We start from the raw sequence: 449,020 nt of genomic DNA, 5'->3' as shown, positions 1-449,020 counted from the left end.
GTGCTTCAGCACCGGAATGTGCCGGTTGAGCATCTGCAGGATGAAATAGTCGGCGCTCTGCAGGCCGCCGCCGGCGGTCGGGTCGGCGGCGTAGCGGGCGAGCTCCTCGAGCTTGTTGTCGATCCAGCCGATGACGCGATCCATCCAGCCGTCGACGACCGGGTGGGCCGAGCAGAGCAGCACGGGTGGAGCGAATTTCTCGTCGAACAGGATGGCGCGGTCGCGCACTTCCAGCACGCGCCCGAGCGCCAGGCCGACATAGCCCGGCTTGCCGGTCTTGCGCAGCTCCAGGCCGAAGCGCGGATGGGCGATGTCGATCTCCTCGTCGACCCGCAGCGAGGCGGTCGAGTCGATCAGCATCTCGGTCGCCGGATAGAAGCGGCTGGCCGAGCCGTTGAGGCTGTCCTCGACTTCGCGGGTGTTGGAGGCGGCGAGCGGCAGCGACAGCCAGGCGATCTGGCCGGCGGCATTCTCCGGGACCTCGATCGCCGGTGGCAAGGGCGAGTTGTCCGGCATGGCGAAGGGCGTGCCGTCTGGCATCACGCCGACAGCGCGCCTGAGCCCGATGCGGCTCTGCTGCGCCAGGTCGCGGTCGATCTCGAGCACCGAGAACCCCCACGGATAAGGCGTGACGTGCCGGACGCGGTTCTCCAGCAGATTCTCGAGATAGCGATCGTTCTGCTGCAGATGATGCGGCCGCAGGAACAAGCCTTCGGACCAGACGACCTTACTGTACCACGACATCCGGTTCTCGCTATCTCAAGGCCTATCCAGGACAATATACGGCTCGTTCCCGAGCGTCACCATTCGTATGGGGCAGGGCAAGACCGGCTCTGCCCGCCACAAGGTGCTGTTCGCCGGGGCGAGCGGATTCGTTGACTTGCCCGGCCGGCCGGAGCCAAGCTCCGGGTCGAGCGATCCATGAAGGTGTCCGATGCCGAAAGGTCCCGCCGCGCGCATTCTCGATCCCGTGATCCATCCTCTGCCCGGCGTCCTGCAGCCAGGTCCCGGAAGCCCTAATGTGATCATCGGAGGCAAACTCGCCTGGCGCGGTGTTCCGGCCGGGGCCGCGGCGGCGATCCAGGCGGCGAAGACTGTTTCGGACACGACGATCCAGGTTGCCGAGGCCGCGACGCTTGCCGGAGCAGGGACACCTGCGGCGCCCGGCCTGAAAGCGACTGAGGAGGCGACCAAGGCGGCGGCTGCCGCTAGCATGGGCTCGATGATCTCGGGTGCCGCCGGCGGCGCCGATATCCATATCTGCGCGACGCCGCTGCCGATACCGCCTCATGGGCCGGGCGTGGTGATCGACGGCTCGCAGACCGTGCTGGTCAATGGCTTGCCGCTTTGCCGCATGGGCGACACGATCATCGAGGCGGTCGGGCCGCCGAACAAGATCGCCATGGGCGAGCCCACGGTCATCGTCGGCGGCTGAGATGGGGCGCCGTCGTTCTCCAGACCGGGCGGTTGCTGCCGAGGAACGCTTCCGCCTGCTGCGGGTCCAGCGCTTCTCCTCGGACACCGAGAAGGCGCTCTGGCACGGTCGCTCGCGCAATACCCGACTTGCCAAGGTGCTGGTCTACATGGCGGCGATTCGGATGCCGGGCCGGCAAGGCTTGCCGCTGTCGTCCAATCCGAACGTGACCTGCAAGGGCGCCGAGCAGCAGTTCTTCAGTGCCTCGGGCGACAATGAGGCCGCACATCTGCTGCCGGGCCAGATCCTGATCGACAATACCCACCCCTGGCTCTTCCTGCAGGGCGAGCCGGCGCGGCTGCTGCAGAACGAATTCGCCTATGTCGATCCGATCCATGCCAACTACAACGCGGCGGACCGCCTGGCCGAACGCAATGGCATGGTCGACAGCTTCGCGGCGGCTTGCCGCGCCGTGCTGACCAGTACGGGCGACCCCGAGCGCGATGTGTCCAATGCCTATCATCGCGTCTGGGTGCCGGGGGCTCTCGCAGCGATCGCTGCGGCCGAAAACGAGCTGCGTGTCGAGCCGCTGCCGCCGCCGCTGGTCTACGGCGAGGGTACGGAAGATTACGGCATGATCCTCAATCTCGAGGAACGCAGCCAGGCGATGAACGACGAGGAGATCTGGGACAATTTCGAGCAGCTCAGCATGCTCGATTACTACCGCGCCGCCTTCGACGAGGCGCCGTCCGAGATCGAGCCGCGTGCGATCGTCAGGGCGCTGAGCGCGCTGGTAAGCTGAGCGCGGCGCGAGGTCAGGACGGCGTGCGTCGCACCGGTTTCGCCGTCGCGACGATCAGCCCGGCGGCGACGATCACGGCGATCCCGGCCCAGGTCATCGGCGAGGGCAGGTCGCCGAACATGAAGAAGCCCAGCGCGGTCGCGCCGATCAATTCGAGATAGACGAAGGGCGAGAGCGTCTGCACCTGCGCCAGGCGGAACGCGCTGATCGTCATCAGATTGCTGAGCGTCGAGACGAGCCCCATCAGCAGGATCAGCATCAGGCCTTCGCGCGTCGGCATCGTCCATTGCAGCAGAGCGAAGGGCATCAGCATCAGGATGCCGAGGGTGAGCTGGATCGTCAGCGTCGCTACCGGCGGCCTGTCCTGCGCCGTCGCGCGCGTCAGCACCAGATAGCAGGCCATGCAGAAGCCGGAGGCCAGCGCGATCAAGGTATCAGTGCTGGTCTCGGTCCCGGGACGCACCACGAGGATGGCGCCGACGAAGCCGAGGAGCACGGCCGAGAGCTTGCGCCGATCGAGCCGCTCGCGCAGCGCGATGGCGGCGAGCAGGGTCGCTGCGATCGGCGCGATGAAATAGGCGCCGAGCGCGTCGGCCAGCGGAATGCGCGCGATCGCGACGAAATAGAGCGTCATCGCCATGACGAGGAAGCCGGTGCGCAGGATCTGCGAGAGCCAGTACCGGCCCGATGATGCCGGCGGCCGTATCGGCGCCTGTCCGCGCTGGATCAATGCGACCGGGAGGATGAAGCCGAGCGCCGCGACATAGCGCACCCAACTCAGGAAGGCCGGCGAATGGGCGCCGCTGAGATATTTGGCGATGGCGTCCGAGGTCGGAATGATCAGCATCGCAGCTGCCATGAGCAGCACGCCGAGCGTCTCGTCGCGCCGCTTGTGATGCGCCTGATCGGGGGAAGTGGTCATGGCGCGACCGTATCTGATTCCGCCGCGACGACAGTGCCGCCGTTAACGCTTCTGCAGCCTCGGTAAATTCGCGTTAACCGCGCGCAGCTTCTGCCGATTGCCGCTGCCCTTGCGATATTGACGTGAACAAAGAGAGAATTAAACTGGACATATAGAGAACATTGGAGATCGGACATGCTCGTTGCTCGCAAGCTGATGGCCGGGGCCATGGAGTTCCTCGCACTGGCGCTCTTCGTCGGAATGATCTGGGTCTGGGCCGCGCTCGCCTCTGGGCCTCACGTCTGAGTGGCAGAGAAGGCCGGCCGTGGTGGACGCGTCGCGGTGTGTCCACAGCCTCTCATGGAGGCCGGCTCGACCGGGGCGGAGTGGCGCGCAATAACCGGTTCGGAGCATGCTCCAGGATAACGAATCGGCGCAGGTCCTTTTCGCTCGGCTCACTGGCCGGCCGGAAGCGCGCCGGAGGGTGCGATGACCGACCGCAAAGACGATACGCTGGTTCAGGACGAGGTCGGCTTCGTCCATCTGCATGTCCATTCGAGCTATTCGCTGCTCGAAGGCGCGATCCAGGTCGGTGCGCTCGCCAAGCTCGCCGCCGGCGATGGCCAACCGGCCATGGCGCTGACCGACACCAACAACCTCTTCGGCGCGCTCGAATTCTCCGAGAAGCTGGCGAGTTCCGGCATCCAGCCGATCGCCGGCGTGCAGCTTTCCGTCGACTTCGCCGATGAAGATACCGGCGGACGCAAGCCGGTGCAGAGCGTCACGCCGTACCTCGTCCTGCTGGCGACCAACGAGGCCGGCTACGGCAATCTGATGAAGCTGGTGACGCAAGCCTGCCTCGCCGCCGGCGCCGGCAGCCCGGTTGCGAGCATCGATCAGGTTGCCGCCAGCAACAGCGACCTGATCGCGCTGACAGGTGGCGCGGGCGGTCCGCTCGACCTTGCCCTGCGCGCCGGCCAGCCACCGCAGGCGGAAGCGCGGCTGAAGCGCCTGCAGGCGATCTTCGGTGACCGGCTCTATGTCGAGATCCAGCGCCATGAGCGCGACGACGGGCCAGCGGTCGAGGCCGATTTGCTCCGGCTCGCCTATGACAATGACTTGCCGATCGTCGCCACCAACGAGCCCTTCTTCGGCAAGCCGGCCGATTTCGAGGCGCATGACGCGCTGCTCGCGGTGGCTGAGGGCCGGCTGCTCTCGGATGGCGAGCGCCGGCGGGTGTCGCCGGCCCACTTCTTCGCCAGCCGCGCGGAGATGAAGCGGCGCTTCGCCGACCTGCCGGAGGCGCTGGCCTCGACGGTCGAGATCGCCCGGCGCTGTTCCTGGCGTGTCGGCACGCGCAAGCCGATCCTGCCGCGCTTCGGCGAGGAGGGGCGCGATGAAGCGGACGAGCTGGAGAGCCAGGCGAAGGCGGGGCTCGAGGCGCGGCTGGCCAAGCATGGACCGGCCACCGGCTTCACCACCGAGGATTACGAAAAGCGGCTCGCCTTCGAGCTCTCGATCATCACCCGGATGAAGTTCCCAGGCTATTTCCTGATCGTTGCCGACTTCATCAAATGGGCCAAGGATCACGACATTCCGGTCGGGCCGGGCCGCGGCTCGGGCGCCGGCTCGCTCGTCGCCTATGCCCTGACCATCACCGACGTCGATCCGCTGCGCTTCGGCCTGTTGTTCGAGCGCTTCCTCAATCCCGATCGCGTCTCGATGCCGGACTTCGACATCGACTTCTGCCAGTACCGGCGTGAAGAGGTGATCGAGTACGTCAAGCATCGCTATGGCGAGGAGCGCGTCGCCCAGATCATCACCTTCGGCACCTTGCAGGCGCGCGGCGTGCTGCGCGACGTCGGCCGCGTGCTGGAGATGCCCTACGGCCAGGTCGACAAGCTGACCAAGCTGGTGCCGCAGAACCCGGCAAAGCCGATCACGCTGCCGGAGGCGATCGCCGGCGAGCCGAAGCTGCAGGAGGCAGCGGCCGAGGAGCCGGTGGTCGGGCGCCTGCTCGAGATCGCGCAGAAGCTCGAAGGCCTGCACCGTCACGCCTCGACCCACGCCGCCGGCGTCGTCATCGGCGACCGGCCGCTGGAGCAGCTCGTCGCGCTCTCGGTCGATCCGCGCACCGGCATGCGCGTCACCCAGTTCAACATGAAATGGGTGGAGCAGGCCGGACTGGTGAAGTTCGACTTCCTCGGCCTGAAGACCCTGACGACGCTGACCATCGCGGTGCAGCTCATCGCCCAGCGCGGCATTGCGGTCGACCTGGCGCAACTGCCCTTCGACGATCCCAAGACCTACGAGATGCTGGCGCGCGGCGAGACAGTCGGCGTGTTCCAGGTGGAATCGGTCGGCATGCGCAAGGCGCTGGTCGAGATGAAGGCCGACCGGATCGAGGACCTGATCGCGCTGGTGGCGCTCTATCGCCCCGGCCCGATGGACAACATCCCGACCTATTGCCGCCGCAAGCTCGGGCTCGAGGAGCCGACCTATCTCCATCCCGGCATGGAGCCGTTCCTGTCCGAGACGCATGGCATCATCGTCTACCAGGAACAGGTGATGCAGGTGGCGCAGGCGCTCTCGGGCTATTCGCTCGGCGAAGCCGACCTCTTGCGCCGCGCCATGGGCAAGAAGATCAAGGCCGAGATGGATGCCCAGCGCGACCGTTTCGTGAAGGGCGCGATCGAGGCCGGCCTGAAGAAGGACCTCGCTTCCGAAATCTTCGACCTGCTGGCGAAATTCGCCGACTACGGCTTCAACAAGAGCCATGCGGCGGCCTATGCCGTCGTCGCCTTCCAGACCGCCTATCTCAAGGCCAATTACCCGGTCGAGTTCCTCGCCGCGTCGATGACGCTCGATATCGGCAATACCGACAAGCTCTCGGAGTTCCGGCGCGACGCGGAGCGTCTCGGCATCAAGGTCGAGCGGCCCTCGCTCAACCGCTCGGGCGTCGATTTCGACGTCGCTGACGGAGCGATCCGCTATGCGCTCGGCGCGATCAAGGGGGTCGGCCGCGTCGCGGTCGAATCGATCGTCGCGGCGCGCGCCAAGGATGGCCCGTTCCGCGACCTCGCCGATTTTGCCCGAAGAATCGATACGCGCCTGGTCAACCGCCGCACGATCGAGGCGCTGATCTCGGCCGGTACGCTCGACGAGATCGAGCCGGAGCGGGCCAGGGCGATGGTGGCGGTGGACGGCATGCTGGCGCTGTCGAACCGTACCCGCGACGAGGCGGCGGCCGGACAGCTCGACATGCTCGGCCGCGGGGTGGTGCAGGAGGAATTCCGCATCCCGCAGGTAGAGCCCTGGGCCCCGGCCGAGCGGCTGAAGCGCGAGCACGAAGCGGTCGGATTCTTCCTTTCCGGGCACCCGCTCGACGATTACGAGCATGTGCTCAAGCGCCTGCGGGTGCAGAGCTATGCCGACTTCGCCCGCAATGTCCGCGCGAGCGGCACCTCGATCGCCAAGGTCGCTGCCTCCGTCATCGACAGGTCGGAGCGCCGGACCAAGTCCGGCAACAAGATGGGTATCGTCCAGCTCTCCGATCCGACCGGGCAGTTCGAGGCGATCCTGTTCTCGGAAGGCCTGCAGCGCTATCGCGACCTGCTGGAGCCGGGTGCGGCGCTGGTGATCAGGCTTTCGGCGGTGCTGGACGGCGAGGAGGTGCGCCCGCGCATCGAGGATGTCGAGCGGCTCGACGAGCTTGCCAACCGGCAGAAGCAGGACCTCTGCATCTTCCTGCGCGACGACAAGGCGCTGACATCTATTGCCGAGCGGGTGAAGCCGCGCGACGGCGTGCGCGCCGACGGCAAGATCTCGCTGGTGATGATCCTCGACGACGGCGCACAAGAGGTCGAGATCGAATTGCCGGGCCGCTACCCGGTCAACCAGCAGGTTGCCAATGCCGTGCGCGCCGCGCCCGGGGTGGTGAACGTCGAGCTGCGCTGACGGACTTTCTCAGCCCAGCCTTGCGCTGGCGGCGTCCAAGGCATCAGAGTGCCCGCAGACAATGACAGTCTCCGGGGGGACGATGAAGCAGTATGTCGCGCGCATTCCGATGAGCCTTGCCGTGCCGGAGGCGATGCATTGGGCGATCAAGGACGTGCTCGAAGGCGAGTACGAATGCGGCTTCGACGGCGTTGGCCTCGACATCCTCGACATCGGCGCCAATGTCGGTTCGTTCGCGCTCTGGGCGAGTGCGCGCTGGCCGGGCAGCACCGTGACCTCCTATGAGCCGCATCCTGGCACCTACGAGCTCCTGAAGCGCAATACCGACCGGCGCCGCGACATCGTCACGGTCAACGCGGCACTGTTCCCGGGCGGCCAGACCACGGCGACCTTCCTCAGCCGTTTTGCCGGCGACGGGGAATCTGGGCTCGCTTCCTATGCCGGCGATACTTTCGTGGCCGGCGCGATGGTCGAACGCTACGAGGTCGCGGTGGTCGATCCGGCGAGCCTGCCCTCGGCGGATATCGTCAAGATCGACATCGAAGGCGGCGAGGGCGACGTGCTCGACCATCTCGATCTGTCGAAGACCTCGCTGGTGCTGCTCGAATATCAGAACCGCAAGAATCGCCTGCAATTGGAGGCGCGCCTTAAAGCCGAATTCGAACTGATCGACACGGTCGAGCACATCTGGGATCCGCTGCTCGAACAGCGCTGCTACCGGCCCGATCTCGCCGGCGACGTCTATGGCCGCATGTTCGCCGCCCGCAAGGGCATCACGCGGATGACGCGGACCGCCACCGCGTGAGGGCAAGCTTGTGATCGACGCCCGGACCGCGCTGATCGTCGTCGACGTCCAGAACGATTTCTGCCCCGGCGGCAGCCTGGCGGTCACTGGGGGCGACGAGATCGTCCCGCTCGTCAACGAGCTCGGCAAGCGCTTCGCCACCGTTGTGCTGACGCAGGACTGGCACCCGGCCGCGCATTCCTCGTTCGCGTCGAGCCATCCCGGCCACAAGCCCTTCGGGACGGTCACCATGCCCTATGGAAGGCAAGTGCTCTGGCCGGACCATTGCGTGCAGGGCAGCGCGGGCGCGGCCTTTCATCCCGGTCTCGATCTTGCCATGGCGCAGGCGGTGATCCGCAAGGGCTGCCGCCGCGAGGTCGACAGCTATTCCGGCTTCGTCGAGGCCGATCGCACCACCCCGACAGGCCTCGGCGGCTATCTCAAGGAGCGCGGCATTGCCCGCGTCATCGTGGTCGGCCTCGCCATCGATTTCTGCGTCAACTGGACGGCGCAGGATGCCGCCAGGCATGGCTTCGAGACCATCGTCGTCGAGGAGGCCTGCCGCGCCATTGACCTCGACGGCTCGCTCGATCGCGCCTGGGCAGAGATGACGGCGCTCAGCGTCAGGCGGGTAGGGCTCGCCGACCTGAGCGGCTGAGCGATGTCACGCTCGGAGCGCCTGCTCGATCTCGTCCAGGTGCTGCGCCGGCATCGCCGGCCGGTCAGCGGCCGCAAGCTCGCCGAGGAGACCGGCGTCAGCATCCGCACGCTCTATCGCGACATCGCCACCTTGCAGGGGCAGGGCGCGCCGATCGAGGGTGAGCCCGGGCTCGGCTATGTGCTGAAGCCCGGCTTCATGCTGCCGCCCTTGATGTTCGACGAGGACGAGATCGAGGCGCTGGTCCTCGGCTCGCGCTGGGTTGCGGGCCGCGCCGATGACAGGCTCGCCGGGGCGGCGCGCAACGCCATGGCCAAGATCGTCGCGGTACTGCCGGCCGATCTGCGCGACAAGGCCGATGCCTCGGCGCTGCTCGTCGGCCCCGGCGCCAGGATCGCTGCCGAATCCGACGTCGATCTTGGCCTGGTCCGCAAGGCGATCCGCTCGGAACGCAAGCTGGCGCTGATCTATCAGGACGGCAAGGCGGCGGCGTCGCAGCGCCTGGTCTGGCCGTTTGCGCTCGGCTTCTTCGACCATGTCCGCGTCGTCGTCGCCTGGTGCGAATTGCGCAACGACTTCAGGCATTTCCGCGCCGATCGCATCGCGCAGGCCGAATTGGTCGATGTCCGCTATCCGCGCCGGCGCCAGGCGCTTCTGAAGCAATGGCGCGAGCGCGAGGGAATTCCGTCGCCGGCGTGAGATACACTGCCGGAAATTGGCAGCATCTGCAGCGATCATGCGCGGGTCCCCAAACCCGGAGATGACCCGATGCTCGATGCCAATTTCATCATCCTCTATGTCGACAGCCCGCAAGCCAGTGCCCGCTTCTATGCCGATCTGATCGGCTCGGAGGCGCTGGAGGCCTCGCCGACCTTCGCCATGTTCGCGTTGCCGTCGGGAGCGAGGCTCGGCCTGTGGTCGCGCCACACGGCCGAGCCGGGCGCGCAGGCGGCCGGAGGCGGCGGCGAGATCGCCATGGTGGTCGGCAGTGGCGAGGCGGTCGACGCGATCCATGCCGACTGGCAGCAACGCCGCCTTGCGATCCTGCAGGCGCCGACCGATCTCGACTTTGGCCGCACCTTCGTCGCAACCGATCCGGACGGCCACCGGCTGCGGGTCTTCCACCCGTTCGAGGGGTAGCGGGCCTATCGCGCCAGGGCTCGGATCTCCACCTGGACCCGGTCGCGGCCGAGGCGCTTCGAGCGATAGAGCGCCTCGTCGGCATGCTGCAGCAGGGTCTCCAGCTCGTCGCTGGCGGCATCGCCCTCGGCAACGCCGATGCTGAGCGTCGGCTGCCGCGGGGGAACGCCGTCCCAATCGGCGAGCGCGCGCCCGAAAGCGGCCCGGATCCGGTTGGCGACACGGACCGCATCCTTGGCGCTCATATGCGGGAGGACGGCGACGAACTCGTCGCCGCCATGCCGCGCCAGGATGTCGCTGGCGCGTAGTTCGCTGCGCGCCGCCTCGGCGAAGAGCTGCAGGATGCGGTCGCCGGCAGCATGTCCGTGCGTGTCGTTCAGGCTCTTGAAGTGGTCGATGTCGATCAGCAGCAGAGTCAACCGGCCCGGGCGCTTGCCGGCATCCGCCGCGATCTGGGCCATGGCACGCTCCAGGCCGCTGCGGTTCATTGCACCGGTGAGGGGATCGTGCTGGGCGATCGTGACCAGCCTGTTGCGGCTGCGCTCGGCAGCGAGCAGGAGCAATGCACCGCTCCTGAGGAGCACGAAGGCGGTGCCGGTCGCCGCGAGCCACGGATCGGCGTTGTCGGCGGGAAACAGCTCGGCGCCGAGCTCTCCGGTCACGGCGAGCCAGGCGCGTGACGCGAACAGCAGTACGGTCGGAGCAAACAGGGCCGCGAGGATGGCTCCGGAGACGAGCCGCTCGCGCCGCCACATAAGTAGACCTTCCCGCACGAGGAGCGTATCGCATGCCATGACCAGGATAGAGACGAGGACGACCCGTCTGACGAACCCCTCCGGTTCGCTCCACAGGAACAGCGGGATGGCGGCGGCCGCGACCGCCAGGACGTAGAGCGGCAGGCGCGCGGGCCGCCCTGCAAAGCTCCTCACTCCGTATAGGACGAGCAGATAGCCGATCCAGCTGACGGTGTTGGCGAGCGGGATCGAGACGATGTCGGGTATGAAATCGCGCAGCCCTACGCCGATGAAGCCGAGCCCGATCAGCAGGTTGCTCAACCCCCACCAGAGCGGCCAGCGCTCGAAGCGGCCGGTTGCGTAGGCGGCAAGCTGCACGATGCCGAGAATCAAGGCGGTGATCGCGCCCGCCAGATAGATTGTCCTCAGATCGAGCAACACGCCGTGTTCATCCAAGTCGACTCGGGACACCCCTAGCAAACCGGCGTGAATGCTTTGACAACGAGATGCCGCGCATGCAGCGCGAAGACGGCCGATATCAGGCCGCGGCGATCACCTCGATCTCGACGAGCCAGTCCTCGCGCAGCGTCTGCGTCACGATCGCGGTGGTCGGGATGGCGCGCCCGCTGAGAGCAGCGAGACGGGCATTCTGATTGGCCTCGACGAAGCTGGCATCGCGCAGATAGCTGGTCAGCCGCACGATGTTGTCGACGCTCATATCCGCCGAGGCAAGGATCGCACGCAGATTGTTCCAGATCAGCGCGAGTTGCTCGTCGAGCGTAGCAGCGGGCTTTCCTGTTTCATCGAGCCCCATCGTGCCACTGACGAAGAGCAGCCGCTGCGGCGCGACGACCTCGATTGCGTGGGCATAGTCCGAGGTCGCCGGGTAGATGCCGCGGCTCGGGTTATGGGTGATCACCTGCATGGTTTCCTCCTCGCTGCCGTTGGGCCGAACGTTGTCGGGCGAGGGAGTGTTATGGCTGGCGGAGGTTCCTGCAGTAGCGGAAAAGCGAAAGCCGGGCGAAATACAGATGACATTCCGCTCCGGCCGTCGGTGCGGCGGGGAGGTGGCGCTTTCGGCGAAACGGTATCAGGTCGCCACAAGGGCGGCTCGCTTTCGCAGCGGACCCAAGGCTTCCTGTCGCGTTCTTGTCGCATCGGGCAGGAAGGCTATTCTGGCGCCGGGGAAGCGGGGCTTGCATCTGCGGATGCGTTCAACTTGAGAGAGATTATCATGCTGCTTTCCTTCAAGCGTTTCAGCGCTATTGCCGTGTTGGCGGCCCTGTCCGGCGGTCAGGCCTTCGCCCAGAGCCAGGCCGACCAGCTCGCCACGGCCTATCAGGCCGGCCGCAACCAGCTCGGCGTTCTCAGCTACTGCGCCGAAAAGGGGCATGTCGGTGCCGATGTCGTCGAGGTCCAGCGCAAGGTGCTGGCGCTGATCCCGCCGCCGGCGGACAAGAGTGCGGGTGATGCCGCTGAGGCCACCGGCAAGAAGGGCACGATCTCCATGATGGGCGTGACCCAGGATCTGGAGACGATCGCCAAGGCGCAGGGCGGCTCGTCGGCGACCTATTGCAAGCAGATCGGCGACGTCGTGCTGAAGGCCGCCGCCTCGCTGCCGAAGTAAGAGGCGTGGAGGCCGCTCCTGCCAATATCTGGCAGGGCAGGCATTGACCTCAATCACGGTTGAGGTCGTATCGACCCGGCTCCGCATCGCAAGCAAGGAGCCGGGCATGTCCGACCAGCCTGTCGTCAACATCAGCGTCATCACACCGAAGCCGGAGTGCTTCGCCGCGTTCATGGAGTTGCAGCTCGCCCAGCATCACGCCTTGCGCGGCAAGGTCGAGGGGCTGATCGGCGGGCGGCTGTTCCGCTCACGCGAGGATCGCGATGTCGTCCTCGTTACGATGTTCGAATCCGCGGAGGCGGCGTCGCGCTTCAGCCGTGACGAGCGTTTCACCAGTCATATGGCACGCGTGCGCCCCTTGCTGGAACGCGCCGTGCCGGGAGCCTACGAAGTGGCCTATGAGGTCGGTTCGCTCTGACGCTCCGGCCTCAAGCCTTGCATTCCTGCGCCATCGCGTGTAAGGCGCGCCCTATCCCACATGGGGAGCATCACCTCGACACCGAGGCGTTCCGGTGACTGGTCAGCCTATGGCCGGCTCATTCGCTCCCCAGAGGCTCAACCGGAAGGACAAGAACACCATGGCTCTGCCTGATTTCTCCATGCGTCAGCTGCTCGAGGCCGGCGCCCACTTCGGCCACCAGGCTCACCGCTGGAACCCGAAGATGTCGCCGTTCATCTACGGCACGCGCAACAACATCCACATCCTCGACCTGTCGCAGTCGGTGCCGATGCTCTCGCGCGCCCTGCAGGCGGTCAGCGATACCGTTGCCCGCGGCGGCCGCGTCCTCTTCGTCGGCACCAAGCGCCAGGCGCAGGACGCCATCGCCGATGCCGCCAAGCGTTCGGCCCAGTACTATGTCAACTCCCGCTGGCTCGGCGGCATGCTGACCAACTGGAAGACCATCTCGGCCTCGATCCAGCGCCTGCGCAAGGTCGACGAGCTGCTCTCCGGCGGCGGCACCGGCCTGACCAAGAAGGAGCGCCTGATGCTGGCGCGCGAGCGCGACAAGCTCGAGAAGGCGCTCGGCGGCATCAAGGACATGGGCGGCACGCCCGACATGATCTTCGTGATCGACACCAACAAGGAGCAGCTGGCGATCAAGGAGGCTCAGCGCCTCGGCATCCCGGTCGCCGCCATCGTCGATTCGAACTCGGATCCGGACGGCATCACCTTCCCGGTCCCGGCCAATGACGACGCCGGCCGCGCCATCCAGCTCTATTGCGACCTGATCGCCCGCTCCGCCATCGACGGCATCTCGCGCGCTTCGGGCGACAGCGGCATCGATCTCGGCGCCGCCGAGGCCCCGGTCGTCGAGATCGCCCTCGCCGAGCCGGCCGCCACTGAGGGCCAGGCTCAGCCCTTCGAGCTGCTGACCGCGCCGCGCGGCGCCCCGGACGACTTCATGCGCCTCTCGGGCATGGGCCCGGAGATCGTGCAGAAGCTCAACGACGGTGGCATCTTCCACTTCTGGCAGCTCGCTGCCATGAGCCCGGCCGATGTCAGCAAGGTCGACCACGATCTGAAGCTCGCCGGCCGCATCGAGAGCCAGGGCTGGGTCGCCCAGGCGCGCGATCTCGCCGACGCCTGATCTTACGAATTGCGACGCGTCATCGGCGCGTCGCACTTTGATACCTGATTGAGCCCAAGCAGCGCCGACGCCGGAAACGGAGCGTCGGCGTTTGCCAATGGGGACCGGATTTTGAGTTGCGGCGTGCCATCGGGCGAGCCGCCAAGACAGCAAGGACGACGCAAATGGCTGCGATCACCGCCGGCATGGTGAAGGAACTCCGCGACAAGACCGGCGCGGGCATGATGGACTGCAAGGCCGCGCTCTCGGCCACCGACGGCAACATGGAAGCCGCCATCGACTGGCTGCGCGCCAAGGGCCTGTCGAAGGCCGCCAAGAAGGCCGGCCGCGTCGCCGCCGAGGGCCTCGTCGCCGTCGCCGTCCGCGGCCATAGCGGCGTCGTGGTCGAGGTCAACTCCGAGACCGACTTCGTCGCCCGCAACCTGGAATTCCAGGCGCTGGCCCGCACCATCGCCGATGTCGCGCTCGAGCGTGGCGGCGATGTCGAGGCGCTGGCTGCCCATCACTATCCGGGCGGCGGCACCGTCGCCGACGCGATCGCCAACGCCATCGCTACCATCGGCGAGAACATGACGCTGCGCCGTGTCGGCTCGGTTTCCGTCTCTGCCGGCGTGATCGGCTCCTATGTTCACGGCGCGGTCGCCGATGGACTCGGCAAGATCGGCGTCATCGTCGGCCTGGAGTCGAGTGGCAAGGGCGACGAGCTCGCCGCGATCGGCCGCCAGCTCGCCATGCACATCGCCGCGACCAATCCGGTCGCGCTCGACCTCGCTTCGGTCGATCCGGCGGTGCTGGAGCGCGAGAAGGCGATCCTGGCCGAGAAGAATGCCGGCAAGCCCGAGCATGTGCTCGCCAAGATCATCGAGAGCGGGCTGAAGAGCTACGCCAAGGAGTACTGCCTGCTTGAGCAGGCCTACATCCATGACGGCTCGAAGTCGGTTTCGCAGGTGCTCAAGGAGGCCGAAGGCAAGGTCGGCGGTCCGGTCAAGCTCACCGGCTTCGCCCGTTTCGCGCTCGGCGAGGGCATCGAGAAGGAAGAGACCGACTTCGCTGCCGAGGTTGCGGCGGCCGGCGGCACCACGGGCTGACAAGCCCGTTGATAGCGTTCAGAAAGGCCGCGCCTCGCGCGGCCTTTTTTGTAAGTAGAGAAGGTCGGCCTGCCGATTCGGTTGGGCTGTACGATGTGGTGCAAGCAGTGGAGAGCCCCGATGAGACCTAAACGCGTTCTCGTGAAGCTCTCCGGCGAAGCCCTTGCCGGACCTGCGGGAAACGGTCTCGATGGCGCGACGCTGACGGCGCTCGCCGCCGATATCTCCCACGCCTCGCGCGAGGGCGTCGAGATCGGCATCGTCGTCGGCGGCGGCAATTTCTTCCGCGGCGTGCAGGGCTTGACCAAGGGGCTCGACCGCACCAGCGCCGATTCGATCGGCATGCTTGGCACGGTGATGAACGCGCTCGCGCTCGAACATGCGATCGAAAGCGCCGGCGCCCCGGCGCGCGCCATGTCGGCGGTGCCGATGCCCTCGCTCTGCGAGAGCTATGCCCGCAAGCGCGCGCTCGACCACCTCAGCAACGGCAAGGTGGTGATCCTCGGCGGCGGCACCGGCAACCCCTATTTCACCACCGACACCGGTGCGGCGTTGCGGGCAGCCGAACTCGATTGCAGCCATCTGCTCAAGGCCACGCAGGTTGACGGGGTCTACTCGGCCGATCCGAAGAAGGATCCGAACGCGACCCGCTACGACACACTGACCCATGAGGACGCGATCAAGCGCGACCTCAAGGTGATGGATACCGCCGCCTTCGCACTGGCCCGCGATGCCGCGCTCACCATCGTGGTCTTCTCGATCGCCGCGCCGGGCATGCTCGCCGCCGTGCTGCGCGGCGAGGGCAGGGCGACCTACGTCACACCCTGAACCGTCAGTAGTTCGGCCAGTTGCCGGGCGTCATGATTTCGAGCAGATGGCCATCGGGATCGCGGAAATAGACGCTCTCGCCGCCGCGATTCCAGCGCATGCGGCCTTCGATCTCGACGCCGTGCTGCCCGAGCTGCGCCTCCCATGACGCCAGCTCCTCGGCATCGACGGCAAAGCAGATGTGCAGCGGGCCCTGGCCGTCATGCGGCGGGATGCTGCCGCGCTCCGAGGCTTGCGTCTCCACCGAGGCGCCGCGCAGGAACAGCAGCAGGACGTTCTGCCCGCCGATATCGTAGGCGAACAGCGTCCTGGTCTTGAGCATGGACGCGAGTCCGAGCTTTTCCTCGTAGAACGCCGCCGCGCGGTCGAGGTCATCGACATAGAGCGCGGTTTCGATGATGCGGTTCAGCCGGGGCATGAGACATCTCCTCGAGGCTGTGCCGACCGCTCGCGCGGCCGCAATGCTGAGCTAGGACGCGCTCTCGGGGATAGCCAGCCCATCAGCGGGCTTATCCGATATGCATCGGCGGTTGAGCTTCGATTCCCCTTGCAGACCTGCGGGGGAAAATGCTGTTGAAGCATAAATCCTTGACCCTGGGGCGGGTGCTCGCCATGGTCGCGCGCATTTCCGGCTCCGGTCAGACCGGTTTCGACAAGGTTTTGAAGACGATGGCCCAGACCACTTTCGATCTCGCCGATCTCAATCGCCGCATGGATGGCGGCGTGCAGAAATTCAAGAGCGACCTGGCTTCGCTTCGCACCGGCCGCGCCTCCGCCAATGTGCTCGACCCGATCACGGTCGAGGCCTATGGCGCCCGCACGCCGCTGAGCCAGCTCGCCACCGTCAGCGTGCCCGAGCCGCGCCTGCTCTCGGTCCAGGTCTGGGACCGCAGCATGGTCCAGGCGGTGGAGAAGGCAATCCGCGAATCCGATCTCGGCCTCAATCCGCAGACCGAGGGGCAGGTGCTGCGCATCCGCATCCCGGAGCTCAACGAGCAGCGCCGCAAGGAGATGGTCAAGGTCGCGCACAAATATGCCGAAGACGCCAAGGTGGCTGTCCGGCACGTGCGCCGCGACGGCATGGACCTGATCAAGAAGCTCGAGAAGGACGGGCATATGCCCAAGGACGACGTCACCAAGCAGACCGATCTGGTCCAGAAGGCGACCGACAAGCATATCGGCGAGATCGACCAGGCGCTCGCCGCCAAGGAAAAGGAAATCCTGCACGTCTAAAGTGCGTGGCGCGGCGCTGTCCGGTATCATCGACGCACGGGCGGTTGGCCCAGAAGAGGCATTTTCAATGTCAGACGGCCCGCGCCCGGCAGCGCCCGATCCTGCTCCTGCCCATGTCGCCATCATCATGGACGGCAATGGCCGCTGGGCGCAGATGCGTGGCCTGCCGCGCCAGGAAGGCCATCGCCGTGGCCTCGAGGCGCTGCGGCGCACGGTCCGCAATGCTGGCGATCTCGGCATCCGCGTCCTGACTCTCTATTCGTTCTCGACCGAGAACTGGCGCCGGCCGATGGCCGAGGTCTCGTTTCTGATGGGGCTGCTGCGCCGCTTCGTCGAAAACGACCTCGCCGAGCTGAACGAGGCAGGGGTGAAGGTCCGGATCATCGGCAATCGCGAGGATCTCGCTCCCGACCTGCGCGCGCTCGTCGAACGCGCCGAGACGATGACGCAGGCCAATACCGGTCTTACCCTCGTCGTCGCCTTCAACTACGGTTCCCGCGACGAGATCGCGCGCGTGGCGCGTGACATCGCCCGGGACGTGGCAGCTGGCCGGCTTGCGCCCGAGGCGGTCGGCGAGGAGGTGCTTTCCTCCTATCTCGACACTGCCGCGTTGCCGGATCCGGACCTGGTGATCCGCACCTCGGGCGAGACCCGCATCTCGAATTTCCTGCTCTGGCAGGCGGCCTATGCCGAGTTCGTCTTCACGCCGGTGCTCTGGCCCGATTTCGATCGCAAGGCGCTCGAGGATGCGCTGGCCGAATACCAGCGCCGCGAGCGCCGCTATGGCGGTGTCGGCCAGCCCGCCGAAGCCAAGATGGGGGTCGCGTGAATGAGGGCGGCGCCGGCGCGGGCGCATCCGAGCTTCGCCTGCGGGTCGTCTCGGCGCTCGTGCTCGCCGTGGTTATCCTTGGTGTCACTCTGCTCGGCGGCTGGTCTTTCCGCCTGATCTGGACTGCTGTCGCCGGCATCGTCGCCTATGAGTGGTTCGCCATCGTCAGCCGCAGAAATGCCGTCGCCGGCGGAATCGGCGTCGGGCTGGCAGGGCTTGTGCTTGGCTTCCTGCCGTTGAGCGGTGCTGCGCTTGCGAGTGTCGCGGCGCTTGCCGGGCTCATCGGCGCAATTGTCACGACCCAAGCCAGCAACCAGCGCCTGCTCGAGGCCTGCGGCGTCGCCTACGCGCTCTGCTTCGCGCTGGTGACGCCTGCGCTGCGCGAGGCCCCAGGGATGGGGCTGGCCCTGATCATCTGGACCTTCGCGGTCGTCTGGTTCACCGACATCGCTGCCTATTTCACCGGGCGGGCGCTGGGCGGGCCGAAGCTGATGGCGCGTGTCAGCCCGAAGAAGACCTGGTCCGGCGCGCTCGGTGGCGCGGCGGCGGGGACTTTGTGCGGAACGGCCGTCTGGGCCTGGTTCTTCCCGGGCCTGCCTTCCGGTCCCTGGCCGGTGCTCGCCGTGTCGTTTGCGGCTTCGGCGGCGAGCCAGGCGGGAGATTTGTTCGAATCGTCGATCAAGCGCCGTTTTGGCGCCAAGGATTCGAGCCATCTGATTCCCGGCCATGGTGGTTTCCTCGATCGGCTCGACGGTTACTGGGCCGTGCTGGTCTTCGCTGGCCTGCTGCTTTATCTGGCGCGCCTGGGGCACTGATTTTTTGATGCGCCGCACAGTCACCATCCTGGGAGCCACCGGCTCCATCGGCCGCTCGACGCGAGCCGTGATCGCCGAGAATCCGGAGCGGCTGCAGGTCGCTGCGCTGGTCGCCGGTCGCAATGCGGCGGGACTGGCGCAGATCGCCCGTGAGACCGGCGCAAGCTTCGCGGCGATCGCGGATGCGCGGCAAGGCGAGGAACTCGCCGCCGCGCTGGCCGGCAGCGGCATCCGCCACGGCGCCGGGCGGGAGGGCGTGCTCGAAGCGGTTTCCCTCAATAGTGACATCGTGGTCAGCGCGATTTCGGGGGCGGCCGGGCTGGAGGCGACCTTCGCGGCGCTGACGCCGGGACGTGTCGTCGCGCTCGCCAACAAGGAGAGCCTGGTTTGCGCTGGCGCCGCGGTGATGGCGCGGGCAAGGGCGGTCGGCGCCCGCATCCTGCCGCTCGATTCCGAGCACAATGCCTTGTTCCAGGTGCTGGGAGCCGAGCCGATCTCGGCGATCCGCACGATGACGCTGACGGCATCGGGCGGCCCGTTTCGCACCTGGACCGCCGAGAGGATCGCCGCCGCCACGCCCGAGCAGGCGCTGGCCCATCCGAACTATGCGATGGGCGCCAAGATTACGATCGACTCCGCCAGCATGATGAACAAGGGGCTCGAGCTGATCGAGGCCTCGTTCCTGTTCGAGCTCGATGCCGACCAGCTCGACGTGCTCGTCCATCCCCAGCAGATCGTGCACGGCCTCGTGACTTTCCGCGACGGCTCGGTCAGCGCCGGCATGGCGGTGCCGGACATGCGCGTGGCTGCGGCGCATTGCCTCGGAATCGACGGCAGGCTGGATGCGCCGCCGAGCCGCTTCCTCGATCTGGTCGCGGCCGGCCCGCTCGCCTTCGAGCGGCCCGATCTTACCCGCTTCCCGGCGCTGCGTCTCGCCATGGCAGCCCTTGCGGAGGGAGGTGCCGTGCCGGCCGTGCTGAACGCCGCCAACGAAGTGGCCGTCGAGGCCTTCCTCGATCGGCGGATCGCATTTTCGGCGATCCCGGCCTTGGTCGAGGCCGTCTGCGAGCAGGCTGCGGGGGGCCGGTCATCGTCCCCGGCCGATGTTGGCGACGCCCTCGCCGTTGACCAAGATGCGAGAAACCGGACCCGCGCGCTCTTGTCCGGGGGCCGCTTCACTGTCACTTAGTGACTGAAGTCGGGAGAGTTTTATGGACATCCTCGGATCGGCCTGGCACGCGGCGAGTTTCCTGCTGGGCTATCTGCTGCCGTTCCTGTTCGTCCTCACCCTCGTCGTGTTCGTGCATGAGCTCGGCCATTTCCTGGTCGGGCGTTGGTGCGGCGTCGATGTGAAGACCTTTTCAATCGGATTCGGGCGCGAGCTGTTCGGCTTCAACGACCGGCATGGCACGCGCTGGCGTTTCGCGCTGATTCCGCTCGGCGGCTACGTCAAGTTCTCAGGCGATGCCGACGCTGCCAGCTCGACCGATGGCGACGCGCTCGCCGGCATGAGCCGCGAGGAGCGCGAGCGCTCGTTCCCGGCCCAGTCGATTGGCGAGCGGGCGGCAATCGTGGCGGCGGGGCCGATCGCGAACTTCCTCCTCGCCATCCTGATCTTCGGCGCGACCGCCTATTTCGTGGGCAAGCCGACCCTGGCGCCGCGTGTCGACAGCGTCACGGTCGGCGGAGCGGCGGCGCGGGCCGGGCTGCAATCAGGCGACCTGGTCCATCTGGTGGATGGTCGCGAGATCAAGAGCTTCAGTGACCTGCAGCGGGCGATCTCGATCCGTCCCGGCGAGACATTCCCGGTGACGGTCGAGCGGGGCGGCGCCATGGTCGTCGTTTCGGTGACGCCCGATCTGGTCGAAACCTCGTCGCCGCTCGGGAAGCAGCGGCTCGGAATCATCGGGGTCCAGGCGTCGGCGAAGCCCGAGGACTGGACGACGCAGCATTTCAGCCTCGGCCAGTCCGTGCTGCTCGGCATGAGCGAGACCTGGTTCGTAGTCGAGCGGACCTATGACTACATCGCCAAGCTGATCAAGGGTAAGGAATCGACCGACCAATTGTCGGGGCCGATCCGCATTGCCCAGGTCTCGGGCATGGTCGCCTCCAGCGGCGGGTTGCTGGCGCTGATCAACCTGGCGGCGCTGCTCTCGGTCTCGATCGGCCTGATGAACCTGTTTCCGGTACCGATGCTCGATGGCGGCCATTTGCTGTTCTACGCAATCGAGGCATTGCGCGGCAAACCGCTGAGCGAACGGGCCCAAGAGATCGGCTTCCGAGTCGGGCTGGGACTCGTCCTGATGCTGATGCTGTTCGTGACCTGGAACGACCTCGTCCACGTCCGTTCTCTGCTGTGATCCGGTTCTCTGTCAGCCAGGCGCAAACTAGCTTGCGCCGGGCTGACAGCGTTCGGCGCTAAAGCTGTCCCGCGCCTGTGGATTGTGGCTTTTTATGGCCCGTTTTCACCTGTCAGGCCGGTTTCCCGGCCGGTGCGCGTGACCTCCCAGCAACGACCCCTGCAAAAATCTTTTGTTAACGACAATGGCGGTTTGCACCCCGCGGGAAACTTTGTAGAAGCGTTTGGTCTTCAATGTCGCCGAGCCTCGCCTGTAGCGAGGTTCCCCGTTCGCGGGGTGGTGACCCAAAGAATGGAATAGGCGACCCGATGACGTCGACGCTTCAGAGCCGGTCCTTGCGCATGCGGCTCTCTCGATCAGTCGGACTTGCGGCCATCATGGTGGCCGTCAGCGGTAGCGTGGTGTTCGCGCAGTCCGTGATTGTCCAGGGCAACCGTCGTGTCGATGCGGAGACGATCCGCTCCTATGTGACGGGGCAGGGCTCAGGCAACCCGCAGGAGATTCGCCAGAATCTCATGGCGACCGGCCTGTTCTCCAACGTTCAGGTCAGCCGCCGCGGGGCGCAGACCGTCGTCTCCGTCCAGGAGAACGATACGATCAACCGCGTTGCCTTCGAGGGCAATCGCCGCCTGAAGGGCGATGTCCTGCTCGGTCAGGTCCAGTCCAAGGCGCACGGCCCGCTGAGCCAGCAGCTGATCGATGCCGACGTCGAGCGCCTCAAGGAGGTCTATCGTCGTGCCGGCTACGGGCTCGCCACGATCAGCGGTCGTATCCAGCCGCTGCCGAACGGCCGTTCCGACGTGGTCTTCACCATCGTGGAGAGCGGCAAGACCGGCATCAAGTCGATCAATTTCAGCGGCAACGGCGTCTATTCCTCGTCGCGCCTGCGCGGGTTGATGGCTTCGACCGAGTCGAATTTCCTGAGCTGGATCAAGACCTCCGACGTCTATGATCCGGACCGGATCAACGCCGACCTCGAGCTGATTCGCCGCTATTATCTGAAGAACGGCTATGCCGACTTCCGCATCGTATCGAGCGATGCGCGTTTCGACGATGCGGCCGGCGGCTGGGTCGTCGACATCGCCGTTGATGAAGGTCCGCAGTACAAGGTCGGCAATGTCGGCGTCGATTCCCGGCTGCGCGATGTCGATCCGGCCGTGCTGGAATCGCTCGTCAACACGTCGAGCGGCGATACCTACAATGCCGAGGCGGTCGAGCGTTCGTTGGTCAGCCTGACCACCGAGGTGGCGAAGCGCGGTTACGCTTTCGCGCAGGTTCGTCCGCGCGGCGAGCGTGATGCGGCCAGCGGCCAGATCGGCATCACCTATGTGGTCGAGGAAGGGCCGCGGGTCTATGTCGAGCGCATCAATGTGCGCGGCAATACCCGCACGCGCGACTATGTCGTCCGCCGCGAGCTCGATCTCGGCGAAGGCGACGCCTACAACAAGGTCTTCGTCGACCGTGCGGAGCGCCGCCTCAACAATCTCGGCTTCTTCAACAAGGTCCGCATCACCAACGAGCCGGGCAGCGCGCCCGACCGTGTGGTCGTCAATATCGATGTCGAGGACAAGGCGACCGGCTCGTTCTCGATCGCCGGCGGCTACTCGACCTCGGACGGCGTCATCGGCGAGGTTTCGCTGTCGGAGTCGAACTTCCTCGGTCGCGGCCAGTATGTCCGTATCGCCGGCACGATGGGCCAGCGCACCCAGGGCATCGATTTCTCGTTCACCGAGCCGTACTTCCTCGGCCACCGGATCGCGGCGGGCTTCGACCTCTTCTCGAAGTTCAACGACAACACCAATATCGGTTACTTCGAGAGCCGGGTGACTGGCGGCCAGGTGCGATTCTCTTTCCCGATCACGGAAGAGTTCTCGATCACGCCGCGCTATTCGATCTACACGACCGAAATCAAGATCCCGAACACCTACAACAAGCCGTATAACGACTGTACCTTCCCGATCGACGGCATCACGCCCGGCACCGCCGGCGCGGTGGATGCGACCACGACGTTCAACTGCTTGACGAACGGCGAGGCGACGGTCGCGGTCAAGGAGGCGCAGGGGACGACCCTGACCTCGCTGGTGGGCCTGAACTTCAACTACAACTCGCTCGACAATTACCAGAGCCCGCGCAACGGCTTCGTCGCCGAGATCAAGCCGGAGTTCGCTGGCGTCGGCGGCGACTCGAAGTTCCTGCGCGTCAGCGCCGATGCGCGCTACTACAAGGAGTTCCTCGAGGACTTCGTCGGTATCGCGCGTGTCCAGGCCGGTCACGTCCAGTCGACCGGCGGCGGCGATCTGCGCATGATCGACCACTACTTCCTCGGCCCGACACTGGTGCGCGGCTTTGCGCCTTCCGGCATCGGTCCGCGCGACGTGTCCAACGATCCGACGGCCAACGCGCTGGGCGGCACCACCTATTTCGGCGGTTCGCTCGAAGTGCAGTTCCCGATCTTCGGTCTGCCGCGCGATCTCGGCCTGAAGGGCGCGGTCTTCGCCGATGCCGGCACGTTGTTCAACTATGACGGCGGGTCGAAGAGCATCACCAACGGAGCCTTCCTGGGCTGCCCGACGGGTTCGGAAGCGCGTCAGTTCAACGTGGCGACCAATTCGGTCTACCAGAACAACGTCGCTTGCGTGCGTGACAAGAACGTCATCCGCTCCTCGATCGGCGTGAGCTTGCTCTGGCAGTCGCCGCTCGGCCCGATCCGCTTCGACTACGCCTATGCGCTGTCGAAGGACGATGGGCAGATCGGCACCGACCCGCGCACCGGGATCACCGGCAAGTACGGCGGCGACCGGACGCAGGCTTTCCGCTTCTCGGGCGGCGCCCGCTTCTGACCGGCGGGGCGCCCGCGCGCCCCGCAACGGATCATCATATGGCAGATCCCAGTTTCTTTCCGATCGCGACCTCGCTGTCCTTCAGCGAGGTCGCTTCCTTGTCAGGCACGGCCTTGCCCGAGGGCGCCGATCCGGAGCGCCGAGTCGAAGGCGTTGCGCCGCTCGAGACGGCCGGCGGCGGCGATGCCGCCTATATGGACAACCCGAAATATGTCGCGGCCCTGATCGCGACGACGGCGGGGCTCTGCTTCGTTTCCCCGCGCTTCGTCGAGCGCGTGCCTGCCGGCACCGTCGCGCTGGTCACGCCCGCGCCCTACCATGCCTTTGCCAAGCTGCTCTCGGTCTTCCACCCGCAGGCGCTGCGGCCAGGTTCGATGTTCGGCTCCGCCGGCGTCGCGCCCGGCGCCTTCGTGCATGCGACGGCCAAGCTCGAAGCCGACGTCACGGTCGATCCGGGGGCCGTGATCGGGCCGGGCGCTGAGGTCGGCGCCGGCACGGTGATCGGCCCCAACGCCGTGATCGGCGCGCAGGTGCGGATCGGACGGCAATGCGCGATCGGCGCCGGCTCGACGCTGCAGGCGGCCCTGATCGGCAATCGCGTCATCATTCATCCCGGTGTGCGAATCGGCCAGGACGGATTCGGCTTCGCCATGGGGCCGAAGGGGCATATGAAGGTGCCGCAGGTAGGCCGCGTCATCATCCAGGACGATGTCGAGATCGGCGCCAACACGACGATCGATCGCGGTGCCAGCCGCGACACGGTGATCGGCGAGGGCAGCAAGATCGATAACCTCGTTCAGATCGGGCACAACTGCGTGGTCGGGCGGCATTGCGTGATCTGCGCCCAGGTCGGCATGGCCGGCTCGAGCACGCTCGAGGATTTCGCCGTGCTCGGCGGACAGGTCGGGCTGGCCGGGCATCTGACGATCGGCATGGGCGCACAGATCGCCGCTCAGAGCGGTGTTGCCGGCGATGTTCCGCGCGGCGCGCGCTATGGCGGCTATCCAGCGCAACCGGCGCTGAGCTGGGCACGCGAAGCCGCCTTGCTCAAGCAATTGGTCGCCAAGCGGGGCAAGGGGCCCGGCGGCGGCGAAAACGCTTGATCTCGCGCCGACTTCCGGCAAAAGCAGCTTGCAATATAGGTGACGCGCGCCGGCGCCGGGCGCAGGGCGTTCGAGGAGACCAGACACGATGACGGATGCGACCAAAGCGCTCGGCGTGGCCGATATCCAGAAGATCATGGCCTGCATCCCGCATCGCTACCCGTTCCTGCTGGTCGACAAGGTCGTCGAGATCGACGGGGACAGCTCCGGCGTCGGCATCAAGAACGTCACCTTCAACGAGCCGCAGTTCACCGGCCACTTTCCCGGCCGCCCGGTGTTCCCGGGCGTGCTGATGATTGAAGCGATGGCGCAGACCGCGGGCGTGCTTGTCGTCAGCGCGCGTGGCAGTGACGATCTTGCGGTCACCACCGTACTGTTCACGACGATCGACAAGGCGAAGTTCCGCAAGCCCGTCATTCCGGGCGACACACTGCGCTTCCATCTCACCAAGCTGGCGCATAAGCGCAACATCTGGTTCTACCGCGGCGAAGCCAGGGTCGACGGCGTGCTCGTCGCCGAGGCCGAGCTCTCGGCCATGGTCGTCTGAACGGGCAGCCACGATGCATGCTCCCGTTCCCGGCCAGACGCAGGATCCTGCCATGAACACCTCGATCCATCCGATGGCGATCGTCGACCCGGCTGCCAAGCTGGGAGCGGGCGTCAAGATCGGCCCGTTCTGCACGGTTGGTCCCGATGTCGCCCTTGGCGACGGCGTCGAGCTGATCAGCCATGTCGTCGTCGCCGGCCGCACGACGATAGGCCCGCGCACCAAGATCTATCCCTTCGCCTCGATCGGCCACCCGCCGCAGGACCTGAAGTACAAGGGCGAGCCGTCGACGCTGTCGATCGGCGCCGACTGCGTGATCCGCGAAGGCGTGACGATGAATCCGGGTACCGAAGGCGGCGGCATGAAGACCGTCATCGGTGATCGCGGCCTGTTCCTGGCCAATTCGCATGTCGGTCATGACAGCGTGATCGGCAACAACGTCATCTTCTCGAACAATGTCATGTGCGCCGGCCACGTCACCGTCGGTGATTTCGTCATCGTCAGCGGTGGCACCGGGTTGCAGCAGTTCGTTCGGATCGGTGATCACGCTTTCATCGGCGGCGGCTCGGGCGTTCTGCTCGACGTCATCCCGTTCGGGATGGTCCGTGACAATCCCGCCCACCTCGCCGGGCTCAATCTCGTCGGCCTCAGGCGGCGCGGTTTCTCGCGCGAGCAGATCCACGAATTGCGCCGGGCCTATCGCCTGCTGTTCGCCGACGAAGGCACGCTCTCGGAGCGGGTCGAAGACGTCGCGACCGAGTTCGCCGAGCATCCGCTGATCCACGAAATCCTCGATTTCATCCGCGCCGGCGGCGATCGGGGCATTTCGGTGCCGCGTGACGTGAACGCGCCCGAACGGTGAGCGCAAAGGCGGCCGACGCTGCAGGGCGGTCGCAGGGACGGCGCGTCGCCGTCCTGGCCGGCCGCGGCGACTATCCGTTGCGGGTTGCCAGCGCGGCCACGGCGCAGGGCGCCATCGTCTACGTTGCCGTGCTGGCCGGGGCGGGCGACCCGGCCGACTATACGGCCTACGACGCCAGGGAATACCGCCTGGGCCAGCTCGGGCGCTTCCTTGATGAGATCAAGCGCCGCGAGATCGACGAGATCGTCATGGTCGGCGCCTTGCCGCGGCCCAGCTTCGGCTCGCTGGCCCCGGAACTGTCGACCCTGAAATACCTGCCTCACTTCGCCCGTGCGTTCCAGGGCGGCGACGACCATCTGCTGCGCGGTGTCGTCAGCTTCTTCGAAGGCCAGGGGCTGCGCGTGCTCGGGCCGGCCGATATCGCGCCCGATCTCGTCGCGCCGAATGGCGCACTCGGACGCCAGAAGCCTTCCGCCGTCGCGCGCGAAGCGATCGCGACCGGCTTCAACCTGCTTGCTGCGCTCTCGCCCTTCGACATCGGGCAGGCGGCGATCATCGCCGATCACCGCGTCGTTGCGATTGAAGCAGCAGAAGGCACGGACGCGATGATCGAGCGCGTCGCCGGCCTCGTCCAGGCGGGGCGCCTCAAGCCCGGCAAGGGTGACGGCGTGCTGATCAAGGCGCCCAAGCTCGGACAGGATCTGCGGGTCGACATGCCAGCGATCGGTCCGGACACGGTGGCGCGGGTGGCGGCCGCCGGTCTCGCCGGAATCGCGGTCAAGGCTGGCAGCGTGCTGATCGGCGACCGCGAGCGGCTCGCGACTCTCGCCGATGCCTCGGGCCTGTTCATCGAGGGCGTGGCGTGACACGCCCGTTCAGGCTCTTCATCGTTGCAGGCGAGGCTTCGGGCGATGCGCTCGGCGCGCGCTTCGTGGTGCGGCTGCGCGAGGTGCTGGGCGATCGGCGGCTCGAGCTGTCGGGTGTCGGCGGCGAGGCCCTGATCGCGGAAGGGCTGCACAGTGTCTTCCCGCAGGAGGACATTGCCGTGATGGGCTTCGGCCCCGTGGTGGCACGCCTGCCGCTGCTTTTGCGCCGCATGTCGGACGCGGCGCGGGCCGCAGCCGCCTTTGGGCCTGATCTCCTGCTCACCATCGACGCGCCCGATTTCAGCCTGCGCGTCGCAAGGAAGGTGAGACGGCTCGTGCCCGCCGTCCCGATCGCGCATTGGGTCTGCCCGAGCGTCTGGGCCTGGCGGCAGGGACGAGCGCGGCGGATGAAACCGCATGTCGACCGGATCCTGGCGCTGCTACCCTTCGAGCCGGCGGCGCTGGAGCGGCTCGGCGGGCCGGAGACCGTCTATGTCGGCCATCCCCTGATCGAGCGCCTGGAAGCCTATCGGCCGGGGCCGGACGAAGCGCTACGTCGCGCCGACGCCGAGGCGCCCACCGTTCTGATCCTTCCCGGTAGTCGCCGTTCCGAGATTCGGCATTTGATGCCGCCCTTCGGCGAGGCGGTGGCCTTGGTGGCAGACCAGCTGCCGCAGGCCCGCTTCGTCCTTCCTGCCGTACCGCGCCTGGTCGAGACGATCACGGAGCTTGCCGCCGGCTGGCGCGTCAAGCCGGAGATCGAGACGGGCGAACGCGCAAAGCTGGCCGCTTTTCGTGGAGCGCGAGCAGCGCTTGCGGCCTCGGGCACGGTGACGCTGGAGCTGGCGCTGTCGCAGGTGCCAACGGTCGCGGCCTATCGCGGCGCGGGCTGGGAGGCCGTGCTGGCGCGGCGCCTGATCAAGCTGCCGAGCGTGATCCTGCCCAATCTGATCATCGGGGAAAGCGTGGTGCCGGAGTTCATCCAGGACGAAGCCTCGCCGCAGGCCCTGTCCGAGGCACTCCTCGCCGCGATCGCCGAGGGCCCGGCACGCGAGCGTCAGCTCGACGGCTTCGCGAGCGTCGAGCAGAATATGCGCAGTGCCGGACCAAGCCCGGCGGCGAACGCCGTCAGCGCGGCGCTCGCCCTCGTTCGGGTGCCAGCGGGCGGCTAGAGAACGCTTTTCCGATCAGATTTGAGTCAATCTGATCGGATCCGGCTCTAGCGGCGACTTACTCGACGACGGCGCCCGAGGCCTTGGCGATCGGGCCCCATTTTGCCAGCTCGGCCTTGACGTGCTCGCCGAGCGCCTCCGGCGTCGAGCCGACGATCACAGCGCTGACATCCTCCAGCCGCTGCTTCACATTGGCGTCCTTGAGCGATGCATTGGCGGCGCTGTTGATCTTGTCGACCACCGGGCGCGGCATGTTGGCGGGGCCGAACAGCGCATTCCAGGTATAGGTCTCGTAGCCGGCGAGCCCGCCCTCGGCGATGGTCGGCAGGTCCGGGAAGGAGGAGACGCGCTCCTTGGTGGTGACGCCGATGGCGCGCAACTGCCCGCTGCGGATGAACTGGGCCGAGGAGGGCAGGTTGTCGAACATGATCGGCACCGCGCCGGAGACGACGTCGTTCAGCGCCGGGCCGGCGCCGCGATAGGGCACATGGTTCATGCTGACGCCGCCGAGCGACTTGAACAGCTCGCCGGAGAGGTGCAGCGGCGTGCCGACGCCGGAGGAGGCGTAGGAATACTTGCCGGGATTGTCCTTCAGCAGCTTCAGCACCTCCGGCACGGTCTTGGCCGGGAAGCTCGGATGCACGACCATCACGTTCGGCACCACGGCGAGCAGCGAGATCGGGGTGAAGTCCTTGACCGCGTCGAAGGTCACGGTCTTCAGGATCGCCGGGTTGAGCGCATGGGTCGAGATCGTGCCGAGCAGCAGCGTATAGCCGTCTGGCGTGGCCCGGGCGACCGCGGTCGAGCCGATATTGCCGCCGGCGCCGGCGCGGTTGTCGATCACGATCGACTGGCCGAGCAATTCGCCCATCTTCTGGCCGACGAGACGCGCGACGATGTCGGTCGAGCCGCCGGCTGCGAAGGGCACGATCAGCGAGATCGGCCGCGTCGGGAATTGCGCCTGGGCAGACACCGAGCCGGCAGCACCGGCGAAGGGCAGGGCGGAGGCGCCAGCGAGGAAGCCGCGGCGGCTGAGACCTTCTGCATTCGACATGAGCGATGAACCTTTCAAAATGGTCGGCGACTGTAGCGCGCCGGGCGCAACCGTCACTTGCGTTTGATGCATCAATCGATGGAAACAATAAAGGCCGCGACGGGGTTCCGTCGCGGCCTCGTTTGCTTCAGGTCGGCGCTTTCAGCGGCGGCCGATCGGGGTGTAGTCGCGCTTCGGCGCACCGGTGTAGAGCTGACGCGGGCGGCCGATGCGCTGGGACGGATCCTCGATCATCTCCTTCCACTGCGCGATCCAGCCGATGCTGCGCGCCAGCGCGAACAGCGCCGTGAACATCGAGGTCGGGAAGCCCATCGCCTTCAGGGTGATGCCCGAATAGAAGTCGATGTTCGGATAGAGCTTCTTCTCGATGAAGTACTCGTCGTGCAGGGCGATGCGCTCGAGCTCCATCGCGACGTCGAGCAGCGGATCGTCCTTGATGCCGAGCTCGGCCAGGACCTCATGCGTGGTCTTCTGCATGATCTTGGCGCGCGGATCGTAGTTCTTGTAGACCCGGTGGCCGAAGCCCATCAGGCGGAACGGATCGTTCTTGTCCTTGGCCTTGGCGATGTATTTCGGGATGTTGTCGACGCTGCCGATCTCCTCGAGCATCTTCAGCGCCGCCTCGTTGGCGCCGCCATGCGCCGGGCCCCACAGGCAGGCGACGCCGGCCGCGATGCAGGCGAACGGGTTGGCGCCCGAGGAGCCGGCGAGCCGGACCGTCGAGGTCGAGGCGTTCTGCTCGTGGTCGGCGTGCAGGATGAAGATCCGGTCGAGCGCGCGCGACAGCACCGGATTGACCTTGTAGTCCTCGGCCGGCACGGCGAAGCACATGCGCAGGAAGTTCGAGGTGTAGTCCAGCGAGTTGAGCGGATACACGAAGGGCTGGCCGATCGTGTACTTGTAAGCCATCGCCGCCAGCGTCGGCATCTTCGCGATCATCCGCATCGACGCGATCATGCGCTGCTGCGGGTCGGAGATGTCGGTCGAGTCGTGATAGAAGGCCGACATGGCGCCGACCGAGGCGACCAGAACCGCCATCGGATGCGCGTCGCGGCGGAAGCCCTGGAAGAAGCGGGCCATCTGCTCGTGCACCATGGTGTGGCGCGTGACGCGATAGTCGAAATCCGCCTTCTGAGCCGCCGTCGGCAGTTCTCCGTAAAGCAGCAGATAGCAGGTCTCGAGGAAGTCGCCGTGCTCGGCGAGCTGCTCGATCGGGTAGCCGCGATAGAGCAGAACGCCCTCGTCGCCATCGATATAGGTGATCTGCGACTCGCAGCTCGCGGTCGAGGTGAAGCCAGGATCGTAGGTGAACATCCCGGTCTGGGCGTAGAGCTTGCCGATATCGATGACTGACGGCCCGATCGAACCCGCTTTGACCGGCATATCGACGGTTTTGCCCTCGACAGCCAACTGGCTGGAAATTCCGCTCATGGATCCGATCCTTTCAGGCTCGTTCTTCAGTCATGTTCCCGGTCGGACGGAGGCGCCGGCTGCTCATCGCGTTCCGGCATCATCCGAACGTCCCACGATGACGGCTCCATGACGGGAATGTCGGGGCGGGCAAGCGGGAAGAGTTCATCGGACTGATTTTGAAGCATTTTTTGTGCCGGACCGGCAGCGGGAGCCGCCGGTCCGCAGCGCGTTGCTAGACCAATTCGGCGAGGGGTTCAACCGAACGGCCATTAGCCTTTCTGGGGGCAATCATGCGGCATCGGCGAGGCGCGCCAGCACCTCGTCGCGGCCGAGCACCGCCATTACGTCGAACAGGCCGGGCGAGGTGGTCTTGCCGGTCAGCGCGGCGCGCAGAGGCTGTGCCACCTGACCGAGCTTGACGCCGCTCTCCTCGGCGAAATCGCGGATCGCGCTCTCCAGGGGCGGTGGCGCCCAGTCGGCTACGGCCGAGAGCTTCGCGGCCAGCTTCGGCATGCGCTGCCGGGCTGCATCGTCGAGCAAAGCGGCGGCTTTCGGCTCGAGCGCAAGCGGCCGCTGGGCATAGAGATAGGAGGCGCTGTCGATCAGCTCGATCAGCGTCTTGGCGCGCTCCTTCAGGCCCGGCATGGCCGCCATCAGCTTGGCTTCCAGCTCGGGGGTCGGCTGCGTGCCGATACCACGCGGCGGGCCGATTTCCGACCAGACCGCCTTCAGCGCGGTCATCAATTCGTGATCCTCCGACTGGCGCATATAGAGGCCGTTGAGGTTCTCGAGCTTGGCGTAGTCGAAGCGAGCGGGCGAGCGGCCGATCGAGGAGAGGTTGAACAGCGAGATCATCTCCTCCGGCGAGAAGATCTCCTGGTCGCCATGGCTCCAGCCGAGGCGCAGCAGATAGTTGCGCAGCGCAATCGGCAGATAGCCCATCGAGCGATAGGCATCGACGCCGAGCGCACCGTGCCGCTTCGACAGCTTGGCACCATCCGCGCCGTGGATCAGCGGGATATGCGACATGCTGGGAACCTTCCAGCCGAGCGCCTGGTAGATCTGCGTCTGCCGCGCGGCATTGGTCAGATGGTCGTCGCCGCGGATGACGTGGGTGACGCCCATGTCGTGATCGTCGACCACGACGGCGAGCATATAGGTCGGGTTGCCGTCGGAGCGCAGCAGCACCAGGTCGTCGAGGTTCTCGTTCTGCCAGGTGACGCGGCCCTGGACCTCGTCCTCGACCACGGTCTCGCCGGTCTGCTCGGCCTTGAGGCGGATCACCGGCTTTACGCCCTCCGGCGCGGTCGCCGGATCGCGGTCGCGCCAGCGCCCGTCATAGCGCAGCGGCTTGCCTTCGGCGCGCGCCTTCTCGCGCATCTCCTCGAGCTCCTGCGGCGTCGCATAGCAGTAATACGCCTTGCCGGCGGCCAGCATCTGCTCGGCGATCTCGCGATGGCGGGCGGCGCGCTGGAACTGGTAGACGGTCTGCCCGTCCCAATCGAGGCCGAGCCAGGCCAGGCCGTCGAGGATCGCGGCGATGGCGCCCTCGGTCGAGCGTTCGCGGTCGGTGTCCTCGATGCGCAGCAGCATCTTGCCGCCGTGGCGGCGGGCATAGAGCCAGTTGAACAGTGCGGTGCGGGCACCGCCGATGTGCAGGAATCCGGTTGGCGACGGCGCGAAGCGCGTGACGACCGTGTCACTCATGAAGGGAGGCTCCGGCGGAACAGGTAAGCAAAAGACGAGGGCGACTTCGATACGGGCCTCGGCCGGGGCTGACATCCGGCGCCGCCGCTGTAACATGCCTTGCCGGCTGCCGTTAAGTGCCCCCGACGGGGAGGGGGCGTGATCGCCGCGCGGCCGCGACGGGGGGACGAATGCTCTCCTACGGGCCAGAAGAGCGCCGTAGCAGGGTGCGAGCCGGCGAGCTGGCCTTGCCGGCGCGCTTGCGGCGCTTCGCCGGTTTCCCGTGGCCCGCATCCCTTGTGCTGCATGATTGGGGCGGCCGCGTCCGCCGGGCCCTCGAAACCGAGGCCGAGCGCCGCCGCCTGTTCAACTGGCTGCCGGTCTGCATGGGCGCCGGCGTGCTGCTCTATTTCCTGGCCGATCGCGAGCCGGGACTGGCCGCACCCCTTGCCGGGATGGTGTTGTGCGGGCTCGCCGCGCTGCTGACACGCCAGCGTCGTGCCGTCATGGCTGTCTGCATCGCGGCCGCCGCAGCCTTTGCCGGTTTCGCGGCTGCGACCTTCAGAACGGCAGGCATGGCGGCGCCTGCGCTTGCTCGCAACCATGTCGGCAAGCTCACCGGCTTCGTCGAGACGCTGGAGCAGCGCGAGAAGGGTGTGCGGATCGTCATCCAGGTCACGGACTTGCCTGGGGTGGAGGCTGCGCAGCGGCCGCGGCGGGTGCGCGTCACCACGCCGGTGACGACCTTGAAGCCCGGCGACCATATCAGCGCGACGGCGCGCCTTTTGCCGCCGCCCGGCCCGGCGCGCCCCGGCGGCTATGATTTTGCTCGCGACGCCTTCTTCCAGGGCATCGGTGCCGTCGGCAACATCGCAGGCAAGATCACGCTCGTACCGGCGCCGGTTCCGATGCCGCGCCGGCTCGCATTGGCGGTCGCGATCGACCAGGCCCGCAATGCATTGACCGAGCGTATCGCGAGCAGCGGCGGCGGGCAGGCGGGAGCGATGGCGGCGGCGCTCGTCACCGGCAAGCGCGGGCTGATCAGCGAAGAGACCAACAACGACCTGCGCGCCGCCGGCATCTACCATATCGTCTCGATCTCAGGCCTGCACATGGTGCTCGCTGCCGGCACGATCTTCTGGCTGGTGCGGGCGCTGCTGGCCCTGTCGCAGACGGCGGCGCTTCACTGGCCGGTGAAGAAGCTCGCGGCGCTGGCGGCCATGCTCGGCGCCACCGGTTATTGCGTCTTCTCCGGCGCCGAGGTCGCGACCGTGCGCTCGCTGATCATGACGCTGGTGATGCTGGGCGCGATCCTGGTCGACCGGCCGGCGCTCAGCATGCGCAATCTTGCCCTGTCCGCGATCATCGTGCTGCTGCGCGAGCCGGAAGCGCTGCTCGGCCCGAGCTTCCAGATGTCGTTCGGGGCGGTGACGGCGCTGATCGCCTTCGCCGAGCGCTGGCAGGAGCGTCCGCCCGATGCGGCCGCAACCTCCTGGCCCTGGCCGCTGCGGCCGCTCTGGCTTTCGGCCGTCGGCATCCTGTCCACGACCATGGTCGCGACCGCGGCGACGGCGCCCTATGGCGTCTATCATTTCCAGACTTTCAATCCGTTCGGCCTGCTCGGCAATGCATTGGCGCTGCCTTTCGTCTCGCTGATCGTGATGCCGGCCGCTGTCTTCGGCGTGCTCGCCTATCCGTTCGGGCTGGACTGGCCGGCCTGGGCGCTGATGGGCTGGGCCTCCGGCCTCGTGCTCCAGCTTGCTCATTGGGTGGCTGGCATCGACCGCTCGACCGTCGTGCTGCCGGCGTTCGGCTCGCTCGCCCTGATCCTGTTCTCGCTGTCGCTGCTCTGGCTGACCTTGTGGACGACGGCGCTACGTTTCCTTGCTGCGGTGCCTCTGGTCGGTGGGCTCGCACTGGCCTCGGCTCCGTCGCGACCGGACATCATGATCGAGCGCGACGGCTCGGGCGTATTGGTCCGCGGGCCGGATGGGAAGATGGTGCTGGCCGGCAAGCCGAGCCGTTTCGTGCTGACGCAATGGCTGCATGCCGACGGCGATTCACGCTCGCCCGATGATGCGGCGCTCCGCAACGGCGCCGCCTGCGACGCGCGCGGCTGCGTCATCCGCCTGCCGGATGGTCGCAGCGTCGCCTATACGCGCGATCGCATCGCCCTGGTCGAGGACTGCCAGCGCGCCGATCTTGTGGTGACCTCGCTCTATTGGACGGCACCTTGCGCCGCCCGCCTGATCGATCGCAGCGCGCTCATCCGTGACGGCGCGACCGCCTATCACGCGGCCCGTGAGGGCTGGCGCGCCTATACGGCCGACGAGGTCACGCATCTTCGTCCCTGGACCAGGGCGCGACCGGAACCGAGGCCGGCGCCCGAGGCTGCTCCTGCTCCTGCTCCTGCTCCAACGCCGGCAACTACGGAGCCGGCGCAGGATCCGGACATGCTTCAGTAGCGCCGCATCAGATTGACGAGCCGGCCCTGGATCTTGACCCGGTCGGGCCCGAGCACGCGTGTCTCATAGGCCGGGTTGGCGGCCTCGAGCGCGATCGAGGAGCCGCGCTTGCGCAAGCGCTTCAGCGTCGCCTCCTCGTCGTCGATCAAGGCGACGATGATGTCGCCGGTATTGGCGGTGTCCTGCTTGCGGATGACGACGGTGTCGCCGTCGAGGATGCCGGCCTCGATCATCGAGTCGCCGCGGACCTCGAGGGCGTAATGCTCGCCGCCACCGAGCATGTCGGCCGGCATCGAGACGCTGTGGCTGCGATCCTGGATCGCCGAGATCGGCGTACCGGCGGCGATACGGCCCATGACCGGGATCGAGACGGTGGAACGCCCGCTCTCCTCGGCGGCTGGCGGCCGCGGCTTCGTCAGGTTGGCGGCCGGTGCCGGGGCAGGCGGGGTCTGGCCGAGCCCGCCCTGAACGACCGAGGGGCTGAAGCGGCCACGCTGCGCCTGCGGTCCGCCGATCCCGTCAGGCATCTTGATGACTTCGAGGGCGCGCGCCCGGTTCGGAAGCCGGCGAATGAAGCCGCGTTCCTCCAGCGCCATGATCAAGCGGTGGATGCCGGATTTGGAGCGCAGGTCGAGCGCGTCCTTCATTTCGTCGAACGAGGGCGGTACGCCGGATTCGCGCAGGCGTTCATGGATGAAGCGAAGCAGTTCGAACTGTTTGCGTGTCAGCATGATCGCGCCGTCCGCCTCTCGGGCTAGAATCGAAACAAAGCACGAACACCATACTCGTTCGCCTTGTGTTCCGCAAGGCGCATCCTGCCGCAAGGTGAACGGATCAGCGCAGCCGGATGATGCGGCAGGGATCGCCCGCCTTGGCTGGCTCGGCGAAAGCCGGGCGGATCACCAGCGCCTCGGCCCGTGACAGGTTCGCCAGCATCGAGGAATCTTGCTTGGCGAAGGGCCGAACGCGCCGCTCGCCGTCAACCAGCTCAATAGTGGCGCGCAGATAGTCCTGGCGTTCGTCATTGGCCGGCAGGTCGCTGGCGAGGATGGCCGGCTCGCTACGATCGCGCTCGGGATCGTCGATGCCGAGCAGGGCCTCGACCAGCGGCATCGCGAAGAGGTGCCCGCAGACGATCGAGGAGACCGGGTTGCCGGGCAGGCCGAGCGCGACCATGGGCCCGAGCCGCCCCATCATCATCGGTTTGCCGGGGCGCATCGCGATCTTCCAGAACCCAAGTTCCATGCCCTGCGCCTTCAGCGCCGCCTGGACGAGGTCGTGCTCGCCGACCGAGGCGCCGCCGAGGGTGATCAGGACGTCGGCACCGGCTTCGCGTGCTGCCTCGATCTTGGCGGCGAGATCGGGATGATCGTCGCGGGCGATGCCGAGGTCGAGCGCCGTGCCGCCGGCCTGCTCGACCAGAGCGGCAAGGGCGAAGCTGTTCGAGGCGACGATCTGGTCGGGCCCGACGGGTTCGCCCGGCAGGACGAGCTCGTCGCCAGTGGCGAGGATCGCGACCCGCGGCTTGCGGCGGACCGAAAGCGTCGGATGCCCTGCGGCAGCGGCGAGACCAAGCGCTGCGCTGTCGAGCCGGCGGCCGGCTTTCAGCAAGATCTCACCGGTTCTGAAGTCGAGTCCCGCCAGGCGGACGAACTGGCCCTGATCGGCAGGTTTGGTGACGCGGATCACCGGGCTGCCGACGCCTTCGGCATGCTCCTGGATCAGGATCGTATCCGCGCCTTCAGGCAATGGTGCTCCGGTAAAAATCCGTACTGCCTCGCCAAGCGAAACTTTGCCGGAAAAGCGGCGACCAGCGGCGGACTCGCCGACAACGCGGAGCTGGGCGCCGCGCGCCAAATCCTCGACGCGTACGGCGTAGCCGTCCATGGCCGAATTGGCGAAAGGCGGCTGGGTCCTGAGCGCGGCGACGTCTTCAACCAGCACGCGGCCGGCGCACTGCGCCAGCGGCAGCGTCTCGGCTTGTGTCGGGCCGGGCACGCTGTCGAGCAGTGCTTTCAGCGCGACGGGAACGGGGGTGAGGCTCATGCCGATGGCCCTGCGAGCTCGTAGGTTCCGGACTTGCCGCCGGATTTATGCACGAGACGGATGCCTTCGATATGCATGGCGCGATCAACCGCCTTCACCATGTCGTAGACGGTGAGGCAGGCGACGCTGACGGCGGTCAGCGCCTCCATCTCGACGCCGGTCTTGCCGGTGAGCTTGACCTCGGCGCGCACGCGCACGCCCGGCAGTGTCTCGTCGATCGTAAGGTCCACGGCGATCTTCGAGAGCAACAACGGGTGGCAGAGCGGGATCAGCTCATGGGCGCGCTTGGCGGCCATGATGCCGGCGAGGCGGGCGGTGCCGAGCACGTCGCCTTTCTTCGCCTCGCCGTCGCGGACGATCGTCAGCGTCTCGGCTTGCATCACCACATGGCCTTCGGCGACGGCTATCCGGATGGTCTCGGCCTTGCCGCCGACATCGACCATATGGGCCTCGCCCTTCTGGTCGAGATGGGTGAGGCGGCTCACGCGGCGGCCTCGGCCGTCTTGCCCGTCAGAAGCTCGCGCGTCGCGGCCGCCACGTCCGCCTGGCGCATCAGGCTCTCGCCGACGAGGAAGGTATTGACGCCGCAAGCCTGCAGGCGGGCGATGTCGGCATGAGTGAAGATGCCGCTCTCGCCGACGAGCAGGCGGTCCTTCGGCACGCGTGGCGCCAGCCGTTCGGTGACAGCGAGGTTGAGCTCGAAAGAGCGCAGGTCGCGGTTGTTGATGCCGACCAGCCTGGTGTCGAGGGGCAGCGCGCGCTCCAGCTCGGCCTCGTCATGGACCTCGGCGAGCGCGGCCATGCCGAGCGCCTTGGCGGTAGCGATGAGTTCGTGCGCCGCGGCATCGTCGAGCGAGGCCATGATGATCAGGATGCAATCGGCGCCCCAGCTCCTGGCTTCGAAGACCTGGTAGGGCTCGAACATGAAGTCCTTGCGCAGGCCCGGCAGGCCGGAGGCAGTGCGGGCCTGCGCAAGATACTCCGGCTGCCCCTGGAAGGAGGGCGTGTCGGTCAGCACCGAGAGGCAAGCGGCGCCGCCTTCGGCATAGGCCTTGGCCAGCGCCGGCGGGTCGAAATCGGCGCGGATCAGGCCCTTGGACGGCGAGGCCTTCTTGATCTCGGCGATCAGGGCCGGGCCGCCGGCGCGGTGCTTGGCTTCGAGCGCGCCGATGAAGTCGCGCGGCGCCGGCATCGCCGTGGCGCGCTTCTCAATCTCGGCCTGCGGCACCGCGGCGCGGGCAGCCGCGATCTCCTCGCGCTTATAGGCTTCGATCCGCCTGAGGATATCGGACATGGGCAGCCTCACGCATTGGAGCTGGCGACCAGGGTCGCGAGCGCCGCCTTGGCCTTGCCATTGTCCAGCACCGCATAGGCTTGCGCCAGTCCGTCATTGAGCGCGGCGGCCTTGCCGGCGACGACGAGCGCGGCGGCGGCGTTGAAGGCGGCGATGTCGCGGAAGGCGCTCTTCGCCCCGCCGAGCACATCCTGCAGTGCCTGCGCGTTTTGCGCCGGCTCGCCGCCGCGCAAATCCTCGGGCCTGGCGCGGGCGATGCCGACGTCCTCTGGCGCGATATTGAAGGTCTCGATCTTGCCGTCCTTCAGCGCGACGACGCGGGTCGGGCCGGTGGTGGTGATCTCGTCGAGGCCGTCGGAGCCGTGCACGGCCCAGACCGTCTTCGAGCCGAGCGATTGCAGCACCTTGACCATCGGCTCCAGCCAGGTCTCGGAGAAGGCGCCGATCAGCTGCTTCTTGACGCCAGCCGGGTTCGAAAGCGGTCCGACCAGGTTGAAGATGGTGCGGGTGCCGAGCTCGGTGCGTACCGGTCCGACATGGCGCATCGAGGCATGATGGGTCGGCGCGAACATGAAGCCGACGCCGGCCTCGGCGATGCAACGCTCGGTGCCGGCCGGCTCCAGCCCGACCTTGACGCCAAGCGCGGTCAGCACGTCGGCGGCGCCGGAGCGCGAGGAGGCGGCGCGGTTGCCGTGCTTGGCGACGGGCACGCCGCAGGCCGCGACGATGATCGAGGCCAGCGTCGAGACATTGTAGGAGCCTGAGGCATCGCCACCGGTGCCGACGATGTCGATGGCATCGGCCGGGGCTTCGACGGTAAGCATGCGCGCGCGCATGGCGGTGACCGCGCCGGCGATCTCCTCGGTGGTCTCGCCGCGCACGCGCAGCGCCATCAGGAAGGCGGCAGCCTGCGCATTGGTGACCTCGCCGGAGAGCATGGCCTCGAAGGCGTCGCGGGCTTCCTCGCGCGACAGCGAGGCGCCGGTCGCGACCTTGGCGATGAAGGGTTTGAAGTCGTCCATGGGAACTCGATCGATCAGGCTGTCGCGGAAAGGGCGGCTTTGTTGGTCTGGTGCGACCATCGCTCGGCGAGATCGAGGAAATTGCGCAGGATCGTCGCCCCGTGCTCCGAGGCGATGCTCTCGGGGTGGAACTGCACGCCATGCACCGGCAGATCGCGATGCGACAGCGCCATGATCATGCCGTCGCCGGCTTCGGCTTCGATCGAGAGCTCGGCCGGGCAGCTTTCCCTGCGGATGACGAGCGAGTGATAGCGCGTCGCCTCGAGCGGGCCGTTGATGCCGTGGAACAGGCCACGCGCCCGATGGGTGATGGTCGAGACCTTGCCGTGCATCGGCAAAGGCGCGCGCACGACCTCGCCGCCGAAAACCTGGCCGATTGCCTGCAGGCCGAGGCAGACGCCGAAGATCGGTTTCCTGTTTGCGCCCTCACGCACGAGATCGAGGCAGATGCCAGCTTCGTTCGGCGTGCAGGGGCCGGGCGAGAGCACGATCGCGTCATGGTCGCCGGCGAGGGCCTCATCGACCGACAGCGTGTCGTTGCGGCGCACGTCGACCTTGGCCCCGAGCCCGCCGATCAGGTGGACCAGGTTCCAGGTGAAGCTGTCGTAATTGTCGATCAGCAGGATGCGCATCGCGTCTAGGCCGTTCCCACCCAGTTTCTCAGGGCTGCACATGCCCCCGAACGCGCGTGCGGGTCAAGCACGAGGGCGCGGAGCTGGTCGCTCCGCGCCCTCGAAAGGCGTTCAGTCGTGTCGGCGTCGGGGCGTCACTTCACGCGGCGATAATGCGCCGTCATGAACTGGACCCATTGGCCATCCTCGCCCTTGCCGCGCGAGGACAGGACGTGATGATCCGGGCTCTTGACCTCGACGATGTCCTGATAGGCCGCCGTCTTGCCGGGCTTGGTGAAGTCCGGGCCTTCGGTGTCGAGGGTCAGCACCGTGCCGTCGGCACTGCGGGTGCCGGTATAGACCCACTGATTGCCCATCATCGAGCCGATGAAGGAGCCGACATAGCGTTCCTTCAGCGGATCATAGCCGAGCGTGATCCGGGTCGTCGCCGGGCTGCCGTCCGGCATGCAGCCGGTGCCGTCGCCGACGAGCCAGAGCCCGCCGATGGACGAGTAGGACTGCGTGCCATTCGACTTCATCGGCGGCTGGTCCGGACCCATCATGCACTCGGTCTCGTAGGTCCACTCGCCGACGAGCTGGAGGAGCCAGTCATGCTCCGCCTGAGGCTTGGCCGGCATGCAGCCGGAGAGGTCGCCGGCCTGCGGCTTGTCGAGTTCTGCTGCGTTGCTCATGGTTCTTCCTCCTTGGTTTTGCTTCTCTGGGTGGACAGTCGAATGCGCCGTGGTCAGGCGGCGGCAGCAACCAGTTGCGGCCGCTCGGTCGCCTGCTTCAGGGCGGCGAGGCCCTTCTCGAAATCGTCGCCGACCATGCGATCCATGTTGAAGATCGTGCCCATGACCTTGCCGAGGAACGGGCAGGCGCCCTCCATCCGCCAGGTCACCAGCGTTCCGGCTTCAGCCGGGGCGAGCGTGAAGGTGATCAGGTTGTGGCAGGCCATCGGCTTGGTCATGTCGAGCGTGACGGCCAGCTTCACCGGCGCCTGGACTTCGACGATAGCGAGCTCGCCGGTGCCGGCCTGCTTGTTGCCGTCGAAGACGTAGACGGCGCCGACGCCGGAGGTCGCGCCCTTGAAGCTGCGCTTCATCGCCGGATCCTTCTTCTCATAGGGCGACCAGGCGCCCCATTCCTGGAAGTCCGCGAGCAAGGCGAAGATGCGCTCGGGCGTCGCCCGGATCGTCGCGGAACGGCTGACCTCGAAAACATCGGGCTTGCGTGCGGCGACAATGAGGAGGCCGGCAATGAGGGCGAGCACGGCGATAGCGATGTAGGTGAGCATGGCTGACTCCTGTTCAGGCATTTCGGGCCGTTGTTCCGCCCGTCTGCTGCAAGGACGTGGGCGCCTGCGGCGATCCGACACTGCGGGCGAAAATTTTTCGGGCTCCAGCCGCGGCGCATCAGCCCGCTGCGGGCGCGTGACAGCAGGATGCCGTGGCCTCCTCGCGCCAGCGGCCGGTCATGTCGGTCTTGCCGGGCGTGTCGTAGCGGTCGTGCGGGCGGACCCAGTCGGTCAGGTTACCGGCCGGACCGGTCTCGTTGCGGCCCTTCGGCGTCAGGTCGAGATACATATAGGTGCCGAGCACCTCCTCGGCGCCGCGGCCGAAGGTCGAATAGGTCTGGTAGATCGTCCCGTCCGCGTCCTTCTCGAAGACGGTATGGCCGGACAGGTCCTCCAGCGGTGAGGCGATCGTCGCAAAATTGTAGAAGGCGTTGGCGAGCTGTTCCGGCGTATAGGAGACGTCGAAATCATAGTTGAAGTCGCTGCCATGGGACGAGACCCAGTGGAAGTTCCAGCCCATGCGGGCCTTGTAGGCCTCGATCTCTGTGAGCGGCGCCCGCGCTACGGCGACATAGGCGACGTCGTGGCGTTCGAGATGCTGCAGCACGCCATCGACATGGTCGGCCTCGAACGAGCAGCCGACGCAGCCTTCGATCTGGCCAGGCGCCAGCATGAAGTGCTTGACGATGAGCTGGCTGCGGCCGCGGAAGAGCTCGGCGAGCGTCTGCTTCCCGGTCGGCGTATCGAAGACATAGGTTTTCTCGATCCGGATGCGCGGCAGAGCGCGGCGCTCGGCGGCGATCGCATCACGCTGGCGCGTCAGTTCCTTCTCCTTGATGAGCAGGGCCTTACGGGCAGCGATCCAGTCTTCCTTGCTGACGGTGGTCTGCTTCATGGTCGGTCTCCTCGCTGCAATGGCCGCTTTCGATCCTTGAACTCAGGGTTTCGAAGCAAGCTGTTGTCATCGACGAGTTTTCGGCTGTAGCCAGGCCTGGCTGACGCCATCCGCTCGTCGCCCCTTTGAGGCAAGGACGAACGGGCGGGCGCGGTGCCGACACCGCGACACAAAAAATATCAGCTGCGATCCGTCGCCGGCCTCAGCCGGCCGCGACCTGTCCGCTCTCGCGCATCAGCCGGTCGATATGCTGGCGGATATGGGCGGCTTCGCTGGCCGAGCCAGCGAGCGCGATGGCGCGGTCGAAGATGGTACGCGCCTCGCGATCGCGGCCGAGCTGCATCAGCAGCCAGCCCTTGAAGCCGAAGAAGTAGAAATAGCCCGAGAGCTGCTGCTCGAGTGGCTCGACCATGGCGAGCGCAGCCTCCGGCCCGCGCAGCTTGGCGATGGCGACGGCGCGGTTGAGCGTGATCACAGGCGAGGGCTGGATGTGCTCCAGCGTGGCGTAAAGGATGTCGATCTGGGCCCAGTCGGTCTCGTCCGCCCGCGCCGCACGGCTGTGGACGCCGGCGATCCCGGCCTGGATCTGATAGGGGCCAGGCTGGCGGTGGCGCATCGCCTTGTCGACCAGCGCCAGGCCCTCGGCGATCATCTCGCGATCCCAGAGCGAACGGTCCTGATCATCGAGCAGGACGATCTGGCCGTCGGCATCGAGCCGCGCTGCGGCGCGTGCGTGCTGGAGCAGCATCAGGCCCAGCAGCCCCATGATCTCCGGCTCGGTCTGGAACAGGCGCAGCAGCAGCCGTGTCAGCCGGATCGCTTCCTCGCTGAAAGGCCGTCGCCGGTCGGCCTCGGCGCCGCTGGCCGAATACCCTTCGTTGAAGACGAGGTAGAGCATCGCCGCCACTGCCGCGAGGCGTTCGCTGCGCTCGACCGGGCCGGGCGTCTCGAACGGCACGTTTGCGGCGGCGACCCGGCCTTTGGCGCGGGTGATGCGCTGTTCCATCGCGCTCTCGCCGACGAGGAAGGCGCGGGCGATCTGCTTGACGCTGAGTCCCGAGACGATGCGCAGGGCGAGCGCCACCTGTTGCGTCGCCGGCAGATCGGGATGGCAGCAGATGAAGAGCAGGCGCAGGATGTCGTCGCGGTAATGGCCGCCATCGAGCCGCTCGGCGACCTCGCTCTCGGCGTCACCGAGATCGGAGAGCCGCTCCTCGTCCGGCAGCGCTTCCTGCTTCTTCTGCCGCCTGACCTGGTCGAGCGCGACATTGCGGCCGACGAAGATCAGCCAGGCGGCCGGATCGCGCGGCGGGCCGTTCTGCGGCCAGGTCCGCAGTGCCCTGAGGCAGGCCTCCTGATAGGCCTCCTCGGCGACGTCGAGATCGCGGAAATAGCGCAGCAGGGCGCTGATCGCCTGAGGGCGCGCCGAGGTCAGCGCCGCATGGATCCAGGCGATCTCGGCCATGATCAGACTCCGGCCGGATAGTAGACGGCGAGCGGGCGGACCTCGAAGGCCCCGCCCGGATTGGCCTCGCCGAGCTCGCGTGCGATGCCGAGCGCCTCGTCGAGATCGGCGACGTCGACGATGTAGAAGCCGAGGAACTGCTCCTTGGTCTCGGCGAAGGGGCCGTCGATGATCAGCGGCGGGTCGCGGTCCTTGCGCAGGGTCGTCGCCGCCGTGGTCGGCAGCAGGCGCGCGACAGGGCCGAGCTTGCCTTCCTTGGCAATGCGCTGGCGGATCTTTTCGAGGCGGCCCATGACCTCCTCGTTCTGCTCCTTCGTCCAGGCCGTCACGACCGCTTCGGAATGATAGCAAAGGATGGCGTAGTGCATGCGCGGCGCTCCGGTTCAGGCCAAGGACGTTTGGCCGGGCCGGCAGCCGACAAGGCGGCGCGAAAAAAATCAAGCTGCGTCGATACTCCTTCAGACAAAGTCGTCCCGAGCGGGCGAAGCCCGACCCGGGACCCATTCCGGAACCTTTTTCGGGAAGGCTCCCGCATGGATCCCGGATCTGCGCTTCGCTGCGTCCGGGATGACCAAGAAGGGTCTTGAGACCTAAACCACCGGAGGATTGAGCCGGGCGAAGCCCTCCTGGCGATGATAGGGGAAGGCCGGGTAGGGCGGAACCGTCGCGCTCGCCTTGTCGAGCCGGGCGATCTGCTCTTGCGTCAGGGCCCAGCCGACAGCGCCGAGATTGTCGCGCAGTTGCTGCTCGTTACGGGCGCCGATGATCACGGACGAGACCGTCGGACGCTGCAGCAGCCAGTTGATCGCGATCTGCGGCACGCTCCTGCTGGTTTCCTTGGCGAGTGCGTCGAGCACATCGACGATGTCGTAGAGCTTTTCGTCGTCGACCGGGGGGCCGAAATCGGCGGTCTGGTGCAGACGGCTGCCTTCGGGCAGGGCTTGGCCACGGCGAATCTTGCCGGTGAGGCGACCCCAGCCGAGCGGGCTCCAGACGAGGGCGCCGACGCCCTGGTCGAGGCCGAGCGGCATCAGGTCGAACTCGTAGTCGCGGCCGACCAGCGAATAATAGACCTGATGGGCGACATAGCGCGGGAAGCCGTGCTTCTCAGCAAGCGCCAGCGACTTCATCAACTGCCAGCCGGCGAAGTTGGAGACGCCGACCTGACGGATCTTGCCGGCGCGGACCAGTGCATCGAGCGTCGAGAGCACCTCCTCGATCGGGGTGAAGGCGTCGAAGGCATGGAGCTGCAGCAGGTCGATATGATCGCTGCCGAGCCGGCGCAGCGCGGCTTCGGTGCCGTCGGTCAATCGGCTGCGCGAGGAGCCGGCATCATTGGGGCCATCGCCCATCGGCAGGGTCAGCTTGGTCGAGATCAGGACCTTGTCGCGCCGGCCCTTGATCGCGGCGCCGAGGATCTCCTCGGAGGCGCCGTTCGAATAGACGTCGGCGGTGTCGAACAGGTTGAGCCCGGCTTCGAGGCAGATGTCGACGAGGCGGGTCGCTTCCTTGGCGTCGCTGGTGCCCCAGTTGCTGAAGAGCGGGCCCTGGCCGCCGAAGGTACCGGCGCCGAAGCTGAGGGCGGGAACCTTCAGGCCGGAACGGCCGAGATATCTGTAGTCCATGGTTCAGTTCCTTATGCGAAGTCTTTGATAACACTTACTGCGGGCAGGAGGCGGGAGCGGTCTGCAGCGCTGCTTGGGGGCGCCTGTCGAGGCGCAGGCTGATCACTGCCAGGACCAGGCTCGCCAGCGGCACCAAAGCGGCGACCCAAGTGACGGCCGCCAGCCCTGGACCGTGCTCGATGGTGACGCCGCCGAGCCAGGCGCCGAAGGCATTGCCGAGATTGAAGGCGGCGATGTTGAGGCTGGAGGCGAGATTACGCCCGGCGGGGCCAGCCTTGTCGAGCACGCGCATCTGCAAGGGCGCGACAGTAGCGAAGGCGGCAGCGCCGATCAGGCCGACGAAGATCGTCACAGCGATGGGCGAGCGCAGCGTCGCGGTCATCGCGAAGAGCACGATGGCGAGCGTCGCGGTGGTCGCGAGCAGCGCGACCGGCAGGTTGCGGTCGGCGAGCTTGCCGCCGAGCATGTTGCCGACGATCAGGCCGAGGCCGAAGAGCAATAGGATCGGCGAGACGGCTTCCTGCGAGAAGCCGGTGATCTCGACCAGGATCGGCTGGATATAGGTGAAGACCGCGAAGACGCCGCCGAAGCCGAGCACGGTCATGGCGAGGCCGAGCAGCACCTGCGGGTCAGCCAGCGTCGCGAGTTCCTCGCGGAGCGGGGCGACCTCGACCTTGCCCTTGTCGGCCGGGACGAGACGGGCGAGCACCAGCATGGCGACGACGCCGATCACGGCGATGGTCCAGAAGGTGGCGCGCCAGCCGAAATGCAGGCCGAGCCAGGCGCCGGCCGGGACGCCGAGCAGGGTCGCGATGGTGAGGCCGGTGAACATCACGGCGATGGCCGAGGCCTTCTTGTCCTCGGGGACGAGGCTGGTCGCGACGACCGAGCCGACGCCGAAGAAGGTACCGTGCGCCAGCGAAGTGACGATGCGCGCCGCCATCAGCAGCCCGTAGCTCGGTGCGAGCGCACAGGCGATGTTGCCGAGGGTGAAGATCGCCATCAGCAGGATCAGCACCTGCTTGCGCGGCAGCTTGCGGGTGGCGAGCGTGAGGACAGGCGCACCGACGAAGACGCCGAGCGCGTAGCCGGAGATCAGCAGGCCAGTCATCGCGACCGAGACCTGCAGGTCGCTGGCGACCTGCAACAACAAGCCCATGATGACGAATTCGGTCGTACCGATGCCGAAGGCACCGGCGGTGAGGGCATAGACGGCAATGGGCATGGGAGGCTCCGCGCACTGCGCATGGGAACGGGTCCCAGCCAGATGGTGCAACGCGACTGTTTGAACTAGGATGCCGCCCGTAACATCACTTGTGAGTTGAGTTCATCATGGCAACTTTGCTCAGCAATCGCTCCGGCGAGATGGAAGTGTTCGCGGCCGTGGTCGAGCGCGGCGGCTTCTCCGCTGCCGCCAAGATATTCAGCATGACGCCGTCTGCCGTCAGCAAGCTGGTGACGCGGCTGGAAGGCCGGCTCGGCGCCCGTCTGGTCAACCGCTCGACGCGCAAGCTGCAATTGACGGCGGAAGGGCAGGCCTTCCACCAGCGCTGCGTCACCATCCTTTCCGACATCGCCGAGGCGGAATGCGAGGCGGCGGCGGGCAAGGCGCCGCGCGGACGGGTGCGGGTCAACGCCAATGTCGCTTTCGGCAACCAAGTGCTGCTGCCGCTGGTGCCGGCCTTCCTGACCGAGCATCCCGAGCTCTCGATCGACCTCGTCTTCACCGACCAGGTCGTCGATCTGATCGAGGAGCGGGCCGATATCGCCATCCGCGTTGCGCCCGGCCCCTTGCGCGGCAACCAGTTGATGGCGCGCAAGATTGGCGAGAGCGCCGTCGCCGTCGTGGCTTCGCCCGATTACCTTGCCCGCCATGGCGAGCCGAGGACGCCGGCCGAGCTGGCGAAGCACAACCTGATCGGCTTCAACTTCGCCCGCTCGGTCGAGGGCTGGCCGTTCCGCGTCGACGGCGCGCTGATCTCGATCGCCGCGGTTGGCAACACCCAGGTCGGCGATGGTGAGATCGCGCGCCAGCTCGCCGTCGCTGGCATCGGGCTCGCCCGGCTCGGGCGCTTCCACGTCGAGGCCGAGATCGCCGCGGGCCGGCTGGTCACCGTGCTCGACGACTTCAACCCCGGCGACATCGAGGTCATTCATGCCGTCTATCTCGGGCAGGGGGGCTTCGTGCCGGCGCGGATGCGCGCCTTCATCGATTTCCTGGCGCGGAACGTGAAGATTCGGGCCTGAAGCCCGAAGCATCAGCTCAGCAGCAGACTGTCATCCGAGAGTTCCTCGCCGCGGACTTGCTTGAACAGGCGTAAGAGGTCGGGAACGTCCATCGCCTTGCGGCGTTCGCCGGCGATGTCGAAGACGACCTTGCCCTCGTGCAGCATCACGGTGCGGCTGCCATGGTCGAGCGCGTCGCGCATCGAATGGGTGACCATCAGCGCGGTCAGCTTCTGCTCGTCGACGATGCGCCGGGTCAGGTCGAGCACGAAAGCGGCGGTGCGGGGATCGAGCGCGGCGGTGTGCTCGTCGAGCAGCAGCGTCTTGGTTCCCGCCAGCGTCGACATCAGCAGGCTGACGGCCTGCCGCTGACCGCCCGAGAGCAGGCCCATGGAGTCGCCGAGGCGATTCTCCAGGCCGAGGCCGAGAACCGCCAGCTTGTCGCGAAACAGGGCGCGTCGCGGGCGGTCGAGCGCTGCGCCAAGGCCACGGGCGCGGCCGCGCGCCTGGGCCAGCGCCATGTTTTCCTCGATCGTCAGGCGCTCGCAGGTGCCTGCCATCGGGTCCTGGAAGACGCGCGCGATCAGGCCGGCGCGCTTTGGTGTCGGCCAGCGCGTCACGTCAATGCCGTCGACCTCGACCGTGCCGCGCTCGGCCCGGGCATCGCCGCTGAGGACGTTGAGCAGCGTCGACTTGCCGGCGCCGTTCGAGCCGATGACGGTGATGAACTCGCCATCGGCCACGGTAAGGTCGAGGCCGCGCAGCGCCCGGTTCTCCAGCGGCGTGCCGCGCCCGAAGGTGACATGGACATCCCGGACGCTGATCATGGCGCGCTCCGCTTGAACAGGCTGCGCAGCGGATTGGCGACACCAGGCAACATCAGGGCGATGCCGACCAGCACCGCCGTGACGAGGTTGAGGTCGGAGGCGCGCAGGCCGAGCCAGCCGGCATTCAGGGCGAGCGCGATGGCGAGCCGGTAGGCGATGGCGCCGATCAGGCAGGAGAACACCGCGATAACGATCGACTTGGTGCGGAAGATCGTCTCGCCGAGGATGACGGCGGCGAGGCCGGCGATGATCGTGCCGGTGCCGATGCTGACATCGGCGAAGCCGGCCGTCTGCGCGAACAGAGCGCCGGCGAGGGCGACGAGGCCGTTGGAGAGGGCGACACCGACATAGATGTACATGTCGGTGCGGATGCCCTGCGCCCGCGCCATGCGCGGATTGGCGCCGGTGGCGCGCATGGCGAGCCCGAACTCGGTCTTGAGGAAGCGGGCGAGCAAGGCGGCGATCACGGTGACGATGATCAGCAGCGCGAGCACGCGCAGGGTCGGACGGGCGGGCAACCCCATGGCAGCGATGAAGGGATTAAGCCAAGTGAAGAAGTCGATCACCGTCGGCCGATTCATCAGCGGGATGTTGGGCACGCCCATCACCCGCAGATTGATCGAGAACAGTGCCGTCATCGTCAGGATGCCGGCGAGCAGATGCAGGATCGAAAAGCGGATGTTGAGCCATGCGGTGACGCTACCGGCAAGGCAGCCGGCGACGATCGCCGCCAGCGTGGCGAAGACCGGATTGACGCCACCCGCGATCATCGCCGCCGCGACGGCGGCGCCGAGCGGCAAGGTGCCGTCGACGGTGAGATCGGGAAAGTCGAGGACGCGGAAGGTGATGTAGACACCGAGCGCCACGAGAGCGAACACCAGTCCGATCTCGATGGCGCCCAGGGTGGCGATGAGACTCATCGGTCGCCCTGCTTGTTCTGTTCTGGAAAGGTTAGGCGGCCGGTGCGGCGGCGCAGAACGCCGCCGCTTTTTCAGGTCAGTTGATCACCTGCTTGGCGCGGGCCTGCACGGCGGCCGGGATCGTCACGCCCATGGCGGCGGCCGCCTTGGCATTGATGACGAGGTTGCTGCCGCTGGCGTTCTTGACCGGGATGGCGCCGGGCTTCTCGCCCTTGAGGACCCGCACGACCACCGCGCCTGTCTCGACGCCGACCTGGAAATAGTCGAAGCCGATCGAGGCGACCGAACCCTTCTGGACCGACTCGGTGTCGCCGGTGAAGACCGGCAGCTTGTTGTCGGCGCCGACGTTCAGAACCGTGCCGAGCGCCGAGATGATGGTGTTGTCGGTCGGCAGGTAGATCGCGTCGACCTTGCCGACCAAATTTTGCGCCGCGCCGGAGACATCGGCGGTGCGGCCGGCCGAGGCCTCGACGATCTGCAGGCTGCGGGCGGGCGCCAGCGCCTTGACGGCGTTGAGCAGCGCGACGCTGTTGGCCTCGCCCGGATTGTAGACGACGCCGATCTTCTTGGCCGAGGGCACCAGCTCCTTGATCAGGTCGAACTGGGCTTCCAGCGGCGAGAAATCGGAGATGCCGGTGACGTTGCCGCCGGGCGCCTGCCTGTCCTTGACGATCTGGGCCGCGACCGGGTCGGTCACGGCGGTGAAGACCACGGGAATCGTCTGCGTCGCCGTCACCATCGCCTGGGCGGACGGGGTCGCGATCGCGACGATGACGTTCGGGTTCTCGCCGGCGAACTTCTGGGCGATCTGGGCTGCGGTGGCCGGCGAGCCCTGCGCCGATTCATAGCGGAAGGTGAGGTTCGCGCCGTCCTTGTAGCCGGCCTCCTCCAGCGCCTTCTTGACGCCGTCGCGGGCGGCATCGAGCGCCGGGTGCTCGACGATAGCGGTGACCGCGACCGTCACCTTCTGGGCCTGCTGTGCGAAGGCGGCCGTTCCGGCCAGAAGCGCCAGGGCAAGACCGCTGCCGATCATGGTTGCGCGCAAACGCATGGTTTCCTCTCCATTGTCGCCGAACCCTGTCGATCCGCTTCAGGCATTTGCGCCAGCGGGCAGGGCTCTTGAGTTTAGTGAGCGGGCCGTCCTCGCAACCCTGAGGCTAGTGAGCGGCACCCTCGGATACCGGCAATATGCGCGGGCCAAAACACGCCACGCAAGTGAGCTGACATGCGTCTGCGGGACGCGCGCATGCGAACGATAGGGGCCGGATCATTGCCCCCGGCGGCTGCGCGCGGCGAAGCGCACGGCTTCTTCCGCCGCCTTGAACAGGGCCTTGGCCTTGTTGATGCATTCGAGCTGTTCGGAGGCCGGATTGGAATCGTAGACGATGCCGGCGCCAGCCTGGACCTGCATGCGGCCATCCTGGACGACCGCGGTGCGCAGGACGATGCAGGTGTCCATCTCGCCATTGGCGCCGAAATAGCCGATGCAGCCGCCATAGGCGCCGCGCCCGTCCTTTTCGAGCTCGTCGATGATCTCCATGGCGCGCACCTTCGGCGCGCCGGAGACGGTGCCGGCCGGGAAGCCGGCGGCGAGTGCCGAGAGCGCGTCATGCTCGCCGGAGATGCGCCCCTCGACGTTCGAGACGATGTGCATCACCTGGCTGTAGCGCTCGATGAAGAAGGAATCGGTGACGTTTACGCTGCCGATCTCCGCGACCCGGCCGACATCGTTGCGGCCGAGATCGAGCAGCATCAGGTGCTCGGCCCGCTCCTTGGGATCGGCCAGCAATTCGTCGGCGAGGGCTTCGTCGGCGGCCGGCGTTGCACCGCGCGGGCGCGTGCCCGCGATCGGCCGGATCGTGACCTTGCTGTCGCGCAGCCGGACCAGGATCTCGGGGCTGGAGCAGACGATCTGGAAGGCCTCGAAGTCGAGATAGCAGAGGAAGGGCGCCGGATTGACCCGCCGCAGCGCCCGATAGAGCGCGAAGGGCGGCAGTTCGAACGGCGCCTCGAAGCGTTGCGACAGCACGACCTGGAAGATGTCGCCGGCGCGGACATATTCCTGCGCCGTCGCGACCATGGCGTGGAACTCGGCCTCGCTGGTGTTCGAGGTCGATTCCGGATGCGGGATCGCCGAGATGTCGATGCCGGCCTCGTCGGGCAGTGGGCCTTCGAGCGCCCGCACCACCGCGTCGAGTCGCTCCTGCGCCCGCTCATGGGCGGCGCGAGCCGGGACGCCGGCCTGAGGCCGCACCGGCGTCACCACGGTGATCTCGTCGCGGATCGAATCGAACACCACCATCAGCGTCGGCCGCGTCAGGATTGCGTCGGGTACGCCGGGGCCGGTCGCCTTCGGCTCCGGCAGGCGCTCCATCAGGCGCACCATGTCGTAGCCGAGATAGCCGAAGACCCCCGCAGCCATCGGCGGTAGGCCGTCGCGATCTGGGATGGCGCTCTCGGCGAGCAGTGCGCGCAGCGAGTCGAAGGCCGGGCGCGGATCGGAAACGAAGTCCTCGCCTTGCGCGAGGCGGCAGAGCGAAGCCTCTCCGCGATGGCAGCGCCAGATCAGGTCGGGATCGAGACCGATCATCGAGTAGCGGCCGCGCACCGCACCGCCCTCGACCGACTCCAGCAGGAAGGCCGGCCCCTTATAGGCGTGGCGCAGCTTCAGGAAGGCGGCGACCGGCGTCTCGCAATCGCCGACCAGCGACAGCGTCAGCAATTGCGGCTCGCCGGCCGCGTAGGCGGCGGCGAAGCGGACGAAATCGGCGGTCGGATCCATGCGCCCTGCTTCAGTTCTGGCCGCCGGTAGCGTTGCGCAGCGCCGCCTGGTTGACCTGGACGCCGAGATCGCTCTGCAGCTTGCCGACATATTGGGCGAGGATGTCCTCGCTGATGCTCGACGTCAGCAGCCGCACGAAGTTCTCGGCGTCCTCGGTGGTGCGGACATAGGGGCTGACCGTCGCGGTCTTGACCTGGAAGACGATGCGGCCGGCATTGTCGACCGCAGCCGAGCCGGCCTTGCCGGCGGGCGTGCCGAAGACCAGCGAGACGACATTGCGCGGCAGCGCCTCGCTCTGGTCCTGCCGGCCGAGCGTCGCGTCCTCCAAGGCAAGTCCCTGCGCGAAGGCGAGCGCGTCGAGCTTTTCGCCGGCGTCGAGCTTCTGCACGATCTCGCGGGCCTGGGCCGAGAGGCGCGTAGCGACCTCGTCGGAGCGCCATTGCTTCTCGACCTCGGCCTTGACCTCGTCGAAGCCGCGCTCGCGCGGCGGATCGATCTTGCTGACGTCGTACCAGACATAGCCGCCATTGTTCGGCAAGCGGATCGCCTCGTTGTCGACGCCGATATCGGAGCGGAAGAGCGCCTGCTGCGTCGTGTCGCCGCCGGGGAGGGAGGTCTCCTGCGTGCCGTCGGCCTTGCCGAGGCTGGCATCGGCCGGGCCGAATCTGCGCAGCGCCAGGCCGAACTCCTTGGCGATCTCGGGCAGGGGCTTGGCCGAGGCGCGCTGATCCTCGATCTTGTCATGCAGCTCCGTCATCTGCTCCGCGGCGCGGCTCGTCGCGACATCACGGCGGACCTCGTCGGCGACCTCCTCGAAGCTCTTGAGCCTGGCCGCCTCGATCGTCGGCACGCGCAGCAGCACGACGCCGAAACCACCTTGCACGGGCTCGCTGACCGCGCCCTGCGCCAGCGCGAAAGCGGCGTCGCGCACTGCCGGATCGAACAGGCCCTCACGGGTGAAGGTGCCGAGCGTCAGATCGGCCTCGGCGACATTGCGGCTGGCGCCGACCGCCTCGAAGGTCTCGCCGGCGGCGATCCTGGCCTTGGCGGCCTTGGCTTCTTCCATCGAGGGGAAGCCGATCTGCTGAACGGTGCGGCGCTCGGCCGAGCCGAAGCGCTGTGCCTTGACCTGCTCGTAGCGGGCGCGGGCGTCGGCATCGCTGACCTTGCTCGGGTCGGCCAGGCTCGCAGCCGTCAGGACGAGCACATTGGCAGTGCGGTATTCGGGCGCGCGGAAGGCGGCCTTGCGCTCGTCGAAATACTTGCGCAGCACCTCATCGCTCGGAGCGGCGATCTCGCCGGCGGCGCTGTCGGGCAGGGTGATGTAGGCGATCTCGCGCTGTTCATGGCGCAGGCGATGACCGAGCTCCTGCAGTGCGCCGGGAGCCGTGACGGCGCCGACGACCATTTCGGCGAGCTCCTGGCGCATCGTCGCGGCGCGCTGCTCACGCACGAATTGCTGCTCGTTCATCCCGATGGCGCGCAGCAATTCGTTGAAGCGGGCTGGATCGAACTGGCCGGCAGCGTTCTTCAGGTTCTGATCGGCGAACAGGATGTTGCGCACGGTCTCGTCGGAGACGGCGAGGCCCATCTTCGTCGCGGTCTGGTCGAGCGTCGCGTCGGTGACGAGGCGCGAGAGCACGCGCTGATCGAGGCCGAGCGCCCGCGCGAGCTCGGGGCTGATCTGGCGGCGCTGCTGGCGCTGCAGCTGCTGAACCTCGTTCTGATAGGCGGTGCGCACCTGCTCGAGGCCGATCTCGGTCTTGCCGACGACGGCGACGGCGTTGCGGCCATAGCCGCGGAAGATGTCGCCGATGCCCCAGATCGCGAAGGAGATGATCAGGAAGCCGAACATGATCGCGACGACGATCCTGCCGATCAGGCTCTGTCCCGCCTTGCGCAGGCCCTGCATCATCATGGTCTGGTCTTCCTAATCCTCTCGCGGCCATGCCGCTGCGCGCCGCTTATAGGTAGAGCGACGCTTTCCGGCAATCACCGCGACCGGCCTCGATTGCGATCAAAGGACGGCATTGGTAGAGCCGAACGGACAAGATTTGGAGAGCAGCCGTGACGCGAACGATCAAGCCGCTGGTGGCGGGCAACTGGAAGATGAACGGACTGAAGGCGGACCTCGCCATCGCCGCCGAAGTGGCGAAGGGCGCTGACGCCACCCTGCGGCGCGCCGTCGACCTCGCCATCTGCCCGCCCGCGACGCTGCTGTTCACGCTGACGGCTGCGCTGATCGGCTCGCGCATCGCGACAGGCGGGCAGGATTGCAGCACCCATGACAGCGGCGCCTATACCGGCGAGGTCTCGGCGCCGATGCTGGTCGATGCCGGTGCTACCTACGCGATCGTCGGCCATTCCGAGCGCCGCACCCTGCATGGCGAGAGCAATGCGGCGGTGAAGGCCAAGGCCGAGGCGGCGCTGGCAGCGGGGCTGACGCCGATCGTCTGCGTCGGCGAGACCAGGGGCGAGCGCGAGGCCGGCAAGGCGCTGACGATCGTGAAGAAGCAGTTGCGCGGCTCGGTGCCGGATGGCGCGACGGCGGCCACGCTGGTCGTCGCCTATGAGCCGGTCTGGGCGATCGGCACCGGCCTGACCCCGACCGCGGCCGATGTCGCCGAGATGCATGAGGCGATCCGGGCCGAGCTCGGGCGCATCCTCGGCAAGGCGAGCGCGGCCGGCGTCAGGCTGCTCTATGGCGGCTCGGTCAAGCCGAGCAATGCCGCCGAGCTGATGAATGTCGCCAATGTCGACGGCGCGCTCGTCGGCGGCGCGAGCCTCAAGGCCGACGACTTCCTTGCGATCGCGCGCGCCTGCGCCTGATCGCAAGGGACATCGAGACCGCGCATCAAAATCGCGGGTGGCATGGGCGCAAAGCCCATGCTATGGGCAGCGCCGTTCCGCGGGATGCCGCCATCTTGGCAGGCGCCCGCGCCATACCCATTTCGAGAGCCATGCAGAACGTCCTCATCGTCATTCACCTGCTGATCGTGATCGCGCTGGTCGGCGTCGTGCTGCTGCAGCGTTCGGAGGGCGGCGGCCTGGGCATGGGCTCGGGCGGTGGCGGCGGTGTCGGCGGCTTCATGACCGGCCGCGGTCAGGCCAATGCGCTGACCCGCGCCACGGCGATCCTCGCCGGCCTGTTCTTCATCACATCGATCGTGCTCGCGGTGATGGCGACGCATGGCCGGACGCAGCGCTCGATCATCGACGGCGCCCCGGCGCCGGCCGGCACGACCGCTCCGGCGGCTCCGAGCGGACCCTCCGCTCCGAACGCGGGCGGGGTCTTCGACCAGCTGCAGCGGATGCAGAACCAAGGCGGTTCACAACCGCCGCAGCCGGGAACACCGACGCGGTGACCGGGACGGGACAGGGGCAGGGGCCGGGAAACCGGCCCTTCTCTTTTGTGGACAAGCGCAAGGCGCAGGACCGGCCTGCACCGAGCCGCTTAGCGAATCGAACTCTAGGCGTTAAAGGTGACCTCCCATGACGCGGTATGTTTTCATCACCGGCGGCGTGGTGTCCTCGCTCGGCAAAGGCCTGGCGGCGGCTGCTCTGGCTGCTCTCCTGCAGGCGCGTGGCCATACGGTCCGCCTGCGCAAGCTCGACCCCTATCTCAATGTCGATCCGGGCACGATGAGCCCGTATCAGCATGGCGAGGTCTTCGTCACCGATGACGGCGCCGAGACCGATCTCGACCTCGGCCATTACGAGCGCTTCACCGGCCGGCCCTGCAACAAGGGCGACAACATCACCACCGGCCGCATCTACATGGACATCCTGACGCGCGAGCGCCGGGGTGACTATCTCGGCGCCACCATCCAGGTGATTCCGCACGTCACCAATGCGATCAAGGAATTCGTCCTCTCCGGCAATGACGGCTACGATTTCGTGCTGGTCGAGATCGGCGGCACGGTCGGCGACATCGAGAGCCTGCCTTTCCTCGAATCGATCCGCCAGATCAGCCAGCAGCTGCCGCGTGGCCAGTGCATCTTCGTCCACCTGACGCTGCTGCCCTATATCCCGACCGCAGGCGAGCTGAAGACCAAGCCGACCCAGCACTCGGTCGCGGAGCTGCGCTCGATCGGCATCCAGCCCGATATCCTGCTTTGCCGTACCGACCGCGAGATCCCGGTGGAGGAGCGCCGCAAGCTGGCGCTGTTCTGCAATGTCCGTGAGACGGCGGTGATCGAGGCCCGCGACGTCGCCTCGATCTACGACGTGCCGCTTTCCTACCATGCCGAGGGGCTCGACACCGAGGTGCTGGCGGCGTTCGGCATGGACGACAAGACCGCGCCCGACATCAGCAACTGGCGCCGCATCTCCGAGCGGATCAAGAACCCGGAAGGCGAGGTCACCATCGCCATCGTAGGCAAGTACACCGGGATGAAGGATGCCTATAAGTCGCTGATCGAGGCACTGACCCATGGCGGCATCGCCAACCGGGTCAAGGTCAATCTCGACTGGATCGAATCCGAGGTGTTCGAGAAGGAGGACCCGGCGCCCTTCCTTGAGCATGTCCATGGCATCCTGGTGCCCGGCGGCTTCGGCCATCGCGGCGCCGAGGGCAAGATCAAGGCGGCGAGTTTCGCCCGGCAGCGCAAGGTGCCGTATTTCGGCATCTGCTTTGGCATGCAGATGGCGGTGATCGAGGCGGCGCGTTCGCTCGCCGGCGTCAAGGATGCCAACTCGACCGAGTTCGGCCCGACCCAGCAGCCCGTGGTCGGCCTGATGACCGAGTGGATGCGCGGTAACGAGCTGGAGCAGCGCTTCTCCGGCGGCGATCTCGGCGGCACGATGCGGCTCGGCGCCTATCAATCGAAGCTCTCGGACGACACCAAGATCGCCAAGATCTACGGCTCGACCGAGATCTCCGAGCGGCACCGCCACCGCTACGAGGTCAATATGGGCTATCGCGAGATGCTCGAGGCCAAGGGCCTGCGCTTCAGCGGCGTCTCGCCCGACGGTTTGCTGCCGGAGACGGTCGAGTATCCCGACCATCCCTGGTTCATCGGCGTGCAGTACCATCCCGAGCTGAAGTCGCGGCCGTTCGAGCCGCATCCGCTCTTCGCCAGCTTCATCGAGGCGGCGGTGGTGCAGAGCCGCCTGGTCTGATCGCCAGGCGATTGCTGGCCTGACCACCACAAGGCGCGCTTCGCATTCCCTTTGGAGGCGAGGCGCGCAATGCCGTTCCCATCCGCCCTGCGACAGTCTGGCGCGAGCGCGCCGCTGACGTATAGTGAGCGCCTTGACCATCATGGCATGCGAGGGGCGGCAGCATGACGATCTCGATGGCCGGCTTGCCGGCGTTCCTTCTCTATTTCTGCGTCGGTTTTGCGCTGATCGCCGGTTTCGCCGCAGTCTATATGCGGCTGACCAACCATGACGAGATCGCGCTGATCCGCGGCGGCAATCTCTCGGCGGCGATCGCCTTCGGTGGCAATCTCATCGGCTTCTCGGTGCCGCTCGAAAAGGCGATCGAGCAGGCGGCCAGCATTCCCGACCTGGTGATCTGGGCGGTGATTGCCATGCTGATCCAGCTTGGCGCCTATGGCTTCGCCCGCATCGTCATCCCCGATCTGTCGCGCAAGATCGAGGAGGATCGGATCCCCTCGGCGGCGATGCTGGCGGTGATCGCCGTTCTCAGCGGCACGCTCGCCGCCGCCAGCATGACCGAATGAGGAGGCGTCGATGAAACGCTCGACCCAGATCGGGCTTGCCGCCGCAGGCGTGGTGCTGGTCGCGACCTACTGGTCGCTGTCCGGCGGCGAGACCGATGATTCGCTGATCTACAACAATCTCGCCGAGTGCCGGGCCGCCAACCAGCTCAGCGCCAGCCAGTGCGAGCAGCGCTTCAACGAAGCCTCGGCCAACCATCTGCGCGACGCCAAGAAGTTCACCAGCAGCGCCTCCTGCGAGCAGGAATTCGGCGCCAGCGGCTGCCAGAGCGCCGTCTGGAACAACGCCCAGGTCTTCATCCCGGCGCTCGCGGGCATCATGCTGGCGCGGCAGTTCATGTCCGGCGGCGGTGCGGCCCAGCCACTGCTGCCACCGACCAGTTCGGCCTGCCCGCCCGGCACGCGCCAGCCCGGCTCCGGCCGGCCGGAATGCGAGCAGCCGGCCCGCAGCTCCTCGTCCTCATCGTCCAGTGGTGGCTATTATGGCGGCAGCAGCAGCCGCTCGCGGGCCTATACGACGACCTCGGGCCAGGCGATGGTCGCTCGCAACATCTCCTCGACCGGCATGGCGAGCACGCCGAGCGTCGCCTCGCGGGGCGGCTTCGGCTCGTCTTCGCGCTCCTTCTCCTCTTCGTCATCGTCCTGACCATGCAGCGGCTTCGCATAGCGCCACGCAAGGACTGGCAGGCTGAGGTCGAGCGCCTCGGCTTCGCCTATCACACCCTCGACGGCGAGACCTATTGGGATGAGAGCGTCGCCTATGCCTTCTCGCTGAAGGAAATCGAGGAGGATATCGAGGCGCCGACCAGCGAGATCGAAGGGCTCTGCTTCGCCTTCGTCGAACGCGCGCTCAAGGATGAGCAGATCCTGCGCCGGCTTGCGATTCCCGAGCCGCAATGGGCCCTGATCCGCGACAGCTGGCAGCGCGGCGACCGCAATCTCTATGGCCGGCTCGATCTCGCCTATGACGGCAAGGGGCCGGCCAAGCTGCTCGAGTACAACGCCGATACGCCGACCTCTTTGTTCGAGGCGGCCGTGGTGCAATGGGACTGGCTCGAGCAGGCGATGGCGCGCGGAGCGATCTCGCGCGGCTCGGATCAATTCAACTCGCTGCACGAGCGCCTGATCGCCGCCTTCGGCCAGCTGCGCAACCCGAAGCCCGAGCGCATGCACTTCACCTGCGTGCAGGGCAGCGTCGAGGATAAGGGCACGGTCGACTATCTGATCGACTGCGCGGGCCAGGCCGGGATCGATGCCCGCTTCACCTTCATCGAGGAGGTCGGCCTGCTTGCCGACGGGCGCTTCTGCGACGGCGCCAGCCTGCCGATCGAGCTGCTGTTCAAGCTCTATCCCTGGGAGTGGCTGTTCCGGGAGCAGTATGCCTCGGCGCTCGCCGGCTCGCGCTGCCAGTTCGTCGAGCCGCCCTGGAAGGCGCTCGTCTCCAGCAAGGGCCTCTTGCCCTATCTCTGGGAGATGGCGCCCGGCCATCCCAATCTGCTGCCAGCCTATTTCGAAGACGATCCGCGTTGCGCGGAGCTCGGGGCCAACCATGTCCGCAAGCCGCTCTATTCACGCGAGGGCGCCAATGTGACCCTCGTCGAAGGCGGCGCGGTGCGCGACAGCGACGACGGGCCCTATGGCGCCGAGGGCTTCATCCTGCAGGCGACCGCGATGCTGCCGAATTTCGACGGCAATTATCCGGTGCTCGGCTCCTGGCTCGTCGCTTCGCAGCCTTGCGGGCTCGGGGTCCGTGAGGATACGACTCCGATCACCAAGAACACCTCGCGCTTCGTGCCGCATTTCATCGAGCCGTAGCGCGTACGGCCTATGGATTGCCCATGCCTGACACGACCAACGCCCGCGGCCTCGACCATCTCGTGATCGGCGTCGCCGACCTCGATGCGGCGGGCGCCTTCTACGCCGATCTCGGCTTCCGGGTCGGCGCGCGCAACCGCCATCCATGGGGCACCGAGAACCGGATCGTCCAGTTCCCCGGCGCTTTCCTCGAGCTGGTCACGGTCGGCGACGCCACGTTGATCCCGCCTCACGCTGCCCGGCATTTCTCCTTTGGCGCGTTCGTGCGCGATGGCCTGGCACGCGGCGAGGGGATGTCGATGCTGGTGCTGGAAAGCCACGATGCGGCCGGCGATGCCAACGGCTTCCGCGCCGCGGGCATCGGCGATTTCGAGCCCTTCTTCTTTGAGCGGCAGGCGCGCCGGCCGGATGGCAGCGAGGTCCGCGTCGCCTTCTCGCTCGCCTTCGCCGAAAACGCGGCGGCTCCGGAGTGCGGCTTCTTCGTGTGCCAGCAGCACGAACCGCAGAACTTCTGGAACCCGGCGTTCCAGCAACATGAGAATGGTGCGAGCGGGCTGTCCGCCGTGTTCCTGGTAGCGGAGGAGCCGGCAGCGCAGGTGGCTTTCGTCGGCGCCTTCTCGGGCGCGGAGAGCTTCGCAACGCCGGAGGCAGGTCTGCGCCTGCCATTGCCACGCGGTCGCCTCGAGGTCCTGACATCTCAGGCCGCCCGGGCGCTGCTCGCTGGTGAGAGCCGGCAAGACCAAGCCAATTTCGCCGGCTTTGCAGTCACTGTGCCGGACCTCGACCCGGTCAGGTCCAGGCTCGCCGAACGCAATATTCCGCATCGCCAGGAGGGCACACGCATCGTCGTGCCGGCGAGCGCAGCGTTCTGCTGCGCTATTGTCTTCGAGCTGGGCTGAGCGCCCCGGCGCGGCCGGTCAGCCCGCGCGGGCTTCGGCACCGGCATGGGCAGGGCCTTCGGGCAGGTTCGCCAGCAGGCCGAGCAGAGCGCGGTCGTGCAGCACGACCATGCGCTCCTTCGGCTTCAGCCAGATCACCGCATCCGCGACGGTCTCGGCATCGATCAGCTTGGCCTGCGCCACGGCGCGGTCAGGCTCGATCTCACCGCGGCGGCGCGGCTGGACCTGCGGTAGCATCGCCTCATGGGTCGCGCGCAGCATCGGGTCGGCGTGGAGCGCGGCTAGCCCGTCAGAGTCGTCATAGCCGGCCTGGGCGAACTCGGCCTGCAAGGCGTTGGCGCGCAGCGCGATCGCCGGCGGGTCGCCTTCCTCCGGGGTGATCAAGAGGCCGCGGCGCTTGAGCCAGAGACCGAGCGCGAGATTTCCTGAGGCCCAGGACAGCGGGATCGCCAGGAGCAAGCCGACGATGGTGGGCGACATCCAGGCGAACAGCGAGGTCGCGATCATGAAGGCCGAGAGGCCGGCGACCAGACCGAGCAGCGTATGGGTGCGATGCCGGCGGACGATGTCCTTGAAGGGAATCGAGCCGTCGTCGCGCCGCTGCGGATTCCAGCCGGTGTCGCGCCCGACCAGGATCTGGAAGACCGAGCCGGACTGAATCACCATCATGATCGGCGCGAAGAACGCCGAGAACAGAATCTCGAGCACGGCCGATAGGATGAGGCGGATGCCGCCGCCGCAGGCGCGCCGCAGCTTGCCGTCGAACAGCGTCAGCAAGAGGCCGAACAGCTTCGGCGCCAACAGGATCGCCATGGTCAGGCCGAACAGGTTGAGCGCTCGCTCGGGGTCGAAGCGCGGCCAGACCGGAAAGAGCCTGAACTCCTCCGTGAAGTATTCCGGCCTGGCGTAGTTGACCTGCAGCACGATCAGGATGCCGACCACGAGCTGCATCAGCCAGAAGGGCGAGGCGAGATAGGCCATCATGCCGGTGGCGAAGTGCTGGCGGGTCGCCGTCAGCAGGCCCTTGGCGCCGATGATGCGCGAATGCTGCAGATTGCCCTGGCACCAGCGCCGGTCGCGAGTGGCGATGTCGATCAGTGAGGGCGGGCTCTCCTCATAGGACCCCGTCAGATCGGGCAGCATGTAGACCGACCAGCCGGCCCGCCGGATCAGCGCCGCCTCGACGAAGTCGTGGCTGAGGACGTGGCCGCCGAAGGGCGGCTTGCCCTTGAGATCGGGCAGGCCGCAATGATCGGCGAAGGCCTTGGTGCGGATGATCGCGTTATGGCCCCAATAGTTGCCGTCGCGGCCGGACCAGATCGCGAGCCCCGTTGCGATCACCGGGCCATAGACGCGTGCTGCGAACTGCTGCAGGCGCGCGAAGAAGGTGTTGCGATTGATGATGAGCGGCAGTGACTGGATAATGCCGGCATCGGGATCGGCCTCCATCGCGGCGGCGAGGCGCACGATGCAGGTGCCGGTCATCAGGCTGTCGGCGTCGAGCACGACCATATGGGGATAGTGGCCGCCCCAGCGCGTGACGAAATCGGCGATGTTGCCGGCCTTGCGGTGATGGTTCTTCGGGCGGTGGCGATAATAGATGCGGGCATCGGGCCCGAGCCGCTGGCGCAGCGCCAGGAAGGCGCGCTCCTCGGCCACCCAGATGTCGGGATTGGTGGTGTCGGAAACGATGAAATAGTCGAAATGGGCGCCTAGGCCCGTCGCCTCGATCGACTCGCGGATCGCCGCCACGGCGGCGAAGGTCCGGGCCGTCGATTCGTTGTAGATCGGCATGACCACGACGGTCTTCTGCGTCAGCGTCTCGGCGCGCGGGCTCTTCACCAGGCGCAGGAGCAAAGCAAAGAAGCCGAGGATGGCGCTGGTGAAGGCGAGCGCGATCCAGGAGAAGTTCACCGTGAAGAGGACGAGCAGCACGTACTGCAGGAAGGTCGTACGGCTAACCGACACGACATGGTACATTTCCCAGGCGCCGTAGGCCGTCAGGGCCCAGGCGCCGCCGAAAACGAAGAGTCGCGCCAGCCAGGGCGTGCGCCACGCTTGCGGAGCGGCCGGCCTGCGTCCCTCGGAGGCTTTCCAGCTGCGGAAGGACTGCACCGGCATATCGAGCCGGTTCTCGGGTGGCGTCGCCTCGACCGGCATCGGGCAGGTGCCGACGGGCTCGGTCTCCACACGGCGGGCGAGAGCGTCCACGGTCACCAGGTCCACCGGTTCAACAAGGTTTCCGATACCGGCTGTCCGCCGGCATCGAGGACAAGGCGCAACTCGGACAGCGCCTCGCTGCCGGGGTCGACCTCGAAGGCGACGCGCATGGTCCGGCGCTCGGGGTAGGGCCAGAGCCGCAGGTTCTGGATCGTGCCCGGTGTCGCCGTGACATTGGCGCGGATCGCGGCAACCAGCGCCGGGTCGATCAGCCTGTCGCCGGTGAAGTCGACGAGGAAGCGACGGCGGCGGGTCTGAGAGCCACGGCCTTGCCGGATGCGCGTCGCGATGGCGAGCGGCGGCCGCTCCGGCGGCTGCCAGCACCAGGCCTGGCGATAGGCGATGGTGGTCTCACTGCCGGCCGCGATCGGCTGGCGCGGGCGCCAGTAGCTGATGATGTTGTCGTTTATCTCGGAGTCGCTGGGAATCTCGATGAGCTGCACCGAACCCGGCCCCCATTCGCCGAGCGGCTCCATCCAGACGCTCGGCCTGAGCTCGAAGCGCTGGTCGTCATCCACGAAGGCATTGGGATCGCGCTCGCGCTGGATCAGGCCGAAGCCACGCGGATTGGAGTCCTGGAAGGAGGAAACCTGCAGGTTGGCGGGATTGCTGACGGGGCGGTAGATCCACTCGCCGTTGCCAGTGAACATCTGGACGCCCGAGACCTCATGGACCGCCGGCCTGACGTCGTCGAAGCCGCGCCGGCTCTGCGGGCCCGACAGATAACTGCCCATCACGCAGCCGAAACCGACATGGTCGAGATTGGCGCGCGCGAACAGCGTCATCTCGACATCGATCAGGGTGACGTCGCCGGGCCGCAAGGTCATCCGCACCGCGCCGGTGACGCTTTCGGAATCGAGCAGGGCATGGATGATGAGCGCGCCGGCGGCCGGGCTCGGCCGCTCGATCCAATAGGCGCGGAAGAAGGGGATTTCCTCGCCGCGCTGCTCGCCCGGCCGCAGGATCAGGGCGCGGGAGACCGCGCCGAAATTCTGGCCGCGCGCCAGCGAGCGGAAGAAGGTCGCGCCCTGGAACAGGGCGAGCTCGTAGGGGCGCTCGAGCCCGGCCGAGACACGGAAACCCGAGAACTGCAGATCCTGTCCGGCAGGGGGCGGCGTCACGCGACCGTAGTTGAATTTGCCCGGATCGAAGGCGACACGTCTGACGACGTCGTCCTCGACCGTGAACAGGCTGACCGGCGAGGAGAAGACGTAGCCGCGATGCAGCGGCTCGACGGTGAAGCCGCGATTCTCGCCGGCCCAGATCATCCCGGCCGGCTGCGCCCTGATGCCGACATACTGGTCGAAGGGGAGGGTGGCGTAGCCCTCCGGCAGGTCGGTCGCGGTCAACGGCACCATAGGCCGACGTGACAGGACACGCGCCGCCTCGACGACGAGGGCAGGGTCGAATCGCTGTCCTTCGGCGATGACCGATTGCACCAGCCCGACCCAGCTCGCCGGGGCCTGCGCTGCCGCCGTGCCGACGGCAAATCGCGGCGCGATGGCGCCGGTCGCAGCGAGGCTCAAAAATCGACGGCGATTCAAGGATTTCGACATCACATCCAACTTGGGCCGGCAAAGCTCCGCCGACTTGCGCTTCTAGAGCATTTCGCGCGGGGCTGAAAAGCGCGGGGCAAGGCCAAAGGCGAAAAAAGGGCCGCCCGGCATGCAGGAATGCCATGCCGAAAACGAAGCCATGTCAGATTGCTCATTCGGAGCCGGCGCGATGGTCCATCGTCCGCTGGGTTTTGCCAAATCCGCTCGCTATCGGCTATCCACCGCCGGTGCGGCATTCGCCTGCGCCCGGGACGACGGCCGGTCGTGGCCGCGTTTCCTCGTTAAGAGCATGTGACAGGACGATCATGACGGAAATGCAGCCCGCCCGGACCTGCCTCGCCATCGTGCTGGCGGCAGGCGAGGGAACCCGGATGAAATCGGCGCAGCCAAAGGTGCTGCACGAGGTGGCCGGCCGCTCGCTGCTCGGCCATGCCCTGGCCGCGGTGACGGCCGCCGGCGCCGATGCGCTCGCTGTCGTGATCGGCCCCGACCGTCCGGACGTCGAGGCTGAGGTCAAGAAGCATGCGCCGCACGCCGCGGTCTTCGTCCAGACCGAGCGCAAGGGCACCGCGCATGCGGTGCTGGCGGCCCGCGAGAGCTTGACCGGTAAACACGATGACGTGCTGGTCGCCTTCGCCGACACACCGCTGGTCCGCTCCGAGACCTTCGCCGATCTGCGCGAGCCCTTGCGTACCGGCGCTGCCGTTGTCGCGCTCGGCTTCGAGGCGCGCGACCCGACCGGCTACGGCCGCTTCGTCACGCAGGATGGCGAGCTGGAGGCGATCGTCGAGCACAAGGACGCCGACGAGGCGGCGCGCAGGATCACGCTCTGCAATGCCGGGCTGATGGCGCTCGACGGCGGCAAGGCTCTCGCCATCCTCGATGCGATCGGCTGCGCCAATGCCCAGAACGAATATTATCTGACCGACGCCGTCGCGGTGGCGCGAGAGCAGGGCCTGAAGGCAGTCGCCCGGGTCGCGCCGGAGGCCGAGGTGCAGGGGGTCAACGATCGGGCCCAGCTTGCGGCGGTGGAAGCCGATTTCCAGCGCCGCAAGCGGCTGGAGGTGATGCTGGCCGGCGCCACGCTGATTGCGCCCGAAACGGTTTTCTTCAGCCATGACACCAAGATCGGCCGAGACGTCGTGGTCGAACCCAATGTGGTCTTTGGCAAGGGCGTCCGGATTGCGGACAACGCCGTCATCCATGCCTTCTCGCATCTGGAAGGGGCGAGCGTCGGCCCAGGCGCCTCGATCGGCCCCTATGCACGCCTGCGGCCTGGCACCGAGCTGGCGAAGGGGGCGAGGGTCGGCAACTTCGTCGAGATCAAGGCGGCGGCGATCGGCGAGGGTGCCAAGGTCAATCACCTGACCTATATCGGCGATGCCGATATCGGCGCGAACGCCAATATCGGTGCCGGCACGATCACCTGCAATTACGATGGCTTCTTCAAGAACAAGACGATCATCGGCGAGGGCGCCTTCGTCGGCTCCAACTCGGCCCTGGTCGCGCCGGTGACGATCGGGGCGGGCGCCTATGTCGGCTCGGGCTCGGTCATCACCCGCGACGTCAAGCCGGATGCGCTGGCCGTGGCGCGCGGCCGGCAGATGGAGCGCGAAGGCTGGGCTGCCGCCTTCCGGGCGGCCGCCAAGGCGCGAAAAGCCCAGCAATAGGCGATTTGCAAGACATTTCGTTCACAGTTCGACATTCAACGTGATTTCGCAATTGCGCCGCCACGGACTATTGCGATGCGCATCGATATCAACGGATGAGGCACATTCATGTGCGGGATCGTGGGCATTCTCGGCAAGCAGGCGGTTGCCGGCCAGGTGGTCGAAGCGCTGCGGCGGCTCGAATATCGCGGCTATGATTCGGCCGGCGTCGCGACGCTCGAAGGTGGCCGGCTCAGCCGCCGCCGCGCCGAGGGCAAGCTCAAGAACCTCGAAGTGCGCCTCTCCAGCGAGCCGCTCGATGGCCTGATCGGCATCGGCCACACCCGCTGGGCGACGCATGGCAAGCCGACCGAGACCAATGCCCATCCGCATGCCACCGAGAAGCTGGCGGTCGTCCATAACGGCATCATCGAGAATTTCCGCGAGCTCAAGGCCGAACTCGAGGCCGACGGCCATGTTTTCGCCAGCGAGACCGACACCGAAGTCGTCGCCCATCTCGTCACCCGCGAGCTCGATCGCGGCAAGGACCCGGTCGCGGCAGTCGGGGCTGCGCTGCCGCATCTGCGCGGCGCCTTCGCGCTCGCCTTCCTGTTCGAGGGACAGGAAGACCTGCTGATCGGCGCCCGCAAGGGCTCGCCGCTCGCAGTCGGCATCGGCGACGGCGAGATGTATCTCGGCTCCGATGCGCTGGCATTGGCGCCTTTCACCAACCTCATCGCCTATCTCGACGAAGGCGACTGGGTGGTGCTGAACCGCAAGGGCGCGACCTTCTACGACGCCGACGGCCAGCAGGTCGACCGCCGCGCCCAGCGCGTCGCGGCCGGCGCCTTCCTGGTCGAGAAGGGCAACCACCACCACTTCATGGCCAAGGAGATCTATGAGCAGCCGGAAGTGGTCGGCCATACGCTGACACATTATGTCGACATGGCGAACGGTGTGACGCGCTTGCCCTTCGAGACGCCGTTCGACTGGAAAAACCTGTCGCGCCTCTCCGTCTCGGCCTGCGGTACCGCCTATTATGCCGGCCTCACGGCCAAGTACTGGTTCGAGAAGCTGGCGCGCCTGCCGGTCGAGATCGATGTCGCCTCGGAGTTCCGCTATCGCGAGGCGCCGCTGCCTGCGAACGGGCTCGCGCTCTTCGTCTCGCAATCGGGCGAGACGGCCGACACACTCGCTTGCCTGCGCTATGCCCGCCAGGAAGGCCAGCACATCATGTCGGTCGTCAACGTGCCGACCTCGACGATCGCGCGCGAGAGCGACGTCGTCGCGCCGACGCTGGCCGGCCCGGAGATCGGCGTCGCCTCGACCAAGGCCTTCACCTGCCAGCTGACAGCGCTCGCTGGCCTTGCGATTGCAGCGGCTCGTGCCCGCGGCACGCTCTCGGCAGAGCAGGAAGCGCGTTATGTCCAGGAACTGATCGCGCTACCCGGCCTGATGGCGCAGGCGCTGACGCTGGAGCCCGAGATCGAGAAGCTCGCCCGCAAGCTCTCCAGGGCGCGCGACGTGCTCTATCTCGGCCGTGGCACCGCCTTCCCTCTGGCTCTGGAAGGCGCGCTGAAGCTCAAGGAGATCAGCTATATCCACGCCGAAGGTTATCCGGCAGGCGAGCTCAAGCACGGCCCGATCGCGCTGATCGACGAGGACATGCCGGTCGTGGTGATCGCGCCGCATGATGCGCTCTTCGAGAAGACGGCTTCGAACATGCAGGAGGTCGCGGCGCGCGGTGGCCGGATCATCCTGATCACCGACGCCAAGGGCGCCGACGAATGCGGCATCGTGCCTGAGGCGACCATCATCATGCCGGAGATGGATCCGCTCTTCGCGCCGATCGTCTATTCGGTGCCGATCCAGATGATCGCCTACCAGACCGCGGTCTTCATGGGCAAAGACGTCGATCAGCCGCGCAATCTGGCGAAGTCGGTCACCGTCGAGTGATTTCGTCTTCGGCCGGTTCAGGCCGGCTCGCGACATAGGTGCCGGCCGCGATCAGGCCGGCGCCGCTCAGCCAGAGCGCGATCGGCGGCGCATCGGTCGCCGTCACGATGACGAAGCTCAGCAGCATCGAACCGCAGGCGACGTATTTCGTCCTGCGGGCGATTGCGCCTGTCTGCCGCCAGCGGACGACCTGCGGCCCAAGCCGAGGATGATTGACCAGCCAGCTCTCGAAGCGCGGCGAGGAGCGCGAGAAGCACCAGGCGGCGGCGATCAGGAAGACCGTGCCGGGCATCACCGGCAGAATCAGCCCGACGATGCCCAGCACCGTGCAGAGCCAACCGGCCGCGAGATAAAGCGGCCGATGCCAGCGGCGCTGCTGTCTGGATGGTTCGGACACGGGGCTCATCGACGAATCGGGGGCTAGCCAGCGGCTGGCGCTCGGCTATCGTCCGATAGTGCGGCGCAATGTGACGAGGCCGCAAGACTGGACGGAGTCCCGGATCCTCGATGAATGCCCGCACGCCCGATCCGCGCCTCGTCGTCCAGCCCGATCTGCTGCGGCCAACCTTCGGCACAAGGCTCCGGCGCTATTTCCTGACAGGGCTGGTGCTGGCGGCGCCGCTCGCCATCACCGCCTCGGTGACCTGGTGGTTCATCAACCTGGTCGACGGCCTGGTGAAACCGCTGGTTCCGGCCCAATTCTGGCCCGAGAACCATTTACCGTTCCCGCTGCCGGGCTTCGGCCTGATCATCGCGCTGATCGGCCTGACGGTGATCGGCTTCTTCGCTGCGAACCTGGTCGGGCGCACGCTGATCGGGGCCGGAGAGTCGCTTCTTGATCGCATGCCGGTGGTGCGCGGCCTGTACAAGGGGGTGAAACAGGTCTTCGAGACGATCTTCTCCCAGTCCGGCACCTCGTTTCGCAAGGTCGGGATGGTGCAGTTCCCGCAGCCGGGGATGTGGTCGATCGTCTTCATCGCGCAGGAGGCGGCCCCCGAGATCGCCGGCAAATTGCCCGATGGCGACGAGCAGATCGGCGTCTTCCTGCCGTGCACGCCGAACCCGACGACCGGCTTCTTCTTCTACCTGCCGCGGCGCGAGATCGTCGAATTGTCGATCTCGGTGGAGGACGGCGCCAAACTGATCATGTCGGCCGGGCTGATCCAGCCCGGCGAAATGGCACCGCGCTCGGCGCCGGAAATGGGCAAGTAGCTCAGCTCTTCAGGGGCACCCAGATCTCGACGATGCCATTGCCGGTCGCGCCGTTGAAGCGTTGATCCATCAACTCGAGTGTTACGCCCATCGCCGGCTCACGGCCCGATTTCGGCAGCCAGTCGCGCCAGATCGATTCAAACGTTTGTTTGATTCCGGTGATGTGGCCGCTGTGCTCGAAGACGGCGCAAAGCTGCTCGGGCACGCTCAGCCTTGCGAACTCGTCGGGCAGGTCGCTGAACGAGGAGACTTCCGCGCCGGCGATGTAGTCGAAGGTGCCGACATCGTCGCAATTATAGCTCGCGCCATAGGCGATGAAGCCCTTCTGGCCGCGGATATGGCCGAAATGCGGAACGATCTTCTGCCAGAGCAAGGGGATGCCTTGCGTGTTGTCGACCGAGAAATGACCGCTGAAGCCGGCGATCAGCATGGGTTTGCCGGTGACGATACGCGGCTCGGCGAGGGGAGTGCGGTTTGCGGCATGCATGGACAGAGGCTCCACGAGAGCAAGGGATGACAGATCGCGCCGGGCGCGCAGCTCTTCCGGCGTGATGCCGAACTGCTCGCGGAAGGCGCGGGTGAAGGCCTCGTGAGAGCCATAGCCCCAGTCGAGCGCGACCTGGAGGATGTCGGGCGCGCCATCGGCGAGCTGGCGCGCCGCTTCCGAGAGCCGGCGCTCGCGCACATAGCGCATCACCGAGCGGCCGGTCGCCACGCCGAAGGCGCGGCTGAGATGGAAGCGCGAGACGCCGCTGACCTCCGCGATCTCGTCGAGCGAGAGCTCGGAGGCGAAGCGGCTTTCGATGCACCAGAGGGCTTTCTTGATCGGGTCCATGGCTCACTCACGAAACGCCGGCACCATGGCGGAGGCGAAGCGGGTCCGCTTGATCGGGATTGCTGCCGCCTACGATTGCGCAGCCTTGACGACATCGAGGAAGGCCCGCAGCGCCGGCGGCACGGCGCGGTGGCCGGGATAATAGATCGCGATGCGCTCGGGAGCGGGCGCCCAGGCAGTCAGAACCTGGCGAAGACGTCCATCCGCGAGGGCCATGTCTGCCGCCGGGCTGGCGACATAGGCGATGCCCAGGCCGCCTACCGCAGCCTCGACCATGAGTTCTTCATCATCGAGAATGACCGAGCTGCCAGCATCGATCGTTAGCTCCTGCCCGGCGCGCTCGAACTCCCAGCGATAGAATTTTCCGCTCGGCATGCGGTGGCCGATGCAGCGATGCTGCTGCAGGGTATCGGGCGTATCCGGTATGCCGAAGCGCTCGAGATACGCCGGCGACGCGACGCAGATGAAGCTGACGGGGCCGCCGAACGGCACCGCGACCATGTCCCGCGGAATCGAGCCGACGAGACGCACGCCGGCATCGAACCCGGCAGCCACGATGTCGATCAGCTTGCCTTCGACGACGAGGTCGACGGTCACGTCCGGAAAGCGCTCGGCCATCAGGGGAAGAACCTCCCGGACGAGCAGCGCGGCAGCCAGTCGTGGTGCGTTGATCCGGACGCTGCCGGCGACGCTGCCGCGGAACGTGGCGATGCTGTCCAGCGCCGCGTCCAGCGTCGCGAGCGCCGGCTGCAGGCGGCCGAGCAGCTCGAAACCGGCTTCGGTCGGCGCGACGCTGCGGGTGGTGCGGTTGAGCAGTCGCACACCCATGCGTTCCTCGAGCGCCCGCATCGCATGGCTCAAGGTCGAGGGCGCCGTCCCGAGCTCATCCGCTGCGCGCCGGAAGTTGCGACGGGTCGCGACGGCGACGAAAGCCGTGAGGTCGTTGAGCGAGGGGCGAGCCATTGCTGCTGATTTCGCATCAGCTCGTACGGTTTTCAACGGCTAATCCGAACAATGCTTCTCCCCTATCTCATGCCGGTAACAAACCGAGAGGCGTGGGACATGGACAAGATTTGGCTCATTACCGGCGTATCGTCCGGCTTTGGCCGGCTTCTGGCGCAGAAGGCTCTGGCGCGCGGCGACCGGATCGTCGGAACCAGCCGCAAAACGGATGCGCTTGCAGAATTGCGGGAACGCTATCCGGAACGGCTGCACATCATCGCTCTGGATCTCAGGGACCAGCGCGCTGTGCGCGCCGCAGTCGATCAAGCGTTCGGAGCGTTCGGTCGGATCGACATCATCGTCAGCAATGCTGGCTATGGCCTCGTCGGCGCAGCCGAGGAAGTGAACGACCAACAGGTCCGCGATATCATCGCGACCAATCTCGTCGGCTCGATCACCCTGATCCAGGCGGCGCTGCCGCATCTGCGCAAGCAGGGCGGCGGACGCATCCAGCAGGTGTCGAGCGAGGGCGGCCTGATCGCCTATCCGGGCCTCAGCCTGTACCACGCAAACAAATGGGGCATCGAAGGCTTCGTCGAGACCGTGGCGCAGGAGGTCGCGTCGTTCGGCATCGAATTCACCCTCGTTGAGCCGGGGCCGACCAGGACGGAATTCGGCGGCAATCTTGCCCATGCGAATCCGATCGCAGCCTATGAAAATACGCCCGTCGGCCAGACCCGCGCAGCGGTTCGTGGCTCCTGGATCGTCAAGGGCGATCCCGAGCGGGTGACCGACGCGATGATCGTGCTCGCCGATCAGAAGGGCCCGCTCCCGAAGCGGCTGGCGCTCGGTGCCGACGCTTACACGAACATCCGCAAGGCGCTCGGTGATCGCATGATCGAGCTCGATCGCCAGCAGGACATCTCGCTCGCCGCCGACTTCACCGAGGCCGAGCTCGCGCAGCTCTGAACGCCTGCGCAGGCCCGGGCCGCATCAAGCCCACCCACCGAACATGTAGAATAGGAATCGATATGCCCAAACGTGACGCGATTTTTCCGGCCAACCGCCACGCGCTCTACGACGTCCATCAATATTCGGCCGCCATCCGGCATGGCGATCTGCTCTTCATCTCGGGGCAGGTCGGCAGTCGCGAGGACGGTTCCCCCGAACCGGTGTTCGAGGATCAGGTCCGGCTCGCCTTTGCCAATCTGCGCGCGGTTCTGGCGGCGGCAGGGGCGAGCTTCGACGATGTGATCGACGTCATCTCGTTCCACACCGACCCGCAGTCGCAGTTCGAGAAGATGATGGCGATCCGCGCCGAAGAGATTGGCGAGCCGCCCTATCCGACCTGGACCGCTGTCGGCGTGACCTGGCTCGCCGGGTTCGACTTCGAGCTCAAGGTGGTGGCGCGCATTCCCTCGAAGACGACCGAAAACGCTTAGTTCGCGCAGGGCTGAGTTTGCCTCAGCCCGCGCGCAGCAGGCGGATCGCGACGTCGCGCTCGAACAGATAGAGCAGCGTCCGGACCGCCTTGCCGCGCTCTGACTCCAGATGCGGATCGCGCTCGATCAGGAGCCGGGCATCGTCGCGCGCTGCGGCGAGGAGATCGCCGTCGATCTCCGGCCGGGCAATGCGCCAGTCGGGCGAGCCGGACTGACGGGTCCCGAGCACTTCGCCTTCGCCGCGCAGACGCAAATCCTCCTCGGCGATGCGGAAGCCGTCCTCGCTCTCGCGCATGATGGTGAGGCGTGCTTCCGCCACCTGGCCGAGCGGCCCCTTGTAAAGCAGCAGGCAGGTCGAGGCGGCCGATCCGCGCCCGATCCGCCCGCGCAATTGATGGAGCTGGGCGAGGCCGAAACGCTCGGCATGCTCGATCACCATCACCGAGGCATTGGGCACGTCGACGCCGACCTCGATCACCGTGGTCGAAACCAGCACGCGCGTCTGCCCGCCGGAGAAGGCAGCCATGGCAGCGTCCTTGTCGCGGCCTGGCATCTGGCCATGCAGCAGCCCGACCTTGTCGCCGAAGAGGGCTTGCAGTGCCTCGAAGCGTTCCTGCGCCGCCGCGACATCGAGCGTGTCGGATTCCTGCACCAGCGGGCAGACCCAGTAGACCTGCGCGCCGCTCTCCAGCGCCCGCCCGACCGCGCCGACGACCTCGTCATAGCGCTCCAGCGAGATCGCCCGCGTGGTGATCGGTTTCCGGCCGGCCGGTTTCTCGGAGAGGATCGAGACGTCCATGTCGCCGAACCAGGTCAGTGCCAGCGTACGTGGGATCGGCGTCGCGGTCATCACCAGGATGTCGACCGCCTCGCCCTTGGCGCCGAGCAGGAGGCGCTGATGCACGCCGAAACGGTGCTGCTCGTCGACCACGGCGAGGGCTAGGTCATGGAAGGCGACGCCTTCCTGGAACAGCGCATGGGTGCCGACGACGATGTCGATCTCGCCATTCGCCAAGCCTTCCAGCACCTGCCGGCGGCCGGCGCCCTTTTCGCGGCCGGTGAGCAGAGCGAGCTTGAGGCCGGCCTTGTCGGCGAGCGGGGCGAGACGCTCGGCATGCTGGCGCGCCAAGATCTCGGTCGGCGCCATCAGCACCGACTGCCGTCTGGCTTCGGCAGCGGCCGCCATCGCCATCAGCGCGACGACGGTCTTGCCCGAACCGACATCGCCCTGGAGCAGGCGCAGCATGCGCTCGGGCTTTTCCATGTCGTCATGGATGTCGGCGATCGCCTTGCGCTGGCCGTCGGTGAGCGTGAAGGGCAGGGCGGTCTCGATGGCATGGCGCAAGGCGCCGTCGCCCGCCGTGGCCCGGCCGGCCGCCTTCTTCTGCTGGCGGCGCACGAGCGCGAGCGCGATCTGGCTGGCGAGCAGCTCGTCATAGGCGATGCGCCGGCGCGCGACCGTCTCACCCGTGGCCGCCTTGAGATCGACCGGGTGGTGCAGGGCGTCGATCGCGTTGCGGAACGGCGCGAAGTCGTGCCGCGCCAGGAAGGCCGGGTCCTGCCACTCTGGCAGTTCCGGGCAGCGCTCGGCCGCGCTGGCAGCGATGCGCGCCATGACGCGCCCGCCGATGCCTTCGGTCAGCCCGTAGACCGGCTCGACCGAGGGCATCGTCGCGGCGAGCTTGGGGTCGAGGATGCGGTCGGGATGGACCATCTGGCGCATGCCGTCCCAGAGCTCGAGCTTGCCGGAGATGATGCGATAGGCGCCGATCGGCAGGGTCTGCAGGAGATGGCGGACATCGGCATGGAAGAAGACCAGCGTCACGTCGCCGGTCTCGTCCTCGACGATGATGCGATAGGGCGCCTTCGCCTTGGTCGGCGGGGCGGGGCGGTGCTCGGTGACCCGCGCCGAGAAGGTCGCGATCTCGCCGACCGGGGCCTCGGCAATGCTCTCGCTCGGCCGCCGGTCGATCGCTCCGGTCGGCAAATGGAAGAGCAGATCGATGACGCGGGCGGCATGCGTCTCGTCGCCCAGCAGCTTGTCGAGCGCCTTGGCGAGTTTGGGGCCGACGCCGGAAAGCGCGGTGGCCGGAGCAAAGAGTTGATCGAGGACGGATGGGCGCAATGGCTTCACGGCATGTCAGGAGTGCGGGATCAGCAGCGCATCAGCCGCTGACTTCGCGTGGTCGGCTCGCTATATAGCCCGCGACGGCAGGCTTCGCGACGGGGCCGGCCCAATCTCTGTTTTGCGAGGCCGATGATGAGTGGCTCGACCCGTAGCAGCGCCGATCTCGACCCGCGCCGGCGCAAGATCCTGTTCCGCGCCTGGCATCGCGGCATGCGCGAGATGGACCTGATCATGGGCCGCTTCGCCGATGCCGAGATCGGCAATTTGAGCGAGGCCGAGCTCGACGAGTTCGAGCGGCTGATCGAAGTGCTCGACCGCGACCTCTTGAGCTGGGTGACGGGGGAGGCGCAGGTGCCGGAGAACTATGACAGCGACGTCTTCCGGCGACTGAAGGCCTTCCACCAGCACGACAAGCCTATCCATGTCTGAATACTTGCATGAAAACTGGCCGCCACCGGACGATGAACACCTCGCCGAGACCGTCAAGGTTTTAGAAGCGCTTCCAGGTGGCCGGGAGTTGCTGGATTGGTTCGGCGGCTATCCGTCGTTTCACGATGCAGAGCTGTGTCGTCTCGATCTCGACCGGCGTGGCGCGTCCCTGAGCGTGTCTCTCCCGGGCCGGCGCGATGGCTCGCCGCGACCCGACCTGATCGTAACGTTCGCTTTCAAGGCCTTGGATACCATCGATCTGTCGCTTGAGGGCTTCAATCATCAGAACGTCATGGGCGACATGGCGCTGCGCTTCGCCAAACCCACTGAGCCTCACCCGACCCAAGTAGGGACCGGTGTCGGCGCAGGCGACATCGAGTTCGAGATCGAGCCTTGCTTCGGCGCCTTCGGGAAACTCCGAGCTACCGTCGAGACAATCACAATCACACCCGTTGCAGACTATCAGAAGGCCGACGATCCCTCGTCGATGATCGAATGAGCATTCCGCCTCCCGCCCAGATCGCCAAGCCGCAGCTCGAGCGCATCCTCGATGCGCTGAACCGTGGCGACAAGCCGATGCTCGCCGGCGTGCCCGATGGCTTCGATGCCGTCGTGCTCGCCGACCTGACGCGCGCCCGCGCCAAGAAATCGGAAGGGCCGGCGCTGATCGTCTTCATCGCGCGCGACGGCCAGCGTCTGCAGGTGCTGGAGAACGCACTGCAGTTCGTTGCGCCCGATCTCGAGGTGATGACCTTCCCGGCCTGGGACTGCCAGCCCTATGACCGCGTCTCGCCGGCGCCCTCGATCGTGGCGCACCGGATGACGACGCTGTCGCGGCTCGCGAGGACGAAATCGGGCGATCGGCCGCGCCTGCTGCTGACCACCGTCAACGCCGCGCTCCAGCGCGTGCCGGCCTTCGGCAAGGTCGCCTCCGAAAGCTTCTCGGCCGCACCGGGCAACATGGTCGACACCGAGGAGCTGGCGCGCTGGCTCGACGTCAACGGCTATCTGCGAACCTCGACGGTGCGCGAGACCGGCGAATTCGCCATGCGCGGCGGTATCGTCGACCTCTACCCGCCGGGTATGCCGGCGCCGATCCGGCTCGACTTCTTCGGCGACACGCTGGAATCGATCCGGACCTTCGATCCGGAGACGCAGCGCACCACCGGGCAGTTGCGCGGGCTCGACCTCGTGCCGATGTCCGAAGCGCAGATGACGAGCGACTCAATCCGTCGCTTCCGCCAGTCCTATATCGCGACCTTCGGCACGCCTGGCCGCGACGACACGCTCTACGAGGCGGTGAGCGAGGGCAGGCGCCCGGCGGGTCTCGAGCACTGGCTGCCGCTGTTGGCCGAGAAGCTGGATACGCTCTTCACCTATCTGCCTGATGTCCCGATCGTGCTCGATCATCACGCCGATGACGCGGTCGGCGAACGGATCAGCCTGATCAAGGACTATTACGACGCCCGCAAGAGCGCGCTCGACCAGCCCGCGCCTGGCTCGATACCCTATAAGCCGCTGCTGCCGGAGGCGCTCTATCTCTCGCCGGCCGATTGGCGCGGCATCATCGGCGAGGCCGGCGTTGCCTCACTCACGCCGTTCCAGTTGCCGGAGAGCGAGGGCAAGCTCGTCGTCGATCTCGCTGGCAAGCAGGGCCGCAGCTTCGCGGCCGAGCGCGCCGACAATTCCGGCGGCGTCTTCGACGCGGCCGTCTCGCATGTGAAGGCGCTGGAGGCCGAAGGCCGACGCGTCATCCTGGCTGCCTGGTCGGAGGGCTCGCGCGAGCGCCTCGCCCACGTCCTCGCCGACCACGGCCTCAAGACCGTGCAGATGACCGGTAGCTTGCGGGCCGCCTTCGACCTCAAGCCTGGCACCACGGCGCTGGCCGTCTGGGGCTTCGAGACCGGCTTCGAAGCCGGCAAGCTCGCGGTCATCGGCGAGCAGGACATACTTGGCGACCGGCTGGTCCGGCCGCGCCGCAAGACGCGCCGGCCGCAGGACTTCATCAACGAGCTGTCATCGCTGACGCCCGGCGACATCGTCGTCCATGTCGACCATGGCATTGGCCGCTTCGTCGGCCTGCAGACGATCACCGCCGCCGGCGCGCCGCATGACTGCCTCGAAATCCACTATGCCGGCGACGCCAAGCTGTTCCTGCCGGCAGAGAATATCGAGCTGCTCTCGCGCTATGGCTCGGAAGACACCGAAGTGGTGCTCGACCGGCTCGGCGGTGGCGGCTGGCAGGCGCGCAAGGCCAAGCTGAAGCAGCGCATCCGCGAGATGGCGGGCAAGCTGATCCAGATCGCCGCTGCGCGCGCCCTCAAGGAAGCGCCGCGCTTGGTGCCGCAGGACGGGCTCTATGACGAGTTCTGCGCCCGCTTCCCCTATGAGGAGACCGAGGACCAGCAGAACACGATCGACGCCGTACTGGAGGACCTCGCCGCCGGGCGGCCGATGGATCGGCTGGTCTGCGGCGATGTCGGCTTCGGCAAGACCGAGGTCGCGCTGCGCGCCGCCTTCACCGCGGCGCTCGCCGGCAAGCAGGTCGCGGTCGTGGTGCCGACGACGCTGCTGGCGCGCCAGCACTATCGCAACTTCGCCGAACGCTTCGCCGGGCTTCCGGTCAAGGTCGGCCAGGCCTCGCGCTTCGTCTCGGCGCCCGATCTCAAGGCGGTGAAGCAGGGCATCAATGACGGGACGATGGACATCACCGTCGGCACCCATGCGCTGCTCGGCAAGGGCATCGACTTCAAGGATCTCGGCCTCGTCATCGTCGACGAGGAGCAGCATTTCGGCGTCGCCCACAAGGAGCGGCTGAAGGAAATGCGCGCCGAGGTGCATATGCTGACGCTGACGGCGACGCCGATCCCGCGCACGCTCCAGCTCGCCATGACCGGCGTGCGCGAGCTCTCGATCATCGCGACGCCGCCGGTCGACCGGCTTGCGGTGCGCACCTTCGTCACGCCGTTCGATCCGCTGATCGTACGCGAGGCGCTGTTGCGCGAACGCTACCGCGGCGGGCGCTCGTTCTATGTCGTACCGCGGATCGAGGACATCGCCGACGTCAAGGACTTCCTCGACAAGCAGGTGCCGGAGTGCAAGGTCGGCATCGCCCATGGCCAGATGGCGGCGGGCACGCTGGAAGACGTGATGACCGCCTTCTACGAGGGCCAGTACGACATCCTGCTCTCGACCACGATCGTCGAATCCGGATTGGATATCCCAACCGCGAACACGCTCATCGTGCACCGCGCCGACATGTTCGGCCTGGCCCAGCTCTATCAGCTCAGGGGCCGCGTCGGCCGCTCGAAGGTGCGCGCCTATGCGCTGTTCACCGTGCCGGCCAACCGCAAGCTGACCGAGCAGGCCGACCGGCGCCTGAAAGTTCTGCAGTCGCTCGATACGCTGGGGGCTGGCTTCCAGCTCGCCAGCCACGATCTCGACATCCGCGGCGCCGGCAACCTGCTCGGCGACGAGCAGTCCGGCCATATCAAGGAGGTCGGCTACGAGCTCTACCAGCAGATGCTGGAGGAGGCGGTGGCGGCGCTCAAGGCCGGCATCGAGATCGAGAGCGACGCACACTGGTCGCCGACCATCCAGATCGGCGCGCCGGTGATGATCCCCGAGCACTATATCGGCGATCTGACGCTCAGGCTGACGCTGTACAAGCGCCTCTCGACCATGGACGAGGACGGCGAATTGCAATCCTTCGGCGCCGAACTGGTCGACCGTTTCGGTCCGCTGCCGGAGGAGGTCAAGCAGCTCCTGGAGATCGTCGCGATCAAGGCTTTGTGCAAGCGCGCCAATGTCGAGAAGGTCGAGGCCGGGCCGAAGGGCATCATCGTCGCCTTCCGCGACAACGAGTTCGCCAATCCGGAAGGACTCGTCTCCTATGTCGCCAAGCAGGGCACGCTGGCCAAGGTCCGCCCCGACATGCGCGTCGTCTTCATCGACGATCTTGAAGATGCCGAGCAGCGGCTGAAGGGCACGCGCCGGCTCCTCACCGATCTCGCACGCATTGCCGAGCGCAAGAAGGCGGCCTGACGGGCAATGGGCGGCGAAGCCGGGCGCTTCGAGGTCGAGGAGGTCCTCGTCGAGAACGGGGAGCTGGTCGTCCTCTCGCTCGGCTTCGCCTCGGCCCGCGAACCGCTCGACGTGCTGCACATCGTCAGCGGCACGGCTCTGAGCGGAAAGCAGCCACGGCCGGTCGAGGACGAGCTCTATCTGGAGCGAACCGACCAGAGCCTGGCCTGCACCGGCGGGGTGGAGCGGATCACCTGCCGCGAAGGCGAGATCGTCATGACGCTGACGGCGCAGGCGGCGGAGCTGCTTCAACTCAGCCAGGTCACATGTTTCACCTTCGAGGCGCACCCGGCATTGTACGGGCAGGCAGCCGGCCAGCTTGCAGCCATGGCCAGGATTGGTGGTCGCAGCGAGATCGCGATCGCTTCTGCTGACGACTGAACTCAGCCTGGGTTGCGCCGCCTGACCTCGACGCGCTCCGGCTCGTGCGTGATCACGTCGACGATGGCGAGGTCCGACCGGTCGAGGCGGGGCAACCCGTCATCCTCGCCGGCGCGGCGGGTGACGACGAGGCTGGTCAAAGCCTTGTGACCGCCGAGTTTCGAGCGGGCGAGTGCCGGCTCCATCGCAGCGGGAATGACGAGATGGACCATGCGCCCGCCTTCCAGGCAGGCGCGCAGATCGTCGAGTACGAACAGGCCGAGCGGCAGCAATTCGACGCCGGTGAGCAGCGCGATGCCGGGGCCGGTCGCAAGCGCGGCGAGGTCGCCGCCGACCAGGGTGGTGATCAGCCGTGCAGAGGCGAGCGGTTTCAGAACGCGGGAGATTTCCAGCGCCTTGGCCAGGACCTCCTTCTCGCCGACCGGAAACGGGCCGGCCAGGCTGTGGCCGTCAATGACGCGAATCGGCGCCCGAACCGCGGCCGGCGGCAGCGCGGACGGCGCGGCGCCATGACCAAGCAACGGTTCGAGCGCGGCGACGCCATCGGGTACGCGCGTACCGAAGCCGCCGATGAAGCGCATGCCGAAAGAGCGGGCGGCGACATCGCGGAGCAGGTGTAGCGGCTGCAGGTCGCCGATCCTTGGCACGCCGAGCGCCATCACGGCGCCGGAGCGCTCGATCAGAGGAATCAGCTCCGCCTCCCTGGCATGGGCCGGCAGGATCATCGGCGACAGGCCGGCCCGCAGGCTGGCGAGGATCGAGACTAGGGCCTCCGGGCCGAGCGGCGCCAGGATCGCGACGCAGGCGCCGGGTTGCGGCTTTGCCAGCAGGAGCAGGTTTGCGAGCCGGTCGACGCGGCCGTCGAGCTCGGCGAAGCCGAAGGCGCTCGGCGAGAAATCGCTCCAGTCACGCCGGCCGGGCGGATCGCGGAAGGCCGGCTCATAGCCGCGGCGGGCGGCGAGCGCCTTGAGCAGGCTGTCGAAATCGAGCCCCTCGACCAGCGCGCCGATGGAGATTTCGTCGGAGCCCATCCGCATCGGCCGGCCTAGTTGGCGGGCGCAGGCGGGGAAGGCAGCCGCGCCAGCGTCTCGTTGGAGAAGAAGAACTTCGCACGTCGTTCGGGCAAGGCGATCTCGCGCGTGCGCGCCAGCCAAGTCTCGGGCAAATAATAGAGCGGCACCACATAGAAGCCGGACAGCAGCAAACGGTCGAGCGTGCGCACGGTCGCGACGAAATCCTCGCGCGAGCGCGCGGCCAGCAGCGCCTGCAATGTCGTATCGATCGCCGGCGAGCGCGCACCGGCATAGTTGAGCGCGCCCTTGCGCTCGGCATTGGCCGAACCCCAGCGGCCGATCTGCTCGTTGCCCGGCGAGGCCGAGGCCGGCCAGGTCCACTGGATCATGTCGAAATCGAAGGTGGAGAGCCGGCGCCAGTACTGGACGTCGTCGATCAGCCGGACCGAGACGGCGATGCCGAGGCGGGCGAGCGAGGTCGCGTAGTTCAGTGCCAGCCGCTCCTGCGGGCGGTTGGTGACGGTGATCTCGAAGCCGAACACATCCCCCTTGCCGCCCTTGCGCAATTGCCCGTTGTTCAGCCGGTAGCCGGCGGCCTCGAGCAGATCCAGGGCGCGGCGGGCCTGGTCGCGGTCACGGCCGGAACCATCAGTCGCGGCCGGTGCCCAGGTTCCGGCGAGGATGTCGTCGCGCACGGCGCCGGGGAAGGCCGCGAGCAAGGCCTTCTCGCGCTGATCGGCCGGAACGCCGAGCGCTGATAGCTCGCTGTCGGCGAAGAAGCTGCCGGCACGGCGATAGACGCCATGGAACAGGTTGCGATTGGCCCATTCGAAGTCGAACAGCATGGCCAGCGCCTCGCGGACGCGGATATCGGAAAACTGCGGGCGGCGGGTGTTGAAGACCAGCCCGGTCATGCCCTTCGGTGCCTGGAAGCGGAAGGTGTCACGGACGATCCGGCCGTCGCGCACGGCCGGGACGTCATAGCCGGTCATCCAGCGCGTCGGGTCGCTTTCGAGGCGGACGTCGTAAAGCCCTGCCTTGAAAGCCTCGAACAAAGCGTTGGAATCGCGGTAGAAATCGTAGCGGATCTCCTCGGCGTTGAAGAGGCCGCGGGTGAGAGGATGATCCTCGGCCCAGAAATCCTTGCGGCGCTTCAGACGCAGCATCTCGCCGGGCTTGACCTCCTCGACGATGTAGGGGCCGGAGCCGAGTGCCGGCTTGAAGCTGGTGTCGCCGAATTTCTCGGCGTCGGTGGCGTGCTTGGCGAAGATCGGCATGGCGCCGATCACCAGCGGCAGCTCGCGGTTGGAGCCGTCGCCGAGCTCGAAGACGACGCGGTCGGGCGAGGGCGCCTCGACCCTGGTCACCCGCGCCAGGCTGGAGCGGTGGAAGGGCTTGCCCTTGGTCTTCAGCATCTCGAAGGTGAAGATCACATCCTCGGCCGTGACGGGCCTGCCATCCGAGAAGCGGGCGCGCGGATCGATCTGGAAGGCGAGGCGGGTCCGTTCCGGGTTGAGCTCGACCTTGCTCGCCAGCAGGCCATAGGCGGTGAACGGCTCGTCGGCGGAGCGGACGAGCAGGCTCTGCTGGACATAGCGCGGCACGGCGTCTGGTGCGACGCCGAGCACGACGAGCGGATTGAGGCTGTCGAACGTGCCCTGCTGGCCGAAGATGATTCGCCCGCCCCTGGGCGCCTTGGGATCGGCATAGGGAAGGTGCTCGAAGCCCTTGGGAAGCTCGGGCTCGCCATGCATGGCGATCGCATTGTCGTTCTCGGCAGCGGTCGCACGCGCGCCGCCCGCGAGCCCGAAAGCCGCGAGACTCGCGAGGACGAGCCCGAAAACCCAAACCGGGCGCGCCAGGGCGCGGATACGTCGATGCATGCTCAAACCTGATTCCCTGCCGCAGGATAACATGCGATCAAACTTGTCGCGTGGCGCTCTTCGGGCTGGAAACCTGCTGCAGAACTCGCTAAACGCAGGCCGGGCGTCATTCAAACGCCTCAATCGCGCTTGATGTGCTCACGCCGCTACCGGCTCCGGCACCGTGCCGGTTGAGCCTTGGGTGATGCACGCCGCCGGATTTGGCGGCCGAACGAGTTTCCATGGTCAAGGAATCGCAGATGTCAGCTTCGACCCGCCTGTCCCAGAGCCAGGGCGCCACCGCGAAGAGCACGGTCCGCAGCCTCGCGCTCGTGCTGGGCGCCGCCGTCGCTCTTGCTCCCGCCGCTTCATTCGCGCAGCAGGCCCAGCCGCGTCCGGCTCCGAGCCGCCCGGCGCAGCCCGCTCCTGCTCCGGCGCAGCCGCCGGCCCAGGGCCAGGCCGCCCAGACCGGCCCGACCGTCGTCCAGGTCAAGCCCGAGCCGTCGCAGACGACCTGGACCAAGGTCTGCGGCAAGGACCAGGCCGCGAACAAGGAAATCTGCTACACCACGCGCGATTTCGTCTCGGATCAGGGCCAGCCGGTCCTCGCCGTCGCCGTCTATGACGTCAAGGGCGACCCGAACAAGATCGTGCGCTTCCTGATGCCGCTCGGCCTGCTGCTGCAGCCCGGCATCCGCTTCGGCGTCGACACGGCGCAGCCGACGCCAGGTCGCTACGCGGTCTGCTTCCCGAATGGGTGTTTCGCCGAGGCGCAGGTCAAGGACGACTTCATCAACGCGATGAGGAAGGGCACCAACCTCAACATCAGCGTCCAGAACCAGGCGGCGCGTGAGGTTTCCTTCAGCATCCCGCTCGCGGATTTCGCCAAGGGCTTCGACGGGGCGCCGATCGACCCTAAGGTGCTGGAAGAGCAGCAGAAGCAGCTTCAGGACGAGCTGGCCAAGCGCCAGGAAGAGCTGCGCAAGCGCCTTGGCGGCGCCGATGCCACGCCTGGCGCGGCTCCGGCCCCGGGCACACCGGCTGTTCCCGGCGTGGCCCCGGCTCCGGGGGCGACGCCGGCTCCGAAGCCCTGATCTGCCGATCAGGCGAACCCGATACCGACGCCGGGCCTCGTGCCCGGCGTTTTCGTTAAACCTTCTGTTTCGGCATCGGATCTCTCCGAAAAGTGGACTCCACTTTTCAGTCCGATGCTCTGGTTCAGGAGACAGCGCGCTCGGCGCGCTTCACCTGTTGCCAGAGCGCCTCGAGCTCTTCGAGCGAGGCCTGGCGCGGCTCGCGCCCTTCCTGCTCCAGCGCCGCTTCGATCCCGGCAAAGCGGCGTTCGAACTTGGCATTGGCCGCCGTCAGGCAGGCCTCGGGATCGGCATCGACATGGCGGGCCAGGTTGGCGATGACGAAGAGCAGGTCGCCGATCTCCTCCTGGATCGCGGCCTTGTCGCCGCCGGCGAGCGCCTCTTCGATCTCGGCGGTCTCCTCGCGGACCTTGTCGAGCACCAGCCGGGCGTCGTTCCAGTCGAATCCGACCGTCGAGGCCTTGGCCTGGAGCTTCCAGGCCCGGGTCAGCGAGGGTAGGGTGGTCGGCACGCCGGCGAGCACGCCCTTGGCCTCCGCCGGCTCCGGCAGCCCGGCCTGCGCCCTCGCACGCGCCTTATCGGCCTTCTCCTGAGCCTTGATTTGCCCCCACAACGCCTTGACCTCGGCGGGCGACAGATCGCGGGCGTCGCCGAAGACATGCGGATGTCGGCGGATCAGCTTGGTGGTGATCGCCTCGACGACATCGGGGAAGGCGAAGCTGCCCTGCTCCTGCGCCATTTGGGCGTGGAACACGACCTGCAGCAAGAGGTCGCCAAGCTCGTCCTTGAGATCGACGAGATCGCCACGGGCGATGGCGTCGGCGACCTCATGGGCCTCCTCGATCGTGTAGGGCGCGATCGAGGCGAAGTCCTGCTCGAGGTCCCAGGGGCAGCCGGTGCCCGGGGTGCGCAGCGCGGCCATGATCTCGATCAGGCGCTCGATGTCGCGAGCTGGCTTCATCGCTGCAATCCTCTTCAGGTTGGGGTAGCGTCCTCCCATGATTCAAGTGACCCCGTCCATCGCGATCGATGAAAGCGAGATCGAGGAGAGCTTCGTGCGCGCCTCCGGTCCGGGCGGGCAGAACGTCAACAAGGTCTCGACCGCGGTGGAGCTGCGGTTCGATGTCCGCCGCTCGCTATCGTTGCCCAACGAGGTGGCGATCCGCCTGATGAAGCTCGCCGGCAGCCGGCTGACGCAAGATGGCGTGATCGTCATCACGGCGCAGGAGCATCGCAGCCAGAGCCGCAATCGCGAGGAGGCGCTGGCGCGGCTGATCGAGCTGATCCGGCAGGCCGAGATTCGGCCCAAGGTCAGGCGAGCGACCAGGCCGACCAAGGCCTCGAAGGAGCGGCGCCTCGCTTCGAAGGAGAAGCGCTCCTCGGTCAAGTCTGGTCGCGGCAAGCCGAGGCTGGACTAGGTTCACGGGCATGAAAAAGGTGAGGTCGATGGCTCGGCCTCACCCTGATATCGACAGCAGTCGATGAACGGGCTGAGCCCGTCAGCGCTTGATGTCGGTGCCTGCCTTGCCGGAGGCTCCGGCACTGCCCCTGGCTGCGCCGGCAGGGGCTTCGACACCTCCTGCCGTACCTGCCTTGGCCTTGACGCCGGCCTTCGCGCCGGGAGCGCCGACTTGTGCATCGACGCCGGTGTCGGCGCCGCCAGCGGCACCGGGCGCGGAGGTCTTGCATCGCGTGTGCGTCGCTGGTGCTTCGAAAAGCGCGGCTGCCGATCGCCTTATGAGCGGCGCAACAGATCGGCCGCGACCCGTCGCGCAGCAACGAGGAGAAGCTGATGAAGGCTATCAAGACGTCCGTGATCGTGCTCGCCGCGTCGGCCCTGCTGGCCGGCCCCGTCCTGGCCCAGGGTGTCACGACCGATACCCAGACTCGTGGCCAGGCTCGTGGCAAGCCACGGGGTTTGACCATTCTGAGAGATTTCGAAGGTGATTTCGCGAGGTGCCGGCCTTAGTCAGGCCCAATATGAGGCGAATCCCGTAACACTAGCCTGGCTGCGGGCAGGGGGCTGGCGTGAGCGAGACTGAACGGGACGAGACGGCGAAAGCGCGACCGGCGCCCAGGAAGATCACGACCGCATATCTGCGGCACGCCGCTCTCCACTATCTCGGGCGCTATTCGGTCCCGGCGGCGCAGTTGCAGCGCGTCCTCCTGCGCAAGGTCGAGCGCAGCTGCCGGCATCACGGACTGGACCCGCAAGCGTTCCGGGGGCTGGTGGACGAGATCGTCGCGTCCTGCGTGGCCTCCGGCCTGGTCGATGATCGGCAGTTCGCGGAGGCGAAGGCGCAGAGCCTGCGCCGCAAGGGGCGCTCAGCGCGCGCGGTGGCGGCAGGGCTTGCAGCGAAAGGGGTGGGACGGGAGCTCGTCGCGCAGACCGTGACCGTGGATCCACAGGTCGAGCTGGAGGCGGCGCGTATCGCCGCAAGGCGCAAACGCCTCGGTCCGTGGAGCCGTGGCGATCGCGCGGCACAGCGTCAGAAGGACATCGCGGCGCTGGCGCGCGCCGGCTTCAGCCTGACGATCGCCCGCGCCGTGATCGGCGACGCGGGCGAGGACTAGTGACTGTCTTCCGGTTCAATCCGGCTTGACGTTGGCTTCGGCCACGACCTTGCCCCAGCGTGCGACCTCGATCTTGACGAAGTCACCGAAGGCCGGCCCGTAGAGGTTCGGGATCTCCGAGCCGTTCTTCTTCCAGGCCTCGGTCACCATGGGCGTAGCCAGTGCCTTCTGCAGCTCGGCCGTCATCTTCGCGACGATCTCGGGCGGTGTGTTCTTCGGTGCCCACATCGCATACCAGGTCGAGACCTCGTAGCCCGGCACGCCCGCTTCGGCAGTGGTCGGCACGTCGGGGAAGGCGCTGGCGCGCTTGGGCGCGGCGACAGCGAGCGCCCGCAGCGTGCCGCTGGAGATCTGCGCGGCGGAAGAGCCGAGGCCATCGAAGGCGAGGTCGACCTGACCGGCGACGAGATCCTGCATCAGCGGGCCGGCGCCGCGATAAGGGACGTGGGTCAGGTTCACCTTGGTGGTGAGCTTGAACAGCTCGCCGGCGAGGTGGTGCGTGGTGCCATTGCCGGCCGAGCCGTAGTTCAGTTTGTCGGGGTTCTTCTTGGCGAAGTCGATCAGTTCAGCCAGCGTCTTGGCCTGGACCTTGCCGGGATGGACGACCACGACCTGCGGCGGCTGGGCGATCACGCCGATCGGGATGAAATCGGTCTGGATGTTGTAGTCGAGCTTGGGATAGAGCGCCGGCGCGATGGCATGGTGCGCGGCGCCGATGAAGAAGGTGTAGCCATCGGGTGCCGCCTTCGAGGCGGCCGAGGCGCCGACCGTGCCGCCGGCACCGCCGCGGTTGTCGATCAGGATGCGCTGTCCCAGTTGTTGTTCGAGCTGGGCGGCGAGGGGGCGGGCGAAGGCGTCGGTGCCGCCTCCGGCCGGGAACGGCACGATGAAGCTGACCGGCCGCTGCGGCCAGGATTGAGCCGTCGCCGGTGTCGCCGGGACGAGCTGGACAAAGGTGGCGAGCGCCATTGCGCCGAGCCAGCCGGACTTCAACATCGATGTGACCTCCCTGGGATTTCGCGGACTCTTGAAGGTCCTTGCGACTGCGCTTGCGGCGAGCGCCGAGCGTTGCGTCAGATTAGCGCATCGCGATCTGCGAATGGCAACCCGACCAAGGTCGTGGTGGCCCGGCCTGACGCCGGAACCAGACGACCTTGGTCAGCGTCGCAACTCCTTGGCGTCGAGGTCCCAGAGCAGCTTGTCGCTGGTCGAGACTGCGACCGCGCCGTGGCCGATCGCGGCGATGGCCAATTCGCGGGTGCAGACGAAGCCGGAAGCGACGATGGGGGGCATCGCCTTGCGCAGCTGCGCGTTGACGAAAGGCAGGATCGGCGCCGGCATGAGCTGGGCCAGATGCGGCTTGCTTTCGGCCAGCGCATGGATGCTGCGCGGCAAGGTCGAGCGATCGGTCACGAAGATCTTCTGGATGGTGACGAGATCGGCCCGCTTCGCCCGCTGGATCGTCGCAACGCGGGTCGAGACGATGCTCTTGACGCCGATATCGACCAGATAATCGACGCCGCCCTTGTCCTGGGACAGCCCGTCGCAGCTGTCGATGTTGAGGATCGCGTATTTCCCGGCCTTCTCCAGCGTCTGGATCACACGCTGGAGCTTGCGGAGCTCGATATTGGCGACGATCGCGATCGTCGCGCGGCTGGCGATGAAGGCCTCGATAGGTTCGGCCCCGTACACGGTCGCGATGACCGGGTGGCGTGCCAGCTGCACGGCGAAGGACTTGTCCATCAGTTCCCGGGGGTCATGTCGCGAAGCACCTCGTCTCCCAAACCGAGCTTGCCGGGATTCAGGATGTTTTTCGAGTCGAGCGCCCGCTTGACGGTTTCCATCACGGAAAAGGCTGGGCCGAGCGAGGCCTGCATATAGGGCGCACGCAGCAGGCCGATGCCGTGATGGTGGCTGAGCGCCGAGCCATGGCGCAATAGCACCGCATTGGCCGCGTCCCAGGCCTGCCGGTACCAGCTGGCGCGCTCCTCGACGGCAACTTCCCCGCGCAGCGAGAAATAAAGGCAGGCGCCGTCGACATAGGCGTGCGACTGATGGGCCGAGCCGGCCAGCGTGCCGGGTATCGCGGCGATGGCGGCGACGACCTCGGAATAGACCGTGGCCAGGCTGCTCCAGGGGCCGGCCATTTCCAGCGTATCCGAAACGAAGCCGGGCGAGGGCGTGAAGCCCTCGGCGCTCTTGCCGGTGAGATAGCGCGTGTCGAGCCAGCGCTCGAAGATGGCCTCACCGTCCAGCTCCTGGCCGAGCTCCTCGCAGACCTTGCGGCTGATCGCCATGACGGCGTCGACCATCTCCTGCGGCCCCTCATCGGCGATCAGTAGGACATTGGTCTGCGGCAGCTGGAACTGCACGCCGCTCTCCCAGGCGTCGTAGAGCCGCAGCGCTGCCGGGTTGGCGCCGCGCTGGAGGATCTCGCGACAAACGTCGAGGCCGATCGCGAAGCTCTCGAAGCCATAGGCGATGGCGCGGCCGTATTCGGGCAGCCGGTGCAGCTTCAGTCGGGCCCGCACGATGATGCCGAGCGTGCCTTCCGAGCCGATGAAGAGCTGGAGCAGATCGCCGCCCTGTGCGGCCCGCGGATAGCCGCCGACCGTGACGAGGCTGCCGTCGGCGAGGACGACGTCGAGGCTGAATACCATGTCCTCGATCTTGCCGTAGCGCGTCGAGAGCTGTCCGGCGCCGCGGCAGGCGACCCAGCCGCCGACCGTGCTGATCGCGAAGGAGGAGGGCCAATGGCCCATGGTCATGCCGTAGCGGCTCTGGATCGTCTGCTCGAAGATGTCGCCGAACATGCCGGCCTCGACCTCGACGATCTGGCTCTCCCTGTCGAAGCCGACCAGCTTGTTGAGCTGGCAGACATCGAGAACGATGCCGCCTCGCACCGGTAGCGCCGCGCCGGTGACGTTGCTGCGGCCGGCCGATACGGTGACCGGGATCGACGCCGCATCGGCGATCCGCATCACCGCCTGGACCTGCTCGACGCTGGAGACCTTGACCACGACCGCCTGCGGGGTCGCGGGCTTGCCGGCGGTCTCGGTGATCATCGAGCCGGCCCACCAGTCGCGCGTCCAGCCGACGACGTCGCTTGTCGCGGTCAGTACCTCATCGGCGACGGCGCGCAGGGAATCGAGGATCGCCGGGCCGACCGCGATCGGGTCGCGCTGCAGGCCGGGGACGTCGGAGCCTTCCTTGATACGTGCGATCCAGCCGGGCGGGGTATGCGCGCCCACGACGTAGCGGCCGCGATTATAACCCCGGCGAATCGCCTCTTTGCTCAACATTGTCAGTGTGCTCCCATCAGAACGGATTTTTCATGTGCGACCGAGGCCTGGTAGTCGCGCACCTGGCGCGCCACCGTTTCCTCGGACAGTCCAAGCTCGGATCGCAGGATCTCGCCGACCCGCACCGCAGCGCGGGCCGAGGCATCGCGCGCCATCAGGCGGGCGCGGATGCGGCGGGACAGGACATCCTCGACCGTTCCGGCCAGTTCATGCCGGACGGCATAGACCACCTCGGCCTCGCAATAGGGCAGGCCCTCGACGATCGGGGCGACGAGGCGCGGATCGGCCGCAAGCAGGTCGCTGACGAAGCAGGCTTCCGTGCCGTAGCGCTCGCCGAGCTGGGCCGCGAGACCGCCCGAGGCGGTGATCGCCTGCGGATCGTAGCCGGCCGCGCCGATCAAATGGGCGCTCCTGGTCCGGCAGCGTTCCTTGCGGCCGAGGACCTGCTGAGCGGCGTCGATCGTCTGCTCGGCCATGTGCCGCGAGGTCGTCAGCTTGCCGCCGACGATGGTGACGAGCCCGTCCGGCGCGACATGGATCTTGTGATCGCGCCGGACGTCGAGCGTCTTGCCGCCGGGCGGAGCCACGAGCGGGCGGCAGCCGGCGATGCTGCCGACGACGTCCTCGGGCGTCAGATCGGTCCTGAGCGCTGAGCGGGCGCCTTCGAGCAGGAAGTCGAGCTCGCGCCGGGTGCACAGCACCTCGTCGAGATCGCCGTCATAGTCCTCGTCGGTGGTGCCGAGATAGGAGACATTGCCCCAGCGGGTGATCGTGGCGCGGCGACTGCGGCCGGGCACGGGGATCGTCACCGTGCAGTCATTGCGGATCTTCAGCCAGGGCACGGCGACATGGACGCCCTTGGCCGGCCGGATCGACAAGGGCTCGTCGCCCTTGCGGACGCCGCTCCAGTCGCGCAGCCAGACGCCGGTCGCCATTACCACGACCTTGGCCCTGACGCGGATTTCGTGTTGATCGGCCTGGACGATCGCGCCGTCGACCTTGCCGTGCCGGTCGCGCGTGATCTCGACCGCCCTGGCGTGATTGGCCACGGCGGCGCCCTGCGCAACCGCCGAGCGAGCCAGGCTGAGCGTCAGGCGCGCATCGTCGACCCGGGCGTCGAAATAGAGGAAGCCACCTCTGAGCCCATCCTCCTTGAAGCTCGGGCAATGGGCCAGCACCTCGGCCTTGCTCAGGCTCTGATGCAGGATGCCTTCGCGCCAGCCGCCGGCGAGATCATAGCTCCAGAGCAGGCCCTTGAATGCCTTGGCGAGGCGCTTGTCGAAGACGCCGTCCTGCTCCAGCACCGGGAAGAGGAAGGGCAGCCTCTGCACCAGATGCACGGCGTTGCGGCGCAGCCTCTGGCGCTCGAGCAGGGAATGGCGGACCAGGGACAGATTGCCCTGCTCGATATAGCGCAGGCCGCCATGCACCATCTTCGAGGATTTCGACGAGGTGCCGGAGGCGAAATCATCCTTCTCGACCAGGGCGACGCGATAGCCGCGCAGGCTGGCGTCGAAGGCCGCATAGGCGCCGGTGACGCCGCCGCCGATCAGCAGGATGTCGAAGCTCTCGGTCTCGAGCCGGTTGAGCTGCTCGCCACGGTTCCAGCGCAAGGGCTCGGTGCGCGCCAGTTCCGCCCGTTCCCGGGCCGAGTTTCGCGACAGGAGGGAGATCATGGTCTGCGGTTATCCTGAGAAGCGGCGCCGGTGCGCCCTGCGTGCTCCAGCTCCGAGGCCAGCCGCGCCTGCCATTGCTCGCAGCGCAATGCGCGCTCGCTGGCCGTGATCCGGGCCTCGAAAACATCGTCGGGCTGCTCGGTCTCGCCCTCGCGCGGCAACGTGTCCCAGAACAGGCCGGAGGAGCCGGCGAGATAGGCGGCGCCGCGCAAGGTGGCGCGGGCGGTGTCGCGCTTGCGGCGGATCGGCACGCCGGCGAGATCGGCCTGCATCTGCAGGAGAGCATCGCTGTTCGACAGGCCGCCGCCGACGATGAGTTCCTTCACCGCGACGCCGGCCACTTCCTCGTTCGCCTTCAGGCTGAGCGCCACCGACTGCGCGATACCCTCGAGGATCGCATAGGCGAGCTCGGCGCGGCTCGAGGCCATCGAGAGGCCGCTGAGCGCCGCGCGTGCCGCAGGCTGGATCCGCGGAATGCGCCAGCCGGTGAGCGCCGGCAGGAAGGCGATGCCGTTCGCCGAGGTCACGCTCGCCGCCAGCTCGCTGATCTGGCTCGGCGCCTCGAACCAGCGCATCTCCTCGCACAGCCAATTGAGCGCCGAGCCGGTGGTCGCAGCGAAGGTCTCGACGGCCAGGTGCGTCGCGCCCTTCTGACGGCGGGCCGTCATGATCAGCGTGCCGTCATAGGGCGAAGCTTGCGCCGGCGGCTCGGGGCCGACGATCAGATCGACGAAGCTGCCGGTGCCGTGGATGCACATGGACTGCCCGCGCTCCAGGCAGCCGAGGCCGATCGCGCCGGCATGCTGATCGCCAATGCTCGCCAGGATCGGAACGTCGATGCCGAGCAGCGTCGGATCGGTCCTGCCGAAATCATCCGCGTCCTCGCGCAATTCCGGTAGCAGGGTCGCTGGAAATCCGAGCGTATCCAGCCAGTCGTGCTGGTAGCGATGCTCGGCGAGCATATAGGCGCCGGCCGAAGTCGCATTGGTCGGCGTGGTGACGAGCTGGCGACGCGCCGAAAGATGCCAGAGCAGCCAGGTGTCGATCGTCCCGAACGCCAGGCGCCCAGCCCTGAAGGCCCGCGCGACCTGCGTCGTTTGCTCGATATGGCGGGCCGCCCAGAGATAGGGCGAACGCACACCGGTCGGCCTGCCGATCTCGGCGGTCAGCCGCTGATCCCAGGCCGGGGCAAGCCGGCCGAGTTCAGCGGCGTATTGCGTGTCCTGCCAGACCATGGCGGGCACGAGTGCCCGCCCATTCGCCCTGTCCCAGAGCACGCAGGAGGCGCGCTGCGTCGCGAGGGCGAGCGCAACGATACGCAAACCCTCGCATTCGGCCTGTGCGATGGTCGAGCGGCAGACGTCGAGCGTGCTCGCAAGGAGCGCGTCGGCGTCCTGCTCGACCACGCCCGGCCGCGGCGCGTCGACCGAGAGCGGTTGATAGGTGAGGCAGGATACCACCCCGCCGGCATCGACGACGGCCGCCCGGGTTCCGGATGTGCCCTCGTCGATGGCGAGGATGACCTCGCGCGCGGCGCTCACGACCGCGCCGCGCTGCTCGCCGGGGCGAGCCCGGCGGTCGAGGTGCGGTCAGCTGCGAACTGAGGCGCGCCGGGCTCGTTGTCGACATTGATCGTGGTACGGGTCGGATCCCAGTTGATCGTGAAGCAGATGACGCTAGCGATGAGCGGCACCACCGACAGGATCAGGAAGGTGGTGTTGAGGCCATAGCTCTCGCGGAAGATCGGGAAGATGAGCAGCCCGAGCGCCGCGCCCACAGCCCCCAGCGCGCCGATGACACCGTTGGCGCCGGCCCTGAGCTCACCGCGGAAGGAGAGCGAGGACAGGCTCTTGCCGTTGGCGCCGGGGCCACCCGAATGGAAGAGGATGAACAGGGAAGGCACGATCGCCGCAGCCCAGAGCGGCAGCTTGTCGCTGAACAGCCCGAGGATCAGCAGCATCACGAACACGGCCGCGAAGCCGATCGCCGAGGCGCGGCGCAGGCCGAGCGTCTTGCCGATCAGCGGCGAGAGGAAGCCGCCGAAGATGCCGAAGACATTGAACAGCAGCGCGCCCAGCGTGGCCAGGACGAAGTCACGCCCGAACAGGGCCGCGCTGATCAGCGGCAGATACCAGCCGACTGCGAAATACTGGATCGACTGGGCGATCTGCACGGTCGCGGCCAGGATCGTCCGGGGCAGATAGACGCCGCGGAAGATCAGCAGCACATTGGCGAGGCCGCGCGTGGCCTGGTTCTCCACCGGGATGCGCTCGGCGGGCGCAGCGGCCTGAAACGGCCTGCCATAGATGCGCCCCATCGCCCGGGCCGCCTCGTCGAGCCGCTCCTTGCGGGCGAGCCAGATCGGGCTCTCCACCAGAAACAGCGCCTGGAGCACGAAGATGGTCAGACCGAAGATGGCGGTGGCGGCGACGGAGTAGCGCCAGATCGTGTCGCCGACATTCCAGGAGAAGAACAGCAGCGCGAGCAGGAGGTTGGTGCAGACCGCCAGGTACCACATGCCCTGCCAGGTATTGAGGCGACTCTTGAACCGCGCCGGCGTGAACTCGGCCAGCACAGCCATGGCGATGGCGAAGTCGATGCCATAGGCCGCGCCGACGAAGAAGCGCCCGACCAGGATGACCTCGAAGCTCGGCGCGAAGACGACGAGCAGCGCGCCGACCACCGCCAGGACCTTGGCCAGGATCAGTGGCCGCACGCGGCCCCAGCGATCGGCCATCCAGCCGCCGATCGGGTTGAAGGCGATCGCCACCCAGGAGGCGAAGGAGGTCATCAGCGCCACTTGCGACGCCGACAGATTGAGATTGCGCGTCATCGGCGCAAGGCCGGCGCTGAGCGCGGAATTGGAGAAAGCGTCTAGAAACAGACCGCCGAGGGCCAACCACCAGATGACGCCGGCCCGGCCCTGAATCCCGTCGCGGGAATCGATGTAACTCGTGACGTCGTCGATTCCACGAATCTTGACGATGCTTGCTGACATTGAAGACCTCCCCAAATGTTATTTGAGGTCTTCGCAAGCGAAAAAGAGCAGGAGAAGACCATCATACAGACAGTCTTACATCTTGCTTCTGCCCTATAACGCTAGCCGTGGGCCTGACCGGTGTCAACTCCAGCGCGGCAGCCCGGCTGGCGGCCGCAGGCGAGGGGATTATCCATCGCATCCTTCGCCTTCGAGGCGCGGAGAACGCGGCTCCAGGCTTCCGGCTCAGCCCGGGCGGCGCATCAGGCTGATCGGCCGGCCGAGCCGTGCGATCCTGTCTTCGAGCATGGCCAGGTCCGGCGGTGTTCGCCGGCCTGTCTGGACGCAAGCGTCGAGCGCCGCCGAGCGCGGACCGGCGATCACGGCGCAAGCCAGGACCGAGCTCCCGACGGGCAGCTCTCCGACCAGCTGTGGGACCAGCGTCTTGGGTGCGACGAGATTGGTGTTGGGCGGGGCAATCTGGGCTTTGCCCTCGCGTCGGAGGCTTGGCGACAGATCGAACAGTGCCGACAGGTCGGCTGGCGTTTGGATGATTGCTTCGCCGGGGGCCGCGCGGTGTCCCTCGACAGGTCCTGGCGGACGCGGGACCGCGAAGCCGCCTTCGACCGTGACGAGCCGGCGCGGCGTGGTGACGCGATGCACCCGGACATGGTGGTCGTCCTGCCAGTACAGCCAGGTCTCGACCGCGACATCGGCATAGGGGCGCCAGCGCGCGAACAGAAGGTCGCCGGCGAGCAGCACCTCCTCGTTGTACTCGCGGAAGCGGTAATGCTGACCGTCGATGCTGAAGCCGATCATGTTGTCGAGCACGGCTTCCGACAGGCGTAAGGGGTCGCTCTCGATGCTGAAGCCGTAGCGTGCGGAATAGGCGAACTTCGCGTATTTCTGCGCGCCGAGGCGGGCCCAGCGATTGGTCGGCTCGGTCTGCTGGCCGCAGACCAGGGCGACGGCGTCTCCAGGCGGATTGGCCACCACCATGCCGGCGTGCTGCAGCACCGCGGGCTCGGGCCGTGGCGGGCAGGGCGCTTCCTCTGCCGCCCAGAACGGATGCTCCTCCGGCAGGGCAAGCGGCAGGAAGGCCTTGAAGGCCCAGTAGGGCGATTGCGGCGAGTTGTAGCTCTCGCACATATGCAGGTCGGGATAGCCGTAGCCGACGGGCAGGATGCCGTCGCGCTCGGCCATCGGGCGCTTTGCCCACCAGCGCAGATTACGCAGATAGAAGCCCTTGATCTGGCCCCAGGGCAGCGCCTCCTCGCCGATCAGGGCAAGCGCCCCCCAGAAACCGGCGATGGCGAAGCGGTAGGTCATCGAGCGCCCGAAGGCGAGAGCCGCGCCGTCATCGGCGAACCAGCGCGCAATGTCGGGCGCGATCAGCCGGGCGCGTTCGCGATAGGCCTCGGCATGTTTGCCGCCCTGCAGGGCCGCGAGCAGCGGTCCGTAGAAGTGGAAAGCGAAGGGGATGTAGTGGTCGGCGCGGCGGACATTGCCGTCGCTGTACCAGCCGTCGCCGAGATAGAACGCCTCGATCTCCTCGGCGTAGCGCTCGTCGAGCGAGTGGTCGTAATCGGCGCCGACGCTACCCAGCGCCATGCCGATCATCAACCGGAAGAACTTCCAGTTGTTGTCGGCGAAATCGCAAGCGTGGCCGCGCCGGAGATAGTCGGCGACCTGCGTGCGGGCGCGTGCGTCGAGAGGCTCCCAGAGCTTGTCGGGCACCAGGCGCAGGGCAAAGCCGATCGCCGCCAGTTCGACCAGGCGCTGGTCGACCTGGCCAGGCCAGCCCCAGAATTCCGGATGGTTGGGATCGCAGCCATTGGCGAGGCCGCGTGCGATCGGCTCCCAGTCGATCCAGTCGGCGCCTCCTGCCTGCGCCGGGGCCAGCCCCCAGAGCAGGCGGGCATAGCCCTCCATATCGGCTGGCGCCTGGTCGAAATGAGCGGCGGTAGGGGACAGGCGTATTCGCGCGCCGCCGGCGGAACGATAGCGTTCGACCGGCTCCGCCAGGGCGCGCAGCGCCTGTTCGACATCGGCGCGACTGCGCAGTGGGTTGCCGGACCAGGGACGGAAGAGCCCTTCCGGGTAGATGGTATCGCTCATGGTCACCTATCGCCGGCCGTGATGCGGGCGCCCGCTGTCCAAGCGGAGCGCCCGACCGGCGCTCCGCGATTGTCGTGCGCCGCGCTACGGCTTGATGATGCGCAGGGCGTCGGCGAGCAGTTGCTCGCCGGCCTTGGTCGGGCTGAGCTGTCCGAATGCGACCTTGTCGGCGATCGAGCGGAAGGAGCGTTCGTCGAACTCGGCGGTGCCGAGCGGGTAGGGCGGCGGATAGGGGACGACCCGCCCCTCGATCGCCTTGAGATAATCGAGGACCTTGCGTTCCAGCGGGTCGATCGTCGGCGCAATCGCCGCCATGACATCGAGATTGACCGGGGCGCCGCGCTCGACCCCGAGCACCTTGCCCGCTTCGACGTCGTTGATGAAGAAGTCGATGAAGCGGGCGGCCAGCTCGGGCGACTTGGCCGTGCTCGCGATCGACCAGTGCAGGCCCGGCCGATAGAACAGGCCGGACGGCGTGGTTTCGCTCTGGACCGGTAGCGACGTGATGTCGAGCGGTGATTTGGCCACCGCCTGATAGGCTGCCAGGAGGTTGGAGTAGGACAGCGTCATGACGGCGTTGCCGCGCGCCATCTGGTTGCTGTCGACATTGGCCTTGTCGAGGGCCTGGACTTCGGCATTGGCGCAGCCGCCTGCCTTGGCGAGCGCGTCCCAGTAGGCGAACCATTCGGCGCCGTCCTTGGCGTCGAAGCCGGGCCGGCCTTCCGGCGTGAAGATGAGCTTGCCGCGCTGGAGGAGCCAAGACTGGAAGGTCTGCATGTAGCGCGAGCAGTTGCCGACGGCCCATACGTTCTTCTTGCCCATCGCCTTGGTCAGGTCGACGCAGAGCTTGGCGAACTGGTCCCAGGTCGTCTTGGCCGTGGGCGGCGCGATCCCGGCCTCCTTGAACGGCTCGGCGTGATAGAGCAACGCGAAGGCGTTGAGCGATAGGGGCATGCCGGTGACCTTGCCGTCGACCGTGCCGAGCGCCAGCACGCCGGGCGAGAGCCGGTCGGTCCGGATGATCTTGCCGAGATAGTCGTCGAGCGGCCGGGTGGCGCCGCGGCGGCTGTAGTCGGGGAAGCGGCCGGGCTCGAGCTGGTAGATGTCGGGGGCATTGCCGCCGGCGATCATGGTCGTCAGCTTCGACCAGTAGTCGGCGCCGCCGACCTCGCCATTGATCTTGACCCCGGCATTGGCAGCCTCGAACAGCCGGGCAGCGCCCAGCGTCCGTTCCGTGCGGGTGGGCGTGCCCCACCAGTAGAGGCGCATGACCGTCTCGGCGGCCAGGGCGTTGAAGCCGGCGGCCGGGGCGAGGGCGGTGGCGCCGAGCGCCAGGCCACCGCGCAGGGTGTCGCGTCTGCTGAGCATGTCTCTCTCCTCCCTGAATATTGTTGTTGTCGTCGTTGGTCCCGGGTTCAGCTGTTCAGGCGCAGTTCGTCCGTTCCGAAGAGATGGCAGCCTCCCGCCATGGTGCCGACCGGCAGGCTGTCGCCGGCGCTGATCCGGCGCTGGCCTTCGAGCACCACATTGAGCGCCTGGCCGTCGGCGAGCCTGCCATAGGCGATGGTCTGGCCGCCGAGCTGCTCGACATGGACGATCGCGAGCGTGCCGAGGTCGATCTCGGCCGTGCCTCCCGCCACCACATGTTCCGGCCGAACCCCGAGCGTCAGAGGCTCGCCGGCATCGAGGCCGCGTTGGGTGGACATGGTGAACCGGTTGGCGCCGAGCGCAATCATGGCGGCATCGCCGCTGCCGTTCGCAGCGGTGACGTCGAGAAAGTTCATCTTGGGCGAGCCGATGAAGCCCGCGACGAAGCGGTTAGCCGGCTTGTTGTAGATGTCCAGCGGCGTACCATGCTGCTCGACGATGCCGGCCCGCAACACCACGATCCGGTCGGCCAGCGTCATCGCCTCGACCTGGTCATGCGTGACGTAGATCATGGTCGCGCCGATGTCGGCATGGAGCTTGGCGATCTCGACCCGGGTCTGGACGCGCAGCTCGGCATCGAGATTGGAGAGCGGCTCATCGAACAGGAAGATCTTCGGGTCGCGCACGATGGCGCGGCCGATGGCGACGCGCTGGCGCTGGCCGCCCGAGAGTTGCCGTGGCTTGCGCTCCAGCAGCGGGCTGATCTGCAGGATCTCGGCGGCCTTGCGCACGCGCCGATCGATCTCGGCCTTCGCCATCCGCGCCGTCTCGAGGCCGAACGACATGTTCTTGTAGACGCTCATATGCGGATAGAGCGCATAGGACTGGAAGACCATGGCGATGCCGCGCTGCGCGGCCGCGGTCTCGTTCATCCTGATGCCGCCGATCGACAATTCGCCATCGGAGATCGGCTCGAGGCCGGCGATCATCCTGAGCAAAGTCGACTTGCCGCAGCCGGACGGGCCGACGAAGACCACGAACTCGCCGCTCGTGATCGAAAGATCGACGCCGCGGATGACCTCGACGGCGCCGAAGCGCTTCTGAACCTGCGTGAGCGATAGCGTGGTCATGTCAGCTGTCGTCCGGTGGGGCGAGGGGGGCGGGTCATCGCTTCATCCCGGTCGTTGCGATGCCCTCGATCAGCAGTCGCTGGAACATCAGGAACAGGATGAAGATCGGCAGGACGGTGAGCGTCGACATGGCGAAGAGCGCGCCCCAGTCCGATTGCCCGGCGGAGTCGACGAAGGTGCGCAGGCCGAGCTGCGCGGTGTATTTCTCGATGTCGTTCAGATAGATCAGCGGCGCGAAGAAATCGTCCCAGGTCCAGATGAAGGAGAACACCGCTGCGGTCGCCAGGACCGGCGTCGACAGCGGCAGGATCACCTTCAGGAAGATGCGCAGCGGTCCGCAGCCGTCCATCACCGCCGCCTCGTCGAGCTCGCGCGGGATGCCGCGGAAGAACTGCACCATCAGGAAGACGAAGAAGGCGTCGACGGCGAGGAATTTCGGGATCGTCAGCGGCAGGATCGTGTTCACCCAGCCGAGCTTCAGGAACATGATGTATTGCGGGATCAGCACGGCATGCTGCGGCAACATCAAGGTGCCCAGCATCATCGCGAACCAGAAGCCCCGGCCCCGGAAGCGCAGCCGCGTGAAGGCATAGGCCGCCATCGCGCAGGAGAGCAGGTTGCCGGCGACGACCAGCAGCGAGATCAGCAGCGAATTGAGGAAGAGCTGGCTGAAACCGACGCTCAAACCATTCCAGCCGCGGCGATAGGCGTCGAAGGTTGGAGCCTGCGGGATCAGCGAGGTCGAATGGAAGATCTCGGAGTCCGGCCTGAGCGAGCTCGCCACCATCCAGAGCAGCGGATAGAGCAGCACGAAGGTCACGGCGAGCAACAGCGCGTAGGCGAGGGCACGCCGTAAGGGCGAGGCGATCTCGGCCCGGCTCGCCGCGGCCGGCAATGCGATGACGGGAGCCCGGACCACCTCAGTCATCATAGTGTACCCAGTAGCGCGCCGACAGGAACGAGAGCGCGGTGAAGACCGCGATGATCAGCACCAGGATCCAGGCCAGCGCCGAGGCGTAGCCGAAGCGGAAATTCGTGAAGGCCTCCTGGTAGAGGTAGAGCGTGTAGAACAGCGTCGAGTCGATCGGGCCGCCGGTGCCGTCGCTGATCACGAAGGCCGAGGTGAAGGCCTTGAAGGCGTCGATCGTCTGGATGACGGCGTTGAAGAAGATCACCGGCGTGAGCAAAGGCAGGGTGATCTTGAAGAACTGCCGGACGGGCTGGGCGCCGTCGATGCTGGCCGCCTCATAGATGTCCTGTGGAATCTGCCGCAAGCCCGCGAGGAAGATGATCATCGACGAGCCGAACTGCCAGATCGCCAGCAGGACGAGCGTATAGAGCGAGGTCGACGGGTTCGCGATCCAGCTCGGACCCTCATAGCCGAACAATGTGTGCAGGGCCTGGTTGAGCAGCCCGTCTCCGGCGAAGACCTGGCGCCAGAGTACGGCGATCGCGACGCTGCCGCCGATCAGCGAGGGCAGGTAGAACACCGCCCGGAAGAAGGAGAGGCCGGTCAAGCCCTTATTCAGGGCGACTGCCACGCCGAGGGCGAAGAGCAGCTTGAGCGGCACCGACAGCAGCACGAAGGTGAAGGTCACCGTCATCGCGGTGATGAAGCGCGGATCGTCGGTGGCGATCCGCCTGTAGTTCTCTATGCCGACCCAGTTCGGCGCCGATAGCCCGCTATAGTCGGTCAGCGACAGATAGAAGGATGCGGCGACCGGGCCCAGCGTCAGCAGGAGGAAGCCGAGCAGCCACGGCAGCAGGAAGCCGTAGCCGGCGAGGTCGTCCCGCTGGACGGCGCGCACGTTCGCAGCTGCGGCGTTCGACATGGCTCCTCCCCAGGGCCTCGAATGTTGGTAAACGATAGGAAAGAAAAATATCTGCAGCAATAGAAATTTTCGTTATTGACGAAATTAATTTGTTGATGCGAAAAATGCGCGTCCCAGGGAGAGCAGCGATGCGCATCGAGCCAAGCACCTATTTCTCGACGGTCGAGGCCGCCACCGCCGCCAGGCGCGACACGCGGCCTTACCAGGAGGCGCTGGAGCGCTGCGTCGCCAAGCTGCGCCAGACGATGCTCGTCATCGGGCTGCGCAATCCCAAGATCGGCCTGCCCGACAACAGCTGGGTCTATTGCGGACCCTATGACTGGGTGGTCAGCTTCCAGGCGGGGCAGCTCTGGCTGGCGCTGCAGTTGACGGGGGATCCGGTCTTCCTCAACGCGGCGCGGGCGCGTCGGGCGGTATTCCGCGGCATCCTCGCTCATCAGAATGCGCAGAACCACGATCTCGGCTTTCAGTTTTCGCTGAGCTGCGTCGCCGAATGGCTGATGACGGGAGACGGGGAGGCGCATGAGATGGCGCTCGCTGCGGCAAGGCAGCTGGTCGCCCGCTACCGCCCGGACGGGCGCTACATCCAGGCCTGGAATGCCAGGCAGGTTCATTCCCAGCGCATGCAGGCCGAGTTCGCCAATGGCCGGATCATCGCCGACACCATGCAGAATCTCGCGCTGCTCTACTGGGCCCATCGCGAGACCGGCCGGGCGGATTTCCGTGAAGCGGCCGATGCCCATGCGCAGACCACGCTCGAACACATCGTCCGGCCGGACGACACGTCCTTCCATACCTTCGTCTTCGACATCGCCAGCGGCAAGCCGCTGCGCGGCGAGACCCATCAGGGCTATGCCGACGCTTCCTGCTGGTCGCGCGGCCAGGCCTGGTTGATCCACGGCTTCGCGCAGTCAGCCTTGACGACGGGCAACCTCGCCTATGCCGAAGCGGCCCGGCGGCTCGCGGCCAAGGCCGAGGCGCTGATGGAGGGGGACTCCGTGCCGGCCTGGGATTTCGGCGCGCCGGACCAGCGCGGGACGCATCGCGACAGTTCGGCCGCCGCGGTCATGGCGGCGGGCGTCTATCTGCTGGCGGACCAATCCGAAGCGGGGGAGGCGGCACGCTGGCGCGGTCTGGGTGACCGGCTGCTCACCGGCCTGCTCGATCACTGCGACCTGACTCGTGATCCAAAGGCGCTCGGGCTCCTTGCCCATGGCGCTTCGCATGTCAGGGCCGGCTATGCCGATACGATGCTTCCCTATGGTGATTATTACTTTATGGAGGCGTTGATGCGCTCGCTCGGTCACGACCAGTTCTTCTGGTCGTGACCGGGCGCTCCATTCCCTGTCTCTCCCATTGCGGGAGCGGTCTGCAGAAGTGGCCCGAATGAGTGACGACGAGACCCTGGCGCCGACCCTGCGCGACATCGCCGATGCGGCGGGTGTCTCGGTCGCGTCCGTCTCCAAGGTGCTGAACAATCGCGGTGGCGTCAGCGACGAGAGTCGCCGCCGGATTCTCGGCCTGGCGGAGCAGCTGGGCTATCAGGGCAATCGCAGCGCCCGCTCGCTGCAGAAGGCTGGTGTCGATGGCGCGGTGCTCGTCATTCCGGCGGAGGCTTACTCGAACTCGCAGTTCTATGAGGGCGTCGTCCAGAGCGTCATCACGGAAGCTGCGGCGAACTCGCTGAAGCTCGATGTCCGGCTGACCTCGCATGCCGATGGCCGGGTCATCGCCGAGCTCGACGAATTGCTCGCCGCGCGGCCGGGCGCCGTCATGGCCGTCGGCATGGACGACCCCGCCGTCATCGACAGGCTCGTCGCCTCGAAACTGCCGGCGGTGCTGGTCAACGGCATGGACCGGACGATGCGGCTCGATTGCGTGCTGCCCGACAACTGGAGCGCCGGCTGGCTGGCGACCCGGAGGCTGCTGGAGGCCGGCCACCGGCACATCGTGCATGTGGCTTCGCGGCATCGCCTGTCGATGCAGCGCCGTCTCGAGGGCTTCAAGATGGCGCTGGAGGAGGCCGGGATCGAGTTCGACCCCGACAGGCACCTGATCGACCTGCTCCAGATGAAGGTCGAGCTACCCCAGGCGCAGCGCGCGATCAGGCAAGCCCTCCAGGATGGGCGCCTTGACGGCGTGACGGCGTTCTTCTGCGCGACCGACGTGGTCGCGCTCAGCGTCATGCAGGGGCTGCAGAGCGAAGGGGTCAGGGTTCCCGACGACATCTCCATCATCGGAATCGACGACATCTCGATCGCGACCAACAGCCGACCACCTTTGACCACGATCCGGATCGATCGCGGCGAGCTCGGGCGGCTCGGCGTGCAGTCCCTGATGCGCCGGATCGCCGATCCCGAGGCCAGTGTCCTGCGCGTGAACATCGGCGTCAGGCTGATCGAGCGGGCGACCATCGGCCAGATCCCGCCCGCCGCTTAGCTCTGCCGGCCGGGATGTCGAAGCCGGCGGGTCGCAGCGTCGATATCGCCGGGCAGGGCAACTCGGCGAGCTTCGCAGTGTGCGCAGTCGGCCTACGATCGGCATGAGACTCCCAACCGCACAGCTACGCATGTGATTCGCATAAGACATATTATGGAACTTAAATTGATGCTCGGAGATCCCCGAAGCGCCGACCTGTCATAGGTCGATCCGTATTCGGCCACCTTGATCGGTTCGAGGAAAACCACGGTCCCACAGTGACTTGCCTGTCGTCTCTTGCTCTGCCTGTGAGATTGGCCGCTTGAATATCGCATCGCCCACCGCGCCATCGACGATCTGCGGCAGCAGCACTGTCCAGGCCGCGATCGTCTCGCGGTAATCGTCTAGCTCTCGATCGTCAGCTGCATGCCATCGAACGCAGGCTCGATGTTCGCCGGCAAGCGCTTGGCCAGGCTGACATAATCGAGATCGACATGGAGGTTGGTCAGGATCGCGCGGCGCGGCATCAGCTGCGCGATAGCCTCCAGGGACTGCTCCAGATTGAAGTGGCTCGGATGCGGTGATTCACGCAGGCAGTCGAGCACCAGCACGTCGAGCCCGCCCATCGCCGACAACGATTCCGGCGGGATCGCGCTGACATCCGGCGCGTAAGCGAAGCCGCCGAAGCGGAAGCCGAGCGCGTCATAGTTCGGGCCGTGCTCGAGCCGGAACGGCAACGCCTCGATCGGCCCACCCGGGCCTTCGACCACAAGCGGCTCGCCGGCCGCGAGCGGCGCAAGGTCGAGGATCGGCGGATAGAGGCTGCCCGGCGGCGTCTCGAACAGATAGGCGAAGCGCTGGCGAAGCGTCGCGCCGGTCACGGCGTCGGCATGCACCGGAATGCGCTTGCGCATATGCAGGACGAGCGCGCGCAGATCGTCGATGCCATGGGTGTGGTCGGCGTGATCGTGGCTGAACAGCGTCGCATCGAGCCGGTTGATCCCGGCCGACAGCAACTGCTCGCGCAGGTCCGGCGTGGTGTCGATCAGCACGCTCGTCGTGCCACCCGGGCTGCGACGTTCGACCAGGAGCGAGCAGCGTCGCCGCCGGTTCTTCGGCTCGGCCGGATCGCAGGCGCCCCAGCCAGAGCCTGGCCGCGGCACGCCGCCAGATGAGCCGCAGCCGAGGATGGTGACGGTCAGGCTCATGCGGCGCGGCTTGCCTCAGGCGACCTGCGCCACAGGGGCAGCGTGGTCCATCTTCCAGTAGCAGCGCCGGGCATTGTCCGTTGTGATCCGGGAGATTTCGTCGAAGGAAACGCCCTTGACCTCGGCCAGAACCTTTGCAGTCTCAACGACATAGGAAGGTTCGTTGCGCTTGCCGCGATAGGGCGTGGGAGCAAGGTAGGGCGCGTCGGTCTCGACCAGCAGATGCTCCAGCGGGATGTCGCGGGCGATATCGCGCAACGCCTGCGAAGTCTTGAAGGTCAGGATGCCGGAGAAGGAGACATAGAGCCCGAGCTCGACGCCGGTGCGGGCCAGCATCTCGCCCGCCGTGAAACAGTGCAGGATGGCGGGGAAGGCGCCCTTCCCCATCTCCTCGCGCAAGATCGCCGCCATGTCCCCGTCGGCTTCGCGCGAATGGATCACCAGCGGCAGCTGGGTCTCGCGAGCCGCGGCGATATGGGTGCGCAGGCCCTGTTCCTGCGCCTCGCGCGGGCTCTTGTCGTAGTGGTAGTCGAGCCCGGCCTCGCCGATGGCGACGCAGCGCGGATGACGCGACAATTCGGCCAGCTGCTCCGCCGTCACGTCGAGTTCCTCATGGGCACCGTGCGGATGCGTGCCGACCGTGCACCAGACCGATGGGAAACGCTCGGCCAGCGCCGCATAGGTGGCAAAGCGGCCGACGCGGGTCGAGATCGTTACCATCCGGCCGACGCCGGCCGCTTCGGCGCGGCCGACGTATGACCCGATATCCTCGGCGAAGTCCGGGAAATCGAGATGGCAATGCGTATCGATCAACATCAGGCGGTCTCGCTGCCTTCCGGCTCGACATAGCGCGGGAAGACCGCGCTCGGCGCCGGCAGGGCGGTGCCCGAGGTGAGACGGCCGGCCTCGCCAAGCGCGGCGAAGTTGCGGGCTTCCGCCGGAACCGCGAGCAGATCGAGCAGCTTCGCCATGGCCTGCGGCATCACCGGCTGGGTCAGGATCGCGACCTGGCGGATCGTCTCGATCGTGACGTAGAGCACGGTATCGCGCCGGGCCGGGTCGCTCTTGGAGAGCTTCCACGGCTCGTTGTTGGCGAAATAGCGGTTGGCCTCGGCGACCACGGCCCAGATATCGGCCAGCACGACGTGCAGGGCAAAATCCTGCATGGCCGCGCGCGTCTTCGCCAGCAGCCCGTCGGCCTGCGCCAGCATGGCGCGATCGCCTTCCGTCAGCGTGCCAGCAGGCGGCACCCTGCCCTCGCAGTTCTTGGCGATCATCGACAGCGAGCGCTGCGCGAGGTTGCCGAGATCATTAGCGAGGTCGGCATTGATGCGCCCGACGATCGCCTCGTGGCTGTAATTGCCGTCCTGGCCGAAGGAGACCTCGCGCAGGAAGAAATAGCGCAGCTGGTCGACGCCATAGATGTCGGCGAGCGCGAACGGGTCGACGACATTGCCGACCGATTTCGACATCTTGGCGCCCTTGTTCAGCAGGAAGCCGTGGCCGAAGACGCGCTTCGGCAGCGGCAGCCCAGCCGACATCAGGAAGGCCGGCCAGTAGACCGTGTGGAAGCGCACGATGTCCTTGCCGATGATGTGGACATCGGCCGGCCAGTAATGCCAGCGCGGATCGCTCTCATCCGGGAAGCCGCAGCCGGTGACGTAGTTGTTGAGTGCGTCGACCCAGACATACATCACGTGCTTTGGATCGCCCGGGACCGGCAGCCCCCAGTCGAAGGTGGTGCGGCTGATCGAGAGGTCCTCGAGCCCGCCCTGGACGAAGGAGACGATCTCGTTGCGGCGCGTCTCCGGCGAGACGAAGTCCGGCACATCGCGATAGAGCGCGAGCAGTCTGTCCTGATAGGCCTTGAGGCGGAAGAAATAGCTTTCCTCCTCGACCCACTCGACCGGCGTGCCCTGCCCGCCCAGGCGCGTGCCGTCAGGCTGGAGGGTGGTCTCCTCCTCGCCATAGAAGGCCTCGTCCCGGACCGAGTACCAGCCGGAATATTTGGCGAGATAGATGTCGCCATTGGCCTCCATCCGGCGCCAGAGCTCCTGCGTCGAGGGCAGGTGATCGGCGTCGGTGGTGCGGATGAAGCGGTCAAAGGAACAGCCGAGCCGCTGCTCCATCTCCTCGAAGCGCGCGGCGATGCCGTCGACGAAGTCCTTCGGCGAGAGCCCGTTCTGCGCAGCGGTGCGTTGCACCTTCTGGCCATGTTCGTCGGTGCCGGTCATGGCGAAGACGTCATAGCCGTCGAGGCGCTTGAAGCGGGCGATCGCGTCCGCAGACACCATCTCATAGGCGTGGCCGATATGCGGCGGGCCGTTGGTGTAGTGGATCGCGGTCGTCAGATAGAACTTCGGGGCCGAGGCCATGGTCTGTCCGGTATCAACTGGTTTCAGGCCGCGCGCGAGCGGGAAACCGCCTCCGACAGATCGTGAAACAGCGACATGACGAGGGGGCGGCGATCGAGATTATAGGTTTCGACCTCGTTCGCGGCGCGTGCAAGTCTCTCCCACACCTCCGCGAGGGGCGCAAGCCGGGCGGGCCCGGCGGCGGCATGCGCATGAAGGTGGGCGCCGAGCCAGCCCTGCACGGTTTCGATCATCACATGGAAGTCGGCCTCACCCGCCCTGCCCGCGACATCCTCGCCGAGCGCCAGCAGCGCGGTCAGATCGACCGAAGGCAAGGCGTCGAGCCGCGCCCTCACCGCCTCGACCAGCGCCAGCGTCTCCGGATCGACATAGGTCAGGGCGCGCTTGACCGAGCCCTCGGACAAGGCTGCGGCGCGCCCGAGCGCAGAGGCATCGTAAGGCAGGCGCATGCGCTCCAGCGCGATCGCGCCGGCCTGCGCGACGTCATCCTCGCCGAGCGACTCGAAGGACAGCAGCCGGCAGCGCGAGCGGATCGTCGGCAGGACACGACCGGGCGCATGCGCGACGATCAGGAAGAGACAGCGCGGCGGCGGCTCCTCCAGCAGCTTCAGCAGAGCGTTAGCGCCCGGCCGGTCGAGATCCTCGGCGGAATCGACGATCGCGACGCGCCAGCCGCCCTCGCCCGCACTGGAGCCGAAGCGGTCGATGATCCGGCGCACCAGGTCGACCGGGATGTTGCTGGTGAAGCTCTTGCCGTCCGGCTTGGCGATACGCCGCAGCAGATGCAGGTCGGGATGTGACTGCGCCGCGATCTTGCGGGTGGCACCGTCCGTTTCCGGCACAGCGAGATCACGTGAGCCTTCCGCGCGACGCAGCGGATCGCCATCGGCCAGCATGAAACGGGCGGCGCGATAGGCGAAGCTCGCCTTGCCGACCCCCTCGGGGCCGCCGAGCAGCCAGCCGTGGTGCATGCGGCCGGAGCGCAGCGCCGTCAGGAGGGCTTCTTCCTGGCGCTGGTGGCCGATGAGTGCCAGCGTCTCGCGCGGATGCGGGGCGTTCGGCAGGCGGTCGGGTTCGTTGCTCGATTCGATCATGCCAGCGCAATCTGCGGCAAGGGCAGCCGGCTGGAAAGCGCGTCCCAGGCATTCTCCGCCAGCTCCTCCGGCGCGAGGCTGGCGTCGAGTACGACGCAGCGCTCAGGCTCGGCGGCGGCGATGTCGAGAAAACCCTGGCGCAGGCGGCGATGGAAGCTGATCGTTTCGCTTTCGAAACGGTCTGTCACCTCGCCCGGCTGCCGGCGGCGGGCGGCGCGCGCCAACCCGGTCTCCGGTGCAAGATCGAGGATGAAGGTCAGCTCCGGCATCAAGCCCGCGATGGCGACGGCTTCGAGCGCCGAGAGCTTGTCGGCAGCGATCTCGCCGAGCGTGCCCTGGTAGACGCGGGTCGAATCGATGAAGCGGTCGCAAATCACCCAGGCGCCGCGCTTGAGCGCCGGCCGGATGCGGCTGTCGACATGGTCGATGCGGGCAGCCTGGAACATCAGCGCCTCGGCGAAGGCGCCATACGGCTTGATCCTGCCAGAGAGTAGGGCTTCGCGGATGCGCTCGGCCTTGGGCGAGCCCCCGGGCTCGCGCGTCAGCTCGACCGCGAGGCCGTGCTCTTCCAGCCGCGCGGCGAGCGCCTTTGCCAGGGTCGACTTGCCGGCCCCCTCCCCGCCTTCCAGCGTGATGAACTGCCCGGCCGGGCGCGCAGTCGCCTTCGTCCTGGCCACGCTCAGCTCCGCTTCAGGGCCTTGCGGACCCAGCCGGTCGCGGCTTCCATCAGCGCGTCGAGCGCCCGCTGCTGCAAGGTGCCGACCGCAACGCTCTCCGCTGCATATAGCGGGATGTCGAGGGTCTTGATCTCGCCGCGCGTGACCAGCAGCCGGCCGACCTCGGTCCCCTCGGCCACCGGTGCCTGCAGGGGGCCGCGATAGACGATGCGGGCGGCGAGCCGCTCGCTGCTGCCGCGTGGCACCAGGAGGCTGACCACTCCCTTCGCCCGCAGCGCGACGCGGCCCTTCTCGCCACCGAAGACGCTGGCCTCGCCGACGCTCTCGCCCTCGGCGAAGACCTGGCGCTGCTCGAAGGAGCGGAAGCCCCATTCAAGCAGCTTGCGGGCCTCGCTGGCGCGGTCGCGGGCATTCTTCAGGCCGTTGACCACGACGATCAGCCGCTGGCCCTTCTGCACGGCCGAGCCGACGAGACCGTAGCCGGTCTCGTCGATATTGCCGGTCTTGAGGCCGTCGGCGCCGATATCCATCGTCAGCAGCGGGTTGCGGTTGCTCTGCTTGATCTTGTTCCAGGTGAAGTCGCGCTGGCCAAAGGTCTTGTAGAGCTCCGGATAGGTCTTGATGATGTGGTCGGCGAGCAGGGCGAGCTCGCGCGCGGTCACCTTCTGCTGCGGGTCGGCCATCCCGGTCGCGTTGCGGAACTGCGATTTTGTCAGGCCGAGCGCGTGGACACGCTCGGTCATCACCCTGGCGAAGCTGGCCTCGTCACCGGCCACCGCCTCGGCCAGGGCGATCGCCGCGTCGTTGCCGGAGTGCACGATCAGGCCCTGCAGGATGTCGCCGAGCTTGACCCGGCTGTTGACGATGGCGAACATGGTCGAGCCGCCGGAAACGCCGCCGCCCTTGCGCCAGGCATTCTCCGAGATCGAGATCTCGGTCTCCAGCGTCATCTTGCCCGCCGCGATCTCCTGGAAGGCGACAAGAGCGGTCGCGAGCTTGGCCAGGCTCGCCGGCACCATTAACTCGTCTGCGGCCTTTTCATAGAGCACCGCGCCGCTGCTGGAATCGAGCAGGAGGGCGTAGGGCGCGGCCGACTGGAAGGCCTGCGCTCGGGCAAGCCCGGGGACCAATACCAGCAGCGTCGCGCAGATGGCGAGAACCCTGCTCCAAATCGGAAGGTAGGCGCGCGCCATCCCTGATCGACCAGACGTCATATCGAGATCAGATGATGCGCCGGACCGGGCGGTCAAGCCCGGAGCAGAATCAATTCCGCGCCAGCGGCTGAAGCGTCTGCGCCTTCATGCTGGTGAAGCTGGCGCGCGGCACCGGCATCGGTGCAGTCACGGTCGCGGGACGTAGCACCGGGACCGGCTTGCCTGCATTGGCGATGGTGTCGAGATCGAACGGACGGGACGGCGGCAGGCGGACGCCGCGGACCGGCACGCCTTCCGGCGACGAGGTCGCGGCGCTGGCGACGATAGGGCTCTGTACGGCGATAGTGCGCGGCTGCTCGGGCGCATAGGCCTGCACCACGGGCTGGGCTGCGACCGGAGCGGGCTCTGCCCGGACGGGCGCCGGAGCCGGCCTTGCGGCCTCATCGTCGAGATCCGGGCCGGCGGAGCGTCCGAGATCAACCTGCGACGCGGCGCTCGCGATCATCGTGCGGCTGCTCTGGCCCGGGATCGAGGCCGGCGCACCATCGGTGCGCAGCGAGGCGAGCAGCATCTGGTCGTCGGAACCGGCGAGCGAGGCCTGGCCGAGATACTCGATCTTGACGCGGGCCGTGCCAAGATGGCGGAAGGCGAGCGCATCGGCGGTCTTCTGCGAGACGTCCATGACGCGGCCGCCATGGAACGGGCCACGATCGTTGACGCGCACGATGATCGAGCGGCTGTTAGTGACGTTGGTGACACGCGCATAGGCCGGCAGCGGCATGGTCGGATGCGCGGCGCTGATGCTCATGCGGTCATAGACTTCGCCATTGGCGGTGCGGCGGCCGTGGAAAGCCTCGCCATACCAGGAGGCGGTGCCGACCGCGGTATAGCCGACCGGCTTCTCGTAAGGGGTGTAGCGCTTGCCGGCGACGGTGTAGCTGCGGCCGATCAGCTCGCGGCCGCCGCCCTTCGGTACCGGCTGCCCCTCCTCCACGACGCGCGCACTGGCGGGGCCGTATTTCGAGGACGGGAAAGCGCCGATCTCCTTCGACTTGCCGCGGCGGGCGACCTGATCATTGGCGCAATTCGCCAGGAAAAGGCCAGCCAGCACGACGCAGCCAAGGCGGGTTGCGGTCGCGAAGGAAGAGGAAGCGCGGGAGGCGTCGCCGGATTCAGCCATAGAGGGAGTGACCGCCGATGCTGAAGTGCCTGCGCCTCGCGTCATGCCGCATTCCCGTTCGTCGCGCCGAAAATGCCACGACCGCCCAGCCACGAGCGTGGCAAGGTCGCAGTTTTCGACCAATCCAATTAAGGGATCGTTAAGCGGCGGGAGCGCGTACGCGTCACCGTTAACAAAAGCCCAGCCCGGCCTTTGGGCGGGCATAAAGGTGTCGGAAATGCGGCAACTGTCAATCCGCCACCCCATCGTCGCCATTTTTCGGGGGAGCGTGACCCTGGCGCCACGCCCAAGACGGCTGACCGAAACGGACGAGCGTCGCGAATTAACGATCAAGACAAGCTATTGAATATGTTTCGATTTCTGCGATTGCGTGCGATACGCGGCGTCATCCTTGCGCTTGCGGCTTGCAAAAATCAGTGGGGAACGGCAATGACGGGACACCGGAAGGGTGGCCGAGTGGTTTAAGGCAGCGGTCTTGAAAACCGCCGTGGGTGCAAGCCCACCGTGGGTTCGAATCCCACCCCTTCCGCCAGCGTTTTCTCATCTTCAGTACCTGATGGCATCGATGACAGCTTGGGCGAGGCCCCGAGGCCTGTCATGGCCGATGCCAGGTGTCGCCGGACTGGCCAGCCGGCTCGATCGAGACACGCAGCGCATCGTCTCCGCGCGCTGCGGGCGGCCTTCACGCCCGTGGTGGCCGCGCGCCCCTGCCCCGCGCGTGGAATCTGGAGCGCCGCGCCGCGCGCTCCGCCGCAAACTCCTCTCCGATCACCACGCGCGCATCGCGCGCACCGAACGGCTCCCTGCAGCTCGGGCAAGTCAACTCGAGACCTGTCACATGCCCGCAGCCACGATGGGCGACCTGAAGGGCCGGCGGTTCGTTCGGAGCAAAGCCGCCCCATGTCTCGCCCCATGATTTGAGTCCCAGCAGGATCGGGTAGAGGTCGAGCCCCTTCTGCGTCAGGCGGTATTCGTGCCTCACCGGCCGGTCGCTGTATCGGCGGCGGCAGATCACATCGTCGGCTTCCAGACGTTTCAGCCGGCCGGACAACAGGTGGGAGGACATGCCGGTCTGCGCCTGGAACTCCTCGAAGCGCCGCGTCGCCAGGAAGAGCTCCCGCAGGATGAGCATCGTCCAGCGGTCACCGACGACCGCGAGGGCCCGCGCGATCGGACAGGCGGTGCTGCTGACCTCGGACCAGCTCATATTGACTCCCTTCAATAATTGAAGGCACTTTGGCCTGACGACCCCGTCGATTCAAGGGGAGGATGCGTGCAGACCCGGGACGACGAGCAGGTGCGGAACGCGCCGCGATACCTCGAGGATTTCACGGCCGGCGACCATTTCAGCTCGGGCAGCTTCGAGGTGACGGCGGAGTCGATCAGGGCGTTCGCCGGACTCTACGACCCGCAGCCGATGCACATGGACGAGGAGGCTGCTCGCAGCACCATCTTCGGCGAACTGGTCGGCAGCGGCTGGCAAACGCTCGCGATCACCATGCGGCTTCTCGTCGATGCCCGCTTGCTGGGAGGCGACCCGATCGTCGGGGCGGAGTTCGCGAATGTGCGTTTTCATCGCCCGATGCGCCCGGGCGACAGGCTCCGGGCGACCGCGGACGTGCTGGAGACCCGGCTCTCGCGCAGCCGTGGCGATCGCGGCTTCATGGATTTGCAGGTCACGACCACAAACCAGGATAACGAGACCGTTCTGACCCAGAGGTGGACGCTGGTTGTCCCGACGCGCGCTCATTCCCGATAGCATCGCAGACCACGTTTCGGCGCGAACAGGGACGCCACATTGGCGCCTATCCCCGGGCTCCGCTCTGGTGTGATCCAGGCCTGCTGCCTAACAATTGCCGGCGGCCGATCTCAGGCCGCTCATACGTTGCGACGGAGGGCATCCCAATGCTGGATTGGACCAACTATCGTGCCGAGCTGAAGAGCCGGGTCGGCGATTTCGGCAAGGCTGCTCCGGAAGCGCTCCGCGGCTATGCCGCGCTGGCGGGTGGCGCAGCCAAGACTACGCATCTCGACGCTCGCACGCGCGAGCTTATCTCGCTCGCCGTCGCCGTAACCACACGGTGCGACGGCTGCATCACCTCCCATGTCGATGCGGCTATCAAGGCCGGGGTCAGCCGCGAAGAGATCGCCGAGGCGCTCGGGGTCGCGATCGCCATGAATGCCGGGGCAGCGCTGGTTTATTCGGCACGGACCCTCGACTGCTTCGAGCAAATGACGGCGCCCCCACCGGCTGCCGCGGAGTAGTCCGGCCTCGTGATCGGGTGGCGGCCTCTCCCAAGGACCCGGTCGCTGCCTCCGATGGGCTCATGCCGGCGCCACATTGCCGTGACAGATTGCGCCGGAGGCGTGGAACGCACTTTGGGCTCCATCGTTTCCTCGCCGACCGCAACGCAACCAGGAGGACGAGATGAGCCATCTTGGCAAGGCCGAGCGCGAGATCCGCAAGATCGCCTACGCGCTCTGGATGGAAGAAGGGCAGCCGGAAGGCCGTGACCACGAGCACTGGGAAGCGGCGAAGGCGATCTGGAACTTCCGCAATCGCAGCGAGGAGGTCGTCGACCACGGCGCGGAGGATGAGCTCAAGGGCGAGCGCGCCCGCCGACGCGAGCAGGAGTGGCTGAGCTGACCGGTATTTGCAGGGCTGTGGCCGATCGCAGCCCTGCCATTCCACGCCCGCATGAGCGCGGCTGAAGACAATCGGCCGTGATGCTCCCACATTGCGATCGACGTGGCGCCATTCCAGCTAGCGCCTGCGGAGAACCGCCATGACGCAACATGTGGAAGCGGGCCGGATCGAGGTCGTCGAACGCCCCGAGACCGCGCGCTTCGAGCTCGATTTCCCCGGCGGGCAGGCTTTTGCCATCTACCGCAGCGATGGCGACCGGATCGTCGTGATCCATACCGAGGTGCCGCCGGCTTTCAATGGACGCGGCATCGGCTCGCAACTGGCCGAGGGCATCTTCAGGATCGCCCGTGCTAGCGGCCGGCGCGTCGTGCCGCGCTGCTCCTTCGTTGCGGCCTGGGTAGGCCGCCATCCCGACTATCGCGACGTCCTTGCCTGAGTTCCCTCCGGATCGCCGGTTGAGCTTGCCTCGCGGCCGCTGATCGCGTTTGAAGGGCCCGTTCACAGAATGGGCGCACCATGCCGGACGATCTCGCCATCACCGATTTCCCGCTGCGGGCGCAGGACAAGCTGCGCTATGGCGACACCGACCGCCAGGGGCACGTCAACAACGCGGTATTCTCGACCTTTCTCGAAACCGGGCGCGTCGAGCTGATCTATGATCGCGCCCGCCGGCTGGTCGAGCCTGGAGCGGCCTTCGTGATCGCCAGGCTGGAGATGGATTTCCGGTTGGAACTGCTCTGGCCCGGCGAGGTCGAGATCGGCACCCGCGTCGCCTCGGTCGGCCGCAGCTCGGTCCGGCTCGAGCAGGCGATCTTCCAGGGTGAGCGCTGCATCGCCAGCGGGATCACGGTAATGGTCCAGATGGACGAGGCGACGCGCAAGTCGCGGCCGTTCTCCGATGCGGTTCGTCAGCAGCTGGCGCAATTGGCCGGGCCGGCCGCCTGACCTATCTCCGTTCCTCCGGCCAGCCGACCAGCTCGGTCGGGGTCCAGCGCGCCTTTCGGCGCTCGCGCCGCCCTTCCAGCGCTTCGCCGCTGAAATCCCGTGGCTCGGGCGGCCTGGTGAAACGGGTGCGTTCGTCCAGGGCGTCGATGTTGATCGTGGTCCAGGCTCCCTCGGCCTCGGCCATCAGCATGGCGATGTAGACGCCGCAGCGGCGGCAGAGAACCACTTCGGAAGCGGACAGGCCGAAACGATAGCGCTGAAGCTGGGCCGGCTCGTGCACGATGAGACGGGCCTTTGCCTTCGGATCCGAGACTGTCCGCGCATTGTGCTTGCGGCAGAAGGAGCATTGGCAGGCGCCGACAATCTCCTCCTCCGGCGGGCGCGGCAACGACAGTTCGACACCGATCGCGCCGCAATGGCAGCCGCCGTTCAAGCGATGCGTCATGGAGTTTCTCCCCGTCGGAGCTTGTCACATCACGGCAGTGATGAGTGTGCGATGATTCGATCAAAACAAGTGATTGGATACCGCAGCGAATCAGGGGAACGGAATCACCCCTGCCGCGTTCGGAGCCAAAATGCGGGAGGACAATATGAGCAGCCTTGTTGCGGTCTCGGCGCTGTTCCTGGCCGGCGGCCTTTCAACCGTGACCATGGGGGCCGTGCCCCTGCAGGGTGTTCTCAACGATTTCTTCTGGGCCGGTCTCGCCCTCTCCGCCTTCATCACGACAGCCGGGCTCGAAGCGTCGAGCTGATTGCCGGTCACCAAAGCCGGCTGTCCAACAGATTCTTGCGCCTGACAGGTGAACCGCCTGGCTCCGTTGCGGCGGTTTCGGCCAGGATATGCGTGACCTTAGGCTCGCGCTATGGTTGCGGTGGACTCTGTTGAGGGCCGCCGACATGGCAATTGAAGCACATGTGCTTTTCGCTGCGACCTTGCCGACCATCAAGGACATCAATGCCGAGCTGAGATCGCTCGGCCTTCCTGTCAGGCTTCAATACGGACTCGGCCCTCTCGCCCATCATAGCGGCTTCCTTCCCGCGACGCTGCGGCGCCAGCAATCCGGCTGCGAGTTCGATGTCCGCCGTGGCCCCGATGCCGCCGACGATCTTGATCCGCCGGAAGCTGCCAAGCCTTTCTCATGCTGTGTCAGCCTGCGTTGGGCGAGCGATGAGGATGAAGCCAGTGTCGGCCTCTGCATCGCAGCCGCCCTAACCAAGCTGACGAAAGGCATCATGCTCGAAGAAGTATCGGGCGAATGGCAGAACGCCGGCAAGGCGGTCGACTATGCCAGGCAGCACCTCAAGGCTGCGGGCGTGAGGCGCGGTCCAGCTGAACCGGGAACGCGTCCGGCGGACATCAAGCGCTATCTCAAAACCCTTCTTACTGATCGAGACGATCTCGTCCTCGTCGGCCGCCACCTTCTGATCCGGCCTGTCCGTCACATTCTGCGGGGCGCACTGTTTGATCGCACAGGAGAACGGACGCGCTTCCAGATATGGCGTTACCTCAACCCGCTCTACGGGCACCCAGGTTCAGTCGGTTGCGACCAGTCGATCCATCGTTCGCTCTGGGAGGTCACCGCCGCGCACTTCACGCCGTTGCTGCTGGATTCGCTCCAGCATGACATATTCGCCGAGCTTGGAGCGCTCACGACACTGGACGGCATGGCTCGCCGGTTGGAGGGAGATCGAGATAAGATTTCTCCATGCGTCATCGCATTACTGCTGGCGGGGCGAGCCCAAACGGCCGGTGCAATCATGGACGGCCTCGAGGCACGCGATCCAATCTGGAAGCATTGGCTGGCCAAGGAGCGGCGTCTCCTCGATCGCGATATCAAGACTGTCTGTGCCGAGTTCCACGAGCGGGAGGAGCGAACGGTCCAGGAGCTCAAGATCGCGTCGATCTGGGAGCCCTCTCCCTTTCCAGCCGAGTTGCCGGAACATGAGCGTAAGAGCGTGTCCGAGCCGCAATTCGCTACGGGCCGCTGGCCTGCGACGCCCGAGGGCCTGCTCGCGCCGTTGCCCGAGCAACCCGGCGAGCTCAGCTTCAGCAAGGAGTATATCTTTCGCCGTTCCCTCCCACTCCTGCTGGAGCCGATGACGATCGAGGCCGGGCAGCGGGCTTACCAGGCCCATGAACGACTGATCGCGGCGCAGCGCCTGGGCAACGGGAAGCTGCTGCTCAGCATCGTGGACCCTCAGCGTGCGCATCAGAGCTGGATCGACCAGGCTCCACCGGACGCAGATCCGATCGGATATCACTCGCGTTTCATTCTCTACGGCAGCGAGCGCCTCGCCGAGATTTCGGTTCATCGTCGATCGCTATCCGAGGAGCCGCTCTCGATCAGTTCGATCGATATCCGGACGACGGATCGCCGGCAGCACATTTGGCGCTGCAACTACAACCACGAGCAGGCTTACGGGATCGTGTTTGACAGCCGCGGCGCTCCGAGAGACGGCATCAGGTCCAATCTCTCATCCGAACTCCATGCCGCATTGGTGCTCGACCATCCTGTGCCAGGCGCGCCGGACGACATCCTGCGCCGCACGAGACAGCTTCTCGCCGGCATGGGATATGGCGAACTCGATCTCGATCTGCCCTTCAAGAGATCCTGATCTTTACGCCGCCCTTATGCCCCCGCCTGCCCTTCCGGCTCGACCGCTTAGCAGGCCCGGCACCACATCTCCGGTCTGAAACCAGGCTGGAGAGCCATCATGGCCGACATCGTCTTTCTCGCGCTCGGAGCCGGGGCCTTCGCGCTCTTCGGCTGGTACGCAGCGCTGCTGCGCAAGGTCTGACGCCATGGGCCTGACCTTGCTCTATGCCGCCGCCGCCCTCGGGCTCGCGGTCTACATGGTCGCCGCGCTGCTGCGCCCCGACCGCTTCTGAACCAACGACAAAAAGGAGACCTCGCATGGACTGGCGGGGCTGGGCTGAGATCGTCTTCACGATCGCGCTGACGGTAGCCGTGGGCTGGCCGCTCGGCATCTATATGGCGCGCGTCTGGGCGCGCGAGAAAACGCCGCTCGACCTGGTGCTGAAACCGGTCGAGGCCGGCTTCTACGCCGCGCTCGGTATCGACAAGAACAAGGGCCAGAACTGGCTCGGCTATGCCGCCGCCGTGCTCGCCTTCAGCGCGGCCGGCTTCGTGCTGCTGTATCTGCAGCTTCGCTTCCAGAACCTGCTGCCGCTCAACCCGCAAGGCTTTGACGGCCTGTCGCCGCACCTCGCCTTCAACACGGCGGTCAGCTTCGTCACCAACACGAACTGGCAATCCTATGGCGGCGAAACAACGATGAGCAGCTTCAGCCAGATGGTGGGGCTGACCGTGCAGAACTTCGTCTCGGGCGCGGTCGGGCTTGCGGTGGCAGCCGCCGTGGCGCGCGCCTTCGCCGCCGATCGCGGCGAGAGCCTCGGCAATTTCTGGGTCGATGTGACCCGCAACACTCTCTACGTGCTGCTGCCGGTCTCGATCGTCACCGCGCTCGCGCTCGTCGCGGCCGGCGTGCCGCAGAGCCTGCTCGCCAATGTCACCGCCAAGACGCTGGAGGGCGCCGACCAGATCATCGCCCTCTTCCCGGTCGCCAGCCAGGAAGCGATCAAGCAATGGGGCACCAATGGCGGCGGCCTGTTCAACGTCAACTCGGCCCATCCGCTCGAGAACCCGACGCCGCTGACCAACCTGATCGAAGTCATTTCGCTGAATGCGATCTCCTTCGCCACCGTCGTCGCTTTCGGGCGCATCGCCGGTGCCCGCAAGGAGGCGCGTGCGCTGATCGCCGCGATGGTGATCCTGCTCAGCCTCGGCGCGGTCGCAATCTATGCCTCGGAGACGCTGACGCCGCAGCCGGCCATGGTCTCTGCCGGCATCACCGATGCGCCGGCCAATATGGAAGGCAAGGAGGTCCGTTTCGGCGCCGCCTCCTCCTCCGTCTGGGCGGCCCAGACCACGGGTACTGCGAACGGCTCGGTCAATGCGATGCACGGCTCGTTCATGCCGCTCGGCGGCGGCGTCGCGATGTTCCTGATGCAGCTCGGCGAGATCGTCCCCGGCGGCGCCGGCTCCGGCCTCTACGGCATGGTCGTGATGGCGCTGCTTTCGGTCTTCGTCGCCGGCCTGATGGTCGGGCGCACGCCGGAGTATCTCGGCAAGAAGGTCGAGACCCGCGAGATCAAGTTCGCCATGCTGGCGGTGCTGATCCTGCCGCTCGCGATCCTCGGCTTCTCGGCGGTCGCCGCCGTGCTGCCGGTCGCGCTCGAGGGCCTGCTCAACAAGGGGCCGCGTGGGCTCACCGAGATCCTCTACGCCTATTCCTCGGCGGCGGGGAACAATGGCTCGGCCTATGCCGGCCTCACCGCCAACGCGCCCTGGTGGAACACCACGCTCGGCATCGCCATGCTGCTCGGCCGCTTCGCCTACATGGTCCCGGTCATCGCCATGGCCGGCGCCATCGCAGCCAAGCCCAAGCTCGCGCCGACCGCCGGCACCCTGCCGAGCGATAGCCCGCTCTTCGTCGGCCTGCTTATCGGCATCATCCTGATCCTGGGCGGACTGCAATTCTTCCCCGCGCTCGCGCTCGGGCCGATCGTCGAGCACTTCCAGGTGCTTGCGGCTATTCGCTGAGCCGACAAAGGAACTACTTCGATGAGTGTCTCACTCGCTAAATCCAGCGCCTTTAGCCAGGCCATCGTGCTGACGGCCTTGAAGAGCGCCTTCGCCAAGCTCGACCCGCGGGCGCTGACCGGCAACCCGGTCATCCTCGCGACCGAGGTCGTCGCGGCGCTCGCCACCGTCTCGGCGGTGGTCGCCATTGCAGGCGGCCAGCCGGCCGCCTTCGCGATCCAGATCGCGGTCTGGCTCTGGCTCACCGTGGTCTTCGCCAATTTCGCGGAAGCGATCGCCGAAGGGCGCGGCAAGGCAGCGGCGGATTCGCTGCGCGCCACCCGTGTCACCACCAAGGCCAAGCTGATCATCGATGCCGAGCGCAATGCGATGATCCCGACGCCGGCTCACGAACTCGCGCCCGGCGACATCGTCCTGGTCGAGGCCGGCGACGTCATCCCCGCCGATGGCGAGATCATCGAGGGTGTCGCCTCGGTCAACGAGGCCGCGATCACCGGCGAATCCGCTCCGGTGATCCGCGAGAGCGGCGGCGACCGTTCGGCCGTCACCGGCGGCACCACGGTCGTCTCCGACTGGATCAAGATGAAGGTGACCTCGCGCCCGGGCTCCTCCTTCCTCGATCGTATGATCGCGATGGTCGAGGGTGCCGACCGGCGCAAGACCCCGAACGAGCTGGCGCTCGCCGTACTGCTCGCCGGCCTGACCCTGGTCTTCCTGATCGCCGTGGTGACGTTGACCGGGCTCGGTGCCTTCTCAGGCGTCTCGCTCGACCCGATGGTGCTCGGCGCGCTTTTCGTCACGCTGATCCCGACCACGATCGGCGGCCTGCTCAGCGCCGTCGGCATCGCCGGCATGGACCGGTTGCTCAAGGTCAACGTGCTCGCGACCTCGGGCCGGGCGGTCGAAGCCGCCGGCGACGTCGATACGCTGCTGCTCGATAAGACCGGCACCATCACCTACGGCAACCGCATGGCGGTCGAGGTGATCCCGGTCCCGGGCGTGCGCCCGGACGCGGCGCTGCGGGCCGCGCTGATGGCTTCCCTCGCCGACGAGACGCCGGAAGGCCGCTCGATCGTCGAGCTTGCCCGCGGCCAGGGTATCACCGCCGAGGTTCCGGCGGGAGCGACCACGATCCCGTTCAGCGCCACCACCCGCCAGTCGGGCCTCGATCTCGATGGCAAATCCTGGCGCAAGGGCGCGGTCGATGCCGTCATCAAGACGCTCGACCTCGCCGAGAGCCAGGTGCCGGCGGAATTGCGCCAGGCGGTCGACGGCATCGCCCGCTCGGGCGGCACGCCGCTCGCCGTCAGCGAGAACGGTGCGCTGGTCGGCGTCATCCACTTGAAAGACGTGGTCAAGCCCGGCGTGAAGGAGCGCTTCGCGGATCTCCGCCGCATGGGCGTGCGCACGGTGATGATCACCGGCGACAACCCCGTCACCGCGGCGGCGATCGCATCCGAAGCCGGCGTCGACGACTTCCTCGCCGAGGCGACGCCGGAGGACAAGCTGCGGATCATCCGCACCGAGCAGGCCAAGGGCCGCCTCGTCGCGATGTGTGGCGACGGCGCCAACGACGCCCCTGCCCTCGCTCAGGCCGATGTCGGCGTCGCCATGCAGACCGGCGCACAGGCGGCGCGCGAGGCCGGCAACATGGTCGATCTCGACAGCGACCCAACCAAGGTCCTGGAGATCGTCGAGGTCGGCAAGCAATTGCTGATCACCCGCGGCGCGCTCACCACCTTCTCGATCGCCAACGACGTCGCGAAGTATTTCGCCATCATCCCGGCGCTCTTCGTCGTCTCGCTGCCGGCCCTCGGCGCGCTCAACATCATGGGGCTGGCCAGCCCGCAGAGCGCGATCCTCTCGGCGGTGATCTTCAACGCGCTGGTCATCGTCGCGCTGATCCCGCTCGCCCTGAAGGGCGTACGCTACCGGGCCATCGGCGCGGCCAAGCTGCTCTCGCGCAACCTCACCCTCTATGGCATCGGCGGCATCATCGCGCCCTTCATCGGCATCAAGCTGATCGATCTCGCCATCGCCGCCCTCAAGCTCGTCTGACGGCCTGACAGGAGAGCCGTATCATGATCGCCAATCTTCGCCCCGCCATCGTCTCGATGGTCCTCTTCACCGCCCTGCTCGGCTTCGCCTATCCGCTGGGTGTCACCGGGCTGGCGCAGGCGCTGTTTCCGGCCCAGGCCGGAGGCTCGCTGATCCGCAACGCCTCCGGCGAGATCGTCGGCTCGCGCTGGATCGGGCAGAACTTCAAGGACGACGCTTATTTACGTCCCCGCCCCTCCGCCGCCGGCAAGGACGGCTACGACGCCGCCGGCTCGTCCGGCTCCAATCTCGGCCCACTGAACGAGGATCTTGCCGCCCGCATCAAGGCCGATGCCGAGGCACTGCGCGCTGAGAGCTCGGCGCCGATCCCGGTCGACGCCGTCACGACCTCGGGCTCCGGTCTCGACCCGCATGTCTCGCCGGCCAATGCAGCGCGGCAGGTCGCGCGCATCGCCGCAACTCGCAAGGCCCAGCCGGCCGAAGTTCTGGCTGTTATCGCCGCCAACACCGAGGGCTCGACCTTCGGCCTGCTCGGTGAGCCGCGCGTCAATGTGCTCGCCGTTAATTTGGCACTCGACGCGCGCTGGCCGCGCGCTCAACGTTAGGTTCGATGGCAACAGACGAATCCCAGTACAGAGAGGCAGGGCGGCCCGACCCCGACGCCCTGCTGGCTTCAGCCGGCCGCGGCAAGCGCGGCCGGCTGAAGATATTTCTCGGCATGGCCCCCGGGGTCGGCAAGACCTACGAGATGCTGACCCAGGCCAAGCGCGTCGTCGACGAGCATGGCGAGCTGCTGGTTGGCGTGGTCGAGACGCATGGCAGGAGCGAGACGGAAGAGCTGCTCGACGGGCTCGAGGTGATGGCGCGCCGGCCGCTCGAGCATCGCGGCCGGTTGATGATGGAGTTCGACCTCGACGCGGCTCTCGCTCTCAAGCCGAAGCTGCTCCTGGTCGACGAGTACGCCCATTCCAATGCGCCCGGCAGCCGCCATCCCAAGCGCTGGCAGGATGTCGAGGAACTGCTGCAGGCCGGCATCGACGTCTGGACGACTCTCAACGTCCAGCATCTCGAAAGCCTGGTCGACGTGGTCTGGAAGATCACTGGCGTGCGCCAGCGCGAGACGGTGCCGGACAGCGCGCTCAGCCGCGCCGACGAGATCGAGCTGATCGACATCACGCCGACGGAACTGCGCCAGCGCATGGAAGAAGGCAAGGTCTATGTGCCGGAGACGGCTCGGCTCGCCGCTGGCAATTTCTTCAAGCCGGAGAACCTGACGGCGCTGCGCGAATTGGCACTGCGGCGCGCCGCCCAGACGGTCGACGACCAGCTCAGCCAGGCTATGAAGCGCGCCGGCGTCGAGGGCCCCTGGGCGGCGGGCGAGCGCATCCTGGTGCTGATCGGCCCCGATGCGATGGCCGGCTCATTGGTCCGAGCCGGGCGGCGTCTCTCCGACATGATGATGGATGCGCCCTGGACGGTCGCCCATGTCGAACGGCCGAACCGCGGCGGGCCTGATCCAGGACAGGGCGCACATCTCGCCGAGGCGCTGAAGCTGGCCGAGCAGCTCGGTGGCGCCAGTGTCGTGCTCAACGGCGACGATCTCGTCGGCGCCGTGCTCGACTATGCCAGGCGCAACAACGTCACTCAGATCGTCGTCGGCAAATCGCATCGCAAGGGCTGGCGCTCCTGGTTCAGGCCCTCTCTCGCCCCCGAATTGCTGAAGGCGCAGAACGGTGCGGCACTCCACATCATCACCGAGGTGACGACCGGGCCGGTGCGGCCGACGAGTCCGACCGCGCCGCAGGGCCAGTTCAACTGGCTTGCCCATCTCGGTGCCATCGCCATGGTCGGAGTCGTGATCGGCCTCGCCGAGCTGATCGACAAGCGGGTCGAGAACGTCAACCTCGCCATGCTGTTCATGGTCAGCGTGCTCGGCGCCGGCCTCGCCTTCGGCCTCTGGCCGGCGGTGACGGCGGCGGCGCTCGCCGCTTTCGCCTACAACTTCTTCTTCCTCGAGCCGCGCCTGTCCTTCTGGATCGGCCATCCGGCCGATGTCCTGACCTTCCTCGTCTTCTTCGCGGTAGCGCTGACCACGGGCGGTCTGACCGGACGCATCCGAGACCAGGCCAAGGCGACGGCGCGGCGCGCCTCCGCGATCACCGCCCTGCTCGCCGCCAGCCGCCGGCTTTCGGCTGCGGCGCGGCGCGAGGATGTAGCGGCAATTCTGGCGGAGCAGGTCTCGGCCGCGACCTCCGGCAAGGTCGTGGTGTTGCTGCCGGTCGACGGCGAGATCGCTCCCAGCGCGGGCGCGCCCGAGCTCGAAGCGCTCTCGACGGCAGACATGACCGCAGCCCGCTGGACCTGGAACCGTGGCGAGCCCGCCGGCGCCGGCACCGGCACCTTGCCGAACGTCCCCTGGACCTTCCGGCCGCTGCAAGGGGTGCGGGCTCGTTCCGGTGTCGTCGGCTTCGAGCCGAAGGCGCTGGCGACCGCCGAGAACGAGCGTTTCGCCATGGCGTTGCTCGATCAGGGTGCGATCGCGATCGAACGGGCCGAGCTCGCCGCTGCCGCCGTCGACGCCGAGGCGCTGCGCCGCAGCGACCGCCTACGCTCGGCTTTGCTCAACTCTGTCAGCCATGATCTGCGCACCCCGCTCGCCACCGTGCTCGGCTCGGCGACGACGCTGATCGACTATGGCGAGGGCATGCGGCCGGCCGTGCGCGACGACCTGCTGCTCTCGATCCGCGAGGAGGCCGAGCGGCTCAACCGCTATGTCGGCGACCTGCTCGACATGACCAGGCTCGAAGGCGGGGCGCTGGTGGCGCGGCGCGACTGGATCGATGTCCGCGACGTGATCGCCTCGGCACTGTCGCGCATCTCGCGCCGGCTCGGCCAGCGCCGCGTCCAGCGCGATTTTCCGGCTGAGCTCTCCCTGGTCAGGGCCGATGCGGGGCTGCTCGAACAGGTGCTGGTCAACATCCTCGAGAACGCCATCGCCTATAGCGAGGACGGCGCGCTGATCGAAGCCGCCGCCTATGAGGATCGCGGCAATGTCGTGATCTCGATCGAGGACGAGGGCCGCGGCATCCCGACCGCCGAACTGGAGCGCGTCTTCGAGAAGTTCCGTCGCCTGGAGGAATCGATCGACCGCGGCGGCGAGCGCGGCAAGGGTGCTGGCCTCGGCCTCGCCATCGCCAAGGGCTTCGTCGAGGCCATGGGCGGGCGCATCGCCGCCGCCAGCCCGATCCATGACCGCCCTGACGGCAGCAAGGGCGGCACCCGTATCCTGATCAGCCTGCGCAAGGACGTTGCGGGCGCAGAGAGCAAGAGTTCGCAGCCATGACCGCCTTCCGCCCGCGCATCCTCGTCATTGACGACGAGCCGCAGATCCACCGCTTCCTCGGCCCGGCGCTCGATGCCGCCGGTTACGAGCCGATCCGCGCCGACGACGCCACCAGCGGTCTGCGCGAGATCGCCCGCAAGCCGCCGGATGCCGTCGTGCTCGACCTCGGCCTGCCCGACATGGACGGCAAGGAGGCGCTCGCCAAGGCGCGGGCCTTCTATGACGGACCGGTCATCATCCTCTCGGCCCGCGACCGCGAGACCGAGAAGATCGACGCGCTCGATGCCGGCGCCGACGACTATGTCGAGAAGCCTTTCGGCGTCGGCGAGTTGCTGGCGCGCTTGCGCGTCGCGCTGCGCCATCGCCTTGAACGTCAGGGCTCGGAGCCGGCGCTGCAGGTCGGCGATGTCGAGATCGACCTCGTCAACCGCCGGATCAACAAGGGCGGCGTGGCGATAAAGCTCTCGCCCAAGGAGTACGACCTGTTTGCCTGCCTGGCCCAGGGCAATGGCCGGGTGCTGACCCACAAGCAGATCCTCACCGCTGTCTGGGGCCCGGCGCATGAGCACGATGTGCAGTATCTGCGCGTCTTCGTCGGCCAGCTCCGGCAGAAGCTCGAGGACGATCCGGCCGAGCCGAAGTTGATCGAGACCGAGCCGGGCGTGGGCTATCGGCTGGGAGGGTTGATCTGAACCAATCAAACAGGCGTTCCTTGCCGCGATCCTGTGAGCCCCCTACGGTCCGCGCGGTTGTCGGCAAGCGGGGATGGCGATGCGGCATCTGGCGGTTGGACTGGTGGTTTTTCTCGGTGCGGCCGGCCAAGCCGCGGCCGAGTGGAAGCCGAGCATCTTCGATGGCGAGACGAAGCGCGCCATTCAGGGGTGCTCTCCGACTATGACCGATGATGCCTGGTCCTGCGCCTTCATCCGCTGCGAAGCGGACAAGCAGCTCGGCCTCTACCTCGACATACCCGGCATCCTCTCGGAGGGGCCGATCACGCTTGCTGTCGACGGCCGCGACTTCCCACTCAGTCTCAAGGACACCTCAGGGCCGTTCGGCAGCGCCTACCGCGTGGAGGGCGCGGAGAGCGAAATGGTCCCGGCGCTATCCAGCGGCCGCTCGCTGCGCATCCGCCAGGAAGGTATCAAGAAAGGCTATGACGTCATTCCGCTCAGGGGAATTCGCCCGGCCCTGCGAAAGCTCAGCCAAGCCTGCAGCCCGCGCTGACGGCCCCCGCCGGAGAAAAAGCTTCCTCGGATGTCTTCGGCTGAACAATCCCGAAGAGAGATTTCCTCTTTTGGAACGGGAATAAGAAAAATCACACTACCTGACGTGAATTGATGCTTTGGGGCCTCTGCCTTATGTAAAACGTTCGGAATAGCGAACGTAGCGAGCATCATTCATGGCTGCCGCCAAGCGCCCTGCCCTGCCGGTGATCCTGCTGGCCAACAACCTGCTCGACGGCGATGTCGTCTTCGCTGCGGGCGATGCAAATGGGCTGCACTGGTCGCGAGATCCCGGTGCGGCGCTGGTCGGTGACGACGAAGCGACCGCAGACCGGCTCGATGCCTTCGCCGCCGCCGAACTCGGCAATCAGCAGGTCGTCGACGCCTATCTCGTCGATGTCGCGATCGAGGACGGCGTGCCGGTGCCGCGCCATTACCGCGAGCGGATGAAGACGACCGGCCCCAGCATCCGGCGCGACCTCGGCAAGCAGGCCGAACTGCCGCTTGCCCAAGCATTCCTGAGAGCCTGACACATGTATCGTTACGACGAATTCGACGAACGCTTTGTGCGCGAGCGCGTCGCGCAGTTCCGCGACCAGGTCGGCCGCCGGCTGAACGGCTCGCTGACCGAGGACGAGTTCAAGCCGCTGCGCCTGAAGAACGGCGTCTATCTGCAGCTGCATGCCTATATGCTGCGCATCGCGGTGCCCTACGGCACGCTGTCATCGAAGCAGATGCGCCAGCTCGCGCTCATCGGTGAGCGCTATGACCGCGGCTACGGCCATTTCACCACGCGGACCAACCTCCAGTTCAACTGGCCGAAGCTGCGCGACATCCCGGACATTCTCGACCTGCTCGCCGATGTCGAGATGCACGCGATCCAGACTTCGGGCAATTGCATCCGCAACGTCACCGCCGACCACTTTGCCGGCGTTGCGCAGGACGAGGTCGAGGATCCGCGCCCGACCGCCGAGCTGATCCGGCAATGGTCGAGCCTGCATCCCGAATTCGACTACCTGCCACGCAAGTTCAAGATCGCGGTCACCGGCGCCGAGCACGACCGCGCCGTGATCAAGGCGCATGATATCGGCCTGCGCATCCTGCGCCATCCCGACACGCACGCGATCGGCTACGAGGTCATCGTCGGCGGCGGCCTCGGCCGGACCCCGATGATCGGCAAGGTCGTGCGCGAATTCCTGCCCAAGGCCGATCTGCTCGCCTATCTCGAGGCGATCATGCGAGTCTACAATCTCGAAGGCCGGCGCGACAACAAGTACAAGGCCAGGGTCAAGATCCTCGTCCACGAGATCGGCACCGAGGAATTCTCCCGCCGCGTCGAGGAGGAGTTCGCCCGGCTCGACGGCCCCTCGGTCAATGCCGACCCGGCCGAAGTCGCGCGCATCGCCGCCTATTTCGCGCCGCCCGCCTATGAGACGCTACCGGCGACCAGTGGTGCCTTCGAGGCGGCCAGGGCCGGCAATCCCGATTTCGCTCGCTGGGTCGAGACCAATCTCACGCCGCACCGTCAGTCGGGCTATGCCGCGCTGACGATCTCGCTGAAGCCGATCGGCGCGCCTCCCGGCGATGCCACGAGCGAGCAGATGCGGGTCGTCGCCGATCTGGCCGACGAGTTCTCGCTCTCCGAGATCCGCGTCACCCACGCCCAGAACCTCGTCCTGCCACATGTGAAGCTGTCGGACCTGTTCGCTGTTTGGCAGCGCCTCGGCGAGGCGGAGCTCGCGACGGCGAATGCCGGTCTGATCACCGATATCATCGCTTGCCCCGGCCTCGATTATTGCGCCCTGGCGACGGCCCGCTCGATCCCGATCGCGCAAGCGCTCGCCCAGCGCTTCGCCGATCCCGCCAGGCAGAAGGAGATCGGTGTGCTCAACATCAAGATCTCCGGCTGCATCAATGCCTGCGGCCACCACCATGTCGGCCATATCGGCATTCTCGGCCTGGAGAAGCGCGGTATCGAATCCTACCAGATCACGCTCGGCGGCGACGCGACCGAGAACGCCGCGATCGGCGAGATCCTTGGTCCCGGCCTTGCCGCCGAGGACGTGCCGGACGCGATCGAGCGCATCGTCTCGGTCTATCTGGCGCAGCGTCAGGCGGGCGAGAGCTTCATCGACAATGTCCGCCGCATCGGTCTCGCGCCGTTCAAGGCGGCTTTTCAGGAGGTCAGCCATGCCGTTGCTTGATCGTCACGGCGCCAAGGCCGAGATTTGGACCCGCAGTGAAGGCGCGGCGATCGGCAATCTCTCGCATGCGCTCGTCGACTGGGCAGTGTTGCCGGAAGCGCTTGCGCAGAAGACCCGCGATCAGCGCATTGGCGTCGTCATCCCCAACACCGTCCGCATTCCCGAGCTGAAGCTGCTGATGCGGCAGCTCTCGCTGGTCGCGATCAGCTTCCCGTCCTTCGGCGATGGGCGCGGCTTCAGTCTGGCGCGCCTGATCCGCAATCACGGCTTCACCGGCACGTTGCGCGCCAGCGGGCCGCTGATCGTCGACCAGTTCGCCTATGCCCTCGCCTGCGGCTTCGACGAGGTCGAATTGCCGGAGGCGAGCGCTGCGCGCCAGCCGGTCGAGCAATGGGTCAATGCGCTCGGCCAGATCAGCCATGGCTATCAGCGCGGCTATGGCGACAGCGGCAACATCCTCGACCGGCGCCGCTCGGCCCGGCTGAAACATGCCGCGGCGGGCTGAAACGATGCACGGTTCGGCCCAATCCAGCCTGCGGCGGCCGGCCGACCGTCATAGCGACGACGAATGGGAGGAGGCCATGCTGAACGACGCACTCAATAGCTCTCTCGGCCATTCCGCTCCCGGCCCGCGCGAGCGCTGGTTCGATCTTTGCTTCCGGCTTATCATCCTGGTGCTTGCCGGTCTGTGGTTGTTCATGCCACCTGCGGGCGACACCCGGACGCAACCCGACGTGAAGGCCGCAGCGACGCAAAGATGAGCGCAAGACGCCCGGAGACAATCGCCCCGCGCCGGATCGACCGGCTCGCGACCCTGCCGCTCTTCCACAAGCTGGAGGGACGCAAGGTCGTGCTCGCGGGTGCGAGCGAGGGCGCGCTCTGGAAGGCCGAACTGCTCGCGGCTGCCGGCTCAAATCTGCTGATTCTCGCCGGCGATAGCCCGGAACTCTTCGCGGGCCTCGCAGCCGACCCGCCAGCCGGTTCTATGACGGTGCTGCCGCGGAGCTGGCAGGCTGATGATCTCGATGGCGCCGCGCTCGCCATCGCCGACATCGATTCGCTCGACGAGGCCAAGGCCTTCGCCGCCGCTGCCCGGCAGGCCGGTGTGCCGGTCAACGTCGTCGACAAGCCCGAGTTCTGCGATTTCGCCTTCGGCTCGCTGGTCAATCGCTCGCCGCTCGTGGTCGCGATCTCGACCGATGGCGCCGCCCCTGTCTTCGGCCAGGCGATCCGCGCCAAGATCGAGGCGCTTCTTCCTGCGGGGCTGAAGGCCTGGGCGCAGGCGGCGCATGACTGGCGCCCGCTGGTCAAGGCGCGCGAGCTCGCCTTCCCGCTGCGCCGCGATTTCTGGGAGCGCTTCACCAGCCGCGCTCTCGCTGACCCGCAGCGCCGGCCGGACGAGAGCGACCGGGATAGCCTCTCTACCGTGCTCGACGAGATCGAGCGCGGCGGCACGCCACATGGCCGCGTCACGCTCGTCGGCGCCGGTCCGGGCGACCCGGAACTGCTGACATTGAAGGCGATCCGCGCGCTGCAGAGCGCCGACATCATCCTCTACGACGATCTCGTTTCCGCAGGCGTGCTCGAACTCGCCCGGCGCGAGGCCAAGCGCATGCTGGTCGGCAAGCAGGGCTATGGCCCGGCCGTGAAGCAGGACGACATCAACGCGATGCTGGTCTCGCTTGCCGGCCAGGGCAAGCATGTGGTCCGGCTGAAAGGCGGCGATCCCGGCATCTTCGGCCGCGCCGGCGAAGAGATCGAAGCCTGCCACAGGGCCGGCATCGCGGTCGCGATCGTGCCTGGCATCTCGGCGGCGCAGGGCGCGGCGGCCTCGCTCGGACTGTCGCTGACCCATCGCGACCACGCCCGCCGGCTGCAATTCGTCACCGGCCATGCTCGCGACGGCAAGCTGCCGCAGGATCTCGACTGGAAGGCGCTCGCCGATCCGGCCGCGACGACGGCCCTCTATATGGCGCGTGCCACGCTGGCGCTGTTCCGCGAGAAGGCGCTCGCCGCCGGGCTTGATCCGGCCACGCCGGCGATCGCCGTGCTCGGCGCCACCACCCCGGCGGAAACGCGGATCGCCAGCACGATCGCGCAGCTGCCGGAGCGGCTTGGCGAGCTGCCGAACCGGGGGCCTGTCCTCGTCCTGATCGGCCATGCCATGGGTGCTGCGCTGCCGGCGGCGGCAAGTGGAAAATTGGCTCAAGCCTGACGTGAACCAAACTGCCGGAGATGCGTTTTCTCTCTGGCGCGAAAAGTTTGGAAGGGCTCTACTGCCGCCACCAGTTGAGCGATGACCGCCAATTCAGTACGTTCTGTTTGTTTTTCAGAACAGTTTCGAACCGTTCCGGCGGTCTTCTCGACTGTTCAGCACGGAGCACTGAGATGACGCGACAGAGACTTCACCGCCTGCTGCAAGCCGGCCTGACGCTCGGAGCCTTCGCCCTGTGCTTCGGCGTGATCAGCGGCGCCCGCGCCCAGACCGAGCTGCTCAACGTCTCCTATGATCCGACCCGCGAGCTCTATCGCGAGATCAACACGGCCTTCATCGCCGACTGGAACGGCAAGAACGCAAAGAAGATCAGCACGATCCGCCAGTCGCATGGCGGCTCGGGCGCGCAGGCCCGCACCGTGATCGACGGCCTCAACGCCGATGTGCTGACGCTGGCGCTCGCCGGCGACATCGATGCCGTCGCCGAGCGCTCGAAGAAGCTGCCGCTCGACTGGCAAAAGCGCCTGCCGCAGAACTCCTCGCCCTACACCTCGACCATCGTTTTCCTTGTCCGCAAGGGCAATCCGAAGGCGATCAAGGACTGGGGCGACCTGGTGACGCCGGGCGTCCAGATCATCACGCCGAATCCGAAGACCTCGGGTGGTGCCCGCTGGAACTATCTCGCTGCCTGGGCCTATGCCGAGAAGGCCTTCAACAAGGACGAGGCCAAGGTCCGCGATTATGTCGGCAAGCTGCTCGCCAATGTGCCGGTGCTCGACACCGGCGCGCGCGGCGCCACCACGACCTTTACCCAGCGCGGCATCGGCGACGTCTTCCTGTCCTGGGAAAACGAGGCGTTCCTGGCCCTGAAGGAGTTCGGCGAGGACAAGTTCGACATCGTCGTGCCCTCGCTCTCGATCCTGGCCGAGCCGCCGGTCGCGATCGTCGACGGCAATGTCGATGCCAAGGGCACCCGCGCCGAGGCGCAGGCCTATCTCGAATTCCTCTACACGCCGAAGGGCCAGGCGATCATCGCCAAGAACTACTACCGCCCGCGCAATCCGGAAGCTGCCGACCCGAAGGACATTGCCCGCTTCCCGAAGGTCGAACTCATCACTATCGACGAGAGCTTCGGCGGCTGGGCCAAAGCGCAGCCCACCCACTTTGGCGACGGCGGCACCTTCGACCAGCTCTACAAGCCGGCCCGCTGAGCCATGACGGCGACGGTCTTCCGCTGGCGCGAGCCCAGCATCCTGCCCGGCTTCGGCCTGGCGCTGGGCATCACGGTGACGGCGCTGTCGCTGGTCGTGCTGATTCCACTCGCCGCCTTGTTCCTCAAGGCGGCGAGTGCCGGTCCGGCCGACATCTGGGCGGTCGCGACGTCGCCGCGCACGCTGGCGGCGTTGAAACTCTCCTTCGGGGGCGCGTTCTTCGCGGCGGCGGTCAACGCGGTCTTCGGGCTGATCCTGGCCTGGGTCCTCGTGCGCTACGATTTTCCCGGCAAGCGCTTGATCGATGCGGCAGTCGACCTGCCCTTCGCCTTGCCGACGGCGGTCGCCGGCATTTCGCTGGCGGCGATCTATGCGCCCAATGGCTGGGTCGGCGGGCTGCTCGCGCCCTATGACATCAAGGTCGCCTATACGCCGCTCGGCGTGATGGTGGCGCTGATCTTCATCGGCCTGCCCTTCGTCGTGCGCACGATCCAGCCGGTGCTGGAGGAACTGCCGGCCGATATCGAGGAGGCTGCGGCGCTGCTCGGCGCCAGCCGCTGGCGTACCGTCTTCACCGTATTGCTGCCGCCGGTCCTGCCGGCGCTATTGACCGGATTCGTGCTCGCATTTGCGCGGGCGGTCGGCGAGTACGGCTCGGTGATCTTCATCGCCGGCAATGTGCCTATGGTCTCCGAGATCGCGCCGCTGCTGATCGTGATCCGGCTCGAGCAGTTCGACTATGCCGGTGCGGCCGTGGTCGCGACGATCATGCTCCTGCTTTCGTTCTCGCTGATCCTGCTGGTCAATCTGATCCAGGCCAGCGCACGGCGGAGATTCGGCGATGTCTGACGCCAGCCTGCCCTACCAGATCGAGGATCTCGCGCCTGCCCGCGCGGCGCGGCGCATCAAGGGCGAATCCCGGCTCGTCCAGTTCCTGCTGGTCGGCATTTCGCTCGCCTTCCTCTGCCTGTTCCTCTTCCTGCCGTTGATCTCGGTCTTCGTCGAAGCTGGAGCGCGCGGCTGGCAGGCCTATCGCGAGGCGATCCTCGAGCCCGACGCGCTGGCCGCGATCCGGCTGACGCTGCTCATCGCGGCGATCGCGGTGCCGTTCAACGTCATCTTCGGACTGGCGGCCGCCTGGGCGATCGCGAAATTCGAGTTCCGCGGCAAGAGCCTCCTGATCAGCTTCATCGACCTGCCCTTCTCGGTCTCGCCGGTGATCTCGGGCCTGGTCTTCGTGCTGCTCTTCGGCGCTCAGGGCTATTTCGGCCCCTGGCTCGCGGCCAACGACCTCAAGATCATCTTCGCCGTGCCGGGCATCCTGCTGGCGACGATCTTCGTCACCTTCCCCTTCGTCGCCCGCGAACTGATCCCGCACATGCAGTCGCTCGGCTCGGCTGATGAGGAGACAGCGCTGACGCTGGGTGCCTCGGGCTGGCGTACCTTCTTCAAGGTGACCCTGCCAAACGTGAAATGGAGCCTGTTTTACGGCGTCCTGCTCTGCAATGCCCGCGCTATGGGCGAGTTCGGCGCGGTCGCCGTCGTCTCCGGCAAGATCCGCGGGGTGACCACGACCATGCCGCTGCATGTCGAGATTCTCTACAACGAGTACATGGGGGCTGCTGCCTTCGCGGTCGCCTCGCTGCTGGCGGGCCTCGCCCTCGTCACGCTCGTCCTGAAAACCGTGCTGGAATGGCGCTTCGCGGATTCAATCGCCGCCAGCCGCCGCCATTGAGTGGAAGAGCCCATGTCGGTCGCCGTCACTATCGAAAGCGTCGAGAAACGCTTCCAGAACTTTCCCGCCTTGCGCGGCGTTTCGCTCGACATCCAGCCGGGCGAGCTCGTCGCCCTGCTCGGCCCGTCCGGCTCAGGCAAGACGACGCTGCTACGCGTCATCGCCGGCCTCGAACAGGCCGAGCGCGGCCGCGTGCTGTTCGGCGAGACCGATACGCGCGAGCTCTCGCTGCGCGAGCGCCGGATCGGCTTCGTCTTCCAGCACTATGCGCTGTTCAAGACGATGAGTGTTGCCGAGAACATCGCCTTCGGCCTGAAATCGCGACCGCGCGCTGAACGGCCGAGCCCCGCGGAAATCAAGAAGCGCGTCTCCGACCTCCTGGAGCTCATCCAGTTGCCGGGGCTGGAGAAGCGCTATCCGAGCCAGCTTTCCGGCGGCCAGCGCCAGCGCATCGCGCTCGCCCGGGCGCTGGCGATCGAGCCACGCGTGCTGCTGCTCGACGAGCCCTTCGGCGCGCTCGATGCCAAGGTCCGCAAGGACCTGCGCGCCTGGCTGCGCCAGTTGCATCAACGTACCGGCCACACCACCGTCTTCGTCACCCACGACCAGGAGGAGGCACTGGAACTCGCCGACCGGGTCGCGATCCTGCATGATGGCCGCCTCGAGCAGGTGGGCTCGCCCGACGACGTCTATGACCATCCGGCGACGCCGTTCATCTGTCAGTTCCTTGGTGATGCCAACCACCTGCCGGTCAAGGTCGTTGGCAGCCAGGCCTTCTTCCAGGACCGGCCTGTGCTCGGCGGCCTGCGCCAGAATCTTGGCGGGCCGGCCTCGCTCTATGTCCGGCCGCAGCATCTGCGCATCGTCGACGATGCGCCGCTCGCCTTGCCGGGCGTGGTCGAGCACCTGCGCCGCAACGGCCCCTTGCGCCGTGCCGAGGTCGCCGTCGAAGGGCTGCCCAAGCGGCTCGACGTCGACCTCGCCAGCCAGGTCGCGCCGGCGATCGGCGAGCGCATCCGGCTGCGCATTACGCATGGCAACCTCTTCGCCGCGGCCTGATGCCGCCCTCGCCTTTCGCGTGCGGGACGGGTTATGCCTGTCGCCCGGCACGGTTTGACGACAGGAGGCGGCCATGAAAGCGCGGGCAAAATGGGTCGAGGGTATGGCCTTCATGGGCGAGGCCGGCAGCGGCCATGCCGTGATGATGGATGGCGCGCCTGAATATGGCGGCCGCAACATCGGTACCCGGCCGATGGAGATGCTGCTGATCGGGCTTGCCGGCTGCACCGGCTTCGACGTCGTCCAGATCCTCAAGAAGGGCCGCGAGGCCGTGACCGGCTGCGAGGTCGAGGTCGAGGCCGAGCGTGCGACCGAGGACCCCAAAGTCTTCACCAAGATCCATATCGCCTATCGCGTCAGCGGCCGCGGCCTGTCGCAGGCCAAGGCTGAACGCGCCGTCACATTGTCGAAGGAAAAGTACTGTTCCGCTTCGATCATGCTGGGGGCGACCGCCGAGATGAGCACCTCGCTGGTGGTCATCGACGAACTGCAACAGGAGGCCGCGGAATGACGGATATCCCGACCTCGGGGCTGGTATCCCCCGAAGTCCTGGCCGGGGCGCTGGGCTCACCCGACCTCGTCATCATCGATATTCGCGCCGCTGCCGAGGGCGGGCGCCAGGCCTTCGAGGCCGGCCATATCCCCGGCGCGGTGCACAGCGACTACGCCGCCGATGGCTGGCGCGCCAAGGTCGGCAATGCGCCGGGCATGCTGCCCCCGCTCGACCATCTCGCCGAGCTTGCCGGCCGGCTCGGCATCATCCCGCCGAGCAAGGTCGTGATCGTGCCGGCCGGACTCACCGCCAGCGACCTTGCCGCCGCCAGCCGCGTCTACTGGACGCTGAAGCTGATCGGCCATGGTCAGCAGGCGATCCTCGATGGCGGCTTCAAGGGCTGGCAGACCTCTCCGGGCCTGCCGATCGAGACCGGTCCATCCAAACCAGAGCCGGCATCGCCCTACCCAGTCGTGGTGCAGCAGAAGCTGCGCAGCACCGCCGACGCCACGCTGGTCGCGTCGCGCAGCAAGCTGGCGACGCTCGTCGACGCCCGCTCCTCCAGCTATTTCGAGGGCAAGGAGAAGGCGACCGAGGCCGCGCGCGCCGGGCACATCCCCGGCGCCGTCTCGCGCGACTACGCCGCGGCCTTCGATCCGGCAACAGGAAGGTTCAAGCAGGCGGGAGACCTCAGCGCCCTGTTCGGCCCGGTGCCGAAGGGGCCGGCGATCTCCTATTGCAATACCGGCCATACGGCTTCGCTCAACTGGTTCGTGATGTCGGAGCTGCTCGGCCGCGAGGAGATCTCGCTCTATGACGGCTCGATGACCGACTGGACGCAGGACCCGGAGCGGCCGGTCGAGGCTGGAGCCGCCTGAGCGGCAGCTCCAGCTCTCCGATAGGAAACTTGCTTACCGGCTGGTCGAGACCGCGCGGTTGCCCTGGCGGTCGACATGGACGCCGACGCGGGTGCCGTCGGCCTGGGTGGTCCAGGTCGAGGTGATGCCGGTCTGCGGATTATAGGTGGTGCGGCTGCGGGCGCCTGGCTGATCGGCGCGCTGCCCGGCCGGACGGAAGCCGGTGCGAACCATGCCGTCCGGCGTGATCGTGGTGACGAAGCGGTCGCCGCTGGCAAGACCGATCGAGCGGACGCGCGTGCCATCGGGCAACACAGTCTCGGCCGAGGCGACGCCGACCTGATGCTGCATGGCGCCACCGCCGGCGCGGGGGCCCGCGGCGCGATCTGCCCGGCCGCCGTGACCATAGCTGCGCGCAGTCTGCCCGAGCTGGGGCTGGTTGTGGAACACGGCCCAGCGGTCATCGCCGCCACCGCCCCCACCACCACCTCCGCCGCCTTAGCCAGCAATAGCGGAAGCCAACGGTGCGGACAGGCAGCATGCGACCAACACGAGGTGCGAGGTACGAGAGAAAAACGTAGCCATAGCCAATCTCCTCAAAGGGGTTGGCGCGGCGACCTATGCCGTTGCGCCTGGGCGTTAGGCTTCCTCCGGTGTGGCCTGCTCGGCCGGAGTTCCGGTGAACATTCTCGAGCTTGTTTCCGTTTCCGTCCCTTTCGCACAGCGCTCCCAAAAGGGGTTGCGGGAGCTGCAACGAGCCTTGTCGAGGGAAGCGCCGAGGAACGACACCGCCGCGGCCTGATGGCGCGCTGACGCTCGGGAGGGCGAGCGCCAGAGGAAACAGGCACGCCATTTCCCGGCCCGGCTGCTCCTGCTCGTTTCGGCCCCTCGGGACCAGCGCTACGCCAGTCTTAGCGGCGATGGCGGCCGCCGGGAGATCCGGTAGACGGCAGCCGGTGGCAGGTTGCGCAAGGTCGAGCCGATCCGGGTCGCCCTCAGGCCCAGGCGCATGAGGATCGCATCGGGTATCGGACAGCGCGTGGTGTAGGTGAACTGATAGAACGCGCCGCCCGGCCGCATGTAGCCGAATGCCCCCCTCAGGATGGCGATGACCTTGCGGGGTGGCATCGACAGCACTGGCATGCCGCTGATGACGGCTCCGACGACCGGGGCGTCGAACAGCCCGGCCTCGCGCAGGCAAGCGGCATCCATCCAGCGCACCCGGGCCGCCGGAAAGCGCATTTCGAGTAGCCGTGCGAAATCCGAGCCGAATTCGACGAGAGTGAGGTCCCGCTCGGCGACGCCGCGTGCGATCAGGGCGCGGGTGAAGGCTCCGGTTCCGGCTCCGAGCTCGAGCACCGGTCCGGTCGCTGGCGTGATCTCCTGCGTGATCAGTTCGGCGAGGGCGCTGCTCGACGGCGCGACGGCCGCGACGCGCAGCGGCGCCGCCAGCCAGGCCCGAAAGAAGGACCAGGCGTCTGAGCCGGACCGGTTTGCGACCGTCTTCGGTATTGAGTTGCCGGGGTTGAACGGGACTTGGGAAGGCATTGCTGGTGATCTCGCAGGCGGGGACAAGCCGTACCGATATCCCGCTGCTGGATTGAGCCTGCCTGTCATGATCGGACGCGCCGACAGGAGCCGTGCGATCGGACCGACGTCCCGCGTTTTGCAATGCAGACGCAATGAACCTGCTCCAAGTCCTTTGCGAACGGCGGGAGGAAGCGGCTTGCGCATCTTGTTGGTGGAGGACGAGCCGGCGATGGCGCAGGCCTTGCGCGACGCCCTCACCCGCCAGGACATGGTGGTCGACCATCTGGCAACCCGGGCCGAGGCAGAGGCGGCGCTGCGCGAAGGCCGTGGTGTCTATGACGCCGTGCTGCTCGATCGCCAATTGCCGGATGGAGATGGCCTCGCTTTGGTCGGCGCGCTCCGGGCTGCCGGCGACACCGTGCCCGTGCTCGTGCTGACGGCGCGCGGCGATCTGGGTGAACGGGTTCTCGGTCTCGATGGCGGCGCCGACGACTATCTCGGCAAGCCCTTCGCCTTCGAGGAATTGCTGGCGCGGCTGCGCGCTATCCTGCGCCGGCCGCCGCAATTGCGGCCGGACATCGTTCGGATCGGCCGCCTCTCCTTCGATTTCACCCATCGGGAAGCTCGCATCGGTGGGGAGACGCTGGTGATGCCGCGGCGCGAGCTGCTCGTCCTCGAAACGCTCGCCCGCCGGACCGGGCGCATGGTGGTGCGCGGCTTTCTGATGGAGGCCGTGTTCGGCCTGAATGACGACATCCAGTCGAATGCGCTCGACACGCATGTCTCCCGCTTGCGCCGGAAGCTGGCCGAAGCCTCGTCGGGAGCTGTGATCGATGGCATCCGGGGCGTGGGCTACCTGCTGCGCGAAGCCGCCTGACGATGGCCGGCTCGCATTCGCTCGAACGCCGGCTGGTCCTGCGTCTGATGGGGTTCCAGGCGATCGTCGTCGTCCTGATCGTCGCAGGTCTGTTCGCCAGCGGCGTGCTGATGAGCTTCAGGTCGGAAGAGAATACGATCGAGACGTTGCGTGGGGCCGTGACCCGCGGTCCCGGCGACCAGCTGGCGTTGCGCCCGACGCGCGAGCTGCAGCGGATGCGGCTTCAGATACCTGAGCTCTGGTTCGTCATCCGGGACCGTGCCGGGCAGCGTCTGTCGGAAGGGGCGGTGCCGAGCGAATACAGCGCGCTCGGCGAGGCACTCGATCAGATCGGGCAGGCCCGGCTGGGCTGGAATATTGGCGACCCGCCCCGGCCGACGGCGCGGGTCAGATGGGTTCGGAGCGCAGCCGGCGACATCCAGGTTGTCACCGGCACCGAAACCCCGATCTCGACTTACCTGATGGTGCTCGGGATCGCCCTGGTACTGTTGAAGGAGGTCCTGCCCGTTCTTGCCGTCATGGCCGCCGCGGCGCTGCTGGTGACACCCTGGGTGGTCCGGAGTGCCCTCGCCGGCCTGGGCCAGGCGGTCACGCAGGCGCAGCGCATCGATGTCGAGCGGCGCGGAGTCCGTCTGCCCCTGGAGAATGTGCCGGTCGAGGTCGAGCCGCTGGTTTCGGCGGTGAATGCGGCACTCGCCCGGCTCGACAAGGGACATGAGCGGCACAAGCGCTTCCTGGCGGCTGCCGCCCATGAGTTGCGCACGCCCATCGCAATCCTGCAGACCCGGCTGGAGGCACTCCCCCTCGGCCCAGACAAGACGCGTCTGCTGCAGGACGTCACCCGCCTCGCGACGGTGACGGAGCAATTGCTCGACCTCGAAAGGCTCGACCAGCAGGCCGCCTCGTTCGCGCGGCTCGATCTGGTCACCCTCGCGCAGCGGGTTGTGGTCAACCTCGCTCCGCTTGCCTTCCTCGCCGGCTACCAGGTCGAGTTCACTTCACGGAGCGAGACGATCGCCGTGTGGGGTGATGGCCCTTCGATCGAGCGAGCCTTGACCAATCTCGTTCAGAACGCGATCGAACATGGTGGGCGCTCGGGATCCATCGCCGTTCGGGTCGATGTGGCGATGATCGAGGTCAGCGATGAAGGCAGCGGCATCCCACCGGATGAGCGCGAGCGCATCTTCGAGCCGTTCAGCCGACTGCGCTCGCAGAGCCGTGGGCTTGGCCTCGGCCTCAACCTCGTCCGGGAAATCATGCATCGCCATGGCGGCGAGGTTATCGCGCTCGATGCCGCATCGGGCGGTGCCTGCCTGCGGATGACGTTCCCGCAACGGATGCCGGCAGCCTGAGCGTCAGCTACTTCCAGGAGCGACGCTCGCGCCCCTCTTCCCGCCAGCGCCTGGTGCGCAACTCGGCATAGCAATCGCGCGGCCTGCCATGGCTATAGCGTCCGTCGGTGCATGGATCGTAGGCCGGCAAGCCCTGACGCAGCCGGCGCAGCTCGGTCTCGCAGTCCATCGGCCGGCCCGGACTGAAGCGGCCATCGCGGCAAGGTGAATAGGGACGATCCCAGCCTTGCGCGTTGGCGACCGAATTCCAAAGCGCGAACAAGGCGATCGCCACGCCCGGTGCAGTGTGGATCCAGCGCATTGCAGCCTCCATTCGAAGAAGCCTCGCCTCTCATGGGTCACGACTGTTCCCGCCGAGGATTGAGGGAACCTTGCGCCCTTTAGCGAGTGGCTCTGGAAGCGAGGTGAGTTGCAAAATCGACTAAAAAGGATCAAAGAGGCGCCAACGCGCCGGCCTTGCCGCGCCCTTCCCTTGCTCCGTTTTCAGAGTTCCGCCGCCGATGAACGCCGTCGCGCCGAAAATCTCGTTCGTCTCCCTCGGGTGCCCCAAGGCGCTCGTCGATTCCGAACGCATCATCACCTCGCTGCGCTCGGAGGGCTACGAGCTCAGCAAGAGCCATGCGGGCGCCGACGTCGTCATCGTCAACACCTGCGGCTTCCTCGACAGCGCCAAGCAGGAATCACTGGAAGCGATCGGCTCGGCCATGGCCGAGAACGGCAAGGTCATCGTCACCGGCTGCATGGGCGCCGAGCCCGAGCAGATCCGCGACGCCTTCCCGAACCTGCTCGCGATCACCGGGCCGCAGGCCTATGAGAGCGTCGTCTCGGCTGTGCACCAGGCGGTGCCGCCCAAGCACGATCCCTTCATCGACCTCGTGCCCGACCAGGGCATCAAGCTGACGCCGCGGCACTACGCTTATCTCAAGATTTCAGAGGGTTGCAACAATCGCTGCAGCTTCTGCATCATCCCCAAGCTGCGCGGCGACCTGGTCTCGCGGCCGATCGGCGACGTGCTGCGCGAGGCCGAGAAGCTGGTCAAGGCGGGCGTCAAGGAGCTGCTGGTGATCTCGCAGGACACCAGCGCCTATGGGCTCGACATCAAGTATGCGCCATCGATGTGGAAGGATCGCGAGGTCCGCACCCGCTTCTTCGAATTGGCGCGCGAGCTCGGGCAGATGGGCGTCTGGGTGCGGATGCACTATGTCTACCCCTATCCGCATGTCGACGAGGTCATCCCGCTGATGGCGGAGGGCAACGTGCTGCCCTATCTCGACATCCCGTTCCAGCATGTCTCGCCCTCCGTGCTGAAGGCGATGCGCCGGCCGGCCCATCACGAGAAGACGCTGGAGCGGATCCGGAAGTGGCGCGAGATCTGCCCCGACCTCGCCATCCGCTCGACCTTCATCGTCGGCTTCCCCGGCGAGACGGAAGACGATGTCGACTTCCTGCTCGACTGGCTGAAGGAAGCGAAGCTGGAGCGCGTCGGCTGCTTCAAATACGAGCCGGTCAAGGGCGCGACCGCCAATGACCTCGGCTTGCCGCTTGTCGCGGAAGACGAGAAGGAGGCGCGCTGGCATCGCTTCATGAAGACGCAGGCCGAGGTTTCGGCCCGCATCGTCAAGGGCCGCGTCGGCAAGCGGATTCCGGTGATCATCGACGAGGCCGGCCCGACCGTCGCCAAGGGCCGCTCGAAATGGGACGCGCCGGAGATCGACGGCAATGTCTATGTCTCGAGCCGCCGGCCGCTGCGGCCGGGCGATATCGTCACGGTCATGATCGAGCGTGCCGACGCCTATGATCTGCACGGCATGGCGGTCTGATCAGGCGAGATTGGCGGCCACGGGGCGCGGCATGCGGCGCAACTGGGCGACCCGGCCGGTGCGGGGCTTGGACGACTTCTCGAAGACGACCTGTGCGTCGCTGACCTGCGTAGCGAGCTGAAGCGTTGGACGGGCGGAGAGCTGCGTCTGGAGCGCCATGGCGATGATGGCGAAGGAGAGGATGAAACCAGCGCGGCGAAGAAGCGATGACATGACGTAAGGACCAGTGAGCTTGTTGTTGGTCCTGCTTTGCCGGCTCCAGGCACGCTTTCGCTTTCAGGTTTCGAAGCTTTCGATTTTTCTTTCCGAAACGGAAGCGGCCGCCTCGCGGGGCGGCCGCATGAGGCATCTCAACAGCAGGGCTTACGGCACGATCACCGTCGAGCCCGTCGTGCCGCGGCCTTCCAGCGCGCGATGGGCGTCGGCGGCATCCTTCAGCGCGAAGCGGGCGTTGATCGCGACGGCGACCTTGCCGGAGCCAACCGCCTCGAACAGGTTCTTCGCCATCGCGACCAGCGTCTCGCGGTTGGCCGTGTGCGTGTTCATCGTCGGGCGGGTGACGTAGAGGGAGCCCTTCGCCGAGAGGATGCCGAGGTTGAAGGCCTCGACCGCACCCGAGGCGTTGCCGAAGCTCGCCAGCAGGCCGAACGGCCTCAGCGAGTCGAGCGAGCCCATGAAGGTGTCCTTGCCGACGCCGTCATAGACGACATTGCAGAGCTTGCCGCCGGTGATCTCTTTGACCCGCGCCGGGACGTTCTCGTCGCGGTAGAGGATGACATGGTCGGCCCTGTTCGCCCTGGCGAGCTCGGCCTTCTCCTTGCTGCCGACGGTGCCGATCACGGTCGCGCCCAGCGCCTTGCCCCATTGGCAGAGGATCGAGCCGGTGCCGCCGGCAGCGGCATGGACCAGGATCGTGTCGCCCGCCTTCACCGGATATGTGCGGTGGAGCAGGTACTCGGCGGTCAGCCCCTTCAGCAGCATGCTGGCGGCGGCCTCGTAGGACACATTGTCCGGCAAGGCGACCACGGCTGACGCCGGAACGATGCGCTCCTCGGCATAGGCGCCATGGGCGGCGACGACGGCGATGCGGTCGCCGGGCTTGAACTCCGTGACGCCTGGGCCGACCGCGAGCACGTCGCCGGCCGATTCGTTGCCGAGCGTGAACGGCAGCGGCGCCGGGTAGAGGCCGGTGCGGAAATAGGTGTCGATGAAGTTGAGGCCGATGGCGCGGTTGCGGATGAGGATCTCGCCTGCCCCCGGCGCCGGCAGGCTGACCTCTTCGAGCTGCAGAACCTCGGGGCCACCGGTCTTGTGTACGCGGATTGCTTTCGCCATGGCGATCTCCTGATGTCGATGGCCGCAACGATAGGGACTTGCCTTCCTCCGGCGCAACGGCTGCACTGCATCCAGGACCGGCATTCTGCGCCCAGTCGTGCTGGCGAATTTGCATAGGCGTCGCCATCCTGCGGCAAGCACGCGCTCGCCAGCGGCGCCGGCATCGGTTACCGAAAGGCCATGACGGATCAGCAGCGTTGCGACATCGCTATCGTCGGGGCCGGCGCGGTCGGGCTTGCGGCCGCGCTCGCGCTTGCCGCTGCCGGGCGGGAGGTCATGCTGTTCGGGCAGGCGAGCGCGCCGCGCGACGGCCGCACCGTCGCCCTGCTCGACGGCTCCTGGCGTCTACTCGCGGCGCTTGGGCTGACGGAGGCGCTGGACGAGGTCGCGGCGCCGCTCGCTGTGATGCGGCTGGTCGACGACACCGGCAGCCTGTTCCGGCAGCCGCCTGTCGAGTTCAAGGCGGCTGAGCTCGGCCTGCCGGCCTTCGGCTGGAATGTCGAGAACGCCGTGCTGGTCGAGGCGATGGCGGTGAAGGCGGCGGCCGAGCCGCGTATCCGCATGATTCCGCAGGCCGTGATGGAGATCACGGCGGGTACTGACAGTGTCCTCCTGACCGGCGACGGCTTTGCGCCGGTCTCGGCGCGGCTCGTCGTCGGCGCCGATGGCCGCAAGTCACGCGTCCGGGAGGCTGCCGGCATCACCGCGCGCGACTGGAGCTATCCACAGATGGCGCTGACGGCGATCCTGAGCCATCGCCGCGAGCACCGGGACGCTTCGACCGAGTTCCATACCCGCTCCGGTCCCTGCACGCTGGTGCCGATGTCCGGCCGCCGGTCCTCGCTGGTCTGGCTGCTCGAACCCGCGGAGGCCGAGCGCATCGCCGGGCTCGACGACGCCGCCTTTGCCCGCGCGGTCGAGCGCCAGACCCATTCGATCCTCGGCGCGTTGACGCTCGCGGGTCCACGCGGGCGGGTGCCGATGGGTGGCCTGTCGGTCGATCGGTTCGCTGATGGGCGCATGGCGCTGATCGGGGAAGCCGCGCATGTCTTCCCGCCGATCGGGGCGCAGGGGCTCAATCTCGGTCTGCGCGACGTCGCGGCGCTGCGCGATGCCGTGGCGGGGGCCGACGATCCCGGCGAGGCGGACGCGCTCGCCGCTTACGACCGTTCGCGTCAGGCCGATGTGCGCCTGCGCACCGGCGCGGTCGATGCGCTCAACCGGACCTTGCTGACCGACTTCCTGCCGGCCGACCTGATGCGCGGCGCCGGGTTGCTGGCGCTGTCGCGGATCGCGCCCTTGCGTCGCCTGGTGATGCGGCAGGGACTGGCCGGCGGCACTGCGGCGGGCTGAGTTTCAGATCTCGTAATCGCCGACCGGCGGACTCGGCCGCAGCGCGGGTGCAGCGTCGCGGAAGACGGGCGCGAGCGGCAGCGGCGTCGAGACCATGCGCCGCCCGCCGGGCTCCTCGACCTGCCGGTCGAACAGGCCACGCGCGGTCAGATGCGGATCGGCCAAGGCTTCGTCGAGCGTCCGGACCACGGTGCAGCAGCAGTCGAGCGGCTCGATCGCTTCCCGCCAATGGCTCGCCGGCCGGGATACGATGATCGCAGCGATCGCGGCCCGCGTCGCTGCGGAATCGCGCCGGTCGTCGCGCAAGGCGGCGTCGAGGCCGATGCCCTCGCAGAAGCTCGCCCAGAACTTCTCCTCGAGTGCGCCGACGGCGAGGAACCAGCCATCTTCGGTGGCATAGAGGCCGTAGCGGGGGCTGGCGCCGGTGAGCAATCCCTCCCCGCCATTGGGATAGCGGCCCAGCGCCTGCCCCTGCGCCAGCGCATACCAGGAGAAGGCGAGCATGGCGTCGGTCATGGCGATGTCGAGATGGCAGCCTTGGCCGGAGCGGTCGCGCTCACGCAGCGCCAGCAGGATATTGATCACCGCCGGCATGGCGCCGCCGGCGATGTCGGCGACCAGGGTCGGCGGCAGCGGTGGTTGCCTGCCATGGGCGAGCGACTGGCCGAGCAAGCCGCCGATCGCCTGATAGTTGATGTCGTGGCCGGCCTCCGGCGCGCGCGGGCCGTCCTGGCCGTAGCCGCTGATCGAGCAGTAGACCAGCCGAGGGTTGAGCGCCTTCAGCGCCTCATAGCCGAAGCCGAGGCGGGCCATGACGCCCGGCCGGAACTGCTCGATCACGATGTCGGCCTGCCTGATCAGCGGCGCCAGTCGTTCCAGCGCATCGGGCGCCTTGAGATCGATGGCGAGGCTCTGCTTGCCGCGATTGAGTGCGGCGAAGGGCGCGGAGGTCTCGCCGAAACATGGAGGGAAACGGCGCATGTCCTCGCCATCCGGCCGCTCGATCCGGATCACGCGAGCGCCTGCCTCGGCGAGGAAGAGGCTCGCCAGTGGGCCGGGCAGCAGGGTCGAGAAATCGAGGACGAGGAGATCGGAGAGCGGCTGCATCGACGGGCCCGGAAAGCGAGCCCGTGCGGGCCCTCAGTGGAACAGATCTGCCGGCATCCTGCCTGTCTTCACCAGCCACAGGAAGCCCGTCAGCGTCACCGTCGAGATGATGGTGCCGACGAGGATGCAGGCCGAGGCGCGCTCGATGCCGACGCGGTACTGGGTCGAGATCACGAAGATGTTCAGCGCCGGCGGCAGCGCCGCCATGATCACGGCGGCATAGACCCAGGGCGCCGAGAAATCGCCGAGTGTCGAAAGCAGCAGCCAGACCAGCAGTGGATGCAGGAGCAGCTTGATCGCAACGAGCCAGGGCAACTCACTGGGCATCTGCCGGATCGGCTGCAGCGCAACCGTGACTCCGAGCAGGAAGAGCGCGCAGGGAGCGGCCGCCTGCGAGAGCCAGAGCGTCATCTTGTCGAGCGCGGTCGGCAGCTCGAGCTTGAGGAAGGCGGCAAGCACGCCGGCGACGGTCGCGACATTGAAGGGATGGGTCACGACCCGCCGGACCACCTCGGCGGCGGTTGCGGCGAAGCTGCGCTTCTCGACGCCAGCCAGCGCCATCAGGAACGGGATCAGCGAGAACAGCAGGAGATTGTCGAAGACGAAGATCAGCACGACGGGAGCGCTCGCCGCCGGCCCCAGGGCGGCCAGGATCAGCGGCGGTCCCATATAGCCGATATTCGAATAGGAGCCGGCGACGCCCTGCATCACCGCTTGCGGCATGTCGCCCTTGGTATGGCGCCAGCCGAGCGCGAAGGAGAGCACGAAGGCGCAGAAGGTCGCGAGCGTCGTCACCGCGACGAAGCGCCAGTTCGTGAGCTCGCTCAGCGGCTTGTCGGCAATGAGCCGGTAGAACAGGCAAGGCAGCGCGACATAGATCAGGAAGAACTGCATCCAGGCCAGTCCCTCGCCCGGCAGGCGCTTGTAGCGGCCGATCAGGAAACCGAGCAGGATCAGCCCGAAGAAGGGCGCGACGAGGTTGAACAGGCTGGCGATGTCGGCCATGCGGCGGCGCATCCTGGGCGAGACAAGAGCCGGCTGGCACGTTCTCGGCTCACCGACCGCGGCGACGGCACCGCCTTATAGGACGGACGGGTCTTCATGAGAACCCGGCGAGAGGTAGAAGTCCGTGCATGCGCCGCAGAACCCGGCTGCGGGAAGACGGCCGCCTGCCCTCGCCTCGGCACAACCGAGAATTGCAGGTCCGGGCATGATGGAAGCGATCGGGTAACATATTTCTGCCATGTTCCAGCAAGGGCTGATGGAACAGGCGATGACGAGCACCTCTCAGGCGACAACGGGCAACCCGACATCCGGGTCATCCTGGCGCTATTTCATGACGTCTCCGACGCTCTGGATGGTCTCGTTCGTTGCGCTGGTGATCCTCGGGCTGGCGTTCCCCATACGCCTGCCACTCGGGCCGAACTACTGGGACACCGACATCTATCTCGATGCCGCCCAGCGCATCTGGCAGGGCCAGATTCCCAATATCGACTTCTTCACCTCGATCGGCCCGCTCGGCTTCTATCTCACCGCTGGAATCCAGGCCCTCTTTCCGCAGGCGCAGCCGGCCCTGCTCGCCAATTGGGCGATCGTGCCCGTCTCGCTGCCGATCGTGGCGCTGATCGTCAGGGACGTCGATCCGCGCTCGCGCCGATTGGCTCTGGCGATCCTGATCCCCTTCCTGTTCCTGACCTCGCTGCCGATCAACCTCCACAGCCTCTATCCGTCACCTGGTTTCGACGGTTTCGGCTACTACAACCGCCATGTCGCGCTACTTCTCTATCTGCTGCTGGCGACGCTTCTCTTCGTCGAGAGCCGGGTCCTGCTGACGAGCCTCGTCGCAGTGCTGATGACGGCGCTTTTCCTGGTCAAGGTCACCGGCCCGGTGTCAGGGGCGGTTCTTGTCGGCTACGCCGTCCTCGCCGGCCGGATGCGCTTCCGTGACGCAGCGATCGCCGCCCTGACTGTCATCGGTGTCCTGGTCGCGCTCGAACTCTCGACCGGCGTCATCTACGCCCATGTCGAAGACGTCTTCATCCTGGCGATGCTCAACTCCGCCTCGCTGCTGCGCCGCTTCCTGACCCTGGCCTCGATCAAGTTCAATGTGATCGCGCCCTGCCTCATGCTGATCGGCACGCTCGCCTTCGCCGCGTGGCGCGACAAGTCTTCGCTCGCAGGCTTGCTGGCCTCGCCGCTCGGCTGGCTGACGGCGAGCCTGTTCGCCCTCATCCTGGGCGAGACGCAGAACAGCGGATCGCTCGAGTTCATCGGGCTCTGGCCGGTCCTGATCCTGATCCTCAAGACGTACCAGGCCCGCTCCGACGATCGCTTGCGCCCCTATGTGCTGGTCCTCGTCATGGCCGCGTCGTTGCCGAGCGCCGTGATCTTCCTGGAGAGAGGCGCGCGCGCCGTCATCGCCGCGCCGCGCTATCAGGCGCTGAATGTGCCGGATGTCGGGCCGCTGGGCAGAGTGAGCCTGAAGCCGGAGTTGGCCGAGCGTGCCATCGCGCAGGTCGATCACTACCCGAAATACAATGACGCCTATGAGGACCTCGTCCGCCGCGGCTTGCTGCCATCAGCGACGCTGTTCTCGGAAATCGACCATCAGGCGACCTGGCTGCTCGAGGTGCAGCAGGGAATCGATGCGATCCGGGGCTGGGAGGCGTCGAACGGCCGCCAGCTGAACGGCTTCTTCGCGCTCGATTTCGTCAGCCCGTTCAACCACCTGCTCGGCCGCGCCGCGCCGCTCCATGTCGCGCTCGGTATCGACACCGAACGGACCAACCCCAGGGTGACGGCCGAAATGCTGGAGGCCCTGCGCGACATCGACGCGATCATGCGGCCGAAATGCCCCGTCGAGGTGAAGCGCGCGGCGATCTGGAAACAGTTTGCGCAGGCACTCGAAGGCCGCCAGCTCGTTGCTCTCTCGCCTTGCTGGGACATGTACCTGAGGAAGTAGCACGCTCCCCGGACGGCCCAACGATGCGAGCTTAGCCGCTGGCGCTATTGATGCGCATCGACCAGCATCCCGATCTCGTCACGACGCTCGGCCATATGCTGCAATAGCGGATCGAGATGGGGAACCCGGTCGCCTGCCGCGGCGAACGGAACGGCCTCGCGCACCATCGTGAAGAGCTTGCCGGTCACTGCGCCGAGCGGCGTCGCCTTGCGGCTCTCGACTGCCTGAGCCGCGACCGTCAGCTCGATGCCGGCGATCGACCTGCACAGGCCGGCTACCTCTGCCGTCTTGCGCGCCGCGAAGGTCGCCATGCCCGCCCGGTCGAGGTTGCCGTTGGAATGGCTGGAGCTGGCGAGCTCGTGAACGACCGGGGCGGTCGCGAGCCGAGCCTCCGAGGTGATCGCCTTGTGGAACTGGGCGAGGCCGTTGAAGCCCGGCAGGCCGACACCGTCCTCCTCGATCAACCCGACCGTCAAACCCGACCAGAAGGAATCGACCTGCTTGGCAACGCGCTCGGCCGAAGCCGTCACGACGGGCGTGAAGGCGAGCCGGGCGATGTCGAGCGCCATCGACAGCGAGACCGTGTCGAAATTGGCGACCGAGATCAGCGAGCGGTCCTCCAGCGAGACGATCGGATTGTTCTGGCTGGCGCGGAACTCGGTCTCGACCTGCCGCCAGGCGAAATCCAGGCTGTCCGCCGCCGTGCCGTGCAACAGCGGCAGCGAGCGGAAGCTCAGCGGGTCCTGCAGATGGCGCGGCGCGCCCTTGGCGAAAAGATAGCTGCCCTCGAGATAGCACCTGATCCGCCTTCCATGCCGCTCCAGCCCGGCGAATGGCCGCGAGCGCAAGGCAGCCTCCGAGACGATCGACGGGTTGGCGGCGAACCCCTCCATGCTCAGCGCCGCGATCAGGCTCCAGAGGTCGAGGCTGCGCCGCAGATCGGCCATGGCGAGCGCTGCGATGCCAAGGGCGAGCGCGCTGGAATTGAGCAGCGCCAGCGCCTCGCCGGCCTGAAGGTCGAGATCGTCATAGAGCGCGAGCGCCAGATCTGTGATCGGGGCCATGTCGCTTTGGCCCATCGAGCCCCAGATATGGACGTCGATCGCACGATCGGCGTTGAGCGCCTCTAACAACCGTTCGGCCAGCAGCGGGCGGACGCCGAGGCGCCCGCTCGCCATGGAATTGAGCAGGACCAGCATCATCGCCCTGACGGCTTCGGGCGGAGCGAGGGGGCCGTGCGCGACATTGTGGGTGAGCAGCAGGCGGCGGTTGAACTCGCCGATGCGCTCCGGGGCGAGCGGGACGCCGGTCTTGGCGCCGACGCTGGTGGTGACGCCGTAGACCTTCTCGCCACGCGCCACGACCTCGTCGACGATGGCGCGGGCCGCCCGCATCCGGACGATGGCGTCCGGCGTGATCGATACCGGCGCCTTCTCCTTGGCGACGCGGACGATCGCGTCGATCGTGAGGTCGAAGCCGGTGATGTCGACATGGCTCATGATCGCTCGTCCTGTTCTTGGCCGCTCTGATGCCGGCAGCCCGCATCCCCGGCGGATCCCGTCAATAAAGCGAAGCCGGAATGCAGGGCCGCGCGCGGTCTCGATTTCACGTCGCGAAACGCCGTGAGGGCATCCGGCCGGCTTCTGTCATTCGACTAGTTTCACGCCGTCGAACGGACGGTGCGCATGGCAATCACTTATGATCTGGTCAAGGAGGTCACGGCCAATCTCTATGATTGGTCGCTGCGCCGTATCCCCGAATCCTCCAAGGCCGAGTTCCGCAAGGCACTGGCGAGCGAGACCGAACCGCAGGCTCGCCAGACGCTCGCCTTCATGCTCGACAGCGCCGAGCGGGCCGAGACCACCGGCAAGTTCCTGTGCTCCGATGCCGGCGTGCCGAGCTACAGCATCAAGATCGGCTCCGGCGCGAGGATGGAAGGCGATATCCGCCAGGCGATCGTCGACGGCTTCGCCGAGCTCACCCGCACGATCCAGCCGCCGCTGCTGCGCTTCGTCACCAACCCGCTGACCAATGAGCGCAGCTTTCACGGCAAGGACATGCCGCTGGTCTCCTGGGACCTCGTCGGCGAGGGCGACTATCTCGACATCACATGCGCACCCAAGGCACTCGGCGGCGGGCGCTGGGCCGCGGTCGAGATCCTGGTCAGCCCGAGCCTCGACGAGATCGAGCGCTGCATCCTGGAGATCGTGCTGCGGGCCGGCGGCCAGCATTGCCCGCCGGTGGTGATCGGCGTCGGCATCGGCGGCACCTTCGACCATGCCGCGAAGCTCTCCAAGGACGCGACTCTGCGGCCCTTCGGCGAGCGCAATCCCGAGCCGATGGTCGCGGAGATGGAGGAACGCCTGACCCGCGCGGTCAACCAGATGGGTTTTGGCCCGATGGGCGTCGGCGGCTCGACCACGACCTTCGGTGTCCACGTCGAATACGCCTCCGGCCACGGCTTCACCCCGGTCGCGGTCTCGTTCAATTGCTGGATCAACCGGCGGACGCGGGCGCGAATCTACAATTCCGGCGTGGTGGAGCGGATCGAATGACCAGCCCCTCCCCGATCCACCTGACCCTGCCGCTGACCCCTGAGACGGCACGCGCGCTCAAAGTGGGCGATGTCGTGCTGCTCGATGGCGATGCCGTCGCGACCGTCGGCATGCCCACCCAGAAGCGCATGGTCGCGGAAGTCGAGGCTGGCCGCGAGCTACCGCTCTCCCTGCGCGACGGCGCCTTCTTCCACATGGGCGTGAGCTATGAGGACAGCGATGGACGGCCCGGCGCAGTCCATTACGTCAACCCGACGACCTCGAGCCGCTTCAACCATCTGATGCCGACACTGATCCGGGGCCTGCGCCTGACCGCGACCGGCGGCAAGGGTGGGCTCTCGCAGGACAGCGTCGAGGCGATGCGCGATGTCGGCTGCGTCTATTTCTCCTTCGTCGGCGGCGCTTCGGCTCTACTGAGTGAGGGCGTCGAAGCGGTGACTGATTGCGCCTGGCGCGACCTGATCATGCAGTTCCGCCTGAATCGGCTCCGGCTGAACGGCTTCGGGCCGGTGATCGTCGCGATCGATGCCCATGGCAACTCGATCTATGAGCGCCTGATGAATTCGGCCCGCGAGCGCATGCCGGAAATCATCCGCTTGCTCCGCCCCACGGACAACAACCACGAGACCGACTGATGCAAGCGATCGAGATCACCAGGCCGGGCGGACCCGAAGTTCTCGCCTTCTGTGAGCGTCCCTCGCCCACCCTCGGCGCCGGCGACGTGCTGATCCGCGTGCGGGCAGCGGGCGTGAACCGGCCCGACATCCAGCAGCGGCGTGGCCTCTATCCGCCACCGCCCGGCGCGACCGACCTGCCCGGTCTCGACGTTTCCGGCGTGGTCGAGGCGGTCGGTGCCGATGTCGCCTGGCCGAAGGTCGGCGATGCCGTCTGTGCGCTCGCCAATGGCGGCGGCTATGCCGAGTTCTGCGCCGTGCCGGCCTTGCAATGCATGAAGCTGCCGGCAGGCTTCTCCTTCGCAGAGGCGGCGGCGCTGCCGGAGGTGTTCTTCACCGCCTGGAACAATGTCATCTGGCTCGGCCGGTTGGCTGATGGCGAGACGCTGCTGGTCCAGGGTGGCACCAGCGGCGTCGGCATGGCCGCGATCCAGATCGCCAGGCATTTGCGTGGCGCTCGCGTGATCGCGACGGCCGGCACCGCCGAGAAGCGCGCGGTCTGCCTGGAGATCGGCGCCGATCTCGCCGTCGACTACCGCGCCGACTGGGTGGGCGAGATCGAGACGGCGATCGGCAAGGAGAAGGTCGATGTCGTCCTCGATGCGCAGGCCGGGCCCTATACCGAAAAGCAGCTGCAATTGCTGGCTCCCGATGGCCGTGTCGTGCTGATCGCCAGCCATCTCGGCCAGATGGCCGAGGTCAATGTCCGCAACATCGTCCGCCGCCGGCTGACCCTGACCGGCTCGACGCTGCGGCCGCGCGACGCCGCCTATAAGGGGCGGATCGCCGCCAAGCTGGTTGAGAAAGTCTGGCCGCTGCTGGAGAGCGGGGCGATCCGCAGCCATATCTGCGCGAGCTTCGACTGGCGCGATGTCCGCGATGCCCATGCGCTGATGGATGCGGGCGATCAGGTCGGCAAGGTCGTCCTGACCATGCCGGAATAGCCCAGCGGGCTGTGCGAATAACTATCCCGCCGGGAGAATTCTCATCTAGAACAGCGGTTCGTGCTCGCTTAGCCGGATCCGCCGCGTGTTCTCCTTTGCGCCCGTCCAGTCCGTTCTCAAGGCGCTGCGGCTGCTGACCGAGGTCAATCGCTGCAGCGTCGCGACCGTTGGCGAACTGCATCGCCGCACCGGCATGCCGAAGCCGACGATCGTGCGCCTGCTCGAGACCCTGATCGAAGCCGGCTATGTCGTGCGCGACGAGCGCATGCGCGGCTATCTCGTGACCTCGCAGGTGGCGCATCTGAGCGCGGGCTTCCACGGCGCGCCAATGGTAATCGAGGCGGCGCGGCCCTGGGCAACGGCGCTGACGCGCCAGATCAAATGGCCCTGCGCCGTCTGCCTGCTCGACTATGATGCCGTCGTCGTGCGCTTCTCGACGATCCCCGACAGCCCGATCTCGCCCTTCCATGCGACGCTCGGCTATCGGCTGAATCTCGGCGGGCGGGCGCTCGGGCGGGCCTATCTCGCCTTCTGTCCCGACGAGGAACGAGAGGTCTTGCGCGCCGCGATGCGTAGCTCGGCCGAACCCGAGAACAGCAGCCTCTCCGACGAGGATGTCGAACGCATGATCGAGCAGGCGCGCCGGCGCGGCTATACCGAGCGCGATCCGGCTGCCGAGCCGACGAATTCCGCGACGATCGCGGTGCCGATCAAGCTGGGCGAGCGCGTGCTCGCGACCTTTGGCGTCACCTTCTTCCGCGCCGCGGTGCCCAATCCCGAGGACAAGGCCAGGATCATCCATCCGCTGAAGAAGGCGGCCGCCAATATCGAGGCGCAATTGGAGGCGCTCTCGCAATCCATGGGCGTCGCGTTTCAAGGCGAGAAATAGCACCGCTTTCCCGCGAGCCTGTGACGGGCTCGTGCCTAGTGTCCGGACAACAGCTGCAAAGCGATCTTGTCCGGAGGAAACCTCAATGATGCGGCCGATCTCACGCCGTGGCTTCATGGCGTCCATGGCTGGCGCCGGCGCACTGGCCGCCAGCGGACGGGCCTTTGCCGACACCTGGCCGAGCCGGCCGGTCACCATCGTCGTGCCGTTCCCCGCGGGCGCCTCGACCGATGTCGTCGCGCGCCTGCTGGCGGAGAGATTGCGCAGCGAACTCGGCCAGGGCTTCGTCGTCGAGAACAAGACCGGCGCCGGCGGCAACATCGCCGCGACCGGCGTCGTCCGGGCGGCGGCCGATGGCTATACGCTGCTGTTCTCGTCCTCGGGGCCGCTGGCGACCAACAAGCTGCTCTACAAGAAGCTGACCTTCGACCCGCTCGCCGATTTCGCCCCGGTCGCACTGCTCGGCGATGTCCAGGGCATCGTCGCGGTGCATCCCTCGCTGCCGGTCAAGTCTTTCGCCGAGCTCGTCGCCTACGGCAAGGCCAATCCCGGCAAGCTCACCTTCGGCAGCCCGGGCTTCGGGCTGATGGGACACGTCACCGGCGAGCTGATCCAGCGCAAGGCCGATTTCCAGATGACGCATGTGCCCTATCGCGGCTCGGCGCCGCTCTCGACCGACCTGCTGGCGGGCACGGTCAATGTCGCCATCGACTTCATCCCGGCCTATATCCCGCATGTCAAAAGCGGCGCCATCCGCGCACTCGCGGTGACCAGCGACCAGCGCGCCCCGCAATTGCCTGATGTGCCGACCCTGGCCGAAGCCGGCTTGCCGGATGTCAACGCGACCGGTTGGTTCGCCATGGTCGGGCCGAAGGGGCTGCCGGAGCCGATCGTGACGCGCATCGCCGCGATCACGCGGGCCTATGTCGAGAGCGCGGAAGGCCGCGAGAAGCTTGCGACGATCGGCGTGCGCTCGCTGAGCGGCGATGCCGCTGCGGTGAAGGCGGTGCAGACCCAGGAAGTGGCGAAATGGGCGGATGTCGTGAAGGCGGCGGCGATCTCGCTGGATTGAGCTGCAAGTTACCAGCCAGAGCCTGACCTGAGGTTCGCCCGGGCCAGGCTCCTGCCGTCCATTCAGCTATAGCTGACAAGTCGCCTGATGTGGCCAATGTCGCGATTGGGTCGGGAGCGGAAGTTGGCTGAGTTGTTCAGTTTGAGCGGCCTTCGCGCCAGTCTCAGCCATTCGACCGGAGCCAGAATGCGGACAATAGTGGGCACGCAAGGGGGCGAACGTCGCGTTCTCTGTTGTCGCGGGGCTTCGCGGATCGAAGCTTGCGTGCGCTCAACCGCCAGATTCAAAACGGGTGCCAGCCGCGAACTAGCGCGTCGTGCTACCCCCTAGCTCTTCCACAAGGAATTGCACTGCCGCTTCGTTATAGTTGGACGCAGTGCCTTTTTTCACAGCGCCCGTAGTCTCGTAGCGTAGGCGGTCGGTATTGTTACGGAAGGCGTAGTGCGAGAAATCCTTGTTAACCTTCATCTTCTTGGCCTTGATGATCGCATCCATTGTGCCTTGTTTTACGCCAGTCGCCTTCTTCACCCTACGCAACAGCTCGGTATAAGTGAGTGGGTAGCCCTCCAGCGCTTCTTTGATGGCCACGACCGTCGCCTGGGTGGAGGCGACCTCTCCGATCAGCTTGAGCGCGGGTGCTCCTGATCGCTCCACGAACTCGCCATCCTTCACAAAGCTAATCTGCGGCAAGAGTGCTTCGTCGATCAGAAATGACCCCGCTTTACCGTCGATCTCGCCGGTGGCGAGGTTCATGACTGCGGCGTTCTCGACGCCGAAACGCATTATGTTGGTCAAGTGCTTGGAAAGGATGGTTTGCGACAGCTGTTGCATACGCTGTTCGATCAACCGCTGCAGGTCGGCTGGGCTAATGAGACGATCCTCACCCGGGTAGCGATAGTAGATGTGTCCTTGGGCGACATCACCAGCATTGTGAATGAAGATGACCGGTTTGGTGTGAGCCGGTCCGACATAGACGATTCCTATCTTTTTCCCGTCGATCTGAAGCGTCGTAGTTTGGATCTCCAAGCCGATGCCTAGTTGGTCACGGATGTTCTGGTTGAGCTTGTTGAGGTCGAATTTTTCGAACTTTTCGTCTGGCAAGCCCACGACATTGAAACTGCCATTCTCTACACCGAACACGAAGTAGCCGCCTTTGTTGTTAGCGAAGGCCGCAATCGTCTTCATGACGAAGTTGACCGATTTTTTGCATTCGATCTGGTCGGTTTCCGTAATCGCCAACGAGCCTGGCGCACCGGGTTTGGCCGGAAACATCTTCATCAAGCGCGCCGGGCTGAGGGGCCCGTCGTCTCCCCGGGCCGTAGGAGCGATCTTCGCCATGAACTGATCGACTTCGGCCGCCGCGGCTGTTGGGATTGCTAGGTACTTTTTGATCTGGCCGTTCTTGATGTTGGAGATTCTGCCGGTGCTGATGTCGCTGGCGGCATCCCCCCGGGCGCGATTGATCAGGCCGGCGATCTCTTGGTTGGAATGCTTGTCCGCTGCTACGAGCGCCTTGATGACGGCGACCTCTGGGTCAGTCAGCGAGTTTCGTCGTGAGCCGCCCCCTTTAGGGTTCCTAACACCGCTCGCGCTCATAGATGGCCCCCCAGCCACAAAAGGTGCTAGGTGGCCCTATCCGGCGTGGCGGAAGTCGCAATCTGATCGTCCGACTGTTCGATCCAAGCGGCCATTCGAAACCTTCCTAGCGCGCCCGATGCTTACAACTTGTTGGCGAACGATCAAGAAGGCCAAGACGACAAGGTTGCGCGCCCTCCAGGTGGACACACCCAAATCAGCAACGGGCCAATCTCGGCTGTCACGCGCTTCGTCGCAAAAGTCTCACTTGGCTCATAAACTGTCTCTCCCGTCAGGTCTCTGGCCCTTTATCAGGCGGCCGCCTCCAGCCCCAGCAGCTCCGCCGCATGCCCGCCGGTCAGGCGCTTGATCTCGGCTTCGGTGAACTGCAGGTCGAGGAGGTGGCCGACGATTTCGCGATAGCCGTCGATCGGGCGCGGCGAGCCGGTGAGGCCGAGGTCCGAGCAGAGCACGGTGCTCTCGACGCCGGCGACCTCGATCACCCGGCGCAGCTCCGGCGGCTCGAACTTCTTCGACTTGCCCTCGACGAACATGCAGATCGAATGCTCCATCACCGCGCCGAGCGCGACGAGGTCGCGGATTTCCGCATCGCTGCAATTGTTGACCATGTAGGTCGGGTGGTTGACCAAGAGCTTCCTGACGCCGCGCGCCTTCGCCTCCTCGAACACCGCGAAGAGCTCGGGTGTCGAGAGATGCCCGCCGGCAAGGATGATGTCGCCGGCCGCGATCAGGTCGAGGATCAGCTTGACGTCGTCGGTCAGCTTGCCGTCGGCGCCGAACGGCGTCAGCGGGATCGGATCGAGCATCTTCTGCGCGGTCTTCGGGAAGGTCTTCACCGCGCCGGAGGCGAGCACGTCGATATGGTTCTTGGCCGAGAGCGTCGGCATCCAGACGATTTTGCCGCCGAGCTTGATGGCATGGTCGACCGCATGCGGGTTGAAGCCGCCCGAGGCGTTGTTGAGCGCGATGCCGGAGAACAGCCTGACGCCGGTGTCCGGCACCAGCTTCTCCAGCAGGATCGAATGGGCGGTGCCGAGGTAGAAATGGTCCTTGTAGACGACGGCGCGGAATTTTGCCGCGGCCGCGTCGAGCATCGCCTCGTGATGGTCGAGGATGCGCGGCATCGCGGCCGGGCCGCTATGGCAATGCAGGTCGACGGCGCCGACCAGGAGGTCGGCGATCTGCCGGCTGCGCGCGTCGGAGGTCTCAGTGTTGGCGGTCATGTCGCAGGCCCTCAGGCGGTTTCGCCGGGCATCGGATAATCCGCGGCGTTGATGACCCAGCCGGGCTTCTGCGAGAAGTCGAGGCGGGGCGGCGAGAAGATGTCGATCATCTGGTTCAGCCCAGGCAGGACCGAGCGCGAGGTATGGATCGAGGGCGGCGGGATCACCGTCAGCGAGGGCGCCGCCATCAATTCGTGCTCGTCCGCGCGCCAGATCCGCATGTCGGGCGTCCACGGCCAGCGAATGTCGTGGATGTAGCCGCCATCGATCACCAGCGAGCCCTGCTCGAAATCGTCATGGTGATGCGGCGAGAGCGCGGTGACGTCGCGCAGACCGAGGCGCGGGTCGAGCATGTTCACCATCAGCGTGGTGCAGCGGAAGATGCGGCCGAAACGGCCTTCGCCGCCGCCGGCATCGAGGCTGTAGGCGCGGATCCTGAAGCCGCCACGCGGTTCCGGCCACGATTCGAGCAGCGCGACATTGGCATGGGGCTGCGCATAGGAGGCGGCGTTGGAGCAGGAAGCCGCCAGGTCGGTCGCGACGCTGGAGAAGATGCGGATGGCGCGGCCGGTGCCGTTAAAGGTGATACGCGAGGCCCCCGGCGGCACGAACACGATCGAGCCGCCCGCCACCTCGACCGTCTCGGCCCCGGCCGTGACCGTCGCGCCGAGCTCCTTCTCCGGCAGGATCAGGCAGTATTCGTCCGGCTGTGCGGCGCGCGCCAGTACGGCGCCCGGCTTCACGTCGGAATAGGCGGTGATGAAGTTCTGGCCGCGCGCCAGCCAGGTGCGCTCGCCTTCGCCCGTCTGCTGCGGTTCTTCGGCGTAGAAGCGGGCATAGTCGGCGCCAGCATAGGCCTTGACCGGTGCGGCTTTGACTGCCGCCGGCGCGGCGAGCTTCGAGCGCGGATCGCTGGAGGGGTAGCTCACGGGTCGATGTCTCCTATCGCGCGCCGGGGTTCTCGACCCGGCTCCTGGCTGTCTGCATCTGCGCCAGGGTTTCACTCGCCGCCTTGCGCAGGAAACCCTGGTCGGAGGAGAGGATGAAGGCGCTGGCGCCGCGCTCAGCGAACCCTGCGGATTCCTCGCCATTGTCGGTCATCACGCAGACCGGCTTGCCGGCCTTCTTGGCGGCCCGCAGGATCGTATCGACGGCATCGCGGACCTCCGGCGCATCGCGGGTGGGCGCACTGAAGGCGACGGTGAGGTCGCCGCGGCCGATGAAGACAGCGTCGAGCCCCTCGACGGCGAGGATGGCGTCGATCTCACCCAGCGCCGACGGGTCCTCGATCATGGCGATCGTCGCCACCGTCGCATCGGCCGCATCGACGAGATCCCACATCTTGCTGCCGCCATAGCGGCCGGCGCGCGTCACTCCGGAGAAGCCGCGCTTGCCGCCGCGATAGCGGCAGGCTGCAACGAGCGCCTCAGCATCCGCCACGCTCGCGACATGGGGAGCGAGGATGCCGACCGCGCCGCAGTCGAGCGAGGCCTGGATCGCATCGCTCGTCAGAGTCGGGACGCGGACGACGCCAGCGATCCCGGCGGCCCGCGCCGCGAGCAGCACGAGGTCGGTCGTGCCGCGGTCGAAGGGAGCGTGCTCCTGGTCGACGACGATGAAGTCGAAGCCGCTATTGCCGAGGATCTCGGTGGCGTGCGGGCTCGGCGTCTTGACGAAGCTTCCGGCAAGGAAGGCGCCGCTGACGAGGCGCTGACGGAAGCTGGACTGGGCGGATGTCTGCATGGTCTGCCGTGCCGATGTCGATGATCTGATGATGGCATTCCCGCTTCCGGAAATGACCGGAAGTCCCTGCGTTTCACATCTCGAAATCGGCTGAGGCGCGCGCCTCCTGCGTCAGAAAGCCGTCAGGATTGCCCTGGGATCCGACGAGGAAACGTCGGATACGACACTCGGGGGAAGGGCATCCGATGAAGACACGCCTGTTGCTGATCGCCGGCCTGATGGCCGCCTGCGCCATGCCGGCCGCCGCCGGCACGCTCGAGACCGTGCGGAGCCGCGGCGAGATGGTCTGCGGCGTCAGCCCCGGCGTCGCCGGCTTCTCGGTTCCGGACGAGGCCGGCCGCTGGGGCGGCTTCGATGTCGACATCTGCCGGGCCGTGGCCGCCGCCGTTTTCGGCGATGCCGGCAAGGTCCGCTACACCCCGCTCAGCCCCAAGGACCGCTTCGTCAGCCTGCAGAGCGGCGAGATCGACGTCCTCTCCCGCCAGGCGACCTGGACACTCTCGCGCGATACCCAGATGGGCCTGCGCTATGTCGGTGTCGGCTATTATGACGGCCAAGGCTTCATGGTCCGCAAGTCGCTCAACATCAAAGCGGCTAAGGAGCTCAACGGCGCCTCGGTCTGCGTGCCGACAGGCACGACCACCGAGCTCAACATCGCCGACTACTTCCGCGCCAACGGCATGAAGTATGAGGGTGTCGCCTTCGAGGCCGGCGATCAGGTCGCCAAGGCCTTCGAATCCGGCCGCTGCGACGTCTTCAGCAACGATGTCTCGGCGCTCTCGGCCTATCGGCTGAAGCTCGTCAACCCGACCGAATACGTGATCCTGCCGGAGCTGATCTCGAAGGAGCCGCTTGGCCCCGTCGTGCGCCAGGGCGACGAGACCTGGACCAGCATCGTGCGCTGGTCGCTCTATGCCATGCTCGTCGCCGAGGAACTCGGCGTCACCAGTGCCAATGCCGAGGAGCAAAAGCGCACCGGCTCGCCCGAAGTGCAGCGCCTGCTCGGTACCACCGGCAATCTCGGCGAGTCGATGGGCCTCAAACCGGATTGGGCGCTGCAGATCATCAAGCAGGTCGGCAATTACGGCGAGGTCTATGAACGCAATGTCGGCACGGGCTCGAAGCTCGGCATCGAGCGCGGCCTCAACAAGCTCTGGACGCAGGGCGGCCTGCAATACGCGCCGCCGGTGCGCTGATGCCGATGTCGGGCCGCTATCCCGCGCAGGCGCTGAGCCGCTTTGCCTCCGCCCTGCTGGAGGCGGCGGGGACGCCGCCCGACAATGCCGCTCTGGTAGCTGAGGCTCTCGTCGACGCCGATACCGAGGGCCTCGCCTCGCATGGTCTGTTCCAGCTGCCGATGTATCTGGAGCGGATCGAGCGTGGCTCCGTCGATCCGGTGGCGAAAGGCGAGATCGTCGTCGATACCGGCGCGCGCCTGACGCTCGACGCCCAAAACGGGCTCGGCCAGGTCACCGCCGAGCGCGCCTGCGAGATCGCGGTCGCGCGCGCCGCCGAGCATGGCGTCGCCATCGTCGCCATCCGTAACGCCTTTCATTTCGGCGCGGCCGGGCGTTTCGCCCGCAGGATCGCGCTCGCCGGCAAGATTGGCATCGTCATGGCCAATACCCGGCCGATGCTGCCGGCGCCGGGCGGCGCCGAGGCGGTCGTCGGCAATAATCCGCTGGCGATCGCGGTGCCGACCGGGGGCGAACCCATCGTGCTCGACCTCGCCATGAGCGCCGGCGCGATGGGCAAGGTCCGGCTGGCCGCAAGCAAAAGCGAGCCTATACCCGAAGGCTGGGCCCAGACCGCCGAGGGGCTGCCGACCCGCGATGCGGCCGAGGCGATCAAAGGCGTGCTCCTGCCAGCCGCTGGCGCGAAGGGGTTCGGCCTTGCTGTCATGGTCGATCTGCTCGCCGGAGGCCTGTCTGCCGGTTGCATTGGCAGCGAGGTGTTGCCGCTCTATGGCGATCTCGGCCGCCCCTATGGCAGCGCCAACCTGTTCATGGCGATCCAGATCGAGGGGATGCGGCCTGTTCCCGAGTTCGAGGCCGCGTCGGCGGCGTTCGCGAACCAGGTCCGGCAATCGAAACCGATTCCCGGCGCGCCTCCCATCCGCCTGCCCGGCGACCGCGCAGCGGATGCGCGCAAGCGTTTCGACGGCTATTGCGTGCTCGCGGCGGAGACGTTGGCGGCGCTTCGTTCATACGCCCAGCGTCGGGGCGTTGCGATCCCGGCAGCTCTCGATGGATAGGGATGCGGCCGGTTAGCCGAGCCCTCCAACAGCCGCTGCGCCATTCAGTATTGAAGTGGCGCGGTCTACGGGAATCGAACCCGTCTTCCCAGCGTGAAAGGCTGGTGTCCTAACCGATAGACGAAGACCGCGGGCCTGAGCGCGAAGCGCTCTTGCGAGGCGGGGCGAGCTATAGTGTCCCGGCGAAGCTTGGGCAAGCCCGCTGTCAGGGTTTTTCGCAATGGTTCACATTGGGCGGGCGAGATCGACCACGCGCAGCTCGGCCCGCTCGCTGCCGCCCCAGCGATTCAGCGTCAGCGTGCCGGCGAGATGGACACTCTCGCCGCGAGCCGCCAGCAGCGCCTGGCCGAGCGGTTCGCGCGCGGCGCGGAAGGCGATACCGCCGATCGTGGCGCCATCGCCGGAGCGCAGCTTGATGCGCAGGTGCCCGCCCGCACCGACCTCGATCACCTCGGTCAGGCGATGGGCCGGCAGCACGAAGACCGGCTCGGGGCAGCCGGCGCCGAACGGGCCGGCCTGATCGATTTCTGCGAGCAGGCGCGGATTGGCGCCGCCAGCACTGATCGCCGCGTCGATCAGCAGCGCCTCTGCCTCACGCGAGCTGGCGACACCGCTGGCGAGCCGCTCACCGATGAAGCCTGCGAAGGCAGCCTCCTGCCCTGGTGCCAGCGTGATTCCGGCTGCCATGGCATGGCCGCCGCCCTTGACCGCGAGCCCGGCCTCGACGGCCCGGCGCACCGCCGAGCCGAGATCGACACCGGCGATCGAACGGCCCGAGCCGGTCGCGCCGCCATCGCCGTTGCGCGCCAGCGCGAAGGCTGGTCGCCGAAAACGCTCCTTCAAACGCCCGGCGATCAACCCGACGATGCCCGGATGCCAATCGGCCGAGCCGACGACGAGCACCGGATGCGCCGCGGCATCCTCAAAGCGATGCTCGACCTCGGCCACCGCCTCCTCGACCGCGGCGCGCTCGATCTCCTGGCGCTCCTGATTGAGCCGGTTGAGCTCGGCGGCGATGGTCCGCGCCTCGACCTCGTCGCGGGTCAGGAGCAGCCGCGCGCCGAGGGCGGCATCGCCGATGCGCCCGCCGGCATTGATACGCGGGCCGAGCAGGAAGCCGAGATGCCAGGGCTGCACCGGCCCGTCGAGCCCGGCGACATCGAGCAGAGCCGAGAGTCCAGGGCGCTGGCGCGTCCGCATCATGGCGATGCCCTGCCGGACAAAGGCGCGGTTTAGGCCGATCAGCGGGACGACGTCGGCAATGGTCGCGAGCGCCGCAAGGTCAAGCGCGGCGAGCAGGTCGGGCTCCCCGCCCCTCGCCTGCCAGACGCCGCGCCGGCGCAATTCGCGATTCGTCGCGACCAGCGTGAGGAAGACCACGCCGGCGGCGCAAAGATGCCCCAGGCCGGCAAGATCATCCTGCCGGTTCGGATTGACCAGCGCCCGGACGTCGGGGAGCAGTTCCGGCGCCTGGTGATGGTCGAGCACGACCGTGTCGAGGCCGAGCCGCGTCGCCTGCTGCAGCGGCTCATGGCTGGTCGTGCCGCAGTCGACGGTGACCAGCAGCGTTGCACCCTCGCCCGCCAGCATGGCGATCGCCTCGGCATTCGGGCCATAGCCTTCGATCAGCCGGTCGGGGATATGGATGCGCGGCCGCGCACCTGCCTCTGCGAGGAAACCCGCAAGCAGAGCCGCCGAGCAGGCGCCGTCGACGTCGTAGTCGCCGAAGATCGCGACCTTCTCGCCGGAGATCGCCGCCTGTGCCAGCCGCTCCGCGGCTCGGTCCATGTCACGCAGCACGGAAGGGTCTGGCAGGAGGTCGCGCAGCTTCGGCTCGAGATGGCGCAGCGCCTCGCTGGAGACGACACCACGGCCGGCCAGGATGCGCGCCAGCGTGTCGGGCACGCCTTCGACCTGCGCCAGCGCCTCGGCCTGCGCCAGGCCGGCCGCGTCGAGCCGGTCGCGCCAGGGACGCCCGAGGGCTGAGTGCCCGATGCCGAGGAACAGGCGATTCTGTCCGGAGGTCATGTGTCACCGCTGACGCAGCGGCGCGGCTTCGTCAATCGGCGGTGCATCACTCTAGCGGCTTCTGGTCCTCGATCGCCTGCGCCGTGACCTTGCGGGCGCTCACCGGCGCATGGCCGGAGACCTCGGCGCCGGCATCGGGCTTCAACTGCATCATCCAGAGGACCGACGATGCGGAGATCAGGCCGACGAGCGCGAAGGCCGGCCAGAAATCACCGGCACCGAGCGTCTTGCCGCCATTGTAGAGATTGGCGGCTTCGAGTGCGAAGGCGCCGATGGTGACGCCGAGGCTGAGCGACAATTGCTGGGCGACGCTGGAAAGGCTGGTCGCGCTCGACATGTCGCGATTGGAGACGTCGGCATAGCTCAGCGCATTGATGCCGGTGAACTGCAGCGAGCGGAAGCAGCCGCCGATGAGCAGGACACCGAGCATCAGCCAATGCGGCGTCGTCGGCGTGAACAGGCCCGAAGCTGCGAGAAAAGCCGAGCCGATCAACGCATTGAAGGTCAATACGCCGCGGAAGCCGAAGCGGGCGAGGATCGTCTTCGCCAGCGTCTTCATGATCAGCGCGCCGGCGGCCGAGGCGAAGGTGATCAGGCCCGATTGCAGTGCATCGAGCCCAAAGCCGAGCTGCAGCATCAACGGCAGCAGGAACGGGATCGCGCCGATGCCGACGCGGAAGACCGAGCCGCCGATCACGCCGATCCGGTAGGTCGGGATCCGTAGCAGCGAGAGGTTGAGCACCGGATAGGCCAGCCGCCGCGCGTGGAACCAGTAGAGGACCAGCGCCGCGATGCCGAAGGCGACGCAGCCATAGGAGACCGCAACGGGCACGAGATGGCGCCCGCCGGTGGCAAGGCCGAGCATCAGGGCGGCAAAGCCGGTCGAGGAGAGCAGGAAGCCGGTGATGTCGAGCGGCGCGACATCCTCCTCGCGGATGTCCTCGAAGAACATCGTCGCGAGCGCGATACCGAGGAAGCCGATCGGGATGTTGATGAAGAAGATCCAGCGCCAGTCGAAATAGGTGGTGATGAAGCCGCCGACCACCGGTCCGACGACCGGGCCGACCAGGGCCGGCACCGTCAGATAGGCGAGCGCGCTGACGATCTGCGATTTCTCGACGCTGCGCAGGATGACGAGCCGGCCGACCGGCACCATCATCGCCCCGCCCATGCCCTGGATGAAGCGCGCCCCGACGAAGGCGCCGAGCGAATTCGAAAAGGCGCAGAGCACCGAGCCGAGCATGAAGATGCCGAGCGCGGTCCGGAAGATGGTGCGGGCCCCGAACTTGTCGGCCATCCAGCCGGAGATCGGGATGAAGACGGCGAGGCTGACGAGATAGGAGGTCAGCGCCAGCTTGAGCGCGATCGGGTCCTCGCCGAGCGATTGGGCGATCACCGGCAGCGACGTCGCGATCACCGTCGAGTCGGTGTTCTCCATGAACAGCGCGCAGGCGACGATGAGAGGCAGGAGCTTGGCGCGCTGCAAGGAATCGGACTTTCGGATTTTGTGCCGCCAGCTGCCCTTTAATGCGGGTCTATCCGGCTGGCGAGAGCGGAGCTGGGCTTGGTGACGAGGGTTGCACCTGGTGCATGGCGGCGAACCATGTCGATTCAAGGAGAGCCGGCTTCAGATCTGCTCTCAGGTCGTCACAAGGACGTGAAAGCTGCTCCGTCATGCGTTTCAGGCAGGGCAATCCAGAGGAGCCATACCTATCTCCGGGTTGAAGGGGCGACGACTTCGCATACGCCGATGCGGCCGGTCCGCGGGCAAGAGGTGTTCTCATGATCACGTTCACTCACCACAACGTCCGTATCGCCATTCCGGCCTCTGTCCGGTATGGCGCCGCAATTGCCCTGCTTGCCGGAGCTGCTCTGTTCGGCGCTTGTCAGGCGCCGGCCTCCGCACAGTCGATGAGTTGGGAAGAAGGTTGTGCGATGCGCGTCGTCACGCCGGGCTCGGGCGACATTCTGCGGACCACCAATTGCGGCCGCCAGAAGGATTGCCAGCAGATGGCCAACGCCCAGGGCAGCATGATGATGGGCAATGGCTGCTTCTTCGTGATGCCCAACGCTCCGGCTCCTGCGGCGCAGGTCAGCCAGACGCGTCCCGTCCGGAAGCAGTAAGGTCTGCTTGCGCCGACCGAGGCGGTCGCGGCCCCGTGCCGCGGCCGCCTTTGCAGTTTTTGTTGCACTGCCCCTAGCGGGCGCGCCACACGCGTGATATCGGGCCTCGTCAACTCGGCTTAGGGCACTCCTCGCCCCGCCCCTTTCAGAGCCGGCACAGCCGGCCCCCGGAGTTGACGATGGCGACGATCACTGACGGTCTCATTCGCGACGGTTTCACCTTCGACGACGTGCTGCTCGAGCCCGGCCCATCCGAGGTGATGCCGGGCGATGTCGACATCACGACCAAGCTCACCAAGACGATCTCGCTCAACCTGCCGATCATCGCCTCGGCGATGGATACGGTCACCGAGGCGAAGATGGCGATCGCGATGGCGCAGGCCGGCGGCCTCGGCGTCGTGCACCGCAATCTCGATCCGGATCAGCAGGCGGCGCAGGTCCGCCTCGTGAAAAAGTTCGAATCCGGGATGATCGCCAATCCGATCACCATCCATCCCGACGAGACGCTGGCCGACGCGCTGGCGCTGATGAAGAACAACGGCATCTCCGGCATCCCGGTGGTCGAGCGCGGCCCACAGGGCCACAAGGGCCGGCTCGTCGGCATCCTGACCAATCGCGACGTGCGCTTCGCCGCAAACCCGGAGCAGCCCGTCTCCGAGCTGATGACCAAGGATCGGCTGATCACGGTGCGCGAGGGCGTCAGCCCTGACGAGGCCCGTCGGCTGCTGCATCAGTTCCGCATCGAGAAGCTGATCGTCGTCGATGATCACTACCGCTGCATCGGCCTGATCACCGTCAAGGACATGGAGAAGCAGGTCACGCATCCGAACGCGGCCAAGGACCCCCAGGGCCGGCTGCTGGTCGCCGCGGCGACCACGACGGGCGAGCAGGGCTTCGAGCGCTCGGAGATGCTGATCGACGCCGGCGTCGACATCATCGTCGTCGACACGGCGCATGGCCATTCCGCCAAGGTGCTCGAAGCGGTGACGCGGGTGAAGAAGCTCTCCAACACCGTCCAGGTCATTGCCGGCAACGTTGCCACCGCCGGCGGTGCGCAGGCTCTGATCGACGCCGGCGCTGACGCGATCAAGGTCGGCATCGGCCCGGGCTCGATCTGCACCACCCGCATCGTCGCCGGCGTCGGCGTGCCGCAGCTCACCGCGGTCATGGATGCCGCGTCTGCCGCTCAGAAGGCCGGTATCCCGATCATCGCCGACGGCGGCATCAAGTATTCGGGCGACCTCGCCAAGGCGCTCGCCGCCGGCGCCGCCTGCGCCATGGTCGGCTCGCTGCTGGCCGGCACCGACGAGACACCGGGCGAGACCTTCCTGTTCCAGGGGCGCTCCTACAAGGCCTATCGCGGCATGGGCTCGGTCGGCGCGATGGCGCGGGGTTCGGCCGATCGCTACTTCCAGCAGGACATCAAGGACGCGCTGAAGCTGGTCCCGGAGGGCATCGAGGGCCAGGTCGCCTACAAGGGGCCGGTCTCGGGCGTGCTGCACCAGCTCGCCGGCGGCCTGCGTGCCGCGATGGGCTATGTCGGCGGTCGCAATCTCGAGGACTACCGCAACAAGGCGCGCTTCATCCGCATCACCAGCGCCGGCCTGCGCGAGAGCCACGTCCACGACGTGACGATCGTGCGCGAAAGCCCGAACTATCCGACACGTTCGTAAATCCGGACCAGGACGAGGCCGACATGACGCTCAAGCTGATCTATCCGGCGCTTGCCCAGATCCTCTGGAGCTTCGTCGTCCTCGTCATCATGTTCCTGCGCCGCCAGAAGGCCTTCGCCAATCGCGAAGTCAGGCTGGCGGACATCGCGATCTCGACCGAACGCTATCCGGATTCAGCCCGGCTTGCCGCGGCCAATTTCAGTAATCAGTTCGAGACGCCGGTCCTGTTCTTCGCGCTCACCCTGATCGCGATCCATGTCGGCGCGACCGGCTATGTCATGGCGGCACTGGCCTGGGCTTATGTTGCGACACGAGTCGTCCATACATTGGTTCATACTGGAACCAACAGCCTGAAGCTGCGCGCACTCATCTTCGCAGCCGGCATCGCCTGCCTGTTCTTGATGTGGGTCGGAATCGTGATTGCTGTTCTCTGAGCAGCTTTTGCTTGGCGCACGCAAGACGTGCACCGGCGAGTTCTCTCCGCCGATTTGTCGTCTCTGTCACATCCTCGCTACAGGGGGCGATAAACCGTATTCGACACTTGCGTCCAAACTGCGCCCTCTTCATGCTAAATACTTGCGGTAAGGACGGTTTGGGGAGCGGCCGTTCGATGGGTTCGACGAGGCGCTCCCCGTGGCGCAAGGCTTTCTATGGCTGTGCTGACTTTCGGGCGTGTGGCTCTGTTCTCGGCCGCGGGCGTTCTCGCCGCGGGCGCGTTTCTTCATGTGACCGGGCGTCCCGTCCCTTGGCCACTCGATCAGATTCCCTATAGCAAGGTGATCCCGGCCCCGGCCGCGCCGGCGGCGACAGCCTCGGCGCCTGCGGCCGGCGGCAATCGTTCCGGACAGGCCACCCGGCCGCCGGTGACCGTCGTCACCGCCAAGGTTGAGCGTCGCGCGATGCCGGTCCGCATCGATGCGATCGGCACCGTCCAGGCTATCTCGACCGTCAACATCCGCTCGCGCGTCGACAGCCAGATCATGGCGGTCGAGTTCCGCGACGGCGCCATGGTCAACAAGGGTGACGTGCTGTTCCGCCTGGACTCGCGCCAGCTCGAGGCGCAATTGCGCCAGGCCGAAGCCAATGTTGCGCGCGACAAGGCTTCGCTCATCGCGGCCGAGTCCGATCTGCGCCGCGCCGAGGAGCTCTCCCGGCGCGAGATCGCCACCGACGCGCGGCTCGATACCGCCCGCACCGCGGTAAGTACGCTGCGCGCCGCAATCCGGGGCGGAGAAGCGGCTGTCGACAGCCTGCGCGTCCAGCTCAGCTACTATACGATCACCGCACCGGTTTCGGGGCGTGTCGGCGTCGCCGCACTGAAAGAGGGCAACATCGCCAAGAGCGGCGACAGCTCGGCGATGTTGGCGACGATCAACCAGATCGACCCGATCTATGTCAGCTTCGCCGTGGCGCAGCGCTACCTGCCCGAGATCCGCGAGGCGATGAGCGCGAAGACCGCTGTCGTGCAGGCGACCCAGCAGGGTGTCGGCAAGAGCGTCGAGGGCACGATCGCAGTCATCGACAACTCGGTCGACGCCACGACCGGCACGATCCAGATACGCGCCAGTTTCGACAACTCCGAGGAGACGCTCTGGCCGGGTGCGCTTGGTCAGGTGCGGCTGACGCTGCGGACCGAGCCTGATGCCGTCACCGTACCGCGCGAGGCGGTCCAGACCGGGCAAAACGGCTCCTTTGTCTTCATCATCGACAACAATGTCGCCCGTGCCCGGCCGATCGTGCTCGCGCGCAATGTCGACGATCGCGCCGTCATCGCCACGGGCCTCAGTGGTAACGAGACCGTGGTGATCGACGGGCAATTGCTGCTGACCGAGGGCGCGCGCACGATCGAGCGCGGCCGTGGCGGCCAGAGCCCGCCGGCACCCAACCTCACCTCCCAGCGGGGGAGCGCCGGCTGATGAACCTGCCCGAGCTCTGCATCCGTCGCCCGGTCATGACGACCCTCCTGATGGCGACGTTCCTGATCTTCGGGCTATTCGCCTTCAAGCAGTTGCCGGTCGCGGCGCTGCCTCGGGTCGATTTCCCGACCATCAATGTCAGCGCCCGCCTGCCGGGCGCCAGCCCCGAGACGATGGCGTCCTCCGTGGCCGCGCCGCTCGAGCGCGAGTTCGCCTCGATCTCCGGCATCACCTCGATGTCGTCGGTCTCGCAGCAGGGCTCGACCTCGATCACGCTGCAGTTCGACCTCAACCGCAATATCGACGGCGCCGCGCTCGACGTGCAGGCGGCGCTCAGCGCGACGGTGCGGCGCCTGCCGCCGGAGCTCCCTGCCCCGCCGAGCTTCAGGAAGGTCAACCCGGCCGACCAGCCGGTGCTGTTCATGGTGCTGACCTCGGCGACCAAACCGCTCTACGAGGTCCATGAGTTCGGCGAGAACATCCTGCAGCAGCAGATCTCGCAATTGCCGGGCGTCGCCCAGGTCAACATTTTCGGCGCACAGAAATACGCGGTGCGCGTGCGGGTGAACCCCGATGCCGTCTCGGCCCGGGGCCTCTCTCTCGCCGAGGTCCGCACGGCGATTGCCGCGGCGAACTCCAATTCCCCGGTCGGCACGCTGAACGGCGCCAACCAGCGCCTGACGCTCGGCGCCACCGGCCAGATGGAGCGGGCCGCCGAATACGGCAACCTGATCATCTCGCAGAAGAACGGCGTGCCCATCCGGCTCAACGACGTCGCGCAGATCTACGACTCCGTCGAGAACGACCAGACCGGCAGCTGGTTCAACGGCCAGCGCTCGATCATGCTGGCGGTCTATCGCCAGTCGGACGCCAACACCGTCCAGGTCGTCGATGCCATCAAGGGCCGGCTCGACGCCTATCGCGCGCAGTTGCCCGCGGCGATCGATCTCGTCGTCCTCAATGACCGTTCGATTCCGATCCGCGAGGCGGTGGAGGATGTCGAGGTCTCGCTGATGATCGCGATCGCCCTCGTCATCATGGTGATCTTCCTGTTCCTGAAGAGTTTCGCCGCGACGGTGATCCCGACGCTGGCGTTGCCGATCTCCCTGGTCGGCACCTTCGCGATCATGTACGCGCTGGGCTATTCGCTCGACAATATCTCGCTGCTGGCGCTGACGCTTGCCGTCGGCTTCGTCGTCGACGACGCCATCGTCATGCTGGAGAACATCATCCGGCATATCGAGATGGGCAAGAAGCCGTTCCAGGCGGCGCTCGACGGCTCACGCGAGATCGGCTTCACCATCCTGTCGATCACCATCTCGCTGGTTGCCGTCTTCATCCCGGTCTTCTTCATGGGCGGCGTGGTCGGCAAGGTCTTCGCCGAGTTCGCCGGCACGATCGCAGCGGCGATCATCGTCTCGGGCTTCGTCTCGCTGACGCTGACGCCGATGCTCTGCGCCCGCTTCCTCAAGGCGCACGACCATCACAAGAAGCCGAACATTGTCGAACGCGTGTTCGAAGCCGGTTTCCAGGGCATGCTCGGCGCCTATCGCTGGACGCTCGACCTTGTGCTGAGGGCGCGCTTCCTGATGCTGCTGGTGACGCTCGGCACCGTCTATGTCTCGGTCCAGCTCTATATGGATGTGCCAAAGGGCTTCTTCCCGACCGAGGATACCGGGCTGCTGCGCGGCTCGACCGAAGGCCCGCCCGACACCTCCTTCGAGGCGATGGCGGCGCGCCAGATGCGCCTGGCCGAGATCGTCCGGGCCGACCCGGCGATCGACTACCTGACCTCGAACATCGGCGGCTTCAACGCCACCAATAACGGCTTCATGTTCATCGCGCTGAAGCCGAAGGAGCAGCGCGACAAGGCCGAGGTCGTGATCGCGCGCCTGCGCCGCGCCGTCTCGGAAGTGCCGGGCATCACCGCAGTGTTCCAGCAGGTCCAGAACATCAATCTCAACGCCGGCCGCTCGTCGCGGGCGCAGTATCTCTATTCGCTGCAGGGACCGGATCTCGGCGCCCTCTTCAACTATGCGCCGCTGATGCAGCAGCGTCTGGCGCAGCTGCCGCAATTGCGCGACGCCAATATCGACCTGCAACTGCGCAATCCGCAGCTCTCGATCGACATCGACCGCGAACGCGCCGCCAGCCTCGGCATCTCCAGCGACCAGATCCGGCAGGCGCTCGGCAACGCCTTCGGCTCGCGCCAGATCGCGACGATCTTCACCCCGGCGACTGACTACCAGGTGATCATGGAGGCCGAGCGCGCCTACCAGCAGGACCCGGCGGTGCTGTCGCGGCTGATGCTCAAGGCGGCCAATGGCCAGAACGTGCCGCTGGAGACGGTGGCGACGATCAAGCCGAGCGTCGGGCCGCTCGCGGTCAACCGCATCTCGCAGCAGCCGGCGGTGACGATCTCGTTCAACACCGCGCCCGGCATCTCGCTTGGCGATGCCGTCAACGCGATCCGTGCCGCCGAGCGCGACATCAACCTGCCCGCCTCGATCGTCACCAGCTTCGCCGGCTCGGCACAGCTCTTCCAGGATGCGCTGAAGGGCCAGGGCCTGCTGATCTTCGCGGCGATCCTGGTGATCTACATCATCCTTGGCATCCTCTACGAGAGCTTCATCCACCCGATCACGATCCTGTCCGGCCTGCCTTCGGCGGGCCTCGGCGCGCTGCTTGCCCTGCAGTATTTCCACATGGACCTGTCGGTGATCGCGATCATCGGCATCCTGATGCTGGTCGGCATCGTCAAGAAGAACGCGATCATGATGGTCGACTTCGCGATCGAGCGCCGCAAGATGGGCGACGATGCGCTGACCGCGATCCGCGACGCCGCGCTCGTCCGCTTCCGGCCGATCATGATGACGAGCTTTGCCGCGATCTTCGGCGTGCTTCCGATCGCGCTTGGAGCCGGTGCCGGCGCGGAACTGCGACAGCCGCTCGGCATCGCCGTGGTCGGCGGTCTCGTCGTCTCGCAATTGCTGACGCTCTACATCACGCCCGTCGTCTACTTCTATCTCGACAAGGTCGACAGCTGGCTGTCCGGCCGCGGCCGTGGCGAGCGCGAGGAAGCAGCGTCGGTTCCCGGCGCGGTGCCGGTCGCGATCCCGCAGGCGGTGCATCGCCAGCCGGATTGAACCCGCTTCAGGGCTGCCGCTCGCTTCAGCCCGGCAGCCCCTCCACGGCAATCAGCGCATTAACGATGACGCCGGCTTTGCGGTGACGGCTGCCGTGCAGCCGTTGAGTCTTAACGAAAAGTAAACTAAGCCAATCAAGCGGCGGACAATGAACCAGCGAGCGATGGAGTGATCGCGGTGCTTCGTGTCCGTAATGTCGATTGCCTGCGTTCCGATCCCGTCCCGCCGACCGGTTCCAGCTCCTCGACGAAGGTGCCCCCCATTTCGCGCGGCCGCAGCAGCGGCCTGCGTCTTGCTGCCGTGGCCGGCTTCGGGCTCGCGCTCGGCGCAGGCAGCACGATCCTGACGGTCTCCCTGGTCCAGGCCGAGGACGACGCCGGCATCCGCGCCTTCCATCGCGAGGAGGCTGCTCGCCGGGCGGAACGTGCGCCCACGCGGGCGACTTACGCGTCCGTTCCCGTGTCGGCCTATGCGCCGGCTCGCCAGACCTGGGCCGCGCCGTTCTTCCAGGCGCGCCCGGAAGGACGCCTTGCGCCGCCGCCGGTCGCGCTCAACCCGTTCAAGCCGGTGCAGGCAGGGCCGAAGCAGGCACAGCAGAAGCCGAAGCTGCCGGCGATCCGCTATGATACGGTGTCGGGCGCAGCCGATGTCACGCGCACCATCTGCGTGCGCCTCTGCGATGGCTTCCACGCGCCGATCGGCCATCTGCGCGGCCAGTCCGACCTCAAGGCGCATGAAGCGCTCTGCCAGGCCGCCAATCCGGGGCTGCCGGTCAAGGTCTTCAAGGTGGCGGCCGGCGCCGCGACGATCGACGAGGCCGTGGCGAGCGACGGCAAGACGTATCGTGCATTGCCGATGGCCTATGCCTATGAGCGCGGTGCCGATACGGCCTGCCGGCCAGCCATCGCAACCGCGAACGACCGCCGCGTCTCGCTGCTGCGCGACTTCACCTTGCGGCCGGGCGACAGCATCGTGCTCGATGGGCGCGTGCGGACCTTCACCGGTTCCGGCAAGTGGCCCTACACCGCTGCTGACTTCCGCGATTTCCGCGGCTCCCCCGAGCTGACCGCCAGCGACCGCCGTAAGATCGACGAGAAGGTCGGTATCTCGCACGCCGAAGCGCAGGTCCGTGCCTGGCGCCGCCAGATGCGGGTGCGCGAAGCCAGCCTGCATGACGACAACCAGGCCAGCGACGCGCTCGGCCTGCGCGGCGGATTTGATCCGGCCGTCCCCGCTCAACCTGCGCGCATAGTGTTGCAGACGCCGTTCTCGCGGAACTGAGCTACATATTGGGACGATTATCCTAGGTCTTGGATCCTAGGATAATTCGCCCAACCTCCCTCGAAAGACCGATGGACGGCGGACTGCCCTTCCGGCACATTCGCTGCATTGCAGCATGGAGCCGAGCATGACGACCAAGACGCCGCGCCAGTTCTACCGTCCGCTGGCGATCGGCGCGCCGGAGCCTTATCGCGAGCTGCCGCTGCGGCTGGAGCGGATGATCCATTTCGTGCCGCCGCATCTGGAGAAGGTGCGTGCCAAGGTGCCGGAACTCGCCGGCCAGGTCGACATCGTGCTCGGCAATCTCGAGGACGCCATTCCGGTCGAGGCCAAGCAGGCGGCGCGCGACGGCTTCATCGAACTGGCCAAGGCGACCGATTTCGGCGCGACCGGCCTGTGGACGCGCGTCAATGCGCTGAACTCGCCCTGGTTCCTCGACGACATCGCCGTGATCATGGGCGAGATCGGCGGCAAGCTTGATGTCGTCATGGTACCCAAGGTCGAGGGCCCTTGGGACATCCATTATGTCGACCAGCTGCTGGCGCAATACGAGGCGCGCCATGCCCTGCCCAAGCCGGTGCTGATCCATGCCATCCTGGAGACGGCCGAGGGCGTGAAGAATGTCGACGCGATCGCGACCGCCTCGCCACGCATGCACGGCATGAGCCTGGGCCCGGCCGACCTTGCCGCCTCGCGCGCGATGAAGACCACCCGCGTCGGCGGCGGCCACCCGGAGTACAAGGTCATCGCCGACACCTCGCCCGATGGCGGCCCGCGCGCGATCGCGCAGCAGGATCTCTGGCATTACACACTGGCGAAGATGGTCGATGCCTGCGCCTCTGCAGGCCTGAAGCCATTCTACGGCCCCTTCGGCGACTTCTCGGACGGGGCCGCCTGCGAAGCGCAGTTCCGCAACGCCTTCCTGCTCGGCTGCGCCGGCGCCTGGACGCTGCACCCCTCGCAGATCGAGATCGCCAAGCGCGTCTTCAGCCCCGACCCGGACGAGGTCGCGTTCGCCCGGCGCATCCTGGAGGCGATGCCGGACGGCTCGGGAGCAGTGATGATCGACGGCAAGATGCAGGACGACGCGACCTGGAAGCAGGCCAAGGTCATCGTCGACCTGGCGCGGCAGGTGGCGGGGCGTGATCCGGCGCTGGCGGCGCGCTATGGCTTCTGACGAATCCGGCCCGCGACATCCGGGGATATTGACGCATTTGCGACGTAATCCTAGGTCAAGCGCTGGGCGCGGCGACGACATCGGCGGTGATGGCCGATCTGGGGCTGAACGAGGGACATGGAATCACGCACGGCGAAATTTCGGATCGGCGACGTGGTGCGCCATCGCGTCTACCCGTTCCGGGGCGTGATTTTCGACGTCGATCCAGTGTTCTCGAATTCCGAGGAGTGGTGGCTGGCGATCCCGGAGCATCTGCGTCCGTCCAAGGACCAGCCCTTCTATCATCTCTTCGCCGAGAACGAGGAGACCGAGTACGTCGCCTATGTCTCGGAACAAAATCTCGTGATCGACGAGTCCGGCCAGCCGATCCGCCATCCCCAGGCGCGCGAATATTTCCGGCGCGACCGCAAGGGCAAATATCGGCTCGACAAGGCCGAGCTGAACTGAGCGCCGACCTGCTGCCGGATGGCTTGGGCTCTGTGCTGACGAAAAGGCGGGTTCGTGAGCGTCAGCCAGACAGACATCGTCATTCTCGGCGGCGGCCATAACGGGCTCGTCTGCGCCTTCTACCTCGCCAGGGCCGGGCTGAAGGTTACCGTGCTGGAGCGCCGCGCCGTGGTCGGCGGTGCTGCGGTCACCGAGGAGTTCCACCCCGGCTTCCGCAATTCCACTGCGAGCTACACGGTCAGCCTGCTCAATCCGCGTATCGTCGCGCAGATGGAGCTGGCGCGGCACGGGCTGCGCATCGTCGAGCGGCGCATGGCCAATTTCCTGCCCTTGCCGGACGGGCGCTATCTCGCGGCCGGAGAAGGCCGAACCGAAGCCGAGGTGGCGAAGTTCTCGGCCAGCGATGCCAAGCGGCTATCGGCCTATGGGGAACGGCTGGAACGGATCGCCGCCATGCTGCGCGACCTCGTGCTGCAGGCTCCGCCTAATGTCGGTGACGGCGGCTGGCTTGCCGCCTTGCCGCAAATGCTGGATGCGGCCGCGCTCGGGCGGCGCATCGCCGGGCTCGATCAGGCCGGCCGACGCGACCTGCTCGATCTCTTCGCCAAGTCGGCGGGCGACTGGCTCGACGGCTGGTTCGAGAGCGATCCCGTCAAGGCGCTGTTCGGCTTCGACAGCGTCGTCGGCAACTATGCCAGCCCCTATACGCCGGGCTCGGCCTATGTGCTGCTGCATCACGTCTTCGGCGAGGTCAACGGCAAGCGCGGCGCCTGGGGCCATGCGCTCGGCGGCATGGGCGCAATCACGCAGGCGATGTCGAAGGCCTGCGCCGAGCAAGGCGTCGAGATCAGGCTGGAGACGCCTGTCGCGCGGGTACTGACCGAGAAGGGCCGCGCCGTCGGTGCCGTGACAGAGCGCGGCGATGTGGTGCGAGCGCGTGCGGTGGTGTCGAACCTGCATCCGCGCCTGCTGTTCGAGCGGTTCGTCGATCCGGCGATCGTTCCTGCTGACTTCAGCGAGCGCATCCGCCGCTATGCCTCGGGCTCCGGCACCTTCCGGATGAATCTGGCACTGTCGGAGCTGCCGCGCTTTACCTGCCTGCCGGAACCGGGCGACCACCTCACTGCCGGTATCATCATCGCCCCGTCGCTCGGCTATATGGACCGTGCCCATGCGCAGGCAAGGTTGTCCGGTTGGTCGAGCGAGCCGATCGTCGAGATGCTGATCCCATCGACACTGGACGATGGCCTCGCCCCACCCGGCCAACATGTCGCGAGCCTGTTCTGCCAGCATGTCGCGCCGAACCTGCCGAACGGTGAAAGCTGGGACAAGCATCGCGATACGGTGGCCGATCTGATGATCGAGACCGTGGACCGCTATGCTCCGGGTTTCCGTGCTTCGGTCATCGGCCGGCTGGCGTTGGCGCCGAGCGATCTGGAGGAGCGTTTCGGGCTGATCGGCGGCGACATCTTCCACGGGCGGCTGACGCTCGACCAGCTCTTTAGCGCCCGTCCCGTGCTCGGCCACGCCGATTATCGCATGCCGGTGCCGGGCCTCTATCTCTGCGGCTCCGGGGCCCATCCGGGCGGCGGCGTCACCGGCGCGCCCGGGCACAATGCGGCCCGCTCCGTGCTCGCCGATCTGCAGTCCCGGCGCTTCAGGCTGCGACCACTGCGGGCGTAATCGAACCAGCCGCTTTGGGATCGCCGCAGGTAATCGGTCCGAAACCGGTGCTACCCGTCGCGCTGAGCCTGCGGGAAGCGCGCGGTGAAGGTCCCTTCCCGCTCCGGCGGCAACCGCACCAGCAGGACGAGTGCACCATCCTCCGCATCCTCGCGCTCGAGGATCTCGCCGTTGCTATGCAGCCAGGCTAGCGACTTGCCGTCGCCCGGCTCCAGCGTGAGGCGGTAGACCGGACGGGTCCGCGCGATGCGCTGCTCGATCGCATCGGTCAGCCGGCCCATGCCTTCGCCGGTCAGGGCGGAGACCAGCACCGGCCGTGAGGCGTCCGGTTTGAGCTCGGTCAGGGCCGCCTGACGCTCGCGCTCGTCTCCTGAGAGCAGGTCGGCCTTGTTCCAGACCTCGATGACGCGATCGCCGTCTTCCGGATCGATGCCGAGATCGCGCAGGATGCCCTGCACATCCGCAGCCTGGGCCTGCGTGTCCTCATGCGAGACGTCGCGGACATGCAGCAGCACATCGGCCTCGATCGCATCCTCGAGCGTGGCGCGGAAGGCGGCGACGAGCTGGGTCGGCAGGTCGGAGATGAAGCCGACCGTGTCCGAGAGCATGATCCTGGCACCGTGCGGCAGCTTCAGCGCCCGCGCCGTCGGATCGAGCGTGGCGAAGAGCATGTCCTGCGCCAGCACTTCGGCCGAGGTCAGCCGGTTGAACAGGGTCGACTTGCCGGCATTGGTGTAGCCGACCAGCGCAACCACCGGATAAGGCACGCGTTTGCGGCTGGCGCGATGCAGCGAGCGGGTGCGCTTCACGCTGTCGAGCTCGCGCTCGATCTTGCTCATCCGCTCCTGGATGATGCGCCGGTCAGCCTCGATCTGGGTTTCGCCGGGGCCGCCGAGGAAGCCGAAGCCGCCGCGCTGGCGCTCCAGGTGGGTCCAGGACCTGACCAGGCGGCTCTTCTGGTAGTTGAGATGGGCGAGCTCGACCTGCAGCGCGCCCTCGCGCGTGCGGGCCCGCCTGCCGAAGATCTCGAGGATCAGGCCGGTCCGATCGATGACCTTGCAGCCGAACGCCTTTTCGAGGTTGCGCTGCTGCACCGGCGACAGGGCGCAGTCCATCACGACAAGGCCGATCTCCTCGATCTTGACGCGTTCGGAAAGCTCTTCGACCTTGCCCTTGCCAAGATAGGTCGCGGGCCGCAGTGCCGACAGCACAACGGGGATCGCCTCCACGATCTGCAGATCGATGGCGCTGGCCAGTCCGAAGGCCTCGTCCAGCCGAGCCGCATGGCTGCGCTGATTCTCATCGGCAGCTGCAGCCCGGCCAGCGGCATGGCGCGCCAGATAGGGACCGATCACGAAAGCGCGAGTATCGGCCGCAAGAGCGTGCTCGGCAGCATCGATCGAGAGGCCGATCGCATTTCCGCTGCCCGTTGTAGACGAGCCCCCGGTCTTCCCGCCCACGGTCAGGCCTTGTCCGTGTCCTCGGGCTCGAACAGCTGCACCGGGTGGCCGGGCATGATCGTCGAGATGGCGTGCTTGTAGACGAGCTGGGAATGCCCGTCGCGACGCAGCAGAACGCAGAAATTATCGAACCAGGTGACGACGCCCTGCAGTTTGACGCCGTTCACGAGAAAGATGGTGAGGGGAATCTTCTGTTTGCGGACGTGGTTGAGAAACGTGTCCTGAAGATTTTGAGCCCGTTCGGCGGCCATGGGTAATCCCTGTTGTTGGGATCGCAATCGGTTTGCCCTTGCGATCCAGATCGTTCCGTTCGGCTTCGGCGCCAATCGCCGGGCCGTCGGAACACCGACACTCCATTAGATCGCGACCCGGCGAGAACGCGCAAGGGTTGCGGAACGCCAATTTCGGCCAGCCGCCTTGCGTGCAATGCAACACGACTGCCGGTTTTCAGCCCACTCCGAGCGATTTGAGCTTACGGTGCAGGGCTGAACGCTCCATGCCGATGAACTCCGCCGTCCGGGAAATGTTGCCGGAGAAGCGGGCGATCTGCGCCATCAGATACTCGCGCTCGAAGATCTCGCGGGCATCGCGCAGCGGCAGGCTCATCAGCTTCTCGCCGCCCGAGCCGGACGGCGTCGTCGGCACCATCGCGCCGACCTCGGCCGGCAGCATGTCGACGGTGATCTCCGAGGTCGGGTCGCCTTTCGTCAGGATCATCAGCCGCTCGACATTGTTGCGCAGCTCGCGGACGTTGCCCGGCCATTCGTGCGATTGCAGGATCGCCATGGCGTCGCCGCCGATGCGGCGCTGGGGCAGGCCGGTCGCGACCGAGATCTGCTCCATGAAGAAGTCGATCAGCTCGGGTACGTCCTCCCGCCGCTCGGACAGGGCCGGCACGCGGATCGGCACCACGCCGAGTCGATGATAGAGGTCCTCGCGCAGCTGCCCGTCGGCGATCAGCTGGGCGAGGTCGCGGCTGCTGGACGAGATGATCCTGACATCGACATGGACCCGGGTCGCACCGCCGACGCGCTGAAAGTTCTGGTCGACCAGGACACGCAGGATGCGGTTCTGGGTCTCGCGCGGCATGTCGCCGATCTCGTCGATATAAAGCGTGCCGCCATGAGCCTCCTCGAGTGCTCCGACGCGACGGGAGCGCCCGTCACCGCCCTCGATGCCGAACAGCTCCTCTTCCATCGTCTCCGGCGTGATCGTCGCCGCATTGATCACGACGAACGGACCGGTCGAGCGGGTCGAGGCCTCGTGCAAGGTACGCGCGGTCAGTTCCTTGCCGCAGCCCGGCTCGCCCGTGATCAGCACGCGCGCATTGGTCGGCGCGACACGCTCCAGCGTCTGGCGCAGCTGGTTGACCGCGGTCGAGCGGCCGACGATCCGGCTGGCCTGCACCGAGCGGGTCTTGAGCTCGCGCACCTCGCGCCGCAGCCGCGAGGCTTCCAGCGCGCGTTCGGCGACGAGCACGAGCCGGTCGGCCTTGAACGGCTTTTCGATGAAATCGTAGGCGCCGCTCTTGATCGCCGAGACGGCGGTCTCGATGTTGCCGTGGCCGGAGATCATCACCACCGCGAGGTCGGGATGGCTCTCCTTGATCAGCTCCAGCACCTGCAAGCCGTCGAGCCTGCTGCCCTGCAGCCAGATATCGAGGAAGACGAGATTGGGCCGCCGGGCCGCGATCGCGGCCAGGGCCTCATCGGCGGAACCCGCCTTTCGCGTCCGGTAGCCTTCGTCCTCCAGGAGGCCCGCCACCAGTTCGCGAATATCGACCTCGTCGTCGACGACGAGAATGTCAGCACTCATGCTTTCGTCCCGTTCACTTGTCGTGCGGCGGAATCCGCCGTGCTCTTGCCCGTTTCTGATCTGTCTTCGCCGGCCGCCGGTGGCCCGGTCTCGATGAACCAGAGCCTGATCCGCGCGCCACGGGCGCCGTCGGGACGATCGAGCAGCTCGATGCCGCCGCCATGGTCCTCGAGGATTTTGCCGACGATGGCGAGGCCGAGTCCCGTGCCGCCGTCGCGGGTGGTCATGTAGGGCTCGAGCAGCTTCTGGCGCTGGTCGGCCGGCAGCCCCTTGCCGTTGTCGAGAATGTCGATGACGATCCGGCCATCCTGAATCCGCTCGAAACCGATCTCGATACGGCCTTTGCCACGGTCATCGGCTGGTACGGCCTGGATCGCCTCCGTCGCATTCTTGACGACGTTGGTCAGGGCCTGCGAGAGCAGGCGCCGGTCGAAATGCGCCAGGACCGCCGCCTCGGGCAGGTTATCGGAAATATCGATCTCCGGGTTGCCGACGCGCATCAGGAAGATGACCTGCCTGATCGTCTCGACGATGTCATCGCGGGCTGGCGAGGGCTTGGGCATGCGTGCGAAGGAGGAGAACTCGTCGACCATGCGGCGGATATCCTCGACCTGCCGCACGATCGTCGCCGTGCACTGGTCGAAGATCTCCTTGTCGTCGACGATGACCCGGCCGAATTTGCGGCGGATGCGCTCGGCCGAGAGCTGGATCGGCGTCAGCGGATTCTTGATCTCGTGGGCGATGCGGCGCGCCACGTCGGCCCAGGCGGCGGTTCGCTGCGCCGAGACGAGGTCGGTGATGTCGTCGAGCGTCACCACCAGCCCGGCGCCGGCCCCCTCGCCTTCGCGCGTGGCCCTGATGTTGACCATGCGCTCGCGGCCGCCGCGGTTGATCGCGACCTGGTTGGAACTCAGGCGCTGGCGGCTAGTGAGCGCTTCGGAAACGAACCCGGCGATCTCCGGGACGACGCGCGCCACCGGTTCGCCGAGCAGGCGTCCGCCAGCTCCGAGCAGGGTCTCGGCCGAGCGGTTGCTGATGGTGATGTGGCCGTCCTCGTCGATGCCCAGCACGCCGGAAGAAACGCCGGAGAGCACCGTTTCGGTGAAGCGTCGGCGCCGGTCGATCACTTCGCTTGCGGTGACGAGCCCATCGCGCTGGCGGCGCAATTCGGCGGTCATCTTGTTGAAGGTTTCGCCGAGATGGGCGAGGTCTCCTTCCGCCCGCCTGATCGGCACCTGAACATAGAAATTGCCGCTGGAAACCTGGTCGGTGGCATGAATCATCCGCCGGATCGGCGCGACGAGGCCATTGGCGAAGTTGAGGCCGAGCCAGATCGCCGAGAGCAGCAGGATCACCGAGATCAGCGCGTACATCGAGGCGAAGGCGATCTGCACGCCCTTCCGGCGCGCATCGATGCCGAGGTACTCGACCGCGGCGCCGCGGGCGACGGCCGGGAATTCAACGGCGAGCGGATCGACCTCGCGAGCGACATAGAGGAAGGCGCCGTCATAGCTCGGCAACTTCATCAGCGCGCCGAAGACCCGTCCAGCCGAGGGCAGCACGCAGATCGGCTCCGGCGAGCTCTGCGCATCGTCGAAAGCGTCGGCGTTCGGCTTGCTGGCGTCGCGCAGCACGTCGATATTGGCCCGGACGAGGATCGTGTCCGGCGGCTTCATGATCCAGACCACCGGCAGGCCAAGCGCCGTGGCGCGCGCGGTGAGGAAGCTCTCGAACCAGCGCCGGTCGGCATCGTAGGCTGTCTTCGCCCTGCCGAGGTCGTCAGAGAGCAGCCGGATTTCGCGGCCGAGCGAGCGGCACTGGCCGGTCGTGTAGGCGTCAGCGACCTCGACGGATTTGAAGATCACGTCGCGCATACGGTCGGAGAACCAGGGCTCCAGGCCCCGTTCCAGGGTCGCGGTCGCAATGATCGCAACGAGAACGGCCGGCAGAGCCGCGACGATGCTGAACAGGCTGACGATCCGCACATGCAGGCCGGCGGCCGCCACGCCCCGGCGCCTGGCGCGGATCAGCACCGCCGCCTCGAAGGCGACGATGATCAGGAGCAGCAGGATCAGCAGGGCATTGATGACGAAGACGCCGACCACGACCTGGTGGACCGGCGCGACCGGTGTCGCCCCCGAGAGCACGAGGAAGGTGGTGAGCGCCGAGACCAGTGCGAAACCGACGACGAGCGCGCCGAGCCAGCCCGAGACCCGGCGTGGCGGGTCGTCGTTCCGGGGCGCCATGCGCATGTCACCGGTCGAAGCCGTCAAGGTGATATCTAAGCTCCGTTGCCCCGGCGCTCCATCATGGAAGGCGCCGCGCGGCGCACTGATGCGCCGCCGCAACGGTGTTGTCAAAATATGACAGATGCAAGGCAGCCACAGTGCCTTGCTGTCAGCGCGGCGAGCGAACCACCTGCATATCGAGCTCGCGGATCTTCTTGCGCAAAGTGTTGCGATTAAGTCCCAGCAGCTCGGCGGCGCGAATCTGGTTGCCGCGCGTGGCTGCCAGGGCCGCGGCGATCAGGGGCGGCTCGACCTCGCGCAGGATGCGGTGGTAGAGCCCTGGCGGCGGGATCTGGTCGCCGAATCCGCCGAAATACTGGCTGAGATGGCGCTCCACCGAACCCGAAAGGGTTTCCGCCCGTTCCGGCGTGCCGCCGGCGGTGGCCTGCATGGGCGCTCCGGTCGCCGGCTGCAGCTCGGCTTCGACGATCGGCGCGGTGATCGTCTCCTGCGGATAGAGCGCGGCCAGTCGCCGCACCAGATTCTCCAGCTCACGGACGTTGCCGGGCCAGCGATAGCGCCGCAGCACGTCCATCGCCTCCGAATCGATCTGCTTGCGCGGCAGCCCTTCCTTCTCGACCAGCGAGAAGAAATGGCGGACGAGATCCGGGATGTCCTCGACCCGCTCGCGCAGTGGCGGCAAGCGGATCGGCACGACGTTGAGGCGGAAGAACAGGTCCTCGCGGAACAGGCCATGCGCGATCGAGATGCGCAGGTCCTTGTTGGTCGCGGCGACGATGCGGACATTGGTCTTGATCGGGGTACGCCCGCCGACCGTGGTGTACTCGCCCTGTTGCAGCACGCGCAGCAGGCGCGTCTGCGCCTCCATCGGCATGTCGCCGATCTCGTCGAGGAAGAGCGTGCCGCCCTCGGCTTGCTCGAAGCGGCCGGAGGAGCGGGTCAGCGCACCGGTGAAGGCGCCCTTCTCGTGCCCGAACAGCTCCGATTCGATCAGGTCCTTCGGGATCGCCGCCATGTTGATCGCGACGAAGGGGCCGTTGCGGCGCTTGCCGTAGTCGTGCAGGGCGCGGGCCACCAGTTCCTTGCCGGTGCCGGACTCGCCATTGATCATCACGGTCAGGTCGATCGGCATCAGCCGGGCCAAAGCGCGATAGACGTCCTGCATCGCCGGCGAGCGTCCGACCAGCGGGATGTCTTCGGGCTCAGCGGCATGGCTGCGCGGTGCATCGCCGCGTGGCCGCGACAGCGCCCGCCCGACGATGGCGACGAGCTCCTTCAGGTCGAAGGGCTTGGGCAGGTATTCGTAGGCACCGCGCTCGGAGGCCTTGATCGCGGTCATGAAGGTGTTCTGCGCGCTCATCACGATGATCGGCAGTTCGGGCCGGACCCGCTTGATGCGTGGCAGCAGATCGAAAGCGTTGCCATCGGGCATCACGACGTCGGTGATGATGAGGTCGCCGAGCCCCTGCGCTGCCCAGGTCCAGAGCGTCGCCGCCTGCCCCGTCGTGCGGACTTCGTAGCCGGCGCGGGCGAGTGCCTGGTTGAGGACGGTGCGGATCGCGGCATCGTCGTCGGCGATGAGAATGTTACCGGTCGGCATTCGGTTCCTGTGTCCTGCTCGCCTCTTACCCGGCCAGAGGCGACTTCGCCTCGTGCAGGGGCAATCGAATTCGAAATGTCGTGCGCCGCGGCGCGGACTCGCACTCGACGATTCCGCCGTGATCGCCGATCACCTTGGCGACAAGTGCAAGTCCAAGGCCACTTCCCTGCGCCTTGGTGGTGACGAAGGGATCGAACAGGTGCTGGTGCAGGTCGGGCGGCACCCCGGGCCCGTTGTCGCGAATGCCGATCTCCAGCGGCAATGCGAGCCGGGCGCCCGAGCCGGGCGCCTGCATGCGGATACCGGGGCGATAGGCGGTGGTCAGCGTGATCTCGCCGTCGATGGCGTCGTTGCCGATCGCCTCTGCCGCATTCTTCACCAGATTGAGCAGCACCTGGACGAGCTGGTCGCGATTGCCGGCGACCGGCGGGAGCGAGGGATCATAGACCTCGCTGAAACGGATGTGCCGGGCGAAGCCGGACTGGGACAGCCGCTTCACATGGTCGAGCACGTCGTGGACGTTGACCGGCCCGCGCTCGGCCGGCCGGTCGTCGCCGAACAATTCGACGCGTTCGACCAGCTTCACGATCCGGTCGGCCTCGTCGCAGATCAGCTGCGTCAGCAGGCGGTCATCATCCTGGACCGACGCTTCGAGCAATTGCGCCGCGCCGCGGATGCCGGAGAGCGGATTCTTGATCTCGTGCGCCAGCATCGCGCCGAGCGCGGTGATCGAGCGGGCTGCCCCTCGATGCGTCAATTGCCTGTCCATTTTTTCGGCAATTGTCCGTTCTTGCAGCAAAAGCACCACCGCATCCGGCTGGCTGGGCAGCAGGGAGGCAAAAACGTCGACCACCCGGTCGAGGCCGAGCCGCGGCGAAGCGAGCTCGAGCCGGTACTCGCTGACACTAGCGCCGCGCCGCTGCACCTCCTCGACCAATCCAAGGACCGGCGAGCCGAAGGCGACGAGGTCATCGAGGCGCTGGCGCTTCAGCACGAGCGCGCTGGCCTGGAAAAAATCCTCGGCGGCGGTGTTGGCGTAGAGCACGCCGTGCCCCTCGCCGATCACCAGCACCGGCATCGGCAGGACGTTGAGTGCCTGGACTTCAAGAAGGTCGTACAAGGCTTCGTGCTGCCCCTCCGCGCCATCGTTGAACATCGCCATCGTCATAGGCAGGGCTTTCATGGTCAGGCGGCGGCGCCGAGATGATCGGTGGAAAACAGCTGTGCGAGCGCCGCGATGGCGCGCGCAGGCTCATTCGTGGTCAGCAACTCGCGGCGCGCGGTTTCGTCGGTCTCAAGTCCGCTGGCGAGCGCTTCGTCGGCATAGGCAGCCAGGTGCTTGCGGGCGTGACGAACGCCTGTCTCCCGCCCCATCAGCGAGAGCAGGCCCTCGTAGTGCTCGCGGGCAATCTCATGTTTGGCGGCGAGTGAAATCTCGATTTGCTTGCGCCCTGCGAGTGCGGCCCCGATCGCGCCTGGCAGCCAGGGCCGGCCGAGTGCGGCGCGCCCGACCATGACGTAATCAGCTCCCGACTGTTCCAGGCAGCTGCGGGCCTCGTCGAGCGTGCCGATATCGCCATTGGCGACCAAGGGGAACACGCCCTCAGCCCGAACCGGCCGGATCGCCGCCCAATCAGCCTCGCCCTTGTAGAATTGCTGGCGTGTACGGCCATGAACCGTGATCGCGGCCGCCCCGGCTGTGACAGCCCGGCGCGCCAGCTCCGGCGCGTTGCGGCTGGCGTCATCCCAGCCGAGCCGCATCTTGACCGTCACCGGTACCTTCACGGCCGCGACCACGGCTTCGACCAGGCCGACCGCATGATCGAGATCGCGCATCAGCGCCGAACCAGCCCAGCCGCCGACCACGCGCTTCGCCGGGCAGCCCATGTTGATGTCGACGATGTCGGCACCCGACGCTTCCGCGACCTGCGCGGCCTCGGCGAGCCAGCGCGCCTCGCAACCGGCGAGCTGAACGACATGTGGCGTGACACCGGCCCCCTCGGCCCGCAGCCGTGCCTCCTCGCTACCGCGCACGAGTTCGTCGGAGGCGACCATCTCGGAGACAACCAGCCCGGCGCCGAAGCGCGCAGCGATCCGGCGCATCGCGAGGTCCGTCACGCCCGACATCGGCGCGAGGAAGACACGCGACGCTGGCAGCAATCCGCCGATCGCGGCTCCTGCGCCTGAATTTGAGGCAATCTGCATTCTGCTGATTTATTGGACAAATGCTGCGATGCGCAAGGGAATTTCGCGACATATTGCAATGCAATATCGACATCCACGCTCGGGGGTGATCGCCGCAAGGCCGCGATCGCAACGCTGACGGCTTGGCGGCGGAGCCAGGCCGTCCTATCAGCGAGACCTTGATATTGGAGCCACGAGGATCGATGACGCCGGCTGTCGCAGCCCTGATCGTTGCCGCCGGACGCGGCCTGCGTGCCGGCGCCGAAGCGCCGAAGCAATATCGCCAGCTTGGCGGCGCGCCGGTTTTGTGCCGCACGCTCGCGCCATTCTTGGCCGAGAGCCGGATCGGGACCGTGATGGTCGTGATCGGCCCCGGCGACGACGCCCGCTACGACGAGGCGCTCAGCCAGCTTCCAGAGAATCTGCGCGCCCAGCTCGTCGCACCGGTCGAAGGCGGCGAGACCCGCCAGGATTCGGTGCGCGCAGGATTGGAGGCACTGGCCGCTTCCGGCTTCGCCGGCACGGTACTCGTCCATGACGCGGCGCGGCCCTTCGTCTCGCCCGCCCTGATCGAACGGGCGTTCGGCGCCAGTGCAGGGCATGCGGCCGCGATCCCGGCGCTCGCCGTCACCGACACCGTCAAGCGAGTCGATTCCTCCGGGCTGATCGACGAGACCCTGCCACGCGAACAGCTGGTTTCGGTGCAGACGCCGCAAGTCTTCGACTTCAGCGCCCTGCTCGATGCGCACCGAAGCGCTCATGCTGCTGCAGCCGGCGGCTTCACCGATGATTCCGCCATCATGGAATGGGCCGGCCACCGAGTCGCGACCTTCCCGGGAGATCCGATGAACCTGAAGCTGACCTATCCGGGCGATTTCGAGTTGGCCGAGCAGCGTCTTGCCCGCCCGCTCGTGACGCGTACCGGCACGGGCTACGACGTCCATGCCTTTGCCGAAGGTGATCATGTCTGGCTCGGCGGCGTCCGCATCCCGCACGGCCGCGGCGTCATCGCCCATTCCGACGGCGACGTCGCCCTGCACGCGCTGACCGACGCGCTGCTCGGCGCGCTGGCCGATGGCGACATCGGCAGCCATTTCCCCCCGAGCGACCCGCAATGGCGCGGCGCCTCGTCAGATCGTTTCCTCGCCTTTGCGGCCGATCGCGTCCGGCAGCGTAGTGGCCGGATCGACCATCTCGACCTGACCATCGTCTGCGAGGGGCCAAAGGTCGGCCCGCATCGCGACGCGATCCGGGCCCGCATCGCCGAGATTTCCGGCCTGCGCCTCGACCAGGTCGGTGTCAAGGCGACGACCTCGGAACGCCTCGGCTTCACCGGGCGCGGCGAAGGTCTGGCAGCGCTCGCCACCGCCACCATCCGCCTGCCCGAGCCGGAGTGAGGCCATGTTCGATCTCGATATCCGCTCGCTCGCTGCCGAACTGCTGAATATCTCACGCGAGCGCGGCATCACTGTCGCGACGGTCGAATCCTGCACTGGTGGGCTCGTCGCCGGGGCGTTGACCGCGCTCTCCGGCTCGTCGAGCATGGTGCTGGGCGGCCTCGTCACCTATTCCAACGAGGCGAAGACGGTGCTGGCCGGCGTTCCGGCCGAGCTGATCGCCGAGCACGGCGCGGTCAGCGAACCCGTCGCGCGCGCCATGGCCGAAGGCGGCCGGGAGCGCCTGTCGTCGCAGCTCGCCGTTTCGATCACCGGCGTCGCCGGCCCGGACGGCGGCAGCGAGGACAAGCCAGTGGGACTGGTGCATTTCGCCTGCGCCAGCGGCGTGCGGACGCTGCATCGCGAAAAGCGCTTCGGTGCCCTGGGACGCGACGAGATCAGGCGCCTCAGCGTGCTCGAGGCGCTCGCCCTCTTGCGAGAGGCGGCGCTGTCGCAAGGCTGAGCGCTCCCTGGATCTCCTCAGTTGGAAACCAGCCGGCGCCAGATCGCGCTGACGATGTCGGCATAGTCGTCGCTCCACGGCCGGGTCGCCCCGGGCCCGATCTGCTCGCGCCAGCCTTGCTTCACGACCGGGCCGGGGTCGACGCCCGGATGCAGGACCAGAGCAACCTCTGGTGCGGTCTTCATCGCCTGCAGATCCTCGGCGGTGCGAACCGGCGTGTTGAGCCAGGTCACCAGCCCCTGCGCGGCAGCTGTTGCCGTCACGACCGAAGCAAGCTCCATGTTCCGGTTCGAGATGTGCAGGAGCAGGCCGCCATTCGACTTGAGCTTGCTCATGTAGAGCGCGAGCGCCTCGCCGGTGAGGAGATGGACGGGAATCGCATCGGAGGAGAAAGCGTCGACGACGATCAGATCAAGCGAGCCGTCACGCGCATCGGCAAGCGTCAACCGTGCATCGCCAACCACAAACGACGTCGCCGGAGCACAGGAGCTGAAGAAGGAGAAGCGGGCGGGATCGGTCGCGATGCGGATCACGGCCGGGTCGATCTCGTAGAAGCCCCAGGCTTCGCCGGCGCGGCTCTGGCAAGCCAGCGAACCGCTGCCGACACCGATGACCGCCACGGCCGGCAAAACGCCGCCATGGGCGCTGCGCAGCGAGTCGACACCATCGACGATGCCGCCGCCGCTGTAGAAATAGGTCAGGGGTTCGGGCCGTCCCGACACCGGCGTGCCATCGTCATGGCGCAGCCGCTGTGCGCCATGGATCGTGCTGCCATGGCCAAGCAGGCGGAAGCGGCCGTCCCTGGTCTCGATAATGCGGTGGATGCCGAAGAACGAGCGTATGGAATCGGTCCGCGACACCTCGCTGAACACGAGGCTGCCAAAGCCGATGATCGCCACCGAGGCGAGCGCGAGCGCCCCGCCGCGCGGCAGCCGAACTCCACTGAATCCCGGACGGCAGAGCATGCCGGCAACGACCAGCAACGGGTATTCGACAACGGAGTTGAACAGCAGCGGCGCGAGCAGCGCTGAGAACAGGCCGCCGAGCACACCGCCAAGCGACATCCACAGATAGAAGCCCGTCAGGCCCGCTGCCGAAGGCCGCAGTCGCGCAAGCTCACCATGGGCCACCATCGCCGTAACGAACAGGATTGTGAGGTGCAGCAGAAGCTGGGGCCCCCAGCCCATATTGACGGCCAATGCCGTCGTAGCCGTGAACACCAGGACAAGGGGAAGCTGCGCACCGAGCATCCAGCTGTGACGCAGCAGCGGCTTACGCTGGAAGACGATGACGAAAGTCAGCAGAAACAGCGCCAGCGGCGCAACCCAGAGCAACGGGCTTGCCGCGACATCCGTCGAGATATGGGCGGTGACCGCGACCAGCAGGCTCGACGGCACGAAGGCGAGGAAAAGCCAATGCAGCTTGCGGCTGGCCGGAACCGGCTCGGCCACGAACGGCGCCATTTCCCGCACACCCGCTGACCGCCCCAGACTCAGGCCGGCGCAGGCGGTGATGCCCGCGAGCAGCAAGCCGAAACCCCATGTCCAGGCCGTGGCCTGCGTCGCCAATCTCAAGACCGGCTCGACCGCGAAAGGATAGGCGAGCAAGGCGAGAAAGCTGCCGATATTGGAGGCGGCATAGAGGAAGTACGGATCGCGTGCATGCTCGTGCCCGGTGCGTGCGAACCAGGCCTGCAGCAACGGTCCATTTGCGGAGACAGCGAAAAAGGGCAAGCCGACCGAAGCGGTGAAGAGCAGCAGGAGCCAGGCGAATTCGCCCTGTTGCGGCGGTCGCTCGAAGCCTGATGCGATGCCGATCGGCAGCGAGGTCGCCAGGACGACAACCATCACGACGATGTGGATCAGGGCGGCGCGCCGCACGCTGAAGCGGCTCACCAGCCAATGGGCGTAGGCATAGCCCGCCAGCAGCATGGCCTGGAAGAAGACCATCGCCGTCGACCAGACGGCCGGCGAGCCGCCGAGTTTCGGCAGGACCATCTTGGCAAACATCGGCTGGATGCCGAAGAGGAGGAAGGCGGAGAGGAAGATGGTGCCGGCAAAGACCGGTAGCGTCACACTCAATCGACGCGCTTCGACATCGGTGCGCGCCGATACCACTGGAGATTCCATGCCGTCCCCCTGCCAGATCAGCGGGACGATGGCATGGACAGCTTAAGACTAGGTGAGTGCGGCCGGGCTGTTTCGCCCGTAGATTGCATCGGCTCGTTTCTCGAAGGCTTCGGCGAACTTGTGGAAGGCCTTGTCAAACATCGCGCCCATCAGCAGGCCGAGCATCCGGCTGGCGAACTCATAGGAGATGAAGAAGCCGATCTCGCAGCCCTTGTCGTGCGGCTTGAAGCTCCAGCGGTTCTCCAGATAGCGGAACGGCCCGTCGACATATTCGACCAGGATCTTCAAATTCGTCGGGTCCAGCGTGACGCGGCTGGTGAAGGTCTCGCGGATCGCCTTGTAGCCGACGGTCATGTCGGCAAGCACCACCTCGCCGCCGCCGTCGCGCGGCGTACGCCGGCGAACCGTCAGCCCCTCGCAGAGCGGCAGGAATTGCGGGTACTTCTCGACATCCGCCACGAGCGCATACATCTCTGCGGGCGAATGCTTCACCCGGCGGGTGCTGTTGAACATCGGCATGGATACTGAGCCGATCAGTTACCGAGCTTGGCCGCGCGCGCCGCACGAAGCTTGGCGAAGTCCTCGCCGGCATGGTGGGAGGAGCGTGTCAGCGGCGTCGAGGACACCATCAGGAAGCCCTTCACATAGGCGATGGTCTCGAAGCTCTTGAACTCGTCCGGAGTGACGAAGCGCATGACCGCATGGTGCTTGCGCGACGGGGCCAGGTACTGGCCGATGGTGATGAAGTCGACTTCGGCCGAGCGCAGGTCGTCCATCAACTGCAGGACCTCGTTCCGCTCCTCGCCAAGGCCGACCATGATGCCGGACTTGGTGAAGATCGTCGGGTCGAGCTCCTTCACCTGCTGCAGCAGCCGCAGCGAGTGGAAGTAGCGGGCGCCGGGACGCACCTTCAGGTACTTGCCGGGGACCGTCTCGAGATTATGGTTGAAGACGTCGGGCTTGGCCGCGACGACGATCTCGAGCGCGCCGGGCTTGCGCAGAAAATCGGGCGTCAGGATCTCGATCGTCGTGCCGGGCGAAGCCTCGCGGATGGCGCGGATGACACGAGCGAAATGCTCGGCGCCGCCATCCTTGAGATCGTCGCGGTCGACCGAGGTGATCACGACATGTTCGAGGCCGAGCTTGGCGACAGCGTCGGCGACCTTGCGCGGCTCGTCATAGTCGAGCGCTTCGGGCACACCGGTCTTGACGTTGCAGAAGGCACAGGCGCGCGTGCAGGTGTCGCCCATGATCATGAAGGTGGCGTGCTTCTTTTCCCAGCACTCGCCGATATTGGGGCAGCCCGCCTCCTCGCAGACGGTGACGAGCTTCTCGGCCTTCACGATCTTCTGGGTCTCGGCCCATTTCGGCGAGCCCGGCGCCTTGACCCGAATCCAGTCCGGCTTGCGCAGGATCGGGTTCTCCGGCCGCTTCTGCTTCTCCGGATGACGCAGCTCCGGCTTCACCTCGGATTTCGGGTTGCCGGCATTGGGGCGCGGATCGCGGTTGAGGAGGTCGAGCACGACGGCCATGGACGGGTCCGTTACTGGCGCCGCGCAGCAGGGCGCGGCCACTCCCGTCTAGCTAATGCCGAAGTGCCTTGCGAGCAACCCGCGCACCGTGGGACTCAGTTGCGCACTGCGCGCCAGACCACGATCAGCAGGCAGGCGCCGGCGATCGCGGCGGTGAGCGTACGCCAGAAACCGAAGATCGGGATCTCCAGCAGTTCGGCGATGCGGCTGCCGACGAAGGAGCCGGCGACGCCGACGATCATGTTGGTGAAGAGGCCGTGGTCGGACGAGGTGACGCGCTCGGCGATCCAGCCGGCGATGATGCCGATCAGCAGCGTCATGAAGAAGCCGTAGCCCGGCGTGCCGAGCGCGGCGTAGATCTGATCGTTCATGGTAATCCCCCTGCCCTCCAAGACCGACCCTGCGGCCGCCCACGACAACGCGCGGCGCGTCCGCTGGTTCCGTCACGCAATGAAACGCGCCAGCAAAACGACCAGGATCGCGCCGATCACCGCCATCGCCATCGAGTCGAGAAAACGATAGCCGGTGCTTGCCCGCCAGCCGGTGACGCGCACGATGCCTTGCCCGACCAGCATGCCGAGCAGGCCGACCACGGCATGGCGCAGGAAGCCGCCGCCACCGACGACCAGGCTGGCGATGAAGCCCGCGGCGGTACCGAAGGCGACAGGTGGCAGCAGCCGGCGCCAGTCGAGCGTGAGCCCCCGCCCCGGCGGCAGAATCTCGACCTTCTCGTCAGGCACGATCTTGTCGGGCTTGGCGGATTTGCGGGCGCGGCTCATCGGGCCGATATGGCCTGCGCCATGCCGGAGTTCCAGCGCCGGGAGATCAGGCGATCAGCCGCGCCAGAAAAACCACGACGATCGCGCCGATCGTCGCGGTGACGATCTGCGAGATCAGCGGATTGCCGATGCCGAGGCTGACACCGAGCGCCTGCAGCAGGAAGCTGCCGACGAAGGCGCCGATCAGACCGGTGATGATGTAGCGGATCAGCCCGCCGCCGCCCATGACGATGCTGGCGAGCCAGCCGGCGACGGCGCCGATGGCGATGGCGACGAGAATTGCACGTAGATCCATGGGTGATCTCCTTGCTATGCCGCTAGGTCATCGCAACCTGGAGCTGAAGCGCGGATGAACGCGCCGGTTCCGCTCAGGCGTTCAGCACCTTGCCATAGGCGTCGAGCACCGCCTCCTTCATCGTCTCCGACAGGGTCGGATGCGGGAAGATGGTGTGCATCAGCTCTTCCTCGGTGGTCTCGAGGTTCATCGCGACGACGAAGCCCTGGATCAGCTCGGTGACCTCGGCGCCGACCATGTGGGCGCCGAGCAGCTTGCCGGTCTTGCCGTCGAAGATCGTCTTGACCATGCCGTTGTCTTCGCCGAGCGCCACTGCCTTGCCGTTGGCGACGAAGTTGAAGCGGCCGACCTTGAGCTGGTGGCCGGCTTCCTTGGCCTTGGCCTCGGTCAGGCCGACGCTGGCGATCTGCGGGTGGCAATAGGTGCAGCCCGGGATCATGTTCTTGTCCATCGGGTGCGGATGCAGGCCCTTGATCGCCTCGACGCAGATCACCGCCTCGTGCTCGGCCTTGTGCGCCAGCATCGGCGGGCCGGCGACGTCACCGATCGCGTAGATGCCCTTCACATTGGTACGGCAGAGCCCGTCGATCGCGATCACGCCGCGATCGAGCTTCACGCCGAGCGCCTCCAGGCCGAGATTCTCGACATTGGCGACGACACCGACGGCCGAGATCATCCGCTCAGCCGTGATCGTCTGCTTGTTGCCCTTATCGTCCTCGACATGGGCGGTGACCGAGTTCGCTGATTTCTCGACCTTGGTGACCTTGGTCGAGGTCAGGATCTTCATCCCCTGCTTCTCGAAGGCTTTGCGGGCAAAGGCGCCGATCTCGGCATCCTCCACGGGGACGACCTGCGGCATGATCTCGACCACCGTCACTTCCGCCCCGAGCGTGCGGTAGAATGAGGCGAACTCGATGCCGATCGCGCCCGAGCCCATCACCACCAGCGATTTCGGCATGGTCGGCGGCACCAGCGCCTCGAAATAGGTCCAGATCAGCTTGCCGTCCGGCTCCAGCCCCGGCAGCGAGCGCGGGCGGGCGCCGGTCGCGACGATGATGTGGTCGGCGGTATAGGTGCCCTCGCCCTTGGCGCCCTTCGGGATCGGCCCCTGTGGCTGCATGGCCGGCTTCTTGGTCGGAGCGACCACGATGGTGTTGGCCTTGGTGAGCTTGGCCTCGCCCCAGATCACGTCGACCTTGTTCTTCTTCATCAGGAACTGGACGCCGTTGTTCATCCGTACCGCGATGCCGCGCGAGCGCTTCACCACGGCTTCCAGATCGGCCTTGAACGTGCCCTCCAGCGTCAGCCCGTAATCCTTGGCGTGCTGGCCGTAATGCAGGATCTCTGCCGAGCGCAGCAGCGCCTTGGTCGGGATGCAGCCCCAGTTCGAGCAGATGCCGGCAAGGTGCTCGCGCTCGACGATCGCTGTCTTGAAGCCGAGTTGCGCCGCGCGGATCGCCGCGACATAGCCGCCCGGGCCGGAACCGATGATGATGATGTCGTAGTCAGCCATGGGAAATGCCTCGGCTCGTTCTGCCCACCGCGGGCAGTGTTGATGGTGCGGGGCAAGGCCCCGTTCGAATTCGTCTACGGGCCTGCGATCCGCAGCGCCGGCCCGCGCGCCGGCAGCGGCAGGCCGAGCAGTCCGTCCACGACCGGCGCAAGCGCCAGGCCGATAGCGCGGGTGTTGTCGGCGTCGAGATGGATGCCGTCCTCGCCGGTCACGGTCGCGACAGCGGCCGCGTCGAAGAAGTTGACGCCGATCTCGTCGGCGATGCGGCGATAATAGGTCGCCAGCAGCGCCATCTTCTCGGGCGCCCCTTCCATGAAGAAGTTGGCCTCGTGCTCGGGATCATCCGGTCGGCGCACGACAGGCGGCGCGACGATCAGCACCTCCGGCACCGGCATGCCGAGCTCGACGGGCGGGCGCTGCGCCACCTGGGCCAGCATCCGCATCGAGCGGGCGACGTCGTAGGGTGCGAGCGAGTGCTGACGCTGGCAGTCATTGGTGCCGAGCATCAGGATGACGAGATCGAGCGGTGCATGGCACTCGATGAAGAGCGGCAGCAGCGAGATGCCGGAGCGATAGGGCCGCAACGGGTCCTCGAGCGCGATCCGCCGCCCATTGAGCCCTTCCTCGATCACCGTGGCGTAGCCGCCGAGCGCCTTCTCCAGCACGCGCGGCCAGCGCACATCGTCGCCATGTCGCTCCGGCCGGTTGGCGATGCGCCCCCAGGTCAGGGAATCGCCGAAGGCGAGGAGGCGGGCCTGACGGGTCATCGCGATACTCCCACACGCTTCTGCAGTGCGGCGATCGTCTGTGCCTCGCGCCCGAGCGGGAACGGCGCCGAACTGCGCGCCGCCAGGCCGAAGACGTCGCCCTTGCGGGTTTCCTTCACTGTCTCACGCTGGCGCGCATAGATGCCGCACTCGAAGCCGCCGCCGCGATGACCCGTAGCCGGGTTGTACGTGTTCGCCCCGTAGCGGAAACAGACATAGTTGAGCTTGACCTGGCCGCGATAGCGCCCTTCCTGCGGATCGTCGATCTCGGCCGAGGCGTTCTCCCAGAGCACGGCGAAGGAGCCGCGCAGGATCGCGTCATTGCCCGGATACCAGAGGAAGCTGTCGCCGTTTGCGGCGATGTACTCGACCTGGGTGCCGTGCTGGGCGCTGTGGGTCAGGACCGTCCGGTCGCCGAAGAACGCCGCGACGATCTCCGGATCGGCCGCCGTGCCCGGCAGCGATGCGCCCCTGGGAGCAGCGTTGCGCGCCGTGTATTCGGCCTGCGTCAGCACCGGCCGCGCTGAAAAGATGTTGCGGGCGCGGCGGAACTGGCTCGATACGCCCGGGCCGAACTCGACCACGGGCGGGCCGTTTGCGGCTGGCTTTGCCAGCTGTTCCGCTTCCGCTGTCTTGGTTGGTGTATTGCAGGCCGACAAGCCGACAGAGAGAGCAGCCACGGCGAGGAGCGCGGGCAATCCGCAGGGAAGGTCGCGGCGCGCCTTCATTGGATGATGGTCCCCAGGCCAAGAGAGTTACCGCGGCTGCTGCGGATTTGCCGGAACGATGACACCGGCGCGCAGCTCATAGCCTGCCCGTTCCGCTGAAGGTCCACGGCAGCGCCGGAGACATCGTGGTAGCCGCCGGACACGCAGACTGCGGGCCCTTTGAGGCCGTCAACTGTCTTCTCGACACTCCATGCGAGGCGCCGGATGCCGCGATCCTGTGCCGCCTGGACCGCGCTTCCATTCGAAGCGAAATAGATGCTGCCCCGCAGATTGCCTTCGCTCGCGGCAAGGAAGGTGCGATCGGCGATCTCACCCCACGTCGCCTTGAGAGCCGGGTCGGTCGGGACCGCCGCTAAGCGCGGCGGAGGCGCGTTCGAGACGCACCCCGCGATCAGCGGACAAAGTCCCAGGAGAACGATGGCGTCTTGCAAACGCATGGTTGCCTCGATCCGACCGGCGGCTGCGCCTACACCAGCATCGCCATCGGCTTCTCGATATAGCCCTTGAAGGCCTGGAGCAGCTCGGCGCCGAGCGCGCCGTCGACGGCGCGGTGGTCGGTCGAGAGCGTCACCGACATCACGGTCGCGACCGCGAGCTGACCGCCCTTGACCACGGCGCGCTGCTCGCCGGCGCCGACCGCCAGGATCGTCGCATGCGGCGGGTTGATCACCGCAGCGAAGTCCTTGACGCCGAACATGCCGAGATTCGAGACCGCCGAGGTGCCGCCCTGATACTCCTCCGGCTTCAGCTTGCGCGCTTTAGCCCGTGCCGCCATGTCCTTCATCTCGTTGGAGATCTGGCTCAGCGTCTTGTGGCAGGCATCACGCACGATCGGGGTGATCAGGCCGCCCGGGATCGACACTGCGACGCCGACATCGGCGTGCTTGTGCTTGAGCATGGCGCCGTCGGTCCAGGAGACGTTGGCGTCCGGAACGGCCCGCAAGGCCAGAGCCAGCGCCTTGATCACCATGTCGTTGACCGAGAGCTTATAGGCCGGCTTGCCGTCCTTCTCTGGCGCCGCGGCATTGAGCTCGGCGCGCAGCTTCAAGAGCGCATCGAGCTCGCAATCGAGCGTGACGTAGAAGTGCGGGATGGTCTGCTTGGCTTCGGTCAGGCGGCGCGCGATGGTCTTGCGCATGCCGTCATGCGGGATCTCCTCATAGGAGCCCGGCGCGAACAGCTTCTTGGTCTGCTCGTCCGAGGGACCGCTGGCGAGCGGCGCAGCGGCAGGCTTGGCGCCAGCGGGAGCGCCAGCCGCAGGAGCCGGAGCGGCTTTGGCAGCGTCGCCCTGCTTGGCGGCTTCGATATCCTTCTCGACGATACGCCCATGCGGGCCGGAGCCCTGGACCTTGCCGAGGTCGATGCCGGCCTCCTTGGCGAGGCGGCGCGCCAGCGGCGAGGCGAAAGGACGATCGCCGGATGCGGGCGTCGCGGCCTGCGCGGCCGGTGCCGGAGCAGCAGCCGGGGTCGGGGTCGGAGCAGCAGCCGGAGCTGGTTCGCCCGCCTTGCCGTCCGCCTTCGGGGCGGGCTCGCTCGTGGCCGGCGCGGCACTGGGGGCGGAGACGCTCTTCGCATCCTCGCCCTCGCCGGCGATCACGCCGATCACTTCATTGACCGCGACGTCGGCAGTGCCTTCCGGCACGACGATCTTGGCCAAAATGCCCTCGTCGACCGCCTCGACCTCCATGGTCGCCTTGTCGGTCTCGATCTCGGCGATAATGTCGCCGGACTTGATGGTGTCGCCTTCCTTCTTCAGCCACTTGGCGAGGTTGCCCTTTTCCATGGTCGGAGAGAGCGCGGGCATCAGGATGTTCACGGGCATGGCTACTCACCTGCGCTGGTTGGTCGGCCTAAAATTGAACACTCGGTCTCTCTGGCGCTCGACGAAAAGCACTGGAGCACCCGTGCTGGGCTACTCGCCTGCCCGGGTATGGCGACGAGGTAATCGGTGCGGCCGGATGAGTTCCGACATTTCACGCGCCAGTGACTTGATCCGCTTCGCGAATAGCCAAACTGCGTATGGCTGGCGACATCGCAGTTCTCGTTCCAGGCCTTCTTGATGAAGGTCGCGAGTTGGCGATGCCTGGCCGTTTGACCAAGTTCTTTGAACTGAACCGTCGACAGGCCAGCCGGCGAAATCTCGACTCGTTTGGCCTGCCTATTGCTCTCCTCCGGCGACAGTTGCTGCATTCTCTGCAGGCCTGGCGACACACAGGCACCCAAGCCAAGAGTGAGCAACGGGAGCAGGATTGGAGCTCTGGAGGTCAATCGCCTTGCTCCGCTCAGCGATAGCAGACGGCCTTGGCCGCCGCGACGACCTCGCCAACGTTCGGCAGCGCCAGCTTTTCGAGGTTGGCGGCGTAGGGCATCGGCACGTCCTTGCCGGTGACGCGCGCTACCGGCGCATCGAGATAATCGAAGGCCGCTTCCATGATCTTCATGCCGATCTCGGCGGTGACGCCGGACTGCGGGAAGCCTTCCTCGACCGCGACGCAGCGATTGGTCTTCTGCACGGAGGCGATGACGGTCTCGATGTCCATCGGCCGGATCGTGCGCAGATCGATGACCTCCGCCTCGATGCCTTCCTTGGCCAGCGCCTCGGCAGCGCCGAGCGCATAGGTCATGCCGATGCCGAAGGAGACGATGGTGACGTCGCTGCCCGAACGCACGACCTTCGCCTTGCCGATCGGGATCGTGAAGTCGTCGCCCTTCGGCACATCGAAGGAGCGGCCGTAGAGGATCTCGTTCTCGAGGAAGATCACCGGGTTGGGATCACGGATCGCGCTCTTGAGCAGCCCCTTCGCATCGGAGGCGCTGTAAGGCATCACCACCTTCAGGCCGGGCACGTTCGAGTACCAGGCGGCGTAGTCGTGGCTGTGCTGCGCGCCGACGCGGGCGGCGGCGCCGTTGGGGCCGCGGAACACGATCGGGCAGCCCATCTGGCCACCGGACATGTAGAGCGTCTTGGCAGCCGAGTTGATGATGTGGTCGATCGCCTGCATGGCGAAGTTGAAGGTCATGAACTCGACGATCGGCTTCAGGCCGGTCAGCGCCGCGCCGACGCCGATGCCGGCGAAGCCGTGCTCGGTGATCGGGGTGTCGATGACGCGACGGGCGCCGAACTCCTGCAGCAGCCCCTGCGTGACCTTGTAGGCGCCCTGGTATTCCGCGACTTCCTCACCCATCACGAAGACATCGGCGTCGCGCCGCATCTCCTCGGCCATGGCGTCGCGCAGCGCCTCCCGGACCGTCATCGAGACGATCTCGGCGCCGGCCGGGAATTCGGAGGAGGCGTCATAGGATTTCGCCTGCGCCGGAACGCTCGCTGCTGCGGCAGGAGCCGGGCTGGCGGGTGCCTCGGCCGGTGCCGCCGGAGCGGGAGCTTCCGCAGCCTGCGGAGCCGGAGCCGCCTTCGCAGCTCCGCTCGCAGCGGCGGATACATCCTCGCCATCGGCGGCGATCAGACCGATCAGCGTGTTGACCGCGACGTTCTCGGTGCCATCCGCGATCAGGATCTTGGCGAGGACGCCCTCGTCGACCGCCTCGACCTCCATGGTCGCCTTGTCGGTCTCGATCTCGGCGATGATGTCGCCGGCCTTGATCTTGTCGCCCTCGGCTTTCAGCCATTTGGCGAGTTTGCCCTGTTCCATGGTCGGCGACAGGGCGGGCATCAGAATGTCGATCGGCATTTACGCACCCGGAGTTCTGGATTAGCCGCGAGGGCTGAAATGGGCGGGGAGGATCAGGCGCGGCGCGTCAGGCCTGCGCCGGCTCCAGCAGGATGTCGGTATAGAGCTCGGAGACGTCCGGCTCGGGATCATGCGTGGCGAACTCGGCGGCGTCATTGACGATCTCGCGGACCTTGGCGTCGATCGCCTTGAGTTCGTCCTCGCCGACCTTGTGCTCGCGGGTCAGGCGGGCGCGGACTTGCTCGATCGGATCGTGCTCCTCGCGCATGCGCTGGACCTCGTCCTTCGAGCGGTACTTCGCGGGGTCGGACATCGAATGGCCGCGATAGCGGTAGGTCTGCATTTCCAGGATGTAGGGGCCCTTGCCGGAGCGGGCGTGCTCGATGGCGCGGTTCGCCGCCTCACGCACGGCCCGGACGTCCATGCCGTCGACCTGCTCGCCCGGGATGCCGAAGGAGACGCCGCGCTTGGAGAAGTCGGTCTGGGCCGAGGCGCGGTTGACCGAGGTGCCCATGGCGTAGCGGTTGTTCTCGATCACGAACACGACCGGCAGCTTCCAGAGCTCGGCCATGTTGAAGCTCTCATAGACCTGGCCCTGATTGGCGGCGCCATCGCCGAAATAGGCCATCGAGACCCGCCCGTCCTGGCGGTACCAGTTGGCGAAGCCGAGTCCGGCGCCGAGCGAGACCTGGGCGCCGACGATGCCGTGGCCGCCATAGAAGTTCTTCTCGCGGCTGAACATGTGCATCGAGCCGCCCTTGCCGCGCGAATAACCACCGCGCCGGCCGGTGAGCTCTGCCATCACGCCGCGCGATTCCATGCCGCAAGCGAGCATGTGACCGTGGTCGCGATAGCCGGTGATGACCTGATCGCCCTCCTTCGAGGCCATCTGCATGCCGATGACCACGGCTTCCTGGCCGATATAGAGATGGCAGAAGCCGCCGATCAGGCCCATGCCGTACATCTGACCCGCCTTCTCCTCGAAGCGGCGGATCAGCAGCATCTCGCGATAGGCGTGAAGCTCTTCGTCCTTGTTGAAGGTCGGGACGTTCGAAAGCGCCTTGGCCGCACCCTTCGGAGCGCTCTTCGCCAATGCCTTTCCGGCCGCCTTGGCGGGCGCCCCTGCTTTCGTCTTCCGTGCGGCAATGGCCATGAACGGTCCTCCCAGAGCTCTACTGCTTTGGTTGTAGAGGAAGCCCCAGGCCTTGGCGAGACGGGCATCTCGCACTGCAACATTGATTAAGTAGTTGATATTATTATTATTATACGATTTAACCGATTATCGGTTAATCGATCTTTTTGCGACCAATGACGCAACGAAAGCCGGCTCAAAGCCGGCAAGATCCGACTGGGACAACCTGATCGGGCACCCCGTATTCCCGGCCCGATGCATGGGCCGGCGATGCTGGCTGGCACTGGATGTGAGCTGGCGGCAGGGGCCTCAACGCCCCATGACGACGACGTCATTGCGATGGACGCGGCCGAGCATGGCCCGGGCCCTTTCCTCGAGCAGGTCGCGGTCGACGGCCTCGTCCCGCATCAGGCCGAGGCGCTTCTCCCAATCCTGCCGCTCGCTGGTCAGAGTTGCGAGCTCGGCCTCCATCTCGCCAAGCCGCTCACGCAGCCCGCCGAGAGCTTCCAGTCCCCGAGCGCCATGTTGCGCATGGAACAGGAAGTAGCCGACCACGGCGCTCGACACGAGGTAGAGCGCGAGCGTGACAAGGATGGAGCGGAGGCCGCGGCGGATGACCATGGTGCGACGGTAGAGTCGCTTGGTTGACGCGCCGTTAACGAGGCGCGCCAAGGACGGTCAGCACCGGATCGCCCGGAGCAGTTTTGCCCTGCCCCAACGCGATCAGATCGGCTTCAATCCTGCGCGCGATCGGCAACCGGTAATGCGCCGGATCCCAGTAATTCGAATCCTCGCGTGTCAACGCTGAGGGATGCGCGTAGTCGGCGACCATCGCATGCTGACGCGCCGCCAGCGCAACGATCTCAGCCTTGCAGGCCTCAAAGCGCTGCCAGGCCGCACTGCCTTCGCGCGGAAGCGCGCTGGCGTGCACCGGCGGCAGCACGATCAGGCGTCGCGTCGTGGCCGGAAAGGCGGCCAGGCCCTGCTCCAGCCAGGCCAGCGCCGGGAAACGCCAGCTCGCACGCTCCGAGGCCGATATCGCCACGGGCGGCGATTGCGGCGTCAGATCGGGCGCGTGGCCGCCATAGCCGCGATACAGATGAAACCGGGCACGGGCGAGATCATAGGTCGCCTCGGGCGGGGTGAAGACCTCGTAGCCGTCACCACGCAGGCGCTGCGGCTGCAGGCCAAGCCGGTGGGCAGCGAGCCGCAACGCGATCTCGAGCGTGGTGAAATTGAGCTGCTTGGGCCAATCGTTCCAGGGATTGTCGTCGTAAAGCCAGGGCGGGAACGGCCGCGGCGTCAACCGGCGGGCCTCATCGGTCGCGTCCGCCTCGCACCAGGTCTGGTCGATGCCCCAGATCACGATTTTCGGCGCGGCGACCCGGCGTGCGAACAGGCCGGCGATCTGGGCCTGCTCCCAGGGCGTCGCGGCGTTCATGCCGAGATTGGCGAAGCGGGAGGAGAGTCCCGTCGATAGAATCGCCGGATCGAGAAGGCGCAAGGTCGAGGTGCCGATGACCGCCGAATCGAACGCACCCGACCTGACGATCTGCGGGTACATGAAGCGCTGGTTGAGATCCATCAGCGGCCGCGCCGATTGGCCGGCCTGTACGCGCGCGCCATAGGGATCGAGCACGGCGATGAAGCCGAGCAGCGATGTCGCCAGCGTCAAAGCCGCCAATGCGAACGCCTTGCTCCAGCCGCGCCAGCCTTGCTGCGTGCCCGTCGAATCCGCGTCTGTCCCGTGTTCGTTAGCCATCGCCGCGGCTTCTGCCATGACATGGCGGCGGGAACAATGTTGACCGATGCGCGCCACCTGCCTATGTCAGCGCCCCAGTGAGGGCGGGTAGCTCAGTGGTAGAGCACGTGACTTTTAATCATGTGGTCGAGGGTTCGATCCCCTCCCCGCTCACCAACAAAATGAACAGCTTAGGATAATTTCTTAAGCGCTGCGCTTCCCAAAATGCTTCCCATCGGGGATTTTGGGAAGCGTTTTGGCTTGGCCAATTGATTCTTGCAGCCCAGCACGAACAGCCTCCAGAATCTCTTCGCCCGCCCCTATCGTGTACGAAATCGCGATGCGCGCCATCCCTTGCGTCCGGGCTTGAGCGGAGAATTACGCGGATCAGGGCCTCGTCGTCGTCGGTATCCACGTGCCCGCGTTCGCTTTCGAGAAGCGGATCGGCAATGTGAAACAGGCGGTAACTGACCTCAAGATCAACTACCCAGTCGCGGTCGACAACGACTACGCGATCTGGCGCGCGTTCAAGAACCAGTACTGGCCGGCCCATTACTTCATCGACGCCGAGTGCCGCATCCGGCACCATCACCTCGGAAAAGGCGGCTACGAAGAGTCGGAAAAGGTCATCCAGCAGCTTCTGGCCGAAGCTGGACGAGCCGATGTCGCAAGAGGACGCCGCCGGAGCGCGCCTTCTATCCGGCAGAGGCCTACCATCAGGATTTCCTGACACGGCACCCCTCGCATCCTTACATCGTCGTCAATGACACCCCGAAGGTCGAAAACCTGAAACGCTTCTTCCCGGAGCTCTACCGAGCAAAGCCAGCGCTCGTTTCGCAAATGTCGAACTGAGAGGCCGGCCCGGCCACCGCGGCCTGATCGGTTCGGCATCGCGCGGTTGCTCGTGACCGCGCCGACGCACGGCACGGCGGCCCTGTCCTTCGAGCCACCAAACTCGAACCCGCATGGCGCTCCAGGTATCCGGGCACGGCGCAGTCGCTATAGCTGCTCGAACACAGCGGCGACTATACCAAACAAAGCTCGGCCATATGCGCGCGGCGCGATCATGGCGTGCCGGGGCACAAACGGAGAGCCGCATGAGGCATCAGGGCAAGACTGTCATCGTCACCGGCGCCGCACAGGGGCTCGGTCTGGCCTGTGCCGAACGGTTTCATGCAGAGGGCGCGAATGTCCTGCTCGTCGACATTCTCGCCGAGGCCGTCAGGGGTCAGGCGGAACGCCTGGGTGAACGGGCGTCCTGGTGGGCCTGTGATCTCGCCGAGATCTCGCCGACCATGGCCAGGGAGATCGTCGACAAAGCCTGCGCCGATTTCGGCGGTGTCGATATCCTGATCAACAATGCCGGCATCATCCACCAGGCCGAGTTCGTCGATTTTCCCGAAGACATCTTCGACCGCATTCAGCGGATCAATGTGAAGGCCCCGTTCCTGCTCGGCCAGGCCGCGGCGCGGGCGATGATCGCGCAGAAGCGCGGCGGCTCGATCATCAATATGTCGTCGATCAACGCGATCCTGGCGATCCCGAATTCGGTCGGCTACGCCGTCTCGAAAGGCGGCATCAAGCAGCTGACTGCCGTCATGGCCGTCGCGCTGATACCCCATGGCATTCGTGTCAACGCAGTCGGGCCCGGCACGATCATGACCGAGCTGGCAAAGACCGTCATGGCCGACGACGCAGCGCGCAAGGCCGTGCTCTCGCGCACGCCGATCGGCCGTTGCGGCGAGCCTTCGGAGATCGCCAGCGTCGCTTCGTTCCTTGCCAGCGATGACGCCTCCTACATTGTCGGCCAGACCATCTACCCCGATGGCGGGCGGCTCGTGCTGAACTATACCGTGCCGGTCAACGACTGAGCGCAGCGAGCCAGGCAGTAGGAATGCCGGTTTCCTGGCCCGAAGCCATAGTCAGCTATGGCGCACCAAAGACACTTGTTTATTCCAACTGCGAGCGCGCCGAGCCAGCCTGGCTTGGCTGGCTCGGCGTGCCCTCACTTAGGCAACGAGAAATCCCGCATCGACCGGATCGTCGCGGTTGATCGTCCAGCGCGCCGTGCCGAGCAGGCCCGCGGTTCCCTTCACCGTCGGGCGCACTGCGCGGGTGCCGTTCAGGCTGGTCTCGCCGATCAGGCAGCCCTCGAAGGTGCCGGAGCCGAGCAGGCCTTCGGAGCGGATCGGCTGGTGCAGCTTCATCAGGCCGCGCGCTTCATACATCGCCATCATCGCGCTGGTGCCGGTGCCACCCGGCGAGCGGTCGAGCTGGCCGGCCGAGAAGACGTGGACGTTCTTGTAAAAGGCGCCCTCGATCGTCGGCTCGTGCCAGAAGGTGACGAAGTTGAAGTTGTTGATGTGCGCCGAAGCCGGATGCTGGATCGCGACTTTCTGGCGTAGCTGCTCGCGGGCGATGATGCCGAGGCGCGAGAGCTCCGAGCCGTTCTCCGGCGAGATTCTGAGCGAGGTGCCGCGCAGGTCGATGATGCCGAAATAATTGCCGCCCCAGACGATGTCGGCCTTGAGCGAGCCGACGCCCGGCAGGTCGAACGGCACGTCCTGCGCCGCGACATAAGCCGGCACGTTCTCGAAGCGGGTCCAGAGCACGTCCGGCCCGTCATTGGCGACCTCGGCCGTGACCAGCCCGGCAGTGGTCTCGAAGCGGATGGTGGTGCGGCCGTTGGCGCCGCGCCGAACGAGACCGAGCGCGACCATCGCCATGCCGACGGCAATCGTGCCGTGGCCGCACATATGCGAGTACTGGGTGCCGTCGATATAGATCAGGCCGGCATCATACTCCGGGCTCGACGGCGGCGTCAGGAAGACGCCGAACATGTCCTTGTGCCCGCGCGGCTCGCGCATCAGGGCGCAGCGCAGCCAGTCATAGTTCTCCTCGAGGAAGCGGCGCTTCTCCAGGATGCTCGATCCGGCCGGATACGGAATCCCGCTATGGATGATGCAGAGGGGCTCACCCTCGGTATGCGTGTAGACGACGTCGAAGACATTCTGCTGGCGCATGGTCCGCTCCTTGGGAAAACAGTGGGTCGAGAAGGCTATCGGCGGCGCTCGGAGAGCACGTCGAGGCCGATGGTGAGGTCGAGCAGCACGATGACGATGGCGGCGACGATGATCGTCAGGCCGGAGACCGCGGCGATGGTCGGGTCGATCGTGTACTGGACGTAGTTGAACAGCTTGACCGGGATCGTGGTCAGCTCGGCGGTCGTATTGAAGATGCTGAGCTCGACATTGATCCAGGAGGCGATGAAGGCGAAGATCGCGCCGCTGACGAGCCCGCTGCGGATCTGCGGCAGCGTCACCAGGAAGAAGGTGGTCAACGGCCTGGCGCCGAGATCGGCCGAGGCTTCCTCCAGGCTGCGCTGCTCGTCGCTGAGCTGCGGCAGCACCGCCCGCAGCACGAAGGGCATGATGATCACGACATGCCCGACCAGCAGCGCCGGGAAGCTGCGCACCAGCCCGATCGCGCTGCCATATTGCAGCAGCGCCGCGCCGAGGACGACATGCGGCAGGATCAGCGGCGACATCAGCGTCTCCGACAGGAGGCCGCGGCCGGTGAAGCGATAGCGGGCGATCGCGATCGCCGCCGGCACCGCCAGCAGAACCGCGACGATGGTCGCGGCGACCGCGAGCAGCGTGCTGATCAGGAAGGCCGAGACATAAGAGGGATCGCCGAGCATCTTGCCGTACCAGGCGAGCGTCAGGCCCTGCGGCGGGAAGGCGAGGAAGCTGGTCGTGGTCAGCGACGCCCCGACCAGGACGACGAGCGGCAACGCGAGATAGGCCAGCGCGGCGAAGGAGACGATCCGGACGAGAGCTGACACCATCTCAGGCCCTCCTCGGCTCACTGAGGCGCCCGGCGATGGCGACGAGCGCCAGCGTCAGCACCAGCATGGTGATGCTGAGCGCACCGCCATAGTTGAAGTCGAAGACCGAGCTGTATTGCTGGAAGATCAGCATCGAGAAGACGGTGATCCGCCCGCCACTGAGCAATGCCGGCGTGACATAGGCGCTGACGGCCAGCATGAAAACCATGACGGCGCCAGCCATCAGGCCGGGCAGGCTGAGCGGGAAGATGATGGTGCGGAAGGTGCCGGCCGGCGTTGCGCCAAGATCGGCGGAAGCGTGCTCCAGCGCCGGATCGACCTTGGCGAGCGCATTGCCGACGGCGAGCACGATGAAGGGAAGCAGGATGTAGACGAGGCCGATCAGGATGCCGAGCTCGGTGCCGAGGAAGCGCATCGGCCGCTCGATCAGGCCAAGCCCGATCAGCCCGTCATTGACGAGGCCGTTGCGGCCGAGCAGCACCATCCAGCCGAAGGAGCGGACGATATTGCTGGTGAACAACGGCACCACCAGCAGGATCACACAGAACCGCCGCCAGGGCCGCCATTGCACGATGCGGACGAGATACCAGGCAAGCGGATAGCCGATCAGCACGCAGACCAGCGTGGTCAGCGCCCCGATCCGGAAGGTCACCCAGAGCACGTCCCAGTGATAGGCATCGGCGAGGATGCGGACGTAATGCGCAAAGGTCAGCTGGCCCGCCGGCGTCGTCAGGCTCGCGATCAGGACGACCGCCATCGGCGCCAGGAAGAAGGCGACGAAGAAGGCCGCCGGCAGGACGCAGAGCAGCAGGACCGGGCGCAGCGCTCCGCTCATCACGCATCCCCCGGCACGAGACGCAGATCGGCGAGGCGGATATTGGCGAAGACGGGCTGGCCGGCGCTCAGACCGGCCAGGGCGGACGGGGCGAGCCGGGCGGTCAGGATGGCGCCGCCGACGGTCAGCGCGACCGAGGCATGGCTGCCGACATGGACGATCTCGGAGACGACGGCCGGCAGAGCGAGGCGCTCGGCGACGGGCTCGGTCGTGACGAGGATGTCCTCGGGTCGCAACACGCCGGTGAGATTGCCTTGGGGCGCATCGGCAGCCGGGAGGGTGATCGCGCCATCGAGCAGCGAGACGCTGCCATCGCCACACCGGTTGACCGCGAGCAGGTTGGCGTCGCCGATGAAGTCGGCGGCGAAGCGGGTCACTGGGCGGGCATAGATGTCCTGGCCACGGCCGATCTGCTCGATGCGGCCGCGGTTCATCAGCACGATCCGGTCGGCCATGCTCATCGCCTCCTCCTGGTCGTGCGTCACGAACAGGAAGGCGATACCGAGGCGATGCTGGATCTGCTTGAGTTCGCTCTGAACTTTCTTGCGCAGCTTCAGATCGAGCGCGCTCAGGGGTTCGTCGAGCAGCAGCAATTGCGGGCGGTTGACGATGGCGCGCGCCAGTGCGACGCGTTGCTGCTGCCCACCGGACAGCTGGGCCAGCAGGCGTTCGCCGAAGCCAGCGAGACCGACCAGCTCCAGCGCCTCGGCCGCGCGCTTGCCCGCCTCGTCCTTGGCGACGCCCTGTCGGCGCGGCCCATAGGCGACATTGTCGGCGACGCTCATATGCGGGAAGAGCGCGTAGTTCTGGAACACGGTGTTGAGCGGGCGCCGATAGGGCGGCAAACGCGTCACATCCTCGCCCGCCAGCCGGATCGCGCCGGCTTCGGGCGTCAGGAAGCCGGCGATGCAGCGCAGCAGCGTGGTCTTGCCGCAGCCCGACGGCCCCAGCAGGGCGATGAACTCGCCCTGCTCAACGGCGAGATCGATCGCCGTCAGCGCCGCCTGTCCGCCGAAATGCTTGGACAGGCCTTCGATGGCAAGGATGGGGGCGCTCATGCTGCGGCTCGCGATGCTCGTTGCCGTGCGCTCACTTGCGGGCGATCTGGCGGTTCCACTCGTCGACGACGCGCGAGCGCAGGCCGTTGATCTCAGCCCAGTCGAACAATTGCAGGTTCTTGACCGAGCCGGTCTCGCCCCAGGGCAGCTTGCGGGCGGTCTCGGGCTTGACCGTGACGTTCTTCACGGAGGGCCCGAGATAGAGCTTCTCGGCGAGGCAGCCGGAGGCTTCCGGCGTCAGAGCCTGGTTGATGAACTTGACTGCGGCCTCCTTCTTCGAGGTGCCCTTGACCAGATGCAGGCGGGCATCGGTCGCCCAGGCGCCTTCCTTGGGCACGACGAAGCCGATCGGCAGGCCCTTGTCGGCGAGATCCCAGGCGCCGACGTTGAAATGCGCGCCGATGATCGCCTCGCCGCTCTGATAGGCGTTGGTGGCGGCGCCCGAGGAATCGAAGAACAAAGCGGCCTTGAGCTCCTTGATCTTCTTGAAGGTCGGGGAAAGATCGCCGGCCGGATAGCCCCAGATCTTCGACAGGAACATCACGAAAGGCACGCCGGAGGAATTTGCCGGCGAGGGGATGGTGACGGCGTCCTCGAACTCTGGCTTCCAGAGATCGTTCCAGGAGGTCGGCGCGGCCTTGACCTTCTGGGTGTTGTAGGCGAGCCCGAGCGAGTAATAGCCGGTGCCGACCGCATAGGTGGTGGCGCCGCTCTTGTAGACCGCTTCCGGCAGGGTGTTGGCGAGGTTGGGGATCGCCGCCGGGTCGAGATTGTCGGTCACCTCGGCGGCAAGGGCGAGCTCGCTGATGCCGCCATCCATCCAGGCGACGTCGATGGTCGGAGCCGCCTTCTGCTGCTGCAGCTTGGCAAGCGTGACGGTCGAGGTGCCGATTTCGGCGTTGACGGCGATGCCGGTCGCCTTGGTGAAGGGCTCGGCGACGCAGGCCTTGAAGGCATCGCCCCAGTTGCCGCCATACCAGGCGACGGTGATCGATGAAGGCTGCTGCGCCAGCGCCGGGGCGGTGAGCAAGGTGGTGGCGAGCATGGCCGCGGCCAGCCGGATGGGTCGGGTCATCGTCGTTCTCCTCTGCCGAGCGTCTTTGCGCTTCTGTAGGACATGTTGGCGCGCAGGGGGCAAAAGGCACTAGAATGCGCCGGCCCAAAATTTGAATAATCACGACATGAGCACCGTGCAGCTCCATCAACCCGCCAGCGACCGGCCACAGCCCGCGCCAACGCCCGTTTCGCGGCTGCGGATCGGCTTCCTGCTGCTCGACCAGTTCACGCTCGCTGCCTTCTCCGGCCTGATCGATGTGCTGCGGCTGGCGGCGGATCATGGCGGGCGCAGCCGCCAGCTGCATGCGAGCTGGACGGTGATGAGCCTCGACGGCGAGCCACGGCGTTCGAGCTGCGGCGTCTCGGTCACGCCGAATGCGGGCCTGCTCGACCCCGCCGGCTTCGACTACATCGCCGTCTGTGGCGGCAACGACTATCTCAACGATGCGCTCCCCGAGAGCCTGCTCGGCTATCTGCGCCGGGCTGCGGCATCAGGCGTGCGTTTGCTCGGCATCTGCACCGGGACCTTCGCCATCGCCCGGGCAGGTCTTGCCGGCCCGCGCCGGGTCTGCGTGCACTGGAACGTGCTCGACGCCTTCAAGGAGCGCTTTCCCAAGGTCTCGGCCGGTGTCGAGCGGCTCTTCATCGACGAGGGCGACCTGATCACCTGCGCCGGTTCGACCGCGGCGATCGATCTCGGCCTCTATCTTGTCGCGCGCCATTGCGGCCGCGACAAGGCCCAGCAGGCGATGCGGCACATGATGCTGCAGGACATGCGCCCGGCCGAGATGCCGCAGCCGCATTTCTATGCCCAGCTCAGCCGGAACCTCGACGTCAGGGTACAGCAGGCGGCGCAGTTCATCGAACAGCGGCTCGACAATCCCCCGCCGATCGCCGCTGTCGCGCGCTATGTCGGGGTCAGCCCACGGCAGCTCGAGCGCCTGTTCGGCGCCTCCCTCGGCCAAAGCCCGGCAGCCTTCCAGCGCAAGCTCCGGCTCGAATATGCGCGGTGGCTGATTCTGAACAGCAAAAGCTCACTCACCGACATCGCCATGGGCGCGGGCTTTTCCGACAGCGCCCACCTCTCGCGGGACTTCAAGGCGGCATTCGGAGAAACGCCGCGCGCTCTACGGCAGAATGCTTAGGTGAGCCGCGCATCTCCAGCGGCGTTCAATAGTGGTGTCCGTTCTCCGGGAGACGTTTGGTGTGCGCGAATGGCACGATACGAAAGCGCAATGATCGCCGCACAACTTAGTCAGTAGAAATTGCAGCAAAGCTTCCTGCCGTGCCTCAGTCGCGGCTCCAATAGTAGGCAATCTCTCGCGCCGGTCGAAACGAGTCCTGTTACCGCGCAATAGAATCGAGTGCTGCGACCTGTGCGGTGCATCAGGAAGGCCGCGGTGTTCGCGCTCGGGACATGAATACCGAGCGGAACCTGCTGACGGCAGTCGATCAGGCTGCGTTCGAAGCAGCGGTAGAGGCGGCAAGGGAGCGCAGAGCCCGCGCGGCCACGACGCGCCACGACTGCGAGAGCAGCATCTCGGTGAAGCGAGCGCGCACAGGCCCGCCGGCTTCAGCCCAGGCGGCTGACGGCTCCGCCGCGGCGCGGCAGCGGGCGCCTCTGCGGCAAAAGCGGTGCCTCCGGGCCGGCGCCGCCATAGCCGGGCGCGATCGCCCCCGCATAGCCGTCGAGCTCCCAGCAGCGCCAGCGCTGGTATTCGGCTGCCGTCGTCCCTTCCGAGCAGACGCGCCATTGCGAGCGCTCCCAGAAGGCCGCGGCGGGCGCCGTCACCGCGGTCATGCCGAGCGCGACAAGGCCGAGAAGCGAAAGATTCCTGCTCATCCTGTCAGGCTCCGAGCGATAATGGCCAGCTGCCAGCAAAGCGCACAGCCCTTACCGAAGCGCTAAGCTGGCGCCCCGCAGACGATTCCGCCGCCGTCAAACGCCAGATGCATGACTACCCTAGCGCGAACCAAACCGCCGGTTCTGCGTTGATTGGTCATTCCGCAGATGCGGAGACGACAGGAGGACACCGATGTACAAGCGTCACGTTGCATTGACGGCTATCGGCGGCGTCATGCTTGCCGCTGCTGCCGTTGCGCAGACCAGTTCGCCCTCGAACCAGCCGCCGAGCCCGCAGCCGACCTCGCCGTCGACGAGCGCGCCGGCAGCCCGCTCCCCCGCGGCTGAGACCGCCAAGGCTCCCGAGAACAATCTCGCAGGCCAGGGCAAGTGGCGGGCTTCGAAGCTGATGGGCGTCGACATCTACGGCCCCGACAACAAGAAGGTCGGAGACGTCACCGAGGTTGTGTTCGACAAGACCGGCAAGATCGAGCTGGTCACCGTCGGCGTCGGCGGCTTCCTCGGCATCGGCGCGAAGGATGTCGCGATCCCGTTCGAACAGGTGCAGTGGAGCGAGGAGCCGATGGTCACGCCGGCCCCTGCCCCGTCGGGCGGTACCGGAGCTGGCGGCAGCAGCGCTGGTGGCAGCACTGCGATGAACGCCCCGCCGGCGGCCAAGAAGGGCCCGGAGATGTATCCGGACCATGGCAAGATCACGATGACCAAGGAGCAGCTGACGTCAGCCCCGGCCGTGACCTACGCCGCCCGCTGATATCCCTCTGATTGATCATCACAGGCTCGCCCCTTCGGGGCGGGCCTTTTTTCTGGCGGCTCAGTCGTCGAGATTCGCAAGCAGCGGCGGCAGTGCCTCCGGCAGATCGTCGGCGATGAGACCCAGACCGAGCCGCTCTCCGGCCCGCCCGTGCAGCCAGACAGCGGCGCAGGCCGCCTCGAAGGCCGGCACCTTCTGCGCCATCAAACCTGCGATGATCCCGCCGAGAACGTCGCCGGAACCGGCGGTAGCCAGTGCGGGCGAGCCGGTATCATTGATCGCTGCACGTCCATCCGGAGCGGCGATGACCGTGTCCGGCCCCTTGAGCAAGACGACTGCTCCGGTCAGCCGGGCTGCATGCCGCGCCCTCTGGAGCTTGCCACGCTCGGGTTCAAGCCCGGCAAGGTCGCCGAACAAACGTTTGAATTCGCCCTCATGCGGCGTCAACACAGCTGCACCGGCGCGCCGGTGCAGCAAGGCTGCGAAGGTCGGCCGATGCGCGCCGATATGTGTGAGTGCATCGGCGTCGAAGACGCAGGGCCAGGTTCCTCGCAGCGCGCTCGCCACCCATGATCGCGCCTCGACATCGAGACCGAGCGCCGGCCCGATCAGCAGGGCGTTGACCTTTCGCTGCGACAGCGCCGCTTCGAAGGCTGCGGTATCGGCGGCCGCCATTTGCATCAAGGCATCGGGGCCGCGCCCCGCATGCGCCATGAGCGCTTCGGGCCGGCAGATGATCGTTGCGAGGCCCGCGCCGATACGCAGCGCCGCTCGCGCGCCGAGCCGTGGCGCCCCGACGCCCGAGAGGCCGCCCGCGGCGACGGCGACCGCGCCTCGGCTGTATTTGTGAACCCCGGCGGCGTGATCCGGCAGATGAGCGCGCCAGAGGGCCGGAGCATTGCGACATGCCGCCGGGGTGCTCCCGCCTGGCATGAAGGCGATCTCGGGCCGGATGCCGATATCGGCGAGGGTGACGATGCCGCAAAGCGCCCGACCGGGATGGAGCAGATGGCCGGGCTTCAGCCGGAAGAAGGTCACCGTCTCGTCTGCGCGGACAGCCGGGCCTTGGGCCAGGCCGGTATCGCCATTGACGCCACTGGGCACGTCGACCGCCACCACCGGCTGGCCGGCGGCATTGACCCGGTCGAGCAAAGCCGCGAGTTCGCCCGCGATGGGCCGGCTGAGGCCGGCGCCGAACAAGGCGTCGACGACGAGATCATGCCGGGCAGGCTCTACCGCGTCGACGGTCGCGACCGGGCCAGTCCAGGACTCTGCCGCCAATGCGGCGTCCCCCTTCAGGGCCGCTCGCTCCCCGGCAAGCGCGAGCGTCACGCGGCAGCCGCGTTCCGCCAGCAGGCGGGCTGCGACGAAACCGTCGCCGCCATTGTTGCCGGGACCGCACAGCACGAGAATGCGCTGGCCCGGCCTGACCCGCCGCGTCACCGCGTCGGCCACCGCCCTGCCCGCCTTTTCCATCAGGACAATGCCCGGCGTGCCGGCAGCGATGGCGGCCGCATCCGCCGCCGCCATCTCGGCAACGGTGAGCACGGCGAGGGTCGAGGGATCAGCAGCGGTCATCGATCGGAGATTGTCCGCCAGCCCGGGCAATCAGGCAAGGAAGCGGGTGATACCGCCACCTGCACGCGATATAGGCATTTGCATAAATTTTAGACGGTTTTCCGCCTCTTCAACAGGCGGTTTGCCCCCTGCACCATCATGGCGGCCCGCCTGCGCCGATGCTATGAGCAGAACAGGCGAGGTTTTGCTGGACGCGCCGAGATTGATCCGGGCAGGCCGAGATGGTCAGAACGGAAGAAGGCTGCGTACAGTGGCGCAAGCTCACGCCAAGGAGGTCGATCGGCGCATGAAGAAGATCGAAGCGATCATCAAGCCCTTCAAGCTCGACGAGGTGAAGGAGGCGCTGCAGGAGGTCGGCCTCCAGGGCATCACGGTGCTCGAGGCGAAGGGTTTCGGCCGCCAGAAGGGCCATACCGAGCTCTATCGCGGCGCCGAATACGTGGTCGACTTCCTGCCGAAGGTGAAGATCGAGATCGTGCTGGCCGACGACATGGTCGAGCGCGCGATCGAGGCGATCAAGAAGGCCGCCCAGACCGGCCGCATCGGCGATGGCAAGATTTTTGTATCGAGCGTGGAGGGGGCGATCCGCATCCGCACCGGCGAGTCCGGCGCAGACGCGATCTGAGGAATTTTCCCGACACCCAAGGAATGCGCGTGCTGGCGGATTTGAAGCTCCGCAAGCCGTGTCTGTTGTGAGACCCTAGCAGTCGACAAAGGAAGTCGTGAGATGAAGAACGCCAAAGAGGTCCTGAAGGCGATCAAGGACAATGACGTCAAATACGTCGACTTCCGCTTCACCGATCCGCGCGGCAAGTGGCAGCACGTCACCTTCGACGTCTCGATGATCGATGAAGAGATCTTCGCCGAAGGCACGATGTTCGACGGCTCCTCGATCGCCGGCTGGAAGGCGATCAACGAGTCCGACATGCTGCTGATGCCCGACCCGACGACGGCCTGCATCGACCCGTTCTTCTCGGCCTCGACCATGGTCATCAACTGCGACGTGCTCGAGCCGGCCACCGGCGAGCCCTATAGCCGCGACCCGCGCGGCATGGCCAAGAAGGCCGAGGCGTATCTGAAGTCGACCGGCATCGGCGACACCGTTTATGTCGGCCCCGAAGCCGAATTCTTCGTCTTCGACGACGTCAAGTTCTCGGCCGATCCGTACAACACCGGCTTCAAGCTGGACAGCGTCGAGCTGCCGATCAACGGCCAGACCGAATACGAGGGCGGCAATCTCGGCCACCGCATCGCGATCAAGGGCGGTTACTTCCCGGTTCCGCCGCAGGATTCGGCGCAGGACATGCGCGGCGAGATGCTCGCGGCCATGGCGGCGATGGGCGCCAAGGTCGAGAAGCACCACCACGAGGTCGCCTCGGCCCAGCATGAGCTCGGCTTGAAGTTCGACACGCTGACCCACATGGCCGACACCATGCAGGTCTATAAGTACGCGATTCACAACGTCGCGCAGAGCTACGGCAAGACCGCGACGTTCATGCCCAAGCCCGTCTATGGCGACAACGGCTCGGGCATGCACGTCCACCTGTCGATCTGGAAGGGTGGCAAGCCGCTCTTCGCCGGCAACAAGTACGCCGACCTGTCGCAGGAGTGCCTGTGGTTCATCGGGGGCGTGATCAAGCACGCCAAGGCGCTGAACGCCTTCACCAACCCGTCGACCAACTCCTACAAGCGCCTGGTCCCGGGCTATGAGGCCCCGGTGCTGCTCGCCTATTCGGCGCGCAACCGCTCGGCCTCGTGCCGTATTCCGTGGACGACCTCGCCGAAGGCCAAGCGCGTCGAGGTCCGCTTCCCCGATCCGATGGCGAACCCCTATCTCGCCTTCGCCGCGCTGACGATGGCCGGTCTTGACGGCATCCTCAACAAGATCGATCCGGGCCCGGCGATGGACAAGGATCTCTACGATCTGCCGCCGCGCGAGCTGAAGAAGATCCCGACCGTCTGCGGCTCGCTGCGCGAGGCGCTCGACGCGCTCAAGAAGGACAACGCCTTCCTCAAGGCCGGCGGCGTCTTCACCGACGACTTCATCGAGAGCTATATCGAGCTCAAGATGCAGGACGTCGCGCGCTTCGAGATGACGCCGCATCCGGTCGAGTTCACGATGTACTATTCCTACTGAGCCTTAAAGCTCAGACCAGGATTTCCTCCCGACTGCGGCGATCCGCAGTCCACCTTGCGAACCGGGGCGGCGACGCCCCGGTTTTTTTGTCGAAGTGGCAGGCGCGAGCAGCGCCGCGCAACAAGCGGCTAGAGATAGCGGTTGTGGCCGAAGGTGACGCTGCCGGCGGTCGTGGCGAGGCTGTTGCCGTACTCGACCGTGCCGACACGGTTCATCGTCGTGCCGGTGAAGACGGTGGGCACGATGCCGCCCAGGCTGGCGCCGTTGACGATATTGCCGGAGACGACGATTGAGCGGCCACCATTTGACACGGCCTCGTTCGAGACGCCGATGCCGATCGGCGCGTTGCGGACCAGGTTACCAGTGACGACCAGCCCATGTGCCGCGGTGTTAATGCCCGCCTGGATGCCGACCCGCGCAGCGCCTTCGATGAGGTTGCCGGATACGACGCAATCCTGCTCCACGACGATGCCGTTGCCGACGGTGGAAGGCGGGAAGTAACCGGGATCAGGAATCGGATTGTCCTGTGCGTTGGAGATCCGGTTGCCCTCGATGACCACGCTGCGCGAGACGCCGTCACTGAACTGGCCGGAGTTGGCGACATTGATGCCGTTGCCGACGGTGTCCAAGCTGTTGTTCGAGACGATGCAGCCAGTCAGGTCGATGCCGGGTCCAGGCGCTTCGATGAAGATCGCGACTTCGCGTGTGTTGAAGATATTGTTGTTCGAGATGTTGAAGAGCCCGCCGCCATTGCAGCGGACGGCAGAGTACTTGGTGTTGAAGATCTTGTTGTCGGTAACGGTGACGCCGATCGCCCGGAAGACGCTGACGCCATTCCCGTTCTGACCGGTTCCGCCGGCAAGCGTCTCGATGCCATTGATCAGGTTGCCGGATATCGTCGAGCTATCGCCGGTAATCGTACTCCGCCAAACAGCGATACCATTGTTCGACATGCTGGAAATCGTGCTCGACAGGACGCTGATCTTGGCGTCTTCGCTCCAGATGCCAACGGAATGATGCTCGAAGGTCGAGGACCGGAAGACCGCCTCGGCTCCGCCGGCGACGTAGGCGCCGATGCCCGGCGAATTCACGACGCGGCAATTCTCGAAGCTGACGCCGTTCGCATTGTTGGATACGGCGATGAAGGCCGGACGCTGGAAGACATAGTCGGTCAGGGCGCGGCCTTGGCCATCGAAGGTGATGCCTTCAAACTGGACATAGGTCTGCCCTTCGATTCGAAGGAAAGTGTTCACGCCGTTGAAGCGCAGCACCACCGATCCGGGGACTGCCCGGGCGTAGAGCGGCTTGCCGCCGCCATTGCTCGGCAGAACGGTGGTCGTGCCGGAGTCGTAGACGCCAGGCTGGAAGAACAACGGTCGCCCCTGGTTGCGGGCGTAGTCGAAGACGGTCTGCAAATCCGTGAACGCTGTCCAGCCTGCGCTGGCCGCAGCGGTTCGGGCCACAACGGTATCATCGAACAATGCGAATGAGGGCATATGAATCTCCTCAAGAGGATCGAAACATAACGTGAACAAACTAGGCAATTATTCCTAAACTGTCAACCCCGCGAATGACGTCGCGCGTGACGCGGAAGAGTCTCGCGTAACGTGACCTTCAGCCTTTTTGGCCATGCTCGCGCGCCAAACGTCCGCAGCGAGGCCCCGCTCCCTTGAAGGTCATTTCGATCAATGGTCGCTTTCTCGGCCAACCGCTGACCGGAGTTCAGCGCTTCGCGCGCGAACTCACGGCTGCGCTCGACAGGCGCATCGGACAGGGCTCGCTGCCGTCGGCACTTCAGGATGCGCGTTGGCGCATCCTCATGCCGGAAGGCGTGACAGCCGACCTGCCGCTCCGGAACATCGCTTCCATCCAGATCGGCCGATCATCCGGGCATTTCTGGGAGCAAACCACGCTCGCCCGCGAAACCCGCAACGACATTCTCGTCGGCTTCGGCGGTAGTGGCCCCCTCTTCCATCGTCGCCAGCTGGTGATCATTCACGACGTCACGATCTTCCGCCATCCGGAAGCCTTCACACGCAGTTATCGCGCAACCCATGCGCTCCTTGGCTTCACGCTGGCCCGTACGGCTCGGATCGGCACCGTTTCGCACTTCTCTCGGGAGGAGCTGAGCAAGGTCTTTCGGATCCCGCGCAACGCAATAGCCGTGATCCACAATGCACCGGACCATTTCGCCGCGCTCGAGCCGGACAATTCGGTGCTGGACCGGCTAGATCTACATAGTAAGAATTTTTTCCTTCTAGTCGGCACCCTCAAGCCGAACAAGAACATCGCCTTCGCCGTCGATGCCTTCACCGCGCTCGGATTGCGCGATTGGAGCCTGGTCATCGTCGGAAGCATCGAACCCGGCGTGTTCAGAACCACGACCATCGGCGCGGCAGATAATCTGCTCTTTCCGGGACGCCTGTCGGATGCCGAGATCGCGGCGCTGGAGCAGCGCGCCGGGGCATTCGTCTTCCCCAGTCTCTATGAAGGCTTCGGCATTCCGCCGCTGGAAGCGATGACCCAAAGCTGCCCCGTGCTCGCAGCCGACATTCCTCCGGTTCGGGAGGCCTGCGGCGAGGCCGCGCTCTATTTCGATCCACGCGACCAGGACAGCCTGATGCGGGCGATGCGGCAGATCGTCGACAGCCCGCAGAAGCGGACGGAGCTGATCGCGAAAGGCAGCGCCAATGTCGCGCGTTTTTCCTGGGAGAAGAGCGCGGACGCGTTGCTGGCCGTGGTCGCGGACATGGCAGAGCCGAACGCGCGCTGAGCCCTCAGTCCAGAGACAGGATGCGTAACGGATCGATCCGGCCGCGAGCGCAATCCCACAAGGCAAGCAGATTGCCTTTCAACCGGCCGCGCCGATCGACCATGCCTTGCGGTCCGAGGCTGCCGAGAAGATTGGCCCCGGCATTCCCGATGGCAAAGCGCAGGGCCCGCGGCCACCGCATGGTGCCCTTGCGCGCGACATAGATCGTGTTCGCGATCTGCGAGTAGCCGAAGCGGAGGCCGGATGTGCGGCCGCGCTTGACGCCACGGTGCACGCCGCGCAACGCGGTGGAGAGCACGATCCGGCCCCTGCCAGCCAGCTGGCCGGAGAAATCGATATCCTCGTGCCAGCCATACAGCGGCAGGTTCTCATCGAAGCGGGCCCCGATGTCGCTGATCGCAGTCATCCTGAAGGCCATGTTGCAGCCATAGACGTTCTCGATCGGCAACAGGTCGGACTCGTCCGGCGGCTGGTCGTTCGCCAGAATGGCGAGCGCCTCGGGCAAGCCGATGCCCGAGCCGCGTATTCCGTCGGCCAGGACATGGCCGGTCGCGGCGATAATGTCCGGATAGCGCCGGAACAGCCGCTCGGTTTCGGCGATGAAGTGATCGGCCGGCAGATAGTCATCGTCCAGGAACAGGATCAGATCGGCGTCGCCTGCGGCATCGAGGATGGCGTTGCGCTGCGCACTCGACCCTCGTGGGCCATCGATGCGCTCTACGGGAATCGCAAGGCTCGCCGCATGGTCCCAGTCGACGTCGTCGGGGGCAACGGGGCAGATCAGGATGCGCTCCGGGCGGCGCTCCTGCCGCTCGAGCTGCGAGAGCGTTTCCCGCAGGACCTCGCGACGCCCCGTCGTGGCGATGCCGACGACGATGACGGCGGATTCGATGGGGGAGTTATCGGCCATGGTGCCTCAACGCGCGATCCAGCGGACAAGGGTGGACAAGGGATAGCCGCCGACAACAATCGTCGCAGCGAGCGCCGCGGCGGTCGACGGCAGGAGATCGCCCGCAAACCAGGAGGCGCTCAGCCAGGACAGCAGAAGTGCGGCTCCGGACAGCATCACTGGCGTCCAGGGCATGACGAAAGGCTGCCCGCGCAGCATCAACACGCCGATCGCCATCGCGACGGCGGCACCGCCAGCCGCTCCTGCGGCGATCGCCAAATCGGTGCCGGCAAAGAGCGCAACCGCCGCCAGAGCGCCGGCGCAGGTCAGGATGCAATCGAGTGTCGCCAGCCCGATGATGGCGGTCAGGCGTCGCTGCAGGTGCGCCGGTGTCGGCAGCAAGGTGCTGATGAGGGCCCGCAGCAGCGCCAGCAACAGGACGAATGGCGCTGTCCGCAGGAACGAGGCCTGCAACCCGGCCGGGATGACGGCCCAGCTCGCAAAGCCGAGCAGGGCGACCACGCCGGCAGCACCGATCAGGGAGAAGCCAGTCAGCATCGCATAATAGCGGCCGAGTTCCGTCCGGATCACCTCGGCATCGCCCTTGCGGTCGAACAGCGCGACCAGTTCCGGATAGCGGATCGCCTGCAGAGACGACACGATCATCACGAAGGGACGCTGCAGGAGGTCGAGCGCCAGCATCGGCCCCGCGGCAGCCGTGCCGAGGGCGTTGAGCAGGATAGCCTTGAGGCCCAGCGGCGTGAGCAGGTTCGCGACGCCGGCGGCCGCGGAGACGCCGCCATAGACGAGGTTCCGCCTCACGATGTCGGCACGCCAACATGCGAAGACAGGCAGGATATGGCGCGCTCGCGCCCAGGCCAGGGCACAATAGATCAGGTTGCCAGCGAGGATCCCCGCGAGGACGTGGCCGAAATCGGCATGGATCACGGCGCCGGCGATCGTGGCCGCCGCCAGGATCGTGGCGCGCGCGCCCTGCAGCCAGGAGAACAGCCGGAATTCCTGGCGGAAGCGCAGCATGGTCAGATGCAGCTCTCCCACCCCCTGCAGGATCGCCACCACGCCTGCAATCAAGCCGAGCCAGATCGAGACTCCGAAGAGCGGCGCGACGAGAGTGACAAGAAGGCAAAGGGCCGCACTGCCCGCGAGTTCGGCTACGATGACGCCGCGCTCGGTCCGTTCGCTCTGGTCATCCGGCCCTGGATAGAAGCGGCTGCAGGCCGCGCGGATCCACTGGAAGCAGGCAATGTCCGCGAACTGGGCGATGGAGATGAACAGCGAATAGGCTGCGTAGTCAGAGGCCGGCAGCAGGTTGGAAACGGCAATGAGCAGGCCGAGGGCAAGGACGGACTGATAGAGATAGGACCCCAGTGCGGCGATCTTGGCCATCGCCGCCTCAGATTGTCCGCCGCGGCACGATCTTTCCCAGCTGAAGGGTGTTTTTGACCTTCCCCCCAACCTTCTCGATCGAGCCGCAATCGCCGACGATCACCACGCGCATGCCGAGCCTCCCATCGAGGCTCTTCTAGCGCTCAAAGATTGAGGAAGCGCTGACGCGGCTCAGCGCAGGGCGACGACCACCAGGCCCAACAGTGCGACGATCGCAGCGCCCCACCAGAGCCGGCGCAGCTGAGCGGCTTCGACGTCGTGTCGCGTCTCGAAGCCCGAGAGTTCCTCATAGGCGAAGGATTCACCAGCAAAGCGCGCGGCCCGCTCGAGGCCGGCGATACGGATCTTGGGAACTGCGGAACGCGACGCCACGTGACCTTCCCCCTTGGTGCCAGCTTAGCCGAATGCGCGGCCGGGACCAGTCCCGATTCGCCTGTCGATGATGAGACCCCGGCCGTTAACGGCTGCTGAACCGGCGAGCGGCGAGCGCGGCTCCACGAGGCGGCTGTGCCATCCCGGGATGACACTTCGGCGACGGCCTCGCTCATCCTGACTTTCGGCGGCGGTCCGATCGGTTTATTGCGGAGAAGCGGCGGGTTATAGGGGCTCCGGCAAGCGGCCGCCGGGCCGATACGATATCCTGCAGGCCAAGCGAATCAGCGAGCGCGGTGACGATGACGGACGATCTCTTCGGCGAAGACGGCGGCAAGGATGCGCGCGCGGAAGCGCCTGCGCCCGCCCCTGCGCCGAAGCCGGCCGCACGCCCTGCCCCGGCTCCCCGCAGTGGCACGCCGTCCGAGGCAGGCTACGACGCCTCCGCGATCGAGGTCCTCGAAGGGCTGGAGCCGGTGCGGCGCCGGCCGGGCATGTATATCGGCGGCACCGACGAGCGGGCGCTGCATCACCTTTTCGCCGAGGTGATCGACAACGCCATGGACGAGGCCGTCGCCGGCCACGCCAGCTTCATCGATGTCGAGCTCTTCGCCGACGGCTCGCTCGCCGTTACCGACAATGGCCGCGGCATGCCGATCGACCCGCATCCGAAGTTCCCGGACAAGTCGGCGCTCGAAGTGATCATGACGATCCTGCACGCCGGCGGAAAGTTCGACTCCAAGGTCTACGAGACCTCGGGCGGCCTGCACGGCGTCGGCGTCTCCGTCGTCAACGCACTTTCCGACCTGGTCGAGGTCGAGGTCGCGCGCGGCCAGATGCTCTACCGCCAGAGCTTCTCGCGCGGCATCCCGCTGGGGCCGCTGGAGACCGTCGGCCGGGCGCCGAACCGGCGCGGCACCCGCGTGCGCTTCCATCCCGACGCGCAGATCTTCGGCGAAGGCGCGCATTTCGTCCCGGCGCGGCTGTTCCGCATGGCCCGCTCCAAGGCCTATCTGTTCGGCGGCGTCGAGATCCGCTGGCGCTGCGCGCCCTCGCGCTTGCAGCCGGAAGGCGATGTCGCGGCCGAGGCGGTGTTCAAGTTTCCCGGGGGATTGCGCGACTATCTCGCCCGCGAGATCGAGGGCAAGGACCTCGTTGCCGAGCCGATCTTCTCAGGCAAGATCACCAAGGAAGGCGGCCACGGCTCGCTCGAATGGGCAGTGGCCTGGCTCGCGACCGGTGAGGACGGCTTCTCCTCCTCCTATTGCAACACCATTCCAACGCCCGAAGGCGGCACGCATGAATCCGGCCTGCGCATCGCCCTGCTGCGCGGCCTGCGCGATCATGCCGAGCGCATCGGCCAGTCAAAGCGCATGGCGCAGGTCACTGCCGACGACGTCATGGCGACCTGCGCCGCCATGCTCTCGGTCTTCATCCGCGAACCGGAATTCCAGGGCCAGACCAAGGACAAGCTGGCGACGTTGGAGGCGGCACGCATCGTCGAGAACGCGATACGCGACGCTTTCGACCATTGGCTCGCCGCCTCGCCGCAGCAGGCGCTGAAGCTGCTCGACTGGTCGGTCGACCGGGCCGAGGAACGCCAGCGCCGCCGCCTCGAGAAGGAAGTCTCGCGCAAGACCGCGACGCGCAAGCTGAGGCTGCCCGGCAAGCTCGCCGATTGCAGCAATGCCGGCGCGGCAGGCTCCGAGCTGTTCATCGTCGAGGGCGATTCCGCCGGCGGCTCGGCCAAGCAGGCGCGCAATCGCGCTAACCAGGCGATCCTGCCCCTGCGCGGCAAGATCCTCAACGTCGCCAATGCGACGCGCGAAAAGCTCAACGCCAACCAGCAGCTCGCCGACCTGATCCTGGCGCTGGGCTGCGGCATCGGTACTCAGTTCCGTGAAGACGACCTGCGTTACGAGAAGGTCATCGTGATGACCGACGCCGACGTCGACGGCGCCCATATCGCCTCGCTCCTGGTCACGTTCTTCTGGCGCCAGATGCCGCGCCTGATCGAGAAGGGGCATCTCTATCTGTCCGTGCCGCCGCTCTATCGGCTGCGTCATGGCACCAAGTCCGTCTACGCCCGTGACGATGCCCATAAGGACGAGCTGATCGAGACCGTCTTCAAGGGCAAGAAGCCGGAGATCGGCCGGTTCAAGGGCTTGGGCGAGATGATGCCGGCCGAGCTCAAGGAGACCACGATGGACCCGAGCAAGCGCTCCTTGCTCAAGGTCATGGTCGACCACGAGGCGAAGGAAGAGACCTCCGACACGGTCGAGCGGCTGATGGGCAACAAGCCCGAGGCACGCTTCCTCTTCATCCAGGAGCGGGCCGCCTTCGCCGGTGAGTTGATCGACCTGTGAGATCCTGTTCCGGCGGCTTGCGTGCGGGGCTCCCCTGCAGCTCTGCCGGGCTGTCTCAAAGCATGCATGCGCTCATCTTGCGCGCATGCCGACCGATCCGCACGACACCGACCATGATCCCGCCCCGCGCCGCAGCCCGCCGGCTCCTCTCTGGCCCCTGAGCGCATGGGCGAGCCTCCTGCCTCTCCACCTCGACGCGATACCCTGGCCTCGGCCCAGACCTCTCTCTGGGCCGATCTCGAGATCTTCCACGCCATCGCCGCCGCGGGCGGCCTCGCTCTGGCAGCGTCTGCGCTCGGACTGAGCGAGACGACGGTCGCGCGGCGCCTGAAAGCCTTCGAGGCGCGGCTCGGCCTGCCGCTGTTCAAGCGCGGGGCCAACCGGTTGATCCCGACTGAGATCGGCCTCTCGCTCGCCGAGGATGCGGCAGCGGCGGCCGAAGCGGTCGCGCGCTTTAAGACGCGGGCGAACGCCGCCCGCGCCCGCGACGACGCTCCCGTCCGCATCACGGCGACGACCTCGATCAGCCTGTTCCTGACCCAGCACGCCGCCCGCCTCTCGGCTGCTGCGGGTGGCATCGAGATCGTCATCATCAGCACGCGCGAGCGGCTCGACCTGGCCCGCGGCGAGGCAGAGATCGCGATCCGCATGCGCAAGCCGCCGGCAGATGCCGGCTATTTCGGCCAGAAGGTCGGCAAGCTCGCCCAGGCCTTCTATGTCCGGCGCGACGTCGATCCGGCGACCGCGCCGGTGATCTCGGTGAGCCGGGATGTCTCTTCGCGGATCGAGCAGCACATCCTCGCCTGGGCGGCCGGACGGCCGATCGCCGCCCGCGTCGGCGATTCCGCCGCGCGCTATGAGAGCATCCGCTCGTCCGGCGCGGTCTCGATGGCGCCCTGCTTCCTGGCGGATGCCGATGCGGGGCTGATCCGGCTGGAGGAGCCGCCTGAGGCAACCGCCGACGAGATCTTCCTGGTCTCGCATGAGAGCAGCCGACAGCGACAAGCCGTGCTGGCCACGCTCGAAGCGCTGCGCAAGCTGTTCCGTGAACACCGGGCCAGGCTCGAAGGGCACGCCTGAAAGATTGTCCCGGCAGCGGAGACAAACCGCTAACCAAGTTTTTACAGCAGCCGGCGCAGAGTTTCCTCACCGGCGCCTGGCGCCTCTTCTTGACACTTGGAGAGCAGCGATGCGTCTCGTCATCGCCTTCCTGCGCAATCAGCGTGGCACTATGGTCGCCGATGTCGCCAAGGCCGGCGCGGCGATCGCCTTCCTTTCCGTCATCGCCGCCAACTTCGTCTCGAGCCATACGGCCCAGCTCGACCGCGACGCAATGCGCCAGGCCGCCCAAGCCGCGGCCAAGGGCCAATCATTCGATCCCGTGACCACCGGCTCGATCGTCAAACGGGCCGCTGAGACCAGGCTCGACCCTTGCGTGGCCCCGCGCTGAGGCTCAAGCGAGCCAGTCGAGCAGCGCCGACGTCACCAGCCCTGGCGCCTCCAGCGTCGAGAGATGGCCGCAGCCCGGTATTTCCAGATAACGCGCCTTCGCCCCGATGCCGGCGGCGATCTCGCGCGCTTCGTCCGGCGAGGTGATCGCGTCCTCTGCGCCGACGACGACCAGCGCTGGAACCGAGATCGTACCGAGGACAGGCCGCGCATCGGACCGGCCCATGATCGCACGCTGCTGACGGATGAAGCCGGCTGCCCCCACGGCCTCCGCCATTGCTTTCACTTCGAGCCGCAATGCCTCGTCAACAAGCCGGCCGGGTGCGACCAGCTTTTGCCAGAGCACGGTCACGACATTGTCGAAGGCGCCCTTCTCGGCCAGCGCGATCATCTGCTCACGCGATGCGTTGGTCTCAGAGGTCGGCGGCTTGGCAGTGGTATTGAGCAGAGCCAGCCGCGTCACACGCTCGGGCGCGCGCCGCATCGTTTCGAAGGCGATATAGCCGCCCATCGACAATCCACAGAGCGCAAAGCGCTCCGGTGCCGCTGCCAGCAACCGCTCGACCATGCCGGCAATCGTGGCGTCGACGGTGTTGTCGGCGACGAGAATCTGCCGGCCCGACGCCAAGGCCGGCCATTGCGGGGCATAGAGTGCCGGCGTGCTGTTCACCGCGGGGATCAGGACGAGCGGCTCCGGAATCCCGGTCTGAGTCGCAAGCATTCTTGAGCAACCTCGCTGGAGCCGAACTCGATCAGGTTCGATCATTCTGATCGATGAATCGGTCTCCTCTTTCGGATGGATACCAGCTTTATCGATCAGTCTGAGATGCAAGCTGATCGGAACAGGCCCTAGAATGTTGACTTTGCCCTGTTTTTTCTGCATTCCACGGGCGTCCGAAGGCGCGCAGGCAAGCAAAGTCGCGCCACCGTCGCGGTTGAACGGTCATCCCGCCACGTGTCACCGACCCTTGAGAAGCGCAACCCTCGATGTCTTTTGCCGAACTCGGCCTGAGCGATAAAGTTCTCACCGCGGTCTCGACCGCCGGCTATACGACGCCCACCCCTATCCAGGCCCAGGCCATCCCGCACGTACTCGCCCGCAAGGACGTGCTCGGCATCGCCCAGACTGGCACCGGCAAGACCGCTGCCTTCACCCTGCCGATGCTGACGATCCTGGAAACCGGCCGCGCCCGTGCCCGGATGCCACGCACGCTGATCCTCGAGCCGACGCGGGAACTCGCCGCCCAGGTCGAGGAGAATTTCGTTCGCTACGGCGTCAACCAAAAGCTTTCGGTGGCGCTGCTGATCGGCGGCGTCTCCTTCGGCGACCAGGATGCCAAGATTACCCGCGGCGTCGATGTGCTGATCGCGACGCCCGGCCGCCTGCTCGACCATGTCGAGCGCGGCAAGCTCCTGCTCACCGGCGTCGAACTGCTCGTCATCGACGAAGCCGACCGCATGCTCGACATGGGCTTCATCCCGGACATCGAGCGTGTCTGCAAGCTGGTGCCGTTCACGCGCCAGACGCTGTTCTTCACGGCGACGATGCCGCCGGAGATCACCCGGATCAGCGAGCAGTTCCTGCATAATCCGGTGCGCATCGAGGTCGCCAGGCCGGCGACCGCCGCCGCGACGATCACCCAGCGCCTGGTCGCCTCGCATAACCAGGATTACGAGAAGCGCGACACGCTGCGCCGGCTGATCAAGGATGCCAAGGACCTGCAGAACGCGATCGTGTTCTGCAACCGCAAGCGCGATGTAGCAACGCTGCACAAATCCCTGCAGAAGCATGGCTTTCCGGCCGTGGCCCTGCATGGCGACATGGATCAGTACGCCCGCATGGCGGCGCTCGACTCCTTCCGTACCGGCGAGAACCCGATCCTGGTCGCCAGTGATGTCGCGGCGCGCGGGCTCGACATTCCGGCCGTTAGCCACGTCTTCAATTTCGACGTGCCGACCCATGCTGAGGACTATGTCCACCGCATCGGCCGCACGGGCCGCGCCGGTCGTGAAGGTGCGTCCTTCACCATCGTCACCCGGCACGACGACAAGCTCGTCGCCGCGATCGAGAAGCTGACCGGCCAGAGCATCGAATGGGCCGGGCCGGGCCTTGAGAGCCTGCCGGCGGCAGAACCGCGCGAGGAGCGCCGTGGTGGCCGCCGCGGCGAGGAACGGCGCGAAGGCGGACGTCCCCGGCGTGGCCGCGATGGCAAGCCGGCGCGGACGGAAAGCCGGCCCGAGCGGAGCGAGAGCCGGCCCGAGCGGGCCGAGCCCGAAGCTGTGCGCGGCAATGATGCTCCGCGCTCGCCGCGCCGCGAAGAGGCCTCCGGCAACGGCGCCCCGCGTGGCGGCAACCGGGGCCGCTCGCCGCGCCGTGACGACCTCGACGATGGCCCGCAGGTCAAGGGCCTCGGCGACCACGTGCCTGCCTTCCTGCTGCGCCCTGTCCGCGTCGGCTGAATCAGGCATCCTGGCAACCTTGCATTAACTCCGCCTGTCCTACGGTCAGGCGCGTAGCGGGCGCGGAAGAATTTCGCGTCCGGCGGGGACAGGACGTCATGACCACCAACCGCTCGGGCTTGCCGCAGGCTCACGACCTCGCCGAACAGGTTGTCGCGGCGATGCGTCAGCATTATTCCCCAGGCTATCCCCGCGCCTTCGAAGTCTGGTACGCCCATCTCAGCGGCGAGGTGCCAGCTCTCAGCATGGCGATGAACGCCGTGATCGCCGCCAGCAACGGCGAAGTCGGCGCCGCCGACATCGACACGCTCTACGAGAAGTTCATCAGCACCGATCGCCTCTCGCGCCAGGCGGAGCGCACCAGCCTGCAGGTGCTCGCCGAGATCGACAGCATGATGGCGCTGGTCGACCGGGCACTGAGCTCGACCGAGCAGTATCACGGTCGGCTCTGTGCAATGTCGGAAGAGGTGCCTCCCTCGGCCGACCGGCAGAAGCTGCGCGAATGGGTCGAGGCCCTGGTTCTGTCGACCCGCGAGGAGGTCGCACGCAAGACCCAGCTCGAAACCCAGCTGCGCGAAAGCGCGCACGAGATCCACAATCTGCGCGAGGCGCTGGAATCGACGCGGGCCGAGGCTCTGACCGACCCGCTCACCGGCCTCGCCAATCGCCGCCATTTCGAGGAAATGCTGCAGAAGGCGATCGATCAGGCCACCTTGCGGCGCGAGCCCTTCGCGCTGGTCATGGCCGATATCGACTTCTTCAAGCACTTCAACGACATGCACGGCCATCTGACAGGAGATCAGGTGCTGCGCCTGGTCGCCAAGACGATGAAGGACAAGTTCAAGGACAAGGCGATCATCACCCGCTTCGGCGGCGAGGAATTCGCCATCATCCTACCGGAGGCAGACGTCGTCGCGGGCAAGTTCGGCGCCGAGACCGTACGTCAGGCACTCCTGACCCGGGAACTGGTGAAGCGCTCGACCAATGAGAGCCTCGGGCGCATCACCATCTCGCTCGGCGTCGCGGTCTATAGGCGCGGCGACACGGCAAGCTCGATCGTCGAGCGGGCCGACAATGCGCTGCTGCAGGCCAAGCGCGACGGGCGCAACCGCACGGTTACCGAGGACGCGGTCCAGGACGCGGCGAAAGTCGCCTGAGCGGCCGCTTCTTCAGCCCCGCTTCGCGCGCCGCGGCCAATGCGAGCTCGGTGTAGCGGTGTAGTACCTCGTCGTCGAAGGCCGTTGCGGGCAGGCGCCAATAGCCGGTCTCGCGCTCGCGGCTGCGTGCCATGTAGCGAAACGGCTCGCTGCCGGCCGCAATGAATTCAGGCCGGGTCGCGTCCGTGGTTTTCAGGAAGATCTCGCCATCGAAGGCGAGCGCGAACATCGCCTCGCCGTCATAGATGCCGAGTCCACCGAACATGCGGCGCGTCCGAACCGGCAGCGCCGGCGCGAACAGCTCCGCGACGGCCACGGCATCCATCTCGGTTACTGCGCCGCCAGCGCAGTCTCCGCGCGCGGCTTGATCTCGACCGATTCGCCGCAGCCGCAGGCCGAGACCTGGTTCGGGTTGTTGAAGACGAAGGTCGAGGAGAAGCGGTCGGTCTTGAAGTCGAGCTCGGTGCCGAGCAGGAACAGCACAGCCTTGGCATCGACGACCACGGTCGCGTCCTTCTCGGTCACGACCTCGTCGCCCTTGCCCGTCGCGCGTGCGACCTCGAAGGTGTACTCCATGCCGGCGCAGCCGCCCTTCTTGACACCGACGCGCAAGCCGAGCGCGGGCGAATCCGGGTTGTCACGCGCCGACTGCGCCATGATCTCGCGAATGCGGGCCGCGGCGGCATCGGTCAGCGAGACCACCTTCAGGCCGGGTATCGAAAACATCCTCGTCCCTCCTCGACCGGATTCAAGGTCCGGTGAAAACAGGATTGCTCACAGCAACATAAGGATTGCTGAGCGCAACGTCGAGATGCACCGGCCGGGACGGCGCCATTTGCCTGCGTCCATTGCATGCAACGCAGGCCCGTGCACTCTGCCGGGACCATTCCAACCACCGACTGAGAGCCATGACCTCGTATCGCCTGCACCGGCCCGACGCGCTCCGCGCCCTCGCCCGCGCCATGATCACCGCCGCCGGCTGGAGCGAGGCGGAGGCGCAGGAGACGGCCGAGCATCTGGTGCTCGCCAATCTCAGCGGCCATGACAGCCATGGCATCGGCATGTTGCCGCTCTATTTCAACTCGCTCGCCGACGGCCATCTGAAGCCGCAGTCCAGGCTCAGCATCCGGAGCGAGGTTGGCCCTTTCCTGATCGCCGACGGCAATGTCGCGCTCGGCCAGCCGACCGCCCGCAACGCCGTCGACCGCGCCATTACGATCGCGCAGAGCGGCGGCGTCGCCGTGCTCAACCTGCTCGATTCCCATCATATCGGGCGCATCGGTCACTATTCCGAGGTCGCCGCCGCCGCCGGCCTGATTTCGGTGTTCTGGGTCAATGTCGCCGGCCGGCCGCCGATCGTCGCGCCCTTCGCCGCCAAGCAGGCGCGCTTCGGCACCAATCCGATCTCGATCGGCCTGCCGGTGCCCGGCGGCGAGCCACTGATCCTCGATTTCGCCACCAGCCGCATGGCCCACGGCAAAGCGCGTGTCGCGCTCAACAAGGGCGTCGACGTGCCGGAAGGCTACATCATCGATGGCGAGGGCCGCCCAACCGTCGAGCCAAGGCATGTCTTCCTGCAGGAGGGGCTTCCCCTCGGCGCGCTGCTGCCCTTCGGGGACCACAAGGGCGCCGGCCTCTCGCTGATTGCCGAATTGCTTTCGGCCGGGCTGATGGGCGCCGCACGCATCGATCAGAAGCCGCACAAGACCTGGATCATCAATTCGCTGTTCGGCGTGCTGATCGACCCTGCCCGACTCGAGCCGGATGCGGGCCTGCGTCAGCAGCGGATCGAGAGCTATCTCGCCTTCGTCCGCGCCGCCGCGCCGCAGGATCCCTCGCAGCCCGTGCTGGCGCCCGGCGACAAGGAGCGCAAGACGCGGATTGAGCGGGAGCGCGACGGTATTCCGCTCGACGACGAGACCTGGTCGCAGATCGTCACTGCCGCCAAGGCCCACGGCGTCGACGCAGAGAGTTTCTAACTATTGTTCGGCTCTGACGGCTCGCGGTCACGCGTATGCTGCTCGGCGCCCTTCTGGTGCGCCAGCCAGGGCTCGCGGCGGATGGTCCAGAGCTCGTAAGCCGGCACCAATGCGCTCGGCGGGGTATCCAATGTGCCGAGCTTGATCTCGATCTCGTCGGAATCCTCCGCCCAGCAGAACAGCGGCGAACCGCAATTCGTGCAGAAGCGCTCGCCGCCGGCCCGGCTCTGCCAGCAGCCGAGCTCGCCAGACAGGATCACATCGGCTCTGGGCCAGATCCCGAAATACGAGAAGGACGAGCCAGAACCCTTCCGGCAGGTCTCGCAATGGCAGATGCCAACCCGGATCGGCTCGCCATCGAGTTCGTAGCGGACCTGCCCGCAATTGCAGCCACCGGAGAGTTTCATCGTCGCCTCGCATTCTCGAGCGGCAGATCAACGGCTTATGGCCGGACCGGTTCCAGAGCATCGATCTGACGACGTCTCGGCCGGATGGCCAGAGTCGGTCCGCATCACTCCGGAAGGCCGGCCTTACGGAAGCCGTCGATAAAACGCTCGCACAACACTCCATCGCGGAACGGTTCCATCGCCGCCCAATGGCGGATGCTGAAGTCCGGATTGCCGACCAGGAACAGTTCGGCCTCCGCGCGCGCCTCATCGAGGTGGCCAAGCTGGGCCAGGCTCGCCGCCAGGAAACGGCGCGAGCTCGTCCGATGGGTCTTGTCCTGGCGCAGCGCCTCGACTGCGGCCTGATACTCACCGGCCGCATAGAGGGCCTGGCCGAGCGGCAGATAGTACCAGCTCGCCGGAAACGGATTGAGCCGGAACGCCTTGCGGATGTGCTCGAGGCCCTCATCGATCCGCCCGGCCAGGACGGTGATATCGGAGAGCGCCGCCCAGGCATCGGCTTCGTTCGGATCGAGTGCTAGCGCCTTGGCGAATTCCGCGTCCGCCTCGGCGAAGCTGCGTTCATAGGCGAGCAGATAGGCCAGGGCCCAGCGGCAGCCGGCATCGGCGGGATCGATCGCCACGGCCTTGCGCGCCAACTCCAGGGCGATGCTGCGGGAAGCCTCACTGGGGCCGCCGGAATGCACCCAGCCCATCCAGTGGTTCAAGGCGAGCCAGCGATAGGCCTCGGCATAGTCCGGATCGAGGGCGATCGCACGCGTCAGCAACAGATGCGCCTCCTGCGCGGCCTGTGGTGTGTCATCCATCAGCCGGCGCGCCCGCACGCAGAGATCATAGGCTTCGAGGCTCTTCGGGCGCTGACGCGGCGGCGGCGTGCGCAGCCGGCCGAACAAGGCCTCGACGATCCTGGCCGTAACCTCGTCCTGGACAGCGAAGATGTCGTCGAGCTTGCGATCGAAGCGTTCTGCCCAGAGGTGGTCGCCGGTCAGCGCGTCGACCAGCTGGGCGTTGATGCGCACGCGCCCCGCAGCGTGCCTGACGCTCCCCTCCAGCAGGTAGCGCACGCCGAGCTCTTCGGCGATCTCGCGCACATCCCTCGCCTTGCCCTTGTAGGCGAAGGCCGAATTGCGCGCGATGACGAATAGTTCCGAAGTCCGGGAGAGGTCGGTGATCAGGTCCTCGGTCAGCCCGTCCGCAAAGGTTTCCTGCTCGGGATCATTGCTGACATTGGCGAAGGGCAACACGGCGACCGACGGCTTGGCGGGCAGCGGCAAGGGCTTGCGCTGCGCATCGCCAAGCTGTTCGACCGCCCCTGCGAATCGGTAGCCGATGCGCGGGACCGTGGCGATCCAGTCGCCGCCGTCGGCACGCGTACCGAGCAGCTTGCGGAGCTGCGCGATCTGGACAGTGAGGTTACCTTCCTCGACGGCCATCCCCGGCCAGGCCGCATCGAGCAGCTCGGCCTTGCTCAGGATGTCGCCGGGCCGTCCAACGAGCGCCGCGAGGAGCTTCAGGCCGCGATAGCTGGCGGTGACAGGGACATCGTTCGCGAGGAGCGTTCCCGCACTCGAATCGAGCACGAATGGGCCAAAGGCAAAGCGCGATCCCGGCATAGGGCCAATCCATAGCCCGTTTGGAAGTTTTTGGAACTCTTCGGGCGGGCTTAAGGACGCCGCGGCTCGCCTCCCGCAGAACTCGACCTCCCAAGATCAAGGGCCATGCGCCCCAAACCATGGGGAGGTTGCCATGAACGATGCCCCCACACTTTCGTCGATTTCGCACCCCGTCTGCATGGAGCCGCGAGGCATTCTCGTGACCTGGCGGGAGCGGATACGAACTCGCTGGAAGCTGGCGCAGATGGCGCAAGAGAATCCGCATCTGCTCAAGGATATCGGCCTGACGACGCAACAGGTCGAAGCGGAAATCGCCAAGCCGTTCTGGCGGAAGTAGCTGATTTCAACGATGTGGATCGACGCGTCCGCTCCCGTCACCAATCGGTGTCGTTTGGGCTATCAATCGATGCAACGTAGCGGCCCACGACAGCAGGACGACATGACCCTCGCCGAATACAACGCCTTCTGCGCCGCCCTGCCCGCGACCAGCCATGTCGTCCAATGGGGTGGCGCCGATGTCTGGAAGGTCGGCGGCAAGGTGTTCGCGCTCGGTCGCGACGATACCGAGAGAGCCCTCTTCGTGTCGTTCAAATGCTCACCGCTGGCCTATGAGATGCTGCGCGATGCACCCGGCTGCCGCCCGGCGCCCTATCTCGCCTCGCGCGGGATGAAGTGGATCCAGCGCTTCTCGGACGAAGGCCTGCCGGACGACGCCTTCCGCGACTATCTGCGCGAGAGCCACCGGCTGGTCGCGGCCGGGCTGACGCGGAAGGTTCGCGCGGAATTGGGGCTCAGCTGACAGCTACGTCATTCTTGGGAGGAGCGAAGCGCAGACCCGAGAATCTCATGACAAGAAGGCGCCCCTTGGGGCCTCATCCGGCCTGAGATGCTCGGGTCAGGCCCGAGCATGACGCGCCTCTCTCACACCGTCGCTTCGCCGCGCAGCACCGGCACGCAGCCGCCGCCGACAGTGGCGCGGATCTCGCCACCGACGCGCCGCGCCGCGACATGCAGCAGGCTCGGCCGCCCCATCTCGACGCCTTGCGCGATCTCGAAGGCGATGTTGTCCTTGTCGGAGAGCGAGAGGGTGAGAGCAGCGAGCGTCGCGCTGGCGCTGCCGGTCGCGGGATCTTCCCAGGTGCCGGCGAGCGGCGCGAACATGCGGGCGCGAACCCTGTCGCCGTCCCAGGCATAGAAGAAGATCGAAAGCCGCCCTTCAAGGGCCGGGTTGGCCTGTTCGAGTCGGCGATAGGCAGCGATGTCCGGCGTCGCCCGTGTCAGCGCTTCCGGCGTGACCTCGGTCAGCACGAATTTGACGCCGACCGAGGCCTGCTGCGGTGGATGGCGGCCTGTGAGGACGTCCTGCGGGCTGAGCCCAGCGCAGGCGGCGATCGCATCAGGCGGCAGCTGGATACCGAGCGAAAGTGCCTGCGGCGCGGCGATGGTCGCACCCGTCACCAGCCCGGCAGCGTCGCGCGCGATACGGACCTCGACGAGGCCGGCGAGCTCCTCGAACAGCAGGATGCCGTCGCGGTCGCGGCCATGGCCGGCGAGCACGCAGGCGGTGCCGACATTGGGATGGCCGGCGAACGGCATCTCGGCGGTGCGGTGGAAGATGCGGACGCGTGCCGTATTGGCCGGATTGCTCGGCGGCAGCACGAAGGTCGTCTCGCTGTAGTTCATCTCCGCCGCCAGCGCCTGCATCTCGGCATCGGACAGGCCGCGCGCATCGGTGAAGACGGCGAGCTGGTTGCCGCCGAAGCGGCTATTGGTGAAGACGTCGACGGTTTCGAACGGATAGGACGGCATGGCGGTCTCCGGCAGCCTGATCAGGCCCGGAGACTGCCACCCGACACGGTGCCAGGGAAATCAGGATTCGGAATGCGACCGATCAAGCGGCGGCGGGCTCAGGCCCACCAGCGCTCGCCAACCGGGAAGCGGCCGGCCGCCTCCTCGATGACCTGGCCGAGCGAGAACAGCGTCTCCTCGTCGAAGGGCCGGCCGATCAGCTGCAGGCCGAGCGGCAGCCCCTGGCTGTCGAGCCCCGCCGGTACGGCGATACCCGGCAGTCCGGCCATGTTCACCGTCACCGTGAAGACGTCGTTGAGGTACATCTCGACCGGATCGGCCGAGCCCTTCTCGCCGATGCCGAAAGCGGAGGACGGCGTCGCCGGAGTCAGCACCGCGTCGACGCCCTGGTCGTAGACAGCTTCAAAATCGCGCTTGATCAGCGTGCGCACCTTCTGGGCGCGCAGGTAGTAGGCATCGTAATAGCCCGAGGACAGCACATAGGTGCCGATCATGACGCGGCGCCTGACCTCGGCGCCGAAGCCGGCGGCGCGGGTCTTCTCGTACATCTCGACGATGTCGCGACCCTGCTCGCGCAGGCCGTAGCGGACGCCGTCATAGCGCGCGAGGTTGGAGGAGGCCTCCGCCGGCGCGACGATGTAATAGGCCGGCAGCGCGTATTTCGTGTGTGGTAGCGAGATCTCGACGATCTCGGCACCGGCCGCCTTGAGCCAGTCAATGCCCTGCTGCCAGAGCGCGTCGATCTCGGGGTTGAGGCCCTCCAGGCGATACTCCCGGGGGATACCGATCTTCATGCCCTTGACCGAGCGGCCGACCGACGCCTCGTAGTCCGGCACGGCCCGATCGACCGAGGTGGTGTCCTTCGGATCATGCCCGGCCATGGAGCGCAGCATCACGGCACAGTCACGCACGGTCTTGCCGATAGGCCCCGCCTGGTCGAGCGAGGAGGCGAAGGCGACGATGCCCCAGCGCGAGCAGCGGCCATAGGTCGGCTTGATGCCGACCGTGCCGGTGAAGGCGGCGGGCTGGCGGATCGAGCCGCCGGTATCGGTCGCGGTCGCGGCGAGGCAGAGATGCGCGGCCACCGCCGCGGCCGAGCCGCCGGAGGAGCCGCCGGGCACCAGATGATTGCCCTCGATCGCGCCGGCGGCCCCTGCCCCGACATTCGAGCCCTGGCGACGCCAGGGATTGACCACCGGCCCGAAGGCCGAGCTCTCGTTCGACGAGCCCATGGCGAACTCGTCATTGTTGAGCTTGCCGAGCATGACGGCGCCGTCACGCCAGAGCTGCGACGAGACGGTCGATTCATAGGGCGGCACGAAATTGCCGAGGATGCGCGAGCAGGCGGTGGTGCGGACGCCCTTGGTCGCGAACAGATCCTTGATGCCAAGGGGCAGACCTTCGAGCGGGCCGGCCTCGCCCCTGGCAAGCTTCTCGTCGGAGGCGGCGGCCTGCTTCAGCGCGTGCTCCGGCGTCTCCAGCACATAGGCGTTGAGCGCCCGCGCCTGTTCGACGGCGGCGATATGAGCCTTGGCGAGCTCAGTGGCGGAGAACTGCTTGGCCTTCAGCCCCTCGCGGGCTTCGGTCAGGGTCAGGCGGGTGAGATCGGTCACGGGGAGTATCCGTAAAACGTATGCGATTGGGCGATGAGGGTGAGCGGAGCGCTTCAGGCGCTCACTCGATCACCTTCGGCACCATGAAATAGTCGTCCTCGGTGGCCGGCGCGTTGGCGACGATCTCGGCGGCGATCTCGCCGTCATTGACCACGTCCTGGCGCTTCTTCATCACCATCGGCGTGACCGAGGTCATCGGCTCGACACCGGAGACGTCGACTTCGTTGAGCTGCTCGACGAAGCCGAGGATGGCGTTGAGCTCGCCTTGCAGCTTCGGCACATCCGCATCATCGACAGCGATGCGCGAGAGATGCGCGACGCGTTTGACGGTGGCGGCGTCGACCGACATGGGCGGGCTCCTGCTGGGATCGGCGCGACGGCGCCGGTAATGGTTCGCCAGCGCTATAGCGCGCGGACCGCCAGTAAGTCAGCACTTACTTGCGGCCCGCCGGTTGCGCACGGCTCACACTGACAGCGGCGTCAGATCGTCGCCGCCTTGCCCTTCTCCGGCACCAGCGCGTGAACCCCGCTGCCCTTCAACCCCTCGACGAAGACCACCGCGTCCTGGGCGATGATCGGGAAGGAGCCGTAATGGCAGGGGATCGCGAGCTTCGGCTTGACGAAACGGGTCATCGCCAGCGCCGCCGTTTTGGCGCCCATGGTGAAGCGGTCGCCGATCGGACAGATGCAAGCCTCGACGCCGTGGATCTCGGCAAGCAGGGCCATGTCGGAGAAGATGTCGGTGTCGCCCATGTGCCAGAGCGTCTTCTCGCCCGCCGCCTTGATGATCGCGCCGTTGGCATTGCCAACCGGGACGGCCACCCCCGCCTCGCCCATGCCGGCCGAATGATCGGCCCGGACGAGCGTCACCGAGAAGGCGCCGAGATCGACGCTGCCGCCAGTGTTCATCGGCTGGAACTTCTTCAGCCCCTTCGAGGCGAGATGCATGCAGAGGTCGTAATTGGTGATTACGGTCGCGTCGTTCGCCGCGGCGATGGCGAGCGTGTCGCCGACATGGTCGCCATGGCCGTGAGTGACGACGATATGGCTAACGCCCTTGCTTACGGCGGCGGCATCGCCCTCGAAGGCGGGGTTGCCGGTGAAGAACGGATCGATCAGGACCGAGGCGCCGGGCAGGTCGAGCCGAAACGCCGAATGGCCGAACCAGGTGAGCTGCATGATGGTCTCCGCGAAAGGCGACTGGACAGCGCCTGTCTAGGCCGGCGAGATGGCGTAGCCAAGCCGGCCCGAACCCGGAGCACTCTCCCATGACCGATGCAGCCACCCTCGCCCGCCGGATCGCGCAAGGACGCGGCGACGAGCCGGCCGATCTCGTCATCCGCGGCGCGCAGTTGTTCGACCTCGTCTCGGGCGAGCTGGCCCCGACCGATATCGCGCTCTGCGGTGATACCATCGTCGGCACCTACGGCCGCTACGAGGGCAAGGCGAGCTTCGATGCGAGCGGCCTGATCGCGGTGCCCGGCTTCATCGACACGCATCTCCATGTCGAATCCTCGCTGGTGACGCCGCTCGAATTCGAGCGCTGCGTGCTACCGCACGGCGTTACCACCGCGATCTGCGATCCGCACGAGATCTCCAATGTGCTCGGCGCCGAGGGCATCCGCTATTTCCTCGCATGTGCCGAGGCCATGCGCATGGACCTGCGCGTCCAGCTCTCGAGCTGCGTGCCGGCAACGCATCTGGAGACAGCTGGCGCAGCGCTGGAGGCTGGCGCCCTCACCCCGTTCATGGACCATCCCAAGGTGATCGGCCTCGCGGAGTTCATGAACTTTCCCGGCGTGCTCCACCGCGACCCCGGCTGCCTCGCCAAGCTGGAGGCGTTCTCGCACCGGCATATCGACGGCCATGCGCCGCTGGTGCGCGGGCTCGACCTCAACGGCTATCTCTCCGCCGGCATCCGCACTGACCACGAGACCACTACGGCCGAGGAGGCCCGCGAAAAGCTCGCCAAGGGCATGGCGATCCTGATCCGCGAGGGCTCGGTCTCGAAGGACCTACACGCGCTGATACCCCTGATCACGCGCGATGCCTCGCCCTTCCTCGCCTTCTGCACCGACGACCGAAACCCGCTGGATATCGCCGAGGAAGGCCATCTCGACTACATGATCCGCACCGCGATCGCGCATGGCGCGGATGTGCTTGCGACTTATCGCACGGCGAGCCTGTCGGCGGCGCGGAATTTCGGGCTGTTCGACCGCGGTTTCATCGGCCCGGGCAAGCGCGCCGACATCGTGCTGGTCGAGGATCTCGCCGCCTGCCGTGTCAAACAAGTGTTCGCCGGCGGCAAGCTGGTCGAGGACGCGCTGTTCGCCGACAGGAAGGCGGTTCCGCCCGTCGGCCTCGCCAGCGTCCGTAGCCGCAAGCTCGCGCCGAATGATTTCGCTGTGACGGCGCGCGAGGGCGAGACACCGGTGATCGGCGTCGTGCCTGGACGTATCATCACCGAACGGCTTTCCATGCGTCTGCCCGCGAAGGACGGCCAGAGTTTGCCCGATCTCGATCAGGACGCCGTCAAGGTCACGGTGATCGAGCGGCATGGCCGCAATGGCGGCATCGCCAGCGGATTCGTTCATGGCTTCGGCATGAAGCACGGCGCCATTGCCTCGTCGGTCGGCCATGACAGCCACAATCTCTGCGTCGTCGGCGTCGACGAGGCCTCGATGGCGGCCGCAGCCAACCGGCTGATCGAGACCGGCGGCGGCTTCGCGGTGGCGGACGGTGGCAAGGTCGTGGCCGATCTGGCACTGCCCGTCGCCGGGCTGATGAGCGACCAGCCTTTCGAGACGGTGCGGCACGGGCTGGAAGGCCTGCGCGCGGCGGCGAAGGCGCTCGGCGTCGTGCTGGCCGAACCCTTCCTGCAGGTCGCCTTCCTGACCCTGCCAGTGATCCCGCATCTCAAGATCACCGACAAAGGTCTTGTCGATGTTGACCGATTCGATTTCGTTTGAGAGCTGCGTGGCCGCTCAGAGATCGACCTCAATCCCCTCCGCCCGGGCCTTGGCCCGCAGCCCATAGCGCCGCATGCCGGGCAAGCGCGTGCCCGGCTGCTCCTCGATCGCATGGGTCAGCAGCTTCATGCGCTCGGCGAACCAGTTGCCGCCCATGCTCGCCGGATCGATCGCGAGGATGAGCTGGCCGGTGTCGGGCGGCCCGCCCTGGTCGTCGAGGAAAGACGAGGCCTGGAAGGCGAAATGCGTGCCGACCAGCGCGGCAGCGAGGATCTCGACCATCATGGCCAGCGTCGCGCCCTTGGCGTCGCCGAGCGGGACCATGGTGCCAGCGATCGCGGCGGCCGGATCGGTGGTCGGCTTGCCGGCGGCGTCGAGCGCCCAGCCCTCCGGGATCGGCTCGCCTTTCTGCTTGGCGGCGACGATCGGCCCGCGCGCCACCTTGGACAGCGCCATGTCGATCACCAGCGGCTCCCGGCCGGGGAGCGGCGCGGCGAAGGCGATCGGATTGGTGCCGAAGACCGGCTTGGCGCCACCCCAGGGCGCCATCGCGCCGGGCGTGTTGGCGAAGAGCAGCGCGACGAGGCCCTGTTCCGCCAGTCGCTCGACATGCAAGCCGGCGGCGCCGCAATGGTTGGAACGGCGGATCGGCGCGGCGGCGATGCCCTGCTTGCGGGCGATCTCGGGCAGTTCGATCACGGCGAGGTCGATCGCCGGATAGGCAAAGCCATGGGCCGCATCGATCGCCAGCACGCCGGGCTTAGGCTGGTGTGCGATCGGCACGGCCTGTCCGTCGATCTTGCCGGACCGCAGCATCGAAATATAGGTGGGCACGCGCGAGAGGCCATGGCCCTTGAGCCCATCCGCCTCGGCCATGACCAGCGCCAACGCGACGGACGCCGCGTTGGCGGGTGAGGCGCCAGCTTCGATGAAGAGGTCCGCGACCCTCTGCTCGGCCGCTTCCAGCGAGAGCTTCGTCATGCCCTGCCCTCCAGCGCCGCCATGACCCGTTCGGCGACGAGGCCGGAGACGCGCCCGTTCGATTCGACCGTGTTGCCGGCGATATGCGGCGTCAGGATCAGGTTCGGCGTGCCGGCGAAGAGCTTGGCACCATCGGCCTTGAGCGGCTCCTGCTCGAAGACGTCGAGGGCCGCGCCGCCGAGGCGTCCGCCCTTCAGCGCCGCGACCAGCGCCGCCTCGTCCATGATGCCGCCGCGCGCCGCGTTGATCAGGATGGTGTCGGGCTTCATCGTCGCGAAGGCCGCCTCGCCGATCAGCCCGCGCGTCTCGGGCGTCAGCGGCAGATGGATCGAGATCACGTCCGAGGTCGACAGCAGCGCGTCGAGCTCGAGCTTTTCGATGCCCTGCCAAATCGGGGCGTCAGCCGGGACATAAGGATCATAGGCCGCGACCGTCATCCCGAGCGCCTTGGCGTGCCGGGCCGCATCGCGGGCGATCGCGCCGAAGCCGACGAGGCCCATGCGCTTGCCGGCGATCTCGCGCCCGATCAGCTTGGTCTTCGGGAATTCGCCGGCGAGCATGGCGGCATTGGCGAAATAGGCGCCACGCAGCAGCGTCATCGCCGTGCCGATCACATACTCGACTACCGAGAGGCTGTTGGCGCCGGTGGCCGGAAAGACCTGGATGCCGCGAGCCGAGCAGGCCTCCATGTCGATATTGTCGAGACCGACGCCGAGCCGGCCGACGACCTTCAGCCTCTTGGCGGCAGCCAGCACATCGCCGCGAACCTGCGTCTGGTTGCGCACGATCAAGGCCGGGATGTCGGCCACCAGCCGCGCAAGCTCGTCGGGCTTGGCGAAGAGATCGGGGTCGTGGTGCACGCTGTAACGCGCCTGCAGCGCCGCCACCGCCGCCTCGTCCATGAATTCGGTGATGACGATGTCGGTCATGGCTGTTTCCGCTGTGAGGTCCAGTCAGCCGAGCAGGATGATCCCGCCCGTGGCAACGACGAGGATGACGAGGGTCGTGCCGGTGACCACGGCAAGGTGCCGCCAGCCGAGCCGGGCCATCGCCGCGATCGAGGTGCCGAGGCCGAGCGCCGCGATCGCGATCAGCAGGCCCCAGCGCGAGACTTCGAGCAGGATGTCGCGGATCGGCATGTAGATGCCAGCCAGCCCGGCCTGGGTGCTCAGCACACTGTTCACCACGCACATGACGAGGAAGACGAAGGCGAAGACCGGGACCGGCACCTTGGCGTCGCCATGGGTCTCGCCATGGCGGGTCAGCCACCAGCCGACGATCAGCACCGAAGGCAGCAACAGGAAGACCCGGAAGAGCTTGACGATCACTGCCGCGTTCGCCGCCTCGTCCGAGACGGCCTGGCCGGCGCCGACGACCTGCGCGACGTCGTGGATGGTTGCCCCCAGCATCACGCCGGTCTGCTGCTGCGAGAGACCGAGCCAGGCGCAGAGCAGCGGATAGGCCAGCATCGCGACCGTGGCGAGCACGTTCATCGCGATCACGGTGAAGGCGGTGTCGGCGGCCTTGTTCTTGTAGTCGGGGACGACTGTCGATGTCGCGAGCGCGGCCGAGGCGCCGCAGACGGCCGTAGCGACGCCGCCGAGCGCGCCAACCCCCGGCTCGCGGCCGAGCAGGCGCGCCAGCAGGAAGCCGGCGACAACGGTCACCACCATCGAGACGATGACGAGCACAGCGGTGCCGAGGCCGAGAGCGATGATGTCGCCGAGTGCGACACGCAGGCCGAGCAGCGCGATCGCCCAGCGCAGCAGCTTCTTGACGCAGAAGGTCATACCCGGGAGGAAGCGATGCGTGTTCGCGACCGGATGCAGCGCCATGCCGATCACCAGCGCGATCACCACCGCCGGGATGCCGACGCGCCCGCCGGCGAGCTGCTTCAGCACGGGCTCGGCCAGCACGGAGGCGATAGCCACCACCGTCGAGAGCACAAGGCCCGGCAGGAGCGGGCCAAGGCCTTTCGCCAGGCGCGGGACGGCTGCTTCGGTCATGATTGCAAATCGATCCGGTACATCAGGCGCTCCCCGGGTCCGTAGAAGGGAGCGACAAAACTCTCGATGAAACGCCCGCCATTCTTCTCGATGATCCGCCGCGAGGCCGCATTGTCGGTATCGCAGGTGATCCTGACGAAGGGCAGGCCAATGGCGCGAGCCTCAGCGAGCACAACCGCCAGAGCGGCACTGGCATAGCCGTTTCCGGCATGGCCTGGCAGGATGGTGTAGCCGACATGGCCAAGGACATGCGACGGCAGCTCCGTGACAGGCCTGCCGGCCTCGTCCTCCTGCCAGCGCAGGTTGATGCTGCCGACGAAGGGGCACTCCGGCCGCCCGCTTGCGATGATCCAGCGGGTGATGCCCGGCAGTCGATCGACTTCGCTGCCGTCATGGAGGCGGATCTTGCCGCCGCGCCCGTTCAGCCCGGCGAGGAAGGCGTCCGGGTCGGCCGCGATCGCCGCGAGCTGCTCGGGCGCGACATCACGCGTCGTGTTCGGCGACCAGCCCGCTTCCAGGGCACGGACGTAGGCGGGCAACACGTCCCGCCCCGGCGCATGCAGTGAAACACCCCTGGAAACGATCCCGTCCGACACTTCTCTCGCCTCGTCGCGCCCGGAGACGCTGCTCCTCAGGCGCTGCGGTATAGCTTGGTCATCGAGAACTCGCGATGGCCCAGCGCCTCGGCTGCCGTGAGGCGGCCATTCGCGGTGCGCACGATGTTCTCGATCAGCGCGTCGCCGGCCTGCGGGATGGTCAGGTCGCGGCGCAGGATGCCGGAGACGTCGACGTCGATGTGCTCGGGCATGGTGCGCATGGTCTTCGGGTTGCCGGTGATCTTGATGACCGGAACGATCGGGTTGCCGATGACGTTGCCCTGCCCGGTCGGGAAGGTGTGCACGACATAGCCGCCCGCCGCCATCAGGGTCACGCATTCGGCCGCGGCCGAGGAGGTGTCCATGTAGTAGAGGCCGGGACCCTTTTCCGGCGCCTGCGCCGGTTCGAGGATGTCGATGAACTTGCACTCGCGGCCGATCTTCTCGAGGTTGCCGAGCGCCTTCTCCTCGATCGTGGTCAGGCCGCCGGCGATATTGCCCTTGGTCGGCTGCGAATCGGAGAGGTCGTCGGTCTTGTGGGCCTCGATGACGTCGTCCTGATAGGCCTTCCACATCTTGTACCAGCGCTCGCCGACCTCCGGCGTCGCCGCACGCGCCTTGCAGAGATGCTCGGCGCCGGTGATCTCCGAGGTCTCGCCGAAGACGCCGTAGACGCCGCGCGGAATCCACTTGTCGTACATGTTGCCGACGGTCGGGCAGGAGGACAGGCCGGTCGTGGTGTCCGACTCACCGCACTTGGTCGAGACCCAGAGCTCCTCGATGCCGCACTTCACGCGCTGCAGCTCGGTCGCCCACTGCACGAACTCCTTGGCGACGTAAGAGGCGCGCGCGATAGTCGCGATGTCGCCATGGCCCTCGATGCCGAAGCCGACCACCGGCTTGCCGGTCTTGGCGATGCCGTCGACGACGCGCTTGGTCCAGCCATCCTCGATGCCGATGACGACGACAGCCGCGACGTTCGGGTTCGAGCCGGTGCCGATCAGGGTGCGGAAATGGACCTCGAGGTCCTCGCCGAACTGCAGGCGGCCATAGGCGTGCGGAATTGCCAGCGTGCCCTTGATATTGTTGGCGACGGCCTCGCAGGCGGCGTTGGAGAGATCGTCGAGCGGCAGCAGCAGCACATGGTTGCGCACACCGACACGGCCATTCTCGCGGCGCCAGCCCATGAAGGAATCGAGGCTGCGGCCGGTCGGGCGCTTGACGAAGGGCGTCTTGAACTCGGGCGCCTCGATCTTGCGACCCTTCACCTTGGCGAGCTTGCCTTTGACGAGGTCGAAATTGGCGACGATGGAGGACATTGGCGTTTCCTGGACGGTTGGGGCTCGACCTAGCGGGAGCCCTGGGATCGGAATGGGCTAAGGCCGGCGCTCACCAGCGCTTGGTCTTGACGTTGTGGACGTGGAGATGCTCGCCCTTGCCGATGTCGGCGATCGCCTTGCCGATGTCCTGGCCATATTTCCAGATCGTATCGCCCTTCTTGATGTCCTTGAGCGCGACCTTGTGGCCGATCGGGATGTCCATCTTGGCGGCCAAGCGGAAGTCGGAATTGTCGTGCGTGACGACGCCGAGCATGTCGGTCCCGGCCTTCAGGCCCTCGACGACGACGACACCGACCGTGTCCTTTGTCTCGTGCACCAGCAGATGCGGCTTGCTCATGGCTGATATCCCTGACCGTTTCCCGTGATCTTCACGCCGTGGCCCAGCTCGTGAAATCGGGCTCGACGTAGCTGCGCCCAAGTCTTATATAAGACATATGAGTGTGCACAAGCTCGAAATCACAGGGCAGGCCCGCGAGCCCGACACGCCGGAGACGCTGGGCTTCCGGCCGCTCTACCGGCAGGTGAAGGCGATCTTCGTGCGCAGGCTCATGGATGGCGTCTGGGCGCCTGGCGCGATTCTGCCGAGCGAAGGCCAGCTCGCCGCCGAGATTGGCGTCAGCCAGGGCACGGTTCGCAAGGCGCTCGACGAGCTCGCCGCCGAGAACCTGGTCGTGCGACGTCAGGGGCGCGGCACCTTCGTTGCCGAGCATGACGAGCGCCGCATCCTGTTCCAGTTCTTCAAGCTGGCGCCCGATCGCGGCGAACCGCGCTTTCCCGACAGCGTCGTCCTCTCGGTGACGACCGGGCCGGCCGACGCGGCGGAGCGTGCGGCGCTGGACCTGCTGGAGGACGCGACCGTCATCCGCATCCGCCGGCAGCGCGCCTTCGACGGCGCGCCGCTGATCGTCGAGACGCTCAGCCTGCCGCAGCAGCTCTTCCCCGGGCTCGAGGGCGGGCCGATCCCGAACAATCTCTACAGCCTTTACGCAGGTCATTACGGCATCACCATCGCCAATGCGCGCGAGCGGCTGAAGGCGGTGGCGCTTTCCGCTGAGGATGCCGCTGCGCTTGGAGCCGCGGCTGGCGAGCCGGCCCTGCAGATCGATCGCATCGCCCTGTCGCTCGACGGCACGCCCGTCGAGCGCAGGCTCAGCCTGTGCCTGACCCAGGAGGTTCACTACCTCTCAGACCTGCGCTGAGCCGCCCCCGGATCGCCAGTTCGTTGAAGCGCCGATCATCGCTATCGACGCAAGATCAGTTTGTTGTCGCCTATTCCTAAAATTCTGCTCGAAAGCGAGCGACCCAAGCTCGAGGACCGAAAGCCACGAGATTTTCGACCAAGCCGACGCAGAGCGGCCGCCACACAGGAGGAAACGAATGATCGCCCATTTCCGCAGATTCCTCATGACGCGCCGCGGCGCCCTCGCAGGGCTGGCCCTGCTGGGATTAGGCACAGCTGCTGCAGCCCAAAGCTTCCCGACCAAGCCGCTTACCCTGATCGTGCCCTTCGCCGCCGGCGGCCCCAGCGACGTGATCGCCCGCCTGCTCGGCGAGCATATGGGCCGTACGCTCGGCCAGCAGGTCATCGTCGAGAACATCGCCGGTGCCGGCGGGACGGCAGGCGCCAAGCGCCTCGTCGCGGCCGAGCCGGACGGGCACACCATGCTCATCCACCACCTCGCCCTCGCCGCGGCGCCGGCGCTCTACAGCAATCTCGGCTACGACACGCAGACCGCCTTCGCGCCGGTCGGGCTCGTCAACACCGGCCCGATGGTGATCGCCGGCAAGCTCGCCTTGCCTCCTGTCGACGGCAAGGCCTTCTTCCCTTACGCCAAGCAGCAGGCCGAGAAGCTCACCGTTGCCCATGCCGGTATCGGTTCGAACGCGCATCTGTGCGCCGTGCTGATCTCGCAGGCACTGAGCGTCAAGCTCGCCCAGGTCGCCTATCGCGGCACGGGACCGGCGATGAACGACCTCGTCGGCGGACAGGTCGACGTGCTCTGCGACCAGTCGACCACGGCGGTGCCGCAGATCCAGTCGGACAAGATCCGCGCCTATGCCGTCACCTCGCCGGAGCGGCTCGGCGTGCTGCCGAATGTCCCGACCTCGCGTGAAGCCGGCACCGAGATCGACATGACGATCTGGCATGGACTCTACGCCCCGAAAGGCACGCCGGTGGCAGCGCTCGACAAGCTCAACGGCGCACTGCAGGCGGCATTGAAGGATCCTGCCGTGCTCGAGCGCTTCAAGGCCGTCGGCACCAGCGCCTTCCCCGCAGCCGAATGGACACGCGAGGCTCACGCCAAGCGCTTCGCCGCCGAGGTCGCAAAATGGGGAACGGCGTTGAAGGCAGCCGGCCTGACGCCGCAGAACGCCAACTAGAGCTGGCCGGGCCGCTCGCCTCCGCGGGCGGCCCATGCTACCGGCGGCGGATGAGCAATCTCGTCGCCCTGGACCATTTCCTCGCCCTGCCCGAGCACGCCCGCCTGCTCGGGCTCGATCTCGGGACCAAGACGATCGGGCTCGCTCTGTCCGACGTCGAGCGCCGGATTGCGACGCCGCTGGAGACGATCCAGCGCATCAAGTTCAAGCAGGATGCAGCGGCACTGCTGAAAGTGGCGGAGCGGCACGCAATCGCCGGCCTCGTGATCGGCCTGCCGCTCAACATGGATGGAAGCGAAGGGCCTCGGGTTCAATCGACCCGCGCTTTCGTGCGTAACCTCGCGCCGCTGACGACTCTGCCGATCGTGTTCTGGGACGAGCGGATGTCGACGCTCGCCGTCACCCGTACCTTGCTCGACGCCGACGCCTCGCGTGCCAGGCGGGCGGCCGTCGTCGACAAGATGGCGGCCGCCTATATCCTGCAGGGCGCACTCGACCGACTCGCGCGCCTCGCATCGGATGGAAGCGAGTCGGGAGAAGACGAAGACTACGGAATGACGTAGCCGCGCTTGATCGCCTTCTTCTGCGCGTCGCGGTGGTTCTTGAGCGCCTGCTTCTGGTCTTCGATGCTCATGCGGTTGACCGGATTGCCGCGACCATAGCCGCGTCCATACCCGTCGTCTCCGCGATAGCCGCGGTCACGCCGGCCTTGGTCATAGCCACGATCGTAGCCGCGATCATAACCGCGGTCGTAGCGGGGACGATCACGGCGCCCATAGCCATCGTCATAGTATTGGGCAACAGCAGTACCGGACCAGAACGCCGCCAGGGCGACCGCGCCACAACCAGAGAGCAGCGTCTTGAGCGAGGGTTTCATCGTCTTTCTCCAAGGTCGACAAGGCGACGGCTCCGGGATCGGAGCCGCGGGTTCCCGTACGCCGTGAAAAGGGCCGCTACCGTCGAGCGACGGAAGCGACCCCTCAAAGCTTAGGCTTCAGGCGTTCAGAATCGATTAAGGCTGTTGCCCTGGCCGGATCTCAGCGATAGCTGCCGCCAGCCGGGTCCCTGATATTGTCGGGATAGTAGCCGTAGGCGCGCGGCGCATAATAGCGCCGCGGCGCCACATAAACCGGCTCTTCGTAGACGTAGCGCGGCTCATAGCCGTAGCCGTCATCGTAGCCGTAGACCGGCTCGGCATAGCGCGGCCGGCTCGCTGCAATCGCGGCGGCGCCGAGGATGCCGAGGCCGACACCGGCCGCGATCGCCGCGCCGCGATTATTACCGCGCCAGCCACGACGATAATACTGCGAATAGTCGACCTGCGCCGCATCGAGGCGGCTCTTGTCGAAGCTGACCGAGCGGGTCTCGCCCGCCATGACGGGGGTCAGACCTGCCGCCAGAATGCTGCCGGTGACGGCGAGCGTCACGAGGAAGCGGCTCTTTCCGAAAGCTGACATGGCATTCTCCTGTGGGCGGATGTCCGCCTTGACGCCCGATTTAGCTCGTCCCGGTTGAACCGGGCCTGAACCAATCGCGGCTGAATTGCGACCGCCAAGGAACGCACAGGTCGGGAAAACGTTCCATCACAAGAAAATTTTATGCACGCAGTGATTGCATTATCGGAAAGCGAGTAGCAAGAATAGAGCCTATCGAACACCGGTTCGTTCCCGGGCTGAAGCGACCGCGAGGCCAGATGAGATGAGGAAAGCAACGTCACGTCGTATCAAGGAGGATAAAATCTATCCGGATGACAATCGCTTGTCCCGAGTTTCCCGCCTAAGCCGCAGCACTGTGGCTTCCCCCGGCCCGCACAGGATGGATGCGCTTGCGCGTATGCAACTTGAAGTTGCTTTATATATCGAAGAGATCAGCATCGAACTCGGCGCAATGGCCAAGGCTGCACAACTCAACAGCCTCGGCTATTTCGTCGACATGCTGCGGCTCGAAGCTGCGATCAATCGCCGAACCTGCCAATTGCAGCTTGGCGAGGCAACCGACCCCGACAAGGCTGTCTAGGCAAACGCGTCTTTTGCAGATTGTTAAATCATAGGTTGCAATACTTCCGATCAGCAACCTGACGGGAGTGCCTCATGCCGGCTTCTCCGACGACCGATGCTTACGCCTCCAGCGACCATGTGGCTTCTCGGAGCCTGTACGTCCTTGGCGAACCTGAGGCTCTGGCGCTCCAGCTCCTCGTCGAAAAGCGGGCGCGACAACGCGATCTGCAGCGCGATGTGGCGGTCAAGGCGGCCAAGATGTTAGCCGAACTCGGGAGTCAGGCTCGCGCAGCCGATCTTGATCTGCTCGGCACCTTCCTGGAGCTTGCGGCGGTGGAGGCCGAGCGCGAGCGTTGCCGTTGGGGCGAGATGACGGACCGATAATCCCTCAGCCGCCGGTTCATGCCAGCCGTGAGAGCGTGCCGCCGGCGTGCCGTTGCACGACGCCTTCCAGTTCCAGTTCGAGCAGGATCTGGCTGACTTCACGTGCGGGCTGGCCGCTGGCGCGAACAAGGTCATCCATCGCCATCGGTGTCGAGCCGATCAGATCGAGCAAGCGCCGGCGCGGCACGTCCTCAGCGATGTCCTGCGGCGGCAGCAGTTCACGCTCGAGCTCGGTTTTCGGCGCAGGCAACACGTCCGGCAGGTCCAGTTCGTCCCAAAGCGCTTCCTGGCGGCGCCCGGGCTCCCCCTCTTCACGAGCGAGAATCGGCGCAGGCCCGAACAGGTCGTCGCGCCTCAGCATCGGTGACAGCGCGTCGATGACATGAGCCGCCTCGGCGCAGAGAATCGCGCCCTCGCGAATCAGATGATTGCCGCCCTCGGCCCGCGGATCGAGCGGCGAACCGGGCACCGCGAAGACCTGGCGCCCCTGCTCATTGGCAAAGCGCGCAGTGATCAGCGAGCCGGACTTGCGTGCCGCCTCGACCACCACCGTGCCGAGCGCCAGACCCGAGACCAGGCGGTTGCGGCGTGGGAAGTCGCGCCCGCGCGGCACCCAGCCGAGCGGCATCTCGCTCAGCGCCGCGCCGCGCTCGCGGATGCGTGCCAGCAAGGGAATGTTCTGTGGCGGATAGACCTCGTCGAGTCCTCCGGCGAGCACCGCGATCGTGCCGCTTTCCAGGCTGGCCTGATGCGCGGCGGTATCGATGCCGCGGGCGAGGCCAGAGACGACGGCGAAGCCGGCCTCGCCGAGCTCGCGCGCCAGGGTCGCGGTGAACTTCAACCCGGCGGCTGAGGCGTTGCGCGAGCCGACCAATGCGATGCAAGGGCGATTGAGCGCTGCCGGATCACCATCGATCGCGATCAGCGGCGGGGCTGAATCGATCGCCTGGAGCGGCACCGGATAGGCCGCCTCCCCCAGCGCGATGAGATGGGCGCCGCGCCGGCGCAGCGCCTCGAATTCGCGTTCAGCCTCGGCGACGGTGCAAAGCCTGAGCTTACGCCCGGCCTGCTGGCCGAGCTCCGGCAAGGCGTCGAGCGCGCCGGCTGCGCCGCCGAAACGGTTCACCAGGGCACGAAAGGTGCGCGGGCCGATGCTCTCGCTGCGGATCAGTCGGAGCCAGTCGAGGCGTTGCCGGTCGTCGAGAGCGAAACCGGCCATCGGCATTCAGCCCTTCTGCCCGATCTTGCCCTCGCGGCCGGCGAGTAGTCTCGCGATGTTCTCGCGATGCATGAACCAGAGGAGCAAAGCGAGGATGGCCATCAGCCCGGCCATCTGCGCATCGCGCACCCAGAACCAGAGCAGCAGCGGCGTCAGCAGGCTGGCGATCAGGGCCGAGAGCGAGGAGTACTTGCTCAGATAGGCGATGCTGAGCCAGACCGCGGCGAAGATCAGCGCGATCGACCATTTCAACCCGATCAGGACGCCGAGAAAGGTCGCGACCCCCTTGCCACCCTTGAACCGCAGCCAGACCGGGAAGAGATGACCAAGGAAGGCGCCGAGCCCGGCCGCCAGCGCCGCACTCTTGCCGCCGAGCAGCCAGCCGGCGAGCAGGACCGCTGCAGTTCCTTTCAGCATGTCGCCGAGCAAGGTCAGCGCCGCCAGCTTTTTGTTGCCAGTGCGCAAGACATTGGTCGCGCCGATATTGCCGGAGCCGATCGTGCGCAGGTCGGGGCCGCCGCTCAGCCGGGTCAGGATGATGCCGAACGGGATCGAGCCGACGAGATAGCCGAGGACGAGTGCGGCGAGCCCCATCGGGCCCGGATACGCCCAAGCGAACGCCTCAGCCATGCAACTTCCCCTGCCCGTCTAGGCCCAAGCTTACGCGGGTTCGCCGCGATAGACCACCCGGCCGCCGACCCATGTCGCCTGCACCAGCCCCTGCAGCCGCGCCTCGTCGAAGGGCGAGTTCTTGGCGCGCGATTTCAGCTTGCGCTTGTCGACGACGAAGGGCGCGTCGATGTCGATCAAGGCGAGATCGGCCGGTGCGCCAACGGCCAGTCGACCGCAGCCAAGACCGAGCAGTTCGGCCGGCCGGCTCGACAGGGCGGCGAAGAGCGACGCCAGCCCGACCTGCTCGCCATGGTAGAGGCGCAATGCCGCCGGCAGCAGCGTCTCGATGCCGAGCGCACCGTTGGCGGCCTCGGCGAAGGGCTGGCGCTTCGTCTCGACATCCTGCGGGTCGTGATCGGAGACGATGACGTCGATCAAACCCTCGGCCACCGCCTCGATCATCGCCAGCCGCTCGTCCTCGTGCCGCAGCGGCGGCGAGACCTTGCAGAAGGTCCGGTACTCGCCGACATCGTTTTCGTTCAGGCAGAGATTGTTGATCGAGACGCCGCAGGTAACGGAAAGCCCGTCCTCCTTGGCCCGGCGGATCAGATCGAGCGAATCCGAGCAGGAGACCATCGCCGCGTGGTAGCGGGCGCCAGAGGCGCGGGCGAGGCGCAGGTCGCGCTCCAGCATCACCGTCTCAGCCTCGTGCGGGATGCCAGGCAGCCCCTTGCGGCTGGCGAACTCGCCCTCGTTCATCACGCCGACGCCGCGCAAATCGGGGTCTTCGACATGGTTGATCAGCAGCGCATCGAAGTCGCGGGCATAGATCATGGCGCGGCGCATGAGCTGCGGGTTGCGCACGCCGTTGGCGCCGTCGCTGAAGGCGACCGCGCCGGCCTCGAGCAGCAGGCCGAACTCGGTGATCTCCTTGCCGGCCAGCCCCTTGGTCAGCGCCGCCGCCGGCAGGACATTGACGATCGCCTTGTCGCGGGCGCGGCGCTTGATGAAGTCGATGACGGAGGGATCGTCGATCGGCGGATCGGTGTCGGGGCGGCAGATCACGGTGGTGACGCCGCCGGCAGCGGCGGCTTGCGAACCCGTCCCGAGTGTCTCGCGGAACTCGGCGCCGGGCTCGCCGAGAAAAGCGCGCAGGTCGACGAGGCCGGGCGCCAGAACAAGGCCGCGCGCCTCTTCGACCTCGATACCGGCCGGCAGCTCCGGGCGATCGCCGCCCCAGTGGATATCAGCGATCAGCCCGTCGCGGATCAGGACGCTGCCGATGCCGTCGCGGCCGGAGGCCGGATCGACCAGTCGCGCGCCGAGGATTGCAACGTCGCTGCTCTGCCCGCTGCTGTCAGCCATCGCTACGCTCGACCCCGTTTTCGCGCTCGCGGCGCTGCGTGAAGACATAGTGCCAGAACCCGACCAGCCCCCAGATGCCGACGCACAAGAGCGCGCCGAGCAGCACGATCAGCCAGGTCCAGGCCGAACGCGGCTCGGCATACACGAAGCCGGCCACGACCAGGAGATAGAGTCCGACGAAGACGATCCGAGCCCGGCGCATTTGACGTAGCAGCCAGGCGAGGAAGAGCTCCATCGCACTCAGCCATTGGGCAGGTGTTGCGCGAGTGCGTCGAGCACCGCCATGCGCACGGCAACGCCCATCTCCACCTGCTCGCGGATCAGGGACTGGGCGCCGTCGGCGACCTCGGAGGAGATCTCGACGCCGCGGTTCATCGGGCCGGGATGCATGACGAGCGCGTCGGGCGCCGCCAGCGAGAGCTTCTCGCGGTCGAGCCCGAAATAGCGGAAATACTCCTTCGAGGACGGCACGAAGGCGCCGTTCATCCGCTCAAGCTGCAGGCGTAGCATCATCACGATGTCGACGCCCTCCAGCCCCTTCTTCATGTCGCGGAAGACCTCGACCCCCATGCGCTCGACGCCGGTCGGCAGCAGGGTCGAGGGCGCGATCAGGCGCACCTTCGCACCCAGAGCGCTGAGCAGGATGATGTTGGAGCGGGCGACGCGCGAATGCAGGATGTCGCCGCAGATCGCGACGGTCAGCCCGGCGATGCGGCCCTTGTTGCGGCGGATCGTCAGCGCGTCGAGCAGTGCCTGGGTCGGATGCTCATGGGCGCCGTCGCCGGCATTGACCACGGAGCAGTCGACCTTGCGGGCGAGCAGATTGACCGCGCCGGCGGCGTGATGGCGAACGACCAGGATATCGGGCCGCATCGCGTTCAGCGTCGCGGCGGTGTCGATCAGCGTCTCGCCCTTCTTCACCGAGGAGGAGCCGACCGACATGTTCATCACATCGGCGCCAAGCCGCTTGCCGGCGAGCTCGAACGAGGCTTGCGTCCGCGTCGAGGGCTCGAAGAACAGGTTGATCTGGGTGCGCCCCCGCAGCGTCGCGGTCTTCTTCTCGATCTGACGCGAGAGCGCGACATAGGTCTCGGCGCGCTCGAGCAGAGCCTCGATATCCATATGAGACAGCCCCTCGATCCCGAGGAGATGGCGATGCGGATAGAGCGGGGCTGGCGATGTCATTTGAAGACCGCTGTTTAGGGGCGAGTCGTGACCGGCGCAAGGCAGCGGGCGAACTTGCTGTGGAGCTTCGTCACTCCGCCTTCAGCGCATAGACATGCTGCTCGCCCGGGAACTGCCGGCTGCGCACCTCGGCGGCATAGGTACGCACGGCTTCGCGCGCCTGCCCAGCGAGATCACCATAGGCCTTGACGAATTTCGGTACCCGGCCGGTGAGGCCGAGCATGTCGTCGAGGACGAGGACCTGGCCGTCGCAGGCAGCCGAGGCGCCGATGCCGATCGTCGGGATCGTGATCCGGTCGGTGATCTCGGCGGCCAGCGGCTCCGCAACGGCCTCGATCACCAGAGAGAACGCACCCGCATCGGCAATCGCCGTGGCATCGGCGATGATCGCCGGCCATTCCGCCTTGCTGCGCCCCTGCGCCTTGTAGCCGCCGAGCGTGTTGACTGCCTGCGGCGTCAGGCCGACATGGCCCATCACCGGCACGCCGCGCTCGACCAGGAAGCGGACCGTCTCGGCCATGCGCACGCCGCCTTCGAGCTTCACCGCTCCTGCACCGGTCTCCTTGAGCAGCCTTGCCGCGTTGCGGAAGGCCTGCTCCCGGCTCTCTTCATAACTGCCGAACGGCATGTCGATCACGACGAGCGAGCGCGTCGTCGCCCGCGCCACGGCCTGGCCGTGCAGGCTCATCATCTCGAGCGTCACCGGGACGGTGCTGTCGAGGCCGTAGACGACCATGCCGAGCGAGTCGCCGACCAGCGCGACATCTGCGACCTCGTCGACGATCTTCGCCATCGGTGCGGTATAGGCCGTCAGCGCGACGAGCGGCTCACCGCCCTTGCGCCCGCGGATATCGAGCGAAGTCAGGCGGCCTGTCCGGTTCTGCGACGACATGCGGGGTCTCCTGACATACATCAAAAACAGCGACGGCTGGTGACGTAGCCTGACGACCCTGCTCTCGAAAAGCAGAATCGGGTTTGACAGGATCGGCCGCGTGAACCACTTTCGCGCGCAATCCCGAACCGCTATCAACGCGCCCCGCGCCAAGTTCGGCGAGGCTGGCAAGATATGTGCGCCGGCCTCACCTCTTGTTTATGAGATTTGAAGCGTCATGAAGCTCCTCGTCGTCGAGTCGCCGGCCAAGGCCAAGACGATCAATAAGTATCTGGGGTCCGATTACGAGGTCATCGCCTCGTTCGGGCACATTCGCGACCTGCCCGCGAAGGACGGCTCGGTCGATCCCGAGAACGACTTCGCCATGCTGTGGGAGACCGAGGGGCGCGGCGCCAAGCAGGTCGCCGAGATCGCGCGGGCGGCGAAGAACGCCGAGAAGGTCATCCTCGCCACCGACCCGGACCGCGAGGGCGAGGCAATCTCCTGGCACGTACTCGAGGCGCTGAACCAGAAGCGCGCCATCAAGGGCATCCCGGTCGAGCGCGTCACCTTCAACGCCGTGACCAAGGACGCCGTGCAGAAGGCGCTCGCCAATCCGCGGCCGATCGACCAGGCGCTGGTCGACGCCTATCTCGCCCGCCGTGCCCTCGACTATCTCGTCGGCTTCACGCTCTCGCCGGTGCTCTGGCGCAAACTGCCCGGCGCCCGCTCGGCCGGACGCGTGCAGTCGGTGGCGCTACGGCTGGTCTGCGACCGCGAGCGCGAGATCGAGGCTTTCCGGGCGCGCGAATACTGGTCGCTGATCGCGACGCTCGCGACCGGCAGCGGCGCGACCTTCGAGGCGCGCCTCTCCGGCGCCGATGGCAAGAAGATCACGCGGCTCGACATCGGCACGGGCGAGGAGGCGCAGGCCTTCAAGGCGGCGCTGGAGACCGCGCGGTTCTCGGTCGCCGAGGTCGAGGCCAAGCCGGTCAAGCGCCATCCGCAGCCGCCCTTCCAGACCTCGACCTTGCAGCAGGAGGCCTCGCGCAAGCTCGGCATGGCGCCTGCCCGCACCATGCAGGTGGCGCAGCGTCTCTATGAAGGCGTCGACATCGGCGGCGAGACCGTCGGCCTGATCACCTATATGCGAACCGACGGCGTCGACATGGACGGCTCGGCGATCGCGGCCGCCCGGCGGGTCATCGGCAAGGAGTTCGGCGACAACTACGTGCCGGACGCCCCGCGCAAATACACGGTCAAGGCCAAGAACGCGCAGGAGGCCCACGAGGCGATCCGCCCGACCGATCTCGGCCGTTTGCCGGCGATGGTCGCGCGTCATCTCGAGCCGGAGCAGGCCAAGCTCTACGAACTGATCTGGAAGCGCACCATCGCCAGCCAGATGGAATCGGCCTCGATCGAGCGCACCACCGTCGACATCGCCGCCCAGGTCGGCGCCCGCGCGCTCGAACTGCGCGCCACCGGCCAGGTCGTGCTCTTCGACGGCTTCCTGACGCTCTATCAGGAGAGCCGCGACGACGAGGAAGACGAGGATAGCAAGAAGCTGCCGGCGATGAAGGCCGGCGATCCGCTGGAGAAGCGCGCCATTGCCGCCGACCAGCATTTCACCGAACCTCCGCCGCGCTTCTCGGAAGCGAGCCTGGTCAAGCGCATGGAAGAGCTCGGCATCGGCCGCCCTTCCACCTATGCCGCGACCCTGGCGACGCTGCGCGACCGCGAATATGTCCGCGTCGAGAAGAAGCGGCTGGTGCCCGAGGACAAGGGCATGCTGGTCACGGCGTTCCTGGAGTCCTTCTTCAAGCGCTATGTCGAGTTCGACTTCACCGCCAGCCTGGAGGAGAAGCTCGATCTGGTCTCCAGCGGCGATGTCGACTGGAAGGCGCTGCTGCGCGAATTCTGGGAGGAGTTCACCAAGTCGATCGGTGAGACCAAGGAATTGCGTGTCGGCGACGTGCTGGAGGCGCTGAACGGCATCCTGGGCGAGCACGTCTTCCCACCGCGTGCCGATGGTGGCGATCCGCGCAGTTGTCAGGTCTGCGGCACCGGCACGCTCTCGCTCAAGCTCGGAAAATTCGGTGCCTTCGTCGGTTGCTCGAACTATCCGGAATGCCGCTTCACTCGCCCGCTCAGTGCCTCCGCCGCCGACGGCGAGGCCTCGGCCGAGGGCGGGCAGGTCGTCAACGGCGTGCGCACCCTCGGCAAGGACCCGGTCACCGATCTCGAGGTCACCGCGCGCGAAGGCCGCTTCGGCCCCTATATCCAGCTCGGCGACGGGGAGAAGCCGAAACGCTCGAGCCTGCCCAAGGGTGAGACAGTCGGTTCGCTGACGCTGGAGAAGGCGCTCGCCCTGCTCTCGCTGCCGCGCGAGGTCGCGAAGCACCCGACCAGCGGCGAGCCGATCCTCGCCGGCATCGGCCGCTACGGGCCGTACGTCCAGCACGGCAAGACCTACGCCAATATCGACAAGGCCGACGACATCCTGGAGATCGGCGCCAACCGCGCCATCGACCTGATCGTCGCCAAGGAGAGCGGCGCGGGTGGCCGCCGCTTCGGCAATGCCGCGGCGACGCCCGGACGAGAGCTTGGCGAACACCCGCAGGGCGGCAAGATGGAGGTCAGGGCCGGCCGCTACGGACCCTATGTCGCCTGGGGCAAGGTCTACGCCACCCTGCCGAAGACGATGGCGCAGGAGAGCATCACCGCCGAGCAGGCGATCGAGCTGGTCAACGCCAAGGCGGCGGCCGGCGGCGGCGCCAAGAGCAAGGCGAAGGCTCCTGCCAAGAAGCCGGCGGCAGCCAAGAAGGCCCCCGCAAAAGCGAAGGGCGCCAAGGCCAAGAAGGCCGGTGCCGCAGAGGAATAGGGCAAGCCGTCATAGAATGCAGCTCCATGACAGGTTTCGGAGCTGCGTGGCTTGCGTCGCTTTCCGGGTACGACGCTTCAACCGATTGAAAATTGCTCTGAGGCCAATCGCAGTTAACTCTGGATTCAAGGCCTCTCGCTACCTTGCAGCGCCGCGGTCGAACTAGCGGCCTGCGAGGGGACATCATGAAATCCATCAGGACCCAGATTCTGGGGCTGATCGCGATTGTCGCGGCCGGCGCCTTGGTTGCACTCGGTTGCGCATTGCTGGCGATGACCCGCATCGACACGATGAACGATCGCTCATCACAGCAGAACCATATCGCCCTTGCTGCCGAGCGGCTCAATGCCGCGGTCAACCTGGTGGTCGCCGATTCCTATCTCGTTTACACCGCCCGCAACCCGCATTTCGCCGGGATCGCCGCGACGACTGTCGAGGGCGGCCTGACCAAGGTCGAGGAGCGCCGCAAGGATTTAGCCAAGCTGGTTCCGGCCAGCGAGCGCGAGCGCATGGAGAAGATCAGCGCGCTGATCACCGAATTCGTCGCCATCAGGCTCGAAACGACGCGCATGGTCCGCGAGATCTCGGCCCGCGCCGCCGAAGCCTGGGGCAACAGCGACGCCAGCAAGAAGAACCGCGCGACGCTGCAGGAAGAACTCACCGGACTCAGCGGCGCCAACGAGGCCCTCGCCAACGAAGTCGATGCGGCCTCGAGCGCCTTTTCTGAGCAGGTTCGGACCTGGCTGCCGGTTGCACTGATCCTTGTGCTCGGTGCCGCCATTTTCGGCGCTCTGGTGTTCTCGCGGCGCTCGATCATCCGCCCCCTGATCGATCTCGGCGGGACGATGAGCCGCCTGACCGCCGGCGATACCCAGATCGAGGTGCCGCATACCAAGCGCCGCGATGAGATCGGCGAGATGGCGCGGGCGGTCTCGGTGCTTCGTCAGAGCACCGAGCAGGTCGCGCTGCTGCAGGAGCAGGAGCGTGCGGCCTCCGCCGCTCGCATCCGCTCGGCCGATGCGATGGCCTCGGTGGTGTCGGATGTCGGCGAGGTCGTCGCGGCGGCAGCGGCCGGCGATTTCTCGGCCCGGCTCCAGATCGAGCATGGCGACGAGCAGATGCAGCAGCTGGTCGCCGGGATCAACGAGATCAATGCGGTCGTAGACAATGCCACCACGGAATTCGTCGCAGTGCTGCAGGCGCTCGCCGCCGGCGACCTGACCCATCAGGTTCCGACCGCTTATCGCGGCCGCTTCGCCGAGCTGAAGGATGCCATCAACGAGACGATGGCACGCCTGTCCTCGACCGTCAGCACGATCCAGACCATGTCGGCGGATGTCGGGCTTTCGGCGCGCGAGATCAATACAGGGGCGGACGACCTCTCAAAGCGCACCGAAGAGCAGGCCTCCTCGCTCGAAGAGAGCGCCGCGACCACCGAGCAGCTCGCTGCCTCGGTCAAGGCCGCCGCGCAGGCCGCCCAGCAGGCCGTGCGCCAGGCCGGTGAGGCCATGCAGGTCGCACAGACTGGCGGCAATATTGTCACCGACGCCGTCTCGGCGATGGAACGGATCGAAGCGGCCTCGAAGAAGATCTCCGACATCACCCGCGTGATCGACGACATCGCCTTCCAGACCAATCTGCTGGCGCTGAACGCGGCGGTCGAGGCAGCGCGTGCCGGTGATGCCGGCAAGGGCTTTGCCGTGGTCGCCAGCGAGGTGCGCACCCTCGCCCAGCGTTCCGGCGAGGCGGCCAAGGATATTTCGGGTTTGATCTCCTCCTCGAACATCGAGATCGAATCCGGCGTGAAGCTGGTGCGTCAGACCGGCGATGCGCTCACCCGCATCGTCGCCGCGTCGCAGAACGTCCAGGCGACCGTCTCGGAAGTGGCTGCCGCTTCGAGCGAGCAGGCCAACGGCATCGAGGAGATGAGTCAGACCGTCGCCCATATGGACGAGATGACCCAACAGAACGCCGCCCTCGCCGAACAGAGCGCCGCCTCGGCCGGCGCACTGTCGAGCAAGATCGGCGAGCTCAACGCCCTGGTCGCCGGCTTCCGGACCGGCGAGAGCCCGGTTGCCCTGTCGCGCCAGCCGGCTGCGTCCGAGCCGGAACGGCTGCGGACGCTGGCGGAGGCCGCCTTTGCCCAGCAACGGCCTGCGCCGCGGCGCGAGCGCGCTGCTCCGGCGCATGTCCCGGCTCCGGCTCGAAAGGTCGCGAACGCCCGGGGCGGTGACGCCGGGTGGGAAGAGTTCTGAGAAGAGCCCTGGCGCCGAGCCTGCGGCCAATAGCCGAGGCTCGGACGGCCTCTACCTGCAGCTGAGGCGTCATTGCGAGCAAAGCCAAGCAATCCAAGGGGGCGGAGCTCTGCCGCCCTCCGATTGCTTCGCCAGTTGGCCTCTCGCGATGCCGGAGGCTTTGCTTTCATCAGGCCGACCAACGGCATCGGCCGAAACGGGCTTGCGCGAGCTCCGTGCGGGTCAGTGCCGCCTGATCCGCTGAAGGTGGCAGACCTTGACCCGCCTGCCCCTTCCGTCCGAGCGCCAGGTGCAGCCTGGATTGCGCGGCCGGCCTTCATGGATGTGATAGACGCCGCGATTCCTGCGGTCGAAGCGCTGGTTCGAGACGTCATGCCCGCCGATGCGGACATTGTTGCCGAAACGCACTTCGGCAGCGGCCGGACCGGCCACTGCCACTGGCAACGCCAGCACCGAGAACGCCAGCAGGCGTATCGCAAGATCGGCCAGTCGTATCATTCGCCTAACAGACCAGCCCCGCGCAGATGGCGCAAGGCGGGCGGAGCGCGTCAGCTCCGGCCGGCGACCACGACGAGCTGCTTGATCTCGCCGCGCAGGAAGGACTGCAGGAAGCGGTCATAGTCCTTCACCGAGACGCAGCCATTCGAGTCGCCACGCGGCCCGAGCAGGTAGTTGTGCACCAGCAGACCGGCGCGGCCGAAGATCTTGCCGCTGCCGCCGACCGGGTGCATGCGGATGGCGCGCACGCCGTGGAACAGAGCCTCGCGCTCGGTCAGATTGTAGACATGCGGCGGCGTCGGCCCCTTCATCCGGACATGGACGAAACGCAGATCGTTCATCATCTCGCCGAGGCCGGAATTGGCCTCCAGCCGCTCGCCATTGGGCAGGTAAACCACACGCGCGCTGATGTCGTAGACCGCGGTCTTGCCGCTGGCAGCGGGCGTCGCCGACGACATCGGCACGGGCATCGGCGCCGGGGCGACGGTCAGGCCGCTGCCGCGGCCGCTGCGCTGGGTGATGTCGTCCTGCGGCGCGGCATAGGCGAGGCGCTCGCCGGAACTCTGCGGCGCATTGGCGTTCACGCCGAAGAGCTTCTCGAAGAAGGAGCGGTTGTCGGGGGCAGGCTCGGCCTTGGCGACGACGTCCTTGCTCTGGCGCGAGGTCGCACGGGTCGCGAGGCGCGGCTCAGGCGGTGTCGGCAGCTTGAGATCGGACGGGCGCGGAACGGGGCGCGGCGCGATCAGGGCGATCCGCGGCGGCTCGGCTGCAGGCTGGATTGCGATCGTGGTCGTCGCCACGCTCGGGCTGACCGGTTCGGACGGTGCGATCGAGCCGGTGGTCTCGGGATCGAACACGACAGCCTGCGGCGCAGGCAGCGTCGATTGGAAGCGACCGGACAAGGGCGTGCTGTCAGCGAACGATTGCGCGACATAACCGACCACATAGCCCGGGCGGAGCAACGGCGCTGAGGCGTGCGGCAGGGCAGCCGGATTGGCCAGTGCGTGTCTCTGAGCCGGGGCGGCTGCAGGCGCCGTTTGTCCGGCCTGCCGGTTCGACCAGGCCGACACGCCTGCCATCGCACCGCCGGCGACCGCTATGAGCACGCCGAGGCGAATGAACGGGCTGCTACGCCGGCGCTTCAGGCTATAGGAATAGCCGGCGAACTTGGTCGAGCTACGCATACGCAACGCCTCGGGACACCTTGCAGGCATCCCGCTGAGGCGCAGCGCCCTACTCGTCTCGCCGCCGCGCTCGATTGCGCGCTGGGCAGACCGTAGCGGCCTGTTCGTCAGTTTCGGGAAGCCCCAACCTCTCGAGGTTCATTCAGCGCGGCCTTGGTTAATTCGCGATGAATCAAGAGCAATTTTAGGGAACGCCTTCCGCGCTGCGGCCGGGATGGCCGCAGCGCGCTTCTATGGCCCGGATGTCGTCAGGCCAGGGGCTTCAGCCCAGCCTCGATCGCCGCCCGCTTCGACTCGAGGAAGGGCGGCAGCGACAGCCCCTCGCCCATCGTCTCGAAGGGCTCGTCGGAGGCGAAGCCCGGCCCGTCGCTGGCGATCTCGATCAGCACCCCGTTCGGCTCGCGCAGATAGAGCGAGCGGAAATAAAAGCGATCGACCGGCCCGCTATTCGGATAGCCGGAGGCGCGCAGCCGCTCGGCCCATTCGTCGTACTCGCCGAAGCTCGGCGTCCGCAGCGCCAGGTGATGGACGCCGCCAGCGCCTTCGCGGGCCGGAGCGAGACCGGGCTCGACCGCGACGTTGAGTTCGGCCGCCGGGCCACCCTCGCCGATCCGGAAGACATGGATGTCGCCGGTGGCATGGGCCGCATCGCGGTAATCCGCGATCCGCTCCAATCCGAGCAACTTGGTCAGGACGAGCTCGGTCCGCTCGATCTGCGGGACGGAGATCGTCACTGGCCCAAGGCCGCGGATCTGGTGCTCGGCCGGAACCGGGCTCTTCTCCCAGGCGGCAAAGGGGATTTCGCCGCCATCGACGATAAGCGTCAGGCGCTGACCTTCCGGATCCTCGAAATCGAGTGCGGCGCGGCCGTTGAGCAGGCGCGTGTCGGAGACCGCGACGCCCGCCGCCGTCAGCCGCTCGCGCCAGAAATCGAGCGAAGCTTCACCCGCGACCCTGAGCGAGGTGCGCGTGATCGAATGCGTGCCACGCCTTGCCGGAGCCGTCGGCCAGTCGAAAAAGGTCAGATCGGAGCCGGGCGAGCCGGCGCCGTCGGCATAGAACAGGTGATAGGCGGAGGTGTCGTCCTGGTTCACCGTCTTCTTGACCAGGCGCAGGCCGAGCGTCTCGACATAGAAGCGCCGGTTCTCGGCTGCCTGGGCGGTGATGGCGGTGACGTGGTGGATGCCGGTGAGCTGCATGATATGGGCCCCTTGGTTGCGCGCCTCAGCTCGCGAGGCGCTTCCGTTGCCCACCAAGATAGTCGTTGCGTTAGCGCCATAAAGACGACGCACATCCAATCATAAATTGCACGAATGCAATCTTAGGCGCCTCTCCAGCGATTCTGGGGTTGCGGCGTTGCGTGGCTTCTCCGGAATGACGGAGGAGTTTCCGCTACTCCGCCGCCCGTGCGACCGAAACCGCCTGTGCGCCGCCATGCCGGCTCGGCTTGGCCTTCAGCTTGAGCTCCTGCAGCTCGTCCCGCTCGCGCGGTGTGTTGCGCATGAGTTGATCCTTGCCGGGCTGGTATTGCACCGGCTGGGCGACATCGGCGCCATACCAGGCTGCCGCTCGCAGCACGAAGGAGGGATCGGCCAGATGCGGCCGCCCGAGTGCGACGAGATCAGCGCGGCCGGCAGCGACGATGGTGTTGGCCTGGTCGGCCGAGGTGATCGCGCCGACGCACATGGTGGCGACGCCCGCCTCGTTGCGGATGCGGTCGGCGAACGAGGTCTGGAACATGCGGCCATAGAGCGGGCGGGCGCGTGGCGTGGTCTGCCCTGTCGAGACGTCGACGAGATCGCAGCCGGCCTCAGCGAAGGCCTCGGAGATCGCGACCGAGTCCTCCTGACTGATGCCGCCCTCCTGCCAATCGGTCGCCGAGATGCGCACCGACATCGGCTTGTCGGCCGGCCAGGTCTGGCGAAGCGCGGCAAAGACTTCGAGCGGGAAACGCAGGCGGTTTTCGAGCGAGCCGCCATAGGTGTCGCTGCGCTGGTTGGTCAGCGGCGAGAGGAAGCTCGCGAGCAGATAGCCATGGGCGCAGTGCAGTTCGAGCATGTCGAAGCCGGCGCGCAGGCCGCGCTCGGCGCTTGCGACGAAGTCGGCCTTGACCCGGCCCATGTCGGCGCGCGTCAGCTCGCGTGGAATTTGGCTCTCGGGGTAGTAGGGCAGCGGCGAGGCCGAGACGATCGGCCAGGCGCCTTGCGCAAGCGGGCGGTCCATCCCGTCCCACATCAGCTTGCTCGCGCCCTTGCGGCCGGCATGGCCGAGCTGCAGGCAGATCTTCGCAGCCGAGTTGCCATGGACGAAATCGACGATGCGCCTCCAGGCCGCTTCCTGCGCGTCATTGTAGAGACCGGTGCAGCCAGGGGTGATGCGGGCATCGGCCGAGACACAGGTCATCTCGGTGAAGATGAGCCCTGCCCCGCCGATGGCGCGCGCTCCGTAATGCATCAGGTGCCAATCGCCTGGCAGGCCATCTTCAGCTGAATACTGACACATCGGCGAGACGACGAAGCGGTTCGCCACTTTCATCTCGCGCAGATGGAAGGGCTGGAAGGCCGGCGGCACCGGCGTACCGTCGCGGCGCGTTGCCTGCTCGGCGCCGAGATCGTCGGCGACCAGCCTGTCGATCGCCGCGACGAATTCGGGCGCACGCAGGGCAAGGTTGTCGTAGGTGATCGCCTTGGAGCGGGTCATCAGGCCGAAGGCGAAGCGCAGCGGCTCGAAATCCCAGAAGCGCTTGAGCTGCTCGAACCAGACCAGCGAGACATCGGCGGCGTGCTGAGTCTTCTCGACCTCCTCGCGCCGCCCGGTCTCGAAACCGGCGAGCGCCGCTCTGACGTCGAGCCCGGCGCGATGGAAGGCGCGGTGCAGCGCGATCGAATCCTCCATGGCGAGCTTGGTGCCGGAACCGATCGAGAAATGCGCCGTCGCCTTGGCATCGCCGAGCAGAACGACATTGTCTACGACCCAGTTGCTGCAGCGGATCATCGGAAACTGCCGCCAGAGCGAGCGATTGGCGATCAGCCTGTGGCCCTGTAGCTCCTCGGCGAAGACCTGTTCCAGGAACGCGGCTGTGCCGGCCTCGTCCATACCTTCGAGCCCGGCGCGAGCGAAGGTCTCGGGATCGGTCTCCAGCACCCAGGTCGATTGCCCGGGCTCGTACTGGTAGCAATGGGCGATGAAAACGCCGTGCTCAGTCTGCTTGAAGAAGAAAGTAAAGGCGTCGAAGGGCCGGGTCGAGCCCATCCAGACGAAGCGGTTCGGCCTGAGGTCGACCTCAGGCGCGAAGCGCTCGCGATCACCCTCGCGGATGCGGCTGTTGATGCCGTCTGCGGCGACGACGAGGTCGTAATCGCGCTTCAGCGCCGCAACGTCCTCGATCTCCTCCGAGAACACCAGCTTGACGCCGACCTGGCGCGCCCGTTCCTGCAGCAGCATCAGCAGCGTGCGGCGCGAGCAGCCGCAGAAGCCGTTGCCGGGCACGCGACGCACCGTGCTTTTGAAATGGATCTCGATATCGTCCCAATAGGCGAAGCTGCGGACGATCGCCTCATAGCTCGGCAGATCGGCCGCCTTGAACAGGTCGAGCGTCTGGTCGGAGAAGACGACGCCGAAGCCGAAGGTGTCATCGGGGCGGTTGCGCTCGAAGACGGTGACGTCGAGCTCAGGCCAGTCCCGCTTCATCAGCAGCGCGTAATAGAGGCCTGCCGGCCCGCCGCCCACCACCGCAATGCGCATGACACCCTCCTTGGCTCGCAAAATCATTTTAAACCTAAAATAATTTTGGCTCAAGCCTCTCGCTGAAGGCTGGCAGCAAGAAGCCAGCTGAGTTACCGAAACTCGGCGAGATATCGCGCAATATGCTGGTATATCGCATTATTTCGTACCTTTCCGCAGAGCATACCTCGCCTCTTGCAAAATGTTTCAGACCTAAAATATATTGATCCTCAAGAGGGAGAGAACGGCATGGCATCGGCTCTGGCAGGACAGCATGCCCTGGTGAGCGGCGGCGGACGCGGGATCGGCCGCGCCATCGCCTCCGCTCTGCGCCAGGCTGGCGCCCATGTCTCGATCATCGGCCGCAATGACGACATCCTGCAACAGGCGGTGCTCGCCGGCGCAGCCGATGCCGCCCATTCCGTCGATGTGACCGACGAGGCGGCGGTACGCGAGGCGATGGCAGGGCTTTCCGCCGGGCGTCCCTTCGACATCGTCGTCGCCAATGCGGGGGCGGCTGAGAGTGCAAGCTTCCAGCGCAGCGATGCCGAGCTGTTCCGGCGCATGGTCGAGATCAACCTGATCGGCACGGTGAATTGCTTCCGGCCTGCCCTGCCCGCCATGACCGAGCGCCGCTCAGGGCGGCTGATCGCCATCGCCTCGACCGCGGGGCATCGCGGCTATGCCTACGTCTCGGCTTATGTCGCAGCCAAGCATGCGGTCGTCGGCCTCGTGCGTTCACTGGCCCTGGAAACGGCGCGCAGCGGCGTCACCGTCAATGCCGTCTGCCCTGGCTATACCGATACCGACATGGTCGCGAGCAGCCTGACCACGATCGCCGCCAAGACCGGCAAGAGCCGCGAAGAGGCGTTGGCAGAGTTGACCAAGGACAATCCGCAGCACCGGCTGATCACGCCGGAGGAGGTCGCGGCTGCCGTGCTCAATCTCTGTGGCCCGCAAAGCCGCGGCATCACCGGCCAATCCATCCTGATCAATGGCGGGGAGTTCTGACCATGGAGATCCCGTCCAACGCCCCTCTGCTCGACCGCGAGACCAAGGCCAGCGAACGCCCCGGCGACCACAAGGACGAGCTCAGGCTTTGGCTGCGGATGCTGACCTGCTCGACCCTGATCGAGAGCGAGATCCGCACCCGTCTGCGTGAGGAGTTCAAGACGACGCTGCCACGCTTCGACCTGATGGCGCAGCTCGAGAAATCGACCACCGGCATGACCGTCGGCGAGGTCTCGCAGCGCCTGATGGTCTCGAACGGCAACGTCACCGCCGTCGTCGCCGGCCTACTCGCCGACGGGCTGGTCGACAAGCGTCCGGCGGCGCAGGACCGGCGCGTCCAGGTGCTGACGCTGACCGCCCAGGGCCGGCGCGCCTTCAAGGCGATGGCCGAGCGCCATGAGGACTGGATCGCCGAGCTCTTCGCGGGCCTCGGACCAGCCGAGATCGGTCAGCTCTTCCGCCTGCTCGGTGGGGTCAAGACCTCGCTGCATCAGGCCATCAGCAAGCGCCAGAGCGGCGCGCCGACCGCTGCGGGAGACACCGAATGACCAGCGCCAACCCCGTCACCCTGCCGCTCGCTGGCTTCACGCCGCAGCACTTCCAGCTCTCGGTCGCCGGCAAGGTCGCGACCGTGACGCTGAACCGGCCGGAGAAGAAGAACCCGCTGACCTTCGAGAGCTATCGCGAGCTCACCGATTTCTTCCTCGCCGCGCAGAAGGAGGAAGCGGTCAAGGCGATCGTCGTGACCGGCGCCGGCGGCAACTTCTCCTCGGGCGGCGACGTCTTCGAGATCATCGGACCGCTGGTCGCGATGGACACCAAGGACCTGCTCAAGTTCACCCGGATGACCGGCGAACTGGTCAAGACCATGCGCGCCTGCCCGCAACCCATCGTCGCCGCGATCGACGGCATCTGCGCGGGCGCCGGTGCGATCGTCGCCATGGCCTCGGATCTGCGCCTCGGCACGGCCGAGACCAAGATCGCCTTCCTGTTCAACCGCGTCGGCCTCGCCGGCTGCGACATGGGCGCCTGCGCGATGCTGCCGCGCATCATCGGCCAGGGCCGCGCCGCCGAACTGCTCTATACCGGCCGGGTGCTGAAGGGCGAGGAAGCCGAGCGCTGGGGCTTCCTCAACCGCCTGATCGCCCGCGAGAACGTATTGGCAGAGGCGCAGACGCTCGCCGCCGAGCTCGCCGACGGGCCGACCTTCGCCAACGCCATGACCAAGCGCATGCTCGAAATGGAATGGGCGATGTCGGTCGAGTCCGCGATCGAGGCGGAGGCGGTGGCGCAGGCTTTGTGCATGCAGACCGAGGATTTCGCCCGCGCCTATCACGCCTTCGCCGAGAAGCGGAAACCGGTGTTCGAGGGCAACTGAGATGGCTTCGCTCGGCATCGGCATCCTTGGCGACACGCTCGACTGGCCGTTCTTCGAGGCGCATCACCGCGACTTCGCTGAGCGACTCTCGGCCTGGGCCGACGCCACCTTGCCCGGCCTGCCGCATGACGATGTCGATGAGGCCTGCCGCGTCCGGGTGAAGGCGCTGGGCGAAGCTGGCTTCCTCAGGGCTGCCGTGCCGACCGAATATGGCGGGCTGCATGCGGCGCTCGACGTGCGCACGCTCTGCCTCGCCCGCGAGATATTGGCCGCCCGCGACGGGCTCGCCGATTTTGCCTTCGCCATGCAGGGGCTCGGCACTGGCTCGATCACCGTAGCCGGTTCACCCGAGATGAAGGCGCGCATCCTCCCGGCTGTGGCGCGCGGCGACAGGATTGCCGCCTTCGCCCTCTCCGAAAAGGAAGCCGGCTCCGACGTCGCCGCGCTGGCGACCTCGGCGACCCCGGACGGCAATGCACATGTTCGGATCGACGGCGAGAAGACCTGGATCTCGAACGGCGGCATCGCCGACCACTACGTCGTCTTCGCCAGATCGGGCGAGGCGCCGGGCGCCCGCGGTCTCTCGGCCTATCTGGTCGAGGCCGATACGCCGGGCCTCTCCATCGCCGAGCGCATAGACGTGATCGCGCCGCATCCGCTCGCGACCCTGCGCTTCGATGGCTGCCGCATCCCCGTGGAGAACCGCATCGGTGGACCGGGCGACGGCTTCAAGGTGGCGATGGCGACGCTCGACATCTTCCGCTCGACGGTCGGCGCCGCCGCGCTCGGCTTCGCCCGACGTGCGCTGCACGAGACGGTCTCGCACGCCAAGAACCGCAAGCTCTTCGGCGGCACGCTCGGCGACCTCCAGCTCTCGCAGGCGGCGATCGCCGACAGCGCGACCGAGGTCGATGCCGCCGCCCTGCTGGTCTACCGCGCCGCCTGGACCAAGGACCGCGGTGCGGCCCGCGTCACTCGTGAGGCGGCGCTGGCCAAGCTGGTCGCGACCGAGAACGCCCAGAAGGTGATCGACCGCGCCGTCCAGATTCATGGCGGGCTCGGCGTTACCCGCGGGGTCAAGGTCGAGGAACTCTATCGCGAGATCAGGGCGCTCCGGATCTACGAGGGCGCCAGCGAGGTGCAGAAGGTCGTGATCGCACGCGACCTGCTGAAATAGGGCCAAAAGAGCCAGGGGAACGAGATGGGTACCGCAGATCTCATGCGATCGGGACATGTGGACACATTCGCGCGGGACAACCTGCCGCCGCGCGAAAGCTGGCCGCGCCTCGACCTCGCAGCAGCCGGGCTGAGCTATCCCGAGCGGCTCAACGTCGTCACCGAATTCGTCGATCGCCATGTCGCCGAGGGGCGCGGCGGGCGCGATGCGGTGATCGGCCCGAGCGAGACCTGGAGCTATCAGGCGCTCGCCGACACCGTGAACCGCATCGCCAATGTGCTGACCCGCGATCTCGGCATGGTGCCGGGCAACCGCGTGCTGCTGCGCGCCGCCAACACGCCGATGATGGTCGCGACCTATTTCGCAGTGCTGAAGGCCGGCGGCGTCGTGGTCGCGACCATGCCGATGCTGCGCGCCGGCGAGATCGCCTATCCGATCCGCAAGGCGAAGATCGCGCTAGCGCTCTGTGACGCCACATTGGTCAATGAACTCAAGGCAGCTCAGCAACTTGCACCGGAACTCTCGACCATCGTTACATGGGGAGACGGCGCGCTCGAAGCGTTGATGGGCCAAGCCGGCTACGATGATTTCGAGCCGGCTGACACGGCGCAGGACGATGTCTGCCTGATAGCCTTCACCTCGGGGACGACCGGCGAGCCCAAGGGCACGATGCATTTCCAGCGCGACCTGCTGGCGATCTGCGACGCCTATGGCGCACGCGTGCTGAAGGCTGCTCCCGACGACCGCTTCATCGGCTCGCCGCCGCTAGCTTTCACCTTCGGGCTCGGCGGTATCGTGCTCTTTCCCTTGCGGATAGGCGCCGCCTGCGTGCTGCCGGCCAAGGTCGCGCCGCCCGATCTCGCCGAGGCGATCGAGCGCCATCGCGCCACCGTCTGCTTCACCGCGCCGACCGCCTATCGCGCCATGCTGGGCAAACTCGGCGAGCGCGACCTGTCGTCGCTGCGCATCTGCGTCTCCGCCGGCGAAGCCTTGCCTAAGGCGACCTTCGATGCCTGGCAGGCGGCAACCGGCCTGCCATTAATGGACGGCATCGGCGCGACCGAGATGCTGCACATCTTCATCGGCGCGCCGCGCGACAGGATCCGGCCCGGCTCGACTGGCCTGCCGGTGCCCGGCTACGAGGCGAAGATCGTCGACGAGGACGGCAAGGAGGTGGCCGATGGCACGCCCGGGCGCCTCGCGGTGCGCGGCCCGACCGGCTGCCGCTACCTCGCCGACCCGCGCCAGGCCAAATACATCCTCGACGGCTGGAACGTCACCGGCGACACCTATCTGCGCGATGGCGACGGCTATTTCTGGTACCAGGCTCGCTCCGACGACATGATCATCTCGGCCGGCTACAACATCGCCGGCCCCGAGGTCGAGGCCTGCCTGCTGACGCATGAGGCGGTGGCCGAATGCGGCGTCGTCGGCGCGCCCTGCCCCGAGCGCGGCCAGATCGTGAAGGCCTATGTCCTGCTACGCGAGGGCTTCAGCGGTGATGCCGCTTTGGCGAAGGCGCTGCAGGACCATGTCAAGGCGTCGATCGCGCCCTACAAATACCCGCGCGCCATCGCCTTCGTGACAACCCTGCCGAAGACCTCTACCGGGAAGCTGCAGCGCTTCGCCCTGCGCGAGATCGCGCGCCAGGAAGCCTCGACCTCCTGATTATTGCTTGAGAAAGATCACACCCATGACCAGCGGCATGCCGCCCTCCGATCCCGCTTCGCGCCGCGCTCGCGCCGTCCTACCCGTAGGCTGGCCGCAGCCGCGCGGCTATGCCAACGGTATGGTCGCCGAAGGCAAGGTGCTGATGACCGGCGGCCTCGTCGGTTGGGATGTTCAGGGCATCTTCGCCAAGGGCTTCGTCGCGCAGGTCGGCCAGACGCTCGCCAACATCAAGGCGGTAGTCGAGGCCGGCGGCGGCCGGGTCGAGGATATCGTGCGATTGACCTGGTACGTCACCGACATCGAGGCCTATCGCAACAGCCTCTCTGAGCTCGGCCCGGCCTATCGCGCCAATCTCGGCCGGCATTTCCCGGCGATGGCGGTGGTCGCGGTCGCAGCGCTGGTCGAGCCCGAGGCGATGGTCGAGATCGAAGCGACGGCGGTATTGGCGGGCTGAGCATTCGGCCCAGCAGGGTTTCCAGGCTGATAGGAATTTACCAAGAATTATCCACGATACTCGATGGCGCCGCCCATTCCCGGGCGGTGCGTAACCAGGAGTATCGCATGACAAGCATCGGTGGCGTTGGGGGCTTTCGCCCACCACCGCCCGGAAAACCACCGAGCTTCGAAAAGCTCGACGGCAATGCCGACGGGGCGCTCAGCCTCGATGAGTTCGCCGCCGGCGCGCCGAAGGGCGCCGACAGCAAGAAGACCGAGCGCCTGTTCAAGGCGATGGACGCCGACCAGGATGGTTCGGTCAGCAAGGCAGAATCGGACGCCTTCAAGGCGAAGTTCGAGAAGGCCGAGCAGCAGATGCAGGCCCTCCTGCTGATGCTCCAGTCAGATACGGCCGACACGACGAAGGCCGACGCCAAGGATGGCGAGGACAAGAACTACTTCGCCAAGCTCGACGCCAACTCCGATGGCAGCGTCGCCAAGGAAGAATTCCTGAAGGCGGTCGCCCCGGATGGCGACGGTTCGAACGGCCTGCTCAGCCGCCTCTTCGCCGCGATGGATGCGGACAAGGACGGCAAGATCTCCAAGGAAGAGATGGCCGACTTCAAGAAGCAGATGGAAGAACGCGCCTCGCACCGGCCGCCTCCGCCACCCCCACCGGCGGAAATCACCGGCACGTCGGAAGCCTATGGCCAGACCTACCAGCTCGGAGCACGTGCTTCCGCTGGCACGACTTATTCCCAGGCGGCTTAAGTCACCGCTTGCGCAACGCCGGGCCGGCAGAAGGCCGTCCGGCGCTCTTCAGCCTCTGCTTTTCAGATTCCGGCCCCGTCATAGAGCGCAGGCGGCGTCCGCTTCGCCCACATTCTCGCATGCAGGCCCTTCAGCAATGGCCGCAGCGCGATATCGCCGAGCCCCAGCGCAGCCGCGAGCCCCCATTGCCCGGTGGGCAGCGCCACGGCGGCGAAGACCAACAGCCCACTCGCCAGACGCCAGCTCGCAGCCTCGAACCAGGCACGCCGCTCCTGCGCACCGTGCCAGCCTATGAGACGCAACGCCGCACGGCGAGCCGGGCTGGCCTCCACCGTCGAACGCTCGTTAGATTTATTCTTACGCGCCTCGATGAAACCGAACGCGACAGTCTGGTTGCTGAGCCTGTCGATCAGGATGAAGCCGCCGAGCTCGCGGCTGCTTGTGTAGTCGAGCACCGCCAGCTGTCGGTCGAGCGTCAGCGTCGCCAGCCCGATGCCGTTCATGGCGAGGCTCTCGGCCGGCGCCTCGGCATAGCTCTCGATGTCGACGCTGTGGTGCAGGCGTACGATCTGGGCGTTGGCGCTCGCGGTGGCGAGCTTGAGGATGAACTCGCCGCCTTCGCGCAGCGCCGCTTCGCCGGTCCAGAGCAGGCGTGCCTGCAGTTCCTGCTTCACTAACGGGGCATGCGCGACCGAGGCGATGACGTCGCCACGCGAGATATCGATCTCGTCCGCGAGCGTCACCGTCACCGACTGGCCGGCACCCGCCTGCGAGACATCGCCGGACGGCGCGAGGATGCGCGCGATCGTGCTGCGGCGGCCCGAGGGCAGCGCCGCGACCGCATCGCCGACACGCAGGCGCCCGCGCGCCACCGTGCCGGCAAAGCCGCGGAAGTCGAGATCGGGCCGATTGACCCATTGCACCGGCAGGGCGAAGCCGGCCTCGATCTCAGCCTCCGCGACGACCACGGCCGCTTCTAGCAGAGGCAGCAGCGCCGGCCCACGGTACCAGGGCGTCAGCCTGGACAGGCTGGTGACATTCTCGCCATCGCGAGCCGAGACCGGGACGAAGTCGATGCTGACGAAGCCGAGGCCCGCGACCGCCCTACGGTACTCCTGCTCGATCTGGCGGAAGACCGCCTCGTCATAGCCGACCAGGTCCATCTTGTTGACGGCGACGACGACATGCCGGACGCCGACCAGCGAGACGATGAAGGAATGCCGGCGCGTCTGCGGCAGCAGGCCCTTGCGGGCGTCGATCAGGATGATGGCGAGATCGGCGGTCGAGGCGCCGGTCGCCATGTTGCGGGTGTACTGCTCGTGGCCGGGCGTGTCGGCGACGATGAAGCTGCGCTGATCGGTCGAGAAATAGCGATAGGCGACATCGATGGTGATGCCCTGCTCGCGTTCGGCCGAGAGCCCGTCGACCAGCAAGGCAAAGTCGGGCGCCGCGCCTTGCGTGCCGAATTTGCGGGAATCGCTGTCGAGCGCGGTCAGTTGGTCGTCGAAGACCGCGCCGGCCTCGTAGAGGATGCGTCCGATCAGTGTCGACTTGCCATCATCGACCGAGCCGCAGGTGATGAAACGCAAGAGCGCGCGGGGGCTGCCTTCGGTGTTCTGACCCTGGTCATTGGCCGGGCTCGGTGCGCCAGCCGGCGCCGGCTGGCCCTTCAACTTCGCGAGCGCCGCCATCAGAAATAGCCTTCCTGCTTCTTCTGCTCCATCGAGCCGGAGCCGTCATGGTCGATGACGCGCCCTTCGCGCTCGGAGGACCGTGACGCCCGCATTTCCGCGATGATGTCGGTGAGGTTCGCCGCCTCGCTCTCGACAGCCCCAGTCAAAGGGTAGCAGCCGAGCGTGCGGAAGCGGACCATGCGCGTTTCCAGCTTTTCGCCGGGCAACAGGTCCATGCGCTCGTCGTCACGCATGATCCAGGCGCCGTTGCGGCGCACGACCGGACGCGGCGCGGCGAAATAGAGCGGCACGACCGGGATGTTCTCGAGCGCGATATAGTCCCAGACGTCCTTTTCGGTCCAGTTCGACAGCGGGAAGACGCGGAAGCTCTCGCCCTGCGCCTTGCGCGTGTTGAACAGCCGCCATGGCTCGGGCCGCTGGTTCTTCGGGTCCCAGCGATGCTGGGCCGAGCGCAGCGAGAACACTCGCTCCTTGGCCCGGCTCTTCTCCTCATCGCGCCTTGCGCCGCCGAAGGCCGCGTCGAAGCCGTATTTGTCGAGCGCCTGCTTCAGCCCTTGCGTCTTCATCACGTCGGTGTGCAGGCGCGAGCCGGAGGCGAACGGATTGACGCCGGCGCGCACGCCCTCCTCGTTGATGTGCACGATCAGATCGAGCCCGAGCCGGCTGGCGGTCTGGTCGCGGAAGGCGATCATGTCCCGAAACTTCCAGGTCGTGTCGACATGGAGCAGCGGGAATGGCGGCTTGCCGGGATAGAAGGCTTTCATCACGAGATGCAGCAGGACGGCCGAGTCCTTGCCGATCGAATAGAGCAGGACCGGCTTCTCGCAGGTCGCGGCGACCTCGCGGATGATGAAGATCGCCTCGGCTTCGAGCTTCTGCAGATGACTGAGCTGGATCACGCCAAAACCTCCGCGGCCGGCTTAGACCGCACCAATCGGCCGTCCGGGCCGACATGCAGGCCGCACTCCTTGGCGGCCTCTTCTTCCCACCACCAGCGCCCGGCCCTCTCCGGCTCGCCCGGTTGGATGGCACGGGTACAGGGCTGGCAGCCAATCGAGAGGAAGCCTCGCTCGTGCAGCGGGTTGAGCGGGACATCGTGCTTGCGGGCGAAGGCCAGCGCGTCGTCGCGCGACCAGTCGAGCAGCGGGTTGAACTTGACCAGACCGCGCTCATGGTCGACTTCGGCGAGCGCGACGCCGCCGCGCGCAGCCGACTGGTCGGCGCGCAGCCCGGTGATCCAGGCGGCGGCGCCGGCGAGCGCCCGGCCGAGCGGCTCGACCTTGCGGACAGTGCAGCAGGCCTTGCGGGCCTCGATCGAGTTGTAGAAGCCGTTGATGCCGTGGCCGAGCACGAAGGCCTCGACAGCGTCGTGACGCGGATAGAACGGCGTGATCGTGATGCCGTAGCGCGCCTCGGTCTCAGCCCAGAGTGCGTGGACTTCGCCGAAGAGCCTACCGGTATCAAGCGTGACGATCTCGATCGGCAGGGCCTGCGTCGCGATCAGATGGGTGACGACCTGGTCCTCGAGGCCGAAGCTTGTGGTGAAGACCAGGCGACCCGCGACTTGACGCACCAGCCCCGCAAGGCGCTCGGCAGCATCCGCCGTTCCGAACGCAGCATTGAGGTTTTCGGCCTGTTCCTGCAACTCGAACATGTGTTTGCTCTGCGCATGCGTGGCCAACGCGAGCCGCTTAACGCTGCCCTCGCTCGCCGCCACCCGCCATACCACTGGTCATTCGGGTGTTCTGTAAATCGAACAATCCACATATAACTTGAACGCCATCCAATCAATTTACATCAGGTAGCGTGAATTTTCTTATTTGACGGAAGAAGGAGAAGATCCTTCCCAAGCCGCGCGCCTTGAACCGCGAACGCTGGGTGTCAGGCCCCTTGCCGTAGGAACTTTCGCTCCGGCACCTGCGTTGAGCGGACATGCAGGCTGGCCCTGCGAGACAACAGGGGAATGCCATGGCGAATTCCGCGAACCAGGCGGTCGAGAGCTTGCGCAAGGAGCAGCGCGAGCAGCGCAAGGACGAGAAGAAGGCGGGTGGCAAGGGAGAGAGCGAATTGGACAAGGCTCTCAAGGACACCTTTCCTGCCAGTGATCCCGTCGCACCGCAAAGCCCGACCAAGCCCGGAGCGCCCAAGCGCCGGGCCTGATGCTGACACGTACAGCTGAGAATATGGCTAGTCTCCTCGATCTCGACTCGACGAGATGGAGATGACCATGCCTGATCGCGCCAGAGTGGATGCCTTCGTCGCCGCTGTCGTCAGCGGTGACCATGTCGGCGCCATCCGCGACTTCTACACCGATGACGCGACGATGCAGGAGAACGCCAACGAGCCGCGCCGCGGCCGTGAGGCGTTGATGGCGCATGAGGCGCGCGCCCTGGCAAGGCTTGAAAAGATGCACACGCACCCCGCCGTCGCGGTTCTGGTCGATGGCGATCATGTCGTCGTCCGCTGGATTTTCGATGCGACCGACAAAACGGGTGTGACCCGTCGCCTGGAAGAGCTCGCCTTCCAGCGCTGGCAGGGCGACCGCATCGCCGAGGAGCGCTTCTTCTACGATACGGGAAGTGCCTGGCGGGAGGTCGGCCCCGGCGCTCCCTGACCCGAGCCGGGCTTTCACAGCCTACAAGCTTGCGCTTGCTGCCGCTGTAGCGGTGGCGCTATCGATCTCATGTCGAAAGCGAGAGCATTGATGGCCCCACCCGATCGGAACGATATCCGTCATGCCGCCATGTTCCTGCCTGGCGGCGTTCGGCTCCACCTGACGGAGTACGGCCCACAGAAAGCGGAGGCAGTGCTCCTTCTGCACGGATGGCCCCAGACCTCCTACGCTTGGCGGCACGTTGCACCGCTGCTCGCGAAGGCTGGCTACCGGGCGATTGCGGTCGATCTACGTGGCTTCGGCCATAGCTCGAAGCCGCCAGGCGGCTACGATAAGAAGACGATCGCAAGGGACTTGCTCGAACTGCTCGACGGCCTCGCCATTCAGTCGTGCTGGGTGATTGGTCATGACATGGGTGGCCAGGTCGCCTACCCCTTCGTGGCGCAATGGCCTGAACGGGCGAAAGGTCTGGTGTTCATTGAATCGGGGCTCCCTGGCTTCGGCCAGGAGGATGCGATGAACGTTGCGCGGGGCGGCAGCTGGCATTTTGGCTTCAACGCGGCTGGCGACATTGCCGAAGCCCTGGTCGCCGGCCGCGAGCACATGTTCATCCGCCACATGATCCATCGCGACAAAGTCGGACTATGGGACCGTACGGCGATCACTGAGGATGATATCGCAGCTTATGCCGCCGCCGCAGCGGCGCCCGGCGGCTTGCGGAGCATGTTCGCCTACTACCGGACCCTGTTGTCGCACGATCTTCCGGACAACATTGCGCTGGGCGCACGCAAGCTCACGCTTCCAGTCCTCGCGATCGGGGCGGAGCATGGTTATCGCGACGCAGCGCTCGCGACGATGCAGCAGGTCGCATCAAATCCGCGAGGCTGGATCGTGCCGAACTGCGGCCACTACGTGCCGGAGGAGCGCCCGAACGAGCTCGCCGAGCGGCTTGTGTCCTTCTTCGCACATTCCGATTAGGGCCAGATTTGGCAACGCTCTGAACCTCAGCGCAGGCCGCTCGGCCCAACCGCGAGCTTGTCTCCGAGCTGGATGAATTTCAGCGGGTTGCGCGCCTCGTCCGACAGCCGCGTCTCATAGTGCAGATGCGGGCCGGTCGAGCGACCCGTCGAGCCAACGCGACCGATCACCTGCCCGGCGGTGACGATCTGCCCTTCCTTGACGTCGAAAGCCGAGAGGTGGCCATAGCGCGTGGTGATGCCGTTGCCATGGTCGAGCTCGACCAGATTGCCGTAGCCGCCGGCGACCTCGGCGCGCAGCACCTTCCCTGCCCCGGCAGCGCGCACAGGCGTGCCGGTCTCGCCGCGAAAATCCATGCCGGCATGCATCGCCGTTCCGCCAGTGAACGGGTCGGAGCGCGGGCCGAAATTGCTGGTCGTGGTATCGTCGCCCTCGAGCGGACGCTGGAACGGCACGATCGTCGCAAGATCGCGCCAGCGTCCGAAGATCCCACGCGCCTCGCCGAGCTGCATCAGCGCGTGCTCGAAAGTGCCGGGCTTCAGCGCCACGGTCATCGGCACCAGCGGGCCGCCCATGCCGGCCCGCGCCGGCGGCAGCTTGACCTTGGCAGGATCGAGCCCGACCTCGGCAAGTGCCGCCCTCACCTCCTGTACCCGCCCGACGAGCTGGCGGCCGAGCGCGGAAAGTTGCTGGTTCTGGCCGGTCTGCACCCGGTCGAGCGACTGGCCAAGGATCCCGATGCGCTGGTCGAGCGACATGGTCTCAGCTGCCCTGACCGCGGCCGCGACCTGGCGGCGCTGCTGCGCCAGTACCGCGGGATTGACGCGATCGAGCACGTTCTGGCCATCGGCGAACTGATTGCCGCCCGGCGCCTGCGCGCCGCCCTGCGGCAGGATCGGGCCGACCGCCTGACCGGTGAGCGCGCCGAGCAAGGCCTGGCGGGCCTCAAGCTCGATCTGGCGGGTGATCAGGTCGGCGAGTTGGTCACCCGCCCTGCCCGCTGCGGCGGGCTGGCCCGGCTGCGCCGGCAGGCCGGGCGAATTGCCGGAGGCGACGATCGCGCTGACGAGGCGGCGCTGCAGCGCCTTCAGCTTCTCGTCATAGCTGCTTTGCAGGATCGCCTGCTCCTGTTGCAGCACAGCGACGCGACCCTTCTCCTCGTAGAGGAGATAGCCGGTGACGCCAGCTGCGATGAGACCCAGGAAAGCCAGACACCAGGGCAGAACGCTGCCCCGTCGGCGCGGCGGACGTCCGGTCGGCGGCGGCTCGCGAAAGCGCCGCGGAGAGGCGCCCTCGCCATCCGAGGTGGCGACTGCCGGGACCGCTTCATCGCGCCGCTTCAGCCTGACCGGTTGCATCACCCTTGTTCCATCACTACGGACGCCGCTCAGCCGAACCACGCTGGCGGGCGCACGATCAGAACTTTCCCAGTCTTGTCGATCTGGATGTATTTCGCGCCGCCGCTGGTCTTGACCCCCTCCCAGGATTTGCGGTTGTGCCTCGGCCCGGAATGGCCACTGCCATCCGATGCGCCGCTCGATTCCGCGATGAACAACGTGTCCGGGGCGACATCGACATAGGAGATCAGCGCGATGTGGCCGGGCGCCCTCGTCTCGACCATGCGGCTGTTCATCCACACCATCATATCACCGACGCGGATCTGATCCTGCTCCCAAATCAGCGCGCTTTCCAGACCCGGCGCCTTGTTCTTGACTGCGCGGCCGACCAGAAACGGGCAGCTGGCTCCACCGCTGTACTTGTCGACATCGATGCGCCCGATCTCGTTGTAATATGCGACAGCGAAGCCCGTGCAGTCGACGCCGAGGCATTGATCGGCCCAGACCTGAAGGTCACCCGATTTAACCAGGCCACTCCGCACGGCCATGATCAGAATATGCTGGCAATCCGCCGGCGTGACCTTGCCCATGCTCGCCCGGGTGAATGCCTTCTGATCGATGCGGTGATTGAGCCTGGCGGCCGCCTGCTGGACGGCCTTGCGCTTCTGCGCGCCGGCATCGGAATTATGGATGCCGATCATGTATTTGTTGATCGAAATATAGTCGTCGTCGACTTGGATGTTCCAGTACGCTTCCACCATATCGCCGGGCTGAAAATGATAGTTGCTGATGTCGCTCGCATTGTTGATGTCAGGCACGGCCATGATCGCATCTCCGTTGCAGGCAGTCAGGATATCTCCACCTCCCGCAGCCAGATGGCCGAAGGGATCGTTGGTGTTCCATGCTGACCACCCTCCGCAGCAGCCAAAATCTCAGTCGCAGCTATAGCGGAACGCTCCGTCCTCGACTGTGACCTTCGCCTCGGTCAGCGGCTTCTTCTCCAATTGCAGGTTGAGGATGCTGCGCGACAGGGCCGGCAGCATCGAATTGGTGATGATGTTGTCGATCATGCGTCCGCCCGAATCCGGGTCGTTGCACTGGGCGACGATGTGCTCGACCACGGCATCGTCATAGACGAAGGCGGCGTTGTGGTTGTCGCGCAGGCGCTTACCGATGCGCCCGAGCTGGAGGCGCACGATACCGCCGAGCATCTCGCCCGAAAGCGGGTAATACGGGATCGTCACGAGGCGCCCGATCAGCGCCGGCGGGAAGACCTTGAGCAGCGCCGGCCGCAGCGCCACCGCAAGTTCCTCCGGGTCGGGCCGGCTGGTCTCATCGCCGGCCATGCGCATGATCTCGTCGGTGCCGACATTCGAGGTCAGGATGATCAGCGTGTTCTTGAAGTCGATGCGCCTTCCGGTGCCGTCCTCCATCTGGCCCTTGTCGAAGACCTGGAAGAACAGCTCGTGCACGTCCGGGTGGGCCTTCTCGACCTCGTCGAGCAGCACCACCGAATAGGGCTTGCGGCGTACGGCCTCAGTCAGCCGCCCGCCCTCGCCATAGCCGACATAGCCGGGAGGCGCGCCTTTCAGCGTCGAGACGGTATGCGCCTCCTGGAACTCGCTCATATTGATGGTGATGACGTTCTGCTCACCGCCATAGAGCGATTCCGCCAGCGCCAGCGCCGTCTCGGTCTTGCCGACGCCGGAGGGGCCGCAGAGCATGAACACGCCGATCGGCTTGTTCGGATTGTCGAGCTTGGCGCGATTGGTCTCGATGCGCTTGGCGATCATGCCGATGCCGTGCCCCTGCCCGACCACGCGCTTGTTCAGCGTCGCAGCGAGGTTGAGCACGGTCTCGATCTCGTCCTTGACCATGCGGCCGACCGGGATGCCGGTCCAATCCGAGACGACCGAGGCGACCGATTGCTCGTCAACATGGGCGTAGATCATCCGGTTGGCCGGATCGATCGCGCCAAGCGTATTGAACTTCTCCTTCAGGCTGGCGCGCGTCGCCTCCGGATCGGCCGGCGCTTCGGCTGGCGCAGCCTCGGCCGGTGCCTCGCCATCGGCCGGCGCAGCGTCCGCGGCCGGCTTCTCGCCGAGCTTGCCGCGCAGCAGCGTGATCTCCTCGACCAAAGCGAGTTCGGAAGCCCAGTCGGCCTCCAGCGCCTCCAGCTTCGCCGTGAGCGCAGCGTTCTCCTCGTCGATCTTGCCGAGGCGCTCATCGGTGGCGTCGCCGAGGTCCTTGTCGGCGATCAGGGCTGCCTTCTCCTTCTCCAGCGCCGAGATCGCGACGCGGGCGTCCTCGATCGCGGCCGGCGTCGCGGTCTGGCTGATCGCGACGCGGGCGCAGGCGGTGTCGAGCAGGCTCACCGCCTTGTCGGGCAGCTGACGGGCAGGGATATAGCGCGAGGAGAGCTGGACGGCAGCGACGATGGCAGCGTCCGAGATGCGGACCTTGTGGTGCTTCTCCATCGGCCCGATCAGGCCGCGCAGCATGGTGCAGCAGCGCACCACATCCGGCTCGTCGACCTGCACCGGCTGGAAGCGCCGGGTCAGCGCCGGGTCCTTCTCGAAGTACTGGCGGTATTCCGACCAGGTCGTCGCCGCGATGGTGCGCAGCGTGCCGCGGGCCAGAGCCGGCTTCAGCAGGTTGGCGGCATCGCCCGTGCCGGCGGCTCCGCCGGCGCCGATCAGCGTATGCGCCTCGTCGATGAACAGGATCACCGGGGTCGGCGAGGACTGGACCTCGTCGATCACCGAGCGCAGGCGCTGCTCGAACTCCCCCTTCATCGAGGCGCCGGCCTGCATCAGACCGATATCGAGGGCGCAAACCTTGACCCCGCGCAAAGGCGGCGGCACGTCGCCGGCAACGATGCGCTGGGCGAAGCCCTCGGCGATCGCGGTCTTGCCGACGCCGGCCTCGCCGGTGAGAATCGGATTGTTCTGACGCCGGCGCATCAGCACGTCGATGACCTGGCGGATCTCATCGTCGCGGCCGAGGATCGGGTCCATCGTGCCCGAGCGCGCCTTCTCGGTCAGGTCCTGCGAGAAGCGGTCGAGCGCGGTGGTGCCCTTGGCGCCTTCCGCCTGCTCGGCGCCCGGAGTACCCGCGGCCCGCAACCCCGAGCCGTCCATCGGCCGCAGGTTCTCCTCTTCGGAGTCCTTCCAGATCTTGGCATGGCCGGCGGCGAGTTCCTCGACCGGGATCTTGCCGAACTCCTTCGAGATGCCGGTCAGGGCCCGCTTGAGCTCGAGCGATTTCAGCGCCGCGACCAGGACATGGCCGGTCCTGATCTGGGTCTCGCCGAAGAACAGGGTGGCGTAGTGCCAGCCGCGGTCGAGCACGTCGACGACGTTGTTGGCGACGCCGGGCATCTCGGTCTCGTTCTTGCGGAAGCCCTCGATGACGCCGCCGATATCGGTGGCGAGGCGAGCCATGTCGAGGCCGTAATGCTGCGCGGTCAGCCCGATGTCGGTCGAGCGCCGCTGCAGGATCTGGGCGAGCCAGTGCGCCAGCTCGACATTGCGGTTGCCGGCGCCCTTGGCCTGACGCAGTGCCTGGATGAAGGCCTCGTAGCCGACACGGTTGAGTTTGCCGGTGACGGCTTCAAGACTGATATCGGCCATGGCTGCCTCCTTATCGTCGGTTCTGTGTCTGCTGGCTGCGCTTCAGCCGCATGCGCTCGGCGGGGTGGAAACGGGCGTCCTGGCGCAGACTGCCGTCAGGCACGTTCCAGTTGGGCGAGATCCAGCTCGACCAGCCGAGCGCGCCGGAACGGCCGAGCTGCATCGGCCTGACCTTGCCGACCGGCAAAGCGAGCTCGACATCCCATTCGAACTGCTCGCCGAGATAGAAGAACACCGCGTCGGCCAGTGGCTCGCAGCGATCGCCATTCGGCAGGAAGCGGTTGAACTGCTCGAGGTCGCGCGCGACCAGCTTGACCCGGAACTTGTCCTCGACGCTGTAGACGCTGGCGCCGAGCAGGACGTTGCTCCCCAAGGCGCACTGGCCGCGGCCGAGCCTGGTCCGGTCTTCGGGGTCGAAGACCAGCCGCATGCCGACGAATTGCTCGACCTCGACCTCGATGTCGAAGAGCCCCGCGAGCAGGCTGCGCAGGCGCGAGGCCGACTTGGCCTGCGCGCCGGCAAGACCGGCATGGGCCAGCTTCTCCGGGTCGGGAACGCTGTCGCGGCTCTGATAGGGCTTGGAACCCAAGCCGACCATGCTGCCGACATAGGCGATGAAGCGGTCCTTGTCGGGCCGATCATGCTGCGCAATCGGCCGGGAATCGGCCCAGGCCCGATAGAAGAGCTGCAGGAAGCGGTTGTTGAAGATATCCAGGAAGCGCGGGAAGGCGTCGTCGCGCACGAGCTGCCAGTGATAGCTCTCCTCGGTCGTCGCCAGCGGCAGTGCGCCCTGCGGGCCGAGCAGGCCGAGGAACTTGACGAACAGCCGCAGGCGCCCCTGCAGATCGCGATCGGCCTCGGCGAAGGTCGAGGCCGGGAAATCCATATAGGCCTGCTCGCCGAGCGCGACGTATTCGTCGCGCCTGGCTGCGACATCGCCGATGCGCTCGTGCTCCGGAAAGCTGCGCTCGATCCGGCGCAACACCGCATAGAAGTCGTGCCGCCAGGGTTCGGCCCGCAGCCCTTCGATAAAGGGCGGCTCGACGCGCAGCTCGTCGAGCGCAGCCGGCGGCGGCAATGGAGCGGTCTCGTTCACAGGATGCGCCTCGTGCCCGCACGCGGCGGAAAGCGCATAACCTCGCCGCGTTCGACGGTGCGGATCACCGTCTGGGTGAAATGGTTCATCGCAGCATACTCGGCGAAGAAGCGGTCGAGGATCGCGCCGAGCAGGAAGACGCCGCTGCCCTCGAAAGCCTTCTCGTCGAGCACGACCGTGATCTCGAGCCCACGAGCGGCTCCCGTTCCGGCCCGCTGCGGGAAACGCCGGATGACGGGGCGGCTGTCGACGCTCTTGATGCCGCGGATGCGGCGCTCGGTGGCGCTGTCGGCAAGGTCAGCAAAGAGCGAGAGCATCTCGCGCAGGGCTTCGGCGTTCTCGCCGGCTCCACGCTGGACGAGGCCGAGATGGTTGAGGCTGAGCATATTGATCAGCCGCCAGGTGACCACGCCGGTGCTCGCCGTCTCGGAGCGGAGCCTGAGCTGCGAGACAATCGGCTCGCGCGGCGGCGTCGGCCCGGCCAGGCAGGTCACGTCGAGCACGACATTGTCGATCAGGCGGAAATCGGCGCCACCGATGCCGGTCGGCAGATGCTCGGTGAGATGGCGATTGGAACACAGTGCGCGGATGCTGAGCTCGGCGACCGCAGCGGCATCGGTCACCGTCGCCGGCTCGTAGAGCGAAATGAACATCTCGGTGCCGGTGTAGTCGGACGCCCGCCCCTCGCGGCGCTCGGCGGCGGAACGCCGGCGCGGCAGTCGTCTTTGGGTATAGAGCAGCCCATGGGTCGGCGAGGCGCCCTCGGGCGAGGAATAGAGGGGGTGGACAGGCTGCTTGTCGCGGCCGCCGGTATAATGCGCATAGACGTCGAGGATCGAGTGCGGCTCATAGTCAAGCATGCGGCTGCGATCGGGCACGACATGGTATTCGTGCTCGTTCCGGCGCACCGGGATGCGGTCGCTGGTCTTCTCGAACAGATTGACCGCCGGCGCGGCGTAAAGTGCGAACATCTCGCGCTGGACCGCCGCCGGCAGGCGCGTGTTGAGCTCGTCGAAGACCAGGATGACATCGACCGTCTTGGCCTTCAGTCGCGACATCACCTTGTCGAGACCCGCCAGCTTGAAGCCGAGGAATTTGCGCGGGAACCAGAACTGCTCGCGCAGCAAATCGAAGCCGCGGAAGATCCTCGTATCGGCCGGCAGCAGCGCCTCGTCTTCGTCGAAGCCGATCTGCTCCAGCAAGCATTCCGCCCCCGACACGACCACCGGATCGCCGAACTCGTCGAGATAACGAAAATAGATGCCGAGGCGGTCGGCGAAGATCTGCTCATAGAGCGCGATCGCATCGGCTTCCGTGCCGAGCAGATGCACCGTGAGGTCACGAGTCTTGCAGCCGGCAAACCAGCTGTTCGGCAGCTTGCTCGCCTGCTCCGGCGACGGCTCCTCGGCAGGGTCGCTGGCGATGCGATGGGTCAGCGACAAGCGCAGTCCCGAAAGCACCCGCCCATCGGCTGGAAGCCCCAGTGCCTGCAGCCGGCCGGGCGCGGCGATGTACTCGGCCGAAGCGACGTCGAACGGCCAGAGCGTCACGGCTGAACCCAGCCGATAGCGGCAGGCGACGCGCCGGTCGCGCTCGACATAGGTCGCGTCGAGATAAGCGCCGCGCGGCACCTCGACACCCTCGCGCAGGGCCGGATCGCCATAGGTCGGCGCGATGCCGGCGAGGAGCGCAGACGGCGTCGGCGCCAGATAGTTCGGGATGAGCTGCTCGAGCAGGTTGTTGGTGAATTCCGGGAACTCGTGCTTGAGCTTGAGCTGCACCCGCGCGGCAAGGAAGGCGGCGCCCTCGAGCAAGCCACCGACCATCGGGTCCATGCGCTCGCCGACGAGCCCACCGAGCCGTTCGGCGATCCCGGGATATTCCTCGGCGAACTCCTTCGTGTGCTCGGTGAAGAGCCTCAGTTCACGATTGTAGAAGTCGAGGAATTCCTGGTTCATGACGCGCTATCTGTTCTTGATCGCGATCTTGCCGGTGTCGAGCTCGACATCGGCGACGAATTGCACGGGAATGTTGAGCGGCTCGCAATTGAGATCGGCCCGGACGATGAAGCGGATCTTCAACTCGGCCTTGTCGAGCTCCTCATCGCGCTCGACGATGATCGACTGCTTCAGCAGCCTCGGCTCATAGGCGAGCAGCACCTGCGCCAGCTCGTTCTTGATCGAACCGACCCGGTGTTCGTCGATCGACTTGTTCTGGACGTCCGGGAAGCCATGGTTGAGCACGGAACGGCGAATGTGCTCGAAACGCGACAGGTCGGTCGATGAGCCGAAATTGATCGTGTTGACCAGGGCCTCGAGATCGATCGCGATCTCCTGCCGCAGCTTGCTTTCGGTGATCGCGGCCCGCTGCGCCGCACGGCGGCCGGCGACGACCCGTTCACCGCCCGAGTCGCGCAGATCGAGATGAACCTTGGCGTCCTTGGCACGATGCGCCTCGCGGAAGGCGAACATCAGCGGCGGGCGCAACCGGTTCTTGACCTTGGGATCGACCATGCGCGCTTTCCCAAATCCAGCTGCTCAAAGCGATGGACTCCCGCCGATTGCGCTGCAACCGCCTGGGAGTCCGTTCCAACCTGAACCAAGCCCGGCGTCGCAGATCGAGACTGCGGCGCCGGAGGTCTTCCGGCCGGGCCGCCGAAGCGAGCCCGGCCGCAGTAACATATCAGAAGGTCTTGTTTTCCTTGAGGTTCCAGGTGCCCGTGACGGCCGAGCCGAGCGAGCCATCCTGCTTCTGCGGCTTGTACTCGAACTTGATCTTGGCGAAGTTCAGCGAGAACTGGTCAGTCGGGACCGGGTTGCCGCCGGTCGAGTCGCCGGACTGGTAGCTCGACACCAGCAGATCCTCGAGCGTCACCGTATAGAATTCCTGCTGATCCTTGCCCTGCTTGCGGACGAACAACACGGCCTTCTTGATGTGCTCGCCAGTGGCGCATTTCAGCATCAGGGTCGCCGACGCCTTGTTGACGTTGGACGTGCAGTGCAGGTCCTGGAAGCTCGCCTTGCCGGAGCCGCCGCCACCGCCGGCCGCATGCGAGCCGGAGTTGCTGACGCCCCAGGAGAAGGATTCGATCTCGATCGTTTCCTTGTGCTTGTGGTCGTTGCTTTCGCCCTTGATGCCGTCGATCTCGAGCAGGAAGTCGCTAGCCATGGTGCTCTCCAATTGTTGGCTGTGTGAGGTGATTTAGGCATAGAACTCGCGTCGCCTGGAGAGCTCCCCCCATGCGTCGCCACTCTCCCTGCGCGGCGAGCGCAGGGCCAACTGTCATCCTGGGTGTCCTGCGCGCCGCGGAGCGCGCCCGGGTCTCAGGTCTTGGGCGCCGGCAGGCGCGAGACAAGGCTCAGGCCGATATCCATGCCCTCGAGCTGGAAGTGCGGCCGGAGGTAGAACTTGGCCGAATAGTAGCCGGGGTTCTCCTCGTCCTCGAAGACGTCGATGCGCGCTTCGGACAGGGGCTTGCGCGCCTTCGTCTCCTCGCTGGAGTTCAGCGGATCACCGTCGACATATTCGGTGATCCACTCCTGCAGCCAGCGACGCAGGGGTTCGCGCTCCTTGTAGGAGCCGACCTTGTCGCGGACCATGCACTTCAGATAGTGCGCGAAGCGCGACACGGCGAACATGTAGGGCAGGCGCGAGGACAGGTTGTCGGAGGCGGTCGCTGCGACGCCGTCGGGCCCGAAGAAGGCCTTGGGCTTGTAGAGCGACTGCGCACCGATGAAGGCCGCCTTGTCCGTGTTCTTGCGATGGATCAGCGGGATCAGGCCGGACTTGGCCAGTTCCGCCTCACGACGATCGCTGATCGCGATCTCGGTCGGGCACTTCAGGTCGACGCCGCCATCATCCGTCGGGAAGGTGTGCGTCGGCAGGTTGAGCACCTCGCCGCCCGACTGGACACCGCGAATGCGGGTGCACCAGCCATACTCCTTGAAGGCTCGGTTGATGTTCACCGCCATGGCATAGGCAGCGTTCATCCAGGCGTATTTCTCGCCCTTGTGGCCGTCGGTGTCCTCCTCGAAGGCGAACTCCTCGACCGGCTCCGACTTGGCCCCGTAGGGCACCCGTGAGAGCACGCGCGGCAGGCACAGCCCAACATAGCGGGAGTCGGCCGCGTCGCGCAGCCCCTTCCAGGCCGCATAGTCCGGCGTGTCGAAGACCTTGCCGAGATCGCGCGGATTGGAGAGCTCCGTCCAGGAGTCCATGCCCATCAGGTTCGGGTCGGCGCCGGTGAAGAACGGCGCGTGGGCGGCAGCAGCAACTTTCGACAGGTCGCGCAGCAACTGCACATCGGTAGGCACGTGGCTGAAGTGATAGTCGCCGACCAGCGCACCGAAGGGCTGGCCACCGAGCTGACCGAACTCCTGCTCGTAGATCTGCTTGAACAGCGGGCTCTGATCCCAGCGTGCGCCGGGATAAGTCTTCAGATTGCGATAGAGCTCGCTCTTGCCGACATTCATCACCTTGATCTTCAGCTGCGAGTCGGTCTCGGAGTTGAAGACGAGATAGTTGAGGCCGCGCCAGGCGCTCTCGAGCTTCTGGAACTCCGGCGCATGCAGCACCTCGTTCATCTGCTCCGAAAGCTTCGCGTCGAGCCGGGCGATCATCTCCTCGATCGTGTCGAGCACGTCGCCTTTGATCAGCGTCTGGTCTGCGAGCGCCTGGTTGACCAGGGTCGCGACCGCGTTCTCGACCTCGGTCGCCGCCCGTTCGGTCTTCGGCTTGAAGCTCTGCTTCAGGAGAGCCGAAAAGTCGTCGGCATCTCGCGTTTCAGCAGTTGCCGCGCCGGGTTGTTGGATCTGTGCTTCCGCCATGGCCGCCTCGCTCAACCGTTGCTGTCCTGCTTGTCGTCACCAGCCGGCTTTTCGCCGAGCTTGTCCTTCAGCGCCGCCATCAATTGCGGATCCGCCAGCAGAGCCTTGATCTGGTCGCTGGCCGCCATCTTGCCGTCCATGTAGCGCAGCAGGTTGGCGAGCTGCTCGCGCGCCTCCAGCAGCTTGGCCGTCGCCGGTATCTGGCGGGCGATCGCAGCCGGATTGAAATCGTCGTACTTCTTGAATTTCAGCGAGACCGAGAGCTTGTCTCCCCCCTCGCCGCCGAGCTTGTTCGGCACGGCAAAGGCGGCGCCCGGCTCGATTGCGGCCATACGCTGATCGAAATTGTCCATGTCGACGTCGAGGAACTTGCGCTCGCCGATATCGGGCTTCTCGACCGCCGAGGCATTGCCCGAGAGATCGGCGAGGACGCCCATCACGAAGGGCAGCTCGACCTTCTGATCAGCGTTATAGGGGTCCTCGTAGGTGATATGGACCCGCGGCGGCCTGTTACGGCGAATGAATTTCTGCCCCGAATCTCCGGCCATGACGGCGCCCCTTCCTCTAGAGGCATCACGCAAGGAGAGCGTGATACCACGCCAACGATCCAGCTCGCTATACCATACACACTTGCCGATCGCTTGACAGTTCTCGTCGAACTGCTCGCATCGGCCAGGTGAGATCCAGCCAGCTGAGGTTTGCAGGCGGATGACGTCGCCGTCTCCACCGGACGAATGAGGCGCGGCGTTCCATCAGTGGACCGTCGCGCCCTATTCGTCGCTGCTCTGCCTTATGCCGACGTCAGGGAGGATATCGCCGAGGAGCGACAGAAAATCTTGCTGTGCCAGCCCGCAGGCCTTGTCCATCAGCAGGGGGACCGGATTGGAGGGCTCGGCGTGGCGGTAGAAGGCAGCGACGGCCTTCATCCGCGCGACGGCCTCGACACGGCTCGCGACGGCGATCGCCGGCACGGGTGCGGCTGCCGATACGCTCGTCCCGGGCTCGCTCTGCGCTTCCGGCTGCTCGCTTTCGGTCGCGTCGTCGGGCCCATCGGCCTCGGCGCCGTCCGCTTCCTCGGTCACACCGTCTTCGGCGCTCGCCTCCTCGTCATAGGACGAGCTCTCCTCGTCGCCATCGGACGAATAGCCCTCATCGGAGCCGCTACCGTCGTCGCTGCTACCGCTGTCGTAACCGTCGCCACCGAGACGCTCCAATGGCAGCTGGTACTTCGTGTCGTTGCCGATCTCGAGCATCGCCTTGTCGACGTGCTCCGGGAACATGATCTGGATCACCTCGATCAGCGACTTGCCGATCAGGCGCTGCGCCTGGCCGATCAATAGCACCGCCGGGCTCGACGGCTCGATCCGCCGGAAATAGGCAAGACAACCGGCGAGCGCGGCCTGCGCCTCCGCGACAGAGGCGCAGGCCCCGGCCGGGATGGTGACCTGCGCGACCGTGACCGTACCGGCGGCGCCAGCAGGCGTTCCGGCGGCTGCCGCCCCCTGCTCGCCCGGGGCACGGCGCTCGATCGCGGCTTCGAGAAAGCTGATGATCTGCCCCACCAGGCCGGCGAGGCGCGGAAAGGTCACGGCCTGATCGGCTCCGAGGCGCTCGCTCCAGATTGCTCGCAGCCGGGTGAGCGCGTCGCGGATGGCGCCGACATGGCCGAGCATTGCCGTCAGGTCGGAGAGCTCCGCCTCCTTCAGTGCGGCGGCGATCCCTCCGGCATCCGGGTGCTGCTCGTCCTCGCCGGCGCGCAACTCGCCCAAGGCGATGAGCTGGCTACGAAAGGCCACTGGCCCCAGCCGCTTGCTCATGAAGATCGGCGCATGCTGCAACGGCAGGACGATGGTGGCGTTCTCGTCGAGCCCCTGCAACGCGACTTCACGCATGATGAAATCGCCATCCTCGGCCCTGGGATAGACCTCGTCCCAATAGTCGCCGAGATGGCTGGTGATCAGCCCGAGGCTCGCGGCAAAGCCGGCGATGTCGCGGTTGAGCAGACAGAGCTTGCCCGCCAGGACGAAGCCGCGCAGGTCACGGCTCTGCTTCAGGATCTTGCCGAGATCGCCGAAGGCTGCCGGAAAATCAATCGCACTGCGATCGAACGGAATCTGCCTCCCTTCGTCGTCGCGGCGGAAATAGGATGTCGGCAGCGCCACCTCGAGGCGCGCCAGGACATTCATGCTGTCCGGGTCGGCGTCCGGATCGGAACCGCAAGGATCATCGGCCGAAACCGGCTTCGCCAGATCAGCAAAATTGAGCGCGGCCATGCCCCCTCACGGTCGATCGAGAATACGGGCCCGGCCGCCTGGCCTCATTCCACCTGCAGCCTTGTCTCGACCCGACGATTATCGGCCGAGAACTTGTCGGTGGAGAGCGGCTTGGTCTGGCCGTAGCCGCGTGGCACGAGCTTGGCGGTATCGACGCCGCGATCGCTGAGATAGCGCACGACGGCCTTGGCCCGACGCTCCGACAGGCTCAGATTATAGTCGGCTGTGCCGCTGGCGTCGGTGTGCCCCTCGACCAGAAAGTTGCTGGTCGAAAGCTGCGGATCCTTCAAGGCCTTGGCGAACTCGTCGAGGTTCACCCTGGCCTCGGGCTCGAGCACGTCGGAGTTGTACTTGAACTTGACGACGAGATCGAAGGCGGTCGGCGGCTTCACGACGTGACCAGCCTTGCTGCATTCGGCTTCAGTGCCGACGCACAAACCACGCGACACGCCGAGGTTCGGCTTGCCGGCGCCGAAGTGCTTGACGATATCATCCGCCTTGTAGGCCTGTGCCTGCGCGGAAAACGGCGACAGGGCGCAGAAGCCTGCGGCAAGAGCGGCACTAACCATGACAAGGGCCTGCTTGCGCACGGTCTTCCTCCCGTTTAGGTTCGCTGAGGCGGTTGAAGACTGACGGCGTAAATATGCCTCGCAGCGTTTGCTGCGTCAATAGTCGTCTCTTGTCGCAAGCCACGAGGTTTGGTTGATGCCCGCCGCCCTTGGACAATCGAAAAGACTTGCGTCCTTTACGACACCGACAGGACAAGATGTCTTTTCGCTTCTCAAATTTGAGGCACGAGAAGCTCTGAGCGAATTGTTCGCTTATCAGATCGAGGCTGTAAGTAATTCTCGCGGCGACGATCTTCAAAACTTAATTGGCGAAAAATGCCACATCAAGATGACGTTGAAGAACGGTGAGGACCGGATCTTCAACGGCGTCCTGGTCGAGGCACAGTGGCTTGGCCGGGAGAAGGATCTCGACCATTACCGGTTCGTGCTGCGGCCCTGGCTCTGGCTGCTTTCGCAGCGTTCGGATTGCCGCATCTTCAAGAACAAGACGGCGCTCGACATCATCAAGACGATCTTCGGCAAGGAAGACAAGGCGAGCTTCGAGGACCGCGTCAGCGAAGCTCCGCCGGAGATCGACTATTGCGTGCAGTATCGCGAGTCCGATCTCGACTTCGTCCTGCGCCTGATGGAGAAGTACGGCATCTACTATTACTTCAAGCATACCGAGGGCGATCACAAGCTGGTCCTGTCGGATGCCCGCAGCTCGCATGACGCGGTCACTCCCGCGGCCGAACCGACCTTCGGCGCAGCCCTCAGCGCCTATCCTTTCATGCCGACCGACGGGGCGCAGCGCCGCCATATCGAACATCTGACGCAATGGACGGCGCAGCGGCGGCTGCGGACCGGCAAGGTCGAGCTCAAGGACTACGATTTCGAGAAATCCACCTCGGACCTGACGGCGCGCGCCGAAGACGGCTTCCCGCGCACCAAATCCTACGAGGCCTTCGACTATCCCGGCGCCTATCTCGACCGCGGCAAGGGCGAGAAGCTCGCCCGCATCCAGGTCCAGGCCGAGCAGGCGCAGGACGAGCGGCGGCTCGCCGTCGGCGAGGCTCCCAGCCTCAACCCCGGCACCCTGATGACGCTGACCGACCATCCCGTCGGCTCGGAGGATGCGGAGTTCCTCGTGGTGCGGGCGACGCACAGCTATGGCGTGCAGAGCTACCGTTCCTCGAAGCGCAGCGACCAGGCGATCTACCACGGCTCCTATGAACTGCAGAAAGCCACCAAGCGCTTCCGCGCCCCGCAGGTGACGCCCTCCCCGCTCCATATTGGTCCCGACACCGCCAAGGTGGTCGGCGAGAAGAACAAAGGCGAGGAAGGCGACATCGACGTCGACAAATACGGTCGCGTCTGGCTGCGTTTCCACTGGGACCGCGAGAAGGATTCGACCTCCTGCCGCGTCCGCGTGGCGCAGGCCTGGTCCGGCAAGAACTGGGGCGGGCAGATCATCCCGCGCATCGGCCAGGAAGTCGTCGTCTCCTATATCGGCGGCGACCCCGACCGGCCGATCATCACAGGCGCGGTGGTCAACGACCAGCACATGCCGCCCTACGACCTGCCGGCCAACAAGACCCAGTCCGGCCTGAAGTCCGAATCGACCGATGGCGGTGGCAAGTCGGGCAAGTTCAACGAGATCAAGTTCGAGGACCTCGCCGGCAAGGAGGTCTTCTCCATGCAGGCCGAACGGGACCACAAGACCGAGGTCTTCAACCTCGAGACCCGCGACGTCGGCAAGAATTTCGAGGGCGGCCCAACCGATTTCGCCCGCACGACGCAGATCCTGAGCGGCAGCGACAAGCTGCACGTCAAGCAGGGCAAGCGCTATGTCGAGGCGGCGCTCGAGATCAAGCTGGTTTGCGGTCAGAGCGAGATCACGATGACCCCGACCGACATCACCATCACCTCGCCAATGATAAAGGTGGAAAGCACCGCGAAGACCGAGATCAATGGCGGCGGCATGACCATCATCACCGGCGGCGTCGTGAAGATCAACTGAGGCCGCGATGTCGAAGCTTCGTTTCAGCACGGCACTGCAGGTCTTCGAGGCCTTTCCGACTGCCCGGCAGGTCATCGCGACCGCGCCGACCACCGAGCCTCCCCTGACCTTCCTGCGCAGGCTCGTCGCGTCCGGCGAGCACAAGGACGCGATCGGCTTCTGCGCCTTCCTGATGCCCCGACGCGAGACGGTCTGGTGGGCGCTGCAGAGCGTCCAGCGCATGCAGCCGGCCGGAACGCTGCCCGACCCCGCCCTCAACGCGGCCGAGGCCTGGGTGCGCGACCCGACCGACGAGACGCGCCGGGCCGCATTGGCGCTCGGCGAAAGCGGCCATCATGCCAGCCTGGGAACCTGGGTCGCGCTGGCGGCCGGCTACTCCGGCGGCAGCATGGTTTCGACCCATGCCGTGCCCTGCCCGCCGGACCTGACGGCCAAGACCGCACGGATCGCGGTGTTAACCGCACTCGGACGGGTGCCCGAGCCCGAGCGCGATGCCACATTGCGAAATTGCATCGAAGCATGCATTCGTCTGGTCGATGACGAAAGCGGCAGAACGAGAGCGTAGCATAGCCCCGGCGCCGATGCGGCAGCCGGAGTTCGGCCACAACGAAGCGGGCGGCCCGACATGGCGCTGACGCTGACGATCGAGAATCAGGCCTCGTTGCCCGATGGCGGACCGCTGAGCGTATCGCTGAGCGGCGGGCGCGGGCTCGACATCGGCCGCGACCAGCATCTCGACTGGTGCCTGCCGGATCCGAGTCGCGCCATCTCCGGCCGCCATTGCGAGATCCGCTTCAACGACAACGCCTATTGGCTGCGCGACATCTCGACCAATGGCACCTTCGTCAACGGCGCCGCCTATCGCGTGCAGTCGCCCTATCGGCTGCAGCATGGCGACCGGCTCGAGATCGGCCACTACATCATCGCCGTCGCGATCGACGAGGCGGAACGTGGAGCTGCGGTTCAGACCGGGCAACCGGCGATGCCGCCACCGCCCGGCGAATCTCTCTGGGAATCGAACGGCGACGAGGCGCCGCCGATCGCCCGCCGCGACCTGATCCCGCCGCAGAAATACCAGCCGGTGCATGCGCCGTTCATCGACTGGGCGGCAGATATCCCGACACCGGCAGAGCCGGCCCAGGTCTTTGTCTCACCGCCGGCTGCGCCACCACCATCATCGCGACCGGACGAGTTCGCGTGGGCACCTTACCAGGAGCCGACGGCGCCGGCGCCCGAGCCGATCGCGCCGATCCCGACGCCGCGCCGGCCGCCTTCAGCCGGCTCCGCCGGCACACCATGGGACGAAGCACCGGCGGAGTCGCCGCCGCGCCCGAGCTTCGATGCGCCCTATGAGCCGGCACCGCGACCTGTCGTCCCTCCGCCTCCTCCGATGGCTGCTCCCATGGGCGCTCCGGCGATCTCGCCCGGCGAATTCATCGCCCGTTTCGCCCGCGGCGCCGGGCTACCGGTCGACGAGCTGTCCTGGCAGGATCCTGGCGCCTTCGCCGAGCAGACCGGCGCGCTGATGCGCCTGATCGCCATCGAGCTGAAGGCGCTGCTGGCGGCGCGGGCCGAGAGCAAGCGCATCGCGCGCAGCTCCAACCAGACGATGATCCAGGCGCAGGACAACAATCCGCTGAAGTTCTCACCGACGATCGAGGACGCGCTGAAGCTGATCTTCGGCCGGCCGACCAGCGGCTATCTCAACGCGCAGAAGGCGTTCGAGGAGAGCTTCAAGGATCTCAAGATCCATCAGATCAAGACCTATTCGGCGATGCAGCACGCGCTGCGCATGCTGGTCGAGGACCTCGATCCGCAGGCGGTCGCCGAGAGTCTCGACGCCGGACGCGGGCTCGATGGCCTGCTCTCCTCGCGCAAGGGCAAGCTCTGGGATGCCTATGTCGCGCGCTGGGAAGCGAAGACCGCTCCTTACGAGGACGGGCTGGTCGACGCCTTCATGCTCTATTTCGCCGAGTGCTACGACCGCGGCGGGCGCTGAGCCAAAAGCTCAGGCCAGCGGCACCACCATCCCGTCGCGGATCGTGACTTGCCTGTCCATACGCCGGGCAAGGTCGAGGTTGTGGGTCGCGATCAGCGCGGCCAGGCCCGAGGCGCGCGCCAGTGCCACCAGCGTGTTGAAGACGTGCAGCGAGGTGTGCGGATCGAGATTGCCGGTCGGCTCGTCGGCCAGCAGCACGCGCGGTGCATTGGCGACGGCGCGGCCGATCGCGACGCGCTGCTGCTCGCCGCCCGATAACTCGCCCGGCAGATGGTCGAGCCGCTCGCCGAGCCCGAGGAAGCTCAGAAGCTCGGTCGCGCGCGATTCCGCCTCGGCCTTGCCGAGGCCGCGGATGCGCTGCGGCAGCACGACGTTCTCCAGCGCGGTGAACTCCGGCAGGAGATGGTGGAACTGGTAGACGAAGCCGATCTCGGTGCGCCGCAGCCGGGTCAGGCCCTTGTCATCGAGCTGCGAGGTCGGCACGCCGCCGATAAAGACCTCGCCGCCATCGGGGCTCTCGAGCAGGCCAGCGACGTGCAGCAAGGTCGACTTGCCGGTGCCGCTCGGGGCGACCAGCGCCACGAGCTCGCCCGGCCAGATCGCGAAATCGGCCTTGCGCAGCACCTCGAGCGGGCCGTCGGTCTGGGGATAGTAGCGCTCGATCTGGGAGAGGAAGAGCGCCGGGGTCTCGGTTGCCATCGGTTGCGCCCTCACCCCATCCGCAAGGCTTTGACGGGGTCGAGCCGCGCCGCCTTCCAGGCCGGATAGAGCGTCGCCAGCAGTGACAGGATGAGCGTCATCATCACCACGGCGGCGACTTCGCGCCAGTCGATCACAGAGGGGATGTCGCTGAGGAAGCGCACGGTCGGGTCCCAGGGGTTGACGCCCAGGAGGCTGCTCAGCCCCTTGTTGATGGTCTGAATGTTCTTGGCGAAGGTGATGCCGAGGATAAACCCGGCCAAGGTCCCGAACACGCCGATCGCCGCGCCCGTGATCAGGAACACCCGCAGCACGGTGCCGCGCGAGGCGCCCATGGTGCGCATGATCGCGATGTCCTCGGTCTTGTCCTTCACCAGCATGATCAGGCCGGAGACGATGTTGAGGGTCGCGACCAGCACGATCAGGGTCAGGATGATGAACATCACATTGCGCTCGACCTCGAGCGCATTGAAGAAGGTGCGGTTGCGCTGGCGCCAGTCGGACAGCACCAGCGGGCGCGGCGCATCCTGCTCGATCCGGTCGCGCACGGTCTGCGTCTGGTCGGGATCGTTGATGAAGATCTCGATGACGTTCACGTCGCCGTCGCGATTGAAATAGGCCTGGGCCTCGCCGAGCGGCATGAAGACGAAGGAGGCGTCGAACTCCGACATGCCGATCTCGAAGATCGCCGTGACCGGATAGGCCTTGATCCGTGGCGCCGTGCCGAACGGCGTCGAGGCGCCGCGCGGGGTGACGATGGTGATGGTGTCGCCCACCTGCAAGCCGAGCGAGCCCGCGAGCCGCCGGCCGATCGCGACGCCATTAGCCGAGGTGAAGCCGTCGAGCGTGCCCTGGCGGACATTGCCCGCGATGAAGGGGATCGACTTGATGTCGTTTTCCGAGATGCCACGGACCAGGACGCCGCCATTGCCGACCTGCGAAGAGGCGAGCGCCTGGCCTTCGACCAGCGGGATCGCCAGCTTGATGCCCTGGACCTGGCGCAGCCTGGCCGCGACCTGCTCGTAATCGTCGAGCGGCCGGTCGATCGGGGTTGCGAAGATGTGGCCGTTGACGCCGACGATCTTCTCCAGCAGCTCCTTGCGGAAGCCGTTCATCACCGACATCACGATGATCAGCGTGGCGACGCCGAGCAGGATGCCGAGGAACGAGAAGCCGGCGATGACCGAGACGAAGCCTTCGCGCCGGCGCGTGCGCAGATAGCGGCCGGCGAGCAGCCATTCAAAGCCGGCAAAGGGCTTCGTGCCGGTCGGCACGCTCTCCCGAGCCTCGGCGACGGCGCTCATGACCGCCCTCCTCCGCTCACGCGTTCGTCTCCGCGCCCTTGCCCGGGAAGCGCGCCAGCGCCGCCTCGAGCGAGACCAGTTCGCGCTCGCCTCCGGCGCGGCGCTTGAGCTCGACCTTGCCCTCGGCCAGCCCCTTCGGGCCGACGATGATCTGCCAGGGGATGCCGATCAGGTCGGCAGTGGCGAACTTGCCGCCCGGGCGCTCGTCGCGATCGTCATAGGCCATGTCGTAGCCCTTGGCGGCGAGCCCCTTGTAGAGCTGCTCGCAGGCGCCGTCGGTCGCGGCATCGCCGGTCTTGAGGTTGAGCACGGCGATGTCGAAGGGCGCGATCTCGTCGGGCCAGACGATGCCGCCCTCGTCATGACCGGCCTCGATCAGCGCGGCGACGAGACGGCTCGGGCCGATGCCGTAGGAGCCCATATGGACCGGCACCAGTTGCCCGTCGGGGCCGGCGACGGTCGCACCCATCGGTTCGGAATACTTGGTGCCGAAATAGAAGATATGGCCGACTTCGATACCCCGGGCCGAGACCTGCTTGTCGGCAGGCATGGCCTCGAAGGCCGCCTTGTCGTGCATCTCCTCGGTCGCGGCGTAGAGGCTCGTCCACTTGTCGACGACGCCCTGCAGGCCTTCGATGCTGTCGAAATCGGTGTCGACCGCGGGCGTCGCGAAGTCGAGATAATCCTTGTGGCAGAAGACCTCGCTCTCGCCGGTCGAGGCGAGCACGATGAACTCGTGGCTGAGGTCACCGCCGATCGGGCCGGTGTCGGCGCGCATCGGGATCGCCTTCAGACCGAGCCGGGCGAAGGTGCGCAAATAGGCGGTGAACATGCGGTTATAGGCATGGCGGGCGCCGGCCTGGTCGAGATCGAAGGAATAAGCGTCCTTCATCAGGAATTCGCGGCCGCGCATCACGCCGAAGCGCGGGCGGACCTCGTCCCGGAACTTCCACTGGATGTGGTAGAGGTTGAGCGGCAGGTCCTTGTAGGACTTGACGTAGGAGCGGAAGATCTCGGTGACCATCTCCTCATTGGTCGGCCCGTACAGCATCTCGCGATCATGCCGGTCCTTGATGCGCAGCATCTCCTTGCCATAGGCGTCGTAGCGCCCGCTCTCGCGCCAGAGATCGGCCGACTGGATCGTCGGCATCAGAATCTCAATCGCCCCCGCGCGGTTCTGCTCCTCGCGCACCACGGCGCTGATCTTGTTGAGCACTCTGAGGCCGAGCGGCAGCCAGGAATAGATGCCGGCCGACTGCTGGCGGATCATGCCGGCGCGCAGCATCAGCCGGTGCGAGACGATCTCCGCCTCCTTGGGCGTATCGCGCAGGATCGGCAGGAAATAGCGGGACAGGCGCATCGGAACACTCGTTGGAGGACGATGCGCCGGGACCGCGCACCGATTCAGATTAGTCCAGAGACACCATCGGCGTTTGCAAATTGCAAACGCTAATGCACATCGCCATCAGGCAAATGCACATAGACGGCGTTTGCGCAGGCGTCAGTGCTTGGCGAACTTCGCCTTCAGCCTGTCGCTGACAACAGGCGGAACGAAGGCGGAGACGTCGCCGCCCATCGAGGCGACCTGGCGCACCAGCGTCGCGGTGATGTGACGGGCCGGTGGCGTCGCCGGCAGGAACACCGTCTGCAGTGCGGGGACCATGGTGTGGTTCATGCCGGCAAGCTGCATCTCGTAGTCGAGATCGGTACCGTCGCGCAGGCCGCGCACCAGGATGGTAGCACCGAGCCGCCGCGCCGCGTCGATGGCGAGGTCGTCGAAGGTGACGACCTCGAGCTTCGTCCCCGATGCGAGCTCGATCGGGCCGCAGACCTCGCGCAGCAATGCGGCGCGCTCCTCGGCCGTGAAGATCGGCGTCTTGCCGGGATGGATGCCGATGGCGAGGATCAGCCTGTCGCACAGCCGGCAGGCGGCCTCGATCATATCGACATGGCCGTTGGTGACGGGGTCGAAGGACCCGGCATAGAAGGCGGTGTGGCTCATGCCCTGAGCGTTAGCCAACACGGGCTCCGGCGACAAGCTCTAGGCGACGCGCAGCTCGCCGATGACATGATCGACGCGCGCATTCAGCGCCTGGGCCAGCTCAGTCAATTCGCTCGCAGCCTTCAGCACCGCGTCGGACGCGCCGGCGGTGTTGCGCGAGGCGAGCGCGACCTGGCTGGTGGCCTGCCCGATCAGGACGATCTCCTGCGTCGCGGCGAGCACGTCGGCGGCGATGGCGTGGGCCGCCTCATGCTGGCGCAGCATGGTCTGGCTGGTGCGGCGCGTCGCCTCGTTCAGATCCTGCACCAGAGCGCGAATGCCGGCGATTCCTTCGACCGTCGCGGCGGTCGCGTGGTTCATCGCCTCGATCTGGCGGGCGATGTCCTGTGTGGCCGTCGCCGTTTGCGTCGCCAGCGATTTCACCTCGTTGGCGACGACGGCAAAACCCTTGCCCGCCTCGCCGGCGCGAGCCGCCTCGATGGTGGCGTTGAGCGCGAGCAGGTTGGTCTGGCCGGCGATCGCCGAGATCAACCCGACCACCTCCGACACACGGGCTGCGCCGTTGGAGAGGCCATCGACGATCCGGCTTACCGAATCCGCGTGCTGGCGCGCGTGGCCGGCGGTCGCATCCGAAGAGCGCACCTCCTCGGCCAGAGCGTCGACGGCGCCGAGCAGATCCTGCGCCGCGCGCTCGATCGACCTGACGCTGCGGATCGCATTGCCGGTCGCACCATCGGTATCGGTAGCGCCGGCCTGAGTCTCGCGCGCGCCTTCCGCGAGCTGATGTGCCGTCATGCCCAGGGTTTCGGCAGAAACCGAAACGGACGCCGAGACGGTCCGCACCGACTCCTCGAGCTCGCCCGCCAGTTCGTTCAGCAAGGCGCGCCGATGCTGCTCGGCCTCGGCCCGGCGCGTATCCTGCTCTATCTCCCGCCGGCTAGCTTCGCCGCGCAGGGTTTCGCGGATCAGCTCGATCGACTTGGCGATACCGCCAATCTCGTCGCGACGCTGGGCACCGGGAATTTCTTCTTCGGTCCGCCCTGCGGCGACGCCCGCGAGCCTGTCCGAGAGTCTGGCGATCGGGCGCGCCACCGACCAGCCGAGCAGGATCGCGATGCCGAACAGCGGCAACAGCACCAGCAGGCCTGCCGAAACGACGGCGCTGCGGATCGTGCCGACCACGGCGAAGGCGCTCTCCTCCGGTGCGGTCAGCCAGAGCAGCCAGCGCCAATCGCCGATCACCACCTCCTCGCCGCTCGCGACGAGCCGCTGGCCGTCGTGGCTGGTCATGCGGATAAGCGCATTCTCCGGCTGCGCGGCGAGCCGGGTCCGGTCGAGCGTCTCCCGCGGCGAAGCCCCGTTGCGCCGGGCCGCAGGGTTCGAGCGCATGAATCCGTCGGAGCCGATCACGAAAATCCGCTCGGCGCTGGAGCCGACCGGGTTGAAGGCCAGCACATCGTCGATCAGATGCGTATCGACGGCGATGACGATCGTCCCGACCTGCTCGCCCCCGCCTGCCTCGGCGTCGTAGAAGGGCGCTGCCAGGAAAGCGCGCGGATCACCGCCAACCGGATTGTAAGGGGCAAAATCGAGCACCACCTGCTCGCCGGCGGGCTTGCCCCGCGCCAGCTCGACGGATCGGGCGAGGCCGGTGACGGCGAGATCCTCGTCGCTGAGCAGGCGGCCGAACTCAGGGCCCTTGGTGACGCTGTAGACCACCCTGCCCTTGCGCGAAACCAGGTAGATGTCGGCGTAGTTGAACTGCTTCAGCGCCGCCGAATAGGTCTCGTGGATCGGCACATGGCGCCAGGAATAGCCGTGCTGATGCTCGCGGCCGCTGCGGGCGATGCGTTCGGCCAGGGGCAGCGAGCCATCGCCCTGATAATAGCCGAGGATGCTGCGGTAATCGTGCTGGCCGAGTTCCATCCATTTGCCGATCTCGTCGAGCGCAGAGACAGTGAAGGCACTGCGGGCCTGGACGGCGAGTTCGGCGCGCAGCTGGGACCAGCGCCGCTCGATGGCACGGACATGACTTTCGGCCAGGGCATGCATGCGCTCGCGCACGGCGCCGTGCGCCCAGCTCGATACGGCGAGATAGGCGGCCGAGCCCACCGCCAGTGCAGCCAGTAGCGCCAGGGCCAACATGGCGACCGGAAGCCTGATCCTGAGGCTGAACACGAATCAGGTCTCCGCCCGACGTCGACTGGGTCGAAACAGCCAACACGAGCGCGGTTAACGTTGCTTGAAGCGCGAAACGCGCCGCAACCTCACATAGCGCCGGGTAGCGGCGCCAGGGCGGCGAGGGCAGCGGCACTGCCCAGGACCAGAGCGAGCAGCGCGACGACGACGGCTGCGAGCGATACCCGGCGCGGGCGCCGGACCAGAGAGCCGATCTGCATGGATGCTCTTTGCGAATCAGTGGGTTACTTGGCTCCCTGCATGCCGGGACCGCCCGGCCATGCCGTGGCGGAAACATGGAGAAACCGTGGCCTGCCCCAAAGGCAGCCATCCTCTCGCGCACCGCCTCGGCAATTTCCCGCCTTCCTGCCGTTTCCAGCGAGGGCGAAAGCGCGCTAAACCCCGCCCGCCATGCTGACCCTCAATGACATTACCTATCGCCTCGGCGAGCGCCTGCTGCTCGACAAGGCCAGTGCCTTCCTCCCCACCGGCTCGCGCGTCGGCCTCGTCGGCCGCAACGGCACCGGCAAGACGACGCTGTTCCGGATCATCACCGGCGATCTCTCGCCGGAGGGCGGCAACGTCGCCCTGCCAAAGGGCATGCGCATCGGCGGGGTGGCGCAAGAGGCTCCGGGCGGGCCCGAAACGCTGATCGAGGTCGTGCTCGCAGCCGACACCGAGCGCGCCGCGCTGATGAAGGAAGCGCAGAGCGCGACTGATCCGATGCGGATCGCCGAGATCGAGACCAGACTCGCCGATATCGGCGCGCATTCCGCCCCAGCCCGCGCTGCGACCGTGCTGCACGGCCTCGGCTTCGACGAGGCGGCGCAGCAACGCCCCTGCTCCGACTATTCCGGCGGCTGGCGCATGCGCGTCGCGCTCGCGGCCGTACTGTTCTCCGAGCCCGACCTCCTGCTGCTCGACGAGCCGACCAACTATCTCGACCTCGAAGGCACGCTCTGGCTCTACGACTATCTCGAGCGCTACCCGCATACCGTGCTGGTCGTCAGCCACGACCGCGAACTGCTCGACACCTGCGTCGACCACATCCTGCATCTCGATCAGGGCAAGCTGACGATCTATCGCGGCGGCTACAGTGCTTTCGAGAAGCTCCGGGCCGAGAAGCAGGCGCATCTCGCCAAGGCACGCGAAAAGCAGGAGGCCGAGCGCAAGCACCTGCAATCCTTCGTCGACCGCTTCAAGGCAAAGGCCTCGAAGGCCAGCCAGGCACAGTCGCGCGTCAAGCGACTGGAGAAGATGCAGGAGATCGCGGTCATCCAGGATCGCGATGTCCAGCCCTTCAATTTCCCCGCACCGGAGCGGCCGCTCTCGCCGCCGATGATCGTGCTGGAGAGCGCCAGCGCCGGCTATGGTGAGCGCAAGGTGCTGCAGCGCCTCAACCTGACGCTGGCGCCGGACGATCGCATCGCCCTGCTCGGAGCAAACGGCAACGGCAAGTCGACCTTCTGCAAGCTGATAGGCGGGCGCCTTGCGCCGCTGTCAGGTGAGATGCGGCGCTCGTCCAAACTGGAGACGGCCTATTTCGCCCAGCACCAGCTCGACGAATTGCGGATGGAAGACACGCCGGTCGGTCATATCCGCGAGTTGATGCCGGATGCACCGGAAGCGCGGGTGCGGGCGCGCACCGCACAGGTCGGCTTCCCCGCCAACAAGGCCGACACCCCGGTCAAGAACCTGTCCGGTGGCGAAAAGGCCCGGCTGATGCTCGGCATCGCCACCTTCGGCGGCCCGCATCTGCTCATTCTCGACGAGCCGACCAACCATCTCGACATCGACAGCCGCACCGCCCTCGTCAACGCGATCAACGACTATCCCGGCGCCGTCATCCTGGTCAGCCACGATCGCTTCCTAATCGAGGCCTGCGCCGACCGGCTCTGGCTGGTCGGGGACGGCACCGTGAAGAGCTTCGACGGCGATATGGACGATTATCGCGACTTCGTTCTCGGTCGCGACAAGCCGGTCCAGCGCAACAAGGCGGATACGGACGGCGCGAGCAAGGCCGACGAGCGCAAGGGCGCGGCAGCGAAGCGTCAGGCACAGGGACCGCTCCGGCAGAAGCTCAACCTCGCCGAGGCGCGCATCGCCAAGCTGACCGGGCTGATCGAGAAGGTCGACGGCGCGCTCGCCAACGGCGCCTTCTCCCGCGAGCCCGAGAAGGCGCTGCAGCTCTCGCGCCAGCGCGGCGAATTGACCGAGGCGCTGGCGGCGGCCGAGGAGGAATGGCTGATGCTGAGCGAGGAGCTGGAAAGCGCCTGAGCCCCCTCAGGGCAGCGGCGCGAGGTTGAGGCCGAGCTCCTTAACCTGCGTCGGGGTGAGCTTCTTGATCGCGACACGGGTGGTGTAGCTGCCGTGCATCTGGCCGCCCGACATGTAGTTCCAGTCGCTGACCATCGCGCTGCCAGCGCGGTAGCTGTCGCCCCGGTTCAGATTGTCGAGATGGACGGGATCGTTCGCGATCCTGCCGATGAAGACATCGCCTTCGACGGCGGTCAGGTTCATCCAGATGTGCTCGCGCCCGCGATCATAGGGAATCGCGACCTTCACGGCATGACGTTCGCCCTTGCCGCCGCGATAAAGCGCGAGGAAGTCCGGCAGCGTCTTGCGGGCCTCGGCGATCGCGCGGTTCATCTCGCGGTCGGAGGAGCGGAAATCAACCACCTGCGCCGCTACTGGCAAGGCCATGAGCGCAGCGCCCATGAGCCCCAGGCCGGCGAACACCGCCCGTTTCTGCCTTTGAACCTGCATCTCGACACTCCCGCCTCGGCGCCTTGCCCGTTCCGACCAACTCGCAAACGCGCGGATTGATCGAACGGTTGCCTTGGCCACGTCAGAGACAGATTCCCGGCCGAGGGCCTCGGCATCAGCCCTGCTGCTAGGGCTGGCCCGGCCTGACGATCCGGTTCAGGCTATAGATCTCGCCTCAGCCGCGGAGGAACGGCTGATGCTGAGCAAGGAGCTGGAGAGCGCCTGATGCGCTTTACTCGACGACTCTCATTGCGGCCATCCGCCGCCATTTCGATTGCGGACCCGTGTGCGAGCAGCATCCAGCAACGCGCGATAATCGGCGTCCATCGCCTCCGGCACATTGCGTTCAAGTGCCGAATTAAGAGCGTTCAACGCCCAAAGCTCGGAATCGTCCAAGATGACATCTCGAATGGTTCGACCACCTTTGTCATCGAACCAACGGTGCAACAGCTCGGACAGGACCAAAATCTCGTCCTGTCCGATATCGAGAACCTTCGACATCACTCAGCCCTGCTGCTCGGGCTGGCCCGGCCTGACGATCCGGCTCAGACGGTTGTCGGTGAACATGTAGATCTCGCGATTGCCCGGTTCGGAATAGAGCACCTGGACCTCGCGCTGGCCCCTGCCATTGTCGCCGATCAGCACGTCGGTCGGCCGCTTGGCCTTGAGCCTGACGAGTTCGCATTCGGTGATGCCGACCGCGATCTCCTTCGGTGGCGGCCGCGTCGACGGATCGAGCGAGACATCGGCGCTGCACTCGCCCTCCGGCGTCAGCATCGCTTCCTGCGTCGAGACACGGGCCGTGGCGCTGCTGCTGCGGGTGCCGCGCTCGTCGGAGACGAAGGAAAATCCGCCCATGTCGACGGAACAGCCGGCGAGCGCAGCCGCCAAAATGGAGACAACGCCCAGGGCAACAGGAACTTTCACGCTTTCTTCTCCCAGCGGCCGGTCTCGTCCTGCTGCCAATAAGTGGCGGCGATGCCGAGCGTCCGCAGCTTTTTCCAGTCTTCACGAGCCGAGGCGAGCGCATCGGGATCGTCGCCGTCGAACATCAGGATGACGCGCTCGTAGGCCTCCAATGCGTCCGGAATGCGAACACCGTCGACGCAGAAGCGAACCTGCGCGCCGTTCGGGTTGTCGGAGGCGGTGGTGAGCACGATCGGATTGATCGCGGCGTCCGGCTCGGACGCCGTCGCATGCGGCAGGAAGGACTCGTCCGCATAGGTCCAGAGCCGATCGTCGAGCCCGGCCAGGCGCTCGCGGCTCGATAGTTCGACCACCGCCTTCCAGCCACGGGCGAGCGAGCGCTCGAGCAGGGTCGGAATGACCTGCTCGAGCGGGCGTCCCTGCAGATGGTAGAACAGGGCCTCAGCCATAACCAAATTAACTCAAACTCTTATGCAATTCGGTTGATAATCCGAATCAGCTCTCGTAGTGATCTGTCACTAGCCGATCGAGCAAGCGCACGCCCCAGCCCGAACCCCAGGAGCGGTTGGTCTCGCTGTTCAGCGAGCCCATGCCGGTGCCGGCGATGTCGAGGTGCGCCCAGGGCGTGTCGTTGACATGGCGCTGCAGGAACTGCGCCGCCGTGATCGAGCCGCCATGGCGGCCGGCCGAGTTCTTCATGTCGGCGAACTTGGAATCGATCATCTTGTCGTAGGCGGGCGAGAGCGGCATGCGCCAGACCGTCTCGCCGGTCGCCTTGCCGGCAACCGAGAGCCGCTCCGCCAACTCGTCGCTGTTGGAGAACAGCCCGGCATTCTCCTGCGCCAGCGCGACCAGGATCGCGCCGGTCAGCGTCGCCAGATTGACCATGAAGACCGGCTTGAAGCGCTCCTGCGTGTACCAGAGCACGTCGGCGAGGACGAGCCGGCCTTCGGCATCGGTGTTGATGATCTCGATGGTCTGCCCGGAGAGCGAGGTGACGATGTCACCCGGCCGCTGGGCCTTGCCATCCGGCATGTTCTCGACCAGGCCGATCACGCCGACGGCATTGACCTTGGCCTTGCGGGCGGCGAGCGCCTGCATCAGACCGGTGACGCAGGCCGCACCGGCCATGTCGCCCTTCATGTCCTCCATGCCGCCGGCCGGCTTGATCGAGATGCCGCCGGTGTCGAAGGTCACGCCCTTGCCGACGAAGGCGACCGGCTTGTCGCCCTTGCCGCCGCCGTTCCAGCGCATCACCACGACGCGGCTCTCGCGATGCGAGCCCTGGCCGACGCCGAGCAGCGCCCGCATACCGATCTTCTTCAGTTCCTTCTCGTCGAGGATCTCGACCTCGACACCGAGCTTCTCGAGCTTGCCGGCACGCTCGGCGAACTCTTCGGGGAACAGAACGTTCGGCGGCTCGTTCACGAGGTCGCGAGCAAGCTCGACGCCGCCGGCAATGGCCTCGCGCGCCTTGAGCGCCTTCTTCACCGCTGCGGGGTCGTCGACGCGCAGCGTCACCGTCTTCGGTTCGGACTGGTCCTTGTCGCGGCTCTTGGTCTTGTAGCGGTCAAAGGCATAGCTCCTCAGCCGCAGGCCGAGCCCGATCTCGGCGATCTCGGCGGCCGAGAGCTCGCCCTCCGGCAACGCTGCGATGATGTCGGCGCTGCGGCCGTGCCCGAGCTTGCCGGCGATGGCGCCGCCGAGCGCGGCGAATTCGAGCCTTCCGCGTTCGGCCGCCGGCCCGGTCCCGATCAGGATCAGGCGCTCATAGCCCGCCCCGTCCGGCGCGAGCAGCGTCACTCCGGAGAGCGCCTTGCCCTTGAAGCGCTCGGCGGCGGCCGCGCGCGCGATCAGGGCATGGGCGCCCGGGCCGATCCACTCTTCCACGGCCTTCGGCGGCGCCAGCCTGTCCGAGACAAAGATGACCAGATCGTCCCCGGCAATGGCGTTCAGGGCTTTGACCTCAAGCTTCAGGCGCTGCGACATCGAAGGCTCATCGGTTACAGGAAAGGAGCGGACCGGGATCGGGGCTCGCAAAGGCCACAAACGATTCCCGTTTGCGCCATGATCGAAGCTATACCATAGGGAGTTCGAGGCGAGCCGTCCAAGGGGAGCGCCTTCTTCAAGGATGGCAGCCCCAGGATCCTCACCGCGTGCGTTTCGGACTTCTCGACCGCTACATCCTGAAGATCGCCACCAGCGCGGCGGTGATTCTGCTCGTCGGCCTGACCAGCGTGATCTGGGTGACGCAGGCCCTGCGCGAGGTCGACCTGATCACCGGCAAGGGCCAGACCGCGCTGATCTTCTTCACCGTGACCCTGCTCTCGCTGCCGGCACTGATCGCCGGTATCGCGCCGGTCGCGCTGTTCATGGCGACGCTCTACACCCTCAACAAGCTCAACAGCGATTCCGAGCTGATCGTGATGAATGCGGCCGGCGTCGCGCCACGCCGACTGACCCGGCCCTTCATCGTGCTGACGCTGATAACCGCCGCTTTGGTCGGCTGGATGTCGCTCGGGGTGATGCCGGCCGGCTTCCGGGCGCTGCGAGACCTGATCACGCTGATCCGCGCCGACTTCGTCGCCAATGTGGTGAAGGAAGGCCAGTTCGTCTCGCTCGATTCCGGCGTCACCTTCCACTATCGCGAGAAGCAGGGACAGGCCCTGCTCGGCATCTTCATGCAGGATCGGCGCGACCCCAACCAGCCGGCGGTCTACATCGCCGAGCGTGGCCAATCGGCCGAAGCCGGCGGAAACAGCTTCCTGATGCTGGAAAAGGGCACGATCCAGCGCGAGAGCCGCAACCAGAACTCGAGCTCGATTATCTCGTTCGAGCGCTATGCGCTCAATCTCTCCGCGCTGACGGGCGACGCCGATGGCGTCGGCGGCGGAGACGGCGACAAGGTGATCTACAAGCCACGCGAGCGCACGACCTGGGCGCTGCTGACACAGGACCGGAACGAGCCCTATTACAAGATTCAGGAGGGCCGTTTCCGGGCGGAGCTGCACAATCGCCTGTCCGCGCCGCTCTACCCGATCGCCTTCATGCTGGTCGCCTTCGCCATCCTCGGCGAGGCGCGCACGACCCGCCAGGGCCGCGCCGCCGCGATCCAGATCGCCATCTTCCTGGTCGGCGCCATCCGAATTGGCGCCTACGCCGCCTGGACCGCCAGCGTGCGCTCGCCCCTCGCGGCTGCCCTGCTCTATATCCTGCCGCTCGCAACCATCCTCCTCTCGGCCCTCGCCATCGGCTTCGGCTCGCGCACCCGTGTCTTCATCGACCAGCTGACGGAGCCGCTGATCGCCCCCCTCCTCGCCTTTACGGCACGTTTCCGGCGCGCCTGATGCTGCTGTTCAAGACCTTCGGCCGCTATCTGACGGCGCGCTTCCTGCGTGCGATCTTGAGTGTGTTCGGCACCTTCTTCTTCCTGATCGCGACGCTCGACTTCGTCGAGCTGATGCGGCGCGCCGGCGATTCTCCCACCGCGACGACGCCGAGCATCATCCAGCTCGCGCTCTATCGCGCCCCCTCCGTCGCCGAGCAGATCTTCCCGTTCGCGGTGCTGTTCGGCGGCATGTTCGCCCTGCTCAATCTCAGCCGGAAGCTGGAGCTGGTCGTCGCACGCTCGGTCGGCATCTCCGCCTGGCAGTTCCTGCAGCCGGCAGCGCTGGTCGCCGGGCTGGTCGGCCTCGTTTCGATCGGCATCTACAATCCGGTCGCCGCCGAGCTGAAGCAGCGCGCCACCGCGCTCGAAGCCTCGCTCTTCGTCCGTACCGGACAGGTCGTCGGCGGCAAGGAAATCTGGATTCGCCAGCGCAGCGTCGACGGCCAGGCGATCATCCGCGCGGCCGCAGCCCTGCAGGATGGGGTGGGGCTCGCCCAAGTCGCCTTCTTCACCTTCTCGCCCGATGGCGGCTTCAGCGAGCGCATCGAGGCGAAGCAGGCGGTGCTCTATCGCGGCTATTGGGAATTGTCGGAGGCGCGCGTCACCTCGGCCACGGAAGAGCCACAGACGTACTCGACATACCTGGTCGCGACGACGCTGGAGCCCGACCAGGTGCGACAAAGTTTCACCCCGCCCGACTCCGTCGGGTTCTGGTCGATGCCGGCCGTGCTGGACCGCACCCAGAAGGCGGGACTCGACACGACACGCTACGAATTGCGCTATGAATCCCTCAAGGCACGGCCGTTGCTGCTGATCGCGATGATCCTGGTGGCAGCATCCGTTTCCTTAAGATTTTTCCGGTTTGGTGGTGTGACCAGATTGGTGGTAGGTGGCGTCGCGGCCGGGTTCATGCTCTATGTTGCGACACAGTTATCTGAAGAGCTGGGCTCATCGGGGATCGTCAACGCCTCGGTGGCCGCTTGGCTGCCCGCAGTCGTGGGCACGCTACTCGGCGCACTTGCCCTGCTCCATCAGGAAGATGGCTGAGAATACGGTGGCTATGGTTAATTTTGGATTGAGTTCATGGCTTCCGGCGTAAGACGCATCACGCGCCTTGCGGCTGCGACCGCGCTGGCGACCACCCTCGCCCCGGTCCTTGGCTGGACGAGCCTTGCCTATGCCCAAACTCCGGCGGCCAAGCCGCAGGAGCGCATGGTCGTCGACGCGCGCGAGCTCGTCTACGACAAGGACAACAACACCGTCTCGGCGGTCGGCGATGTCCAGATTCTCTATCAGGGCCGGACGATCGAGGCCGACCGCGTCGTCTACGACCGCCAGAGCAAGCGCGTCGTCGCGACCGGCAACGCCCGCATCACCGAATCCAACGGCACCGTGATCACCGGCGACCGTTTCAACCTGACCGACGATTTCCGCGACGGCTTCATCGATTCGCTGCGCGTGGTGAACACCGACAAGACCCGTTTCTCGGCGCCGCGCGCCGAGCGCACCGACGGCGAGGTCTTCGTCTTCGACAAGGGCATCTACACCGCCTGCGAACCTTGCGTGGACCAGCCCGAACGCCCGCCGTTCTGGCAGGTGCGCGCCGCTCGGATCATCCACAAGAAGTCCGAGCAGATGATCTATTACGAGGAAGCTCGGCTCGAATTCGCCGGCGTCCCGATCGCCTACATCCCCTTTATGTCGGGGCCGGACGCGACCGTTAAGCGCAAGACCGGCTTCCTGGCGCCGAAGTTCATCAACACCTCGGCGCTCGGCTACGGCGTCGGCCTGCCCTATTTCATCAACCTCGCGCCGAACTACGACCTGACGGTCACTCCAACCTACCTCTCGCGCCAGGGCCTCCTCGGCGAGGTCGAGTGGCGGCACCGCTTCGTCAACGGCTCGTACAACATCCGCGCCGCCGGCATCTTCCAGCAGGAGAAGGAAGCCTTCCTGCCAAGCCCCTTCGGCGCCGGCGACGACAAATTCCGCGGCTCGATCGAGAGCTCGGGCAAGGTGTTCATCAACCCGCGCTGGAATTTCAGCTGGGATGTGGCCGGCTCGACCGACCGGTTCTTCTTCAAGAACTACCGGATCCGCAGCGAGAGCATCACTGCCTCGACCTATCTGCAGGAATCGACCTCGACCGTTTCACTCAACGGCCAGACCGCGGATGCCTGGTTCGACATGCGCGGCTACTATTTCCAGCCGCTGACCTATTACGACTGGCAGAAGCAGCAGCCTGTCGTCGGACCGGTGGTCGACTACAACAAGCGAATCCACAAGCCGTCGATGATCGGCGGCGAGCTCTCCTTCACCGTCAATCTGACGCATCTGTCGCGCGAAGCAGCCGCTTTCAAGGAGCTGCCGCTGCAGAAGAGCTATCTGATCTCGACGCCGCAATACTCGCTGTTCGACGGCTGTGCGGTCTACCAGAAGGGCCAGTGCCTGGTGACGGGCCTTGCCGGCTCGATCGCGCGCGCCACCGCCGAGGTCGACTGGCGGCGCAATTTCGTCGACCCGATCGGCCAGGTCTGGACGCCCTATGCCTCGCTCCGGGCCGACGTGTTCTCGATCAACCCGAACACGACCAACTACGCCAACGCCAATGTCAGCACGATCGCGGACGTCTCCGACGAGGTCTTCGGCCGCGCGATGCCGGCGATCGGCCTGATGTACCGCTTCCCCTTCGTCGCTTCGACGTCCTGGGGCACGCATATCCTCGAGCCGGTCGCGCAGGTCGTGGCCCGCCCGAACGAGACCAACAGCCTGCGCGTCGCCAACGAAGATTCGCAGAGCCTGGTCTTCGACGACACCAACCTGTTCGAATGGAACAAGTTCTCCGGCTACGACCGGGTCGAGGGCGGCAGCCGCGCCAATGTCGGCCTGCGCTACAGCGGCACCTTCGGCAAGGATTCCTACGCCAACCTGCTGGTCGGGCAGTCCTACCATCTCGGCGGCCGCAACTCCTACGCCAGCGGCGATCTGGTCAATACCGGCCTCAATTCAGGGCTGGACACCCGGCGCTCCGACTATGTCGCCAAGGCGCAGTTCCAGCCGTTCAGGGGCCTGCTGCTGCAGGCCGGCGGTCGCTTCGACGAGTCGACCCTCGAGCCGCAGCGCGTCGATGCCTCGGCAGCGTTCAGCTACAAGTTCCTGGCGACCACGGTCGGCTACAGCCGCTACGAGCCGCAACCGGATCTGGGCATCCCGCGCCGCCGCGAAGGCTTGAGCATCAGCCAGTCCGTCTCGTTCGCCCAGTACTGGAGTGTGCGCGGCAGCGTGCTGTTCGACCTCGACAAGTTCAAGTACGACCGCGAGCGCTATCGCGATGCGCTGTCGCTCTACATGGCGAACCCCGCCGCCTACGCGAACCCGGTCTATCCGAACACCGGCCCGTTCCAGACGGCATCGGCGTCATTGGGGCTGCGCTATCAGGACGAGTGCACGATCTTCGACGTGTCCTATTCGCAGTCCTATGCCGACCGGCAGGCGGGCTCGACCAAGGATACCCGGACGGTCATGTTCCGCCTCGAACTGCGCACGCTCGGCGAGATCAGCTATTCGCAGAATCTCGGTGCGTCCAGCGCTGGCGACGGCGTCTCCTCCAGCACCCGCTGAGCGCGCTTGTCGCGGCACCTGCTCGCCCTGACACAAGGCGATCCGGCCGGGATCGGCCCGGAACTGGCGCTCGCCGCCTGGCGGCAGCGCGAGGAGCGGGCCGTTCCGCCCTTCGCCTATCTCGGCAATGCCTCGGCGCTCGCCGGATTGGCGCAGAGGCTCGGCCTCGAGGTGCCATTGCGCCCCGTCGGCTGGGACGAGGCTGAAGCCTGTTTCGCGACCGCCCTGCCGGTGATCGAACTCGACAACCGTTCGCCGGCAACCGCCGGGATTCCCGATCCCGCGAACGCGGCCGGTGTAATCGAAGCGATCGAGCGGGGTGTTGAAGCAGTCGAGACCGGGCGGGCTGCGGCGCTCGTCACCAACCCGATCGCCAAGAGCGTGCTCTACGCCGCCGGCTTCCGGCATCCGGGACATACCGAGTTCCTGGCGGAGCTGGCGGGCCGTGGCCGAGACGCCACGCCGCTGCCGGTGATGATGATCTGGTCGGAGGAGCTCGCCGTCATTCCGGTGACCATCCATATTCCGCTGGAAGCAGTACCCGAGCAATTGACGACGGAATTGATCGTCGAGACCGGCCGGATCGCTGCGGCCGATCTCAAGCGCCGCTTCGGCGTTGCCCGGCCGCGGCTGGCGCTCTGCGGCCTCAATCCACATGCCGGCGAAGGCGGCGCGCTCGGCAAGGAGGATGCGGCGGTGATTGCGCCTGCTGTCGAGCGGTTGCGGGCGCTCGGCATCGAGGCGAGCGGCCCCTATCCGGCCGATACGCTGTTCCACGCACGGGCACGCGCCGGTTACGACGTGGCGCTCGGCATGTATCACGACCAGGCGCTGATTCCGATCAAGACGATCGCCTTCGACGACGGCGTCAACGTTACGCTCGGCTTGCCCTTCATCCGGACCTCGCCGGACCACGGCACCGCCTTCGACATTGCCGGCAAGGGCATTGCACGGCCGGACAGCCTGTGCGCGGCCTTGCGGCTTGCGGCCCGCATGGCCGAGGCCGAGCGCGGAACAGAGGCATGAGCAGCGCCACCGCCCAGGACGGATTGCCGCCACTGCGCGAAGTGGTCGAACGCCATGGGCTGATGGCGCAGAAGGCGCTCGGCCAGAACTTCCTGTTCGATCTCAACCTGACCGGCCGGATCGCCCGCGCCGCCGGCCCGCTCGAAGGCCAGACCGTCGTCGAGATCGGCCCCGGCCCGGGGGGACTCACCCGCGCTTTGCTGGCGAACGGAGCTGGCCGCGTCATCGCCATCGAGCGCGACCGGCGCTGCATGCCGGCGCTGGCTGAGATCGGCGCGCATTATCCGGGACGGCTGGACGTCGTCGACGGCGATGCGCTCGCGGTCGACCTCTCCGGCCTGCTCGGCGGCAGCCCGGCCCGGATCGTCGCGAACCTGCCCTATAATATCGGCACGCCGTTGCTGGTCGGCTGGCTCAGCGCCGAGCCCTGGCCGCCCTGGTGGAGCTCGCTGACGTTGATGTTCCAGCGCGAGGTCGCCGAGCGCATCGTCGCGACGCCGGAGCAGCGCGCCGCCTATGGCCGGCTCGCCGTGCTCGCCAACTGGCGCTGCGAGACGAAAATTCTGTTCGACGTGCCGAAGACCGCCTTCGTGCCGCAGCCGAAGATCACCTCCTCGATCGTCCACCTCGTGCCGCGCCAGCAGCCGGAGCCCTGCGACAGGCGTTTGCTTGAACGGGTGACGCTCGCCGCCTTCGGCCAGCGCCGGAAGATGCTGCGCCAGAGTCTCAAGGCCGTGCTCGCCGAGCCGGCGGCGATGATCGAAGCCGCCGGCCTGTCGCCGACCATGCGGGCCGAGGAGGTCTCGGTCAGCGGCTTCGTCGCGCTCGCCAACGCCTTTGCCCAGCAGAGCTGATCAGCTGGTCTTCTCGCCCAGCAGGGTTTCGACGAATGCCGGCATGCCAGTGGCACGGCTGCGCTTCAGCCGTTCGGCGGCCAGGATCGAGCGAACCGCCTCATAGGCGGCGCCGAGATCATCGTTGATGATGACGTAGTCGTAGACATTCCAGCGCGCGATCTCGTCGCGGGCATTGGCGAGCCGCCGCGCGATCACCTCCGGCGCGTCTTCGGCGCGCCGGACCAGGCGCGAGCGCAGCTCGGCCATGGACGGCGGCAGGATGAAGATCGCGACGACGTCCTCGCGCGCCTTCTCCAGGATCTGCTGCGTGCCTTGGTAGTCGATGTCGAACAGGACATCGCGCCCGGCCTTCAGCGCCTCCTCGACCGGCCTGCGCGGCGTGCCGTAGCCATTGCCGTGAACCTCGGCTGATTCCAGCAGGTCGTCACGCTCGCGCAGCAGATCGAAAGCGTCGCGCTCGATGAAGCGGTAATGGACGCCGTCGATCTCCGACGGGCGGCGCTCGCGCGTCGTCACCGAGATCGAGAGGTCGAGATTGGTTTCCTTCTGCGACAAGGTCCGCGTCAGCGTCGACTTGCCGGCGCCCGACGGCGACGACAGGACGAGCATGAGGCCGCGGCGAGCCGGACGGATGAGATCGGCCATTACGGTCACTCCACGTTCTGGACCTGCTCGCGCAGCTGGTCGACGGTCGTGCGCAGCTCCAGCCCGATCCGCGACAGGCCGGGGTCACCGGCCTTGGCGCAGAGCGTCGAAGCCTCCCGGCCGAACTCCTGCGCCAGGAAATCGAGCTTGCGGCCGATCGGCCCGCCCTGTGCGAGCAATTCGCGCAGCGCCGCGACATGGGCATGCAGTCGGTCGATCTCCTCGCGGATATCGGCCTTTACCGCCAGCAGCGCCGCCTCCTGGTGCAGGCGCTGCGGCTCCAGCGCGGTGCTCGCTTCCAGCAGCGCGGCGATTTGCCCGGCAAGGCGGGCGCGGATGGCTTCGACGCTGCGGCCGGGGTGAGCTTCAGCCTCGAGCGTCAGGCGGGCGATCGTGTCGAGATGGCCGGAGATGATCGCCTCCAGCGCCCGCCCCTCGGCGAGCCGCGCCTGCTTCAGCGCCGCGATCGTTTCGGCGAGTGCCGCGAGCACCGGCTTTTCGAGATCAGACAGCGCATCCCCGCTATCTTCAGAGACCTCGACGACACCGCGGATCGCCAGCAGGCCGTCGAGCGTCGCCGGAGCGATGCCTATGGGCAGCTTCACCTGGCTCGCGGCTTCGATCAGGGCGGCGAGCGCCTCCTGGTTGATGCGCGGGCGCGGCGCCGAGGCTTCGCTGGTGATGGCGAGGCTGACATGCAGGGTGCCGCGGGTGAAGGCGGCAGAGAACTGCTTGCGGCCCGCCTCGGAGAAGCTGTCGAAACCGGCGGGGACGCGGACGCGGACATCGAGGCCACGACCATTGACGCTGCGGACCTCCCAGGCCCAGGCATGCATGCCGATGGTCCCGGCCACCCGGGCGAACCCCGTCATGCTCTCGATCGCCATATCGCTCATAACCCCTTCAGGAATGCGGCGGGACCGTAGAGAGGCGCCGCGCCGGTCGCAAGCTGCCGGCGCAGCAAATCTGGGAACAGAAGAGACCTCTCTGCCCCCGCTCAGTCGGCAGGCGGGCCACTTCCCGCCGTAAACGCATAGGCTGCCTCGCCAAGCCGCCTCGCGGCTGCGGCCAAATCGCGGCTGTCATGTCCTGAAAAACCGAGGATGAAGCCCTCCGTGCCGCTCGGGGCCAGGCTGGCCTCGGACAGCAATCTTGTCTCGACCGCAGCCATCGCACGGATACGGGCGCCGGCATCTGCGGGAAGGCCGGCTGGCAAATAGGCGACCATGTGCAGGCCCTGCGGCGGCACGACGATGCGCAGGCGGCCGCGCCCTGCCTCCGCCAGGACGGAGGCAACGGTTTCGCGAGCTTGACGATAACGCAGGCGGGCCCGCCGAAGATGTGCGGCAAACGCGCCGTTCGACATCAGCTCGGCCACAGCGTCCGACAGGAAGGCGGAAGGAAATCGATCGGCGGCGCTCCTGGCCCTTATCACCCGTTCGGCAACCCTCCGGGGCAGGACGAGATATGCCAGGCGCAAGGAGGGAAACAGCGTCTTCGAGAAGGTACCGCTATAGATCACGCGCTCGCCGCCGAGGCCGGCCAGAGCCGTAAGGGGTGGCCCGGCATAGCGAAACTCACTGTCGTAGTCGTCTTCGATGATCCAGGCCTGCGCCGCATTCGCCCAGTCCAGCAACGCCACCCGCCGCGCCATGCTCATGGTGACGCCGGTCGGAAACTGATGCGAGGGGGTGACATAAGCGGCCCGCGCCAGCGGAGCGAGCTTTCGGCCCTCGTCGATCCTGATGCCCTCGCCATCGACGGGAACCGGGATCAATCGCATGCCGACGGCGCGCAGGGTACCATGGGCCGCATAATAGCCCGGCTCCTCCAGCCAGATCGCATCGCCAGGGCAAAGCAGGGCTTCGGCGCACAGGCGCAAGCCCTGTTGCGTGCCGCTGGTGATCATGATGCAGCCTGGATCGCAACGAATGCCTCGATTTGCCGCAAGGTGACGGGCGACCTCCGTTCGAAGCGAAAGACTGCCGCGCGGATCGCCATAACCGAGCTGGTCGGCGCTCGCCGCAACGATGTGATGGCGAACGCTCGCGCCGAGGTGGCGCAAAAGGCCACCATCGACATAGGTCCGCCCCAGGGCGAAGGCCCGGCTCGGAAGGATTTCGACATCGAGCGCGGCGGGAGCCGCGGCTGACTGCGCCTCCGGAAGATTTGCAGCCACATAGGTGCCGGAGCCTTGCCGGGCGTCCGCCAGCCCGTCGCTGAGAAGCTGTTCATAGGCCGCGATGATGGCATTGCGCGACATGCCCAGTTGCGCGGCCAGCGCCCTGCTGGATGGCAGCTTCAAACCGGGGCTCAAATAGCCGTCGACGATCGCCACCCGCAACGCTGCGTGAACCCGGGAGGCTTGATTGGGGATGCCCGGATCCAATGCGATCGGCAGATCAAGCGTTCGCTGCGGTAAAGTGGTTGCCATACTTGCCATCAAAGTGGGCCTAGTAGCGACCACTTTCGCCATGCGACGCCATGAAAGTCAAAAAAGGCGACCCTCGGAGGCTGACGAATCATGCGCGGAATCGGTGTGGGCTTGCTGTTCGTCGGCGCGTTGCTGACCGCGACAGGTTATGGCGCGACGTTCTTGCTGACGGAGCATTTCCGCAGCCTCGGCGGCAGCGAGATTGAGACAGGCAAGGCTCTCGCCGGCGCCATGGTCGGCACCTTTATCGGCGTTCCCCTGATCGGATGGATTGGTACCCGTTTCGGCGGTGCCCGCCTTGCTGCCATCGGGGCTGTACTGGTGGCCGCCGGGTATCTGCTCCTGGCCGGTATCACCTCCCTCTCCAGTACCATCCTGGTCGCCGGCTTTATGGTTGGTTGCGGCTGGGGGATGTTCTATCTGGCTGCTCCGATGGCAGTCTCGGAGCGTGTGAGCGATCTCGATCGCGGCTTCTGGTTTACGCGCTTCGGCGCGTTTCAGATGGCCGGCATCGGCGGCGGCCCGGCCTTGGCCTTGTTTCTCGTCGACACGCTCGGCTTGTCGACAGCCTCGCTCTTCCGCCTGCTCGCGCTTGGTTGTCTCTGCGCCGCGACCTGTCTGTGGGCCTTCGAGGTGACGACGCCCCGGCCAGCGCGGCCCGCTCCAGGCAGCACCGGGGCGCCGAAAAACTGGGTGTCATCGATCGTTCCACTGGCGAGCACCAGGGCGATCTATCCAATTCTCATGGTCGGAATTGGCGCTTGTGTCTTCACAGGCATGCTGACGTTTCAAAGCTCGCTGGCGCGCGGCGGCGGCCTCGATGCCAGCCTGTACTTCACGACCTATGCTCTCGTGGTCGTCGTGGCGCGCTTTGCGCTCGCGCCCGCCATCAACCGCGCCGACGGCAATCGGATGTCGGTGCTGTTGCTCATCCTGATGTCGGCTGGCGTCCTGGTCTATTTCGCCATCGGCTATGGCGCGCCGGTGCAGATCGTCAGCGGCATCCTGCTGGGGCTCGGCTATGGGCTGGTCTACACCGTCATTCAGACGCAAGTCGTCAACGATGCGCCGGCAGTTCACCGCACCGGCGCTCTGACATGGTTCGTCATGTCATACTTCATCGGAGTTTTCGGCTTCCCGGCGATCGGCGGCTGGCTGATCGTCCATTGGGGCACACAAGTCTTCCTTGCGGTCGTCCTTGCCTGTGCCTTGGCCGAGCTTGCTATGGCCCTGGCGCGGAATCGATCTCGCGCAAGTGCTGATTCCACGCTGAGCGCCCCCCGCCCCTAATCGGCATCGAGCATCGCTCTCGCACGCATCAGGGCTTCAGCTGCGGCACCTGTTTCGGGCTGTTGAGGTCAAAAGTCTTGTTCAGCAACGGATCTCGCGTCGTGCCTTCCGAAGCATCGAAGGCGCGCGCCCGGGTGCCCGCCGGGCCGCTCGACCCGTCGGCCTGGCCTGCGGCAGCGCGGCGATTGCCTGGAACGGGGAAGGTTTCCGGCTCGCTCTGGTTGTCCGAGCGGCTGGTGGCGGGCGCCTCGGTGCGCTGATCGGGTGCCGGCGGCGGCTCGGCCCGGTCGACACCGCCATCGACAGCCGGGCGGCCGGAGTCGCGCCGGGCCGATTCGACCTGACGCCAACGCGCGACGTTGCGGTTGTGCTGCTCGAGGGTCTCGGCAAAGGCGTGGCCACCGCTGCCGTCCGCGACGAAGTAGAGATCCTTGGTCCGCGAATGATTGACGACCGCCTCCAGCGCCGCACGGCCCGGATTGGCGATCGGCCCCGGCGGCAAGCCCTCGATCACATAGGTGTTGTAGGGGGTCGCCTGGGCGATTTCGGGACGCGTGATGCCGCGGCCGAGCGTGCCCTTGCCGCCGACGAGGCCGTAGACGATCGTCGGGTCGGATTGCAGCTTCATCTTGCGGTTCAGCCGGTTGATGAAGACGCCGGCGACGCGCGGGCGCTCATCGGCACGGCCGGTCTCCTTCTCGACGATCGAGGCGAGGATCACCAGCTCCGCCGGCGTCTTGATCGGCAGATCGGCCGGCCGCTTGGCCCAGACCTCGTTGAGGATACGGCGCTGGTCGCGCGTCATCCGGTCGACGATGGCCTGGCGGGTCGAGCCGCGCTGGAACTTGTAGGTGTCGGGCAGGATCGCGCCCTCGCGCGGAACCTGCATGACGTCGCCGGCGAGCATGTCGTTCTGCTGCAGGCGGGCCATGATCTGCTCGCTCGTCAGCCCTTCGGGAATGGTGATCGAGTGTTCGACCGCCTTGCCCTCGGCGATGACGTCGAGGATATCCTTCTGGCTGGCGCGCGCCTTGAACAGGTATTCGCCAGCCTTGAGGCTCGCCGCCTTGCCGGAGGTATAGGCCGCGACCTTGAAGGCCCAGGGATGCTCGATCAGCCCTTCGCGCTGCAGCAGATCGGCGATCTCCGTCACCCCGTTCTCCTTCGGGATGATCAGGACGCGATCGGTCGCGAGCGGGCCGGGAGCCTTGCTGCGGCTGTCGAGATAGGCGATGCCACCACCGAGGGCGCCGGCCAGAATGAGGGCCGTCGTGAACAGCCCGCTGAGCAGAGCGACAAAGGGCGAGCGCCGGCGCTTGCGCACCTTCGGCGGCGGGGCCGGCGGGGCAACGGGCTTCAGCGCTTCGTTGGGGCTCCGCGGCGCAACGCGAGGCGGCTGGCTCATGATGCTTTCGCCTGATTTCCTGACATCACGGCCGGCTGTGCCGGCGTCGACACCAGCCTGTCGGCCGGACCGCGGCATTCTTGCACGACGGCGGCGACAGGCTAGCGAAAATTGTGGCGAAAGCGCGCTTCTCCTCAGTCGGCGAAGCGGCGCATCACCAGCGAGGCATTGGTGCCGCCGAAGCCGAACGAATTCGACAGGGCGACGTCGACTTTGCGCTTCTTGGCCTTGTGCGGCACGAGATCGAGCTCGGTCTCGACCGAAGGGTTGTCGAGATTGATCGTCGGCGGCACGACCTGGTCGCGGATCGCCAGCACCGAAAAGATCGCCTCGATCGCACCGGCAGCGCCGAGCAGATGGCCGGTCGCCGACTTGGTCGAGGACATGGCCGGCCGCTGCGGAGCGTTGGCAAGCAGGCGCTCGACGGCGCGCAATTCGATCTCGTCGCCGACCTGCGTCGAGGTGCCGTGCGCATTGATGTAGTCGACATCCGAGGCGCGCAAGCCAGCGCGCTTCAGCGCCGCCTGCATGCAGCGATAGGCGCCGTCACCATCCTCGGAGGGTGAGGTGATGTGATAGGCGTCGCCCGACATGCCGTAGCCGACGATCTCGGCATAGATGCGCGCACCGCGCGCCCTGGCGTGCTCGAGCTCCTCGAGCACGACCACACCGGCGCCCTCGCCCATGACGAAGCCGTCGCGATCCTTGTCATAGGGGCGCGAGGCCTTCTCGGGCGTCTCGTTGAAGCCGGTCGACAGCGCCCGGCAGGCGCAGAATCCGGCGATGCCGATGCGGTTGATCGCCGATTCGGCGCCGCCTGCCAGCATGACCTCGGCATCGCCGAGCGCGACCATGCGGGCCGCATCGCCGATGGCATGAGCCCCGGTCGAGCAGGCGGTGACGACCGCGTGGTTCGGCCCCTTCAGCCCATGCTCGATCGAGACATAGCCGGCGGCGAGATTGCTGAGGCGGCCGGGGATGAAGAACGGCGAGAGCCGGCGTGGGCCGCGTTCCTTGAGCAGAAGCGAGGCCTCATAGATGCCGCCGAGCCCGCCAATGCCGGAGCCGATGGCGACGCCGGTCGCGATCTGATCCTCGTAGCTCTCGGGCTTCCAGCCGGAATCACGCAGCGCCTGCGTCGCCGCAGCCATCGCGAAGATGATGAAATCGTCGACCTTGCGCTGCTCCTTCGGCTCCATCCAATCATCGGGATTGAAGGTGCCGTTCGAGCCGTCGCCACGCGGAATGTTGCAGGCGATCTGGGCCGGCAGGTCGGAGACGTCGAAAGTGGTGATCGGGCCGGCGCCGCTTTCGCCAGCCAGAATGCGTGACCAGCTCGGCTCGACCCCGCAGCCGAGCGGGGTCACCATGCCCAGTCCGGTGACGACGACACGTCGCATCGGTCTTCCTCAATTCAGCTCCGGCGCGCGTGAAGCGCGCCGGGGCCAAGGCCTTGTCAGGCCGACTTCGACAGGAACTTGACCGCGTCGCCGACGGTCACGATCGTCTCGGCCGCGTCGTCCGGGATCTCGACGCCGAACTCTTCCTCGAAAGCCATGACCAGCTCGACCGTGTCGAGGCTGTCGGCACCGAGGTCCTCGATGAAATTGGCGCCCTCGACAACCTTCTCCGGCTCAACGCCGAGGTGCTCGATCACGATCTTCTTCACGCGCTCGGCGACATCGCTCATGGGTCTTTCCCTCAAACCTCGAAAACACACCGCTGACAGCGACGCGTGGGTGAAAACTGATTTCCCGGCCCGGATCCTTCGCCTGGCGGCGGACCACGCCGGGAGTTCATGGCTGCACAAACGCAACAACCGGGCCGGCGTCAAGTCCCTTGAACACCGATCGGCGCTTGGCCGGCAGGGTCATTAACACACTCGTAATGGGCTGGCGAGAGCGCAACCCAAACCTTTAAGTGTGCAAAAAATCCCGTCTAAACGGCTCAGATCATTACCATTCCGCCGTTGACGTGCAGGGTCTGCCCGGTGACGTAGCCGGCCTCGTCGCTGGCGAGATAGGCGACAGCAGCGGCAACGTCCGCTCCCTGCCCGAGACGCCCCATCGGAACGTCGGCCAGAATGCCCTCGCGTTGCTTGTCGTTCAGTGCGTCGGTCATCGGCGACTCGATGAAGCCCGGCGCGACGACGTTGACGGTGATGTTGCGGCTCGCCACTTCCGCAGCCAGCGACTTCGACATGCCAACCAGCCCCGCCTTGGAGGCGGCATAGTTGCCCTGCCCGGGATTGCCGCCGGTACCGACGACCGAACCGATCGAGATGATGCGGCCATAGCGCCGGCGCATCATGGTCTTGACCGCGGCACGCGAGAGCCGGAAGGCGGCGGTGAGGTTGACGGCGAGGACGAGGTCCCAGTCATCATCCTTCAGACGCATGAAGAGGTTGTCGCGGGTCACGCCGGCATTGTTGACGAGGATGTCGAGCCCGCCGAGCTTGGCCTCGGCCGCCGGCACCAGCGCCTCGACCGAATCGCGGTCAGACAGGTCGCAAGGGGTGATCTCGATCCGCTCGCCCAGCTCCTTCGCCAGTGCCTCCAGCGCCTCGACGCGAGTGCCGGACAGAGCGACGGTCGCGCCCTGCGCGTGGAGCCGGCGTGCGATGGCGCCGCCGAGGCCGCCGGTCGCGCCGGTGACCAGCGCCTTCTTACCCGTCAGATCGAGCATATTGCCTCCCTTGTCCCGGCTCTGGCGCCGGTTCAGCCCTTCTGGGCCTTGTAAGCCGCGATATCGTCGGGCGAACCGATCGACACCGCAGCCGTTCCCGCCGCGATGCGCTTGACCAGACCGGCGAGCACCTTGCCCGAGCCGACCTCATAGAACTGGGTGACACCGGCGGCGGCCATCGCCTCGACGCATTCGCGCCAGCGCACGGTACCGGTGACCTGCGCCACCAGCGAGGCGCGGATCGCGGCCGGATCGCTGAGCGGAGCGGCGCCGACATTGGCCATCACCGGCACGACCGGCGCCTGCATCGAGACCTCGGCGAGCGCCGCCTGCATGGCTTCGGCCGCCGGCTGCATCAGGGCGCAATGGAAGGGCGCGGAGACCGGCAGGAGCATGGCGCGACGCACACCGCGCTCGCCGGCGAGCGCGATCGCCCGCTCGACCGCCGCCTTGGCGCCGGACAAGACGACCTGACCGCCGCCATTGTCGTTGGCCGCCTGGCAGACCTGGCCCTGCGCGGCATCGGCTGCGATGGCGCGGGCCTGATCGAGCTCGACGCCGAGCAGCGCCGCCATCGCGCCCTCGCCGGCCGGCACGGCCTTCTGCATCGCATCGCCACGAATGCGCAGCAGGCGGGCCGTGTCACCGATCGAGAAGGTGCCGGCCGCCGCCAGCGCCGAATATTCGCCGAGCGAGTGGCCGGCGACGAAGGCCGCGTCATTCTTGAGCGAGAGCCCGGCCTCGGCCTCGAGCACACGGATCGCGGCGAGGCTCGTCGCCATCAGTGCCGGCTGGGTATTGGCCGTCAGGGTCAGCTCTTCGCCGGGGCCTTCCCACATCAAGGTGGAGAGCTTCTGCGAGAGCGCGGCATCGACCTCGTCGAAGACGGCACGCGCCACCGGGAAGGCTTCGGCAAGCGCCTTGCCCATCCCAACTGCCTGCGAACCCTGCCCCGGAAAGATGAACGCCGTCGCCATATCGCACTGGTCCTGAAAACGATGCTTGGTTAACAAGTTGGGGCGCACTCGCACCGTGCAGCCGACCAAGTCAAGGCGTTTACGCGACGAAAGTCGACTTGCACCGGCATTTTCCGGTGTTTTCCGCTTGCATGATGGCCTGCCTCGCTGTAACGACCGCCTCGGTTTGTTCGGCCGGAGGCTGAACGGACGGCGAGGCGATTCCCACAAGGAAGCGTTTCGTAGGCTCCTCATTGAAGGACCGCCGTCCCGTGTCTCCGCCTTCGAAGAAATCCTGTCGGGCCTTTATCCAGGGCTCGGAGGGCTCCGCGTCGGACGAAACCGGTGAACGAAGAAAGGCCAATCATGGCATTGTACGAGCACGTTCTGCTCGCGCGGCAAGATGTCAGCGCGCAGCAGGTCGAGGCCCTTGTCGAGCAGTTCAAGGGCATCGTCGAGGCAAATGGCGGTTCCGTCCCCAAGGTCGAGTACTGGGGTGTGAAGTCGCTGGGCTATCGCATCAAGAAGAACCGCAAGGCGCATTATTCGCTGCTGAACATCAACGCTCCCGCGGCGGCCATCGCCGAGATGGAGCGCCAGATGCGCATCAACGAAGATGTGCTGCGCTTCATGACCATCCGCGTCGAGGAGCTCGAGGAAGGTCAGTCGGTCATGCTGCAGAAGCGCGACCGCGACGAGCGCAGCGATCGCTTCGATCGTGGTCCGGGCGGCGACCGCTTCGATCGCGGCCCGCGCCGCGAGCGCCCGCGTCGTGAAGACGAAGCGACCACCGAGACCGCTGGGGAGGCCTGAGCATGTCGACTGCATCCGCTGGCGCCCGCCGCCCCTTCTTCCGCCGCCGCAAGTCCTGCCCGTTCTCGGGCGAGGGCGCGCCGAAGATCGACTACAAGGATGTGCGCCTGCTCTCGCGCTACATCTCCGAGCGCGGCAAGATCGTGCCGTCGCGCATCACGGCCGTCTCGGCCAAGAAGCAACGTGAGCTCGCCCAGGCGATCAAGCGCGCCCGCTTCCTTGGCCTGCTGCCTTACGTCATCCGCTGAGCGGGTGAGGATTTCCCCGGCGGCGCCCAGCGCCGCCGGGTCTTCCAAGAACTGACACGACTTAGTCGCCAGGCGGTGAAAACCCGTCTGGTATGTTGAGGCGATCAGCCTCTCACCCTGCCCTTTTCGAGCAGCGGGACAGCAGGACGGACATGCTACCTATCGTCGGCATCGGCGCCGGGCTGGTCTCAGCCCTTCTGTTCACAGTGGTGATCACCGGATCGCCGCTGGCGCTGCTGTTGTCCTATGTCGCCCCGCTTCCGGTCTTCATCGCTGCGCTCGGCTGGAACCACCGCGCCGGACTGGTGGCGGTCGCTGCCGGCACGCTCGCCGTCACCGTCGTGCTCAAGCTGTCGCTCGGCCTCGCCTTCGCGATCGGCGCGGCGCTGCCGGCCTGGTGGATCGCCTATTTGGCCTTGCTCGCCCGCAACGACGGCCAGGGCAACAGCGAGTGGTATCCGCTCGGGCGCCTGCTGGCCTGGATCGCCACCGTCGCGACGCTGGTGACGGTCGGCGGCGCGCTCGCCATCTCGACCGATTTCGAGACCTATCACCGCGTGATGACGCACGGCCTGCAGCTGGTGCTAACCGGGGGCCAGGGCATCGGCCCGGTAGTCCGACTGCCTGCCGGCGTCGATGCCGGCGAGCTCGCTGCGCGGCTCGCAGCCTTGGTCCCTGCTGCCGCCGGTGCCTCCTTCGTGCCGATGATCGTCGCCAATCTCTGGCTGGCAGCGAAGGCGGTCCAGCTTTCCGGCCGGCTCCCGCGGCCTTGGCCTTTCATCCCGTCGACCCGTTTGCCGCCCCTGGCCGTGGCAGGCCTCGTCGGCGGCATCCTGCTGAGCCTCGTCGGCGGGTTCGTCGGCCTTGCGGGCGCAGCTGTCGCCGGCGCTCTGATCGCTGCATTCGGGCTCGCCGGGCTTGCCGCCATTCACGATCTCAGCCGCGGCAAGGCCTGGCGGTCGCCAACCCTGTTCGCGCTCTATCTCGCGCTGGTGATCATGCTGATCACCGTCTTCCCGTTTCTCGCGCTGCTCGGCATCGCCGATGCGCTGATCGATCTTCGCCGGCGCAAGCCGCCGGCGTCGCCTGCTGCCTGAACCAACGCCTATTCACGAACTCAAAGGAGAAGACCCATGGAAGTGATCCTGCTCGAACGCGTCGCCAAGCTCGGCCAGATGGGTGAGACCGTGCGCGTGCGCGACGGCTATGCCCGCAATTTCCTGCTCGCCCGCGGCAAGGCCCTGCGCGCCACCGAGGAGAACAAGAAGCGCTTCGAGACCCAGCGCGCCCAGCTCGAGACCCGTAACCTCGAGCTGAAGCGCGAGGCCGATTCGGTCGCGCAGAGCCTGAACGGCCAGTCGGTCGTGATCCTGCGCCAGTCGGGCGAGTCCGGCGTGCTCTACGGTTCGGTCTCGACCCGCGACATCGCCGAGGCTCTGAGCGCCGCCGGCTTCTCGGTCGACCGCAACCAGGTCACGCTCAACACCCCGATCAAGACGCTCGGCCTGCACACCGTCCCGGTCGTGCTGCATCCGGAAGTCTCGGTCACCGTGACCGTGAACGTCGCCCGCTCGGCTGAAGAGGCCCAGCGCCAGGCCGCCGGCGAGAACGTCACCGCCCGCGAGGAGTTCGACCTCGACGATCTCGGCCTCGAGGTTGGTGCGGCGCTGGCCGAGGCCGGCGACGACGACCGCTGAGCCCTTTCAGAGGCTTGCACGAGTCAATGGGCGCCGTGGCAACACGGCGCCCTTTTTCATGTGCTGTGGACAGTGGGGCCGACTCGGTGCTAATAGGAATGTTCTTATTTTGTTCAGGTTCATGACTCGCCGGCATTGACCTATCCAGAGCCATGTCCAGCGCCACCGCCCTCGTCGCCCGCCTCGAGACAAACCAAGAGGCGAATTTCCGCGTCCAGCCGCACAATATCGAGGCGGAGCAGGCGCTGCTGGGCGCCATCCTGGTCAACAACGACGCGTTCTACCGGGTCTCGGACTTCCTGCAGCCCGAGCACTTCTTCGAGGAGCTGCACCGGCGGATCTTCGAGCTGATGAGTAGCATGATCCGGGCGGGCAAGATCGCGACGCCGATCACGCTCAAGACCTTCGTCGGCGAGATCGACCTCGGCGGCATCACCGCGCCGCAATATCTCGCCCGGCTCGCGGCCGAGGCGACGACCGTCATCAACGCCGCCGACTATGGCCGGACCATCTATGACCTCGCCATCCGCCGCCAGCTGATCGGCGTCGGCGAGGAACTGGTCAACGTCGCCTATGACGCGCCGGTCGAGATGGCGCCGCGCGAGCAGATCGAGGATGCCGAGCGCAAGCTCTACGCGCTCGCCGAGAAGGGGCGCTACGAGGGCGGCTTCCAGAAGTTCGACGGGGCGCTGCGGCTCGCTATCGACATGGCCGCGAGCGCCTTCCAGCGCGCCGGCGGCCTCTCCGGCATCTCGTCCGGCCTGCGCGACCTCGACCAGCGCATGGGCGGCCTGCAGCGCTCCGACCTGATCGTGCTCGCCGGCCGCCCGGCCATGGGCAAGACCTCGCTCGCCACCAACATCGCCTTCAACATGGCCAAGGCCTGGCGCGGCGAGCGCCAGGAGGATGGCTCGATCAAGTCGGTCGACGGCGCCATCGTCGGCTTCTTCTCGCTCGAAATGTCGGCCGACCAGCTGGCCACCCGTATCGTCGCAGAGCAATCCAGCATCTCGTCCTACAAGATCAGGCAGGGCCGCATCACCGAGGCGGATTTCGCCCGGCTGACCGACGTTGCCGCCCAGATCGAGAAGCTGCCGCTCTATATCGACCAGACCGGCGGCATCTCGATCGCCCAGCTCGTCGCCCGCGCCCGCCGGCTGCAGCGCCAGAAGGGGCTCGACGTCCTGTTCATCGACTACCTCCAGCTCCTCTCCGGTTCGTCGAAGAAGGGCGAGAACCGCGTGCAGGAGCTGACCGAAATCACCACCAGCCTGAAGGCGCTGGCCAAGGAGCTCAACGTCCCGATCATCGCGCTCTCCCAGCTCTCGCGTCAGGTCGAAAACCGCGATGACAAGCGCCCGCAGCTCTCGGACCTGCGTGAATCCGGCTCGATCGAGCAGGACGCCGACGTGGTTATGTTCGTCTATCGCGAAGAGTACTATCTCAAGGCCAAGGAGCCCCGGCCGGGCACCGATGAGCACAACAAATGGGTGATGGAGATGGAGGCGGCCCATGGGCTCGCCGAGCTCATCATCGGCAAGCAGCGCCACGGCCCGACCGGAACCGTCGCCCTGCAGTTCGACGCCGACGTGACGCGCTTCTCCGACAGGGCCGACCAGAGCCATCTACCGGAACGCCTTGAATGAACGCCTTCGACACGCCCGAGAATGCCGGCCACGGCGCCATCCTGACAATCGACCTCGGTACGCTCGTCGCCAATTGGCGCATGCTGAAGCAGCGTGCCGGCACGGAGGCCTCGGCGGTGGTCAAGGCCAATGCCTATGGCATCGGCATCGAGCCAGCCGTCACGGCCCTTGCCAAGGCTGGCTGCAAGACCTTCTTCGTCGCGCATCTCTCAGAAGCGGTTCGGGCCCGTGCGGTCGCACCTGAGGCGACGATCTATGTGCTCAACGGCCTCGCGCCGGAAACAGGCGGGATTTATGCCGAGCACGACCTTTCTCCGGTGCTGGGCTCGCATGAGGAGCTGCTCGAATGGGCCGGATTCCGGCAGAGCGGCGCCAGAGTCAGGCAGGCGGCGCTGCATGTCGACACGGCGATGAACCGGCTCGGGCTCTGGCCGGGCGAAGGCCTCGACCTGGCGCGCGAGAAGAGCGGCGTGATCGCCGCCGCTGGGATCGGGCTGGTGATGAGCCATTTTGCCGCCTCGGAGGTAATCGACGACCCGGCCAATGCCCGGCAGATCGCAGCCTTCGCCGAGATCGCCGCTGCCTTTCCCGGCGTGCCAGCCTCGCTGCTGAACTCGTCCGGCCATTTCCTCTCGGGCTGTCCATCCTACCAGCTCACCCGCCCGGGCTATGCGCTCTATGGCGGCAATCCGACGCCCGGAAAGCCGAATCCGATGCAGCCCGTGGTCGGGCTCGAGGCGCAGATCATCCAGCTGCGCGAGGTCGAGGCCGGGACGCAGGTCGGCTATAACGGCACCTGGACGGCGAAAAGCCGGCGCAAGCTCGCGACCATCTGCCTGGGCTATGCCGACGGCTATCCGCGCAATGGCAGCTGGACCGATCGCTCGCAGGGCGGCTCGGCGCTGGTCGGCGGCGTGCGCTGCCCCTTCGTCGGTACGGTCTCGATGGACCTGATCATCGTCGACGTCTCCGACGCCCCCGCCGATGCGGCCCTACGCGGCGCGCCGGTGACGCTGATCGGCGGCGAGCTCGATCTGGAGGCGGTCGGCGCCGGCGCCAAGACGATCGGCTACGAGATCCTGACCAGCCTCGGCCGCCGCCATGCGCGGCGCTATGTCGGGCTCTAGGGCGTAAATGGCCAAGCGCGGCCCGACTTACATCTGCCAGGCCTGCGGCGCGGTCTACCACCGCTGGCAAGGCAAGTGCGATTCCTGCGGCACCTGGTCGTCTCTGTCCGAGGAGGCGCAGGCCGCGCCGGTTCCCGGTGGCGGCCGGCCGCCCTCGGGTGGGCGCGCGCGCGGTCGCATCTTCGCGCTGGAGAGCCTGAAGGGCGAGACGCAGGACGCGCCGCGCATCGTCTCCAGCATCGGCGAGCTCGACCGTGTCACCGGCGGCGGCTTCGTGCCGGGCTCGGTCCTCCTGATCGGCGGCGATCCCGGCATCGGCAAGTCGACGCTGCTTATGCAGGCCTGCGCCGCCATGGCGATGACCGGCCGGCGCGTCGTCTATGTCTCCGGCGAGGAATCGACCAGCCAGGTCCGCCTACGCGCCCAGCGCATGGGCCTCGCCGAGGCGCCGGTCGACCTCGCGGCCGAAACCAATATCGAGGACATCATCGCGACCCTCGGCCAGGGCGAGCGCCCTGCCCTCGTGGTGATCGATTCGATCCAGACCATGTGGTCCTCCGAGGTCGAGAGCGCGCCCGGCACGGTGACCCAGGTGCGCGGCTCGGCCCAGGCGCTGATCCGCTATGCCAAGACCTCCGGCGCCTGCCTGATCTTGGTCGGCCACGTCACCAAGGATGGCCAGATCGCCGGGCCGCGCGTGGTCGAGCACATGGTCGATGCCGTGCTGTCCTTCGAAGGCGAAGGCACGCACTCCTTCCGCATTCTGCGCGGCCAGAAGAACCGTTTCGGTGCGACCGACGAGATCGGCGTCTTCGAGATGACCGGCGCCGGCCTCTCCGAAGTCGGAAACCCCTCTGCCCTGTTCCTCGCGGGACGCGACCAGGACGCACCGGGCGCCGCTGTGCTCGCCAGCATCGAAGGCACGCGGCCGGTGCTGGTCGAAATCCAGGCGCTGGTCGCACCGAGCGCACTCGGCACGCCGCGCCGCGCCGTGGTCGGTTGGGAGAACAGCCGTCTCGCCATGGTGCTGGCCGTGCTGGAGACGCATGGCGGCCTGAAGCTCGGCCAGCACGATGTCTATCTCAACGTTGCCGGCGGCCTGCGCGTCGGCGAGCCGGCGGCGGACCTTGCCGTGGCCGCCGCGCTTGTCTCCTCGCTGACCGGCGCTATCCTCCCCTCGGGCGCGGTTCATTTCGGCGAGATCGCCTTGTCGGGCGCGATCCGACCCGTCTCGGTCGCTGCAGCGCGGCTGCGAGAGGCTGCCAAGCTCGGTTTCGAGAGCGCCGTCCTGCCTTCGGCGGGAGCCGATATCGGCGACGGAAACGGCCTGAGACTGCGGCGCCTTAGCCACGTTGGCGAACTCGTTGCAGAAATCGCGGCGAGCGCCCCTCGCCGCAGTGCAAAATGAGCCGACTGCATGGGTGACGCGCGGCACGCGAGCGGGTATAGCAAAATCCGCCCGGCCCACCCATTTGACGCGTGCCGGCCCCGATTTTGCAGCGAAGCGGCCCTGACATGCCTGTGACCATTCTCGATCTCGTCGTCATCGGCGTGGTGCTGATCTCGGCTTTGCTGGCAGCCGTGCGCGGGCTGACGCGCGAAGTGCTGGCGATCGCATCCTGGGCCGCCGCAGCCGTCGTCGCCTGGATCTTCCACCCGCAGCTGCTGCCGCTGGCGCAGCAGTACATTCCCAACAAGACCGTGGCGCTGGTCGCGGTAATCGCCGCGCTGTTCCTGGGCACGCTGATCGTCGTCTCGCTGATCACGGCCCGGATCTCGGACTTCGTGCTCGATTCGCGCATCGGCGCGCTCGACCGCACCCTCGGCTTCGTCTTCGGCGCCGCCCGCGGCCTGCTGCTCGCGGTCGTCGGCTATCTCTTCTTCACCGCGCTCGTGCCGGAGAAGATGCAGCCGGCCTGGGCGCGCGATTCGCGCTCGAAGCCACTGCTGGAAGAAACCGGCCGCAGCCTGCTCACAATGTTGCCGCAGGATATCGATTCAGAGTTCGTGAAGAAGCTGCTGCAGCCGAAGGCGCCTGAGACGACCGAGCCGCCGGCCGAGGAGCCGCGCACGCCCGGCGCCAACCCGCCGGCCGGCACCGCCCCGGCCGACCCGCAGCGCCGCACCCAGGCGCCCGCCACCGACCGGCAGGCGCTGCAGCGCGTGATTGATACGACTGCCCCGGCCGCCACCGGCGCGACGCCCGCCCCGGCGCAACGCCGGCCCTGATTGGAGCCAGAAGCCGAATGGAGCCTGCGATGAGCCAGATCCACGATGCCGACGCCGTGTTCGACCCGAACGCCGATCGTTTGCGCGAGGAATGCGGCGTGTTCGGCATCTTCGGCCATGACGACGCGGCGGCGCTGACGGCCCTCGGCCTGCACGCGCTCCAGCATCGCGGCCAGGAAGCGACCGGCATCGTCTCCTTCGACGGGCATCGCTTCCATACCGAGCGCCAGCTCGGCCTCGTCGGCGACGCCTTCTCCGATGCCAGCGTGATCGAGAAGCTCAAGGGCAAGCAGGCGATCGGCCATGTCCGCTACTCGACCACCGGCGAGACCATCCTGCGCAACGTCCAGCCGCTCTTCTCCGAGCTGCATGGCGGCGGCTTCGCGGTGGCGCATAACGGCAACCTGACCAACGGGCTGACGCTGCGGCGCAACCTCGTCCGCGACGGCGCGATCTACCAGTCGACCTCCGACACCGAGGTCCTGCTCCATCTCGTGGCGCGCAGCCGCAAGCCTAAATTCATCGAGCGCTTCATCGACGCGCTTCGCCAGATCGAGGGCGCCTATGCCTTCGTCGGCATCACCAACAAGAAGCTGGTCGGCGCCCGCGATCCGCTCGGCATCCGTCCGCTGGTGCTCGGCGAACTGAACGGCTGCCCGATCCTGACTTCCGAGACCTGTGCGCTCGACATCATCGGCGCCAAGTTCGTGCGCGAGATCGAGAATGGCGAGGTCGTCGTCATCTCCGAGCAGGGCATCGAGAGCCACAAGCCCTTCCCGCCCGTGCCCGAGCGCCCCTGCATCTTCGAGTACATCTACTTCGCCCGGCCGGATTCGATCGTGAAGGGCCGCAGCATCTATGAGCGTCGCAAGGCGATGGGCGCGCAGCTCGCAGCGGAAGCGCCTGCCGATGCCGACGTGATCGTTCCGGTGCCGGATTCCGGCGTGCCGGCAGCGCTCGGCTATGCCCAGGCGAGCGGTATCCCGTTCGAGCTCGGCATCATCCGCAACCACTATGTCGGCCGCACCTTCATCGAGCCGACGCAGAAGGTGCGCGAGCTCGGCGTGCGGTTGAAGCATTCGGCCAATCGCAGCGTGGTCGAGGGCAAGCGCATCGTGCTGGTCGACGATTCGATCGTGCGCGGCACGACCTCGCTGAAGATCGTCAAGATGATGCGCGAGGCCGGCGCCCGCGAGGTGCATTTCCGCATCTCCTCGCCGCCGATCACCCATCCCGATTATTACGGCATCGACACGCCCGATCAGGCGAAGCTGCTCGCCGCGACGCATTCGCTCGAGGAGATGCGCCAGTTCGTCGGCGCCGATTCGCTCGCCTTCATCTCGGTCAACGGGCTCTACAAGGCGATGGGCCATGAACGGCGCGACCCGACCCGGCCGCAATTCACCGACCATTGCTTCACCGGCGAATATCCAACCTCGTTGACCGATGTCGTCGGCGAGAGCGCCAAGCAGGAAATGTCGCTGCTCGCCGCCGGCTGAGCCTTTCGACGGGACGTTCATGACCAAGCCTCTGGAAGGGCGCATAGCGCTCGTCACCGGCGCGTCGCGCGGCATCGGCCGCGCTGCGGCGCTCGCCTTCGCCGAGGCCGGCGCCCATGTGATCGCGCTGGCGCGCACCACCGGCGCTCTGGAAGAGCTCGACGACGAGATCCGGGCGATCGGCGGCAGCGCGACGCTGGTGCCGGCCGACCTCGCCGACGGCGCTGCGATCGAAAAGCTCGGCCCTGCCCTGCTGGAGCGCTGGGGCAGGCTCGACATCCTGCTCGCCAATGCCGGCATCCTCGGCCCGCTCGCGCCGCTGACCCATGTCAGCGCCAAGGAATGGTCCGAGGTCTTCGACATCAATGTCAGCGCCAACTGGCGATTGCTGAAGTCGGTCGAGCCGGCGCTGAAGGCGTCCGAAACCGGCCGGGCGATCTTCGTCTCCTCCGGCGCAGCGCATAAGGGCCTAGCCTACTGGGCTCCGTATGCCGTTTCCAAGGCCGCGCTCGAGGCGATGGCGCGCAGCTATGCCGACGAGACGCGCTCGACCAATCTGCGGGTCATGCTGGTCAATCCCGGCCCGTTGCGGACCCGCATGCGGGCGCAGGCGATGCCGGGCGAGGATCCGATGACGCTGAAGACGCCGGAAGACCTGGCGCCGCATCTGGTCGCGATCGCCGCGCCCGACTGGAGCGAGACCGGCAAGATCTTCGACTTCCCGCAGGGCAAGCTGCTGACGCCGCAGATGCCGGCGTAGAGACAGCCCTCCCCGTCATGGTCGGGCTTGTCCCGACCATCCATGTCTTCCCTTGCCGCGGTCTGTGTTCAAGACGTGGATGCTCGCCACAAGGGCGAGCATGACGTCCTTTCACGGCGCAGCCGCATATTCCCGCACCACCGCGATCAGGTCCGGCACGGTCAGGTTCGGCAACGCCGCCATCTCGTCGAGCGAGAACCAGCCGATCCGGACATGCTCATCGGAGAGGTTCTCCGCCTCGCCACCCTCCCAGCCCGAGACGACATAGATGTGGTGCAATGCCACGCCGTTGCGCTCGGGGAAGCGCTCCTGTGCCGAAAGCATCAAGCGGTAGGTCAGCGGCGTCAGCCCGACCTCCTCGCGGCATTCGCGGATAAGCGCTGCCTCGCGCGCCTCGTCCTGTTCGATCCGACCGCCGATCGCGTCCCAGTGATCGGCCCAGGCGCGCTTCCAGGAGGCGCGCAGGCCGAGCAGCACCCGCCCGTCGGCGCGCAGGAACAGCGCGCTGACGGTCTCCAGCATCAGCCCTTGCTCTTGTCGTAAGGGTTGGCGCCGCCGCGGGTATGGAGCCGGACAGGCGTGCCCGGCAGCTCGAACGCCTCACGCAGATTATTGGTGAGATAGCGCAGATAGGAGACCGGCAGATGCTCGAGCTGGTTGCCGAACAGCGCGAAGGTCGGCGGCCGCGCCTTGGCCTGCGTCATATAGCGGATCTTGATGCGCCGGCCGGCCACCGCCGGCGGCGGATGGGCTGAGAGCACGCCTTCGAGCCAGCGGTTGATCTTCGCCGTCGAGACACGGCGGTTCCAGACCTCATAGGAGCGGAACACCGCCTGCATCAGCCGGTCGATGCCTTCGCCCGCGATCCCCGAGAGCGGCACGATCTCGACGCCGCGGATCTGCGCCAAGAGGTGATGCGCCTTCTCCTTGAGCTCGGCGAGCAGGCCCTGCTTGTCGGCGACGAGGTCCCATTTGTTCAGGCCGATGACGACGGCGCGGCCTTCGCGCTCGGTCAGGTCAGCCAGGGTCAGGTCCTGCTTCTCGAAGGGGATGGTCGCGTCGAGCAGCACGACGACGACCTCGGCGAAGCGGATGGCACGCAGCGAATCCGCCACGGCGAGCTTCTCCAATTTCTCGTCGATGCGGGCGCGCTTGCGCATGCCCGCGGTATCGAACAGCTTGACCGGGCGGCCACGCCATTCCCATTCGACCGAGATGGTATCGCGGGTGATGCCGGCCTCGGGGCCGGTCAGCAGGCGCTCCTCGCCGATCATCCGGTTGACCAGGGTCGACTTGCCGGCGTTCGGGCGGCCGATGATGGTGACGCGCAGCGGCCGGTTCGGATCGACGTCCTCGTCCGACGGGGCTTCGGCAGGCACATCGACCCAGGCCTCCTCCTCGTCCTCCTCGGGCTCGTCGACGATATAGGGTGCCAGCGCCTCCAGCAGGTCGGAGGTGCCCTCGCCGTGTTCGGCCGAGAACGGCACCGGGTCACCGAGGCCGAGCGAATAGGCCTCCACGACGCCGTCCTTGCCCTTGTTGCCCTCGGCCTTGTTGGCGAGCAGGATCACGGGCTTGCCGGAGCGGCGCACCAGCTCGGCGAAAGGCTGGTCCATCGGCGTCAGGCCGAGCCTGGCGTCGATCATGAACAGGATGACGTCGGCCTGTTCGATCGCGGTTTCGGTCTGGGCGCGCATGCGGCCGGCAAGCGAATCCTTGTCGGCCTCTTCGAGGCCGGCGGTATCGATCACCGTGAAGCGCAGATGGCCGAGGCTGGCCTCGCCCTCGCGGCGATCGCGCGTGACGCCGGGCTGATCATCGACGAGCGCGAGCTTCTTGCCGACGAGCCGGTTGAACAGGGTCGACTTGCCGACATTGGGCCGGCCGACGATGGCGATGGTGGCGCTCATGATCCGTCTTTAATGCAGCATTGGGCCTCGTCCGGAAAGTGCCCCCACTATCCGGTCCGAAACCCTAGCCTGGGGGCGGCCGCCTGTGACAGCGGCGCCCGATTTCAGTTCTTGATGGTAACGGGGCCGCCGCGCACCAGCGTCAGATAGAGCTCGACGCGCTGGCGCAGCACCTGCGGCGATTGCGGATCGGCGACGACAGCGTCAAACCAGCGCCCGGCATCGTCGAAGAGATTGGCCTTGAGCGCGGAAATGCCGAGGAATTCGCGGGCCGAATGGCGCCAGAGCCCGGTCGGTGTCGTCAGCGGCTCGAGCTCCTTGCGCAGATCGGCATAGGGCACAATGTCGACGCGCAGCAGGCCGGCGCGCAGGCGGGCGAGCTCGCGATAATACTGATCGAGTGAAGCGTCGCCGGCGATCGCATCGAAGGCCGTCGCACCGGCTGCCGCGTCGCGCTTGCCGACCTCGGCCGCGAGGCGGAAACGCGAGAGCTGGCGATAGCCCGCGGGCGCATTGGCGGCGAGCTCGGTCAGCGTCGCCTCGGCTGCACTGGCGTCATTGTCGCGCGAGGCGCGTACCGCGGCCTCGAACTTGGCGCCGACGGCCTCGGCCTTCTTGCGCTCCTGCTGCTGCCAGAACTGCCAGCCACCGACGCCGGCGACAGCCAGCACGGCGATGGCGATGAAGACATTGCCATACTTCTTGAAGATGGCGGTCGCCTTGTCGCGGCGAACCTCCTCATCGATCTCGCGGAAAATATCGGACATGACGCCTCAAAACTGCTTTCGCCAGCCGGGTAGCATCTTTGCCGGCGGAATGCGAGCCGCAACGGCCACACAGCGCCGTCAGCGCCAGCCTATGGTCGCGATGCGCCCGGCGCAGCCAATCCGGCGAGCACCGTGTCGATGAGCTTGCGCCATTCCCCCGTATCGCCCCCGGCAGCAAGAGCGAGCGAGGCCCTGTCATAAGCGGCGCCGAGCAGTTGTGCGGTCGCCGCCAATGGCAGGGGCGGCAGAGCACCAGCCCGCATCGCGGCGTCAAGACCTTCATGCAAGGTGCGCCCTGCATGGCGAGCGTCGATCGCGTCGAGTTCTTCGCGGCCGAGCACCGCGGCGGCATCGATCAGCAGCAATTGGGTCCGGCCCGGCACCTGCATCGCCTCCAGGAAGGCCGCACCGCCCTTGCTGAGTGCCTTAAGCGGCGAAAGGCCGGGCCGGGCCGCGCTCTCGATCTCGTGCGCGACCGCGGCCGACTCCGCCTCGACCACGGCCCGGAACAGCGCCTTTTTGTCGGCGAAGTGGTGATAGAGCGCGCCCCGCGTCACTCCCGCCTCGGCGACCAGCTCGGGCGTGCCGGTCTCGGCATAGCCGCGGCTGACGAAGAGCTTGCGCCCCGCCGCGATCAGCGCAGCGCGGGTGGTGTCCGAGCGATCCTTGTTGGACCGGCGCGCTATCTCTTGCATACGTGCAGCCTGTATGTTATTTCATCGAAACATACAGAATGTATGTTTATGACGAAAGACAGGCAAGCCCATGAAAGTCACGAGCTATTACCCGGTGATCATGACCGAGAAGGTCGCCGAGACCGCCGCTTTCTATACCGCCCATTTCGGCTTCGAGGCCCTGTTCGAGGCCGATTGGTATGTCCATCTGCAATCGACCGCGGACGAGCGGGTCACGCTGGCAGTGCTGAATGGCAGCCATGAGACGATCCCCCTGCCCGGCCGCGGGCGCGTCAGCGGGCTGATCCTGAACTTCGAGGTCGAGGATGTCGACACGGAGCATGCGCGCCTCAAGGCGGCCGGGCTGCCGATCCTGCAGGAACTGCGTGACGAATGGTTCGGCCAGCGCCACTTCATCACCGCCGATCCGAACGGCGTGCTGATCGATGTGATCAAGCCGATCCCGATGAGCGCCCCGCCCGAAGGCCATGCTTGATCACGCCGTTCATGGCAGGCACCTTGCTTACGCTTCTGCCATCGCAAGGGAGGTCGCCATGAACCGGATCGCCAGCGGGCTCGGAGCAGCCCTTCTCGCCCTCGCCTCGCTCGGTGCGGCCGAGGCGGCGCCGATCAAGGTCAAGGTCTTCGTCGCCTCGATGTTCGAGATCGGTGCCAATACCGGCGACCGGGCCGGCGAGTTCCAGCACTGGTATGAACGCTACTGGCAGAAGAGCCAGCCGCACGAGGCGCGCGGCGCCTTGAAGCCGGTCTACTGCAACGGCGACGGCGTTTGCGGCGCCGTGCTCGGCATGGGCAAGGTCAATTCCTCCTCCTCGATGCAGGCGATCCTGCTCGATCCGGGGTACGATTTCTCGCAGGCCTATTTCGTCATCACCGGCGTCGCCGGCACGCCGCCCTCACGCGGCACGATCGGTGACGTCTCCTGGGGCAGCTGGCTGGTCGACTACGATCTCGGCCATCGCTGGGCGCCGGGGGAAAGCAAGCCGGGCGAGCCGGTCTTCATGCCGCGCAAAGGCTATGAGGAGTACCGGGTGTTCAAGCTCAATCCGACCCTGGTCGGCTGGGCGACAAGGCTCAGCGCCGGCGTAAATCTTCAGGATTCCGAGTCGGCAAAGCAGTACCGCCAGCGCTATCCGGACGAGAAAGCGCGGGCGGCGCCCTCCGTCCAGACCGGCACACACATGACCGGCGACACCTTCTTCCACGGGCCGGGCCTGTCGAAGGAGGCGCAATACATGGCCAAGCTCTATGGTGCCGACGACTATGTCATCACCGAGATGGAGGCGGCGGCGATCACCCTGGTGATCAAGCGCCAGTTCGGCACCGACCGGATCCTCAGCCTGCGCGGCGCGGTCAATTTCGACCAGGGCAATCCGAACGAGACGACCTTGCAGCATCTCGACCCGGCGCCGGGCCAGACGGCCGGCGGCTTCGCCGAGACCGTCGCCAATGTCGAGGCAGTCGGCTCGCGCGTCGTCGATCACATCGTCGGCAACTGGGGCGAGTGGCAGAAGGGCGTGCCGCCGCTGCCGGCAAAGTAGCGCTCAGGCCGTTCAGTCGGCCCGGAACAGCAGGCTGCCATCGCCATAGGAGTAGAAGCGATAGCCCTCGGCGATGGCGTGGGCATAGGCGCGTTTCATCACATCGAGCCCGCTGAAGGCGCTGACCAGCATGAACAGCGTCGAGCGCGGCAGATGGAAATTGGTCATCAGCAGGTCGACGGCGCGAAAGCGATAGCCCGGCGTGATGAAGATCGCCGTGTCGCCCGAGAACGGCTTGATGATCCCGTCTTCGCCGGTGGCGCTTTCGAGCAGGCGCAGCGAGGTCGTGCCGACCGCGACGATGCGCCCGCCCGCGGCCATGACGGCATTGAGCGCGCCAGCCGTCGCAGCGCCGACCGTGCCCCATTCGGCATGCATGCGATGCTCGTCGGTGTCATCCGCCTTGACCGGCAGGAAGGTGCCGGCACCGACATGCAATGTGACGAAATGACTGGAAACGCCGCGCTTCTTCAGCGCTTCGAAAAGCTCCGGCGTAAAATGCAACCCGGCGGTCGGCGCGGCGACGGCGCCCTCCTCGCGCGCATAGGTCGTCTGGTAGTCGCGGGCGTCGGCCTGGTCGGTCGCGCGCTTGCCGGCGATATAGGGCGGTAGCGGCAATTCGCCGAGCCGCGCGATCGCCTCGTCGAGATAGGGGCCGGTCAGCGAGAAGCGCAGGCCGATATCGCCGCCCTCCCCCTTGTCCTCGACCTCGGCCTGAAGTCGCGCAAGCTCGCAGGCATTGCCGGCGCCGTCGCTGTCGAAGACGACCGTCTCGCCAATGGCTAGCTTCTTGGCCGGGCGGGCGAAAGCGCGCCAGCGATCATCCGCCTCACGCTTGTGGAGCATGATCTCGATGCGGGCCGAGGCCTCGCCGCGATAACGCCGGCCCCAAAGCCGGGAGGGAATGACGCGGGTGTCGTTCAGCACCAGCGCATCGCCCGGCTGCAGCAACTCGACGAGGTCGCGGATGCCGCGATCCGCGAAGGGCTCGGGCGTGCCGGGACGGACGACGAGCAGCCTTGCGGCATCGCGCGGGCTCACGGGCCGCAGCGCAATGCGTTCCTCGGGCAGGTCGAAGTCGAAGAGGTCGACGTCCATCGGCCATCCTAAAAAATCATCCCGGGCCGACCAGAAGCCGACCCGGGATGACCGTGTTCGCGAAGCGCTGGAACGCCTCAGGCGTCCGCCTGCACCTTCAGCGAGACGATGGAGTCGGGATCGCGCACCGGCTCGCCGCGCTTGATGTTGTCAACGTTCTCCATGCCTTCCACGACCTGGCCCCAGACCGTGTACTGCTTGTCGAGGAAGCGGGCGTCGTCGAAGACGATGAAGAACTGGCTGTTGGCAGAGTTCGGGTTCTGGGCGCGGGCCATCGAGCAGATGCCGCGGACATGCGGCTCGGCATTGAACTCCTGGGCGAGGTCCGGATAGCTCGAGCCACCGGTGCCGGTGCCATGCGGGCAGCCGACCTGCGCCATGAAGCCGTCGATGACGCGGTGGAAGACGATGCCGTCATAGAAGCCCTCGCGGGCGAGCAGCTTGATGCGCTCGACATGGTTGGGGGCGAGATCCGGCCGCAGCTTGATCACCACGCGGCCCTTGGTGGTCTCCATGACGAGGGTGTTCTCGGGATCGAGCGACATCAGACTGATCTTTCGTTGGTCGGCACGCGGCCGAAGAAGCGGATGGTAATCGGGCGGCCTGCGATACTCCCTCCAAGCCCCGGCGACAACCTCATCGGCGTGCAATCGCGCACCGCGCGCATCAGCGAGTCGGTGAATCGCTCGCGCAGACCGGGCGGCGCGCGCCGCATCTCCCAGGTGACGCGCGGCTGGCCGAAGAGCGTGCCGTCGCGGCGCAGGCTGAAGCGGACGCTGGCGCTCGCACTGCCTCCCGCCTCAAGCGCAGGCGGCTTCCAGCAGCGGCGCAGCGCCGGACCGATCTGGTCGAGCCGGTCGACGGTCTCTTCGCCAAGGCCGATCGTCTCCGGGTTGACGGTACCGATGACGCCGCGATCGACGCCGGGCGTCGGCGGCGGCACGACCGGGCGGCGCGCACCTTCGCCGAACGGGCCGCCAATGCCCGGCATGTAGCGCTGGCCCGATTGCGGCGGCAGCACCGGGTTCTGCGAGCCCGAGGGGGGCGGCAGGACGGGGTTCTGGAAGCCCGAGGCCGGCGGCAGGCCAAGATCGCGCGTGTCCTGCGCCAGCACTGTGCCGCTGGCTGACGCCAGCAGCAGGAGCGCGAGCACAGGGACGCGCGAGCGGTACATGGGCTTATTTGGCGTCGGCCAGCAGGCGCATGCGGATGATCTTGTCGGGGCCGCTGACCGAGCCGTTATTGGCGCTGCTGCCCTTCTTGATCTTGCGCACGGCGTCCATGCCGGAGACGACCTCGCCGAACAAAGTGTACTGGCCGGTCAGCGAGCCGCAGCCCTCGAAGCAGATGAAGAACTGCGAATTGGCCGAGTTCGGGCTCTGCGAGCGCGCCATGCCGACCGAGCCGACCTTGTAGGGGGTCGGGGTGAATTCGGCCGGGATGTTCGGCAGGTCGGAGCCGCCGGTGCCGTCGCCCTTCGGATCGCCGGTCTGGGCCATGAAGCCGTCGATGACGCGGTGGAAGACGATACCGTCATAGAAGCCGCGCTTGGTCAGCGCCTTGATCTGCTCGACATGCTTGGGCGCGAGATCCGGCCGCAGGCGAATGGTGACGCGTCCGTCCTTGGTGTCGAGCGCCAGGGTGTTCTGCGGATCGAGATTGGCCGGCGCGGGGGCCTGAGCGTGAGCCAGGGCAATCGAAGCGGAAAATGCCAGGGCGGCGAGCGTGGTGCGAAGCATCGGAAACGTCTCCTGACCGCCGGAACGGCCCGGCGCATCTGAGGCAGCGAGGTAGCGGCATCCTATGACTGGAACAAGGCGCTGAATCGCCGCCGAAGCACAATGTTGCACCGCACAAGAGCAAACTGGAATAATTTTGCAAAAAGTTCGGTCGCGCGTTGCCTAAACAGGTGACAACATTATTGCGATCCGCTAATCAATTCAGCGCTGGCTCGCCCGACCGTTTTCAGGGCGCCGCGGACCAGGTCTCGGGAGGAACAAACAGCCGTTCAGTATATGAGTGCGCAGGTATAATGGCGCGCCGATACTGCGGTAAAAAACAGACTTCCAAGGGCAAGGCGCAAGCCTTGCCTTTTGTTTTGGACTATACGCTAGGCTATACTGAACGCTGTTCAGATATCGAACTGGGTCCAGATATACCAGACGATGCAGAAAACGATCGCGGCGATGATCGTTGTCGCGATCGCCTTCTTGGCGAGGCCGGGCAGGACCGGCGCCCCCGGATCAGTCCCCTTCTCGACAGTCCCGCTCTCCGCCTGGCTGCGCACGCCGAAAGGCAGCGTGACGAACAGCACCGTCCACCAGATCACGAAATAGACCGCAAGCCCGCCGCCGATCGTCATGATGCGCTGCCCTCCCCGGCCAAGGCGATGCAGGAGAACGCGACCCTGGCTTCCGTCGGCACGCCAAACCGCGCCGTGTGCCGGGCCGGCAGGCCGTTCGGGAAATGCTTTACATATTCGGCATTGCAGGCGGCATAGTCGCCGGGATCGGTGATCAGCATCGTCATCTGCACGACGCGATCGAGACTGGAGCCGGCCTGTTTCAGGATGACGCCGACGCGCAGCAGCGCGTTGCGCACCTCCTCGGCCGGCGTATCGCCGCGGAAGACGCCGAGCGCGGGATCATGCGGCGCCGATTGGCCGGAGACGAAGACGAGGCCGCCCGCTCGCGTGGCAAGGCTGAAGGGCCGCGGTGAGCCGGCTTCCGGCTCGCCGAAGAATGCGATCTCGGATGTCATGCTCAGGCCTGCTCCAGCTCGACGAGCGTGCCGCAGAAATCCTTGGGGTGGAGGAAGAGCACCGGCTTGCCATGAGCGCCTATGCGCGGCTCGCCCGAGCCGAGCACACGTGCGCCCTGCGCCTTCAGCCGGTCGCGCGCGGCGAGGATGTCGTCGACCTCGTAGCAGATGTGGTGGATGCCCCCGTCGGCATTGCGCTCGAGGAATTTTGCGATCGGCGATTCCGCACCCATCGGCTCCAGAAGCTCGACCTTGGTGTTGGGCAATTCGACGAAGACCACGGTGACGCCGTGCTCCGGCTGCGGCAGCGGCTGCGAGACGCGGGCGCCGAGCGTATCGCGATAAAGCGCGGTCGAGGCGGCGAGGTCCTTCACGGCGATGGCGACGTGGTTGAGGCGTCCGATCATGCAGAATCTCCGAGAGCCAGAACAGCCGGCATACGCAGCGCCATCGCTGCTGGATAGGGTCCATCATCGCTGAGCGAAGGGACCGGCGCATAGTGGCTGAAGCGCATTGTATGCGCCCCGTGCCCATCACTCATTGCCCGGAGCGAATTCGCATAGCCGAACAGGCTTGCAAGCGGAGCGGTGGCGCCGACAATCACGGCCGAACCGCCCGTCTCCTGGCTCGGCACAATTGCGCGGCGCTTTCGCAAGTCTACAAGAACGGCCTCGACAACGTCGCCCGGTACACGAACCTCTAAGGCCATGATCGGTTCGAGCAGCACCGAGACGCCTTTTTGAAGCCCTTCACGAAGAGCGCGACGCGCTGCCTCTTCGAAAGCGGCCTCGGACGAATCCAGGTCATGATAGGCCCAGTCGAGGAGCCTGATAGCGATGTCGGTCACTGGAAAGCCCGCAAGAACGCCAGAGCACCGAACCAGATCGATCCCTCGCCCGATGGCACTCCGATATGCCTCTAGCAGCGTGTGGGGCTCGACGTCAGAGATGAAAGCATTGCCCTGCCCTCGTCCGCGTGGCGCGAGAGCGAGTTTGATCCGAGCAAAGGCGCGCTGGCAGCCCATCTGTTTGAGGACAAAGTCGACCTCGACGCTTTGCGAGATCGTTTCGAGATACGCGACCTGCGGGCCGCCGGTGTTCAGGTCGAGCCCGTAGTCGCGTCGGAGGGCTTCAACCTTGCCGGCAAGCTGATCTTCTCCGACCCCGCCGATGATGATCTGCCCGCTCTCCTCGTCGATCCGCACCTGAAAGCTGCCATCGGAGGCTTCGAGCTCGCTCAGCGCCGCCATGACACGCACCCGATCGGCCCTGAACCGGGGTTCGATGGCCACATTCATCAGAATGGGAGCGGGGTTCATGGCGCAAGCAGGATCCAGAAGGAGCGAACAGGTTCGGCCCGATCCCCGGTTCAATCAAGCCGGGAATCTCGAACTGTCGCTAGCGATCCTACACCGTGATCACCAGCGCATTCACCAGCGGCTTCTTGCCCCACTCCTCGTTGACCGCGGCGCGTACGCCGCGTTCAAGCGCGTTGCGCACGGCTTCCGGGTCGCGGCGCTTGCCCTTGGGCAGGCCCTCGATCAGGTCCTCGACCGCGTCGGCGACGATGTCGTCGAAGGGCGTGCCGTCCTTGGCGGCAAGCGGCAGGCCGATCAGCGCCACTTCGGGATCGCCGGCGAGCTCGCCCTTCTCATCGAGGGCGACCGCGATCGAGATCACGCCGACGAAGGAGAGCCGGCGACGCTCGGGGATGGTGCGGTCGAGCGCACCGACCAGGAGCTCGCCATCCTGATAGAGCCGGCCGTGCCGGACCTCAGTGAGCTTGCGGGCGCCGTCCTCGGCGATCGCGACGACGTCGCCATTGCCCGCGCGCAGCACATGCTTGACGCCAAGGCTGCGGGCGAAGGTGGCGTGCTCGGCCAGATGCTGATCCTCACCGTGGGCCGGAATCGCGATCTTCGGCTTCAGCCAGCCATAGAGCCGCGCCAGCTCCTCACGCCGCGGATGGCCGGAGACGTGCACGAGATGGGTGCGGTCGGTGATGATCTCGATATTGTCGCGCGCCAGCCGGTTGAGGATGGCGCCAACCGCCTTCTCATTGCCGGGAATGGTGCGCGAGGAGAAGATCACCCGGTCACCGGGCGAAAGGGCGATCTCGGGGTGGTCGTCGGCGGCGATGCGCGAGAGCGCGGCGCGCGGCTCGCCCTGGCTGCCGGTCACCAGCGCGACGACCTTGTCGCGCGGCAGGTAGCCATAGTTCTCGACACCGCGGAACGCGGGGATGCCATCGAGGAAGCCGCATTCGCGGGCGACATCGATGACGCGGTCCATGGCGCGGCCGACCACGACGACCTCGCGCTGATTGGCCATCGCCGCTTCAGCCACGGCACGCAAACGCGCGACATTGGAAGCGAAGGTGGTGACCGCCACGCGGTTCGGAGCCGAGGCGACCAGCTCCTTCAGCTTGGCGGCGACATCCGCCTCGCTCGGGCTGATGCCGTCGCGCAGGACATTGGTGGAATCGCAGACCAGCGCCAGGACGCCTTCCTCGCCGAGCTCGCGCAGGCGGGCCTCGTCGGTCGGCAGGCCGACGCGCGGGGTCGGGTCGATCTTCCAGTCGCCGGTGTGAACGACGAGGCCGGCCGGGGTGCGGATGGCGAGCGCGTTCGATTCCGGGATCGAGTGCGCCACCGGCACGAATTCGATGTCGAATGGGCCAAGCGTGAAACGTCCGCCCTGCGCGACGATGTTCATCTCGACCTTGGGCGCGCCCGGCTCCGACAGGCGCCGCGTGGCCAAGAGGCCCGCGGCAAAGCGCGTGCACCAGACCGGGGCACGCAGCGAGGGCCAGAGCGCGGCGAGTGCGCCGATGTGGTCCTCATGGGCGTGGGTGATGACGATGCCGAGCAGGTTGGCCCTGTCCTCGATGATGTAGCTGAGGTCGGGCAGGACGATGTCGACGCCCGGGACTTCCGGCCCGGCGAAGGAGAGCCCGCAATCGACCAGGATCCATTTGCGCTTCTTTTCCGGCCCGAAGCCGTAGAGCGCGGCGTTCATGCCGATCTCGCCGAGGCCGCCGAGCGGAACGAAGACGAGCTGGTCGCTGGAACGGGTCACTGGCTATCCTGACGTTCTATGCTGAGGCGGGCGAAGCGGGCGGCGGGCAGGCCTAGCATGCTCTCCGACGCGCCTCCATAGCGGCAGGAGAGGCAGGCTGCCTTGCATCAACCTGCCGGAGCTTGTGGTGTCGATGTCGAGCCGAAATAGAGGTCGCCGGCGTCGATCAGCCGCCTTCCGCCCTCGGTTTCGAGCTCCAGCCGCCCGGAGGCATCGAGGCCGAGGAAGCGGCCGGAGACCGGGCCCTCCGGCAGGCGCATGGTGATGGTCTCACCGAGATAGGCGGCGCGCTCCAGCCAGGCGGCGCGGATCGGACCAAAGCCCCCCGGCAATGACCAGGCCGAGAAGCGCTGGTGCCAGGCATCAGACAGGGCTGCCAACAGACGTTCTACGGTCGCATCTGCTGCATGGGCAGAAAGGTGAGCGGCGGGATAAGGGGTCCCCTCCGGTGCGGAGGCAATGTTGACGCCAATACCGATGACGACGTTGAAGCGCCCTGCCCGGTTCTCGCCCTCCAGCAGCAGGCCCGAGGTCTTGGCCCCGCCGATCAGCAGGTCGTTCGGCCATTTCAGGGCGAGTGTCGGCGCGGAAAGGCCGGTAACGGCTGCAGCAGCATCGTGCAAAGCAAGGCCCGCAACGAAGCCGAGCTGCGGCGCCAGCGCCGGCTCGCATGGCGCGACCAGGAGCAGGCTGGCGTAGAGATTGCCGGGCGGCGAGCCCCAGTGGCGGCCATGCCGGCCACGGCCGGCATTCTGGCTCCGGGCGACGATCCAGAGTCGCCCGGGATCGCCTTCACCCAGCGCCCGCCGCGCTTCCTCCATCGTGGAGGTGACCTCGTCGCGGACAATCAGGCGATAGCCGGCGGCGCGTGCGCCTTCGCCGAGCACCTAGGTCCTCAGAACAGCGACTTCGCTGCCACAGCAGCGGAGTCGAACAGCGGCGCCGGCAGGAAGGACAGCACCAGCACGAACAGCGCCGAGATCAGCAGCACGGTACGCACGCCGGCGTCGCCCTTGTCGAAGGCGGGCTTGGCGTCGTCGAAATAGATCACCTTGACGATGCGCAGATAGTAATAGGCGCCGACGACGCTGGTAACGACGCCGACCACGGCGAGCACGTAGAGCTTGGCCTCGATCGCGGCGAGGAAGACGTACCACTTCGCCCAGAAGCCGGCGAGCGGCGGGATGCCGGCGAGCGAGAACATCATCATCGACATCGCAAACGCCATCCAGCCATTGGTGCGGGACAGACCGGCGAGCTCGCCGATCTCCTCGACCGGCTTGCCGCCCCGGTTCATCATCAGGACGCAGGCGAAGGCGGCGAGCGTGGTGGCGAGATAGATCGCCATATAGGTCATCACGCCCTGTACGCCGGCCGCGGTACCAGCAGCGAGACCGACGAGGGCGTAGCCCATGTTCGCGATCGAGGAATAGGCCAGCAGTCGCTTAATGTTGGTCTGGCCGATCGCGGCGAAGGCGCCGAGCGCCATCGAGGCGATCGACATGAAGACGATGATCTGCTGCCAGTCGTGCAGGGCGCCGGGGAAGGCACCGACGAAGATGCGCACGGTCATCGCCATCGCCGCCATCTTCGGCGCCGAGGCGAAGAAGGCCGCGACCGGGGTCGGGGCGCCCTCGTAGACATCCGGCGTCCACATATGGAACGGCACAGCCGAGATCTTGAAGGCGACGCCGGCGGCGACGAAGACAAGGCCGATGATCAGGCCGATACCGGGATGGCCGCCCTTCACCGCCTCGGCGATGCCGGCATAGCTCACTGTGCCGGTGAAGCCATAGACCAGCGACGAGCCATAGAGCAGCATGCCCGAGGAGAGCGCGCCGAGGACGAAATACTTCAGGCCGGCCTCGGTCGAGCGCGGATTATCGCGGTCGAAGGCGGCGACGACATAAAGCGCAAGCGATTGCAGCTCCAGGCCGACATAGAGCCCGATCAGGTCGCTGGCCGAGATCATCATCATCATGCCGACGGTGGCGAGGACGACGAGGATCGGGAACTCGAAGCGCATGGCGCCGTCGCGGCGCAGGAAATCGGCCGAGAGCACGATCGCCGCGGCAGCGCCGATCAGCGTCAGCACCTTCATGAAGCGGGCGAAGCCGTCGGCGATGAAGGCGCCGTTGAAGGTGACGACCTTGCCCTCGCCGCGCAGGACGAGCACCAGCGCCAGGGCCAGCAGCGCGAGCGCCGCGATCTCGAGCGTGCGCGTCGAGCGCTCGCCCTGGATCGCGCCGTAGAGCACCATGGCGATGGCGCCCAGCGCCATGACGATTTCCGGAAGCGCCGGGCCGAGAGCGGGCAAGGTGGTCATCGGAGCAGCCTTACTGGACTGCCAGCATCGCCGTCTTAGCGGCGGTGATGGCGGCCTGATAGTTCTTGATGAGAGCTTCGGTCGGCGCCGCGAAGGCGTCGAGGATCGTGCCGGGGGCGATGCCGTACCAGATCGTCAGCAGGACGAGCGGCACGAAGATCGCGATCTCGCGGGCGTTGAGGTCGGTGATGTCCTTGAGCTCGGGCTTCACCAGCTCGCCGAAGACGACGCGGCGATAGAGCCAGAGCGCATAGCCCGCCGACAGGATCACACCGGTGGTCGCCAGGAACGCCACCCAGGGATTGGCCTTGAAGGCGCCCATCAGCGTCAGGAACTCGCCGACGAAGCCGGCGGTGCCGGGCAGGCCGACATTGGCCATGGTGAAGATCATGAACACCACCGCATAGAGCGGCATGCGGTTGACCAGGCCGCCATAGGCGGCGATCTCGCGGGTGTGCATGCGGTCGTAGATCACGCCGACGCAGAGGAAGAGCGCGCCCGAGACCAGGCCGTGGCTGACCATCTGGAACATGGCGCCCTGGATGCCCTGCGGCGTCAGGGTGAACAGGCCCATGGTGACGAAGCCCATATGCGCCACCGAGGAGTAGGCGATCAGCTTCTTGATGTCCTCCTGCATCAGCGCCACCAGCGAGGTGTAGATGATGGCGATGACGGAGAGCGCGAAGACCAGCGGCGCGAACATCGCCGAGGCGTCCGGGAACATCGGGATCGAGAAGCGGATGAAGCCGTAGCCGCCCATCTTCAGCAGGATCGCCGCAAGAATGACGGAGCCCGCCGTCGGCGCCTCGACGTGCGCGTCGGGCAGCCAGGTATGGACCGGCCACATCGGCATCTTCACCGCGAAAGAGGCGAAGAAGGCGAGCCAGAGCCAGGGCTGCATCTGGACCGGGAACTTGTGCGCCAGCAGCGTCGGGATGTCGGTCGTGCCGGCGTTCCAGTACATCGCCATGATGGCGAGCAGCATCAGCACCGAGCCGAGCAGCGTGTAGAGGAAGAACTTGTAGGAGGCGTAGACCCGCCGCTTGCCGCCCCAGATGCCGATGATCAGGAACATCGGGATCAGGCCGGCTTCGAACAGCAGGTAGAACAGCACGAGGTCGAGCGCGACGAAGACGCCGATCATCAGCGTCTCGAGGATCAGGAACGCGACCATGTACTCGCGCACCCGCTTCTCGACCGAGGTCCAGGACGCCAGGATGCAGAACGGCATCAGGAAGGCGGTGAGGACAACGAAGGGGAAGGAGAAGCCGTCGACGCCGAGCTTGAACTTGATGATGTCGGAAACCCAGGCATGAGTCTCGACCATCTGGAAGCCGGGATTGGCCGAGTCGAAGCGGCCCCAGGCGACCAGCGCCAGGATGAAGGTCGCGACCGTCGCGATCAGTGCCGCCCAGCGGGCATTGGAGTTGACCGAAGCCTCGTCGCCGCGTTGCGCCAGGATGAAGGCGGCGCCGACCAGCGGCAGGACCAGGAGACCGGTGAGGATACCGAAGCCGAACATCATCTCACCCGCGGGCCATGAGGTACCAGGTCACCAGCCCGGCGACGCCGATCAGCATGGCGAAGGCATAGTGGTAGACGTAGCCGGTCTGCAGCCGCACGACCCGGTTGGTCACGTCGACGACACGGGCCGAGACCCCGTCCGGCCCGAGGCCGTCGATGACGGCGCCGTCACCCTTCTTCCAGAGGAAGCGGCCGAGCCACATTGCCGGCTTCACGAACAGGAAGTCGTAGATCTCGTCGAAATACCACTTGTTGAGCAGGAACTTGTAGAGAACCGGATTGGCGGCGGCGAGCTTGCCGGGCACGTCCGGGCGCAGCACGTACATGTAGAGCGCCAGCAGGAACCCAATCAGCATCGCGACGAAGGGCGACCAGACCACCCATTTCGGCACTTCGTGCATGGCGTGCAGGATGTGGTTGTCCTTGCCGGTGAACAGCGCCGCCTTCCAGAAGTGCTCGTAGTCGTGGCCGATGAACGCCTCCTTGAAGACGTAGCCGGCCGCAAGCGCACCAAGCGAGAGCACGGCGAGCGGGATCAGCATCACGAGCGGGCTCTCATGCGGCGTGTGGTCGTGGCCATGGCCGTGATCGTCGTGGCCATGCGCGGCATGGGCGTGATCGTCGTGCCCGTGGCCATGCGCGTGGTCGTCGTGGCCGTGCGCATCATGACCGTGGCCGGCCCAGCGCGGGGTGCCCTCGAAGGTCATGAAATAGAGCCGCCAGGAGTAGAAGGAGGTCATCAGCGCGGCGACGACCAGCAGCACGAAGGCATAGGAGCTGGCGAAGCCGCCATGGGCCACCGAGGCATAGGCGCTCTCGATGATCGCATCCTTCGAGAAGTAGCCGGCGAAGAGCGGGAAACCGGTCAGCGCCAGCGTGCCGATCGTCATCGCCGCCGCAGTCAGCGGGATGTGCTTCCTGAGGCCGCCCATGTTCCGCATGTCCTGCTCATGGTGCATCGCATGGATGACCGAGCCGGCGCCCAGGAACAGCAGCGCCTTGAAGAAGGCGTGGGTGAAGAGATGGAAGATGCCGGCCGAATAAGCGCCGACACCCATCGCCACGAACATGTAGCCGAGCTGCGAGCACGTCGAATAGGCGATGACGCGCTTGATGTCGTTCTGCACCAGGCCGACGGTCGCAGCGAAGAAGGCGGTGGTGGCGCCGATGACGACGACGACGGTCAGCGCTACGGGTGCGTATTCGAAGATCGGCGACAGGCGCGCCACCATGAAGACGCCAGCGGTGACCATGGTCGCGGCATGGATCAGCGCCGAGACCGGGGTCGGGCCTTCCATCGCGTCCGGCAGCCAGGTGTGCAGCAGGAACTGCGCCGACTTGCCCATGGCGCCCATGAACAGCAGCAGGGCGGTCAGCGTCAGCGCGTTCCAGTCATAGCCGAGGAAGCGGAAGCTGCGCTCGGTGAGGCCGGCGATCTGCGGGAAGATGCTGTCGAAGGCGACCGAGCCGGTCAGCACGAAAACCAGGAAGATGCCGAGCAGGAAGCCGAAATCGCCGACGCGGTTGACCACGAAGGCCTTGATCGCCGCGGCGTTGGCCGAGGGCTTCTGGTACCAGAAGCCGATCAGGAGATAGGAGGCGAGACCGACGCCTTCCCAGCCGAAGAACATCTGCACGAGGTTGTCGGCCGTCACCAGCATCAGCATGGCGAAGGTGAACAGCGAGAGGTAGGCGAAGAAGCGCGGCCGATGCGGATCCTCGTGCATGTACCCGATCGAATACAGGTGCACGAGCGAGGAGACGGTGTTGACGACGACCAGCATGACCGCGGTCAGCGTGTCGATGCGGAAGGCCCAGTCGACGCGCAGGTCAGCCGAGGCCAGCCAGGTCGCAACCTGGACGCGGGTGGTGCCGGAGCCGAAGCCGACCTGGACGAAAGCGACCCAGGACAGAGCCGCCGAGATCAGCAGCAGCGTGGTGGTGACGATCTCCGAGGCGCGCGCGCCGATCAGCCGGCCGAAGAGGCCGGCGATCAGGAAGCCGATCAGGGGGAGGAAGACGATCGCTTGATACATGGCAGGTTACGGGCGCGTCGCCGCGCTCAGCCTTTCATCATGTTGATGTCTTCCACCGCGATCGTGCCGCGGTTGCGGAAGTAGACGACGAGAATGGCGAGCCCGATCGCAGCCTCGGCAGCAGCGACGGTCAGCACCAGCATGGCGAAGACCTGGCCGACGATGTCGTTCAGGAAGCTCGAGAAGGCGACGAAGTTGATATTGACCGAGAGCAGGATCAGCTCGATCGACATCAGGATGACGATGACGTTCTTGCGGTTGATGAAGATGCCGAGCACGCCGAGCGTGAACAGGATCGCGGCGACCGCCAGATAAGAGCCAAGCCCGACCATCACGCCATCTCCTCGGGAACGCCGGCGCGCGAAGGCACCTGCTTCACATCCATCGCCGCTTCCTTGGTGCGGGCGTTCTGCGTCGGGATATCCTGGCGCTTGATGCCCTTGCGGTCGCGCAGCGTCAGCACGATCGCTCCGATCATCGCGACCAGCAGCACGAGGCCGGCGGCCTGGAAGTAGTAGATGTATTTCGTATAGAGCACCTGGCCGAGCGCGGCCGTATTGGTGACGTTGGCCGGGATCGCTGCGACCGGCGCACGCACGATCTGCGGGTCGATCACCCAGGCGCCGACGACCAGCAGCAACTCGACCGCGAAGATCAGGCCGATCAGGCCGCCGATCGGCAGGTATTGCAGGAAGCCCTGGCGCAGCTCGGCGAAATCGACGTCGAGCATCATCACCACGAAGAGGAAGAGCACCGCGACCGCGCCGACATAGACGACGACCAGCAGCATCGCCAGGAACTCGGCCCCGAGCAGCAGGAACAGTCCCGCCGCGTTGACGAAGGCGAGGATCAGGAACAACACCGAATGCACCGGGTTGCGCGCCGAAATCACCATCAGCGCCGAGGCGATGGTGACGCCTGAAAAGAGATAGAAGAAAGCCGCTGCGGCATTCATCTTCGCCAGCCTTTCCGCCCTTGCGGGCGGCCCTCGTTTCGTCAAACGGCGGGTCGAGTCCCGCCGCAGTTTGGAGCGTCTATAGTCAGGCCCGCCTAGCGCGACAACCGCGCGACGGGCCGCCGTCCTCAGCGATACGGCGCATCCATCGCGATGTTGCGCGCGATCTCGCGTTCCCAGCGGGCGCCGTTATCGAGCAGCTTGTCCTTGTCGTAGAACAGCTCCTCGCGCGTCTCGGTGGCGAACTCGAAATTCGGGCCCTCGACGATGGCATCGACCGGGCAGGCCTCCTGGCAGAAGCCGCAATAGATGCACTTCGTCATGTCGATGTCGTAGCGCGTCGTGCGGCGGGTGCCGTCGTTGCGGCGCGGGCCGGCCTCGATCGTGATCGCCTGCGCCGGGCAGATCGCCTCGCAGAGCTTGCAGGCGATGCAGCGTTCCTCGCCGTTCGGATAGCGGCGCAGCGCGTGCTCGCCCCGGAAGCGCGGCGAGAGCACGCCCTTCTCGAAGGGATAGTTCAGCGTCGCCTTCGGCTTGAAGAAGTAACGCATCGACAAGGCGAACGCGCCGACGAACTCCTTGAGGAGCAGTCCCTTGGCGGCTTGCGCGAGTGACATCCGTCTCGTCCTTCTATCCTCAACCGAACAGCGTCCGGCCGATCAGGTAACCGACGATGGGCAGCCCGCCCACCGACACCACCAGCACCGCCGCCTTCAACAGGCGGATGCGCCGTTCGTAATCATCCTTCTCGGCCTGCGTCTGCGAGCTGTCGGTGCGACGTAAACTCGCAACCACAACGCCCGTGACGAGCCGATACTCGATCAGGCCGACGACGAAGCCGATCAGGGCTCCGATCAGGCCGGCCTGCCCCGCCATCAGGGAGCGGGGCCCCAACCGGTGATCTGCAGCACCGCCGCCACGATCACGACGCAAGCCAGCGACAACGGCAGGAAGACCTTCCAGCCCAGCCGCATCAGCTGGTCGTAGCGGTAGCGCGGCACGAAGGCCTTCACCATGGCGAACATGAAGAAGACCATGCAGACCTTGAGCGCGAACCAGAACACGCCCGGCAGCCAGGTGAACGGTGCGATCGGGAACGGCGGCAGCCAGCCCCCGAGGAACAGGATCGTGGTCAGCGAGCACATGGTCATGATCGCCACGTATTCGCCGAGCATGAACAGCAGATACGGGGTCGAGGAGTACTCGACCATGAAGCCCGCGACGAGCTCGGATTCCGCCTCGGCCAGGTCGAAGGGCGGCCGGTTCGTCTCGGCCAGCGCCGAGATGAAGAAGACGATGAACATCGGGAAGAGCGGCAGCCAGTACCAGCCGAACAGGCCCGCCTTCGAGTTCTGCGCCTCGACGATCGCCGAGAGGTTCAGCGAGCCGACGCAGAGCAGCACGGTGACGATCACAAAGCCGATCGAGACCTCGTAGGAGACCATCTGCGCCGCCGAGCGCAGCGCGCTGAGGAACGGGTACTTCGAGTTCGAAGCCCAGCCGCCCATGATGATGCCGTAAACGCCGAGCGAGGAGATCGCGAAGATGTACAGGATGCCGACATTGATGTCGGCGATCGCCCAACCTTCCGCCACCGGGATCACCGCCCAGGCCGCCAGCGAGAGCATGCAGGAGATCAGCGGCGCCAGCAGGAATACGCCCTTGTTGGAGCCCGACGGGATGATCGGCTCCTTGAAGACGAATTTCAGCAGGTCGGCAAAGCTCTGCAGCAGGCCGAAGGGACCGACTACGTTCGGGCCACGGCGCAATTGCACCGCCGCCCAGATCTTGCGGTCGGCCAGCAGGATGAACGCGATGAAGACCAGCAGGCAGACCAGCAGCAGCAGGCTCTTGCCAGCGATGATCGCGAGATCGAGGACGAGGTCCCAGTTCATCTGAGGCTTACTCCGCCGCCTGGCGCATGCGGCCGGAGGCCAGCGCCGAGCATTCCGCCATCACCGCCGAAGCGCGGGCAATGGGGTTCGTGGTGTAGAAATCGGCGATGGCCGGAACGAAACCCGCCTTCTCGGTCGCGCCGCCCTGCCCCGCCAGCTTCGCCAGCCCGGCGCGGTCGCTCTCCGCCACCGTGTCGACGGCGGCGAAATGCGGATGGGCGGCATAGAGTTCGCGGCGCAGCGCCGACAGCGAGTCGAAGGGCAGCGCCTTGCCGAGCGAAGCAGAGAGCGCCCGCAGGATCGCCCAGTCCTCCTTGGCGTCGCCGGGCGGGAAGGTGGCTCGCGCCGCCATCTGCACCCGCCCCTCGGTGTTGACGTAGGTGCCGGACTTCTCGGTGTAGGTCGCGCCGGGCAGGATGACGTCGGCGCGATGGGCGCCCTTGTCGCCATGGCTGCCCTGGTAGATCACGAAGGCGCCGGCCGGCACCTCGATCTCGTCAGCGCCGAGCAAGAAGAGCACGTCGAGCGCGCCGGCCGCCGTCATGCCGGCGACATCGAGACCGCCCTCGCCCGGGACGAAGCCGAGATCGAGTGCGCCGACGCGGGCGGCTGCGGTATGCAGCACGCCAAAGCCGTTCCAGCCATCCTTGACCGCGCCGAGAACCTCGGCCGCCTTGGCCGCGAGCGAGAGCACGGCGGCACCGTCCTTGCGGGAGAGAGCGCCCTGCCCGACCAGCACCATCGGCCGCTCGCCGGCAGCCGCAGCGCGCTTGACCAGATCGGCCAGCGTCTCCGGCCCGGCGCCGAGATAGTCATAGGCATAGGTCAGGTCGACATTCTCGCCGATCAGCGAGACCTTGAAGTCGCCACGCAGCCAGCGCTTGCGGATGCGGGCATTGACGATCGGCGCCTCGCGACGCGGGTTCGAGCCGATGATCAGCAGCGAGGTCGCGTCCTCGATGCCGGCGATGCCGGTATTGAGGATGTAGCTGGCGCGGCCGAAGGCCGGGTCGAGCTTCGCACCGTCCTGGCGACAGTCGAGGTTGGTCGAGCCGAGGCCGGCGATCAGCGCCTTGAGGGCATAGATCTCCTCGACCGCAGCGAGATCACCGGCGATCGCGCCGATGCGCTCGGGCTTGGCGGCCTTGAGCTTGGAAGCGACCAGCGCGAGCGCCTCGGTCCAGCTTGCCGGGCGCAGCGCGCCGTTCTCGCGGATGTAGGGGCGGTCGAGACGCTGGGTCCTGAGCCCGTCGGCGATGTGGCGGGTCTTGTCGGAGATCCACTCCTCGTTGACCGCCTCGTTGATGCGCGGCAGCACGCGCATCACCTCACGGCCACGCGAGTCGACACGGATCGCCGAGCCGACCGCGTCCATCACGTCGATGGATTCGGTCTTGGTCAGCTCCCAGGGCCGGGCCTTGTTCTGGTAGGGCTTGGAGGTCAGCGCGCCGACCGGGCAGAGGTCGACGACATTGCCCTGCAGCTCCGAGCTCATCGCGTGCTCGAGATAGGTGGTGATCTCCATGTCCTCGCCGCGACCGATCGCGCCGAGGTCGGAGGCGCCGGCGACCTCGGTGGTGAAGCGAACGCAGCGCGTGCACTGGATGCAGCGCGTCATCGAGGTCTTGACCAGCGGGCCGATATACTTGTCCTCGACCGCGCGCTTGTTCTCGGCATAGCGCGAGGTGTCGACGCCGTAGGCCATGGCCTGGTCCTGCAGGTCGCACTCTCCGCCCTGGTCGCAGATCGGGCAGTCGAGCGGGTGGTTGATGAGCAGGAACTCCATCACCCCTTCGCGCGCCTTCTTGACCATGGGCGACTTGGTCAGCACGACCGGCGGCTCGCCATTCGGGCCGGGACGCAGATCGCGCACGCCGATGGCGCAGGACGCCTGCGGCTTCGGCGGGCCGCCCTTCACCTCGACCAGGCACATGCGGCAATTGCCGGCGATCGAGAGCCGCTCATGGAAGCAGAAGCGCGGCACCTCGGCGCCCGCCGCCTCGCAGGCCTGGAGCACGGTGTACTCCGGCGGAACGTCGACCTCGATGCCGTCGATGAGGAGTTTGGTCATGGTCTCACTCCGCCGCCATGAGCCTGACCGGCTCGCCATGCGGGTTGGCGGCATAGTCGTCGATGCGCTGCTCGATTTCGTGACGGAAATGATTGATCAGGCCCTGGATCGGCCAGGCAGCAGCATCGCCCAGCGCGCAGATGGTGTGGCCTTCGATCTGCTTCGACACATCGAGCAGCATGTCGATCTCGCGCTTCTGGGCGCGGCCTTCCGCCATGCGGTTGACGACGCGCCACATCCAGCCGGTGCCCTCGCGGCAGGGCGTGCACTGGCCGCAGCTCTCATGCTTGTAGAAGTAGCTGATGCGGGCGATGGCGCGGATGATGTCGGTCGACTTGTCCATCACGATCACCGCCGCCGTGCCGAGGCCCGACTTCAGCTTCGAGAGCGAGTCGAAATCCATCGGCGTGTCGATGATCTGCTCGGCCGGCACCATGCGCACCGAGGAGCCTCCGGGAATGACCGCCTTGAGATTGTCCCAGCCGCCGCGGATGCCGCCGCAATGGCGGTCGATCAGCTCGCGGAAGGTCAGGCCCATCGCCTCTTCGACGTTGCAGGGCTTGTTCACATGGCCGGAGACGCAGAACAGCTTGGTGCCGACATTGTTGGGCGTGCCGATCGAGGAGAACCAGCTGGCGCCGCGGCGCAGGATGGTTGGCGCGACCGCGATCGACTCGACGTTGTTGACGGTGGTCGGGCAGCCATAGAGGCCGACATTGGCCGGGAAAGGCGGCTTCAGCCGCGGCATGCCCTTCTTGCCCTCGAGGCTCTCCAGCAGCGCCGTCTCTTCGCCGCAGATATAGGCGCCGGCGCCGTGATGCACATAGAGATCAAAAGGATAGCCGTGCTTGTTGTTCTTGCCGATGAGGTTCGCCTCATAGGCCTCGTCGACGGCGCGCTGCAGCGCCTCGCGCTCGCGGACATATTCGCCGCGGATGTAGATGTAGGCGGCATGCGCGCCCATGGCGAAGGAAGCGATCAGGCAGCCCTCGACCAGCGTATGCGGGTCGTTGCGCATGATCTCGCGGTCCTTGCAGGTGCCGGGCTCCGACTCGTCGGCATTGACGACGAGGTAGTGCGGGCGCCCGTCGCTCTGCTTGGGCATGAACGACCATTTCAGGCCGGTCGGAAAGCCGGCGCCGCCGCGCCCGCGCAGGCCCGACTTCTTCATCTCGTCGATGATCCAGTCGCGCCCCTGCTCGAGCAGGAACTTGGTGCCGTCCCAGGCGCCACGTTGCATGGCGCCCTTCAGCGACAAGTCGTGGAGGCCGTAGAGATTGGTGAAGATGCGGTCGCGATCAGCAAGCATCGTTGTTCGCCTCAGTTCGCCGGCTTGTCGCCGAGCTTGCTCTCCGGCCGCCAGCCGGTAGCGAGCTTCTTCGCCTGCGAGATCCAGTCGTCACGGACCGCCCTGCCCTTGAAGCCGGTCAGCCGGGCATCGACCCAGGCGAGCTCGGCGGGGGTCCAGGCGGCAACCTGGTCGAAGTGCCAGATGCCCATCTCGTTGAGCATCTTGCCGAGCTTGGGACCGACGCCCCAGATCAGCTCGAGATCATCGCCCTTGCCGCCACGGGCCGCTGTGAGCAGTTCGGGCTTGGATTCAGCCACGGCAGGAGCCGGCTCGGCAGCAGCCGCGGCCTTGGCAGCCGGCGCCTTCGGAGCGTCGCTCTTGGCGGTGTCCTTGATCGCCTTGCCCGTCGCGGACGGGGTGTCCTGCGCGGCGCTGGCCGGCTGGTTCGGCTCGGACGGCTTGGGACGGGCCGGCGCAGCGGCCTCGGGGGCGGGCGCGGTCTTGACGTCGGTGGGGCCGGTCTTGGCCGTCGCGGCTGCAGTCTCGGCTTCCGCCTTGGCCTTGGCCTCAGCAGCAGCCTTCTCGCTGGCGATCCTAATAGCCGCCTCTTCACGCTGCGTCGTGATGCGCTTCTGCCAGTCGCCCAGGCCGATCATCGAGCCGTCGAACAGGGCCGGATCCTTCAGCGTGTCGCCGCCGCCGAGCGGCTCCGAGCAGGAACGGTCCACCTGCGGGCCGGGCTTGGTCGGGCGGCCGTCACGCAGGTCGCCGAGCAGCTTGCGGAAATTCTCGGGCGTCAGGTCTTCGTAATAGTCGAAATTGATCTGCGCCATCGGGGCGTTGCAGCAAGCGCCGAGGCACTCGACCTCGAGCCAGGACAGCTTGCCGTCGGCGGTGACGGTCGACTGCGGGCCGATCACCTCTTCGCAGACCTTCTTCAGGGCCTCGGCACCGCGCAGCGCGCAGGGCGTCGTGCCGCAGAGCTGGACGAAGTGCTGGCCCACCGGCTGCAGGCTGAACATGGTGTAGAAGGTCGCGACCTCCAGCACCCGCATCGGCGCCATGCCGAGCTTGCGGGCGACCTCCTCGATCGCGGCGCGTGGCAACCAGCCATCATGCTGCTCCTGGGCCTTCCAGAGGAGCGGGATCACGGCCGAGGCCTGGCGGCCTTCCGGGTACTTTGCGATCTGCTGGTCGGCCCAGTTCTCATTCGCCGCAGTGAAGGCGAAGGAGGCCGGCTGAACGTGATCGGGGGCGAGACGACGGACGGACATGTTCGATCCAACGGTTAATTCAGACCAACGCGGGCGCCTGCCTGCGGCCGTCCAGCGGAGCTGACACGGCAACTTGCATAGCCTTCATTAGGGCAAAGATAGACGGTTCCACCCTGCGGCTGCCGATAGATGTGCTCGGGCTTACCGCTGGCATAGCTGATGCCGCCGTATTCGAAACCAGCGTTCTTCAGGAACGGAATGCTGACATGACGCGGTATCGGGCGCAAATGCGGCGGGGTGCTGGGATAGCAATCGCCGACGGACATATAGACCTGCTTGCAATGGTATTCGGCACCATCAGCCCGCCGGTAGATGAAATACACGAAGGCCCCAACGCCGCCGCCGCCAACATAGCGAAATCCGGCCCCCTCGACTTGCTGAAGGCTTCGCCGCCCCGCCTCTCGCTGCTGCCTGAGCTGCTGATACCGCGAGACATTCCGCTGAGGCTCATATGCAGGCTGGGCCGCTGCCGGCTGTGCATCCACAAGCATAGCAGCCGGCGCGGCAAGCCACAGGCCGAGCGCGTATTGCCCGAACCGAACTCCACTCATGGCCGCGCTGCTCCTCACCGATCGACCTCGCCAAACACGATGTCGAGGGAGCCGAGGATCGCGGAGACGTCGGCGAGCATGTGCTTGCGGCACATGAAATCCATGGCCTGGAGATGGGCGAAGCCCGGCGCCTTGATCTTGCAGCGATAGGGCTTGTTGGTGCCGTCGGAGACGAGATAGACGCCGAATTCGCCCTTGGGCGCCTCGACGGCGGCGTAGACCTCGCCCTCGGGCACCTTGTAGCCCTCGGTGTAGAGCTTGAAGTGGTGGATCAGCGCTTCCATGGAGCGCTTCATCTCGCCGCGCTTGGGCGGCACCATCTTGCCGTCGAGCGAGGAGATCGGCCCGCCGCCATCGGCCGAGAGCAGCTTCTCGCAGCACTGCTTCATGATGCGCACAGACTGGCGCATCTCTTCCATGCGGATGCAGTAGCGGTCGTAGCAGTCGCCGTTCTTGCCGACGGGGATGTCGAATTCCATCTCCTCGTAGCACTCATACGGCTGCGACTTGCGCAGATCCCAGGGCGCGCCGGATCCGCGCACCATCACGCCCGAGAAGCCCCATTTCCAGCAGGTCTCAAGATCGACGACGCCGATGTCGACATTGCGCTGCTTGAAGATGCGGTTGTCGGTGAGCAGGCCTTCGAGGTCGTCGCAGACCTTGAGGAACGGGTCGCACCATTCGGCAATATCGTGGATTAGCGAGGTCGGCAGGTCCTGGTGGACGCCGCCCGGCCGGACATAGGCCGCATGCATGCGCGCGCCGCAGGCCCGCTCGTAGAAGATCATCAGCTTCTCGCGCTCCTCGAAGCCCCAGAGCGGCGGGGTGAGCGCGCCGACGTCCATCGCCTGCGTGGTGACGTTGAGGATGTGCGAGAGGATGCGGCCGATCTCGGAATAGAGCACGCGGATGAGCTGGCCGCGGCGCGGCACGGTCACGCCCATCAGCTTCTCGACGCCAAGCGCGAAGGCGTGCTCCTGGTTCATCGGCGCGACATAGTCGAGCCGGTCGAAATAGGGCACGGCCTGGAGATAGGTCTTGTGCTCGATCAGCTTCTCGGTGCCGCGATGCAGCAGGCCGATATGCGGGTCGACGCGCTCGACGATCTCGCCGTCGAGCTCCAGTACCAGGCGCAGCACGCCGTGCGCCGCCGGGTGCTGCGGGCCGAAATTGATCGAGAAATTGCGGATGTTGTGTTCGGTCATGTCCGGCCTTCCTGGGCGGCATGGAATTCGGCGATCACCTGCTCGCCGGTCTTGCGCCGGCGCTCGCCCGCGAAGGCGTAAAGATCAGGCTTCTCGTCGATGAAGATCTCTTCGGCGAAGACGAGATCGGAAGGGTTGTCGAGGCTCGGGAACGCCACCGCGACATGGCCCTCGCCGGAACGCTGGCGCCAGAACAGGCTGGTGCCGCAATTGCGGCAGAAGACACGCTCGCCCCATTCCGACGAGGTGTAGACGGCAAGATGCGTCTCGTCGGCGACCGCGACCTCCGTGCACGGCACGGTCATCAGCACGCCGCCGCTCCATTTGCGACACATGTCGCAATGGCAGACGTCCATCTCGGGCTTCGCCAGCGTCGCCGTGAAGCGCACCGAGCCGCAGAGACAGCCGCCTGAGAGTGTGTGGCCTTCGCCCATCCGCTCAGCCCGCCTTGGCCTTCTCGTCGCCCGGCAGGACGTATTCCGTCCCTTCCCAGGGCGAGAGGAAGTCGAAGTTGCGGAACTCCTGGTTCAACTTCACCGGCTCGTAGACCACGCGCTTCTGCTCGTCGTCATAGCGGACCTCGACGAAGCCGGTCAGCGGGAAGTCCTTGCGCAGCGGATAACCCTCGAAGCCGTAATCGGTGAGGATGCGGCGCAGGTCGGGGTGGTTCGAGAACAGGATGCCGTAGAAGTCGTAGGCCTCGCGCTCGTACCAGTTGGCCGCCGGGAAGACCTCGATCACGGACGGAACCGGGGTCGCCTCGTCGGCCTGGACCTTGACGCGGATACGCCGGTTATGACGCGGTGACAGCAGGTGGTAGACGACCTCGAAGCGCTTCTCGCGCTGCGGATAGTCGGCGCCGGCGATGTCGGTGAAATTGACGAAGCGGAAGCGCGGATCGTCATAGAGGGTCTTGAGGACCCTAACGATCTCGGCAGCCTCGGCGAGCACGGTCAGCTCGTCATAGGCGACGACGATGTCGGTCACCGCGCCGGGCAGCGCTGCCTTGATCTCTTCGCCCAATGTCACGAGCGCTTCGCTCATCGCATCATCCTTCGAGAATGACCTGGTGATGCGTCACCACGTCATCATAGCTCAACAGCACGGCGGCAGCCGCCGGCTCGACCACTGCTGCTTCCAGCTCCGGTTGGGCGAAAGCCGCGATCGCCGCCATGCTGTCCCAGCGGGTCTGCACGGTGATCTCGATCTCGCCGGCAACCGGGCGGTTGAGCAGCGCGATACCGCGAAAGCCGGCCAGCGCACGCAATTGCGGCAGCACCGAACCGGACAGGTGCGCGCGATAGGCGAGCGCTCCCTCCGGCGTGGCTCTTGCCCGCCATTGCCGCATCACGCTGGCGCCAGCCTCACTCACCGCTCGATCGTCCCGGTCCGCCGGATCTTCTTCTGCAGCAGCAGCACGCCATAGAGGAGCGCTTCCGCGGTCGGCGGGCAGCCCGGCACATAGACGTCAATCGGCACGATGCGGTCGCAGCCGCGCACCACCGAATAGCTGTAATGGTAGTAGCCGCCGCCATTGGCGCAGGAGCCCATCGAGATGACGTAACGCGGCTCCGGCATCTGGTCGTAGACCTTGCGCAGGGCCGGAGCCATCTTGTTGGTCAGGGTGCCGGCCACGATCATCACGTCGGACTGGCGCGGCGAGGCGCGCGGGGCGAAGCCGAAGCGCTCGACGTCGTAGCGCGGCATCGAGAGCTGCATCATCTCGACCGCGCAGCAGGCGAGCCCGAAGGTCATCCACATCAGCGAGCCGGTGCGGGCCCAGTTGATCAGGTCGTCGCTCGCCGTAACGAGGAAGCCCTTGTCGGCCAGCTCGTTGTTGATCTCGACGAAATAGGGATCGCGCGTGCCGAGCGGCTTGCCATCGGGACCAAGCAGGCCCCTGGGTGCCGGCGCGACGAGCGGATCACCGCGATCGATCGCTGTCATGGCCATCAGTTCGAACCTTTAGGTTTCGTCGAATGTAAGAACGCTACCGGGACGGTATCAGGTTTACGCGACAATTGGTCAGTCCCACTCGAGCGCGCCCTTGCGCCACTCGTAGACGAAGCCGACCGTCAGCACGCCGAGGAAAACCATCATCGACCAGAAGCCGACCCAGCCGAGGCCGCCGAAGGCAACCGCCCAGGGGAACAGGAAGGCGACCTCGAGGTCGAAGATGATGAAGAGGATGGCGACGAGGTAGAAGCGCACGTCGAACTTCATGCGCGCATCGTCGAAGGCGTTGAAGCCGCATTCATAGGCCGAGAGCTTCTCGGCATCCGGCTTGGAATAGGCCACGGCGAAGGGGGCGATCAGCAGCGCCAGGCCGATCACCAGCGACAGGCCGATGAAGATCGCCAGAGGCAGGTAGTCCGACAGCAGGGACTGCACAGGAAGAGCTTGCATCTGTCACCCCGCTTCAACCCGGCGCCGAGGCGGCGCCCTCAATCTCGCCAGTCGATTAGACCCTGCTTTAGAATCACGCAAGGGTTCGCCGCGCCGCACAACGCGGCTGTCGCCATGTCTTTGCCGCATATGTCGAGCGGGCATGCGAAAGTGTCATGATTCCCGGTCGTTTCAGCGCCAATTTTCGTGATCGGCCGCACCCGGCGCAAGGTGGTTGTCGCAGCGCGTCGAAGCATGGCAAACGGGGACGTAACGTCAGTCTTCGGCGCCGGCACGATTCGCCGGCAAGCACTGCCGATGCGTCAGGAAAGCGGTTGCGGGAATGCCGAGGCAAACAACGCATCGTGATCGCGGCTCCCGCACTGCTGCCTCATCATCAGCGCCCCGCACTTCATGATTGCTATGCGGAGAGTCGCGCTGGCCAGCGCCTGTGCCGCTGCGATGACGCTTGGCGGACCGGTCTCGGCGCAGCTGATGCTTGCGCCGCTGCCACCGGAGCGCCCGTTCGATCTCGACCTGCAAATCAAGCCGGGCGCGCCACCGATCGTCGTGCTCCCGCAGGCTCCAGTCGAGGCCAGCGTCGCGACGACGCCGGGGCCAGCGCCCACCCTCGCCCAGCCCGAGCCCGATGACGATGAGGGACCGGAGTGGCCGCAGCGCACGCCAGGGCAGACCGCCGAGGAGCCGCCCTTCGACCCCAATGAGAAGCCCGACAAGCCGGGCATCTCGACCGACCCCGGCACCTCGATCGTTTGCCTGCCGCCAGTCCTCAAGACGATCCTCGGCAAGATCTCGGACAAGTACGGGGCAGTCAAAGTGACCTCGACCTGGCGCCCGCCCTGGCGGGCGCGGCGCGGTTCCTATCACAAGCGCTGCGAGGCGATGGACTTCCGGGTGCCGGGCGTCAGGCCACGCACTGTCCTCGAATGGGCCCGCAATCTGCCCGAGGTCGGCGGCCATAAGGTCTACTGGAACGGGCTGATCCACATCGACACGGGGCCGCGCCGGCCCTGGTGAGTGAGCTCGGAGCGCTGCCTGGCTCAGACCTCCCTCACCGCCCCCCGAACCGCTTCCAGCGTTGCATCGACCACCGTCGCATCATGCTCCGAGGAGACGAACCAGGCGCCGCGCTCGAGCACGCGCACGCCGCGCCTGAGCAGCGCATGGGCGAAGCGGCCATAGGCGACCTTGTCCGAGCGGGCGACGTCCCGGTAGTTCCGCGCCGGCGCATCGAGGCCGAAGGCGACATGGAACATCAGCGGGAAGCCTGCGACCTGCGCCCTGATTCCCGCCTCCACCAGGATCGTGCGGATGCCGTCCTGCAGGCGCTGGCCATGGGCGGAGCTGCGCTCATAGTGCTCGGGCGTCAGCAGATTCTGCGTCGCAACCATCGCCGCCATCGCGATCGGCTGGGCGTTGAAGGTGCCGCCATGCAGCACGCCGTCGGCGAAGAGGTCGACAAGCTCGGCCCGGCCGGCAATCGCCGCAACCGGAAAACCGTTGGCGATCGCTTTCGCCATGATGGTGAGATCGGGCGTGACGCCGAAAAGCTCCTGGGCGCCGCCGCGGGCGAGGCGGAAGCCGGTGATGACCTCGTCGAAGATCAGCAGCGCGCCATGCCTGCGGCAGGCGGCGAGCGCGCCTTCGAGATAACCGGGTGCCGGGGCGATGGCGCCCTGGTTGCACATCGCCGGCTCCATCAGCACCGCCGCGACATCGCCTCTGGCAAGCCGGGCTTCCAGCGCTGCTAGATCGTTCCAGCCGAGGATGGAGAGCCCCTCGCCCGCTTCCGGGTCCTGGCCCTTGCTACCGATCACCGGGGTCGGGGCATCCTCCGGTCCGGCCGCATTCAGCCCCGGCGCAGTGGACCAGAGGATGTTGTCGAACCAGCCGTGATAGTGCCCCTCGAACTTCACGATGGTCCGCCGACCGGTGGCGGCGCGGGCGAGCTTTATCGCCGCCTGCGCCACCTCCGAGCCCGATGAGCCGAAGCGCAGCCGCTCGGCTGACGGGATACGCTCGCAGATCAGCTTCGCCGCCTCGTATTCGACCGGCGCCTGACCGGCGAAGAGAATGCCTTTTTCCGCCTGTTTCCGGACCGCTTCCAGCACTGGCGCGGGCGTGTGACCAAGCACGGTCGCGCCCATGCCGCAGTAGTAGTCGATGATCCGGTTGCGATCGACATCGATGAGATAGGCGCCCTCGCCGCGCTCGAAGACCAGTGGCCCCGGCGCCATGCCGAGGCGGAAATTGCTGTTCACCCCACCCGCGATGAAGCGCGCATTCTCGGCGATCCGCCGGGCCGATTCCTCGAAACGCATGGTGCCCGCCTGCTGGGTGCCGTTCGCTGCCAAGTCCGCCGCCTCCGCTGCAATCTGTACGAGCAGACCAAACCGTCTTGTCCGCGTAAAGGAACACGGGTTTCGTGTTGCGGAATTCAATGACGCTGGCTATGCCGACGGATCGTTCGGGAAACGACCGGAGCGGCCATGCCGAAAGCGAGCGAGAATCCTTACGTCGTGCAGCCGGTGATGAAGGCGCTGAGGGTGCTTGAGCTGGTCGCGCGTCACGGCCACGAGATCGCGCTCACCGCCGTCAGCAAGGAACTGCGGATCCCGAAGACGACGACGTTCCGCTATCTGCAGACACTGTCCGCCGCCGGCTTCCTCGACCACAACCGGGCGACGGATCGCTACACGCTCGGCCCGCAGATGCGTTCGATCGCTCGCGCCGATGCCAGCGTCAGCAAGATCCGTGCGCTCGCCCGGCCGGTGATGACCGAGCTGATGCACGAGTTCAACGAGACGGTGAACCTCGCGGTGAAGGGCAACGGCACGATCGTCTATATCGACCTGATCGAGGCCAACCGCTCGCTCAGGATGCAGGCGCGGATCGGCGACAGCCACCCGATGCACTCGACCGCGCTCGGCAAGGCGATTCTCGCCTTCCTGCCGGAGGCGGAACGGCAGCGCCAGCTCGACCTGCCGCTGACCGAGCGCACTGGCCGCACCCTGCTCGAACGTGAGGAGATCGAGCGGCAATTGCGCCAGGTCGCGCGCACCGGCTACGCCACCGAGATGGGCGAGAACGAGGACGGCGCGATGTGCATCGGCGCGCCGATCCTCGACGAGCACGGCTATCCCGTCGCCGCGCTGTCGATCTCGGCGCCATTGATGCGGATGCCGCATTCGCTCGCGGCCAAGGCCGGCGCACGCTTGCGCGAGATCGCGGCCGGGATTTCGGCCGGGCTCGGCTCCCAGCCATTGCCGACTGGCTGACGCCCGGCTCATCGGTATTCGATCCGCGGGTCGATCCAGGCGTAGAGCATGTCGACCGCGAGGTTGATCAGCATGTAGGCGATCAGGATCACCAGGATGCAGCCCTGGATCAGCGGATAGTCGCGGGTAGTGATTGCCTGGATCAAAAGGCGCCCCAGGCCGGGATAGGTGAAGACCGCCTCGGTCACCACGGCGCCGCCGATGAAATGCGCCATCATCAAACCGACGATGGTGACGAAGGGCAGCAGCGCGTTGCGCATGATGTGCAAGCCGACGACGCGCCTCTCGGGCACGCCCTTGGCGCGGGCGGTGCGGACGTAATCGGCCCGCGCCTCGCCGATCAGCGAGGCTCGCAGGAAGCGGCCGAGCACGCCCGAGACATAGACGCCGAGCGTCAACGCCGGCAGAGCCAGACTGCGCAGGGCATCAAGTGGCGCTTGCCAGAGCGGCACATAGCGCGAGGCCGAAGGCAGCCAGCGCAGCTCGACGGCGAAGAGCAGGATCAGCAGGATGCCGAGCCAGAAGGTCGGCACGCCGAGCGCCAGTGCGCTCCAGCCGCTGAGCACACGGTCGAGCCAGGAATTCGGCCTGACCGCGCTGGCGATCGCGACCGGGATGCCGATGACGAGCGCGACGAGAATGGCGCAGAGGGCGAGCTGCAGCGTCGCTGGCAGCCGCTCGCCGATCAGTTGGAGGACCGACTGGCGGCTGTGCAGCGACAGGCCGAAATCGCCGGCCAGCGCCCGGCCGAGCCAGTCGGCATATTGCACCACCATCGGCCGGTCGAAGCCGAAGCGCCGGGTCACCTCGGCGATCTCCTCCGCCGTGGCGTTCTCGCCGGCGATGACCGCGACCGGCCCGCCCGGTACGGCATAGATCATCGCGAAAATCGCGAAGGAGGCGATCAGCAGCACCGGCAGCATCTGGGCAAGGCGACGCAGGACGTAAGACGTCATCGCCGGCCCCCGATCGTCGCGCCGGAGGCATCAGTCTCGTCGCGGTCGAGGATCGCGGTCAGCGCCCGGCCGATCGTGTCGAAGGAGAGGATCGTCAGCGTCAGCACGAGGCCGGGCAGCACCGCATAGGTCGGCGCTTCATAGAGATAGGATTTGCCGGTGCGCAGCATCTCGCCCCAGCTCGGCGTCGGCGGCGGCACGCCGACCCCAAGGAATGCGAGCGCCGCCTCGAGCAGGATCGCGATCGAGGCGAGCACGATCGCCTGGACCACCAGTGGGCTGAGGATGTTGGGCAGCAGGGTCCGGACCATGATGTAGCCGGGCCCGCCGCCGAAGCTGCGCACCGCCATGACGAAGTCGAGCTGGCGCAGCGCCATCACCTGCGCCCGGGCGATGCGGGCAAAACCCGGTATGCCGGCGATGCCGACGGCGATCAGCGCCGCTCCCTGGCTGCGACCGAGGACCGCGATCAGCGCCATGGCGAAGAGGATGTTCGGCAGAGCGAGCAGCACGTCGATGCAGCGCATCAGCAAGGAGTCGCGCCAGTCGCCATAGAAGCCGGCGACGAGCCCGACCGGAATGCCGATCAGCGCCGCGATCAGGACGGCGCCGAAGGCGGTGACCAGCGAGGTGCGGGCGCCATAGACGACGCGGGCGAGGATGTCGCGGCCGAGTTCGTCGGTGCCGAACCAGGCCTCGGCCGAGGGCGGCTTCAGCGAATCCGCAATGCTCTGCGCCAGCGGGTCAAGCGGCAGCAAACCGGCGAAGATCGCGGTCAGCGCGACCAAAGCCAGGAAGGCGATACTCAAGGCCGGGCCGCGCCGGGCGAGCAGCCGGCGCAACAGGTTCCTCACGGCGGCCAATATCTCCATCATCGCGCGCCGCCGCGCAGGCTGTCAGCTGGCGGCGCCGCGCCCGATCGCCTCATTTGAAGCCGATGGTCCGGGCGATGAAGAGGTTGTCGATATCGAGCGTGATGCCGCCGATCTTCTCGGAGGCGACGATCAGGCCGACATCATAGGAATTGGTCGGAATCCCGAAGGCTTCTTCGACCATGACGCGGTTGAGGTTGTCATAGGCCGCCTTGACCTCGGCCTCGCCGCTGGCAGCCGCATCGACCTTGGCGATCGCCGCGACATAGTCCGGATGCGGGTGTGGGTCCTTCAGGATCGGGTTGCCGGAGGTGCGGTAGATCGAATTGGTCGTCACCCGCGACGGGAACTTCTGGACATTGCCGACCGCGCCGAAGGTCGCGGCGAAATCGCCGCCGAGCAGCGCGGTGACGTATTCGGCGCCCTGGCGCATGTCGAGCTCGATCGGGACGCCAACCTTCTGCAGCGAGCCCTGCACGATCTGGCTGATCGCCACGGAAGACTCATCGCTGCCGTTGACCAGCAGCTTCCAGCCCTTCATCTCGTCCGCGGACAGGCCGGAGGCGGTGATCAGCTTCTTCGCCTTTTCAAGGTCATAGGCGTAAGTCTTGGTGTAATTGTCGTCGAAGGCCGGGCTCGCCGGCGCCCAGGGCAGCGCCACGACCTTGCCCATGCCGGCATAGCCGACACGCAGGATGCTGGCGCGATCCATCAGATGGTTGAAGGCCTGCCGGAACGACTTGTTGCGGAAGGGCCCGCGCGTCGAGTTGATGCGGAAGACCTGCACCAGCGGTCCCGGCCCGGCGAAGACCTGGTAGCCCGCGCCCTTCAGCCTGACGGCGCTGCGCGAGGAGCCGTTATAGACGATGTCGACCGCACCCGATTCCAGCGCAGCTGTGGCGGCGGCATCCTCGCTGAACACGGTGAAGACGAGATCCTGCGCGACCGGCTGCTTCTCGCGCCAGTATTTCGGGTTGGCCTTGAGGGTCAGCCCCTGGCCGACGGCCCGGCTGACCAGCGTATAGGGTCCGGTGCCGGCCGGCACGGTCTCGACCATATCGATGCCCTTGGCTTCGATCGGGATCAGGAACTGCAGGAGGTCGAGGATCTGCCGTTCGGGCGCCGGCGCCTTGAAGTTGATCACCACCGTGCGCTCGTCCGGCGCCGACCAGTCCTTGACGATCGACATCGTCGAGAAGACGTTCTTGCCGCGCTTGGGATCGGCGCCCTTCTGCAACGTCGCCAGCACGGAATCCGACTTGAACGGCGCGCCGCTGTGGAAGGTGACGCCGTCGCGCAGCGTCAGGCTGACCGAGGTCTTGTCAGGCGCGATCTTCCACTCGGTCGCCAGACTCGGCTGCGGCTTTCCCTCCGGCGTGTATTCGATCAGGCTGTCATAGAGGTTCTTGATGACGTGGAAATTGACTGTCGAGAGCTGCTGCGGATCGAAATTGGCGAGCTCGCTGAGCACGGCCACGCGCAGCGTGCCGTCCTTGAGCTGCTGGGCCGAGGCAGGGCCCACCGCCAGGAGCAGCGCTGCTCCCGCCAGGGCGAGACCGGTCATGCAGAATTGACGTCGCGACAGCTTTGTCATCGCTCTCCCCTTTTGTTTTTGCCTCAGGTCGACGATCAGCCCGTTCCCGCTCCCGGCTGGGACGAATGCGCCCGCCAGTCGCTTATTGTTTCGAGTGGATAGACCGGCCGCGGAATGCGCTGCCATGGCAGGGTGAAGACGTCGGACTGGCCCGGACCGCGCGTGTCGGCGCGGATCACCTGCGAGGTGATCGGGGCGAAGTACTGGAAATTCGAGGCCGTCTTGAGCACCGCCATCTTGTAGTCGCTGAGGTCGATGCCGAAGGCCTCGTAGACCCCCGGCACATTGCCGGCGACACCGCGCAATTCGCTGATCAGCAGCGTAACCGGCCCGACATCGAAGATGACGACGCGGCCCATGTCGACCTCGGGCTGGTGATTGTAATCCAGTCGCACCGGACCGCCGCCGATCCGCCGGACCCGCCCGGTCACGGTCAGCGGCTTGAAGAAGGCGATCGCCGCATCGCCGCCGAGCGGCAGGGTCACCTGTGCACCCTCGCCCGCTGCGATCAGCGTCGCGACCGCCTGCGGCGAGATCAGCGGGATCAGGGTCCGGCTGGTCGTGCCCTGCCGCAGGATCGCCTCCAGGATCAGGTTGCTGTCGCCGGCTGCGCCGCCGAACACCGTGTCGCCGGTGTCGCTCAGCACGATCATGCCGCGCTCGGCGGCATCGCCCAAGCGAACGGCCTCGTCGACAGAGACCGCCTCCCGGACCTGGAAATCATCGCGCATCGACCAGGCGAGATCGGCGAGATCATCGGCCAGCTTTTCCGCCAGCGCCTGGTCGCTATCTGTGACGACGATGGTCGACCAGCCGCCCTCGGCGACGTCGAGCCAGGGCTGCATCGGATAGTTCGAGGCCTGCAGCACGCGTGGATCGGCTTCAATCGCCCTCGCTTGGTCGAACCAGCGCTTCATCGGGCCCTTCGAGGTCAGGAACTGCTCCTGATGCGAGAGCAGCGGGATCTTGCGCCAGGCCATCACCGGTTTCAGCCCGCCGGTCAGGATGCGCAGCAGCACTTCGGTCCCGACCTTGCCGGTGTCGAAAACGTCGTGCGGCTGGGTGCGATGCCCGACGATGGCCGTGCAATTGGCCATGATCTTGTGGGTGACGTTGGCGTGGTGATCGAGCCCGAGCAGGATCGGGATATCCGGTCCGAGGATCTGGCGGCAGAGCTCGGCCTGCTCGCCCTCGACATCGTCGATGCCCTCGGCGGCGCAGGCGCCGTGGAGATGCAGGACGAGCCCGTCGACCGGCCCGATCGCTTCGAGGCCGATACGGATCTTCTCCTGGAAGAAGTCGAAAGCCTCGCGCGAGATCCGCCCACCGGCCACCGCCCAGGCGCGAATGATCGGGATGGTTTCGATATCGAGGCCTGACTCCCGGATGGCTGCATAGTGCCCGCCGATCTGGCCGATCTCGCCGAAACGCAGGGCGATATCCTCGCCTTCATAGAGGCCGAAGGCCTGGAAGTCGGCGAGCGTGGTCAGCACCGGATTGAAGTCGTTCGTCTCCTGCACAATGTGGATCAGGGCAAGACGCACATCGACCTCCCGGACATCCGCCAACCGCCGCCGGACCGCCGATCGCATGCGGTGGCCCGCAACCTCTCAAGTCTCGCTCTGGCAAGGCCCATTCGCCGAGACGGGAGGCTCGCAACGTGACCAAAAGCGTAGTTGCCGGCGCTATTTCGCGTCAAGGATCGTCGGTTTCACGACAAGAAACACGGGGATCAGAAGAAGGTCCGGATCGCTCCCGTCACGCGATAGGCATCGTCGACCAGCATGAGCAGCGCCCATTTGTCGAAGGTCGTGCAGGGATGGCCGATGCCGAAGGCGACCATGTCGCCAACCTGCAGCGGGCTCTCCAGCGGCGTGCCGAGATGGCAGTGCTGGTCGTTGAGCGCGAGGACCGTGTGTCCGGCCGGCATCGGCTGAGGCTCCGTCATCGAGCCACCCGGCCGATACCAGCGCAGCGGCACCGGGAAGCCGGAATCGTAGCTGATGTCGCGCTTGCCGACGGTGAGCAGGCTGCGCCCGCGCTCGGGCCGCGACTGGACATAGGCCCAGACCTCCAGCGCCGGCTCGAGCCCGCCCGGCGGCAGCATTAGGCTGGTCTCCATGGTGATCCGGCGGAACGAAGCCGTGTAGGTCGTCGAGTCATGGGTGAGGTAGCAGCCAGAGCGCAGCAGTTTCAGGATCGGCCGGGCGAAGGAGGCGGCGTTGAAGCGCTCGCCTGCCCGGTCGAAGAGCGAGGTTCCGCCGGCGCTCAGCACCATCGGCTCGGGGCCGAGCAAGCCTTCGGCTTCGGCCGCCGCAGCGGTCGCGACCACCTCGTCGAGCAAGCGATCGGCCGCCTTGGGTTCGCTGAGCAACCCCTCGAAGCATTCGAAGCCGGCAAGTCGCAGGCCCTGCGCGGAAGCGACAGCACGCGCCACCTCCAGCGCGTCCTCGCGGCTACGCGCGCCGGTGCGGCCGCCCATGAAGCCGATCTCGACGAGGATGCGCAGCGGGTTGGCGTTGCGATGCCTTGCGGCCGCCTCCGCCAGCAACGTGACGCCGGCGACGCTGTCGGCAAGGCAGTAGAGCTCGAAGTCCGGCTCCTGCAGGGCGCCGAAGCAGGCGGCGATCTCCTGCTTGCCGACCGGCTGGTTGGCGAGGATAACACGCTTGACGCCGTAGCGGCGGCAGACCGCGAGCTGCTGCACGGTCGCGACCGTGATCGCCCAGGCGCCATCGGCGATCTGCAGGTCGAAGAGCTGCGGCGCCATCGTCGTCTTGCCGTGCGGCGCGATCAGCAAATCGTTGGCGGCGGTGAAAGCGGCCATCCAGGCGCTGTTGGCCTTGAGCACGCTCTCGCGGATGACGGCGAGCGGCATCGGCGTGTCGCCGGCCAGGACGTTCCAGCCCTGCCTGCCGACATCGGACAACCGCAAGGATGCTCCGAACGGCACGCCCTTGCTCGTCCCGTCGAGATGCTGGTCCTCGATCTCGCCGAGCGGCAGACGTGGAATAGTAGCTACAGCCATGGGTTCGGATCCAACGGAGAGAAGGGACGCTTGACCTTGGTATAGGGGATCTTGCTGGCGTCGGGCGGATAGGGCCCGCCGCTGTCGAGATAGAGCACGCTTGCGGCGATCGGCGCGAAGGCAGCGTGGAAATGGTTCGAGGATTTGACCACGACCAGCGTCTTCGCGGTGAGGTCGATGCCAAGATCGGTGAAGACAGGCGGGCTGAAGGTCTGGGCGCGGGTCGAGGCCAGGACGATGTCGAGGAGGCCGATCCGGATCGCAGCGGCAGGGCCGAGCGAGACCCGGCTCTGCTCGAACGGGATCAGCAGATCGGCCGTCGTCCCAACGACCTGCACGATCGCGTCGATCGGCCGACCGGAAGACGGCGCCGCCTTGCCGGCGAAGCGCAGCGGGATTTCGGCCCCGACGCCTGCGGCGCAGCAGAGGCTGACCGCAATGGGGTCCCAGAGCGCACCGATCGCCGCCGGGATGTCGGAATGGCGCAGCAGCGCCTCGATCATCACCGAGGAATCGCCGGCGACGCCGCCGCCGGGATTGTCCCAGCGATCGGCGAGGACGACCGGTTTGCCCGGCTCGGCCAGCTCGATCGCCGCGGCGATCCCTTCCTCCGGCTTATAGTGCTTCGGCGAAGCGCCCTGCCCCCAGCCGAGGATTTCAAGCCCGAACCGTTTCGCCAGCGCCGCGGCCTTCGCCTGATCACCGTCGGCGATGACGAGCACCTTGCTGCCGACATCGGCGACGTCGGCGGCCTGGAAGCCGTGCGCGACGGAAATGCTGAGGATGCCATCCTTGCCCTCCAGCGCCTTGATCCGGTCGACGAAGCCCCGTCCGGGCTCGCGGCTGGTCATGAAGGCAGCGAGCCCGCGGCAATCGAAGACGGCGCTCGCGGGCCGCACCTGCCCGCGCGCCGTCCTGAGGCAGAGCTCCAGCAGGTCCTCGGCCCGCGCCAGGAAATCGGTGTGCGGGAACTCCTTGAAGGCGACGATGATGTCGGCGCCCTCGACCATCTCAGCGCTCAGATGGCAGTGCATGTCGAGTTCGACCCCGATGACGCAATCGCGCCCTGCGAGCGTCCGCACCCGCGTGATCAGGTCGCCTTCGCAATCGTCGTAGCCCTGAGCCACCATGGCGCCATGCAGGCCGAGCAGGACGATGTCGACGGGCAGAGCGTCTTCAAGCTGCCCTAAGATCTCGTCGCGCAGGCTCTCATAGCCGTCGCGCGAGACCAGCCCTGCCGGCTCGGCCCAGGTCGCCGTGCCCTCGACCAGCTCGTAGCCCTCGCTGGCGGCCCGGCGGCGCGCCGCGATGATCGGTGCCGAGCACAGTGTCGGCGTCTCCGGATGCGTGCCCGGCGGGCAATAGAAGGCGCTCTCGAAGGCGCTGCGATCGACATAGAGCGGCGCGAAGGTGTTGGTTTCCGTCGCCAGCGACGCGGTGAAGACGCGCATGCGGATCCATTCCCGAGCAGCGCCGGCGCCGCCTTTTCGGTCGCCGGCATGATCATGAAACCGGGAGCGGACTTGCCCTGTCAAAGCATCGGCGTTCCCTGCAATGGAACAATGCAGGCTTGATCCGGAACAGATGAGCCGCCGAGATGCTCTTGCTTCGTCTTCAGGGAGCTGCCGGGACCATGTCGCAACGCCGCCGCATCCTGCTTGGAGCGCTCTTCCACGAGACGCACAGCTTTGTCGACGAGATCACCAGCCTCGCCGACTTCACCATCCGCCGGGGCGGGGAGCTGTTGCTGCGGCGCGGCGATGGCTCGACGGTGGACGGCTTTCTGGAGATTGCGGATGCGGAAGGCTGGGAGGTCGTGCCGACGGTCGACTACACCGCATTGCCGGCTGGTACAGTCAATCACGCTGTCTTCGCGCGCTTCCTCGACGAATTCGCTACCGGGCTGAAAGCCGCGCTCGCCGCGGGCGGTCTCGACGGCATCTGGCTGGCGCTGCACGGCGCCATGGTCACGACCGAATGCCTCGACCCCGAAGGCACATTGCTGGCTCATATCCGCACGGTACCGGGTTGCGAGACGCTGCCTGTCTTCGGCGTTTTCGACCTGCACGCCAACTTCACCGCCACCATGGCGCTGAACGCCAACGCCCTCGTCGCCTATCGCGAGAACCCGCACATTGATGCGCGCGACTCCGCCGTGCGCTCCGCCAGACTGCTAGCCCGAGCCCTGAACGAAGGCGAGCTGCCGCGCATGCTCTCCTGCAACGCGCCAGTGATATGGCCGCCGACCGGCACTGGCACGGCCGACCGGCCGATGAAGGATCTCGAAGCACTGGCGCGCCGGATCGAAGAGGAGAACCCGGCGACCTGGGTCACGAACGTCGTCGGTGGCTATTCCTTCTCGGATGTTCCGGAAGCCGGCGTCGCCTTCGCGGTGGCCTTCACCGGACCGGAAACCGCTGCCCGGGAGGCGCTCGACCGCCTGGTGCGGACCGCGACGGAACTGCGCGAACTCGGCCTGCCGACGGAATGGGATATCGACCAGGCGATCGCCGAGATCCTGCGTTCGCCGGGCGGGCCATATATCGTCGTCGAGCCCGCCGACAATATCGGCGGCGGAGCGCCGGGCGACGGCACCTCGGTGCTACGCGCCTTCCTGCGGCATGGCGTCGAGAACTGCGCGGTCGCCATCGCCGACCCGGCTGCCGTCGCTGCGATGTCCGGCGCGAAACTCGGCGAGGTCCGCAGGCTCTCGATCGGCGGCAAGGGCAGTGCGATCGCCGAGGGACCGGTCGAGATCGAGGCGAGCTTCATCAGCGCCAGCGATGGCGCGTTCGCACTCGAAGACCTGAAAAGCCATCTCGCCGCCTCGCAGGGCTCGCGCTTCAGCATGGGGCCGAGCGTGGTGGTCAGGGTCGCCGGCGTCACCATCCTGCTGACGAGCCGCAAGACACCGCCCTTCGATCTCGGGCAATTGCGCTCGCAAGGCATCGAGCCGGAGACGCTCAAGGCTATCGGCGTCAAGGCGGCGGTGGCGCATCGGCGCGCCTATGACAAGATCGCCAAAGGCAGCTTCATCGTGGCGACGCCCGGCCCCTGCGCCAGCCGGATCGAGACCTTGCCGTTCAAGCGGCTACGGCCCGGCGTCTTTCCGATCAACGACGGAACGTCCCGCCGAGCACCGACGAGCGATTCCGGTACGCTTTAAGAAGCGCGTTCAAATACCTGGATTGCTTCTGGAAAATGGCGCGGGCGACGGGGCTCGAACCCGCGACCTCCGGCGTGACAGGCCGGCACTCTAACCAACTGAGCTACGCCCGCGCGGGCGGCGGAGGAACTCGTCCCCGGCGGCGTTGGGATTATGGCCCCAGGCTCTGCCTGTCAAGCACTGAAGCCGTCAAAATGTTGATCATCTCCAAAGTGCAGCGAAACAGGCCGAAACCCGACAGTTTCCTGATTTCCAGATCGCTCCAATGCACGACGGACCATCGTTGCGCCCGCCAGGCGATAGCGAATCTCGACTTTTGCCCCGGTGGCTGCGCCCAGCCAGCGTGGCAGTTTCGCCTTCGGGGGCGGCGCTCGCCGCCCCCGACCCCGAGTTCGCGGTCGATCGAAGGCTTCGCAGGCCGCACAGTGGCTTGCGAAGCCGGGCTCGTGGCCTTAAACGGCGGACAAGGGCGGTTAGCTCAGTCGGTAGAGCGCCTCGTTTACACCGAGGATGTCGGCGGTTCGAGCCCGTCACCGCCCACCAGCCCTTGCCTGAAAGCCCTCTCAGGCCGGAAGCATCCAGAGCGTATGGACGCGGCCGTCCTGGCCGAAGCCGATACCGCATTGCAGAGTACCCTGGGCGAATTCGGCCTCGTAGATGTCGACGCCGTCTTCGGCGACACGGCGGAAGCCGAGCTTGCGCAGATCCCCTTTCGATTCGAGCTCGGCACTGACGATCGGCTGCTGCTCGCGCACGACCTCCGCCAGCTCCTCGCTCAGGAGCTCCGACGGCATGGCGCCGCGCTTCTGTTGTTCGAGGAGCTCGCGCAAGGTCTCTTCGCTGCGCGGATGCGGGACCCGATTGCGCACCCGCTCGCCGAGCTCCTCGCTCTGGCGCCTCGCCTCAGCCTCATCGATGCGCGTGGCGACAGCCTCGTATCCACCTTGATGAAGGGTCAGGGCTTCGGCCGGGCCGTTATCAGTCAGCATGAAGGTGAGCTGGGCCGGAACGACCTTCAGGAAGAAATTGCTGTCGCTCTCGGCGAAGAGCTCGACCTTGGGCTGGCCGGTAAGTTGAAGGAAGAAACGATCGCCCTCCAGGGTGACTGCCATGATCAGCCCGGTAGGGTGCTTGTAGAAGCCGGTGCAGCGCTCGAAGCGACCGGGATCGATCTTGATCTCGACGCGCGGCCGCGCCTGCTCATAGCGTCGCCAGGCGACGGTATCGGTGTTGTTCTGCGTCATATTGGCCTCCTTCGCGAGCCTGATCAGTTCGTCGGCGGTGAGGGAGGTGCCGGTGGCGAGCTTGCTTTGCGCGGCGCGGACGAGAGCAAGGCCTTGTTCGGCCCGCTCGCGCTGTTCGCTGAGCAGGTCGCGCTGGATGGCGAGCACGCCGGAAAGATCGACTGCCTTGCCCTGCAGCAGCGCGGTGATCCGCTGCAGGCTGAGCCCCATCCGCTTCAGCGCCAGGATCTCGTGCAGGCGGGCGATCTCGTCGGCGCCGTAGAGACGCCAGCCCTTCTCCGTCCGGCGTGGCCTGATCAGACCATGCTCCTCGTAGAGCCGCAGGGCCCGCTTCGACAGCCCGATCCGGGCCGCGCACTCATTGGCCTCGAGCCAGATCTCACCCTTGCTTCGCGCGCTCATCGGCACCTCCTGACCCAGCGCTAAGCTATGACGCAGGGTGCGGCTCAAGGGCTTGGCCAACAAAAAAGCCGCCGGCGATGCCGGCGGCTTCTCTATTCGCGAGCGCGGGGCTCAGTGGGCGACAGAAGCGGCAGCCGCGTCGTCCTCGGCGCCCTTGGGCACAGGTGCCTTCAGGTCCTCTTCCCAGACGATCGGCGTCGGCTGGCGCACCAGCGCGTGCTGGAGCACCTGGTCCATCCGCGAGACCGGGACGATCTCGAGCCCGTTCTTCACGGACTGGGGCAGATCGACCAGATCCTTGGCGTTGTCCTCGGGGATCAGCACCTTCTTGATGCCGCCGCGAAGCGCCGCCAACAGCTTCTCCTTGAGGCCGCCGATCGGCAGCGCCCTGCCCCGCAGCGTGACCTCGCCGGTCATGGCGACGTCGCGGCGAACCGGGATGCCGGTCATGACCGAGACGATCGCTGTCGCCATGCCGATGCCGGCCGACGGACCGTCCTTCGGGGTCGCCCCTTCGGGAAGGTGGACGTGGATGTCGCGGCGGTCGAACAGCGGCGGCTCAATGCCGAAATCGATGGCGCGGGAGCGGACATAGGACGCCGCCGCCGAGATCGATTCCTTCATCACGTCGCGCAGGTTGCCGGTGACGGTCATCTTGCCCTTGCCGGGCATCATCACGCCTTCGATCGTCAGCATCTCGCCGCCGACCTCGGTCCAGGCCAAGCCGGTAACGACGCCGACCTGATCCTCGGTCTCCGCCATGCCATAGCGATAGCGCGGCGGACCGAGATAATCCTCCAGCACCGCAGGCGTGACCGCGACCTTCTTCTTCTTGGTCAGCACGATCTCCTTCACCGCCTTGCGGACGGTGTTGGCGATCTCGCGCTCGAGGTTACGCACGCCAGCCTCGCGGGTGTAGCGGCGGACCAGCGTCGTCAGGGCCTCGTCGTCGATCGACCATTCCTTGGACTGCAGGCCGTGCTTGGCGATCGCTCCCGGGATCAGGTGGCGACGCGCGATCTCGGCCTTCTCGTCCTCGGTGTAGCCTGCGATACGGATCACCTCCATGCGGTCCAGAAGGGCCGGCGGGATGTTCAGCGTGTTCGCCGTGGTCACGAACATCACGTTCGACAGGTCGTAATCGACCTCGAGGTAATGGTCGTTGAAGGTCGAGTTCTGCTCGGGGTCGAGCACCTCGAGCAGAGCTGCCGACGGATCGCCGCGGAAGTCCTGGCCCATCTTGTCGATCTCGTCGAGCAGGATGAGCGGGTTCGAGGTCTTGGCCTTCTTCATCGACTGGATGATCTTGCCGGGCATCGAGCCGATATAGGTGCGGCGGTGACCGCGGATCTCGGCCTCGTCACGCACGCCGCCGAGCGACATGCGCACGAACTCGCGGCCGGTCGCCTTGGCGATCGACTTGCCGAGTGAGGTCTTGCCGACGCCGGGAGGGCCGACGAGGCACAGGATCGGGCCGGCGAGCCGGTTGGCGCGCTGCTGCACCGCGAGATATTCGACGATGCGGTCCTTGACCTTGTCGAGGCCGAAGTGGTCGTCGTCGAGCACCTGCTGGGCTGCGGCGAGGTCCTTCTTGATCTTCGACTTCTTGCCCCACGGAATGCCGAGCAGCCAGTCGAGATAGTTGCGCACGACGGTGGCTTCCGCCGACATCGGCGACATCTGCCTGAGCTTCTTGACCTCGGCGAGCGCCTTGTCGCGCGCCTCCTTGGTCAGCTTGGTCTTGGCGATGCGCTCTTCCAGCTCGGCCAGCTCGTCACGGCCTTCCTCGCCGTCGCCGAGCTCCTTCTGGATCGCCTTCATCTGCTCGTTGAGATAGTACTCGCGCTGGGTCTTCTCCATCTGGCGCTTGACGCGCGAGCGGATGCGCTTCTCGACCTGCAGCACCGACATCTCGCTCTCCATCAGGGAGAGCACCTTCTCGAGCCGGTGGGCGACGTTCATCACCTCGAGCACGGCCTGCCGGTCGGCGATCTTGACCGCAAGATGCGAGGCGACCGTATCGGCGAGCTTGGCCGGCTCGTCGATCTGGGAGACCGCAGCGACGATCTCGGGCGAGATCTTCTTGTTGAGCTTCACATAGTTCTCGAACTCGCTGACGACCGAGCGGGCGAGCGCCTCGACCTCGACCTTCTTGCCATCCTCCTCGGCGAGGGCCTCGGCCTGCGCCTCATAGAAGTTGTCGGTCGCGGTGTAGGTCGTCGCCTTGGCCCGGCCGATGCCCTCGACGAGCACCTTCACGGTCGAGTCGGGCAGCTTCAGCAGCTGCAGCACGCGGGCGAGCGTGCCGATTTCGTAGATGTCTCCGGTTTCCGGATCATCGTCGCCGGCATTCTTCTGCGTGGCGAGCAGGATCAGGCCATCGTTCTTGACCACCTCCTCGAGCGCGCGAATGGACTTCTCGCGGCCGACGAAGAGCGGCACGATCATGTGCGGGAAGACGACGATGTCGCGCAGCGGCAGGACCGGATAGGTGTCGGTCGTGCCGGGGACGAGCGGGGCGCGGGGCGTCGAGCCAGTCATGTCTAGTCCTTCACGTTTTCGCCCGGCCGACCCCTTGAAAGGCAATCGAGCGGACGTACCGCGCGGCGCGACCATTCGCGCCAGGCGCCCCTGCCGGCCGCGCCCTCGACAGGCACGCGACTCTAGCAGGTGATCCTAAGGTGGATGCTTCGACGCCGGCTTTCAAGCGACGCCTCACGCAGTCCACCGCCGCTTCTGCCGCAGCCGGCGCACGAGACCGTGATGGTTCCGGCAAGGCAAGGCAGTTTCGGGGTACCCCTAGCCACCCAGGCCCACAAAGCAAAACGCGCGCCGACAGGCGCGCGTTCCGAATTGAACCAGAATCCGGTTTCGCTCAGGCCGAGGCCGACTTGGTCTCTTCCTCGCGGTCCGCATAGATGAAGAGCGGGCGCGACTTCGATTCGACCGCCTCGGGGCCGATGACGACCTGCTCGACGCCTTCCAGCCCCGGCAACTCGTACATGGTCTCGAGCAGGATGCCTTCCATGATCGAGCGCAGGCCACGGGCGCCGGTCTTGCGCTCGATCGCCTTGCGGGCGATCAGGCTGACCGCCTCGTCGGTGAAGGTGAGCTCGGTGTCCTCCATCTCGAACAGACGCTGATACTGCTTGACCAGCGCGTTCTTCGGCTCGGTGAGGATAGTCTTGAGCGCAGCCTCGTCGAGGTCCTCGAGCGTCGCCAGCACCGGCAGACGGCCGACGAACTCGGGGATCAGGCCGAACTTGAGCAAGTCCTCCGGCTCGACCTCGCGGAAGATCGCGCCGGTGCGCCGGTCGTCAGGAGCCTTCACGGTCGCGCCGAAGCCGATCGAGGTGCCCTTGCCGCGGCTCGAGATGATTTTGTCCAGCCCGGCGAAGGCGCCGCCGCAGATGAACAGGATGTTGGTGGTGTCGACCTGCAGGAACTCCTGCTGCGGATGCTTGCGCCCGCCCTGCGGCGGCACGGAGGCGACGGTGCCTTCCATGATCTTGAGCAGCGCCTGCTGGACGCCCTCGCCCGAGACGTCGCGGGTGATCGAGGGGTTGTCCGACTTGCGGCTGATCTTGTCGATCTCGTCGATGTAGACGATGCCGCGCTGCGCCCGCTCGACATTGTAGTCGGAGGCCTGCAGCAGCTTCAGGATGATGTTCTCGACGTCCTCGCCGACATAGCCGGCCTCGGTCAGCGTCGTCGCATCGGCCATGGTGAACGGCACGTCGAGGATGCGGGCGAGCGTCTGCGCGAGCAGTGTCTTGCCCGAGCCGGTCGGCCCGATCAGCAGGATGTTCGACTTCGCCAACTCGACGTCATTGTGCTTCGTCGCGTGGCTGAGCCGCTTGTAATGGTTGTGGACCGCGACCGAGAGGACCTTCTTGGCGTGATCCTGGCCGATGACATAGTCGTCGAGAACCTTGCGGATCTCCTTCGGGGTCGGCACGCCGTCCTTCGACTTCACCAGCGCGGATTTCGATTCCTCGCGGATGATGTCCATGCAGAGCTCGACGCATTCATCGCAGATGAACACGGTCGGGCCCGCGATCAGCTTGCGGACCTCGTGCTGGCTCTTGCCGCAGAAGGAGCAATAGAGCGTGCTCTTCGAATCGCCGCCGCTGGCCTTACTCATCGTGGTTCTCCATCTCGGAGGACAAAATCCGCCACCGAAAAACGGCAGGCTGATGTCGTCTCCCCGTCATAATAGGCGCTCAGATCACGATTATTAGGTTAACGCGTCGCTCTGGCGCAGGCGGCGACGAAACTGACCCAAAATCGGACCGCTCGAGCGCCTTACCGCGCCCTTCCGATGCCCCATGCAAACATGGGGCCTAGTCTCAAGGCAATATGGCCCTTCGGAAGCCACTCGCCAACCCACAGGCACGTGTACCTCTAACGACCTCAGGCCGCCTCGTCCGCGCGCTTGTCGATGACCTTGTCGATCAGTCCGAACTCCTTGGCCTGATCGGAGGTCATGAAATTGTCGCGCTCCAGCGCGCCCTCGATGTCCTCGTAGGAGCGGCCGGTGTGCTTGACATAGATCTCGTTCAGGCGCCGCTTCAGGCTCTCGACCTCGCGGGCATGGATGAGGATGTCGGTGACCTGGCCCTGGAAGCCGCCGGAGGGCTGGTGGACCATGATGCGCGCGTTCGGCAGGGCGAAACGCATATCCTTGGCGCCGGCGGTCAGCAGGAGCGAGCCCATCGAGGCGGCCTGGCCGACGCAGAGCGTCGTCACCGGGCAGCGGATGAACTGCATGGTGTCGTAGATCGACAGGCCCGAGGTGACCACGCCGCCGGGCGAGTTGATGTAGAAGGAGATTTCCTTCTTCGGGTTCTCGGCCTCGAGGAACAGCAGCTGTGCCACGATCAGCGATGCCGAGTAATCCTCGACCGGACCGGTCAGGAAGATGATGCGTTCGCGCAGCAGGCGCGAGTAGATGTCGAAGGCGCGCTCGCCGCGGCTCGACTGCTCGACCACCATCGGGACGAGATTGTTATAGGTCTCGATCGGGTCACGCATCATCGTCGGTCCTTGGGGTCAAAGCGGGCGGGAATCAGCCGATAGCGGCGAACCCTCACATAAGCATGCAGGCGGCGGCTGAAAAGGGAAACGCCGCCCGCAGAGTGCGGGCGGCGTGGACTTCGCAAGCCGAGGCGGAGGATCAGGCCGAAGCCTCGTCCGCCGCCTTCTTGGTCTTCTTCGCCTTGGCGGCCTTCGGCTTGGCCTCGGCAGCGCCTTCTTCCTCGTCATCGGCGAAGAGCGCTTCGCGCGAAACCGACTTGTCCTCGACCTTCACCTGGCCGAGCAGATGGTCGACGACCTTCTCCTCGAAGATCGGGGCGCGGATCTCGGCGAGCGCCTGCGGGTTCTTGCGGTAGAACTCCCAGACTTCCTTCTCCTGACCCGGGAACTGGCGGGCGCGCTGGATCAGGGCCTGCGTGACCTCGTCATCCGAGATCTGGACCTTGGCCTGCTCGCCGATCTCGGCCAGCACCAGGCCGAGGCGCACGCGGCGCTCGGCGATCTTGCGGTACTCGGCGCGGGCCTCGTCCTCGGTGGTGTTCTCGTCGGCGAAGGTCTTGTTGGCGTTCTTCATGTCCGCCTCGACCTGGCTCCAGACCGCGGTGAACTCCTGCTCGACCAGGGTCGGCGGCAAGTCGAAGCTGTACTTGCCGTCGAGCGCGTCGAGCAGGCTCTTCTTGACCTTGCGGCGCGACTGCTCGCCGAACTCGCGGCCGATCTGCTCGCGGATCGCGGTCTTGAGCGCGTCGAGCGACTCCATGCCGAAGCCCTTGGCGAGTTCGTCGTCGATCTTCAGCTCGCCCGGGGCCTGGACATCGTCGACGGTGACGGCGAACTCGGCCGGCTTACCGGCGAGATGGGTCGCGGTGTAGTTCTCGGGGAAGGTCACCGAAACGGTGCGCTGCTCACCCTTCTTGACGCCCTCGAGCTGCTCCTCGAAGCCGGGGATGAACTGGCCTGCGCCGAGCTCGAGCGGGATTTCAGACCCCGTGCCGCCGTCGAAGGGCTTGCCTTCGAGCGTGCCGACGAAGGAGATCAGCAGGCGGTCGCCCTTGGCGGCCTTGGCGCCGTCCTTCTTCGACTCGAAGGCGCGATTCTGCGAGGCCATGCGCTCCAGCGCGGCATCGACATCCGCCTCGGGGACCTCGGCAACGGGCTTCTCGAGCGAGACGTCCGAGATATCGGCAACCTCGATCTTCGGCAGCACTTCGAGCGCGACGGTAAAGGCGAGATCGCCCTTGGCCTCCATCGCGGCCTCGATCTCGTCCTTGTTCTCGGGGAACTTGATCTGCGGCTCGAAGGCGAGCTTCAGGCCGTTGTCGGCGACGATCTTCTGGTTCGCCTCGTTGACGGCGTTCTGGACGACATCAGCCATGACCGAGCGGCCATAGAGGCGGCGCAGATGGCCGACCGGGACCTTGCCGGGACGGAAGCCGTTGATGCGGGCCTTGCCCTGCAGACCAGCGAGGCCGTCATCCAGCCTGGTCTTGAGGTCGGTGGCGTTCAGCACCACCTGAAATTCGCGCTTGAGGCCCTGGGACAGGGTTTCGGTCACGTTCATCGTTCTGATCCGCTCAACAGCTCTTTACTTCAATGTCCAAAGCGCGACGCCGGGTGACCGCCGCCGCGCTCGCGAAATCCGAATCCTGGTGCGGGCGGAGGGACTCGAACCCCCACGACTTTCGCCGCTGGTACCTAAAACCAGTGCGTCTACCAGTTCCGCCACGCCCGCCGACCCGGTGCGCCACATCGCGGTATTCGCGACAGCAGCACCGTAGGCCGCGCCGCTATACCATTTCGGGCGCGTCATGCAGCAAAAAAATGCGACACTTCTGCGAAGGCAGCTTCCAAGTGGCTTTAGGCTCGCCAGAATGACCCGGTGAGGCTATGTCGCGAGCATGAGCAAAGACGCTTCGCCGCCGGCCTCGCGCCCTCATCCCAGTCGACGCCTCGTCATCGCGCAGGGTGCCGGCATGGCGACGCTGCTCACCCCCCTGTCCGCACTGGCCCAGCAGGCACCGGCGGCTCCGCAAGCGGCTGCGCCAGGCGACGCACGGAACCTCGTCGCCGCTCCCGCCAAGCTGCGCCTGCGCCCGGCGCCGGCCCCCGAGACCGAGATCTGGACCTTTGACGGCGTTGCGCCCGGCCCGGTGCTCAAGGTGAAGCAGGGCGAGACATTGCGCCTCAACCTGCAGAATCGCACCGACAAGCCGCTCTCGCTGCACTGGCACGGCCTGCGCGCCGACCACGCCATGGACGGCGTCGGCGGCTTCAGCCAGGAGCCGGTGCCGCCCGGCGGGCAGTTCGAGTACCGGCTGACACCGCCGGATTCCGGCAGCTTCCTCTATCGGCCGATGCTGGTCGGCGGTTCGTCCGAACCGGCCGGGCGCGGGCTTTCCGGCCTGCTGATCGTCGAGGAGAAGGAGCCGCCCGCGGTCGATCTCGACCTGCCGGCCCTGATCGGCGACTGGCTGCTCGGCGACGACCAGAAGCTGCTGCCCTTCGCGGCCGACAGCCAGGACGGCGCCGCAGCCGGCCGGCTCGGCAGCTGGCTGACCGTCAACGGCAAGCCGCCGCCACTGCCGGTCAAGCTACCGCCCGGCGCCCGCGTCCGCCTGCGCCTGGCCAATGCCTGCAATGCCCGGATCATGCGACTGCGCTTCGACGAGATGAAGGCCTACGTCGCGGCTGTGGACGGCCAGCCGACCGAGACCTTCGAGCCGGTCCGGGGCCAGCTGCCCTTCGCGCCGGGCACCCGCTACGATGTGATCTTCGACATGCCGGAGACGATAGGCGCCGCAGCCAGCGTCACCGCCCTGATCGGCCCCGGCGTGCCGCTCGTTCGCTTCGTCAGCGAAGGCTCAGCGAAGCCGGCGCGCCCTGCGATCGCCGGCATGCCGCTCAACCCGGCGCTGCCCGCGGCAGTCCGGCTCCAGGATGCCCGGCGCAGCGAGATGATCATCGAGGGCGGCGCGAAGATCACGCCGGAGAACAAGCTCGACGTCGCGGGGCTCGATCTCGCCAAGCCCTGGACCGTCAATGGCGGCCAGGGCGATCCCAAGGGCAAGCCGCTGTTCAGCGTCAAGCGCGGCGCGCCGGTGGTGATCGGCATCACCAACAAGACTGCCTTCCTGCAGCCGCTCCACGTCCACGGCCACAGCTTCCGCCTGCTGCATCCGCTCGACGATGGCTGGGAACCGTATTTCCTCGACACGGTGCAGATCCCCGAGGGCAAGCGCCTGCATATCGCCTTCATCGCCGACAATCCCGGGCGCTGGCTGATCTCCTCTACCGTGCTGGAGCGCTTCGACCGCGGGCTGTGGAGCTGGTTCGAGGTGACATGAGGCGATGAGCGTGGGGCGGCGCGCCATGCTCTGGCTGCTGGCGGCATTCTATCTCGCCGCCGGCCTGCTGCATCTGCGCTCGCCCGCAGCCTTCCTGCCGATCGTGCCGGACTGGGTACCGGCGCCGCGCGAAACCGTGATCGCGACGGGCATCGCCGAAATCCTCGGGGCGCTCGGCCTGCTCGTTCCGCGGCTGCGCAAGGCCGCAGGGATCGGCCTTGCGCTCTATGCGCTCTGCGTGTTCCCGGCCAATCTCAAGCACGCGCTCGAAGGTATCGTCCTTCCGGGTGTGCCGAGCAGCTGGTGGTATCACGGCCCTCGCCTGGCTCTCCAGCCGGTGCTGATCTGGGCGGCGCTGTACGCTTCCGGCATCCTCGGCTGGCCATGGCGGTGCTTGCCACGCAGATGAGCGGCTTCTAAACCCGCGACCCAGACCAAGGAGCCCGCCATGACCGCCAACGCCATCGTCACCGTCGGCGCCGACCTCGCCAAGCCCGTCCGCTTCGGCAATGGGCTGCCGCTCGCCCTGATCGCCGGGCCCTGCCAGATGGAGAGCCGCGATCACGCGCTTGAGGTTGCGCTGGCCTTGAAGGAAACCTCCGACAAGCTCGGCATCGGCCTCGTATTCAAGACCTCCTTCGACAAGGCCAACCGCACCAGCGTGAAGGGCCAGCGCGGCATGGGCCTGGAAGCCGCCCTGCCCGTCTTCGCTGAAATTCGTGAACGTACCGGCCTGCCCGTGCTGACCGACGTGCACGATGCCAGCCAATGCGCCCCGGTTGCCGAGGTGGTCGACGTGCTGCAGATCCCGGCCTTCCTCTGCCGGCAGACCGATTTGCTCGTCGCAGCCGCCAGGACCGGCCGCGTCGTCAACGTCAAGAAGGGCCAGTTCCTGGCGCCTTGGGACATGGTCAATGTCGCCGCCAAGGTGACCGAGAGCGGCAACCCCAATGTGATGCTGACCGAGCGCGGCGTCTCCTTCGGCTACAACACGCAGGTCACCGACATGCGCGCCCTGCCGATCATGGCGGAGATCGGCGCCCCCGTGATCTTCGACGCGACCCACTCGGTGCAGCAGCCCGGCGGTAAGGGCGCCTCCAGCGGCGGCCAGCGCGAATTCGTGCCGGTTCTGGCGCGCGCTGCGGTCGCCGTCGGCGTCGCGGGCGTCTTCATCGAGACGCACCCCGATCCCGACAACGCTCCCTCGGACGGGCCGAACATGGTGCCGCTGCGCGACTTCCATGCGCTGATCGCAGAGCTGCAAGAGTTCGACCGGCTTGCCAAGCGCAAGGCGCATTCTACGCTGGCATATGTCTGAGACGCCCGCCACGGCAGTTCCTCCCGCCGCGCCCCAGCAAGGTTCGCTGAAGTCGCTCATCCTGGTGCTCGGGGCGTGTGGCTTCGCCTCGACCTTCACCATGCGTTTGCTCGACCCGCTGGTGCCGACGCTGGCGGTGGAGTTCACGCGCAGCATCGCCCAGATCGCCGCGGTCGCGACGGCCTTCTCCTTCGCCTATGCGGTTGGCCAGCCCTTTCTCGGCCCGATCGCGGATTCGATCGGCAAGCTCAGAACGATTGCGGTCTGCCTCGGCGCACTCGCCCTGCTCTCGCTCGCCGCCGGCTTCGCTGGCTCTTTCGAGATGCTGACAGCGGTCCGCACGATCGCCGGCGTCGCCGCGGGCGGCGTCATTCCTGTCGCGATGGCAGCGATCGGCGACCGCGCGCCCATGGCCGAACGGCAGATCATGCTCGGCCGCTTCCTCGTGCTGATGATCGTCGGGCAGATGGTCGGCGCCGCCTGCTCGGGACTGATCGCCGAGCATCTCGGCTGGCGCTACGTCTTCGTGATGGCGGGCGCGGTCGCGGGAATCGCCGGGCTGCTGGTCGTTCTGGTACTGAAGCCCCGGCCGAATGCATTGCGGGCGCCGCTCAGCTTCAAGACCGCTCTGACCAGCTATGCCGCCGTCTTCGCCAATCCACGCTCGAAGCTGCTCTACGGACTCGTCGTCGTCGAGGGCAGCCTGATCTTCGGCATGCCGCCCTATATCGCCGCGATCCTGCACGAGCGCGCCGATGTCGGCCCGTCACAGGCGGGCCTCGTCATCGCGGGTACCGGATTGGGCGGCATCATCTACGGCGTTCTCACCCGTATCCTGGTCGAGCGGCTCGGGCCGACCCGGATGACCACGTCGGGCGGCATCGTGATGGGCTTCGCCTACGCGCTGTTCTCGCTCGCCTTCCTGCCCTGGTGGAGCGCGATCGCGATCTTCACGCTGAGCGGCTTCGGCTTCTTCCTGATGCACGGCACCTTCCAGGCGCAGGCGACCGAGCTCGCCCCGACCGCCCGCGGCTCGGCAGTGGCGCTGTTCGCCTGCGCCCTGTTCTGCGGCCACGCGCTCGGGCCGGTGCTGATGGGCACCGCCCTGCACCTATTCGGCACCAGCGGGGCGATCCTGATCTTCGCCGCCGGCATCGCAGTGCTCGGCGTGCTGGCGCCGCGCATCCTGCCGCTTTCCGGCAGCAGAACGTGAGTTGCTCTTGAGCGTGCCGTAGTCCGAAAACCGCTTCGCACTTTTCGGCGGCAAGCTCTTCAGCGCCCGCGATAGGGCGCGACGCCCTGGTCAGGCAGCCAGAGCCCCTTGGGCGGCTCGCCGGTCTGGAAGAACACGTCGATCGGGATGCCGCCGCGCGGGTACCAGTAGCCGCCGATGCGGAACCATTTCGGCTCGAGCAGCTCGACCAGCGTCTTGCCGATGCCGACAGTGCAATCCTCGTGGAAGGCACCGTGATTGCGGAATGCGCCGAGATAGAGCTTGAGCGACTTCGATTCGACCAGCCAGTCGCCCGGCAGATAGTCGATCACCAGGATGCCGAAATCAGGCTGGCCGGTGACCGGGCAGATCGAGGTGAATTCCGGGCAGGTGAAGCGGGCGAGATAGTCGGTGCCGGCATGCGGGTTCGGCACGCGGTCGAGACGGGCTTCCTCTGGCGAACGCGGCAATTCGCTCGCCTTGCCGAGCTGAAGGGTGGAGGCGTCGATGGTCATGGCAGCATCCTGAACAGGTGGCGCCCATCGATGACAGGCGCTGGAGTTGCCGCGGCTTTTAATGCCGGCCCCGGATAAACGCCACCGCCCCTTCCCGTCGCCGCCTGTCTTGTCTAGAAGCGCGGCATCCCTTGCCCACCTCAGCTCCGGAGCCTGCCATGACCGCGATCATCGACATCATCGGCCGCCAGATCCTCGATTCCCGCGGCAACCCGACGGTCGAGGTCGATGTCGTGCTCGAAGACGGCTCGATGGGCCGCGCCGCCGTGCCGTCGGGTGCCTCGACCGGCGCGCATGAGGCGGTCGAGCTGCGCGACAGCGACAAGAGCCGCTATCTCGGCAAAAGCGTGCTGAAGGCGGTCGAGGCCGTCAACGTCGCGATCGCCGAGGCGCTGGTCGCGATGGACGCCGAGGACCAGACCGCGATCGACCAGGCAATGATCGAGCTCGACGGCACGCCGAACAAGAGCAAGCTCGGCGCCAACGCCATTCTGGGCGTCTCGCTCGCCGTGGCGAAGGCAGCGGCCGACGCTTCGGGCCTGCCGCTCTATCGCTATGTCGGTGGAACCTCGGCCCGTGTCCTGCCGGTGCCGATGATGAACATCGTCAACGGCGGTGCCCATGCCGACAACCCGATCGATTTCCAGGAATTCATGGTGATGCCGATCGGCGCGCCCTCCTTCGCCGAGGGGCTGCGGATGGGTGCCGAAATCTTCCACACGCTGAAGAAGGCCCTCCACGACGCCGGCCACAACACCAATGTCGGCGACGAGGGCGGCTTTGCCCCCAACATCAAGTCGGCCGAAGCGGCGCTCGACTTCGTCATGCAGGCGGTCGAGAAGGCCGGCTACAAGCCCGGCGAAGACGTCGCGCTGGCGCTCGACTGCGCTGCGACCGAGTTCTTCAAGGACGGCTCTTATGTCTATGAAGGCGAACGCAAAACCCGCGACCCGAAGGCGCAGGCCAAATACCTCGCCAAGCTGGTCGCCGGCTATCCGATCGTCTCGATCGAGGACGGCATGGCCGAAGACGACTGGGAGGGCTGGAAGGCACTGACCGATCTCGTCGGCAACAGGTGCCAGCTGGTCGGCGACGACCTCTTCGTCACCAACGTCACGCGCCTGTCGCAGGGCATCAAGGCGAAGACGGCGAACTCGATCCTGGTCAAGGTCAACCAGATCGGCACGCTGACCGAGACGCTCGCCGCCGTCGAGATGGCCCAGCGCGCCGGCTACACCGCGGTGATGTCGCATCGCTCGGGCGAGACCGAGGACGCGACCATCGCCGACCTCGCCGTCGCAACCAATTGCGGGCAGATCAAGACCGGCTCGCTCGCCCGCTCCGACCGTACGGCGAAGTACAACCAGCTGCTGCGCATCGAGGAAGAGCTTGGCGTGCAGGCTGTCTATGCCGGCCGCTCGGTGCTGAAGGCCCTCGCCTGACGTTTATTGCGCTGCAATAGCCACGAGCGCGGCAGCGCCATGCGCCTGCGCCACTAACTGCATGCTCCGGCCTCGAACTAGGCTGGAGCATGCATCAATCCGTGCCCCTATCGGACCAGCGGCTGCGCCGGCGCCGGCAACTCGCCTTTGCCGGCATGGCTCTAGCGATGGTGATCTTCGGGGCCAATTTCGTCGTCAGCCGGCACGCCGTGCTGAACGGCCTCTCCTCGCACGACATGCTGGCGCTGCGCTTCGTCACCGCCGGCTTCCTGCTGCTGCCGAGCTTCATGTTGGCCGGGGGCCTGCGCGACTGCGCCGGTCTCGGCTGGAAGCGCGGCCTCGTTCTGGCGGTGATGAGCGGCTTCCCGATGAGCTTCCTGCTCATGACCGGGCTGACCTATGCCCCAGCGGCGCATGGCGCTGTGATCGGCCCCGGCACCGTCACGGTGATCGGCATCGTCGGCAGCGTCGTCCTGTTCGGCGCGATCCTGACCCGGCAGCTCGTGCTCGGCGTCGCGGCAGTGCTGGTCGGCCTCGCTTGCCTCGGCATCGCCGGCACGACGCATTCCAACCCTAGTATCGTCTTCGGTGACCTTTGCTTCCTCGGCGTCGGCCTGGTCTGGGGCGGCTACCCGCTGTTGATCCAGCTCTGGCGGGTCGACGCACTCAAGGCGACGGCGGTCGTGTCCGTACTGTCGATGGTCTATCTGCCGATCTACTTCGCCTTCTATTTCCGCGCCTTCGACGTCGCACCCTGGTGGGTTCTGCTGGCGCACGCGATCAATCAGGGCGTGCTCAACGTCATTGTCGGCCTGTGGATCTGGAGCTGGTCGACGCCGGTGCTCGGCCCCTCGGTCGCCGGGCGCTTCCCACCGATGATCCCGGTCGTCGGCACGCTGCTCGCCATCCCCGTACTCGGCGAAATCCCGAGCGGGCTGCAGATCGGCGGCATCGCGCTGATCATCGCCGGGCTGTTTGTCGCCTCATGGCGCCGCGCGGCGGCGCGCTAGAGCTTCAGGCTCTCGCCGCGATCATCCAGTGATCGGCGGCGCATGTGCCTCCAGGTTGCCGGCCGCGAAAAGTCGGTCGAGCGTTGCCGCGAGCAGTGTCGTATCGGGACAGATCAACAGCCGCGTGGCTCGCCCCCAGGCGAGGTACAGGACATGGTGTCCACGATTGAAGGTGCGCACGCCGTCGGTGCCGCTGTTGGTTTCGCGCCAATCGACGATCACCACCGTGTTCCAGGGCGGCCCAGCGACATCGATCCGCTCCAGATCGAAGCGGATGTCAGGCAGCAGCCGGTAGAGCCGCCCATACCAGTCGCGCACGCCGGCAAGCGAGGTTCGCGAGCCACCGAGCGCGTGGTCGTCGCCGAGGAAGCGATGCTCGAAGGTTTGCGCGAAGGCAGCGATCACCGGCTCCGCATCGCCCCTGTTCACCGCGTCGAAGAGCGCACGCACCCGCGCCTGCACGATCCTGTGATACATCGGGCGGAGCTCCTCGTTTCAAGGGCCGAGCGCCGGCTCAACCCGCGCAGCCGGATCTCATCGTGCCGCACGCCGGCGTCGCGCCAGTGACATCAGGCCGAGATTCCAGAGGATGCAGACTAGCAGGCCAAGGCCCAGCGCCGCCCAGGAGCCAAGAGGTACGGCGGTCAGGTGAACGAGCGCCAGCGCTAGGCCGAACCCCAGCAGGCCGAGCGCGCTATTGGCAATCACGGCGGCAGTCGCCGGACCGCCGATGCGCGGCTGCAGGATCGCAATCAGGCTGGAGAGCACAATCGGGAACGCGGCGAGCACGCCGGACCAGCCCGCGCCGACATGGCTGCTGATCGTGCTGACGACGCCGGCCAGTGTCGCTACCGCAGCGGCCCGCAGGGGGATCACGAACCAGGGCCGGCCCGGCGGCGCTTTGGGACGCACCCCGAGATAAGGCCGGAACAGACGGTGCAGGCCGAGGTAGATCACGACCGTCAGAACGATCGCGACGGCAACGGACGGCTCCAGCACCCGCAGAGCAAGAATGACCGCAAACCAGGTCGCGAGCCCCGCGCCAAGGCTGGCGAGCGTGCCGAAGCGCTGTGCCAGCAGGACGTAGACCAGCGAGAGCCCGGCATTGGCGAGGTTGGAGTTCATGCTGCCGAGCGCGCCGGCCGAGATGAAGGCCGCGTCGTGGTCGAGCGCTAGGAATACGTAGACCGGCCCGGCCGAGATCGGCAGCGTCGCGATCATTGCCGCAAGCAGCGGTCCGGATCGCTCGGCCAGCAGCGAGCAGCCGACGACAATGGCGGCCGCGACCGCCATCTTCATGAGCAGCAGGCCGAGCCCGGGATCGATCACGCCGGCTCGCCCCTCGCCCAGCCTTCCTTGGTTTCGGCGATGAAGTCTTCCAGGCGGCCAGCAGCGATGGCGGCGCGCAGACCGGCCATCAGCTCCTGATAGTAGGCGAGGTTGACCCAGGTCAGCAGCATCTTGCCGAGCATCTCCTCGGCCTTGACCAGGTGGTGCAGATAGGCGCGCGAATAGGTATTCGCCGCCGGGCAGGAGGATTGCGGGTCGATCGGCCTGGCATCCTCGGCGTGCTTGGCGTTCTTCAGGTTCATCCGGCCGAAGCGGGTAAAGATCTGGCCGTGGCGGCCGGCCCTAGTCGGCATCACGCAGTCGAACATGTCGACGCCGCGCTTGACCGCCTCGACGATGTCGTCGGGCGTGCCGACGCCCATCAGATAGCGCGGCTTCTCCTGCGGCAGATGCGGTTCGACCGTCTCGATCATCGCCAGCATCACGTCCTGCGGCTCGCCGACCGCGAGGCCGCCGATGGCGTAGCCCTTGAGGTCCATGGCGGCGAGCTCGCGGGCGCTCTCGACGCGCAGGGACGGCACGGCGCCACCCTGGACAATGCCGAACAACGCCCTCCCCGCCGGATCGCCAAAGGCCTTCTTGCAGCGCTCGGCCCAACGCAGCGACAGATGCATCGCCTTTTGCGCGACCTTGTCCTCGCAGGGCAGCGAGACACACTCATCGAGCTGCATGACGATGTCGGAGCCGAGCAGATTCTGGATCTCGACCGAGCGTTCCGGCGTCAACACATGCTTGGAGCCGTCGATATGCGACTGGAAGGTGACGCCCTCCTCGGTCAGCTTGCGCAGATTGGCGAGCGACATCACCTGGAAGCCACCGGAATCGGTCAGAATTGGGTGCGGCCAGTTCATGAACTTGTGCAGGCCGCCGAGCCTGGCAACGCGCTCGGCGCCCGGCCGCAGCATCAGATGATAGGTGTTGCCGAGCACGACATCGGCGCCGAGCGCCTTGACCTGCTCGGGATACATGCCCTTGACCGTCGCGGCCGTGCCGACCGGCATGAAGGCGGGCGTGCGGATCACGCCGCGCGGCATGCGGACCTCGCCGGTGCGGGCAGCGCCGTCACGGCCGAGGAGATGGAAGCTGAATTCCGTCGTCATGGCCGCCGGCCTAACCCAGCACAGCGTTCTGTGGAAGGGCTGGATCGCTTACCGTCATTGCGAGGAGCGCAGCGACGAAGCAATCCAGGCAGCGTGAAGCGAGACCTTCTGGATTGCTTCGCTACGCTCGCAATGACGTCTAGCGCTTGGCGAAGGCCGCCTCGTAGACATCCGGCTTGAAGGCGAGGATGCGGCGGTCGCCGAGATCGAGCACCGGGCGCTTTATCATGGTCGGCTGCGCCAGCATCAGCGCGATCGCCTTCTTCTCGTCGAGGCCCTGCCTGTCGGCCTCCGGCAGCTCGCGGAAGGTGGTGCTTCCCTTATTGAGCACTTTCTCCCAGCCGAGCTCGCGGCACCAGCCCTCGAGCCGGGCCTTGTCGATGCCGGCGACGCGATAGTCGTGGAAGGCGTAAGGGATCTTGTGCGCGTCGAGCCAGCTCCAGGCCTTCTTCATCGTGTCGCAGTTCTTGATGCCGTAGAGCGTGACCATCGTCCCGACCGATCGCTTGAGTGCCGTCGGCGCGGGGTGGCATGGCGGCCGTGCGAGATCAAGCAGGCCTGCCACAAAGGGCCGGCGCGGCAGGAGCGCGGGTGAGCGAACAGCGCGGACAGTCAGCCATCTCTCGCGTTCCGTCATCCGATCGGCAACGATGGCGCGTATCGGGCGAGCAGGGAATCGCATGGACGTATCATGATCGATCAGCTGCAACAGGTCGCGAAGCGCGACGACGACCTCGATATTCCGTTCCGCTCCTGGAAGAATCATCCGGCTGCCGGAGTGGATTTTCCCGACCTCTCGATCGCGACCAGCGAAGCGAACCGGACACGCCCCATCATCGATGCTCTCGGGTCGCGGATCCCCGCCAGGATCGAGGTGCTTGCCGGCCTCGACATCGGCGGGCTCGGCCTTGCCGGGGCGCTGGCCTACCGCAACGGCCTCGGCTTCATCGACATCCGCAAGGTCGATTCGCTGCGCAACGAGGTGATGCGCAGCATCATCGCGAACTACGAACTCGGCGAAGGCGTCGTGATCTCGAAAGGCGCCCGGCTGGCGGGCCGCCATGTCGCCATCGTCGACGATTGCCTGATTTCGGGCGGCACGGCGCTGGCGACGGCGCGGCTGATCCGCCGGCTCGGCGGCCATTGCGATACGGCGCTCTTCGTCTTCGACATCGAGGGGATGGGCGGCCGCGAGCGGCTTACCCAAGCCGGCATCACCACGGAGGTGCTTCGCACAGTCCCGCGAACGGCGCCGGAGAGCGATGGCGCCTAGGTAAAGTCGGCGCGATCAACAGCCACCGAGCGGCCAGCGGGCGAGATGGTCGTGGCGGCTCGCGCCATGGACGCTTCGGATGAGCACGAACTCCCGGACTGGAAAGCTCTCAGGTGGGATTATTGGCTTGTCGAACGGGCATTCGTCGTAGAGCAGCGTCACGTGTGGTCCGAATTTGGATGGCATCCGAAAGCCTCTCGCCCGCATCTCGCGACATAGCCTCCTCTGAAGCCTATCGAGGATCGAGAACGTCTCGCTCGTCTCCAGAAAGATGGCCTGCCGATCGCCCGGGCCGCCATACCCCGCGACATGGTCGAAGGCGACAGAGAAGCTCGACGCGACCATGGATGCGGCGATCCTCTCCAAGGTCGCGATCTCCTCATCAGTGGCCCCGCCGTAACGCTCGATGCCACCCAAAGTGAGGTGATAGCGTTCCGGTCCGATCGGCCACCCGCGCAAGCCGTGCGATCTGCGCAGACCATGCGCGAAAGCATGGATAGCCGCGGCGTGCTCCGGCGGCGGCACCACCGCGAAGAAGTATCTGACCCAGCCCGGTGCAATTAGGGTTTTCGACCAGTCACGGTCCACCGCGATCCCATACCGGGGATCCCAACCGAACAGATTTGGTTGATCTGGAGACGGCTTTCCCATCTTCAGTATCTAGAACAAAATGAGAACATTAGCAAGTTCGGCATTCGACGAGCACACCCGCCCTCACCCGGCCGCCCGGTACTCCGAAGGCGACATCCCCGCCCGCGCCGCGAAGAAGCGGGAGAAATAGGCCGCGTCGGAGAAGCCGAGCCGGAAGGCGATCTGCGAGACTGGCGAGCGGGTGTAGACTAGGTCCCGCCGCGCTTCGATCATCAGCCGCCCCTGGATCACCCGCATGGCGGAATGGCCGAGGAGCTCGCGGCAGACACGGGTCAGATGCGGGCCGGTGACGCCAAGATCGCGCGCATAGGCATCGAGCGGCTCATGCATTTGGAAATGGCTCTCGACCCGCTCGATGAAGCGCCGGACCAGGACGGCACGCGCGTCGTTGGCGCCGCTGGCCGCCACCGCATGCGAGCGCGCCGCGCGGGTGAACCAGATCGCGATCAGCCGCGCATGGGCGGAGAGCGCGAGCTCGCGGCTGCCGCGATTACGGCCGAACTCGGTGAGCGCCGCCTCCATCGTCATCGCCAACTCGGCAATGCCGGCGTCGCCCGCCCCTCGCCGACCGACGAAGGCCTCGCCGAGCACGGCGCCAAGCGCCGGCTCAGCCTCGACCAGCGGCGTCAGGGTCGAGGTCGCGACGCTGGCGACGAAGCCCTCGGTGTCCGGCTCGAAGCGGAATTCGTGGATCGCCAGTGGCGGCAGCAGCAGGACCGTGCCGGGTATGAGCCGGTGCTCCGCGCCGTCGACCCGCACCAGCCCGCCGCCCGAGGCGATGAGGAAGAACTGCGCCATGTCCTGGTGGCGGTGCGGCTCGATCCGCCAGTCGCGCGGGGCGCTGCGGGCGCTGATCCGCTCGATATGCAGCGGATCGGGGAAACGCTGCTCGCGTGGCTCGTCATAGAGCCAGTAGGCGGGCACCGAGGCGAGCGTCATCGCACAATCCGATATTCGTTTTGTCCAAGAGGTTGGGTGAAAGCTCCATTCCGGTCAAGCGCTCGCAATGGCAGATTCGCGTGAAAGTACCGGGCCCTGAGCCCGTTAAGTTACGGGAGGACGCGATGCGCACCCAGGTCGTGATCGTCGGAGCCGGGCCGTCAGGCCTGCTGCTCGGCCAGTTGCTGACCCGCCAGGGCATCGACAATGTCATCCTCGAACGCAAGAGCGCCGACTATGTGCTCTCGCGCATCCGTGCCGGCGTGCTCGAACAGGGCACGGTCGACCTGCTGCATGAAGCCGGCGTCGGCCAGCGCCTCGCCGAGGAAGGCCTGCCGCATGACGGTTTCTCGCTCGCTTTCGAAGGGCGCCTGCAGCGCGTCGACCTCAAGGGCCTGACCGGCCAGCAGGTGACGGTCTACGGCCAGACCGAGGTGACGCAGGACCTGATGGAGGCAAGGCAGGCGGCCGGCACGACGACGTTCTACGAGGCCGCGGACGTCCAGCTCCATGATTTCGACGGTACATCGCCCCGCGTCAGCTTCATCGTCGAGGGCAAGCGGCGCGAGATCGCCTGCGACTTCATCGCCGGCTGCGACGGCTTCCACGGCACCTGCCGCGCCTCGGTGCCGTCAGGTGCGATCGAGACCTTCGAACGCGTCTATCCCTTCGGCTGGCTCGGCCTGCTGGTCGACCAGCCGCCGGCTGCGCATGAGCTGGTCTATGCCAGCTCGCCCTTCGGCTTCGCGCTGTGCTCGATGCGCTCGCAGACCCGCAGCCGCTACTATGTCCAGGTCGCGCTCGACGATAAGGTCGAGGCCTGGTCGGACGAGCGCTTCTTCGATGAGTTGCGCCGGCGTGTCCCCGAGGAGGTCGCGGCGGCAGTGACGCCGGGGCCCTCGCTGGAGAAGAGCATCGCGCCACTGCGCAGCTTCGTCGCCGAACCCTTACGCTTCGGCCGGCTCTTCCTCGCGGGCGATGCCGGCCACATCGTGCCGCCGACCGGCGCCAAGGGGCTGAATCTCGCCGCCAGCGACGTGCATTACCTGTTCGAGGCGCTGCGCGAGCACTATGCCGAGCGCTCGGATGCCGGACTCGACGCCTATTCGGCGAAGGCGCTGGCGCGCGTCTGGAAGGCGGTGCGCTTCTCCTGGTCGATGACCAACCTGCTCCACCTTTTCCCGGAGGCGAGCGCCTTCGACCAGCGCATCAGGCGCGCCGAATTTGACTACCTCACGCAATCGCAGGCCGCGCTCACCAGCATGGCGGAGAACTATGTCGGCCTGCCCTATTGAGATTGGCCGGCTCCCAGTCAGCGCGGCGGCAGCTTCTCGTGCTTCGGGATGTCCGGAGGCACATGGTCCCAGGGCTGGGCGACCGAATGCCAGAACACCATCTCAGGCTTGTAGCGGCCGGGCTCATCGAGGCTGCCGGCGCGCACGATGAACAGGTCCGGGATGTCCGGAAAGGTCAGGTAGACCGGCGAGCCACAGGTCGGGCAGAAGGCGCAGCGCTTGACCGTGCCGCCCTCGCCGACGACATCCCAGCTGCTCGCCTGTCCCTCGACGGTGACCGGCGCGCCGACGAAGCTCAGATAGGAGCTATGGCCGGTGCCGCTCTGCAGCTGGCACTGGCGGCATTGGCAGTCATTGCTCTCGACCGGCTCGGCCGAAATCTCATAGCGGATCGCGCGGCAGGCGCAGCCGCCCGTATAGGCATGGCTCATCATCATGTCCTCGACAAATCAGGGGCAGACGGCAGTCCTGCGATGTCAGGCGGGCTCGCCGGCAACATCGCCGAGGCGCGGCAGAATGGTCTTCCAGCCGCGGCCCATATTCGTGAACGCAATCTCGTTGCGCGGCAGCTCGAAGCCGGAATGGACGAGACGGACGCGCGTGCCGTTGGCGTTCCTTGTCAGGGTCCAGGTGACGACCGTGTCGAGCCGCGAGCCGTAGCCGGCATTGCCGTCGTCGCCGCCCTTCCAGGAATAGGCCAGGCGCTCGTTCGGGATCACCTCCAGCATCTGGCAACGGATCGTGCCGTCCCAGGCGCCGGCCGGCGTCGTCTTGAAGGTGAAGCGCGTGCCCTCGACCGGCACGAAGCCAGTCGGTTCCATGATCCAGCGCGCGATCAGCGTGCTCGAGGTCAGGGCTTTCCAGATTACCTCCGGCGCATGCGGGAGGACTTCGTCGACGACGATATCCTGCGTCGCGGGCTGCAGGTCGAGAGCGGTCATGGGTCGATCTCCTTGAGAAGGGTGCGCAGATTGGCGAAGCGCTCGCGCCAGAACACGCCGTAGTGGCCGATCCAGTCGACCAGCGGCGCCAGGCCTTCCGGCTCGGCGCGATAGAAGACGTTGCGGCCCTCAGGCCGCTCGGCGACGAGGCCCGCCTGCTTCAGTGATTTGAGATGCTGCGAGATGGCGCCCTGCGTCACGCCGCTGCCGCGGGTCAGCTCGGCGACGGTGATCTCATCGCAGGCTGACACCCGTTCGAACACGGCCCGCCGTGTCGGGTCGGCGAGCGCACGCATGACTGTGGAGACGGAAGCGACTTCGAGCATGCTAATCAATTAGCTATCACTAATTGATTAGTCAATACTAATTTGTTGGCGTGACGCCCGCTTCTCAGATGGGGACGGGGACGCTGCCGGTGCTCGGATCGGTGCGGTTGGTCGGTGCTCCAGGCGGCGACGCGGCGGCCGGCAGGCCAGCCCGACCATCGCGGTCATCCTGAAGCCGAGGCCGGCAGCCGAGACGCGTATGAATAGCTATCGGCTTCCGGCCGTCGCTGACGGCCGGAAGCCCGGGAGACCTCGCTGATGCGCAAGCGGTCAAAAAGGCCGAGTGGGCCTTTCGAGCTCACTCTTCCCTGAAGCTGGAGCGCATCGAATCGGTCAGCGGTTGCATCAGATAGGCGATGGCGGTCCGCTCGCCGGTTGGCACGTAGACCTCGGCCGGCATGCCCGGCCTGAGCTTGGCCCTGACCTTCGGCGGGAAGCCCGAAGCCGAGACGCTGACGCGAAGCTCGTAGACCGTTTGCTGCAAGACCTCGTCGCGCAGCGCATCGGCCGCGACGGATTTCACCTCGCCGATGGTGAAGGGCGTCGCCCGCCCCTTGAAGGATGGCAGGCGGACCTCCGCGACCATGCCCGGATGCAGGTTGTTCACATCCATCGGCGAAACCTTGGCGGTAACGATGAGGTCGTCGTCCTGCGGCACGATCTCCATCAGGGTCTCGCCCGGCTTGACCACCGCCCCGACGGTATGGACCTTCGAGGCCACCACCCGCCCGGTGCGCGGCGCACGGACCTCCGCGCGTGCCAGCACATCCTCTGCCATGCGCAGCTTCTCGCGGGCATCGGCGAGCTTGACCCGGCATTCGGCAAGCTTGGTCGAGGCCTCTTCGGAGGCTTTCAGGCCGATCTGGCTCATCTGGAGCCGGATCTCGTCATTGGCGACCGCAAGCCGCGCCAGATCGGCTTCCAGCGAGCCCATGCGGCCGTGCAATTCGGTCAGCGAGCGCTTGAGTGGATTGATCCGCGTCGCAGCGACATAGCCCTTGTCGGCGAGAGGGCGCAGGCTGACGAGCTCCTCGTTGATGCTCGCGGCCTGCCCGATGGCCGCCTCGCGCTGCGCCTCGTTCGACTGGTACTGCTTCTCGGACTGCGTCAGCCGCTCCTTGAGGATCGAGACTTCGAGCTTCTGCGTGGATTGACGTTCCTTGAACAGGCGCTCCTGGTCGAGCATGACCCGGCGCGCCTCCTTTGTTTCCGCGGTATCGAGCAGTTCGCTTGGGAAGGTGATGCGGTCGAGCCGGTCGATCTCGGCCGTGAAGCGCGCTTCCTCACCCAGGGCCTGCAACACGATGAGCCGCGCCACGCTGCGCTGCGCCGCCGCCTGCGTTGTATCGAGGCGCAGCAGGGTTTCGCCAGCCTTGACGTCGGCCCCGTCGCGCACCGCGATCGCCTCGACGAGTCCGCCTTCGAGATGCTGCACCGCCTTGCGGTCGCTCTCGACGACGATACTGCCATGCGCCACGACGGCGCTGTCGAGGCGTGCGGTCACCGACCAGATCCCGCCGGCTCCGAGCGCAAGGCCGACAACCAAATAACCCTTGCGGACCGGCGCGCGCCAATCACCGCCGGCCTCGACAGGCGTGCCGGCGCGCTGGAGCCATTGCCTTGCCATCGAGAGCAGAGGCTCGAAGCGGTGGCGGCAATCCAGCTTTTCCAAAAAGGGCTTCATCTTGGTAAGGACGGGCTTCATCTTGCTCGAAAGGGAAATCATCGACGTGCCCACCTTGCGGCCGAAAGCGGCTCGACCTGCCCTGTCTGGCCGCGCTGCGGCGGCTGGATGCGTGCACCGCTGCCCGGCTGCAGCAGGACCGGCAGGATCTCGTCACGCCCACCAACCCTGACGGCCTGGCCCTTCTGCATCAGGATGATCTTGTCGACCTGCGACAGCAGCTGCGGGCGATGGGTGATCACCACGACGATCGCGCCGGCGTCGCGCAAGCCCGACAGGGCTCGCGCCAGCGCAGCATCGCCGTCCATGTCGAGATTTGCGTTCGGCTCGTCGAGCACGACCAACGCCGGCTGGCCATAGAGCGCCCGGGCCAGCCCGATCCGCTGGCGCTGCCCGCCGGACAGGATCGCCCCGCCCTCGCCGATCTGCGTCGCATAGCCGTCCGGGAAGCTCTGGATCAGCTCATGTGCGGAAGCGGCCGTGGCGGCGGCGACGGCGGCCTCGTCTGTCGCGTCGGGATCGAAACGGGTGACGTTGTCGCGCACGCTGCCGGCGAACAGCTCCACGTCCTGCGGCAGATAGCCGAGAATGCCGCCGCGCTGCTCGTCGGGAAAATGCCTGATGTCGTTGCCGTCGAGGCGCACGACACCCTGAACCGGCTGCCAGACCCCGACCAGGGCGCGCGCGAGCGAGGACTTGCCGGAACCGGTCAATCCGACGACGGCCGCGATCTCACCAGGCTCCACCTCGAACGAGACATTGTGCAACAACAGCGCGTTCCCGTTGGGCGAGCGCACGCTCAGCCCTTCAACGCGCAAGGAGCCCGCCGGGTGGGGCAAGGTCATCGGTCCGGCGCCACCCGACGGCGCCTTCAAGGCCGTGCCGAGCCGCTGGAAGGCACTGCGGGCGGAGACGAAGCTCTTCCACTGGCCGACAGCACCCTCGATCGGTGCGAGCGCCCGGCCCATGATCAGGGATGCGGCGAACATCGCGCCGGCGGCCATGCTCTGGTTGATCGCGAGATAGGCGCCGACGCCCAGGACCGCGCATTGCAATGCGAGCCGCAGCAGCTTCGTCACCGCCAGCAAGGTCCCGCCCCAATCGGCGGCGGCGGTGTGATGGATCAGTGCCTGCCCGCGCTGGCGCTGCCATTGCCCGCGGATCGGCTGGCCCATGCCGAGCGCCTTGATGACCTCGGCATTCCGCAGCGAGGCTGTGAGCCGCTCATTGGCGCCGTGGCCCAGTTCCGAAGCGCGGATCAGCGATCCCTTGGTGATGCGCTCGTTCAGCAGGGCGACACCCAGGATCGCGACAGCGCCGAGCGTGGCGACGGCGCCGATCGCCGGATGCAGCACGAAGCAGAGGCCGAGATAGATCGGGATCCAGGGCGCATCCATCAGCGAGGGCACGAGGCTACCAGAGAGCGTCGCCCGCAGGGTTTCGACATCGCGGATGGGCAGGGTCGGCGAGCCCTTCGCATCGAGCGCGCCATGAAAGGCGGCTTCGAAGGCCGGCTCGGACAGCGCCTTGTCGACGCACAGGCCCAGCTGCACGAGCGCCCGGCTGCGGAAGTGCTCGAGCGCGGCATAGGCAACGAACAGGGCGAGCACGATCAGCGACAGCATGACCAGCGTCGTGCCGTTCCGGCTGGTCAGCACCCTGTCATAGATCTGCATCGTGTAGAGTGGGGAAACGAAGACGAACAGGTTCAGCACGAAGGAAAGCCCGAACAGCGATGCGAATGCGGGCGTCAGCTTGCGAACCGTTTGCGAGAGCATGTCCGTCGGTTTCCTTGGTGCGATTGCAGCCGTCGACGCCGGCGTATCCGGGCGGGCGGCAATCATTGGGGAGAGGAAGGCGAAGCCCCCGCGAGGTTAGCCGCGGAGAACGGCGACCCGGCCGCCATGGCCGGGTCGCCTCAAGGCAGCGGCTAGGCGCTACCAGTGCCAGTGCGAGAGCTGGCCGTGGTGGTCGTTGTCGCCGTCATCATGGCGCCACTGGCTGCCGCGCCAGTCGTTGCGGCCACCACCCAGACTGATGTTGTCATCGCTGGTCGCCTGATTGTCCCGCAACCAGTTGCGGCCGCCGCCATGGTCATCGTCGCGCGATGCCACACCGTCCCAGGACCAGCCACGGCCGCCGCCGAGGCCGCCCCAGCCACCATGGCCACCCCACCCGGCCCAATGCCCGGAGTTCGACGGGGTTTCCACATCCGTCCCGCCCGTACCGGTATCGACCTCCGGTATGGTGATCACGTCCGGGTTCTCGGACGGATTCGAGACCGGCGTTTCCGATTGCGGCGTTTCGGGCTGGGCGGTGACCGGCGGGGTCTCGCTGCCGGGCTCGGAGGTTACGGGCGTCGTGCCCTCCCCGGTCGCAGGCGTCGTCGGCGTCTCCTCGCTCGGAGTCGTCGGCTCGGCGGTCACCGGAGGCGTCTCTGTGACCGGCTCGGAGGTCACTGGAGGCGTCTCCGTGACCGGCTCGGAGGTCACCGGCGGCGTGCCGCTCCCATTCCCGCTCGATGGCGTCTCGACCTCGGGCGAGGTCCCGGTCAGCGCCGAACCGACCGAGTCGAACGGCACCGACTCGATGCCATGCGCCTGCGCCACCGACCCGGAAACGAAGCCATAATTGCCGTTCGCCGCGTCGACGAAGCCCGCCTGACTCGTCTCGGCACTGCCGGAATCGCCGCCCTGGCGCTGGAAGCTCGCCAGCGAGACGTCGGCGATGGTCAGTTCGCGACCGTCGGGATTGTAGTAGACATTGTCGTGGATCAGGCGCGGATCGGTCTGATCGGTATCGATCGTGTTGCTTCCGTCCTCCGAGACCTCGATGAAGTTGTTATAGGTCTGGTTGCCCGAGATCGGGTTGTCATCGGCAACGATTGTCGAGACACCGTACTTGCCATTGTCGAGCAGCGTGTTGTCATGGATGTCGTTGTTCGACCCGCCATGAATGAGGATGCCGCTGAACGTCGTCCCCTGGACGAAATTGCCGTAGATCTGGGCATTGCTCGCCATGTTGTCGAGATAGATGCCGGAGCTCCAGTCTTCAGCGAAGCCGCCATCCTTCGTGTTCGTTCCACCGGTATCGACGATGGTGTTGTAGCGGATGATGCTGCCGTCCGCGCCGGAATCATCGGCCGAGAACAGGTAGATCGCCCCGGTGTCCGGCGTCTGCTGCCCGGAATGGCGGACATCGTTGTATTCGATGGTGTTTCCGCCTGACGGGTTGCTCGGATCGTAATTGATCTCCGAGATGCCAAAGCGCGGCACGTTCGTGATCGTGTTGTGATCGATCTGATTGCCGGCCGACTCCTGCATGTCGACGGAGCCGTACTGGACGAACACCTCGTTCGAATGGTCGACCGTGTTGTTCGTGACGCGGTTGTCGCTCGTTCCCGCCGTCATGGCGATGGCGCTCGACCAGGTGTGCTCGAAGCTGTTGCCCGAGACGAGGTTGCCGCTGCTGTCACCGTGCAGGGCGACGCCGACGCCGACATTGGTGAAGTGGTTGCCCTCGACGACCAGACCGGTCGCATCATGCGCCTCGATCGCCGCGGTGGTCGGGTCGCCCGACTTCGAGGCGGTATCGGTGAAGGTCATGCCCTTGAAGGAGACGTTGTCAGCACCGTCGACGACGAAGATGCTGTGATCTCCGGATACGACTCCGCCCTGGCCGCTGAACCCGTCCGGAGCCTTGTAGGAAATCGTCTGCGTCTCGGCATCGTAGGACCACTCGCCGACATTGTCCGGCGTGTCCTGCGAAACAAAATAGCGGCTCGCGGCGCCAAGATCGTAATTGGCCTCCGTGGTGAAGGTCATCACATTGCCCTGGACCGAGGCAACGGTCAGCACTTCGCTGGAATAGCCGTTCTCCGTGAAGACCGTGACCGTGTCGCCGGCTTTCGGCTCCTGGCCGGCCGGGTAATCCGACGGGTTGTACGCCATCGACTTCTGGGCGTCGTATCCTGACGGGAGATCCTGCCCCCAGAGCCAGCCGCCATGAACCGGATCGTTCGGATCGACGTCGGGGTAGCGGCTTTCGGTCTGCTTCTCGCCGTTGACGGTGAACTGCTGGACATCCTCGGCATCGACATGCGCCGTCCAGACGCCGTTTGCGCCCTGGGTCCAGCCAGTCACCTGCGTGCCGCCGCTGATCACGACGTTCTCTCCGGACATCGCCACGAAGGACGAACCGGAATCAGCCGAGGTCAGCTGGAGAGCGTCATCTACATAATAGGTACCACCGCCGAGGTAGACCGTGTCTGCCCCATTGCTCTGGTGCATGGCTTCGACAGCCCGCTCCAATGTTTTGAAAGATGACGATGCATCAAGTCCTGTATTGTTATCGTTTCCGGTCGCCGACACATAAATTGTGGCCATAAAGGGGCTCCTTTTTTGGCTGGAACACGTTAAGTGATCGCTGCCTAGATACCCTTGAGGCCTGATTCGGCGCTACCCGAGCCGATGAATCCTTACTCCGAAGGATTAGTACAAACGGACTAATCGTCTTGTTTTGGCACAATATATCAATGGATTGTTTCTTGGCCGCGCTTCGCCCACCCTGTTGATGGATCGGCCCGATCGGCCCCGAAGCATCGATTTGCTCCGCGGATGGAGCCCTCAAATGGCCTTATTCTCGAAACCAGAAGGCGAAATCGCCGCTTAAGTCAACGCCGTCTGGTCCGGCCCGGTTCCAGCGTCCGAATGACAGACCGTCAGATGATGGTCGCAGAACTGGGCACTTGCGGCCAGGCGATCGACATAGGCTCGGAACGCGGCCAGGGTCGCGACCGGTCGCTGGCAGCCATCGCAGATGACCAGCGCCTCGGCGGACAGATCGTTCGGCAAGTGGACGGCGGGTGATCCGCAGTGCTGGCAGCTGAACCCGCCTCCCCGCGGCGGCGAAGCCGCCCGGAGATCCGGGGCCGCCAGCAGCGCGGCATAGCGATGCGAGCGCCGGCTCATGCCGAGGCCTGATAGAAGGATTTGTAGTTGCGATAGACCCGCCCGCGATCGGACACGTCGTAGCGACCCTGCTCCTCGAGGTCGACACCGTTGAGGACGACGCCCGCGACGTCCAGCCCCAGCTTGGCGAGGTGATCGAGCGTGGCGGAGACGGTGCTCTTCAGCGTATCGTTCCATTTGACGACGTGCAGCACCGTATCGGCGTGCTCGCGGAGCAAGGCGCTGTCGGCCGAGAGCAGAACGGGCGCGACCTCGAACAGGATGACATCGTAGCGCGCCCGCGCCTCCCGCAGCATCGCCTCGAAAGCCGGATTCGAATAGACGTTCTGGCTGTCACGCAGGCCGGAGGCACGCCGAACCGTGGCGACCGGGCTCGCGCCTGGACCAGCTGCGTCGCCGACCTGCGGCAGGCATTGGTCGAGCAGCGCCTCGTGCGGGAAGTTCTGGCCCAGCAGCAGGCGCCGGGGCGAACCATCCACGACCAGGACCCGCTGCCCCATCATCGCGAGCACGCGTGCCATGGCGGAGGCGACGAAGGATTTGCCCTCCCCTGGCGCCGACGAGGTGATCAGCACGAATTTGGGCGGATTGCTGGCGGGAAACAGCTCGGCCACCATCGACCGCACGGCCTCGGCGAAGACGAGGCTCTCCAGTCCGCCCGGATAGTGCTCGAGGTTCGGGAGAAGACCGAGGCAATTGGTTCGTGTCTCGGCAGCGAATTCGTTCTCGCTGCGAAAGCCGCGATCCCGCTTCTCGAGCAGATAAGAGAGTGCCGCGCCCGCCGTCAGCCCGCCCATCATTGCGAGTCCGAGGACGAGCGACGGCTTGGCCGAGCTCGGCAGCGAGGGAACATCGGCCGCTGAGACGATCTGGGCGATGATGGGCCGCAGCTCGCTCACGGCGCTGGCCTGCTGATGGGCATCCGAAAGCTGCTTCAGACGGTCGCGTGCGGCCGTAGCCTCGGCCTGCAAAGTCCGCAGTTGGCCTTCGAGCCCCCTGGCCTCGATCGACTTGGTCTGCAGGGCCGCAACGCGCTCGCGCAGAGCGGCCTCGGCAGCACGGGCGGCCTGGACGTCGGTCTCGATATTGGCGACCGATTGCGCAAGCTGCTTCTGCAACCGCTCCTGCACGGCCGCCAGCGACAGGCGCAACCGTTGAACGGCAGGGTGACGCTCGCCCGAAACTGAGACCATCTCATCGAGAGCCCTGCGCGCCTTGCCCTCCTCGTCCAGCAACTGCTGAACGACCGGCGAGCCGCCGAGGTCGCTTGTCTGCGGGATGTTGCCGGCGGCGAGCGAGACCTGCGCACGCTGAAGCCGGGTCTCCTCTGCAAGCCGCGTCGCGGATGTCGTGTTGAGCTGGGTCAGCATGTCACGCAGCTGCTGCTGCTGTATGTCGGCGCCGTCCTGCCCGAGCTCGACGAATCCGGTCCTGATCCGGAAGGCTTCGATCTCCTTATCGATCCTTCCCAGATTGGCACGCGCCTCCTGCGCCTGCGCGCCGTACCATTGGCTCGAGCGCTGCGAGGCGTTCGTGGTCGCTTCCATCTTGCGGCGCAGATACTCGTTGCCGAAGGCGTTCACGATCAGCGCCGCACGGTCGGGGTCGGTATCGCGATAGGTCAGCGTGACGAGGTAGGCCTTGGTGTCGTTGCTCACGCCGAGCGATGCGAGCAGTTTCTGGGCAGCGATATCGCGCTGGGTCGGCTCGGCCGCCCCGTTGCCAAAGCCGACGAGATTGCGCAGCGTGTTGCGTACCGCCGAGGGGAAAACCATTTCGGCCGCCCCCGCCAAGAGATGGGACAGCGAAGACGGCTGGCTCGGCGCGGCCTGGTCGAGACCCAGGCGAGACGCGACGGCGCGCGCGGTCGCGAGCGAACGGATGATCCGTGCCTCGCTTTCCACCAGGGTCGAGGCGTCGAGCGCCACGCTGCTGGCCTTGCCGCCTCCGCCGCTGTCCTCCCGGGTGAAGTCGAATTGCAGCACCAGATCGGCGGTATAGCGCTGAGGCGTCGCCATCAGATACAGCGCCGCCGTCAGCACGACCCCGCAGGTGACGGCGAGGATCAGCAACCGCCTCCTCCAGAACATGGCGAGGATGTCGAAGGTCACCGCATCATAGTGCTTGGCGAGCGTGGCCGGGACGCGGGGGGCTCGCATGTCGTTGAAGAGATCCATCGTCCCGTGCCTCGTCTGGTTATTGCCCGAGATGCCGTTCGAAGCTGGCGGCGTTCCGTGGAGAGCTGGCTCCGGCGGACGCAGTCTGCGCGCTATTTCGCCCCTCGCCCGTGGAGAACGGCCGGAAGGGTCTGCAGCAGCACGTAGAAATCCAGCCAGAACGACCAGTTGTGGATGTAGAAGCTGTCCTGCCGCTTCTGGACGGCGAGATCACCGTCGCTCCGATCAGTGACCTGCCAGAGACCGGTCAATCCCGGTGGTACGCTGGTCCGCAGCGCCTGGAAGGCGGTGTCGAAGCATTGATTGTGATAGGCCGGGAACGGCCGCGGCCCGACGATACTCATGTCGCCGCGCAGGACATTCCAGAGCTGCGGCAACTCATCGAGACTGGAGCGGCGAATGAACTGCCCGACCCTCGGCAGGATCCGCGGGTCGTTCGACAGCTTGAAGAAGCGCTCCCATTCATGCCGCGCGGCGCTGTCGGCTTCCAGATGCGCGGCAAGCCTCGCCTCGGCGTCGGCATACATGCTGCGAAGCTTGTAGACCTTGAAGACGTGGCCATTCCGGCCGATCCGTGGCTGGGAATAGAAGGCGGGCCCGTTGTCGACCGCCTTCACCGCGAGCGCGAGGACAGCGACCACCGGCAGGGCCAGGAGGCCGAGCGGTATCGCGACGACGAGATCGAGCGCCCGCTTCAGGCGCAGGTTGCGCGGCATGTGGATGGCGCTGCGCAGCTCGAGCCCGAGCAGCCCGCCCATGGCCCGCAACTGCGGATTCAGGATCTGGAGCGTCGAGGCATCGTGGACGACAAAGATCTGGCGCAATGGCAGACGCGCCAGCCAGTCGGCCTTCTCGACGTGCAGGTCGCCCGATGCGCACAGGGCGACCTCGATGCCAGGCGAGATGATGTTGGCCTGGCCGCGGGTGATCACCGGAAGACCCGCCGCCTCCGGAGCATCGGAGAACGCGTCGCCCTCCTCATCGGTGAGGATGGCGACCGGTTTCAGGCCAAGCTCCGGCCGCAGGGCCAGATCGCGCGCCAGAGCCATGCAGGCCGCCATCGTGCCGTAGAGCACGGTCGGTGCGGTCCACAGGTCGCGCCGCAGTAACGCACCCCGGACGAGTGCCTCGACATAATAGCCGAGCAGGACCGTCAATCCCGCGCCGGCAATCACAAAGCCCCAGAGATGACTGGCCGGATCATCGACCGCCAGCCAGACGAGCACCACGGCACCGGCGACGACGTTGCCGAGCGTGCGCCGACGCAGGCGATCGACCGGTTCGGCTCGATCCGATCCGTACAGCCCGAAACCGCCCAGCGCGCCGCATAGCGCCAATGCCCAGACCAGGACCAGGCTCGCCATGTTGGTGTCGGTATCCGACGCAGCCACGGCAGCACCGAGCTGCAGCAGGCCCGTAACAATGGTCAGCGTCACGAGGTCCCCGACCAACAGAGCGGCGGCGACCAGCCGCCGCCGCTCTGCCGGAGTGACGTTGGTACCGAGCTGCCGGCCCGGCTTTGCCACGCCGACCGAAGCGGGCACGACAGTCGTGACTACGTCCGGCATGGCAAGCTCCTGGGATCCCGCTCGGCTACATGGAAGGGTGAGCGCGCTACTGTGCCGCGATCGTGGGAATGGTCTCGATCACCGCCGCGCGATCGGCCCTGGCCTTCACCTCGCCCGAGATCCAGGCATAGGTCGGGATCAGCCCCTGCCTGAGATGGATCGAGGGCTCCCAGCCGAGCACCTCGCGCAAGCGATTGTTGTCGCTGTTGCGGCCGCGCACGCCTTGCGGGCGGCTGGTGTCGTGGCGCTTGTGGATCGCCTTTCCGGCGATCTCGGCGATGATGTCGACCAGGCCGTTGACGTCCACCAGCTCATCCGTGCCGAGATTGAGCGGCCCGGAATAATCCGAACGCATGATGCGGTAGATGCCCTCGACGCAGTCGTCGATGTACATGAAGGAACGGGTCTGCTTGCCGTCGCCCCAGACCTCGATGGCCTCGCCCGATTTCGCCAGGGCGACCTTGCGGCAGATGGCGGCCGGCGCCTTCTCCTTGCCGCCATCCCAGGTGCCGAGTGGTCCGTAGACATTATGGAAACGGACGAGCCGAGTCTGGAAACCGTAGTCTTCCGTGAAGTATTCGCACAGCTTCTCGGTGTAGAGCTTCTCCAGCCCGTAGCCTGGCTCAGGATCGGCTGGGAAAGCATCATCCTCCTTCAGCGGCACCACCGAGGGGACGTCCTGGAGATGCTGCGGATAGACGCAGGCCGAGGAGGAGAACAGAAAGCGCTGGACCTTCGCGTCGAACGCCGCCTTCAGCATCTGCGCGCTGATCATCGTGTTGTTGAAGGTGATCGAGGCATGAGCGCCGGAGATGTAGCCAATGCCGCCCATGTCGGCGGCGAGGTTGTAGACCTCGTCCATGCCTTGGACGGCCTCACGGCAATCGTCCATCTCGCGCAGGTCCAGAATGCGGAACTCGTCCGCCGAGCTGGCCTGGTACTCTGGATCCTTGATGTCGACTCCTCGGACCCAATAGCCTCGATCCTTGAGGTAATTGACAAGATGGAAGCCGATAAAGCCACCAGCGCCCGTAACCAGCACAGATTTCTTGGACATTACTTCACTCCACTGAGAATGGAATTCAGTGATAGCGGTTTTATCTTTTTAAATCAGGTGGTTAAACCGAACTATACCCCTTTTGAGACGACCTATCTCTTGGGGTTAGCCGCGAGCGCGGCCTTCTGCCGGAGAAGCTGCAGGCTGGCGCCAACCATGAACTGCGGCACGATCTTGCCGTAGCGGCGCCAGAGCCTGCGCGGCTCCGACAGCAACCTGAACAGCCATTCGAGCCCGCGCTTCTGCATCCAGGCCGGCGCCTGGCGCTTGGTTCCAGCGAGGAAATCGAAGGCGGCGCCAACGCCGATCATGACCGGCGCCTCGATCCGGCCGAGATGCGCGGCCATCCAGTATTCCTGCTTCGGCGTGCTGAGCCCGACCCAGACGATATCCGGCCGGGCATCATTGATCATGCGCACGATCTCCTCGTCCTCCTGCGCCGAGGCCGGCCGGAACGGCGGCGAAAAGGTGCCGGCCACGGCGAGCCCCGGAAAGCGCGTCGTGAGACGCTCGCGCAGGCGTTCGGCGAGACCGGGCGCACCACCGAAGTAATACTGGCGATAGCCCTTCTCGGCCGACAGCTCGGTGAGGTGCAGCATCAGGTCCGGGCCGTAGACCCGCTCGGTGTGGCCATGGCCGAGCTTGCGGGCCATCCAGACCAGCGGCATGCCGTCGGGCGTCGCCATTCCGGCGCGCTCATGGATCGCCATGAGCCTGGGATCCGACTGGCTCTCGATCACGCCATGGACACCGGTGATGCAGACGTAGTTGTGCGCCTTCCGGGCTATCCAGTCCTCGACCGTGCGCAGGGCGTCGGCCATGGTGATGGCGCTGACGTTCACGCCCATGATGCGGGCACGAGGAAGCGGAGCTTCGGGCGCCATCAGCCCGCCCTCGCGACCTCGACCCGCCGCACGGGGTCATGCATCGCCGACAGCACGCCATCGAAATAGGCGATCGTCCGCTCGAGCCCTTCCTGCAGCGGCACCTTCGGGGCCCAGTGCAGCAGCTCCTGCGCCCTGCTGATATCGGGGCAACGCTGGCGCGGGTCGTCCTGCGGCAACGGCCTGTAGACGATCTGCGAGCGCGAGCCCGTCAGCGTGACGATCAGCCCGGCGATCTCCGCCATGGAGGTTTCGACCGGGTTGCCGAGATTGACCGCGCCATCCAGTTTCTGGGTCACGTTCATCAGGCGCATCAGCCCTTCGACCAGGTCGTCGACGAAGCAGAAGGCGCGGGTCTGGCGGCCGTCGCCATAGAGCGTGATCGGCTCGTTGCGCAGCGCCTGAACGATGAAGTTGGAGACGACGCGGCCGTCTTCCAGATTCATCCGCGGCCCATAGGTGTTGAAGATGCGGGCGATGCGGATCTCGACGCCGTGGCGCCGCTTGTAATCGTAGAAGAGCGTCTCGGCGCAGCGCTTGCCCTCGTCATAGCAGGCCCGCGGCCCGCTGATGCTGACGAGCCCGCGATAATCCTCGACCTGCGGGTGGACGTCGGGATCGCCATAGATCTCGCTGGTCGAGGCCTGCAGGATCGGGATGCCGAGGCGCTTGGCCATGCCCAGCATGTTGATCGCGCCGAGCACGCTGGTCTTCGTGGTCTGCACTGGATCGCGCTGGTAATGCACGGGAGAGGCCGGACAGGCGAGATTGTAGATCTCGTCGACCTCGAGATAGAGCGGGAAAGTCACGTCGTGCCGGAGCGCCTCGAAATTGGGGAGGCCCAGCAGCGCGCTCAGATTCTCGCGGCGCCCCGTATAGTAGTTGTCGACCGCCAGGACCTGGTGCCCCTCGGCAACCAGCCGCTCGCAGAGATGACAGCCGAGGAAGCCGGCACCGCCTGTTACGAGAATACGCTTCTGCATGTCTGAGCTCCGCAGGATCCGTGCACGGAAGGGAGCCAAAAGCTTTGCCGCAAGCGCCGCATTCGCAAAGGACGCTTTGGGAGGTCAGCCAGCTGACGGCAACAAGGAAGGGCTACTTCCCACGTGACGCGAAACGGCAACCTGACGCCACGGCCGTGGCCGCGTTCGACAATGGGATTAATCCGGTGGCGACATGTCTTGGCCCGAATGCCAATGCGGAAAACGGCACCGGTCCTGACATCCTGCCCGCATCGTATCGCCAAGCTTTGGGCAGGACGGTCGGAGCTAGCCTTGGACGCGTCAATTCACTTCCGGAACTCTCGCCTCATCTCCAAAACCCCGGTACTCTCCGTTCGATCGGAGCGACGCCGGTTCTGGCCATTGATCCTGGCGCTGTTTGCTTGCGCGCTGGCCTCGATCTCAGTGGCATCGGCCGCGGAGCGCGAAGCCGCCGACACGCTTTCGATCGGAGACAAGGTCACGATCTCGGTCTTCGGCCAGACGGATCTCTCCGGGGATTTCGTTCTGGACGGCTCAGGCGCAGTCAACATGCCCCTGGCCGGGCGGATCAGGATCGCAGGGCTATCGCCCCCGGAAGCGGAAGCGCGCATCCGCAGTGCACTGATGGACGGCTATCTGCGCGATGCCATGGTCAGCCTGCGGGTCGCCGAGCTGAAGCCGGTCTACATCATGGGCGAGGTGCGCTCGCCCGGGACCTACCCGTTCCGGCACGGGCTCAACGTTCTCGGCGCAATCGCGCTCGCGGGCGGCTACCGCGTCGGCGACGAGTCGATCGCCGTTCTCAAATCCGAGCTCCTGCTCGCCGACGAGCGTGAGCAATTGCTCAATGCCTCGCTCCAGACGCTGACGGCGCGACGCCAGCGGCTCGAAGCCGAGCGCGACGGCGTGAAGCAGCTCGTGCCCGATGCGCGAAGCGCCGGCAGCGCCCAGATCCTGGCCGGAGAGCAGGAGATCCTCGACTTCCAGCGCCGGGCACGCGAGGGCGAGCGCGACTTGCTGAGCCAGCAGGTCGCGCGGCTCCAATCCGAAAGAGCCGCTCTGACCGAGCAGGCCCGACTGGTCGAGCGGCAGGTCGAGCTGACGCGCGAACAATCGACCGAATACAACAAGCTGGCGACGACCGGCCATGGCTTGCGTACCGTCCAGGTCGAGCGCGAGCGCGACTATACCCGCACGCAAGGTGAAGCGGCGCGCCTGCGGGCGGAGCTGGCCAAGAGCGAGACGGCGCTCGGCGAGCTGACGCTGCGGCTGCGCGAGCTCGACACGGCCTATATGCGCCGCGTCGTGCTCGAGCTGCAGGAAACGAGGCAGAAGATTCTCGAGGTCGAGCGCAGCCTGCCGACTGCACGCGAGGTCGCGGAAAGCCGGCGCCGCAGGCTGATCGCGAACGAGGGATCGGGTCTGGCGGCGGATTGGGACATCCGGATCACGCGGCAGGCCGGCCTCACGCCGGTGACGATCCAGGCGAAGTTCGAAACCTCGCTGCAGCCAGGCGACATCGTCCAGCTCGCTCCGAAGGCACGCTCGATCGAGGGCAGCCTCCCCGGAGAAGCGGCAAAGACACCGATGCGCTCGCTGACAGGCCTTGCCAGCCAGCAATGAACTCCGCGCGTCTCCAGCGGAAAGGGCTCCCCCACATGCCTGCGAAGATTCGCCCGATCATCATGTGCGGCGGCGCCGGGACGCGGCTATGGCCGACCTCGCGCAACTCCCTTCCCAAGCAGTTCGCCATGCTGCTCGGCGAGCGCTCCACCTTCCAGGACACCGTCCTGCGCCTGCGCAACAAGCTGTTCGACCCGCCGCTCATTCTGACGAACCGCTGTCATCGCGTCCTGGCCGAAAAGCAGCTGGCGGAGATCGATGCCGAGGCCGAGATCGTGCTCGAGCCCGAGCGACGTGATTCCGGCCCCGCCATCCTCGCTGGCTGCCTGATCGCGGAAGACAAGCAGGCGAACAGCGCCGTCCTCGTCGTCGCCTCCGATCATATCGTGACCAACCGCGCCGCCTTCCGCCACGCCGTCGCCAGCGGCCTGCCCGCCGCCCATGCCGGTCGGCTCGTCACCTTTGGAGTCCCGGCGCAGCACGCATGCACGGATTATGGCTGGATCGAGCCGGGAATGATGCTCGAAGGAGAGGCACGATGCGTCGATTGCTTCACCGAAAAGCCTGACGGGCATCGCGCGGCTGATTATCTGCGCCGGGGCTGGTTATGGAACTCCGGCAATTTCCTGTTCGGTGCGCGCAACCTGATCGAGGAATACCGCACCTTCGAGCCGGCGACTGTCAGCGCGGTCGAAGCAGCCGTCGCCGATGGGAGCGACGAAGGCGGCGCCTTCGCGCTGGCGCTGGACGGGTTCGCCAGGGCGCAGAAGCGTTCAATCGACTTCGCCGTCATGGAACGCACGGACCGGGCCGCCGTGGTCGCGATGTCGTGCGGCTGGTCGGACATCGGGAGCTGGGATGCTCTTTGGGCCCTGAGCGACCATGACGGTAGCGGCAATGCCCGCCGCGGTAATGTCGAGCTGGTCGACGCGCATAACTGCCTGGTCTCGACCGACGGGCCGATGACATCCGTCCTCGGTGTCGAGGATCTGATCGTGGTCGCGAACCGCGACGCGGTGCTGGTCGCCGATCGCAACCGCGCGGCCGAGGTCAAGCAGGTCGTCGAGCTCCTGCGCAGCAAGGGCTGCAGCCAGGCCGAGACGCATGCGAGCGTTCACTGCTCCTGGGGCTCCTATCAGATCGTCGATGCCGGCGACGGCTTCCAGGTGAAACGCCTGGTCGTCGCGCCCAAGGGGCGCCTTGTGCTGCAGAAACATCGTTTCCGCTCGGAACACTGGGTCGTCGTGCGCGGCACCGCCACCGTGACGCTCGACGAGACCGTTGGTCGTTTCGGCAGGAACGAGCATATTTTCATCCCGCTCGGCGCTGCGCACCGGCTGGAGAACGGTGGCACCGAGCCGCTCGAACTCATCGAAATCCAGAACGGCAGCTATTTCGGCGAGGACGATGCCATTCGCATCGACGAGGTTCGACAACACATCTGAAGGCGATGCCGGAAATCGGGCCGAACGAGGAGCAAAGCTCTCCGCCGGCCAAGACGGAGGGGCCCTTGACGAGCTCGGAGAAGCATAGCCGAGACGATGGCAGCAGCGCACGCATCTCGCCCTCGCTCCCCGCGATCCGGCATTCTGCCTTCGCGAAGCATTGGCTCGCCATCGACGAGGGAGGCGCGGAGCTGACCAAGGCCGTGTTCGGTTCACCCGCCCGGCGCGTGCCGCCGCGACCTGCCCCGAACGAGACAACGACGTCCCGTCCCTCGACGCCCTCTTCGACCAGCGCACCCGCCGCCCCCACCCGTTTTCGGGCGACGATGGCTCTCCTGCTGCTCGCCCTGGCCGTACTCTTCGCCCAACCCGCTGCGAGGCTGCTGGGGCTCGCGTCGCGGCCGGAGGCCTCTGGTACAGTCGAAACCTCGCGGCCCAGCAAAGCCAATCCGAGCAAGCCAACTGCCCGCCCCCTGGCGAAACGCGCCGGCGAGGCCTGAGCGATGTCCGTCATCGCCAGCCTGAAGCAGACTCTGCGCCTGACGGCCCACCCGGCCTCGACCAGCTGGCCGGGCATCGTCGAGCTGCGCCAGAGACTTTACGAAGCCCGGTTTCGTGCCGGCCGATATCACTGCGGCTACAGCGGCAAATACCCCAGCTTCGATGCCGCCGAGCGCGCGCTGCCGACCGGCCTTTCGGGCTTCGACCATGACGCGATGGCGGACATCGACCATTACACCACCATGGCCGGCGGGATCGAGCCGATGCCGGCGACCGAATATCCGGTCCTGTTCTGGCTGCACGCTGCGCTCGGCGAAGGCGCCCGAACGCTGCTCGACCTCGGCGGCTATGTCGGGCACGCCTTTCGCCAGTACGATCGTTATCTCGCCTTCCCGGACGAGTTCCGCTGGGCCGTCTTCGACCTTCCGCACATCACCCGGGCCGGGCAGGCGCTCGCAGCGCAGCAGCCCACACCGCGCCTGTGCTTCACCAATGCGGTCGATGACGGCTGCGGCATGGACGTCCTGCTCGCGGCAGGATCGCTGCAATACCTGCCCGAACACTACCTGCACGAGCGGCTGAACGCCTGGAAGAAGCGCCCGCGGCATCTGATCGTCCAGCGCAGGCCACTCCACGCACAGCACTCCTTCACGACGATCCAGTCCGTGATCACCCGCACCGGGCAGGTTTCGTTCTGCCCCTATAGCGTTCCGTCGCGCACCAGCTTCATCGATTGCCTGGTCGCGCTCGGCTACGAACTCGTGGATTCCTGGGAGAAGCCTCGCAGCCTCGACGTGCCGTTCCATCCGGAGTGCCATGTCGAAACCTATTCGGGACTCTACTTCCGGCTGAGGCCCTGACGCCCCCCGCACCGCGGTTCACCAGCATCCCCCAGCCCTTTCGGGCATGCTCCGCCCGGCTGGGCGCAGGAAGTGTCGGTCATTCGCGCGCGCTGCGCGGCAATTCTGGCGAGATGGCGTTACTCCACCTGCTCCAATTTTGTCGCGCGGTCTTGGCGCATAGCCTTTCCTGCATGACACAGACCATCGACAGGAAAGCTGCCCGCCCGGCTTCGCGTCGTAGCCGGCCTCGGGCGTCCGCCGCTCCCGACTTCGCTGGAGCCGCCCGCCAACCAGCCGCCCGGCAAAAGGCATCGCGAACCGCGCCATCAGCGCCGGCGACCCTGGTCGACCTCTTCGCTGCACAGGTCGCCGCACAGCCGCGCGCCGTCGCGCTCTCCCTGGGGCCGGCCCATCTCTCCTATGCCGAACTCGACGAACGCGCCGAGCAGCTGGCCCAACGGCTGACCGCGATGGGCGCCGGGCCGGGCGCGATCGTCGGACTCTGCCTGCCGCGTTCGCTCGACCTGATCGTCGCACTGGTCGCGATCCTGAAGAGCGGCGCCGCCTATCTGCCGCTCGACCCGGCCTATCCGGGCGAGCGGCTCGCCTTCATGGTCGAAGACGCCGACGCCGCGATCATCATCACCTCCGGCCACGCCGACTGGCTGCCGCCCGGCCGGCAGCGGCTCGATCCGCATCAGCCAGGCGAGGCGGATGCACTCCACACCCCACCGGCGCGACGCGCAGCGGCGGCCGGTGACCTCGCCTATGTGATCTACACCTCCGGCTCGACCGGCAAGCCGAAGGGCGTCGCCATCGAGCACGCCGCGGTGACGCGGCTCTTCAGTGCGACGGACGTCTGGTTCGGCTTCCGGCCCGGCGATGTCTGGACCTTGTTCCATTCCGTCTCCTTCGACTTCTCGGTCTGGGAGATCTGGGGGGCGCTGCTCCACGGCGGGCGTCTCGTGATCGTGCCGGAGAGCACGACGCGGGACCCCGCCGCTTTTTTGCGCCTGCTCGCCGAGGAAGGCGTCACGGTGCTCAATCAGACCCCCTCCGCCTTCGCCGCCCTCGACCGCGCCGATCATGACCGCGGCGGACGCGATCGGCTCTCCTTGCGACTGGTCATCTTCGGCGGCGAGGCACTGGATCCGCGCCGCCTCGCAGGCTGGTACCAGCGCCGCGGCGAGCACACGCATCTCGTCAACATGTACGGGATCACGGAAACGACGGTGCACGTCACCTATCGCCCCCTCTCCCCCGCGGATGTGGATCAGCGGTCGAGCCTGATCGGGCGGCCGATCCCGGACCTGGACCTCATGCTGCTCGACGCCGAGACCATGCGTCCGGTACCGCGAGGCGAGATCGGCGAGATCTTCGTCGCGGGAGCCGGGCTCGCCCGCGGCTATCTGAACCGGCCCGAGCTCAACGCCGCACGCTTCGTTCCGCATCCGGAAAAGCCCGGCGCCCGGCTCTATCGCTCCGGCGATCTCGCCCGCCAGGTCGACGGCGACGATTACGAATATCTCGGGCGGGCCGACCAGCAGGTGAAGATCCGCGGCTTCCGCGTCGAGCTCGGCGAGATCGAGACGGCGCTGATGGCCCATCCCGGCATCAGGCAGGCCGCGGTACTGCTCCGCTGCGACGACGGGAACGAGCGGCTGGTCGGCTATCTCGTGGCTGATGGTGCGGAGCGTCCCTCGCCAGCGGTGCTGAAGGCCCATCTCGGCGAGACCCTGCCGGAGCACATGGTGCCGGCCGCCTTCGTCTTCGTGCCCGATCTCCCGCTGACCGTGAACGGCAAGCTCGACCGCGCGGCGCTGCCGGCGCCGAGCCGTGCGCGGCCGGAGACCGCCGCACCCTATGCCACGCCCCGTAGTGCACTGGAGCGGCGGTTCGCGGATGCCATCGCCGACGTCTTCCAGATCGACATCGTCGGCATCGACGACAATTTCTTCGATCTCGGCGGCAATTCCCTGCTCGTCGCCGAGCTTCACCGGCGCCTGGTTCGCGATCTGCCCTGGTTCGCCTTGGTCGACCTCTACCGCTACCCGAATGTGCGGGCGCTGGCCGGCCACCTGACACCGCAGAAGCCCGGCGCCCTCGGCAGTCTCGCCGCGGCGCGCGAGCGCGGGCTGCGCTCGCGCGGCCTGCCCGCATCCTTTCCTGACAGTGTGTCGATAGGCGGCTCGCATGATTGACCCGCTTCCCGAGCGTGCCATCGCGATCATCGGCCTGGCCGGCCGCTTTCCCGGCGCAGCGAACATCGGCAGGTTCTGGCAGAACCTGCTCGACGGCGTGGAATCGATCACAAGGTTCGCTCCCGCCGAGCTCGAGGACAGCTTCGACGCAGCAACCCGTGCTCTCCCGAACTTCGTTTCGGCGCGGCCTGTGCTCGACAGCGCCGACCAGTTCGATGCGCCCTTCTTCGGCATGCTGCCGCGCGAAGCCGCGCTCACCGATCCGCAGCAGCGCCTCTTGCTGGAATGTGCCTGGGAAGCGCTCGAGGATGCCGGCTACGATCCCGCCGCGCCCGGCCAGTGCATCGGCGTCTTCGCCGGCGCCACCTCCAGCACCTATCTGCTGCAGAACCTGCTGCATGACCGCACGGCGATCGCCGATTACACCTCGGGCTTCCAGGTCGGCAACCTGCCGCTGCTGGTCGGTTCCGCCGCCGATTTCACCGCGACGCGCATCGGCTACAAGCTCGGCCTGACCGGCCCCTGCGTCGCCGTCCAATCGGCCTGCTCGACCTCTCTGCTTGCCGTCGCGCAGGCGGTCCAGAATCTGCTCTGCCATGGCTGTGACATGGCGCTGGCGGGCGGCGTCTCGATCACCTTCCCGCAGCGGCGCGGTTATCTCGCCCAGGAGGGCGGCATGGTTTCGACGGACGGTCATTGCCGCCCCTTCGACGCCGGCGCCAACGGCACGGTGTTCGGCAACGGCGCCGCGCTCGTCGTCCTGAAGCGGCTGGAGGATGCCGTTGCCGATCGCGACCAGATCTACGCCGTCATCCGCGGCGTCGGCGTCAACAATGACGGGGCCGGCAAGGTCGGCTTCACCGCGCCGAGCGTCGACGGCCAGGCCGCGGCAATCGTCATGGCTCACGCAGCTGCTGGAGTCGATGCGCGCTCGATCGGCTATGTCGAGTGCCACGGCACCGGCACGCCGATGGGCGATCCGATTGAGGTCGCCGGCCTCACCGCCGCCTTCCGCCTGACGACCGAGGATCGCGGCTTCTGCGCGCTCGGCTCGGTCAAATCCAATATCGGCCATCTCGACGCTGCGGCCGGCGTCACCGGGCTGATCAAGGCGTCGCTCGCGGTGAACAGCGGGGTGCTGCCGGCGAGCCTGCACGTGGCGCAGCCGAACCCGGCACTCGAACTGCCTGACAGCCCGTTCTTCATCGCCGATCACAAGCAGGAATGGTCCGGGCGGGACGCTCCGCGCCGCGCCGGCGTCAGCGCCTTCGGGGTCGGCGGAACCAATGTCCATCTCGTGCTGGAGCAGGCACCTGCGCGCGAAGCCGCGGCACCGGCCCGCCGCAACCAGCTCCTGACGCTCTCGGCCCGCAGCGCAGCGGCCCTGGGCAAGGCACGGGACAGGCTCGCCGAGCATCTCGAAACCCGGCCCGAGCAGAATCTGGCTGACATCGCCTTCACCTTGCAGACGGGACGACGGCCCTTCCCGCACCGTCTCGCCGTGGTCGCCGGCGATCATGCCGAAGCCGTTGCCGCTCTGCGCAAGCAGAACGCCGAGCGCGTCACCGCGGTGACGGCAGCTGGCGATCTCGTCTTCATGTTCCCCGGCCAGGGCTCGCAATATCCGCAGATGGCGCGCGAGCTCTATGCGGGCGAGCCGGTCTTTCGCCGGACCGTCGACCTCTGCTGCGAGGTGCTGAAACCCGAGCTCGGGCTCGATCTGCGCAGCCTGCTCTATCCGAGCAATGGCGGCGATCCGGAGCGGCTCTCGGCGACGCTGCTCGCGCAGCCGGCGATCTTCACGGTCGAATATGCGCTGGCCCAGCTCCTGATGAGCTGGGGCTTGCAGCCCTCCGCCATGATCGGCCACAGCGTTGGCGAGTTCGCGGCCGCCTGCATCGCCGGCGTCTTCTCGCTGGAGGACGCCCTCTCGCTCGTCGCCAGGCGCGGCCGGATGATGCAGGAACTGCCCGGCGGCGCCATGCTGGCCGTGCGCCTGCCCGATACCGAGATCGCGGCGCTGGCACGAGGCGGCGTCAGCCTGGCAGCGATCAACGCGCCCGGCATGAGCGTACTCGCCGGGCCATTCGAGGCGATCGAGGCGGTGGAAGCAGAGCTCGCACAGCGCGGGGCGACGCATCGCCGCCTGCAGACCTCGCATGCCTTCCACTCCGGCATGATCGACCCGCTGGTCGCGCCCTTCACCGAAGCGGTCGCGGCCATCCGCCTCAATGCACCGGAGCTGCCCTATATCTCCGGCGTGACCGGCGACTGGGTCGGCGCCGAACAGACCACCGACCCCTCCTATTGGGCGCGGCATGCACGCAAGCCGGTGCGCTTTGCCGACGGCATCGCCACGCTGGCGCGCAGCCTCTCGCCCATCCTGCTCGAAGTGGGACCCGGCGCCGCACTGGCGAGTTTCGCGTTGCAAGGTGCTGGTGCGGGCCGGGCCGCCATCTCCTGCCTGCCCGATGCGCAGGGCGATGCCGAAGCCATGCTCGCCGCCGCGCTCGGACGCCTCTGGAGCGCCGGCGTCACGCCGGACTGGTCGGCCTATCAGGCAGCCGGCAAACCGCGCCGCGTCTCGCTCCCGACCTACCCGTTCGAACGCAGCCGGCACTGGGTCGAAGCGCCGGCCGCGTCGGCCGCCACCTCTGTAGCCGCGCCTGCGGCTGCCCCCGTTCAACCTCTTCCCACTCAACCCGAGCAGGAACCGGCCATGGCTCCCCAAGCTGACACCGACATCCCCCTGGGCCGTTCGGAGCTCGGCGGGCGGGTCGCAGCGATCTTCGAGAACCTCTCGGGGCGCTCCTTCGGCGCGGACGAGACCGGTGCGAGCTTCCTCGAGCTCGGTTTCGACTCGCTCTTGCTGACGCAGGCTGCGCAGAGCCTGCAGACGACATTCGGCGTCCAGATCCGCTTCCGCCAGCTACTCGACGATCTGCCGAGCGTGGACGACGTCACGCGCCATATCGCCGAGCTCTGCCCGCAGGAGATGGCGAAGCCGGCGGCGATCGTTCAGGCGACGGCACCGGCCGCACCTGCGCCCACAGCACCAGCACCCGCCGCGACCATTCCCGCAGTCACCATCGCACAGCCGGTCGGCTCCGGCCTCGACGCGTTGATGCGCGAGCAGCTCGATGTGATGTCGCGCCTGATGGAGCGTCAGCTCCAGGCCATGAGCGGCCAGACTGCAGCGCCGGTCACCGCAACCGCAGCGCCGGCCTTGCAGCCTTTGCCTGTCCCACCGCTAGCGGCCATCAAGCCCCAACCGGCACCGCCCCCCCAAACTGCAGCGAGCAACGCCGCCACCGGTTCGACGGCACGGTTCAAGCCGCTGATCCGCACGGGCAACGAAAGCCTCACCGAAGCCCAGCGCGCCCACATCGCCCGGCTGACCAAGCTCTATGTCGGCAAGACCGCGACCTCGAAGCGGCTCGCCGACCAGCACCGCCCGGTCCTGGCCGACCCGCGCACCGTCTCCGGCTTCGCCGCCGACTGGAAGGAGATGGTCTATCCGATCGTCTCCGCCCGAGCGAAGGGCGCGCAGATCTGGGATGTCGACGGCAACGCCTATATCGATCTCGTCAACGGCTATGGCCAGACCGCCTTCGGCCATGCGCCCGATTTCGTCGTCGAAGCGGTTCGGGCCCAGCTGACGGACGGCTTCGCGATCGGGCCGCAATCGCCGCTGGCGCACGAGGCCTCGAAGCTGTTCTGCGAATTGACCGGCCATGCCCGCGTCGCCTTCTGCAATACTGGCTCCGAAGCGGTGATGGCGGCGATGCGCGTCGCCCGCACCGTCACCGGCCGCGACCGGATCGTAGCGTTCTCAGGCGCTTATCACGGCCAGTTCGATGAAGTCCTGGTCCGCGGCGTCGGCGAACAGCATCGTTCGGTACCCGCAGCCCCTGGCATTCCGGCCGAGGCCGTTGGGCGCATGACCGTGCTAGAATACGGTACCGACGAGAGTCTCACCTGGCTGCGCGAGCATGCGCATGAGCTTGCCGCGGTCCTGGTCGAACCGGTCCAGAGCCGCCGGCCGGGCTACCTGCCCGTCGCCTTCCTTAAGGAACTGCGCGCCATTACGGAGAAGGCCGGCGCGGCGCTGGTCCTCGACGAAGTGGTCACCGGCTTCCGTGTCCATCCCGCCGGCGTGCAGGCCCTACTGGGCATCAAGCCGGACCTCGCGACCTACGGCAAGGTCGTCGGCGGCGGCCTGCCCGTCGGCCTCTTGGCCGGCACCCCGCGTTTCATGGACGCGCTCGACGGCGGCGCCTGGCGCTTCGGAGACGACAGCGTTCCGGAGGTCGGCGTCACCTTCTTTGCCGGCACCTTCGTCCGGCATCCGCTGGCGCTGGCGGCAACGGTCGCGGTGCTCAGGCATCTCAAGGAGAAAGGGCCGGCGCTGACAGACGCCCTGACACAGCGCATGCAAGATCTCGTCGAGGCCCTGCGACGCGCCTTCGCGAGGGTCGGCTGGGACGTGCCGATCGAGAGCTATGGCAGCGTCGCCTATTTCGAGCCGGGCCGCGACCACCGCCTCGGCAGCCTGCTGCACTACCATCTGCGGGCGCGCGGCATCTTCATCCAGGAGCACTATCCCTGCTTCCTGACGACCCAGCATGGCGATGCCGAGATCGCGGCGATCATCGCCGCCTTCGAGGACAGTCTCGCTGTGATGCGGCGGGACGGCATGCTGCCTGGAACGGTGGGCGAGAGCCTGCCGCCGGACATGCCCGCCGCGCCATCGCAGATCGAGCTACCGCTAACCGAGGCCCAGACCGAAATCTGGCTATCGGACCAGACCGGCCCCGAGGCCAGCGCCGCCTTCAACGAATCCGTCAGCCTGACGCTGGACGGCGACGTCGATGCGCTGCGTCTCGCCGAAACGGTCCGGCAGGTCGCCGGCCGGCATGCGATCCTCCATGCGCGCTTCTCGCCTGATGGCGAGACGATGCAGGTTTCGCCCTCGGAAACGTTCCCGGTTGCGATCAGCGATCTGCGCGGCGAGCCTGATCCGCAGGCAGCCCTGCAAGCTTTGATCGAAGCCTATGCGAGCCGCCCCTATGACCTCGTGCAGGGACCCGTAGCCGAAGCCGAGATCATCCGGCTCTCCGAGCAGAAGCATGTGCTGATCCTGTCGGCACACCACATCGTCTGCGACGGCTGGTCGACGAACATCCTGCTCGACGAGATCGCGACCGTCTACCGCTCCGGCGTCGACGGGCTGCCGGCAGCGATGCCCTTCGCGGACTACGCAGCCGAAACCCGACAGGACCCGCGCACGGAAGAGGCCGCGGCCTACTGGGCCGGCATGTTTACGGAGCTTCCCACCCCGCTCGAACTGCCTACCGACCGGCCACGGCAGGCGCCGCGCAGCTTCAATGGCGGCACGCGCACCAGCTTCATCGAGGCTGGGCTCTATCGCCAGGTGAAGGCAGCGGGCGCACAGCGCCGGCGGACGCTCTTCGCCACGCTCTTCGCCAGCTTCCAGGTGCTGCTGCTGCGGCTCTCGGGCCAGCGCGATCTCGTCATCGGCGTCCCCGCCGCCGGGCAATCACAACTCGGCGGCCCCTCGCCCGTCGGCCATTGCGTCAACTTCCTTCCCATCCGCGGTGCCATTGATCCGAACGAGCCGTTCTGCGCCCATCTCGACAAGGTCGGGCGCATCGTCCTCGACGCCTATGACCACCAGAGCTTCACGCTCGGTGCGCTGCTGAAGCGGCTGCGCATCCCGCCGGTGTCCGGTCGGCTGCCGCTCGTCGAGGTGCAGTTCAACCTCGAACGGCTGGCCGGCAATCTCGACTTCGGCCCAGGAGTCAAAGCGAGCGCCGAGCCGAACCCGAAAGCCTTCTCGACCTTCGATCTCTACTTCAACATCGGCGAGTCCGACGAGGGCTTGCGGATCGACTGCTGCTACGGCTCCGACCTCTTCGACGCAGCCACCATCGACCGCTGGCTCGGCCACTACCGGACGCTGCTCGCCGCCTTCGTCGCCAATCCCGACATGGTCATCGCGGCAATGCCGCTGATCGAGGGTGATGAGCGCCAGCGCCTCGTCTCGGACATCAACGATACGCAGGTCGCGCTCCAGAGCGACGACGGCACGATCCAGGCCTTCGAACGCCAGGTCCAGCAGCAGCCGGAAGCGATCGCCGTCTCATGTGGCGATCAGCAGCTCTCCTATGCCGCGCTGAACGCCTGGGCCGACCGGATCGCCGCCGAGCTGACGGCGCGCACCGACGTTGCTCAAAGCCGCGTCGGCCTGCTGATCGAACGCTCGCCGGCGCTGATCGCCGGCATGCTCGGCGCACTCAAGGCAGGCTTCCCCTATGTGCCGCTCGATCCCGTCATGCCGAAAGCGCGCATCCGACGCATCCTGCGCGATTCCGAGGCTGTCGCCCTGCTGACCGCTGGCCCGCTCGACGCGGCAGTCCTTGAGCCGGACGAAGCGCTCATGCTGATCGATGTCGACCAGACCACGGCGAATCTCGACGGGATCAGGACGACCGCGATCACCCCCGATCAACTCGCCTATGTGATCTACACCTCCGGCTCGACCGGCGCGCCGAAAGGCGTCGAGATCAGCCATGGCGGGCTGTCGAACCTGCTCTTCGCGATGGCGCGTGAGCCCGGCTTCTCCAGCTCCGACACGATGCTCGCCATCACGACGGTGACCTTCGACATCGCGGCGCTGGAATTGCTGCTGCCGCTGATCCAGGGCGGCCGCGTCGCGATCGCGACCGCAGACGAAGCAAGGGACGGAGCCGAACTCCTGGCCCGGTTGCAGCAGAGTGATGCGAGCGTGCTGCAGGCGACGCCGATGACCTGGCGCCTGCTGCTCGAAGCCGGCTTCCGCTCGCGGCCGGGCCTGCGCATGCTCTGCGGCGGCGAAGCCCTGCCACTCGACCTCGCACGCAAGCTGCTCGAAGGCGGCGGCGAACTCTGGAACATGTACGGGCCAACCGAGACCACGATCTGGTCCTCCGTCGCCCGCATCCAGCCGGACGACGAGGTCGTCACGATCGGCCTGCCGATCGCCAACACGCAGTTCTACGTCGTCGACGGCAACAACGAGCCCGTCGGCGTCGGCATCCCCGGCGAACTCCTGATAGGCGGCGCCGGCCTGGCGCGTGGCTATGCCAATAATCCAAAGCTCACTGCGACGAGCTTCATCGACAATCCGATCGACCCCGGCGCGAGCGCGAAGGCCTACCGTACCGGCGACCGCGCCAAATATCTTCCCGATGGCCGCATCCTGCATCTCGGGCGCCTCGACCATCAGGTGAAGTTGCGCGGCTTCCGGATCGAGCCCGGCGAGGTCGAGGCCGTTCTCGCCCGCAAGACCGGTATCGTCTCGGCCGTGATCCTGCGCGAAGACGTGCCCGGCGAGCCGAGGCTGGTCTGCTACTATGTCACCGGAACGGAAAGCCCGCCGCCGACCGAGTTGCGGGCCGCGCTGGCGCAGGAACTACCGGACTACATGGTTCCGACCGCCTGGGTCGGCCTGCCGGCCCTGCCGCTGAACCAGAGCGGCAAGCTCGACCGCGCCGCGCTTCCAGCGCCGGACGCCCAGAGCGCGGCGCCCAAGCCTGACAAGCCAGCCGACAAGGCCATGCCGCGAACGCCCGTCGAAGAGACGCTGATCCGCATCTGGAGCGAGGTGCTGCGGCGCGAGGATATCGATGTCGACGACGACCTCTTCGACCTCGGCGCCGATTCCCTCAGCATCTTCCAAATCACCAGCCGCGCCCGCCGCGAAGGCCTCAAGGTCGCCGCCCGGGACTTCTTCCGGAATCGGACGATCGCGGCCGTCGCGGCAGCTCTTCCCGATGGGGCCGTCCCTGAAACGCCTGCCCCGGCCGCGACGTTCTGGAAGCGGCCCTGGCGACGCCAGCGCGATGGAGAACAACAGGGCGAGCCGGGTGCCGTCTCGCAGCGCGAGAGAAGGTGAACGAGCCATGGCGAACCAGTTCACGCGCGAACCTGAACCGCAACTTCGCGAGCCGGACCGTATCGTGCTGACGGCAAGATGCTCATCGGCGCAGGAGCGCTATTGGGCGATCGACAGCAAGGACCCCGGCACGCCAGCACTCAACATTGCCGTCAAATGGCGGATCAGGGGGCATCTGGATGCTTCGCTGGCACAGGAGGCATTCCAGGCGATCCTGAACCGTCATGAATCCTTGCGGACGGCCATCCGGCTGGAAGATGGCCGCCCCGTTCAGGCGATCGCCGAGCAGGTTCCGTTCAAGTTGCCGGAGATCGACCTGTCCGGCCTGCCCGAGGCGGACCGGACCAGGGAAGCCGATCGCATCGCGCAGAGCGAGGCGTGCACGCGCTTCGACCTCGCCGAAGCACCGCTGCTGCGGGCGACGCTGCTGCGCAAGAGCCGCGCCGAAGCCGTCATCCTGGTCGTCGCCCATCACATCGTGAGCGACGGCTGGTCGATGGGTATCATTGCCAAGGATTTCGTCGCGGCCTATCAGGCGCTCGGCCGCGGCCGCGAACCGGTTCTCTCCGAACTTCCTCTCCAATATTCCGACTTCGCCGAGGGGAGCGATGACGGCATGGCCGGCGGCCCGCTCGCGCGCGAGGAGGCTTATTGGCAGCGCCAACTCGCCGATCTGCCCATCGTCGAAGTGCCGGCCGATCGCCAGCGCCCCGCGACACGCAGCACGAATGGAGCCTCGCTCTCGCGATTGCTTCCGCGCGCCCTGACCGCCGGGCTCGCCGATCTGGCGCGCAAGGAAGGTACGACTTTCTTTTCAGCGGCTTATGCCGTTCTCCTGACCTTGCTTCGGCAACGCACCGGCGCCTCCGACCTCGTGCTCAGCACGCAGATGGCGAACCGGGACGATGTCGAGCTCGAGGCGATCGTCGGCCCCTTCGTCAACACGCTCGTGCTGCGCACCAGGATCTCCGAGGAGCAGAGCTTCCTCGATCTTTGTCAGGCTGCCCGCGACACGTTCGAGGAGGCCGTCGATCATCATCAATGGCCGTTCGACCGACTCGTGCCGCTCTTGCCGAGCAGTGGCGACGCCAGCCGGCCACCGGTCTCGATCAACTTCATCGTCCAGCGCGCCTTCATCGGCGAGCTCGCCAATGACAGCTTCCAGCTGTCGGGGATTCCCTCGCCCCTGCCTGGCGCACTCCACGATCTCAACTTCATCCTGGTCGAACGCGAGGAAGGCTGGCGCCTGACCTGCGAGTATCATCGCGACCTCTATGACGAAGCGACCGCGAGCGAGCTGGCGGCGCAGTTCGAAAGCCTGGCGGAAGCCCTCGTCGCCAACCCGGCCGCGCGCTTGCCGCGACCCGCGCCCAGCTCGCTGCCGATCGCATCCCCGCTCTGGCTGCCGGCCACTCCGGCCCAGCCGCCGGTGATCGACGTCACGGCGCTGCGCCGAACCTGGCTGCAGCAGACCGGCACGCAGCCGACCCTGTTCGCGCTCAACCACACCGCCCACAACCTGCGTCTTTATCGGCCGTTGTCGCATGAACTCGGCCCCGATCAGCCTTTCGTGGCACTGCAATTGCTCGACCCATTGGTGAACGGCGCGGCGCCAGCCTCGATCGAACAGCTCGCGGCGGCCTATTGCGAGGCGATCATCGCGACCAAGCCGGACAGCCGCTATCGGATCGCCGGCTTCTGCCGCTCCGGCGTGATCGCCGTGGAAGTCGCCAAGCAACTGGAAGCGAACGGCAAGCAAGTCGATCTGGTGGCGCTGATCGATTGCTGGGCGCCCGGCTATTTCCTGCGGCAACCCTACAGCGCACGCTTGTGGTTCAGGCTGAAACGCGCCGGCCGCTTCGCCCGGCGGTTCTGGCAGGCCGGCCCGCGCAGCTTCGTGACGCGCATGTCGTTCTGGCTGCAATCGACTGCCGCTATCCGGCAGGCAAAACGCCTGTTCTTCTGGCGCCCGGCCGAGGAAGCGGCCGACGAAGCCGATTTCTGGCGGACGACCGACGAACTCGAGGCCCTGGTCCAGCGCTATGCGCTGCCAACCTATGACGGGCGCGTCCTGATCTTCCGGAGCGGGGCGATCCCACCCGGCTGGCCACCGGACGCCACTCTCGGCTGGGCGAGCCATCTTGCGCCGGATACGCCCTGCTTCGCCGTCGACGGCGAAGGTCATGAAGGCGCATTCTCCGAAGCCGGATCACGGACGATGGCCGAACGGATCGTCGAGGCCACAGGCCAGGCGCGGCATTGACTGACGGCTCTTGCCTCCAGCAAGAGCTACGGCCGGGCCATCCAGACGGCAGACCAGCCACGATGCCGTGCGGCGAGCGTACCGCAATACCCCGGCGCGGGCTCCAGATCGGCCAGCTGCCAGAGATCGGCCTCGGCCGGATCGGACTCGACGGCAAGAAGCCGCGCCCTGAGCGGATCGAGCGAGACTTCGAAACTCGACGGCGAGCCATTGAGGCCGATGCCGATCGCCTTCAGGCAGGCTTCCTTCCGTGTCCAACAACGAATGAACGTTTCCTCGCGCAGCGCCGGCCTGAGGGCCGAGAGCATTGCGAACTCCCGCGGCGCGAGACACCCTGCCAGGAGGTCGGCCGAAACCGGCCGGATGCGCTCGATATCGACCCCGACCTGCATGCCATCGGCCACCGCGACGATCGCAAGGTCGCCGGAATGACTGAGATTGAAGGCGATGGGCCGCCCCTTGTACTCGTTGGCGAGAAACGGCTTGCCGAATGCCGTCTCGCCAAAGCGGAGCTGCGGCGGCGGAATGGGGATGTAGAGGGCCAGGACGCGCCGCAGCCAGTTGCGTGCCACGATGAATGCGGCCCGTGCCTTCCCGTCATGAAAGCGGTCGGCGCGGGCGCATTCCTCCTCTGACAGAATCCCGCGTCGCCCTGCCGCCTCCGCCGCGCGAAGATCAACGCGGCAGCACCAGAGATGCACCTGAGAGGATGGCAGCGGCATCATGGCGCCGGCACCGTCATCATGCGGCCGCCGGCCGGCGCAACGGGCGGGCTCGCCAGCAGACCCGGGATCCGAAGTGCGAGCATCGCCAGGACGATGAGAGCGGCGAGCTCCGACAGAAGGGTCACTGCGATCAACCCAGCCACGCCGAAGGTGAGCGCAGCCGGATAAACCGCAAGCAAGCTGAAGGAACCTCCGACGAGCGTCGCCAGGAAAACCGGCCGCGTGCGCTCCAGCGCCCGGAAGGAACAGCCGAGGACCAGGCTCAGCAGCGCCATCGGAAAGGCGAAGGAGTACCAGACGATGACCCAGTCGAATTCGAGGATCTCGCCGCCATAAAGCTGGTGCAGCAGCCAGGGGCCGAACAGGCCGAGGCCAAGAACCGCCATGGCGCCGATAGAGCCGGCGAACAGCATGGCGCGGACAAGGGTCCGGTGGAGACCTTGCATGCCGCCCTCCGCCAGCGCCTTCCCGGCCAAGGGCGGAACGATGTTCTCCAGCGCCTCGCGCACCACGTTGAGGACGGCGAGCAGGCTCTGCGCTGCCCTGAGGGCGCCAAGCACTTTCGGCCCGAAGAGACCAGCCGTCACCAGGAGCCCGCTATAACTGAGCACCCACTGCACCGACCCGGTCAGGACAAGCCAACGCGCCGACCGCCATTGCCGCATGGTGACGCTGGTCAGGATCTGCCGCCGCCACAGCAGAGGCCCCGACATGCGCAAACCGCAGAGCGTCGAAATCGCAGCGGCTCCGGCGACGGCCCATAGAGCATTCTCGACGCTCATCAATCCGACCTGCCAGAGCATCGCGAGCGTCCCGAGCCTGAGAAGCTGGTTGATCACGTCGATCAGCAGGATCCCGGCCGGCCGCCGGCGGGCAAACAGATACCGTCTCAGAAAGTCCTGCGTCAGATACGAGGCCGCGGCCATGGCGCCCGGTAGTGCGGCGTCGGCAAGGAGCGACGGTGCGCCCGCGGCAAGCCTCAGCACGACGAAGATCGCGATGGTCGCGACGACGACGTAACCCGCCTGGTGGAGGAAGACCACGGTGTAATAGGCCTCGGCCTCGGCCCCCTGCTCCTTGGTGCCGATGCTCATCATCGGACTGACGATGAGGCCGAGCTGAAGGCTCATTGCGAAATAAAGCGCGAGCCAGACCATCGTGTAGAGCCCGAAGGCTTCGAGGCCCAGCGCTCGCGCCAGCAGGATGGTCGTCAGGAAATTGCAGGCGCTGGCCAGTGCCTGATCGCCGAATGACAGCGCCGGATCGCGCATCGAGCGCAGACGCATGCCCATCCCTACCCGCGCCTTGCCGCCGGGTTCGTCCTGTCGCGGGAGGCCGAACACCCAGCCAACCTTGCCCGAGCGCCGCATGTCGTGGAGCCTCCGCGGGCAATCGCCCAGCCACATCTTCACCGACCGAAGTCTAGCGTCGTCGTCCCGCCCACTACGCTGGGCATCGGGACTGCCCAGAAGGAGGGGGCCCGGCCGCCTCACCGGCATGGCTACCTCGGATGCCCATCCTGTCTGGGCCTGGCCGAAGGCTAGTCTCCTCACGCGACGGCACTTGCAGCGCAGACCGAGGATGGCGGTGAGAGGGATATCGCGAGCACCGACTGAGGTTGCGGCCGGCCGGCGGGCGACCGACCGCTATCTGCCGATCCTGGCGCTCGGCTTTGCCGGATATGTCGTCTTCGGCAAGAGCTTCGCCTATCTCGGCGTGCCCCCACTCTTCGTGGGCGAGATCCTGTTCGCACTCGGGCTGCTCGCGTTCTTCGCCACGGGCTGCGCGACCGCGCTGCTCACCACCGTGCCGGCCATTATCGCAGCCCTGCTCATGGCCTGGGTCCTGCTGCGGACGCTGCAGGGCATCGGCGCTTATGGGGTCGACGCGCTGCGCGACGGCGCGGTCGCGCTCTATGGCGGCTTCGCCTTCATCGTCGCGGCGCTGATCGTTGAGCGTCCGATCCGCATCGCCCAGATCATGGGTTACTTCCGGATACAGGCGCGGGTGCTGATCCCGATCGCGATCGTCCTATACCTGATCGCGCGCTTCTTCTTCGCCTCGATCCCGAAGCTGCCCGGCCACAATGTCGAGATCATCTCGGTGCGCTCGGGTGAGCTCGCAGCACATCTCTGCGGCGCGCTCGTGCTCGTCCTGGTCGGCCTTTGCAAGGTCAGCCGAACCTGGCTCGCCGTCGCTCTCGGCGCAGCCCTGCTCATCGCCAGCCAGAGCCGCGGCGGTATGCTGGCCTTGCTGGTCCCGCTCGTCCTGGCCATGGTCCTGACCGGCCAGATAGGCCGCCTCGCCGCCATCGCCGGCGGCCTGACGCTCGTGATGTTCCTGGCCTATTCGGTCGATTTCGAGATCGACCTGCCCCGAGGCGAGCGCCCGATCAGCGCGGTCGCCGTCGTCGAGAATCTCGCCAGCGTCACCAAATCGAGCGACGCCAACAATCTCGACGGCACCAAGCAATGGCGGCTGAACTGGTGGCAGGCCATTCGCGACTACACCATCCATGGCCCCTATTTCTGGACCGGCAAGGGTTTCGGCATGAATCTGGCGGAGGCCGACGGGTTCGTCGTCGGGCTCGAACGCGGCGGGCCGACCGTACGCAGTCCGCATAGCGTGCATATGACCTATCTTGCCCGCGGTGGCGTGCCCGGCCTCGCCCTCTGGCTCCTGACCATCGGCAGCTGGAGCGTGGCGCTGCTACGGGCCGCCCACCTCGCCTGGCGACGCGGCGACCTCGACTGGGCGCGCTACTTCGTCTTCCTGGTCTGCTACCTCGCCTCGATCGTCATCGACGCCTCCTTCGACGTCGCGCTCGAGGGGCCGATGCTGGGCATCCCCTTCTGGATCCTGTTCGGGATCGGTTTCGGCTCGCTGATGGTCTACCGCGCCTGGCATCTCGTCGAGGCCCCGGCGCGCTTCGAGCGCGTGACGCGCAGCGGCGCACGCATCATCGGTGCGGCCCTGCTCGGGGCGATGGCGCTGCTGGACAGCCCTCCCTCCGAAGCCACCGAGAATGCCCCCTGCCCGCCCGGCTCGATCCTGGTCCCGGTCGGTGCATCCATTCAGGCGCTCGTCGACAAGGCTCCCCCTGGAGCAACCTTCTGCATCGCGGCCGGCACCCATCGAGGCCAGCTGGTAGCGCCCAAGGACCGGCAAACCTTCATCGGCCAGCCCGGCGCTGTTCTGAACGGCGCCGAACTGATCACCGACATTCGCCAGAAGGATTCCTTCTGGGTGACCGCCATGCCTCAGTTCGGGATCAAGCCGTTTGGCTCCTGCCTGGCCAATCGCGCCCGCTGCAACGATCCGCGACGCTTCTTTCTCGATGGTCAACCGCTGGAGCCGGTCTCGGACCGTGCCGACCTGCAGCCAGGCCGCGTCTATTCCGATGCTGCGACAGGGTTGAGCTATCTTGCTGACGATCCGCGCGGCCGGACCCTGGAGCGGACGCGTCTCCTCTATGCGTTCAACAGTCGGGGCGCGCGCGGTGTCGCCGTCAAAGGCCTGATCGTCGAGAAATATGCGACGCCGGCCCAGCAGGGCGCGATCTTCGGCGACGAGAACCCGCGCGCCACCGACTGGCTGATCGAAGGCAACGAGGTCCGCTTCAACAGCGGATCGGGTATCGCGACCGGCGACAGGAGCATCGTCCGCCGCAACAAGGTGCATCACAACGGCCAGCTGGGGATCTCGCCCAACGGCTCCGATGTCGTGATCGAAGACAACGAAATCTACGAGAACAACATCTACGGCTTCGACGCCGCCTGGGAGGCTGGCGGCGTCAAGGCGGGCAAAGTCGAGCGCCTGACGCTGCGCGGCAACCATGTGCACGATAATTACGGTTCGGGACTCTGGTGCGACGTCGACTGCCGCAACGTCCTGTTCGAGAACAATCTCGTCGAGCGCAATTCGGACGCCGGCATCTTCTACGAGATCAGCTTCGATGCCATCATCCGCAACAATACCGTTCGCCTGAACGGGACCGGACGTGGTGGCCAGCAGGGCAGCGCCTGGATCTGGGGCGCCGGCATCCAGATCGCAGCGTCCGAAGGCGTGAGTGTCTACGGTAACAAGGTCACAGTGGCCCCGGGCGGAACTGGCATTATCATCGTCGACCAGGGCCGCGAACGGCTCGATCAACCCAAGCGGAGGGACGGCCAAAAGAAGCTGTTCTACCTGACGGCGCGCAACTCCGTGCACGACAACGAAATCGTCTACGATGGAAACTCCGGCCTCTCCGGCGGAGCGAGTGACGTTCCCGATTCCAATCCGAACTTCGGGATCATCGAAACCGGCGGAAACCGCTTCGACCGCAACATCTATGTGCTGCACCGGGCGACCGATGCCCCGCTCTTCATCTGGGGTGGAGAGCCGGTCTCCTATGAACGATTCCGCGATCTCGGCCAGGAAGCGAACGGCCGGATCATCCGGGCCGATCAGGGTCCGCCTGCCCAGAACGGCTTAGTCCAGAAGCCCTAACGCTCCGTCGTCGGACCAAGCTGCCGACGGAACGCCCAGCGCTAGGATCATGCCCGGGAACCGGCACGTCATTGCGAGGCGAAGAACTCATGAACATGATCCCGCGCTCGTTCCGCCGGTCCCAGTTCCGCGAAGAACGCTTCAAGACCTATGTCCGCCCGATCATCGATGCCGTGGTCAGGAAGCGGGGGTCGTGCCGGATACTCGACCTCGGAGGAGACGCCGATTACTGGCAGTTCGACCTGCCGCCTTCGGGGGTGGAGATCTGGCTCCTGAACATCGAAGCCAAGACCCCCTCGCCCGATCCGCGCTTTCACGTCGTCCAGGGCGACGCGCGCGACGTCAGTGCGTTTGGCGAGGAGAGCTTCGACTTCGTACATTCCAATTCACTGATTGAACATGTCGGCCGCTGGGCCGATATGAAGCGCGTCGCAGCAGAGATCAGACGGCTTGCTCCGAACTACTATGTGCAGACACCGAACTTCTGGTTTCCGCTCGATCCGCACAGCAATGCACCGATGATGCACTGGCTACCGCAGCCGCTGCAGCGGCGGATGGTGTCGAGCAGGGCGCGCGGCTTCTATGCGAAGGCCGCCTCTCTCGACCAAGCCATGCAGATCGTGGAAGGCACCTCGATGCTCGACCGGGCTCAGCTCGCGGAGCTCTTTCCCGACGCGGAGATCCTGACCGAGAACGTCCTGTTCCTCCCCAAATCGCTGATCGCCATCAGGACCCGGGAGACGTGAAGCAGCGGGACACCATGCACCGGGATTTCGCCTTCCTGGCTCTGGCCAAGGATTGCGCCCGTACCGTCCCGCGCTTTCTGGACTTCCTCGACAGGCTTCGCGACAACGGTGTCAGCGTCTGTGCATTCGTCGGCGAGAACGGTTCGCGGGACACAACGCGTGCGCTGCTTCGACAGGCGGAGGAACAGAGGAAAGTCATCCTGGTCCCGACCCCGTTCATGGCAGACGAGCCCGAACGACTGAGACGGATGGCGCTGGGCCGGGAAAGGCTCAAAGCCGAACTCGAAGCATCAGGCGTCGAACCTCGCTTCGTCTGCGTTCTCGACATCGACAACGTCCTCACCACGCCGCCAACGGTATCCGCTCTCCTCGCGGCGGCCTCGAAACTCGACCGGCCCGGCGTTGTCGGCGTGTCGGCCACGTCCCGACCGCACTATTACGACCTCCTGGCATTCGAGGACGAGCATCGATCATTCGAAACGCTTCTCGATGACCTAGCGGAAAGCCGGGTCGACATCTTCAAGTACTATCGCTTTTTCCGTTCCCGCATCTATCCGCACCAGCGCGCCCTGACAGACGACCGGGAGATCGAGTGCGCCTCGACCTTCAACGGCCTGTGTCTCTATCGCGCCGACACCTATCGCCTCGGCAGCTACCTCCAGGAGGGCCCGAGCATTTGCGAGCACCTCGCCTTCAACCGCCGCCTCGCCGCCCAGACCGGAGGGGCGATGCTGATCGACCCCGGTCTGGTGCTCAGCACGCCTGCAGACCATGCCCAGCGGAGTTTTCTGCCATTTGCGTGGCGGCGGCTCAAGAAATTGGCAGATAAGCCGTTTCACCGCCGGGTTCGCCGCTCTGATCCAATCGCTTCGTGATCGGCGAATGTGAACGGCCGTTCACAAGAATGCAGGGGCATCGCACCAGTTCGGCCCTTCGACGCGCGCCAGCAGGGGAAATGGCCGGCCTAGTCGAGCCGATCGCCACTGTCTTGGCGAGAATGCTGCAATTGCGAATACCGGCGCGATCACAAGTTCAAAATGGAACAATCTCCCTCGCGGCCCCACGCGCCTTGACGCAATCGCCAGCATCGCACACATGCAATTGGCGCTCTTGACATGGGTCATTGCAGAAATGAGGCCTTCAATATTTTGGGTCCGCATCGAAGAAAAGTTACTATACTACCCATCCGCACAATCCATTTGCCCTTTTGCGATCCCGATCTGGATTCGTCGCACCCTCGAGTCGGCCGACCCGCGGCCAGAGATACAACCTGAATTAGAATTGACGTTGTAAAAAATCCAACTGATACAGGTCTACTCAGATTTTGGCAGACAGCCCTCCAACAAGCTGTTATTATCAATTTGAAGATACGCCTTCCGAGCCTTGATATCGCTTTAAATCTACCCCACCGGCTCCGCCTGCGGCCGGCCTTGAATATCCTTTAACTTGCCCGCCTGAGGCAAGAGCCGTCGACAAACTCGCGGCACACCCAGTCTTCACTCAAATGTGATAACAAAAAACGTAAATTTAAATTTTTTATAATCGATTATTTTTTTTAATTATGGAATGCTGATGCAGCGTTAGAGTTTCTATGACGGATATACGCCTGATGGATCTAAATATTATTCTCATCTTCAGGTGAATTTAAATTTATAAAATCCAGAACCGATGACGAACCAAAGCACGAAGCCCGGAACTAATCGAATAGCACTCACGACGAAGGGGGCCGACTTTTCCTCAAGGTGAACCATCTCAACACACACCACGGGCGCCTCTATTGGATGGCGCTCTGTTTAGGAGGGTCAGCCATCGTGACTCCGCCCGTCAGTAACCCGACATTGCCGAGCATCGGCTCGCTCGACATCGATTTTGACCATCACGGTCTTTTCAGCACGTTACTCGCCGACATGGTCGATTTGCTGGAGACGATCGCGGGTGTCGAAGATGCGTGCGCCTATGTCAGCAGCATCGCCGCGCGGCTGGGCGCAGATATCGAGCAGCAGTACAAGACAGCTCTCGGTGTTCAGAACCTCAGCCGCAATCAGTTGATCGGCGTTCTGCTCGACCTGAAGAACCGAGCCGGCGGAGCATTCTCCCTCATCGAAGAAGATGATGACCAGGTCGTGTTCAGCAATTGCGCATGTCCTCTCGGAAAAGCGGCTACGAATCATCCGTCCCTTTGCATGCTGACCTCGAACATCTTCGGCCGGATGGCCGCCAACGCGGTTGGGTACGCTGCCGTCGATCTCGAGCAAACAATCGCCAGGGGCGATGGTGCCTGCCGCGTGGTTCTGCATCTGAAGCGAACCGAGCTGGGCCCGGATACGAGGGAATATTTCCGCGATGATGCATCTACAGCTTCGGCATGAGCTAGACCTCGAAGCCTATGTTGAGCCGTCGATCATTGCCCTCAGCGACGGAAGCGTCCACGCGCGCAATCGCGCCGCGAGCCAGGTGCTCAATGCCGGGGACACGACCTCGTCGCTGATCGAGATGTGCGCGGGCCGGACCGAGGCTTTGCGGACCTATCTTCTAGCCTGCTCGGGCTCGCGCCAGCCATTGATCGAAAGAGTCAGCTTTGACGGGCCTGATGGCACCGTCGACTATCGCTGCTTCGGCAATGTCCTGGTCCCACGGCGCCGAAGCCGACCGGCCACACTCCTGCTGCGACTGTTTCCTCTCCTCGATGCACGCTTTTCGGCCGCTGCGGAGCGGATGAGGCGCCTGACGGCCGAGCGGCAACGCCGCCTTGCCATGCAGCAATACGACGAACTGCGCAGCGATCGCTTCAGGCTGGTCGAGCAATATTGCTTCGTCGCCGAAGCGCTACGCGTCGTGGAGGCACGGACGCACGAACTTCAGGACGAGCTCAGCCACATCCGAGCCGACGAGCGCGAGCGCATAGCGCAAGATTTGCACGACCATGCCGGACAGGAGATGGCCCTGGTCCTCATGGAGCTGCGACGGTTGCGAGAAGGCACGAAAGGGCCAGCGAGAAAGCGTCTCGACGAGATTGTCGAGCATGTCGCCCACGTCGGGCGCAAGATCCACCATGCCGTCGTCGGCGGCCGGCCACGCCTCATCGAAGAACTCGGCTTCAGCCGCGCCATCGAGACCATGGCGGCCTCGTTCGCCGCGGATGGGAGACTTGGCCTCTCGTTCAGAACGAAGGGAGCTGAGCCCGCACGGCTCCCCATCGCCGTCGAGGGCGCGCTGTATCGGGTGGCGCGGGAAGCGCTGACGAACATTCTCAAACACGCGCTCGGTGCACGAAAGCTCGATCTCACCCTGGAATTCGCGGGCGAGTCGGTCGCACTCACGATCGCCGATGACGGAGCCGGTATTCGGCCAGCGTCGACGCATCCGGGCAACAGCGACGGCCTCGGGCTCCGCGGAATGCGCCAGCGCATGGACGATATCGGCGGGACACTGGAGATCGGCCCACGTGCCGGCAAGGGCACAGCGGTCACGGCTGTTGCTCCTCTGGCCTACGAGCCGCAGCGGAGCCCTGATTGACGACGGCGCGCATCATACTGGTCGACGATCATCCTGTCGTGCTGGCGGGCTTGCAGGCTCTCGTGCTCGGCTTGCCCGATCTCGAATTGGTGGGGCAAGCGACCTGCGCATCCGAGGCGCTGATCCTCATGCGCAGCCAGCGCCCCGACATTGCCGTCCTCGACATGGGCCTGCCCGGCATGAGCGGCATGGCACTGGCCGAACGCATCCTCGAGGAGAAGCCCGATACCCAGATCGTGATGCTCACCCATTACGAGGAGCCGAACTATGTCCAGAAGGCGCTGAGGATCGGCATTCGCGGCTATGTCCTCAAAGCCTCTGCGAGCGAGAAGGTGGCGCAGGCGATCAGGACGGTCCTCAGCGGCGGTGTCTACATCGACTCGGAGCTGGAAGATTTCCGTTCGGAATGGATCCGCAAGCTTTGCCCAAACCCTGGCCTGTCTCCGGCGGCGACGAACGGAACGCTGACCTACCGCGAGATGCAGGTCCTGCGCCTGGCCGCCGTCGGCCACTCCAACAAGGAGATTGCGCGACGCGTCGGCCTCGGCATCAAATCCGTCGAGACCTACCGCTATCGAGCCTGCAAGAAATTGATGCTGCACTCGCGTCTCGACATCATCCGGTACGGCGCCAGCCATGGCTGGATTCTCGACGTCTGAGGGACCTGACTAAGCCATCGGTGCTCTCAACTGTCGCAACTGGCCCTGTGCGGAGTACTCAACTTGGCGTGAGCGAAACAACAATGGCCACGCGCCAAGCAACCGCATCTCCCGAAGAGCGTCGCGACTTGGAAGACCGTTCCCGCTACGACAGGTTCCGGGGATAGGAGCCCATATCCGGCACCGCCTGCGACCGGGCGACGTCCACCAATGCGGCTGCGTCTCCCAATTGCAAAGGCGACAGAGCGGCGGCGCGAACATGATCAGGATCCTCGTTGCCGACGAACATGCGCTCTACCGCACGGGCCTGCGCACCATTCTGCAGGCAGCGCTGCCACAAGCCGAGATCCTGGAAGCTGCGGATTTCGACGGGCTGATGCGCAGCCTGATGGAAGACCAGCCAATTCATCTTGTACTGGTCAGCCTCGGCCTGACGGGTTCGTCCGATCCGCAGGTCATCTGGGACTTCAAGCGAGCCTCTACGACGACACGCTATGTCGTCATCTCGAGCAACGGCACCTTCGACCAGGTCCTCCACTACGTCGCCGAGGGATTCCACGGCTTCATTTCGAAACTGCAGCGTGACGACGAGATCGTCGAAGCGGTCAAGGAGACCCTCGCCGGGCGTCTTGCGATACCGCGCGGCCTCACACCGTTCGGTTCAGCCACGGATGCTTATCGCTCTCGCGAAACGCCACAGCGCCGTATCGGCTCGCAGCAGGACCCGTTCGGGCTGACGCGCCGGCAGAAGGACGTCCTGGCGCTGCTGGCCGACGGACTCTCGAACCGGGAAATCGCCCAAGCGCTTCATATCGCGGAACCGACCGCGAAGATCCATGTCTCCGCCCTGATGCGTACCCTCAATGTACGTAACCGGACCGAAGCGGCGGTCTTGGCGAAGGATCTCATTCGAATTCTCAAAGTCGATCCTACAACCTGAAGTATTATACCGAAGGCGATATCAAGCTTCCGTGATCATCGTATGCTCTCGGTTGTAAGGTTTCCCCTGACAGGATCGTAATTTTCCTGACAAGACGAACACATCCGAATGAACTAATTATTAACCATCGAGCCGAGGGTACGGCATCCCTCGTCGCCACGCGATGCCCACAAGTGATTAGTCTGCACGTATTGCGTCCAGACTCTCACCAACCAACAAAAAATCACCCACAACCAAAGCCTATGCCTCCGGTTGCATCCGCGACATCAGTCTTGTTTTGAGTAAAGGGGAGTAACAATGGCTGACATCATCGAGACCGCCGTGCTGAGCGACAACGCCCTGCTCCGCGAAGGAATCACCCAATTGCTGGATGGTGCGCGCTTCCGGGTCAGCCAGAAATCGACCAGCCTCGATTTCCAGGGCTGCGAAGACCAGAAGACACCTGACCTCTTCATCGTCGTGATCGACGACATGTCCTGTTCCATCGTCGGCGACATCCGGAGGCAGTTCAAGAGCGCCAAGATCGTCGCGCTCGCTCTCCGCGACAGCCGCGAACTGATGCGCCGCGCCATGCAGCTCGGAGCGGTCGGCTATCTCGTCGAGTCCGTCTCGGCGCAGGATCTCATCACATCGCTGGAAGTCGTCATCGCCAACGGCGCTGTTTTTCCGCCCGATCTGCTGTCGCAGCTCGCCGAGGTCGCAGTCGAACCGCAGCGCCTCCTTCAGGGTGTGCAGCGCAGGGCCGACGGCTCGCCGTTCCAGGGCCTTTCGGCCCGGGAGGTCAGCATCCTCGAAGGGCTGATGCTGGGTGAATCCAACAAGGTGATCGCACGCAAGCTGGAGATCGCCGAGGCCACCGTGAAGGTCCATGTCAAGGCGATCCTCCGGAAGGTGCGGGTCAGGAACCGCACCCAGGCAGCCATGTGGGCCATGCAGAACTCCGTGACCCGGATTCCGGTGGTCGAGGACTCCGTCTCGGTTGAGGACGAGCCCCTGCCGATGATGGCAGCAAGGCCGGAAATCGTGAACTCACCCCGGCTTTCCTGAACCGATTGGCCTCAGCGGCGGAGCTGCTCCCATGATCGTGACCATCGTGACCCCGACGCTGAACGCCGTCGATTATCTGAAGGAATGCATCGAGTCCGCGCGCCGCAATGCGACGCGCGGCATCGAGATCGAGCACGTGATCGTCGACGGCGGCAGCAGCGATGGAACTGTGGAGCTCGCCCGCAGCTACGGGCTGCGCGTGATGCAGGGCAAGGACAGCGGCATCTTCGACGCCATCAACAAGGGCTCATTCAACTCCTCGGGTGAGTTGCTGGGCTTTCTCGGCGCCGACGATGTCATGCTCCCAGGTGCGGCCGCGGCCGTCGTCGATGCCTACCGTGCAAGCCGCCGGCGCTGGGTCGTCGGCGCCATCCGCTGGATCGATTCAGGCGGGCACAGCCTCGGCGGACTTGCGGCGCCTCCGAACTGGATGACGCCCGCCATGCTCGTCTGTCTGGGCTGGAATCCGATCATGCACATGGCGACCTATTTCTCCCGGACTTTCTTCGAGGAGTTGGGCGGCTTCGACATCGCCTACAGGGACGCTGGCGACTACGACATGTTCTGCCGGGCCCTGACGCAGGAGCCCTATGGCCGGATCGCGCGGCCGATCGCCTGCTTCCGGCGCACCGGCGTCAACAACAGCGCGATCCACGGAAGCCGCACCGCCGCCGAATGCGCCAGGATCTACGCACAGCATGGGCCCTCGTCGCAGGCCGAGCGATTGTTCTGGCGTCTTCTGCTGAAGACTTACTTCAACCTCGGCAACCCCGATTGGTTGCTGTCGAAGATGGCGGATTCGACGCGCACGACACTGAAGCTCCAGCCGAAGGCGCATTTCTGATCTTGCCCGCCGGCCGCAAAGCCTCCTCGTTACATGGTGACCGGCGGACGGCTCGTTAACAGCCGGCGCCGGCCTTCCAGCGATGGGAGCCCGTCAACGCGCGGAGGGCAGGCATGCGCACTTTACTGAAAAAGCTTCCGACCTGCCTGCGCCGACAGCATGGCGCAGCCGACGATTGGCCAGGCCACACTGACCAGTGCAATCACTGCGAGGTCCGTGGCTGCAAGAGCGGGACGTTCCGCTTCGAACGCCGAAGTCAGAGCAATCAGGCTCGCGACCACGAGATACGCTGGTACGACGATGACGAGCGCGATGGTCATCTGACTTGGCCCTCGGCGGGTTGCCCGCCGCTCGATCAACCATCCCGACGCTAGGACCATCACAATCTCCATCAATGACGAATGGAGATATCTCTGCGGACCATTCGGGATTACTGCGCCGGAGCCAGATCAGCGCAGCAAAGGAACTATCGCCGGGCTGATGTCAGGCGAAGTGCCTGCTCCAGCGCATTCACCAACTGGTCGGCATTGTCCCGGGAGAAGACCATCGGCGGCCGGATCTTGAGCAGGTTGCGGCCGGCGCCGGTGATGCCGACGAGGACGCCCTGCTGCAGAAGCTCCTCGATGAGTGCCCGCGCGACATCGGGTGCTGGCGTCTGGCTCGCGCGATCCCTGACGATCTCGACGCCAACGAACAGGCCGGTGCCGCGGACATCGCCAATGCGCTCGTCGGTCTCCATCAACTCGGCGAGCCGGCTACGCAGATAAGCCCCGACCTGCAGCGCATTCTCCTGCAAACCCTCGTCGCGCAATACGTCGAGCACTGCGATGCCGGCTGCGGCGACGACCTGGTTGCCGCCGAAGGTATTGAAGTAGCGCTCGGTCTTGAGGAAGCCTTCGACCAGCTCCCGGCGCGTGATCACCACGGCGAGCGGCAGCCCGTTGCCCATCGGCTTGGCCATGGTGACGATATCAGGAGTGATCCCGGCGTGCTGGAAGCCCCAGAAATGCGTGCCGGTGCGCCCGAGCGCCGACTGGACCTCGTCGGCGATGATCAGCGCGCCGGATTTGCGGACCTCGGCGATCGCCTCGTCGAGGTAACCGGTAGGCGGGCTGTAGAGGCCGTCGCTGGCGAAGACCGGGCAGGCGAAGAAGGCAGCCGGCCGATGCCCGCGCTCAGTGAGACCGGCAATCGCCCGGCGATACTGCTCGGCATACTCCGAGGCCGTCAGCTTCGGCGTCCTGTCGCCGACGCCGCGATGCTCGGGCGCAGGCACGGTCGCGACCCAGCCTTGCTGGCGCTCGGCGGGGATCGTCGAGGAATCGAGCGCGCCGATGATGGTCGAATTGCCGTGGAAGGCCGAGCGGGTGATCAGCGCGCCGCTGCCGCCGGAATTGGCCATGGCGATCCGCCAGGCGAGCTCGTTCGCCTCCGTCCCCGAGCAGACGAACATGCAGACCTTGAGCGGGTCCGGCATGGTCTCGGCCAAGCGCTCGGCATAGTCGACGATCAGCTCGCTGGGATAGCGGGTGTTGGAATTGAAGGTCGCGAGCTGGCGGCTCGCCGCCTCGACGACGCGCGGATGACAATGGCCGACATGCGGGACGTTGTTGTAGGCGTCGAGATAGCGCTTGCCGCCCTGATCGGTCACCCAGACGCCTTCGCCGCGCACCGGCGCGAACGGAGCCTGGTAGAATTGCTTGTACATCGGCCCGAGCAGGCGGGCGCGGCGTTCCATCAGCGTGTCGTACATGGCGAGCTTCTTTCCGGAGAGAGTTCAGCGGCTGCCGAGGCGTGCGGCCTCGGCCAGGCGTTCGGCGGTCTCGGCCAGGGGAATCGCGTCGCAGCGGGCGAGCGCTTCCCAGCCGAAGCGGCTGACATCATCGCGATAGGAGGTGGTCGCGGCCGGGTTGGCCCGGCGGCGCCAGGCGACGATGAGTTCGCGGGTCACAAGCCGAGCCTGAACGAGCGCCGGCAACACTGCGATCTCGCCGGGCTCGAGCGGCAGGATTTGGGCGTAGCCCTTCACCACCTGCGCCATCGCGCTCAGCGGGTCGGCTTCGCGGTAGATGAGATGCGCCGCCGCGATCGCGACCTCGGCGACGCGGATCGTCCTGATCATGTCGCCAAAATCGATGATCCCGGAGACCGAACCGTCCTGCGGCCGTAGCAGCAGGTTGTTCTGGTTGAGGTCGTTGTGGATGACCTGCCGGGGCAGCACTGGCAGAAGCGGCGCGACGCTCTCGGCGAAGCGGTCGAGCACGCGCCCCGCCAGAGCCTTGCGCTGGTCGGTATCGAGAAAGGCGACCTTCTCGCGCAGGCTGGCGAAGTGGACCAGGTCCCAGATGAAGGCCCGGTTCGCGCCGGGATGATCGAAATCGGCCAAAGCGCGATCGAGCCGTGCCGCCAGCATGCCGATCTCGACCCGCTGGGCCCGCGACAATGTGCTGCCGAGCGCAGGCTCGCCCGGCAGATAGGTCAGGACGCGCAGCAGATGGCGCTGGCCACCGCGCTCATGCGCGACGATCGTACTGCCATCGCGTGCGGCGACCACGCGCGGCACCGGCAGGGCCGGGTCGGTCCGCGCCAGATGGGCCAGCGCCGCGTTCTGGAAGGCAAGCTCCTCCGCGCTATCGGAATCGCCGCAGATCTTGAAGACGACATCGCGGCCATCCGCACAGGCGACATGGAGGTTGAGATCGCGCTCGCCGCGGATCCGCGCGAACGAGCCGCTGATGCCGAAATGCTCGCGCAGCATCCCAGCCAGCTCGTCGCCGGCGAACTGGGGCAGCGGCGCCATCAGCGCATCATCCAGGGCGGGCCCAGCAAGACCGCTCACGCCATCGCCTCCTGGAAGCCGGTCAGGAAGGCCGCGAGATTGTCGCCCAGCACTGGCGAGGGATAGCCGCCTTCCTGGATGATCACGGTCGGGCGCCGCAAGCTGGCGAGGCTCTCGCCCATGCGCCGGAAGCCCTCCGTCGTCACGGCGGTGCAGGCGAAGGGGTCGGCCACCGAGGGATCGAGCCCAAGCGCGATCACCAGGACGTCAGGCGAAAACGCCTTCGCCTGCTCGACTGCCTGCCGAACGGCAGCGAGATAGACCTCGTCATCCGCCCTTTCCGGAACCGGCAAGTTGAGATTGAAGCCCTCACCAGCGCCTGCACCGGTCTCGTCGGCATAGCCGGCATAGAACGGGTAGACCGTCGCCGGGTCGGCATGGACCGAGATGGTCTGGACATCGGCGCGGTCATAGAACAACTGCTGCGTGCCATTGCCGTGGTGCACGTCGACATCGAGGATGGTGACACGCTGGGCGTGATCGCGCGCCAAGGTCACCGCCAGCGCCGTGTTGTTGAGGAAGCAGTAGCCGCAGGCCTGGTCGCGATAGGCGTGATGCCCCGGCGGCCGGCACAGCGCATAGGCCGCCCCTTCGCCGTTCAGCACCCGCGCCGTCGCATCGATCGCGGTCGCGCCGCTGGCGAGGATCGCCGCCCAGCTGTCGGCGAGCAGCACGCTCGCCGCATCGGCGATGTAGTAGCCGGCCCGGCCCAAAAGGTCCTGCGGCAGGCGCCGCATATAGGCGTTGGGATGCAGGCTCGGACGCAGTTCCTCGCTCGCCGGAAAGCGCTGCTTCCAGGCGGCGAAGCCGGTTTCGAGGAAGGCGAGATAATCGGCGTCATGGACGCGCCGGATCAGCGCCATGTCAGCCGCCCCAGGCGCGACCACCGTCTCGGTGCAGCCCTCGGCCGCCGCGAGCAGCACACGCGCCCGGTCCGGCACCTCCAGCGCCGTGGTGAGTGCACCGCCCGAGAGCCGGGTGCGCACATGATGACCGTACTGGTCGGGATGGAAGATCGTCTTCATCTCAGGCAGTCCTCAAAGGCTCACTTCGCGATCAGCGCCTGGTAGCGCTCCTGCACGCGGGCGATGTTGTCGGCCCACCAGGCAGGCTGGAGCGGCGCCTGCCGATCCTTGTTCTGCGGAGAGGAATTGGCCTTCGCCAGCGCCTCGGCCGAGAACTGCTTCACGGCGAAGGCGCGCTCGTTGATCGGCCCGTAATAGGGCAGCAGATCGGGGATATTGGCCTGGATTTCGGGCGTGACCATCTGCGCGATCATGCGCTGGGCGGCGGCAGCATTGGCGGCGCCCTTGGGGATACCGAAGCAGCCGAAGCCGAGCAGAGCCTGGTCGTAGGTGAAGTCGACCGGTGCGCCATCAGCCAGCACGCTGGCGACCCGGCTGCCCCAGATCACGATCATGTCGACCTCGCCGTCCTTCAGGAGCTGCGAGGCCTGGGCGCCCGATTGCCAGAACACATCGATCGAAGGCTTCAGCTTCGCCAGCGAGGCCAGAGCCCGGTCGGCGTCGAGCGGATAGAGCTTGTCCTTGTCGACGCCGTCGGCGAGGAGCGCGACTTCCATGCTCTCCTGCGGGTAGATGTGCATGGCGCGCCGGCCCGGGAACGCCTTCGGGTCCCAGAAGTCCTTCCAGTTGCGCGGCGGCTTGTCCTTGTACTTGTCCTTCTGCCAGGCCAGCACGGTCGAGACGTAGTTGCTGCCGATATAGGCCGTTCCCCGCGCCTGCGGCGCGATGCCGTTCGTATCGATCTTCGAGTAGTCGAGCGGCTCGAACAGCCCCTCGTTCTGGCCGCGCGCGCAATCGGCCTCGCCCAATTGCACGATGTCCCAGCCGGGCTTGCCGGACTGGACCTGCACCCTGACGCTGGCGAGACCGCTATGGCTCTCCTCGCGCACGCGGACGCCGAGCTTCTTGCCGGCCGGGTCGAACAGCGCCTTGCGGACGCTGCCCTGATATTGCCCGCCAAAGCCGGCGAAGGTGACCGAATCCTGCGCCGCCGCGATCTGCGCCGAGCCGACCAGCACGGCAGCAGCGAATGCGAAACGCGACATCGTCATGCCAGATGAAAACTGCATCATGTTTCTCCTCCCCATGTGAAAACGGCGCCGCGCACGCGGACGGGCTGTCCGCATGCCGGCGCCGGTTCATCCGCTTCTTCGTGTCCGTCCTTGCGGGAAGGACACCGCGAAATGCCTTGCGACGTTGATAAAAAAGGCGGGTTTGGCCAGGCGCTCTCTGCAAGGGCGCCCGGCCAGCTAGCTGGTCTCACATGCGATCACCATGACCGGACAATCCAGGGCGCCGGAGAGCTTGCGTGCCGCAGCAGCAGGCCCCGACAGGGCCAAGCGGTCGAACGGCGCCGTCAGCCCGGCCTCGATGTCGACCACGACCGCACCGGGTGAGAATCGCCTGATCGCCTCGCAAGCCTCGGCCAGCGCCGCGTCGGCAGCCTTTTCGTCGGCCTCGGCCCCGAGGACGAGATTGAGATTGGCGCCGGCGGCATCTGCGCCGCCATGCTCGTCGGCATAGCCGGTGTAGAAGGGATAGCGCTGGGCCGGGTCGCCATGAACCGACAGGCAGAGCACGTCCGCGCGCGACAGGAAGATCGACTGGGTTCCACTCGCATGGTGCTCGCCAAGGCTGAGCACCGCGACGCGCGGCAGACTCTCGCGCAGGAAGGACGCCGCGATCGCCGCATGGTTGAGATGGCAGCCGCGCGCCGCGCGGCCGGCATAGGCGTGGCGCCCGCCCCTAGCGCAGCGGGTGACGACCTGCCGCTCGCCCGCCGCGACGCGCAAGGCGCCGGCCATGACGCTTCGCGCGTCATCGAAGGCGTCCGGCCAGGTCGAGGGCGAGACCGCCGTCAGCGCATCCGCCAAGTAAAAGCCAGCGCGCGCCTCCAGATGGCCGGGCAGACGCATCATGTCGGCACCGGGATGCAGCGATGCCCTGATCTCGGCATCCGGCTCTTCCAGTGGCGCGAAACGCAGGAACTCCAGATAGGAGGCCTCGTGCACGCCCTGGATCGCGTACTGGCAGAGCGAATCCAGCTCGGCCGCGTCCCTGTCGTCACGCTTCGAAACGGATCTGGCGGTCATCGCGCTGCTCCCTTCTCCGGCCGCTTCACGATCTGGACGATGAGCAGCAGCACGATCGAGGCGACGACCAGCACCGACGAGACCGCCGCGACCAGCGGGTCGACCTGATCGCGGATGTTCGCGAACATCCGGCGCGGCAGCGTCGAGTTCTCGCCGCTGGAGATGTAGAGGGCGATCACCACCTCGTCGAAGGCGGCGACGAAGGCGAACAGCGCCCCGGCCGCGATCGAGCTCTTGATCTGCGGCACCGTCACGGTCAGGAACGCTTTCAGCCTTGTCGCTCCGAGGCTGCGCGCCGCCCGCTCCAGATTGCCGTCGAAGGATTGCAATCCGCTCGATACCGTCACCAGCACGAAGGGCAGCGCCAGCATGATGCCAACGAGCACGAGGCCGGTGACCGTGTTGTTGAGCCCGAGCTTGGCGAAGACGAAGAAGACGCCGATCGCGACCAGGATGTTTGGCACGATCATCGGCAGCAGGAACGACATGCGCAGCGGCTTGGTCAATCGCTCGGGCATCTGCGAGAGGCCGTAAGCCGCCGCGGTGCCGATCGGCGTCGCGATCAGCGTCGTCAGCCCGGCGACCCTGAGCGAGAGCCAGAGCGCGTCCATCCACTCGGCGGAGTCGAAAAATTCGCGATACCAGCGCAGGCTCCAGGCCCGCGGCGGAAACTCGAGGTAGTTCGAGGCCGAGAACGACATCGGCACGATCAGCACGCAGGGCACGATCAGGAAGGTGAAGATCAGCGCGCACAGCCCGTAGAGCCAGAGCCTCTGATAGTGCCTGATCTGCGTGGCGCTGGCGGCAGCGGTCAGCATCAGCGGCCCCCATAGAGCTTGTCGACGCGGAACACCTTGTTCAGCGCGGCGAGGATGGCGATGGTCACGACGAGCAAGAGCACGCCGAGCGCGCTGGCTGCGCCCCAGTTGCTGTAGGTCGAGACATTGGTGGCGATCTGCATCGACCACATGCTGACCCGCCCGCCGCCGAGCAAAGCCGGGGTCAGGTAGAAGCCGAGGCTCAGAATGAAGACGAGCACCGTGCCGGCGAAGAGGCCGGGGCGGCTGAGCGGGAAGAACACGTCCCAGAACGCCCGCATCGGCGAGGCGCCGCAGCTCGACGCCGCCTTCAGATAATCGGTGTCGATGGTCTTCATGCTCGAATAGAGCGGCAAGATCATGAAGGGCAGCAGCACGTGCAGCATGCCGATCGTCGTGCCGATGAAGTTGTTCACCAGCGGGATCGGCTCGTTGATGATGCCGAGGCTGACGAGCCAGCTGTTGATCAGGCCCCGTCGCTGCAGCAGCACGAGCCAGGCATAGGTGCGCACCAGCACCGAGGTCCAGAACGGCAGGATCACGAAGATCATGCAGATCGCCGCCGCCCGCGGGCTAAGCTGGGAGAGCAGATAGGCGACGGGGTAGCCGAGCAGGATCGAGCCGAGCGTGACAATCCCAGCGATCTGGAAGGTCGTCACGAAGGTGATGACATAGACCGGTTGCGCCAGCCTCGCGTAGTTCTCGAGCGAGACGCCGCCATCCTTGCCGATGAAGGAGAGGATGAAGAGCCAGCCGACCGGGACGACCAGCAGGAGCCCGATGACGATGAGCCCGGGCACGGCGAGGAGCGCGAAGGACCACGCTTCCTTTCGCTCGGCGCGGGCGAAATAGGAGGCGTCGGTAGAACCCGGTGGCACGGCCGCGATGACGCCGGTCATGGATCGCGCCTCAGACATCGCCGCTGACCAGGATGCTGTCATTGCGGTGGACGTTGATGTGGATCGGCTGGCCGGGCGTCGGCACGAGGCCGCGATTGGCCTCCTGCGGCACCACCCGCACCGCGATGTTCTGGCCATCCGGGAAACCGGCGATCACCAGCAGGCTGTCGCCCTGGAAGATCGTCTCGCGCGCCACGGCGGAGAAGGAATTGACCTCGGCCTCCGGACCAGAGACCGGGCCGATCGCGAGCTTTTCCGGGCGCAATGCCAGCCAGCTTTCGCGCGAGTTGGTTGCCGATGCCCCCGCATGATCGGGGAGGCGCAGCGGCGTACCGAAGACGCTTGCGCCGCCGCCGGCCTTAAGCTCGACCGGCAGGAAGGTCGTCTCCCCCACGAAATCGGCGACGAAGCGCGTCCGCGGCCGGTCGTAGATCGCCCGTGGCGTATCGAACTGGATCAGGGCGCCGTTGTTGATCACCGCGATCCGGTCCGACATGGTCAGCGCCTCGCGCTGGTCATGCGTCACGAACACCGTCGTCGTGTGCAGGCGCTCATGCAGATGGCGCAGTTCGATCTGCATCTGCTCGCGCAGTTTCTTGTCGAGCGCCGAGAGCGATTCGTCCATCAGCAGGATGCGCGGCTCGAAGACGATGGCCCGCGCCAAAGCGACGCGCTGCTTCTGCCCGCCCGAGAGCTTGTCGACGGGACGATCGATGAACTGGCTCAGCCTGACCATGTCGAGCGTGGCCCGCACGCGGCTCTCGATCTCAGCTCTGGCAAGGCGCCGGAGCTTGAGCGGGTAGGCGACGTTCTCGAACACGTTCATATGCGGGAACAGCGCATAGTTCTGGAAGACGAGGCCGATCTCGCGCCGGTGCGGCGGCCTGGTCAGCAATTCCTCGCCCGCGACCAGGATGCTGCCGCTGGTCGGGGTGACGAAACCGGCGAGCACCTGCAGCAGCGTCGTCTTGCCTGAGCCGGACGGGCCGAGCAGCGTGACGAATTCGCCGGGCGCGATGTCGAGATTGATGTCCTTGAGGGCTTCGAACGAACCGAATTTCTTCGAGAGCCCCCGGATCGAAACCGGAACCTTCATTGCAGGATCGCCGATTTGAAGGCCTCTTCCGCCTTGTCGCCGTTCTTGGCCCACCAGGCCGCGTCGATCAGCACCTGCTTGGCCGCGTTCTGCGGCGAGGAGTTGGTCTTGGCGAGCTGTTCCGGCGTGAACTTGCGGATCTCATAGGCCTTGGCGTTGACCGGGCCGTAATTGTCCATCTTCTCGATGATGTTAGCCTGGATCTCCGGCGAGACCATCGCCAGCGCGAGCGCCTTCGCCTTGGCGGCGTTCTTGGCGCCCTTGGGGACGGCGATGCAGCCATAGCCGAGCAGGCCCTGATCATAGCTGAACTGGACGGAGCTGCCGTCCTCGATCACCGGCGAGACCCGGCTGCCATAGATCGCGATCAGGTCGACCTCGCCATCCTTGATCAGCTGGGTCGACTGGGCGCCCGTCGTCCAGAACACGCCGATCTGCGGCTTGAGGCGCTTGATCGCGGCAAGGGCGCGCTCGACATCGAGCGGGTAGAGCTTGTCCTTGGCGACGCCGTCGGCGAGCAGCGCAATCTCCAGCGTCTCCTGGGCAAGGCCGGCAATGGCGCGGCGCCCCGGGAACGCCTTGGCGTCCCAGAAATCGGCCCAGGATTTCGGCGGCTGCTTCACCTTGTCGGTGCGCCAGGCCAGGACCACGGAGTAATAGTTGGTCGCGACCCAGCTCTTGCCGCGCGCCGCGGCCGGGATCGAGGCATCGTCGAGCTTCGAGAGGTCGAGCGGCTCGAACAGCCCTTCGCTCTCGCCGCGGGCGCATTCGTCGCCGCCGAGATGCACCAGATCCCAGGCCGGGGCGCCCGACTGGACCTGCACCCGGATCGAGGGCAGATCGCCATGCGTCTCGCTGCGGATCTTGAGGCCGAGGGTCTGCGCGGCGGGATTGACCAGCGCCGCATCGAAGCCCTTGCGCATCGCGCCGCCATAGCCGGCGACGGTCACGGTCTCCTGCGCGCTCGCGG

At 66.5% G+C, this 449,020-nt stretch carries 411 protein-coding genes, 6 tRNA genes and 2 pseudogenes (2 of these 419 running past the window's edge); 179 read left to right on the top strand and 240 right to left on the bottom strand.

Annotation, left to right across the window (positions count from 1 at the left end):
- Positions 1 to 744: the 5' portion of a type VI secretion system baseplate subunit TssK gene (gene tssK / locus ACWIGM_RS19770; protein ID WP_454027654.1), read on the bottom strand. 594 nt of this gene lie to the left of the window's left edge; only the first 744 of its 1,338 coding nucleotides appear in the window; the start codon lies at positions 742 to 744; the stop codon falls past the left edge of the window.
- A gap of 190 nt (positions 745 to 934) precedes the next feature.
- On the opposite strand from tssK, the gene ACWIGM_RS19765 reads away from it, so the two are divergent.
- Together ACWIGM_RS19765 and ACWIGM_RS19760 are read left to right on the top strand one after the other, a co-directional pair.
- On the top strand, positions 935 to 1,435 hold the full coding sequence (locus ACWIGM_RS19765) for a PAAR domain-containing protein (protein WP_454027653.1): 501 nt from the start codon (positions 935 to 937) through the stop codon (positions 1,433 to 1,435).
- A 1-nt stretch (position 1,436) separates the two neighbouring features.
- Positions 1,437 to 2,216, top strand: coding sequence for a hypothetical protein (locus ACWIGM_RS19760; protein ID WP_454027652.1), 780 nt, complete (start codon positions 1,437 to 1,439; stop codon positions 2,214 to 2,216).
- Positions 2,217 to 2,229: 13 nt separating this feature from the next.
- Here the strand turns inward: ACWIGM_RS19760 and ACWIGM_RS19755 are convergent, their stop codons facing one another.
- Positions 2,230 to 3,138 carry a DMT family transporter gene (locus tag ACWIGM_RS19755; protein WP_454027651.1) on the bottom strand — a complete coding sequence of 303 codons (909 nt, stop codon included), beginning with the start codon at positions 3,136 to 3,138 and terminating at the stop codon, positions 2,230 to 2,232.
- Positions 3,139 to 3,606: 468 nt separating this feature from the next.
- Between ACWIGM_RS19755 and dnaE the strand changes: the two genes are divergently transcribed.
- From dnaE to ACWIGM_RS19730, 5 genes are all read left to right on the top strand, one after another.
- Positions 3,607 to 7,074, top strand: coding sequence for a DNA polymerase III subunit alpha (dnaE, locus tag ACWIGM_RS19750; protein ID WP_454027650.1), 3,468 nt, complete (start codon positions 3,607 to 3,609; stop codon positions 7,072 to 7,074).
- 82 nt (positions 7,075 to 7,156) lie between these two features.
- Entirely contained in the window at positions 7,157 to 7,879 is a 723-nt protein-coding gene (locus tag ACWIGM_RS19745; protein ID WP_454027649.1) for an FkbM family methyltransferase, read from the top strand.
- A gap of 10 nt (positions 7,880 to 7,889) precedes the next feature.
- Positions 7,890 to 8,516, top strand: a complete 627-nt coding sequence (gene pncA, locus ACWIGM_RS19740; protein WP_454027648.1) for a bifunctional nicotinamidase/pyrazinamidase — start codon at positions 7,890 to 7,892, stop codon at positions 8,514 to 8,516.
- 3 nt (positions 8,517 to 8,519) lie between these two features.
- Positions 8,520 to 9,215, top strand: a complete 696-nt coding sequence (locus ACWIGM_RS19735) for a helix-turn-helix transcriptional regulator (RefSeq protein WP_454027647.1) — start codon at positions 8,520 to 8,522, stop codon at positions 9,213 to 9,215.
- Between the two features lie 69 nt (positions 9,216 to 9,284).
- Positions 9,285 to 9,656, top strand: a complete 372-nt coding sequence (locus ACWIGM_RS19730; RefSeq protein WP_454027646.1) for a VOC family protein — start codon at positions 9,285 to 9,287, stop codon at positions 9,654 to 9,656.
- Between the two features lie 5 nt (positions 9,657 to 9,661).
- On the opposite strand, the gene ACWIGM_RS19725 is transcribed toward ACWIGM_RS19730, so the two are convergent.
- Positions 9,662 to 10,831, bottom strand: coding sequence for a GGDEF domain-containing protein (locus ACWIGM_RS19725; protein ID WP_454027645.1), 1,170 nt, complete (start codon positions 10,829 to 10,831; stop codon positions 9,662 to 9,664).
- A gap of 97 nt (positions 10,832 to 10,928) precedes the next feature.
- A complete protein-coding gene (locus ACWIGM_RS19720; RefSeq protein ID WP_454027644.1) occupies positions 10,929 to 11,315 on the bottom strand; it encodes a RidA family protein in 387 nt (128 codons plus the stop codon).
- Positions 11,316 to 11,624: 309 nt separating this feature from the next.
- Between ACWIGM_RS19720 and ACWIGM_RS19715 the strand changes: the two genes are divergently transcribed.
- The 5 genes from ACWIGM_RS19715 to pyrH all read left to right on the top strand — a co-directional run bounded on the left by ACWIGM_RS19715 (position 11,625) and on the right by pyrH (position 15,522).
- Positions 11,625 to 12,017, top strand: coding sequence for a pore-forming ESAT-6 family protein (locus ACWIGM_RS19715; protein ID WP_454027643.1), 393 nt, complete (start codon positions 11,625 to 11,627; stop codon positions 12,015 to 12,017).
- A 106-nt stretch (positions 12,018 to 12,123) separates the two neighbouring features.
- Entirely contained in the window at positions 12,124 to 12,435 is a 312-nt protein-coding gene (locus ACWIGM_RS19710) for an antibiotic biosynthesis monooxygenase family protein (RefSeq protein ID WP_454027642.1), read from the top strand.
- A 160-nt stretch (positions 12,436 to 12,595) separates the two neighbouring features.
- A complete protein-coding gene (locus tag ACWIGM_RS19705; protein ID WP_454027641.1) occupies positions 12,596 to 13,606 on the top strand; it encodes a 30S ribosomal protein S2 in 1,011 nt (336 codons plus the stop codon).
- A 164-nt stretch (positions 13,607 to 13,770) separates the two neighbouring features.
- Positions 13,771 to 14,694, top strand: coding sequence for a translation elongation factor Ts (gene tsf / locus ACWIGM_RS19700; RefSeq protein WP_454027640.1), 924 nt, complete (start codon positions 13,771 to 13,773; stop codon positions 14,692 to 14,694).
- 120 nt (positions 14,695 to 14,814) lie between these two features.
- A complete protein-coding gene (gene pyrH / locus ACWIGM_RS19695; protein WP_454027639.1) occupies positions 14,815 to 15,522 on the top strand; it encodes a UMP kinase in 708 nt (235 codons plus the stop codon).
- Between the two features lie 4 nt (positions 15,523 to 15,526).
- Here pyrH and ACWIGM_RS19690 read toward each other — a convergent pair whose 3' ends face one another.
- Entirely contained in the window at positions 15,527 to 15,940 is a 414-nt protein-coding gene (locus ACWIGM_RS19690; protein ID WP_454027638.1) for a VOC family protein, read from the bottom strand.
- A gap of 251 nt (positions 15,941 to 16,191) precedes the next feature.
- Between ACWIGM_RS19690 and frr the strand changes: the two genes are divergently transcribed.
- The 11 genes from frr (at position 16,192) to lpxB (ending at position 28,149) form a co-directional block, all read left to right on the top strand.
- Positions 16,192 to 16,755, top strand: coding sequence for a ribosome recycling factor (gene frr / locus ACWIGM_RS19685; RefSeq protein WP_092154115.1), 564 nt, complete (start codon positions 16,192 to 16,194; stop codon positions 16,753 to 16,755).
- A 67-nt stretch (positions 16,756 to 16,822) separates the two neighbouring features.
- The gene (locus tag ACWIGM_RS19680; protein WP_454027637.1) at positions 16,823 to 17,584 is read left to right on the top strand and encodes an isoprenyl transferase; all 762 of its coding nucleotides are present in this window, start codon (positions 16,823 to 16,825) and stop codon (positions 17,582 to 17,584) included.
- The gene (locus ACWIGM_RS19675) at positions 17,581 to 18,399 is read left to right on the top strand and encodes a phosphatidate cytidylyltransferase (RefSeq protein WP_454027636.1); all 819 of its coding nucleotides are present in this window, start codon (positions 17,581 to 17,583) and stop codon (positions 18,397 to 18,399) included. Before ACWIGM_RS19680 ends, ACWIGM_RS19675 begins: the two co-directional genes overlap by 4 nt.
- Positions 18,400 to 18,406: 7 nt before the next feature.
- Positions 18,407 to 19,588, top strand: coding sequence for a 1-deoxy-D-xylulose-5-phosphate reductoisomerase (dxr, locus tag ACWIGM_RS19670; protein ID WP_454027635.1), 1,182 nt, complete (start codon positions 18,407 to 18,409; stop codon positions 19,586 to 19,588).
- A gap of 22 nt (positions 19,589 to 19,610) precedes the next feature.
- Complete coding sequence (gene rseP, locus ACWIGM_RS19665; RefSeq protein WP_454027634.1) at positions 19,611 to 20,759, top strand: RIP metalloprotease RseP; 1,149 nt, start codon at positions 19,611 to 19,613, stop codon at positions 20,757 to 20,759.
- Between the two features lie 377 nt (positions 20,760 to 21,136).
- A complete protein-coding gene (bamA, locus tag ACWIGM_RS19660; protein WP_454027633.1) occupies positions 21,137 to 23,599 on the top strand; it encodes an outer membrane protein assembly factor BamA in 2,463 nt (820 codons plus the stop codon).
- 38 nt (positions 23,600 to 23,637) lie between these two features.
- Positions 23,638 to 24,702: a UDP-3-O-(3-hydroxymyristoyl)glucosamine N-acyltransferase gene (lpxD, locus tag ACWIGM_RS19655; RefSeq protein ID WP_454027632.1), complete on the top strand. Its 1,065-nt coding sequence runs from the start codon at positions 23,638 to 23,640 to the stop codon at positions 24,700 to 24,702.
- Between the two features lie 88 nt (positions 24,703 to 24,790).
- Positions 24,791 to 25,249 (top strand): 3-hydroxyacyl-ACP dehydratase FabZ, encoded by a 459-nt coding sequence (fabZ, locus tag ACWIGM_RS19650; protein ID WP_454027631.1) that lies wholly within the window; start codon positions 24,791 to 24,793, stop codon positions 25,247 to 25,249.
- A gap of 52 nt (positions 25,250 to 25,301) precedes the next feature.
- Positions 25,302 to 26,111 carry an acyl-ACP--UDP-N-acetylglucosamine O-acyltransferase gene (gene lpxA / locus ACWIGM_RS19645; protein WP_454027630.1) on the top strand — a complete coding sequence of 270 codons (810 nt, stop codon included), beginning with the start codon at positions 25,302 to 25,304 and terminating at the stop codon, positions 26,109 to 26,111.
- Positions 26,108 to 26,977: an LpxI family protein gene (locus ACWIGM_RS19640; RefSeq protein WP_454027629.1), complete on the top strand. Its 870-nt coding sequence runs from the start codon at positions 26,108 to 26,110 to the stop codon at positions 26,975 to 26,977. The genes lpxA and ACWIGM_RS19640 overlap by 4 nt, the downstream gene beginning before the upstream one ends.
- Positions 26,974 to 28,149: a lipid-A-disaccharide synthase gene (gene lpxB / locus ACWIGM_RS19635; protein ID WP_454027628.1), complete on the top strand. Its 1,176-nt coding sequence runs from the start codon at positions 26,974 to 26,976 to the stop codon at positions 28,147 to 28,149. The genes ACWIGM_RS19640 and lpxB overlap by 4 nt, the downstream gene beginning before the upstream one ends.
- 58 nt (positions 28,150 to 28,207) lie before the next feature.
- Here lpxB and ACWIGM_RS19630 read toward each other — a convergent pair whose 3' ends face one another.
- From ACWIGM_RS19630 to gltX, 3 genes are all read right to left on the bottom strand, one after another.
- On the bottom strand, positions 28,208 to 29,203 hold the full coding sequence (locus tag ACWIGM_RS19630; RefSeq protein WP_454027627.1) for a Bug family tripartite tricarboxylate transporter substrate binding protein: 996 nt from the start codon (positions 29,201 to 29,203) through the stop codon (positions 28,208 to 28,210).
- A 141-nt stretch (positions 29,204 to 29,344) separates the two neighbouring features.
- The gene (gltA, locus tag ACWIGM_RS19625; protein WP_454027626.1) at positions 29,345 to 30,634 is read right to left on the bottom strand and encodes a citrate synthase; all 1,290 of its coding nucleotides are present in this window, start codon (positions 30,632 to 30,634) and stop codon (positions 29,345 to 29,347) included.
- 270 nt (positions 30,635 to 30,904) lie between these two features.
- Positions 30,905 to 32,323 (bottom strand): glutamate--tRNA ligase, encoded by a 1,419-nt coding sequence (gene gltX / locus ACWIGM_RS19620; protein ID WP_454027625.1) that lies wholly within the window; start codon positions 32,321 to 32,323, stop codon positions 30,905 to 30,907.
- Between the two features lie 170 nt (positions 32,324 to 32,493).
- On the opposite strand from gltX, the gene ACWIGM_RS19615 reads away from it, so the two are divergent.
- Positions 32,494 to 34,767 carry a ComEC/Rec2 family competence protein gene (locus tag ACWIGM_RS19615; RefSeq protein ID WP_454027624.1) on the top strand — a complete coding sequence of 758 codons (2,274 nt, stop codon included), beginning with the start codon at positions 32,494 to 32,496 and terminating at the stop codon, positions 34,765 to 34,767.
- On the opposite strand, the gene lexA is transcribed toward ACWIGM_RS19615, so the two are convergent.
- From lexA to ACWIGM_RS19550, 13 genes are all read right to left on the bottom strand, one after another.
- Positions 34,761 to 35,498 (bottom strand): transcriptional repressor LexA, encoded by a 738-nt coding sequence (gene lexA, locus ACWIGM_RS19610; RefSeq protein ID WP_454027623.1) that lies wholly within the window; start codon positions 35,496 to 35,498, stop codon positions 34,761 to 34,763. The genes ACWIGM_RS19615 and lexA overlap by 7 nt on opposite strands.
- Before the next feature lie 103 nt (positions 35,499 to 35,601).
- Positions 35,602 to 36,813: a molybdopterin molybdotransferase MoeA gene (locus ACWIGM_RS19605; RefSeq protein WP_454027622.1), complete on the bottom strand. Its 1,212-nt coding sequence runs from the start codon at positions 36,811 to 36,813 to the stop codon at positions 35,602 to 35,604.
- Positions 36,810 to 37,298 carry a cyclic pyranopterin monophosphate synthase MoaC gene (gene moaC / locus ACWIGM_RS19600; RefSeq protein WP_454027621.1) on the bottom strand — a complete coding sequence of 163 codons (489 nt, stop codon included), beginning with the start codon at positions 37,296 to 37,298 and terminating at the stop codon, positions 36,810 to 36,812. The genes ACWIGM_RS19605 and moaC overlap by 4 nt, the downstream gene beginning before the upstream one ends.
- Positions 37,295 to 38,107: an indole-3-glycerol phosphate synthase TrpC gene (gene trpC / locus ACWIGM_RS19595; protein ID WP_454027620.1), complete on the bottom strand. Its 813-nt coding sequence runs from the start codon at positions 38,105 to 38,107 to the stop codon at positions 37,295 to 37,297. Before trpC ends, moaC begins: the two co-directional genes overlap by 4 nt.
- A gap of 8 nt (positions 38,108 to 38,115) precedes the next feature.
- Positions 38,116 to 39,129: an anthranilate phosphoribosyltransferase gene (gene trpD / locus ACWIGM_RS19590; RefSeq protein WP_454027619.1), complete on the bottom strand. Its 1,014-nt coding sequence runs from the start codon at positions 39,127 to 39,129 to the stop codon at positions 38,116 to 38,118.
- A 14-nt stretch (positions 39,130 to 39,143) separates the two neighbouring features.
- A complete protein-coding gene (locus ACWIGM_RS19585; protein ID WP_454027618.1) occupies positions 39,144 to 39,761 on the bottom strand; it encodes an anthranilate synthase component II in 618 nt (205 codons plus the stop codon).
- A 134-nt stretch (positions 39,762 to 39,895) separates the two neighbouring features.
- On the bottom strand, positions 39,896 to 40,432 hold the full coding sequence (locus ACWIGM_RS19580; RefSeq protein ID WP_454027617.1) for a DUF1579 domain-containing protein: 537 nt from the start codon (positions 40,430 to 40,432) through the stop codon (positions 39,896 to 39,898).
- A 53-nt stretch (positions 40,433 to 40,485) separates the two neighbouring features.
- Complete coding sequence (locus tag ACWIGM_RS19575) at positions 40,486 to 41,037, bottom strand: SRPBCC family protein (protein ID WP_454027616.1); 552 nt, start codon at positions 41,035 to 41,037, stop codon at positions 40,486 to 40,488.
- Positions 41,038 to 41,155: 118 nt separating this feature from the next.
- Complete coding sequence (locus tag ACWIGM_RS19570; RefSeq protein WP_454027615.1) at positions 41,156 to 41,932, bottom strand: DUF899 domain-containing protein; 777 nt, start codon at positions 41,930 to 41,932, stop codon at positions 41,156 to 41,158.
- A 202-nt stretch (positions 41,933 to 42,134) separates the two neighbouring features.
- Positions 42,135 to 43,397, bottom strand: coding sequence for an RNA polymerase sigma factor (locus ACWIGM_RS19565; protein ID WP_454027614.1), 1,263 nt, complete (start codon positions 43,395 to 43,397; stop codon positions 42,135 to 42,137).
- 2 nt (positions 43,398 to 43,399) lie between these two features.
- A complete protein-coding gene (locus ACWIGM_RS19560; protein ID WP_454027613.1) occupies positions 43,400 to 43,765 on the bottom strand; it encodes a YciI family protein in 366 nt (121 codons plus the stop codon).
- Between the two features lie 222 nt (positions 43,766 to 43,987).
- Positions 43,988 to 45,022, bottom strand: coding sequence for an aldo/keto reductase (locus tag ACWIGM_RS19555; RefSeq protein WP_454027612.1), 1,035 nt, complete (start codon positions 45,020 to 45,022; stop codon positions 43,988 to 43,990).
- A gap of 34 nt (positions 45,023 to 45,056) precedes the next feature.
- The gene (locus tag ACWIGM_RS19550) at positions 45,057 to 46,319 is read right to left on the bottom strand and encodes an MFS transporter (RefSeq protein WP_454028028.1); all 1,263 of its coding nucleotides are present in this window, start codon (positions 46,317 to 46,319) and stop codon (positions 45,057 to 45,059) included.
- A 35-nt stretch (positions 46,320 to 46,354) separates the two neighbouring features.
- Between ACWIGM_RS19550 and ACWIGM_RS19545 the strand changes: the two genes are divergently transcribed.
- Positions 46,355 to 47,269, top strand: coding sequence for a LysR family transcriptional regulator (locus tag ACWIGM_RS19545; protein WP_454027611.1), 915 nt, complete (start codon positions 46,355 to 46,357; stop codon positions 47,267 to 47,269).
- Between the two features lie 11 nt (positions 47,270 to 47,280).
- Here ACWIGM_RS19545 and ACWIGM_RS19540 read toward each other — a convergent pair whose 3' ends face one another.
- The 5 genes from ACWIGM_RS19540 to ACWIGM_RS19520 form a co-directional block, all read right to left on the bottom strand.
- The gene (locus ACWIGM_RS19540) at positions 47,281 to 48,075 is read right to left on the bottom strand and encodes an ABC transporter ATP-binding protein (RefSeq protein WP_454027610.1); all 795 of its coding nucleotides are present in this window, start codon (positions 48,073 to 48,075) and stop codon (positions 47,281 to 47,283) included.
- Entirely contained in the window at positions 48,072 to 48,995 is a 924-nt protein-coding gene (locus ACWIGM_RS19535; RefSeq protein WP_454027609.1) for an ABC transporter permease, read from the bottom strand. Before ACWIGM_RS19535 ends, ACWIGM_RS19540 begins: the two co-directional genes overlap by 4 nt.
- A 76-nt stretch (positions 48,996 to 49,071) precedes the next feature.
- Complete coding sequence (locus tag ACWIGM_RS19530; RefSeq protein ID WP_454027608.1) at positions 49,072 to 50,046, bottom strand: ABC transporter substrate-binding protein; 975 nt, start codon at positions 50,044 to 50,046, stop codon at positions 49,072 to 49,074.
- A gap of 216 nt (positions 50,047 to 50,262) precedes the next feature.
- Positions 50,263 to 51,777 carry an anthranilate synthase component I gene (gene trpE / locus ACWIGM_RS19525; RefSeq protein WP_454027607.1) on the bottom strand — a complete coding sequence of 505 codons (1,515 nt, stop codon included), beginning with the start codon at positions 51,775 to 51,777 and terminating at the stop codon, positions 50,263 to 50,265.
- Positions 51,778 to 51,787: 10 nt separating this feature from the next.
- Entirely contained in the window at positions 51,788 to 53,695 is a 1,908-nt protein-coding gene (locus ACWIGM_RS19520) for a peptidylprolyl isomerase (RefSeq protein WP_454027606.1), read from the bottom strand.
- A 149-nt stretch (positions 53,696 to 53,844) separates the two neighbouring features.
- On the opposite strand from ACWIGM_RS19520, the gene tpiA reads away from it, so the two are divergent.
- The 7 genes from tpiA (at position 53,845) to ACWIGM_RS19485 (ending at position 60,175) form a co-directional block, all read left to right on the top strand.
- Positions 53,845 to 54,606 carry a triose-phosphate isomerase gene (gene tpiA, locus ACWIGM_RS19515; RefSeq protein WP_454027605.1) on the top strand — a complete coding sequence of 254 codons (762 nt, stop codon included), beginning with the start codon at positions 53,845 to 53,847 and terminating at the stop codon, positions 54,604 to 54,606.
- 131 nt (positions 54,607 to 54,737) lie between these two features.
- Positions 54,738 to 55,142 carry a preprotein translocase subunit SecG gene (gene secG / locus ACWIGM_RS19510; protein ID WP_454027604.1) on the top strand — a complete coding sequence of 135 codons (405 nt, stop codon included), beginning with the start codon at positions 54,738 to 54,740 and terminating at the stop codon, positions 55,140 to 55,142.
- 127 nt (positions 55,143 to 55,269) lie between these two features.
- Positions 55,270 to 56,898, top strand: a complete 1,629-nt coding sequence (locus ACWIGM_RS19505) for a CTP synthase (protein ID WP_454027603.1) — start codon at positions 55,270 to 55,272, stop codon at positions 56,896 to 56,898.
- Between the two features lie 164 nt (positions 56,899 to 57,062).
- Positions 57,063 to 57,464, top strand: coding sequence for a DUF350 domain-containing protein (locus tag ACWIGM_RS19500; RefSeq protein ID WP_454027602.1), 402 nt, complete (start codon positions 57,063 to 57,065; stop codon positions 57,462 to 57,464).
- 10 nt (positions 57,465 to 57,474) lie between these two features.
- Positions 57,475 to 58,107 (top strand): DUF1190 domain-containing protein, encoded by a 633-nt coding sequence (locus ACWIGM_RS19495; RefSeq protein WP_454027601.1) that lies wholly within the window; start codon positions 57,475 to 57,477, stop codon positions 58,105 to 58,107.
- A 2-nt stretch (positions 58,108 to 58,109) separates the two neighbouring features.
- On the top strand, positions 58,110 to 59,276 hold the full coding sequence (locus ACWIGM_RS19490) for a glutathionylspermidine synthase family protein (protein WP_454027600.1): 1,167 nt from the start codon (positions 58,110 to 58,112) through the stop codon (positions 59,274 to 59,276).
- A 23-nt stretch (positions 59,277 to 59,299) separates the two neighbouring features.
- Entirely contained in the window at positions 59,300 to 60,175 is an 876-nt protein-coding gene (locus ACWIGM_RS19485) for a VOC family protein (protein WP_454027599.1), read from the top strand.
- 18 nt (positions 60,176 to 60,193) lie between these two features.
- On the opposite strand, the gene mdoH is transcribed toward ACWIGM_RS19485, so the two are convergent.
- Positions 60,194 to 62,335, bottom strand: a complete 2,142-nt coding sequence (gene mdoH, locus ACWIGM_RS19480; protein ID WP_454028027.1) for a glucans biosynthesis glucosyltransferase MdoH — start codon at positions 62,333 to 62,335, stop codon at positions 60,194 to 60,196.
- A gap of 53 nt (positions 62,336 to 62,388) precedes the next feature.
- Positions 62,389 to 63,951 carry an OpgD/OpgG family glucan biosynthesis protein gene (locus ACWIGM_RS19475; protein ID WP_454027598.1) on the bottom strand — a complete coding sequence of 521 codons (1,563 nt, stop codon included), beginning with the start codon at positions 63,949 to 63,951 and terminating at the stop codon, positions 62,389 to 62,391.
- Between the two features lie 314 nt (positions 63,952 to 64,265).
- Between ACWIGM_RS19475 and glmU the strand changes: the two genes are divergently transcribed.
- Positions 64,266 to 65,621 carry a bifunctional UDP-N-acetylglucosamine diphosphorylase/glucosamine-1-phosphate N-acetyltransferase GlmU gene (gene glmU, locus ACWIGM_RS19470; RefSeq protein ID WP_454028026.1) on the top strand — a complete coding sequence of 452 codons (1,356 nt, stop codon included), beginning with the start codon at positions 64,266 to 64,268 and terminating at the stop codon, positions 65,619 to 65,621.
- A gap of 108 nt (positions 65,622 to 65,729) precedes the next feature.
- Entirely contained in the window at positions 65,730 to 67,556 is a 1,827-nt protein-coding gene (gene glmS, locus ACWIGM_RS19465) for a glutamine--fructose-6-phosphate transaminase (isomerizing) (RefSeq protein WP_454027597.1), read from the top strand.
- Here the strand turns inward: glmS and ACWIGM_RS19460 are convergent.
- Complete coding sequence (locus ACWIGM_RS19460; protein WP_454027596.1) at positions 67,543 to 67,953, bottom strand: YbaN family protein; 411 nt, start codon at positions 67,951 to 67,953, stop codon at positions 67,543 to 67,545. The two genes, glmS and ACWIGM_RS19460, sit on opposite strands and share 14 nt — an antisense overlap.
- A gap of 110 nt (positions 67,954 to 68,063) precedes the next feature.
- On the opposite strand from ACWIGM_RS19460, the gene ACWIGM_RS19455 reads away from it, so the two are divergent.
- The gene (locus ACWIGM_RS19455; RefSeq protein ID WP_454027595.1) at positions 68,064 to 68,768 is read left to right on the top strand and encodes a DUF502 domain-containing protein; all 705 of its coding nucleotides are present in this window, start codon (positions 68,064 to 68,066) and stop codon (positions 68,766 to 68,768) included.
- 1 nt (position 68,769) lies between these two features.
- Here ACWIGM_RS19455 and ACWIGM_RS19450 read toward each other — a convergent pair whose 3' ends face one another.
- A complete protein-coding gene (locus ACWIGM_RS19450) occupies positions 68,770 to 69,603 on the bottom strand; it encodes an AraC family transcriptional regulator (protein ID WP_454027594.1) in 834 nt (277 codons plus the stop codon).
- Positions 69,604 to 69,672: 69 nt separating this feature from the next.
- Positions 69,673 to 70,566 (bottom strand): LysR family transcriptional regulator, encoded by an 894-nt coding sequence (locus tag ACWIGM_RS19445; RefSeq protein ID WP_454027593.1) that lies wholly within the window; start codon positions 70,564 to 70,566, stop codon positions 69,673 to 69,675.
- A 99-nt stretch (positions 70,567 to 70,665) separates the two neighbouring features.
- Between ACWIGM_RS19445 and ACWIGM_RS19440 the strand changes: the two genes are divergently transcribed.
- Complete coding sequence (locus tag ACWIGM_RS19440; RefSeq protein ID WP_454027592.1) at positions 70,666 to 71,514, top strand: SDR family oxidoreductase; 849 nt, start codon at positions 70,666 to 70,668, stop codon at positions 71,512 to 71,514.
- 62 nt (positions 71,515 to 71,576) lie between these two features.
- Positions 71,577 to 71,987, top strand: a complete 411-nt coding sequence (locus ACWIGM_RS19435) for a RidA family protein (protein ID WP_454027591.1) — start codon at positions 71,577 to 71,579, stop codon at positions 71,985 to 71,987.
- A gap of 22 nt (positions 71,988 to 72,009) precedes the next feature.
- Here ACWIGM_RS19435 and recG read toward each other — a convergent pair whose 3' ends face one another.
- On the bottom strand, positions 72,010 to 74,112 hold the full coding sequence (gene recG, locus ACWIGM_RS19430) for an ATP-dependent DNA helicase RecG (protein ID WP_454028025.1): 2,103 nt from the start codon (positions 74,110 to 74,112) through the stop codon (positions 72,010 to 72,012).
- Positions 74,113 to 74,247: 135 nt separating this feature from the next.
- Here recG and ACWIGM_RS19425 point away from each other — a divergent pair, with 135 nt between their 5' ends.
- Genes ACWIGM_RS19425 through ACWIGM_RS19410 form a run of 4 tightly spaced genes read left to right on the top strand, consistent with a single transcriptional unit; the run spans position 74,248 to position 79,008 of the window.
- On the top strand, positions 74,248 to 74,544 hold the full coding sequence (locus ACWIGM_RS19425; RefSeq protein ID WP_454027590.1) for an FAD assembly factor SdhE: 297 nt from the start codon (positions 74,248 to 74,250) through the stop codon (positions 74,542 to 74,544).
- Entirely contained in the window at positions 74,537 to 75,043 is a 507-nt protein-coding gene (locus ACWIGM_RS19420) for a hypothetical protein (RefSeq protein WP_454027589.1), read from the top strand. Before ACWIGM_RS19425 ends, ACWIGM_RS19420 begins: the two co-directional genes overlap by 8 nt.
- Positions 75,040 to 78,588, top strand: a complete 3,549-nt coding sequence (gene mfd, locus ACWIGM_RS19415) for a transcription-repair coupling factor (RefSeq protein WP_454027588.1) — start codon at positions 75,040 to 75,042, stop codon at positions 78,586 to 78,588. The genes ACWIGM_RS19420 and mfd overlap by 4 nt, the downstream gene beginning before the upstream one ends.
- A 6-nt stretch (positions 78,589 to 78,594) precedes the next feature.
- Positions 78,595 to 79,008 (top strand): hypothetical protein, encoded by a 414-nt coding sequence (locus ACWIGM_RS19410; RefSeq protein WP_454027587.1) that lies wholly within the window; start codon positions 78,595 to 78,597, stop codon positions 79,006 to 79,008.
- A 2-nt stretch (positions 79,009 to 79,010) separates the two neighbouring features.
- Here ACWIGM_RS19410 and ACWIGM_RS19405 read toward each other — a convergent pair whose 3' ends face one another.
- Together ACWIGM_RS19405 and ACWIGM_RS19400 are read right to left on the bottom strand one after the other, a co-directional pair.
- Positions 79,011 to 80,039, bottom strand: coding sequence for an AMP-binding protein (locus ACWIGM_RS19405; RefSeq protein ID WP_454027586.1), 1,029 nt, complete (start codon positions 80,037 to 80,039; stop codon positions 79,011 to 79,013).
- A 14-nt stretch (positions 80,040 to 80,053) separates the two neighbouring features.
- Entirely contained in the window at positions 80,054 to 81,904 is a 1,851-nt protein-coding gene (locus ACWIGM_RS19400; RefSeq protein ID WP_454027585.1) for an extracellular solute-binding protein, read from the bottom strand.
- Between the two features lie 239 nt (positions 81,905 to 82,143).
- Here ACWIGM_RS19400 and ACWIGM_RS19395 point away from each other — a divergent pair, with 239 nt between their 5' ends.
- A complete protein-coding gene (locus ACWIGM_RS19395) occupies positions 82,144 to 82,977 on the top strand; it encodes an invasion associated locus B family protein (RefSeq protein WP_454027584.1) in 834 nt (277 codons plus the stop codon).
- A gap of 124 nt (positions 82,978 to 83,101) precedes the next feature.
- Here the strand turns inward: ACWIGM_RS19395 and mazG are convergent, their stop codons facing one another.
- Positions 83,102 to 83,938, bottom strand: a complete 837-nt coding sequence (gene mazG / locus ACWIGM_RS19390; protein WP_454027583.1) for a nucleoside triphosphate pyrophosphohydrolase — start codon at positions 83,936 to 83,938, stop codon at positions 83,102 to 83,104.
- Between the two features lie 37 nt (positions 83,939 to 83,975).
- On the opposite strand from mazG, the gene arfB reads away from it, so the two are divergent.
- Positions 83,976 to 84,395, top strand: coding sequence for an alternative ribosome rescue aminoacyl-tRNA hydrolase ArfB (arfB, locus tag ACWIGM_RS19385; RefSeq protein ID WP_454027582.1), 420 nt, complete (start codon positions 83,976 to 83,978; stop codon positions 84,393 to 84,395).
- 610 nt (positions 84,396 to 85,005) lie between these two features.
- Positions 85,006 to 85,551 carry a regulatory protein RecX gene (locus ACWIGM_RS19380; protein ID WP_454027581.1) on the top strand — a complete coding sequence of 182 codons (546 nt, stop codon included), beginning with the start codon at positions 85,006 to 85,008 and terminating at the stop codon, positions 85,549 to 85,551.
- Between the two features lie 15 nt (positions 85,552 to 85,566).
- Here ACWIGM_RS19380 and ACWIGM_RS19375 read toward each other — a convergent pair whose 3' ends face one another.
- From ACWIGM_RS19375 to ACWIGM_RS19325, 11 genes are all read right to left on the bottom strand, one after another.
- Positions 85,567 to 86,547, bottom strand: coding sequence for a Bug family tripartite tricarboxylate transporter substrate binding protein (locus ACWIGM_RS19375; RefSeq protein ID WP_454027580.1), 981 nt, complete (start codon positions 86,545 to 86,547; stop codon positions 85,567 to 85,569).
- 162 nt (positions 86,548 to 86,709) lie between these two features.
- Positions 86,710 to 87,294, bottom strand: a complete 585-nt coding sequence (locus tag ACWIGM_RS19370) for a glycerol-3-phosphate responsive antiterminator (RefSeq protein ID WP_454027579.1) — start codon at positions 87,292 to 87,294, stop codon at positions 86,710 to 86,712.
- Complete coding sequence (locus ACWIGM_RS19365; protein WP_454027578.1) at positions 87,294 to 88,853, bottom strand: FAD-binding oxidoreductase; 1,560 nt, start codon at positions 88,851 to 88,853, stop codon at positions 87,294 to 87,296. Before ACWIGM_RS19365 ends, ACWIGM_RS19370 begins: the two co-directional genes overlap by 1 nt.
- A 2-nt stretch (positions 88,854 to 88,855) precedes the next feature.
- Complete coding sequence (locus ACWIGM_RS19360; RefSeq protein ID WP_454027577.1) at positions 88,856 to 90,529, bottom strand: glycerol-3-phosphate dehydrogenase/oxidase; 1,674 nt, start codon at positions 90,527 to 90,529, stop codon at positions 88,856 to 88,858.
- Entirely contained in the window at positions 90,526 to 92,070 is a 1,545-nt protein-coding gene (locus ACWIGM_RS19355; RefSeq protein WP_454027576.1) for an FGGY family carbohydrate kinase, read from the bottom strand. The genes ACWIGM_RS19360 and ACWIGM_RS19355 overlap by 4 nt, the downstream gene beginning before the upstream one ends.
- Positions 92,067 to 93,527 (bottom strand): MFS transporter, encoded by a 1,461-nt coding sequence (locus ACWIGM_RS19350; RefSeq protein ID WP_454027575.1) that lies wholly within the window; start codon positions 93,525 to 93,527, stop codon positions 92,067 to 92,069. Before ACWIGM_RS19350 ends, ACWIGM_RS19355 begins: the two co-directional genes overlap by 4 nt.
- 225 nt (positions 93,528 to 93,752) lie before the next feature.
- Positions 93,753 to 95,624, bottom strand: coding sequence for a DUF2264 domain-containing protein (locus ACWIGM_RS19345; protein ID WP_454027574.1), 1,872 nt, complete (start codon positions 95,622 to 95,624; stop codon positions 93,753 to 93,755).
- Positions 95,625 to 95,708: 84 nt separating this feature from the next.
- The gene (locus ACWIGM_RS19340; RefSeq protein ID WP_454027573.1) at positions 95,709 to 96,992 is read right to left on the bottom strand and encodes an ABC transporter substrate-binding protein; all 1,284 of its coding nucleotides are present in this window, start codon (positions 96,990 to 96,992) and stop codon (positions 95,709 to 95,711) included.
- Between the two features lie 47 nt (positions 96,993 to 97,039).
- Positions 97,040 to 98,122 carry an ABC transporter ATP-binding protein gene (locus ACWIGM_RS19335; RefSeq protein WP_454027572.1) on the bottom strand — a complete coding sequence of 361 codons (1,083 nt, stop codon included), beginning with the start codon at positions 98,120 to 98,122 and terminating at the stop codon, positions 97,040 to 97,042.
- A gap of 34 nt (positions 98,123 to 98,156) precedes the next feature.
- Entirely contained in the window at positions 98,157 to 99,050 is an 894-nt protein-coding gene (locus ACWIGM_RS19330) for a carbohydrate ABC transporter permease (RefSeq protein ID WP_454027571.1), read from the bottom strand.
- Entirely contained in the window at positions 99,043 to 99,954 is a 912-nt protein-coding gene (locus tag ACWIGM_RS19325) for a carbohydrate ABC transporter permease (protein WP_454027570.1), read from the bottom strand. The genes ACWIGM_RS19330 and ACWIGM_RS19325 overlap by 8 nt, the downstream gene beginning before the upstream one ends.
- 128 nt (positions 99,955 to 100,082) lie before the next feature.
- Between ACWIGM_RS19325 and ACWIGM_RS19320 the strand changes: the two genes are divergently transcribed.
- Together ACWIGM_RS19320 and ACWIGM_RS19315 are read left to right on the top strand one after the other, a co-directional pair.
- Positions 100,083 to 101,282: a YyaL domain-containing protein gene (locus tag ACWIGM_RS19320; RefSeq protein WP_454027569.1), complete on the top strand. Its 1,200-nt coding sequence runs from the start codon at positions 100,083 to 100,085 to the stop codon at positions 101,280 to 101,282.
- A 58-nt stretch (positions 101,283 to 101,340) separates the two neighbouring features.
- On the top strand, positions 101,341 to 102,393 hold the full coding sequence (locus ACWIGM_RS19315; protein WP_454027568.1) for a LacI family DNA-binding transcriptional regulator: 1,053 nt from the start codon (positions 101,341 to 101,343) through the stop codon (positions 102,391 to 102,393).
- Positions 102,394 to 102,776: 383 nt separating this feature from the next.
- Here ACWIGM_RS19315 and ACWIGM_RS19310 read toward each other — a convergent pair whose 3' ends face one another.
- From ACWIGM_RS19310 to ACWIGM_RS19280, 7 genes are all read right to left on the bottom strand, one after another.
- Positions 102,777 to 103,580 (bottom strand): MBL fold metallo-hydrolase, encoded by an 804-nt coding sequence (locus tag ACWIGM_RS19310; protein ID WP_454027567.1) that lies wholly within the window; start codon positions 103,578 to 103,580, stop codon positions 102,777 to 102,779.
- A gap of 15 nt (positions 103,581 to 103,595) precedes the next feature.
- Positions 103,596 to 104,396, bottom strand: coding sequence for a TatD family hydrolase (locus ACWIGM_RS19305; protein ID WP_454027566.1), 801 nt, complete (start codon positions 104,394 to 104,396; stop codon positions 103,596 to 103,598).
- Positions 104,396 to 105,955, bottom strand: coding sequence for a methionine--tRNA ligase (metG, locus tag ACWIGM_RS19300; protein ID WP_454027565.1), 1,560 nt, complete (start codon positions 105,953 to 105,955; stop codon positions 104,396 to 104,398). Before metG ends, ACWIGM_RS19305 begins: the two co-directional genes overlap by 1 nt.
- Positions 105,956 to 105,978: 23 nt before the next feature.
- Positions 105,979 to 107,049 carry a DNA polymerase III subunit delta' gene (locus ACWIGM_RS19295; RefSeq protein WP_454027564.1) on the bottom strand — a complete coding sequence of 357 codons (1,071 nt, stop codon included), beginning with the start codon at positions 107,047 to 107,049 and terminating at the stop codon, positions 105,979 to 105,981.
- Entirely contained in the window at positions 107,046 to 107,726 is a 681-nt protein-coding gene (tmk, locus tag ACWIGM_RS19290; protein ID WP_454027563.1) for a dTMP kinase, read from the bottom strand. Before tmk ends, ACWIGM_RS19295 begins: the two co-directional genes overlap by 4 nt.
- Before the next feature lie 2 nt (positions 107,727 to 107,728).
- Complete coding sequence (locus ACWIGM_RS19285) at positions 107,729 to 108,919, bottom strand: D-alanyl-D-alanine carboxypeptidase family protein (RefSeq protein ID WP_454027562.1); 1,191 nt, start codon at positions 108,917 to 108,919, stop codon at positions 107,729 to 107,731.
- A 70-nt stretch (positions 108,920 to 108,989) separates the two neighbouring features.
- Positions 108,990 to 110,060 carry a septal ring lytic transglycosylase RlpA family protein gene (locus ACWIGM_RS19280; RefSeq protein ID WP_454027561.1) on the bottom strand — a complete coding sequence of 357 codons (1,071 nt, stop codon included), beginning with the start codon at positions 110,058 to 110,060 and terminating at the stop codon, positions 108,990 to 108,992.
- A gap of 442 nt (positions 110,061 to 110,502) precedes the next feature.
- On the opposite strand from ACWIGM_RS19280, the gene ACWIGM_RS19275 reads away from it, so the two are divergent.
- A tRNA-Ser gene (locus ACWIGM_RS19275) sits at positions 110,503 to 110,592 on the top strand.
- A 150-nt stretch (positions 110,593 to 110,742) separates the two neighbouring features.
- Here ACWIGM_RS19275 and ACWIGM_RS19270 read toward each other — a convergent pair.
- The gene (locus ACWIGM_RS19270; protein ID WP_454027560.1) at positions 110,743 to 111,267 is read right to left on the bottom strand and encodes a winged helix-turn-helix transcriptional regulator; all 525 of its coding nucleotides are present in this window, start codon (positions 111,265 to 111,267) and stop codon (positions 110,743 to 110,745) included.
- Between the two features lie 66 nt (positions 111,268 to 111,333).
- Between ACWIGM_RS19270 and ACWIGM_RS19265 the strand changes: the two genes are divergently transcribed.
- From ACWIGM_RS19265 to ACWIGM_RS19245, 5 genes are all read left to right on the top strand, one after another.
- On the top strand, positions 111,334 to 111,819 hold the full coding sequence (locus ACWIGM_RS19265; RefSeq protein ID WP_454027559.1) for a MaoC family dehydratase: 486 nt from the start codon (positions 111,334 to 111,336) through the stop codon (positions 111,817 to 111,819).
- Between the two features lie 146 nt (positions 111,820 to 111,965).
- On the top strand, positions 111,966 to 112,325 hold the full coding sequence (locus ACWIGM_RS19260) for a carboxymuconolactone decarboxylase family protein (protein WP_454027558.1): 360 nt from the start codon (positions 111,966 to 111,968) through the stop codon (positions 112,323 to 112,325).
- A gap of 163 nt (positions 112,326 to 112,488) precedes the next feature.
- Positions 112,489 to 112,707 carry a DUF2934 domain-containing protein gene (locus ACWIGM_RS19255; RefSeq protein ID WP_454027557.1) on the top strand — a complete coding sequence of 73 codons (219 nt, stop codon included), beginning with the start codon at positions 112,489 to 112,491 and terminating at the stop codon, positions 112,705 to 112,707.
- A gap of 139 nt (positions 112,708 to 112,846) precedes the next feature.
- On the top strand, positions 112,847 to 113,143 hold the full coding sequence (locus ACWIGM_RS19250) for a GNAT family N-acetyltransferase (protein ID WP_454027556.1): 297 nt from the start codon (positions 112,847 to 112,849) through the stop codon (positions 113,141 to 113,143).
- 80 nt (positions 113,144 to 113,223) lie between these two features.
- On the top strand, positions 113,224 to 113,652 hold the full coding sequence (locus tag ACWIGM_RS19245; RefSeq protein ID WP_454027555.1) for an acyl-CoA thioesterase: 429 nt from the start codon (positions 113,224 to 113,226) through the stop codon (positions 113,650 to 113,652).
- Position 113,653: 1 nt separating this feature from the next.
- Here the strand turns inward: ACWIGM_RS19245 and ACWIGM_RS19240 are convergent, their stop codons facing one another.
- The gene (locus ACWIGM_RS19240; RefSeq protein ID WP_454027554.1) at positions 113,654 to 114,097 is read right to left on the bottom strand and encodes a GFA family protein; all 444 of its coding nucleotides are present in this window, start codon (positions 114,095 to 114,097) and stop codon (positions 113,654 to 113,656) included.
- A gap of 145 nt (positions 114,098 to 114,242) precedes the next feature.
- Here ACWIGM_RS19240 and ACWIGM_RS19235 point away from each other — a divergent pair, with 145 nt between their 5' ends.
- The 20 genes from ACWIGM_RS19235 (at position 114,243) to ACWIGM_RS19140 (ending at position 134,699) form a co-directional block, all read left to right on the top strand.
- Positions 114,243 to 114,404, top strand: coding sequence for a hypothetical protein (locus ACWIGM_RS19235; protein WP_436094926.1), 162 nt, complete (start codon positions 114,243 to 114,245; stop codon positions 114,402 to 114,404).
- Between the two features lie 145 nt (positions 114,405 to 114,549).
- A complete protein-coding gene (locus tag ACWIGM_RS19230) occupies positions 114,550 to 116,268 on the top strand; it encodes a hypothetical protein (protein ID WP_454027553.1) in 1,719 nt (572 codons plus the stop codon).
- A 187-nt stretch (positions 116,269 to 116,455) separates the two neighbouring features.
- Positions 116,456 to 116,542, top strand: coding sequence for a K(+)-transporting ATPase subunit F (gene kdpF, locus ACWIGM_RS19225; RefSeq protein ID WP_091828939.1), 87 nt, complete (start codon positions 116,456 to 116,458; stop codon positions 116,540 to 116,542).
- A 25-nt stretch (positions 116,543 to 116,567) separates the two neighbouring features.
- Positions 116,568 to 118,277: a potassium-transporting ATPase subunit KdpA gene (gene kdpA / locus ACWIGM_RS19220; protein WP_454027552.1), complete on the top strand. Its 1,710-nt coding sequence runs from the start codon at positions 116,568 to 116,570 to the stop codon at positions 118,275 to 118,277.
- A 21-nt stretch (positions 118,278 to 118,298) separates the two neighbouring features.
- Positions 118,299 to 120,335, top strand: a complete 2,037-nt coding sequence (gene kdpB, locus ACWIGM_RS19215) for a potassium-transporting ATPase subunit KdpB (RefSeq protein WP_454027551.1) — start codon at positions 118,299 to 118,301, stop codon at positions 120,333 to 120,335.
- A gap of 23 nt (positions 120,336 to 120,358) precedes the next feature.
- Positions 120,359 to 120,940: a potassium-transporting ATPase subunit KdpC gene (gene kdpC / locus ACWIGM_RS19210; RefSeq protein WP_454027550.1), complete on the top strand. Its 582-nt coding sequence runs from the start codon at positions 120,359 to 120,361 to the stop codon at positions 120,938 to 120,940.
- A gap of 5 nt (positions 120,941 to 120,945) precedes the next feature.
- A complete protein-coding gene (locus tag ACWIGM_RS19205) occupies positions 120,946 to 123,678 on the top strand; it encodes a DUF4118 domain-containing protein (protein WP_454027549.1) in 2,733 nt (910 codons plus the stop codon).
- The gene (locus ACWIGM_RS19200) at positions 123,675 to 124,370 is read left to right on the top strand and encodes a response regulator (protein WP_454027548.1); all 696 of its coding nucleotides are present in this window, start codon (positions 123,675 to 123,677) and stop codon (positions 124,368 to 124,370) included. Before ACWIGM_RS19205 ends, ACWIGM_RS19200 begins: the two co-directional genes overlap by 4 nt.
- 79 nt (positions 124,371 to 124,449) lie before the next feature.
- Positions 124,450 to 124,905 carry a hypothetical protein gene (locus tag ACWIGM_RS19195; protein ID WP_454027547.1) on the top strand — a complete coding sequence of 152 codons (456 nt, stop codon included), beginning with the start codon at positions 124,450 to 124,452 and terminating at the stop codon, positions 124,903 to 124,905.
- 175 nt (positions 124,906 to 125,080) lie between these two features.
- Complete coding sequence (locus ACWIGM_RS19190; RefSeq protein ID WP_454027546.1) at positions 125,081 to 125,434, top strand: DUF2849 domain-containing protein; 354 nt, start codon at positions 125,081 to 125,083, stop codon at positions 125,432 to 125,434.
- Between the two features lie 3 nt (positions 125,435 to 125,437).
- Positions 125,438 to 127,108, top strand: coding sequence for a nitrite/sulfite reductase (locus tag ACWIGM_RS19185; protein ID WP_454027545.1), 1,671 nt, complete (start codon positions 125,438 to 125,440; stop codon positions 127,106 to 127,108).
- Positions 127,095 to 127,613 carry a DUF934 domain-containing protein gene (locus ACWIGM_RS19180; protein WP_454027544.1) on the top strand — a complete coding sequence of 173 codons (519 nt, stop codon included), beginning with the start codon at positions 127,095 to 127,097 and terminating at the stop codon, positions 127,611 to 127,613. Before ACWIGM_RS19185 ends, ACWIGM_RS19180 begins: the two co-directional genes overlap by 14 nt.
- 76 nt (positions 127,614 to 127,689) lie before the next feature.
- Complete coding sequence (locus ACWIGM_RS19175) at positions 127,690 to 127,869, top strand: hypothetical protein (RefSeq protein ID WP_454027543.1); 180 nt, start codon at positions 127,690 to 127,692, stop codon at positions 127,867 to 127,869.
- Positions 127,866 to 129,323: a siroheme synthase CysG gene (cysG, locus tag ACWIGM_RS19170; protein WP_454027542.1), complete on the top strand. Its 1,458-nt coding sequence runs from the start codon at positions 127,866 to 127,868 to the stop codon at positions 129,321 to 129,323. Before ACWIGM_RS19175 ends, cysG begins: the two co-directional genes overlap by 4 nt.
- Before the next feature lie 173 nt (positions 129,324 to 129,496).
- Entirely contained in the window at positions 129,497 to 130,534 is a 1,038-nt protein-coding gene (locus ACWIGM_RS19165; RefSeq protein ID WP_454027541.1) for a sulfate ABC transporter substrate-binding protein, read from the top strand.
- Between the two features lie 3 nt (positions 130,535 to 130,537).
- Positions 130,538 to 131,383, top strand: a complete 846-nt coding sequence (cysT, locus tag ACWIGM_RS19160) for a sulfate ABC transporter permease subunit CysT (RefSeq protein WP_454027540.1) — start codon at positions 130,538 to 130,540, stop codon at positions 131,381 to 131,383.
- Complete coding sequence (gene cysW / locus ACWIGM_RS19155) at positions 131,376 to 132,269, top strand: sulfate ABC transporter permease subunit CysW (RefSeq protein ID WP_454027539.1); 894 nt, start codon at positions 131,376 to 131,378, stop codon at positions 132,267 to 132,269. The genes cysT and cysW overlap by 8 nt, the downstream gene beginning before the upstream one ends.
- 12 nt (positions 132,270 to 132,281) lie before the next feature.
- Complete coding sequence (locus ACWIGM_RS19150; protein WP_454027538.1) at positions 132,282 to 133,328, top strand: sulfate/molybdate ABC transporter ATP-binding protein; 1,047 nt, start codon at positions 132,282 to 132,284, stop codon at positions 133,326 to 133,328.
- 73 nt (positions 133,329 to 133,401) lie between these two features.
- Complete coding sequence (locus tag ACWIGM_RS19145) at positions 133,402 to 133,839, top strand: OsmC family protein (protein WP_454027537.1); 438 nt, start codon at positions 133,402 to 133,404, stop codon at positions 133,837 to 133,839.
- Positions 133,836 to 134,699 carry a sulfurtransferase gene (locus ACWIGM_RS19140; protein ID WP_454027536.1) on the top strand — a complete coding sequence of 288 codons (864 nt, stop codon included), beginning with the start codon at positions 133,836 to 133,838 and terminating at the stop codon, positions 134,697 to 134,699. Before ACWIGM_RS19145 ends, ACWIGM_RS19140 begins: the two co-directional genes overlap by 4 nt.
- A gap of 33 nt (positions 134,700 to 134,732) precedes the next feature.
- Here the strand turns inward: ACWIGM_RS19140 and ACWIGM_RS19135 are convergent, their stop codons facing one another.
- On the bottom strand, positions 134,733 to 135,029 hold the full coding sequence (locus ACWIGM_RS19135) for a hypothetical protein (RefSeq protein ID WP_454027535.1): 297 nt from the start codon (positions 135,027 to 135,029) through the stop codon (positions 134,733 to 134,735).
- A gap of 549 nt (positions 135,030 to 135,578) precedes the next feature.
- Positions 135,579 to 136,226, bottom strand: a complete 648-nt coding sequence (locus tag ACWIGM_RS19130) for a class I SAM-dependent methyltransferase (RefSeq protein WP_454027534.1) — start codon at positions 136,224 to 136,226, stop codon at positions 135,579 to 135,581.
- A 178-nt stretch (positions 136,227 to 136,404) separates the two neighbouring features.
- Between ACWIGM_RS19130 and ACWIGM_RS19125 the strand changes: the two genes are divergently transcribed.
- Both ACWIGM_RS19125 and ACWIGM_RS19120 read left to right on the top strand, forming a co-directional pair.
- Positions 136,405 to 137,085 carry a response regulator transcription factor gene (locus ACWIGM_RS19125; RefSeq protein ID WP_454027533.1) on the top strand — a complete coding sequence of 227 codons (681 nt, stop codon included), beginning with the start codon at positions 136,405 to 136,407 and terminating at the stop codon, positions 137,083 to 137,085.
- Positions 137,086 to 137,087: 2 nt separating this feature from the next.
- Positions 137,088 to 138,437: a sensor histidine kinase gene (locus ACWIGM_RS19120; protein ID WP_454027532.1), complete on the top strand. Its 1,350-nt coding sequence runs from the start codon at positions 137,088 to 137,090 to the stop codon at positions 138,435 to 138,437.
- 7 nt (positions 138,438 to 138,444) lie between these two features.
- Here the strand turns inward: ACWIGM_RS19120 and ACWIGM_RS19115 are convergent, their stop codons facing one another.
- Positions 138,445 to 138,738 (bottom strand): hypothetical protein, encoded by a 294-nt coding sequence (locus ACWIGM_RS19115; protein ID WP_454027531.1) that lies wholly within the window; start codon positions 138,736 to 138,738, stop codon positions 138,445 to 138,447.
- Positions 138,739 to 138,937: 199 nt separating this feature from the next.
- Here ACWIGM_RS19115 and rimO point away from each other — a divergent pair, with 199 nt between their 5' ends.
- Positions 138,938 to 140,257 (top strand): 30S ribosomal protein S12 methylthiotransferase RimO, encoded by a 1,320-nt coding sequence (rimO, locus tag ACWIGM_RS19110; protein ID WP_454027530.1) that lies wholly within the window; start codon positions 138,938 to 138,940, stop codon positions 140,255 to 140,257.
- Here the strand turns inward: rimO and ACWIGM_RS19105 are convergent, their stop codons facing one another.
- Both ACWIGM_RS19105 and ACWIGM_RS19100 read right to left on the bottom strand, forming a co-directional pair.
- Complete coding sequence (locus tag ACWIGM_RS19105) at positions 140,258 to 140,470, bottom strand: hypothetical protein (protein ID WP_454027529.1); 213 nt, start codon at positions 140,468 to 140,470, stop codon at positions 140,258 to 140,260.
- A 150-nt stretch (positions 140,471 to 140,620) separates the two neighbouring features.
- Positions 140,621 to 141,592 (bottom strand): quinone oxidoreductase family protein, encoded by a 972-nt coding sequence (locus ACWIGM_RS19100; RefSeq protein WP_454027528.1) that lies wholly within the window; start codon positions 141,590 to 141,592, stop codon positions 140,621 to 140,623.
- Positions 141,593 to 141,772: 180 nt separating this feature from the next.
- On the opposite strand from ACWIGM_RS19100, the gene ACWIGM_RS19095 reads away from it, so the two are divergent.
- A complete protein-coding gene (locus ACWIGM_RS19095) occupies positions 141,773 to 142,945 on the top strand; it encodes a UbiH/UbiF family hydroxylase (protein ID WP_454027527.1) in 1,173 nt (390 codons plus the stop codon).
- A 3-nt stretch (positions 142,946 to 142,948) separates the two neighbouring features.
- On the opposite strand, the gene ACWIGM_RS19090 is transcribed toward ACWIGM_RS19095, so the two are convergent.
- Both ACWIGM_RS19090 and ACWIGM_RS19085 read right to left on the bottom strand, forming a co-directional pair.
- Positions 142,949 to 144,052 carry a CaiB/BaiF CoA transferase family protein gene (locus ACWIGM_RS19090; RefSeq protein ID WP_454027526.1) on the bottom strand — a complete coding sequence of 368 codons (1,104 nt, stop codon included), beginning with the start codon at positions 144,050 to 144,052 and terminating at the stop codon, positions 142,949 to 142,951.
- A gap of 33 nt (positions 144,053 to 144,085) precedes the next feature.
- Positions 144,086 to 145,057: an AEC family transporter gene (locus tag ACWIGM_RS19085; RefSeq protein WP_454027525.1), complete on the bottom strand. Its 972-nt coding sequence runs from the start codon at positions 145,055 to 145,057 to the stop codon at positions 144,086 to 144,088.
- A 331-nt stretch (positions 145,058 to 145,388) separates the two neighbouring features.
- On the opposite strand from ACWIGM_RS19085, the gene ACWIGM_RS19080 reads away from it, so the two are divergent.
- Complete coding sequence (locus tag ACWIGM_RS19080; protein WP_454027524.1) at positions 145,389 to 147,014, top strand: hypothetical protein; 1,626 nt, start codon at positions 145,389 to 145,391, stop codon at positions 147,012 to 147,014.
- Between the two features lie 44 nt (positions 147,015 to 147,058).
- On the opposite strand, the gene ACWIGM_RS19075 is transcribed toward ACWIGM_RS19080, so the two are convergent.
- Complete coding sequence (locus tag ACWIGM_RS19075) at positions 147,059 to 148,513, bottom strand: aromatic amino acid lyase (protein WP_454027523.1); 1,455 nt, start codon at positions 148,511 to 148,513, stop codon at positions 147,059 to 147,061.
- A gap of 186 nt (positions 148,514 to 148,699) precedes the next feature.
- Here ACWIGM_RS19075 and ACWIGM_RS19070 point away from each other — a divergent pair, with 186 nt between their 5' ends.
- From ACWIGM_RS19070 to ACWIGM_RS19050, 5 genes are all read left to right on the top strand, one after another.
- Positions 148,700 to 149,569, top strand: coding sequence for a fumarate hydratase (locus ACWIGM_RS19070; protein WP_454027522.1), 870 nt, complete (start codon positions 148,700 to 148,702; stop codon positions 149,567 to 149,569).
- Complete coding sequence (locus ACWIGM_RS19065; protein ID WP_454027521.1) at positions 149,566 to 150,204, top strand: fumarate hydratase C-terminal domain-containing protein; 639 nt, start codon at positions 149,566 to 149,568, stop codon at positions 150,202 to 150,204. The genes ACWIGM_RS19070 and ACWIGM_RS19065 overlap by 4 nt, the downstream gene beginning before the upstream one ends.
- Positions 150,204 to 151,187 carry an NAD(P)H-quinone oxidoreductase gene (locus ACWIGM_RS19060; RefSeq protein WP_454027520.1) on the top strand — a complete coding sequence of 328 codons (984 nt, stop codon included), beginning with the start codon at positions 150,204 to 150,206 and terminating at the stop codon, positions 151,185 to 151,187. The genes ACWIGM_RS19065 and ACWIGM_RS19060 overlap by 1 nt, the downstream gene beginning before the upstream one ends.
- Before the next feature lie 85 nt (positions 151,188 to 151,272).
- On the top strand, positions 151,273 to 152,076 hold the full coding sequence (locus ACWIGM_RS19055; protein WP_454027519.1) for a DNA-binding transcriptional regulator: 804 nt from the start codon (positions 151,273 to 151,275) through the stop codon (positions 152,074 to 152,076).
- A gap of 85 nt (positions 152,077 to 152,161) precedes the next feature.
- Entirely contained in the window at positions 152,162 to 153,148 is a 987-nt protein-coding gene (locus ACWIGM_RS19050; protein WP_454027518.1) for a Bug family tripartite tricarboxylate transporter substrate binding protein, read from the top strand.
- Between the two features lie 306 nt (positions 153,149 to 153,454).
- Here ACWIGM_RS19050 and ACWIGM_RS19045 read toward each other — a convergent pair whose 3' ends face one another.
- The 4 genes from ACWIGM_RS19045 to ACWIGM_RS19030 all read right to left on the bottom strand — a co-directional run bounded on the left by ACWIGM_RS19045 (position 153,455) and on the right by ACWIGM_RS19030 (position 157,710).
- Positions 153,455 to 154,744: an AlbA family DNA-binding domain-containing protein gene (locus ACWIGM_RS19045; RefSeq protein ID WP_454027517.1), complete on the bottom strand. Its 1,290-nt coding sequence runs from the start codon at positions 154,742 to 154,744 to the stop codon at positions 153,455 to 153,457.
- A 290-nt stretch (positions 154,745 to 155,034) separates the two neighbouring features.
- A complete protein-coding gene (locus ACWIGM_RS19040) occupies positions 155,035 to 155,967 on the bottom strand; it encodes a DUF6282 family protein (protein WP_454027516.1) in 933 nt (310 codons plus the stop codon).
- Positions 155,968 to 155,978: 11 nt separating this feature from the next.
- Positions 155,979 to 156,896: a cupin domain-containing protein gene (locus ACWIGM_RS19035; protein ID WP_454027515.1), complete on the bottom strand. Its 918-nt coding sequence runs from the start codon at positions 156,894 to 156,896 to the stop codon at positions 155,979 to 155,981.
- Positions 156,897 to 156,909: 13 nt separating this feature from the next.
- Positions 156,910 to 157,710 carry an HpcH/HpaI aldolase family protein gene (locus ACWIGM_RS19030; RefSeq protein WP_454027514.1) on the bottom strand — a complete coding sequence of 267 codons (801 nt, stop codon included), beginning with the start codon at positions 157,708 to 157,710 and terminating at the stop codon, positions 156,910 to 156,912.
- Between the two features lie 185 nt (positions 157,711 to 157,895).
- Between ACWIGM_RS19030 and ACWIGM_RS19025 the strand changes: the two genes are divergently transcribed.
- Positions 157,896 to 158,906 carry an amino acid ABC transporter substrate-binding protein gene (locus tag ACWIGM_RS19025; RefSeq protein WP_454027513.1) on the top strand — a complete coding sequence of 337 codons (1,011 nt, stop codon included), beginning with the start codon at positions 157,896 to 157,898 and terminating at the stop codon, positions 158,904 to 158,906.
- Positions 158,906 to 159,964: an Ldh family oxidoreductase gene (locus ACWIGM_RS19020; RefSeq protein WP_454027512.1), complete on the top strand. Its 1,059-nt coding sequence runs from the start codon at positions 158,906 to 158,908 to the stop codon at positions 159,962 to 159,964. The genes ACWIGM_RS19025 and ACWIGM_RS19020 overlap by 1 nt, the downstream gene beginning before the upstream one ends.
- Before the next feature lie 56 nt (positions 159,965 to 160,020).
- Here the strand turns inward: ACWIGM_RS19020 and ACWIGM_RS19015 are convergent.
- From ACWIGM_RS19015 to ACWIGM_RS19005, 3 genes are all read right to left on the bottom strand, one after another.
- Positions 160,021 to 160,095 (bottom strand) — tRNA-Glu (locus ACWIGM_RS19015).
- Between the two features lie 94 nt (positions 160,096 to 160,189).
- Positions 160,190 to 161,992 (bottom strand): single-stranded-DNA-specific exonuclease RecJ, encoded by a 1,803-nt coding sequence (recJ, locus tag ACWIGM_RS19010; protein WP_454027511.1) that lies wholly within the window; start codon positions 161,990 to 161,992, stop codon positions 160,190 to 160,192.
- Between the two features lie 46 nt (positions 161,993 to 162,038).
- Positions 162,039 to 163,478, bottom strand: a complete 1,440-nt coding sequence (locus ACWIGM_RS19005) for an MFS transporter (protein WP_454027510.1) — start codon at positions 163,476 to 163,478, stop codon at positions 162,039 to 162,041.
- A 296-nt stretch (positions 163,479 to 163,774) separates the two neighbouring features.
- On the opposite strand from ACWIGM_RS19005, the gene ACWIGM_RS19000 reads away from it, so the two are divergent.
- The 9 genes from ACWIGM_RS19000 to ACWIGM_RS18960 all read left to right on the top strand — a co-directional run bounded on the left by ACWIGM_RS19000 (position 163,775) and on the right by ACWIGM_RS18960 (position 175,439).
- A complete protein-coding gene (locus ACWIGM_RS19000; RefSeq protein WP_454027509.1) occupies positions 163,775 to 164,116 on the top strand; it encodes a hypothetical protein in 342 nt (113 codons plus the stop codon).
- A 179-nt stretch (positions 164,117 to 164,295) separates the two neighbouring features.
- Complete coding sequence (gene guaB, locus ACWIGM_RS18995) at positions 164,296 to 165,789, top strand: IMP dehydrogenase (protein WP_454027508.1); 1,494 nt, start codon at positions 164,296 to 164,298, stop codon at positions 165,787 to 165,789.
- Between the two features lie 23 nt (positions 165,790 to 165,812).
- Complete coding sequence (locus tag ACWIGM_RS18990; protein WP_454027507.1) at positions 165,813 to 166,223, top strand: MAPEG family protein; 411 nt, start codon at positions 165,813 to 165,815, stop codon at positions 166,221 to 166,223.
- Positions 166,224 to 166,514: 291 nt separating this feature from the next.
- The gene (locus ACWIGM_RS18985) at positions 166,515 to 167,705 is read left to right on the top strand and encodes an efflux RND transporter periplasmic adaptor subunit (RefSeq protein WP_454027506.1); all 1,191 of its coding nucleotides are present in this window, start codon (positions 166,515 to 166,517) and stop codon (positions 167,703 to 167,705) included.
- Positions 167,705 to 170,851, top strand: a complete 3,147-nt coding sequence (locus ACWIGM_RS18980; RefSeq protein ID WP_454027505.1) for an efflux RND transporter permease subunit — start codon at positions 167,705 to 167,707, stop codon at positions 170,849 to 170,851. The genes ACWIGM_RS18985 and ACWIGM_RS18980 overlap by 1 nt, the downstream gene beginning before the upstream one ends.
- A 177-nt stretch (positions 170,852 to 171,028) precedes the next feature.
- Positions 171,029 to 172,132: a DUF2865 domain-containing protein gene (locus ACWIGM_RS18975; RefSeq protein WP_454027504.1), complete on the top strand. Its 1,104-nt coding sequence runs from the start codon at positions 171,029 to 171,031 to the stop codon at positions 172,130 to 172,132.
- Positions 172,133 to 172,259: 127 nt separating this feature from the next.
- Positions 172,260 to 173,309 (top strand): HpcH/HpaI aldolase/citrate lyase family protein, encoded by a 1,050-nt coding sequence (locus ACWIGM_RS18970; protein ID WP_454027503.1) that lies wholly within the window; start codon positions 172,260 to 172,262, stop codon positions 173,307 to 173,309.
- Positions 173,310 to 173,426: 117 nt separating this feature from the next.
- On the top strand, positions 173,427 to 173,756 hold the full coding sequence (gene hspQ / locus ACWIGM_RS18965) for a heat shock protein HspQ (RefSeq protein WP_454027502.1): 330 nt from the start codon (positions 173,427 to 173,429) through the stop codon (positions 173,754 to 173,756).
- A 54-nt stretch (positions 173,757 to 173,810) separates the two neighbouring features.
- Complete coding sequence (locus ACWIGM_RS18960) at positions 173,811 to 175,439, top strand: phytoene desaturase family protein (RefSeq protein WP_454027501.1); 1,629 nt, start codon at positions 173,811 to 173,813, stop codon at positions 175,437 to 175,439.
- 50 nt (positions 175,440 to 175,489) lie between these two features.
- Here the strand turns inward: ACWIGM_RS18960 and hflX are convergent, their stop codons facing one another.
- The 7 genes from hflX to dusB form a co-directional block, all read right to left on the bottom strand.
- On the bottom strand, positions 175,490 to 176,851 hold the full coding sequence (gene hflX, locus ACWIGM_RS18955; RefSeq protein WP_454028024.1) for a GTPase HflX: 1,362 nt from the start codon (positions 176,849 to 176,851) through the stop codon (positions 175,490 to 175,492).
- Positions 176,852 to 176,901: 50 nt separating this feature from the next.
- Positions 176,902 to 177,150 (bottom strand): RNA chaperone Hfq, encoded by a 249-nt coding sequence (hfq, locus tag ACWIGM_RS18950; RefSeq protein WP_057192822.1) that lies wholly within the window; start codon positions 177,148 to 177,150, stop codon positions 176,902 to 176,904.
- Positions 177,151 to 177,346: 196 nt separating this feature from the next.
- Positions 177,347 to 178,714: a nitrogen assimilation response regulator NtrX gene (ntrX, locus tag ACWIGM_RS18945; protein ID WP_454027500.1), complete on the bottom strand. Its 1,368-nt coding sequence runs from the start codon at positions 178,712 to 178,714 to the stop codon at positions 177,347 to 177,349.
- The gene (locus ACWIGM_RS18940) at positions 178,711 to 180,960 is read right to left on the bottom strand and encodes a sensor histidine kinase NtrY-like (protein WP_454027499.1); all 2,250 of its coding nucleotides are present in this window, start codon (positions 180,958 to 180,960) and stop codon (positions 178,711 to 178,713) included. Before ACWIGM_RS18940 ends, ntrX begins: the two co-directional genes overlap by 4 nt.
- Before the next feature lie 151 nt (positions 180,961 to 181,111).
- A complete protein-coding gene (gene ntrC, locus ACWIGM_RS18935; protein WP_454027498.1) occupies positions 181,112 to 182,563 on the bottom strand; it encodes a nitrogen regulation protein NR(I) in 1,452 nt (483 codons plus the stop codon).
- 25 nt (positions 182,564 to 182,588) lie between these two features.
- Positions 182,589 to 183,641, bottom strand: coding sequence for a two-component system sensor histidine kinase NtrB (locus ACWIGM_RS18930; RefSeq protein WP_454028023.1), 1,053 nt, complete (start codon positions 183,639 to 183,641; stop codon positions 182,589 to 182,591).
- A 107-nt stretch (positions 183,642 to 183,748) separates the two neighbouring features.
- Positions 183,749 to 184,768, bottom strand: a complete 1,020-nt coding sequence (gene dusB / locus ACWIGM_RS18925) for a tRNA dihydrouridine synthase DusB (RefSeq protein WP_454027497.1) — start codon at positions 184,766 to 184,768, stop codon at positions 183,749 to 183,751.
- 182 nt (positions 184,769 to 184,950) lie between these two features.
- Between dusB and ACWIGM_RS18920 the strand changes: the two genes are divergently transcribed.
- Both ACWIGM_RS18920 and ACWIGM_RS18915 read left to right on the top strand, forming a co-directional pair.
- A complete protein-coding gene (locus ACWIGM_RS18920; RefSeq protein ID WP_454027496.1) occupies positions 184,951 to 186,144 on the top strand; it encodes a bifunctional 2-C-methyl-D-erythritol 4-phosphate cytidylyltransferase/2-C-methyl-D-erythritol 2,4-cyclodiphosphate synthase in 1,194 nt (397 codons plus the stop codon).
- 4 nt (positions 186,145 to 186,148) lie between these two features.
- Entirely contained in the window at positions 186,149 to 186,646 is a 498-nt protein-coding gene (locus ACWIGM_RS18915) for a CinA family protein (protein ID WP_454027495.1), read from the top strand.
- 17 nt (positions 186,647 to 186,663) lie between these two features.
- On the opposite strand, the gene ACWIGM_RS18910 is transcribed toward ACWIGM_RS18915, so the two are convergent.
- From ACWIGM_RS18910 to ACWIGM_RS18840, 15 genes are all read right to left on the bottom strand, one after another.
- On the bottom strand, positions 186,664 to 188,775 hold the full coding sequence (locus ACWIGM_RS18910) for a fused MFS/spermidine synthase (RefSeq protein WP_454027494.1): 2,112 nt from the start codon (positions 188,773 to 188,775) through the stop codon (positions 186,664 to 186,666).
- Positions 188,776 to 188,823: 48 nt separating this feature from the next.
- On the bottom strand, positions 188,824 to 189,294 hold the full coding sequence (locus ACWIGM_RS18905) for a type II toxin-antitoxin system RatA family toxin (protein WP_454027493.1): 471 nt from the start codon (positions 189,292 to 189,294) through the stop codon (positions 188,824 to 188,826).
- A 14-nt stretch (positions 189,295 to 189,308) separates the two neighbouring features.
- Positions 189,309 to 190,307, bottom strand: coding sequence for a lipoyl synthase (gene lipA / locus ACWIGM_RS18900; RefSeq protein ID WP_454027492.1), 999 nt, complete (start codon positions 190,305 to 190,307; stop codon positions 189,309 to 189,311).
- Between the two features lie 95 nt (positions 190,308 to 190,402).
- Positions 190,403 to 190,678 (bottom strand): GlsB/YeaQ/YmgE family stress response membrane protein, encoded by a 276-nt coding sequence (locus ACWIGM_RS18895; protein WP_454027491.1) that lies wholly within the window; start codon positions 190,676 to 190,678, stop codon positions 190,403 to 190,405.
- Positions 190,679 to 190,750: 72 nt separating this feature from the next.
- Positions 190,751 to 191,086 (bottom strand): GlsB/YeaQ/YmgE family stress response membrane protein, encoded by a 336-nt coding sequence (locus ACWIGM_RS18890; RefSeq protein ID WP_454027490.1) that lies wholly within the window; start codon positions 191,084 to 191,086, stop codon positions 190,751 to 190,753.
- A 46-nt stretch (positions 191,087 to 191,132) separates the two neighbouring features.
- The gene (locus ACWIGM_RS18885) at positions 191,133 to 191,381 is read right to left on the bottom strand and encodes a GlsB/YeaQ/YmgE family stress response membrane protein (RefSeq protein ID WP_454027489.1); all 249 of its coding nucleotides are present in this window, start codon (positions 191,379 to 191,381) and stop codon (positions 191,133 to 191,135) included.
- 73 nt (positions 191,382 to 191,454) lie between these two features.
- Positions 191,455 to 192,894, bottom strand: coding sequence for a dihydrolipoyl dehydrogenase (lpdA, locus tag ACWIGM_RS18880; RefSeq protein WP_454027488.1), 1,440 nt, complete (start codon positions 192,892 to 192,894; stop codon positions 191,455 to 191,457).
- Between the two features lie 74 nt (positions 192,895 to 192,968).
- On the bottom strand, positions 192,969 to 193,661 hold the full coding sequence (locus ACWIGM_RS18875) for an SGNH/GDSL hydrolase family protein (protein ID WP_454027487.1): 693 nt from the start codon (positions 193,659 to 193,661) through the stop codon (positions 192,969 to 192,971).
- A complete protein-coding gene (locus ACWIGM_RS18870; RefSeq protein ID WP_454027486.1) occupies positions 193,658 to 194,245 on the bottom strand; it encodes a hypothetical protein in 588 nt (195 codons plus the stop codon). Before ACWIGM_RS18870 ends, ACWIGM_RS18875 begins: the two co-directional genes overlap by 4 nt.
- Before the next feature lie 140 nt (positions 194,246 to 194,385).
- Complete coding sequence (locus ACWIGM_RS18865; RefSeq protein WP_454027485.1) at positions 194,386 to 194,826, bottom strand: hypothetical protein; 441 nt, start codon at positions 194,824 to 194,826, stop codon at positions 194,386 to 194,388.
- Positions 194,827 to 194,855: 29 nt separating this feature from the next.
- Complete coding sequence (locus ACWIGM_RS18860; protein ID WP_454027484.1) at positions 194,856 to 196,211, bottom strand: pyruvate dehydrogenase complex dihydrolipoamide acetyltransferase; 1,356 nt, start codon at positions 196,209 to 196,211, stop codon at positions 194,856 to 194,858.
- Between the two features lie 460 nt (positions 196,212 to 196,671).
- Complete coding sequence (locus ACWIGM_RS18855; protein WP_454027483.1) at positions 196,672 to 198,078, bottom strand: pyruvate dehydrogenase complex E1 component subunit beta; 1,407 nt, start codon at positions 198,076 to 198,078, stop codon at positions 196,672 to 196,674.
- Between the two features lie 67 nt (positions 198,079 to 198,145).
- The gene (gene pdhA, locus ACWIGM_RS18850; RefSeq protein WP_454027482.1) at positions 198,146 to 199,231 is read right to left on the bottom strand and encodes a pyruvate dehydrogenase (acetyl-transferring) E1 component subunit alpha; all 1,086 of its coding nucleotides are present in this window, start codon (positions 199,229 to 199,231) and stop codon (positions 198,146 to 198,148) included.
- A gap of 288 nt (positions 199,232 to 199,519) precedes the next feature.
- Positions 199,520 to 199,882, bottom strand: coding sequence for an FtsB family cell division protein (locus tag ACWIGM_RS18845; RefSeq protein ID WP_454027481.1), 363 nt, complete (start codon positions 199,880 to 199,882; stop codon positions 199,520 to 199,522).
- A complete protein-coding gene (locus tag ACWIGM_RS18840) occupies positions 199,866 to 200,972 on the bottom strand; it encodes a hypothetical protein (protein ID WP_454027480.1) in 1,107 nt (368 codons plus the stop codon). Before ACWIGM_RS18840 ends, ACWIGM_RS18845 begins: the two co-directional genes overlap by 17 nt.
- A gap of 81 nt (positions 200,973 to 201,053) precedes the next feature.
- On the opposite strand from ACWIGM_RS18840, the gene ACWIGM_RS18835 reads away from it, so the two are divergent.
- The 4 genes and pseudogenes from ACWIGM_RS18835 (at position 201,054) to ACWIGM_RS18820 (ending at position 202,822) form a co-directional block, all read left to right on the top strand.
- Positions 201,054 to 201,128, top strand: a tRNA-Lys gene (locus tag ACWIGM_RS18835).
- Positions 201,129 to 201,291: 163 nt separating this feature from the next.
- Positions 201,292 to 201,621, top strand: a pseudogene (locus ACWIGM_RS18830) (redoxin domain-containing protein); the annotation flags it as partial.
- Positions 201,622 to 201,632: 11 nt separating this feature from the next.
- A pseudogene (locus ACWIGM_RS18825) lies at positions 201,633 to 201,803 on the top strand (peptide-methionine (S)-S-oxide reductase MsrA); the annotation flags it as partial.
- 245 nt (positions 201,804 to 202,048) lie between these two features.
- A complete protein-coding gene (locus ACWIGM_RS18820; RefSeq protein ID WP_454027479.1) occupies positions 202,049 to 202,822 on the top strand; it encodes an SDR family NAD(P)-dependent oxidoreductase in 774 nt (257 codons plus the stop codon).
- 138 nt (positions 202,823 to 202,960) lie between these two features.
- On the opposite strand, the gene ACWIGM_RS18815 is transcribed toward ACWIGM_RS18820, so the two are convergent.
- The 5 genes from ACWIGM_RS18815 to ACWIGM_RS18795 are packed head-to-tail and all read right to left on the bottom strand — an operon-like array spanning position 202,961 to position 207,766.
- On the bottom strand, positions 202,961 to 203,974 hold the full coding sequence (locus tag ACWIGM_RS18815) for a proline racemase family protein (protein WP_454027478.1): 1,014 nt from the start codon (positions 203,972 to 203,974) through the stop codon (positions 202,961 to 202,963).
- A 35-nt stretch (positions 203,975 to 204,009) separates the two neighbouring features.
- The gene (locus ACWIGM_RS18810; protein WP_454027477.1) at positions 204,010 to 204,798 is read right to left on the bottom strand and encodes an ABC transporter permease; all 789 of its coding nucleotides are present in this window, start codon (positions 204,796 to 204,798) and stop codon (positions 204,010 to 204,012) included.
- Between the two features lies 1 nt (position 204,799).
- Entirely contained in the window at positions 204,800 to 205,633 is an 834-nt protein-coding gene (locus ACWIGM_RS18805) for an ABC transporter permease (protein WP_454027476.1), read from the bottom strand.
- The gene (locus ACWIGM_RS18800) at positions 205,633 to 206,691 is read right to left on the bottom strand and encodes an ABC transporter ATP-binding protein (protein WP_454027475.1); all 1,059 of its coding nucleotides are present in this window, start codon (positions 206,689 to 206,691) and stop codon (positions 205,633 to 205,635) included. The genes ACWIGM_RS18805 and ACWIGM_RS18800 overlap by 1 nt, the downstream gene beginning before the upstream one ends.
- Positions 206,692 to 206,722: 31 nt before the next feature.
- Complete coding sequence (locus ACWIGM_RS18795; RefSeq protein WP_454027474.1) at positions 206,723 to 207,766, bottom strand: ABC transporter substrate-binding protein; 1,044 nt, start codon at positions 207,764 to 207,766, stop codon at positions 206,723 to 206,725.
- A gap of 106 nt (positions 207,767 to 207,872) precedes the next feature.
- Between ACWIGM_RS18795 and ACWIGM_RS18790 the strand changes: the two genes are divergently transcribed.
- On the top strand, positions 207,873 to 208,892 hold the full coding sequence (locus tag ACWIGM_RS18790; RefSeq protein ID WP_454027473.1) for a GlxA family transcriptional regulator: 1,020 nt from the start codon (positions 207,873 to 207,875) through the stop codon (positions 208,890 to 208,892).
- A 428-nt stretch (positions 208,893 to 209,320) separates the two neighbouring features.
- On the opposite strand, the gene ACWIGM_RS18785 is transcribed toward ACWIGM_RS18790, so the two are convergent.
- Positions 209,321 to 209,590, bottom strand: a complete 270-nt coding sequence (locus ACWIGM_RS18785) for a hypothetical protein (RefSeq protein WP_454027472.1) — start codon at positions 209,588 to 209,590, stop codon at positions 209,321 to 209,323.
- 193 nt (positions 209,591 to 209,783) lie between these two features.
- Between ACWIGM_RS18785 and ACWIGM_RS18780 the strand changes: the two genes are divergently transcribed.
- A complete protein-coding gene (locus ACWIGM_RS18780) occupies positions 209,784 to 210,362 on the top strand; it encodes a PRC-barrel domain-containing protein (RefSeq protein ID WP_454027471.1) in 579 nt (192 codons plus the stop codon).
- 60 nt (positions 210,363 to 210,422) lie between these two features.
- Here ACWIGM_RS18780 and ACWIGM_RS18775 read toward each other — a convergent pair whose 3' ends face one another.
- The gene (locus ACWIGM_RS18775; protein WP_454027470.1) at positions 210,423 to 211,940 is read right to left on the bottom strand and encodes an NAD(P)H-hydrate dehydratase; all 1,518 of its coding nucleotides are present in this window, start codon (positions 211,938 to 211,940) and stop codon (positions 210,423 to 210,425) included.
- A 286-nt stretch (positions 211,941 to 212,226) separates the two neighbouring features.
- On the opposite strand from ACWIGM_RS18775, the gene ACWIGM_RS18770 reads away from it, so the two are divergent.
- Both ACWIGM_RS18770 and glnA read left to right on the top strand, forming a co-directional pair.
- A complete protein-coding gene (locus ACWIGM_RS18770) occupies positions 212,227 to 212,565 on the top strand; it encodes a P-II family nitrogen regulator (protein ID WP_057192756.1) in 339 nt (112 codons plus the stop codon).
- A 102-nt stretch (positions 212,566 to 212,667) separates the two neighbouring features.
- On the top strand, positions 212,668 to 214,077 hold the full coding sequence (glnA, locus tag ACWIGM_RS18765; protein WP_454027469.1) for a type I glutamate--ammonia ligase: 1,410 nt from the start codon (positions 212,668 to 212,670) through the stop codon (positions 214,075 to 214,077).
- Positions 214,078 to 214,205: 128 nt separating this feature from the next.
- On the opposite strand, the gene ACWIGM_RS18760 is transcribed toward glnA, so the two are convergent.
- Complete coding sequence (locus ACWIGM_RS18760) at positions 214,206 to 215,573, bottom strand: TIGR03808 family TAT-translocated repetitive protein (RefSeq protein WP_454027468.1); 1,368 nt, start codon at positions 215,571 to 215,573, stop codon at positions 214,206 to 214,208.
- Between the two features lie 173 nt (positions 215,574 to 215,746).
- Between ACWIGM_RS18760 and ACWIGM_RS18755 the strand changes: the two genes are divergently transcribed.
- On the top strand, positions 215,747 to 216,850 hold the full coding sequence (locus ACWIGM_RS18755) for a glycosyltransferase family 4 protein (protein WP_454027467.1): 1,104 nt from the start codon (positions 215,747 to 215,749) through the stop codon (positions 216,848 to 216,850).
- 4 nt (positions 216,851 to 216,854) lie between these two features.
- Here ACWIGM_RS18755 and ACWIGM_RS18750 read toward each other — a convergent pair whose 3' ends face one another.
- From ACWIGM_RS18750 to ACWIGM_RS18740, 3 genes are all read right to left on the bottom strand, one after another.
- On the bottom strand, positions 216,855 to 217,760 hold the full coding sequence (locus tag ACWIGM_RS18750) for a glycosyltransferase family 2 protein (protein WP_454027466.1): 906 nt from the start codon (positions 217,758 to 217,760) through the stop codon (positions 216,855 to 216,857).
- A 6-nt stretch (positions 217,761 to 217,766) separates the two neighbouring features.
- Positions 217,767 to 219,146, bottom strand: a complete 1,380-nt coding sequence (locus ACWIGM_RS18745) for a hypothetical protein (RefSeq protein WP_454027465.1) — start codon at positions 219,144 to 219,146, stop codon at positions 217,767 to 217,769.
- Between the two features lie 171 nt (positions 219,147 to 219,317).
- Positions 219,318 to 219,518 (bottom strand): hypothetical protein, encoded by a 201-nt coding sequence (locus ACWIGM_RS18740; RefSeq protein WP_454027464.1) that lies wholly within the window; start codon positions 219,516 to 219,518, stop codon positions 219,318 to 219,320.
- Positions 219,519 to 219,820: 302 nt separating this feature from the next.
- On the opposite strand from ACWIGM_RS18740, the gene parE reads away from it, so the two are divergent.
- The 3 genes from parE (at position 219,821) to ACWIGM_RS18725 (ending at position 223,334) form a co-directional block, all read left to right on the top strand.
- Entirely contained in the window at positions 219,821 to 221,884 is a 2,064-nt protein-coding gene (gene parE, locus ACWIGM_RS18735; RefSeq protein WP_454027463.1) for a DNA topoisomerase IV subunit B, read from the top strand.
- 165 nt (positions 221,885 to 222,049) lie between these two features.
- Positions 222,050 to 222,964, top strand: a complete 915-nt coding sequence (locus tag ACWIGM_RS18730; RefSeq protein ID WP_454027462.1) for a LysR family transcriptional regulator — start codon at positions 222,050 to 222,052, stop codon at positions 222,962 to 222,964.
- Positions 222,965 to 223,073: 109 nt separating this feature from the next.
- Positions 223,074 to 223,334 carry a hypothetical protein gene (locus tag ACWIGM_RS18725; protein ID WP_454027461.1) on the top strand — a complete coding sequence of 87 codons (261 nt, stop codon included), beginning with the start codon at positions 223,074 to 223,076 and terminating at the stop codon, positions 223,332 to 223,334.
- Between the two features lie 3 nt (positions 223,335 to 223,337).
- Here the strand turns inward: ACWIGM_RS18725 and ACWIGM_RS18720 are convergent, their stop codons facing one another.
- Positions 223,338 to 224,216 carry an alpha/beta fold hydrolase gene (locus ACWIGM_RS18720; RefSeq protein ID WP_454027460.1) on the bottom strand — a complete coding sequence of 293 codons (879 nt, stop codon included), beginning with the start codon at positions 224,214 to 224,216 and terminating at the stop codon, positions 223,338 to 223,340.
- Positions 224,217 to 224,320: 104 nt separating this feature from the next.
- Between ACWIGM_RS18720 and ACWIGM_RS18715 the strand changes: the two genes are divergently transcribed.
- Together ACWIGM_RS18715 and ACWIGM_RS18710 are read left to right on the top strand one after the other, a co-directional pair.
- Positions 224,321 to 225,793: a DEAD/DEAH box helicase gene (locus tag ACWIGM_RS18715; RefSeq protein WP_454027459.1), complete on the top strand. Its 1,473-nt coding sequence runs from the start codon at positions 224,321 to 224,323 to the stop codon at positions 225,791 to 225,793.
- Between the two features lie 98 nt (positions 225,794 to 225,891).
- Positions 225,892 to 226,950 (top strand): GGDEF domain-containing protein, encoded by a 1,059-nt coding sequence (locus ACWIGM_RS18710; RefSeq protein WP_454027458.1) that lies wholly within the window; start codon positions 225,892 to 225,894, stop codon positions 226,948 to 226,950.
- Here the strand turns inward: ACWIGM_RS18710 and ACWIGM_RS18705 are convergent.
- Together ACWIGM_RS18705 and ACWIGM_RS18700 are read right to left on the bottom strand one after the other, a co-directional pair.
- Entirely contained in the window at positions 226,910 to 227,275 is a 366-nt protein-coding gene (locus ACWIGM_RS18705; protein ID WP_454027457.1) for a TfoX/Sxy family protein, read from the bottom strand. The two genes, ACWIGM_RS18710 and ACWIGM_RS18705, sit on opposite strands and share 41 nt — an antisense overlap.
- Before the next feature lie 5 nt (positions 227,276 to 227,280).
- Positions 227,281 to 227,676, bottom strand: coding sequence for a HesB/IscA family protein (locus ACWIGM_RS18700; RefSeq protein ID WP_454027456.1), 396 nt, complete (start codon positions 227,674 to 227,676; stop codon positions 227,281 to 227,283).
- 182 nt (positions 227,677 to 227,858) lie between these two features.
- Between ACWIGM_RS18700 and ACWIGM_RS18695 the strand changes: the two genes are divergently transcribed.
- Positions 227,859 to 228,929: a malate/lactate/ureidoglycolate dehydrogenase gene (locus ACWIGM_RS18695; RefSeq protein WP_454027455.1), complete on the top strand. Its 1,071-nt coding sequence runs from the start codon at positions 227,859 to 227,861 to the stop codon at positions 228,927 to 228,929.
- On the opposite strand, the gene ACWIGM_RS18690 is transcribed toward ACWIGM_RS18695, so the two are convergent.
- Positions 228,926 to 229,336 carry a GFA family protein gene (locus tag ACWIGM_RS18690; protein WP_454027454.1) on the bottom strand — a complete coding sequence of 137 codons (411 nt, stop codon included), beginning with the start codon at positions 229,334 to 229,336 and terminating at the stop codon, positions 228,926 to 228,928. The genes ACWIGM_RS18695 and ACWIGM_RS18690 overlap by 4 nt on opposite strands.
- A gap of 104 nt (positions 229,337 to 229,440) precedes the next feature.
- Positions 229,441 to 230,949, bottom strand: a complete 1,509-nt coding sequence (locus ACWIGM_RS18685) for a winged helix-turn-helix domain-containing tetratricopeptide repeat protein (RefSeq protein WP_454027453.1) — start codon at positions 230,947 to 230,949, stop codon at positions 229,441 to 229,443.
- Positions 230,950 to 231,082: 133 nt separating this feature from the next.
- On the opposite strand from ACWIGM_RS18685, the gene ACWIGM_RS18680 reads away from it, so the two are divergent.
- Positions 231,083 to 231,286, top strand: coding sequence for a DUF1127 domain-containing protein (locus ACWIGM_RS18680; protein WP_454027452.1), 204 nt, complete (start codon positions 231,083 to 231,085; stop codon positions 231,284 to 231,286).
- 102 nt (positions 231,287 to 231,388) lie between these two features.
- Positions 231,389 to 231,748: an MmcQ/YjbR family DNA-binding protein gene (locus ACWIGM_RS18675; RefSeq protein ID WP_454027451.1), complete on the top strand. Its 360-nt coding sequence runs from the start codon at positions 231,389 to 231,391 to the stop codon at positions 231,746 to 231,748.
- A 122-nt stretch (positions 231,749 to 231,870) separates the two neighbouring features.
- On the opposite strand, the gene ACWIGM_RS18670 is transcribed toward ACWIGM_RS18675, so the two are convergent.
- The 4 genes from ACWIGM_RS18670 to ACWIGM_RS18655 form a co-directional block, all read right to left on the bottom strand.
- The gene (locus ACWIGM_RS18670) at positions 231,871 to 232,758 is read right to left on the bottom strand and encodes a PhzF family phenazine biosynthesis protein (RefSeq protein ID WP_454027450.1); all 888 of its coding nucleotides are present in this window, start codon (positions 232,756 to 232,758) and stop codon (positions 231,871 to 231,873) included.
- Between the two features lie 98 nt (positions 232,759 to 232,856).
- Complete coding sequence (gene gatA, locus ACWIGM_RS18665) at positions 232,857 to 234,371, bottom strand: Asp-tRNA(Asn)/Glu-tRNA(Gln) amidotransferase subunit GatA (RefSeq protein WP_454027449.1); 1,515 nt, start codon at positions 234,369 to 234,371, stop codon at positions 232,857 to 232,859.
- A 61-nt stretch (positions 234,372 to 234,432) separates the two neighbouring features.
- Entirely contained in the window at positions 234,433 to 234,720 is a 288-nt protein-coding gene (gene gatC, locus ACWIGM_RS18660) for an Asp-tRNA(Asn)/Glu-tRNA(Gln) amidotransferase subunit GatC (RefSeq protein WP_454027448.1), read from the bottom strand.
- A gap of 131 nt (positions 234,721 to 234,851) precedes the next feature.
- Positions 234,852 to 235,550, bottom strand: coding sequence for a metal-dependent hydrolase (locus ACWIGM_RS18655; RefSeq protein WP_454027447.1), 699 nt, complete (start codon positions 235,548 to 235,550; stop codon positions 234,852 to 234,854).
- Between the two features lie 89 nt (positions 235,551 to 235,639).
- Between ACWIGM_RS18655 and ade the strand changes: the two genes are divergently transcribed.
- The gene (ade, locus tag ACWIGM_RS18650) at positions 235,640 to 237,340 is read left to right on the top strand and encodes an adenine deaminase (protein ID WP_454027446.1); all 1,701 of its coding nucleotides are present in this window, start codon (positions 235,640 to 235,642) and stop codon (positions 237,338 to 237,340) included.
- 15 nt (positions 237,341 to 237,355) lie between these two features.
- On the opposite strand, the gene ACWIGM_RS18645 is transcribed toward ade, so the two are convergent.
- The 6 genes from ACWIGM_RS18645 to ACWIGM_RS18620 all read right to left on the bottom strand — a co-directional run bounded on the left by ACWIGM_RS18645 (position 237,356) and on the right by ACWIGM_RS18620 (position 242,600).
- A complete protein-coding gene (locus ACWIGM_RS18645) occupies positions 237,356 to 238,321 on the bottom strand; it encodes an Ldh family oxidoreductase (RefSeq protein WP_454027445.1) in 966 nt (321 codons plus the stop codon).
- On the bottom strand, positions 238,318 to 239,250 hold the full coding sequence (locus tag ACWIGM_RS18640; RefSeq protein WP_454027444.1) for a hydroxyacid dehydrogenase: 933 nt from the start codon (positions 239,248 to 239,250) through the stop codon (positions 238,318 to 238,320). The genes ACWIGM_RS18645 and ACWIGM_RS18640 overlap by 4 nt, the downstream gene beginning before the upstream one ends.
- A 24-nt stretch (positions 239,251 to 239,274) precedes the next feature.
- Positions 239,275 to 240,327: a YeiH family protein gene (locus ACWIGM_RS18635; RefSeq protein WP_454027443.1), complete on the bottom strand. Its 1,053-nt coding sequence runs from the start codon at positions 240,325 to 240,327 to the stop codon at positions 239,275 to 239,277.
- On the bottom strand, positions 240,324 to 240,869 hold the full coding sequence (locus ACWIGM_RS18630) for a GNAT family N-acetyltransferase (RefSeq protein ID WP_454027442.1): 546 nt from the start codon (positions 240,867 to 240,869) through the stop codon (positions 240,324 to 240,326). Before ACWIGM_RS18630 ends, ACWIGM_RS18635 begins: the two co-directional genes overlap by 4 nt.
- Positions 240,870 to 240,958: 89 nt before the next feature.
- Positions 240,959 to 242,110 (bottom strand): UxaA family hydrolase, encoded by a 1,152-nt coding sequence (locus ACWIGM_RS18625; protein ID WP_454028022.1) that lies wholly within the window; start codon positions 242,108 to 242,110, stop codon positions 240,959 to 240,961.
- Positions 242,111 to 242,312: 202 nt separating this feature from the next.
- The gene (locus tag ACWIGM_RS18620) at positions 242,313 to 242,600 is read right to left on the bottom strand and encodes a UxaA family hydrolase (RefSeq protein ID WP_454027441.1); all 288 of its coding nucleotides are present in this window, start codon (positions 242,598 to 242,600) and stop codon (positions 242,313 to 242,315) included.
- Between the two features lie 103 nt (positions 242,601 to 242,703).
- Between ACWIGM_RS18620 and ACWIGM_RS18615 the strand changes: the two genes are divergently transcribed.
- From ACWIGM_RS18615 to ruvX, 3 genes are all read left to right on the top strand, one after another.
- Positions 242,704 to 243,462 carry a GntR family transcriptional regulator gene (locus ACWIGM_RS18615; protein ID WP_454027440.1) on the top strand — a complete coding sequence of 253 codons (759 nt, stop codon included), beginning with the start codon at positions 242,704 to 242,706 and terminating at the stop codon, positions 243,460 to 243,462.
- 178 nt (positions 243,463 to 243,640) lie between these two features.
- A complete protein-coding gene (locus ACWIGM_RS18610; RefSeq protein ID WP_454027439.1) occupies positions 243,641 to 244,645 on the top strand; it encodes a tripartite tricarboxylate transporter substrate-binding protein in 1,005 nt (334 codons plus the stop codon).
- 50 nt (positions 244,646 to 244,695) lie between these two features.
- Complete coding sequence (gene ruvX, locus ACWIGM_RS18605) at positions 244,696 to 245,208, top strand: Holliday junction resolvase RuvX (RefSeq protein ID WP_454027438.1); 513 nt, start codon at positions 244,696 to 244,698, stop codon at positions 245,206 to 245,208.
- Here the strand turns inward: ruvX and ACWIGM_RS18600 are convergent.
- On the bottom strand, positions 245,193 to 245,522 hold the full coding sequence (locus tag ACWIGM_RS18600; protein ID WP_454027437.1) for a hypothetical protein: 330 nt from the start codon (positions 245,520 to 245,522) through the stop codon (positions 245,193 to 245,195). The two genes, ruvX and ACWIGM_RS18600, sit on opposite strands and share 16 nt — an antisense overlap.
- Positions 245,523 to 245,682: 160 nt before the next feature.
- The gene (locus ACWIGM_RS18595) at positions 245,683 to 246,102 is read right to left on the bottom strand and encodes a hypothetical protein (RefSeq protein WP_454027436.1); all 420 of its coding nucleotides are present in this window, start codon (positions 246,100 to 246,102) and stop codon (positions 245,683 to 245,685) included.
- A gap of 241 nt (positions 246,103 to 246,343) precedes the next feature.
- On the opposite strand from ACWIGM_RS18595, the gene ACWIGM_RS18590 reads away from it, so the two are divergent.
- Together ACWIGM_RS18590 and ACWIGM_RS18585 are read left to right on the top strand one after the other, a co-directional pair.
- Positions 246,344 to 246,661, top strand: a complete 318-nt coding sequence (locus ACWIGM_RS18590) for a hypothetical protein (protein ID WP_454027435.1) — start codon at positions 246,344 to 246,346, stop codon at positions 246,659 to 246,661.
- A gap of 74 nt (positions 246,662 to 246,735) precedes the next feature.
- Positions 246,736 to 247,026 (top strand): hypothetical protein, encoded by a 291-nt coding sequence (locus tag ACWIGM_RS18585; RefSeq protein WP_454027434.1) that lies wholly within the window; start codon positions 246,736 to 246,738, stop codon positions 247,024 to 247,026.
- A 16-nt stretch (positions 247,027 to 247,042) separates the two neighbouring features.
- Here the strand turns inward: ACWIGM_RS18585 and dprA are convergent, their stop codons facing one another.
- The 6 genes from dprA to panB all read right to left on the bottom strand — a co-directional run bounded on the left by dprA (position 247,043) and on the right by panB (position 252,299).
- Positions 247,043 to 248,251 carry a DNA-processing protein DprA gene (gene dprA, locus ACWIGM_RS18580; RefSeq protein WP_454027433.1) on the bottom strand — a complete coding sequence of 403 codons (1,209 nt, stop codon included), beginning with the start codon at positions 248,249 to 248,251 and terminating at the stop codon, positions 247,043 to 247,045.
- Positions 248,252 to 248,875, bottom strand: a complete 624-nt coding sequence (gene plsY, locus ACWIGM_RS18575; RefSeq protein WP_454027432.1) for a glycerol-3-phosphate 1-O-acyltransferase PlsY — start codon at positions 248,873 to 248,875, stop codon at positions 248,252 to 248,254.
- Positions 248,876 to 248,905: 30 nt separating this feature from the next.
- A complete protein-coding gene (pyrC, locus tag ACWIGM_RS18570) occupies positions 248,906 to 250,222 on the bottom strand; it encodes a dihydroorotase (RefSeq protein WP_454027431.1) in 1,317 nt (438 codons plus the stop codon).
- The gene (locus ACWIGM_RS18565; protein ID WP_454027430.1) at positions 250,215 to 250,457 is read right to left on the bottom strand and encodes a hypothetical protein; all 243 of its coding nucleotides are present in this window, start codon (positions 250,455 to 250,457) and stop codon (positions 250,215 to 250,217) included. The genes pyrC and ACWIGM_RS18565 overlap by 8 nt, the downstream gene beginning before the upstream one ends.
- A 5-nt stretch (positions 250,458 to 250,462) precedes the next feature.
- Positions 250,463 to 251,407 carry an aspartate carbamoyltransferase catalytic subunit gene (locus ACWIGM_RS18560; RefSeq protein WP_454027429.1) on the bottom strand — a complete coding sequence of 315 codons (945 nt, stop codon included), beginning with the start codon at positions 251,405 to 251,407 and terminating at the stop codon, positions 250,463 to 250,465.
- Positions 251,408 to 251,477: 70 nt separating this feature from the next.
- Positions 251,478 to 252,299 carry a 3-methyl-2-oxobutanoate hydroxymethyltransferase gene (gene panB, locus ACWIGM_RS18555; protein WP_454027428.1) on the bottom strand — a complete coding sequence of 274 codons (822 nt, stop codon included), beginning with the start codon at positions 252,297 to 252,299 and terminating at the stop codon, positions 251,478 to 251,480.
- Positions 252,300 to 252,516: 217 nt separating this feature from the next.
- Between panB and topA the strand changes: the two genes are divergently transcribed.
- Together topA and ACWIGM_RS18545 are read left to right on the top strand one after the other, a co-directional pair.
- Positions 252,517 to 255,159 (top strand): type I DNA topoisomerase, encoded by a 2,643-nt coding sequence (topA, locus tag ACWIGM_RS18550; RefSeq protein ID WP_454027427.1) that lies wholly within the window; start codon positions 252,517 to 252,519, stop codon positions 255,157 to 255,159.
- A gap of 185 nt (positions 255,160 to 255,344) precedes the next feature.
- Entirely contained in the window at positions 255,345 to 257,414 is a 2,070-nt protein-coding gene (locus ACWIGM_RS18545; RefSeq protein ID WP_454027426.1) for a methyl-accepting chemotaxis protein, read from the top strand.
- 222 nt (positions 257,415 to 257,636) lie between these two features.
- Here ACWIGM_RS18545 and ACWIGM_RS18540 read toward each other — a convergent pair whose 3' ends face one another.
- The 4 genes from ACWIGM_RS18540 to ACWIGM_RS18525 all read right to left on the bottom strand — a co-directional run bounded on the left by ACWIGM_RS18540 (position 257,637) and on the right by ACWIGM_RS18525 (position 262,840).
- Positions 257,637 to 257,912: a hypothetical protein gene (locus ACWIGM_RS18540; RefSeq protein ID WP_454027425.1), complete on the bottom strand. Its 276-nt coding sequence runs from the start codon at positions 257,910 to 257,912 to the stop codon at positions 257,637 to 257,639.
- A 50-nt stretch (positions 257,913 to 257,962) separates the two neighbouring features.
- The gene (locus tag ACWIGM_RS18535; protein WP_454027424.1) at positions 257,963 to 259,096 is read right to left on the bottom strand and encodes a DUF2778 domain-containing protein; all 1,134 of its coding nucleotides are present in this window, start codon (positions 259,094 to 259,096) and stop codon (positions 257,963 to 257,965) included.
- A gap of 248 nt (positions 259,097 to 259,344) precedes the next feature.
- Positions 259,345 to 260,295 (bottom strand): ring-cleaving dioxygenase, encoded by a 951-nt coding sequence (locus ACWIGM_RS18530; protein ID WP_454027423.1) that lies wholly within the window; start codon positions 260,293 to 260,295, stop codon positions 259,345 to 259,347.
- A 193-nt stretch (positions 260,296 to 260,488) separates the two neighbouring features.
- Entirely contained in the window at positions 260,489 to 262,840 is a 2,352-nt protein-coding gene (locus ACWIGM_RS18525; RefSeq protein WP_454027422.1) for a bifunctional salicylyl-CoA 5-hydroxylase/oxidoreductase, read from the bottom strand.
- A 228-nt stretch (positions 262,841 to 263,068) separates the two neighbouring features.
- Here ACWIGM_RS18525 and ACWIGM_RS18520 point away from each other — a divergent pair, with 228 nt between their 5' ends.
- The 7 genes from ACWIGM_RS18520 (at position 263,069) to ACWIGM_RS18490 (ending at position 269,262) form a co-directional block, all read left to right on the top strand.
- Positions 263,069 to 263,830 carry an SDR family NAD(P)-dependent oxidoreductase gene (locus tag ACWIGM_RS18520; protein WP_454027421.1) on the top strand — a complete coding sequence of 254 codons (762 nt, stop codon included), beginning with the start codon at positions 263,069 to 263,071 and terminating at the stop codon, positions 263,828 to 263,830.
- 2 nt (positions 263,831 to 263,832) lie between these two features.
- Positions 263,833 to 264,378, top strand: a complete 546-nt coding sequence (locus ACWIGM_RS18515; RefSeq protein ID WP_454027420.1) for a MarR family winged helix-turn-helix transcriptional regulator — start codon at positions 263,833 to 263,835, stop codon at positions 264,376 to 264,378.
- Positions 264,375 to 265,208: an enoyl-CoA hydratase family protein gene (locus ACWIGM_RS18510; RefSeq protein WP_454027419.1), complete on the top strand. Its 834-nt coding sequence runs from the start codon at positions 264,375 to 264,377 to the stop codon at positions 265,206 to 265,208. Before ACWIGM_RS18515 ends, ACWIGM_RS18510 begins: the two co-directional genes overlap by 4 nt.
- Before the next feature lies 1 nt (position 265,209).
- On the top strand, positions 265,210 to 266,385 hold the full coding sequence (locus tag ACWIGM_RS18505; RefSeq protein WP_454027418.1) for an acyl-CoA dehydrogenase family protein: 1,176 nt from the start codon (positions 265,210 to 265,212) through the stop codon (positions 266,383 to 266,385).
- Positions 266,386 to 266,409: 24 nt separating this feature from the next.
- Complete coding sequence (locus ACWIGM_RS18500; RefSeq protein ID WP_454027417.1) at positions 266,410 to 268,053, top strand: benzoate-CoA ligase family protein; 1,644 nt, start codon at positions 266,410 to 266,412, stop codon at positions 268,051 to 268,053.
- A 25-nt stretch (positions 268,054 to 268,078) separates the two neighbouring features.
- Positions 268,079 to 268,510: a RidA family protein gene (locus ACWIGM_RS18495; RefSeq protein WP_454027416.1), complete on the top strand. Its 432-nt coding sequence runs from the start codon at positions 268,079 to 268,081 to the stop codon at positions 268,508 to 268,510.
- 107 nt (positions 268,511 to 268,617) lie between these two features.
- On the top strand, positions 268,618 to 269,262 hold the full coding sequence (locus ACWIGM_RS18490; protein WP_454027415.1) for an EF-hand domain-containing protein: 645 nt from the start codon (positions 268,618 to 268,620) through the stop codon (positions 269,260 to 269,262).
- A gap of 62 nt (positions 269,263 to 269,324) precedes the next feature.
- Here ACWIGM_RS18490 and cysN read toward each other — a convergent pair whose 3' ends face one another.
- From cysN to ACWIGM_RS18475, 3 genes are read right to left on the bottom strand one after another with little or no spacing between them, the layout of a single operon-like run.
- A complete protein-coding gene (gene cysN, locus ACWIGM_RS18485) occupies positions 269,325 to 270,953 on the bottom strand; it encodes a sulfate adenylyltransferase subunit CysN (RefSeq protein ID WP_454027414.1) in 1,629 nt (542 codons plus the stop codon).
- Positions 270,953 to 271,855: a sulfate adenylyltransferase subunit CysD gene (cysD, locus tag ACWIGM_RS18480; RefSeq protein WP_454027413.1), complete on the bottom strand. Its 903-nt coding sequence runs from the start codon at positions 271,853 to 271,855 to the stop codon at positions 270,953 to 270,955. The genes cysN and cysD overlap by 1 nt, the downstream gene beginning before the upstream one ends.
- Positions 271,852 to 272,610, bottom strand: coding sequence for a phosphoadenylyl-sulfate reductase (locus ACWIGM_RS18475; protein WP_454027412.1), 759 nt, complete (start codon positions 272,608 to 272,610; stop codon positions 271,852 to 271,854). Before ACWIGM_RS18475 ends, cysD begins: the two co-directional genes overlap by 4 nt.
- A gap of 314 nt (positions 272,611 to 272,924) precedes the next feature.
- On the opposite strand from ACWIGM_RS18475, the gene ACWIGM_RS18470 reads away from it, so the two are divergent.
- The 3 genes from ACWIGM_RS18470 (at position 272,925) to ACWIGM_RS18460 (ending at position 274,548) form a co-directional block, all read left to right on the top strand.
- On the top strand, positions 272,925 to 273,116 hold the full coding sequence (locus ACWIGM_RS18470; protein ID WP_454027411.1) for a hypothetical protein: 192 nt from the start codon (positions 272,925 to 272,927) through the stop codon (positions 273,114 to 273,116).
- 61 nt (positions 273,117 to 273,177) lie between these two features.
- On the top strand, positions 273,178 to 273,570 hold the full coding sequence (locus ACWIGM_RS18465) for a nuclear transport factor 2 family protein (protein ID WP_454027410.1): 393 nt from the start codon (positions 273,178 to 273,180) through the stop codon (positions 273,568 to 273,570).
- Positions 273,571 to 273,660: 90 nt separating this feature from the next.
- Positions 273,661 to 274,548 (top strand): alpha/beta fold hydrolase, encoded by an 888-nt coding sequence (locus ACWIGM_RS18460; RefSeq protein WP_454027409.1) that lies wholly within the window; start codon positions 273,661 to 273,663, stop codon positions 274,546 to 274,548.
- A 26-nt stretch (positions 274,549 to 274,574) separates the two neighbouring features.
- On the opposite strand, the gene ACWIGM_RS18455 is transcribed toward ACWIGM_RS18460, so the two are convergent.
- The 11 genes from ACWIGM_RS18455 to ACWIGM_RS18405 form a co-directional block, all read right to left on the bottom strand.
- On the bottom strand, positions 274,575 to 275,906 hold the full coding sequence (locus ACWIGM_RS18455; RefSeq protein ID WP_454027408.1) for a M23 family metallopeptidase: 1,332 nt from the start codon (positions 275,904 to 275,906) through the stop codon (positions 274,575 to 274,577).
- Between the two features lie 29 nt (positions 275,907 to 275,935).
- Positions 275,936 to 276,709 (bottom strand): hypothetical protein, encoded by a 774-nt coding sequence (locus ACWIGM_RS18450; protein ID WP_454027407.1) that lies wholly within the window; start codon positions 276,707 to 276,709, stop codon positions 275,936 to 275,938.
- A gap of 108 nt (positions 276,710 to 276,817) precedes the next feature.
- Positions 276,818 to 279,517: a type VI secretion system ATPase TssH gene (gene tssH, locus ACWIGM_RS18445; protein WP_454027406.1), complete on the bottom strand. Its 2,700-nt coding sequence runs from the start codon at positions 279,515 to 279,517 to the stop codon at positions 276,818 to 276,820.
- 10 nt (positions 279,518 to 279,527) lie between these two features.
- Entirely contained in the window at positions 279,528 to 280,613 is a 1,086-nt protein-coding gene (gene tssG / locus ACWIGM_RS18440) for a type VI secretion system baseplate subunit TssG (RefSeq protein ID WP_454027405.1), read from the bottom strand.
- The gene (gene tssF, locus ACWIGM_RS18435; RefSeq protein ID WP_454027404.1) at positions 280,610 to 282,571 is read right to left on the bottom strand and encodes a type VI secretion system baseplate subunit TssF; all 1,962 of its coding nucleotides are present in this window, start codon (positions 282,569 to 282,571) and stop codon (positions 280,610 to 280,612) included. The genes tssG and tssF overlap by 4 nt, the downstream gene beginning before the upstream one ends.
- A gap of 6 nt (positions 282,572 to 282,577) precedes the next feature.
- A complete protein-coding gene (locus ACWIGM_RS18430; RefSeq protein WP_454027403.1) occupies positions 282,578 to 283,126 on the bottom strand; it encodes a type VI secretion system baseplate subunit TssE in 549 nt (182 codons plus the stop codon).
- A 169-nt stretch (positions 283,127 to 283,295) separates the two neighbouring features.
- Positions 283,296 to 283,781 (bottom strand): Hcp family type VI secretion system effector, encoded by a 486-nt coding sequence (locus ACWIGM_RS18425; RefSeq protein WP_454027402.1) that lies wholly within the window; start codon positions 283,779 to 283,781, stop codon positions 283,296 to 283,298.
- A gap of 155 nt (positions 283,782 to 283,936) precedes the next feature.
- Complete coding sequence (tssC, locus tag ACWIGM_RS18420; RefSeq protein WP_454027401.1) at positions 283,937 to 285,439, bottom strand: type VI secretion system contractile sheath large subunit; 1,503 nt, start codon at positions 285,437 to 285,439, stop codon at positions 283,937 to 283,939.
- 11 nt (positions 285,440 to 285,450) lie between these two features.
- Positions 285,451 to 285,987: a type VI secretion system contractile sheath small subunit gene (gene tssB / locus ACWIGM_RS18415; protein ID WP_454027400.1), complete on the bottom strand. Its 537-nt coding sequence runs from the start codon at positions 285,985 to 285,987 to the stop codon at positions 285,451 to 285,453.
- Positions 285,988 to 286,209: 222 nt separating this feature from the next.
- Positions 286,210 to 287,712, bottom strand: a complete 1,503-nt coding sequence (locus ACWIGM_RS18410) for a type VI secretion system protein TssA (RefSeq protein WP_454027399.1) — start codon at positions 287,710 to 287,712, stop codon at positions 286,210 to 286,212.
- Positions 287,713 to 287,756: 44 nt separating this feature from the next.
- Complete coding sequence (locus ACWIGM_RS18405) at positions 287,757 to 288,302, bottom strand: OmpA family protein (RefSeq protein WP_454027398.1); 546 nt, start codon at positions 288,300 to 288,302, stop codon at positions 287,757 to 287,759.
- A 115-nt stretch (positions 288,303 to 288,417) separates the two neighbouring features.
- On the opposite strand from ACWIGM_RS18405, the gene ACWIGM_RS18400 reads away from it, so the two are divergent.
- The 3 genes from ACWIGM_RS18400 to tagH are packed head-to-tail and all read left to right on the top strand — an operon-like array spanning position 288,418 to position 292,279.
- Positions 288,418 to 290,280 (top strand): type VI secretion system Vgr family protein, encoded by a 1,863-nt coding sequence (locus ACWIGM_RS18400; RefSeq protein ID WP_454027397.1) that lies wholly within the window; start codon positions 288,418 to 288,420, stop codon positions 290,278 to 290,280.
- A 7-nt stretch (positions 290,281 to 290,287) separates the two neighbouring features.
- Entirely contained in the window at positions 290,288 to 290,845 is a 558-nt protein-coding gene (locus ACWIGM_RS18395; protein WP_454027396.1) for a DUF6931 family protein, read from the top strand.
- A gap of 60 nt (positions 290,846 to 290,905) precedes the next feature.
- A complete protein-coding gene (tagH, locus tag ACWIGM_RS18390) occupies positions 290,906 to 292,279 on the top strand; it encodes a type VI secretion system-associated FHA domain protein TagH (protein WP_454027395.1) in 1,374 nt (457 codons plus the stop codon).
- Positions 292,280 to 292,288: 9 nt separating this feature from the next.
- Here tagH and ACWIGM_RS18385 read toward each other — a convergent pair whose 3' ends face one another.
- The 6 genes from ACWIGM_RS18385 to ACWIGM_RS18360 all read right to left on the bottom strand — a co-directional run bounded on the left by ACWIGM_RS18385 (position 292,289) and on the right by ACWIGM_RS18360 (position 298,683).
- Positions 292,289 to 292,978: an ABC transporter ATP-binding protein gene (locus ACWIGM_RS18385; protein ID WP_454027394.1), complete on the bottom strand. Its 690-nt coding sequence runs from the start codon at positions 292,976 to 292,978 to the stop codon at positions 292,289 to 292,291.
- 11 nt (positions 292,979 to 292,989) lie between these two features.
- On the bottom strand, positions 292,990 to 294,282 hold the full coding sequence (locus ACWIGM_RS18380; RefSeq protein WP_454027393.1) for a lipoprotein-releasing ABC transporter permease subunit: 1,293 nt from the start codon (positions 294,280 to 294,282) through the stop codon (positions 292,990 to 292,992).
- Positions 294,283 to 294,298: 16 nt separating this feature from the next.
- Positions 294,299 to 295,642, bottom strand: coding sequence for a proline--tRNA ligase (gene proS, locus ACWIGM_RS18375; protein WP_454027392.1), 1,344 nt, complete (start codon positions 295,640 to 295,642; stop codon positions 294,299 to 294,301).
- 141 nt (positions 295,643 to 295,783) lie between these two features.
- Positions 295,784 to 296,284, bottom strand: coding sequence for a pantetheine-phosphate adenylyltransferase (gene coaD / locus ACWIGM_RS18370; RefSeq protein WP_454028021.1), 501 nt, complete (start codon positions 296,282 to 296,284; stop codon positions 295,784 to 295,786).
- Positions 296,285 to 296,323: 39 nt separating this feature from the next.
- Positions 296,324 to 298,462, bottom strand: coding sequence for a methyl-accepting chemotaxis protein (locus ACWIGM_RS18365; protein WP_454027391.1), 2,139 nt, complete (start codon positions 298,460 to 298,462; stop codon positions 296,324 to 296,326).
- Between the two features lie 89 nt (positions 298,463 to 298,551).
- The gene (locus ACWIGM_RS18360) at positions 298,552 to 298,683 is read right to left on the bottom strand and encodes a hypothetical protein (protein ID WP_454027390.1); all 132 of its coding nucleotides are present in this window, start codon (positions 298,681 to 298,683) and stop codon (positions 298,552 to 298,554) included.
- A gap of 190 nt (positions 298,684 to 298,873) precedes the next feature.
- On the opposite strand from ACWIGM_RS18360, the gene ACWIGM_RS18355 reads away from it, so the two are divergent.
- Positions 298,874 to 300,739: an ABC-F family ATP-binding cassette domain-containing protein gene (locus ACWIGM_RS18355; protein WP_454027389.1), complete on the top strand. Its 1,866-nt coding sequence runs from the start codon at positions 298,874 to 298,876 to the stop codon at positions 300,737 to 300,739.
- Between the two features lie 6 nt (positions 300,740 to 300,745).
- On the opposite strand, the gene ACWIGM_RS18350 is transcribed toward ACWIGM_RS18355, so the two are convergent.
- The 5 genes from ACWIGM_RS18350 to ACWIGM_RS18330 form a co-directional block, all read right to left on the bottom strand.
- The gene (locus tag ACWIGM_RS18350; protein WP_454027388.1) at positions 300,746 to 301,228 is read right to left on the bottom strand and encodes a DUF2314 domain-containing protein; all 483 of its coding nucleotides are present in this window, start codon (positions 301,226 to 301,228) and stop codon (positions 300,746 to 300,748) included.
- Between the two features lie 246 nt (positions 301,229 to 301,474).
- Positions 301,475 to 301,729, bottom strand: coding sequence for a hypothetical protein (locus tag ACWIGM_RS18345; RefSeq protein WP_454027387.1), 255 nt, complete (start codon positions 301,727 to 301,729; stop codon positions 301,475 to 301,477).
- A gap of 3 nt (positions 301,730 to 301,732) precedes the next feature.
- Entirely contained in the window at positions 301,733 to 302,155 is a 423-nt protein-coding gene (locus tag ACWIGM_RS18340) for a hypothetical protein (RefSeq protein ID WP_454027386.1), read from the bottom strand.
- Complete coding sequence (locus ACWIGM_RS18335; RefSeq protein WP_454027385.1) at positions 302,152 to 302,604, bottom strand: DNA polymerase III subunit chi; 453 nt, start codon at positions 302,602 to 302,604, stop codon at positions 302,152 to 302,154. Before ACWIGM_RS18335 ends, ACWIGM_RS18340 begins: the two co-directional genes overlap by 4 nt.
- 46 nt (positions 302,605 to 302,650) lie before the next feature.
- On the bottom strand, positions 302,651 to 304,144 hold the full coding sequence (locus tag ACWIGM_RS18330; RefSeq protein ID WP_454027384.1) for a leucyl aminopeptidase: 1,494 nt from the start codon (positions 304,142 to 304,144) through the stop codon (positions 302,651 to 302,653).
- Positions 304,145 to 304,311: 167 nt separating this feature from the next.
- Here ACWIGM_RS18330 and lptF point away from each other — a divergent pair, with 167 nt between their 5' ends.
- The 5 genes from lptF to rsmA are packed head-to-tail and all read left to right on the top strand — an operon-like array spanning position 304,312 to position 311,044.
- Positions 304,312 to 305,502 carry an LPS export ABC transporter permease LptF gene (gene lptF / locus ACWIGM_RS18325; RefSeq protein ID WP_454027383.1) on the top strand — a complete coding sequence of 397 codons (1,191 nt, stop codon included), beginning with the start codon at positions 304,312 to 304,314 and terminating at the stop codon, positions 305,500 to 305,502.
- Positions 305,502 to 306,590: an LPS export ABC transporter permease LptG gene (gene lptG, locus ACWIGM_RS18320; protein ID WP_454027382.1), complete on the top strand. Its 1,089-nt coding sequence runs from the start codon at positions 305,502 to 305,504 to the stop codon at positions 306,588 to 306,590. The genes lptF and lptG overlap by 1 nt, the downstream gene beginning before the upstream one ends.
- A gap of 36 nt (positions 306,591 to 306,626) precedes the next feature.
- On the top strand, positions 306,627 to 309,164 hold the full coding sequence (locus ACWIGM_RS18315; protein ID WP_454027381.1) for an LPS-assembly protein LptD: 2,538 nt from the start codon (positions 306,627 to 306,629) through the stop codon (positions 309,162 to 309,164).
- Between the two features lie 6 nt (positions 309,165 to 309,170).
- The gene (pdxA, locus tag ACWIGM_RS18310) at positions 309,171 to 310,190 is read left to right on the top strand and encodes a 4-hydroxythreonine-4-phosphate dehydrogenase PdxA (protein WP_454027380.1); all 1,020 of its coding nucleotides are present in this window, start codon (positions 309,171 to 309,173) and stop codon (positions 310,188 to 310,190) included.
- Positions 310,187 to 311,044, top strand: coding sequence for a 16S rRNA (adenine(1518)-N(6)/adenine(1519)-N(6))-dimethyltransferase RsmA (gene rsmA, locus ACWIGM_RS18305; RefSeq protein ID WP_454027379.1), 858 nt, complete (start codon positions 310,187 to 310,189; stop codon positions 311,042 to 311,044). Before pdxA ends, rsmA begins: the two co-directional genes overlap by 4 nt.
- Here the strand turns inward: rsmA and gmk are convergent, their stop codons facing one another.
- The 3 genes from gmk to pdxR all read right to left on the bottom strand — a co-directional run bounded on the left by gmk (position 311,045) and on the right by pdxR (position 314,126).
- Positions 311,045 to 311,692: a guanylate kinase gene (gene gmk / locus ACWIGM_RS18300; protein WP_454027378.1), complete on the bottom strand. Its 648-nt coding sequence runs from the start codon at positions 311,690 to 311,692 to the stop codon at positions 311,045 to 311,047.
- Between the two features lie 5 nt (positions 311,693 to 311,697).
- Positions 311,698 to 312,579, bottom strand: a complete 882-nt coding sequence (locus tag ACWIGM_RS18295) for a YicC/YloC family endoribonuclease (RefSeq protein WP_454028020.1) — start codon at positions 312,577 to 312,579, stop codon at positions 311,698 to 311,700.
- A 110-nt stretch (positions 312,580 to 312,689) separates the two neighbouring features.
- The gene (gene pdxR / locus ACWIGM_RS18290; protein ID WP_454027377.1) at positions 312,690 to 314,126 is read right to left on the bottom strand and encodes a MocR-like pyridoxine biosynthesis transcription factor PdxR; all 1,437 of its coding nucleotides are present in this window, start codon (positions 314,124 to 314,126) and stop codon (positions 312,690 to 312,692) included.
- 90 nt (positions 314,127 to 314,216) lie between these two features.
- Here pdxR and ACWIGM_RS18285 point away from each other — a divergent pair, with 90 nt between their 5' ends.
- Positions 314,217 to 315,416 carry an MFS transporter gene (locus tag ACWIGM_RS18285; protein ID WP_454027376.1) on the top strand — a complete coding sequence of 400 codons (1,200 nt, stop codon included), beginning with the start codon at positions 314,217 to 314,219 and terminating at the stop codon, positions 315,414 to 315,416.
- Between the two features lie 28 nt (positions 315,417 to 315,444).
- Here ACWIGM_RS18285 and mltG read toward each other — a convergent pair whose 3' ends face one another.
- From mltG to fabD, 5 genes are all read right to left on the bottom strand, one after another.
- A complete protein-coding gene (mltG, locus tag ACWIGM_RS18280) occupies positions 315,445 to 316,821 on the bottom strand; it encodes an endolytic transglycosylase MltG (RefSeq protein ID WP_454027375.1) in 1,377 nt (458 codons plus the stop codon).
- A gap of 134 nt (positions 316,822 to 316,955) precedes the next feature.
- A complete protein-coding gene (gene fabF / locus ACWIGM_RS18275) occupies positions 316,956 to 318,221 on the bottom strand; it encodes a beta-ketoacyl-ACP synthase II (RefSeq protein WP_454027374.1) in 1,266 nt (421 codons plus the stop codon).
- Positions 318,222 to 318,277: 56 nt separating this feature from the next.
- Positions 318,278 to 318,511 (bottom strand): acyl carrier protein, encoded by a 234-nt coding sequence (locus tag ACWIGM_RS18270; RefSeq protein WP_043236751.1) that lies wholly within the window; start codon positions 318,509 to 318,511, stop codon positions 318,278 to 318,280.
- A 257-nt stretch (positions 318,512 to 318,768) separates the two neighbouring features.
- Positions 318,769 to 319,506, bottom strand: a complete 738-nt coding sequence (gene fabG / locus ACWIGM_RS18265) for a 3-oxoacyl-[acyl-carrier-protein] reductase (protein WP_454027373.1) — start codon at positions 319,504 to 319,506, stop codon at positions 318,769 to 318,771.
- 32 nt (positions 319,507 to 319,538) lie between these two features.
- Positions 319,539 to 320,483, bottom strand: a complete 945-nt coding sequence (gene fabD / locus ACWIGM_RS18260) for an ACP S-malonyltransferase (RefSeq protein WP_454027372.1) — start codon at positions 320,481 to 320,483, stop codon at positions 319,539 to 319,541.
- A gap of 345 nt (positions 320,484 to 320,828) precedes the next feature.
- Here fabD and rpsF point away from each other — a divergent pair, with 345 nt between their 5' ends.
- The 10 genes from rpsF (at position 320,829) to ACWIGM_RS18210 (ending at position 330,481) form a co-directional block, all read left to right on the top strand.
- A complete protein-coding gene (gene rpsF, locus ACWIGM_RS18255) occupies positions 320,829 to 321,275 on the top strand; it encodes a 30S ribosomal protein S6 (protein ID WP_427361908.1) in 447 nt (148 codons plus the stop codon).
- Between the two features lie 2 nt (positions 321,276 to 321,277).
- Positions 321,278 to 321,523, top strand: coding sequence for a 30S ribosomal protein S18 (rpsR, locus tag ACWIGM_RS18250; protein WP_038367644.1), 246 nt, complete (start codon positions 321,278 to 321,280; stop codon positions 321,521 to 321,523).
- A 152-nt stretch (positions 321,524 to 321,675) separates the two neighbouring features.
- Positions 321,676 to 322,620: a DUF2232 domain-containing protein gene (locus tag ACWIGM_RS18245; protein WP_454027371.1), complete on the top strand. Its 945-nt coding sequence runs from the start codon at positions 321,676 to 321,678 to the stop codon at positions 322,618 to 322,620.
- 36 nt (positions 322,621 to 322,656) lie between these two features.
- On the top strand, positions 322,657 to 323,220 hold the full coding sequence (gene rplI, locus ACWIGM_RS18240; RefSeq protein ID WP_454027370.1) for a 50S ribosomal protein L9: 564 nt from the start codon (positions 322,657 to 322,659) through the stop codon (positions 323,218 to 323,220).
- A 152-nt stretch (positions 323,221 to 323,372) separates the two neighbouring features.
- Positions 323,373 to 324,866, top strand: a complete 1,494-nt coding sequence (locus ACWIGM_RS18235; protein ID WP_454027369.1) for a replicative DNA helicase — start codon at positions 323,373 to 323,375, stop codon at positions 324,864 to 324,866.
- Positions 324,863 to 325,993, top strand: a complete 1,131-nt coding sequence (gene alr, locus ACWIGM_RS18230; RefSeq protein ID WP_454027368.1) for an alanine racemase — start codon at positions 324,863 to 324,865, stop codon at positions 325,991 to 325,993. The genes ACWIGM_RS18235 and alr overlap by 4 nt, the downstream gene beginning before the upstream one ends.
- 7 nt (positions 325,994 to 326,000) lie before the next feature.
- Positions 326,001 to 327,401 carry a DNA repair protein RadA gene (gene radA / locus ACWIGM_RS18225; RefSeq protein WP_454027367.1) on the top strand — a complete coding sequence of 467 codons (1,401 nt, stop codon included), beginning with the start codon at positions 326,001 to 326,003 and terminating at the stop codon, positions 327,399 to 327,401.
- A gap of 107 nt (positions 327,402 to 327,508) precedes the next feature.
- Entirely contained in the window at positions 327,509 to 328,222 is a 714-nt protein-coding gene (locus tag ACWIGM_RS18220) for a CvpA family protein (RefSeq protein WP_454027366.1), read from the top strand.
- Positions 328,223 to 328,251: 29 nt separating this feature from the next.
- Complete coding sequence (purF, locus tag ACWIGM_RS18215; protein WP_454027365.1) at positions 328,252 to 329,721, top strand: amidophosphoribosyltransferase; 1,470 nt, start codon at positions 328,252 to 328,254, stop codon at positions 329,719 to 329,721.
- A 19-nt stretch (positions 329,722 to 329,740) separates the two neighbouring features.
- Positions 329,741 to 330,481, top strand: coding sequence for an SDR family NAD(P)-dependent oxidoreductase (locus ACWIGM_RS18210; RefSeq protein WP_454027364.1), 741 nt, complete (start codon positions 329,741 to 329,743; stop codon positions 330,479 to 330,481).
- A 111-nt stretch (positions 330,482 to 330,592) separates the two neighbouring features.
- On the opposite strand, the gene ACWIGM_RS18205 is transcribed toward ACWIGM_RS18210, so the two are convergent.
- From ACWIGM_RS18205 to ACWIGM_RS18190, 4 genes are all read right to left on the bottom strand, one after another.
- Complete coding sequence (locus ACWIGM_RS18205) at positions 330,593 to 331,003, bottom strand: NUDIX hydrolase (protein WP_454027363.1); 411 nt, start codon at positions 331,001 to 331,003, stop codon at positions 330,593 to 330,595.
- Positions 331,003 to 332,391 carry a ribosome biogenesis GTPase Der gene (der, locus tag ACWIGM_RS18200; protein WP_454027362.1) on the bottom strand — a complete coding sequence of 463 codons (1,389 nt, stop codon included), beginning with the start codon at positions 332,389 to 332,391 and terminating at the stop codon, positions 331,003 to 331,005. Before der ends, ACWIGM_RS18205 begins: the two co-directional genes overlap by 1 nt.
- A gap of 104 nt (positions 332,392 to 332,495) precedes the next feature.
- On the bottom strand, positions 332,496 to 333,158 hold the full coding sequence (locus ACWIGM_RS18195) for a tetratricopeptide repeat protein (protein ID WP_454027361.1): 663 nt from the start codon (positions 333,156 to 333,158) through the stop codon (positions 332,496 to 332,498).
- Positions 333,159 to 333,247: 89 nt separating this feature from the next.
- Positions 333,248 to 333,853 carry a TetR/AcrR family transcriptional regulator gene (locus ACWIGM_RS18190; RefSeq protein WP_454027360.1) on the bottom strand — a complete coding sequence of 202 codons (606 nt, stop codon included), beginning with the start codon at positions 333,851 to 333,853 and terminating at the stop codon, positions 333,248 to 333,250.
- 70 nt (positions 333,854 to 333,923) lie between these two features.
- Between ACWIGM_RS18190 and ACWIGM_RS18185 the strand changes: the two genes are divergently transcribed.
- Entirely contained in the window at positions 333,924 to 334,328 is a 405-nt protein-coding gene (locus tag ACWIGM_RS18185) for a VOC family protein (RefSeq protein WP_454027359.1), read from the top strand.
- Positions 334,329 to 334,386: 58 nt separating this feature from the next.
- On the top strand, positions 334,387 to 335,394 hold the full coding sequence (locus ACWIGM_RS18180; protein WP_454027358.1) for a purine-nucleoside phosphorylase: 1,008 nt from the start codon (positions 334,387 to 334,389) through the stop codon (positions 335,392 to 335,394).
- A gap of 12 nt (positions 335,395 to 335,406) precedes the next feature.
- Here ACWIGM_RS18180 and queA read toward each other — a convergent pair whose 3' ends face one another.
- From queA to ACWIGM_RS18040, 28 genes are all read right to left on the bottom strand, one after another.
- Positions 335,407 to 336,492: a tRNA preQ1(34) S-adenosylmethionine ribosyltransferase-isomerase QueA gene (gene queA / locus ACWIGM_RS18175; RefSeq protein WP_454027357.1), complete on the bottom strand. Its 1,086-nt coding sequence runs from the start codon at positions 336,490 to 336,492 to the stop codon at positions 335,407 to 335,409.
- Positions 336,493 to 336,569: 77 nt separating this feature from the next.
- On the bottom strand, positions 336,570 to 337,037 hold the full coding sequence (locus tag ACWIGM_RS18170) for a peptidylprolyl isomerase (RefSeq protein WP_454027356.1): 468 nt from the start codon (positions 337,035 to 337,037) through the stop codon (positions 336,570 to 336,572).
- On the bottom strand, positions 337,037 to 337,666 hold the full coding sequence (locus ACWIGM_RS18165) for a hypothetical protein (RefSeq protein WP_454027355.1): 630 nt from the start codon (positions 337,664 to 337,666) through the stop codon (positions 337,037 to 337,039). Before ACWIGM_RS18165 ends, ACWIGM_RS18170 begins: the two co-directional genes overlap by 1 nt.
- Before the next feature lie 4 nt (positions 337,667 to 337,670).
- Positions 337,671 to 338,231, bottom strand: a complete 561-nt coding sequence (locus ACWIGM_RS18160; RefSeq protein ID WP_454027354.1) for a peptidylprolyl isomerase — start codon at positions 338,229 to 338,231, stop codon at positions 337,671 to 337,673.
- Between the two features lie 392 nt (positions 338,232 to 338,623).
- The gene (locus tag ACWIGM_RS18155; RefSeq protein ID WP_454027353.1) at positions 338,624 to 338,854 is read right to left on the bottom strand and encodes a DUF1467 family protein; all 231 of its coding nucleotides are present in this window, start codon (positions 338,852 to 338,854) and stop codon (positions 338,624 to 338,626) included.
- Positions 338,851 to 339,252 (bottom strand): RidA family protein, encoded by a 402-nt coding sequence (locus tag ACWIGM_RS18150; protein WP_454027352.1) that lies wholly within the window; start codon positions 339,250 to 339,252, stop codon positions 338,851 to 338,853. Before ACWIGM_RS18150 ends, ACWIGM_RS18155 begins: the two co-directional genes overlap by 4 nt.
- A gap of 2 nt (positions 339,253 to 339,254) precedes the next feature.
- Positions 339,255 to 339,659, bottom strand: a complete 405-nt coding sequence (gene mce / locus ACWIGM_RS18145; protein ID WP_454027351.1) for a methylmalonyl-CoA epimerase — start codon at positions 339,657 to 339,659, stop codon at positions 339,255 to 339,257.
- Positions 339,656 to 340,570, bottom strand: a complete 915-nt coding sequence (locus tag ACWIGM_RS18140) for a hypothetical protein (protein ID WP_454027350.1) — start codon at positions 340,568 to 340,570, stop codon at positions 339,656 to 339,658. The genes mce and ACWIGM_RS18140 overlap by 4 nt, the downstream gene beginning before the upstream one ends.
- Positions 340,571 to 340,658: 88 nt before the next feature.
- Entirely contained in the window at positions 340,659 to 342,329 is a 1,671-nt protein-coding gene (locus ACWIGM_RS18135) for a ribonuclease J (RefSeq protein WP_454027349.1), read from the bottom strand.
- Between the two features lie 107 nt (positions 342,330 to 342,436).
- A complete protein-coding gene (locus ACWIGM_RS18130; RefSeq protein ID WP_454027348.1) occupies positions 342,437 to 343,216 on the bottom strand; it encodes a biotin--[acetyl-CoA-carboxylase] ligase in 780 nt (259 codons plus the stop codon).
- Positions 343,217 to 343,224: 8 nt separating this feature from the next.
- The gene (gene nuoN, locus ACWIGM_RS18125; RefSeq protein WP_454027347.1) at positions 343,225 to 344,655 is read right to left on the bottom strand and encodes an NADH-quinone oxidoreductase subunit NuoN; all 1,431 of its coding nucleotides are present in this window, start codon (positions 344,653 to 344,655) and stop codon (positions 343,225 to 343,227) included.
- Positions 344,656 to 344,665: 10 nt separating this feature from the next.
- Positions 344,666 to 346,177 (bottom strand): NADH-quinone oxidoreductase subunit M, encoded by a 1,512-nt coding sequence (locus ACWIGM_RS18120; RefSeq protein ID WP_454027346.1) that lies wholly within the window; start codon positions 346,175 to 346,177, stop codon positions 344,666 to 344,668.
- Positions 346,178 to 346,181: 4 nt separating this feature from the next.
- On the bottom strand, positions 346,182 to 348,215 hold the full coding sequence (gene nuoL / locus ACWIGM_RS18115) for an NADH-quinone oxidoreductase subunit L (protein WP_454027345.1): 2,034 nt from the start codon (positions 348,213 to 348,215) through the stop codon (positions 346,182 to 346,184).
- 26 nt (positions 348,216 to 348,241) lie between these two features.
- Positions 348,242 to 348,550, bottom strand: a complete 309-nt coding sequence (gene nuoK, locus ACWIGM_RS18110) for an NADH-quinone oxidoreductase subunit NuoK (protein WP_092154241.1) — start codon at positions 348,548 to 348,550, stop codon at positions 348,242 to 348,244.
- Positions 348,547 to 349,170, bottom strand: coding sequence for an NADH-quinone oxidoreductase subunit J (locus ACWIGM_RS18105; protein WP_346364090.1), 624 nt, complete (start codon positions 349,168 to 349,170; stop codon positions 348,547 to 348,549). The genes nuoK and ACWIGM_RS18105 overlap by 4 nt, the downstream gene beginning before the upstream one ends.
- Before the next feature lie 128 nt (positions 349,171 to 349,298).
- Positions 349,299 to 349,787: an NADH-quinone oxidoreductase subunit NuoI gene (gene nuoI / locus ACWIGM_RS18100; RefSeq protein ID WP_057192642.1), complete on the bottom strand. Its 489-nt coding sequence runs from the start codon at positions 349,785 to 349,787 to the stop codon at positions 349,299 to 349,301.
- Between the two features lie 19 nt (positions 349,788 to 349,806).
- Positions 349,807 to 350,046, bottom strand: coding sequence for a hypothetical protein (locus ACWIGM_RS18095; RefSeq protein WP_454027344.1), 240 nt, complete (start codon positions 350,044 to 350,046; stop codon positions 349,807 to 349,809).
- The gene (gene nuoH, locus ACWIGM_RS18090; protein ID WP_454027343.1) at positions 350,046 to 351,065 is read right to left on the bottom strand and encodes an NADH-quinone oxidoreductase subunit NuoH; all 1,020 of its coding nucleotides are present in this window, start codon (positions 351,063 to 351,065) and stop codon (positions 350,046 to 350,048) included. Before nuoH ends, ACWIGM_RS18095 begins: the two co-directional genes overlap by 1 nt.
- Before the next feature lie 7 nt (positions 351,066 to 351,072).
- Positions 351,073 to 353,136: an NADH-quinone oxidoreductase subunit NuoG gene (gene nuoG, locus ACWIGM_RS18085; protein WP_454027342.1), complete on the bottom strand. Its 2,064-nt coding sequence runs from the start codon at positions 353,134 to 353,136 to the stop codon at positions 351,073 to 351,075.
- Positions 353,137 to 353,140: 4 nt separating this feature from the next.
- The gene (gene nuoF, locus ACWIGM_RS18080; RefSeq protein ID WP_092154251.1) at positions 353,141 to 354,445 is read right to left on the bottom strand and encodes an NADH-quinone oxidoreductase subunit NuoF; all 1,305 of its coding nucleotides are present in this window, start codon (positions 354,443 to 354,445) and stop codon (positions 353,141 to 353,143) included.
- An 11-nt stretch (positions 354,446 to 354,456) separates the two neighbouring features.
- Complete coding sequence (gene nuoE, locus ACWIGM_RS18075; RefSeq protein ID WP_454027341.1) at positions 354,457 to 355,701, bottom strand: NADH-quinone oxidoreductase subunit NuoE; 1,245 nt, start codon at positions 355,699 to 355,701, stop codon at positions 354,457 to 354,459.
- A 14-nt stretch (positions 355,702 to 355,715) separates the two neighbouring features.
- Positions 355,716 to 356,252, bottom strand: a complete 537-nt coding sequence (locus tag ACWIGM_RS18070) for a hypothetical protein (RefSeq protein WP_454027340.1) — start codon at positions 356,250 to 356,252, stop codon at positions 355,716 to 355,718.
- A gap of 14 nt (positions 356,253 to 356,266) precedes the next feature.
- Positions 356,267 to 357,457 (bottom strand): NADH-quinone oxidoreductase subunit D, encoded by a 1,191-nt coding sequence (locus ACWIGM_RS18065; RefSeq protein WP_454027339.1) that lies wholly within the window; start codon positions 357,455 to 357,457, stop codon positions 356,267 to 356,269.
- Positions 357,454 to 357,891, bottom strand: a complete 438-nt coding sequence (locus tag ACWIGM_RS18060; RefSeq protein ID WP_454027338.1) for a GFA family protein — start codon at positions 357,889 to 357,891, stop codon at positions 357,454 to 357,456. Before ACWIGM_RS18060 ends, ACWIGM_RS18065 begins: the two co-directional genes overlap by 4 nt.
- A gap of 4 nt (positions 357,892 to 357,895) precedes the next feature.
- The gene (locus tag ACWIGM_RS18055) at positions 357,896 to 358,501 is read right to left on the bottom strand and encodes an NADH-quinone oxidoreductase subunit C (RefSeq protein ID WP_454027337.1); all 606 of its coding nucleotides are present in this window, start codon (positions 358,499 to 358,501) and stop codon (positions 357,896 to 357,898) included.
- 4 nt (positions 358,502 to 358,505) lie between these two features.
- Entirely contained in the window at positions 358,506 to 358,829 is a 324-nt protein-coding gene (locus tag ACWIGM_RS18050; RefSeq protein WP_454027336.1) for a hypothetical protein, read from the bottom strand.
- A complete protein-coding gene (locus tag ACWIGM_RS18045; RefSeq protein WP_454027335.1) occupies positions 358,826 to 359,404 on the bottom strand; it encodes a NuoB/complex I 20 kDa subunit family protein in 579 nt (192 codons plus the stop codon). The genes ACWIGM_RS18050 and ACWIGM_RS18045 overlap by 4 nt, the downstream gene beginning before the upstream one ends.
- Before the next feature lie 78 nt (positions 359,405 to 359,482).
- A complete protein-coding gene (locus tag ACWIGM_RS18040; protein ID WP_137880769.1) occupies positions 359,483 to 359,848 on the bottom strand; it encodes an NADH-quinone oxidoreductase subunit A in 366 nt (121 codons plus the stop codon).
- Positions 359,849 to 360,265: 417 nt separating this feature from the next.
- On the opposite strand from ACWIGM_RS18040, the gene ACWIGM_RS18035 reads away from it, so the two are divergent.
- Positions 360,266 to 360,880 (top strand): YcbK family protein, encoded by a 615-nt coding sequence (locus ACWIGM_RS18035; protein ID WP_454027334.1) that lies wholly within the window; start codon positions 360,266 to 360,268, stop codon positions 360,878 to 360,880.
- 23 nt (positions 360,881 to 360,903) lie between these two features.
- On the opposite strand, the gene ACWIGM_RS18030 is transcribed toward ACWIGM_RS18035, so the two are convergent.
- Positions 360,904 to 362,217, bottom strand: a complete 1,314-nt coding sequence (locus ACWIGM_RS18030; protein WP_454027333.1) for an aspartate aminotransferase family protein — start codon at positions 362,215 to 362,217, stop codon at positions 360,904 to 360,906.
- A 135-nt stretch (positions 362,218 to 362,352) separates the two neighbouring features.
- Between ACWIGM_RS18030 and ACWIGM_RS18025 the strand changes: the two genes are divergently transcribed.
- The gene (locus ACWIGM_RS18025; RefSeq protein ID WP_454027332.1) at positions 362,353 to 363,141 is read left to right on the top strand and encodes an IclR family transcriptional regulator; all 789 of its coding nucleotides are present in this window, start codon (positions 362,353 to 362,355) and stop codon (positions 363,139 to 363,141) included.
- An 8-nt stretch (positions 363,142 to 363,149) separates the two neighbouring features.
- Here ACWIGM_RS18025 and ACWIGM_RS18020 read toward each other — a convergent pair whose 3' ends face one another.
- The 6 genes from ACWIGM_RS18020 to ACWIGM_RS17995 all read right to left on the bottom strand — a co-directional run bounded on the left by ACWIGM_RS18020 (position 363,150) and on the right by ACWIGM_RS17995 (position 371,042).
- Positions 363,150 to 364,097: an ABC transporter permease gene (locus ACWIGM_RS18020; RefSeq protein WP_454027331.1), complete on the bottom strand. Its 948-nt coding sequence runs from the start codon at positions 364,095 to 364,097 to the stop codon at positions 363,150 to 363,152.
- Entirely contained in the window at positions 364,094 to 364,972 is an 879-nt protein-coding gene (locus tag ACWIGM_RS18015) for an ABC transporter permease (RefSeq protein WP_454027330.1), read from the bottom strand. The genes ACWIGM_RS18020 and ACWIGM_RS18015 overlap by 4 nt, the downstream gene beginning before the upstream one ends.
- A 49-nt stretch (positions 364,973 to 365,021) precedes the next feature.
- Positions 365,022 to 366,563, bottom strand: coding sequence for an ABC transporter substrate-binding protein (locus ACWIGM_RS18010; protein WP_454027329.1), 1,542 nt, complete (start codon positions 366,561 to 366,563; stop codon positions 365,022 to 365,024).
- Between the two features lie 35 nt (positions 366,564 to 366,598).
- The gene (locus tag ACWIGM_RS18005; RefSeq protein WP_454027328.1) at positions 366,599 to 368,107 is read right to left on the bottom strand and encodes a M81 family metallopeptidase; all 1,509 of its coding nucleotides are present in this window, start codon (positions 368,105 to 368,107) and stop codon (positions 366,599 to 366,601) included.
- A gap of 188 nt (positions 368,108 to 368,295) precedes the next feature.
- A complete protein-coding gene (locus tag ACWIGM_RS18000) occupies positions 368,296 to 369,591 on the bottom strand; it encodes an alanine racemase (protein WP_454027327.1) in 1,296 nt (431 codons plus the stop codon).
- Positions 369,582 to 371,042 (bottom strand): M81 family metallopeptidase, encoded by a 1,461-nt coding sequence (locus ACWIGM_RS17995; protein ID WP_454027326.1) that lies wholly within the window; start codon positions 371,040 to 371,042, stop codon positions 369,582 to 369,584. The genes ACWIGM_RS18000 and ACWIGM_RS17995 overlap by 10 nt, the downstream gene beginning before the upstream one ends.
- Positions 371,043 to 371,224: 182 nt before the next feature.
- On the opposite strand from ACWIGM_RS17995, the gene ACWIGM_RS17990 reads away from it, so the two are divergent.
- Positions 371,225 to 372,757, top strand: a complete 1,533-nt coding sequence (locus ACWIGM_RS17990) for a M81 family metallopeptidase (RefSeq protein WP_454027325.1) — start codon at positions 371,225 to 371,227, stop codon at positions 372,755 to 372,757.
- Between the two features lie 36 nt (positions 372,758 to 372,793).
- Here the strand turns inward: ACWIGM_RS17990 and ACWIGM_RS17985 are convergent.
- Positions 372,794 to 372,870: transfer RNA gene (locus ACWIGM_RS17985), tRNA-Asp, on the bottom strand.
- 354 nt (positions 372,871 to 373,224) lie between these two features.
- On the opposite strand from ACWIGM_RS17985, the gene ACWIGM_RS17980 reads away from it, so the two are divergent.
- Positions 373,225 to 373,300 (top strand) — tRNA-Val (locus ACWIGM_RS17980).
- Positions 373,301 to 373,320: 20 nt separating this feature from the next.
- On the opposite strand, the gene ACWIGM_RS17975 is transcribed toward ACWIGM_RS17980, so the two are convergent.
- The 6 genes from ACWIGM_RS17975 to ACWIGM_RS17950 form a co-directional block, all read right to left on the bottom strand.
- Complete coding sequence (locus tag ACWIGM_RS17975; RefSeq protein WP_454027324.1) at positions 373,321 to 374,403, bottom strand: MerR family transcriptional regulator; 1,083 nt, start codon at positions 374,401 to 374,403, stop codon at positions 373,321 to 373,323.
- Positions 374,404 to 374,514: 111 nt separating this feature from the next.
- Positions 374,515 to 376,944 carry an endopeptidase La gene (gene lon / locus ACWIGM_RS17970; RefSeq protein ID WP_454027323.1) on the bottom strand — a complete coding sequence of 810 codons (2,430 nt, stop codon included), beginning with the start codon at positions 376,942 to 376,944 and terminating at the stop codon, positions 374,515 to 374,517.
- A 334-nt stretch (positions 376,945 to 377,278) separates the two neighbouring features.
- On the bottom strand, positions 377,279 to 378,547 hold the full coding sequence (clpX, locus tag ACWIGM_RS17965) for an ATP-dependent Clp protease ATP-binding subunit ClpX (RefSeq protein ID WP_454027322.1): 1,269 nt from the start codon (positions 378,545 to 378,547) through the stop codon (positions 377,279 to 377,281).
- A 269-nt stretch (positions 378,548 to 378,816) separates the two neighbouring features.
- A complete protein-coding gene (locus tag ACWIGM_RS17960) occupies positions 378,817 to 379,437 on the bottom strand; it encodes an ATP-dependent Clp protease proteolytic subunit (protein WP_454027321.1) in 621 nt (206 codons plus the stop codon).
- A gap of 142 nt (positions 379,438 to 379,579) precedes the next feature.
- The gene (gene tig / locus ACWIGM_RS17955) at positions 379,580 to 381,001 is read right to left on the bottom strand and encodes a trigger factor (protein WP_454027320.1); all 1,422 of its coding nucleotides are present in this window, start codon (positions 380,999 to 381,001) and stop codon (positions 379,580 to 379,582) included.
- 86 nt (positions 381,002 to 381,087) lie between these two features.
- Positions 381,088 to 381,172: transfer RNA gene (locus tag ACWIGM_RS17950), tRNA-Leu, on the bottom strand.
- 166 nt (positions 381,173 to 381,338) lie between these two features.
- Here ACWIGM_RS17950 and ACWIGM_RS17945 point away from each other — a divergent pair.
- From ACWIGM_RS17945 to ACWIGM_RS17930, 4 genes are read left to right on the top strand one after another with little or no spacing between them, the layout of a single operon-like run.
- Entirely contained in the window at positions 381,339 to 382,784 is a 1,446-nt protein-coding gene (locus ACWIGM_RS17945; protein WP_454027319.1) for a multicopper oxidase family protein, read from the top strand.
- 4 nt (positions 382,785 to 382,788) lie between these two features.
- Positions 382,789 to 383,193 (top strand): DoxX family protein, encoded by a 405-nt coding sequence (locus tag ACWIGM_RS17940; protein ID WP_454027318.1) that lies wholly within the window; start codon positions 382,789 to 382,791, stop codon positions 383,191 to 383,193.
- Between the two features lie 39 nt (positions 383,194 to 383,232).
- Positions 383,233 to 384,102: a 3-deoxy-8-phosphooctulonate synthase gene (gene kdsA, locus ACWIGM_RS17935; RefSeq protein ID WP_454027317.1), complete on the top strand. Its 870-nt coding sequence runs from the start codon at positions 383,233 to 383,235 to the stop codon at positions 384,100 to 384,102.
- Positions 384,095 to 385,315, top strand: a complete 1,221-nt coding sequence (locus tag ACWIGM_RS17930) for an MFS transporter (protein WP_454027316.1) — start codon at positions 384,095 to 384,097, stop codon at positions 385,313 to 385,315. Before kdsA ends, ACWIGM_RS17930 begins: the two co-directional genes overlap by 8 nt.
- A gap of 59 nt (positions 385,316 to 385,374) precedes the next feature.
- Here ACWIGM_RS17930 and queF read toward each other — a convergent pair whose 3' ends face one another.
- On the bottom strand, positions 385,375 to 385,830 hold the full coding sequence (queF, locus tag ACWIGM_RS17925; RefSeq protein WP_092154312.1) for a preQ(1) synthase: 456 nt from the start codon (positions 385,828 to 385,830) through the stop codon (positions 385,375 to 385,377).
- Positions 385,831 to 385,988: 158 nt separating this feature from the next.
- On the opposite strand from queF, the gene eno reads away from it, so the two are divergent.
- Both eno and ACWIGM_RS17915 read left to right on the top strand, forming a co-directional pair.
- Positions 385,989 to 387,272, top strand: coding sequence for a phosphopyruvate hydratase (gene eno / locus ACWIGM_RS17920; protein WP_454027315.1), 1,284 nt, complete (start codon positions 385,989 to 385,991; stop codon positions 387,270 to 387,272).
- Between the two features lie 89 nt (positions 387,273 to 387,361).
- On the top strand, positions 387,362 to 388,282 hold the full coding sequence (locus ACWIGM_RS17915; RefSeq protein ID WP_454027314.1) for a DMT family transporter: 921 nt from the start codon (positions 387,362 to 387,364) through the stop codon (positions 388,280 to 388,282).
- Between the two features lie 21 nt (positions 388,283 to 388,303).
- Here the strand turns inward: ACWIGM_RS17915 and ACWIGM_RS17910 are convergent, their stop codons facing one another.
- The 4 genes from ACWIGM_RS17910 to ACWIGM_RS17895 all read right to left on the bottom strand — a co-directional run bounded on the left by ACWIGM_RS17910 (position 388,304) and on the right by ACWIGM_RS17895 (position 391,222).
- On the bottom strand, positions 388,304 to 388,759 hold the full coding sequence (locus ACWIGM_RS17910; RefSeq protein WP_454027313.1) for a nuclear transport factor 2 family protein: 456 nt from the start codon (positions 388,757 to 388,759) through the stop codon (positions 388,304 to 388,306).
- 57 nt (positions 388,760 to 388,816) lie between these two features.
- Positions 388,817 to 389,611, bottom strand: coding sequence for a hypothetical protein (locus tag ACWIGM_RS17905; protein WP_454027312.1), 795 nt, complete (start codon positions 389,609 to 389,611; stop codon positions 388,817 to 388,819).
- Positions 389,608 to 390,732, bottom strand: a complete 1,125-nt coding sequence (tgt, locus tag ACWIGM_RS17900) for a tRNA guanosine(34) transglycosylase Tgt (RefSeq protein ID WP_454027311.1) — start codon at positions 390,730 to 390,732, stop codon at positions 389,608 to 389,610. The genes ACWIGM_RS17905 and tgt overlap by 4 nt, the downstream gene beginning before the upstream one ends.
- 139 nt (positions 390,733 to 390,871) lie before the next feature.
- Complete coding sequence (locus ACWIGM_RS17895) at positions 390,872 to 391,222, bottom strand: ArsC family reductase (protein WP_454027310.1); 351 nt, start codon at positions 391,220 to 391,222, stop codon at positions 390,872 to 390,874.
- 201 nt (positions 391,223 to 391,423) lie between these two features.
- Between ACWIGM_RS17895 and ACWIGM_RS17890 the strand changes: the two genes are divergently transcribed.
- Entirely contained in the window at positions 391,424 to 392,005 is a 582-nt protein-coding gene (locus tag ACWIGM_RS17890) for a phosphoribosyltransferase family protein (RefSeq protein WP_454027309.1), read from the top strand.
- A gap of 15 nt (positions 392,006 to 392,020) precedes the next feature.
- Here ACWIGM_RS17890 and ACWIGM_RS17885 read toward each other — a convergent pair whose 3' ends face one another.
- A complete protein-coding gene (locus tag ACWIGM_RS17885) occupies positions 392,021 to 392,593 on the bottom strand; it encodes a 2'-5' RNA ligase family protein (protein WP_454027308.1) in 573 nt (190 codons plus the stop codon).
- 126 nt (positions 392,594 to 392,719) lie between these two features.
- Positions 392,720 to 393,595, bottom strand: a complete 876-nt coding sequence (locus ACWIGM_RS17880; protein ID WP_454027307.1) for a helix-turn-helix domain-containing protein — start codon at positions 393,593 to 393,595, stop codon at positions 392,720 to 392,722.
- Between the two features lie 125 nt (positions 393,596 to 393,720).
- On the opposite strand from ACWIGM_RS17880, the gene pobA reads away from it, so the two are divergent.
- Positions 393,721 to 394,890 carry a 4-hydroxybenzoate 3-monooxygenase gene (gene pobA, locus ACWIGM_RS17875; protein ID WP_454027306.1) on the top strand — a complete coding sequence of 390 codons (1,170 nt, stop codon included), beginning with the start codon at positions 393,721 to 393,723 and terminating at the stop codon, positions 394,888 to 394,890.
- Between the two features lie 17 nt (positions 394,891 to 394,907).
- Here the strand turns inward: pobA and ACWIGM_RS17870 are convergent, their stop codons facing one another.
- From ACWIGM_RS17870 to ACWIGM_RS17815, 12 genes are all read right to left on the bottom strand, one after another.
- Positions 394,908 to 395,321, bottom strand: a complete 414-nt coding sequence (locus ACWIGM_RS17870) for a GFA family protein (RefSeq protein WP_454027305.1) — start codon at positions 395,319 to 395,321, stop codon at positions 394,908 to 394,910.
- 45 nt (positions 395,322 to 395,366) lie between these two features.
- Entirely contained in the window at positions 395,367 to 395,831 is a 465-nt protein-coding gene (locus tag ACWIGM_RS17865) for an SRPBCC family protein (protein ID WP_454027304.1), read from the bottom strand.
- Positions 395,828 to 396,157, bottom strand: coding sequence for an ArsR/SmtB family transcription factor (locus ACWIGM_RS17860; RefSeq protein WP_454027303.1), 330 nt, complete (start codon positions 396,155 to 396,157; stop codon positions 395,828 to 395,830). Before ACWIGM_RS17860 ends, ACWIGM_RS17865 begins: the two co-directional genes overlap by 4 nt.
- 298 nt (positions 396,158 to 396,455) lie before the next feature.
- Positions 396,456 to 397,883: an HlyD family type I secretion periplasmic adaptor subunit gene (locus ACWIGM_RS17855; RefSeq protein ID WP_454027302.1), complete on the bottom strand. Its 1,428-nt coding sequence runs from the start codon at positions 397,881 to 397,883 to the stop codon at positions 396,456 to 396,458.
- A complete protein-coding gene (locus ACWIGM_RS17850; protein WP_454027301.1) occupies positions 397,880 to 399,619 on the bottom strand; it encodes a type I secretion system permease/ATPase in 1,740 nt (579 codons plus the stop codon). The genes ACWIGM_RS17855 and ACWIGM_RS17850 overlap by 4 nt, the downstream gene beginning before the upstream one ends.
- 159 nt (positions 399,620 to 399,778) lie before the next feature.
- Positions 399,779 to 402,130, bottom strand: a complete 2,352-nt coding sequence (locus ACWIGM_RS17845; RefSeq protein ID WP_454027300.1) for a right-handed parallel beta-helix repeat-containing protein — start codon at positions 402,128 to 402,130, stop codon at positions 399,779 to 399,781.
- Positions 402,131 to 402,508: 378 nt separating this feature from the next.
- The gene (locus ACWIGM_RS17840) at positions 402,509 to 402,811 is read right to left on the bottom strand and encodes a hypothetical protein (RefSeq protein WP_454027299.1); all 303 of its coding nucleotides are present in this window, start codon (positions 402,809 to 402,811) and stop codon (positions 402,509 to 402,511) included.
- On the bottom strand, positions 402,808 to 404,988 hold the full coding sequence (locus tag ACWIGM_RS17835) for a GumC family protein (RefSeq protein WP_454027298.1): 2,181 nt from the start codon (positions 404,986 to 404,988) through the stop codon (positions 402,808 to 402,810). Before ACWIGM_RS17835 ends, ACWIGM_RS17840 begins: the two co-directional genes overlap by 4 nt.
- A gap of 92 nt (positions 404,989 to 405,080) precedes the next feature.
- Positions 405,081 to 406,556, bottom strand: coding sequence for an exopolysaccharide biosynthesis polyprenyl glycosylphosphotransferase (locus tag ACWIGM_RS17830; protein WP_454027297.1), 1,476 nt, complete (start codon positions 406,554 to 406,556; stop codon positions 405,081 to 405,083).
- Positions 406,557 to 406,602: 46 nt separating this feature from the next.
- On the bottom strand, positions 406,603 to 407,613 hold the full coding sequence (locus ACWIGM_RS17825) for an NAD-dependent epimerase/dehydratase family protein (RefSeq protein ID WP_454027296.1): 1,011 nt from the start codon (positions 407,611 to 407,613) through the stop codon (positions 406,603 to 406,605).
- 92 nt (positions 407,614 to 407,705) lie between these two features.
- Positions 407,706 to 408,497 (bottom strand): WecB/TagA/CpsF family glycosyltransferase, encoded by a 792-nt coding sequence (locus ACWIGM_RS17820; protein WP_454027295.1) that lies wholly within the window; start codon positions 408,495 to 408,497, stop codon positions 407,706 to 407,708.
- Complete coding sequence (locus ACWIGM_RS17815; protein ID WP_454027294.1) at positions 408,497 to 409,480, bottom strand: UDP-glucuronic acid decarboxylase family protein; 984 nt, start codon at positions 409,478 to 409,480, stop codon at positions 408,497 to 408,499. Before ACWIGM_RS17815 ends, ACWIGM_RS17820 begins: the two co-directional genes overlap by 1 nt.
- A gap of 423 nt (positions 409,481 to 409,903) precedes the next feature.
- Between ACWIGM_RS17815 and ACWIGM_RS17810 the strand changes: the two genes are divergently transcribed.
- The 6 genes from ACWIGM_RS17810 to ACWIGM_RS17785 all read left to right on the top strand — a co-directional run bounded on the left by ACWIGM_RS17810 (position 409,904) and on the right by ACWIGM_RS17785 (position 426,312).
- Positions 409,904 to 411,103, top strand: coding sequence for a polysaccharide biosynthesis/export family protein (locus tag ACWIGM_RS17810; RefSeq protein WP_454027293.1), 1,200 nt, complete (start codon positions 409,904 to 409,906; stop codon positions 411,101 to 411,103).
- A gap of 35 nt (positions 411,104 to 411,138) precedes the next feature.
- Positions 411,139 to 412,548: a mannose-1-phosphate guanylyltransferase/mannose-6-phosphate isomerase gene (locus ACWIGM_RS17805; protein ID WP_454027292.1), complete on the top strand. Its 1,410-nt coding sequence runs from the start codon at positions 411,139 to 411,141 to the stop codon at positions 412,546 to 412,548.
- A gap of 503 nt (positions 412,549 to 413,051) precedes the next feature.
- Positions 413,052 to 413,909, top strand: coding sequence for a methyltransferase, TIGR04325 family (locus ACWIGM_RS17800; protein WP_454027291.1), 858 nt, complete (start codon positions 413,052 to 413,054; stop codon positions 413,907 to 413,909).
- 173 nt (positions 413,910 to 414,082) lie between these two features.
- On the top strand, positions 414,083 to 416,092 hold the full coding sequence (locus ACWIGM_RS17795; protein WP_454027290.1) for an amino acid adenylation domain-containing protein: 2,010 nt from the start codon (positions 414,083 to 414,085) through the stop codon (positions 416,090 to 416,092).
- Positions 416,085 to 424,049, top strand: coding sequence for a hybrid non-ribosomal peptide synthetase/type I polyketide synthase (locus ACWIGM_RS17790; protein WP_454027289.1), 7,965 nt, complete (start codon positions 416,085 to 416,087; stop codon positions 424,047 to 424,049). Before ACWIGM_RS17795 ends, ACWIGM_RS17790 begins: the two co-directional genes overlap by 8 nt.
- 7 nt (positions 424,050 to 424,056) lie before the next feature.
- Entirely contained in the window at positions 424,057 to 426,312 is a 2,256-nt protein-coding gene (locus tag ACWIGM_RS17785; protein ID WP_454027288.1) for a condensation domain-containing protein, read from the top strand.
- A 26-nt stretch (positions 426,313 to 426,338) separates the two neighbouring features.
- On the opposite strand, the gene ACWIGM_RS17780 is transcribed toward ACWIGM_RS17785, so the two are convergent.
- A complete protein-coding gene (locus ACWIGM_RS17780) occupies positions 426,339 to 427,034 on the bottom strand; it encodes a 4'-phosphopantetheinyl transferase family protein (RefSeq protein WP_454028019.1) in 696 nt (231 codons plus the stop codon).
- Positions 427,034 to 428,407, bottom strand: coding sequence for a lipopolysaccharide biosynthesis protein (locus tag ACWIGM_RS17775; protein WP_454027287.1), 1,374 nt, complete (start codon positions 428,405 to 428,407; stop codon positions 427,034 to 427,036). Before ACWIGM_RS17775 ends, ACWIGM_RS17780 begins: the two co-directional genes overlap by 1 nt.
- A 217-nt stretch (positions 428,408 to 428,624) precedes the next feature.
- Between ACWIGM_RS17775 and ACWIGM_RS17770 the strand changes: the two genes are divergently transcribed.
- From ACWIGM_RS17770 to ACWIGM_RS17730, 9 genes are all read left to right on the top strand, one after another.
- Complete coding sequence (locus tag ACWIGM_RS17770) at positions 428,625 to 431,528, top strand: right-handed parallel beta-helix repeat-containing protein (protein ID WP_454027286.1); 2,904 nt, start codon at positions 428,625 to 428,627, stop codon at positions 431,526 to 431,528.
- An 89-nt stretch (positions 431,529 to 431,617) separates the two neighbouring features.
- Positions 431,618 to 432,274, top strand: a complete 657-nt coding sequence (locus ACWIGM_RS17765; RefSeq protein WP_454027285.1) for a methyltransferase domain-containing protein — start codon at positions 431,618 to 431,620, stop codon at positions 432,272 to 432,274.
- On the top strand, positions 432,271 to 433,149 hold the full coding sequence (locus tag ACWIGM_RS17760; RefSeq protein WP_454027284.1) for a glycosyltransferase family 2 protein: 879 nt from the start codon (positions 432,271 to 432,273) through the stop codon (positions 433,147 to 433,149). The genes ACWIGM_RS17765 and ACWIGM_RS17760 overlap by 4 nt, the downstream gene beginning before the upstream one ends.
- A 936-nt stretch (positions 433,150 to 434,085) precedes the next feature.
- On the top strand, positions 434,086 to 434,643 hold the full coding sequence (locus tag ACWIGM_RS17755; protein WP_454027283.1) for a methanogen output domain 1-containing protein: 558 nt from the start codon (positions 434,086 to 434,088) through the stop codon (positions 434,641 to 434,643).
- Positions 434,618 to 435,790 carry a sensor histidine kinase gene (locus ACWIGM_RS17750; protein ID WP_454027282.1) on the top strand — a complete coding sequence of 391 codons (1,173 nt, stop codon included), beginning with the start codon at positions 434,618 to 434,620 and terminating at the stop codon, positions 435,788 to 435,790. Before ACWIGM_RS17755 ends, ACWIGM_RS17750 begins: the two co-directional genes overlap by 26 nt.
- A complete protein-coding gene (locus ACWIGM_RS17745; protein WP_454027281.1) occupies positions 435,787 to 436,449 on the top strand; it encodes a response regulator transcription factor in 663 nt (220 codons plus the stop codon). The genes ACWIGM_RS17750 and ACWIGM_RS17745 overlap by 4 nt, the downstream gene beginning before the upstream one ends.
- 259 nt (positions 436,450 to 436,708) lie before the next feature.
- A complete protein-coding gene (locus tag ACWIGM_RS17740; protein ID WP_454027280.1) occupies positions 436,709 to 437,389 on the top strand; it encodes a LuxR C-terminal-related transcriptional regulator in 681 nt (226 codons plus the stop codon).
- 297 nt (positions 437,390 to 437,686) lie between these two features.
- Positions 437,687 to 438,436 (top strand): LuxR C-terminal-related transcriptional regulator, encoded by a 750-nt coding sequence (locus tag ACWIGM_RS17735; RefSeq protein ID WP_454027279.1) that lies wholly within the window; start codon positions 437,687 to 437,689, stop codon positions 438,434 to 438,436.
- A gap of 31 nt (positions 438,437 to 438,467) precedes the next feature.
- Positions 438,468 to 439,280, top strand: coding sequence for a glycosyltransferase family 2 protein (locus ACWIGM_RS17730; protein ID WP_454027278.1), 813 nt, complete (start codon positions 438,468 to 438,470; stop codon positions 439,278 to 439,280).
- 122 nt (positions 439,281 to 439,402) lie between these two features.
- On the opposite strand, the gene ACWIGM_RS17725 is transcribed toward ACWIGM_RS17730, so the two are convergent.
- From ACWIGM_RS17725 to ACWIGM_RS17680, 10 genes are all read right to left on the bottom strand, one after another.
- A complete protein-coding gene (locus ACWIGM_RS17725) occupies positions 439,403 to 439,600 on the bottom strand; it encodes a hypothetical protein (protein ID WP_454027277.1) in 198 nt (65 codons plus the stop codon).
- A 146-nt stretch (positions 439,601 to 439,746) separates the two neighbouring features.
- Positions 439,747 to 441,033 carry an aspartate aminotransferase family protein gene (locus tag ACWIGM_RS17720; protein WP_454027276.1) on the bottom strand — a complete coding sequence of 429 codons (1,287 nt, stop codon included), beginning with the start codon at positions 441,031 to 441,033 and terminating at the stop codon, positions 439,747 to 439,749.
- Positions 441,034 to 441,057: 24 nt separating this feature from the next.
- Positions 441,058 to 442,119 carry a phosphotransferase gene (locus tag ACWIGM_RS17715; RefSeq protein WP_454027275.1) on the bottom strand — a complete coding sequence of 354 codons (1,062 nt, stop codon included), beginning with the start codon at positions 442,117 to 442,119 and terminating at the stop codon, positions 441,058 to 441,060.
- Complete coding sequence (locus ACWIGM_RS17710; protein WP_454027274.1) at positions 442,116 to 443,144, bottom strand: histone deacetylase family protein; 1,029 nt, start codon at positions 443,142 to 443,144, stop codon at positions 442,116 to 442,118. The genes ACWIGM_RS17715 and ACWIGM_RS17710 overlap by 4 nt, the downstream gene beginning before the upstream one ends.
- Before the next feature lie 20 nt (positions 443,145 to 443,164).
- On the bottom strand, positions 443,165 to 444,214 hold the full coding sequence (locus ACWIGM_RS17705) for an ABC transporter substrate-binding protein (protein ID WP_454027273.1): 1,050 nt from the start codon (positions 444,212 to 444,214) through the stop codon (positions 443,165 to 443,167).
- Positions 444,215 to 444,394: 180 nt separating this feature from the next.
- Positions 444,395 to 445,237 carry an arginase family protein gene (locus ACWIGM_RS17700; protein ID WP_454027272.1) on the bottom strand — a complete coding sequence of 281 codons (843 nt, stop codon included), beginning with the start codon at positions 445,235 to 445,237 and terminating at the stop codon, positions 444,395 to 444,397.
- Positions 445,234 to 446,055: an ABC transporter permease gene (locus tag ACWIGM_RS17695; RefSeq protein ID WP_454027271.1), complete on the bottom strand. Its 822-nt coding sequence runs from the start codon at positions 446,053 to 446,055 to the stop codon at positions 445,234 to 445,236. The genes ACWIGM_RS17700 and ACWIGM_RS17695 overlap by 4 nt, the downstream gene beginning before the upstream one ends.
- Positions 446,055 to 446,954: an ABC transporter permease gene (locus ACWIGM_RS17690; protein ID WP_454027270.1), complete on the bottom strand. Its 900-nt coding sequence runs from the start codon at positions 446,952 to 446,954 to the stop codon at positions 446,055 to 446,057. The genes ACWIGM_RS17695 and ACWIGM_RS17690 overlap by 1 nt, the downstream gene beginning before the upstream one ends.
- A 10-nt stretch (positions 446,955 to 446,964) precedes the next feature.
- The gene (locus tag ACWIGM_RS17685) at positions 446,965 to 448,050 is read right to left on the bottom strand and encodes an ABC transporter ATP-binding protein (protein WP_454027269.1); all 1,086 of its coding nucleotides are present in this window, start codon (positions 448,048 to 448,050) and stop codon (positions 446,965 to 446,967) included.
- A protein-coding gene (locus ACWIGM_RS17680; protein WP_454027268.1) for an ABC transporter substrate-binding protein crosses the window boundary here: on the bottom strand, positions 448,047 to 449,020 show its 3' portion. It continues 82 nt past the right edge of the window; only the last 974 of its 1,056 coding nucleotides appear in the window; its start codon lies off the right edge, out of view — the gene reads right to left on this strand; the stop codon is at positions 448,047 to 448,049. The genes ACWIGM_RS17685 and ACWIGM_RS17680 overlap by 4 nt, the downstream gene beginning before the upstream one ends.

This window comes from Allobosea sp. NPDC055332, assembly GCF_053645455.1.
The sequence above is the reverse complement of the archived record's forward strand: the minus strand, read 5'-3'. Positions and strand labels throughout refer to the sequence as shown.

What these genes read in the sequence shown, in the direction of transcription:
- ACWIGM_RS19765 (WP_454027653.1), top strand. Translation starts at nt 935, where the DNA reads ATGCCGAAAGGTCCCGCCGCGCGCATTCTCGATCCCGTGATCCATCCT.
- ACWIGM_RS19760 (WP_454027652.1), top strand. Translation starts at nt 1,437, where the DNA reads ATGGGGCGCCGTCGTTCTCCAGACCGGGCGGTTGCTGCCGAGGAACGC.
- ACWIGM_RS19755 (WP_454027651.1), bottom strand. Translation starts at nt 3,138, where the DNA reads ATGACCACTTCCCCCGATCAGGCGCATCACAAGCGGCGCGACGAGACG.
- dnaE (WP_454027650.1), top strand. Translation starts at nt 3,607, where the DNA reads ATGACCGACCGCAAAGACGATACGCTGGTTCAGGACGAGGTCGGCTTC.
- ACWIGM_RS19745 (WP_454027649.1), top strand. Translation starts at nt 7,157, where the DNA reads ATGAAGCAGTATGTCGCGCGCATTCCGATGAGCCTTGCCGTGCCGGAG.
- ACWIGM_RS19735 (WP_454027647.1), top strand. Translation starts at nt 8,520, where the DNA reads ATGTCACGCTCGGAGCGCCTGCTCGATCTCGTCCAGGTGCTGCGCCGG.
- ACWIGM_RS19730 (WP_454027646.1), top strand. Translation starts at nt 9,285, where the DNA reads ATGCTCGATGCCAATTTCATCATCCTCTATGTCGACAGCCCGCAAGCC.
- ACWIGM_RS19720 (WP_454027644.1), bottom strand. Translation starts at nt 11,315, where the DNA reads ATGCAGGTGATCACCCATAACCCGAGCCGCGGCATCTACCCGGCGACC.
- ACWIGM_RS19715 (WP_454027643.1), top strand. Translation starts at nt 11,625, where the DNA reads ATGCTGCTTTCCTTCAAGCGTTTCAGCGCTATTGCCGTGTTGGCGGCC.
- ACWIGM_RS19710 (WP_454027642.1), top strand. Translation starts at nt 12,124, where the DNA reads ATGTCCGACCAGCCTGTCGTCAACATCAGCGTCATCACACCGAAGCCG.
- ACWIGM_RS19705 (WP_454027641.1), top strand. Translation starts at nt 12,596, where the DNA reads ATGGCTCTGCCTGATTTCTCCATGCGTCAGCTGCTCGAGGCCGGCGCC.
- tsf (WP_454027640.1), top strand. Translation starts at nt 13,771, where the DNA reads ATGGCTGCGATCACCGCCGGCATGGTGAAGGAACTCCGCGACAAGACC.
- pyrH (WP_454027639.1), top strand. Translation starts at nt 14,815, where the DNA reads ATGAGACCTAAACGCGTTCTCGTGAAGCTCTCCGGCGAAGCCCTTGCC.
- ACWIGM_RS19690 (WP_454027638.1), bottom strand. Translation starts at nt 15,940, where the DNA reads ATGCCCCGGCTGAACCGCATCATCGAAACCGCGCTCTATGTCGATGAC.
- frr (WP_092154115.1), top strand. Translation starts at nt 16,192, where the DNA reads ATGGCCCAGACCACTTTCGATCTCGCCGATCTCAATCGCCGCATGGAT.
- ACWIGM_RS19680 (WP_454027637.1), top strand. Translation starts at nt 16,823, where the DNA reads ATGTCAGACGGCCCGCGCCCGGCAGCGCCCGATCCTGCTCCTGCCCAT.
- dxr (WP_454027635.1), top strand. Translation starts at nt 18,407, where the DNA reads ATGCGCCGCACAGTCACCATCCTGGGAGCCACCGGCTCCATCGGCCGC.
- rseP (WP_454027634.1), top strand. Translation starts at nt 19,611, where the DNA reads ATGGACATCCTCGGATCGGCCTGGCACGCGGCGAGTTTCCTGCTGGGC.
- bamA (WP_454027633.1), top strand. Translation starts at nt 21,137, where the DNA reads ATGGTGGCCGTCAGCGGTAGCGTGGTGTTCGCGCAGTCCGTGATTGTC.
- lpxD (WP_454027632.1), top strand. Translation starts at nt 23,638, where the DNA reads ATGGCAGATCCCAGTTTCTTTCCGATCGCGACCTCGCTGTCCTTCAGC.
- fabZ (WP_454027631.1), top strand. Translation starts at nt 24,791, where the DNA reads ATGACGGATGCGACCAAAGCGCTCGGCGTGGCCGATATCCAGAAGATC.
- lpxA (WP_454027630.1), top strand. Translation starts at nt 25,302, where the DNA reads ATGAACACCTCGATCCATCCGATGGCGATCGTCGACCCGGCTGCCAAG.
- ACWIGM_RS19630 (WP_454027627.1), bottom strand. Translation starts at nt 29,203, where the DNA reads ATGTCGAATGCAGAAGGTCTCAGCCGCCGCGGCTTCCTCGCTGGCGCC.
- gltA (WP_454027626.1), bottom strand. Translation starts at nt 30,634, where the DNA reads ATGAGCGGAATTTCCAGCCAGTTGGCTGTCGAGGGCAAAACCGTCGAT.
- gltX (WP_454027625.1), bottom strand. Translation starts at nt 32,323, where the DNA reads ATGAGTGACACGGTCGTCACGCGCTTCGCGCCGTCGCCAACCGGATTC.
- ACWIGM_RS19615 (WP_454027624.1), top strand. Translation starts at nt 32,494, where the DNA reads ATGCTCTCCTACGGGCCAGAAGAGCGCCGTAGCAGGGTGCGAGCCGGC.
- lexA (WP_454027623.1), bottom strand. Translation starts at nt 35,498, where the DNA reads ATGCTGACACGCAAACAGTTCGAACTGCTTCGCTTCATCCATGAACGC.
- ACWIGM_RS19605 (WP_454027622.1), bottom strand. Translation starts at nt 36,813, where the DNA reads ATGAGCCTCACCCCCGTTCCCGTCGCGCTGAAAGCACTGCTCGACAGC.
- trpC (WP_454027620.1), bottom strand. Translation starts at nt 38,107, where the DNA reads ATGTCCGATATCCTCAGGCGGATCGAAGCCTATAAGCGCGAGGAGATC.
- trpD (WP_454027619.1), bottom strand. Translation starts at nt 39,129, where the DNA reads ATGGACGACTTCAAACCCTTCATCGCCAAGGTCGCGACCGGCGCCTCG.
- ACWIGM_RS19585 (WP_454027618.1), bottom strand. Translation starts at nt 39,761, where the DNA reads ATGCGCATCCTGCTGATCGACAATTACGACAGCTTCACCTGGAACCTG.
- ACWIGM_RS19580 (WP_454027617.1), bottom strand. Translation starts at nt 40,432, where the DNA reads ATGAGCAACGCAGCAGAACTCGACAAGCCGCAGGCCGGCGACCTCTCC.
- ACWIGM_RS19575 (WP_454027616.1), bottom strand. Translation starts at nt 41,037, where the DNA reads ATGCTCACCTACATCGCTATCGCCGTGCTCGCCCTCATTGCCGGCCTC.
- ACWIGM_RS19570 (WP_454027615.1), bottom strand. Translation starts at nt 41,932, where the DNA reads ATGAAGCAGACCACCGTCAGCAAGGAAGACTGGATCGCTGCCCGTAAG.
- ACWIGM_RS19565 (WP_454027614.1), bottom strand. Translation starts at nt 43,397, where the DNA reads ATGGCCGAGATCGCCTGGATCCATGCGGCGCTGACCTCGGCGCGCCCT.
- ACWIGM_RS19560 (WP_454027613.1), bottom strand. Translation starts at nt 43,765, where the DNA reads ATGCACTACGCCATCCTTTGCTATCATTCCGAAGCGGTCGTGACGGCC.
- ACWIGM_RS19555 (WP_454027612.1), bottom strand. Translation starts at nt 45,022, where the DNA reads ATGGACTACAGATATCTCGGCCGTTCCGGCCTGAAGGTTCCCGCCCTC.
- ACWIGM_RS19545 (WP_454027611.1), top strand. Translation starts at nt 46,355, where the DNA reads ATGGCAACTTTGCTCAGCAATCGCTCCGGCGAGATGGAAGTGTTCGCG.
- ACWIGM_RS19540 (WP_454027610.1), bottom strand. Translation starts at nt 48,075, where the DNA reads ATGATCAGCGTCCGGGATGTCCATGTCACCTTCGGGCGCGGCACGCCG.
- ACWIGM_RS19535 (WP_454027609.1), bottom strand. Translation starts at nt 48,995, where the DNA reads ATGAGTCTCATCGCCACCCTGGGCGCCATCGAGATCGGACTGGTGTTC.
- ACWIGM_RS19530 (WP_454027608.1), bottom strand. Translation starts at nt 50,046, where the DNA reads ATGCGTTTGCGCGCAACCATGATCGGCAGCGGTCTTGCCCTGGCGCTT.
- trpE (WP_454027607.1), bottom strand. Translation starts at nt 51,777, where the DNA reads ATGGATCCGACCGCCGATTTCGTCCGCTTCGCCGCCGCCTACGCGGCC.
- ACWIGM_RS19520 (WP_454027606.1), bottom strand. Translation starts at nt 53,695, where the DNA reads ATGATGATGCAGGGCCTGCGCAAGGCGGGACAGAGCCTGATCGGCAGG.
- secG (WP_454027604.1), top strand. Translation starts at nt 54,738, where the DNA reads ATGCAGAACGTCCTCATCGTCATTCACCTGCTGATCGTGATCGCGCTG.
- ACWIGM_RS19505 (WP_454027603.1), top strand. Translation starts at nt 55,270, where the DNA reads ATGACGCGGTATGTTTTCATCACCGGCGGCGTGGTGTCCTCGCTCGGC.
- ACWIGM_RS19500 (WP_454027602.1), top strand. Translation starts at nt 57,063, where the DNA reads ATGACGATCTCGATGGCCGGCTTGCCGGCGTTCCTTCTCTATTTCTGC.
- ACWIGM_RS19495 (WP_454027601.1), top strand. Translation starts at nt 57,475, where the DNA reads ATGAAACGCTCGACCCAGATCGGGCTTGCCGCCGCAGGCGTGGTGCTG.
- ACWIGM_RS19490 (WP_454027600.1), top strand. Translation starts at nt 58,110, where the DNA reads ATGCAGCGGCTTCGCATAGCGCCACGCAAGGACTGGCAGGCTGAGGTC.
- ACWIGM_RS19485 (WP_454027599.1), top strand. Translation starts at nt 59,300, where the DNA reads ATGCCTGACACGACCAACGCCCGCGGCCTCGACCATCTCGTGATCGGC.
- mdoH (WP_454028027.1), bottom strand. Translation starts at nt 62,335, where the DNA reads ATGCCGGTCGAGGCGACGCCACCCGAGAACCGGCTCGATATGCCGGTG.
- ACWIGM_RS19475 (WP_454027598.1), bottom strand. Translation starts at nt 63,951, where the DNA reads ATGTCGAAATCCTTGAATCGCCGTCGATTTTTGAGCCTCGCTGCGACC.
- glmU (WP_454028026.1), top strand. Translation starts at nt 64,266, where the DNA reads ATGCAGCCCGCCCGGACCTGCCTCGCCATCGTGCTGGCGGCAGGCGAG.
- glmS (WP_454027597.1), top strand. Translation starts at nt 65,730, where the DNA reads ATGTGCGGGATCGTGGGCATTCTCGGCAAGCAGGCGGTTGCCGGCCAG.
- ACWIGM_RS19455 (WP_454027595.1), top strand. Translation starts at nt 68,064, where the DNA reads ATGAATGCCCGCACGCCCGATCCGCGCCTCGTCGTCCAGCCCGATCTG.
- ACWIGM_RS19450 (WP_454027594.1), bottom strand. Translation starts at nt 69,603, where the DNA reads ATGGACCCGATCAAGAAAGCCCTCTGGTGCATCGAAAGCCGCTTCGCC.
- ACWIGM_RS19445 (WP_454027593.1), bottom strand. Translation starts at nt 70,566, where the DNA reads ATGGCTCGCCCCTCGCTCAACGACCTCACGGCTTTCGTCGCCGTCGCG.
- ACWIGM_RS19440 (WP_454027592.1), top strand. Translation starts at nt 70,666, where the DNA reads ATGGACAAGATTTGGCTCATTACCGGCGTATCGTCCGGCTTTGGCCGG.
- ACWIGM_RS19435 (WP_454027591.1), top strand. Translation starts at nt 71,577, where the DNA reads ATGCCCAAACGTGACGCGATTTTTCCGGCCAACCGCCACGCGCTCTAC.
- ACWIGM_RS19425 (WP_454027590.1), top strand. Translation starts at nt 74,248, where the DNA reads ATGAGTGGCTCGACCCGTAGCAGCGCCGATCTCGACCCGCGCCGGCGC.
- ACWIGM_RS19420 (WP_454027589.1), top strand. Translation starts at nt 74,537, where the DNA reads ATGTCTGAATACTTGCATGAAAACTGGCCGCCACCGGACGATGAACAC.
- mfd (WP_454027588.1), top strand. Translation starts at nt 75,040, where the DNA reads ATGAGCATTCCGCCTCCCGCCCAGATCGCCAAGCCGCAGCTCGAGCGC.
- ACWIGM_RS19410 (WP_454027587.1), top strand. Translation starts at nt 78,595, where the DNA reads ATGGGCGGCGAAGCCGGGCGCTTCGAGGTCGAGGAGGTCCTCGTCGAG.
- ACWIGM_RS19405 (WP_454027586.1), bottom strand. Translation starts at nt 80,039, where the DNA reads ATGGGCTCCGACGAAATCTCCATCGGCGCGCTGGTCGAGGGGCTCGAT.
- ACWIGM_RS19400 (WP_454027585.1), bottom strand. Translation starts at nt 81,904, where the DNA reads ATGCATCGACGTATCCGCGCCCTGGCGCGCCCGGTTTGGGTTTTCGGG.
- ACWIGM_RS19395 (WP_454027584.1), top strand. Translation starts at nt 82,144, where the DNA reads ATGTCAGCTTCGACCCGCCTGTCCCAGAGCCAGGGCGCCACCGCGAAG.
- mazG (WP_454027583.1), bottom strand. Translation starts at nt 83,938, where the DNA reads ATGAAGCCAGCTCGCGACATCGAGCGCCTGATCGAGATCATGGCCGCG.
- arfB (WP_454027582.1), top strand. Translation starts at nt 83,976, where the DNA reads ATGATTCAAGTGACCCCGTCCATCGCGATCGATGAAAGCGAGATCGAG.
- ACWIGM_RS19375 (WP_454027580.1), bottom strand. Translation starts at nt 86,547, where the DNA reads ATGTTGAAGTCCGGCTGGCTCGGCGCAATGGCGCTCGCCACCTTTGTC.
- ACWIGM_RS19370 (WP_454027579.1), bottom strand. Translation starts at nt 87,294, where the DNA reads ATGGACAAGTCCTTCGCCGTGCAGCTGGCACGCCACCCGGTCATCGCG.
- ACWIGM_RS19365 (WP_454027578.1), bottom strand. Translation starts at nt 88,853, where the DNA reads ATGTTGAGCAAAGAGGCGATTCGCCGGGGTTATAATCGCGGCCGCTAC.
- ACWIGM_RS19360 (WP_454027577.1), bottom strand. Translation starts at nt 90,529, where the DNA reads ATGATCTCCCTCCTGTCGCGAAACTCGGCCCGGGAACGGGCGGAACTG.
- ACWIGM_RS19350 (WP_454027575.1), bottom strand. Translation starts at nt 93,527, where the DNA reads ATGTCAGCAAGCATCGTCAAGATTCGTGGAATCGACGACGTCACGAGT.
- ACWIGM_RS19345 (WP_454027574.1), bottom strand. Translation starts at nt 95,624, where the DNA reads ATGAGCGATACCATCTACCCGGAAGGGCTCTTCCGTCCCTGGTCCGGC.
- ACWIGM_RS19340 (WP_454027573.1), bottom strand. Translation starts at nt 96,992, where the DNA reads ATGCTCAGCAGACGCGACACCCTGCGCGGTGGCCTGGCGCTCGGCGCC.
- ACWIGM_RS19335 (WP_454027572.1), bottom strand. Translation starts at nt 98,122, where the DNA reads ATGACCACGCTATCGCTCACGCAGGTTCAGAAGCGCTTCGGCGCCGTC.
- ACWIGM_RS19330 (WP_454027571.1), bottom strand. Translation starts at nt 99,050, where the DNA reads ATGACTGAGGTGGTCCGGGCTCCCGTCATCGCATTGCCGGCCGCGGCG.
- ACWIGM_RS19325 (WP_454027570.1), bottom strand. Translation starts at nt 99,954, where the DNA reads ATGTCGAACGCCGCAGCTGCGAACGTGCGCGCCGTCCAGCGGGACGAC.
- ACWIGM_RS19320 (WP_454027569.1), top strand. Translation starts at nt 100,083, where the DNA reads ATGCGCATCGAGCCAAGCACCTATTTCTCGACGGTCGAGGCCGCCACC.
- ACWIGM_RS19315 (WP_454027568.1), top strand. Translation starts at nt 101,341, where the DNA reads ATGAGTGACGACGAGACCCTGGCGCCGACCCTGCGCGACATCGCCGAT.
- ACWIGM_RS19310 (WP_454027567.1), bottom strand. Translation starts at nt 103,580, where the DNA reads ATGAGCCTGACCGTCACCATCCTCGGCTGCGGCTCATCTGGCGGCGTG.
- ACWIGM_RS19305 (WP_454027566.1), bottom strand. Translation starts at nt 104,396, where the DNA reads ATGTTGATCGATACGCATTGCCATCTCGATTTCCCGGACTTCGCCGAG.
- metG (WP_454027565.1), bottom strand. Translation starts at nt 105,955, where the DNA reads ATGGCCTCGGCCCCGAAGTTCTATCTGACGACCGCGATCCACTACACC.
- ACWIGM_RS19295 (WP_454027564.1), bottom strand. Translation starts at nt 107,049, where the DNA reads ATGATCGAATCGAGCAACGAACCCGACCGCCTGCCGAACGCCCCGCAT.
- ACWIGM_RS19285 (WP_454027562.1), bottom strand. Translation starts at nt 108,919, where the DNA reads ATGGCGCGCGCCTACCTTCCGATTTGGAGCAGGGTTCTCGCCATCTGC.
- ACWIGM_RS19280 (WP_454027561.1), bottom strand. Translation starts at nt 110,060, where the DNA reads ATGGCTGAATCCGGCGACGCCTCCCGCGCTTCCTCTTCCTTCGCGACC.
- ACWIGM_RS19270 (WP_454027560.1), bottom strand. Translation starts at nt 111,267, where the DNA reads ATGAGCTGGTCCGAGGTCAGCAGCACCGCCTGTCCGATCGCGCGGGCC.
- ACWIGM_RS19260 (WP_454027558.1), top strand. Translation starts at nt 111,966, where the DNA reads ATGCTGGATTGGACCAACTATCGTGCCGAGCTGAAGAGCCGGGTCGGC.
- ACWIGM_RS19255 (WP_454027557.1), top strand. Translation starts at nt 112,489, where the DNA reads ATGAGCCATCTTGGCAAGGCCGAGCGCGAGATCCGCAAGATCGCCTAC.
- ACWIGM_RS19250 (WP_454027556.1), top strand. Translation starts at nt 112,847, where the DNA reads ATGACGCAACATGTGGAAGCGGGCCGGATCGAGGTCGTCGAACGCCCC.
- ACWIGM_RS19245 (WP_454027555.1), top strand. Translation starts at nt 113,224, where the DNA reads ATGCCGGACGATCTCGCCATCACCGATTTCCCGCTGCGGGCGCAGGAC.
- ACWIGM_RS19240 (WP_454027554.1), bottom strand. Translation starts at nt 114,097, where the DNA reads ATGACGCATCGCTTGAACGGCGGCTGCCATTGCGGCGCGATCGGTGTC.
- ACWIGM_RS19235 (WP_436094926.1), top strand. Translation starts at nt 114,243, where the DNA reads ATGAGCAGCCTTGTTGCGGTCTCGGCGCTGTTCCTGGCCGGCGGCCTT.
- ACWIGM_RS19230 (WP_454027553.1), top strand. Translation starts at nt 114,550, where the DNA reads ATGGCAATTGAAGCACATGTGCTTTTCGCTGCGACCTTGCCGACCATC.
- kdpF (WP_091828939.1), top strand. Translation starts at nt 116,456, where the DNA reads ATGGGCCTGACCTTGCTCTATGCCGCCGCCGCCCTCGGGCTCGCGGTC.
- kdpA (WP_454027552.1), top strand. Translation starts at nt 116,568, where the DNA reads ATGGACTGGCGGGGCTGGGCTGAGATCGTCTTCACGATCGCGCTGACG.
- kdpB (WP_454027551.1), top strand. Translation starts at nt 118,299, where the DNA reads ATGAGTGTCTCACTCGCTAAATCCAGCGCCTTTAGCCAGGCCATCGTG.
- kdpC (WP_454027550.1), top strand. Translation starts at nt 120,359, where the DNA reads ATGATCGCCAATCTTCGCCCCGCCATCGTCTCGATGGTCCTCTTCACC.
- ACWIGM_RS19205 (WP_454027549.1), top strand. Translation starts at nt 120,946, where the DNA reads ATGGCAACAGACGAATCCCAGTACAGAGAGGCAGGGCGGCCCGACCCC.
- ACWIGM_RS19200 (WP_454027548.1), top strand. Translation starts at nt 123,675, where the DNA reads ATGACCGCCTTCCGCCCGCGCATCCTCGTCATTGACGACGAGCCGCAG.
- ACWIGM_RS19195 (WP_454027547.1), top strand. Translation starts at nt 124,450, where the DNA reads ATGCGGCATCTGGCGGTTGGACTGGTGGTTTTTCTCGGTGCGGCCGGC.
- ACWIGM_RS19190 (WP_454027546.1), top strand. Translation starts at nt 125,081, where the DNA reads ATGGCTGCCGCCAAGCGCCCTGCCCTGCCGGTGATCCTGCTGGCCAAC.
- ACWIGM_RS19185 (WP_454027545.1), top strand. Translation starts at nt 125,438, where the DNA reads ATGTATCGTTACGACGAATTCGACGAACGCTTTGTGCGCGAGCGCGTC.
- ACWIGM_RS19180 (WP_454027544.1), top strand. Translation starts at nt 127,095, where the DNA reads ATGCCGTTGCTTGATCGTCACGGCGCCAAGGCCGAGATTTGGACCCGC.
- ACWIGM_RS19175 (WP_454027543.1), top strand. Translation starts at nt 127,690, where the DNA reads ATGCTGAACGACGCACTCAATAGCTCTCTCGGCCATTCCGCTCCCGGC.
- cysG (WP_454027542.1), top strand. Translation starts at nt 127,866, where the DNA reads ATGAGCGCAAGACGCCCGGAGACAATCGCCCCGCGCCGGATCGACCGG.
- ACWIGM_RS19165 (WP_454027541.1), top strand. Translation starts at nt 129,497, where the DNA reads ATGACGCGACAGAGACTTCACCGCCTGCTGCAAGCCGGCCTGACGCTC.
- cysT (WP_454027540.1), top strand. Translation starts at nt 130,538, where the DNA reads ATGACGGCGACGGTCTTCCGCTGGCGCGAGCCCAGCATCCTGCCCGGC.
- cysW (WP_454027539.1), top strand. Translation starts at nt 131,376, where the DNA reads ATGTCTGACGCCAGCCTGCCCTACCAGATCGAGGATCTCGCGCCTGCC.
- ACWIGM_RS19150 (WP_454027538.1), top strand. Translation starts at nt 132,282, where the DNA reads ATGTCGGTCGCCGTCACTATCGAAAGCGTCGAGAAACGCTTCCAGAAC.
- ACWIGM_RS19145 (WP_454027537.1), top strand. Translation starts at nt 133,402, where the DNA reads ATGAAAGCGCGGGCAAAATGGGTCGAGGGTATGGCCTTCATGGGCGAG.
- ACWIGM_RS19140 (WP_454027536.1), top strand. Translation starts at nt 133,836, where the DNA reads ATGACGGATATCCCGACCTCGGGGCTGGTATCCCCCGAAGTCCTGGCC.
- ACWIGM_RS19135 (WP_454027535.1), bottom strand. Translation starts at nt 135,029, where the DNA reads ATGCAGCATCAGGTCGGCGTCGCCTCGGCCGAGACTGTGTTGCCCGAT.
- ACWIGM_RS19130 (WP_454027534.1), bottom strand. Translation starts at nt 136,226, where the DNA reads ATGCCTTCCCAAGTCCCGTTCAACCCCGGCAACTCAATACCGAAGACG.
- ACWIGM_RS19120 (WP_454027532.1), top strand. Translation starts at nt 137,088, where the DNA reads ATGGCCGGCTCGCATTCGCTCGAACGCCGGCTGGTCCTGCGTCTGATG.
- ACWIGM_RS19115 (WP_454027531.1), bottom strand. Translation starts at nt 138,738, where the DNA reads ATGCGCTGGATCCACACTGCACCGGGCGTGGCGATCGCCTTGTTCGCG.
- rimO (WP_454027530.1), top strand. Translation starts at nt 138,938, where the DNA reads ATGAACGCCGTCGCGCCGAAAATCTCGTTCGTCTCCCTCGGGTGCCCC.
- ACWIGM_RS19105 (WP_454027529.1), bottom strand. Translation starts at nt 140,470, where the DNA reads ATGTCATCGCTTCTTCGCCGCGCTGGTTTCATCCTCTCCTTCGCCATC.
- ACWIGM_RS19100 (WP_454027528.1), bottom strand. Translation starts at nt 141,592, where the DNA reads ATGGCGAAAGCAATCCGCGTACACAAGACCGGTGGCCCCGAGGTTCTG.
- ACWIGM_RS19095 (WP_454027527.1), top strand. Translation starts at nt 141,773, where the DNA reads ATGACGGATCAGCAGCGTTGCGACATCGCTATCGTCGGGGCCGGCGCG.
- ACWIGM_RS19090 (WP_454027526.1), bottom strand. Translation starts at nt 144,052, where the DNA reads ATGCAGCCGCTCTCCGATCTCCTCGTCCTCGATTTCTCGACCCTGCTG.
- ACWIGM_RS19085 (WP_454027525.1), bottom strand. Translation starts at nt 145,057, where the DNA reads ATGGCCGACATCGCCAGCCTGTTCAACCTCGTCGCGCCCTTCTTCGGG.
- ACWIGM_RS19080 (WP_454027524.1), top strand. Translation starts at nt 145,389, where the DNA reads ATGACGTCTCCGACGCTCTGGATGGTCTCGTTCGTTGCGCTGGTGATC.
- ACWIGM_RS19075 (WP_454027523.1), bottom strand. Translation starts at nt 148,513, where the DNA reads ATGAGCCATGTCGACATCACCGGCTTCGACCTCACGATCGACGCGATC.
- ACWIGM_RS19070 (WP_454027522.1), top strand. Translation starts at nt 148,700, where the DNA reads ATGGCAATCACTTATGATCTGGTCAAGGAGGTCACGGCCAATCTCTAT.
- ACWIGM_RS19065 (WP_454027521.1), top strand. Translation starts at nt 149,566, where the DNA reads ATGACCAGCCCCTCCCCGATCCACCTGACCCTGCCGCTGACCCCTGAG.
- ACWIGM_RS19060 (WP_454027520.1), top strand. Translation starts at nt 150,204, where the DNA reads ATGCAAGCGATCGAGATCACCAGGCCGGGCGGACCCGAAGTTCTCGCC.
- ACWIGM_RS19050 (WP_454027518.1), top strand. Translation starts at nt 152,162, where the DNA reads ATGATGCGGCCGATCTCACGCCGTGGCTTCATGGCGTCCATGGCTGGC.
- ACWIGM_RS19045 (WP_454027517.1), bottom strand. Translation starts at nt 154,744, where the DNA reads ATGAGCGCGAGCGGTGTTAGGAACCCTAAAGGGGGCGGCTCACGACGA.
- ACWIGM_RS19040 (WP_454027516.1), bottom strand. Translation starts at nt 155,967, where the DNA reads ATGACCGCCAACACTGAGACCTCCGACGCGCGCAGCCGGCAGATCGCC.
- ACWIGM_RS19030 (WP_454027514.1), bottom strand. Translation starts at nt 157,710, where the DNA reads ATGCAGACATCCGCCCAGTCCAGCTTCCGTCAGCGCCTCGTCAGCGGC.
- ACWIGM_RS19025 (WP_454027513.1), top strand. Translation starts at nt 157,896, where the DNA reads ATGAAGACACGCCTGTTGCTGATCGCCGGCCTGATGGCCGCCTGCGCC.
- ACWIGM_RS19020 (WP_454027512.1), top strand. Translation starts at nt 158,906, where the DNA reads ATGCCGATGTCGGGCCGCTATCCCGCGCAGGCGCTGAGCCGCTTTGCC.
- recJ (WP_454027511.1), bottom strand. Translation starts at nt 161,992, where the DNA reads ATGACCTCCGGACAGAATCGCCTGTTCCTCGGCATCGGGCACTCAGCC.
- ACWIGM_RS19000 (WP_454027509.1), top strand. Translation starts at nt 163,775, where the DNA reads ATGATCACGTTCACTCACCACAACGTCCGTATCGCCATTCCGGCCTCT.
- guaB (WP_454027508.1), top strand. Translation starts at nt 164,296, where the DNA reads ATGGCGACGATCACTGACGGTCTCATTCGCGACGGTTTCACCTTCGAC.
- ACWIGM_RS18990 (WP_454027507.1), top strand. Translation starts at nt 165,813, where the DNA reads ATGACGCTCAAGCTGATCTATCCGGCGCTTGCCCAGATCCTCTGGAGC.
- ACWIGM_RS18980 (WP_454027505.1), top strand. Translation starts at nt 167,705, where the DNA reads ATGAACCTGCCCGAGCTCTGCATCCGTCGCCCGGTCATGACGACCCTC.
- ACWIGM_RS18970 (WP_454027503.1), top strand. Translation starts at nt 172,260, where the DNA reads ATGACGACCAAGACGCCGCGCCAGTTCTACCGTCCGCTGGCGATCGGC.
- hspQ (WP_454027502.1), top strand. Translation starts at nt 173,427, where the DNA reads ATGGAATCACGCACGGCGAAATTTCGGATCGGCGACGTGGTGCGCCAT.
- hfq (WP_057192822.1), bottom strand. Translation starts at nt 177,150, where the DNA reads ATGGCCGCCGAACGGGCTCAAAATCTTCAGGACACGTTTCTCAACCAC.
- ntrX (WP_454027500.1), bottom strand. Translation starts at nt 178,714, where the DNA reads ATGAGTGCTGACATTCTCGTCGTCGACGACGAGGTCGATATTCGCGAA.
- ACWIGM_RS18940 (WP_454027499.1), bottom strand. Translation starts at nt 180,960, where the DNA reads ATGGCGCCCCGGAACGACGACCCGCCACGCCGGGTCTCGGGCTGGCTC.
- ntrC (WP_454027498.1), bottom strand. Translation starts at nt 182,563, where the DNA reads ATGCCGACCGGTAACATTCTCATCGCCGACGACGATGCCGCGATCCGC.
- ACWIGM_RS18930 (WP_454028023.1), bottom strand. Translation starts at nt 183,641, where the DNA reads ATGCCGGTGCTGGTGATCGGCGAGGGGCACGGCGTGCTCTACGCCAAC.
- dusB (WP_454027497.1), bottom strand. Translation starts at nt 184,768, where the DNA reads ATGCAGATTGCCTCAAATTCAGGCGCAGGAGCCGCGATCGGCGGATTG.
- ACWIGM_RS18920 (WP_454027496.1), top strand. Translation starts at nt 184,951, where the DNA reads ATGACGCCGGCTGTCGCAGCCCTGATCGTTGCCGCCGGACGCGGCCTG.
- ACWIGM_RS18915 (WP_454027495.1), top strand. Translation starts at nt 186,149, where the DNA reads ATGTTCGATCTCGATATCCGCTCGCTCGCTGCCGAACTGCTGAATATC.
- ACWIGM_RS18910 (WP_454027494.1), bottom strand. Translation starts at nt 188,775, where the DNA reads ATGGAATCTCCAGTGGTATCGGCGCGCACCGATGTCGAAGCGCGTCGA.
- ACWIGM_RS18905 (WP_454027493.1), bottom strand. Translation starts at nt 189,294, where the DNA reads ATGCCGATGTTCAACAGCACCCGCCGGGTGAAGCATTCGCCCGCAGAG.
- lipA (WP_454027492.1), bottom strand. Translation starts at nt 190,307, where the DNA reads ATGGCCGTCGTGCTCGACCTCCTCAACCGCGATCCGCGCCCCAATGCC.
- ACWIGM_RS18895 (WP_454027491.1), bottom strand. Translation starts at nt 190,678, where the DNA reads ATGAACGATCAGATCTACGCCGCGCTCGGCACGCCGGGCTACGGCTTC.
- ACWIGM_RS18890 (WP_454027490.1), bottom strand. Translation starts at nt 191,086, where the DNA reads ATGAGCCGCGCCCGCAAATCCGCCAAGCCCGACAAGATCGTGCCTGAC.
- ACWIGM_RS18885 (WP_454027489.1), bottom strand. Translation starts at nt 191,381, where the DNA reads ATGGATCTACGTGCAATTCTCGTCGCCATCGCCATCGGCGCCGTCGCC.
- lpdA (WP_454027488.1), bottom strand. Translation starts at nt 192,894, where the DNA reads ATGGCTGACTACGACATCATCATCATCGGTTCCGGCCCGGGCGGCTAT.
- ACWIGM_RS18875 (WP_454027487.1), bottom strand. Translation starts at nt 193,661, where the DNA reads ATGACCCGTCAGGCCCGCCTCCTCGCCTTCGGCGATTCCCTGACCTGG.
- ACWIGM_RS18865 (WP_454027485.1), bottom strand. Translation starts at nt 194,826, where the DNA reads ATGCGTTTGCAAGACGCCATCGTTCTCCTGGGACTTTGTCCGCTGATC.
- ACWIGM_RS18860 (WP_454027484.1), bottom strand. Translation starts at nt 196,211, where the DNA reads ATGCCCGTGAACATCCTGATGCCCGCGCTCTCTCCGACCATGGAAAAG.
- ACWIGM_RS18855 (WP_454027483.1), bottom strand. Translation starts at nt 198,078, where the DNA reads ATGCCGATCGACATTCTGATGCCCGCCCTGTCGCCGACCATGGAACAG.
- pdhA (WP_454027482.1), bottom strand. Translation starts at nt 199,231, where the DNA reads ATGGCCATTGCCGCACGGAAGACGAAAGCAGGGGCGCCCGCCAAGGCG.
- ACWIGM_RS18840 (WP_454027480.1), bottom strand. Translation starts at nt 200,972, where the DNA reads ATGGCTAACGAACACGGGACAGACGCGGATTCGACGGGCACGCAGCAA.
- ACWIGM_RS18820 (WP_454027479.1), top strand. Translation starts at nt 202,049, where the DNA reads ATGAGGCATCAGGGCAAGACTGTCATCGTCACCGGCGCCGCACAGGGG.
- ACWIGM_RS18815 (WP_454027478.1), bottom strand. Translation starts at nt 203,974, where the DNA reads ATGCGCCAGCAGAATGTCTTCGACGTCGTCTACACGCATACCGAGGGT.
- ACWIGM_RS18810 (WP_454027477.1), bottom strand. Translation starts at nt 204,798, where the DNA reads ATGGTGTCAGCTCTCGTCCGGATCGTCTCCTTCGCCGCGCTGGCCTAT.
- ACWIGM_RS18805 (WP_454027476.1), bottom strand. Translation starts at nt 205,633, where the DNA reads ATGAGCGGAGCGCTGCGCCCGGTCCTGCTGCTCTGCGTCCTGCCGGCG.
- ACWIGM_RS18800 (WP_454027475.1), bottom strand. Translation starts at nt 206,691, where the DNA reads ATGAGCGCCCCCATCCTTGCCATCGAAGGCCTGTCCAAGCATTTCGGC.
- ACWIGM_RS18795 (WP_454027474.1), bottom strand. Translation starts at nt 207,766, where the DNA reads ATGACCCGACCCATCCGGCTGGCCGCGGCCATGCTCGCCACCACCTTG.
- ACWIGM_RS18790 (WP_454027473.1), top strand. Translation starts at nt 207,873, where the DNA reads ATGAGCACCGTGCAGCTCCATCAACCCGCCAGCGACCGGCCACAGCCC.
- ACWIGM_RS18785 (WP_454027472.1), bottom strand. Translation starts at nt 209,590, where the DNA reads ATGAGCAGGAATCTTTCGCTTCTCGGCCTTGTCGCGCTCGGCATGACC.
- ACWIGM_RS18780 (WP_454027471.1), top strand. Translation starts at nt 209,784, where the DNA reads ATGTACAAGCGTCACGTTGCATTGACGGCTATCGGCGGCGTCATGCTT.
- ACWIGM_RS18775 (WP_454027470.1), bottom strand. Translation starts at nt 211,940, where the DNA reads ATGACCGCTGCTGATCCCTCGACCCTCGCCGTGCTCACCGTTGCCGAG.
- ACWIGM_RS18770 (WP_057192756.1), top strand. Translation starts at nt 212,227, where the DNA reads ATGAAGAAGATCGAAGCGATCATCAAGCCCTTCAAGCTCGACGAGGTG.
- glnA (WP_454027469.1), top strand. Translation starts at nt 212,668, where the DNA reads ATGAAGAACGCCAAAGAGGTCCTGAAGGCGATCAAGGACAATGACGTC.
- ACWIGM_RS18760 (WP_454027468.1), bottom strand. Translation starts at nt 215,573, where the DNA reads ATGCCCTCATTCGCATTGTTCGATGATACCGTTGTGGCCCGAACCGCT.
- ACWIGM_RS18750 (WP_454027466.1), bottom strand. Translation starts at nt 217,760, where the DNA reads ATGGCCGATAACTCCCCCATCGAATCCGCCGTCATCGTCGTCGGCATC.
- ACWIGM_RS18745 (WP_454027465.1), bottom strand. Translation starts at nt 219,146, where the DNA reads ATGGCCAAGATCGCCGCACTGGGGTCCTATCTCTATCAGTCCGTCCTT.
- parE (WP_454027463.1), top strand. Translation starts at nt 219,821, where the DNA reads ATGACGGACGATCTCTTCGGCGAAGACGGCGGCAAGGATGCGCGCGCG.
- ACWIGM_RS18730 (WP_454027462.1), top strand. Translation starts at nt 222,050, where the DNA reads ATGGGCGAGCCTCCTGCCTCTCCACCTCGACGCGATACCCTGGCCTCG.
- ACWIGM_RS18725 (WP_454027461.1), top strand. Translation starts at nt 223,074, where the DNA reads ATGCGTCTCGTCATCGCCTTCCTGCGCAATCAGCGTGGCACTATGGTC.
- ACWIGM_RS18720 (WP_454027460.1), bottom strand. Translation starts at nt 224,216, where the DNA reads ATGCAGAAAAAACAGGGCAAAGTCAACATTCTAGGGCCTGTTCCGATC.
- ACWIGM_RS18715 (WP_454027459.1), top strand. Translation starts at nt 224,321, where the DNA reads ATGTCTTTTGCCGAACTCGGCCTGAGCGATAAAGTTCTCACCGCGGTC.
- ACWIGM_RS18710 (WP_454027458.1), top strand. Translation starts at nt 225,892, where the DNA reads ATGACCACCAACCGCTCGGGCTTGCCGCAGGCTCACGACCTCGCCGAA.
- ACWIGM_RS18705 (WP_454027457.1), bottom strand. Translation starts at nt 227,275, where the DNA reads ATGGATGCCGTGGCCGTCGCGGAGCTGTTCGCGCCGGCGCTGCCGGTT.
- ACWIGM_RS18700 (WP_454027456.1), bottom strand. Translation starts at nt 227,676, where the DNA reads ATGTTTTCGATACCCGGCCTGAAGGTGGTCTCGCTGACCGATGCCGCC.
- ACWIGM_RS18695 (WP_454027455.1), top strand. Translation starts at nt 227,859, where the DNA reads ATGACCTCGTATCGCCTGCACCGGCCCGACGCGCTCCGCGCCCTCGCC.
- ACWIGM_RS18690 (WP_454027454.1), bottom strand. Translation starts at nt 229,336, where the DNA reads ATGAAACTCTCCGGTGGCTGCAATTGCGGGCAGGTCCGCTACGAACTC.
- ACWIGM_RS18685 (WP_454027453.1), bottom strand. Translation starts at nt 230,949, where the DNA reads ATGCCGGGATCGCGCTTTGCCTTTGGCCCATTCGTGCTCGATTCGAGT.
- ACWIGM_RS18680 (WP_454027452.1), top strand. Translation starts at nt 231,083, where the DNA reads ATGAACGATGCCCCCACACTTTCGTCGATTTCGCACCCCGTCTGCATG.
- ACWIGM_RS18675 (WP_454027451.1), top strand. Translation starts at nt 231,389, where the DNA reads ATGACCCTCGCCGAATACAACGCCTTCTGCGCCGCCCTGCCCGCGACC.
- ACWIGM_RS18670 (WP_454027450.1), bottom strand. Translation starts at nt 232,758, where the DNA reads ATGCCGTCCTATCCGTTCGAAACCGTCGACGTCTTCACCAATAGCCGC.
- gatC (WP_454027448.1), bottom strand. Translation starts at nt 234,720, where the DNA reads ATGTCGGTCGACGCCGCCACCGTCAAACGCGTCGCGCATCTCTCGCGC.
- ACWIGM_RS18655 (WP_454027447.1), bottom strand. Translation starts at nt 235,550, where the DNA reads ATGCAGCTCACCTGGTTCGGCCATTCGGCGTTTCGGCTCGACCTGCCC.
- ade (WP_454027446.1), top strand. Translation starts at nt 235,640, where the DNA reads ATGACCGATGCAGCCACCCTCGCCCGCCGGATCGCGCAAGGACGCGGC.
- ACWIGM_RS18645 (WP_454027445.1), bottom strand. Translation starts at nt 238,321, where the DNA reads ATGACGAAGCTCTCGCTGGAAGCGGCCGAGCAGAGGGTCGCGGACCTC.
- ACWIGM_RS18640 (WP_454027444.1), bottom strand. Translation starts at nt 239,250, where the DNA reads ATGACCGACATCGTCATCACCGAATTCATGGACGAGGCGGCGGTGGCG.
- ACWIGM_RS18635 (WP_454027443.1), bottom strand. Translation starts at nt 240,327, where the DNA reads ATGACCGAAGCAGCCGTCCCGCGCCTGGCGAAAGGCCTTGGCCCGCTC.
- ACWIGM_RS18625 (WP_454028022.1), bottom strand. Translation starts at nt 242,110, where the DNA reads ATGGGCTGGCGCCGCGAGAATGGCCGTGTCGGTGTGCGCAACCATGTG.
- ACWIGM_RS18620 (WP_454027441.1), bottom strand. Translation starts at nt 242,600, where the DNA reads ATGAGCAAGCCGCATCTGCTGGTGCACGAGACAAAGGACACGGTCGGT.
- ACWIGM_RS18610 (WP_454027439.1), top strand. Translation starts at nt 243,641, where the DNA reads ATGATCGCCCATTTCCGCAGATTCCTCATGACGCGCCGCGGCGCCCTC.
- ruvX (WP_454027438.1), top strand. Translation starts at nt 244,696, where the DNA reads ATGAGCAATCTCGTCGCCCTGGACCATTTCCTCGCCCTGCCCGAGCAC.
- ACWIGM_RS18600 (WP_454027437.1), bottom strand. Translation starts at nt 245,522, where the DNA reads ATGAAACCCTCGCTCAAGACGCTGCTCTCTGGTTGTGGCGCGGTCGCC.
- ACWIGM_RS18595 (WP_454027436.1), bottom strand. Translation starts at nt 246,102, where the DNA reads ATGTCAGCTTTCGGAAAGAGCCGCTTCCTCGTGACGCTCGCCGTCACC.
- ACWIGM_RS18590 (WP_454027435.1), top strand. Translation starts at nt 246,344, where the DNA reads ATGAGGAAAGCAACGTCACGTCGTATCAAGGAGGATAAAATCTATCCG.
- ACWIGM_RS18585 (WP_454027434.1), top strand. Translation starts at nt 246,736, where the DNA reads ATGCCGGCTTCTCCGACGACCGATGCTTACGCCTCCAGCGACCATGTG.
- dprA (WP_454027433.1), bottom strand. Translation starts at nt 248,251, where the DNA reads ATGCCGATGGCCGGTTTCGCTCTCGACGACCGGCAACGCCTCGACTGG.
- plsY (WP_454027432.1), bottom strand. Translation starts at nt 248,875, where the DNA reads ATGGCTGAGGCGTTCGCTTGGGCGTATCCGGGCCCGATGGGGCTCGCC.
- pyrC (WP_454027431.1), bottom strand. Translation starts at nt 250,222, where the DNA reads ATGGCTGACAGCAGCGGGCAGAGCAGCGACGTTGCAATCCTCGGCGCG.
- ACWIGM_RS18565 (WP_454027430.1), bottom strand. Translation starts at nt 250,457, where the DNA reads ATGGAGCTCTTCCTCGCCTGGCTGCTACGTCAAATGCGCCGGGCTCGG.
- ACWIGM_RS18560 (WP_454027429.1), bottom strand. Translation starts at nt 251,407, where the DNA reads ATGACATCGCCAGCCCCGCTCTATCCGCATCGCCATCTCCTCGGGATC.
- panB (WP_454027428.1), bottom strand. Translation starts at nt 252,299, where the DNA reads ATGTCGTCGCAGAACCGGACAGGCCGCCTGACTTCGCTCGATATCCGC.
- topA (WP_454027427.1), top strand. Translation starts at nt 252,517, where the DNA reads ATGAAGCTCCTCGTCGTCGAGTCGCCGGCCAAGGCCAAGACGATCAAT.
- ACWIGM_RS18545 (WP_454027426.1), top strand. Translation starts at nt 255,345, where the DNA reads ATGAAATCCATCAGGACCCAGATTCTGGGGCTGATCGCGATTGTCGCG.
- ACWIGM_RS18540 (WP_454027425.1), bottom strand. Translation starts at nt 257,912, where the DNA reads ATGATACGACTGGCCGATCTTGCGATACGCCTGCTGGCGTTCTCGGTG.
- ACWIGM_RS18535 (WP_454027424.1), bottom strand. Translation starts at nt 259,096, where the DNA reads ATGCGTAGCTCGACCAAGTTCGCCGGCTATTCCTATAGCCTGAAGCGC.
- ACWIGM_RS18530 (WP_454027423.1), bottom strand. Translation starts at nt 260,295, where the DNA reads ATGCAGCTCACCGGCATCCACCACGTCACCGCCATCACCGCCCAGGCA.
- ACWIGM_RS18525 (WP_454027422.1), bottom strand. Translation starts at nt 262,840, where the DNA reads ATGCGCATTGCGGTGGTGGGCGGCGGGCCGGCAGGCCTCTATTACGCG.
- ACWIGM_RS18520 (WP_454027421.1), top strand. Translation starts at nt 263,069, where the DNA reads ATGGCATCGGCTCTGGCAGGACAGCATGCCCTGGTGAGCGGCGGCGGA.
- ACWIGM_RS18515 (WP_454027420.1), top strand. Translation starts at nt 263,833, where the DNA reads ATGGAGATCCCGTCCAACGCCCCTCTGCTCGACCGCGAGACCAAGGCC.
- ACWIGM_RS18510 (WP_454027419.1), top strand. Translation starts at nt 264,375, where the DNA reads ATGACCAGCGCCAACCCCGTCACCCTGCCGCTCGCTGGCTTCACGCCG.
- ACWIGM_RS18505 (WP_454027418.1), top strand. Translation starts at nt 265,210, where the DNA reads ATGGCTTCGCTCGGCATCGGCATCCTTGGCGACACGCTCGACTGGCCG.
- ACWIGM_RS18500 (WP_454027417.1), top strand. Translation starts at nt 266,410, where the DNA reads ATGGGTACCGCAGATCTCATGCGATCGGGACATGTGGACACATTCGCG.
- ACWIGM_RS18495 (WP_454027416.1), top strand. Translation starts at nt 268,079, where the DNA reads ATGACCAGCGGCATGCCGCCCTCCGATCCCGCTTCGCGCCGCGCTCGC.
- ACWIGM_RS18490 (WP_454027415.1), top strand. Translation starts at nt 268,618, where the DNA reads ATGACAAGCATCGGTGGCGTTGGGGGCTTTCGCCCACCACCGCCCGGA.
- cysN (WP_454027414.1), bottom strand. Translation starts at nt 270,953, where the DNA reads ATGGCGGCGCTCGCGAAGTTGAAGGGCCAGCCGGCGCCGGCTGGCGCA.
- ACWIGM_RS18475 (WP_454027412.1), bottom strand. Translation starts at nt 272,610, where the DNA reads ATGTTCGAGTTGCAGGAACAGGCCGAAAACCTCAATGCTGCGTTCGGA.
- ACWIGM_RS18470 (WP_454027411.1), top strand. Translation starts at nt 272,925, where the DNA reads ATGGCGAATTCCGCGAACCAGGCGGTCGAGAGCTTGCGCAAGGAGCAG.
- ACWIGM_RS18465 (WP_454027410.1), top strand. Translation starts at nt 273,178, where the DNA reads ATGACCATGCCTGATCGCGCCAGAGTGGATGCCTTCGTCGCCGCTGTC.
- ACWIGM_RS18460 (WP_454027409.1), top strand. Translation starts at nt 273,661, where the DNA reads ATGGCCCCACCCGATCGGAACGATATCCGTCATGCCGCCATGTTCCTG.
- ACWIGM_RS18455 (WP_454027408.1), bottom strand. Translation starts at nt 275,906, where the DNA reads ATGCAACCGGTCAGGCTGAAGCGGCGCGATGAAGCGGTCCCGGCAGTC.
- ACWIGM_RS18450 (WP_454027407.1), bottom strand. Translation starts at nt 276,709, where the DNA reads ATGGCCGTGCCTGACATCAACAATGCGAGCGACATCAGCAACTATCAT.
- tssH (WP_454027406.1), bottom strand. Translation starts at nt 279,517, where the DNA reads ATGGCCGATATCAGTCTTGAAGCCGTCACCGGCAAACTCAACCGTGTC.
- tssF (WP_454027404.1), bottom strand. Translation starts at nt 282,571, where the DNA reads ATGAACCAGGAATTCCTCGACTTCTACAATCGTGAACTGAGGCTCTTC.
- ACWIGM_RS18430 (WP_454027403.1), bottom strand. Translation starts at nt 283,126, where the DNA reads ATGGTCGATCCCAAGGTCAAGAACCGGTTGCGCCCGCCGCTGATGTTC.
- ACWIGM_RS18425 (WP_454027402.1), bottom strand. Translation starts at nt 283,781, where the DNA reads ATGGCTAGCGACTTCCTGCTCGAGATCGACGGCATCAAGGGCGAAAGC.
- tssC (WP_454027401.1), bottom strand. Translation starts at nt 285,439, where the DNA reads ATGGCGGAAGCACAGATCCAACAACCCGGCGCGGCAACTGCTGAAACG.
- tssB (WP_454027400.1), bottom strand. Translation starts at nt 285,987, where the DNA reads ATGGCCGGAGATTCGGGGCAGAAATTCATTCGCCGTAACAGGCCGCCG.
- ACWIGM_RS18410 (WP_454027399.1), bottom strand. Translation starts at nt 287,712, where the DNA reads ATGGCCGCGCTCAATTTTGCTGATCTGGCGAAGCCGGTTTCGGCCGAT.
- ACWIGM_RS18400 (WP_454027397.1), top strand. Translation starts at nt 288,418, where the DNA reads ATGCCCGCCGCCCTTGGACAATCGAAAAGACTTGCGTCCTTTACGACA.
- ACWIGM_RS18395 (WP_454027396.1), top strand. Translation starts at nt 290,288, where the DNA reads ATGTCGAAGCTTCGTTTCAGCACGGCACTGCAGGTCTTCGAGGCCTTT.
- tagH (WP_454027395.1), top strand. Translation starts at nt 290,906, where the DNA reads ATGGCGCTGACGCTGACGATCGAGAATCAGGCCTCGTTGCCCGATGGC.
- ACWIGM_RS18385 (WP_454027394.1), bottom strand. Translation starts at nt 292,978, where the DNA reads ATGGCAACCGAGACCCCGGCGCTCTTCCTCTCCCAGATCGAGCGCTAC.
- ACWIGM_RS18380 (WP_454027393.1), bottom strand. Translation starts at nt 294,282, where the DNA reads ATGAGCGCCGTCGCCGAGGCTCGGGAGAGCGTGCCGACCGGCACGAAG.
- proS (WP_454027392.1), bottom strand. Translation starts at nt 295,642, where the DNA reads ATGCGCCTGTCCCGCTATTTCCTGCCGATCCTGCGCGATACGCCCAAG.
- coaD (WP_454028021.1), bottom strand. Translation starts at nt 296,284, where the DNA reads ATGAGCCACACCGCCTTCTATGCCGGGTCCTTCGACCCCGTCACCAAC.
- ACWIGM_RS18360 (WP_454027390.1), bottom strand. Translation starts at nt 298,683, where the DNA reads ATGCAGATCGGCTCTCTGGTCCGGCGCCCGCGCCGGGTATCGCTCGCA.
- ACWIGM_RS18355 (WP_454027389.1), top strand. Translation starts at nt 298,874, where the DNA reads ATGCTGACCCTCAATGACATTACCTATCGCCTCGGCGAGCGCCTGCTG.
- ACWIGM_RS18350 (WP_454027388.1), bottom strand. Translation starts at nt 301,228, where the DNA reads ATGCAGGTTCAAAGGCAGAAACGGGCGGTGTTCGCCGGCCTGGGGCTC.
- ACWIGM_RS18345 (WP_454027387.1), bottom strand. Translation starts at nt 301,729, where the DNA reads ATGTCGAAGGTTCTCGATATCGGACAGGACGAGATTTTGGTCCTGTCC.
- ACWIGM_RS18335 (WP_454027385.1), bottom strand. Translation starts at nt 302,604, where the DNA reads ATGGCTGAGGCCCTGTTCTACCATCTGCAGGGACGCCCGCTCGAGCAG.
- ACWIGM_RS18330 (WP_454027384.1), bottom strand. Translation starts at nt 304,144, where the DNA reads ATGTCGCAGCGCCTGAAGCTTGAGGTCAAAGCCCTGAACGCCATTGCC.
- lptG (WP_454027382.1), top strand. Translation starts at nt 305,502, where the DNA reads ATGCTGCTGTTCAAGACCTTCGGCCGCTATCTGACGGCGCGCTTCCTG.
- ACWIGM_RS18315 (WP_454027381.1), top strand. Translation starts at nt 306,627, where the DNA reads ATGGCTTCCGGCGTAAGACGCATCACGCGCCTTGCGGCTGCGACCGCG.
- rsmA (WP_454027379.1), top strand. Translation starts at nt 310,187, where the DNA reads ATGAGCAGCGCCACCGCCCAGGACGGATTGCCGCCACTGCGCGAAGTG.
- gmk (WP_454027378.1), bottom strand. Translation starts at nt 311,692, where the DNA reads ATGGCCGATCTCATCCGTCCGGCTCGCCGCGGCCTCATGCTCGTCCTG.
- ACWIGM_RS18295 (WP_454028020.1), bottom strand. Translation starts at nt 312,579, where the DNA reads ATGGCGATCGAGAGCATGACGGGGTTCGCCCGGGTGGCCGGGACCATC.
- pdxR (WP_454027377.1), bottom strand. Translation starts at nt 314,126, where the DNA reads ATGGCAACCACTTTACCGCAGCGAACGCTTGATCTGCCGATCGCATTG.
- ACWIGM_RS18285 (WP_454027376.1), top strand. Translation starts at nt 314,217, where the DNA reads ATGCGCGGAATCGGTGTGGGCTTGCTGTTCGTCGGCGCGTTGCTGACC.
- mltG (WP_454027375.1), bottom strand. Translation starts at nt 316,821, where the DNA reads ATGAGCCAGCCGCCTCGCGTTGCGCCGCGGAGCCCCAACGAAGCGCTG.
- fabF (WP_454027374.1), bottom strand. Translation starts at nt 318,221, where the DNA reads ATGCGACGTGTCGTCGTCACCGGACTGGGCATGGTGACCCCGCTCGGC.
- ACWIGM_RS18270 (WP_043236751.1), bottom strand. Translation starts at nt 318,511, where the DNA reads ATGAGCGATGTCGCCGAGCGCGTGAAGAAGATCGTGATCGAGCACCTC.
- fabG (WP_454027373.1), bottom strand. Translation starts at nt 319,506, where the DNA reads ATGCTCGATCTGACGGGTAAGAAGGCGCTGGTCACCGGCGCGACCGGC.
- fabD (WP_454027372.1), bottom strand. Translation starts at nt 320,483, where the DNA reads ATGGCGACGGCGTTCATCTTTCCGGGGCAGGGTTCGCAGGCAGTTGGG.
- rpsF (WP_427361908.1), top strand. Translation starts at nt 320,829, where the DNA reads ATGGCATTGTACGAGCACGTTCTGCTCGCGCGGCAAGATGTCAGCGCG.
- rpsR (WP_038367644.1), top strand. Translation starts at nt 321,278, where the DNA reads ATGTCGACTGCATCCGCTGGCGCCCGCCGCCCCTTCTTCCGCCGCCGC.
- ACWIGM_RS18245 (WP_454027371.1), top strand. Translation starts at nt 321,676, where the DNA reads ATGCTACCTATCGTCGGCATCGGCGCCGGGCTGGTCTCAGCCCTTCTG.
- rplI (WP_454027370.1), top strand. Translation starts at nt 322,657, where the DNA reads ATGGAAGTGATCCTGCTCGAACGCGTCGCCAAGCTCGGCCAGATGGGT.
- ACWIGM_RS18235 (WP_454027369.1), top strand. Translation starts at nt 323,373, where the DNA reads ATGTCCAGCGCCACCGCCCTCGTCGCCCGCCTCGAGACAAACCAAGAG.
- alr (WP_454027368.1), top strand. Translation starts at nt 324,863, where the DNA reads ATGAACGCCTTCGACACGCCCGAGAATGCCGGCCACGGCGCCATCCTG.
- radA (WP_454027367.1), top strand. Translation starts at nt 326,001, where the DNA reads ATGGCCAAGCGCGGCCCGACTTACATCTGCCAGGCCTGCGGCGCGGTC.
- ACWIGM_RS18220 (WP_454027366.1), top strand. Translation starts at nt 327,509, where the DNA reads ATGCCTGTGACCATTCTCGATCTCGTCGTCATCGGCGTGGTGCTGATC.
- purF (WP_454027365.1), top strand. Translation starts at nt 328,252, where the DNA reads ATGAGCCAGATCCACGATGCCGACGCCGTGTTCGACCCGAACGCCGAT.
- ACWIGM_RS18210 (WP_454027364.1), top strand. Translation starts at nt 329,741, where the DNA reads ATGACCAAGCCTCTGGAAGGGCGCATAGCGCTCGTCACCGGCGCGTCG.
- ACWIGM_RS18205 (WP_454027363.1), bottom strand. Translation starts at nt 331,003, where the DNA reads ATGCTGGAGACCGTCAGCGCGCTGTTCCTGCGCGCCGACGGGCGGGTG.
- der (WP_454027362.1), bottom strand. Translation starts at nt 332,391, where the DNA reads ATGAGCGCCACCATCGCCATCGTCGGCCGGCCCAATGTCGGCAAGTCG.
- ACWIGM_RS18195 (WP_454027361.1), bottom strand. Translation starts at nt 333,158, where the DNA reads ATGTCCGATATTTTCCGCGAGATCGATGAGGAGGTTCGCCGCGACAAG.
- ACWIGM_RS18190 (WP_454027360.1), bottom strand. Translation starts at nt 333,853, where the DNA reads ATGCAAGAGATAGCGCGCCGGTCCAACAAGGATCGCTCGGACACCACC.
- ACWIGM_RS18185 (WP_454027359.1), top strand. Translation starts at nt 333,924, where the DNA reads ATGAAAGTCACGAGCTATTACCCGGTGATCATGACCGAGAAGGTCGCC.
- ACWIGM_RS18180 (WP_454027358.1), top strand. Translation starts at nt 334,387, where the DNA reads ATGAACCGGATCGCCAGCGGGCTCGGAGCAGCCCTTCTCGCCCTCGCC.
- queA (WP_454027357.1), bottom strand. Translation starts at nt 336,492, where the DNA reads ATGGACGTCGACCTCTTCGACTTCGACCTGCCCGAGGAACGCATTGCG.
- ACWIGM_RS18170 (WP_454027356.1), bottom strand. Translation starts at nt 337,037, where the DNA reads ATGTCGCTCGATCCCGAGAACACCCTCGTCATGGAGACCACCAAGGGC.
- ACWIGM_RS18165 (WP_454027355.1), bottom strand. Translation starts at nt 337,666, where the DNA reads ATGTACCGCTCGCGCGTCCCTGTGCTCGCGCTCCTGCTGCTGGCGTCA.
- ACWIGM_RS18160 (WP_454027354.1), bottom strand. Translation starts at nt 338,231, where the DNA reads ATGCTTCGCACCACGCTCGCCGCCCTGGCATTTTCCGCTTCGATTGCC.
- ACWIGM_RS18155 (WP_454027353.1), bottom strand. Translation starts at nt 338,854, where the DNA reads ATGACGATCGGCGGCGGGCTTGCGGTCTATTTCGTGATCTGGTGGACG.
- ACWIGM_RS18150 (WP_454027352.1), bottom strand. Translation starts at nt 339,252, where the DNA reads ATGACATCCGAGATCGCATTCTTCGGCGAGCCGGAAGCCGGCTCACCG.
- mce (WP_454027351.1), bottom strand. Translation starts at nt 339,659, where the DNA reads ATGATCGGACGCCTCAACCACGTCGCCATCGCCGTGAAGGACCTCGCC.
- ACWIGM_RS18140 (WP_454027350.1), bottom strand. Translation starts at nt 340,570, where the DNA reads ATGAACCCCGCTCCCATTCTGATGAATGTGGCCATCGAACCCCGGTTC.
- nuoN (WP_454027347.1), bottom strand. Translation starts at nt 344,655, where the DNA reads ATGACCACCTTGCCCGCTCTCGGCCCGGCGCTTCCGGAAATCGTCATG.
- ACWIGM_RS18120 (WP_454027346.1), bottom strand. Translation starts at nt 346,177, where the DNA reads ATGTTCGGCTTCGGTATCCTCACCGGTCTCCTGGTCCTGCCGCTGGTC.
- nuoL (WP_454027345.1), bottom strand. Translation starts at nt 348,215, where the DNA reads ATGTATCAAGCGATCGTCTTCCTCCCCCTGATCGGCTTCCTGATCGCC.
- ACWIGM_RS18105 (WP_346364090.1), bottom strand. Translation starts at nt 349,170, where the DNA reads ATGAATGCCGCAGCGGCTTTCTTCTATCTCTTTTCAGGCGTCACCATC.
- nuoI (WP_057192642.1), bottom strand. Translation starts at nt 349,787, where the DNA reads ATGTCACTCGCGCAAGCCGCCAAGGGACTGCTCCTCAAGGAGTTCGTC.
- ACWIGM_RS18095 (WP_454027344.1), bottom strand. Translation starts at nt 350,046, where the DNA reads ATGGCGGGGCAGGCCGGCCTGATCGGAGCCCTGATCGGCTTCGTCGTC.
- nuoH (WP_454027343.1), bottom strand. Translation starts at nt 351,065, where the DNA reads ATGAACTGGGACCTCGTCCTCGATCTCGCGATCATCGCTGGCAAGAGC.
- nuoG (WP_454027342.1), bottom strand. Translation starts at nt 353,136, where the DNA reads ATGACCAAACTCCTCATCGACGGCATCGAGGTCGACGTTCCGCCGGAG.
- nuoF (WP_092154251.1), bottom strand. Translation starts at nt 354,445, where the DNA reads ATGCTTGCTGATCGCGACCGCATCTTCACCAATCTCTACGGCCTCCAC.
- nuoE (WP_454027341.1), bottom strand. Translation starts at nt 355,701, where the DNA reads ATGTCCGTCCGTCGTCTCGCCCCCGATCACGTTCAGCCGGCCTCCTTC.
- ACWIGM_RS18070 (WP_454027340.1), bottom strand. Translation starts at nt 356,252, where the DNA reads ATGAGTGGAGTTCGGTTCGGGCAATACGCGCTCGGCCTGTGGCTTGCC.
- ACWIGM_RS18065 (WP_454027339.1), bottom strand. Translation starts at nt 357,457, where the DNA reads ATGACCGAACACAACATCCGCAATTTCTCGATCAATTTCGGCCCGCAG.
- ACWIGM_RS18060 (WP_454027338.1), bottom strand. Translation starts at nt 357,891, where the DNA reads ATGGGCGAAGGCCACACACTCTCAGGCGGCTGTCTCTGCGGCTCGGTG.
- ACWIGM_RS18055 (WP_454027337.1), bottom strand. Translation starts at nt 358,501, where the DNA reads ATGAGCGAAGCGCTCGTGACATTGGGCGAAGAGATCAAGGCAGCGCTG.
- ACWIGM_RS18045 (WP_454027335.1), bottom strand. Translation starts at nt 359,404, where the DNA reads ATGACAGCGATCGATCGCGGTGATCCGCTCGTCGCGCCGGCACCCAGG.
- ACWIGM_RS18035 (WP_454027334.1), top strand. Translation starts at nt 360,266, where the DNA reads ATGCGGAGAGTCGCGCTGGCCAGCGCCTGTGCCGCTGCGATGACGCTT.
- ACWIGM_RS18025 (WP_454027332.1), top strand. Translation starts at nt 362,353, where the DNA reads ATGCCGAAAGCGAGCGAGAATCCTTACGTCGTGCAGCCGGTGATGAAG.
- ACWIGM_RS18020 (WP_454027331.1), bottom strand. Translation starts at nt 364,097, where the DNA reads ATGACGTCTTACGTCCTGCGTCGCCTTGCCCAGATGCTGCCGGTGCTG.
- ACWIGM_RS18015 (WP_454027330.1), bottom strand. Translation starts at nt 364,972, where the DNA reads ATGATGGAGATATTGGCCGCCGTGAGGAACCTGTTGCGCCGGCTGCTC.
- ACWIGM_RS18010 (WP_454027329.1), bottom strand. Translation starts at nt 366,563, where the DNA reads ATGACAAAGCTGTCGCGACGTCAATTCTGCATGACCGGTCTCGCCCTG.
- ACWIGM_RS18000 (WP_454027327.1), bottom strand. Translation starts at nt 369,591, where the DNA reads ATGGCTGTAGCTACTATTCCACGTCTGCCGCTCGGCGAGATCGAGGAC.
- ACWIGM_RS17995 (WP_454027326.1), bottom strand. Translation starts at nt 371,042, where the DNA reads ATGCGCGTCTTCACCGCGTCGCTGGCGACGGAAACCAACACCTTCGCG.
- ACWIGM_RS17990 (WP_454027325.1), top strand. Translation starts at nt 371,225, where the DNA reads ATGTCGCAACGCCGCCGCATCCTGCTTGGAGCGCTCTTCCACGAGACG.
- ACWIGM_RS17975 (WP_454027324.1), bottom strand. Translation starts at nt 374,403, where the DNA reads ATGAGCGCGCGAAGCAAGGGTGAGATCTGGCTCGAGGCCAATGAGTGC.
- lon (WP_454027323.1), bottom strand. Translation starts at nt 376,944, where the DNA reads ATGACTGGCTCGACGCCCCGCGCCCCGCTCGTCCCCGGCACGACCGAC.
- clpX (WP_454027322.1), bottom strand. Translation starts at nt 378,547, where the DNA reads ATGAGTAAGGCCAGCGGCGGCGATTCGAAGAGCACGCTCTATTGCTCC.
- ACWIGM_RS17960 (WP_454027321.1), bottom strand. Translation starts at nt 379,437, where the DNA reads ATGCGTGACCCGATCGAGACCTATAACAATCTCGTCCCGATGGTGGTC.
- tig (WP_454027320.1), bottom strand. Translation starts at nt 381,001, where the DNA reads ATGAACGTGACCGAAACCCTGTCCCAGGGCCTCAAGCGCGAATTTCAG.
- ACWIGM_RS17945 (WP_454027319.1), top strand. Translation starts at nt 381,339, where the DNA reads ATGAGCAAAGACGCTTCGCCGCCGGCCTCGCGCCCTCATCCCAGTCGA.
- ACWIGM_RS17940 (WP_454027318.1), top strand. Translation starts at nt 382,789, where the DNA reads ATGAGCGTGGGGCGGCGCGCCATGCTCTGGCTGCTGGCGGCATTCTAT.
- kdsA (WP_454027317.1), top strand. Translation starts at nt 383,233, where the DNA reads ATGACCGCCAACGCCATCGTCACCGTCGGCGCCGACCTCGCCAAGCCC.
- ACWIGM_RS17930 (WP_454027316.1), top strand. Translation starts at nt 384,095, where the DNA reads ATGTCTGAGACGCCCGCCACGGCAGTTCCTCCCGCCGCGCCCCAGCAA.
- queF (WP_092154312.1), bottom strand. Translation starts at nt 385,830, where the DNA reads ATGACCATCGACGCCTCCACCCTTCAGCTCGGCAAGGCGAGCGAATTG.
- eno (WP_454027315.1), top strand. Translation starts at nt 385,989, where the DNA reads ATGACCGCGATCATCGACATCATCGGCCGCCAGATCCTCGATTCCCGC.
- ACWIGM_RS17915 (WP_454027314.1), top strand. Translation starts at nt 387,362, where the DNA reads ATGCATCAATCCGTGCCCCTATCGGACCAGCGGCTGCGCCGGCGCCGG.
- ACWIGM_RS17910 (WP_454027313.1), bottom strand. Translation starts at nt 388,759, where the DNA reads ATGTATCACAGGATCGTGCAGGCGCGGGTGCGTGCGCTCTTCGACGCG.
- tgt (WP_454027311.1), bottom strand. Translation starts at nt 390,732, where the DNA reads ATGACGACGGAATTCAGCTTCCATCTCCTCGGCCGTGACGGCGCTGCC.
- ACWIGM_RS17895 (WP_454027310.1), bottom strand. Translation starts at nt 391,222, where the DNA reads ATGGTCACGCTCTACGGCATCAAGAACTGCGACACGATGAAGAAGGCC.
- ACWIGM_RS17890 (WP_454027309.1), top strand. Translation starts at nt 391,424, where the DNA reads ATGATCGATCAGCTGCAACAGGTCGCGAAGCGCGACGACGACCTCGAT.
- ACWIGM_RS17880 (WP_454027307.1), bottom strand. Translation starts at nt 393,595, where the DNA reads ATGACGCTCGCCTCGGTGCCCGCCTACTGGCTCTATGACGAGCCACGC.
- pobA (WP_454027306.1), top strand. Translation starts at nt 393,721, where the DNA reads ATGCGCACCCAGGTCGTGATCGTCGGAGCCGGGCCGTCAGGCCTGCTG.
- ACWIGM_RS17870 (WP_454027305.1), bottom strand. Translation starts at nt 395,321, where the DNA reads ATGAGCCATGCCTATACGGGCGGCTGCGCCTGCCGCGCGATCCGCTAT.
- ACWIGM_RS17865 (WP_454027304.1), bottom strand. Translation starts at nt 395,831, where the DNA reads ATGACCGCTCTCGACCTGCAGCCCGCGACGCAGGATATCGTCGTCGAC.
- ACWIGM_RS17860 (WP_454027303.1), bottom strand. Translation starts at nt 396,157, where the DNA reads ATGCTCGAAGTCGCTTCCGTCTCCACAGTCATGCGTGCGCTCGCCGAC.
- ACWIGM_RS17855 (WP_454027302.1), bottom strand. Translation starts at nt 397,883, where the DNA reads ATGATTTCCCTTTCGAGCAAGATGAAGCCCGTCCTTACCAAGATGAAG.
- ACWIGM_RS17850 (WP_454027301.1), bottom strand. Translation starts at nt 399,619, where the DNA reads ATGCTCTCGCAAACGGTTCGCAAGCTGACGCCCGCATTCGCATCGCTG.
- ACWIGM_RS17845 (WP_454027300.1), bottom strand. Translation starts at nt 402,130, where the DNA reads ATGCACCAGAGCAATGGGGCAGACACGGTCTACCTCGGCGGTGGTACC.
- ACWIGM_RS17840 (WP_454027299.1), bottom strand. Translation starts at nt 402,811, where the DNA reads ATGAGCCGGCGCTCGCATCGCTATGCCGCGCTGCTGGCGGCCCCGGAT.
- ACWIGM_RS17835 (WP_454027298.1), bottom strand. Translation starts at nt 404,988, where the DNA reads ATGGATCTCTTCAACGACATGCGAGCCCCCCGCGTCCCGGCCACGCTC.
- ACWIGM_RS17830 (WP_454027297.1), bottom strand. Translation starts at nt 406,556, where the DNA reads ATGCCGGACGTAGTCACGACTGTCGTGCCCGCTTCGGTCGGCGTGGCA.
- ACWIGM_RS17825 (WP_454027296.1), bottom strand. Translation starts at nt 407,613, where the DNA reads ATGTCCAAGAAATCTGTGCTGGTTACGGGCGCTGGTGGCTTTATCGGC.
- ACWIGM_RS17820 (WP_454027295.1), bottom strand. Translation starts at nt 408,497, where the DNA reads ATGGCGCCCGAAGCTCCGCTTCCTCGTGCCCGCATCATGGGCGTGAAC.
- ACWIGM_RS17815 (WP_454027294.1), bottom strand. Translation starts at nt 409,480, where the DNA reads ATGCAGAAGCGTATTCTCGTAACAGGCGGTGCCGGCTTCCTCGGCTGT.
- ACWIGM_RS17805 (WP_454027292.1), top strand. Translation starts at nt 411,139, where the DNA reads ATGCCTGCGAAGATTCGCCCGATCATCATGTGCGGCGGCGCCGGGACG.
- ACWIGM_RS17800 (WP_454027291.1), top strand. Translation starts at nt 413,052, where the DNA reads ATGTCCGTCATCGCCAGCCTGAAGCAGACTCTGCGCCTGACGGCCCAC.
- ACWIGM_RS17795 (WP_454027290.1), top strand. Translation starts at nt 414,083, where the DNA reads ATGACACAGACCATCGACAGGAAAGCTGCCCGCCCGGCTTCGCGTCGT.
- ACWIGM_RS17790 (WP_454027289.1), top strand. Translation starts at nt 416,085, where the DNA reads ATGATTGACCCGCTTCCCGAGCGTGCCATCGCGATCATCGGCCTGGCC.
- ACWIGM_RS17785 (WP_454027288.1), top strand. Translation starts at nt 424,057, where the DNA reads ATGGCGAACCAGTTCACGCGCGAACCTGAACCGCAACTTCGCGAGCCG.
- ACWIGM_RS17780 (WP_454028019.1), bottom strand. Translation starts at nt 427,034, where the DNA reads ATGCCGCTGCCATCCTCTCAGGTGCATCTCTGGTGCTGCCGCGTTGAT.
- ACWIGM_RS17775 (WP_454027287.1), bottom strand. Translation starts at nt 428,407, where the DNA reads ATGCGGCGCTCGGGCAAGGTTGGCTGGGTGTTCGGCCTCCCGCGACAG.
- ACWIGM_RS17765 (WP_454027285.1), top strand. Translation starts at nt 431,618, where the DNA reads ATGAACATGATCCCGCGCTCGTTCCGCCGGTCCCAGTTCCGCGAAGAA.
- ACWIGM_RS17750 (WP_454027282.1), top strand. Translation starts at nt 434,618, where the DNA reads ATGATGCATCTACAGCTTCGGCATGAGCTAGACCTCGAAGCCTATGTT.
- ACWIGM_RS17740 (WP_454027280.1), top strand. Translation starts at nt 436,709, where the DNA reads ATGATCAGGATCCTCGTTGCCGACGAACATGCGCTCTACCGCACGGGC.
- ACWIGM_RS17735 (WP_454027279.1), top strand. Translation starts at nt 437,687, where the DNA reads ATGGCTGACATCATCGAGACCGCCGTGCTGAGCGACAACGCCCTGCTC.
- ACWIGM_RS17730 (WP_454027278.1), top strand. Translation starts at nt 438,468, where the DNA reads ATGATCGTGACCATCGTGACCCCGACGCTGAACGCCGTCGATTATCTG.
- ACWIGM_RS17725 (WP_454027277.1), bottom strand. Translation starts at nt 439,600, where the DNA reads ATGACCATCGCGCTCGTCATCGTCGTACCAGCGTATCTCGTGGTCGCG.
- ACWIGM_RS17720 (WP_454027276.1), bottom strand. Translation starts at nt 441,033, where the DNA reads ATGTACGACACGCTGATGGAACGCCGCGCCCGCCTGCTCGGGCCGATG.
- ACWIGM_RS17710 (WP_454027274.1), bottom strand. Translation starts at nt 443,144, where the DNA reads ATGAAGACGATCTTCCATCCCGACCAGTACGGTCATCATGTGCGCACC.
- ACWIGM_RS17705 (WP_454027273.1), bottom strand. Translation starts at nt 444,214, where the DNA reads ATGCAGTTTTCATCTGGCATGACGATGTCGCGTTTCGCATTCGCTGCT.
- ACWIGM_RS17700 (WP_454027272.1), bottom strand. Translation starts at nt 445,237, where the DNA reads ATGACCGCCAGATCCGTTTCGAAGCGTGACGACAGGGACGCGGCCGAG.
- ACWIGM_RS17695 (WP_454027271.1), bottom strand. Translation starts at nt 446,055, where the DNA reads ATGCTGACCGCTGCCGCCAGCGCCACGCAGATCAGGCACTATCAGAGG.
- ACWIGM_RS17690 (WP_454027270.1), bottom strand. Translation starts at nt 446,954, where the DNA reads ATGACCGGCGTCATCGCGGCCGTGCCACCGGGTTCTACCGACGCCTCC.
- ACWIGM_RS17685 (WP_454027269.1), bottom strand. Translation starts at nt 448,050, where the DNA reads ATGAAGGTTCCGGTTTCGATCCGGGGGCTCTCGAAGAAATTCGGTTCG.